Annotated in this window: 378 protein-coding genes, 25 pseudogenes and 2 riboswitches (1 of these 405 only partly in view); of the genes and pseudogenes, 228 read left to right on the top strand and 175 right to left on the bottom strand. The window is 72.7% G+C overall.

The features are described from left to right. Positions 1-262, bottom strand: the 5' portion of a protein-coding gene (locus tag N8I86_RS06635) for a trypco2 family protein (RefSeq protein ID WP_100572675.1). 53 nt of this gene lie to the left of the window's left edge; only the first 262 of its 315 coding nucleotides appear in the window; its start codon is at positions 260-262; the stop codon falls past the left edge of the window. Between the two features lie 165 nt (positions 263-427). Here N8I86_RS06635 and N8I86_RS06630 point away from each other — a divergent pair, with 165 nt between their 5' ends. Then, on the top strand, positions 428-1,954 hold the full coding sequence (locus tag N8I86_RS06630; protein ID WP_234375911.1) for a class I SAM-dependent DNA methyltransferase: 1,527 nt from the start codon (positions 428-430) through the stop codon (positions 1,952-1,954). 343 nt (positions 1,955-2,297) lie between these two features. Here the strand turns inward: N8I86_RS06630 and N8I86_RS06625 are convergent. Next, positions 2,298-2,475 (bottom strand): annotated as a pseudogene (locus N8I86_RS06625) (thioredoxin-disulfide reductase); the annotation flags it as partial. A 125-nt stretch (positions 2,476-2,600) separates the two neighbouring features. Between N8I86_RS06625 and N8I86_RS06620 the strand changes: the two are divergent. Together N8I86_RS06620 and N8I86_RS06615 are read left to right on the top strand one after the other, a co-directional pair. Continuing rightward, entirely contained in the window at positions 2,601-3,737 is a 1,137-nt protein-coding gene (locus N8I86_RS06620; protein WP_263277368.1) for a hypothetical protein, read from the top strand. Between the two features lie 339 nt (positions 3,738-4,076). Then, a pseudogene (locus N8I86_RS06615) lies at positions 4,077-4,424 on the top strand (AbiJ-related protein); the annotation flags it as partial. A 90-nt stretch (positions 4,425-4,514) separates the two neighbouring features. On the opposite strand, the gene N8I86_RS06610 reads toward N8I86_RS06615, so the two are convergent. The 7 genes and pseudogenes from N8I86_RS06610 to N8I86_RS38985 form a co-directional block, all read right to left on the bottom strand. Then, positions 4,515-4,664, bottom strand: a complete 150-nt coding sequence (locus N8I86_RS06610; RefSeq protein WP_263277367.1) for a hypothetical protein — start codon at positions 4,662-4,664, stop codon at positions 4,515-4,517. A gap of 251 nt (positions 4,665-4,915) precedes the next feature. Beyond that, positions 4,916-7,165 (bottom strand): hypothetical protein, encoded by a 2,250-nt coding sequence (locus tag N8I86_RS06605; RefSeq protein ID WP_263277366.1) that lies wholly within the window; start codon positions 7,163-7,165, stop codon positions 4,916-4,918. Then, complete coding sequence (locus tag N8I86_RS06600; RefSeq protein ID WP_100572673.1) at positions 7,165-8,019, bottom strand: hypothetical protein; 855 nt, start codon at positions 8,017-8,019, stop codon at positions 7,165-7,167. Before N8I86_RS06600 ends, N8I86_RS06605 begins: the two co-directional genes overlap by 1 nt. A 25-nt stretch (positions 8,020-8,044) precedes the next feature. After that, positions 8,045-8,887: a vWA domain-containing protein gene (locus tag N8I86_RS06595; protein WP_100572672.1), complete on the bottom strand. Its 843-nt coding sequence runs from the start codon at positions 8,885-8,887 to the stop codon at positions 8,045-8,047. Positions 8,888-9,170: 283 nt separating this feature from the next. Further along, positions 9,171-9,548 (bottom strand): hypothetical protein, encoded by a 378-nt coding sequence (locus N8I86_RS06590; RefSeq protein ID WP_263277365.1) that lies wholly within the window; start codon positions 9,546-9,548, stop codon positions 9,171-9,173. A 565-nt stretch (positions 9,549-10,113) separates the two neighbouring features. Continuing rightward, the gene (locus tag N8I86_RS06585; protein ID WP_263277364.1) at positions 10,114-11,454 is read right to left on the bottom strand and encodes a hypothetical protein; all 1,341 of its coding nucleotides are present in this window, start codon (positions 11,452-11,454) and stop codon (positions 10,114-10,116) included. Between the two features lie 1,099 nt (positions 11,455-12,553). After that, positions 12,554-12,634, bottom strand: a pseudogene (locus tag N8I86_RS38985) (AAA family ATPase); the annotation flags it as partial. Between the two features lie 164 nt (positions 12,635-12,798). Between N8I86_RS38985 and N8I86_RS06575 the strand changes: the two are divergent. Further along, entirely contained in the window at positions 12,799-13,509 is a 711-nt protein-coding gene (locus tag N8I86_RS06575; protein ID WP_263277363.1) for a hypothetical protein, read from the top strand. A 441-nt stretch (positions 13,510-13,950) separates the two neighbouring features. After that, positions 13,951-14,343, top strand: a complete 393-nt coding sequence (locus N8I86_RS06570; RefSeq protein WP_263277362.1) for a hypothetical protein — start codon at positions 13,951-13,953, stop codon at positions 14,341-14,343. A gap of 232 nt (positions 14,344-14,575) precedes the next feature. Here N8I86_RS06570 and N8I86_RS06565 read toward each other — a convergent pair whose 3' ends face one another. Then, positions 14,576-16,258: a recombinase family protein gene (locus tag N8I86_RS06565; protein WP_263277361.1), complete on the bottom strand. Its 1,683-nt coding sequence runs from the start codon at positions 16,256-16,258 to the stop codon at positions 14,576-14,578. A gap of 155 nt (positions 16,259-16,413) precedes the next feature. Continuing rightward, positions 16,414-16,731, bottom strand: coding sequence for a hypothetical protein (locus N8I86_RS06560; RefSeq protein ID WP_263277360.1), 318 nt, complete (start codon positions 16,729-16,731; stop codon positions 16,414-16,416). A 594-nt stretch (positions 16,732-17,325) separates the two neighbouring features. On the opposite strand from N8I86_RS06560, the gene N8I86_RS06555 reads away from it, so the two are divergent. Both N8I86_RS06555 and N8I86_RS06550 read left to right on the top strand, forming a co-directional pair. Then, complete coding sequence (locus N8I86_RS06555; protein WP_263277359.1) at positions 17,326-18,621, top strand: HNH endonuclease; 1,296 nt, start codon at positions 17,326-17,328, stop codon at positions 18,619-18,621. Further along, complete coding sequence (locus N8I86_RS06550; protein ID WP_263277358.1) at positions 18,618-20,063, top strand: argonaute/piwi family protein; 1,446 nt, start codon at positions 18,618-18,620, stop codon at positions 20,061-20,063. The genes N8I86_RS06555 and N8I86_RS06550 overlap by 4 nt, the downstream gene beginning before the upstream one ends. Positions 20,064-20,266: 203 nt before the next feature. On the opposite strand, the pseudogene N8I86_RS06545 reads toward N8I86_RS06550, so the two are convergent. Next, positions 20,267-20,533: pseudogene (locus N8I86_RS06545) on the bottom strand (DNA-directed RNA polymerase subunit alpha C-terminal domain-containing protein); the annotation flags it as partial. A gap of 16 nt (positions 20,534-20,549) precedes the next feature. Here N8I86_RS06545 and N8I86_RS06540 point away from each other — a divergent pair. The 3 genes and pseudogenes from N8I86_RS06540 (at position 20,550) to N8I86_RS06535 (ending at position 22,215) form a co-directional block, all read left to right on the top strand. Then, complete coding sequence (locus N8I86_RS06540; protein WP_263280076.1) at positions 20,550-21,446, top strand: DUF5655 domain-containing protein; 897 nt, start codon at positions 20,550-20,552, stop codon at positions 21,444-21,446. A 236-nt stretch (positions 21,447-21,682) separates the two neighbouring features. Continuing rightward, positions 21,683-21,805: pseudogene (locus N8I86_RS39275) on the top strand (NUDIX hydrolase); the annotation flags it as partial. Beyond that, a complete protein-coding gene (locus N8I86_RS06535; RefSeq protein WP_263277357.1) occupies positions 21,802-22,215 on the top strand; it encodes an NUDIX hydrolase in 414 nt (137 codons plus the stop codon). The pseudogene N8I86_RS39275 and the gene N8I86_RS06535, both read left to right, overlap by 4 nt. 246 nt (positions 22,216-22,461) lie before the next feature. Here the strand turns inward: N8I86_RS06535 and N8I86_RS06530 are convergent, their stop codons facing one another. The 22 genes from N8I86_RS06530 to xylB form a co-directional block, all read right to left on the bottom strand. Then, positions 22,462-24,609, bottom strand: a complete 2,148-nt coding sequence (locus N8I86_RS06530; RefSeq protein ID WP_263277356.1) for a DEAD/DEAH box helicase — start codon at positions 24,607-24,609, stop codon at positions 22,462-22,464. Between the two features lie 52 nt (positions 24,610-24,661). Next, positions 24,662-26,014, bottom strand: coding sequence for a BREX system ATP-binding protein BrxD (gene brxD, locus N8I86_RS06525; RefSeq protein WP_263277355.1), 1,353 nt, complete (start codon positions 26,012-26,014; stop codon positions 24,662-24,664). Between the two features lie 121 nt (positions 26,015-26,135). Beyond that, positions 26,136-29,054: a BREX-2 system phosphatase PglZ gene (gene pglZ, locus N8I86_RS06520; RefSeq protein ID WP_263277354.1), complete on the bottom strand. Its 2,919-nt coding sequence runs from the start codon at positions 29,052-29,054 to the stop codon at positions 26,136-26,138. Continuing rightward, on the bottom strand, positions 29,054-32,953 hold the full coding sequence (gene pglY / locus N8I86_RS06515) for a BREX-2 system ATPase PglY (RefSeq protein ID WP_263277353.1): 3,900 nt from the start codon (positions 32,951-32,953) through the stop codon (positions 29,054-29,056). Before pglY ends, pglZ begins: the two co-directional genes overlap by 1 nt. Positions 32,954-32,976: 23 nt before the next feature. Then, positions 32,977-36,717 (bottom strand): BREX-2 system adenine-specific DNA-methyltransferase PglX, encoded by a 3,741-nt coding sequence (gene pglX, locus N8I86_RS06510; protein WP_263277352.1) that lies wholly within the window; start codon positions 36,715-36,717, stop codon positions 32,977-32,979. Positions 36,718-36,779: 62 nt separating this feature from the next. Continuing rightward, complete coding sequence (pglW, locus tag N8I86_RS06505) at positions 36,780-41,462, bottom strand: BREX system serine/threonine kinase PglW (RefSeq protein WP_263277351.1); 4,683 nt, start codon at positions 41,460-41,462, stop codon at positions 36,780-36,782. Between the two features lie 122 nt (positions 41,463-41,584). Continuing rightward, positions 41,585-43,033 carry an SPDY domain-containing protein gene (locus N8I86_RS06500; RefSeq protein ID WP_263277350.1) on the bottom strand — a complete coding sequence of 483 codons (1,449 nt, stop codon included), beginning with the start codon at positions 43,031-43,033 and terminating at the stop codon, positions 41,585-41,587. 127 nt (positions 43,034-43,160) lie between these two features. Next, complete coding sequence (locus tag N8I86_RS06495) at positions 43,161-44,279, bottom strand: DnaB-like helicase N-terminal domain-containing protein (RefSeq protein ID WP_263277349.1); 1,119 nt, start codon at positions 44,277-44,279, stop codon at positions 43,161-43,163. Further along, positions 44,279-45,550 (bottom strand): DNA cytosine methyltransferase, encoded by a 1,272-nt coding sequence (locus tag N8I86_RS06490; protein ID WP_263277348.1) that lies wholly within the window; start codon positions 45,548-45,550, stop codon positions 44,279-44,281. Before N8I86_RS06490 ends, N8I86_RS06495 begins: the two co-directional genes overlap by 1 nt. Next, positions 45,547-46,410 carry an adenine nucleotide alpha hydrolase family protein gene (locus tag N8I86_RS06485; protein WP_263280075.1) on the bottom strand — a complete coding sequence of 288 codons (864 nt, stop codon included), beginning with the start codon at positions 46,408-46,410 and terminating at the stop codon, positions 45,547-45,549. The genes N8I86_RS06490 and N8I86_RS06485 overlap by 4 nt, the downstream gene beginning before the upstream one ends. A 99-nt stretch (positions 46,411-46,509) precedes the next feature. Continuing rightward, positions 46,510-46,986 (bottom strand): hypothetical protein, encoded by a 477-nt coding sequence (locus tag N8I86_RS06480; protein WP_263277347.1) that lies wholly within the window; start codon positions 46,984-46,986, stop codon positions 46,510-46,512. Continuing rightward, entirely contained in the window at positions 46,979-47,719 is a 741-nt protein-coding gene (gene trpA, locus N8I86_RS06475) for a tryptophan synthase subunit alpha (protein ID WP_263277346.1), read from the bottom strand. The genes N8I86_RS06480 and trpA overlap by 8 nt, the downstream gene beginning before the upstream one ends. Before the next feature lie 761 nt (positions 47,720-48,480). After that, entirely contained in the window at positions 48,481-49,182 is a 702-nt protein-coding gene (locus N8I86_RS06470) for a restriction endonuclease subunit S domain-containing protein (RefSeq protein ID WP_263277345.1), read from the bottom strand. Between the two features lie 76 nt (positions 49,183-49,258). After that, positions 49,259-49,717 carry an XF1762 family protein gene (locus tag N8I86_RS06465; protein ID WP_079060030.1) on the bottom strand — a complete coding sequence of 153 codons (459 nt, stop codon included), beginning with the start codon at positions 49,715-49,717 and terminating at the stop codon, positions 49,259-49,261. Continuing rightward, a complete protein-coding gene (locus N8I86_RS06460) occupies positions 49,714-51,912 on the bottom strand; it encodes a TraM recognition domain-containing protein (protein ID WP_263277344.1) in 2,199 nt (732 codons plus the stop codon). The genes N8I86_RS06465 and N8I86_RS06460 overlap by 4 nt, the downstream gene beginning before the upstream one ends. Continuing rightward, positions 51,909-53,351 (bottom strand): methyltransferase domain-containing protein, encoded by a 1,443-nt coding sequence (locus N8I86_RS06455; RefSeq protein WP_263277343.1) that lies wholly within the window; start codon positions 53,349-53,351, stop codon positions 51,909-51,911. Before N8I86_RS06455 ends, N8I86_RS06460 begins: the two co-directional genes overlap by 4 nt. Positions 53,352-53,374: 23 nt before the next feature. Next, a complete protein-coding gene (locus tag N8I86_RS06450) occupies positions 53,375-54,127 on the bottom strand; it encodes an ABC transporter ATP-binding protein (protein WP_317633595.1) in 753 nt (250 codons plus the stop codon). A gap of 187 nt (positions 54,128-54,314) precedes the next feature. After that, on the bottom strand, positions 54,315-55,838 hold the full coding sequence (adh, locus tag N8I86_RS06445; protein WP_263277342.1) for an aldehyde dehydrogenase: 1,524 nt from the start codon (positions 55,836-55,838) through the stop codon (positions 54,315-54,317). 56 nt (positions 55,839-55,894) lie between these two features. Continuing rightward, a complete protein-coding gene (locus N8I86_RS06440) occupies positions 55,895-57,202 on the bottom strand; it encodes a GAF domain-containing protein (RefSeq protein ID WP_073894953.1) in 1,308 nt (435 codons plus the stop codon). Between the two features lie 89 nt (positions 57,203-57,291). Next, positions 57,292-57,897, bottom strand: coding sequence for an N-acetylmuramoyl-L-alanine amidase (locus tag N8I86_RS06435; RefSeq protein ID WP_123438697.1), 606 nt, complete (start codon positions 57,895-57,897; stop codon positions 57,292-57,294). Positions 57,898-58,829: 932 nt separating this feature from the next. Then, positions 58,830-60,041, bottom strand: coding sequence for an ROK family transcriptional regulator (locus N8I86_RS06430; protein ID WP_263277341.1), 1,212 nt, complete (start codon positions 60,039-60,041; stop codon positions 58,830-58,832). Between the two features lie 7 nt (positions 60,042-60,048). Continuing rightward, positions 60,049-61,530 (bottom strand): xylulokinase, encoded by a 1,482-nt coding sequence (gene xylB, locus N8I86_RS06425; protein ID WP_263277340.1) that lies wholly within the window; start codon positions 61,528-61,530, stop codon positions 60,049-60,051. 120 nt (positions 61,531-61,650) lie between these two features. On the opposite strand from xylB, the gene xylA reads away from it, so the two are divergent. After that, positions 61,651-62,817 (top strand): xylose isomerase, encoded by a 1,167-nt coding sequence (gene xylA / locus N8I86_RS06420; protein WP_123438700.1) that lies wholly within the window; start codon positions 61,651-61,653, stop codon positions 62,815-62,817. A gap of 123 nt (positions 62,818-62,940) precedes the next feature. Here xylA and N8I86_RS06415 read toward each other — a convergent pair whose 3' ends face one another. From N8I86_RS06415 to N8I86_RS06405, 3 genes are all read right to left on the bottom strand, one after another. Further along, a complete protein-coding gene (locus tag N8I86_RS06415; protein WP_263277339.1) occupies positions 62,941-64,281 on the bottom strand; it encodes an esterase-like activity of phytase family protein in 1,341 nt (446 codons plus the stop codon). Positions 64,282-64,433: 152 nt separating this feature from the next. Then, complete coding sequence (locus N8I86_RS06410; protein ID WP_263277338.1) at positions 64,434-65,774, bottom strand: SWF or SNF family helicase; 1,341 nt, start codon at positions 65,772-65,774, stop codon at positions 64,434-64,436. Continuing rightward, complete coding sequence (locus N8I86_RS06405) at positions 65,771-68,701, bottom strand: DEAD/DEAH box helicase (protein ID WP_263277337.1); 2,931 nt, start codon at positions 68,699-68,701, stop codon at positions 65,771-65,773. Before N8I86_RS06405 ends, N8I86_RS06410 begins: the two co-directional genes overlap by 4 nt. Before the next feature lie 246 nt (positions 68,702-68,947). On the opposite strand from N8I86_RS06405, the gene N8I86_RS06400 reads away from it, so the two are divergent. Next, positions 68,948-69,130: a hypothetical protein gene (locus N8I86_RS06400; RefSeq protein WP_073894937.1), complete on the top strand. Its 183-nt coding sequence runs from the start codon at positions 68,948-68,950 to the stop codon at positions 69,128-69,130. A 165-nt stretch (positions 69,131-69,295) separates the two neighbouring features. On the opposite strand, the pseudogene N8I86_RS06395 reads toward N8I86_RS06400, so the two are convergent. The 3 genes and pseudogenes from N8I86_RS06395 to N8I86_RS06385 form a co-directional block, all read right to left on the bottom strand. Next, positions 69,296-70,158, bottom strand: a pseudogene (locus tag N8I86_RS06395) (hypothetical protein). A gap of 139 nt (positions 70,159-70,297) precedes the next feature. After that, positions 70,298-70,594: a hypothetical protein gene (locus N8I86_RS06390; protein ID WP_263277336.1), complete on the bottom strand. Its 297-nt coding sequence runs from the start codon at positions 70,592-70,594 to the stop codon at positions 70,298-70,300. Between the two features lie 235 nt (positions 70,595-70,829). Then, positions 70,830-71,363, bottom strand: coding sequence for a PadR family transcriptional regulator (locus N8I86_RS06385; RefSeq protein WP_123438706.1), 534 nt, complete (start codon positions 71,361-71,363; stop codon positions 70,830-70,832). A 113-nt stretch (positions 71,364-71,476) separates the two neighbouring features. On the opposite strand from N8I86_RS06385, the gene N8I86_RS06380 reads away from it, so the two are divergent. Continuing rightward, on the top strand, positions 71,477-72,232 hold the full coding sequence (locus N8I86_RS06380; protein WP_263277335.1) for an alpha/beta fold hydrolase: 756 nt from the start codon (positions 71,477-71,479) through the stop codon (positions 72,230-72,232). Between the two features lie 22 nt (positions 72,233-72,254). On the opposite strand, the gene N8I86_RS06375 is transcribed toward N8I86_RS06380, so the two are convergent. Beyond that, positions 72,255-72,854 (bottom strand): class I SAM-dependent methyltransferase, encoded by a 600-nt coding sequence (locus N8I86_RS06375; RefSeq protein WP_263277334.1) that lies wholly within the window; start codon positions 72,852-72,854, stop codon positions 72,255-72,257. 152 nt (positions 72,855-73,006) lie between these two features. Between N8I86_RS06375 and N8I86_RS06370 the strand changes: the two genes are divergently transcribed. From N8I86_RS06370 to N8I86_RS06350, 5 genes are all read left to right on the top strand, one after another. Next, positions 73,007-73,780, top strand: a complete 774-nt coding sequence (locus N8I86_RS06370) for an MHYT domain-containing protein (protein WP_263277333.1) — start codon at positions 73,007-73,009, stop codon at positions 73,778-73,780. Positions 73,781-73,828: 48 nt separating this feature from the next. Next, complete coding sequence (locus tag N8I86_RS06365) at positions 73,829-76,459, top strand: sensor histidine kinase (RefSeq protein ID WP_263277332.1); 2,631 nt, start codon at positions 73,829-73,831, stop codon at positions 76,457-76,459. After that, complete coding sequence (locus N8I86_RS06360; RefSeq protein WP_073894921.1) at positions 76,456-76,893, top strand: roadblock/LC7 domain-containing protein; 438 nt, start codon at positions 76,456-76,458, stop codon at positions 76,891-76,893. The genes N8I86_RS06365 and N8I86_RS06360 overlap by 4 nt, the downstream gene beginning before the upstream one ends. 19 nt (positions 76,894-76,912) lie before the next feature. Beyond that, complete coding sequence (locus N8I86_RS06355; RefSeq protein WP_073894919.1) at positions 76,913-77,323, top strand: DUF742 domain-containing protein; 411 nt, start codon at positions 76,913-76,915, stop codon at positions 77,321-77,323. 196 nt (positions 77,324-77,519) lie between these two features. Then, a complete protein-coding gene (locus N8I86_RS06350; protein WP_123439808.1) occupies positions 77,520-78,122 on the top strand; it encodes a GTP-binding protein in 603 nt (200 codons plus the stop codon). Positions 78,123-78,131: 9 nt separating this feature from the next. Here the strand turns inward: N8I86_RS06350 and N8I86_RS06345 are convergent, their stop codons facing one another. Next, entirely contained in the window at positions 78,132-78,560 is a 429-nt protein-coding gene (locus N8I86_RS06345; protein ID WP_073894917.1) for a PPOX class F420-dependent oxidoreductase, read from the bottom strand. A gap of 92 nt (positions 78,561-78,652) precedes the next feature. Between N8I86_RS06345 and N8I86_RS06340 the strand changes: the two genes are divergently transcribed. Together N8I86_RS06340 and N8I86_RS06335 are read left to right on the top strand one after the other, a co-directional pair. After that, entirely contained in the window at positions 78,653-79,066 is a 414-nt protein-coding gene (locus N8I86_RS06340; RefSeq protein WP_123438709.1) for a roadblock/LC7 domain-containing protein, read from the top strand. Positions 79,067-79,191: 125 nt separating this feature from the next. Further along, the gene (locus tag N8I86_RS06335; RefSeq protein WP_263277331.1) at positions 79,192-80,187 is read left to right on the top strand and encodes a DUF6397 family protein; all 996 of its coding nucleotides are present in this window, start codon (positions 79,192-79,194) and stop codon (positions 80,185-80,187) included. A gap of 18 nt (positions 80,188-80,205) precedes the next feature. On the opposite strand, the gene N8I86_RS06330 is transcribed toward N8I86_RS06335, so the two are convergent. Both N8I86_RS06330 and N8I86_RS06325 read right to left on the bottom strand, forming a co-directional pair. Next, positions 80,206-81,072: an acyl-CoA thioesterase gene (locus tag N8I86_RS06330; protein WP_263277330.1), complete on the bottom strand. Its 867-nt coding sequence runs from the start codon at positions 81,070-81,072 to the stop codon at positions 80,206-80,208. 19 nt (positions 81,073-81,091) lie between these two features. Further along, positions 81,092-83,605, bottom strand: a complete 2,514-nt coding sequence (locus N8I86_RS06325) for a DEAD/DEAH box helicase (RefSeq protein WP_185091464.1) — start codon at positions 83,603-83,605, stop codon at positions 81,092-81,094. Between the two features lie 145 nt (positions 83,606-83,750). On the opposite strand from N8I86_RS06325, the gene N8I86_RS06320 reads away from it, so the two are divergent. Beyond that, positions 83,751-84,545: a metal-dependent hydrolase gene (locus N8I86_RS06320; RefSeq protein WP_263277329.1), complete on the top strand. Its 795-nt coding sequence runs from the start codon at positions 83,751-83,753 to the stop codon at positions 84,543-84,545. Positions 84,546-84,619: 74 nt separating this feature from the next. Here N8I86_RS06320 and N8I86_RS06315 read toward each other — a convergent pair whose 3' ends face one another. The 4 genes from N8I86_RS06315 to N8I86_RS06300 form a co-directional block, all read right to left on the bottom strand. Continuing rightward, on the bottom strand, positions 84,620-84,883 hold the full coding sequence (locus tag N8I86_RS06315; protein ID WP_263277328.1) for a type B 50S ribosomal protein L31: 264 nt from the start codon (positions 84,881-84,883) through the stop codon (positions 84,620-84,622). A 66-nt stretch (positions 84,884-84,949) separates the two neighbouring features. After that, positions 84,950-85,420, bottom strand: coding sequence for a DUF5709 domain-containing protein (locus N8I86_RS06310; protein ID WP_073894905.1), 471 nt, complete (start codon positions 85,418-85,420; stop codon positions 84,950-84,952). Positions 85,421-86,138: 718 nt separating this feature from the next. After that, positions 86,139-87,920, bottom strand: a complete 1,782-nt coding sequence (locus tag N8I86_RS06305) for an ABC transporter ATP-binding protein (RefSeq protein ID WP_263277327.1) — start codon at positions 87,918-87,920, stop codon at positions 86,139-86,141. After that, positions 87,917-89,743, bottom strand: coding sequence for an ABC transporter transmembrane domain-containing protein (locus N8I86_RS06300; protein WP_263277326.1), 1,827 nt, complete (start codon positions 89,741-89,743; stop codon positions 87,917-87,919). The genes N8I86_RS06305 and N8I86_RS06300 overlap by 4 nt, the downstream gene beginning before the upstream one ends. A 285-nt stretch (positions 89,744-90,028) precedes the next feature. Between N8I86_RS06300 and N8I86_RS06295 the strand changes: the two genes are divergently transcribed. Continuing rightward, positions 90,029-90,775 (top strand): L,D-transpeptidase family protein, encoded by a 747-nt coding sequence (locus N8I86_RS06295; RefSeq protein ID WP_263280074.1) that lies wholly within the window; start codon positions 90,029-90,031, stop codon positions 90,773-90,775. On the opposite strand, the gene N8I86_RS06290 is transcribed toward N8I86_RS06295, so the two are convergent. Together N8I86_RS06290 and N8I86_RS06285 are read right to left on the bottom strand one after the other, a co-directional pair. Next, positions 90,772-92,784 carry an N-acetylmuramoyl-L-alanine amidase gene (locus N8I86_RS06290; protein ID WP_385327442.1) on the bottom strand — a complete coding sequence of 671 codons (2,013 nt, stop codon included), beginning with the start codon at positions 92,782-92,784 and terminating at the stop codon, positions 90,772-90,774. The two genes, N8I86_RS06295 and N8I86_RS06290, sit on opposite strands and share 4 nt — an antisense overlap. A 160-nt stretch (positions 92,785-92,944) precedes the next feature. Beyond that, complete coding sequence (locus N8I86_RS06285) at positions 92,945-94,519, bottom strand: M1 family metallopeptidase (RefSeq protein WP_263277324.1); 1,575 nt, start codon at positions 94,517-94,519, stop codon at positions 92,945-92,947. Between the two features lie 196 nt (positions 94,520-94,715). Between N8I86_RS06285 and N8I86_RS06280 the strand changes: the two genes are divergently transcribed. After that, on the top strand, positions 94,716-96,326 hold the full coding sequence (locus tag N8I86_RS06280) for a peptide-N4-asparagine amidase (RefSeq protein WP_263277323.1): 1,611 nt from the start codon (positions 94,716-94,718) through the stop codon (positions 96,324-96,326). Between the two features lie 54 nt (positions 96,327-96,380). Here N8I86_RS06280 and N8I86_RS06275 read toward each other — a convergent pair whose 3' ends face one another. Continuing rightward, positions 96,381-96,830 carry a MarR family winged helix-turn-helix transcriptional regulator gene (locus N8I86_RS06275; RefSeq protein ID WP_073894893.1) on the bottom strand — a complete coding sequence of 150 codons (450 nt, stop codon included), beginning with the start codon at positions 96,828-96,830 and terminating at the stop codon, positions 96,381-96,383. Positions 96,831-96,944: 114 nt separating this feature from the next. Between N8I86_RS06275 and N8I86_RS06270 the strand changes: the two genes are divergently transcribed. Together N8I86_RS06270 and mltG are read left to right on the top strand one after the other, a co-directional pair. Beyond that, complete coding sequence (locus tag N8I86_RS06270) at positions 96,945-98,756, top strand: ABC transporter ATP-binding protein (RefSeq protein WP_263277322.1); 1,812 nt, start codon at positions 96,945-96,947, stop codon at positions 98,754-98,756. A gap of 76 nt (positions 98,757-98,832) precedes the next feature. Continuing rightward, complete coding sequence (gene mltG, locus N8I86_RS06265) at positions 98,833-99,732, top strand: endolytic transglycosylase MltG (RefSeq protein WP_263277321.1); 900 nt, start codon at positions 98,833-98,835, stop codon at positions 99,730-99,732. A gap of 12 nt (positions 99,733-99,744) precedes the next feature. Here mltG and N8I86_RS06260 read toward each other — a convergent pair whose 3' ends face one another. Further along, on the bottom strand, positions 99,745-100,824 hold the full coding sequence (locus N8I86_RS06260) for an NAD(P)-binding domain-containing protein (protein ID WP_073894888.1): 1,080 nt from the start codon (positions 100,822-100,824) through the stop codon (positions 99,745-99,747). A 122-nt stretch (positions 100,825-100,946) separates the two neighbouring features. On the opposite strand from N8I86_RS06260, the gene N8I86_RS06255 reads away from it, so the two are divergent. Continuing rightward, entirely contained in the window at positions 100,947-101,369 is a 423-nt protein-coding gene (locus N8I86_RS06255; RefSeq protein WP_263277320.1) for a secondary thiamine-phosphate synthase enzyme YjbQ, read from the top strand. Positions 101,370-101,376: 7 nt separating this feature from the next. Here the strand turns inward: N8I86_RS06255 and N8I86_RS06250 are convergent, their stop codons facing one another. Both N8I86_RS06250 and N8I86_RS06245 read right to left on the bottom strand, forming a co-directional pair. After that, positions 101,377-102,198: a helix-turn-helix transcriptional regulator gene (locus N8I86_RS06250; protein ID WP_263277319.1), complete on the bottom strand. Its 822-nt coding sequence runs from the start codon at positions 102,196-102,198 to the stop codon at positions 101,377-101,379. 322 nt (positions 102,199-102,520) lie between these two features. Continuing rightward, positions 102,521-102,916, bottom strand: coding sequence for a DUF5997 family protein (locus N8I86_RS06245; protein WP_263277318.1), 396 nt, complete (start codon positions 102,914-102,916; stop codon positions 102,521-102,523). 58 nt (positions 102,917-102,974) lie between these two features. On the opposite strand from N8I86_RS06245, the gene N8I86_RS06240 reads away from it, so the two are divergent. Beyond that, complete coding sequence (locus N8I86_RS06240; protein ID WP_263277317.1) at positions 102,975-103,778, top strand: LysR family transcriptional regulator substrate-binding protein; 804 nt, start codon at positions 102,975-102,977, stop codon at positions 103,776-103,778. A 235-nt stretch (positions 103,779-104,013) separates the two neighbouring features. On the opposite strand, the gene N8I86_RS06235 is transcribed toward N8I86_RS06240, so the two are convergent. The 3 genes from N8I86_RS06235 to N8I86_RS06225 all read right to left on the bottom strand — a co-directional run bounded on the left by N8I86_RS06235 (position 104,014) and on the right by N8I86_RS06225 (position 106,831). Continuing rightward, the gene (locus N8I86_RS06235) at positions 104,014-105,534 is read right to left on the bottom strand and encodes an MFS transporter (protein ID WP_263277316.1); all 1,521 of its coding nucleotides are present in this window, start codon (positions 105,532-105,534) and stop codon (positions 104,014-104,016) included. Positions 105,535-105,647: 113 nt separating this feature from the next. Further along, complete coding sequence (locus N8I86_RS06230) at positions 105,648-106,334, bottom strand: HAD family hydrolase (RefSeq protein WP_263277315.1); 687 nt, start codon at positions 106,332-106,334, stop codon at positions 105,648-105,650. 20 nt (positions 106,335-106,354) lie between these two features. Beyond that, positions 106,355-106,831 (bottom strand): Lrp/AsnC family transcriptional regulator, encoded by a 477-nt coding sequence (locus N8I86_RS06225; protein ID WP_073894876.1) that lies wholly within the window; start codon positions 106,829-106,831, stop codon positions 106,355-106,357. A gap of 230 nt (positions 106,832-107,061) precedes the next feature. Between N8I86_RS06225 and N8I86_RS06220 the strand changes: the two genes are divergently transcribed. After that, positions 107,062-108,552, top strand: a complete 1,491-nt coding sequence (locus tag N8I86_RS06220) for an FUSC family protein (RefSeq protein ID WP_073895354.1) — start codon at positions 107,062-107,064, stop codon at positions 108,550-108,552. A gap of 129 nt (positions 108,553-108,681) precedes the next feature. Further along, a complete protein-coding gene (locus N8I86_RS06215; RefSeq protein WP_073894874.1) occupies positions 108,682-109,731 on the top strand; it encodes a lactonase family protein in 1,050 nt (349 codons plus the stop codon). Positions 109,732-109,812: 81 nt separating this feature from the next. Here the strand turns inward: N8I86_RS06215 and N8I86_RS06210 are convergent, their stop codons facing one another. The 4 genes from N8I86_RS06210 to N8I86_RS06195 form a co-directional block, all read right to left on the bottom strand. After that, positions 109,813-110,736: a sirohydrochlorin chelatase gene (locus tag N8I86_RS06210; protein ID WP_093479490.1), complete on the bottom strand. Its 924-nt coding sequence runs from the start codon at positions 110,734-110,736 to the stop codon at positions 109,813-109,815. 173 nt (positions 110,737-110,909) lie between these two features. Next, positions 110,910-111,884 (bottom strand): N-acetylglucosamine kinase, encoded by a 975-nt coding sequence (locus tag N8I86_RS06205; RefSeq protein ID WP_263277314.1) that lies wholly within the window; start codon positions 111,882-111,884, stop codon positions 110,910-110,912. Then, positions 111,881-112,558, bottom strand: a complete 678-nt coding sequence (locus N8I86_RS06200; RefSeq protein WP_073894868.1) for a uracil-DNA glycosylase — start codon at positions 112,556-112,558, stop codon at positions 111,881-111,883. Before N8I86_RS06200 ends, N8I86_RS06205 begins: the two co-directional genes overlap by 4 nt. Before the next feature lie 84 nt (positions 112,559-112,642). After that, positions 112,643-113,731, bottom strand: coding sequence for a WD40/YVTN/BNR-like repeat-containing protein (locus tag N8I86_RS06195; RefSeq protein WP_073895352.1), 1,089 nt, complete (start codon positions 113,729-113,731; stop codon positions 112,643-112,645). A gap of 286 nt (positions 113,732-114,017) precedes the next feature. On the opposite strand from N8I86_RS06195, the gene N8I86_RS06190 reads away from it, so the two are divergent. After that, positions 114,018-114,602 (top strand): Rv1733c family protein, encoded by a 585-nt coding sequence (locus tag N8I86_RS06190; protein ID WP_079192501.1) that lies wholly within the window; start codon positions 114,018-114,020, stop codon positions 114,600-114,602. A 24-nt stretch (positions 114,603-114,626) separates the two neighbouring features. Here N8I86_RS06190 and N8I86_RS39570 read toward each other — a convergent pair. Beyond that, positions 114,627-116,605, bottom strand: a pseudogene (locus tag N8I86_RS39570) (HEAT repeat domain-containing protein). Between the two features lie 155 nt (positions 116,606-116,760). Beyond that, positions 116,761-118,434: a DNA alkylation response protein gene (locus tag N8I86_RS06180; RefSeq protein ID WP_263277313.1), complete on the bottom strand. Its 1,674-nt coding sequence runs from the start codon at positions 118,432-118,434 to the stop codon at positions 116,761-116,763. A gap of 71 nt (positions 118,435-118,505) precedes the next feature. Here N8I86_RS06180 and N8I86_RS06175 point away from each other — a divergent pair, with 71 nt between their 5' ends. The 3 genes and pseudogenes from N8I86_RS06175 to N8I86_RS06165 all read left to right on the top strand — a co-directional run bounded on the left by N8I86_RS06175 (position 118,506) and on the right by N8I86_RS06165 (position 124,424). Continuing rightward, the gene (locus tag N8I86_RS06175; RefSeq protein WP_263277312.1) at positions 118,506-119,264 is read left to right on the top strand and encodes a PaaX family transcriptional regulator C-terminal domain-containing protein; all 759 of its coding nucleotides are present in this window, start codon (positions 118,506-118,508) and stop codon (positions 119,262-119,264) included. Positions 119,265-119,553: 289 nt separating this feature from the next. Next, the gene (locus N8I86_RS06170; RefSeq protein WP_263277311.1) at positions 119,554-120,123 is read left to right on the top strand and encodes a hypothetical protein; all 570 of its coding nucleotides are present in this window, start codon (positions 119,554-119,556) and stop codon (positions 120,121-120,123) included. A 10-nt stretch (positions 120,124-120,133) separates the two neighbouring features. Continuing rightward, a pseudogene (locus N8I86_RS06165) lies at positions 120,134-124,424 on the top strand (cation-translocating P-type ATPase). 47 nt (positions 124,425-124,471) lie between these two features. Here N8I86_RS06165 and N8I86_RS06160 read toward each other — a convergent pair. Beyond that, positions 124,472-125,551 carry an NADH:flavin oxidoreductase/NADH oxidase gene (locus N8I86_RS06160; RefSeq protein WP_263277310.1) on the bottom strand — a complete coding sequence of 360 codons (1,080 nt, stop codon included), beginning with the start codon at positions 125,549-125,551 and terminating at the stop codon, positions 124,472-124,474. Between the two features lie 131 nt (positions 125,552-125,682). On the opposite strand from N8I86_RS06160, the gene N8I86_RS06155 reads away from it, so the two are divergent. Then, on the top strand, positions 125,683-126,039 hold the full coding sequence (locus N8I86_RS06155; RefSeq protein ID WP_073894852.1) for an ArsR/SmtB family transcription factor: 357 nt from the start codon (positions 125,683-125,685) through the stop codon (positions 126,037-126,039). Between the two features lie 76 nt (positions 126,040-126,115). Here the strand turns inward: N8I86_RS06155 and N8I86_RS06150 are convergent, their stop codons facing one another. Then, the gene (locus tag N8I86_RS06150; RefSeq protein WP_317633594.1) at positions 126,116-127,450 is read right to left on the bottom strand and encodes an FAD-dependent oxidoreductase; all 1,335 of its coding nucleotides are present in this window, start codon (positions 127,448-127,450) and stop codon (positions 126,116-126,118) included. A 161-nt stretch (positions 127,451-127,611) separates the two neighbouring features. Next, entirely contained in the window at positions 127,612-128,280 is a 669-nt protein-coding gene (locus tag N8I86_RS06145; protein ID WP_073894848.1) for a TetR/AcrR family transcriptional regulator, read from the bottom strand. 1,502 nt (positions 128,281-129,782) lie between these two features. Between N8I86_RS06145 and N8I86_RS39565 the strand changes: the two genes are divergently transcribed. The 6 genes and pseudogenes from N8I86_RS39565 (at position 129,783) to N8I86_RS06110 (ending at position 133,192) form a co-directional block, all read left to right on the top strand. Then, positions 129,783-130,196 carry a DUF6197 family protein gene (locus N8I86_RS39565; RefSeq protein ID WP_450168201.1) on the top strand — a complete coding sequence of 138 codons (414 nt, stop codon included), beginning with the start codon at positions 129,783-129,785 and terminating at the stop codon, positions 130,194-130,196. Positions 130,197-130,293: 97 nt separating this feature from the next. Next, positions 130,294-130,803: a hypothetical protein gene (locus N8I86_RS06135; protein WP_263277307.1), complete on the top strand. Its 510-nt coding sequence runs from the start codon at positions 130,294-130,296 to the stop codon at positions 130,801-130,803. Positions 130,804-131,225: 422 nt separating this feature from the next. Next, positions 131,226-132,016 (top strand): annotated as a pseudogene (locus tag N8I86_RS06125) (IS630 family transposase); the annotation flags it as partial. Positions 132,017-132,050: 34 nt separating this feature from the next. Beyond that, on the top strand, positions 132,051-132,185 hold the full coding sequence (locus N8I86_RS06120; protein WP_263277306.1) for a hypothetical protein: 135 nt from the start codon (positions 132,051-132,053) through the stop codon (positions 132,183-132,185). Next, positions 132,182-132,403, top strand: a complete 222-nt coding sequence (locus N8I86_RS06115; protein ID WP_263277305.1) for a hypothetical protein — start codon at positions 132,182-132,184, stop codon at positions 132,401-132,403. The genes N8I86_RS06120 and N8I86_RS06115 overlap by 4 nt, the downstream gene beginning before the upstream one ends. 309 nt (positions 132,404-132,712) lie before the next feature. Beyond that, entirely contained in the window at positions 132,713-133,192 is a 480-nt protein-coding gene (locus N8I86_RS06110; protein ID WP_263277304.1) for a hypothetical protein, read from the top strand. A gap of 69 nt (positions 133,193-133,261) precedes the next feature. Here the strand turns inward: N8I86_RS06110 and N8I86_RS39260 are convergent, their stop codons facing one another. Then, on the bottom strand, positions 133,262-134,254 hold the full coding sequence (locus N8I86_RS39260) for a DUF6233 domain-containing protein (protein ID WP_404830788.1): 993 nt from the start codon (positions 134,252-134,254) through the stop codon (positions 133,262-133,264). A gap of 463 nt (positions 134,255-134,717) precedes the next feature. On the opposite strand from N8I86_RS39260, the gene N8I86_RS06105 reads away from it, so the two are divergent. Further along, positions 134,718-134,966, top strand: coding sequence for a DUF2630 family protein (locus tag N8I86_RS06105; protein ID WP_123438735.1), 249 nt, complete (start codon positions 134,718-134,720; stop codon positions 134,964-134,966). Positions 134,967-134,998: 32 nt separating this feature from the next. Here the strand turns inward: N8I86_RS06105 and N8I86_RS06100 are convergent, their stop codons facing one another. From N8I86_RS06100 to N8I86_RS06085, 4 genes are all read right to left on the bottom strand, one after another. Next, positions 134,999-135,688, bottom strand: a complete 690-nt coding sequence (locus N8I86_RS06100; protein ID WP_263277303.1) for an HAD family hydrolase — start codon at positions 135,686-135,688, stop codon at positions 134,999-135,001. A gap of 10 nt (positions 135,689-135,698) precedes the next feature. Continuing rightward, a complete protein-coding gene (locus N8I86_RS06095) occupies positions 135,699-136,421 on the bottom strand; it encodes a phosphatase PAP2 family protein (RefSeq protein ID WP_263277302.1) in 723 nt (240 codons plus the stop codon). Positions 136,422-136,535: 114 nt separating this feature from the next. Then, positions 136,536-137,471 carry a M56 family metallopeptidase gene (locus N8I86_RS06090; RefSeq protein ID WP_263277301.1) on the bottom strand — a complete coding sequence of 312 codons (936 nt, stop codon included), beginning with the start codon at positions 137,469-137,471 and terminating at the stop codon, positions 136,536-136,538. Positions 137,472-137,561: 90 nt separating this feature from the next. Continuing rightward, the gene (locus N8I86_RS06085) at positions 137,562-138,119 is read right to left on the bottom strand and encodes a DUF5134 domain-containing protein (RefSeq protein ID WP_263277300.1); all 558 of its coding nucleotides are present in this window, start codon (positions 138,117-138,119) and stop codon (positions 137,562-137,564) included. Between the two features lie 166 nt (positions 138,120-138,285). Here N8I86_RS06085 and N8I86_RS06080 point away from each other — a divergent pair, with 166 nt between their 5' ends. Together N8I86_RS06080 and N8I86_RS06075 are read left to right on the top strand one after the other, a co-directional pair. Continuing rightward, a complete protein-coding gene (locus N8I86_RS06080) occupies positions 138,286-139,953 on the top strand; it encodes an FUSC family protein (RefSeq protein WP_263277299.1) in 1,668 nt (555 codons plus the stop codon). Continuing rightward, the gene (locus N8I86_RS06075) at positions 139,950-140,540 is read left to right on the top strand and encodes a MarR family winged helix-turn-helix transcriptional regulator (protein WP_073894841.1); all 591 of its coding nucleotides are present in this window, start codon (positions 139,950-139,952) and stop codon (positions 140,538-140,540) included. Before N8I86_RS06080 ends, N8I86_RS06075 begins: the two co-directional genes overlap by 4 nt. 34 nt (positions 140,541-140,574) lie before the next feature. On the opposite strand, the gene N8I86_RS06070 is transcribed toward N8I86_RS06075, so the two are convergent. Together N8I86_RS06070 and N8I86_RS06065 are read right to left on the bottom strand one after the other, a co-directional pair. After that, entirely contained in the window at positions 140,575-141,339 is a 765-nt protein-coding gene (locus N8I86_RS06070; RefSeq protein ID WP_073894839.1) for a VOC family protein, read from the bottom strand. A gap of 265 nt (positions 141,340-141,604) precedes the next feature. Next, positions 141,605-141,997, bottom strand: coding sequence for a VOC family protein (locus tag N8I86_RS06065; protein WP_073894838.1), 393 nt, complete (start codon positions 141,995-141,997; stop codon positions 141,605-141,607). A 68-nt stretch (positions 141,998-142,065) separates the two neighbouring features. Here N8I86_RS06065 and N8I86_RS06060 point away from each other — a divergent pair, with 68 nt between their 5' ends. Then, complete coding sequence (locus tag N8I86_RS06060) at positions 142,066-142,605, top strand: GNAT family N-acetyltransferase (protein WP_073894836.1); 540 nt, start codon at positions 142,066-142,068, stop codon at positions 142,603-142,605. Between the two features lie 27 nt (positions 142,606-142,632). Here the strand turns inward: N8I86_RS06060 and N8I86_RS06055 are convergent, their stop codons facing one another. After that, positions 142,633-143,316: a glycerophosphodiester phosphodiesterase gene (locus tag N8I86_RS06055; RefSeq protein ID WP_073894835.1), complete on the bottom strand. Its 684-nt coding sequence runs from the start codon at positions 143,314-143,316 to the stop codon at positions 142,633-142,635. A 402-nt stretch (positions 143,317-143,718) separates the two neighbouring features. Here N8I86_RS06055 and N8I86_RS06050 point away from each other — a divergent pair, with 402 nt between their 5' ends. The 4 genes from N8I86_RS06050 to N8I86_RS06035 all read left to right on the top strand — a co-directional run bounded on the left by N8I86_RS06050 (position 143,719) and on the right by N8I86_RS06035 (position 147,663). After that, complete coding sequence (locus tag N8I86_RS06050) at positions 143,719-145,116, top strand: DUF6421 family protein (RefSeq protein ID WP_073894833.1); 1,398 nt, start codon at positions 143,719-143,721, stop codon at positions 145,114-145,116. A 41-nt stretch (positions 145,117-145,157) separates the two neighbouring features. Next, positions 145,158-145,913, top strand: coding sequence for an SDR family NAD(P)-dependent oxidoreductase (locus tag N8I86_RS06045; protein ID WP_073894831.1), 756 nt, complete (start codon positions 145,158-145,160; stop codon positions 145,911-145,913). Then, positions 145,910-146,980: a threonine aldolase family protein gene (locus N8I86_RS06040; RefSeq protein ID WP_073894829.1), complete on the top strand. Its 1,071-nt coding sequence runs from the start codon at positions 145,910-145,912 to the stop codon at positions 146,978-146,980. Before N8I86_RS06045 ends, N8I86_RS06040 begins: the two co-directional genes overlap by 4 nt. Before the next feature lie 92 nt (positions 146,981-147,072). Continuing rightward, complete coding sequence (locus N8I86_RS06035) at positions 147,073-147,663, top strand: transglutaminase domain-containing protein (RefSeq protein ID WP_263277298.1); 591 nt, start codon at positions 147,073-147,075, stop codon at positions 147,661-147,663. Between the two features lie 105 nt (positions 147,664-147,768). Here N8I86_RS06035 and N8I86_RS06030 read toward each other — a convergent pair whose 3' ends face one another. Together N8I86_RS06030 and N8I86_RS06025 are read right to left on the bottom strand one after the other, a co-directional pair. Further along, positions 147,769-148,497, bottom strand: a complete 729-nt coding sequence (locus N8I86_RS06030) for a lysophospholipid acyltransferase family protein (protein ID WP_073894826.1) — start codon at positions 148,495-148,497, stop codon at positions 147,769-147,771. A gap of 179 nt (positions 148,498-148,676) precedes the next feature. Next, positions 148,677-149,093, bottom strand: coding sequence for a DUF4395 domain-containing protein (locus N8I86_RS06025; RefSeq protein WP_263277297.1), 417 nt, complete (start codon positions 149,091-149,093; stop codon positions 148,677-148,679). Positions 149,094-149,168: 75 nt separating this feature from the next. On the opposite strand from N8I86_RS06025, the gene N8I86_RS06020 reads away from it, so the two are divergent. The 5 genes from N8I86_RS06020 (at position 149,169) to N8I86_RS06000 (ending at position 153,783) form a co-directional block, all read left to right on the top strand. Next, positions 149,169-149,582, top strand: coding sequence for a TlpA family protein disulfide reductase (locus N8I86_RS06020; RefSeq protein ID WP_263280073.1), 414 nt, complete (start codon positions 149,169-149,171; stop codon positions 149,580-149,582). Positions 149,583-149,774: 192 nt separating this feature from the next. Further along, complete coding sequence (locus N8I86_RS06015) at positions 149,775-150,284, top strand: flavin reductase family protein (RefSeq protein WP_123438746.1); 510 nt, start codon at positions 149,775-149,777, stop codon at positions 150,282-150,284. 217 nt (positions 150,285-150,501) lie between these two features. After that, entirely contained in the window at positions 150,502-151,287 is a 786-nt protein-coding gene (locus tag N8I86_RS06010; RefSeq protein WP_073894819.1) for an electron transfer flavoprotein subunit beta/FixA family protein, read from the top strand. Positions 151,288-151,338: 51 nt separating this feature from the next. Continuing rightward, positions 151,339-152,301 carry an electron transfer flavoprotein subunit alpha/FixB family protein gene (locus tag N8I86_RS06005; protein WP_073894817.1) on the top strand — a complete coding sequence of 321 codons (963 nt, stop codon included), beginning with the start codon at positions 151,339-151,341 and terminating at the stop codon, positions 152,299-152,301. Positions 152,302-152,484: 183 nt separating this feature from the next. Next, positions 152,485-153,783 carry a DUF6986 family protein gene (locus N8I86_RS06000; protein WP_073894816.1) on the top strand — a complete coding sequence of 433 codons (1,299 nt, stop codon included), beginning with the start codon at positions 152,485-152,487 and terminating at the stop codon, positions 153,781-153,783. Between the two features lie 127 nt (positions 153,784-153,910). On the opposite strand, the gene N8I86_RS05995 is transcribed toward N8I86_RS06000, so the two are convergent. Continuing rightward, positions 153,911-154,705, bottom strand: a complete 795-nt coding sequence (locus N8I86_RS05995) for a hypothetical protein (RefSeq protein ID WP_073894814.1) — start codon at positions 154,703-154,705, stop codon at positions 153,911-153,913. 7 nt (positions 154,706-154,712) lie between these two features. Continuing rightward, positions 154,713-155,762, bottom strand: a complete 1,050-nt coding sequence (locus tag N8I86_RS05990) for a LacI family DNA-binding transcriptional regulator (RefSeq protein ID WP_073894813.1) — start codon at positions 155,760-155,762, stop codon at positions 154,713-154,715. A gap of 247 nt (positions 155,763-156,009) precedes the next feature. Between N8I86_RS05990 and N8I86_RS05985 the strand changes: the two genes are divergently transcribed. Continuing rightward, complete coding sequence (locus tag N8I86_RS05985) at positions 156,010-156,963, top strand: ROK family protein (RefSeq protein ID WP_263277296.1); 954 nt, start codon at positions 156,010-156,012, stop codon at positions 156,961-156,963. A gap of 49 nt (positions 156,964-157,012) precedes the next feature. On the opposite strand, the pseudogene N8I86_RS05980 reads toward N8I86_RS05985, so the two are convergent. Both N8I86_RS05980 and N8I86_RS05975 read right to left on the bottom strand, forming a co-directional pair. Further along, positions 157,013-157,768: pseudogene (locus tag N8I86_RS05980) on the bottom strand (NPCBM/NEW2 domain-containing protein); the annotation flags it as partial. A gap of 273 nt (positions 157,769-158,041) precedes the next feature. Continuing rightward, positions 158,042-158,395: a hypothetical protein gene (locus N8I86_RS05975; RefSeq protein WP_123438748.1), complete on the bottom strand. Its 354-nt coding sequence runs from the start codon at positions 158,393-158,395 to the stop codon at positions 158,042-158,044. A gap of 232 nt (positions 158,396-158,627) precedes the next feature. Here N8I86_RS05975 and N8I86_RS05970 point away from each other — a divergent pair, with 232 nt between their 5' ends. Continuing rightward, positions 158,628-158,819, top strand: a complete 192-nt coding sequence (locus tag N8I86_RS05970) for a hypothetical protein (RefSeq protein WP_073894808.1) — start codon at positions 158,628-158,630, stop codon at positions 158,817-158,819. A 143-nt stretch (positions 158,820-158,962) separates the two neighbouring features. Further along, positions 158,963-160,006 (top strand): NUDIX hydrolase, encoded by a 1,044-nt coding sequence (locus N8I86_RS05965; RefSeq protein ID WP_263277295.1) that lies wholly within the window; start codon positions 158,963-158,965, stop codon positions 160,004-160,006. 260 nt (positions 160,007-160,266) lie between these two features. On the opposite strand, the gene N8I86_RS05960 is transcribed toward N8I86_RS05965, so the two are convergent. Together N8I86_RS05960 and N8I86_RS05955 are read right to left on the bottom strand one after the other, a co-directional pair. Beyond that, a complete protein-coding gene (locus tag N8I86_RS05960; protein ID WP_263277294.1) occupies positions 160,267-160,977 on the bottom strand; it encodes an MBL fold metallo-hydrolase in 711 nt (236 codons plus the stop codon). A gap of 61 nt (positions 160,978-161,038) precedes the next feature. Continuing rightward, on the bottom strand, positions 161,039-162,391 hold the full coding sequence (locus tag N8I86_RS05955; protein ID WP_263277293.1) for a dipeptidase: 1,353 nt from the start codon (positions 162,389-162,391) through the stop codon (positions 161,039-161,041). 132 nt (positions 162,392-162,523) lie between these two features. Between N8I86_RS05955 and N8I86_RS05950 the strand changes: the two genes are divergently transcribed. Next, a complete protein-coding gene (locus tag N8I86_RS05950; RefSeq protein ID WP_073894802.1) occupies positions 162,524-163,768 on the top strand; it encodes a geranylgeranyl reductase family protein in 1,245 nt (414 codons plus the stop codon). On the opposite strand, the gene N8I86_RS05945 is transcribed toward N8I86_RS05950, so the two are convergent. Continuing rightward, positions 163,758-164,213, bottom strand: a complete 456-nt coding sequence (locus N8I86_RS05945) for a nitroreductase family deazaflavin-dependent oxidoreductase (protein ID WP_073894801.1) — start codon at positions 164,211-164,213, stop codon at positions 163,758-163,760. The genes N8I86_RS05950 and N8I86_RS05945 overlap by 11 nt on opposite strands. A gap of 146 nt (positions 164,214-164,359) precedes the next feature. On the opposite strand from N8I86_RS05945, the gene N8I86_RS05940 reads away from it, so the two are divergent. The 3 genes from N8I86_RS05940 (at position 164,360) to N8I86_RS05930 (ending at position 167,470) form a co-directional block, all read left to right on the top strand. Next, positions 164,360-165,049, top strand: a complete 690-nt coding sequence (locus N8I86_RS05940; RefSeq protein ID WP_073894799.1) for a TetR/AcrR family transcriptional regulator — start codon at positions 164,360-164,362, stop codon at positions 165,047-165,049. A 535-nt stretch (positions 165,050-165,584) separates the two neighbouring features. Then, positions 165,585-166,805 carry a sensor histidine kinase gene (locus N8I86_RS05935; protein ID WP_263277292.1) on the top strand — a complete coding sequence of 407 codons (1,221 nt, stop codon included), beginning with the start codon at positions 165,585-165,587 and terminating at the stop codon, positions 166,803-166,805. Continuing rightward, positions 166,802-167,470, top strand: a complete 669-nt coding sequence (locus N8I86_RS05930) for a response regulator (protein WP_263277291.1) — start codon at positions 166,802-166,804, stop codon at positions 167,468-167,470. Before N8I86_RS05935 ends, N8I86_RS05930 begins: the two co-directional genes overlap by 4 nt. A gap of 235 nt (positions 167,471-167,705) precedes the next feature. Here N8I86_RS05930 and N8I86_RS05925 read toward each other — a convergent pair whose 3' ends face one another. After that, complete coding sequence (locus N8I86_RS05925) at positions 167,706-169,196, bottom strand: MFS transporter (protein ID WP_073894795.1); 1,491 nt, start codon at positions 169,194-169,196, stop codon at positions 167,706-167,708. 85 nt (positions 169,197-169,281) lie between these two features. Here N8I86_RS05925 and N8I86_RS05920 point away from each other — a divergent pair, with 85 nt between their 5' ends. After that, entirely contained in the window at positions 169,282-169,680 is a 399-nt protein-coding gene (locus N8I86_RS05920) for a MarR family winged helix-turn-helix transcriptional regulator (RefSeq protein WP_073894793.1), read from the top strand. Between the two features lie 7 nt (positions 169,681-169,687). Here N8I86_RS05920 and N8I86_RS05915 read toward each other — a convergent pair whose 3' ends face one another. Beyond that, complete coding sequence (locus N8I86_RS05915) at positions 169,688-170,428, bottom strand: maleylpyruvate isomerase family mycothiol-dependent enzyme (protein ID WP_263277290.1); 741 nt, start codon at positions 170,426-170,428, stop codon at positions 169,688-169,690. Positions 170,429-170,796: 368 nt separating this feature from the next. Continuing rightward, positions 170,797-171,966, bottom strand: coding sequence for an MFS transporter (locus N8I86_RS05910; RefSeq protein ID WP_263277289.1), 1,170 nt, complete (start codon positions 171,964-171,966; stop codon positions 170,797-170,799). Positions 171,967-172,368: 402 nt separating this feature from the next. Between N8I86_RS05910 and N8I86_RS05905 the strand changes: the two genes are divergently transcribed. Continuing rightward, positions 172,369-172,764: a luciferase domain-containing protein gene (locus tag N8I86_RS05905; RefSeq protein WP_073894789.1), complete on the top strand. Its 396-nt coding sequence runs from the start codon at positions 172,369-172,371 to the stop codon at positions 172,762-172,764. Positions 172,765-172,855: 91 nt separating this feature from the next. On the opposite strand, the gene N8I86_RS05900 is transcribed toward N8I86_RS05905, so the two are convergent. Beyond that, entirely contained in the window at positions 172,856-173,635 is a 780-nt protein-coding gene (locus tag N8I86_RS05900) for a DeoR/GlpR family DNA-binding transcription regulator (RefSeq protein ID WP_123438758.1), read from the bottom strand. 244 nt (positions 173,636-173,879) lie between these two features. On the opposite strand from N8I86_RS05900, the gene N8I86_RS05895 reads away from it, so the two are divergent. The 3 genes and pseudogenes from N8I86_RS05895 to N8I86_RS05885 all read left to right on the top strand — a co-directional run bounded on the left by N8I86_RS05895 (position 173,880) and on the right by N8I86_RS05885 (position 175,820). Further along, entirely contained in the window at positions 173,880-174,761 is an 882-nt protein-coding gene (locus N8I86_RS05895; RefSeq protein WP_263277288.1) for an SIS domain-containing protein, read from the top strand. A gap of 32 nt (positions 174,762-174,793) precedes the next feature. Further along, a pseudogene (locus N8I86_RS05890) lies at positions 174,794-175,677 on the top strand (ketose-bisphosphate aldolase). A 2-nt stretch (positions 175,678-175,679) separates the two neighbouring features. After that, on the top strand, positions 175,680-175,820 hold the full coding sequence (locus N8I86_RS05885; protein ID WP_263277287.1) for a hypothetical protein: 141 nt from the start codon (positions 175,680-175,682) through the stop codon (positions 175,818-175,820). Here the strand turns inward: N8I86_RS05885 and N8I86_RS05880 are convergent. Beyond that, on the bottom strand, positions 175,807-176,940 hold the full coding sequence (locus tag N8I86_RS05880; protein WP_073894782.1) for a methyltransferase: 1,134 nt from the start codon (positions 176,938-176,940) through the stop codon (positions 175,807-175,809). The two genes, N8I86_RS05885 and N8I86_RS05880, sit on opposite strands and share 14 nt — an antisense overlap. A 79-nt stretch (positions 176,941-177,019) precedes the next feature. Between N8I86_RS05880 and N8I86_RS05875 the strand changes: the two genes are divergently transcribed. The 5 genes and pseudogenes from N8I86_RS05875 to N8I86_RS05855 all read left to right on the top strand — a co-directional run bounded on the left by N8I86_RS05875 (position 177,020) and on the right by N8I86_RS05855 (position 183,213). Next, positions 177,020-177,670 carry an alpha-ketoglutarate-dependent dioxygenase AlkB family protein gene (locus tag N8I86_RS05875; protein WP_263277286.1) on the top strand — a complete coding sequence of 217 codons (651 nt, stop codon included), beginning with the start codon at positions 177,020-177,022 and terminating at the stop codon, positions 177,668-177,670. A gap of 47 nt (positions 177,671-177,717) precedes the next feature. Then, positions 177,718-178,959 (top strand): ROK family protein, encoded by a 1,242-nt coding sequence (locus N8I86_RS05870; RefSeq protein ID WP_263277285.1) that lies wholly within the window; start codon positions 177,718-177,720, stop codon positions 178,957-178,959. A gap of 660 nt (positions 178,960-179,619) precedes the next feature. Further along, positions 179,620-179,910, top strand: a complete 291-nt coding sequence (locus tag N8I86_RS05865; RefSeq protein WP_073894779.1) for an SHOCT domain-containing protein — start codon at positions 179,620-179,622, stop codon at positions 179,908-179,910. Next, the gene (locus N8I86_RS05860; RefSeq protein ID WP_123438762.1) at positions 179,907-180,656 is read left to right on the top strand and encodes an ABC transporter ATP-binding protein; all 750 of its coding nucleotides are present in this window, start codon (positions 179,907-179,909) and stop codon (positions 180,654-180,656) included. The genes N8I86_RS05865 and N8I86_RS05860 overlap by 4 nt, the downstream gene beginning before the upstream one ends. Then, positions 180,653-183,213, top strand: a pseudogene (locus N8I86_RS05855) (ABC transporter permease). The gene N8I86_RS05860 and the pseudogene N8I86_RS05855 overlap by 4 nt, the downstream one beginning before the upstream one ends. A gap of 641 nt (positions 183,214-183,854) precedes the next feature. Here the strand turns inward: N8I86_RS05855 and N8I86_RS05850 are convergent. Beyond that, positions 183,855-184,316: pseudogene (locus N8I86_RS05850) on the bottom strand (ATP-binding protein); the annotation flags it as partial. Positions 184,317-184,559: 243 nt separating this feature from the next. After that, the gene (locus N8I86_RS05845; protein ID WP_123438764.1) at positions 184,560-184,883 is read right to left on the bottom strand and encodes a hypothetical protein; all 324 of its coding nucleotides are present in this window, start codon (positions 184,881-184,883) and stop codon (positions 184,560-184,562) included. Positions 184,884-185,187: 304 nt separating this feature from the next. Here N8I86_RS05845 and N8I86_RS05840 point away from each other — a divergent pair, with 304 nt between their 5' ends. After that, positions 185,188-186,312: an L-cysteine desulfhydrase Cds1 gene (locus tag N8I86_RS05840; protein WP_263277284.1), complete on the top strand. Its 1,125-nt coding sequence runs from the start codon at positions 185,188-185,190 to the stop codon at positions 186,310-186,312. Positions 186,313-186,371: 59 nt separating this feature from the next. Here the strand turns inward: N8I86_RS05840 and N8I86_RS05835 are convergent, their stop codons facing one another. Next, positions 186,372-186,833, bottom strand: coding sequence for an SRPBCC family protein (locus N8I86_RS05835; RefSeq protein WP_073894771.1), 462 nt, complete (start codon positions 186,831-186,833; stop codon positions 186,372-186,374). A gap of 68 nt (positions 186,834-186,901) precedes the next feature. Further along, positions 186,902-187,750 (bottom strand): DeoR/GlpR family DNA-binding transcription regulator, encoded by an 849-nt coding sequence (locus tag N8I86_RS05830; RefSeq protein WP_073894769.1) that lies wholly within the window; start codon positions 187,748-187,750, stop codon positions 186,902-186,904. A gap of 290 nt (positions 187,751-188,040) precedes the next feature. On the opposite strand from N8I86_RS05830, the gene N8I86_RS05825 reads away from it, so the two are divergent. After that, positions 188,041-190,605 (top strand): hypothetical protein, encoded by a 2,565-nt coding sequence (locus tag N8I86_RS05825; protein WP_404830787.1) that lies wholly within the window; start codon positions 188,041-188,043, stop codon positions 190,603-190,605. Here the strand turns inward: N8I86_RS05825 and N8I86_RS05820 are convergent. The 4 genes from N8I86_RS05820 to N8I86_RS05805 form a co-directional block, all read right to left on the bottom strand. Next, positions 190,575-193,010 (bottom strand): right-handed parallel beta-helix repeat-containing protein, encoded by a 2,436-nt coding sequence (locus tag N8I86_RS05820; protein ID WP_263280071.1) that lies wholly within the window; start codon positions 193,008-193,010, stop codon positions 190,575-190,577. The two genes, N8I86_RS05825 and N8I86_RS05820, sit on opposite strands and share 31 nt — an antisense overlap. A gap of 226 nt (positions 193,011-193,236) precedes the next feature. Beyond that, positions 193,237-193,842, bottom strand: a complete 606-nt coding sequence (locus tag N8I86_RS05815) for an Rv1733c family protein (protein ID WP_073894765.1) — start codon at positions 193,840-193,842, stop codon at positions 193,237-193,239. A gap of 209 nt (positions 193,843-194,051) precedes the next feature. Continuing rightward, positions 194,052-194,876 carry an MOSC domain-containing protein gene (locus N8I86_RS05810; protein ID WP_263277283.1) on the bottom strand — a complete coding sequence of 275 codons (825 nt, stop codon included), beginning with the start codon at positions 194,874-194,876 and terminating at the stop codon, positions 194,052-194,054. Between the two features lie 42 nt (positions 194,877-194,918). Next, positions 194,919-195,356: a DUF6643 family protein gene (locus N8I86_RS05805; RefSeq protein ID WP_073894762.1), complete on the bottom strand. Its 438-nt coding sequence runs from the start codon at positions 195,354-195,356 to the stop codon at positions 194,919-194,921. 297 nt (positions 195,357-195,653) lie between these two features. Here N8I86_RS05805 and N8I86_RS05800 point away from each other — a divergent pair, with 297 nt between their 5' ends. Then, positions 195,654-196,943, top strand: a complete 1,290-nt coding sequence (locus N8I86_RS05800) for a TerD family protein (RefSeq protein ID WP_263280070.1) — start codon at positions 195,654-195,656, stop codon at positions 196,941-196,943. A 6-nt stretch (positions 196,944-196,949) separates the two neighbouring features. On the opposite strand, the gene N8I86_RS05795 is transcribed toward N8I86_RS05800, so the two are convergent. Further along, complete coding sequence (locus tag N8I86_RS05795; RefSeq protein ID WP_073894759.1) at positions 196,950-198,113, bottom strand: glycosyltransferase; 1,164 nt, start codon at positions 198,111-198,113, stop codon at positions 196,950-196,952. 69 nt (positions 198,114-198,182) lie between these two features. Between N8I86_RS05795 and N8I86_RS05790 the strand changes: the two genes are divergently transcribed. Then, positions 198,183-198,977: a glutamate racemase gene (locus N8I86_RS05790; protein WP_073894757.1), complete on the top strand. Its 795-nt coding sequence runs from the start codon at positions 198,183-198,185 to the stop codon at positions 198,975-198,977. 130 nt (positions 198,978-199,107) lie between these two features. Beyond that, the gene (locus N8I86_RS05785) at positions 199,108-199,653 is read left to right on the top strand and encodes a hypothetical protein (RefSeq protein ID WP_073894756.1); all 546 of its coding nucleotides are present in this window, start codon (positions 199,108-199,110) and stop codon (positions 199,651-199,653) included. 40 nt (positions 199,654-199,693) lie between these two features. On the opposite strand, the pseudogene N8I86_RS05780 reads toward N8I86_RS05785, so the two are convergent. Further along, positions 199,694-200,663 (bottom strand): annotated as a pseudogene (locus tag N8I86_RS05780) (O-antigen ligase family protein). A 453-nt stretch (positions 200,664-201,116) separates the two neighbouring features. Here N8I86_RS05780 and lnt point away from each other — a divergent pair. The 4 genes and pseudogenes from lnt (at position 201,117) to N8I86_RS05760 (ending at position 206,130) form a co-directional block, all read left to right on the top strand. Next, positions 201,117-202,726: pseudogene (gene lnt, locus N8I86_RS05775) on the top strand (apolipoprotein N-acyltransferase). Positions 202,727-202,778: 52 nt separating this feature from the next. Further along, positions 202,779-203,258, top strand: coding sequence for an NUDIX hydrolase (locus N8I86_RS05770; RefSeq protein WP_073894752.1), 480 nt, complete (start codon positions 202,779-202,781; stop codon positions 203,256-203,258). A 54-nt stretch (positions 203,259-203,312) separates the two neighbouring features. Beyond that, entirely contained in the window at positions 203,313-204,134 is an 822-nt protein-coding gene (locus N8I86_RS05765; protein ID WP_263277282.1) for a 3-hydroxybutyrate dehydrogenase, read from the top strand. Positions 204,135-204,210: 76 nt separating this feature from the next. Then, the gene (locus N8I86_RS05760; protein ID WP_263277281.1) at positions 204,211-206,130 is read left to right on the top strand and encodes a helix-turn-helix domain-containing protein; all 1,920 of its coding nucleotides are present in this window, start codon (positions 204,211-204,213) and stop codon (positions 206,128-206,130) included. A gap of 61 nt (positions 206,131-206,191) precedes the next feature. Here N8I86_RS05760 and N8I86_RS05755 read toward each other — a convergent pair whose 3' ends face one another. Both N8I86_RS05755 and N8I86_RS05750 read right to left on the bottom strand, forming a co-directional pair. Continuing rightward, on the bottom strand, positions 206,192-207,577 hold the full coding sequence (locus tag N8I86_RS05755) for an MFS transporter (RefSeq protein WP_263277280.1): 1,386 nt from the start codon (positions 207,575-207,577) through the stop codon (positions 206,192-206,194). Between the two features lie 351 nt (positions 207,578-207,928). Then, positions 207,929-208,333 carry a winged helix-turn-helix transcriptional regulator gene (locus tag N8I86_RS05750; protein ID WP_073894746.1) on the bottom strand — a complete coding sequence of 135 codons (405 nt, stop codon included), beginning with the start codon at positions 208,331-208,333 and terminating at the stop codon, positions 207,929-207,931. 144 nt (positions 208,334-208,477) lie between these two features. Between N8I86_RS05750 and N8I86_RS05745 the strand changes: the two genes are divergently transcribed. Beyond that, positions 208,478-209,350 carry an SDR family oxidoreductase gene (locus tag N8I86_RS05745; protein WP_263277279.1) on the top strand — a complete coding sequence of 291 codons (873 nt, stop codon included), beginning with the start codon at positions 208,478-208,480 and terminating at the stop codon, positions 209,348-209,350. Between the two features lie 28 nt (positions 209,351-209,378). Here N8I86_RS05745 and N8I86_RS39560 read toward each other — a convergent pair. Continuing rightward, positions 209,379-210,378 (bottom strand): annotated as a pseudogene (locus N8I86_RS39560) (IS630 family transposase). A gap of 691 nt (positions 210,379-211,069) precedes the next feature. On the opposite strand from N8I86_RS39560, the gene N8I86_RS05730 reads away from it, so the two are divergent. After that, entirely contained in the window at positions 211,070-211,237 is a 168-nt protein-coding gene (locus tag N8I86_RS05730; protein ID WP_263277277.1) for a hypothetical protein, read from the top strand. A gap of 153 nt (positions 211,238-211,390) precedes the next feature. On the opposite strand, the gene N8I86_RS05725 is transcribed toward N8I86_RS05730, so the two are convergent. Next, on the bottom strand, positions 211,391-212,611 hold the full coding sequence (locus N8I86_RS05725; RefSeq protein ID WP_123438778.1) for a metallophosphoesterase: 1,221 nt from the start codon (positions 212,609-212,611) through the stop codon (positions 211,391-211,393). 394 nt (positions 212,612-213,005) lie between these two features. On the opposite strand from N8I86_RS05725, the gene N8I86_RS05720 reads away from it, so the two are divergent. Then, on the top strand, positions 213,006-213,986 hold the full coding sequence (locus N8I86_RS05720; protein WP_263277276.1) for a LysR family transcriptional regulator: 981 nt from the start codon (positions 213,006-213,008) through the stop codon (positions 213,984-213,986). A gap of 142 nt (positions 213,987-214,128) precedes the next feature. Further along, complete coding sequence (locus N8I86_RS05715; RefSeq protein WP_263277275.1) at positions 214,129-215,730, top strand: M4 family metallopeptidase; 1,602 nt, start codon at positions 214,129-214,131, stop codon at positions 215,728-215,730. A gap of 73 nt (positions 215,731-215,803) precedes the next feature. On the opposite strand, the gene N8I86_RS05710 is transcribed toward N8I86_RS05715, so the two are convergent. Then, entirely contained in the window at positions 215,804-218,176 is a 2,373-nt protein-coding gene (locus N8I86_RS05710) for a SpoIIE family protein phosphatase (RefSeq protein WP_263277274.1), read from the bottom strand. Between the two features lie 195 nt (positions 218,177-218,371). Between N8I86_RS05710 and N8I86_RS05705 the strand changes: the two genes are divergently transcribed. Together N8I86_RS05705 and N8I86_RS05700 are read left to right on the top strand one after the other, a co-directional pair. Next, on the top strand, positions 218,372-218,944 hold the full coding sequence (locus tag N8I86_RS05705) for a PadR family transcriptional regulator (RefSeq protein WP_073894732.1): 573 nt from the start codon (positions 218,372-218,374) through the stop codon (positions 218,942-218,944). A gap of 94 nt (positions 218,945-219,038) precedes the next feature. Next, positions 219,039-220,763, top strand: a complete 1,725-nt coding sequence (locus tag N8I86_RS05700) for an acyl-CoA dehydrogenase family protein (RefSeq protein WP_073894731.1) — start codon at positions 219,039-219,041, stop codon at positions 220,761-220,763. A gap of 84 nt (positions 220,764-220,847) precedes the next feature. Here N8I86_RS05700 and N8I86_RS05695 read toward each other — a convergent pair whose 3' ends face one another. From N8I86_RS05695 to N8I86_RS05685, 3 genes and pseudogenes are all read right to left on the bottom strand, one after another. Further along, a complete protein-coding gene (locus tag N8I86_RS05695; protein ID WP_073894729.1) occupies positions 220,848-221,669 on the bottom strand; it encodes an SCO6745 family protein in 822 nt (273 codons plus the stop codon). A gap of 94 nt (positions 221,670-221,763) precedes the next feature. Then, positions 221,764-221,988 (bottom strand): hypothetical protein, encoded by a 225-nt coding sequence (locus tag N8I86_RS05690; RefSeq protein ID WP_263277273.1) that lies wholly within the window; start codon positions 221,986-221,988, stop codon positions 221,764-221,766. Next, positions 221,985-222,200, bottom strand: a pseudogene (locus tag N8I86_RS05685) (alpha/beta fold hydrolase); the annotation flags it as partial. The pseudogene N8I86_RS05685 and the gene N8I86_RS05690, both read right to left, overlap by 4 nt. Positions 222,201-222,517: 317 nt before the next feature. Between N8I86_RS05685 and N8I86_RS05680 the strand changes: the two are divergent. Continuing rightward, positions 222,518-224,584 (top strand): SpoIIE family protein phosphatase, encoded by a 2,067-nt coding sequence (locus N8I86_RS05680; RefSeq protein WP_263277272.1) that lies wholly within the window; start codon positions 222,518-222,520, stop codon positions 224,582-224,584. Between the two features lie 191 nt (positions 224,585-224,775). Here N8I86_RS05680 and paaK read toward each other — a convergent pair whose 3' ends face one another. Next, a complete protein-coding gene (gene paaK, locus N8I86_RS05675) occupies positions 224,776-226,122 on the bottom strand; it encodes a phenylacetate--CoA ligase PaaK (RefSeq protein WP_263277271.1) in 1,347 nt (448 codons plus the stop codon). Beyond that, a complete protein-coding gene (paaI, locus tag N8I86_RS05670; protein WP_107423715.1) occupies positions 226,119-226,562 on the bottom strand; it encodes a hydroxyphenylacetyl-CoA thioesterase PaaI in 444 nt (147 codons plus the stop codon). The genes paaK and paaI overlap by 4 nt, the downstream gene beginning before the upstream one ends. Before the next feature lie 163 nt (positions 226,563-226,725). Between paaI and N8I86_RS05665 the strand changes: the two genes are divergently transcribed. From N8I86_RS05665 to paaE, 7 genes are all read left to right on the top strand, one after another. After that, positions 226,726-227,949, top strand: a complete 1,224-nt coding sequence (locus N8I86_RS05665) for a thiolase family protein (RefSeq protein ID WP_263277270.1) — start codon at positions 226,726-226,728, stop codon at positions 227,947-227,949. A gap of 133 nt (positions 227,950-228,082) precedes the next feature. Next, complete coding sequence (locus N8I86_RS05660; RefSeq protein WP_263277269.1) at positions 228,083-228,937, top strand: 3-hydroxyacyl-CoA dehydrogenase family protein; 855 nt, start codon at positions 228,083-228,085, stop codon at positions 228,935-228,937. Positions 228,938-229,090: 153 nt separating this feature from the next. Continuing rightward, positions 229,091-230,074: a 1,2-phenylacetyl-CoA epoxidase subunit PaaA gene (paaA, locus tag N8I86_RS05655; RefSeq protein ID WP_073894719.1), complete on the top strand. Its 984-nt coding sequence runs from the start codon at positions 229,091-229,093 to the stop codon at positions 230,072-230,074. After that, a complete protein-coding gene (gene paaB, locus N8I86_RS05650) occupies positions 230,071-230,373 on the top strand; it encodes a 1,2-phenylacetyl-CoA epoxidase subunit PaaB (RefSeq protein ID WP_073894717.1) in 303 nt (100 codons plus the stop codon). Before paaA ends, paaB begins: the two co-directional genes overlap by 4 nt. A gap of 9 nt (positions 230,374-230,382) precedes the next feature. Then, positions 230,383-231,225 (top strand): 1,2-phenylacetyl-CoA epoxidase subunit PaaC, encoded by an 843-nt coding sequence (gene paaC, locus N8I86_RS05645; RefSeq protein WP_263277268.1) that lies wholly within the window; start codon positions 230,383-230,385, stop codon positions 231,223-231,225. Beyond that, the gene (gene paaD, locus N8I86_RS05640; protein ID WP_073894714.1) at positions 231,219-231,734 is read left to right on the top strand and encodes a 1,2-phenylacetyl-CoA epoxidase subunit PaaD; all 516 of its coding nucleotides are present in this window, start codon (positions 231,219-231,221) and stop codon (positions 231,732-231,734) included. The genes paaC and paaD overlap by 7 nt, the downstream gene beginning before the upstream one ends. Continuing rightward, the gene (gene paaE, locus N8I86_RS05635; RefSeq protein ID WP_073894713.1) at positions 231,734-232,852 is read left to right on the top strand and encodes a 1,2-phenylacetyl-CoA epoxidase subunit PaaE; all 1,119 of its coding nucleotides are present in this window, start codon (positions 231,734-231,736) and stop codon (positions 232,850-232,852) included. The genes paaD and paaE overlap by 1 nt, the downstream gene beginning before the upstream one ends. 194 nt (positions 232,853-233,046) lie before the next feature. Here the strand turns inward: paaE and N8I86_RS05630 are convergent, their stop codons facing one another. Together N8I86_RS05630 and N8I86_RS05625 are read right to left on the bottom strand one after the other, a co-directional pair. Further along, positions 233,047-233,382 carry a hypothetical protein gene (locus N8I86_RS05630; protein WP_263277267.1) on the bottom strand — a complete coding sequence of 112 codons (336 nt, stop codon included), beginning with the start codon at positions 233,380-233,382 and terminating at the stop codon, positions 233,047-233,049. 259 nt (positions 233,383-233,641) lie between these two features. Continuing rightward, a complete protein-coding gene (locus N8I86_RS05625; protein WP_263277266.1) occupies positions 233,642-235,354 on the bottom strand; it encodes an MFS transporter in 1,713 nt (570 codons plus the stop codon). A gap of 242 nt (positions 235,355-235,596) precedes the next feature. Here N8I86_RS05625 and N8I86_RS05620 point away from each other — a divergent pair, with 242 nt between their 5' ends. The 3 genes from N8I86_RS05620 (at position 235,597) to N8I86_RS05610 (ending at position 237,696) form a co-directional block, all read left to right on the top strand. Continuing rightward, a complete protein-coding gene (locus N8I86_RS05620; protein WP_073894708.1) occupies positions 235,597-236,418 on the top strand; it encodes a TetR/AcrR family transcriptional regulator in 822 nt (273 codons plus the stop codon). 105 nt (positions 236,419-236,523) lie between these two features. After that, on the top strand, positions 236,524-236,952 hold the full coding sequence (locus N8I86_RS05615; RefSeq protein ID WP_123438793.1) for a hypothetical protein: 429 nt from the start codon (positions 236,524-236,526) through the stop codon (positions 236,950-236,952). A gap of 537 nt (positions 236,953-237,489) precedes the next feature. Then, positions 237,490-237,696: a hypothetical protein gene (locus tag N8I86_RS05610; RefSeq protein WP_123438794.1), complete on the top strand. Its 207-nt coding sequence runs from the start codon at positions 237,490-237,492 to the stop codon at positions 237,694-237,696. 85 nt (positions 237,697-237,781) lie between these two features. Here N8I86_RS05610 and N8I86_RS05605 read toward each other — a convergent pair whose 3' ends face one another. Then, positions 237,782-240,811: an AfsR/SARP family transcriptional regulator gene (locus N8I86_RS05605; RefSeq protein ID WP_263277265.1), complete on the bottom strand. Its 3,030-nt coding sequence runs from the start codon at positions 240,809-240,811 to the stop codon at positions 237,782-237,784. Positions 240,812-241,018: 207 nt separating this feature from the next. On the opposite strand from N8I86_RS05605, the gene N8I86_RS05600 reads away from it, so the two are divergent. Beyond that, positions 241,019-242,389 carry a helix-turn-helix domain-containing protein gene (locus N8I86_RS05600; RefSeq protein WP_263277264.1) on the top strand — a complete coding sequence of 457 codons (1,371 nt, stop codon included), beginning with the start codon at positions 241,019-241,021 and terminating at the stop codon, positions 242,387-242,389. A 62-nt stretch (positions 242,390-242,451) separates the two neighbouring features. Further along, positions 242,452-243,378 carry an ornithine carbamoyltransferase gene (locus N8I86_RS05595; RefSeq protein WP_073894701.1) on the top strand — a complete coding sequence of 309 codons (927 nt, stop codon included), beginning with the start codon at positions 242,452-242,454 and terminating at the stop codon, positions 243,376-243,378. 90 nt (positions 243,379-243,468) lie between these two features. On the opposite strand, the gene N8I86_RS05590 is transcribed toward N8I86_RS05595, so the two are convergent. Beyond that, positions 243,469-243,681 (bottom strand): MbtH family protein, encoded by a 213-nt coding sequence (locus N8I86_RS05590; RefSeq protein ID WP_073894699.1) that lies wholly within the window; start codon positions 243,679-243,681, stop codon positions 243,469-243,471. A 129-nt stretch (positions 243,682-243,810) separates the two neighbouring features. Then, entirely contained in the window at positions 243,811-244,092 is a 282-nt protein-coding gene (locus N8I86_RS05585) for a hypothetical protein (RefSeq protein ID WP_073894697.1), read from the bottom strand. A 304-nt stretch (positions 244,093-244,396) separates the two neighbouring features. On the opposite strand from N8I86_RS05585, the gene N8I86_RS05580 reads away from it, so the two are divergent. The 14 genes from N8I86_RS05580 (at position 244,397) to N8I86_RS05515 (ending at position 271,144) form a co-directional block, all read left to right on the top strand. Continuing rightward, positions 244,397-244,906 (top strand): cobalamin B12-binding domain-containing protein, encoded by a 510-nt coding sequence (locus N8I86_RS05580; protein ID WP_241841006.1) that lies wholly within the window; start codon positions 244,397-244,399, stop codon positions 244,904-244,906. Beyond that, the gene (locus N8I86_RS05575; protein ID WP_073894695.1) at positions 244,903-246,237 is read left to right on the top strand and encodes a methylaspartate mutase; all 1,335 of its coding nucleotides are present in this window, start codon (positions 244,903-244,905) and stop codon (positions 246,235-246,237) included. Before N8I86_RS05580 ends, N8I86_RS05575 begins: the two co-directional genes overlap by 4 nt. Beyond that, positions 246,234-247,256 (top strand): asparagine synthetase A, encoded by a 1,023-nt coding sequence (locus N8I86_RS05570; RefSeq protein ID WP_263277263.1) that lies wholly within the window; start codon positions 246,234-246,236, stop codon positions 247,254-247,256. Before N8I86_RS05575 ends, N8I86_RS05570 begins: the two co-directional genes overlap by 4 nt. Beyond that, positions 247,253-248,536, top strand: a complete 1,284-nt coding sequence (locus tag N8I86_RS05565; protein ID WP_263277262.1) for a glutamate synthase-related protein — start codon at positions 247,253-247,255, stop codon at positions 248,534-248,536. The genes N8I86_RS05570 and N8I86_RS05565 overlap by 4 nt, the downstream gene beginning before the upstream one ends. Positions 248,537-248,661: 125 nt before the next feature. Further along, positions 248,662-256,815, top strand: coding sequence for a non-ribosomal peptide synthetase (locus tag N8I86_RS05560; RefSeq protein ID WP_263277261.1), 8,154 nt, complete (start codon positions 248,662-248,664; stop codon positions 256,813-256,815). After that, positions 256,812-261,740 carry a non-ribosomal peptide synthetase gene (locus tag N8I86_RS05555; RefSeq protein WP_263277260.1) on the top strand — a complete coding sequence of 1,643 codons (4,929 nt, stop codon included), beginning with the start codon at positions 256,812-256,814 and terminating at the stop codon, positions 261,738-261,740. Before N8I86_RS05560 ends, N8I86_RS05555 begins: the two co-directional genes overlap by 4 nt. Positions 261,741-261,748: 8 nt before the next feature. Beyond that, complete coding sequence (locus N8I86_RS05550) at positions 261,749-262,453, top strand: AMP-binding protein (RefSeq protein WP_263277259.1); 705 nt, start codon at positions 261,749-261,751, stop codon at positions 262,451-262,453. Between the two features lie 14 nt (positions 262,454-262,467). Continuing rightward, positions 262,468-263,925 (top strand): alpha/beta fold hydrolase, encoded by a 1,458-nt coding sequence (locus N8I86_RS05545; protein WP_404830785.1) that lies wholly within the window; start codon positions 262,468-262,470, stop codon positions 263,923-263,925. A gap of 276 nt (positions 263,926-264,201) precedes the next feature. Further along, complete coding sequence (locus N8I86_RS05540; protein WP_263277257.1) at positions 264,202-265,119, top strand: GHMP family kinase ATP-binding protein; 918 nt, start codon at positions 264,202-264,204, stop codon at positions 265,117-265,119. Position 265,120: 1 nt separating this feature from the next. Then, positions 265,121-266,179 carry a PLP-dependent cysteine synthase family protein gene (locus N8I86_RS05535; RefSeq protein ID WP_185091474.1) on the top strand — a complete coding sequence of 353 codons (1,059 nt, stop codon included), beginning with the start codon at positions 265,121-265,123 and terminating at the stop codon, positions 266,177-266,179. Next, a complete protein-coding gene (locus N8I86_RS05530) occupies positions 266,176-267,435 on the top strand; it encodes an ATP-grasp domain-containing protein (protein WP_263277256.1) in 1,260 nt (419 codons plus the stop codon). The genes N8I86_RS05535 and N8I86_RS05530 overlap by 4 nt, the downstream gene beginning before the upstream one ends. Continuing rightward, positions 267,432-268,973 carry an argininosuccinate lyase gene (locus N8I86_RS05525; protein WP_263277255.1) on the top strand — a complete coding sequence of 514 codons (1,542 nt, stop codon included), beginning with the start codon at positions 267,432-267,434 and terminating at the stop codon, positions 268,971-268,973. Before N8I86_RS05530 ends, N8I86_RS05525 begins: the two co-directional genes overlap by 4 nt. Continuing rightward, complete coding sequence (locus tag N8I86_RS05520; RefSeq protein WP_073894681.1) at positions 268,970-270,286, top strand: MFS transporter; 1,317 nt, start codon at positions 268,970-268,972, stop codon at positions 270,284-270,286. The genes N8I86_RS05525 and N8I86_RS05520 overlap by 4 nt, the downstream gene beginning before the upstream one ends. 60 nt (positions 270,287-270,346) lie before the next feature. Next, entirely contained in the window at positions 270,347-271,144 is a 798-nt protein-coding gene (locus N8I86_RS05515; protein ID WP_073894680.1) for a 4'-phosphopantetheinyl transferase family protein, read from the top strand. A gap of 61 nt (positions 271,145-271,205) precedes the next feature. Here the strand turns inward: N8I86_RS05515 and rox are convergent, their stop codons facing one another. Then, positions 271,206-272,642: a rifampin monooxygenase gene (rox, locus tag N8I86_RS05510; protein WP_263277254.1), complete on the bottom strand. Its 1,437-nt coding sequence runs from the start codon at positions 272,640-272,642 to the stop codon at positions 271,206-271,208. A 296-nt stretch (positions 272,643-272,938) separates the two neighbouring features. Here rox and N8I86_RS05505 point away from each other — a divergent pair, with 296 nt between their 5' ends. The 3 genes from N8I86_RS05505 (at position 272,939) to N8I86_RS05495 (ending at position 276,794) form a co-directional block, all read left to right on the top strand. After that, positions 272,939-273,280, top strand: coding sequence for a transglycosylase family protein (locus tag N8I86_RS05505; RefSeq protein WP_274535926.1), 342 nt, complete (start codon positions 272,939-272,941; stop codon positions 273,278-273,280). A gap of 125 nt (positions 273,281-273,405) precedes the next feature. Then, positions 273,406-276,048, top strand: coding sequence for a SpoIIE family protein phosphatase (locus tag N8I86_RS05500; protein ID WP_263277253.1), 2,643 nt, complete (start codon positions 273,406-273,408; stop codon positions 276,046-276,048). Positions 276,049-276,158: 110 nt separating this feature from the next. Then, positions 276,159-276,794, top strand: coding sequence for a chloramphenicol phosphotransferase CPT family protein (locus tag N8I86_RS05495; protein WP_263280069.1), 636 nt, complete (start codon positions 276,159-276,161; stop codon positions 276,792-276,794). A 19-nt stretch (positions 276,795-276,813) separates the two neighbouring features. Here the strand turns inward: N8I86_RS05495 and N8I86_RS05490 are convergent. Continuing rightward, positions 276,814-277,885: pseudogene (locus tag N8I86_RS05490) on the bottom strand (NAD(+)/NADH kinase). A 441-nt stretch (positions 277,886-278,326) separates the two neighbouring features. Further along, a complete protein-coding gene (locus N8I86_RS39255; protein ID WP_385326697.1) occupies positions 278,327-278,683 on the bottom strand; it encodes a CAP domain-containing protein in 357 nt (118 codons plus the stop codon). 10 nt (positions 278,684-278,693) lie between these two features. On the opposite strand from N8I86_RS39255, the gene N8I86_RS39250 reads away from it, so the two are divergent. The 9 genes from N8I86_RS39250 to N8I86_RS39240 all read left to right on the top strand — a co-directional run bounded on the left by N8I86_RS39250 (position 278,694) and on the right by N8I86_RS39240 (position 285,394). Further along, complete coding sequence (locus N8I86_RS39250; RefSeq protein ID WP_404830784.1) at positions 278,694-278,924, top strand: hypothetical protein; 231 nt, start codon at positions 278,694-278,696, stop codon at positions 278,922-278,924. Positions 278,925-279,614: 690 nt separating this feature from the next. Further along, positions 279,615-279,758 (top strand): hypothetical protein, encoded by a 144-nt coding sequence (locus N8I86_RS05480; protein ID WP_263277251.1) that lies wholly within the window; start codon positions 279,615-279,617, stop codon positions 279,756-279,758. Between the two features lie 153 nt (positions 279,759-279,911). Continuing rightward, on the top strand, positions 279,912-280,220 hold the full coding sequence (locus N8I86_RS05475) for a DUF2795 domain-containing protein (protein ID WP_263277250.1): 309 nt from the start codon (positions 279,912-279,914) through the stop codon (positions 280,218-280,220). A 139-nt stretch (positions 280,221-280,359) separates the two neighbouring features. Then, positions 280,360-281,865, top strand: a complete 1,506-nt coding sequence (locus N8I86_RS05470; RefSeq protein WP_263277249.1) for a purine-cytosine permease family protein — start codon at positions 280,360-280,362, stop codon at positions 281,863-281,865. Next, positions 281,862-282,419, top strand: a complete 558-nt coding sequence (locus N8I86_RS05465) for a cysteine hydrolase family protein (protein WP_073894672.1) — start codon at positions 281,862-281,864, stop codon at positions 282,417-282,419. The genes N8I86_RS05470 and N8I86_RS05465 overlap by 4 nt, the downstream gene beginning before the upstream one ends. 225 nt (positions 282,420-282,644) lie before the next feature. Continuing rightward, positions 282,645-283,043, top strand: a complete 399-nt coding sequence (locus N8I86_RS05460; RefSeq protein WP_123438814.1) for an SseB family protein — start codon at positions 282,645-282,647, stop codon at positions 283,041-283,043. Positions 283,044-283,272: 229 nt separating this feature from the next. Continuing rightward, complete coding sequence (locus N8I86_RS05455) at positions 283,273-284,385, top strand: hypothetical protein (protein WP_263277248.1); 1,113 nt, start codon at positions 283,273-283,275, stop codon at positions 284,383-284,385. A gap of 118 nt (positions 284,386-284,503) precedes the next feature. Continuing rightward, positions 284,504-284,824, top strand: a complete 321-nt coding sequence (locus N8I86_RS39245; RefSeq protein WP_404830783.1) for an MBL fold metallo-hydrolase — start codon at positions 284,504-284,506, stop codon at positions 284,822-284,824. A 33-nt stretch (positions 284,825-284,857) separates the two neighbouring features. After that, positions 284,858-285,394, top strand: a complete 537-nt coding sequence (locus N8I86_RS39240) for an MBL fold metallo-hydrolase (RefSeq protein WP_404830782.1) — start codon at positions 284,858-284,860, stop codon at positions 285,392-285,394. On the opposite strand, the gene N8I86_RS05445 is transcribed toward N8I86_RS39240, so the two are convergent. Together N8I86_RS05445 and N8I86_RS05440 are read right to left on the bottom strand one after the other, a co-directional pair. Continuing rightward, positions 285,391-285,804, bottom strand: a complete 414-nt coding sequence (locus N8I86_RS05445) for a MarR family winged helix-turn-helix transcriptional regulator (protein ID WP_073894669.1) — start codon at positions 285,802-285,804, stop codon at positions 285,391-285,393. The genes N8I86_RS39240 and N8I86_RS05445 overlap by 4 nt on opposite strands. A 74-nt stretch (positions 285,805-285,878) precedes the next feature. Continuing rightward, positions 285,879-286,229: a VOC family protein gene (locus N8I86_RS05440; protein WP_073894668.1), complete on the bottom strand. Its 351-nt coding sequence runs from the start codon at positions 286,227-286,229 to the stop codon at positions 285,879-285,881. 322 nt (positions 286,230-286,551) lie between these two features. Here N8I86_RS05440 and N8I86_RS05435 point away from each other — a divergent pair, with 322 nt between their 5' ends. From N8I86_RS05435 to N8I86_RS05375, 13 genes are all read left to right on the top strand, one after another. Further along, positions 286,552-286,839 (top strand): helix-turn-helix domain-containing protein, encoded by a 288-nt coding sequence (locus N8I86_RS05435; protein ID WP_073894667.1) that lies wholly within the window; start codon positions 286,552-286,554, stop codon positions 286,837-286,839. Positions 286,840-286,918: 79 nt separating this feature from the next. After that, on the top strand, positions 286,919-287,878 hold the full coding sequence (locus N8I86_RS05430; protein WP_263277247.1) for an SMP-30/gluconolactonase/LRE family protein: 960 nt from the start codon (positions 286,919-286,921) through the stop codon (positions 287,876-287,878). 77 nt (positions 287,879-287,955) lie between these two features. Beyond that, complete coding sequence (crcB, locus tag N8I86_RS05425) at positions 287,956-288,417, top strand: fluoride efflux transporter CrcB (protein WP_123438816.1); 462 nt, start codon at positions 287,956-287,958, stop codon at positions 288,415-288,417. Continuing rightward, positions 288,414-288,794, top strand: a complete 381-nt coding sequence (locus N8I86_RS05420; protein ID WP_073894664.1) for a DUF190 domain-containing protein — start codon at positions 288,414-288,416, stop codon at positions 288,792-288,794. The genes crcB (N8I86_RS05425) and N8I86_RS05420 overlap by 4 nt, the downstream gene beginning before the upstream one ends. Beyond that, positions 288,791-289,165 carry a fluoride efflux transporter CrcB gene (gene crcB / locus N8I86_RS05415; protein WP_263277246.1) on the top strand — a complete coding sequence of 125 codons (375 nt, stop codon included), beginning with the start codon at positions 288,791-288,793 and terminating at the stop codon, positions 289,163-289,165. Before N8I86_RS05420 ends, crcB (N8I86_RS05415) begins: the two co-directional genes overlap by 4 nt. Before the next feature lie 79 nt (positions 289,166-289,244). After that, entirely contained in the window at positions 289,245-290,081 is an 837-nt protein-coding gene (locus N8I86_RS05410) for an undecaprenyl-diphosphate phosphatase (protein WP_263277245.1), read from the top strand. 169 nt (positions 290,082-290,250) lie between these two features. Next, positions 290,251-290,925: a FadR/GntR family transcriptional regulator gene (locus N8I86_RS05405; RefSeq protein WP_073894661.1), complete on the top strand. Its 675-nt coding sequence runs from the start codon at positions 290,251-290,253 to the stop codon at positions 290,923-290,925. Then, positions 290,922-291,113: a hypothetical protein gene (locus N8I86_RS05400; protein ID WP_263277244.1), complete on the top strand. Its 192-nt coding sequence runs from the start codon at positions 290,922-290,924 to the stop codon at positions 291,111-291,113. The genes N8I86_RS05405 and N8I86_RS05400 overlap by 4 nt, the downstream gene beginning before the upstream one ends. Positions 291,114-291,154: 41 nt before the next feature. Further along, the gene (locus N8I86_RS05395; protein ID WP_073895334.1) at positions 291,155-292,171 is read left to right on the top strand and encodes an asparaginase; all 1,017 of its coding nucleotides are present in this window, start codon (positions 291,155-291,157) and stop codon (positions 292,169-292,171) included. Between the two features lie 738 nt (positions 292,172-292,909). After that, entirely contained in the window at positions 292,910-294,319 is a 1,410-nt protein-coding gene (gene aspA / locus N8I86_RS05390; protein ID WP_263277243.1) for an aspartate ammonia-lyase, read from the top strand. A gap of 59 nt (positions 294,320-294,378) precedes the next feature. Further along, on the top strand, positions 294,379-295,308 hold the full coding sequence (locus N8I86_RS05385; RefSeq protein ID WP_382984375.1) for a glutaminase: 930 nt from the start codon (positions 294,379-294,381) through the stop codon (positions 295,306-295,308). Between the two features lie 149 nt (positions 295,309-295,457). Beyond that, entirely contained in the window at positions 295,458-296,852 is a 1,395-nt protein-coding gene (mptB, locus tag N8I86_RS05380; RefSeq protein ID WP_263277242.1) for a polyprenol phosphomannose-dependent alpha 1,6 mannosyltransferase MptB, read from the top strand. Next, the gene (locus N8I86_RS05375) at positions 296,849-297,649 is read left to right on the top strand and encodes a glycosyltransferase family 87 protein (protein ID WP_263277241.1); all 801 of its coding nucleotides are present in this window, start codon (positions 296,849-296,851) and stop codon (positions 297,647-297,649) included. Before mptB ends, N8I86_RS05375 begins: the two co-directional genes overlap by 4 nt. A gap of 313 nt (positions 297,650-297,962) precedes the next feature. Here N8I86_RS05375 and N8I86_RS05370 read toward each other — a convergent pair whose 3' ends face one another. After that, on the bottom strand, positions 297,963-299,135 hold the full coding sequence (locus tag N8I86_RS05370; protein ID WP_263277240.1) for a D-alanyl-D-alanine carboxypeptidase family protein: 1,173 nt from the start codon (positions 299,133-299,135) through the stop codon (positions 297,963-297,965). A gap of 89 nt (positions 299,136-299,224) precedes the next feature. Continuing rightward, the gene (gene rho, locus N8I86_RS05365; protein WP_263277239.1) at positions 299,225-300,373 is read right to left on the bottom strand and encodes a transcription termination factor Rho; all 1,149 of its coding nucleotides are present in this window, start codon (positions 300,371-300,373) and stop codon (positions 299,225-299,227) included. A gap of 411 nt (positions 300,374-300,784) precedes the next feature. On the opposite strand from rho, the pseudogene N8I86_RS05360 reads away from it, so the two are divergent. Then, a pseudogene (locus N8I86_RS05360) lies at positions 300,785-302,061 on the top strand (cytochrome P450 family protein). A 176-nt stretch (positions 302,062-302,237) separates the two neighbouring features. Continuing rightward, positions 302,238-303,110 (top strand): hypothetical protein, encoded by an 873-nt coding sequence (locus N8I86_RS05355; protein WP_263277238.1) that lies wholly within the window; start codon positions 302,238-302,240, stop codon positions 303,108-303,110. Between the two features lie 34 nt (positions 303,111-303,144). On the opposite strand, the gene N8I86_RS05350 is transcribed toward N8I86_RS05355, so the two are convergent. Next, a complete protein-coding gene (locus N8I86_RS05350; RefSeq protein WP_073894646.1) occupies positions 303,145-303,543 on the bottom strand; it encodes a nuclear transport factor 2 family protein in 399 nt (132 codons plus the stop codon). Between the two features lie 72 nt (positions 303,544-303,615). On the opposite strand from N8I86_RS05350, the gene N8I86_RS05345 reads away from it, so the two are divergent. Then, entirely contained in the window at positions 303,616-304,179 is a 564-nt protein-coding gene (locus tag N8I86_RS05345; protein ID WP_123438825.1) for a PadR family transcriptional regulator, read from the top strand. A 4-nt stretch (positions 304,180-304,183) separates the two neighbouring features. Then, the gene (locus N8I86_RS05340; protein ID WP_073894643.1) at positions 304,184-304,927 is read left to right on the top strand and encodes a class I SAM-dependent methyltransferase; all 744 of its coding nucleotides are present in this window, start codon (positions 304,184-304,186) and stop codon (positions 304,925-304,927) included. Here the strand turns inward: N8I86_RS05340 and N8I86_RS05335 are convergent. From N8I86_RS05335 to N8I86_RS05305, 7 genes and pseudogenes are all read right to left on the bottom strand, one after another. Next, positions 304,905-305,647 (bottom strand): annotated as a pseudogene (locus tag N8I86_RS05335) (GntR family transcriptional regulator). The gene N8I86_RS05340 and the pseudogene N8I86_RS05335 sit on opposite strands and share 23 nt — an antisense overlap. 143 nt (positions 305,648-305,790) lie before the next feature. Next, positions 305,791-306,990: a serine hydrolase domain-containing protein gene (locus tag N8I86_RS05330; RefSeq protein WP_263277237.1), complete on the bottom strand. Its 1,200-nt coding sequence runs from the start codon at positions 306,988-306,990 to the stop codon at positions 305,791-305,793. A gap of 125 nt (positions 306,991-307,115) precedes the next feature. Beyond that, complete coding sequence (locus tag N8I86_RS05325; protein WP_263277236.1) at positions 307,116-308,084, bottom strand: acetylxylan esterase; 969 nt, start codon at positions 308,082-308,084, stop codon at positions 307,116-307,118. Continuing rightward, positions 308,035-308,613 (bottom strand): DUF3291 domain-containing protein, encoded by a 579-nt coding sequence (locus tag N8I86_RS05320; protein WP_263277235.1) that lies wholly within the window; start codon positions 308,611-308,613, stop codon positions 308,035-308,037. The genes N8I86_RS05325 and N8I86_RS05320 overlap by 50 nt, the downstream gene beginning before the upstream one ends. A gap of 207 nt (positions 308,614-308,820) precedes the next feature. Then, positions 308,821-309,405: an Rv1733c family protein gene (locus N8I86_RS05315; RefSeq protein ID WP_198960423.1), complete on the bottom strand. Its 585-nt coding sequence runs from the start codon at positions 309,403-309,405 to the stop codon at positions 308,821-308,823. 950 nt (positions 309,406-310,355) lie between these two features. Beyond that, positions 310,356-311,075, bottom strand: a complete 720-nt coding sequence (locus tag N8I86_RS05310; protein ID WP_123439823.1) for a ferredoxin reductase — start codon at positions 311,073-311,075, stop codon at positions 310,356-310,358. 61 nt (positions 311,076-311,136) lie between these two features. Beyond that, positions 311,137-311,742 carry a sulfite oxidase-like oxidoreductase gene (locus N8I86_RS05305; RefSeq protein WP_073894636.1) on the bottom strand — a complete coding sequence of 202 codons (606 nt, stop codon included), beginning with the start codon at positions 311,740-311,742 and terminating at the stop codon, positions 311,137-311,139. Positions 311,743-311,981: 239 nt separating this feature from the next. Between N8I86_RS05305 and N8I86_RS05300 the strand changes: the two genes are divergently transcribed. Beyond that, positions 311,982-312,743, top strand: a complete 762-nt coding sequence (locus tag N8I86_RS05300; RefSeq protein ID WP_073894634.1) for a GNAT family N-acetyltransferase — start codon at positions 311,982-311,984, stop codon at positions 312,741-312,743. Positions 312,744-312,775: 32 nt separating this feature from the next. Here N8I86_RS05300 and N8I86_RS05295 read toward each other — a convergent pair whose 3' ends face one another. Further along, positions 312,776-313,174, bottom strand: coding sequence for a MarR family winged helix-turn-helix transcriptional regulator (locus N8I86_RS05295; RefSeq protein ID WP_073895328.1), 399 nt, complete (start codon positions 313,172-313,174; stop codon positions 312,776-312,778). Between the two features lie 132 nt (positions 313,175-313,306). Between N8I86_RS05295 and N8I86_RS05290 the strand changes: the two genes are divergently transcribed. Beyond that, entirely contained in the window at positions 313,307-314,404 is a 1,098-nt protein-coding gene (locus tag N8I86_RS05290; protein WP_263277234.1) for an ABC-2 transporter permease, read from the top strand. 997 nt (positions 314,405-315,401) lie between these two features. Here the strand turns inward: N8I86_RS05290 and N8I86_RS05285 are convergent. The 3 genes from N8I86_RS05285 to N8I86_RS05275 are packed head-to-tail and all read right to left on the bottom strand — an operon-like array spanning position 315,402 to position 319,354. Continuing rightward, positions 315,402-316,661 carry a vWA domain-containing protein gene (locus N8I86_RS05285; RefSeq protein WP_263277233.1) on the bottom strand — a complete coding sequence of 420 codons (1,260 nt, stop codon included), beginning with the start codon at positions 316,659-316,661 and terminating at the stop codon, positions 315,402-315,404. Beyond that, a complete protein-coding gene (locus N8I86_RS05280) occupies positions 316,658-317,911 on the bottom strand; it encodes an AAA family ATPase (RefSeq protein WP_263277232.1) in 1,254 nt (417 codons plus the stop codon). The genes N8I86_RS05285 and N8I86_RS05280 overlap by 4 nt, the downstream gene beginning before the upstream one ends. Before the next feature lie 45 nt (positions 317,912-317,956). Further along, positions 317,957-319,354, bottom strand: coding sequence for a hypothetical protein (locus N8I86_RS05275; protein ID WP_073894629.1), 1,398 nt, complete (start codon positions 319,352-319,354; stop codon positions 317,957-317,959). Positions 319,355-319,674: 320 nt separating this feature from the next. On the opposite strand from N8I86_RS05275, the gene N8I86_RS05270 reads away from it, so the two are divergent. Continuing rightward, positions 319,675-320,526, top strand: coding sequence for a putative protein N(5)-glutamine methyltransferase (locus N8I86_RS05270; RefSeq protein WP_263277231.1), 852 nt, complete (start codon positions 319,675-319,677; stop codon positions 320,524-320,526). An 87-nt stretch (positions 320,527-320,613) separates the two neighbouring features. On the opposite strand, the gene N8I86_RS05265 is transcribed toward N8I86_RS05270, so the two are convergent. Continuing rightward, positions 320,614-322,692, bottom strand: a complete 2,079-nt coding sequence (locus N8I86_RS05265) for a SpoIIE family protein phosphatase (RefSeq protein WP_263277230.1) — start codon at positions 322,690-322,692, stop codon at positions 320,614-320,616. Between the two features lie 322 nt (positions 322,693-323,014). Here N8I86_RS05265 and N8I86_RS05260 point away from each other — a divergent pair, with 322 nt between their 5' ends. The 4 genes from N8I86_RS05260 to N8I86_RS05245 all read left to right on the top strand — a co-directional run bounded on the left by N8I86_RS05260 (position 323,015) and on the right by N8I86_RS05245 (position 327,190). Then, positions 323,015-323,896 carry a hypothetical protein gene (locus N8I86_RS05260; protein ID WP_123438835.1) on the top strand — a complete coding sequence of 294 codons (882 nt, stop codon included), beginning with the start codon at positions 323,015-323,017 and terminating at the stop codon, positions 323,894-323,896. Between the two features lie 95 nt (positions 323,897-323,991). After that, positions 323,992-324,363 (top strand): hypothetical protein, encoded by a 372-nt coding sequence (locus N8I86_RS05255; RefSeq protein WP_073894623.1) that lies wholly within the window; start codon positions 323,992-323,994, stop codon positions 324,361-324,363. Between the two features lie 190 nt (positions 324,364-324,553). Then, entirely contained in the window at positions 324,554-326,569 is a 2,016-nt protein-coding gene (locus N8I86_RS05250) for an NADPH-dependent 2,4-dienoyl-CoA reductase (RefSeq protein ID WP_073894621.1), read from the top strand. A 30-nt stretch (positions 326,570-326,599) separates the two neighbouring features. Then, positions 326,600-327,190: a PadR family transcriptional regulator gene (locus tag N8I86_RS05245; protein WP_263277229.1), complete on the top strand. Its 591-nt coding sequence runs from the start codon at positions 326,600-326,602 to the stop codon at positions 327,188-327,190. A 103-nt stretch (positions 327,191-327,293) separates the two neighbouring features. On the opposite strand, the pseudogene N8I86_RS05240 reads toward N8I86_RS05245, so the two are convergent. Further along, positions 327,294-327,834 (bottom strand): annotated as a pseudogene (locus N8I86_RS05240) (hypothetical protein). Positions 327,835-328,018: 184 nt separating this feature from the next. Next, positions 328,019-328,993 carry a fibronectin type III domain-containing protein gene (locus N8I86_RS05235; protein ID WP_263277228.1) on the bottom strand — a complete coding sequence of 325 codons (975 nt, stop codon included), beginning with the start codon at positions 328,991-328,993 and terminating at the stop codon, positions 328,019-328,021. A 488-nt stretch (positions 328,994-329,481) separates the two neighbouring features. On the opposite strand from N8I86_RS05235, the gene N8I86_RS05230 reads away from it, so the two are divergent. Continuing rightward, a complete protein-coding gene (locus tag N8I86_RS05230) occupies positions 329,482-330,195 on the top strand; it encodes a glycoside hydrolase family 75 protein (RefSeq protein WP_123438838.1) in 714 nt (237 codons plus the stop codon). Between the two features lie 252 nt (positions 330,196-330,447). Here the strand turns inward: N8I86_RS05230 and N8I86_RS05225 are convergent, their stop codons facing one another. From N8I86_RS05225 to dhaK, 3 genes are all read right to left on the bottom strand, one after another. Beyond that, positions 330,448-330,858 (bottom strand): PTS-dependent dihydroxyacetone kinase phosphotransferase subunit DhaM, encoded by a 411-nt coding sequence (locus N8I86_RS05225; RefSeq protein WP_073894613.1) that lies wholly within the window; start codon positions 330,856-330,858, stop codon positions 330,448-330,450. Positions 330,859-330,861: 3 nt separating this feature from the next. Further along, entirely contained in the window at positions 330,862-331,470 is a 609-nt protein-coding gene (dhaL, locus tag N8I86_RS05220) for a dihydroxyacetone kinase subunit DhaL (RefSeq protein WP_263280068.1), read from the bottom strand. A 77-nt stretch (positions 331,471-331,547) separates the two neighbouring features. Beyond that, entirely contained in the window at positions 331,548-332,540 is a 993-nt protein-coding gene (gene dhaK, locus N8I86_RS05215; RefSeq protein ID WP_073894608.1) for a dihydroxyacetone kinase subunit DhaK, read from the bottom strand. A 291-nt stretch (positions 332,541-332,831) separates the two neighbouring features. Here dhaK and N8I86_RS05210 point away from each other — a divergent pair, with 291 nt between their 5' ends. Continuing rightward, positions 332,832-333,182 (top strand): DUF3040 domain-containing protein, encoded by a 351-nt coding sequence (locus tag N8I86_RS05210; protein WP_073894606.1) that lies wholly within the window; start codon positions 332,832-332,834, stop codon positions 333,180-333,182. A gap of 236 nt (positions 333,183-333,418) precedes the next feature. Here N8I86_RS05210 and N8I86_RS05205 read toward each other — a convergent pair whose 3' ends face one another. After that, positions 333,419-333,982 (bottom strand): hemerythrin domain-containing protein, encoded by a 564-nt coding sequence (locus tag N8I86_RS05205; protein WP_073894604.1) that lies wholly within the window; start codon positions 333,980-333,982, stop codon positions 333,419-333,421. A gap of 592 nt (positions 333,983-334,574) precedes the next feature. On the opposite strand from N8I86_RS05205, the gene N8I86_RS05200 reads away from it, so the two are divergent. The 15 genes and pseudogenes from N8I86_RS05200 to N8I86_RS05135 all read left to right on the top strand — a co-directional run bounded on the left by N8I86_RS05200 (position 334,575) and on the right by N8I86_RS05135 (position 349,909). Then, the gene (locus N8I86_RS05200) at positions 334,575-335,585 is read left to right on the top strand and encodes an NAD-dependent epimerase/dehydratase family protein (RefSeq protein WP_263277227.1); all 1,011 of its coding nucleotides are present in this window, start codon (positions 334,575-334,577) and stop codon (positions 335,583-335,585) included. A 34-nt stretch (positions 335,586-335,619) separates the two neighbouring features. Next, on the top strand, positions 335,620-337,254 hold the full coding sequence (locus N8I86_RS05195; protein ID WP_073894600.1) for a carbamoyltransferase family protein: 1,635 nt from the start codon (positions 335,620-335,622) through the stop codon (positions 337,252-337,254). Beyond that, positions 337,251-338,246, top strand: coding sequence for a glycosyltransferase family 2 protein (locus N8I86_RS05190; protein ID WP_073894598.1), 996 nt, complete (start codon positions 337,251-337,253; stop codon positions 338,244-338,246). The genes N8I86_RS05195 and N8I86_RS05190 overlap by 4 nt, the downstream gene beginning before the upstream one ends. Continuing rightward, positions 338,243-338,632, top strand: a pseudogene (locus N8I86_RS39235) (D-glycero-alpha-D-manno-heptose-1,7-bisphosphate 7-phosphatase); the annotation flags it as partial. The gene N8I86_RS05190 and the pseudogene N8I86_RS39235, both read left to right, overlap by 4 nt. A gap of 256 nt (positions 338,633-338,888) precedes the next feature. Further along, positions 338,889-339,899 carry a glycosyltransferase family 9 protein gene (locus N8I86_RS05180; protein ID WP_263277226.1) on the top strand — a complete coding sequence of 337 codons (1,011 nt, stop codon included), beginning with the start codon at positions 338,889-338,891 and terminating at the stop codon, positions 339,897-339,899. Further along, a complete protein-coding gene (locus N8I86_RS05175) occupies positions 339,896-340,858 on the top strand; it encodes a glycosyltransferase (protein ID WP_263277225.1) in 963 nt (320 codons plus the stop codon). The genes N8I86_RS05180 and N8I86_RS05175 overlap by 4 nt, the downstream gene beginning before the upstream one ends. Then, the gene (locus tag N8I86_RS05170) at positions 340,855-342,087 is read left to right on the top strand and encodes a glycosyltransferase (RefSeq protein ID WP_123438844.1); all 1,233 of its coding nucleotides are present in this window, start codon (positions 340,855-340,857) and stop codon (positions 342,085-342,087) included. Before N8I86_RS05175 ends, N8I86_RS05170 begins: the two co-directional genes overlap by 4 nt. Then, positions 342,084-342,884, top strand: coding sequence for a D-sedoheptulose-7-phosphate isomerase (locus N8I86_RS05165; RefSeq protein ID WP_263277224.1), 801 nt, complete (start codon positions 342,084-342,086; stop codon positions 342,882-342,884). The genes N8I86_RS05170 and N8I86_RS05165 overlap by 4 nt, the downstream gene beginning before the upstream one ends. Beyond that, complete coding sequence (locus tag N8I86_RS05160) at positions 342,881-344,311, top strand: PfkB family carbohydrate kinase (RefSeq protein WP_263277223.1); 1,431 nt, start codon at positions 342,881-342,883, stop codon at positions 344,309-344,311. The genes N8I86_RS05165 and N8I86_RS05160 overlap by 4 nt, the downstream gene beginning before the upstream one ends. Positions 344,312-344,855: 544 nt before the next feature. Next, positions 344,856-345,509: a glycosyltransferase family 9 protein gene (locus N8I86_RS39230; protein WP_404830781.1), complete on the top strand. Its 654-nt coding sequence runs from the start codon at positions 344,856-344,858 to the stop codon at positions 345,507-345,509. Beyond that, entirely contained in the window at positions 345,425-346,210 is a 786-nt protein-coding gene (locus tag N8I86_RS39225) for a glycosyltransferase family 9 protein (RefSeq protein ID WP_404830780.1), read from the top strand. The genes N8I86_RS39230 and N8I86_RS39225 overlap by 85 nt, the downstream gene beginning before the upstream one ends. A 923-nt stretch (positions 346,211-347,133) precedes the next feature. After that, positions 347,134-347,577, top strand: coding sequence for an STAS domain-containing protein (locus N8I86_RS05150; RefSeq protein ID WP_263277222.1), 444 nt, complete (start codon positions 347,134-347,136; stop codon positions 347,575-347,577). 69 nt (positions 347,578-347,646) lie between these two features. Further along, a complete protein-coding gene (locus N8I86_RS05145) occupies positions 347,647-348,930 on the top strand; it encodes an ANTAR domain-containing protein (RefSeq protein ID WP_263277221.1) in 1,284 nt (427 codons plus the stop codon). An 88-nt stretch (positions 348,931-349,018) separates the two neighbouring features. Beyond that, complete coding sequence (locus N8I86_RS05140) at positions 349,019-349,213, top strand: hypothetical protein (RefSeq protein WP_073894584.1); 195 nt, start codon at positions 349,019-349,021, stop codon at positions 349,211-349,213. 240 nt (positions 349,214-349,453) lie between these two features. Continuing rightward, positions 349,454-349,909, top strand: coding sequence for an RpiB/LacA/LacB family sugar-phosphate isomerase (locus N8I86_RS05135; protein ID WP_263277220.1), 456 nt, complete (start codon positions 349,454-349,456; stop codon positions 349,907-349,909). A gap of 100 nt (positions 349,910-350,009) precedes the next feature. On the opposite strand, the gene N8I86_RS05130 is transcribed toward N8I86_RS05135, so the two are convergent. Then, on the bottom strand, positions 350,010-350,375 hold the full coding sequence (locus N8I86_RS05130; protein ID WP_241841001.1) for a DUF6479 family protein: 366 nt from the start codon (positions 350,373-350,375) through the stop codon (positions 350,010-350,012). A gap of 153 nt (positions 350,376-350,528) precedes the next feature. Here N8I86_RS05130 and N8I86_RS05125 point away from each other — a divergent pair, with 153 nt between their 5' ends. Both N8I86_RS05125 and N8I86_RS05120 read left to right on the top strand, forming a co-directional pair. After that, on the top strand, positions 350,529-350,903 hold the full coding sequence (locus tag N8I86_RS05125; RefSeq protein ID WP_263277219.1) for a ferredoxin: 375 nt from the start codon (positions 350,529-350,531) through the stop codon (positions 350,901-350,903). Between the two features lie 125 nt (positions 350,904-351,028). Next, complete coding sequence (locus N8I86_RS05120) at positions 351,029-352,207, top strand: acyl-CoA dehydrogenase family protein (RefSeq protein WP_263277218.1); 1,179 nt, start codon at positions 351,029-351,031, stop codon at positions 352,205-352,207. A gap of 119 nt (positions 352,208-352,326) precedes the next feature. Here N8I86_RS05120 and N8I86_RS05115 read toward each other — a convergent pair whose 3' ends face one another. The 10 genes from N8I86_RS05115 to N8I86_RS05075 all read right to left on the bottom strand — a co-directional run bounded on the left by N8I86_RS05115 (position 352,327) and on the right by N8I86_RS05075 (position 363,570). Beyond that, on the bottom strand, positions 352,327-353,385 hold the full coding sequence (locus tag N8I86_RS05115) for an LLM class flavin-dependent oxidoreductase (RefSeq protein ID WP_263277217.1): 1,059 nt from the start codon (positions 353,383-353,385) through the stop codon (positions 352,327-352,329). Continuing rightward, positions 353,382-355,073, bottom strand: a complete 1,692-nt coding sequence (locus tag N8I86_RS05110) for a dipeptide ABC transporter ATP-binding protein (RefSeq protein WP_263277216.1) — start codon at positions 355,071-355,073, stop codon at positions 353,382-353,384. The genes N8I86_RS05115 and N8I86_RS05110 overlap by 4 nt, the downstream gene beginning before the upstream one ends. Further along, entirely contained in the window at positions 355,070-355,993 is a 924-nt protein-coding gene (locus tag N8I86_RS05105; RefSeq protein WP_073894572.1) for an ABC transporter permease, read from the bottom strand. Before N8I86_RS05105 ends, N8I86_RS05110 begins: the two co-directional genes overlap by 4 nt. Beyond that, complete coding sequence (locus N8I86_RS05100) at positions 355,990-356,949, bottom strand: ABC transporter permease (protein WP_263277215.1); 960 nt, start codon at positions 356,947-356,949, stop codon at positions 355,990-355,992. Before N8I86_RS05100 ends, N8I86_RS05105 begins: the two co-directional genes overlap by 4 nt. Before the next feature lie 3 nt (positions 356,950-356,952). Then, positions 356,953-358,572 carry an ABC transporter substrate-binding protein gene (locus N8I86_RS05095; RefSeq protein ID WP_263277214.1) on the bottom strand — a complete coding sequence of 540 codons (1,620 nt, stop codon included), beginning with the start codon at positions 358,570-358,572 and terminating at the stop codon, positions 356,953-356,955. 215 nt (positions 358,573-358,787) lie between these two features. Continuing rightward, positions 358,788-358,904: a putative leader peptide gene (locus N8I86_RS38980; protein ID WP_317633591.1), complete on the bottom strand. Its 117-nt coding sequence runs from the start codon at positions 358,902-358,904 to the stop codon at positions 358,788-358,790. Between the two features lie 35 nt (positions 358,905-358,939). Further along, a riboswitch (SAM riboswitch) is annotated at positions 358,940-359,053 on the bottom strand. Positions 359,054-359,141: 88 nt separating this feature from the next. Beyond that, entirely contained in the window at positions 359,142-359,966 is an 825-nt protein-coding gene (locus N8I86_RS05090; RefSeq protein WP_263277213.1) for a DUF1684 domain-containing protein, read from the bottom strand. 70 nt (positions 359,967-360,036) lie between these two features. Further along, positions 360,037-360,960, bottom strand: coding sequence for an LLM class F420-dependent oxidoreductase (locus tag N8I86_RS05085; RefSeq protein ID WP_263277212.1), 924 nt, complete (start codon positions 360,958-360,960; stop codon positions 360,037-360,039). Between the two features lie 106 nt (positions 360,961-361,066). Further along, entirely contained in the window at positions 361,067-362,467 is a 1,401-nt protein-coding gene (locus N8I86_RS05080; protein WP_263277211.1) for an NtaA/DmoA family FMN-dependent monooxygenase, read from the bottom strand. Then, positions 362,464-363,570: an LLM class flavin-dependent oxidoreductase gene (locus tag N8I86_RS05075; protein WP_263277210.1), complete on the bottom strand. Its 1,107-nt coding sequence runs from the start codon at positions 363,568-363,570 to the stop codon at positions 362,464-362,466. Before N8I86_RS05075 ends, N8I86_RS05080 begins: the two co-directional genes overlap by 4 nt. A gap of 571 nt (positions 363,571-364,141) precedes the next feature. On the opposite strand from N8I86_RS05075, the gene N8I86_RS05070 reads away from it, so the two are divergent. The 10 genes from N8I86_RS05070 (at position 364,142) to N8I86_RS05025 (ending at position 375,373) form a co-directional block, all read left to right on the top strand. Next, positions 364,142-365,173 (top strand): isopenicillin N synthase family dioxygenase, encoded by a 1,032-nt coding sequence (locus tag N8I86_RS05070; protein ID WP_263277209.1) that lies wholly within the window; start codon positions 364,142-364,144, stop codon positions 365,171-365,173. Beyond that, entirely contained in the window at positions 365,170-366,468 is a 1,299-nt protein-coding gene (locus tag N8I86_RS05065) for an O-acetylhomoserine aminocarboxypropyltransferase/cysteine synthase family protein (RefSeq protein WP_263277208.1), read from the top strand. Before N8I86_RS05070 ends, N8I86_RS05065 begins: the two co-directional genes overlap by 4 nt. A gap of 35 nt (positions 366,469-366,503) precedes the next feature. Next, on the top strand, positions 366,504-366,740 hold the full coding sequence (locus N8I86_RS05060; protein WP_263277207.1) for a hypothetical protein: 237 nt from the start codon (positions 366,504-366,506) through the stop codon (positions 366,738-366,740). Next, a complete protein-coding gene (locus N8I86_RS05055; protein ID WP_263277206.1) occupies positions 366,740-368,209 on the top strand; it encodes an MFS transporter in 1,470 nt (489 codons plus the stop codon). Before N8I86_RS05060 ends, N8I86_RS05055 begins: the two co-directional genes overlap by 1 nt. 83 nt (positions 368,210-368,292) lie before the next feature. After that, positions 368,293-369,534 (top strand): vanadium-dependent haloperoxidase, encoded by a 1,242-nt coding sequence (locus N8I86_RS05050; protein ID WP_263277205.1) that lies wholly within the window; start codon positions 368,293-368,295, stop codon positions 369,532-369,534. Between the two features lie 898 nt (positions 369,535-370,432). Further along, positions 370,433-371,329, top strand: coding sequence for a TauD/TfdA dioxygenase family protein (locus tag N8I86_RS05045; RefSeq protein WP_073894554.1), 897 nt, complete (start codon positions 370,433-370,435; stop codon positions 371,327-371,329). Next, complete coding sequence (locus N8I86_RS05040; RefSeq protein WP_263277204.1) at positions 371,326-372,219, top strand: ABC transporter permease; 894 nt, start codon at positions 371,326-371,328, stop codon at positions 372,217-372,219. The genes N8I86_RS05045 and N8I86_RS05040 overlap by 4 nt, the downstream gene beginning before the upstream one ends. Beyond that, complete coding sequence (locus tag N8I86_RS05035) at positions 372,216-372,947, top strand: ABC transporter ATP-binding protein (RefSeq protein WP_073894551.1); 732 nt, start codon at positions 372,216-372,218, stop codon at positions 372,945-372,947. The genes N8I86_RS05040 and N8I86_RS05035 overlap by 4 nt, the downstream gene beginning before the upstream one ends. 42 nt (positions 372,948-372,989) lie before the next feature. Further along, positions 372,990-374,048, top strand: a complete 1,059-nt coding sequence (locus tag N8I86_RS05030) for an aliphatic sulfonate ABC transporter substrate-binding protein (RefSeq protein ID WP_263277203.1) — start codon at positions 372,990-372,992, stop codon at positions 374,046-374,048. Then, the gene (locus N8I86_RS05025; RefSeq protein ID WP_073894548.1) at positions 374,045-375,373 is read left to right on the top strand and encodes an LLM class flavin-dependent oxidoreductase; all 1,329 of its coding nucleotides are present in this window, start codon (positions 374,045-374,047) and stop codon (positions 375,371-375,373) included. Before N8I86_RS05030 ends, N8I86_RS05025 begins: the two co-directional genes overlap by 4 nt. A gap of 82 nt (positions 375,374-375,455) precedes the next feature. Here the strand turns inward: N8I86_RS05025 and N8I86_RS05020 are convergent, their stop codons facing one another. After that, positions 375,456-375,614: a hypothetical protein gene (locus tag N8I86_RS05020; protein ID WP_263277202.1), complete on the bottom strand. Its 159-nt coding sequence runs from the start codon at positions 375,612-375,614 to the stop codon at positions 375,456-375,458. A gap of 56 nt (positions 375,615-375,670) precedes the next feature. Between N8I86_RS05020 and N8I86_RS38975 the strand changes: the two genes are divergently transcribed. From N8I86_RS38975 to N8I86_RS04935, 19 genes and pseudogenes are all read left to right on the top strand, one after another. Further along, on the top strand, positions 375,671-375,955 hold the full coding sequence (locus N8I86_RS38975; protein WP_317633646.1) for an ATP-binding cassette domain-containing protein: 285 nt from the start codon (positions 375,671-375,673) through the stop codon (positions 375,953-375,955). 74 nt (positions 375,956-376,029) lie between these two features. Then, positions 376,030-377,634 (top strand): FAD-dependent oxidoreductase, encoded by a 1,605-nt coding sequence (locus N8I86_RS05010; protein WP_263277201.1) that lies wholly within the window; start codon positions 376,030-376,032, stop codon positions 377,632-377,634. Then, positions 377,631-377,963: a 4Fe-4S dicluster domain-containing protein gene (locus N8I86_RS05005; protein ID WP_123438868.1), complete on the top strand. Its 333-nt coding sequence runs from the start codon at positions 377,631-377,633 to the stop codon at positions 377,961-377,963. Before N8I86_RS05010 ends, N8I86_RS05005 begins: the two co-directional genes overlap by 4 nt. A 290-nt stretch (positions 377,964-378,253) precedes the next feature. Continuing rightward, positions 378,254-378,364 carry a putative leader peptide gene (locus N8I86_RS38970; protein WP_317633590.1) on the top strand — a complete coding sequence of 37 codons (111 nt, stop codon included), beginning with the start codon at positions 378,254-378,256 and terminating at the stop codon, positions 378,362-378,364. A gap of 128 nt (positions 378,365-378,492) precedes the next feature. Further along, entirely contained in the window at positions 378,493-379,356 is an 864-nt protein-coding gene (locus N8I86_RS05000; protein ID WP_263277200.1) for a glutathione S-transferase C-terminal domain-containing protein, read from the top strand. A gap of 65 nt (positions 379,357-379,421) precedes the next feature. Then, a riboswitch (SAM riboswitch) is annotated at positions 379,422-379,530 on the top strand. Between the two features lie 320 nt (positions 379,531-379,850). Beyond that, positions 379,851-380,831, top strand: coding sequence for an amino acid ABC transporter permease (locus tag N8I86_RS04995; protein WP_263277199.1), 981 nt, complete (start codon positions 379,851-379,853; stop codon positions 380,829-380,831). Continuing rightward, positions 380,828-381,625 carry an amino acid ABC transporter ATP-binding protein gene (locus N8I86_RS04990; protein WP_073894540.1) on the top strand — a complete coding sequence of 266 codons (798 nt, stop codon included), beginning with the start codon at positions 380,828-380,830 and terminating at the stop codon, positions 381,623-381,625. The genes N8I86_RS04995 and N8I86_RS04990 overlap by 4 nt, the downstream gene beginning before the upstream one ends. 64 nt (positions 381,626-381,689) lie before the next feature. Next, positions 381,690-382,718 (top strand): transporter substrate-binding domain-containing protein, encoded by a 1,029-nt coding sequence (locus N8I86_RS04985; protein ID WP_263277198.1) that lies wholly within the window; start codon positions 381,690-381,692, stop codon positions 382,716-382,718. Between the two features lie 88 nt (positions 382,719-382,806). Continuing rightward, on the top strand, positions 382,807-383,532 hold the full coding sequence (locus N8I86_RS04980; protein ID WP_123438872.1) for a GNAT family N-acetyltransferase: 726 nt from the start codon (positions 382,807-382,809) through the stop codon (positions 383,530-383,532). Positions 383,533-383,534: 2 nt separating this feature from the next. Next, positions 383,535-383,678, top strand: coding sequence for a putative leader peptide (locus N8I86_RS39220; RefSeq protein ID WP_352226816.1), 144 nt, complete (start codon positions 383,535-383,537; stop codon positions 383,676-383,678). Between the two features lie 76 nt (positions 383,679-383,754). Further along, positions 383,755-384,969, top strand: a complete 1,215-nt coding sequence (locus tag N8I86_RS04975; protein WP_263277197.1) for an LLM class flavin-dependent oxidoreductase — start codon at positions 383,755-383,757, stop codon at positions 384,967-384,969. Positions 384,970-384,989: 20 nt separating this feature from the next. Further along, positions 384,990-386,363 (top strand): NtaA/DmoA family FMN-dependent monooxygenase, encoded by a 1,374-nt coding sequence (locus N8I86_RS04970; protein WP_263277196.1) that lies wholly within the window; start codon positions 384,990-384,992, stop codon positions 386,361-386,363. Beyond that, on the top strand, positions 386,360-387,451 hold the full coding sequence (locus N8I86_RS04965) for an LLM class flavin-dependent oxidoreductase (protein WP_263277195.1): 1,092 nt from the start codon (positions 386,360-386,362) through the stop codon (positions 387,449-387,451). Before N8I86_RS04970 ends, N8I86_RS04965 begins: the two co-directional genes overlap by 4 nt. Beyond that, positions 387,444-388,589 carry an LLM class flavin-dependent oxidoreductase gene (locus N8I86_RS04960; protein ID WP_263277194.1) on the top strand — a complete coding sequence of 382 codons (1,146 nt, stop codon included), beginning with the start codon at positions 387,444-387,446 and terminating at the stop codon, positions 388,587-388,589. The genes N8I86_RS04965 and N8I86_RS04960 overlap by 8 nt, the downstream gene beginning before the upstream one ends. A 255-nt stretch (positions 388,590-388,844) precedes the next feature. After that, positions 388,845-389,399 carry an NADPH-dependent FMN reductase gene (gene ssuE, locus N8I86_RS04955; RefSeq protein ID WP_073894529.1) on the top strand — a complete coding sequence of 185 codons (555 nt, stop codon included), beginning with the start codon at positions 388,845-388,847 and terminating at the stop codon, positions 389,397-389,399. After that, positions 389,350-389,541: pseudogene (locus N8I86_RS04950) on the top strand (hypothetical protein); the annotation flags it as partial. The gene ssuE and the pseudogene N8I86_RS04950, both read left to right, overlap by 50 nt. A gap of 48 nt (positions 389,542-389,589) precedes the next feature. After that, positions 389,590-390,750: an LLM class flavin-dependent oxidoreductase gene (locus tag N8I86_RS04945; protein WP_073894528.1), complete on the top strand. Its 1,161-nt coding sequence runs from the start codon at positions 389,590-389,592 to the stop codon at positions 390,748-390,750. A 394-nt stretch (positions 390,751-391,144) separates the two neighbouring features. Then, on the top strand, positions 391,145-392,368 hold the full coding sequence (locus N8I86_RS04940; RefSeq protein WP_263277193.1) for an acyl-CoA dehydrogenase family protein: 1,224 nt from the start codon (positions 391,145-391,147) through the stop codon (positions 392,366-392,368). A gap of 49 nt (positions 392,369-392,417) precedes the next feature. Then, positions 392,418-392,876: an RrF2 family transcriptional regulator gene (locus N8I86_RS04935; RefSeq protein WP_073894524.1), complete on the top strand. Its 459-nt coding sequence runs from the start codon at positions 392,418-392,420 to the stop codon at positions 392,874-392,876. Between the two features lie 106 nt (positions 392,877-392,982). Here the strand turns inward: N8I86_RS04935 and N8I86_RS04930 are convergent, their stop codons facing one another. From N8I86_RS04930 to N8I86_RS04900, 6 genes are all read right to left on the bottom strand, one after another. Continuing rightward, positions 392,983-393,909: an ABC transporter permease gene (locus N8I86_RS04930; protein WP_073894523.1), complete on the bottom strand. Its 927-nt coding sequence runs from the start codon at positions 393,907-393,909 to the stop codon at positions 392,983-392,985. Then, a complete protein-coding gene (locus N8I86_RS04925) occupies positions 393,896-394,693 on the bottom strand; it encodes an ABC transporter ATP-binding protein (RefSeq protein WP_073895317.1) in 798 nt (265 codons plus the stop codon). Before N8I86_RS04925 ends, N8I86_RS04930 begins: the two co-directional genes overlap by 14 nt. Positions 394,694-394,733: 40 nt before the next feature. Continuing rightward, positions 394,734-395,843 carry an aliphatic sulfonate ABC transporter substrate-binding protein gene (locus N8I86_RS04920; protein WP_263277192.1) on the bottom strand — a complete coding sequence of 370 codons (1,110 nt, stop codon included), beginning with the start codon at positions 395,841-395,843 and terminating at the stop codon, positions 394,734-394,736. A gap of 913 nt (positions 395,844-396,756) precedes the next feature. Beyond that, the gene (locus tag N8I86_RS04905) at positions 396,757-397,323 is read right to left on the bottom strand and encodes a winged helix-turn-helix domain-containing protein (protein ID WP_073894518.1); all 567 of its coding nucleotides are present in this window, start codon (positions 397,321-397,323) and stop codon (positions 396,757-396,759) included. A 217-nt stretch (positions 397,324-397,540) separates the two neighbouring features. Next, a complete protein-coding gene (locus tag N8I86_RS39215; protein ID WP_351945955.1) occupies positions 397,541-397,624 on the bottom strand; it encodes a putative leader peptide in 84 nt (27 codons plus the stop codon). A gap of 231 nt (positions 397,625-397,855) precedes the next feature. Next, on the bottom strand, positions 397,856-398,977 hold the full coding sequence (locus N8I86_RS04900) for a hypothetical protein (RefSeq protein ID WP_198960419.1): 1,122 nt from the start codon (positions 398,975-398,977) through the stop codon (positions 397,856-397,858). 169 nt (positions 398,978-399,146) lie between these two features. Between N8I86_RS04900 and uvrA the strand changes: the two genes are divergently transcribed. Then, positions 399,147-401,615, top strand: coding sequence for an excinuclease ABC subunit UvrA (gene uvrA / locus N8I86_RS04895; RefSeq protein ID WP_263277191.1), 2,469 nt, complete (start codon positions 399,147-399,149; stop codon positions 401,613-401,615). A 42-nt stretch (positions 401,616-401,657) separates the two neighbouring features. On the opposite strand, the pseudogene N8I86_RS04890 reads toward uvrA, so the two are convergent. Continuing rightward, a pseudogene (locus tag N8I86_RS04890) lies at positions 401,658-401,813 on the bottom strand (3-hydroxybutyryl-CoA dehydrogenase); the annotation flags it as partial. A gap of 38 nt (positions 401,814-401,851) precedes the next feature. On the opposite strand from N8I86_RS04890, the pseudogene N8I86_RS04885 reads away from it, so the two are divergent. After that, positions 401,852-402,117 (top strand): annotated as a pseudogene (locus tag N8I86_RS04885) (alpha/beta hydrolase fold domain-containing protein); the annotation flags it as partial. Between the two features lie 40 nt (positions 402,118-402,157). On the opposite strand, the gene N8I86_RS04880 reads toward N8I86_RS04885, so the two are convergent. Next, positions 402,158-403,402: an NADH:flavin oxidoreductase/NADH oxidase family protein gene (locus tag N8I86_RS04880; RefSeq protein WP_263277190.1), complete on the bottom strand. Its 1,245-nt coding sequence runs from the start codon at positions 403,400-403,402 to the stop codon at positions 402,158-402,160. A gap of 95 nt (positions 403,403-403,497) precedes the next feature. Between N8I86_RS04880 and N8I86_RS04875 the strand changes: the two genes are divergently transcribed. The 4 genes from N8I86_RS04875 (at position 403,498) to N8I86_RS04860 (ending at position 409,271) form a co-directional block, all read left to right on the top strand. Next, positions 403,498-404,097 (top strand): TetR/AcrR family transcriptional regulator, encoded by a 600-nt coding sequence (locus N8I86_RS04875; protein WP_073894512.1) that lies wholly within the window; start codon positions 403,498-403,500, stop codon positions 404,095-404,097. Between the two features lie 108 nt (positions 404,098-404,205). Then, on the top strand, positions 404,206-405,048 hold the full coding sequence (locus N8I86_RS04870) for an oxygenase MpaB family protein (RefSeq protein WP_263277189.1): 843 nt from the start codon (positions 404,206-404,208) through the stop codon (positions 405,046-405,048). A gap of 121 nt (positions 405,049-405,169) precedes the next feature. Then, complete coding sequence (locus N8I86_RS04865) at positions 405,170-407,614, top strand: serine/threonine-protein kinase (protein ID WP_263277188.1); 2,445 nt, start codon at positions 405,170-405,172, stop codon at positions 407,612-407,614. Between the two features lie 94 nt (positions 407,615-407,708). Beyond that, positions 407,709-409,271, top strand: coding sequence for a phytoene desaturase family protein (locus N8I86_RS04860; protein WP_263277187.1), 1,563 nt, complete (start codon positions 407,709-407,711; stop codon positions 409,269-409,271). An 18-nt stretch (positions 409,272-409,289) separates the two neighbouring features. Here the strand turns inward: N8I86_RS04860 and N8I86_RS04855 are convergent, their stop codons facing one another. Further along, a complete protein-coding gene (locus N8I86_RS04855; RefSeq protein WP_263277186.1) occupies positions 409,290-411,074 on the bottom strand; it encodes a serine hydrolase in 1,785 nt (594 codons plus the stop codon). 227 nt (positions 411,075-411,301) lie between these two features. Here N8I86_RS04855 and N8I86_RS04850 point away from each other — a divergent pair, with 227 nt between their 5' ends. From N8I86_RS04850 to N8I86_RS04830, 5 genes are all read left to right on the top strand, one after another. After that, the gene (locus N8I86_RS04850; protein ID WP_073894504.1) at positions 411,302-412,414 is read left to right on the top strand and encodes an NAD(P)H-dependent flavin oxidoreductase; all 1,113 of its coding nucleotides are present in this window, start codon (positions 411,302-411,304) and stop codon (positions 412,412-412,414) included. Beyond that, entirely contained in the window at positions 412,411-413,961 is a 1,551-nt protein-coding gene (locus N8I86_RS04845) for an acyl-CoA synthetase (RefSeq protein WP_263277185.1), read from the top strand. Before N8I86_RS04850 ends, N8I86_RS04845 begins: the two co-directional genes overlap by 4 nt. A gap of 114 nt (positions 413,962-414,075) precedes the next feature. Next, complete coding sequence (locus N8I86_RS04840; protein WP_263277184.1) at positions 414,076-415,581, top strand: acyl-CoA synthetase; 1,506 nt, start codon at positions 414,076-414,078, stop codon at positions 415,579-415,581. A gap of 67 nt (positions 415,582-415,648) precedes the next feature. Next, entirely contained in the window at positions 415,649-416,542 is an 894-nt protein-coding gene (locus N8I86_RS04835; protein WP_263277183.1) for an alpha/beta fold hydrolase, read from the top strand. Between the two features lie 9 nt (positions 416,543-416,551). Next, entirely contained in the window at positions 416,552-417,259 is a 708-nt protein-coding gene (locus tag N8I86_RS04830; protein WP_263277182.1) for an alpha/beta fold hydrolase, read from the top strand. A 62-nt stretch (positions 417,260-417,321) separates the two neighbouring features. Here the strand turns inward: N8I86_RS04830 and N8I86_RS04825 are convergent, their stop codons facing one another. After that, on the bottom strand, positions 417,322-418,938 hold the full coding sequence (locus N8I86_RS04825) for an acyl-CoA synthetase (protein WP_263277181.1): 1,617 nt from the start codon (positions 418,936-418,938) through the stop codon (positions 417,322-417,324). A gap of 188 nt (positions 418,939-419,126) precedes the next feature. Here N8I86_RS04825 and N8I86_RS04820 point away from each other — a divergent pair, with 188 nt between their 5' ends. The 9 genes from N8I86_RS04820 to N8I86_RS04780 all read left to right on the top strand — a co-directional run bounded on the left by N8I86_RS04820 (position 419,127) and on the right by N8I86_RS04780 (position 428,082). After that, on the top strand, positions 419,127-419,927 hold the full coding sequence (locus N8I86_RS04820; RefSeq protein ID WP_263277180.1) for a crotonase/enoyl-CoA hydratase family protein: 801 nt from the start codon (positions 419,127-419,129) through the stop codon (positions 419,925-419,927). Positions 419,928-419,943: 16 nt separating this feature from the next. Then, on the top strand, positions 419,944-420,885 hold the full coding sequence (locus N8I86_RS04815; RefSeq protein WP_123438896.1) for a Zn-ribbon domain-containing OB-fold protein: 942 nt from the start codon (positions 419,944-419,946) through the stop codon (positions 420,883-420,885). Next, complete coding sequence (locus tag N8I86_RS04810; RefSeq protein WP_263277179.1) at positions 420,882-421,949, top strand: thiolase domain-containing protein; 1,068 nt, start codon at positions 420,882-420,884, stop codon at positions 421,947-421,949. The genes N8I86_RS04815 and N8I86_RS04810 overlap by 4 nt, the downstream gene beginning before the upstream one ends. After that, positions 421,946-423,112 carry a thiolase domain-containing protein gene (locus N8I86_RS04805; protein ID WP_073894494.1) on the top strand — a complete coding sequence of 389 codons (1,167 nt, stop codon included), beginning with the start codon at positions 421,946-421,948 and terminating at the stop codon, positions 423,110-423,112. The genes N8I86_RS04810 and N8I86_RS04805 overlap by 4 nt, the downstream gene beginning before the upstream one ends. 82 nt (positions 423,113-423,194) lie before the next feature. Continuing rightward, a complete protein-coding gene (locus N8I86_RS04800; RefSeq protein WP_073894492.1) occupies positions 423,195-423,437 on the top strand; it encodes a DUF397 domain-containing protein in 243 nt (80 codons plus the stop codon). A 116-nt stretch (positions 423,438-423,553) separates the two neighbouring features. After that, the gene (locus N8I86_RS04795) at positions 423,554-424,456 is read left to right on the top strand and encodes a universal stress protein (RefSeq protein ID WP_073894491.1); all 903 of its coding nucleotides are present in this window, start codon (positions 423,554-423,556) and stop codon (positions 424,454-424,456) included. A 310-nt stretch (positions 424,457-424,766) separates the two neighbouring features. Next, on the top strand, positions 424,767-425,933 hold the full coding sequence (locus tag N8I86_RS04790; protein ID WP_404830779.1) for an extracellular catalytic domain type 1 short-chain-length polyhydroxyalkanoate depolymerase: 1,167 nt from the start codon (positions 424,767-424,769) through the stop codon (positions 425,931-425,933). A 146-nt stretch (positions 425,934-426,079) separates the two neighbouring features. Then, positions 426,080-427,510 (top strand): 3-hydroxybutyrate oligomer hydrolase family protein, encoded by a 1,431-nt coding sequence (locus tag N8I86_RS04785; protein WP_263277178.1) that lies wholly within the window; start codon positions 426,080-426,082, stop codon positions 427,508-427,510. 74 nt (positions 427,511-427,584) lie between these two features. Further along, positions 427,585-428,082 (top strand): glycosyltransferase family protein, encoded by a 498-nt coding sequence (locus N8I86_RS04780; protein WP_073894488.1) that lies wholly within the window; start codon positions 427,585-427,587, stop codon positions 428,080-428,082. A 13-nt stretch (positions 428,083-428,095) separates the two neighbouring features. Here N8I86_RS04780 and N8I86_RS04775 read toward each other — a convergent pair whose 3' ends face one another. Next, complete coding sequence (locus N8I86_RS04775) at positions 428,096-430,066, bottom strand: N-acetylmuramoyl-L-alanine amidase (protein WP_263277177.1); 1,971 nt, start codon at positions 430,064-430,066, stop codon at positions 428,096-428,098. 297 nt (positions 430,067-430,363) lie between these two features. Next, positions 430,364-431,509: an aminoglycoside phosphotransferase family protein gene (locus N8I86_RS04770; RefSeq protein ID WP_123438901.1), complete on the bottom strand. Its 1,146-nt coding sequence runs from the start codon at positions 431,507-431,509 to the stop codon at positions 430,364-430,366. A 298-nt stretch (positions 431,510-431,807) separates the two neighbouring features. Between N8I86_RS04770 and N8I86_RS04765 the strand changes: the two genes are divergently transcribed. Next, positions 431,808-433,298 (top strand): DNA-binding protein NsdB, encoded by a 1,491-nt coding sequence (locus tag N8I86_RS04765; protein ID WP_073894483.1) that lies wholly within the window; start codon positions 431,808-431,810, stop codon positions 433,296-433,298. Positions 433,299-433,403: 105 nt separating this feature from the next. Here the strand turns inward: N8I86_RS04765 and N8I86_RS04760 are convergent, their stop codons facing one another. After that, positions 433,404-434,831 carry a PP2C family protein-serine/threonine phosphatase gene (locus N8I86_RS04760; protein ID WP_263277176.1) on the bottom strand — a complete coding sequence of 476 codons (1,428 nt, stop codon included), beginning with the start codon at positions 434,829-434,831 and terminating at the stop codon, positions 433,404-433,406. Between the two features lie 348 nt (positions 434,832-435,179). On the opposite strand from N8I86_RS04760, the gene N8I86_RS04755 reads away from it, so the two are divergent. Then, a complete protein-coding gene (locus tag N8I86_RS04755) occupies positions 435,180-435,593 on the top strand; it encodes an SsgA family sporulation/cell division regulator (protein WP_123438903.1) in 414 nt (137 codons plus the stop codon). A gap of 35 nt (positions 435,594-435,628) precedes the next feature. Here N8I86_RS04755 and N8I86_RS04750 read toward each other — a convergent pair whose 3' ends face one another. Continuing rightward, entirely contained in the window at positions 435,629-436,639 is a 1,011-nt protein-coding gene (locus N8I86_RS04750; protein ID WP_073894479.1) for a Gfo/Idh/MocA family protein, read from the bottom strand. A 137-nt stretch (positions 436,640-436,776) separates the two neighbouring features. Beyond that, positions 436,777-437,871, bottom strand: coding sequence for a baeRF3 domain-containing protein (locus N8I86_RS04745; RefSeq protein ID WP_073894477.1), 1,095 nt, complete (start codon positions 437,869-437,871; stop codon positions 436,777-436,779). A gap of 156 nt (positions 437,872-438,027) precedes the next feature. Here N8I86_RS04745 and N8I86_RS04740 point away from each other — a divergent pair, with 156 nt between their 5' ends. Together N8I86_RS04740 and asnB are read left to right on the top strand one after the other, a co-directional pair. Next, positions 438,028-438,807: an alpha/beta fold hydrolase gene (locus N8I86_RS04740; protein WP_263277175.1), complete on the top strand. Its 780-nt coding sequence runs from the start codon at positions 438,028-438,030 to the stop codon at positions 438,805-438,807. A 276-nt stretch (positions 438,808-439,083) separates the two neighbouring features. Further along, entirely contained in the window at positions 439,084-440,925 is a 1,842-nt protein-coding gene (gene asnB / locus N8I86_RS04735) for an asparagine synthase (glutamine-hydrolyzing) (RefSeq protein ID WP_263277174.1), read from the top strand. On the opposite strand, the gene N8I86_RS04730 is transcribed toward asnB, so the two are convergent. Both N8I86_RS04730 and N8I86_RS04725 read right to left on the bottom strand, forming a co-directional pair. Beyond that, positions 440,918-441,442 carry a DUF4232 domain-containing protein gene (locus N8I86_RS04730; protein ID WP_263277173.1) on the bottom strand — a complete coding sequence of 175 codons (525 nt, stop codon included), beginning with the start codon at positions 441,440-441,442 and terminating at the stop codon, positions 440,918-440,920. The two genes, asnB and N8I86_RS04730, sit on opposite strands and share 8 nt — an antisense overlap. A 147-nt stretch (positions 441,443-441,589) precedes the next feature. Next, a complete protein-coding gene (locus tag N8I86_RS04725) occupies positions 441,590-443,194 on the bottom strand; it encodes an alpha/beta hydrolase (RefSeq protein WP_263277172.1) in 1,605 nt (534 codons plus the stop codon). 288 nt (positions 443,195-443,482) lie between these two features. On the opposite strand from N8I86_RS04725, the gene N8I86_RS04720 reads away from it, so the two are divergent. Both N8I86_RS04720 and N8I86_RS04715 read left to right on the top strand, forming a co-directional pair. After that, entirely contained in the window at positions 443,483-444,145 is a 663-nt protein-coding gene (locus tag N8I86_RS04720; RefSeq protein WP_263277171.1) for a chaplin, read from the top strand. Positions 444,146-444,321: 176 nt separating this feature from the next. Then, positions 444,322-445,176 carry a GNAT family N-acetyltransferase gene (locus N8I86_RS04715; protein WP_073894468.1) on the top strand — a complete coding sequence of 285 codons (855 nt, stop codon included), beginning with the start codon at positions 444,322-444,324 and terminating at the stop codon, positions 445,174-445,176. 12 nt (positions 445,177-445,188) lie between these two features. Here the strand turns inward: N8I86_RS04715 and N8I86_RS04710 are convergent, their stop codons facing one another. Next, positions 445,189-445,671 carry a nucleoside deaminase gene (locus tag N8I86_RS04710; RefSeq protein ID WP_263277170.1) on the bottom strand — a complete coding sequence of 161 codons (483 nt, stop codon included), beginning with the start codon at positions 445,669-445,671 and terminating at the stop codon, positions 445,189-445,191. Further along, on the bottom strand, positions 445,655-446,941 hold the full coding sequence (locus N8I86_RS04705) for an MFS transporter (protein ID WP_263277169.1): 1,287 nt from the start codon (positions 446,939-446,941) through the stop codon (positions 445,655-445,657). Before N8I86_RS04705 ends, N8I86_RS04710 begins: the two co-directional genes overlap by 17 nt. A 58-nt stretch (positions 446,942-446,999) precedes the next feature. Between N8I86_RS04705 and N8I86_RS04700 the strand changes: the two genes are divergently transcribed. Both N8I86_RS04700 and N8I86_RS04695 read left to right on the top strand, forming a co-directional pair. After that, positions 447,000-447,386 (top strand): MerR family transcriptional regulator, encoded by a 387-nt coding sequence (locus tag N8I86_RS04700; protein ID WP_073895310.1) that lies wholly within the window; start codon positions 447,000-447,002, stop codon positions 447,384-447,386. A 41-nt stretch (positions 447,387-447,427) separates the two neighbouring features. Beyond that, the gene (locus tag N8I86_RS04695; protein ID WP_263277168.1) at positions 447,428-448,204 is read left to right on the top strand and encodes a GNAT family N-acetyltransferase; all 777 of its coding nucleotides are present in this window, start codon (positions 447,428-447,430) and stop codon (positions 448,202-448,204) included. A gap of 193 nt (positions 448,205-448,397) precedes the next feature. On the opposite strand, the gene N8I86_RS04690 is transcribed toward N8I86_RS04695, so the two are convergent. Continuing rightward, entirely contained in the window at positions 448,398-448,661 is a 264-nt protein-coding gene (locus N8I86_RS04690) for a GlsB/YeaQ/YmgE family stress response membrane protein (protein ID WP_073894462.1), read from the bottom strand. 225 nt (positions 448,662-448,886) lie between these two features. On the opposite strand from N8I86_RS04690, the gene N8I86_RS04685 reads away from it, so the two are divergent. Further along, positions 448,887-450,335 (top strand): hydrolase, encoded by a 1,449-nt coding sequence (locus N8I86_RS04685; RefSeq protein ID WP_123438912.1) that lies wholly within the window; start codon positions 448,887-448,889, stop codon positions 450,333-450,335. 40 nt (positions 450,336-450,375) lie between these two features. Here the strand turns inward: N8I86_RS04685 and N8I86_RS04680 are convergent, their stop codons facing one another. Further along, positions 450,376-453,099, bottom strand: coding sequence for a glycoside hydrolase family 2 protein (locus N8I86_RS04680; protein ID WP_263277167.1), 2,724 nt, complete (start codon positions 453,097-453,099; stop codon positions 450,376-450,378). 107 nt (positions 453,100-453,206) lie between these two features. Then, on the bottom strand, positions 453,207-454,391 hold the full coding sequence (locus tag N8I86_RS04675; RefSeq protein WP_263277166.1) for an ROK family transcriptional regulator: 1,185 nt from the start codon (positions 454,389-454,391) through the stop codon (positions 453,207-453,209). A 117-nt stretch (positions 454,392-454,508) separates the two neighbouring features. Here N8I86_RS04675 and N8I86_RS04670 point away from each other — a divergent pair, with 117 nt between their 5' ends. Together N8I86_RS04670 and N8I86_RS04665 are read left to right on the top strand one after the other, a co-directional pair. Continuing rightward, positions 454,509-455,942, top strand: a complete 1,434-nt coding sequence (locus tag N8I86_RS04670; RefSeq protein WP_073894458.1) for an APC family permease — start codon at positions 454,509-454,511, stop codon at positions 455,940-455,942. Positions 455,943-456,015: 73 nt separating this feature from the next. Further along, on the top strand, positions 456,016-456,783 hold the full coding sequence (locus N8I86_RS04665; protein ID WP_073894457.1) for an ArsR/SmtB family transcription factor: 768 nt from the start codon (positions 456,016-456,018) through the stop codon (positions 456,781-456,783). A gap of 113 nt (positions 456,784-456,896) precedes the next feature. Here N8I86_RS04665 and N8I86_RS04660 read toward each other — a convergent pair whose 3' ends face one another. Then, positions 456,897-457,334: an SPW repeat protein gene (locus N8I86_RS04660; RefSeq protein WP_073894455.1), complete on the bottom strand. Its 438-nt coding sequence runs from the start codon at positions 457,332-457,334 to the stop codon at positions 456,897-456,899. Positions 457,335-457,538: 204 nt separating this feature from the next. Here N8I86_RS04660 and N8I86_RS04655 point away from each other — a divergent pair, with 204 nt between their 5' ends. Beyond that, positions 457,539-458,564, top strand: coding sequence for a MerR family transcriptional regulator (locus N8I86_RS04655; RefSeq protein WP_263277165.1), 1,026 nt, complete (start codon positions 457,539-457,541; stop codon positions 458,562-458,564). A 110-nt stretch (positions 458,565-458,674) separates the two neighbouring features. On the opposite strand, the gene N8I86_RS04650 is transcribed toward N8I86_RS04655, so the two are convergent. Beyond that, positions 458,675-460,048: a cryptochrome/photolyase family protein gene (locus N8I86_RS04650; RefSeq protein WP_263277164.1), complete on the bottom strand. Its 1,374-nt coding sequence runs from the start codon at positions 460,046-460,048 to the stop codon at positions 458,675-458,677. Positions 460,049-460,052: the final 4 nt, after the last annotated feature.

Raw genomic sequence — 460,052 nt, 5'->3', positions numbered from 1 at the left:
CTCCGAGGGCCCGGTCCTTGACCGACAGCTTCAGCACCAGCTTGTGGGTACGGACGGTGGTTTGCTCGCCCCCCGCGCCGACGACAACTACGCCGAAGGAAAGCTTGCCGTCCCCTTTGGCGGACTTACGCAGCTCCAGCTGCAGCTCCAGCTCGGCCTCCTCGACGCCGAAGGCGAACTGCTGGTTGATGCCAAGCTGCTGCGCCTCGTACAGCTCTTGGCGCAGCTCCTCGATGGCTGCGGCCAGTCCGATAGTCGACACCTTCGCCCCGCCCCCGGTTCAAGACAATGAGAAAAACAGTAGGTCGCCGGTACGGTACAACGCTCGCGAGACACCACAAACCTCGGTCATGGACAATGACTCGGTGGAAGGAACCGTCCACCGCATGCCACCGCGCGAGAAGAAGTCCACCGAGCAGGAGGAAACTTGAGCGCCTCCACCCCCGAGGAGATCCAGGCGATCCTCTGGAAGGCAGCCGACAAGCTGCGCGGCTCCGTCGACTCCGCCCAGTACAAGGAGTTCATACTCGGGCTGATCTTCCTAAAGTTCGTCTCCGACGCGTTCGACGAGCACCGGAACAAGCTCGCCAAGGAGCTTGCCGAGGACGGCCTCTCGGACGACCGAATCGGCGTCTTCCTGGAGGACCGCGACGAGTACACCGGCGCCCACGTCTTCTGGGTACCGGAGACCGCCCGTTGGCCCTGGATCGCCGCGAACGCTAAGAGGCAGGGTGTGGGCAAGCTCCTCGACGAGGCGATGGACACGGTCATGCGGGAGAACGCCTCTCTGGCGGGCGTTCTCCCCAAGGTCTTCAACCGCGATGACGCCAGCCAACAGCGCGTGGCCGAACTCTTCGACCTCATCACCGACGCGCGCTTCGGCAGCACCGAGGACAAGCCGGCCCAGGTCGTGCTGAGCGACGTGTACGAGTACTTCCTCAACAACTTCGCGCGCGCGGAGGGCAAGAAGGGTGGCGAGTTCTACACCCCTCAATCAGTGGTCCGGCTGATCGTGGAGATTCTGGAGCCGTACAACGGGCGCGTGTACGACCCGGCGTGCGGCACAGGCGGCATGCTCGTCCAGGCGAGCAAGTTCATCGAGGCACACGGGGGCCGCGGCCACAAGGCCGACATCGCGGTCTACGGCCAAGAGGTCAACGAGCGCACCTGGCGCCTGGCCAAGATGAACCTCGCCATCCACGGCATCGACGCCAACCTGGCCGCCCGTTGGGGCGATACCTTGGCCGACGACAAGCACCCGGACCTCAAGGCCGACTTCGTGATGGCCAACCCGCCGTTCAACATGAGGGACTGGGCGCGGGACGAGAGCGACGTCCGTTGGCAGTACGGGGTTCCTCCGAGGAACAACGCCAACTTCGCGTGGCTCCAGCACGCCGTCTCGAAACTGTCCGACCGCGGGACGGCCGCCGTCGTCCTCGCCAACGGCTCACACTCCTCGCCCAGAGTCGAGGCTGAGATCCGCCAGGCGATGGTGGAAGCTGACCTGGTCGCCTGCATGGTTGCATTGCCGCCCCAACTCTTCCGGACGACCCAGATCCCGGCCTGCCTGTGGTTCCTGACCAAAGACAAGTCCCCCCAGGGCGCGAAACGCCTGGACGACCGGCGCGGCACAACCCTTTTCATCGACGCCCGCGGAATGGGCGAGATGGTTGACCGGACCGAGCGGAATCTGACAGAAGCCGACCTCGCAAAAATCGCTGGCACCTACCACGCCTGGCGAGGCACGGCATCAGCGCAGGAAGCAAACCTGGCCTACCAAGACGAGTCCGGCTTCTGCTTCTCGGCGGATGTGGCGACTGTGCGCGAGCATGAGTACGCGCTGGCCCCGGCACGTTATGTCGGCGTGGGCCTGCCAGCCGCCGTGGAGCCGCAAGCGGTCCCGCGGAGCGGTCCCGCGGCCCTGATGAAGGACCTGTACGCAATCTTCGACTGAGAACCGCCAGCGAGAGCCCCCGGCTGGGCGGGGTGCCTGAGGCGCGTAAAGCGAGAACGCTGGGCACACGCCGTCTGGCCCCACACGCTCGTCACGACTGCACTACGCCACCTGGGACGGCCGCGCCCCTCTACGGTGCTGTCCTGCCCACGACGGCACCGTGGAACCTGTCATTGGTCGGGACCCGGAACATAGGCACGAGCACAGGCTGCCGCCGACAGGGCCGTTGGATAAACGCGGCCGTGCGCGCATCGGCCCGCGAAGGGAGGGAAAGCGCGCACGGTAGCGGACCGTATGGCGCACCTTGACGGGGTCATGGTGCGCTTCAGCCCCGTCAAGGGCGCTCGGGGAAGCCGGGGAAGTTCTCGACCTCGGTTGTGGTGGTGAGCGCACCGCCGACGAAGATGGCGCTGCCGAAGAGGAGCGGCTTGAACTCTGGCGCGGGCGGTGTAGAGGGCGGCGGTGAATCCGGCGCGGCCGGAGTCGATGACGATGACCTCGCGTATGCCGGTGTCGGTCACTGAGGTCACGCGACGACGTGACCCCCCCACAACGAGGAGCGGTGGGATTGCGCGGGTACCACCGCTCCTCTGCCCATATCTGGCAACCTTGCAGGTCGCTGAACTATCTGGGAGGGGACCCCGCTGTGACCGAAGTGCTGCCTAGCTTCGACAACGCCGGCGACGACAACGCCGGCGACGACGACGCCGACGCCGACCGCGAAGCTGTCGAAAAGGAGCGGGCCAAACTGCGGGAGTTTGTCGCAGGGCTGAGCGCGGACGACATCAAGTCGGGCGGCTGGTTTACGAAACTCTGCACCCAGGCGCTGCGGTCGTACGCCGAGAAGGCCACCTGGGAGTATTTCCAGCAGAAGTACAAGGGCGTGCCCGCGGACGGCATAGTCGGGCAGCAGATCAAGCTCGCGGTAAAGAACGCCATGATTGAAGGCGGGATCACCTCCAGCCTTTACAACGGGACGATCGCTGCCACCATCGGGTCGTTGGGTGGCGCCAGCCCTGCCACTGTTCCGGCCGGTGTCTTCACCTTTATGGTTGACCTGACGTACATTACCCAGCTGCAGATGCGCCTGGCCTACGACATCGCGGTGATCTACCGGATTCCCCTGGACGTGGACGATCCCGAAGACACGATGAAACTCGTCCGGGTGGCACTCGGTATAAAGGCCGGAGAAGCCGCCCGCGTCAGCCTGAAGTTCGTACCCGGCCTGGTCCGGCAAGTCCTCAAGAAGTACTACTCCGGTGCGGTCCTTGCCGCCGCGAAAAGCCTTCCGTTCGTCGGGAAACACCTCCTGCAACGCAATATCATCAAGTTCGGCATCCCCGGCGTTGGCATCCCCTTGACCATCCTCGTGAACCGCTACACGACCTTGGCCGCAGGACGCTATGCCAAATCCGTGTTTCGTGACGAGGCAGAGGTAATTGAACTCGCCGACACTTTGATCCGACGTACGCAGCACCCGAGGCTGATGCTGTGGGTCGCGTGGCTCGTCATCAACGCGGACGGCGAGATCACTGACGCCGAGCGCCTGCTGTTCCAGCGGCTGACGCGGCTTGCCTGGGAACGGCATCAGGTCGATGACGAGCAACTCGCCAACGTCGTCAACATTGACCCGGGCGAGGTATGGCACCGCATCGATGCCGAGCCTGGGGATCTCAGTGACGTTGTCTACGCCGCCGAACGGGTCGCCGCCGTTGACGGGGATCTCAACACACACGAGAGGGCGGTCATCGCCGAGCTACGGGATCGCTGCCAGCGACGCTAAACCCGTGGTGCGCAGACCCCACACGAAGGCCGAGGTCTGCCAAACGGCGGGGTCGCTGCCGGGGCGGCACCACCGGTTGCCCGGAGCGGCTGGCATCGCGCGAGGTGGATACCGCGGTGACGGCCGCCCTCGCGTTGACGTCCTGGCTCCCGGCTATGCCGGGAGCCAGCCGGAGTTCATGCGCACCTAGCCCGATCCAAACGATCACGCGCATAAAGCGGATGGCGTCTGAAGTCAGAAAGCCAGGATGTTCATTCGCCTGCCGGGTGAGTCGACGGACGTCCATCCTGGGGGCATGACGCAGTTCGCGCCTACCCGGCGCCACAGAGCACACAGAGGATCACGACACTCGCGCGACGCGACATCTTCGACTACCTGTGCGGTGAGGGCGGCCCCTGGTGGGGAATGATCGACGAGGTCGACTTTTTGGGATCCCTGTACGACCTCGACAGGCTGGCGTCGACGGACTCCCGGTTCACGGCGGCACCTGAAGACATTTTCCAGTACCGGATCAACAACCCACTCGACTGGTCTGACGACTGGGTCTTCGAATACCCCCAGTTTCAACTCCTCGATGGCCCTGACGAGGTTCTGCTCGCCTTCCTAGCGCGGTTCGTGCATCCCGAGGTGCAGCCCGACGTTGACCACTCATCCCAAGGGGTCGCGAAGCTGAACCGCCTCCTCGGGCCGGGCGGCTGGACCCTCCGCCCCTTCAAGTTCATATCGGGGCGGCCGGTCTACGGATCAGCCCCCGCACCGGACACCGGCCCGCTAGTCTCACTGCCGCTCGATGACGACGACACCGGCAAACTCGACCTCGTCCTCGGCCAGAACTGCAGCCTCCTCGACCGCGACGGCGAGGAAGTCGCCCGAGACCTGCTCCGCCGGACTGTACTGACGCTGCGCCGCGACGGCGGCTTCTACCACCCCATTCCCGGTGACGGATGGACGGACGCCACGTCCGAGGCAGTCCTCACCGTGCCTTCTGTCCTCCTGCCTGCATTCACGGAGGCCGTCATCAACGCGGTCTGGCAACGACGGAAGCCGTACTCACCCGTCTCCAGCACGAAGACGTCCAGTCCCTCGTGGTCGAAGGCGACATGGGGCCGCTGCCGGCCGTCTCACCGGACTGGAGGAACCAGACGGCCGAGCCCGATCTCCCTGTCCTGTCGCCTGGTTCAGTGGCCCGTCAACAGGAATGTGACGTATTTCCGGACACCGAGGTTGCGTCGGGTCTCCGTCCGTGCGGTGCTGAGTTCGCCCTTCACTCTCGCTCGTTCCGCCTCGGCGCCGCTCAGCTGCTTCTGGCGTTGCAACAGGTCAGCACGCCTGCGCTGGGTCTCCATAGCGCGCTGCTGTCGGTCGGCCGTGAGCCGCTGCCGTTCGTCGGTGATCTGCTTTTGGAGGACGTCCCTGTCCTGCTGGGCCTTGCTCTCCGCCTGCTTTACCTCCTGGTCGTACTGCGCCCGCAGCGTGGCGATCTCTGCGCGGATCCTCGTCAGGGCGGGCCCGGGCAGCTTGGCGGGTGCGGAGGCCCTGGCCCGTTGCTCCAGGGACCGCCGCCATGCGTCGAGGGCACTCGCCCGCGCTTCGCCCACGCCGGACACGCGGACGTGGTGGCCGCCTGGGCGGACGAAGTAGGCGACACGGCTCCCGGAACCCTGGCTCTGGGAGTAGGACACCCCCGTGAAGTCGGCCGCCGTGCGGATACCGGCCTGCACCAGAGCCCCGACCGTCTTGGCGCCCATGTTCGGCAGTGACCGCGCTTCCTGGATCGAGGTGGCGCGCAGCTTCGCCTCGACGTGCTGGCGCACCGCGGGTTCCAGCGCGGCGGCGATCATGCTCTGCTCTCTGGCGGGCAGTTCCGCCTTGCGCTTGCCGGACTGGTCGGTGCGGCGGTTCAGGTCCATAGTGATGCGGGCCAGTCCGTCGCGCAGGTCGGTCTGGAGGGTCTGGATGCGCTTGTCGGTGGCCGCGCCGTCCTTGGCCGTGGCGGCGTCCAGCTTCTGGATCTCCTGCTCCAGCCGCCGGTGGGCGCCGGCCGGATCCTTGAGTTCGCGGGCCCGGCGACGTAGTCCCCGGACCCGTTGGCGGGCGGTGCGGTACTCCGGCCTGAGCCGCCGGCCTACGCCGATCATGGCGGCCGAGGCGAGTAGGGCGGCCCCCTGCGCGGCAGGCAGGTAGCCCTCCGGCTGTCCGACAGTGACCGCGAGCACGGCGGGGGCGGCGGTGCTCAGTACGGCGGTGGCCGCGGCCGCCAGGTCGCGAGGGCGGCGCCCGGTGAAGCCAGCGGAGGCGGGGGCCGGCGCGCTAGTCGGCACCGCTCTGGCGGGGGCGGACGCCACGCGATCCACCAGCCAGGCTGGGATGCCACCGGAAGGTGCATTTGCCGGGGCGGCGGCACCCGTCGTACCGCTGGTCGCCGTCGGAGCCGCGGCGCCGCCCTTTCGCTTGCGGGGTGGGACGGGGAGCGTGAGGGCGGCGGCGGTCAGGCGGGGCAGCCCGGAGCAGGGTTGCCCGAGGAAGCCCTGGACGCGGGCGGCCTCCGTGCGGACGCGTTGGTCGGAGTGGCCGAGGAGCAGGGGCCAGGCCAGGGAGGTCGCCGGATCCTTGAAGTCGGGCTCGGAGAGGATCAGGTACTCGCCCTGGGTGTCGTGGAGCTGGGTCCACAGGCCGGGGTCGGTGGCGACGGCGATTAGGGAGAGGTGGATGAGCCAGGCCGAGAAGCGGTCCATGGTCGGCCCGAAGTCGGCGGCGCTGCGCTGCGGCGACTGGTAGTTGCGGTGGCCGTTCTCCGTCGCCGCCTCGCCCTTGAGGGCGGGGACGTACATGCCGTCGTAGTCGACGAGCCGGAGGGTGTTGTCGTCCGCCACGAGGATGTTGCCGTGCTGCAGGTCGCCGTGGGCGATGCCGTGGTCCTCCAGGTCGCCCGCCAGCGCGAGGAAGCGGTCGGCTAGGGCGAGGACGGCAGCCGAGTCGTGGCGGTGGCGGTCGATCCATGACATGAGGTCGGTGCCCTGCACCCACGCCATCCGCACCACCGGGAACCAGTCGCCGAGAGCCAGCACGCCCTGCTCCAAGAACTCGAAGCGCATAGGCCACGGCTGGGAGAGGCCACTGGTGTCGAGGGCGCGCAGGGCAGCGCTGATCGCGGTGTAACGGACGCCGATGGCGGAGGTGTCTCGGGTGAAGCACTTGAGCGCGTAGCGCTGCCCGTCCCGCGTGGTGACGGAGAAGACGCTGGCGAAGTTGCCAGAGATCGCCTTGGGTCCGAGGACGGGGCTCTGCTGGACGGTTCCCTGCTGGAGATCGGGATCGCGGAAGCAGAGTTCGGGGTGCTGCAGGGCCTCCGCGTAGTTCGCGCCCGTGGGGAACTTCCGGACCGCACCGGTTCCGGTGGCTTGGCGACCGCCGCGGGACACAGCCATCACGCCTCCGTTCTCACCCGGATCCGGATCAGGGTCACGTCGTCGTTGCGCATGAGCCCGCGCGCCCGCTGGTCCTCCACCCACTCCGTGAAGGGCTCATCGCCCACCTCGGCAAGCGTGGCCAGCACGGTGCCCGGTGCCCGGTGCCCGTGGTGCGGGGACAGCAGCCAGGCCGCGAGCGCGTCGCTGGCCAGCAGCACCTCGTCGCCCGGCGCCAGGGTGCCGTGGGCGAGCCGCAGCCGCTGGGCCACCAGGGCCGTGTCGTGGTTACGGCTGCCGAGGAGCTGGGGGGTGATGCCGAAGCCCTCGACGTCCTCGACGGGGAAGGCCCGCCGGACGACACCGTCCCGCAGGTGGAACAGGCAGCTGTCGCCCAGGGCGAAGGCGTGCCAGGACCAATCGGCCGTACCGTCACCGGACACGGTGGCTCGGACCTCCGCCCCCAGGACGGTCGCGAACGCGCCCTTCTCCAGGCCGGGTTGCTCGTACCAGGTGATGGGCCGGCCACGGGCGTCGCGCTCCGCCCGGTACCACTCGAGGTACGCCTCCCAGCGAGGCGCGGACCGTTCCATGAGGTCGACGACGAACGTGTCCACGTCGTCCCACCAGTCGCGGCCGAGGGACATCGACTCGACGGCGTCCGCGACGAGACGCTCTGCCCAGGCGCCCGCGAGCAGGCTTTCCGAGGCGCCGTCGGACACCGCCGCGTACAGTGGGAGGACGGTACGGCCCTGGTCGTCGGCCCGTGCGTCCCCGACCCAGGACCGCCCGGCGTCCTCGCACTCCTTGAGCGTGTTGCCCGCCTTGGGCACCCGCAGCAGCTGGCATTCCGGCAGGGCCGAAACGTCCTCCATGGTCAGCGCAGCTCCGTCTCGGTGGTCAGCGCAGCTCGGTGGCGCGGGTGCCGATGTCCAGGAACTCCACGATGGAGGTGATGTCCGCGTTGTAGACGAAGCCCCGGGTGGTCTCGCTGATGCGGTGCCCCTGCGAGGCCGCGTAGGAGCGCATGTGGCTGGGCAGCACGCTGGACATCTGGAACAGCAGCCGGGCGTACGTGTCCGGCAGCCCCTCCTCGCTGTCCGGGAAGGTGACCGGTGTGCCGCCGCTGCCGGACACGTGGAGGTTGAACAGGAGGACCGCGCCATCCGCGGTGGCGTGCGAGGCCAGCGCGATGGCGGCGCTGGTGGGGTCGCCATCGGTGGACTCGCCGTCGGTGAGGTTGAGCACGATCGGCGGGAAGCCGCTCGGGTGGGCCTCGACCCAGTTCGCGACGAGGCTGTCAGCGTAGCCGAGGGCGCGTGTCATGGGCGTGCCGCCGTTGGTCACCGGGTCCATCCAGACCGGGAACTGCACCGAGGTCTCGACCAGGCCGCCGGCGCCGTCCGGCACCTTCTTGGTACGGCTCTCCACCCGCGCCGGGTTGTTGGCGACCTCGCTCAGCGGAACGAGGTCGCGCCCGGCCAGCGCCCCCTGGAACGCGGAGCCCACGTGATTGTGTCCGTACCCGATCACGGCCACGTGGAAGTAGTCCCGTACGCCTTCCTCTTTGGCACACTTGACGGACAGTTCGGTCAGCAGCCGGTTGATCGCGTCGGAGACGACCTCGGCCCTCTGCTGCGCGACCTCACCGGCGCCCATGGGATCGCTCATGGAGGCGGACTGGTCCACGAGGAAGATGAAGCAACCCGGATTGGTTCGGCTGATCTCTGCGGTGTACGGCACTGCGCCCCCCTTGCTGTGAAGGGGATCACCATATCGAATGACCAGTGCTTTCACACTGCCTTCACAGTCTTGGTGCCGAAGGTGATCGACACTCACATGCCGTTCCACCGGCCGTCGGCATGAGCCCCCGACGGTCTGCTCGACGACGTTTGGATCCACGTGCTGCTCGGAGTCGTGAAGGAGGTTTTCGATGTCTCCGGAATCGAGGCTAGTGCCTTCACCCAGGGCAGATTCCCATCAGGGCAGATTCCCGTGATCAATGACATGCGAGGCAGTCTGCTGGTTACGTCTCGTGTGGCCACTGGGGCTGCGCGGCGCTCGGAGTGATGAACACCGCAAGGCAGCGGAACTCGCCACTTGAACCCTCCAGTTGGGTGTACTGACGCCAGGCGAGCGTGTAGGCGCCGCGCAGCACTCGGGTGTTGTCCGGGAAGGAACCGCCGGCCCACAGCAAGGTGCCGCTCAGTTGGCGCCCGTGGTGGATGCGGAACTCCTCGTCCCTGGTGGGCATCCTGCGTTGCCTGGGGCGCCACAGGGCCGCCTCGTTTGTGATGAGCAGGGCCAGCCCGTTCTGGTCCTCGCGGTCGCAGAAGCGTTCCAGCCTTGCTACGTCCCGCAGGAAGTCCCTACGTGCGACGTCTGGGGCGTTGTGTCCGCGCAAGGCGTACTCCTCGGGAGGCGTCCCTGCTGTACCCGACCATTGTCGGGTCACGTACTTGAACTCGATTGCCGTACGGCTCGCCGGCCCCAGGCACAGGAGGTCCAGGTACTCCGAGGCGTTGCTTCCGCGTACCGGGATCTCGAGACGGCACCTGACATCCGGTGCGACCTCGCCTACAGCGAGGGCGAAACTGTGCTGGAGATCGGCTTCGGAGTGGAACACCGGCCGCCGCGCGCGTAGACACTCCAGGACTGCGTCCAGCGTGGCGCTACCCGCGATCGTCTCCAGAGTGGCGGGCGGAGGCGGGGGTGTTGGCATCGGCGTGGCCATGACGCCATTGAAGACTGTGCGGCCTGCCCATGTCAGCTGACGTCGACTACCGTCGACAGGACGTCGGCCACATCGCTGGACGCCGAGGCGCTCATGATCCGGCGAACTCATCTTCAAAGGGGGCCGATACCGAGGATGCCGTCGGGCGGCAGCGATCTCCTAAAGAAGGTTGGTACGACGGAACCCGGGCTTGCTCGACTACTGGTGCAGCGGCGGGGTGCATCGTGACCGACGGTTATCGAGTCGCGCCTCGGGAGCACGTTCCGCACGCGGTACGGCCTCCTCTGATGCTGGTCAGGGTGAGGGTGATGGCCGTGCTGCACCTGCAGCGGCAGCGCCACCGGTCGGTGGTCTTCCCCGGATAGGGCTCCAACGGCTCGAACCCGGCGGCGCGTGCCTCCGCGGCGGCTGTCGCGGGATCGGTTCGGCCACCGGATCGGGGGCACTTCTTGCAGCCGGTGGTTCCAGACCGGACGGATGACAGGCGCGTCATGACCTCGTTTCCGCAGGAACAGCGGCAGCGCCAACGGTCCGTGGTACGGCCGGGGTACGGCTCCAGTGGCTCGAACCCGGCCGCTCGTACTTCGGCGGACGCACGCTCGTCGGTTGCCGAGTTGAGGGCACAGAACCGGCAGCCCTTCGAACCGCTGTTGACGTTGGAGTAGGTGGGGCTGGTTTCGCGACCGCATGTGGTGCAGCGGCACCGCCACGGTGTTTGGCTGCCCGGGTAGGGTTCAAGCGGTTGGAGTCCGGCCGCGCGCATGGTTTCCTGGGCCTTCGGCGCGTTCGTGGCGGCGCGTTTCGCCTGGGTTTCCTTTGCCCGGCAGACGCGACAGCGCTGGCCCGCGTTACGGACGGCATTGAACGTCGGACGCCCCTCGTGCCCGCAGGTCATGCAGCGCGAGGGCCAAGTCGCGTTGGTGCGGCCGGGATACGGCACGAGTGGCTCGTATCCGCAAGCCCGCATCTCAGCGGCTGCGGCCTCCGCGTCGATGAGGACCGCGGCACGTGGTCGGCCGCCAGTTCGGGGCGCATAGGGTTTTTCTGCGCTCCGTGTTTCCTCATCGACCATGGCCCAGACCTCGGCCGCCGTGATGCGGGCTGCGGAGCAGGTCTCGGTCCAGCCGTTCGGCATGATGTCGCTCGTGAGGAAAGGAATGAGTCCGGCCTGATGCAGGTGGCCCAGCACGGCCTGCTCGACGTCGTAGGCGGCTGCGCCGGTGGTGTAGTCACGGGCCTGATGCAGTTGCCAACCCTGGCGTTCGTGTTGGATGAGGCGAGAGGTGTAGCCGGTGCAGGCACCGATCCCGATCTTGACGGCTTTCCACTCCTGGTGGGTGATCACGTAAACCTTCGACGGTCCTGACAGGTCGATGCCGTGGGTGGCACAGAACTTGCATCCTCCACCAGCACGAATCTTCATGAGCGTCGGGGAGACCTCGTTGCCGCAGGTTGTGCAACGGCACCGCCACGCCGTCACCGAGGTGGCATAGGGCTCCAGCGGCTCCAGCCCGGCCGCGCGCATGGCAGCCACCGCGATGTCCGGGTCGGTCTTTCTACCCGCTGCCGCCCTCACGTCGGCACAGTGCCGACAGCCGCCCTGGCCCGCCAGAATGCCGCCCAGACTCGGTGACGTCTCACGCCCACAGCCGTTGCAGCGACACCGCCACGCCCTGTCACGACGCCCGGCGTACGGTTCGAGCGGTTCCAGGTCAGCGGCACGCATGAGGGCCTCGGCTTCGTCCGCGGGCCAGCGGCGTCGGCCACCCAGGGAGGGGGGGCAGTACGGGCATGCCCGAAGGCCGCGCCTGAGGTTACTCAACCTGATCTCGACGTCTCGGCCGCACGGGAGGTGGCGGCAGTGCCACAGCCCGCTCGGTCCCGGGTAGGACTCCAGCGGCTCGAGGTCGAAGTCCTTCGCCTCAATTGCGGCCCGGTCGCCGTCCGTGCGGGGCAGTTCGCGGCGACGCGACCATGCCCGGCTGATGCCCTGCCCGGCGTTCTTGCGCCCGCACGGGCCGCAGCCCCCTTGTCCGCCCTTGACCGACCCATGAGTGGGAGTCCCGATCGTGCCGCATGTTGTGCAGCGGCACCGCCAGGGCATGTCGGTCCCGGGATAGGGCTCCAATGGTTCCAGACCCGCCGACCTCATGAGCGCGGCGGCCTGGTCCGGATCGACCGGCGCGTTCGGCGCGCACCATCGGCACGGTCCCCCTCCGCGTTTGATGTACGAGTAGCGCGGCTTGACCTCCCGACCGCACGGCACGTGCCGGCAGCGCCAAGGGGGTGTCGCCCCGGGATACGGCTCCAGCGGTTCCAGGCCGGCCGAGCGCATCAACGCCACCACCGCCTCAGGCGGAATCGATGCCGTGCCTGAGCAGTACCGGCAGCCGCCCTGCCGGCCCGCCGCAATGTTGCCCAGCCGCGGTGACACTTCTCTCCCGCACGCTTCATGGCGGCAGCGCCAGGGCTTATCACTTCCTGGATAGGGCTCCAGTGGTTCGAGCCCGGCATCCCGCATAATCAGCACCGGATCGCGTGGATCCTTCCGCGGACGTCCCGTCGCCACCCGGCCTCCTTCTGAAGTGCCCGCTTCCGGGTTGAGGATCGCACGCGGCACTGACAATGGCCTTGTTCACGTCAGGAGCTTGGGGCGGTTCGGCGAGGTGGGCGACTCACTGGGCGGCGGTGGCGAACGCGACACGGTGTCCAGCCTGACAGGCCCTGATCCCCAGGCCGATGGCGAGGTGGGTCTTGCGATCTCCCGGAACCCGCCAGCCTCAACGCGGTACTCCAGGAGCTGCTGTCGATCCTCCAGTGACGGCGGACGATCAACTCGGGTCTCCCCGCTTCTCGCAGGGCGGCCATAGAGGTCGAAAATGTCGGGCGCGTCAGGTAGTCGGGCCATCACCATGGCTCCATGGACGATGAGCTTGTGGATGACGTAGACGCCCCGATGGATGACCCTAACGATCTGACTCGACTGCCTCAGCGCCGGTCGGAATGGGACAGCATCGCTGTTCTCGGAGGTGCTGAAGAAGACGATCTCGATCTGGCTCTCGGTTACCTGGAGGCCGGCGCCATCCTGGCGAGCCACTGGATCCGGACCGGGGCGAACGACGCTCTGCCTGTGCCGATCTACTACCAGTACCGGCACGCCATCGAACTCGCCTTGAAGTGGAACATCCGGTTGGCTGCGGCTTGTCTGCGTCGAGACGGCGTGTCGGTGCCGCCCGAGGAACTCGACAGCTTTCTAACGACGTCCCATGCGATCGCGCATCTGGCGGACCGATTCAACCAGTACCTCGGCCGGTTGATGCCGCCCCCGAACGACCGGATCGATCCGACCACTCAAGGCACCCTGGACTGGCTGCACCAGCTCGACGAGAAGGGGCAGACCTTCCGATACAGCACGGTGAAGGGTGGCAGGGGACAGGGGTTGGTGCGGGCGCGGCCGAACCAGCAGCGGGTCGACTTCGACGCGGACGTCCGGCGTCTGCATGATGCCGCTTGGATGCTGTACGCAGGCTGTTCCGGTGTCCTCGACGCGCACGCGGAGAACCAAGCCGAGTACTACGCGGAGTACAACGCCGAGTACGACGTCGAGATGCCGTCCGCCATGGACTACTGAAAGCCCCGCGCCGGTGGCCCCGCGCCGTCTGCGAGGATGCAGCCATGATGAACGAGTGGAGCGCCATCAGGGAGTTCCGCCTCTTCGAGGATGAGGACCCGGACGCGCGGCGAGACCCGGGTCCGTCGCCCCCCACGGAGCCGCCAAGGACACCTGGCGTTGAAGACCTTCCCCCGCCTGGGCAGGTTGCCTGCCGGTACTGCCGCGCCGCGTACGACCCGGGCAACCCGGACGAGGTGAAGTTGCACACCGATCCCGTGAACTGCGGGCAGTCGTGCCGGTGCGTCGGGCGTCCACGCTGTTACACCTGCGGCGGCTCGTTCTGCATGTGCGCCGCACACTGAACGTCCGGCGAGAGGACTGCTCATGCCCGAACGCGTGGACGTCGAGGGGATCAGTTAGGAAATTCTGGACCTAGCCCCGTGGTCGGAGTGGGTTCACTTGGTCGGCGCGGAAGTGCCGCAGATGCCGGGCGTCTACCTCGCCAAGCGGGGCGCGGCTGGCCCGCTCGTCTACGTCAGTATGGCAGGTGAACGCCAGGGAAAGGGTCTGCGCGGGCGGCTGCGGCGCTACACCAGCGGCAAGGCGCTGGCCTCCGGGCTCGGAGAGGCGGTCTTCGACCGGGCACTGGTCGACCCCCAGTGGCGTCGCGAGCGGCTGGCGGAGGCTGAAACCGGGCGGTCCACGCGGGCGACCAAGTGGGGCAAGACCGCGCTAGCTTGGGCGGATCTTCACGTCTGCTGGGTCGTCACCGTGAGCGGCACGGCGGCCAAAACTCTGGAGAGAAAGGTGCTAGCGCTGAATGCTATGGAGTGGTGGAACCGCGCCTGCTGACTGCTGCGCGCATCTCGTACTGGAGGACAGGGCGGCCTGGTCAGCCGCCCCGCATGCGCCGGGCATACTCCGCGTGCGGTTCCAACTCAACCGCAGCGCGTCGCGCGTCGAGCCCGTCGGGATCCTCGATCAGGTGAGTGCTTAGATTGCCGGTGAAACCTTCGCTGTTCCCGGCTTCGCCTGCTTCGTGCTCCGGGAACGGAAACACGTTGAGGGTGCCCGATTTTTTGTTTCATTGCTCCAGCTCGTGGGCTAACAACAGTCCGTCAAGCCGGTAGTCCGGGATCGTCACCCGCAGAGTTAGCTCCTCGTGGGGCCGGCTGTAGCGAACCTCCAGCCCGAAGGCACCGTAGAGCCGTCGTTGGATCTCCTCTGGGACCAGGGCGAGGTCCACATCGAGGTGCGGGAGCGCATCCAGCAGAGCCGCGTTGTCGGCGGCGCGCACAGCCTGCTTCGGCGCGCGCAGGTGAGCCAGCTGCTCGGCGAGCTGTTCACGCTGGGCGCCCAGCACGGCGTGCTCGCGTTGGATCGCGTCACGCAACTGCTTCTCCTGATCCGGGTGGAGATCGCTGGCCTCGTGGCCGCCAGGGCCGTCTGCGAGGGTGCGGATGAGACGGGCCTGGCGCTGGCCGATGGCACTGATAGTGCGCCCCAGCGCGGCCCGCTCCTTAGCGATGCGGTCGCCGGCACCGTCCGCGGACCGAGCGCCTTTGGGGGCGGCTCTGAGATGACTACGCCGATCGAGTACGAAGATCCTGGTGGCGAAGAAGCGGGAGATGGAAGCGATCAGGATCTGCTCGCGGATCCACAAGCTCTTGGGGTGATCAGGAAACCACGGCTGATCACGATGTTCGTTGGGGTCGGGCTGGCAGGCGTAGTAAGAGATCTGGTGGCGCGACTTGCCGAACATGCGGCGATCACAAGTGTCGCAGTAGACGTACGATCGCAGGACGTAGGAGCGCTTGGTGGCCGGGTGCGCGTTGGCTCCGTGGGTGGTGCGGGATCTCTGGCGTTTGCGGCCCACGGTGGAGACGGCGTCAAACAGTTCCTTGGTGACAAGAGGCTCATGGACGGGCCGGGGTGACCACACCCAGTCCTTCGGGTCGTTGTAGCGACCACCCTTCTTCATCGCCCGGCGGTTCCAGACCTGGTAGCCCGTGTACTTTGGATTGCGCAGGATCTCTCGCACGGCGGAACCGCTCCAGCACCCCAGGGCCACATCGGGGCGGGTCGGCTCCGGAGGTGGGTAAGCTGCTAGGTCCAGGTTCAGACGGTCGGCGATGGCGTCGTAACCGAGCTTATCCAGCCCGCGAAGCTGGAAGATAAAGGTGACCGCTGAGGCCCGCGGCGGGTCGGGGATGAGCCGGTGCTTGGTACGGCCCTCAGCTCGGCGAGCCGGAACGGGGTGAGGCACCTTCTCCGCCAGGTAGCCGTAGGGAGGCTTCCCCACGTTCCAGCCCTGGGAGATGTGCTCGATGAAGCCGTCCCAGGACAGCTCGAGCATCTGGAGCACGTACCACTCGGAGACGGCCTGCTTGATGCGCCGGGTGAGGGTCGGTGTGGCGAGTTTGGCCCTGGGACCGGTGACGATCGGCTCGTCAGCGGCGCACAGGGCGATTCCAGCTTGCTCCAGCTCGTACTCGATCTTCGTGCCGAAGTAAGTGCGGCGGGCGATGCGTTCGATCGACTCGCAAATAACGGCAGCGAAGCGGCGATTGGGGCGTTGGGCCTCTTTGAGGAGGTCGGTGACGCTGCCGTCGCGTGGGATGGGGATCTTGAGGTTCTGGTGGGCTAGGGAGTTACCTCGCTCGTGCAGTTCCTTGCGGCCGGACTCTACGTCGTAGAAGTGGGCGACGATCACCCAGCCGGCCGGCAGAGCGGCTCTGGCGTTGCGCAGCTGTCGGGGCAGCGACAACGTGGGGTCCTGGGTGTCCTCTGTGGAGGTTCGGCCGAGCCAGGCAACCGGGACAGTCACTGGGGGCGCCGCTGCGTCCGGGATGCCATCGGTGGCCCAGGGGCGGCCGGGTACGGGAGGTGCCCAGGGCGACCGGGGGGCAGGTGGGGTGACGGTCATGTGGTGTCCCCCTCCGTGCGGGAAGGCGTAGGGCGGGCCGTTTCGGCCTGTCTGCCTTCCGCTGGGACGCTGTGGCGGGCGTAGAGCCACTTCATCACCTCGCGGATCGCGGCGCTTTGGCGCTGGGCCAGCGGGTAAGCGTCCTCGCCGTCGACAATGACGTACTCCACGAGCACCCGCGGACCCCCGGCCGGGCAGGGCCCTTTCGGGGCGACGCTGCCGGTTGCCATGGACGGAGGCTCAGCCTCGGCCGTGTTGTCAAGGATGCCGTCCGACGTGTCGGCTAGAAGACGCGAGAGCTGATTCACGGTCACTCCGGTAACTATGGGGGCCCAGCCCTATTCTGATGGTGAGTAGATAGTAGAAATTCGACGCGGCACATTGTCGCCGTCTCGACGGCCCGCATGAACTCCCCTGAAAACAATTCCGCGCCCCAGTCGCAGATAATCCCGGAGCCTCAAATGTTTCGTCTCGGCTCTTGCTAGATAGGCCAGGGGACGGTGTCGGGCCTGGGGCGCGACTAGGCCCCGGCCACGGGTGTCACGGTCCGCGACGACATGCGTCAGGAGGTCTTCCGTCCGCTCCCCGTCCACCTCGGTGCGCTGGACGAGACCCTGACGTGGTGCGGCGAAGCCGCCGAGGCAGCCGACACCCGCGTCGACATCGAACTGACCGTTCAGGACGGCACACTGCACATCGTGTCCACACCGGACTTTCGCCGAGCAGGTCGAGGAACTGAGCGAAGACAGCACAACCAGTGGTCAACAGATCAGAGGCTGGGCCGACTCTTGTGACGACCCACCGGCGGTGCTGCGACGCAGCCGAGCCCTGACGGTTCGCGATCTTGTGCGAGGGAGGGCCTTTGTCAGAGGTCGTCCGTAGCATGTGGGTTACCTGGAGGAGGTGCTGTGGCCGTACCTGTCGCGCAGCAACGCAAGTTGACCCAGCGTTCCGGCAATATCTGCGCCTTTCCCGGATGCGACTTACTGCTGACGGCGCAGGGGACACCGGAGGACCCCGTTGTGGTGCTTGGCGAGATGGCCCACATCGTGGCGGAGAGCCCGAATGGTCCGCGGGGCGATTCACCGTTGACGCCGGAGGAGCGCAATCGGTACGAGAACCTGATCTTGCTGTGCAATCAGCATCACCAGCTGATCGACTCCGAAGGTGCGCTGGCGAAGTACACGGTGGAGCGTCTGCACGCCATGAAGGAGACTCACGAACAGCGGATTGAGCGCAGGCTTGGCGGGCGTTCCAACGTGCCGACGGAGCTGCCCCCGATGGTCAACGACACCGTGTACAGCAACGTGCTGCCGGTTACGCAGATGCCGCGCTACATCTACGGAGCCCCTTGCTCTGTCGGCCGGGAGAACGAGGTCCGGCCAGCCGCGGCATCTGCTGGGACGATGACGCCATTCATCCTGCGTGAGGGGCGGTTGTGGGCATTCCAGGACTTGCGTGACACCAGCAACCCGTTCGCCGATGTGGTGGCGTGCACGGAGACCGAGCGCTTCTCCACCAAGGAGTGGTGGACGGATCCCGACAGACTGGGGTGGTACGTCGCGCTGCTGAACCGGTCGCTGAACAAACTCACCGGACGTCTCGGACTGCGGCTTGACCACGACCACCACCGCTACTACTTCGAACCGGAGGCTGCTGGTGTTGAACGCTCCGTGCCGTACCGGCCGTTGAATGCCAGCAGGGCGACCCGGAGCGTCGTATGGCAGCCCAAGAAGCGAGCGACCGGGGAGGCTCGCAACTATTGGCTTCACCGTGCTGTTTCGCTGCGCTTCTTCCTCATCGGTGACAACCAGTGGTGCCTGAGCGTCAGACCCGAGTTGCGTGTCACCTCCGACGGCTTCGAGTCCATACAGGCCAAGTACATCGGGCGGCAGGTGACCCGGAAGAAGTCCCGCCTCTTCAACCACGACCTCCTGGGCGAAGTGCAGTTCTGGCGGGACTTCCTCGGTAGGAGCACTCCGCGGATTTTCTTCCCCTTCGGCACGGACAGGCAGAATTTGATCGTCTCGACATCGCTGAGTAGCGGACAGGTGCGCTGGCCGGGCATTCCCGCCGAGCACGACATGCCCTTCAAGAACGTCGACTACGTGGACGACCTCTTCACCTGGGCCGAGGCGGAGGGTCTGAGCGACGAAGATGATGCCGCCGACGAAGACGACGACGCGGAGGAAACGCTGCGATGACGGCACGCCCTGCTCCACCGAGGATCTCGCCCGCTGGCTCCCCGTCGCTCATCGCTAGCACCTACTTTCCCGAACCGCTGCTGCAGTTTGCCAACGACGGCCTGCACATTGACCCCAAGGCCGGCATCGCACGCTACGGGCCGCGTTCCTGGACGGCATCGGGTCGCCATCCCGCCCGGCTGCGCGTGGGGCTGATCGGTACTGCGGAGCTCGTCGAGGCGGCCCGTACCTGGATGAGCAGTCGCGCCGAGGGCGTACGCGGGGATCTGAACAACCCGGAGTTCCCTGGGTGGATGGCCGACCGCGGGTTCTTCTCGTCGCTGGAATTCGACGACGCGTGGAATGAAGAACTGGGGCAGACCGAACTGCGTCAGGTACTGGAGATCAAGTCGCAGAAGGACCGCTTCCACGCTGCCTTGACCCTGTTCGAGGCCAAGTTCCGGCAGTTGGCAGAGCGTGACAGCGTCCCCGACTACGTCGTGATCGCGCTGTCCGATCAGATCGTGACGCGCTGCGGCACGGCCGACTACACCGGCAAAGAGACCGGCGCGGTCCATCGCGACCTGCGCCGGGCTCTCAAGGCGAGCGCCATGAAGTTCCGCATACCAACGCAGATCGTCCGAGCGCCCACGCTCGACGGGCGCGACAGGACACCGCCCTCCCGCATCGCCTGGAACTTCTTCACCGCGATGTACTGCAAGGCGGGAGGCTATCCGTGGAGTCCGTACGGCCTCACGCCTGGGACCTGCTACGTCGGCATCGGCTTCTATCGGCCGCTGGGTAGCGCGGATGCGACGATGCAGACCAGCCTCGTGCAGGCGTTTGACGCGAGAGGGGAAGGACTGGTTCTCCGGGGACACGAATTCGAGTGGGATCCGAACAAGACCGGGAGCCGTTCGCCTCACCTGACGGCTGACGGCGCGCACCAGCTGATGGCCCTGGTACTCGACCGGTACGAGGCAGCCATGAAGCAGACCCCGGCTCGCATCGTGGTCCACAAGACCTCGCGCTACTGGCCGGACGAACGTGAGGGCTTCCGCGCGGCGATCGAGTCCCGTGTGCGGCGCTACGACCTGATGGCGCTTGAGGTGCAGAGCCGGGTACGTCTCATCACCACATCGAAGTATCCGCCGCTGCGCGGAACCCGTTTCACTTTCGGTGACTTGGACTACCTGTACACGACGGGCTACATATCCGCGCTCAACGAGTTCCACGGGATGCACGTTCCGGCGCCGCTCCAGGTCGCTGACCATGTCGGACAGGATTCTTCGCGAGATGCTCTGCTGAAGGAAGTCCTCGCGCTCACGAAGCTCAATTGGAACTCGGCCGCATTGGGCGGACTCCTGCCGATCACGATCAAGTTCTCCGGGCTGGTCGGCGAGATCATGAGGGAGATCCCCGCAGACCGGGAGCCACTGCCTCAGTTCAAGTTCTATATCTGAATGCACGAGGTGCGGGCCTCGGGCAACGCCCCCTTCTCGTCAGCTCCCTGCCGGCGAAACAGCCGTACGGCCTGCGGCACTCGGCGCTGTCCACCTGGCTGTACGTTGGCGCGACCCGCCCGAGGTCCCCTGAGGGCGTCGAAACAGCGGTGAGGTTCTCCTGTCCCTGGACGCTTTGTCTTATGACCGGCGCGGCTCAGCGGTCAGTACTGCTCGGTCTCCACGAAGCCCGCGTCCGCGTCGAAGGCGGCGGCGGGCGGGTTGAATCCGGGCGGGCTGTCCTTCAGGGCCAGGCCCATCCCGGGGAACTTTTCCATGACCTCGTCGATGGACTTCGCACCGAAGTTGCGGATGTCCAGGAGGTCAGCCTCGGAGCGCTGAACCAGTCGATCGGGCCTCGGCACACGTTCTTCACGTGCCTCGTGCTGGTTGCGGAAACAATTCTCCGCCCGTCCGACGTTGTCGATCTCCTATGCGATAACGGGGGTGGTCGGCTTGAAGTTGTTCCGGACGGATGCATCGAAATGTGGCGTGAGCGAGGTCATGCCGCGTCTTGCTGAGGTCGAAGCAGATGTGCAGGGTCTCGTCGAGGCGCACATGGAGACGCTGCTAGGCGTCCGTTTCCTGGCGAGTGAGTACGGCACCGGGCCGGTCCACAAGGGCCGGATCGATTCGCTCGGGCTGGACGAGAACGGATCGCCGGTCATCGTCGAGTACAAGCGCGGCATCGACGCCGGCGTCATCAACCAGGGCCTGTTCTACCTGGCGTGGCTAATGGACCACCGTGCCGAGTTCGAGCACCTGGTCCTCGACCGGCTCGGGATGAGGGCCGCGTCCCAGGTCTTGTGGAGCAGCCCTCGCCTGATCTGTATCGCCGGCGACTTCACGCGTTACGACGTGCATGCCGTGCACGAGCACCGGCGGTCGATCGACCTGGTTCGCTACCGACTGTTCGGGAGCGACCTGCTCGGGCTTGAGACCGTGGCGTCCGGGAGCGGCGGCATGCAGGCGGCACGCCGAGCCCGCCGCCAGGCGGTTGCCCGGGCGACAGCCGGCATCCAGGACGCGTCGATGGTTGAGCTGGCGAGCGCGGTCGATGAGGCATTGCTCGGGCTCGGGGACGGTGTGAACCGCGTCGAGCGCAAAACGTACCGGGCGTACCAGCGGCTGCGGAACTTCGCCTGCCTCTGTCCGCCGCAGCGGAGCAAGCTGCTGGTCTACCTGAAGGTTTACCCGAAGGACGTCGACCTTGTCCCGGGATTCACCCGGGACGTCTCCGGTCTCGGTCACCATGGGACGGGTGATCTGGAGGTGCAGTTGCGTACGCCGAGGGATGTGGAGCGGGCGCAAAATCTGTTCCTGGCGAGCTACGCGGCAGCGTGACTCGTCCCTTCTGTGGCCTGCCCAAGGGCTGAGCCTGTGGCGGGTGTTTGCCTGGCTCCTGGCGACTCCGATTCTTCCGACGCTCCAGCTGCGTGACCATGCAGTGCCCGAGCGGTAGGAGTGCACCTTCCGCGCGCAGGTTCCTGCACCAGAGCGACGATGAAGGGGCAGCATCATGGACGTGGTCGAGCGCTGGACCGGCCGCTACGCCTGCCTGCTGCAGTCTGCCTTACGCCTCGGCAACGAACGCAGTCGAGAACATCGACGTCATGTGGGTCCCAAGAAACTCGGTCCCCCGCTTCATCCCCGTCGATACGATCTTCCCACCCATCCTGGCTGTCCTGGAGGAGCAGACGTGACGCAGCAGAACGCGGAGGAGCAGCCGGGCATCGCCGCGGCCATCGTCGTCAGCGAGGGGCGCGTGCTCATGGTGCGGCGCCAGGTCAGCGAGGGACAGCTCTCGTGGCAGTTCCCGGCCGGCGAAATTGAGCCGGGTGAGAGCCGCGAAGACGCCGCCGTACGAGAGACCCACGAGGAGACCGGGGTGGAGGTGGTTGCCATGAAGCTGCTCGGCGAGCGGGTCCACCCGAAGACGGGTCGGTTGATGTCGTACACGGCCTGTGAGGTGGTGGGCGGTACTGCCTATGTCGCGGACGCCGAGGAGTTGGCTGAGCTTGCGTGGGTCGCCCATGACGATATTCCGCAGTACGTGCCATATGGGCTGTTTGAGCCGGTGCAAGCGCATCTGGACGCAGTCATGGCAACCTGAGTGGTTCCAGCTCAAATGGGTGATCTCTTGAGCTCGAGTAAGTGCGTTGGAATCAAGGCTGGAACCGGGGCGTGGCTGGTGGAGGCGGACCTCAACCTCGGTGAGCAGAACCTGCCTGCCCCTCGTGGTGAAAGCCTAGGTGGGTAGACAGCACCGGCCACCGCATCGACATCGAGATGAGCGCGAGCGTCCTCCAGGCCGAGAAGGACCTCAGCCGCCCGAAAATTCGCCTGTGTTCCGGGTTGTTCAGGTGCCCCATTCCATCCGCACGGGCTCGCGGGCTGCGGCGAGGGCGCCGTCGAAGTCGGCGAGGCGTTCGGCGAGGGTGGTGGTGGCGATGCGGGGCGGTAGGGCCGCCGAGAACTTCAGGCCGCGGACTGCCCGCGGGTCAACGGTGGGCAGGGTGAGGGAGTCGGGGAGCTCGGCGCGGGCGGTTTTCCAGTCGGTGGGGGAGAGGTCCTGACGGAGGCGGACATGGGTGTCAGTGGGGCGCTGTACGGGGTCGGCGAGGCTGCCGAGGGAGGCGGTGAGGGTGGCGTTGGCGCGGTACCCGGCCCAGGTCCACCAGCGGGTGGCGTCCGCGTCGCGGACCAGTAGGGTGCCCGCCGGGTGTACTTCGTGGGGTGCGCGGTCCATGCGGAGTTCAGCAAGGGCCGCGACGGCGCGGCGGGTGAGGCGGACGTCGGGATCCGTGCCGAGCAGGACGTCGCGCATGGCGCGGGTGAGGACGTAGGAGAGCCCGCGGGCTTCGCTGCCCTGCCATTTGGCGATGCCGCCGTCCTCGACGGGTTCCACGAAGGCACGGCGTCGGGCCCAGTCGATGAACGTGACTTGCCAGCTGCGGCCGGCCAGCAGCAGGCGGCGCGGGCCCGGTCGTTCTTCGGTGAGGACGGTGGGGTCGGTGGTGCCGATCTCGGTGCGTCCAGCGAGCACCGTGAACTCAGGGGGTGCGGTGAAGGAGGCGGTCAGCTCCATGAAGTGCCGACGGCCGAAGAGCTTCTCGGCTTCGGAGCCGATGAACAGCATGCCGCCGTCGCTGTCGAGGAAGCCTTCCGCGACCAGGTGCGACAGGAGGGGCGCGGCAGACTGGTCGAAGGGAGCCAGGCCGTTCCACTGCTCGGGCCACAACCGGTCGCCGACGCGGTGTTCCTGCAGGGTGACGGCGAGGAGCTGCTGAGCGACGAGATGGCGGGGTGAGTGGGGCGGGGTGACGGGTTCCACCCAGCCACGGGCCCACAGAGAGAGCAGGCCGGCGGCTTGGAGCAGGTTGTCGGGCCGGGTGGCGAGGAACAGGCAGTTGCGGGATGTGCCGGCGCGACGCCCGGTGCGGCCGATGCGCTGCAGGAACGAGGCCACTGTGCTGGGTGAGTCGATCTGGATGACACGGTCGAGGTCGCCGACGTCGATGCCGAGTTCCAGGGTGGAGGTGGAGACGATGACGCAGTCGCGGGCTTCGGCGAATGCCTGCTCAGAGCGTGCGCGTTCGTCGGTGGACAGTGAGGCGTGTGAGAGGAACACGGTGACGTCGCGGGCGCGCAGTGCCGCACCGAGTTCTTCCACCTGCTTGCGAGAGTCGCAGAAGACGAGCCGTTTCTCGCCCCGGTGCAGGGCGGAGATCACCTTGGCGGCGTTGGCGAGCGATCCGACGTAGTCGAGCTCCACCTCTCCTGCGGGGCGCGGGGGTTCGGTGGTTCCGGTTGTGGCGGGCAGAGTGACGCCGGGGGCGACGACCCGGCCAGGGCGGTCGGCGGGGCGTGCGCCCTGGAGCCAGGTGAGCAGGGTGTCGGGGTTGCCGACTGTGGCGGACAGGCCGATGCGCTGGATGCGGTGGCCGGCGAGCCGTTCCAGGCGTTCGAGTACGGCGAGCAGGTGCCAGCCGCGGTCGTCCCCGGCGAAGGCGTGCACCTCATCGACGACGACGGCACGCACCCGGCCCAGCATGTGTGCGTGGTCGGTCTTGACGCTGATGAGCATCGCTTCGAGGGACTCGGGTGTGGTGAGCAGGAAGTCGGGGGATTCGGTGCGGATGCGACGGCGTACGGACTCGGGGGTGTCGCCGTGCCAGAGGGCGGCTCGGCGCCCCAGCCACTGGGCGTAGCTGTCGACTCGGTGCACCAGGTTGTTCAGGAGCGCCTTGAGCGGGGCCAGGTAGAGGACGGAGGTGCCGGTCCAGCGCTGCTCTCGCATGGCGGACAGCAGGGGGAAGGTGGCGGCCTCCGTCTTCCCGCCCGCCGTCGGCGCGAGCAGGATCGCGTCCTCGCCGTTCATCAGCGGGCGCACGGACGCCTTCTGCAGCGGGCGCAGATCGGGCCACCCAAGCGTGTTGACGATGTGATGCAGGACTACCGGGTCGAGGCGCTCCAGCGGGTCGGTGCCGCGCGGCTGCTCCTGCACGTCTGCAACTCCCGGGCTATTCGTCAGAGTTCGGGACTTCGGGACTGGGTCGTCAGATGTCGAGGTCGAGGTCGTCAGCCGAGGCGGCCGGTGCGGGCGCGGCGAAGTTCCGTTCGGTGGCGGTGAGCTCACTGCTGCCCACGGTCAGCTTGTAGTGCCTGCGCGGGTCGAAGTCGGGGAACTGGTCGATCCGGTCGAGTACGTCGCCAACCAGCTTCTTCAGGTACAGCCGTGGTGCGACTCCGACCTTCCCGCCCAGTGCCCCGCCCACAGCCCGGGCCAGGTCGGTGAGGTAGGAGTCGTCGGCAAGCTGCTTGATCCTGTCGGGGGACTGGGAGCCTTCGGTATACAGGTCGCGGATGGTGGCGCCCAGGCCGGTCAGTGATGCCTCGGTGAATCCGGGTAGCCGGATCTGGACGGCCCGCGGGTTGTCGAAGCGGGGGTCGGTGGTGAAGTCGGTGGCGAGGCGCTGGGCGAGCGGTGCGAGTCGCTGGACGCCCTGCTGCCCGTCGTAGAAGGCGGGCGTGCCGGTGATGATGAGATACAGGCCGGGGAAGCGGCCGGAGTGGACCTCGTCGATGAGCTGCCGCAGTGCGTTGAGTGCTTTGTCGCGGGCGTCGGAGCGGACCCGTTGCAGGGTTTCTACTTCGTCCAGGACGAGGACGAGGCCGGCGTGCCCGGCGTCTCTCAGCACGGTGAGCAGGCCCTGAAGGAAGCCGAAGGCACCGAAGTGGTCGAGGTCGCCGCGGACGCCTGCACTGCGTCGGGCGGCTGCGGCGACGTGCGGCTGGCCGCCGAGCCAGGCCATCACCGCAGCGGCGGTGGCCTCGTCGCCGGCATCCAGGGACTGCTTGTATCCGCGCAGGGCGGTGGCGAACGCGGGGGCGTGTCGGGACACCTCGGCCAGGCGGGCAGTGAGCAGCCGGTCCACGGCCTGTGGCAGCTCGCTCTCGCTCGCGCCATCGGCGAGTGCGTCCTCCTCGAGTGCGTAGAACCAGGCGTCTACGACCGGCCGCAGGGCGCTGGGTGGGAAGCTCGCGGTGGCCAGGCGCTCGGTGAGTCGCCGGTAGACCGTCTCCAGCTTGTGCAGCGGGGTCTCGGTCTCTGACACCTGCACCTCGGCCACGGCAAAGGTGCGCCGTTTGGCGCGCTCGCTGAGCCAGCGAGTGAAGAAGGTCTTGCCGGATCCGTACTCGCCGCGCACGGCCTTGAACACCGAACCGCCTGCGGCGGCAGTGTCCAGTTCCTCATCGACGGCCCGCTCGAAGCGGCCGAGTCCGGTGGCGAGCAGGTCGAGGCCGCTCTCGGGGACGGCGCCGCGCCGCAGCGCGTCCACGACAGCACGCCGCCGCACCGCGCTGACCGGGGTGGTAGCCCCGGATGCTGAAGATCCAAACGCGTTCACCCGAATAGTCTCCCATCCAGCTGCCCACCTGGCCGGACACCCGGCCGTGCACCGCGCCGCCGGTGCTCGGAGCGGCCGGGCGGGCCGACTGCACCGCCCGGCATGGCCGCAGACCCCCGGTTCACAGTCCGAACTGCTCGATCATCTGGCCCCGGTGCAGGCGCAGGGTGCGGTTGTCGGGCAGAATTTCCAGGATCTGGGCGCCGTCATAGTTGAGGAGCTGGGCCAGGGTCGCGGCGAGGCCAGGGGCTCGGGTGGCGGGTTGGCCGGCGCGTTCGGCCAGGGCGGTCATGGGCAGGGTGCCCGCTTCGACCAGCGCGGCCAGAGCCTTCGGCAGGACCGCCTTGTCGCGCGGCACACGGGCGAGCAGTGCCAGCTGTTCCTGGTACAGCTCGGTGGCCATGAGGCGATTCACCAGTGCGGTGGCAGGGTCCTCTGTTTGATCGGAGACGGGTACGGCCGCAGGCTTCACTACAGGGGCGACAGGTTCCTGTGGTGCGGAGGGTGCGACCTCGTCCTCGCCGAAGAGACTGATAGCGCCCTCTGTCACGGGCGGGGCTGACTTCTTGGCCTGCTTGCGGCTTGGGCGTGCAGCGGTGGCCTCGGGTGCCGCGATGGCATCGGCTCCGGCCTTCGTCTCGGCCTCGAGTCCGGTGGTGGCGTCGTTGTCCTGCTCCCACCATGCGGGCGTAAGGTCGCCCAGTTCCCGCCACCCCGTAGGTGGCTCCGCGCCGAACGGCAGGAGGGCGAGGAGGGGGATGGTGAACTCGGCGAGGGTTGCCCCGCCGTGGTAGCCCGCCTTCAGCGCGGTGTACCGGGCGTCGTGGTCCCGCAGCGCGACGATCCGCGATCCGGGCTCCGGCCAGACTACCCGTGGTCCGGACAGCTCGATTTCGGCCGGTGTGACGGGTCCGCCGGGGGCGCGGTGACGGGCCGACCCTATGGCGCCGGCGGCCGTGTCGATCTTGCTGCCGCGTCGCTCGACCACATGGCCGTGGTCGGAGGTGAGGAGCACGGTCATGTCGTTGGCGCGGGCGGCCCGCAGCAGCGGTTCCAGGTCGCCGATCTCCTTGATCTCCCAGGCGCCGTCGCCGAGCTTCTGCTCCTTGGCGAGCCGGTCGTCGACGGTGTTGAGGACGACCGCAACATGGGTGCGCTCGTCGGCGAGCGCTTCAGTCAGGGCGGTGGAGAAGGGCGAGCCGGTGTCGGGGCTGCGCAGATCGTCCTTGTGGAAGACAGCCGCAGGGGCTCCCTTCCAGCACGGGTGCTGGGGGAAGAGCCGCTTCTCGTCGTTCTGGTCGCCCTTCATCAGGGTGCCGGCGAACAGCGAGGTGCGGGAAACGGTGGTGAGGGTGGGCAGCGCAGCGGCCACGGCACGCCTCACCGGTGCTCCGGTCGCGCCCTGAAGCGGGTCGAACTCGGACCAGTGTGCGTGCAGTTCCTCACCCAGTTCGGCTGCGATCGCCGCACTCATTCCGTCGATGAGGAGGAGCAGGACCCGTCGGCCGGGACAGTCCACGACGGGCGCGACGACCCGGTCCAGGAAGCTTTCGACGGTGAGCATGGCGCCGGGGGCGGTGCCATCTGCGGTCCACACTGCGAGCCGCTCGGAGAACGCGCGGTCCAGCTCACGACGTTTGCTGCGCACCTGCTCGCCGATCCGGCTGTAGGCGTTGGCGAGTGCGTCATCTGCGTCGCCACCCGCGTCCAGGTGTTCCAAGGCTCGGTCTACCCAGCCGAGTTCGCGGATCTGGCGGTCGGCGCCGTCTGCCACCGAGGCGATGTCGACTTCAGGCTGGGACTCCAGCCACCGCCGCAGCCGCGCTGCCATCCGTACCCGTTCGATACGGGCCTGGGTGGCGCCGTCGACGGCCAGGGCGTGTTCGGCCAGCGCGGTGATGGCAGCCGTGACCGTCTCGGGGCCGCCGTCGGCGAGGGCGCGGCCCGCGGCGGTGAAGCGGGCATCGAGTCCGGCGGCGAGCAGCGGACTGGCAGCGGCGGCGGTCTGCGCCCCGAACTGTGTGACGAGCTGTGCGGCCCTGCTCAGGACCGGGTCGGCGAGCCGGTGTTCGCCCCGGTCGACGAGGCCGCGGACGTACGCCTCACCGCTGTGACCGAAGGAGGCAAGCAGCCGGTCGAGGTCGTCGCCCTGGGCGGGGGGCTGGTCGCCGAGCCATCGCTCGGCGCGCCCGCGCGCCCGGTACAGGTCGTGGTCGGCCTCCGCGTGCCCCCACAGAGCCGCGCAGACGACCGCGTAGGCGGCTGCGTCCGCCCCGTGGTCGGCGTCTACCAGGGCGGTAGTGATCTTTCCGGTGGAGCCGGCCTGTTCGGGTTCGGCGAGGAAGCGAGCCAAGCCGGCCCGTTCCGGTCCGCGCAGGTCGCGCAGGAGGTTGGGGCCGCCTGGGATGTGGGTCCACCGGAACAGGGTGATGGGGTCGATGCGGTCTCCGTCGTCGTGTGCGGCCGGCCCGCCCAGCGCGTCCGTGTCACGGCGGCCGAGCCGGAGCCGACGCCGGGCCAGCCGGGTGAGGGCCTCGTCTCGGGACAGCAGTCCTTTACCGAGGGAGGGCCAACCGCGGCTGGCCGCCGCGTCAAGGAGCGCTTCGGCCGCCCAGGTCTCCCTGCGCAGCCGCCCGTCGAGACCGCGCGCGTCGAACGCCTCCTGCACGACCTCCCAATTGTCGACGGACCGGATCCTTCCGCCGTAGACGCGGGCGAGCAGCCCGGGGTCCAGGTCGGTGTCCTCGCGGTCGGTGAGGACGACCAGGACTTTGGGGTCGGGAGGAGTCGGCGCGTCGAGGTGGCCCAGGATCTGCTCGTGCACGGCCAGCACCGAGGGCGCGACGACCACCCGTGCCTGCAGCCCGCTCGCCGTACGCTGCACGGCGGGCCCGTCCCAGACGGGAGCGGCCCGCAGCAGCAGTACGCGGACCGTGCCGTCACCGAGCCGGCTGCGGGCGGCGAGGTACTGACGGACGGTTCCTGCCGACAGCCGGGCGGGGCCGGCGGTCGCGGTGACTGCGGTGACCGTGTCGGACATCAGTCGACGACCTTCCAGATGACCTCGACGGTGGCGTTCGGGTGCTCGGCCGCGAGCGCCGCGATCTCCGCCTGCAGTTCGGCGGCGGCCCGGGCGGCGGTAGTCCGCCCGCCGCCGGAGCGGGCCACGGACCGGGACGGTGTGCGCGGCCCCGGCTGCTGCGGCGGCTCCGGCAGCACCTGCGGGTGGGCGGAGCCGCCGTTCAGGTCCACGCTGTCGGAACTCGGCGGAGGAGTGGGCGACGGCTGGGGGCGCTCGGCCGTGCTCTGGCGAGACCTCAGCAGGGACAGCACTTCCCGGCCGCTGGCGTGCAGCACGCCCGGCAGATCGGGGTAATCCCCTGGGTCGCCAGCGGCGGCATCCCGCACCCGCTCCAGGACGGCCGCACCGTCCACGCCGAGGGTGTCGGCCAGGCCCAGCTGGTCCCAGCTGGTGTTCTGCAGCGCGCTGGCTACCTTCCCGGCACTCTTCAACGACATGCCGTACCGGTGTGCGGAAAAGTCGCCGAGAGGGAAACGGGCGAGCCGGTCCACGACGGTCTTCGCCTCGATGCCAGCTTCCGTCACCTCCTTGACCAGCTCCTGCGCCCGCCGGGCAAGGACGAGCCGGGGGGAGTCGTCGTTCAACTGGAGGAAGCCACGGTGCTTCTCCAGCTCCCCGACGAGCCGTCCGGCGTCCTGGCCGAGTGAGGCGGCAGCCTGCTTGATCTGTGCGGCGAACTGGTTGACGATCCGGCCGCGCCGCAGTTGCGGCGCCTGGTCGCCGAGCATGGTCTCGAACCGCTTGCGCGCCTCTGTCCAGTCGCTCTCCGTGGGCAGTTGCTGCTCGCGCAGGGCGTAGTCCGGCTTCAGCTCGTGCGGTGCGGGCGCGGGTTCGATGGGGACGCCGCCGCGCACCCATACCCGGTCGGTCATCTCCGCGTACGCGGCGGCGAGCAGCCGGCGCAGCGGCTCGGGCAATCCGCGCGGCTCGGGAAGGTCGGTCCAGTCGGAGAGCTTGACCAGGGTCGGCTCGGCGGTGCCGTTCCGGCGGGCTCGGTCGTTGAAGTGGTCGGGCCAGGCGGTGGACTGCCGGTAGTACGCCTCCCTCATGGCGCCGAGCCCAAGACCGCCCGCGATCCGCGCCATGGTCTTGCGGTCCTTGCTGTCGACCTCGGTCTGCCCGTCACGGTTTTCGGCGGCCTTGCGCACATACTCGAAGACGGTCTTGATCTCGGCAGGCTTCACCGGCCTGCCAGTGCCGTCCGGGTCCAGGTCGGGGTGGGCGGGGTACTGATGGGCGAGCAGCTTGCCGGCCAGGTCACGGGCGGCGGTATCCAGAGTTGCCCCGAGCGGAAGCCGCAGCTCGGGTACGTCCTGCTGGGCGACCAGGTGGGTGTCGAAGCTCAGGTCGACGACCCCTTCCTGCTTCTGCGTGAGCCCGTACGCCTGCCGCAGCGCCTGGGTAACGCGCTCGGTGAGGATGAGCAGCTGCGACTGGAGCATGCCCTTGGCGCGCTCTTTGTCGTCGGCGTTGAGGCTGCGCGCGAAGTCGGAGTCGAAGCGGGTCTCGTCAGCGAGGGCCTTGTCGATGACGACGAGGCGCTCGAAGTCGCCGCGGGAAGCATCGGTCAGGTGAGTGGGCAGCCAGGCCAGCGTGCGCGAGTCACCACCCGGCTTCTCCCGCAGCGCACGCAGCCGCTGCAGGTCATCCATCGGCCCGAACTCGCCCTCGTCGTAGGGGAAGTCGACAATGAGCCGCCAGGCGTCCTCCTGGCTGGGCCGCAGGGTCGCCTCGGGCAGCGAGTCGACATCGGCGACGTTACCGAAGACCACCTCGACCTGCCGTTCGGTGCCCTTCCACACCAGGTTGAGCACGTCGTACGCGTCGAAGCCGCCAGGCCCGTCGCTGACGCCGAGCGCCTCCTTGAGCAGGCCGCGCATCTTGGCACGCCGGTTGTTCTGGTTGTTGTGGACCTGGGCGTTGGCGAGGACGGCGTCCAGATCGACGCCGGTGAGCTCCAGGCGCACCACCGCACCCGGCCCGGTACCGGTCACCTTTATCTCGGGGAAGGTCGCCGCCCACTCCTTCGCCTTCTGCTCCAGCCGGCCGACCTCGGTCCCCGCGATGCGGGTAGTGATGGAGCCGTGGTTGAGGGCATGCAGCCGCGCCAGAGTGAGGTCGGCCAGCGCGGGCACACTGGGCGCGAGCGCAGACAGCAACAGGGTCTGCAGCAGTCGGCTGTCACCGGTGAAGTCGCGGCAGCGGGCCGCAAGTTGAGGGTCGCCGAGGGTCTCGGGGCGGCGTCGGTACGCCTCGACCTGGTCCTCGGTGACCTGGTTGGTCTTCAGCAGGTACGGGCGCAGCTTGTCCCGGTACAGCTTGTCGGCAGCCTCGAAGTGAACACTGGTCTCCCCGCTGAACGCCTTGTCGCCGCCGCCCGCGATGGCCGGGTACAGATCGCCCAACGGCACAAGCTGCCCGAGCCGCCAGTCGTCGCGGTGATCGACGAGCAGCTGGCTCATCAGCTTCAGGCCGGTGCGGGAGCGCTGCAGGGCCGCGGAGATGTGTACCAGGGTATCCATGAACGCCGGCGGGAACGGGTACGTCCGCCTGAACGCGCCCTCGTCCGCGCCGGTGGTGGACTTGTCGTGGCCGAGCAGGGTGTCCCACACGTCCGGACCGAGCCTCTTGGCCTCGGCGAACGCAGCCTCCACCTTCGCCTCGGCCTCCGGGCTGGTGGGCTTGAGCAGGCGGGCCTGCGCGATCTGTGGGAGGTTGCGGTCCTCCAGGACGATCTTGTCGAAGCGCCCGCCGCTGAGCTTCAGACTGTCCTGGACGGCGGCCTCGGCGGCACCTGACATCTCCTCGCCGACCAGCTCACGCAGGTCGCGCTGGCGGGCGATGAATGACACCACCGGGATGGCGCGCCGTTCGTCGCCGCCCTCCACAAAGTTCGTGATCTTGTCGGCTTCGCGGGAGACGAACTTCTGGTCGTGGATGCGGGAGGCCAGCCACAGGATCAGCTCGTCCATGAAGAGGACGAGCCCGTCGTAGCCGAGGGACTTGGCGTGCGCGGCGATGATGCCGAGCCCCTTGTCCAGCGAGACGAACCCGTCGGCATCCTCGGAGGCGTTACGTGAGAACGACGGGAACAGGGTCTGGGTGAGGTCCTGCACGAGTCGGGCCCGCAGTTCCCGCGGCGTGGAGGGGTTCTCCAGGTCGAGGTCCTTGGTGTTCTCGTGCTCCTCCGGGGCGTTCACCGCCTGATCCAGCAGTTCGGTGGTCCAGGCGAAGGAGTCGCCCCACTCGTCCTCCTGGCCGTCGCCGGCATCGGCGAGCTGCTCGATCACCCGCTCGTCGCCGTTCCGGCGGCGCTGCTCGGCGAAGTCCTCGAAGAGCCCGTCGGTCCGGTAGACCTGCGGCAGCGGGCAGCCGGGGTGGAGTTTCCGTACGTGCTCGACGTACTTGCCGAGCACACGCTGCTCCAGCGACTTGGAGCCCAGCATGTGGTAAGGCACCAGCAGGAACTTGCGGTCGTCCGCATCCAGCCAGGCGTGCCGGGCTCGCACGGGGTCGAGGTCGCGGCGCGCCCGGGCGGCTTGGTTCCGCGACAGCAGCGCGTAGAGCACCGCCATGAAGTGCGACTTACCGGAACCGAACGAGCCGTGCAGATAGGCAGCCTTCGACGAGCGGCTGTCCAGCGCGGACTTGATCAGGTCGAGGGCTTCGTCGAAGTTGCCGAGCAGCCGGTCGGTGACGACGTAGTCCTTCAGCGCCGCTTCGGCCCCCTCGGGCGTGACCGCTTCGTTCAGCTTCAACACGAAGTCGGAGGTGGACACCGACTCCGGGATGTCGATCAGCTCCCGAAGCAGCGGCCGGTCCTCGGGACGAGGATTGTTCCTGTTCATGAAAGCCATGGTGTGTCTGCTCCTCGCCCTGCTCAGGCGGACTCTGCGCCGCTGACGGCAACGGTGACGGTGTCCGTGTCGGCGTCCGCGATGGACGTCTGGATGGCGGCTTTCGAGCTCGCGCGCTTCTTCGGCGCGCCGGATCCACGGCTGGCGGCGGACGGACGCCAGGCCCGCAGCGCATCGTCGGTCAGCCCGAGCTCACCCTGCTTCTGCTGCCTAAAAGCCAGAATCTCGGCAGCCGGCGACGCCCCGAACTCCGGGTCGTATTCGCCATACCACTGCTCCAGCCACGGCTGCAGCTCAAGCAGCCCGGCCAGGTAAGGCACGAGGTCGTCGTCGCTGAGCCCAGCCTGCTGGATGTACGAGGCGAGCGCGAGGGCCTGCTCCAGGTGATCCCAGCCGGCCCACCCGTACAGCTCCGGCGACTGCGCGTTGACCGTGCCATACGACACGAATCGCTCCTTGGGCACATCGAGTTTGCCGCGTGCCCGCCAGTAACTCGGCTTTAGGAAGTCGGCGGAAGCGTACTTCGGCGGCACCGGGGTGCGCTCACGGATCTTCCGCTTGGCGGGCTCGTCCGGTGCGGCGTCCTCCTCCCTCTGCAACTCCCACACGTGCTCCCAGTCCGCTCGCTTCTTCAGCCCGGAGGGCTTGTAGCGCAGGGCAGAGACGAACGGCACGTGTTCCTCGGCGAGCAGCTCGCGCACGGTTTTGGTGAGGTCCTGCCGGGGCGCGTACAGCTCAGCCACGGCGGTGAAGTCCTCGTCGGCGGAGAGGCTTTCGGCGAGCCGGGCAAGGGTGATGACGGTCGGGTTGCCCTGCCCGTCGAACCAGTACGAGCGGTCCTCGATCCGGTCGAGCAGCCAGGAGCGTAGCGCCTTGTGCCGCATGATGTCCCAGCTTTCGGTGGCCCAGCGCCGCTTGTACTCAGGGCGCTCGACCATGCCGATGGCTCGGTTGGACTCGATGGCGTCGATGCGTTTCTGGACGAGGGCGCGGTAGTCGGCGGGCCAGTGGCCGGGGATCTCCCGGATCTGCTTCGATCCGTGCCGATTGAACCACTCGTCGCTGGCCTCGCCGGCTTTAACCCGACGCGCGAGCACGATCTCGAAGGCCCGCTCGCCGAGGGCAAGTTCGGGCACCTCATCGGGGTCGGAGAGACGCAGGTCCTCGGAGTGCAGGTTGTATAGGGAGTAGACCTGCCAGTCCAGCTCCTCCTGGAGGGCGATCATGCGGGCGCGGAGGGAGGCGTAGCGGCTTTCGGCTTCGCGGAGGGCGGGGGCGGTGGGGGTTGTCTTGGCTGCGAGCGCGGCTGGGGTGGCGGCGGAGAGCTGTTGGGCGAGGGTGTCGAGGGCGGTGGCGAGTGCGGTGGGGTAATCGGTGGGAAGGGGGAACTCCTGGAGCTTGGTGCCGGTGAACTCGTAAAAGCGCTCCCAGACCTGTGACTTGTAGCCCTCGTTTACGCCCTGGCTACCCTTGTCGTGACTAACCATTTTGAGCCAGAACCCAGCGGTGGAGCTATTGAGCAGCCCAAGCAGCCGCACATGCTCCTCCTCGCTTGCCCCTTTGTTGAGTACGACGACCGGAGCGGTACGGATGAATACGCGCCGCCCGCGGTTCAGGGTGAAGTGGTTGTGCGTAGCAACGAACGGGAAAGCGATCGTGAACTTCGGCATGTACCTGTTCTTGAAGAACATGGAGTACTCGAACCAGGCCAGTCCACGTTCCAGTTGTGATTTACCAAAGGCGACGCGGTCGATGAGGTAGCGGCGGGACGGCCACAGGAAGCGCTTCAATTCCGGCGATGCCATCGCCTTGAGAGTCTTCTCGTCATATGGCCACGCTGAGGTCGTCGCCCCGCTGATGGTGAAGTCGCGGACGGAGCCGCCGTCCACGAGCTGGCGTGCTTCGTCATCCTTGACGCAGGCACGTCGCAAGGCTCCCGCACCGACCATGAACGCTTCGTCCTCGCGCGTCACCGCACCCGCACCAATTTCCTGCGCAACTGATCGGAGCTGGGCACGTGATTCGGAACTTAGCGTCTCTACCATCTCAAGTCCGCCATCAGCCAGGATCCACGGCTGCTTCCCGAAATAGCGACCCCGCTCCAGGTCGTCTACTGACACCCACTGTCCCGCGCTCCTCGGTCGGTCGATCAGCTCAACGATCGCCCGCCACACCAGCCCCTCCGCTTCCTTCCCCTCCTCCGGCGCCGAAGGCTCCCCCTGCACGCTCCGCACCGTTCGGATCGTCGCCTGTCGCTTTGATCCCTCCCTGGGTCGCCCGATGAGAATCACCGTCGGCGTCCCATGCCCCGGGATGACCGCCCCCGACGTGTCGATGACCTCCGTCAGCTCGACCTTGTGCGCGAAGTACTCCTCGATGAGCTTGGTGCCGAATTCACGCTTCATGAAGGAGTTCGCTGTGATCTGGCCGACCATGCCGTAGCCGTGCCCGTCCGCCCCTCCCTTCTTGGCTAGTTCGAAGAACCGCTGGGCGAAGGGGACCGACAGTGCGTACGTCCCTGCGCACGCGTTGTACAGCTCCCGGTACAGCTGGTTGAGCTGCTTGTCCTTGACTGTGATGTAAGGCGGGTTGCCTACGACCACGTGGTAGCGCCCTTGCTCCAGAATCCCGGGATGCTCGTGCACGTCCTCTGTAGCGTACGAAAAGTCGGCCAGCGGGTCACCGGCTGCGCTGCCGCCCTCCTCTTCAAGAGCGAGCCCCAACTGCAGCTCCAGCTGCCGGTTCTTGATGAGCGAGTCGCCGACCGCGAGCTGGATGGGCCACTCGTAGCGCCGTGCCTCCTCGAAAGTCCGCATGCCGCTCGCGGCCATCGCCGCGACCAGCAGTCGGAAACGGGCCACTGCGACCGCGAACGGGTTGAGGTCCACCCCGTGCACCGAGTTGAGGGCCGCTCGCACCCGCTCGTAAGCGCCAACCTCGGGCCGCTGCTCAGCCCACATCCGCACCAGCCGCCGGAACGCCCCGAGCACGAAGTGCCCCGACCCGCATGTCGGATCGATCATCTTCAGTTCTTCGAAGCCGAACTCCCGCACCGCGGGGGTCATCGTCCGGTCGAGGATGAACTCTTCCACGAACTCCGGCGTTTGCAGCAGAGCGTACGTCTTGCGGGCCGCCTCGCTCAGGTCTTGGTACAGGTCGCCCAGGAACCGGGTATCCCAGCCCTCGGTGCCGTCCTCGCTCAGCGGGTCACTGAAGTCGTGCACGAGGACCGGACCGCCCGCCCCTTCGTCCCCGCTGACCTCACTGGCGCGTTGCTCACGCCAGAATGTGAGCAGCGCGCCGGCGCCGTCGTGCGACAGCGGGATCTGGTAGAGCGGGTTGTGATCACGATCGAAGAGCAGCCGCCCGGCCTGTCCGGCGCCCAGCTCGGTGAACGCCCTCTCCAGCCATCCGCGGTACGTCGGGTCGGTGTCCTTCTCCAGGTATTCCTCGAACCGCGCTTGGGCGATCTCCCGCCCCGCCACGTCGGGGGAGGTGATGTACGGCTCGGCGATCAGCCGATTGTCCTCGCTGAACCGCACGAAGACCGTGCCGAGGACCCAGGCCACCGCGACCTGGGTGATCCGCTCGCCGAGCCAGGCGTTCCACGTCGCCGCCGTACGGCCCAACTTCCGGGCCTGCTCATACTCCCCACGCAGCCGCGTCCCGACCTCAGGGACGGCTTTGACCTGCTGCTCCAGGTCGGTCTCTGCCGCCTTGACCTGCTTCTGCAGGTCGGCGAGGAGGCTCTGGCGGTCGATCACGAACGGCTCCAGTCGGGAATGGGAGAGGAGGGAGAAGATCGGATTAGAAGGGGTGAAACTGGTCAGGCGTCCGGTGCGAGGTGTTTGCGGGCGACCCAGGCGTCAGGCACAACGATCCACTCGTCGAACCCTGCCTGGTAGGGAACACTCTCCCCGGCCAACCGCGGCGCCCGTGCCGGATCGGACTGGGCCACGAGCAGCCACAGCGGGCTGCCGCCCTGCCGAGCCTCCTCCGAGAGGCGCCCGAGCAGGTCGAGCGCGTCGTAGCGGGCCAGCACCGCAGTGTCGGTGAGCAACAGCGGACCATCGGCCTCCGCTAGCTGCTCCCTCAGCCGCGGCTCGATCCGCCCCCACGCCTTGTCGGTGCGTATGCGCAGCTGCTGGTGAGCCCGACTACCCGGCTCGGCGGCGTCCGCCTTGAGGACGGTCTCCCAGGTCGGCCGGGCAGCCTCGCCGACCACGCCGCGCAGTTCGGCCACGAACAGTGCGGTCACCGACACCGGCCGAGCCCTGTATGGTTCGCCGGTCAGCCGCCGCACCGCGTCCTCGGCCCGCCGCTGAGGCACGGTCAGAACCCGGAAGCCGTCCTGCCGCGCCGAGTGCGTAAGTCGCTGCTCAGCCTTGACGGCAGCGGCGACGGCCGCGTCCGCGTCGTACTGGGTGGGGGCGGAGCGGCGAGCCGCCGAGGCGCCCCAGCTCGCTGAGGTCAGCCCGGCAGTGGCGTCCCCGGAGGGGCGATCCGGGATGAGCCGGAGCACCTTGTCGTAGCGGGTGGCCAGTTTCAGGTCGAAGCCGGCCTGCTTCAGGGTGCGGACCAGGGCGCTGCCCGTGGGCAGCTCGCGCGGCGCCAGCGGATCGGTGCCCAGGTCGGGGAAGCGAGTGGCGACCCGCTTGTGCAGCGCGTCCACCGTCAGGCCCGGCTGCCGCTCCTCCTCGACGCCCGGCTGCACGGCGACCACGCCGGCCTGGGTGATCCGCAGCGCACGCACCAGGTCCAGGTCGCACGGGTAGATCTCCAGGCGCGGGGTGAGCGCGGCCCGGGTGGAGGCGGCAACCGCGATCTCGGCCGTGCGCCGCTCGTCCCAGCCCAGGCTGCCCGGCGGCCGTCGCACCGCGTCCAGCTCGGTGAGGACCGTGCTCGCCGTCGGCAGCGACTCAAGCGCCGCGAGCCGGTCGGCCCGCACGCCCAGGTTCAGCGCGTACTCCTGCAGGGCGGGCAGCGCCGGGGTGTCCGGACCGTCCACGTCCTCCCGGACATCCAAGGCGAGCAGGCCGAGTACCGGATCGGCGCCCTTGGGCATGCGGGCGTGGAAATAGCGAAAGAGCGGCGGGGACTCATTGTCGTAACTCTCTCGTTCGACCACCGCACGCAGCAGCGACAGGGCGAGTGCACGCCGGTTGCGCCGCTCCACGTGCTGGGTGCCGCGCCGGGCGATAAGCGCGTCGGCGAGCTCGATCACCGGGGCAACCCGGCCGCGCTCAGCCAGAAGCTCCACCACCTGCTCACGCAGCAGCCCCAGGGCCGCGTCCTTATACCAGCGCTCGCGCGCCTTCTTCACGATCTGCGGGATCCGGCCCGCGGTCAGGCCCACCGCATCGGCGACGTCCCGCTGCCGGACCCAGGCCAGGCCCCCGGGCAGCGTGCCTGTCTCATCGGGCAGCCGCAGCAGCAGCCGGATTGCTTCGCGCTCCTTGGCGTTGGAGCGGGCACTACCGCTGGACGGCTTCGGCACCAGGCGGGCGGCGAGCGCGTCCAGGCTCAGGCCGCCCAGCACCTGCGGGTCGGTGACGTCCCCGGCGACCGACTCCGCGACCGCCCGCTCCAGGTCGGAGAGCTCCTGGCCCGCCGCCTTGCGGGCCTCCGCGCTGAGCGGCGTGGGAGCCGCCTTGCCCAGGCGCGCGTTCCATTCTTTCTGCCGTCGCTGGATCTCCTCCCGGGTGCGCGAGCCCATGCCCGGCGCGGTGAGGAACTTCTTCGCCGAGTAGTCCAAGACGTCACCGACGGTGTTCAGCCCCATCGCGAACAGCTGCGACTGCGCTGCGACCGTCAGACCCGCCACCGACAGCGGCGTCTTTCGGTCGGCGCGCTCGGCCTGCTGGTCGCGGACCTGCTCAGCGGAGACGTCGTCATCCTCCCGCCCGATCCGCGGCTGCGCAGCCGACTCGGCAACCGCGTCGGTGCCGCCCTTCGCTCCGCGCCCCGACTTCTCACCGTGACCAGTGCTCGGCGCCGTCGTCTGCTGTGCGTCTAGGAAGATCCGCTGCCAAGCACGTTCCATCGGCTTGAGATCCGGAAAGCGGTCCTTCACATCCCGGGCCAGCGCCTTACGGAAGAACGCCACCAGGCCGTCCCGGACGGCCGGCTCAAAGGCGTCTGCCGCCAGCTGCGGGTACGGCCATTCCTTCGCATCCGTCTGCCGGGCCGTGACCGAGCCGTCACCCCAGCGGGGCAGCTCGTTCGACGCCATCTCATGCAGCGTCACGGCCAGCGCATACCGCTCGGCGTGCCCGTCGTACGAGCCGCGCGTGATGACGCCCACGAACGGGTCGAGATAGCCCTCGGTGCCCGCCTCGATCTCCTTCGCCGGGTACCCGGCGAGCGAGAAGTCGATCAGCACCAGCTGACGGGTGCCGTTGGGGCGGACCCGGATCGCGATGTTGTCCGGCTTCAGATCCCGGTGCCAGATCCCCTCCGCCTCCAAGTGCTCCACAGCACCGAAGAGGTACTTCCCGTACGCCTCCAGCTGGTCCATGCCCAAGCGGCCGTTGTCCCGCAGCTGGCGCGCAACGGTGTCCTCCCTGCGGCGCGGCCCCTTACTCGCACTGCCGTCCTGGTCCTTCAGCTCCCGGCTGTCGCCCACGTACTCCAGGACCAGGACCCGGCGCCCAGCCAATGTCAGGGGCTGCGGCTCGTACAGCGAAATGATGCTGGAGTCCCTGTGGATCCGGCCCAGGACCTCCGCCTCACGATCCAGGACAGCATGCTTGGCCTCGCTCAGCGCGACCTTCAGCACTGCCACCGGCAGGCCGCCGCTGCGCCGAGGCTCGCCCTCCAGATCCCGCACCAGGAAGGCCCGCGCGGTCGAGCCTGTACCGAGGCGGCGCACGACCTCCCAGCGTCCGGCCAGTATGTCCCCGGCCACGGCCTCCAGCGGGTCCTTCTCCGGCTCGGATCTTTCCTCGCCCACGCCTGCGGCTGAACCGCCGTCCCCGCCCGCGACTGCAGCCGCATCCCCGCCGCCCGGGACCTCCTCGACGAATGCCTGCTCGACGTACTCCAGCATCTCCAGGAAGTCGTCGACCGTGGACAGACGCCGACCCGGTTCGTACGCGGTGGAAGCCTCCACCAGATCGTCGATGTCCGGATTGAGACCGTCGACGAGCGCGCTGGGACGCAGACTCTCGCCGGCCTCCAGACGTGCCATGACCTCGCTCTGGCTCGCGCCAGGCGCTTGCCCGGTCACCAGCAGATACGTGAGCACGCCGAGCCCGTACACATCGAGGCGTACTGGATCGGCCTTCGGAATCCTCAGCTCCGGAGCCAGATAAGGATCTGCCTGCTCGGCGACATGGAACCCCGTCACGTTAGTCGGAGCCAGGGTCAGCGGCCGGCCGCGGCTGGAGCTTTGCCCAGTGGCGATCTGCCAATCCGCGATCTGCGTCCACGGACGCAGCCAGCGCTGCTCCTCGCCGAGCTCCCGCCCGCGTGGACCGCGGTCGCGCGGAATCACATGCACCGCGTGCGCCGACAGCGTGCGGTGGTGGACCCGCCGGGAGTGCGCGGAGCGCACCGTCTCGGCAAGCTGCCGCACCAGCGCGAGGCGCCCCTGCAGGTCGAGACCCTCACCATGCTGGACCAGGTAATCGTCCAGGCGCAGCGTCTCCGGGTGGTAGTCGAAGAGGATCGCGGGCCCGGCGGGATGCCCCGACGGCAGATAATTCTTCAGCTGTACCGCACCGGGATGACGAAAACGGCTGAGTACCGATGCCTCGCGGGCGGCGGCACGCTCCACCGAGCGCCGCTCGTCGTCGGAGGCACCACGTTCACTGAGGAAGACCCGTACCCGTGCCAGATCGTGCAGCTGGGAATGGCGTCCCAGATAGTCGGCCCAGGACGGCCCGGAGTCGAACGCCTTCGCCTCCAGGAGGTAGGAGCCCACCTCGTGCTGGCGGCGGATCGGTGCGATACGGAGCTTCTTCAGGGCTGCATCGACAAAGCGGGATGCCTCGGCTGTGATCTGGTAGCGGGCGTCTCCCGGCGGCACGGCCAGCATCTCCACCAGCTGCTTGACCGTGAACACGCCGTTCATGTCGGCAGCCGGAAGGTTCACCTGAAGCTTGTCGTCCGTGAAGCAGACAGCCTCACCCACCCAGATCTTCGTTCGGTGCGCGGGCCGACCGGAGACGCCGTTGATCAGGCCCGACAGCTCCTTGGCCTTCCGGTTCGCCAGGTGCAGCGGATTGCCGTGCCGACGGCTGGTCCCGCTGGGCGTGGTCTGCACCCAGTCGTTGCCGCCGCCGTGGACCGAGCCGTGCCAGTCCTTCAACTCGACCAGGAAGACCCCGGCCGGCGCTACCACCAGAAGATCGACCTCACGGACGTGCCCGCTGTTCGCGGTGAACATGAAATTCGTCCAGGCACGCCACGGCTCCTCATCTGGCAGACGTCGGCGGATCGCCTCAAGACCACGGCGCTCGTGCTCATACTCGGACTCGGTGACCGTCGTCCACCGGTCTTCCAGCATGCGGCTCCCCGTCCGTGTCTGTAAGCCTGCCGTAGTTCCTGCCGCTGCGTTCAGGAAGCACAGCTCAACCCTCGGACCGAATCCTAAAGGGTGTCACTGACATCAAGAGCGGCCTGAGCGTGCTACGACCGAGGCCGCGGAATCCCAGACCCGGCGTCGATGGAACGGGGCAGAGTGCGCCGCGAACGAATGTGCGCGGGATCGCCGGTTTTACCAACCGGCGATCCCGCGCTACGTTGCCGCGCTCTTGTGCGCCAATGATCAGCGTGAACGGCTGACGGCTGGGTCGGCCGTAAACATGGGCGTGGCCGGGGGACTGGTAGCGAGGCTGGTCCTGTGTTCGCGGCCCGCAGGCTGTGCCTGGTGCGTGCCGGTCTCGTGGGCGAGGGTTTCGGCGAGGCCGGCCAGCAGTGAACTCGGGGTGTGCGGGACGCGGTGATGGCCCAGGTGGGCCGGTCCGGTCCGGGGCCGGCCCAGACGGTCCAGGTGGCCAGGTTCTGATTCGGGTGTTGTGCTGTGAAGGCGTCGAACTGGACGCCCACGTTCCCGTCGGGGGATGTCCAGCGGATCCATCGCCCGTCCACGGTGTGCTTCCATCCGGCGTCGGAGAGCGGCTGGGTGGCCGCGGTGACCATCTTCTCGTCCACCGGGACGCCGGTGGTCGTGTCCCAGCCGTCGCCGTCGGCGAGGTGATTCAGAAGTTCCGCTATCACCAGGGCGGGGGTGGCGCCGGTCGCGGCGAGGACCCACATGCGGTCGGAGACGGGCGTCTCGTAGGCAGCCACGGTCCACGCGGTCTCGTGGGCCGGGCCCTCGTGAACGTGCTCGATGCGCAGGGTCTGCGACTCGTGGATGGCGTGGGTTGTCTCGTCGGACCAGGTCCGCCACTTCTCGAACTCGCCGTGCCTGTCGAGGAAGGAGTCGAGGAGGGCGTCGTGGTCGCCTGCATCGGCCAGGTAGACGGGGACGGTCTTCGGCTCCGGGCGGTGAGGCCCGGGTTTCGCTGCGCCGAGGTCCAAGGCGGTGCGGGCCTGGACGGCGGCGCGCTCGGCGTCGGTCAGGGGTGCCGGACCGGGGCGCATGTCGGTGCCGTGGACCTTCTCGAAGGCGAGCAGGGCCTGAGCGGGTGAGTCGAAGGTGTCGGCGACCTGGCGCAGGGGGTCCTCGCCGTGGAGGTAGACCGACTTGCCGTCACGGCCGAGGTACGTGCCGACCGCGACGGTGGTGTGGCCGTCGTGGGCGTGTGCGTGGATGAGGAGATGGCCGTGGCGGATGTCGTCGTGGATCTTCTGCGCGTGGTTGGAGACCTCGCGGATCTCGCTGCGGGTGCACCACGGCATCGGATAGTTCGCCCAGGTCCATTCCTCGTCCATGGCCTCCCGGAGTCGAGGGGTGATTTCGACGGTGATGCCGCCGGCGGACAGGTGCTTGGCTGCGTCCTCAGCCCAGTAGGGCTCCTCGTGGTCGATGCGGGCTAGGACCAGGACGTTGTCGGCGAGGACGGCCCAGTCGGCTGCCTCGAGAGCTATGAGAGCGATGTGGGCCTGGCTGCCGGTCAGGACGGCGGTCACGGCGCTGGGATGGGCTGGGTGGGTGTCGAGGCGGACGTGAGCGTCAATGGGGGGAGTCACGTTGGGGTGTCGTCTCTTCTGCCGGTGGCCGGGCCTTCGGGCCCGGCCACCGGCGTGTGCGGGGTGCTTATCGGGTTGCTCGCGCGGCGCGGGTGGCGTGAGCGGCCGTCGTGGTCGGCGGGCCGGCGCGAGTGGCGGGTGCCGGGCGCGGTCGTGGTGGCGGGACGGTTCCGGTGGCGTGCTGCCAGCGGGCGCGGACGGCGCTGATGTCGGCGAGGGCGCGGCGGGCGCCGACGACGAGCTGGAACGGGGTGTTCGCCGGGTCTCCGGCGTACGCCGAGATGCGCTGGCAGGCGTGGTCGGCGGTGGCTAGGAGGGAGCGCTGCAGGGCGCGTTCGGCCCAGTGCTCCACGGATCCGGCCGGTTCGGCCAGCAGGCGGAGCACCTTGCTGGGTTCACTCGCGTTGTCGAGCAGGCCGCGCTGTTGGGCTTCCCATAGGACGGTGACGGGGGCGACGGGCTCGCGGCGGCGGGCCAGGGCGGTCAGGCATTGCCACAGGCCGGCGTGCAGGGGCCGGGTGAGGTCGTCGGGGAGCAACCACCGGACGGACTCGATGTCGGCGGGGTGGGCGGTGGCGGTCGCTAGGAGCAGCTGCTCCTCCTCGACCGCCTCGGAGTGGTCGGTGGTGATGGCTGGCGGCGGTGCCGCGGTGCGGGGCAGCACTCCGGCGCGCGGCGGGAACCGGCTCGCGATGTCGTCCACGACCGCGGTGAGCGCGTCGGCCTCGGCGAGCACTGTCTCGACTGGGTGCGGGTGGGTGGCGTCGTCGACGCTCTGGATGAGGCGTTCGGCGGCCGTCTGCAGGCGCCGGCGGGCGTGTTCGGCCTCGACCATCCGTGCGTAGGCGGGTGCGTGGCGGGGCCAGGGGCAGACTTGGACGAGGGTGTGCAGATAGGAGGCGGTCAGTCCGCGCGCCTGTTCGCGCCCCGTGGCGAGCACTTGGTCGAGCCATTTGGTGTTCTTCGCGTGCTCGGCGGGGTCGGGCGGAGGCAGGGTGCTGATGGCGGTGAACAGGGCGGCGTGCGCGGCGGTGGAGAACGAGTCGGCGGCGATGCCGGTCACGTCGCCGAGGCGGTGTGGATGAAGGAGGAGGGCGCCGAGGAGGGCCTGCTCGACGTGGAACACCGGCTGCGGCGGTGCGATGGCGGCGAGGTGCTCTTCTTCGGGTTCGGGGACGTGGGGCATCAGGCTGCGAGGGTGAAGTCGTCGGGGTTGACGGTGACGCCGAGGTGCGGGGCGAGGAGGTGGCCAGCGAGCAACGGCGGTACGGCGTTGCCGATCTGGGAGAACTGCTGGCCCTTGTTGCCGGCCCAGGGGTAGTCGGCGGGGAAGGTCTGCAGGAGGCCGGCCTCGCGGGCGGTGATCCGGATCGGCTCGGGTACCACTGGCGTGTCCGTGTCCTCGGTCGGAGGCGAGGCTGGTTCGGCGACCCAGGTGCACTCGTTCGCGCGGTGCCCGAAGAACAGTGTGCCCGCTGGCTCGGACAGCGGGCGGACGGTGGCGTTCGCTTGGTTGTTGCTGCGCAGGGACCAGGACCAGCGGTGTGCGTCGGCGGTGAACGTCGGCGCCGGAGCGTCGGCGGCACGGTTCTGTCGTGCGCCGTGCCGTGCCTTCCAGCCAGTTCCTTCGCGGCGGGACTGCAGGAGAACACCGTCCGGCCTGGGCATCCAGGTGCCGCGCTCCCGGGCGTCGGAGAGCGACTTGCGGGAGCCCGAAGGGAACGGTTCGGGTCCGCCGCCGGGTCCGCCGCCGGCGCAGACGGTGGGAACGGGCCGGTCAGTCGCGCCCCATCCGAGGGCCTCGGCCATGCTGACCCAGCGGGCGCGGCCCGGACCGAACAGCGAGTCAGGCTCGGCGACTTGGGCGTGGGTGGGCGTGGGAGGCTGTGCCGTACGCACCCGGGAGGCGATCAGGATCGCTCGCCTGCGCGTCTGTGGAACGCCGAAGTCAGCGGCGTTGAGGATCCCGTACCAGACCGAGAAACCCCAGCCGCGCGGAACGGCCGCGTACTGCTTCCACAGCGGCAGAACGTCCGGCACCTCCTCCATCGCGACCCACTCGGGCTCTCCGACCGTGTTCAGGGCATGCAGGTAGCGCATCGGCTCGGCCGCGAGCAGGGAGCGCTCGTCGCGGCAGGCGGCGAGGAGACGCTCGCGGGTGTCACGGCCGACGGCGAGGTCCTCCACCGCCGTGTGCACCAGCGGCTGGTCGAGCAGGCCGAGGCGTTTGCCGGCCATGCTCCATGCCTGGCACGGCGGGGACGCGATCAGCCCGCTCGTGCGACCGAGGAAGGGCCACGTCGGATACATGGCCACGTCGGTGCGGATCGTCAACTGTCCGGCAGCCACACGGGTTTTGCAGGCCCACTCGTCCCATTCCAGGCCGACGTCGCGCACACCGAAGACTGCCAGTGCCCTGCTCCAACCACCCGGACCCGCGAAGAGGTCGAGTATCACGTGGCCAGCCCGAAGTCGTCGCGGGTCAGCACGTCCGCGTCCCCTCGGCACCCCCACGGGGAGCAGCCGTCCACGACGCCGTTCTCCAGCGCGTCGGCTTCGTCTGCGTCTATGCGCAGTGCTGCCCGTTCGGCGGCGGTGACGTGGTCGATCGGCGCCTGGCTCAGCGGGACGCGGGAGCGGTGCAGGAACGCCTCGCCGAGCAGTCGGCTGCCCGAGGCGTTGGCGCGGGCATTGCCCTGCCGGATGGCCGCATCGAATTCGACGACGTCCGCCCACTCGGAAGGGGATGTGTCCCTGATGTGCCTCCACTGCGCATTTCCGTGGAACGGGCATCCCAGGCAGCTCGATTTCGGTGTCTTCGCCAGCCCGAGCGAGGTCAGGTAACGAACGCAGTCCGCTCTGCTCCAGCCAAGGTCCAGGAGTGGATGCCGGTTGCGCATGTATTTCACATCGGCGTCTTTGGCGCGGTGGAACTCGTCGGTGGAGATCCCCACCCACTGCTCAACGAACACGCCCTTGGGGATGCGCGAGGGGTAGGGGTGTCCGAGGAGTTCGCGTACTTTCTGCTTTATTGGTTTCACCTTGTATTCGCCGGTGCACTGCCTGCGGGTCATGCCGGGCCGCCCGTCCTTGTTCAGGATGTGCAGGGACATGGAGGCGAAGCGGTGGTCCGGGTTCAGGGCGTCGCTGCGAATGTTTCCGGCTGAGACGCGGAGGACCGGTATGCCGGCGGGCTTGGCTATCTCCTGTTCCAGTCGGTCCAGGTGGGCGTAAACGGCTTGGGGTTCCCATCCGGTGTCGGCGAATATCGCGTAGTCGACCTTCGGGAGGATCCCTTCTGCTGAAAGGGCGAGCAGGGTGCTGGACTGAACTCCCGCGCCCAGGGAAAGGGCACGGAATTGAGGCTGATCTGAAATGGTTTGTCCTGGAGATGGGGAAATGGGGGGCGCGCGCCCTCAATGAGGCTGGTGCGTCAGCCGGCTGGGCGGGATTAGCCGGTCGCGGTGTATGGCGTGGTGGAGGGTGGGGATGCGGTCGAGGAGGTCGGTGGCCGACTCGATGAACTGCTGTGGTGAGGGGCGGATGAGGATGGCCGGCCCCTTCGTGGCGTTGGCTCGGCGGCGTTGGTTCTCCACGGCGCGGGCGAGGGCTGCGGTCAGTTCGGCGCTTGCGTCCTGGGCGGCCTTGGCGATCTGCGCGATGTGGTCGAGGAGCAGCAGCTTCCCGGCCGTGGTGTGCGGCGTGTGCTGGGCGAGGTCGAGGAACAGCCGCAGGGCGGCGCTGGCGAGGTCTTGGGCGTCGGTGATCCGCGCGGCCAGTGCGTGCGCGTGGCCGGTGGCGTTGGTGCGCAGGGCTCGGTGCAGGACAAGGGCGTCGGCCACGATCCGGTCGAGGGCCTCGGTCAGGGTGGAGCGATCAGAGCGATCAGGCACGGGTCTCCGTGAGGGTGGTCGGGTGCAGGGCTCGGGCGAACGCGGCCGTCAGGTCCGGGGCTTGGGCAGGGTTGGTGGCCAGGGCGCGGACGACGGGGGTGCCGATGACGACGGCGTCCACCAGCGGGGCGACGCGTGCGGCGAGGGCTGGGGTGGAGATCCCGACTCCCGAGACCACGGGCAGTGGGCTCGCGGCGCGTAGGCGCTGGGTGAAGCCGGCGAGTCCGGGGATGTCGAGCGGGCCTCGGTAGCCGGTGGGGGCCGTGGTGGCGGGTGCGTAGAGCCATCCGGAGGCGCCGGCGACCGCGGCCGGGAGGAGGGGGTCAGGGGTGGTGCGCGGGATGAGGTGTGGGGTGCGAAGGCCAGTCGCTCGTGCGATTTTGTGCCAGCGGGCCGTTTGGTGGGCGGGCAGGTCGACGATCATCACGCCGGCGGCGCCGGCGTCGGCGAACAGGCGGGCCACGTACGCGGGGCCGTGGCGGCTCACGGGCTCCCAGTAGGTCATGACAACGGTCGGCCGGAGGCTGGCGGCGTGTTCGACGGCGCGCACGGCGTGGTCGAGGGCGTTTCCGCTGCGCAGGGCGCGGTGGTAGGCGGTCTGAATGACGGGGCCGTCGAGGGCGGCGTCCTCGGTGGGCAGGCCGACCTCGAACAGGTCGGCACCTGCCTGCGCGAGCTGGTCGAGGTGCTGGCGCTGTGCGGTTGCCGGGTACAGGCCGGCGGGGACGAACACGCCCAGCGCACGGGGTCCTTGGGTGAGGCGGGTGTGGAGGGGATCGGCGGTGGCCAGGTTGGAGCCTGCCTTTCCCGGCGGGTGGGCTGTCGCCGGAGGTCAGCGGCGGCGCCCGGCCGGTGGAGTCGTGGGCGCGGGTGGGCTGGCGGTGTGGCGCGGTTGCGCGGCAGGCGGTATGGGCCGGCGGGCTGGCTGCTGAAGGCGGGGGCGACGGCGTCGAGGGTCTTGGTGACCTGCTCGGCCTGGTCGTGGGCGTCCCGGAGCTGCTCGGCGACGCTGTCGGGGAGCCGGTCCCATTGGGCCTGGTACTGGTAGCGCTGGATGATCTCGGTGGCGTTGCGTAGCTGCTCGGCGAGCTGTTGCAGGATCGCGGTCTGCTGCTCGGGGGCGGTCGCGGTGTGAGTGGCCTGCAGGAGCGCGTCCAGGGCGGTGGGCAGCGGATCGTCGTCCGTGGGAAGGCTGTAGAGCTGGGCGTGCAGGGCTTGGGCGAAGACCGTCACGGGGCCGCCGCAGGAGCCGTGATCGTACTTGGCTGCCGCCTGTCGGCGAACGCTGAAACTGACGACCACGTCACGGGGAGCGGCGCCGGGGCGGATCTGGTCGGCAAGCGCGCAGGCGAGGTCATGCGCGCTCGGGGTGTCGGATGACGTGGCAAGACTCCAAGGGGAAAGCGGTCAACGGCTGGGGTGCGAAGGTGTGTACCGCCGCGCGCCCTTGGCCGCGGCTCGACGATCGTTCACACCCCGCCCCCCCGCGTGGGGTCAGCGGGTGCGACGGCGGGCCGCAGGCGTGGTCGGTGAGCCGGGGGCGGCAGCTGACGGGCGGCGGGGAGCGGGAGGGATGTCGGACGGCGTGGGGATGCCGAGGTCGACACGGACACTGAGACCGTGGGTGTAGGCGTGGGTTTCGGCAGCTGTCACAGCGCCGAGCAGGCGGCGCTCGTCTAGTCCGTCCGGCGGCCGATAGGAAGAGCCGTTTGGGGTGAAGCCGTGCCGTTCCAAGAGGGAACGGGCGGCGGCGGTCCTGGCCGTCACCGCCACGGTGCCGTCACAGAAGTGGAAACGAATCTCCGGATCGGCGACGGGACTGCCGGGGCTCCAGCGGGTCGTCCAGCAGAGATCGATCAGGCCATGGGTGTGGGCCAGGAGCCCGTACATGGCGACCCCGGCGCGCTCGTGCGCGTCCTGGGCAGTGCCCGGGGGGAGCAGGTAGAGCGTGCGGCCGAGGTGCTCGCGGGCGAGGAACCCGGCCTCGGTCAGCAGCCGGTCGGCATCGTGGATGCGGCGGTTGATGATGACGAAGGTGTGCCCGTCGTCGGTGGACCCGATGAACACATCGGGGATGTCCAAAAGAGACACGGTGGTCCAGGGGATCGGGGAACGGGATCTGGTGGCTGTTTCAGCGGGCCCGGCGAGCCTGCACGTGGTGGTACCGCGCCTGCCGAGCGGGACGGCCGCGGCCATGACCGCGTCCAGCGCTGCTGACGGACGTCATGTCGTCGCGTTCGTGGGATGCATAGGTGCCGATGAGCGTGTCTTGTCAGGGCGCTTGCCACAGTGTGCGAGCGATCTGCGAGGTTCCGCGGTCCGTCCGCGGCCGGGACGGCGTGTGCCAGCCCGGCCTTGGAGGACGGTGGGCCAGGACGCGCCACCCCGCGCCGCGCAGCGAGGCTCCGCTCTCCCCTGCCTGCGTATAGGTGATCAGCCGCCGGTATCCGAGCGCTTTGGCCGCTCTCCAAGCAGCTCCGTAGAGCAGGGAGTTGGCGTTGCGTGTGCCGTCACTGGCGGTGCGGGTGACTTCGAGGGTGGTGCCGTCGTCCAAGTGGCGGGCGACAGGGCGGCCGACCACGGCCACGGCGCGCAGGATGTTGGGCTCGTCGGCGGCACCGAGGGAGAAGATCTGTCCGGCGGGCGGCGGGTGGTGCCGGTGCCAGAGGCGGACGAACTCCTTGGCGTCCCGAGAGCGGACGGGCACCAGGTGCAGGCGCGATTCGCTCACGCGGCGGGCCCGAAGTCGGACTGGACCGGTGCGTGCTTGGCGATGGCCCGGGCGGTGATCGCCTTGGATGCGCGGTCGGACGCCGCGGACAGTTCTGCCGCGCTGGGCTCTTGGTACCACGGGCGCAGGTCGAGCATGGCGGCGCGCAGACCGGTGGCGAAGCAGAGGGCCGTGCCCTTGGGCAGGGCGCGGATCTCGTCGGCGGGAAGGATCCGCTGCTGTCGCCTCGACACCGAGGTCGACTTGCCGGACTCGGAGTGCGAGGTCGAGGTGGTCTCGACGTCGTGGTCGCCGATCAGGCGGGACAGCTTGTCCGCGAAGTCGGGGTCGTCGATACCGAAGCCGATGACCTTGACGGTAGAGGCGGACCACATGGCGTCCATGCCGGCGTCCCCCCAGACCTTCTGGCCCTGGCGGTAGGACTGCAGGATCGTGATCGGGATGATGCCGCGCGACCCGAGGTGCGAGTACAGGTCCGGAAGGTCCGAGATCTTGCACACGTTGGCGGCCTCGTCGAGGATCGCGAGCATGGGCGGGTCGAGGCGTCCTCCGGCGTGTTCGGCCTGGGCGGTCGCGGCCCGCATCACCGAGTCGGCGCACGCCGCGATCAGCGCCGAGGCTCCGCCTCCGCCGTCCTTGCTGAGCAGGAAGAGGGTGTCGGTGGAGGTGACGAACTCGGACGGCCTGAACTCGGGGACGTTCTTCTGCGGGGTGACCCAGGCGGCGATCTCGCTGTTGAGCAGCGCGGCGGCGTACTGGCGGGCGGTCTCGTAGATGCCGTCCCGGGTTTCCGGCGGTCCTTCCACGGTGCCCTTGAGCTGGGCGGCGACGGCGGTGAAGTCGTGGTCGCGGAGGATGTCGAGCGGGGTGCGGTCGGCGGGGAAGGCCAGCCACTGCATGACGTCGGTGATCGGCCGCTCGTCCAGGGCCGCGGCGAGGAAGAGCTGGGCGAGGATGTTGGATCCGGCCTTGGACCAGAAGTCGCCCTGCTGGGAGGCGTCCACGGAGGCGGCGAGGAAGTGGCCGGCCAGCCGCCCGGCGCCATCCAACGTTTTGGCGTCCGCCAAGGGGTTCCACCACATCTCGCGTGCGGCGTGCGCGATCTGCTGCGGGTCCATCGACCACACCCGTCCCACCGCGGCGCGGGCGTCGTAGGTGGCGGTGAACGCATCGCCGGCGGCCTTGTTCGAGGTCAGCAGGACCGGGCCGGGCGCGGCGAGGATGGAGGGGATCGCGAGCGAGGTGGTCTTGCCCGAGCGGGGCGCCATGATGGCGACGGCCACGTCCTCGTAGCCCATGCGGATCTCCTGCTTGGTGCCCTGCAGGTTGCCGAGGAGGATGCCGGTGTCCCGGGCCTCGATGTGCTTGGCGTCCTTCAGGCTCGGGCGCAGGGAACGGGCCTTGTCGGTGATCGCCTTGGCCATCAGCGGTTCGATGTCCCGGGCCTTTGCCATGCCGGTGATCTTCTTCTTCCGGCCGCCGCTGCGGTTCTTGTGCCGGGCCCACAGGATGCCCGCTGTTGTCCCGATGGCCAGGAGGAGGAGAACGGGAACGATGCGTGCCCCGATCAGCAGGGATGTTTCTCCCGCGTGGGGCCAGAGGCGCTGGGGGTGGAGCAGGGCGGTGGTCGGCTGGTACGGCGCCCAGCCGCCTCCGGTGAGGTAGGCGGTGATGTTGCCGGACAGCCAGGCGAGGTGGGACAGGGGGACGACGACGGCTGCGACTCCGATCAGGAGGCGCAGGACGATGTCGTACCCGTCGGTGGAACTGTTGGAGGAGGTGGGGGGCAAAGAGTTACGTGCCTTCCGGGCGGGGGCGGGGCATTCAGCGGCTGCGGCTGTTCCTGGCCGGCGGCGGGCGCGGCGGGCTGGAGTTGCCGGCGGGACGTCGCTGAAGGCGGCGATGAGTTCGACCGGGGTGCGGGCGCCGAAACTCGCGTACCAGGCGGGCCGGTCCGCCTCCGCCGCATGGTTGAGGGTCCACCACTGTCCGTCGGGGTCGGGTTCCAGGCGCAGGAGGGCCTTCTTGTTCGCGCTGGAGAGCAGGACGCGGGGCATCAGGGGGTCGTTGCCGTGGCTCCAGCCGCAGGCACGGTGCAGGGGGACGGGGATCCAGGCGGGGGCACCGCCGCCGACCAGGTGGCGCGGCGTGATGAAGTCGACCTCGACGGTCTCGGGAGTCGGGGGCGTGCTCACTTCCGTGCCGTAGCTCGCCGGTCGGGCGCGGTGGCCGGGGCCGGTGTCGGTGTGGGAGCCAGGGGTGAAGGGGCTTTACGGGCGGCCGTGTTGATCTCGCGGAGCGCCTTGCCGTGGGTGGCCCAGTCGTCGAGGTAGCTCCACGATTCGGCGTGATGTGCGGCGAGTGCGTCGTCGAAGTCCGGGGTGCCGGGCTTGGCGGTGGCGGGGAGGGCGTCGCGGGTGACCAGCCATTGCTCGTGCAGTTCGTCGAGTCGGTCGAGTGCGTCGCGCAGGACGCCCAGCTGGTAGACCCAGCGGCTCTGCACGTTGGTCTCCGGCAGGTGGGCCAGTTGCGTTTCGGCCGTGGCCAGCAGGTGACGGACGCCGTACCGGAGCGGCTCGAATGCCTCGGCGGTGTCGGCGTCGCGCTGGCTCGCGCGCCTTCCGTAGGCGTGGTCGTCGTAGGGCCATCCGTCGAGGTCGGTGTGCTCGTCGGAGTAGGCGTCCCAGGCGTCGTGGATCTTCTTGCTGTCGCTCACGTAATGGTCGAGGTGACGGAGAAGGGCGCGGTGTGCGCGGTGATCGGCGGAAATGGGAAAGGGGTCCTGTCGGTTCAGCGACGGGCGGCCGGCTGGGCGGTGTGGGCCGGCGCCGGGGTCGGTGCGGGTTTCGGTGAGGGCTGGGGCGAGTTCGTCGACGGGCAACGGGTTGCCGTCTTCCCAGGACAGGTGGACGCCGGTGCCTGGGACGGTGCGGCGATTCCTGTGCCAGGCGCCGTCGCCCTGCATGGCGACAAAGCCGCAGACGATGAGCGGCTCGTCGCTGTGCAAGGCCCCGTCGTGCTTGGTGAAGCTGATGGCCCAGTGGTACCCGTGCAGACGCACCGGTGCGACGAGACGGCCGCCCTCGGCCAGGGCGTCGATCCAGGGCAGATCCCAGGTGTCGACGGTGACCACGATGGCGTCGAATCCGCCGTCCGGCACCACCTCGGCAGGCAGGTGCTCGGCGTCCGCGGTGACCACGCGGATGCGGCCGTATCCGGCCTGGGTCAGGAAGCGGGTGGCCCGGTCGGTGACGGCTGGGTCGATGTCGAGGGTGGTGACGTGGCCGGTCGGGCCGGCGAGTTCGGCGATGAGAGCAGCGTTGTAGCCGCCGGAGCCGATCTCCAAAGCGTGGTGGCCGGGCTGGATGCGGGCGGCTTCGAGCATGTCGGCCTGCAGCCAGGGCGCGGAGATGGAGCTGATGACGGTGCCGTCGTCGCTGTGGCGGGTGGCGATGATCTCGTTGGCGTACGCAGCATGGAGGGGCGTTTCGGGGGCGAAGGCGTGCCGGGGCACGGTGCGCAGGGCGCGGTCGACCGCGGGGGTGCGGATGTGTCCGGCGGCGGCGAGTTCGTCGGCCAGTTGGTGGCGCAGAGCGGTGGCTTCGTCGAGGTCCGTGGTGGGGCGTGTGGTCACGGCGGGCCTTTCGGTCGTGCGGGTCATACCTGGTCCGAGACGGTGGGCGTTGCAGGGTTCGGGATGGTCGCGGTCGGGGCGTACTGGGCGGCCTGGGCGTCGAACATGGCGGCGTACCGACCGCGGGCGGCGATGAGTTCGTCGTGGGTGCCGTGCTCGGCGAGGTGTCCGTTGTTGAGGACGTAGATGTGGTCGGCGTGGCGGACGCCGGACATGCGGTGGGTGACCAGGACGACGGCTCGGTTCGGTGCGGCCAGGCGGCGGATGCGGTCGAAGGCTTCGATTTCGGCTTCGGGGTCAAGGGCGGAGGTCGGTTCGTCGACGATGAGGACGCCGTCTGCCTGTGATGTTGAACTGCGCCAGTGCGTGCGGGCCAGGCCGACTTTCTGCCATTCGCCGCCGGACAGTTCGATGGCGCCGCGGAACATGCGGGCCAGCAGACTGCGCAGGCCGTCGGGGAGTTTGGCGATGACGGGGCCGGCAACGGCGTAGTCGACCGAGGGCTTGAGGTCCTGGTCTGTAGCGGGGTGGTCGGGGCGGCCGAGGCGGATGTTCATCGCGGCGGTCACGGGCCAGCGCTGGAAGTCCTGGGTGAGCAGGGAGACGCGCTCGAAGACCTGGGAGCGGTCGAGACCGGTGAGGTCCGCGTCGCCCCAGCGCAGGGTGCCGGCCTCGGGAAGCAGCATGCCCGAGAGGATCTTCATCAGGGTGCTCTTGCCGGAGCCGTTCTCACCCACCACGGCGGTGACCGATCCCATAGGCAGGGTCAGTGACACGCTGTCTAGGGCGGCGGTGTCCCGGTCAGGGTAGCGGTAGGTGACCTGGTCCAGAACGATTTCCCTGACGCGTTCCGGTACGGGCGCACCGCCGGCGGGCAGCGTCCGCTGGGCGGCCTGGGCGAGGAAGCGGCCGTGGTCGCGGACGTAGAGGCTCTCCTCGTGGAGCTGGTTGATGTTCAGGTGTCTAGAAGAAGCCCAGCTTCTTCGGCGAGTAGCTCACCAGCAGATTCTTCGTCTGCTGGTAGTGGTCCAGCATCATCTTGTGGGTCTCGCGGCCGATGCCGGACTGCTTGTAGCCACCGAAGGCCGCGTGCGCCGGGTACGCGTGGTAGCAGTTGGTCCACACGCGGCCCGCCTGGATCGAGCGACCCGCGCGGTAGGCGGTGTTGATGTCCCGGGTCCACACGCCCGCGCCGAGGCCGTACAGCGTGTCGTTGGCGATCTTGATGGCGTCGGCGAAGTCGTCGAAGGCGGCCACCGACACGACCGGGCCGAAGATCTCCTCCTGGAACACCCGCATACGGTTGTCGCCCTCGAAAATGGTCGGCTGGACGTAGTACCCGCCCTTCAGTTCACCGTCGTGCTCGATGCGCTCCCCGCCGGTGAGCACCCGTGCGCCCTCCTGGCGGCCGATGTCCAGGTAGGAGAGGATCTTCTCCAGCTGGTCGTTGGAGGCCTGGGCGCCGATCATCGTGTCGGTGTCGAGCGGGTGCCCCGTCGTGATCTGCCGGGTCCGTTCGACCGCCGCCTCCAGGAACTCCGAGTAGTGGCCACGCTGGATCAGCGCCCGAGACGGGCAGGTGCACACCTCGCCCTGGTTGAGCGCGAACATCGTGAAGCCTTCCAGTGCCTTGTCCCGGAAGTCGTCGTCGTGCGCCCACACGTCGTCGAAGAAGATGTTCGGCGACTTGCCGCCGAGCTCCAGCGTGACCGGCTTGATGTTCTCCGAGGCGTACTGCATGATCAGCCGCCCGGTCGTGGTCTCCCCGGTGAACGCGATCTTCGCGACCCGCGGGCTGGACGCCAGCGGCTTGCCCGCCTCCGCGCCGAAACCGTTGACGATGTTGAGCACGCCCGGCGGCAGCAGATCGGCGATGAGGCTCACCCAGTAGTGGATGGAGGCCGGGGTCTGCTCGGCGGGCTTGAGGACGACCGCGTTGCCCGCGGCCAGCGCCGGCGCGAGCTTCCACGTCGCCATCAGGATCGGGAAGTTCCACGGGATGATCTGCGCGACCACGCCCAGCGGCTCGTGGAAGTGGTACGCCACGGTGTCGTCGTCGATCTCACCGAGCGAGCCCTCCTGCGACCGGACCGCTCCCGCGAAGTAGCGGAAGTGGTCGATCGCGAGCGGGATGTCGGCCGCCAGCGTCTCCCGCACCGGCTTGCCGTTCTCCCAGCTCTCGGCGACCGCCAGGCGCTCCAGGTTCGCCTCCATGCGGTCGGCGATCTTCAGCAGGATGTCGGAACGCTCCGTCACCGACGTACGGCCCCATCCGGGAGCGGCCTCGTGCGCCGCGTCCAGCGCCCGCTCGACGTCCTCCGCGGTGCCGCGCGCGATCTCCGTGAACGGCTGCCCGTTGACCGGCGACGGGTTCTCGAAGTACTGCCCACGCGCCGGCGGCACGTACTCACCGCCGATGAAGTGGTCGTAGCGCGCCTGGTAGGAGACGATCGCGCCCTCGGTGCCCGGCGCCGCGTAACGAGTCATACTGGTCTGCCTCCCCTTGCCGCGCTGCCCGCCGTTGGGCAGCTCTCGGCGCGAGGCTAGGCAGGGGGACGTTGCAAGTACGTTGCGCCGCCGGCCCGAGCCGCCGCCCGGACGGCCGGCGCCCTCAGTTCCCTCTCCAGCGCGGCCAGCCGAGCCCGCACCGGCGCCGTGGGACGCACCGCGGCCAGCGCCCGCCACACCTCGACGTCGTCCTCGCCCCACGGCGCGTGCGCCCAGTCCGCCAGCAGGTCCGGGTCACCGTGCGCGACCAGGGCCGTGCGCAGCCCGTCGGCGAGCCTGTCCCGCAGCCGCACGATCGCCGGGGCCTGTGAGCCGGGCAGTAGCGGACCGCTGTACGCCTCCGCCGCCGCCGTGACCGCCCCCGCCCCCAGCCGCCGCTCCACCGCGGTGGCGTCCGACTCCACCGCCGCCGTGAGCCGGTACGGCCGCGAGGCGAGCAGACCCGGGCCCAGCAGCCGGCGCAGCCTCGCCAGTTCGGCACGGATGGTCACCGGCGTCACCGACTCGTCCGCGTAGAGGGCACAGAGCAGCTCGTCACCGCTCAGCCCCTCCGGGTGCCGGGACAGCAGCACGAGGATCTCGCTGTGCCTGCGGCTCAGTCTGATCCGCCGCCCGTCCAGAACCAGTTCGGCCTCGTCCCGCCCCAGCGCGCCGAGCAGTGGCGTGTCCTCCGCGGGCCGCGGCGGCGTCAGCAGCGCGAGCTGCGCCTCGGCGGCCCGGGCCACCGCGTGCACGAAGCCGAGGCTGTGCGGATGCGCGAGCCCGTCCCCGCCGGTGATGTCCACCGCGCCCAGCACCCGGCCGGTACGCGGATCGTGCACCGGCGCCGCCGCGCACGTCCACGGCTGCACCCTGCGTATGAAGTGCTCCGCGGCGAACACCTGTACCGGCCGGTCCACGGCGACCGCGGTGCCCGGCGCGTTGGTGCCGACCGCGGTCTCGGACCAGCGTGCCCCCGGCACGAAGTTCATCCCGTCCGCCCTGCGCCGGGTCGCCCGGTGCCCCTCTACCCACAGCAGCCTGCCGTGCGCGTCGCACACGGCCAGCAGATGCTCGCCGTCCGCGGCGAACGTGCCCAGCAGCTCCCGGAACAGGGGCATCACCCGGGCCAGCGGATGCTCCGCCCGGTAGGCGCCGAGGTCCCCGTCGGTCAGCTCCACGCTGGCCGCGCCGTCCGGCCCGACGCCGGCGCGTGCGCTGCGCCGCCAGGACTCCGCGACCACCGACCGCACCGGGCGCGCGACCGTGCCCGCCGTGGTGAACGTCTCGTGCGCACGGCGCAGCACACGGACACGCTCGGCGGGGTCGGCCCCCGGTTCCAGGGCCACCCACGCATCGGTCAACTCGGCCTCCCCGGACGGTCGAAGAGCGGTACTGCGGCTGGGACCATCGTCACGCACCGTGTTCGCGCGGACAACAGCCAGGACGTGCGCTAGGCGAAATTGACCATTCTGATGTACCGCACCCAGTCCCAGAAGGGGCCGGGATCGGTGTGGTCGGTACCCGGCACCTGGTAGTGGCCGATGATGTGTTCCCTGTCCTTGGGGATGCCGTGCGTCTCGCAGATCGCCGCGGTGAGCTTGGCGGACTGAGCGTAGAGGGTGTCGGTGAAGTACTCGGGCCGGTCCACCCAGCCCTCGTGCTCGATGCCGATGCTGCGGGTGTTGTAGTCCCAGTTGCCCGCGTGCCAGGCGACGTCCGCCTCGTGCACGCACTGCGCGACGTGTCCGTCCGACGACCGGACCAGGTAGTGCGCGGACACCTTCTTCTGGGGGTTCCGGAAGATCGACAGAGTGTCTGCGTACGTCTCCTGCGTGACGTGGATGACCACGCGGTCGATGGCGTAACTGCCGGGGCGCTCGGACGGCGTGTAGTTGGAGGTGCTGGCCGCGTGCCACTCGGCTGACGGGTAGTCCACGACCTGGGTCTGCGCGCCGGCACGTGGGTCGGGGAGCAGTGCGTAGGGGACGGCGGACAGCGCCGCGCCTTTGAGGAACCGCCGCCTGCTCAGATGCCGATTCGGTCGCTCCATGTCCATGGTGGGGGCCTTTCGAAGTCGGGATGGGCCGGCGAGAGGTGGGGGCCGCCGGTGCTCCGGGAGTGCTGCGGACGGGCACGGGTGCTGTTCGGGCGTTCTGCCGAGGAAGTGCCAGGGGGGAGTGCTGCCGGGGGAGTGCCGAGAGGGGAGAGCTGCCGGAGGACGGCCGAGAGGAGGGCTGCCGGGGGCAAGGGGGGGCGTCCAGGCACTGCGACCGATGGGCCGTCCGTGGACTGCCTCGCATGATCAAGGGAGTACGGGTGGTCGAAGGCCTTCGCGTGGTGGCGTGGAGGTGTCAGCCGCGCAGTGCTCGTGCCGCGCATCGACATACCCCCGGCTCACGGAGTCCGTGCCGTGCCGTCGCGTCGGTCACCCCACCGCGGCGGCCCGCGCTATGCGGAACACGTGCGCCGACGGGCGTGCAAACCCGGCCGGAAGGGTCCGGGCGGCTCCCCGCCGGTTCACCTCGTGCGACGCGCGAAGTGCCAGGAAGTGGTCCGGGCGCAAGGCTTCGCGCCGCAGTGTCCCGGTCGTCTTTCCGTACATGTGTCCCCCGATTCCGTGTGCGCGCGCCGTGGTCCGTTCGCCGGTGATTCCCTCTCGGTGTCCGCGAGCGACCCGCGGCTGTGACGGCCCGGCAGGTGCGCCTCGTGCGAATCACGGTACGGCGCCGCTCGGTTGGGCAGAAGAAGGCGGCGCGGTTCCGTGGACAACGCGCCACCTGTGGACAACTCGGCCACCCGTTCGGGTCAACCGGAGCCGTCAATGGGGTCACTGATGAAGTGTCATCGCACAAGGTGACGTTTCGTCAGGCGTCGGTCAGCGTCACACAGCAGCCCGGCCACCGACGCCACGGCGGGCACCCGCAGAGGGGGGTGGCGAAGGGCGCCGCGGACAGGGCCGCGCGCCTCGCGGTCCTCAGGCGATCGGCCTCAGGACCGCTCCGCCACCGCGGCCGGGTCGTCCAGTACCGCCCGGACGACGGAGTGCGCGGCGCCCAGCAGCGGACCCTCCGAGCCCAGCCGGGACACGGCCACGGGGCAGGCGGGGCCCGCCGTGCGGTCGGCCAGCTCGCTCTCCAGCGACGGCAGCAGCCATGGTGAGAGACCGGCCAGGGCGCCACCCAGGACCACCGTCTCGGGGTCGAGCAGATTCACCGCCCCGGTCAGGGCCACGCCGAGTGCCGTTCCGGCGTCCCGCAGGGCCTCCCGTACACGCTCGTCGCCCTCCGCGGCCCGCTCCGCGAGCAGCCCGACCAGGTCCTCGCCCGGTTCCAGTCCGGCCGCGCGCAGCACGGCCTCCTCGCCCGCGTACTGCTCCAGGCAGCCGCGGCCTCCGCAGGGGCAGGCCGGCCCGTCCGGCCGTACGGGCACATGGCCCAGCTCGCCCGCGAACCCCCGGGAGCCGCGCAGCAAACCCCCGTCCAGGACCACGGCGGCGCCGATGCCGATCTCGGCCGACACGTGCAGGAAGTCCCGGGAGGCGACGCCGTCGCCGAGCCAGAGTTCGGCGAGGGCGCCGAAGTTCGCCTCGTTGTCGACGGTCAGTGGTCCCGCCTCGGACATCAGGGCGCCGAGGTCCGTGTCGTGCCAGTCCAGGTTCGGGGCGCGCACCACCGTCCGTCCGTCCCGCGCCACCAGCCCGGGGACGGCGACGGCGAGCCCGGCGGGCCGCAGGTCCTCCTGCTCGGCGTCCGCGACCACCTCGCGGACCAGGTCCGTCAACTCCTCGATCACCGGACCAGGCCGACGGCCCCGGTTGGCGCCGTACCGCACGCCCCGCGCGCGGACCGTGCCACGCAGGTCCACCGCGCACACCGCCAGGTGATCGACGCCTATCTCCGCCCCGATCCCGGCCGGACCCCGGCCGCTCACCGCGAGTGCCGAACCGGGCCGGCCCACCCGGCCAGGGCGTTCCGGCCCCAGTTCCTCCAGCAGCCCCCAGCGGATCAGGTCGTCCACGAGGGTCGACACCGCCGCCCTGGTCAGGCCGATGTGCGAGGCGACCGCCGCCCGCGACAGCGGTCCCTGGGCGCTGACGGCGTGCATCACCCGGGCGAGGTTGCGCCGGCGCATCCCCTGCTGCGTGTCCGGCAGGGCACGGCCGGTGCCCGCGGGGCGGCCCTCATGCGGCGGTGCGGTCATGCCTGCGTCAATCCTCGATGTCTGCCGCTCGCCCCCGTGTGCGGGGCCGGGCTTCGGTCCCCCGCTCTAGCAGCGGGGATGCGTCGGAGAGTACCCCCGTGATCCGCTCCAGCGTCTCCGCGTCCTGCTCCACCGCCTCCAGGACCGGTCCGGCGGCCGTGTTCCACCGGCGGGCCACGGCCGCCGGGTCCTCCCCGGTGAGCAGGCCGGCCGCCTGTGCCGCGGCCCCCAAGGCGACCAGTTCCCTGGCCTCCGGGACCTGCACGGGCCGCCCCGACAGGCGGCGTACGGTCTGCTGCCAGGCCGTGCCCCGGGCACCGCCGCCGATCAGCAGCAGCGGGGTGCCGCGGTCGGCGTCCGCGTCGAGAACCAGGTCCAGGGCCCCGAGCAGCGCGTGCACCGCGCCGTCGTACGCGGCCTGCAGCAGGTGACCGGCGCTCGTGTCGTGGCGCAGCCCGTGCAGCAGGCCTGAGGCGTGCGGCAGGTTCGGGGTGCGCTCGCCGTCCAGGTACGGCAGCAGGGTCACCGAACCCCCCGGCTCCACGGCCTCCCGGTCCAGCCCCAGCAGCGCCGCGACGCGGTCCACGGCGAGCGTGCAGTTCAGCGTGCAGGCCAGCGGCAGCCAGTCCCCGCGCGCGTCGGCGAATCCGGCCACCGTCCCGGTCGGGTCGCCCGGACGGTGCCGGGAGACCGCGTACACCGTGCCGGACGTACCGAGACTGAGCACCGCCGTCCCGGGGCGCAGACCGAGACCCAGTGCCGCGGCGGCGTTGTCGCCGGTGCCGGGAGCCACCAGCGTGCCCTTGGAGAACGGCAGGTCATGAGTGTCGCGCACGGTGCCGACCACCTCGCCCGGACGCACCACACGCGGCAGCAGCGCCGGGTCCAGACCCACATGGGCGAGGGTCTCCTCGTCGTACTCCTCCGTGCCCGACGCCCACCACCCGGTGCCGGAGACGTCACCGCGGTCGGTGGTGCCCAGCCCGGTCAGGCGCTCGGTCAGATAGTCGTGGGGGAGTCGTACCGCCCTCGTCGCGCGCACCGCCTCCGGCTCGTGTTCGGCCAGCCAGGCCCACTTCGTGACCGTGAACGACGCTCCCGGCACGCTGCCGGTGCGCTCGGCCCAGGCCTTCGGCCCGCCCAGCTCGTCCACCAGACGGCGGGCCTGCGGCGCCGAGCGGACGTCGTTCCACAGCAGCGCCGGACGCACCGGGTCGCCGTGCTCGTCGAGGGTGACCAGGCCGTGCTGCTGGCCGCCGACGGACACGGCCGCCGCCTCGTGCGCCGCTTCGCCGCACTGGTGCAACGCCTCGCGGAGGGCGTCCCACCACTGGCGCGGATCGCTCTCCCGGCCGGCGCCTGAGGACACGGTGTGCGGCGCCTGGCCGCTCGCCACCACCTGCCCGGTGGCCGCGTCGACGACCAGCGCCTTCGTGGACTGGGTGGATGTGTCCACGCCGACGACGAGCGGACCCTCGGCTGCTGACATCGGGCTCTCCTCTTTCGCGGCTCTGCGGGGATACGCATCTTGTGTCTTCCCGCACTGCGCCCGCATACTAATTTGTAAACGGCCATGACGAAATAGTTCTAGCAGCAAGGAGCCGAGGCGATGAGCTATCAGCCCACCCCCGAGGACAGGTTCACCTTCGGTCTGTGGACCGTCGGCTGGCAGGGGAGGGACCCGTTCGGCGACGCCACCCGCCGCGCCCTGGACCCGGTCGAGACGGTGCGGCGCCTGGCGGAGCTGGGCGCCCACGGGGTCACCTTCCACGACGACGACCTGATCCCCTTCGGCTCCTCCGAGGCCGAGCGCGAGTCGCACGTCAAGCGGTTCCGGCAGGCCCTGGACGCGACCGGCATGACCGTCCCGATGGCCACCACCAACCTGTTCACGCACCCGGTCTTCAAGGACGGCGCGTTCACCGCCAACGACCGTGACGTGCGCCGGTACGCCCTGCGCAAGACGATCCGCAACATCGACCTGGCCGCCGAGCTGGGCGCGAGCACCTACGTCGCGTGGGGCGGCCGCGAGGGTGCCGAGTCGGGCGCGGCCAAGGACGTGCGTGCGGCCCTGGACCGCATGAAGGAGGCCTTCGACCTCCTCGGCGAGTACGTCACCGACCAGGGCTACGACCTCCGCTTCGCCATCGAGCCGAAGCCGAACGAGCCGCGCGGCGACATCCTGCTGCCCACCGTCGGCCACGCCCTGGCCTTCATCGAGCGCCTGGAGCGCCCCGAGCTGTACGGCGTCAACCCGGAGGTCGGCCACGAGCAGATGGCCGGCCTGAACTTCCCGCACGGCATCGCGCAGGCCCTGTGGGCGGGCAAGCTCTTCCACATCGACCTCAACGGCCAGTCCGGCATCAAGTACGACCAGGACCTGCGCTTCGGCGCCGGCGACCTGCGCGCCGCCTTCTGGCTCGTCGACCTCCTGGAGAGTGCCGGCTACGCGGGGCCCCGCCACTTCGACTTCAAGCCGCCGCGGACCGAGGACTTCGACGGCGTGTGGGCCTCGGCGGCGGGCTGCATGCGCAATTACCTGATCCTCAAGGAGCGCGCGGCCGCCTTCCGCGCCGACCCCGAGGTGCAGGAGGCGCTGCGTGCCGCGCGCCTGGACGAACTCGCCCAGCCGACCGCCGCCGACGGCCTGCAGTCCCTGCTCGCCGACCGCGCGGCCTTCGAGGACTTCGACGTCGAGGCGGCCGCGGCGCGGGGCATGGCCTTCGAGCGCCTCGACCAGCTCGCGATGGACCACCTGCTCGGCGCGCGCGGCTGATCACCACGCGCGCGTGAAGGGGCGGGGAGAGCGGCACACCTGTGCCGCTCTCCCCGCCCCTTCGGTCCGCCGCTCGCCCCTGCCGCGCCGGGCAGGGCGGCTCGCCCTGTCGTCAGACTCGCGTCACAGCCCCTTGGGCAGCCGCACGTAGGTCACGGTCGTGCTGATGCCGCTGTCGACCAGGCGGCCCTGGGCGTCGAACGCGCCCGCGCCGTCGGTCATCCCGAAGTCGTTGTCGTTGACGAGAGCGAGCGTGTCGCGGTCCACGCGCGCGATGCCCTCGATCTTCCCGGGCACCCCGGCGACCTTGCCCAGGTCCACCACCAGGCGCTTGGCGAGGACGGGCACACCTTGCGCCGCCGGGTCGTCCAGCTGCTCGAGCGACGGCGACGTCGTGTCGTCGTCCCAGGGCCCACCGAGGATGTCCGACCTGTGGCCCAGCTCGACCAGCTGCAGCCGGGCCGCCTTGTCCGTGCGCTCCTCGACGAGAAGCCGGTTGCCGCCCACCGCCACCACGGACGAGATCTTCAGCTCGGACGTGTCGTCCTCGCTCGGGTCGACCAGGTCCACCGGGTCGAACCGGTAGGCGTACTCGGCGGTGACCGCCTTCTTCCTGGGCGAGAAGCGCAGCAGACGGGTGGTGCGGGAGGCGTTCCCGGCGTCCGCGTCCGGCAGCGAGAGGGGGCTCTGCAGAGCCAGCACCAGGTCACCGCCGGGAAGCAGGGCCAGCCCCTCGAAACCGCGGTTGATCTTGCGGTGGAGCAGGATCGAAGGCAGCGCCTCCACCACCGGGTAGTCGGCGCCCGTGAGGTGCAGCCCCTCGGGCACGTAGCGGGTGAGCACCTTCCCGCGCGCGGAGACGTGCACGAGCGAGGGGCCGTACTCGTCGACGAGCCAGAAGCTGCCGTCCAGCGCTCGCACGATGCCCTCGGTGTCCAGACCGTTCGGGTCGTACGACAGCGCGGTCCCGGCGTCGTAGGTGTACGGAGCCTCGTCGCGGCTCTTCTGGTTGGGCAGCCCGGTCACCGCCTTCCCGGAGGAGGTGGTCAGCGGTATCGCGTCGATGACCTCGACGGTGTCCCCGCAGACCCGGATCTTCACGATGGCCGGGTCGAAGCCCGGCACCGGGAACGTGCGGCGCTTCTTGCCGTCCACCTTGATCTGACCGTTGGGGCCGCGGTCGGTCACCGTCCAGTACTCACCCTTGCGGCCGGCCGGATAGACGTCGCTCCCGATACCGCCCAGCTTGACCCCGCGGTCGTCGCCCACAGTGCCGGGCAGCAGCGCGTTGCTGAACGCGCCGAGCGGGAGCTCGCCGAGCGTCGCCGTACGGACGACACGCGCGTCCCCGGACTGCGCCGCCGTGGCCGTCCCGGCGGCCACGAGGGCGGCCGCCAGGGCGAGGGGCAGGCCCGTGACGAGGGATCGGTGCACGCGGCCTCGGCCGGCGGTATGCGGGGACATCGGGCCTCCTGAAGGCGAGTTCGCTGACAGCGGCCAGATTTGGGCCCCAGGTGGAACGCCGCACGACCGCCACGTGAACAGCGGGCGTCCGCCGCTCATCGGATCGTTCGGATCCAGTAACGACCACGCACGGGACTGATCGTGATGTGGTGTCAGGAGCCGTCCGGGCTGCCCGGCCGAGCGGATGCCAGGGCCGTCGCGGGATCGCGGTCCGCTCCGCCCGCCGGGACCCAGCGGCCGTCCTCGTCGCGGTAGGGCCACCAGCGGCCGTCCCCGCCGAGCCGTAGCTGCACTCCCTCCTGCGGCACGGTCCACCGGTTGCCGCTCCTGTGCAGTGGTGGCCGTTCGTCCTGCTCCCAGGCCGCCTCCAGACCGGCACGCGCGCGAGCCAGCGCCACGCCGTCCACGGCCCATTCCTCGTCGAGTACGGCCAGGCTGGGCGCGCCTCCGGCCTGCCAGGCGCGAACGGCGTCCGCGAGGCCCACGCGGCCCCGCCCCGAGGCCGTGGAGAGCCGCTCGGCCACGGCATCGGGCGGAGCACCGCAGGCCAGCCGCACGGCGTCCTGAGCGGCTGTCAGTCGTGCTTGTACGGCGTCTTGAGGGGCCGTCAGGCGTGGTTCTACGGCGTCCTGAGCGTCCATCGTCCCGGCGCCCCGCCCGGGGCCGGTCGACAGGTCCCGCGCGAGCAGCCGGAAGGCCTCGACGGCGGTGCGTGCCGCCAGGTGCTCCAGCGCCACCGGCTCGATACCGGGCACCGGTTCCGGCGTGGCGTCCAGAGGCGGAGGCGATCCCGGTGCCGGCGGCAGTGCGGGCGGCTCGGGGAGCCGGGGCAGGATGTCCGCGGCCGCCCACGCCTCCGCGGCGTCGACGCCCTCGGCGCCCGGCTCGTGTGGCACCGCCCGGGGCGTCGTGCCGCGCACGTGCAGTTCCGCGAGGAAGGTGTCCTTCGCGCGCCCGCGCAGCAACAGCAGCAGAAACGGATCCTCGTCCAGCAGCCGCGCCACCTGGTGGCAGAGCGCGGCCGTGTGCCCGCAGTGGTCCCAGGTGCCGCACTCGCACTCCGGATCAAGATCACCGAGACCCGGCAGCAGATCGATCCCGTTCGACGCCGCGTCCTCGATCAGGTGCGGCGGCAGTTCCCGGTCGAGGAGTGCGGCCATGTGCCCGGCCTGCTCCACGGCCAGGTCCAGGAACCGCCCCCACTCCTCGGTGGACAACTCCGGCACCAGCACGTCGGCCCGGTGTGCCGCACCTCCCGGGCCGTGGACGACGGCGGTCACCCGGCCGGGCCGCACCGTCACCGCGCCCACCGCGCCCGCGCGCGCGAGCCGGCGCCCCGCCTTGACGGCCGCCCCGTCCATGGCCGCGTCCTCCAGCGCCCTCAGCCAGGCCTGACCCCACCACGTCCGCGTGAAAGCCTGTCCGCGCGCGGGTGGCGCCGCGGCGAACGTGCGCACCAGCTCGTGGTCGTGTTCGTCGTCGTAGCGGCTCATCGCGCCTCCCCGCGCAGTTCCACCAGCGCGGCCAGGTCCGCGTCCGTCAGTTCGGTGAGCGCGGCCTCGCCGGTGCCGAGCACCGCGTCGGCCAGTTCCCGCTTCCTGCCGAGCATCTCCGCGATGCGGTCCTCCAGAGTCCCCTCGGCGATCAGCCGGTGCACCTGCACGGGACGGGTCTGCCCGATGCGGTACGCCCGGTCGGTGGCCTGTGCCTCGACCGCGGGGTTCCACCAGCGGTCGTAGTGCACGACATGCTCGGCGCGGGTCAGGTTGAGCCCCGTCCCGGCGGCCTTGAGTGACAACAGGAACACCGGGACCTCACCGTCCTGGAAGCGCCGCACCATCTCCTCGCGCGCGGGGACCGGTGTTCCGCCGTGCAGGAAGAGCGAGGGCACGCCGCGGGCGGACAAGTGCTGTTCGAGGAGGCGGCCCATGCGCACGTACTGCGTGAAGACGAGCGTGCCCGCGCCCTCCGCGAGGATCGTGTCGAGCAGTTCGTCCAGCAGCTCCAGCTTTCCCGAGCGTCCGGTGAGCAGCGGTGAACCGTCCTCCTTGAGGAACTGGGCCGGGTGGTTGCAGATCTGCTTCAGGCCGGTCAGCAGCTGGACGACGAGGCCCCGGCGGGCCATGTCGTCGGCGGCCGCGATACGTGTCAGCGTCTCGCGGACCAACGCCTCGTACAGGCCCGCCTGTTCGCCGGTCAGGGCCACCGGGTGGTCCGTCTCCGTCTTGGGAGGCAGCTCGGGGGCGATGCCGGGGTCCGACTTGCGCCGGCGCAGCAGGAACGGCCGGACGAGGCGCCCGAGCCGATCGGCGGCGGCGGGGTCCCGGCCGCCCTCGACCGGTTGCGCGTACCGCGTGCGGAAGGCGCCCAGGCGGCCCAGCAGGCCGGGTGTCGTCCAGTCGAGGATGGCCCACAGCTCGGTGAGGTTGTTCTCCACCGGAGTACCGGTGAGCGCGATACGCGCGCGTGCGCCGATGGAGCGCAGCGCCCGCGCGGTCGCCGAGTACGGGTTCTTCACGTGCTGAGCCTCGTCGGCCACCACCATGCCCCAGGGGACGTCCGCGAGCCGTTCGGCGTCCAGCCGCATCGTGCCGTACGTGGTCAGCACGAACTCTCCGGCGGCCACGGAGGCGAGGTCGCGCGCGGGGCCGTGGAACCTGCGCACCGGCACGCCGGGGGCGAAACGTTCGATCTCCCGCTGCCAGTTGCCCAGCAGGGACGCCGGACAGACGACGAGCGTGGGGCCGGCCGTCGAGCCGTCCGTCTGCCGGTGCAGATGCAGCGCGATCAGCGTGATCGTCTTTCCGAGGCCCATGTCGTCGGCGAGGCAGCAGCCGAGCCCGAGGGAGGTCGTGCGGGCCAGCCAGTCCAGGCCGCGCAACTGGTAGTCCCGCAGCCGCGCGGCCAGGCCGGGAGGCTGCCCGACGGGTGCGGTCCCGGTCCCGGGGCCGTTCAGCCGTTCCCTGAGCCCGTCCAGCCATCCGGTGGGCCGTACGTCGACCTCGTGGCCGTCGATCCGCGCCGAGCCCGTCAGCGCGGCCGCCAGCGCTTCCACGGGAGCGAGGGAGCGGTTCTCGAGCGTGCGGGCATGCCGTACCTGGCGAGGGTCGACCAGCACCCACCCGTCCCGCAGTCGCACCAGGGGACGCTTGGCCTCGGCGAGCCGGTCCAGTTCCTCGCGGGACAGCTCGCGCCCGTCCAGCGTGAACGACCAGCTGAACGCGACCCTGCCGTCGGCCGTGAAGGACTGCGGCGCCGTGGTGCTTCCCGGAGGGGGGACGTCGTCGGTCGGTCCGACCGTGGCGTGGACGGTGAGCCCGTGTCCCAGCTCCTTCGGCCAGTGCACGTCGATCCCCACCGCAGCCAGCGCCGACGCGCCGTCGCCCAGGAGTTCGGTGATCTCGTCCTCGGCGAGGTCCACCGCATCAGGGACCGCCGCGGAGAGCAGCGGCGTCAGGGGCGGCCAGGCGCGGGCGGCCCGCCGCAGCGCCAGCAGCGCGTCCGTACGCGCGCGGGGAGCGAGCGCGTCCCCGGAGCCGGATCCGTCGTGCGGGACGACTGCGCCGTGCGGGACCTCGGCGTCGTGTGAGGCGGTGCCGGTCCACAGGGCGGCGGCGTCCACGACGTCCGCCGTCCCGCTGGTGCCGTGCACCTGCAGCACCGCGCGGAAACGGACCCGGGCGTCGTCCCGCCGTGCCGCGTCGTCGAGGCCGGCCGCCTCGACGCGCAGCGACAGCCGCACTCCCGCGTCGTGGGCGGCGGCGATGTCGTCCGCCCACGCGCGCAGGGCGGGCAGCCGCTGCGGGTCGGGCGCCGCGTACGCGGGGCCGCCGGTCACCGTCGGCGCGGCGGGGGAGCGGGGCAGCGCGTCGGCGACCGCGTCCAGGAAGGCGCGCAGCAGCCGCTCGGGGTCCGGAAGCCGCAGCGTGCCTTCGGACGGAAGAGGCACGGCATGCGCCTCCGGGGGCATGGCGGCGGCGAGTACCCGGACCAGCTCCGCGTCGCGCGCCGACAACGGCCCGATCCGCCAGGCGTCGTGCTCGCTGGGGGAGAGACCGGGCAGGAGCAGGCCGCGCGCGAGGAAGTGCAGGGCCAGCAGCCGGGCCGCGCTCCAGAAGGCGAGGGACCGGTGGCTGTCCGGCAGCTCACGCGCGCGGGTGAGCAGCGGCAGCGCGTCGCTCATGGGCAACAGGATCGCGGGCGTACGGATCCGCTCGACGCCGCCGCCCGCCGAGGGCACGACGACGTCCAGGTCGGCCACGGAGGCCTCCGGGACGGCGGGAGGTTCGTCGCTGTCCTCCTGCCAGAAGGCGAGCCGGCCGGTACGAGCAGGGTCGGAGGGCAGGAACAGCGCGCGACAGCGAGCCAGTCGGGTGAGTGGGGTCGGTTCGGAGGATGGTGCCGTGGAATTTCTCCGCACAGCTCTACTGCACTCCTCAAATTTGACTACTTGCCTCGGAGTGGCCGAGGGTACAGCACAGCAGAGGGCACCCGACGGCTCGGCGAGGTGACCTGAGTCACTCCATGGTCCGGAGTGGAGTCGGCGGCTCGGCGGCCCACTAGGGGAACGCCTCAGGGAGGTCTCAGGGTCGCCGTCCGGAACCGCGGGGAGTGGGGGACCGTTCTCAGAGCAGAGAGCGGCAGTGGCCGTGAAGGAGGGACGCTCATGTCCAACAACGCGAAGATCGCCGCGGGCGGTGTGGCGGTCGGGCTCATCCTGCTGATATGGCTGCCCTGGTGGGTATCGTTCCTGATCGTCGTCGGGGTTCCGGTGGCCGCCTACCTGGCGCTGGATCCCTCGCAGCGGCGCCGGCTGCGCCGGGTCGGCCGGAAGGAACTCGGCCGCTAAGGCACCGGCGCGCCGCCGCACCGCAGCATCGATCCGCCGTCCGTCGATCCGCTGGAACGACCCGCCGGTGCGCCCCCATGCAGCCACCCCGGGCCCTCGGGCCCGGGGTACTCCCCGCGTGGCCCGAACGGACGCTTCGGCTCCGTCGGCTCACGCGGGCTCGGTTCACATGGGCCGTACGGCCATCTTGTCGAGCGCCTCCAGCAGCCCGGGGAGCTCGGGGCCCCGGCCGACCGGCAGGACCTCGCCGGGTTCGTCGTCGAGGAGGACGAAGGCGATGTCGTCGGTGCGGGCCACCATCGACCAGCCCGGACCGTCGGCACGCAGCGTACGCGCGTCGCCCGGGGCGAACGAGGAGCGCACCCGGCCGAGCGGCGGCGGCGAGTCGACGTAGGAGCGCACCTCCGCGAGCACCCGCCGGATCCCCGGTGCCCGGCCTTCGGCCCGCTCTCCGCCGCCGGCGAAGGCGCCGCCGGCTCCGCGGGGGCCGCCTGTTCCTCCGGTGCGGACTCACCCGGCACGGCGAATTCAGCATCGTTGATCTGCTCGCGCCACGCGGCCCACTGCAGCGCGATCTCGTCGGCGCCGAGCCGCCGCTGCGCGGGTCCCCAGACAGTGGTGTCCGGCGGGCACAGCGGGGGACGGTCCGCGCCCTCGGGCGGCGGGTCGTGGGGCGCGGGGACCCCGGGCGCCGCCACGGCGACCGCCAGGGGCCAGCCCGGCAGGGCGGTGACGACCGCGCGTTCGTCCGGCGACAGCTCGTACTCCATGCCGCAGTCCCAGGACGCGATCGCCACGGCGACCAGCGAGACGTCGTCGATGACGACCGTCCAGCGGGCGCCGTCGCCGTCCTGGCCCAGTACCAGGCCGTACCCGTCGGCCAGGGGCGTCAGCCCCAGGGCCGCGCACGCCTCCGGGTAGTCGTCGCCCAGCACGCTCGGAAACTGTGCCGGCGTCAGCAGCACCGCCGTCAGCACGTACAGCGCATCGTCCGCGGCGGCGACGGCCTCCTCGTCCGTCCCGGCCATCCCTGCCTCCCAATGAATCGTCCGTCGGCGCGCACCCTAGTGCTAGGAGAAGGCCCTTGTCACGACTGCTCACACGGCTCGGAGCTGCAGGTTTCCGCCTGGACGGGGGCGAAACGACCGTAACGGAGGTCCGGGTTCCTCAGGCCGTCGGCAGCCCCAGGAGATCCCGGGCCACGGCCGTCGGCGACTCGGCGCGCTCCCGTGCCAGCACGACGACGGCCCGACACGCCAGCTCGCTCACCCCGAACGACAGCGCCTCCGGCGACACCCACCCGGCCGCCTCCTCGACCCGATCCTGGTCGTCCGTCGCGCGGGCGGCCACATAGACGGCCGCGGCCTCGAACAAATTGTGTGTGCGCTTCTCCCGGCCGCCCGTCTCCCGGGCCGGCGCGGGGGTGCGGAACTTGGCGGCGTATTTGCGTACCGTGTCGAACACGCGAAACCACCTCTCCCCATGACGGGGTCGTCACCGATCGCTCATCTCGTCCTCATCAACGTAGAGTTGGATCTCCGGTGACAGAAGAGGGGCGACGCGATGAAGCGCCGCGACCTTCTCGCCGCCCGCCGGCCGGACGGGCTGGCCGAGCGCTTCGGTGGACGCGGGCTCCGCACCGCGTTCGAATCGTCGGCACGGCTGGCGCCCGGCCCCGCCGGAGCGCCACGGGGACTCCTCAGCGGCCGGCCCGGTCGAGTGACGCGAGGGTTTCGCGCAGCCAGGCGAGTTCGGCCCGGCTCGTGGCCCGCGCGATGGTGAGGACGCCCTGCCGGAAGGGATCCTCCAGCTCCTCCGCGCGCAGCGGCCGGTCGCCCTCGTAGAAGAAGCTCGCCGGTTCCTCCAGGAAGGCCAGCCGCCTTCGCAGCACCGCGGCCTGTGCCGCGGGATCCCCCAGGTGTCGCAGGAACGCGAGCAGGGTGAACCACTGGTTCTCGTCGGTGATCTCGCGCTGCGCGGGCTCGGCGAGCCGGCGCCTGAGCTCACGGCCCCCCTCCTCGGTCAGCCTCAGCACATGGCGCGGAGCCGCCACGGCACCGGGCTCCGGGCTGCGCACCAGCAGGCCCGCCTTCTCCAGCCGCTTGATCGCCGGGTACAGCGTGCTCTCGGCGACGGGGCGCACATGGCCGGTGAGTGCCGCGATGTGCCGGCGCAGGACGTATCCGTGCAGCGGGGCGTCGTACAGGAAGCCGAGGATGGCGAGTTCGAGCATGGCCGCATTCTCCCCCGGGGCGCTGTACCTCGACCCATCAATACTATGTAGTCGCCATACATCGAGACCGATGTATAGTCGCCTCGGTTGACAGGACATCAGGGAGGGGCTTCGTGAAGCAGGCGGCGTTCGACAGCCGGGGGAGCTGCATCCGTTGGACCGAGGTGCCCGGGGCGGAACCGGCCCGGGTGTACCTGCACGGACTCGGGTCGATGTCCGCCGTGTACCACGCGCACATCGCGGCCCGGCCGGAACTCGCGGGCAGGCGCAGCCTCTTCGTGGATCTGCCCGGCCACGGCATCAGCGACCGGCCCCAGGACTTCGGCTACACGCTGGAGGAGCACGCGGACGCGGTCGCGGCGGCACTGGACGAGGCGGGAGTCGGGGGCGCCGAGCTGATCGCACACAGCATGGGCGGCGCGGTCGCCGTCGTGCTGGCGTACCGGCGGCCCGACCTCGCCTCCCGGCTGGTGCTCACGGAGGCGAACCTCGACGCCTTCCCGCCGCGGTCGGCCGGCAGCAGCGGCATCGCCGCCCATGACGAGGACGAGTTCGTCGAGAGGGCCTACGCGCGCGTGCTCAAGGCGGTCGGGCCGCTGTGGGCAGCCACCATGCGACTGGCCGACCCGCGCGCCCTGCACCGCAGCGCCGTCGGTCTGCGGCGGGGCTCGGCCCCGGTGATGCGCACGCTCCTGGAGAGCCTGCCGATCGAGCGTGTCTACCTCCAGGGCGGACACAGCGGCGAACTCGCGGACAGGGAGGGCCTGGAGGCGGCCGGGGTACGGGTGGTGACGGTGCCCGGCGCGGGCCACAACGTCATGTTCGACAACCCCGACGCCTTCGTGGCGGCCGTCGCGGCGGCGGCCTGACCGGCCTGCCGCCGCCGGTCTCTCAGTCCTCGCGTACGGCGAGCGCGAGGAAACGGGCGTCCTCGTCGACGTAGGACGTCATGCGCCACCCCGAACGGGACAGGAGCGGACCGAGGTTCGCCTCGTCCCGCAGGTCGTGGGGCGTGATTTGCCGGCCTTGACGGGCCGCCAGGGCGGCGCGGCCGATGGGGTGGAACAGCGCGAGCGTGCCGCGCGGCCGTACCACGCGGGCCAGTTCCCGCAGGTTGTCCGTGGGGCGCGGAAGATGTGCGATCAGGCCGGCCGCGAAGACGGCGTCCAGTCCGCCCGCCCGCAGCGGCAGCGCGGCCACGTCGGCGAGCAGCAGCCGCCCGTGCCGGTCCCGGCCCGCCCGCGTGGCGGCTGCCAGCATCGCCGGGGTCAGATCCGCCCCCAGTACCACACCAGAGGGGCCGACGGCAGAGCGCAGAGGTGGCAGCGCGCGGCCGGTACCGCAGCCTGCGTCGAGCACGCGGTCGCCGGCGCGCAGCCCGAGGCCGGTCACCGCGGCGGTGTAGGCGGGCCCGTCGTCGGGGAACCTGCTGTCCCAGCCGGCCGCGCGGGCGGTGAAGAACTCCTGGACATGTGTGTGGTCGTCGCTCATGCCCCGCATGATCCCTCACCGTCACGAGGGACACCTCGGTGCGCACGTTCGAGCGGGACGCGATCGTTCCGGCGCATCTCCCTGTCATATTCCAACACCTTTCGAAATGCGCCCCCTTTGTGCGCCCCTGCCCCGGCTAGCGTCCCGGGGTCATGGGACACCTGGACCACGCAGCCTTCGGCTGGCTGACACCCCTGCTGTCGTACGTGATGGCCTGCATAGGCGCGGCACTGGGGCTGCGCTGCACCGTCCGCGCGCTCGCCGCCAGCGGCCGTTCGCGCCGCAACTGGCTCTTCACCGCCGCCTCCGCCATCGGAACCGGCATCTGGACCATGCACTTCGTGGCCATGCTCGGCTTCCGCGTCAGCGGCACCGACATCCGCTACGACGTGCCGCTGACCATCCTCAGCCTGCTCGTCGCCATGGTCGTCGTCTGCGCCGGCGTCTTCGCCGTCGGTTACAGCCGCGACCGCAACCGGGCGCTCCTCCTCGGCGGACTCACCACCGGGCTGGGCGTCGCCAGCATGCACTACCTGGGCATGGCCGCGGTGCGGCTGCACGGCCACGTCCGGTACGACCCCGTCCTCGTCGGACTGTCGGTGCTGATCGCCGTGGTGGCGGCGACGGCCGCCCTGTGGGCCGGACTCAACATCAAGTCACCGCTCGCGGTCACCGTCGCCTCCCTGGTAATGGGCGCGGCCGTCAGCAGCATGCACTACACCGGGATGTTCGCGGTGGGCGTGCAGGTGAACCCGGCCGACGACGCGCTTCCCGGGGCCACGGCGATGCAGTTCATCTTCCCCCTCGCCGTCGGCCTCGGGTCCTACCTGTTCATCACCTCGGCCTTCGTCGCCCTCTCGCCCACCGCCGACGAGCGCGAGGCGTCCGCCTCCGCCCAACGGCCCGTCGAGAGCGCCGCCCACTAACGGGATCCCGGCCCGAGCGCCCCGACCCACGTCCCGAGCGAGGAGGCCATGCGCCCACCCCGAACACCTGAGAAAGCCGCCTCACCGGCCCAGCCGCCACGCGGCCGACGTGCGCACGCCGGACCGCCCGCGCAGGAGGGGGCGGACCACCCGCTCGACCCGCCACCCGCCCCGCCACGCGCGCAAGGGGGCCGACCGCGGCTGCGCCCCCGGACCGTGCGCGCCAAAGTGGTCAGTCTGCTGATGGTGCCCGTGGTCTCCCTGCTGGCCCTGTGGGCCTACGCCACCGTCACCACAGCCCAGGACGTCGCACGGCTGCGCCAGTCCCAGCGGGTCGAGGCAGAGCTGCGCACCCCGGTGGCGGCGGCCGTCGCCGCCCTGCAGGCGGAGCGCGGCGCGGCGGTCCGCCGAGCGGGCGCCCCGGGCACCGGGACCGGCGCCGACCTCGAAAGCCTGGCGGCACGTACCGACCGTGCCGTGGCCCGGCTGCGGCTCGGCGACGACAGCACGGTCGCCGACAGCCAGGAGCTGCCCGCCGGTGTCTCCGAGCGGCTCCACGCCTTCGTCACCGGTGCCGAGGACCTCCGCGCGCTGCGGGCCGCCGTACTCGACCGCAAGGCGGGCTGGGCCGAGGTCTACACGCAGTACACGAAGACCATCGGCGCGGCCTTCGCCGTGGACGGCGCCCTCACCGATGTCCAGCAGGCGGACGTCGGATCCGACGCGCGCGTGCTGCTCGAATTCTCCCGCGCCGCCGAGGCGCTGGCCCAGGAGGACGCCGTACTCGGCAGCGCGCGGACCGTCGGCGGCCTGCAAGGGGAGCGGCTACGGCTGTTCGGCTCCGCCGCCTCGACGCGCCGTGCCCTCACCGACGCGGCGGTGGCCGACCTGCCCACCGCACAGCGCGCGGCCTGGCACGAACTGGCCGCCGGCCGCTCCTACACCGAACTGGGCGCCGCCGAGGACCGGATCCTCGCCGGCAAGCCGTCCGACGCACTCCCGCGAGACTCCTGGAGCGCAGCCCACGCGCGCGTGCAGAGCGGAATGCGGACCATCGAGGCGGAGACGGGCCGTGCCGTCGCGGGCCGCGCCGACCCCGTCGCCCGCGGTCTGTTCGGCCCGGCGGGCGCCGCCGTGCTCTTCGGCCTCGCCGCCGTCGCGGCCTCGCTCGTCATCTCGGTGCGGATCGGACGCGGGCTCGTGATCGAGCTGGTGAGCCTGCGCAACGACGCGCTGGAGATCGCCCGCCGCAAACTCCCCGAGGCGATGCGGAGACTGCGTTCGGGCGAGGAGATAGACGTCGACGCCGAGGCGCCCGCCGGACCGCCTTCCGAGGACGAGGCCGGCCAGGTCGCCGAGGCCCTGACCACCGTGCACCGCGCCGCCCTGCTCGCGGCCGTGGAGCGCGCCGAACTGGCCAGCGGCATCTCCGGTGTCTTCGTCAACCTGGCCCGGCGCAGCCAGGTGCTGGTCCACCGCCAGCTCAGCCTTCTGGACAGCATGGAACGGCGCTCCGACGACCCGAACGAGCTGAGCGACCTGTTCCGCCTGGACCACCTCACCACCCGGATGCGGCGCCACGCCGAGAGCCTGATCATCCTCTCCGGCTCGGCGCCCGGCCGCGCCTGGCGCATGCCGGTCTCCCTGACGAACGTCGTACGCGCCGCCGTGTCGGAGATCGAGGACTACGCGCGCGTGGAGGTACGCCAGCTCCCCGAGGCCCACGTCATCGGCACGGCCGTCGCCGACCTCACCCACCTGCTCGCCGAACTCGTCGAGAACGCCGCCCAGTTCTCACCGCCGCACACACGCGTCCGCGTCACCGGTGAACCCGTGGGCAACGGGTACGTCCTGGAGATCGAGGACAGGGGGCTCGGCATGGGCGGCGACACCCTCGCGGAGGCCAATCGGCGCATCGAGCAGTCCGAGGCACTCGACCTGTTCGACAGCGACCGGCTCGGACTGTTCGTGGTCAGCAGACTCTCCTCCCGGCACGACGTCAAGGTGCACCTGCGCACCTCTCCCTACGGCGGCACCACGGCCGTCGTCCTGCTGCCGACCGCGCTGCTGCACAGCAGCCCGGCGGAACGTTCCGCCCGGCAGCCCGAACACGGCCGTCCCGAGCGGGAACGCGCCTACGCGCGCGTGCCCGGCGAGGCACCGCCCCCGGAGGCCGTCTCCGCACGGTCGGACCGGCCGGCCCTCGCCTCGACCACCGCGGGCCCCCAGGGCACCACGGCCGGGCCCGACCCGCATCACCCGGAGTCCACACCCGGACCGGACCGCACCGAGCCCGGACCATCGAACCGGGCCGCGCCCGGCCTGGGCGCGCACCGCATCGGACCGCAGCCCGCTCCCGACCGCACCACGAACGAACCTCCGCCCCCCGGAGTCACCGCCTTGAGGCTGCACCGCCCCCCGAACGCCTCCGAGTCCTCCGACGACCTCCCGCGCCGGGTACGCCAGGCGAACCTGGCACCCCAGCTCCGCCGACAGCCCGCCGAGGAGCCCGCCCCGGCACACACACCCGGCGACGACCGGCGCACCCCGGAACTCGTACGGGACCGCATGGCGGCGTACCGCGACGGCTGGACCCGCGGCGGTGGCAGGCACCCCGGCCGCGGCGCCGCACCCCAAGACACCACGGGCAGCCACAGCAACGAAGGAGACCCGGCATGATCCAGGATCCCAACACGAGGGCCGGCCAGCGATCCGGCGAGCTGGACTGGCTGCTCGACGACCTGGTGATGCGTGTGAGCGAGGTACGGCACGCCGTCGTGCTGTCGAACGACGGCCTCGCCGTCGGCGCGTCGTCGGACCTCAGACGCGACGACGCCGAGCACCTCGCCGCCGTCGCCTCCGGCTTCAACAGCCTGGCCAAGGGGGCCGGGCGGCACTTCGGGGCGGGCGGCGTGCGCCAGACCATGGTCGAGATGGACGACGCGTTCCTCTTCGTCGCCGCGGCCGGCGACGGGTCCTGTCTCGCCGTCCTCACGGCCGTCACCGCCGACATCGGCCTCGTCGCCTACGAGATGGCCCGCCTGGTCAAGCGGGTCGGCGAGCACCTCTACACGGCGCCGCGCATGGCGGCACGGCCGCCCGCCGCGGGCTGATCAGGACAGGGCGGCGCAGATGACCGAGACCCCGACCGGCGGCCCGTGGGAGCCGGGCAGCCAGTGGTACGACGGTGAGGCGGGCCCCCTTGTGCGCCCGTACGCCATGACGGGCGGCCGGACCCAGCCGGGCCCCACCGGCGTCCGCTTCGACCTGATCGCGCTCGTCACCCTCGACCCCGACGGACCGGAGCCCGACGACACCGCGCTCGGTCCCGAGCACCGGACCCTGATCGACCTGTGCCGCCCGGAGACCCAGTCCGTGGCCGAACTCGCCGCCGGCGCCGACCTTCCCGTCGGCGTGGTCCGAGTGCTCCTCGGTGACCTCCTCGAACTCGGCTGCGTGACCGTCAGCCGCCCCGTACCCCCGGCGCAGCTGCCCGACGAACGGATCCTGCGCGAGGTCATCGAGGGGTTGCGAGCGCTCTAGATGAACGTTCGTAACCCGCCGCCACCTCGCCGCATCCCGATCCGGACGAGAAACGCACCGGACCGGACGCGAGACGTACACATCAGACGCGATTCGGTCCAACCGCCCGCACGGGTGTCCCGGTTGTCATGATGCTGACTTCGCATCCGGAGCACCCGTACGCCGACCGCAGCAGACCCTCCCGAGAGAAGTGATCATGGTCTCCGAGCACTCCGACACCGTCGACGACACCTCCGCCCTGGCGCTGAAGATACTGGTCGCCGGCGGATTCGGGGTCGGCAAGACGACCCTGGTCGGTGCCGTCAGCGAGATCCGGCCGCTGCGCACCGAGGAACTGCTCAGCGAGGCCGGTCAACTCGTGGACGACACCGACGGCGTGGACCAGAAGGTCACCACGACCGTCGCCATGGACTTCGGGCGCATCACCATCCGCTCGGGCCTGTCGCTGTATCTCTTCGGCACACCGGGGCAGGACCGCTTCTGGTTCCTGTGGGACGAGCTGTCGCAGGGCGCGCTCGGTGCCGTGGTCCTCGCCGACACGCGGCGCCTCGAGGACTGCTTTCCGGCCGTCGACTACTTCGAGCACCGGCACATACCGTTCGTGGTCGCCGTCAACTGCTTCGCCGGAGCCCGCGGCTACGGGGCCCACGACGTCTCGCGGGCCCTCGACCTCGACCGCGGCACCCCTGTGGTGCTGTGCGACGCGCGCGACCGGGATTCCGGCAAGGAGGTACTGATCCGGCTGGTCGAGTACGCCGGGCGCATGCACACCGCCCGGCTCCTGGACTCCGTCCGCTGATCCGGCCGCTCAGGCCGCCAGGTCCTTCACGGCCACCACCTTGTCGACGGCGACCCGCACCAGCAGCTCGCCCGGAACGCCGTTGCGGGCGCCGTACTCCTCCGCGCGGTCCTCGCCCATGTACCGGGCGGCGATCCGGGTGGCCCACAGGCGTACCTCGTCGAGGTCCTCCGACAGCCGGGCGCGGCCGTTCAGCACCACGAAGTGGAACGGCGGCCGGTCGTCGTCCACGCACAGCGCGACCCGCCCGTCACGGGTCAGATTCCGCCCCTTCACAGTCTCGCTGCCGGTGTTGAAGACCAGCTCGTCCCCGTCCAGCAGGAACCAGATCGGTGCCACATGCGGGGCACCGTCGGCGCGGACGGTGGACAGTTTGGCCGTGCGGGTGCCTTCCGAGACGAACGCCCGCCACTCCTCGTCGGTCATCTTCTCTGCCATGCGCCCATCCTGCTTGCCCGGACGCCGGTCGTGGGGAAGGCTGGCGGGAGTTCCTCCAGCCAGGGGGAGACATCACACGGGGAGACGGAGACATGGCGCAGAACCAGGGACTCGGGTGGCTCCTGGACGATCTGACCGAGCGGGTGGACCACGTACGGCACGCGCTCGTCCTGTCGAACGACGGACTGGTCACGGGGGCCAGCACGGGCCTGCGCCGCGAGGACGCGGAGCATCTGGCAGCCGTGGCGTCCGGACTGCACAGCCTGGCCAAGGGCTCCGGACGCCATTTCGGCGCGGGCCGGGTGCGCCAGACCATGATCGAGTACGACGACGCCGTGCTGTTCGTGACCGCGGCCGGCACCGGAAGCTGTCTGTGCGTGCTCAGCGCGGCCGAGGCCGACATCGGCCAGATCGCCTACGAGATGACCCTGCTCGTCAACCGCGTCGGCGAACACCTCGGCGTCGACGCCCGGCAACCGGAACGGACGCCGAACATGGACCTCTGACCTGCGAGTTCGCCGAGTCCCTGGAGTTATCCACAGCCTTGCCACGACCGGCGGCGCATTGGCTACGGTGTGTGCACGGCGAACGCACGGGGCGTGAGCCACCGACTCCACGGGGGAGTACGACCATGTCGGCGAACACCATCGGCGCGCCCGGTCCCATCAGCTGCACCGTGAGCCGTGCAGCGCGCGAACTCGGTCTTCAGCGGGTCGAGTTCGACATCGCCGTGCGGCTCGGCCGCATCCGGACCGTGCGCGACGAGGGCGGCGGCGGAGGCCGGCGGGTGGAGCGCACGGAGATCGACCGTCTCCGCGCGCAGGACGGCTTCCCGGACACCCTCCGTGAGCGCGTCCGCGCCGTGGGCACCGTGGAGGGCGCCGCGCTCATGAACATCCCGGCCGGCCGTTTCACGCGGCTGGCGCGCCTGGGCATGCTCGTGCCCGTGCACCACTACCTCAACCGCTACCGAGCCGTGGTGTGGCTCTATCCGGCCGAGGAACTGCGCGCGTTCACCTCGGCCGCCGAACACGCGCACCTGCTGAAGGGGCGTACGCCCGAGACGCTGCGCGGTCAGCTGGAGGCCGGAGTGGACCTGCGCGCCCGCAACTGGCGCGGCCGTCACCTCGGCTTCCTGCTGCGGCAGGCGGAGGGTGCGTGGGACCGGGCCGGAGCGCTTGCCGCCTTCCTCGCACCCGGCGACATCGCCGACGTCGTCAAGGACCCCTACGAGCGTGCCCACCTGAACCGGTTCCGGCCGGCCCCGCCCGGCCGGGCGGCTCCCGGCTCCCCTTCCGCGCATCTCGCCGAACGCATCATGACGGCACAGGACACGGACGAGACCGAGTGGCTGCGCGGCGAGCTGGCCCGTACGGTCGGCGAGGCCCGCGCCGTGTCACCCGCCCCGCGCCCGACCGCTCGTCGGCCGCTCCCCGCGGCACGGCCGATCCCGCCGATGGCACGGACGGTGACCCGGCCCAACGACGCGGGCAAACGGCCGGCGTCGTCCTCCGCACCGCCTGCCGGTGGGCCCGGCCACCACCGGCAGCGGCCGGCCCGCGGGCTGCGCGCCTGGCTGCGGCGCGGCCCCGGGCAGCCCTGGAGCCGGTGCGGGTGTGAAGGGTGAAGGGTGACGAGCAGCCCGCTACAGCGCCCTGAACAGACCTTCCTGGACGACCGACACCAGCAGACGCCCCCGGAGGTCGTAGATGCGCCCGCGGGCCAGACCGCGGCCGCCGGTGATGATCGGCGACTCCTGGTCGTACAGGAACCACTCGTCGGCACGGAACGGCCGGTGGAACCACATCGCGTGGTCCAGGGAGGCCATGTCGAAGCTCCGCGGCCCCCACAGCGGTTCGACCGGGATGCGGACCGCGTCCAGGAGGGTCATGTCACTGGCGTAGGTCAGCGCGCACGTGTGGACCAGCGGGTCGTCGCCCAACGGACCCACCGCGCGCATCCACACGGCGCTGCGCGGCTCGGCACCCTCGATCTCCTCGGGGTGCCAGCGCAGCCGGTCGACGTACCGGATGTCGAACGGCTGGCGGCGTGCCATCCGCTCAAACTGCTCGGGCAGCGCGCCCAGATGCTTACGGATCTCCTCGGTCACCGTCGGCAGCGACTCCGGGTCCGGGATCTCCCGGGTGGGCGGCAGCTGGTGCTCGAACGGTCCTTCCTCGGGCTTGTGAAAGGAGGCGGTCAGATTGAAGATCGTGCGGCCCTGCTGCACGGCCGTGACCCGGCGGGTGGTGAACGACCGGCCGTCACGGACCCGCTCGACCTGGTACACGATCGGCACCCCGGGCCGGCCCGGGCGCAGGAAGTACGCGTGCAGCGAGTGCACTGGACGGTCGCCGTCCGTGGTGCGGCCCGCTGCGACCAGCGCCTGGCCCGCCACCTGGCCGCCGAAGACCCGCTGCAGGGACTCCTGCGGGCTGCGGCCGCGGAAGATGTTGACCTCTATCTGCTCGAGGTCGAGCAGGGCGACCAGGCTCTCGGCCGGATTCGTCATCGGTGGGATTCTCCTTGGCTCACAGCTGGCCGACTTCGGTGACGCGGATGATCGCGCGGCCCTCGGCGTCCGAGGCGGCGAGGTCCACCTCCGCGCTGATACCCCAGTCGTGATCGCCGTTCGGGTCGTCGAAGATCTGACGGACGCGCCAGAGCCCGTTCTCCGGCTCCTCCTTGATGACCAGCAGCTTGGGGCCACGGGCGTCGGGGCCGGTGCCGAGGTCGTCGTACTCGTCCCAGTACTTGTCCATCGCCTCGCCCCACGCGTCGGCGTCCCAGCCGGACTCGGCGTCCATCTCGCCGAGCTCGTCGACCTGGTCGAGGGCGGCCAGCTCCACGCGGCGGAACAGGGCGTTGCGGACCAGGACCCGGAAGGCACGCGCGTTGGTGGTGACCGGCTTGACCTCGTCGGCCTTCTCCTGGGCCTCCTCGGCGGTCATCTCCTCCGGGTTCGCCAGCTGCTCCCACTCGTCCAGCAGGCTGGAGTCCACCTGGCGGACCATCTCGCCCAGCCACTCGATCAGATCCTGCAGGTCCTCGGACTTGAGGTCGTCCGGGATGGTGTGGTCGAGGGTCTTGTAGGCGCTGGCCAGGTAACGCAGCACGATGCCCTCGGTGCGCGCCAGCTCGTAGAAGGACACCAGCTCGGTGAAGGACATCGCCCGCTCGTACATGTCCCGGATCACCGACTTCGGCGAGAGCGGGTGGTCACCGACCCACGGATGGCTCTTGCGGTAGGTGTTGTACGCGTGGAAGAGCAGCTCTTCCAGGGGCTTGGGGTAGGAGACGTCCTGCAGGCGCTCCATGCGCTCCTCGTACTCGACGCCGTCCGCCTTCATCGCGGCCACGGCCTCGCCGCGCGCCTTGTTCTGCTGCGCGACGAGGATCTGCCTCGGGTCGTCCAGGGTGGACTCCACCACGGACACCATGTCGAGGGCGTACGAGGGCGATTCGGGGTCGAGGAGCTCGAACGAGGCGAGAGCGAACGTGGACAGCGGCTGGTTGAGCGCGAAGTCCTGCTGGAGGTCGACGGTGAGCCGGACGATGCGGCCCTCGGCGTCGGGCTTGTCGAGCTTCTCCACGATCCCGCCGTCGAGCAGCGAACGGTAGATCGCGATCGCCCGCCGGATGTGCCGGAGCTGCTGCCTGCGCGGCTCGTGGTTGTCCTCCAGGAGGTGGCGCATCGCCTCGAAGGCGTTGCCCGGCCGGGCGATCACCGACAGCAGCATCGTGTGCGTCACCCGGAACCGCGAGGTCAGCGGCTCGGGTTCCGACTCGATCAGCTTCTGGAAGGTGTTCTCCGACCAGGCGACGAAACCCTCCGGCGCCTTCTTGCGCACCACCTTGCGGCGCTTCTTCGGGTCGTCGCCGGCCTTCGCCAGCGCCTTCTCGTTCTCGATGACGTGCTCGGGCGCCTGCGCCACGACGAGCCCGGCGGTGTCGAAACCGGCCCGGCCGGCCCGGCCGGCGATCTGGTGGAACTCACGTGCGCGCAGCGTGCGTACGCGGCTGCCGTCGTACTTGGTCAGGGCGGTGAACAGCACCGTGCGGATGGGCACGTTGACCCCTACGCCGAGCGTGTCCGTACCGCAGATCACCTTCAGCAGACCGGCCTGGGCGAGCTTCTCCACCAGCCGCCGGTACTTGGGCAGCATGCCGGCGTGGTGCACACCGATGCCGTGCCGGACGTAACGGGAGAGGTTGCGGCCGAACTTGGTGGTGAAGCGGAAGTTGCCGATCAGCTCGGCGATCTGTTCCTTCTCCTCGCGCGAGCACATGTTGATGCTCATGAGCGCCTGGGCCCGCTCCACGGCCTGCGCCTGGGTGAAGTGCACGATGTACACCGGGGCCTGCTTGGTCTCCAGCAGGTCGGTGAGCGTCTCGGTGAGCGGGGTCAGCTTGTACTCGTAGGACAGGGGCACCGGGCGGGTCGCGGAACGGACCACGGAGGTGGGGCGTCCGGTGCGGCGGGCGAGGTCCTTCTCGAAGAACGACACATCGCCCAAAGTGGCCGACATCAGGATGAACTGCGCCTGAGGGAGTTCCAGCAGCGGGATCTGCCAGGCCCAGCCGCGGTCGCCCTCCGCGTAGAAATGGAACTCGTCCATCACGACCTGGCCGACGTCCGCGTTCTTGCCGTCACGCAGCGCGATCGACGCCAGCACCTCGGCGGTGCAGCAGATCACCGGTGCGTCGGCGTTCACGGAGGCGTCGCCGGTCAGCATGCCGACGTTCTCGGTGCCGAAGAGCTTGCACAGCTCGAAGAACTTCTCCGACACCAGTGCCTTGATCGGCGCCGTGTAGAAGGTGACCTCGTCCCGGGCAAGGGCGGCGAAGTGCGCACCCGCCGCGATCATGCTCTTGCCGGAGCCCGTAGGCGTCGAGACGATCACGTTCGCCCCGGAGACCGCCTCGATCAGCGCCTCCTCCTGATGGGGGTAGAGCGTGAGGCCCCGCTCCTGCGCCCACGACTCGAAGGCTTCGTAGAGGGCGTCGGGGTCGGCGGTCGGCGGCAGCTGATCGATGAGGGTCACGCCCCCATCTTGCCTGGCCTTCTCCCCGAGAGGGGAATCGGATGCGGGGACGAAGATCATGGCCGATACGCTGTCTCGCCGACGCAGCGTCAGCGCACCAGGTCAACTGGACAGCGGCACATGAGGAATGGGGCGGGAAGCGGCCATGATGGGACCAGCACACTCACTGTCGGGGGCCGCGGCCTGGCTCGGCGTCGGGGCGGCCGCCGCGGCGGCCGGTCATCCGATGCCCTGGCCGGTCCTCCTCTGCGGGGCCCTGATCTGCGCCGGAGCCGCCCTGGCCCCGGACCTGGACCACAAGGCCGCCACCATCTCGCGTGCCTTCGGGCCGATCTCCCGGTGGATCTGCGAGATCGTGGACAAGCTGTCCTACGCCGTCTACAAGTCGACGAGGAAGCAGGGGGACCCGCGCCGCTCCGGAGGCCACCGCACGCTGACCCACACCTGGCTGTGGGCCGTCCTGATCGGCGCCGGCTGCTCCGGGGCGGCGATCTCGGGCGGCCGCTGGGCGGTGCTGGCGATCCTGTTCGTGCACATGGTGCTGGCCATCGAGGGCCTGCTGTGGCGGGCGGCGCGCGGCTCCAGCAGCGATGTCCTGGTCTGGCTGCTGGCGGCGACCAGCGCGTGGATCCTCGCGGGGATACTGGACAAGCCTGGCAACGGTTCGGACTGGCTGTTCACCGCGCCCGGACAGGAGTACCTGTGGCTGGGCCTGCCGATCGTGCTGGGCGCCCTGGTGCACGACATCGGCGACGCGCTGACCGTCTCCGGCTGCCCGATCCTGTGGCCGATCCCGGTGGGCCGCAAGCGCTGGTACCCGCTGGGACCGCCGAAGCCGATGCGGTTCCGGGCGGGCAGCTGGGTCGAGCTGAAGGTGCTGATGCCGATGTTCATGCTGCTCGGCGGGGTGGGCTGTGCCGCGGCCCTCAACGTGATCTGAGCTTCCCGCCCGGCCATGGTCGCCTTGGGTGCCGTCCCGGACGCCCGCCTTCCCCGGCCACGCCCCCGGCTCCGTCAGGTGGCCTCGCCCGACTCCGCCCCGCCGTAACGGCGCTCGAAGCGGGCGACGCGGCCCTCGGTGTCCGCCGTGCGGGCCTTGCCGGTGTAGAAGGGGTGGCTCTCCGAGGAGATCTCCACGTCGATCACCGGGTAGCTGCGGCCGTCGTCCCACTCGATGGTCTGTTCGCTCTGCGCGGTGGAGCGGGTGAGGAAGGCGTATCCGGCCGCGCGGTCACGGAAGACCACGGGGTGGTAGTCGGGGTGCTTGTCCTGCTGCATGGCGGCTCCTCGGGCGAGGCGGTCGGGCAGGAGGCGTGCGGACCGGCCGGGCGGTCGGCGGATCGGTCAGCCGGACAGGGAGTCCTCGTCGACGATGTGCATCGCGGCCTCCTCCGCGGAGGCGGCGGCACCGTCGATGCCGACGTCGGTGGCGACGAGTGCTTCCTCCTCGTCCTCGTGCGCGCCCTCGTCGGGGGCGACGAGCCGGCCGGAGCGGAAGTTGCCGACCTCGTTGTCGAGGAGTTCCCCGTCGCTGCCGTTGCAGTCGCCGATGCCGTCGTCGTCGGGGACGGCCGGGTCGGGTGTCTCCTCCGCGAGCCGCTGGTCGAGGGTCTCACCCGCCTGACGTTCGGCCGCGGTCACACCGACGTGGTCGACCGCCCAGGGCCGCTCGGGAGGGGACCAGCCACGGTCGAGCGGGTCGGCGACGCCGTCGAAGTCCAGTGTGTCCTCGACGTCGAGCACCCCCGAGTCCTCCCGGATCTCCGAGGAATCGGGCTGGTAGACGTCGTCCCCCCATCCGTCGGCGCTGTCCACGAGTACCTCCAGGTCGTGAGGACGGCCGTGTGCCGCCGCGGGCGGCGGGCCGTCGGCACGCGCGGCACGGAAACGCGACGCGAACCGAGCGGTTCCCGGGCGATTCCCGCGCCGGTGCCGATTTCCAGACTTCCACCCCGGCTCGGGACCGCGCAACGGCACGGGCCCCGGTCGCGTCCCTGGGCGCGGCTCCCGCCGCCGGCGGCACCGGTGGGCCACCGCCGCATCGACCGCGGGCCCGCACGGTTCCGGACCGCCGGTGTGGGCACGGTCGGTGCCGGCCAGGGGGAGACAGGTTTTTGTGTTTCCGGCCCTCCTCGTGCTCCCGGTCCCCGTCGGCGAGGCCGCCAGCGCTTGTGGACCCGTCGGGCAGACGCTGCCTGCTCGTCCGGTGCGGGGTCTCCCGATCACGGTCCTGTGGGCACGGGCGCCCGCACGCCCGGCTCGCTCCGCCTGAGCACCCACGTTCCCGGTCCCAGCCCCGGCCCGGCGGGCACAGGCACCCGCACCCGCGTTCCCGGTATCGGCCCGGCGAGCAAAGGCACCCCCACCCGCACCAACCGTTCGGCCGGGACGGCGCGCGTCGGTACAGGCAGCCGTACCTCCGGCCGCCGGGTCCGCCCGGGCACCCCGCTTCCGCCAACCGCCCAGTCGGCAGAGCCGCGCGGCTCTGCCGACCCCGGGTCCCCGTATCCCGGGCGCCGCCGTCTGCGCGCGCTCACCCGTGCCAGGACCGCCACAGGGCCGCGTAGGCGCCGTCCGCCGTCACCAGCTCATCGTGGCTGCCCAGCTCGCTGATGCGGCCGTTCTCCACCACGGCGATCACGTCGGCGTCATGGGCGGTGTGCAGGCGGTGGGCGATGGCGACCACGGTGCGGCCGTCCAGCACCCGGGCCAGGGAGCGTTCCAGATGGCGTGCCGCCCGCGGGTCGAGCAGCGAGGTCGCCTCGTCCAGGACCAGCGTGTGCGGGTCCGCCAGTACGAGCCGGGCCAGCGCGATCTGCTGGGCCTGCGCCGGGGTGAGCGCCAGCCCACCGGAGCCGACCTCTGTGTCCAGCCCGTCGTCCAGGGCCCGGCTCCAGGCGTCCGCGTCGACCGCGCCCAGGGCGGCCCACAGCTCGGCGTCCGTGGCATCGGTGCGGGCCAGCAGGAGGTTGTCGCGCAGGGAGCCCACGAACACGTGGTGTTCCTGGTTGACCAGGGCGACGTGCGAGCGGACGCGTTCGGCCGGCATGCGGGACAGCTCGGCGCCGCCCAGGGTGACCCGGCCGTCCCGCGGTGCGTAGATCCCGGCGAGCAGCCTGCCCAGGGTGGACTTGCCGGCGCCGGAGGGTCCGACGAGGGCCAGCCGGGTGCCCGGCGCGACCGCCAGGGAGACCTTGCGGAGCACGTCGACGCCCTCGCGGTAGCCGAAGTGCACCCGGTCGGCGCGCACGTCCCGTCCGGCCGGGGTCAGCGAGGCGTCCCCGGCGTCCGGCTCGACGTCCCGCACTCCGACCAGGCGGGCCAGCGACACCTGTGCCACCTGCACCTCGTCGTACCAGCGCAGGATCAGGTTCACCGGGTCGACGAGCATCTGGGCGACGAGGGCGCCCGTGGTCAGCTGGCCCACCCCGATCCAGCCCCGCAGGACGAACACACCGCCGACCATCAGGACCGAGCCGAGCACGAGCACGTGGACGGCGTTGATGACCGGGAAGAGGACGGACCGCAGCCAGAGGGTGTACCGCTCCCAGGCCGTCCACTCCTTGATCCGCCGCTCGGACAGCGCGACCCGGCGGTCGCCGAGGCGGTGCGCCTCGACGGTGTGGCCCGCGTCGACGGTCTCGGCGAGCGCGGCGGCGACGGCGGCGTAGCCGGCGGCCTCGGAGCGGTAACCGGAGGGCGCCCGCTTGAAGTACCAGCGGCAGCCGACCACGAGCACCGGGACGGCCACCAGGACGGCGGCCGCCAGCGGCGGTGCCGTCACGACGAGCCCGCCGAGCAGGAGCAGGGCCCACACGGCACCGATGGCCAGCTGCGGCACGGCCTCGCGCATGGCGTTGGCCAGCCGGTCGATGTCTGTGGTGATGCGGGAGAGCAGATCGCCCGTGCCCGCCCGTTCCAGCACACCCGGCGGCAGCCCGACCGACCGGACGAGGAAGTCCTCGCGCAGATCGGCCAGCATCCGCTCGCCGAGCATCGCGCCCCGCAGCCGCACCTGGCGCACGAACACGGCCTGCACGCCGAGCGCGAGCGCGAACAGTCCGACGGTCAGCCCCAGATGCAGGTCCCGAGCGTCGTCCGAGACCCGCTCGACCAGATCGCCGAGCAGGTAGGGGCCCACCATGGAGGCGATCACCGCGACGGTGTTGACGGCGATCAGCAGCAGGAAGGCACGGCGGTGCCTGCGGAACAGCTCGGTGACGTAGGCGCGTACGGTCGCGGCCGCGCCGACGGGCAGGGTGGTGGCGGTCGTCGGGGCCGCCGGGTCGTACGCCGGCGGCGCAACGCCGATCATGCGCTCTCCTCGATCTCTTCCAGTTCCCCGAGCGCGCCCAGCAGGGCGTCCCCGTCGGCCAGGCCGGCGTCCGTGCCGGCCGCGGCCATCTCCTCGTCGGTCTCCCGGGTGACCACGGACCGGTACCGGGGCTCGCCGTCGACCAGTTCGGGGTGCACACCGGTCGCCACGACCTCGCCGTCGTGGACCAGGACGACCCGGTCCGCACGGTCGAGCAGGAGCGGCGAGGAGGTGAGGACCACGGTGGTCCGTCCCGAGCGCAGCCGGCGCAGGCCGTCGGCGATGCGTGCCTCGGTGTGTGAATCGACCGCGGACGTCGGTTCGTCCAGCACCAGCACCTCGGGGTCGGTGATCAGGGACCTCGCCAGCGCGAGTCGCTGGCGCTGGCCACCGGACAGCGAGCGGCCGCGCTCCGTGATGCGGGCGTCCATCGGGTCGGCAGCGTCCACCGACCCCTGCACGAGCGCGTCCAGGACGTCCTGGCACTGCGCGGCCGCGAGCGCGTCCGCCGCCCGGACGGCTCCGGAGGCGGGTACGTCGAGCAGTTCGCGCAAGGTACCGGAGAGCAGTACCGGGTCCTTGTCCTGGACGAGGACGGCGGTCCGGGCGGTGTCCAGGGGGAGTTCGTCCAGGGGCACACCGCCGAGCAGCACCGCCCGGCCCGGCTCGGCGGGATGGCCGCCCAGCCGCTCGGCGAGCCTGCCGGCCGCGTCCGGGTCGCCGCAGACCACGGCGGTGAACCTGCCCGTGGGGGCGAGCAGGCCGGTGTCGGGGTCGTACAGGTCGCCGCCCGGCAGTCGGCCCGGGCGAGTGCCGTCGGCGGCCGTGGACCGTTCCAGTGACAGCACGCGCGCGGCCCGTCGGGCCGAGGGCCGCGAGAAGGAGTACGCCATGGCGATCTCCTCGAAGTGCCGCAGCGGATAGTTGAGGATCATCACCGCGCTGTAGACGGTGACGAGTTCGCCGACCGTGATCCGGCCCTCGCGGGCCAGGTGGACGCCGTGCCAGACGACCACGATCATCAGCAGCCCCGGCAGCAGCACCTGGACGGCGGAGATCAGCGACCACATCCGGGCGCTGCGGACGGCCGCGTGGCGTACCTCCTGGGAGGCCCGGCGGTAGCGGTCGAGGAACAGTTCCTCGCCGCCGATGCCGCGCAGCACGCGCAGCCCCGCGACGGTGTCCGAGGCGAGTTCGGTGGCCCGGCCCGCCTTCTCGCGCTGCTCGTCGGCGCGGCGGGTCGCCCGGGGCAGCAGCGGCAGCACCGCGAGCGCGACGACGGGCAGTCCGACGGCGACGACCACACCCAGGGCGGGCTGGTAGACGAGGAGGCCGGCGCAGACCGCGACGACGGTGAGCGCGGCGGCGGTGAACCGGGAGACCGCCTCGACGAACCAGCCGATCTTCTCCACGTCTCCGGTGGAGACGGCCACCACCTCACCGGCCGCGACCCGTCGGGTGAGGGCGGATCCCAGATGGGCGGCCTTGCGCGCGAGGAGCTGCTGCACACGGGCGGCGGCGGTGATCCAGTTGGTGACGGCGGCCCGGTGCAGGAAGGTGTCCCCGACGGCGATGCCCGTGCCGCACAGCAGCATCAGACCACCCGTCAGGGCCAGCCGGGAGCCGGAGCGGTCGACCACGGCCTGGACGGCGAGGCCGACGCAGAAGGGCAGGGCGGAGACCGAGACGAAGTGGAGGAGGCCCCAGGCGAGCGCCTTCAGCTGGCCGCCCGTCTGGTTGCGCCACAGCCACCACAGAAAGCGGGGGCCCGAGCGTGCGTCGGGGACGCCCGGATCGGGATACGGAAGGTCTTGAATCTGCATGACGTCCCAGTGGCTCGTGTCAGGGGGGAGCTCGTGCGAGGGGGAGCTCGTGGCGGGAAGACGGAAGACGGAAGGCGGAAGGCGGGCGAAAGCAGGGCAGGGCGAAGGCAGGGCAGGCGGGCGAAGGCAGGGCAGGGCGAAGCGACGGCGAGCGGTGACAAGCCGTGAAAGGTTCGCGTCGCCGAGCGGTGGATTTCAACCGGTTTTCCTGGAGCACTCCCGCAATCCGCCCATATCCGGCCAGGTGGCCGTCGCGCGAAGCCGCGATGTCATCATGGGGCGGTGATGGACAGCGTGCGGCGTGCGACGGTCGCGATGGCGGCCCTGGGGACTCTGTTGGCGACCACCGCGGCCTGCGGCGGCCCGGGATCCGGTGCCGACGGCGCGTCAGGGGCGGGCGGCCGGGGCACGCGGAAGCCCACGGGGGACGCGACGCACCCGGCCGACACGACCCGCCTCCCGGGAGTCGGCGAGCGGCTCCGCCGGAAGATCCCCGCGGACTCGAGCCAGGTCGTGGCCGTCTACGGCCGGGGCAAGGACTCGGCCGAATCCACGGTGGTGCTGTACACCCGGCGCGGTGCCCGCTGGCACCAGGAGGCGAGCTGGCCCGCCCACAACGGGCGCAAGGGCTGGACGACCGACCACCACGAGGGCGACAAGCGCAGCCCGGTCGGTGTGTTCACCCTCTCGGACGCGGGCGGCGTGCTCCCGGACCCGGGCGCGAAGCTGCCGTACGACCGGGACCAGGTCGCCTACGCGGCCCCGGCCTACTGGAAGAAGGCGTACCACCACGACTTCGACTACGTCATCGCGATCGACTACAACCGGGTCCGGGGCAACCCGCCGAAGGACGCCACCCGCCCCCTGGGCGCGGAGAAGGGCGGCAGCATCTGGCTGCACATGGACCACCACAGCGGCACCTCGGCCTGCGTCAGCGTCTCCAGGACGGCCATGGAGCGTCTGCTGCGCACCCTCGACCCGGCCCGCAAGCCCGTCGTGGTGATGGGGGACCGGGCGGACCTGTCCGCCTAGCGTCCCGCCGTGCCGCCCTTCTGTGCCGGGGGCGGTCCCGCCGCGGCGGACTTGTTGCTCACGATGTCCACGTCGCTCGCCCGGACATAGCCGAGCCGGTGGCCGAACTGGATCTCGTAGTAGCCCTCCTGGCCCTTCACCACCGGGCTCGGTGTGCTGACGAAGGCAGACCGCGGGACGTATGAACTGTCGACGCGGGCCTGGGTCACGTACCGCTGGCCCGCCCGGAAACGGTAGGGGAGCGGCGACTCGGTCGGCTCCTCCACGTCCTCCGGGTAGGCGTCCTCCTCGGGCAGGGCACGGCCGAACACCGGGACCTCGTCCAGGCCCTCCTTCGGCGTGACCATCCGGCCGGCCGCGCCGACGGCGGTGGGGTGTTCCTTCGGGTTCTTGAACCAGGCCTTGTTCCCCTGGAACCAGATGGCCGTCCAGTCGCCGCTGCGCCCGGCGACGGCATAGGTCTGGCCCGCGGAGACACGCGACCCCAGGTCGTTGACGTCCTCGGTGGAGGGGTCGCCGTCCGGCTTGCGGCCCGGGTCCTGGATCAGCGGGGCCTTCTCGTCCGGTTGGGTGTGCAGCCGTACGGCGCTCGACCCGTGCGGCGGGCACGGCTCGCCGTCCTTGCCGCAGCCGGTGAACCTCGGCTTGTGGGAGACGTAGTCCGGCAGGATCATCACCATGTCGCTGTCCGGCCCCGCCGTGGCCTTCAGCGGTGCGCCGAGCAGGTCGAAGTAGTGCCGCCAGTCCCAGAAGGGACCGGGGTCGTCGTGCATGTCGGGGATGCTGCCGGCGGTCGGTGACGGCACGTTGTCATGGCCGAAGATGTGCTGCCGGTCGAGCGGGACGTCGTACTTCTTCGCCAGGTAGCGCACCAGGCGGGCCGAGGAGCGGTACATCTGCTCCGTGAACCAGGTTCCCGGGTGGGTGAGGAACCCCTCGTGCTCGATGCCGATCGAGCGGGCGTTCACGAACTGGCTGCCGGAGTGCCAGGCCTCGTCCCTGGTGCGGACGTGCTGGGTGATGTGGCCGTCGCTGGAGCTGATCGAGTAGTGCCAGGACGCCTCCGTCGGGTCCTGCACGGTCTTGAACATGTTCGGCAGGTACGACTCGGTGTCGTGGATGACGATGTACTCGATCTTCTCGTCCCGCGGCCGGTCGGCGAGGTCGTGGTTGCCGTACGCGCCGTCGTCGTCGATCTCCACGTACGGCGCGCTGAGCCAGTCGCAGGCGACGTCGGCCGGGCACTCGACCTCCTTGGGCCGCTTCTTGTCCGGTGTGCGCGCCACGCGCACACCGGGACTGCCGGCGAGGCTGACCTCCTGCCCCTCGGCGGTGGTGCGGTGCGCGCCCTTGCGGATCACCTCGAAGACGTCGTTGGCGTACGCGGTCGCCGAGGCGATGTCACGGGTGCCCGGGTAGTGCTTGACCGCCTCCCACCAGTCCGCCGGATTGTCGCTGAGGGGCTTGCCGAGCTTGCGTTGCGTGGCCGCCAGGAGGGCCGCGCCGCCGCGCACGTTGGCGGAGGCGTCCGTCCGCAGGCGCTCCGCCGGGACCTTGATCAGGCGTGCGGCGCGTTCCAGGTCCGCCGGCTGGACGCGATGGCCGGGCAGCGACTCGGCCGGGCCCGCGTCGGGGTTCCCCGCGGCTCCGGCGGGCGGCCGGGTGCCGGCGCCGTCCCTGCCCTGCGCGCCGGCCGCCGCCGGGGGCAGGGCCTTGGCGCCGTCGACCAGGTGCATCGGCCCGTACCCGCCCGCGACGCTCGGGGAGCCCGGGTGGGCGTCCCATCGCGACTGCATGTAGGACACGCTCATGAGCACGCTGCGGGGCACGTGGTACTCACGCGCCGCGTCCGCGAAGGCGTCCTGCAGCAGCCGGTCCTGCACCTCGTCGTCCCCGAGCACCGGGACGAGCAGCAGCGGCGCGAGCAGCGCCGCCGACGCGATCACGCACGCCGTTCGACGGCATTCGCGGAGGCTGTTGGGAACACGCAGGGCGGCCGGTCTTCTCATTGGACGGTTCTCCAGACATGTTCGACACCACCAGGACAGAGGGACTTGTCCTGGACGCCACCCCGGCAACGTTTCCGTGCCTGGCGCGCCCCGTCGCGCCAACCGTCACCTCGCTGGCCGAGCGGCAGGGCAGAGGCCACTCGGTCGGCGGCGTGCGGGCTCAGTCCTCGACGGGGTCCACCCGCCAGTCGGGATGACCCGGCATCGGCGGGGTGTGCGGCCCGTACAGCCAAGGCGTCAGAAAGGGCGTCAGGTCCTCGCCCGCGACCTCGGAGGCGAGTGCGACGAAGTCCCGGGTGCCGGCCGCCCGGCCCCGGTACCTGCTGACCCACGCCCGCTCGATCCTGCCGAACGTCTCCTCGCCGACCTTCTCCCGCAGGGCGTACAGCACCAGCGCCGAGCCGTCGTAGCGCATGACCTTGAACAGGGCCGGCTCCGTCGGCTCGGCGGGAGCGCCCTCGTCGTGACGCCACTGGTCGTGCTGCTCGTAGGCCGCCCGCATGGCCTCTTCGAGTCCGGGACCGCCGTGGGTGTCGGAGTACAGCCGCTCGTAGAACCGGGCGTGACCCTCGCTCAGCCACAGGTCGGACCAGCGGCGGATCGCGACGCTGTCACCGGTCCAATGGTGCGTCAGCTCGTGCACGAGGTTGCGTTCGGCGTCCACGCGGTCGCCCAGCAGGTCCTCCCTCGGGACGACGGACAGCGACTGCGTCTCCAGTGCCACCGGCTGGTCGGTGTCCCCGACCAGCACGCCGTAGCGGCGGAACGGGTACGGGCCCAGCTGGCGTTCCAGCCAGGCCAGGTGGTCGGGGGTCAGCGAGCGGTACGCCTCGGTGTCGCCGACCAGCCCGTCCGGGACCACGTCCCGGACGGGCAGCCCGCGCGGTCCGGTGCCGTCGACGAAGGTGAACCTGCCCACCGCCATCTGGACCAGCTGTGCCGCGATCGGCTGCTCGGAGTCGTACGTCCACCGGATACGTCCGTCGGGCCGCCGGACCTTGTCGACGAGCCGGCCGTTGGCCACCGCGCTCAGGCCGGGCGGGGTGGTGATGCGGAAGGTGACCGGCGCCCGAAGGCTCGGGTGGTCGTCGGCCGGGAAGATCATCCTCGCGCCGTCCGGCTGGGCGTACACCACGGTCCCGTCGGACGTGGGCACCCAGCCGTAGTCCTGGATCGCGTCGTCGCGGTGGCGGCTCTGGGTCGGGTCGGCGGTGTAGGCGACGTGGACGGTGAAGGCGCTGCCGTGCGGGATGGGCCTCACGGGAGTGACGACGAGTTCGTCGCCGTGGCGTACGGCGGTGGCGGGGGAGCCGTCAACGGTGACCCGCTGCAGCGTGTTGCCCGCGAAATCGAGGTCGAAGCGGGACAGGGCCTGGGTGGCGGTGGCACTGATCGTGGCCGTCGCGGGGAACGGCGTCCGCACCGCCCGCCAGTCGAAGTCGAGCGTGTAGCGGCGGACCGTGTACCCGCCGTTCCCGGCGAGCGGCATCAGCGGGTCGCCGATGCCCGGGGCCCCGGGGGAGGGGGCCTCTGCGGCCGCCGCGGTCGCGCCGGGAGCGGGCGAGCCGTGGGTCCCGTGCGGGAGGACGTGGGCGAACACGGCGGCGCCGGTGAGGGTACCGGCGCCCGCGAGGGCGAGGGCGAGGACCGTGCGCCGGCCGCGGAGGACCGTCCGGGGGCGCCTCTGCGGGGAGCCTTGCCGCGCGGACCCCGTGGGCCCCTTGCTGATCTCCATGTCGGCACTATGTCAGTCAGATGTGCTTATAGCACTAAATATCCCTGTGGTGTACGGCCGTGCGGGGCGCCGCGGCGGTGCGGCCGGGGAGACGGGACTCGACACGCCGGCGCTGCGGCCTCCCCGTGCCGTCGCGGCGTTCTTCGTCCGGTCTGCTCGTTGCGTCCGGCGGTCAACCCCCCGTAGAACACCGGCCATGAGAAGACGGATAGTCATGTCCATGCTCGCCGGAGCGACCCTTCTGGTGAGCACGTTCTTCGGCACCGGAACCCCTGCCGCCCAAGCGGCGGACGCGCCCGCCGAGTTCGGCACCGACTGGCACGACCCGGTGACCGCCGCACCGCCCGTCGACCGCCCGCACACCAGGTCGTGCCGGGTCACCCTCGCCGACGTCCAGTTCCGCGACTTCACCCCCTACCGCGGCACGTACTCCCCGCCCCGGGGCTGCGGCGACCGCTGGAGCAAGGTCGTCCTGCGCCTGGACGGCAAGGTGAAGGGACGTCAGTTCGACCGGCTCGGCTACCTGCACGTCGGCGGCGTGGAGATCCTGCGCACCTCCACCCCCGAGCCCTCGCCCGACGGCATCGAGTGGCACGTCGAGAAGGACGTCACCCGCTACAGCGACACCTTCCGCGACGCGCGGGACGTGGAGATGCTCATCGGCAACGTCGTGGACGACACCTACACGGGTGTCATCGACGTGCACGTCACACTGACCTTCTACGCGGGCCGGCCCGCGCAACCCGCGCCCGACCGTGTGCTCACCCTCGCCGACACGCCCGACGGCACGACGCTCACCACCCCGCGCAACAGCGAGCGGATCGTCGCCGAGGTGTACGCGACCGGGTCCGGCGGCGGCTGCGAGGAGTTCTGGTACCTGACCGTGGCCGACCCGGCGTCCTACTCCTGCAAGGCCGACCACGGCCCCTACCGTGAGGTGCAGATCAAGGTCGACGGGCAACTCGCCGGAATCGCCTCCCCGTTCCCGAACGTATGGACCGGCGGCTGGTCCAACCCCTTCCTCTGGTACGTGCTTCCGGCGCCCCGCGCCTTCGACGTCCGGCCGCTGGAGTACGACCTGACGCCGTACGCCGGTCTGCTCAACGACGGCCGTCCGCACCGCGTGGAGGTCTCCGTCGCCGGTGTGCCCGCCGGGCAGTCCGGCTGGAGCGCACCGGTGAACGTCCTCGTCTGGCAGGACGCGCACCGCGCCCACGTCACCGGCGCGCTCACCGGCGACACGGCGTCGGACCTCGCCAACGCCTCCACCTACACGCCCGGTTCCGAGAACCGCGTGGACACGCGGGCCGGGCACCGGCTCACCGTCTCCGGCTACCTCGACACCTCGCACGGCCGCGTCACCACCACCGTCACCCAGACGCTCGCCAACACCTCCGTGCACCGCTGGACGGAAGGGGAGAACACCGACGGACTCGACGCGACCTGGACCGACGACCAGAGCGTCACCGTCGGCGGCCACGGCCCCACGCGGACCACGCACACGCACCGGACCTACACGGTGAACGGCGCCACGACCATCGGTACGGACAACCGGCTGCGCACCGTGCTGGCGCTCGGTGACCGCGCGTCGGTCGTGGAGCGCGAGGGCGGCGGGCGGACGCTCCGGTCGTGGATAGACGACACCTACCGCGGCGACGCCTCCTACACGCTCGACGTCCCGCGGGACCAGCGGCACGCGGTCGGCACGTCGACCGAGCGCTATCGGCTGCACGGGCCCGAGGGCTGCTACGACCGCTCGCTGACCACCGTCCAGGGGGTGCTGACGGAGGACCGCAATCGCTGCTGAGCCCGGCGCCACGGGGCGCCGCCCGGCACCGCCGACGACTGCTCCCGGCCGACGTCAGCAGGTGTGGGCGGCGCCCCCGTCGATCAGTGTGTCGAGCAGTACGCCGAGTACCTGGCGCTCCTTCTCCGTCAGCGGGGCGAGTATCTCCTCGGCCGCCGAGCGCCGGGCGCCGCGCAGTTCGCGCAGGGTCGCGCGCCCCTCGTCCGTCAGCTCGATCCGGGTCACGCGCCGGTTCGCCGGATCGGGCGCCCGCCGGACCTTGCCGTTCGCCTCCAGCCCGTCGACCAGGGTCGTCACCGCACGGGGTACGACCTCCAGGCGCTCGGCGAGGTCGGCCATCCGCGGGGGAGAGCCGTAGTGCGCGAGGGTGCGCAGCAGCCGGGACTGGGCCGGGGTGACGCCCAGCTCGCGCTCCTCCAGATGGCGTTTCTGGATGCGGTGCACCCGGCGGGTCAGCCGCAGCAACTGCTCGGCGAGCAGACCGTCGGGATCTGGGGTCGTCATGCGGGAACAATATCAGGACGCCGTTCATTGTGAGTATAGGTAACAATGAGCTACGATCCGTTCCGTCGTCGTCGGCCGACCCCGGTCGGCGCCCGTTCACCTCCGTAGGAGCCCATGCACCCCGACCGTGAACCCCACTGGACCCCACCTGCCGACGCCGCCGAGCAGCCCCGGCAGGTGCGCCGCATCCTGAAGCTCTTCCGTCCCTACCGCGGGCGGCTCGCGATCGTCGGCCTGCTGGTCGGCGCCTCCTCGCTGGTCTCGGTGGCCACACCGTTCCTGCTCAAGGAGACCCTGGACGTCGCGATCCCGCAGGGCCGCACCGGTCTGCTCAGCCTGCTCGCGCTCGGCATGATCGTGAGCGCCGTGCTCGCCGGCGTCTTCGGCGTGCTGCAGACCCTGATCTCGACGACCGTCGGCCAGCGCGTCATGCACGACCTGCGCACCGCGGTCTACGGCCGCCTGCAGCGCATGTCGCTCGCCTTCTTCACCCGCACCCGCACGGGCGAGGTGCAGTCCCGCATCGCCAACGACATCGGCGGCATGCAGGCCACCGTCACCTCCACCGCCACCTCCCTGGTCTCCAACGCCACCAGCGTGATCGCCACGATCGTCGCGATGGTCGCCCTCGACTGGCGGCTCACGATCGTCTCGCTGCTCCTGCTGCCGGCGTTCGTCTGGATCAGCCGCCGCGTGGGCAACGAGCGCAAGAAGATCACCACCCAGCGGCAGAAGCAGATGGCCGCGATGGCCGCCACCGTCACCGAGTCGCTGTCCGTCAGCGGCATCCTGCTCGGCCGCACCATGGGCCGGTCCGACTCGCTGACCGCGTCCTTCGCCGACGAGTCCGAGCGCCTGGTCGACCTCGAGGTCAGGTCGAACATGGCGGGGCGCTGGCGCATGGCCGTGATCACGATCGTCATGGCCGCGATGCCCGCCGTCATCTACTGGACCGCGGGGCTGGCCCTCCGGCTCGGCGGCCCCGAGGTCTCCCTCGGCACCATCGTCGCCTTCGTCTCGCTCCAGCAGGGTCTGTTCCGTCCGGCCGTCAGCCTGCTCGCGACCGGCGTCCAGATCCAGAGCTCGCTCGCACTGTTCCAGCGCATCTTCGAGTACCTGGACCTGCCCGTCGACATCACCGAGCGCGAAGAGCCGGTCCACCTCGACCACATCAAGGGCGAGGTCCGCTTCGACAAGGTCGAGTTCCGCTACGACGCCGCCGACTGGACGGCACGCCCGATCCTCGACGGCATCGACGTCACCGTGCCCGCCGGGGGCAGCCTCGCCGTGGTCGGCCCGACCGGCGCCGGCAAGTCCACACTCGGCTACCTGGTGCCCCGCCTCTACGACGTCACCGGCGGCCGGGTCACCCTCGACGGCGTCGACGTCCGCGACCTCGACTTCGACACCCTCGCCCGCGCGGTCGGCGTCGTCTCCCAGGAGACGTACCTCTTCCACGCCTCGGTCGCCGACAACCTGCGCTTCGCCAAACCGGACGCCACCGACGAGGAGTTGTACGCGGCGGCCGCGGCCGCCCAGATCCACGACCACATCGCCGCGCTGCCCGACGGCTACGACACCGTCGTCGGCGAACGCGGCCACCGCTTCTCCGGAGGCGAGAAGCAGCGCCTCGCCATAGCCCGCACCATCCTGCGCGACCCGCCGGTCCTCATCCTCGACGAGGCCACCAGCGCACTCGACACCCGTACGGAGGCGGCCGTCCAGGACGCCATCGACGCGCTGTCCGCCGACCGGACCACGGTGACCATCGCCCACCGCCTGTCCACCGTCCGCGCCGCCGACCAGATCGTGGTGCTCGACTCCGGACGGGTGGTCGAGCGGGGCACGCACGAGGAACTGCTCGAGCTGGACGGTCGCTACGCCGCTCTGGTGCGCCGGGACGCGCAACTGGAACCGGCGGGCTGATCCGTCAAGCTGACGGAGCGGTCGACAAACTGAACATATGCCGGGTTTGTGACGATATACGTACTACCGTGCCCGCATGCAGATGAACACTTCGCCACGGGGCAGGATCCGACTGACACGCCGGGGCAGACTCGCTCTCGTCGTGGCCGGCGCCGTCGTCGCCGGCACCGCCGTGGCGGTGCCACTGCTGACGGTGAAGGGCGGTCACAAGGTGGTGGTGAAGCCGCCCACCCTGGTCATCCCGGAGGGCTGGCGCGCGAGCCAGGTGTACGACGCCGTCGACAAAGCCCTGAAACTGCCCGCGGGCAGCACCCGCAAGTCCATCGGCAAGGCCCACCTCCCCCTGCCGGGCGAAGCCGGGGGCAACCCGGAGGGCTATCTCTTCCCGGCGACCTATCCGCTGCCGAAGGGGACGACCCCCGAGTCCCTGCTGCGGTCCATGGTCGACACCGCCGGCAAGCGGTTCGAGGCGGCGCCGGTGGCCGCCGGGGCGCAGCGCACCTCGATCAACCTCTACCAGGCCGTCACCATCGCCAGCATCGTCCAGGCCGAGGCCGCCACGAAGGCGGACATGGGGAAGGTCGCGCGGGTCATCTTCAACCGGCTGAACCAGGGCATGCCGTTGCAGATGGACTCCACCATCAACTACGCGATGAACCGCATCACCGTGCACACGACCGAGGACGACACCCGCGTCGAGAGCCCGTACAACTCCTACCAGCGCATGGGCCTGCCGCCGACGCCGATCGACAACCCCGGCCAGGAAGCCATGCGCGCCGCCTACAACCCGCCGGCGGGCGACTGGCTGTACTTCGTCACCGTCAAGCCGGGGGACACCCGCTTCACCGCCGACTACGCCACGCACCTGCGCAACGTGGCCGAGTTCAACGCGCTCCACCAGAGCACCGGGCCCGCGCCGACGCCGAGCCGGAGCCCGTTGCCGTCCCCGGCCTCCTCCCAGCCGCCGCTCCCCTGAGCCGGCGGGACGTCACGCGGCGACCGGTTCCTCCTCGGCCAGCAGCCGCCTGATGTCCCGTACGGCCGCGCGCCCGGCCCGGTTCGCGCCGATCGTGCTCGCCGAGGGGCCGTAACCCACCAGGTGGATCCGCGGATCGGCCACCGCGCGGGTCCCCTCCACACGGATACCGCCGCCCGGCTCGCGCAGCCGCAGCGGAACGAGGTGCTCCAGCGCGGCCCGGAAACCGGTGGCCCACAGGATCACATCTGCGTCCACGCGCCGGCCGTCGTCCCACTCCACCCCGTCCGGCGTGATCCGGTCGAACATGGGCCGGCGGTCCAGGACACCGTTCGCGAGGCCCTGCCGGACGGCGTCGTTGAGCGGCAGCCCGGTGACCGAGACCACGCTGCGCGGCGGCAGGCCCCGCCGCACCCGCTCCTCCACCAGCGCGACCGCCGCGCGCCCGGCCTCCTGGTCGAACGGGCCCTCGCGGAACACCGGCGGCCGCCGGGTCACCCAGGTCGTCGCGGCCGCGTACGGGGCCAGCTCCAGCAGGTGCTGGGTGCCGGAGGCGCCACCGCCCACCACCACGACCCGCAGCCCGTCGAACTCCTCGGGACCGGCGTACCGCGCGGTGTGCAACTGCCTTCCGCGGAAGGTCTCCTGACCCGGGTAGCGCGGCCAGAACGGCCGGTCCCAGGTGCCCGTCGCGTTGATCAGCGCCCGCGTGGACCAGACGCCCTCCGAGGTCTCCACGCGCAGCCGGCCGCCGTCTCCCTCGCGCACCGCCCGCACGTCCACCGGCCGCCGTACCCGCAGGCCGAAGGTGCGCTCGTACCGGTCGAAGTACTCACTGATCACCTCGGCGGAGGGCCGTGCCGGGTCGGCGTCCGTCAGTTCCATGCCGGGCAGCGCGTGCATGCCGTGCACCTTGCCGTACGTCAGCGACGGCCACCGGAACTGCCAGGCACCGCCCGGACCGGGGGAGTGGTCCAGCACCACGAAGTCGCGGTCGGGCTCGAACCCGGTGCGCCGCAGGTGGTAGGCGGCGGCCAGGCCGGCCTGACCGGCGCCGATGACGACTACCTCGACCTCGCGTGTTGCGTCCACGGTCCCTGCAACAGGGAGCCGCGCGCGGATCTTCCCGCCGGCGTCCCCCGCCCGTCAACGAGCCACGGGGAATCGATCGTGCCGAGGGGTGTGAAAACCGGCGCATGGGCCAGGATGGTGGCATGTCCGATGCCTTCACCACCCGAACGCTGAACGTCTCCACCGGCTCCCGGGAACGCGTCGTCGATCTCACCGGAGACTGCGAGGAGTTCCTGCGGGACGCGGCGGCGGGCCGCGACGGCCTGCTCAACATCTTCGTCCCGCACGCCACCGCCGGTATCGCCGTCATCGAGACGGGCGCCGGCAGCGACGACGACCTCCTGTCGGCGCTGCACACCCTGCTCCCGGCCGACGACCGCTGGCAGCACCGGCACGGCAGCCCCGGCCACGGCCGTGACCACGTCCTGCCGGCCTTCGTCCCGCCCCACGCCACCCTTCCGGTGATCGGCGGGCGCCTGGAGCTCGGCACCTGGCAGTCGGTGTGCCTGGTGGACACCAACAAGGACAACCCGGAACGCCGGGTACGGCTGAGCTTCCTGGGCTGATGGCCCCTCACAGCGGGCCCGGCCGGGCCGGTTCGGGTTCACAGCGGGCCGGGGGAGCGAGCAGGCCGAGCCGCTGGGCGCGGAGCACCGTGCCCAGCCGGTCGCGGGTGCCCAGCTTGCGGTAGATGTTCTCGACGTGCTTGTGCACGGTGCGGGCCGAGATGCCGAGGCGGCGGCCGATGGCGTCCGCGGTGAGCGTCCCGGCGAGCAGGACCAGGACCGTGGTCTCGCGCGGCGTCAGCGTGCTCTGCGCCGCCCGCTCGTCCGGCGCTCCCGGTGGGCCGAGCGTCCGCCGCCACTCCTCCAGCAGGATTCGCTGCCGCTCCACCGCGGCCAGCAGCGGCTGCGCGCGCTCGGCCATGACGAGGTGGTCGTCGCCGAAGTCCGCGCCGGAGCGGTACACGAGGCACCCGGTGACGGGAGTCGTGCTGTCCGGCAGCGGCACCCCCAGCACGTGGTCCACGTCCAGGACGTCGCCGAGCAGGCGCGCCGTCGGGCTGCCCGGCCAGGCGGCGCCGACGGCCCGGAACGCGGAGACCGGCACCCGTCCGGCCCCGGCCGCGTAGTGCCGGGCGAAGGGGAAGCCCGCGCGTAGAAGCCGCAGGTCCGACTCGTCCAGCCGGTCCAGTTCGACGGCCGCGGCATCGGGCGCGGTGCCGATCCTGCCCCGCTCCTCGCTCCAGTCGTCCAGTTTGTGGATGACCGCCTCACCACCACACAGGCCGGCCAGAGCGTCGGCGAGCATCGGCCACAGACGCGCGGGCTCCCGTTCGTGCAGCGCCGCGACGGCCACGGCCGTCAGCCGCTCGTAGGCCTTCTCCAGCCCCACGTGTCCTCTCCGGTCGCCTCGGGTCCGGGTGCTCACGGCAGCGTACGCAGTTGTACGCATACCGCCGCCGCCCCGGCGGGGTGCAGACTTCGACGCGGCGACACCGGCCTGCCCGGACGCTCGTCCGACGGGCCGCCGACACGGGGGAACGGCGGCCCGTCCCCTGCCACGCCCGGAACGGCCCACTCGGTGCCGCCTGTCCTTCCTCCTACCCCTGCGAAGACTTCACTCGCCGAACGCCGACGCCCCCATCGCCGTGGGGTCGGCGACGGGGGCGTGCGGAGTGAAGGCTCCGAGCAGGAGGACGGTCGGTGCGGCGAGGTCAGTGACCCTGGTCCTCGGCTCGCTCCGCGTTCCGCGCCTTGATGCGCGCCGCCTCCTTGCGGACCTCGGCCTGGGTGGCGCGCTCCTTCTCCAGCCACTCCGGGCGCTCCTGCTTGAGCGCCTCGATCTGCTCGGTGGTCAGCGCCTCGGTGACGCCGCCGCGCGCGAGACCGGCGATGGACACGCCCAGCTTGGCGGCGACCACGGGGCGCGGGTGGGGGCCGTTGGCTCGCAGCTCGCGCAGCCACTCGGGCGGGTCGGCCTGGAGCTCGCTCAGCTCGGCGCGCGAGACCACACCCTCCTGGAAGGCGGCGGGGGTGGCGGGGAGGTACACACCCAGCTTCTTCGCCGCGGTCGCGGGCTTCATCGTCTGGGTGCTCTGCTGCGAACTCATGGGGTCAAGGGTATCGGCCGAGTGCGGGCCGCCCGACCACGGCCGGTAACCTGGCCTGGTGACAGGCTCGGAGGAATCACCGTCGTTCCGGCTCGCGTACGTTCCCGGAGTGACGCCCGCCAAATGGGTGAAGGTCTGGAACGAGCGCCTGCCCGACGTCCCGCTCACCCTCGTCCAGGCGCCCGTCGCCGAGGCGCGAGAGCTGCTGCGCTCCCAGGAGGCCGATGCGGGGCTCGTACGGCTCCCCGTGGACCGAACGTTCTTCAGCGCGATCCCCCTCTACACCGAGACCACGGTGGTGATCGTCCCCAAGGACCACCTGATCACGGCGGTGGAGGAGGTCAGCCTCGACGACCTCGCCGACGAGGTGCTCCTGCACCCCCTCGACGACGTCTTCGACTGGGACCGTCCGCCCGGTGAGCCGGCCTTCGAGCGGCCCGCGACCACGGCGGACGCGATCGAACTGGTGGCGGCGAACATCGGCCTCCTGGTCGTCCCGCAGTCGCTCGCCCGGCTGCACCACCGCCGTGACCTCACCTACCGCCCGGTGGTCGACGGCCCGCAGTCGAGTGTCGCCCTGTCCTGGCCGGAGGAGGCCACCACCGATCTGGTGGAGGAGTTCATCGGCATCGTCCGCGGCCGCACGGTCAACAGCACGAGGGGCCGGGGGGCGGCGCGGACCGAGGCCGGGCAGCAGCGCAAGGGGCAGGATCCGGCGGGCGCCCGCCAGAAGAAGCCGGGCTCCGCGAAGTCCGCCGGCGGGAAGAGCGCGGGCGCGAAGTCGGCGGGCCGCACCGTGCGCGGCCGCTCGGGAACGGGGAGCGGGAAGCCGGCCAAACGAGGCAAGCCGCGCCGCAAGTAACGAGGCAAGCCGCGCCGCAAGTGGTGAGGTCCGCGGCTCTCCCGGCGGGGTCCCGGCCGCTTAGCAGGTCCGCGGCTCTCCCGGTGGGGTCCCGGCCGTTCAACAGGTCCGCGGCTCTCCCGGTGGGGTCCCGGCCGCTCAGCAGGTCCGCAGTCCTCCCGGCAGGGTCCCGGCCGCTCGGCAGACCCCGCCGGTCTCCCCGCCGGGCCGCCGGTCTCCCCGCCGGCCCCCGCGTTCACGAGCCGCGTGCGACCCTCTCCTCGGTCCCGCCCTCTTCGGAACCCCGGCGGGCCGGCTCGGCCGCCTTGTCCGGTTCGGCCGCCCTCTCCGGTTCGGGGTGCACCTCCCGCTCCCGCAGGTCGGCGACGGCCAGTGCGAGTGCGATCACGATGAGTCCCACGGCGGTGAGGAGACCGAGCTGGATCGCCCTCTCCGGACTGCCGTGGTTGGCCATCTGCGCGAAGTACACCGCGCCCACCACGGCGATACCGGCCGCGGAGCCCACCCGCTGGCCCGTCTGGAGGACGCCGCCCGCCGCACCGGCACGGTGCACGGGGACGAGGGTGAGAGTCAGGGTCGTGTTCGGGGAGACGGTCAGCCCGGAGCCGATGCCGCCGATCAGCATCGGCAGCGCCGACGCCCATCCCAGATCGTCGCCGGGCACCAGCCGCACCGCGGCCACGACTCCGAGCAGTCCCAGCGCCACCCCGGTCAGCCCCAGCACGACCAGCTTGCGGCCGAAGCGCACCACCAGCCGGCCTCCGAGGGCGGCCCCGACCGCCGACGCGGCGGCGAAGGGCAGGACGGTCAGACCGGCCGCGAGCGCGCTGTAGCCGAGGCTGTTCTGCAGATACAGGGTGTAGACGAAGAAGACCGTGGTGAAGCCGGCGAAGTAGGTCAGGCTGATCAGCGCGCCGAGTGTGAACGACCGCAGGGAGAACAGCGCCAGGTCGACCAGCGGGGCGCGCCCGCGCCGGCCCTGGCGCTTCTCCCACGCCCAGAACGCGCCCAGCAGCAGCGCGCCGACGGGCAGCATCGTCCACTTCTCCCGCCCGGTCCACTGCTGCTCCTGCACCAGCGGGAGCATGAGCGCCAGCACACCGCAGCCGAGGAGCAGTACGCCGAACAGGTCGAACGTCTCACGCTTCCCGGGCGACGCCGGGAAGCGCGGCAGCAGCCGCAGGCCGGCCGTGAAGGCGGCCACCCCGATCGGCAGGTTCACGAAGAACACCCAGCGCCAGCCGTCGTCGGTGCCGACCGCGTCGATCAGCAGGCCGCCCGCCAGCGGGCCCACCGCCGTCGACACCCCGATGACGCTGCCGAGCAGTCCGAAAGCCTTCGCCCGCTCCGAGCCCTGGAACATCTGCTGGATCAGTCCCGAGGTCTGCGGCGCGACCATGCCCGCCGCCGCGCCCTGCACCAGCCGGAACAGCACCAGCCAGGAGGGGCCGGCGGCGAGGCCGCAGGCCGCGGAGGCCACCGTGAACAGGGCGAGCCCGATCAGGAAGGCCTGCCGCCGGCCGTGCATGTCGCCCAGCCGGCCGGCCGGGACCAGGGCGAGTCCGAAGGTGAGGGCGTAGCCGGAGACGACCCACGACTGGGCGGCCTCGGACGCCCCGAGCCCGCGCTCCATCGACGGCAGCGCCACGTTCACGATCGAGGTGTCGAGCAGCGAGATGAAACCCGCCGCGAGACAGACCGCGAGCGCCTTCCACCGCCGGTCGTCGGTGGCGGGCCGGGCCTGGACTGTGGTCATGTGGTCACGCTAAGCAGCGAAGACGCTCCCCGCACGGCGAGCTGCCGGCGCTGGGGGCGGGAAACAGGGCGAAATCCCGGAAGCCGTCCGATTTTCCGGCCGGCCGGCCCGCGTCAGGGACTCGCTCGCCTCAGCCACGCGTAGGCGGACCGGGCCGTGAACTCCGACTGGCCGCCGCGCAGCAGCAGGGCCGCCGTGGCGAACTCCGGCGCGTCGGCCTGTGCGGCCACATAGGGGATCGCGATGCAGCGCATCCCGGCCGCGTGGGCCGCCGCCACCCCTGCCGGCGCGTCCTCCAGCACCACGCACTCGGCAGGGCGGGCGCCCAGGCGCCGGGCCGCCTCCAGGAAGACGTCGGGTGCGGGCTTGCCCGCGCCGACCTCGTCGGCCGAGACGGCCGTGTGCAGGAACTCCGCCAGGCCGGTGCCGGTCAGGATCGCCTCCATGGCCTTGGGGGAGGAGCCCGAGGCGACGGCCATCGGCACCCCGTCGGCCGCCAGCAGCTCCACGAACTTCCGCATCTCCGGGTACGTGCGCGTTCGGGCGCGGGCCAGCGCCAGGTACCGGCGGTCCAGGGCTGCCAGCAGCCCGTCCGCCGAGACCCGCAACCCGTAGCGCCGCCGCCAGTCGGCCACCGTCTCCCGGGTGCTGATGCCGACGTAGCTCTCGTGCTCCGTCCAGGTGAAGGCGACCCCGTGCTCGGCCAGGGTCCGCCGGCTCGCCTCGAAGTAGTTCGGTTCGCTGTCCACCAGCGTGCCGTCGAGGTCGAAGACGACGGAGAGGACGCCGGGATCGCTCATGCGGACCAGCATGCCCGTGATCAGGCGCGGGCCGCCCGGCCGACCGACTCCACCAACGGGAGCAGCCGGTGGGGCACGCGTTCGCGCAGCGCCACCTCGGTACGGGTGCGCACCACGCCAGGGAGGCTGATCAGCTTCTGGATCACGTCCTCCAGGTGGGCGTTGTCCCGGCCCACCACCCGGGCGAGCAGATCCCCGCCCCCGGTGATCGAGAAGGCCTCCACGATCTCGGGCACCGCGGCCAGCGCGTCCCCCACGTCGTCGAGATGCCCCTGGGTGACCTCGATGTGCACGAACGCCAGCACCGGGTGCCCGAGGGCGGCGGGGGACAGGGACGGCCCCGTACCGGTGATCACGCCGTCCCGCTCCATCCGCTCCAGGCGGGCCTGGAGCGTGCCCCGGGCGACCCCGAGGATGCGGGCGTACTCGCGCACGCTGGTGCGCGGCTGCTCCAGGAGCAGCCGCAGGATGCGGGTGTCGAGTTCGTCCACGGCCATGAGGGACGACTGTACCAATGGCTCAGCGGTCCGGCCCGTCCACGCCCCCGGCGACCTGGTCCGTTGGCATTCCGGCGGTCAGTCGGCGCCTCTCTTCTCTGGGCCAATGGTCCAGTGGTCCGGGCATCACTTGAGCCAGTGACGTCCGTGATGCTCTCATGGGTACGTCGACGGCGCTGCGGACCTCCGCGGCGCCTTTTTCGTGCAGTCGGTCCCAGGGGAGGGCAGTGGTGCTGAAGAGGGTGTTCGTGGCTCCGGACCCGGGGCGGGCGCGGTTGCGCTTCGCCGCGCGGGCCGTCCTCGGCATCGGACTGGCGGTGGTGGTCTGTCTCGCCTCCGGGCACTCCCTCGCCGGTGCCGTCACCGGCGGCCTCGCCGCACTGCTCGCCCTGTTCACCGTGGCCGATCCGACCGTGCGCGGCCAGGCGGTCACCACCGCGCTGCTGCCCGCCGTCGGGGTGCCGGTGCTCGCCGCCGCGGCCGAGCTGCACAGTCTGCCCGTGGCCCGCGACCTCGCCTTCCTGGCCGTCGTCGGCGCCGGCGTCTACGCCCGCCGCTGGGGGCCGCGCGGACACAGCCTCGGCGTGTTCGCCTTCATGACCTTCTTCGTGGCCCAGTTCCTGCACGCGACGCCGGAGCAGCTGCCCGAGCTGTACGCCGCCGTCCTGCTGTCGGTGCTCAGCGCCGCGGCCGTCCGCTTCGGCGCCTGGTGCTACGAGCGGCGGCTGCCCCCCTCCGCCGTACCCGCCCCGCCCGCCGGGACCGGGCTGGCCCGGGTCACCACACGACAGGCGGTCCAGGCGACCGCGGGCGCGGGCTTCGCGCTGGTCGTGGGGCAGCTGGTGTCCGGGCAGCGCTGGTACTGGGCCGTCGGCGCCACCTGGTGGATCTTCGTCAACACCGCCTCCCGCGGCGAGACCCTGGTGCGGGGCTTCCGGCGGGTCCTCGGCACGGTGATCGGCATCTGCCTGGGCTTCCTGGTCGCCGTCCCCGTGCACGGGGCGCCCGTCCCGACGGCCGTGCTGGTCGCGGTCGCCGTCTTCGGCATCTTCTACACCGCAGCCGTCTCCTACACCTGGATGATGCTCTGGGTGACCCTGCTCGCCGAGATGCTCTACGGCCTCCTCGGCGTCCTCAGCCCCGGCCTGCTCGCCCTGCGCCTCACCGAGACCGGTGTGGGCGCGCTCGGCGCCGCGCTCGCCGTGCTGTTCGTGCTGCCCGTCACCACCCACGCCACCACCGACGTGTGGATCCAGCGCGCCCTGCGCTGCGTGCACGCCTGCACCGCCGAGGCCGCGGCCCGGCTCGCGGGGTCCGCCACGGCCGACCCCGCGCCCCGCGTGGCCGAACTGGAGCAGCTGCTCGGCCGGGTCCGGCTCTCCGTGGCGCCGCTGGTGCACCCGCTGCACCCGGTGCCCGCCCGCAAGCGGCGCGCCCGCCGGGTCCTCGCGCTGCTCGACGACTGCGCCCGGGAGATCCGCGGACTGGTCGCGGTCGCCGCCGATCCCGAGGCCTCGCACGACGCCCGCCTGGCCGCCGCCTGCTGGCGGGTGGAGGCGGCCGTCGAGGCCCTGACCGCCGGTGGCGCGCATCCGCACGGGCACCCCGCCGAGCCGCCCGCCGAACCCGCCCTCGCCCATCTGCACGGGCTCGAACGCGCCCTCGCCGACCTGGCCGAGCCGCTGCGGACGCCGACCGGCTCACGGCTGGTCGGCGCCTGAGCCGCCGGGTCTTCGCAAAGAACCGCCCTGCCACTCCTCCGCTTGGTCTAGACCGTCGGTGATCGACTGCTACCGTCGGCCTCAGGCCGGCTCAGCCCGGTCGACCGGCTCGACCGAGAGGGGACAGCGGTGGCACAGGACGGCAGGGCGGGCAGGCACCGGGCGTTCATCGGCTCGTTCACGGCGGCGGGCGGACCGGGGCTGGTGACCGCGGACGTCGCGCCGGACGGCGGGGCACTCACCCTCGTGGCCGCCGTGAAGGACGTACCCGATCCCGCCTACCTGGCCATGGCGCCGGACGGAGCCATGCTCTACGCGGTCAGCGAGACCGCCGAGGGCGCCGTCACGGCCTTCCGCGTCCACGGCGACCGCCCGGAACCCGCCGGGCCGCCCGTGCCCGTGGACGGCAGCGGGCCCACCCACCTGAGCCTGCACGACGGGCACCTGCTGACCGCCAACTACGGATCCGGCAGCGTCTCCGCCGTCCCCCTCCGGCCGGACGGCACCCTCGCCGCCAAGCCTTCCGGCGTCCTCCAGCACACCGGCTCCGGACCGCACGACCGGCGCCAGCGCGGACCGCACGCCCACCATGTGCAGCCCGACCCGAGCGGGCGGTGGGCCGTCAGCGTCGACCTCGGCACGGACTCGGTCCGGGTCTGTGCCCTCGACCACGGCGCCCCCGTGCTGCACCACGAGTACGCGCTGCGTCCCGGATCCGGCCCCCGCCACCTCGCCTTCCATCCGGACGGTGAGCACGCCTACGTGGTCAATGAACTCACCCCCACGGTCACGGTGTGCCGCTGGGACGCGGCCCGCGGCTCCCTCAAGCCGCTGACCGAGGTCCGTGTGCTGCCGGACTCCCCGGCCGGCGACGCGTACCCCTCGGGCGTCGTCGTCTCGCCCGACGGCCGCTTCGTGTGGACGGCGACCCGCGGTGAGGACGTCCTGTCGGTCCTCGCCGTCGAGGGCGACGGACTGCGTCTGACCGGCACGGTGCCCTGCGGCGGCCACTGGCCGCGCGCCCTCGCCGAGCACGGCGGCTTCCTGTACGCGGCCAACGAGCGCTCCGGCGACGTGAGCTGGTTCGCCCTGGACGAGGCGACGGGACTGCCCCGCTACGACGGCTCGGTGCAGGTCGCCGCGGCCTCCTGCATCGTCTTCGGCCGCGTGCCCGGCTGACCGGACCCGGCCCCTTCGGACGGCGGAGGGCCCGCTCCGGTGATCGGAGCGGGCCCTGTGTCGTACGGGTGCCGTGGTGCTTCAGCGGGCCGGCGTGCCCTGCGCCTGCTGCGGGGCGATGCCCAGCGCCGTCGTGTACTTGGCGAGCGCGAGCTTGCCGATGGCCGGGTACGCGCCTAGCGCCTCGGAGGTGGCGCAGCCCGCCTCCTCGGCGGCCGCGGCCAGCAGGCCGGCGTCGATCTCCGGGCCGATCAGGTACGGTGCCAGGGCCAGCTGCTGAGAGCCGGAGGAACGGAGCTGCTCGGCGACGGAGGCGATGGAGCCCTCCTGGTCCAGGGCCGCCGCCATGACCGGCACGGCCAGCCGCGCGGCGAGCAGCATGCCGGTGATCCCGGCCGCCTGCACGGCCTCCTCGCCGCCCACGGAGGCGAGGACGATGCCGTCCGCGGCCGTGGCCACGGTGAACAGCCGGGCGCGGTCGGCGCGGGCCAGGCTCGCCTCGGACAGACGCACGTGCAGCGCCTCGGCGAGCAGCGGGTGCGGGCCGAGGACGTCGGTCAGCTCGGCGGCGACCCGGCTGTCCATCACGGACTGGCGGATGTGGCGCAGCAGGGCGCTGTCCGGACCGGCCAGCAGCGGGACGACGACGGCGACCGGGCCGTCGGGCTGCTTGACCTCGAGGCCCGCGGCGACGGCCTGCTCGTAGCGTGCGGCGCGCTCCTCGGCGGCGTGCGCCAGCACGGACCGCAGGGTGGGGAACTCGCTGTCGTCCCCGTCCACGAAACCGATCCGGGCGTCCAGGCCGGGCAGCTCGGAGCGGGCGATGCTCACGACCTCCTCGGCGAGGCCGCGCGTGGCGGCGCTGGGCGCACCGGGCACCGCGAGGACGAGCGCGGGCGCGCCCTCGGGGGCCACCAGCGGTTCCGGGCGGCGGTGCCGTCCGGGCTGGCGGGGTCGCGGCATTCGTACTGGCAGGCCGGACGCGGGTCCAGTGGGGGAGCTCATGGCGCCGCATGTTACTGGCTCATCGGGCTCCCCTGTTCGGGGAGGGTGCAGGTGAGCGGTATCCGTCCGGTTTTGTCTGATGAGTTACGGGGCCTTGGTGCCCGTTCCGGGCATACGTCGTGCTCATGTCGGGCTTTTGGGGCGACGTCGGGATCAGTCGTCCATGTGCGGAATCAGCCGCGGGCCACGCAGGTCACGTGCAGCATCGTCGGTTCATCCGGCAGGGAGAGCCGGCCCCCGGCGAGGTCGGTCGCGATCCGTACCGCGCCGTGCAGCGGGTCGCCGTCCGCGGGCACCTGCCGGGCGTGCGGCAGCCGATCGGCCAATTCCCGGCGCAGCGGGACGAGGAGGGGTTCGCCCAGGTGGAACAGGCCACCGGTGAACGCCACTTCGGACGCCCCTTCGGCGGGGCAGACGGCCGCCGCGGACTCGGCCATGTGCCGGGCCGCCGTACGCAGGATGCCCTCGGCGACCCGGTCGTGCGGGGCGCACGCCGCGACCCGGGGCGCGAAGGAGGCCAGCACGGCGGGCCGGTCGGAGCGCGGGTAGAGCAGGCCGGGCAGCGAGGGCGCCGGGCCGAACTGCTCCTCCACGCAGGCCAGCAGCGGGGCGGAGCCGCCGTCCCGGCCGTCGTGCGCGCGCAGCGCCGCCTCCAGTCCGGCCCGCCCGATCCAGGCGCCGCTCCCGCAGTCGCCCAGCAGATGGCCCCAGCCGTCGGCCCGCCGCCAGCGGGCCAGGTCGGTGCCGACCGCGATGAGTCCGGTGCCCGCGGCGAGCACCGCGCCCGGACGTGGCCCGAGCGCGCCGACGTACGCGGTGACCGCGTCGGCGGCGAGGGCCACGTTCCGCACGCCGAGTGCCTCGGCGAGTGCGCCGGGCAGTTCGGCGCGCAGGGCGTCGCCCAGGGTGGCGAACCCGGCGGCGCCGACGACCGCCGTGTCCAGCTCGCCGACCCCGGTCTCCGCCGTCAGGGCGCGCGCCAGGGGGACCAGCTGGTCCATCAGATGGGCGGGGTCGATGCCCCGCGCGCCCGTGCGGACCGGTTCCCGGCTCGCCCGCTGGACGGACGGTGCCCGCCCGGGCACCCCGACGACGACCCGGAGACCGGAACCGCCCGAGTCCACGGCGAGGAAGCCGGGGGCGGTCACGGCAGACGCCAGTCCACCGGCTGTCCTCCCTGCTGGACCAGCAGGTCGTTGGCCCGGCTGAACGGGCGCGAGCCGAAGAAGCCGCGATCGGCCGACATGGGGGAGGGGTGCGAGGACTCCACCGCCGGCAGTCTGCCGAGCAGCGGACGCAGATTGCGGGCGTCCCGGCCCCACAGGATGGAGACAAGCGGCTTGCCGCGCGCCGCAAGCGCCCGGATCGCCTGCTCGGTGACCTCCTCCCAGCCCTTGCCCCGGTGCGCGGCGGGGCTGCGGGGCGCGGTGGTCAGCGCCCTGTTGAGCAGCAGCACGCCCTGCTGCGTCCAGGGGGTCAGGTCGCCGTTGGACGGCTGGGGCAGCCCCAGGTCGCTGTGCAGTTCCTGGAAGATGTTGATCAGGCTCGGCGGCAGCGGGCGTACCTCCGGCGCGACCGAGAACGACAGGCCCACCGCGTGCCCCGGCGTGGGATACGGGTCCTGACCGACGATCAGGACCCGTACCTCGTCGAAGGGCTGCTGGAAGGCCCGCAGCACATTCGGTCCGGCCGGGAGGTAGGTGCGTCCCGCGGCGATCTCCGTACGCAGGAAGTCGCCCATCGCGGCGATCTGTCCGGCAACGGGTTCCAGGGCCTGCGCCCAGCCCGGTTCGACGATTTCATGCAAGGGTCGTGGTGCCACGGGCGTCACCCTACTGCCGTACACCGGCCGGCGATCAACCGATGGCCGGAGCACGACGGCGCGGCCCCCGCGCCCCCCGCCGTGTCAGCCGACCACCGCCGCCCGTACGCACAGCACGTCCGGCAGGTGGGAGGCCAGCTGCTGCCAGCTGTCGCCGTCGTCGGCGGACGCGAACAACTCGCCGTTGCGGTTGCCGAAGTACACACCCGCGGGGTCGGCGTCGTCGGTGCACAGGGCGTCCCGCAGCACCGTGCCGTAGTGGTCCTCCTCCGGAAGTCCCTTGGACAGCGCTTCCCATGTCCCGCCCGCGTCCGTGGTGCGGAAGACCCGGCACCGGCGCTCGGCCGGCACCCGGTCCGCGTCGGCGTTGATCGGGAACACGTACGCCGTACCGCCCCGGCTCGGATGGGCGGCCACCGCGAACCCGAACGTCGACGGCAGTCCCGCGCCGATGTCGGTCCAGTGGGCGCCCGCGTCGTCGCTGCGGTACACCCCCCAGTGGTTCTGCAGGTACAGCCGGTCCGGATCGGCCGCGTCCCTGGCGACCTTGTGCACGCACTGGCCGAACTCGGGGTCCGGGTCCGGCAGGAACACGGCGGCCACACCGGAGTTGGACGGCGCCCAGCTGGCCCCGCCGTCGCCGCTGCGGAAGACGCCGGCCGTCGAGACGGCCACGGTCACCGCACGCGGATCGCGCGCGTCCGTGAGGACCGTGTGCAGGCCCTCACCGCCGCCGCCCGGCACCCACTGGGAGCGGGTCGGGTGCTCCCACAGCGGCCGGACCAGCTCGAAGCTCTCGCCGCGGTCCTCCGAGCGGTACAGCGCGGCCGGTTCCGTGCCCGCGTACACCACGCCGGGCTCGGCGGCGGCCGGATGCAGCTGCCAGACCCGCTCCAGGGAGGCCCCGGTGTCCTTGGGGAACTTCACGGCGGGCCGCGCCGGTTCGGTCCAGGTGCGACCCAGGTCGTCGGAGTGGAACACCGACGGGCCCCAGTGCGCGCTGTCGCCGCCGGCCAGCAGGCGGGGCCGGGAGTCCCGGGTGTCGATCGCCACCGAGTAGACCGCCTGCGCGTTGAAATACGGGCTCTCGTCGAACTCCCAGGCGCCGCCGCCCCGCCGCCGCCCGATGAACAGGCCTTTGCGGGTGCCCACCGCCAGCAGTACCTCGGTCATGCCGATCACCTCCGGGACGCCATCGTCCAGGTAGCCGTCAGGTCCGTCAGATGTCGGCCAGTGTGCACCCGGCCACTGACAATCCCCCTCGTGCGGCCGTACGCGCAGGTCACAGCTGTGTCGCCGGCCGGCGGCGGGGACAGAGGCAGCGCTTTCCGTGATGTGCCTGCGCGAAGGGCGTGTCTCGTGCGACCGTCGGGGTGACGGCTCGTCGTGAGCATCGGGGCGGTCTCCCGCGTATGGGAGTGCGGTCCGGCCGGTCGGTGCGCTCGTGAGGAGGATGCCTTTGAAGGCGTTCCGTGGTCCGAAGGTGTGGCTGTGGCGCTGGCGGCGCAACCCGCTGAAACGCCGGGCCGACGTGGTCGAGGCCTGGGTGGTCCTCGGAGCCTGGCTGCTGACCCTGCTGCTCGGAGTGGCGGCGGGCCTGGCCGCGGCCCGGTCGGTGGAGCACGGACTCGCCCGGGAGCGCGCCGCCTGGCGTCCCGCGGTGGCCCACGTCGTCGAGCGGGTTCCCGGGACGTCCCCCGCGCACGGCCATGTCTCGTCCGGCGAGCGGATCTGGGCCGAGGTCCGCTGGTCGACGGCCGACGGCTCCACCCACACCGGCCAGGTCCGGGTGAAGCCCGGCAGCCGGGCGGGCACCCGGGTCACCGTCTGGACGGACCCCCGGGGCCGTCTCGTCGGCCGGCCCACCACGGCCTCCGAGGCCGCCTTCCGGGCCGCCCTGATAGGCGTCCTGGTCGGGGTGAGCGCGGCCGCCGTGCCCTTCGTCGGCGGTCTGGCCCTGCGCGGCCGCCTGGAACGCCGGCGGATGGAGGACTGGGACGCCGAATGGGCCCGGTTCGGGCCCCAGTGGGGCCGGACGGTCTGACCTGCACCCGCCGGAATCCCCTCCCTAGGCGCCCATCCCGGACCGCACCTCCCCGCACGCCCTGAGCAGGGCCTCGTCCTCGGGGATGTGTCCGCCGTATCCGCCCTCGCGGGCCGTGTGCCGGCGAGGGGCGGCGAGTTCGGCCGCCACCAGGTCCCTGAGCGGCGCGGCCGCCGTGCCCATCGCGCCGAGACAGCGGGCGACCGGGAGGCGGGTGCGCGGGTCCTCCGCCCAGGCGGTCCGGAACACCGGCAGGACGGGGCCGGGGTCGGCGTCGATGCGCCAGAGCGCGCACGCGGCCGACGTCCGCACCCGCGCCGGTCCCGCCTCGGCGGTCCGGCGCAGCGCCGGCAGGGCGGGGCGCGCGGCCGGTCCGAGCCGGCCCAGGTGCCGGGCGGCACGACGGCGGTTCACCGGGTCACCTTCCGTCAACTCGCGCAGGAGCGGCGGGAGTACGGTCGAGGTGTCGCCGTCCGCCGACCAGAGCGCGCCCGCCGCGGCGGCCGCGTGCCGGGTGCGCAGCAGGGAGCGCAGGAGAGGTCGCGCCCGCGCGGCGGCGCCGAGCGCCTCCAGCGTCTCGATGGCCTGGTCCGCCGTGGCGCCCGGTGCCCCCGTGCCGTCCGGCCCACCCGGCAGGAGCCGGAGCACCTCCGGCACCGCGTCCTCGTCGCCGAGGGCCCTGACCGCCGACAGCAGCGGGGCGGCGAGCCGGGCCGTGGACGCGGAGGCGAGCGGGACGCGGCCGAGCCGGTGCCGTACCGCCGGGGCGAGCGGCGCCGCGGCCAGACTCAGGTGCACGAGCTCGAAGCCCAGGTCGGCGGGCGCGGCCGGACCGGCCAGCAGCTGGGCGAGGGCGGGACCGCCCGCGCGTCGCCCGTCCGCGCCAGCGCCCTGAGCGGACCGCCCAGGGTGGGGGCGCAGCGCTCCCAGCGGTGCGTCCACAGATCGGGCCGGGTGCTCACCAGAGCGTGCAGGTCGTCGGCGGCGGGCGCGGCCAGGGCGAACAGTTCCGCCAGGACCGTGACCGCCGCCTCCCGTAACCGGTCGTGCGCGGTGGCGAGTTGGCCGCCCAGCAGCTCGACGGTCCGGGTGTGGTCACCGCGCCAGCCACGGAAGAGCGCCGCCGCCATCCACACGCCGTTGCACCGGTCCACCGGGTCCGGGCTGGTCAGCTGCCCGAGGAGCAGGACCGTCCGGTCCGCCACCCGGTCGCCCAGCGCGGTGTGCAGGGTGCGCAGCAGGCGGGAGCCCTCCTCGTCCGACGGGCGCAGCCGCCGTATCCGGCCCACCAGGGTGTCCGTGCCCGGGCCGGGCGGCACCCGGTGCGCGGACCGCTCCCGCAGCAGCCGGACGGCCGTCGGCACCAGGCCGGACGGGAGCCGCGCGGGCGCGCAGAGCGCGAGCTGTCCGAGCGCGGCGAGCCGTGTCCCGGGGCTGTACGGCGGCGCGCTCTGCTCGGCCAGGAGGTCCACCGCGGCGTCGGCGTGCGCGGGGTACCGGCGGACGAACAGACCGAGCGCCTCCGTGAGCGCGAGCAGCACACGGTCGTCCCGCTCGGCCCGGACGCGGTCGGCCAATACACGCAGGGCGCGGGCCGGTTCCGCCAGAAAGTGGACGAGGGCACCGGCCGCCGCCGCCCGCACCGGGGGGTCCGGGTCCCCGGCGAGGGCGACGAAGCCCTCGGCGCCCGCGCACACCGCCTCCCGTGCCCGCGCGTCCGCGTCCCTGCTGTCCGCGCCGATGCTCACCAGCAGTTCCACGAGGGCGCCCCTGTCGGGCACCTCCTCGCGGGCCGTCAGCGCGAACAGGAACGGGACGCAGGCCAGCGTCGAGTCGTACACGTTCCCCTGGTGGTGCACGGCGCCGTACATCCCGTCGAGCGCGGTCGTTCGCTCGGCGCTGTCCGCGGACGCCAGCGCCCGTAACCAGCCGGGCACCTCCACCGCGCTTCCGTGCGCGTGTCGCAGCGAGGCCCAGTCGACCTCGTCGATCCCCGTGAACACGTTGTCCTCCCCAGACGAGTGCCACCTGATCGCGAGTCTGCACCACGGCAGCGACAACGGTCCGGAACCGTACGCTGACTGTGTGCGATCCGTCGGCTGTCATCGGCCAGTGCCGCAGGGGCACGTGCTCGCCGGGGGAGGGCCGTGGCGACGGATCAGTTCCGGCCGGGCAGCGCGCGCTCCAGGATCGCGTCCAGGCCGGTCCCGGCCGGCAGCGTGCCGAACGAGTGCCCCCAGTCGCCGCCCAGCCGGCTCGCGCAGAACGCGTCCGCGACCGGGTGCGGCGCGTACCGGACCAGGAGCGACGCCTGCAGCGCGAGGGCCATCCGCTCGACCAGCCGGCGGGCGCCCACCTGATCGGTCTCGGCCAGTCCGGACTTCAGTCCGGCCGCGGCGGCGTCCAGCCGGGCGTCGGCCCCGCGGGCGAGGGCGAGTTCGGCGAACAGGGCCTCGGCGCTGTCCGGTTCCCGTCCGAGGGCGCGGAGCACGTCGAGCGCGTTGACGTTGCCCGAGCCCTCCCAGATCGACAGCAGCGGCGCCTCCCGGTAGTGGCGGGGCATGCCGGACTCCTCCACGTACCCGTTGCCGCCCAGGCACTCCAGGGCCTCCGCGGTGAACGCCGGTCCTCGCTTGGTGACCCAGTACTTGCCCACGGCGGTGGCGATCCGCCGGAACGCCCGCTCCCCGGCGTCGCCGCGCACCGCGCGGTCCGCCGCCCCGGCGAGCCGCAGTGTCAGGGTCGTCGCCGCCTCCGACTCCAGCGCCAGGTCGGCGAGGACGTTGCGCATGAGCGGCTGGTCGACGAGACGGGCCCCGAACGCGCTGCGGTGGCGGGCGTGGTGGCCGGCCTCGACGAACGTCTTGCGCATGAGGGTCGCCGAGGACATCACGCAGTCCAGGCGGGTGCAGTTGACCATCTCGATGATGGTCTTCACGCCCCGCCCCTCGGGACCCACCAGCCAGGCCACGGTCCGGTCGAACTCCGGCTCGGAGGACGCGTTGGAACGGTTGCCCAGCTTGTCCTTCAGCCGCTGGATGCGGAAGGTGTTGCGGGTCCCGTCCGGCAGGATCCGCGGCACCAGGAAGCAGGACAGTCCGCCCGGGGCCTGCGCGAGTACCAGGAAGACGTCGCACATCGGCGCCGACGTGAACCATTTGTGGCCGCGCAGTGTGTACACGCCGGGCTCACCGGTGGGCGTGGCCGCGGTGGTGTTGGTACGCACGTCCGAGCCGCCCTGCTTCTCGGTCATGCCCATCCCGGCGAGCAGTCCGGGCTTCTCGGCCGGGACGCGCAGCGCGGGGTCGTACTCCCGGCTGGTGAGCAGCGGTTCGTAGACCTTGGCCAGATCCGGCTGCGCGCGCAGGGCGGGCACCGCCGCGTACGTCATCGACGTGGGGCAGCCGTGACCCGCCTCCGTGTGGCCCCACACCAGTCCGCCGGCGGTACGGGCCACGTGCGCGCCGGGCCGCTCGTCCGCCCACGGGGTGCCGGCCAGGCCCTCGGCGACCGCCGTCCGCATCAGGTGGTGCCAGCTGGGGTGGAACTCCACCTCGTCGACCCGGTGGCCGTAGCGGTCGTGGGTGCGCAGGACGGGCTCGTGACGGTTCGCCAGCTCGCCCCACTCCTGCGCCTCCGCGCTCCCCGCACGCGCGCCCAGCCGCCGGAGGTCCTCCTCGGCCCAGCCGGCGCCCTCCCGGCGCAGCCCCTCCAGCAGGGCCCGGTCGTCGGAGGCGTCGTAGGGGGCGAGCGGCGGGGCCTGGTTGGTGACGTCGTGCGTGGCGGCGGACTGCGGCGGCTGCTGCGGCGACTGCGCGGGAATCGAGACCATACGAGCATGTTGCACTCTTCCTGCGGCTGTAGCAATGACGCAACACGAAGGCGCACGTAGAGTACGTGCCCATGCGCATGAACGACTCGGCCGAGCCGGACACGGCCGGCCTGCGCGCCCTGTCCGCCCGGTCGGTCGTCCTCAGCCTGCTCCTCGGCGTCCATCCGCCGGAGCTGCCGGTGAAGGACCTCGTCCGGCTGGTCGAGCCCTTCGGTGTCGGCGGCTCCACCCTGCGGGCCGCGCTCAGCCGGATGGCGGCCGCCGGCGATCTGCGGCGCTCCGACGCCGTCTACCGGCTCAGCGACCGCCTGCTGGCCCGGCAGCGCCGCCAGGACGACGCCGTGCATCCCCGTACGCGCGCGTGGGACGGCGACTGGGAGATGGTGGTGATCACCGCCATGGGCCGAGGCCCCGCCGAACGCGCCGAGCTGCGCACCCACCTGACCGCACTGCGCCTGGCCGAGCTCCGCGAGGGTGTCTGGCTGCGTCCGGCCAATCTCGACCGCCCCCTGCCGGGCGGCCTGGAGGCTGTGGCCGCGACCTACACGGCCCGTCCGGACGAGCCCGCGCGCGATCTGGTGGCCCGGCTGTGGCCACTGGAGGCGTGGACGGCCACCGCGCGGTCGCTGCTCGCGCGCGCGAGCAGCGCCGAGCACCCGGCCGACCGTCTCACCGTCTACGCGGCGGCCGTGCGCCACCTCCTCACCGACCCCGTGCTGCCGCCCGCCCTGCTGCCCGCCGACTGGCCGGGCGAGGCTTTGCGCACCGGCTACGCCGGCTACCGGCGGGAACTGACCGCGTCCATGGGTTTTGGCGCGGGCGTGGACTGAGGACGAACCGACACCACCTCTTCGCGCGCGGTCGCGACGGGCCGTTCACGGAGCGGGCATCCCCTCTTTCGTGGTCCGGTGGGCACGGTGTGCGGGGTCGGGTCGTGGCCGGTCGGCGCGAGGATACGGACGCACACCGCACCGCAGCGGTGCCGCGGCTGAGGCGGGTGGCGCGGGCGCGCCCCGTGGCGTTCCCTGGAAGAGGGGGCGTCCCCCCGTGACGGCGGGGATGACCAGCGCGGTCGTGGGCACTCGGGCGCACGGCAGGCGATCTCACCCGAGGAGAGCCATGGCTGAGCACAAGTCGTCGTCGACCCTCACGGCGCCTTTGCACGGCGCGGCCTCGGCACTGCGCAAGGTGCCCGGCGCCGGCGTCGTGGGCCGGGCGGCGGAGGGAACCCTGGACAAGGTCGGCGCGGTCTCGCCCCGCGGCCGGCGCATGGCGGTGTACGCGGGAGCCGGGCTGCTCGGGGCCGCGGGAGTGGTGGAGTGGCCGGTGGCCCTGACCGGTGCCGCGGTGGCCTGGCTGACCCAGCCCCGGCCCTCGCACCTGGCGGAGGACGCGCCGGTGCACCGCCCCGAACCCGCACACGACGTGGGCGGCGCGGCACTGAGGTCCGGCCGCGCCGAGCCCGGCCGCGCCGAGCCCGGCCGCGCGGAACCCGGCGAGCCCGGCCGCGCCGGACCCGGCCGCGGAGCGGAGGCCGCGAGCGGCACCGAGGGCGCCAGGACGCCCGGGGGCGCCAGGCGGTCCGGCCACGCCCGGCCACCCCACCCCGAACCCTCCGTGAGCACCGAGCCGAAGCCCGCCCCCGGCCCGCTCGGTCCCACGGCACGCCCCGACCGCACCACGCTCTGAGGAGGTACATGTGCTCGGCCTGCTGACGGCGCCCGCCGCTGCCGCGCGCCTGCTGCCCGCCGCCCCACGGCTCCTCGCCCGGGCGGCGGCACCGGTGTGCGGAGTGGCGGCGGGCGCTGCCGCCGGGACCGCGCGCGCCGGAGTGCGCGGCGCGGACGCCGCCGTACGGGTGGCGCGGGTGGCCCGCAACGCGCTGCCCGGCTCCGGTGACCACTGGCGGGCCGGAGCCCGTGCGCACCTCGCCCTGAGCCCGCTGGAGCACGAGCACGTCCGGCGCGCGGGCGGTACGGCCCACCTGGCCCGGCACCTGGCCGAGACGCTGGCCGAGCGGCCCGACGTACTGCTCGCCTACTGGGACGAGGGACTCGCCCGCCTGGTGGTGACCGCCACCGAGGAAGAGGCCACCGACCGGGTCGTGGAACACGCCGCCGAACTGGCCCAGAGGCACGGACTGCTCCTGGCCGGCGGCGACGTGGACGAGTCCACGCACCCCGCCGACCCGGCCGGCGTACGCCTCGCCGTGAGCACGCTCGCCGCCGACTGCGTGGGCATCGCCGCCGGACTCACCGCGTACTCGCTGCGGCTGACGCCCTCGCCCCGTGTGGTCACGGCGGTGGTGACGCTGCTGCGGGAGAACCCCCGCTTCCGCGCCCTGCTGCGCGACCGGCTGGGCCCCGACCGGATGGACCTGGTGCTGGCCTGTGCGAACGCCGCCGCCCACGGCGCCGGCCAGACCCCCACCTCCCTCGTCCTCGACGGCGCCCTGCGGGCCTGCCAGGTGGCCGAGACGGTGGCCCGCGCCGCCGCCTTCGACTCGGTCCACGACCAGCTGTGCGCGCCGGAGAAGGTCAGCCTCGCCGCGGACGGCGGGCAGCGTCCGCCGCTGCGTGAGTCCCCGGCCCAGGAGTACGCCTCCCACGCCTCCGCGGGCAGCGTGCTGGGCGCGGCCGCCACCCTGCTGGTCAAGCACGAGGGAGGCGAGGCGGCGGAGGCGGTGCTCGCCGGCTCGCCGAAGGCCGCCCGCTACGGACCGGCCGCCTTCCACGCCGTACTCAGCGCGGCACTCGCGCGGGCCGGTGTCCTCGTCCGCGACGCGGACCGGCTGCGCCAGCTGGAGATGGTCGGCACGGTCGTCCTGCACCCCGGCGCGCTGCGCACCGAGGACGGCGAGGCCGACCCGTGGACCGAGCCGGTGCTGGACGCGGCCCGCCGCGCCGGCCTCAAGGTGGTGGTCGTGGACGACCCCGCCCTCGAGGACTTCACCGGGCTCGCCGACCAGGTCGTCGACGCCCGCCGTCCGCTGGACGACGTCGTGCACGAGGCACGCGGCGAATCCGGTGCCGTGCTGACGGTCGCGCGCGTGCGTTCCGCCGACGAGCACGACGTCCTGGCCGGCCTGAGCGCCGGCGATGTGTCCATCGCCCTGACGGACCAGGACGGCGCGGTCGTCTGGGGGGCGGACATCCTGGCCCTGCACGGTCTGCCCGACGTGTGGCGGGTGCTGACGGCCGTCCCCGCGGCCCGTGCGGTCGGCCGGCGGTCGCAGACCCTTGCCCGTTCCGGCGCGGCCCTCTCGGGGCTGCTCGTGGCCGTCGGCGAGGCCAAGGGCGGACGTGGCCGGCTCGCCGTGCTGCCGGGGTTCCGGCACGCACCCGTCGACGTCGGCGCCGCTACCGCCCTGCTGTCCGGGGCACGGGCCGCACTCGGTGTCGCGGCCGCCGGTGCCCCGCACCCGCGCCCCCGCGTCCACTGGCACGAGCTGGACCCGGACGAGGCCCGCGAACGGCTCGAACACGAACCGGCCGCCGAGACCACCCCCTGGGAGGACCTGACCGCCCGTGTGCGCACGGCGACCGAGGGCGTCGTCCGGCACCCCGCCGTGGCCCCGGCACGCTGGTCCTACGAACTCGGCCAGGCCGTGCGCGGGGAACTCCACGATCCGCTCACCCCGGTGCTGGCGGTGGGCTCGGCCGCGTCCGCGATCCTCGGGTCGGTCGTGGACGCGCTGCTCGTCGTCGGCGCCCTCGACCTCAACGCCCTGGTCGGAGGCATCCAGCGGCTGCGCGCCGAACGGGCCCTGTCCGGACTGGTCGCCGAGCAGAAGCGGAAGGCACGCCTCGTGCCCACGGCGGAGGAGGCCCCGGCCGGCGGCACCCGCACCGTGGAGGCGGGCAAGCTCCAGCCGGGCGACGTGATCCAGCTCAACGGCGACGACGTCGTGCCCGCCGACGCCCGGCTGCTGTGGCAGGAGGGCCTGGAGGTCGACGAGTCCGCGCTGACCGGCGAGTCCCTGCCGGTGGAGAAGCAGACGGACCCGACGCCGCACGCCCCGGTCGCCGACCGACGCTGCATGGTCTTCGAGGGCACGACCGTCGTCGCGGGACAGGCCCGGGCGGTCGTCGTCGACACCGGCGAGCGCACCGAGGCGGCCCGCGCCGTGCACCTCGCCGCCCGCACACCCCGGCGGGCGGCGTCCAGGCCAGGCTCCAGGAACTCACCCGCAAGGCACTGCCGCTGACCCTGGCGGGCGGCGCGGCGGTCACCGGGCTCGCGCTGCTGCGCGCGGCACCCCCATCCGCGAGGCGGTCAGCGGCGGGGTGGCGGTGGCGGTCGCGGCCGTACCGGAAGGCCTGCCGCTGGTGGCCACGGTCGCACAGCTCGCGGCCGCCCGGCGGCTGAGCCGCGGCGGCGTCCTCGTGCGCACCCCGCGCACGCTGGAGGCGCTGGGCCGGATGGACACCATCTGCTTCGACAAGACCGGCACCCTCACCGAGAACCGGCTGCGGCTGGTGCGCACCTCCGACGCCGACGGCAAGCTCCACGCGGTCGACGACGCCGGGTCCGCGGACACGGTCCGCGCCGCCGCGCGGGCCTGCCCGAAGCTCAACGGCGGCTCCGAGCGGCCGATGCACGCCACCGACGAGGCCGTTCTGACGGCGGCCGGCCCCGATCCGGACTGGACGCAGCTCGCCGGCCTGCCGTTCGAGGCGGCGCGCGGCTACGCCGCCGCCGTCGGGCGGGCCGCGGACGGTGCGCCCGTGCTCGTCGTCAAGGGCGCACCGGAGACCGTGCTGCCCGCCTGCGCCGGCCTTCCGGAACACGCCTCCGACGGCGCCCACGCGCTCGCCGGGGCCGGCCTGCGCGTGCTCGCGGTGGCCGTACGGCGGCTCGGCCCGGCCGACGTCGTGTCCGAGGTCCTCGAACAGCCGCTGGCCGGGCTGGAGTTCACCGGTCTGCTGGCGCTGTCCGACGTACCGCGCGAGACCTCCACGGCCCTCGTCAGCGGGCTCGGCAAGGCGGGCGTACGGCCGGTCATGCTGACCGGCGACCACCCGCAGACCGCGCGGGCCATCGCCGCCGACCTGGGCTGGCCCGAGGACACCGTGGTGGTCACCGGGGACGAGCTGGCGGCGGCCGACCGGGCGGCCCGGGCCCGGATGCTCCGCGACGCCGGTGTGGTGGCCCGGGTGGCGCCCGAGCAGAAACTCCAGGTCGTGGAGGCGCTCCGGGACGCGGGCCGGGTGGTCGGCATGGTCGGCGACGGCGCCAACGACGCCGCCGCGATCCGCGCCGCCGACATCGGCGTCGGCATCAGCGCGCGGGGCTCGGCCGCCGCGCGCAACGCCGCCGACATCGTCCTGACCGACGACGACCTGACCGTGCTGATCGACGCGGTCGGCGAGGGCCGCGCGCTGTGGCACAGCGTGGCCGACGCCATCGCCATCCTGATCGGCGGCAACGCGGGCGAGGTCGGCTTCGGCATCCTCGGCACCCTGCTGTCCGGGCGGGCGCCGCTGTCCACCCGGCAGATGCTCATGGTCAACCTCTTCACCGACCTGTTCCCGTCCATGGCCGTGGCGGTCACCCAGAAGGAGGGCGAGGCCGACCTGGCGCACGTGGAGGAGGCGGCCGGAGTACTGGGCGAGCCCCTGCTGCGGCAGATCCGCCACCGGGCCCTCACCACCTGTCTGGGCGCCGTCACGGCCTGGCTGATCGGCCGCTTCACCCCGGGCACCGCCCGCCGTTCCAGCACCATGGCCCTGTGCGGAGTGGTCGGCACCCAGCTCGTGCAGACCCTCCTCGACCGGCGCGACAGCCGCCTGGTGCAGATCACCTCGCTCGGCTCCGCCGTGGCCCTGGTCGCCGTGGTGCAGACCCCGGGCGTCAGCCGCGCCGTCGGCTGCACCCCGCTCGGCCCGGTCGCCTGGGCCGGTGTGGTGGCGGCGATCGCCCTGGCCCTGGCGGGCCAGCGGACCCTGCCCCGCCTGGAGGAGACCATCGGACGACTGCTGCCGGGCTGACGGACCCGCACGCCGTGCGGCGGGCCCGTCGGGACGGGGCGGTGGACTCAGACCGAGCGGTGGTACTGGTCCGGCACCCTCACCTCGCCGCCCAGCTCGCGGGCGGCCTGCCGGGCCCAGGACGGGTTGCGCAGCAGCTCCCGGCCGAGGAACACGGCGTCGGCCTCGCCGTTCGCGACGAGCTTCTGGGCCTGCTCCGCGTCGGTGATCAGGCCCACGGCGCCGACCGGCAACGTCGTCTCCGCCCTGACCCGCGCGGCGAACGGGACCTGGTAGCCCGGCCCGGTCGGAATGCGCGCGCCGGCGACGTTGCCGCCGGTCGACACGTCGAGCAGGTCCACGCCGTGGGCACGCAGGTCGCGGGCGAAGCGGACGGTGTCGTCTGGCGTCCAGCCGCCCTCCTCGACCCAGTCGGTCGCCGAGATGCGGAAGAAGAGCGGCTTGTCCTGCGGCCACACCTCCCGGACGGCGTCGACGACCTCCAGCGCGAACCGGGTGCGGTTCTCGTACGAGCCGCCGTAGGCGTCCGTGCGGTGGTTGGAGTGCGGGGAGAGGAACTCGTTGATCAGGTAGCCGTGGGCGCCGTGGATCTCGGCGATCTCGAAGCCGGCGGCCAGCGCCCGCCGGGCCGCCGCCGCGAACTGGCCGACGACCTCCCCGATCTGTTCGGCCGTCAGCTCGGTCGGCACCGGGTGGCGCTCGTCGAAGGGCAGCGGGCTCGGGGCGACCGGCTGCCAGCCGTGCGCCTCGGGCCCGACGGGTGCGCCGCCCCGCCAGGGCCGCTCCGTGGACGCCTTGCGCCCGCCGTGTGCGAGCTGGACGGCGGGCACGGAACCCTGCGCGGTGAGGAAGCGGGTGATCCGGCGGAAGGCCTCCACCTGGGTGTCGTTCCACAGGCCGAGGTCGTAGGGGGAGATCCGGCCCTCGGGGGCGACCGCGGTGGCCTCGACCATGACGAGTCCGGTGCCGCCGGTGGCCCGGGCGGCGTAGTGCGCGAAGTGCCAGTCGTGCGGGGCCCCGGCGAGCGGGCCCTCGGCCTCGGCCGAGTACTGGCACATCGGTGACATCCACACCCGGTTCGGGATGGTCACTTCGCGCAGGGTGATGGGCTCGAAGAGCGCGCTCACTACGGACTCCATTCGTCACGGGACCGGTGGTCGACTCGTACGATAGTCCTCGTACTACGAGGGATGTCAAACTACGATGACTCTCGTACAATGTGCAGCATCGAATACGACCGCGACGAAGGGCGGCAGCCGTGACCGACACCGTCACCCCCGGCCGTGCGCTGCCGCACCCGGAGCGGGAGGAGATCCGGCTGGAGGGCTTGCTGCACGCGCTCGCCGACCCCATGCGGCTGCGGATCGTCAGCGAACTCGCCGCGGAGTCGGCCGAGTTGTCCTGCTCGCGCTTCGACCTGCCGGTGACCAAGTCCACCACCACGCACCACTTCCGGGTGCTGCGCGAGAGCGGTGTCATCCGGCAGGTGTACCGGGGTACGGCGAAGATGAACGCCCTGCGCCGGGAGGATCTGGACGGACTCTTCCCGGGGCTGCTCGACAGCCTCCTCGCCGCCGCCGACCGCCAGGCCCGCAGGCTCGGCGAACGCGTCTGACGCCCGCCGCCCCGGCCCGCCCGAACCGGCCCGCCCGCCCCGGGACGACGGTCACGCCGCTACGACGGTCGCGCCGCTACGACGGTCGCGCCGCCCCGAGCAGCGCCTCCCAGTCGGCGAGCTTGACCACGCTCCGTCCGAGCCGCTCGCCCAGCGCGGCCTCGGCGTGCTCGATGGACAGCCACCCGCTCCAGGGCACCGGTTCGCCGCCCGCCAACCGCAGGGCCTCCACCGGATCGGCCGGAACGTCCGCCCGGGCCAGCACGGAGGCGTCGGCGAGCAGGGACAGCGCCGTCTCCTTCGCGCAGGGCCGGTTGGTGCCGATGACGCCCGTCGGCCCCCGCTTGATCCATCCGGCGACGTACTCGCCGGGGGAGGGGACGCCGTCGCGCACGACCCGCCCCGCCGTGTGCGGCACCGTGCCGGTCGCGGGGTCGAAGGGCAGACCGTCCAGCGGGACACCGCGATAGCCGACCGAGCGCAGCACCAGCTGGGCGGGCACGTCCTCGTACCGGCCCGTCCCCGTCACACCGCCGCGGCCGTCCGGAGCCGTGCGCTCGAAGCGCACGGCGCCCACCCGGCCCGCCTGTTCGAGCAGTTCGACGGGGCGCAGGAAGAACCGCAGCCGGATCCGCCGCCCGGCCGGTGCCGGGGGCCGGGCCGCCCAGCCGCGCAGCACTTCCACATTGCGGCGCGGCACGGCCGGGAGCGCGGCCGGGTCGAGCGAACCCAGCGCCAGCTCGGCCGCGTCGACGACCACCTCGGTGTCCGGGATGGTGCCCAGCTCGCGCAGCTCCTTGGTGGTGAAGCGGGCCTGTGCGGGGCCGCGCCGGCCCACCATCTGCACCTCGCGGATCCCGCTGCCGGCCAGTGTGTCGAGGGCCGCCTGCGGGATGTCCGTCGGCCGCAGCTCGCCCGCGCCGCGGACCAGCATCCGCGTGACGTCCACCGCGACGTTGCCCACTCCGATGACCACCGCCGAGCGCACCCCGCGCAGGAAGCCCCCGTCGGCCGCGTCCGGGTGCGCGCTGTACCAGGACACGAACTCGGTCGCCGACCAGCTGCCCGGCAGTTCCTCGCCGGGGACGCCGAGCCGGCGGTCGGTGGCGGCGCCCACGCAGTACACCACCGCGTGGTACAGCGTCCGCAGGCGCTCCACCGGCAGGCCGCCGGGGCCGCCCACCCGGACCCCGCCGAGGAACCGCACCCGCTCGTGCTCCAGCACGGTCCGCAGGCTGCCCTGCAGCGACTTGATCTTCTCGTGGTCCGGCGCGACGCCGTACCGGACCAGGCCGTACGGACACGGCAGCCGGTCCAGGACGTCCACCTGGACGTCCGGATCGAGCTGGACGAGGTTCTGGGCGATGTAGCACCCGCTCGGCCCGGAACCCACGACGGCGACACGCAGCACAGCGGTACTCCTCGCCCGAAGGAGGTGGTGTGCGGACGGTTCCAGCATGGCACCGCGAGGCCCGCTGCGGCAGGGTCCCGCGGGCCGACCGGACGCGTGTCGGGCTCGCGGGCCGGGCGGTCCGGCCGTACCGGGGGCATCGGACCGCCCCGGCGACCCGGTCACGCCTCGCTCGGGCGTTCCTCCGTCGCGAAGAAGCGGGACAGGTCGCGGTCCCGCGTCCCGGTGGCCGTCTCGCTGTCCGGCGGCACACCCAGCTCCCAGTCGAGTCCGTACCGCCGGAACAGTTCGGCCCGCAGGGCCGGCACCGGCATCGGCACCCCGGGCACCAGTGCCGCGAACACCGCGCCCATCAGCAGCGCCCGCAGCATCGGGTAGTCGGCCGCGACGTCGTGGGAGCCGTACCGGGCGACCGTGTCGCCGAGCAGCTCCGAGAGCCGCCGCTGCTCCGGGCACTGGACGAACCCCTCGGCCTGGAGCAGCCCCGCCATGTGCTGGCGCATGAGCACCGGACGGTCCCGGGCCAGGCCGAGGATCGCGTCGACCGCCCGGGCCAGCCGTTCGGGCCCGTCGTCGGTGCACGGCTCCCGCTCCAGCGCCTCCTCCAGCGTGCGGTGCATCAGCCGGTGCACGGCCGACTGCACCAGCTGGCGCTTGCCGGGGAAGTAGTACGAGACCAGCCCCCGCGCCGAGCCGGCACGGTCCGCGATGTCGCCGAGCGTCGTGGCCTCGAAGCCGCGCTCGTCGACCAGCTCCACGGCCGCCTGGAGCAGCCGCTCGCGGGAACGCCGCCGCAACTCTTCATTGACCGAGGCGCTGCGCGGGGACATCCTGTAACTCCTGCGTTGACTGGCTGCCAGCCAACTATACTCAACGCAACACAGGCACCGCGGTACGCGGGGCCTGTCAAGAGCTGCCGTCCGTCTGGGGCGACGCGGGGGATCGTCTCAGACGGACGGTTTCGGTGTGCTGAACCGTGACCGCCTCAAATGCCTGCGCGGCAGGTCAGACGGACAGTCGCGCTAGGTCGCCTCTTCATCTTCCTCGCCCTCGGATTCGGGCGTGGGAGATTTCTGGGAGATCAACTCACGGGGGCCTCGTTGGGAGCGGCTGAGGCGGGGCTCCTCCCATTCCCGGTGGTGATCCTTCACCGCCACCTAGGCCTCCCACAGCCTCTGCAGATCCGCCGCGATGTCCAGCTCCATCGCCAAGACCCTCGGCGCCCTGCGCACCATCAACGAGGCGCTCACCGCCTGCCGGGACGCCGTCGTCTGGGACCTCGACCCCATCAAGGGCGGCCTCGCCGAGTTCGGCGACCTCGCCAGCCGGCGCGCCCGCACACCCGAGGAGTGCGAGGAAGCCCTCGAAGAGGCCCTCGCCTACGTCACCGCCCGCGGCAAGCTCCTGCCCACCCTCGGCATGGGCGACCGCTGGCACGCCACCGAGAAGCACCCCAACCTCTACATCAACATCGACGAGTTCATCCAGCTCAGTCCCCGCGGCAAAGACCTCGCCATCAAGATCCTGCGCACCGGCCGCCAGTACGGCATCTACCTGTTCATGGCCGGGCAGATAGCCACCGCCGACGCCCTCGGCGACGCCGTCGCAATGATCGTCGCCTTCCGCATCCTCATGGCCTGCCGCTTCGAAGACGTCCGCATCGCCTTCGGCCCCGGCGCAGGCGCCCAGGGCTGGCGGCCCGACCGCATGAAGCCCGCCGTCGGCCCCGTCGCCAACGACGCCGGCCAGGCCATGATCATGGGCGGATTGTTCAACCGCGCCATCCGCTACCAGTTCAACCAGTACAGCCGCGATCAGATCTCCGCCGCCCTACCCGAGCGGGCCGCCGCGGGCATCACCCGCATGGACGCCGACACCGTCCTCGCCGCAGGCTCCACCCTCTCCGCCGAAGGTCAGCGTGAGAACCTCACCGACCGGCTCGTCAACTGCGAGCACCCGGACGCCGAGTTCGTCGCCGCGCTGCTCGACCTCTTCGACCAGAAGCGCCGCGACTTCCTGCCCACCGGCGAGGTGCTGCTGCCCGCACTGGACGCCGCCGGCTTCGACGGCATCGACGCCACAGCCCTATCCAACCGGCTGCGCAAGCACGCGCCCGGCGTGAAGTCGGACCGCACCGACTGCGCCGAAGGCAGCTACCTGCGAGGCTGGCGCCGCGAGGCCGTCGAGAAGGCCGCCGCGGCCCTCCTGGACCCGGCATCAGCCCGGCAGCCCCGGCAGCAAGGCGGCGTAGCCCCGGCAGCAAGGCGGCGTAGCCCCGGCAGCAGCCCGGCGCAGGCCCAACGACGCGCGGCTCGCCGAGGTGGGCGCCATCATGGACGGTCGGCTCGCCCTCGCCGGCCTGGCCGTCGACGTCAACTCCGCACACATCGCTCTCGACCCGCTGCCGGAGATCACCATCCCGCAGCCGCCCACCGCGGCCCCCGCGCCCTACGCCACCCCGCTCGCCGCGCTGCTGCACCGGGCGGTCGCCCGTATCGAGAAAGACGGCTGGGCGCGCGGGGCGCTCCGGGAGGACGGCCGGCGCTGCGCCATCGGAGCCGTCCGCGTCGAGGCCGACAGTCGGGAGCAGGCCGACGACGCCTGCGCGCTCCTGCTGGAGATCGTGCGACGGGAGTTCGGCGGGGAGAAGACCGTGCCGTCGTGGAACGATGCCCAGCGCGGCCCGCGGCCTGTCCTCCTCGCCCTCGGCCGGGCCGCCGAACTCGCCGACCTACGTGGGCAGTAGCACCCGAGCATCTCGAATCGGTGAATCCCTAACCGACCGGGGCCCAGCAACATCATCCAGCGATAGCATCCCGTTTCCGCGCAACCATGGGGGGACCATGACGAGCGAAACACCCGAGCAGCCCACCATCCCGCCGCTGCCCACCGAACCACCAGCCGTCACGGCGGCACCCAAGAAGCCGCTGACGCCCATCGCCGCAGGCATCATCGGCCTCGCCGTCGGAGCCGGCCTCATGGGCGGCGTCTGGGCCATCACCGCCAACAGCGGGCCCGACAAGCCCTCCACCTTCACACTCAAGGGCTCGTTTGAACTCACCGACTCGGTCACCGCCGACGGCAACGGAGGCTGCCGAGGGCGCCTCGATAGCGGTTACGACGACATAGCCGAGGGCACCTCCGTCACTGTGTACGGGGCCTCAGGCGACGTCGTTGCTACCGGAGGACTCGGCAAGTCCAGCGAAGACCTGGGCACTTGCACGTTCAAGGTCAGCGTCCCCGAGGTGCCCACCGGCGAGAAGTTCTACAAGGTCGAGGTTTCCCACCGTGGCACCCTGCAGTTGACCGCCAAGGAAGCCGAGAACGGAGAGTTCGCCGGGAGCCTCGGCTGACGACGCGACACGCGAACCCTCAACCACAACTTGACACTCTGGCACCACCGAAGTCATGATCTGCTCAGATAGCCTTCGTGCGCTTTGAGGCCCGCCAGACTGGTGGGCCTCTCGCCATTCCCGGGGAGGTGAAACGATGCCTCCTGGCTACGTCTCAGCCTCTGACGCCGTCTATTACTCGGGTACTCGGGCGTCGCCGTCGGCACGATCTGGCGCTGGGCCTCCGAGGGCCGCATCGGCAAGACCGGCCGCGGCAATCAGGCCGGCTACCTCGTGTGGGACCTGCCCAAGGCGAGGCGCGACGAGTGCACGCGCGAGGGGCCTGGGCAAACATCGCAGCCGCTTCCAGCCTGACCCGCTTGCGGAATGCCTGCCTCTCTCCGCCGTCAGATCCCCGCCCTGCGGATACCTCAGACCGGCTGGATCAGAGATGGACGCTGGTCAGGATCAAGACATTGATCGGTCGGCGTTTTCACAAGTCGATGACGCTGTCGGGGATTTAGCAGATGCGGCGCCATGGCTGGAGTCATCGGGTTCCGGCTCGGCGTGCCCTCGAGCGCGATGAGGCGGCCGTGGCCGGTTGGGTGAAGGACGTGTGGCCGAACGTGGAAACACCGCGGCGGCGCTCGGGGCTTGGGTCGTCTTCGAGGACGAAGCCGGGTTCTCGATGACGCCGCCGACCTCGCGCATGGAGCCGGCGCGGCACCACACCCGTCATCCGGGTCCGCGGGTGCTCCCAGCGGCGCTTTTCCATAGCCGCCCTGTGTTGCTACAAACCCGGCGAACGCTCCCGATCGATCTACCGGCCCAAACGGCACACCGACCACAAAAGCGCAGGCCGCAAGAGCTTCGCGTGGAGCGAGTACCGCGATCTCCTCGTCACCGCCCAGCAGCAACTGGACGGCCCCCTCGTCTCATTTGGGACAACTTGAACGTCCACAAAGACCGCCGGATGAGGGCCTTCATCGAGGCGCAGGACTGGATCACGGCCTACCACCTGCCGCCTTACGCACCCGACCTGAACCCCGTCGAAGGCATCTGCTCAATCGTCCGCCGGACCACCCAGGCCAACACAGCTTTCACCGACCCGAACCACCTCATCCACCGGCTACGGCACGGCCTCCGCCAGATCCAATACCGCAACAGCATCATCGACGGCTGCCTCACCGGAACAGGACTCACCCTGACGACACCACGACTACAAAGTCAGTAACGGCACCCGGACGAAGCCCACGAACTACAAGTGGGTGTTCGTCCAAGTCATCGGCGGCGGCGCCGGTGGCGGCGGCGTGGCCGCCACCACCTCCAGCCAGGCGGCGGGCGGCGGTGGCACGGCCGGGGACCTTCTCGTCACCGGTGGCGACGGCCTGAACGTTTCGTGATCTCCGCGGCGCTGGCCTACACCGGTAGCGGCGGCGCTAACTACCTCGGCGGACAGCGGCGCGGCCCCGGCGTGACCGGTTCGGCCGCGGGCGGCACGTTCGACTCCGGCAACCGATACGGCTGTGGTGGTGGCGCTGTCGGCGGTACGGCCGCCACGACCGCGCAGGCGGGCGGGGACGGCCACGACGGCCTGGTCATCGTGACCGTCCATTTCTGAGGAGACCCGAGTGCCCTACGACAGCCCTGTCACGTCCGACTCCGCGCCGAGCTATACCGTGTCCTGCCAGTACGGGACGGCCTCAACCGTCACCGTGAGCGCCACGATCACTTTCGAGGGGCCCGCGCTCGAGGCCGACGCCGACGCTGCTCTGCAAGAACTCGTCGACGCCTTGAAGGCGCGAGCACGGTTTTCGGGTATCACCGGAGTGAAGACGTTCAGGGCCAACGCCACGCAGAACATGCAGCGTCGTCGTGATGGGGCACGTGATCAACGTCCGACCGGTCCGTGTCTGGTGAGGAGACCACCATGGCTGTCTACGTCTGCTCCCTGAAGCTGACCACCCCGCAGTCGATCCCCGCCGACGGCGCCTACCACGTCGTCCGCTTTCCCTTCGGTGCTGCCGAGCCGTCCGACTCCTGGAACATGCACCAGGCCACCCAGCCCGACGGCGCTCAGGTGGCCGCTTGGGCAACTGACGACCGGGCTGGACTGATCTGGCCCGCGCGGGAGGGCTGGGGCCAGTTCTACGGGATGGTCCAGTGGGAGTCGGGCGGCTACACGGAACTCCGCGATCAGTTCGTCCGCGACCCGCTCGGTTACACCGACGACCCGGTGAACACCACCGCAACCGACCATCGGCCGCCGAGCCCCGGCATGCAGTGCTTCACGAAGGGCCACGGCATCTGGGTGTACCCAGGCACGCCGATCGCGCTGCGTGTCGCCCACAACGACCGCGAGGCCCGGCATCTGGTCTGCGCAGAGTTCAAGCTCGCCATCCACACCTGACCGCCGCGCCCTTCACCCCACCCACGACGTCGGCGCGCAGCGTACAGCCGTCACCATGGGCTGGAAGGTCTACCCCGTCGAGCCGGTATCCCTGGCGGAGGCGCAGCAGCGAGGCAAGGGCGATCCATGCTCCCGATGCGGCCGATGATCGCACCGCCGCGCCAGATTGATCGGGCGCCCGCCCTCACATGGGGGCGGCACTTTTGCTGTCAGCGTTCCCAGGGCCGTCTGCCGGCGGCGGGCTGGGGCTTGCTGCCACGCGAGGCTCGCCGGTAGCAGAATCTGGTGGCGAGCCCAAGGAGCGCGATGAAGAGGACTTGCAAGACGCCGTCCAGGATTCCAGTGCTGATGCTGTAGCTGTTGTGGGCACCGGACGCGCCAGCGCTCTTCAAAGATTGGAGGCCGTTTCCGACGGCTGCGAGCGTGGCTACGCCGAATACCAGGGTGAGGAGTGCCCAGACGAATTTCATGTTGCCCCCAAGGCGTTGCGAGGCCGCCAACGTAGCGACAGGAGGGATGCGGCGGGCGGGACTTGGTGCTATCCGTCGAGGCATCTGGGCTCGCTGTCCGGCTGCAGTGCGAGCAGCGAAGAACGACTGATCCCGCAGGACCAAACACTTTCGGCCGTGATCTATCCGGCTGGCTGGTTTGTGGTGCATGGTGTGCGCGGGTTCCTCCTCCCCAGGTGGTTCCCGTAGGGCCCTGCCGATCACCTGGCGGCAGGGCCCGCCGCTCCTCCCGGCTCCCCACGGGAGGCTCCGCGGCTGCCCTCGACCAGCCCGAGAGCGCTTTCCCGGGCTGGCAGAAGTCGCACGCCCGAAAGAACTTCGGATCCCCAGCGAGCGCCTGCCGCGCCTCGTCCGCGGTGATCGCCCGTGTCTCCCGCTCGGTCTGCCGGCAGTGGGCGGTGTGGATGGCGGCGCCGAGCGGGTCCCCGGCCTGCAGCCGCTGCTCGACCAGGTACCCGGTCGGGCGTGCGGGCTCGAGGGCTGGCCGCTCGGGCGCGGGCGCCGGCCGCGCCTGGGGTGCCGGCCGGTCGGTGGCGGCGAGGGCCTGGCGCACGGCGTCCCGCTGCAGCCGCAGGTACGTGCCGACGGTCTCCGTCTCCGCGAGCTCGCGGTCGAGGTGCGTCAGGCTCGTTAACCGCCTTCGCAGGCGTAGCTACCCGTGGAGTGGCTGCCGACACGAGCGCCCCCCCCAGTCGACGGGCTGGGGGCGCATCCCTTTGTGGGGGCGTTTTGGGAGACAGGTGGGAGACGGGGGCGCAGCAGCAACCCCGAGCAACACACAAGCAACCCAGCGATACATGGGCGCCACTAGGCATCCACCAGCGGAAACGCTGCGATTTGGCAGGTCCATGCATTGGCCGCAGGTGTCTGGGGCGACGCGGGGGATCGTCTCAGACGGACGGTGCGGCACGCCGGTCGACGGCCCGTTCCCCGCTCGTTCCCGTCCGCTGCTGTCGCCGACCCGCCGGTCCCTTCCTACAGTGGGCTCGGGTACCGAGCCGAGGAGGCGGGTGGTCATGGAGCAGGACCAGCAGATCCTGAACAGGATCACGGAGATGGTCGAGGACGAACGCAGGCTCAGGGAAGAGCTCGCCTCGGGCCGGATCGACACGTCCACCGAGCAGCAGCGGCTGGGCCGGCTCGAGCAGGAACTCGACCGGTGCTGGGACCTGTTGCGCCAGCGCCGGGCCAAGGCCGAGTACGGCGGGAACCCCGACGACGCGGAGGTGCGGCCCTCCTCCCAGGTCGAGGGCTACCAGGGCTGAAGCCGCCCGGACCGCCGCGCGGTCCGCCGGACTCAGCGCACCAGGTCCAGCACCGGCAGCAGCGCGTCCGGCCGGTGCGCGACCGGCAGGTGGTCCACGAAGTGCACGCGGCAGCCGAGGGCCGCCGCGCCGCCGTCGGCCGCCCTGCTGTCGCCGACCATCACGACCTGCCGGGGATCGGCCCCCAGCGCCTCGCAGGCCACCGAGAACAGCCGCGGATCCGGCTTCTGCACCCCGTGCTCGTACGACAGCACGTACGCGTCGACGTACGGGTCGAGCCCGTGCTCGCGGAAGACCGGGCGGAGGTCCCAGCCGATGTTGCTGACCACGCCCACGCCGACGCCGCGCTCCCGCAGCGTGCGCAGCACCGTCCCGGCGTCCGGGTAGGGGGACCAGGCGGCGGGGGACATGTGCCGCTCGTACAGGGCGTCGTGCAGGCCGGGGTCGGGGAGTGCGACCCGCCGGGACAGCCCCGTGTAGGCGGCCCGGTGCAGTTCCGCGCTCTCGTCCCGGACCGCCCACAGGCCGGCCAGGTCCGCCGGCAGCTCCACCGGCACCGCCCCGCCCGGCAGCGCGCCGGCCGCCTCCAGGGCCCGTGCGGCTTCGGCCAGTTCCGGGCCGGACAGGGTGGCTCCGCGCTCGTCCAGCGCCGCCCGCAGCCAGGACTCGGTGGACTCGACCCGGAAGAGCGTCCCTGAGAAGTCGAACAGCACGGCGGCCATGTGCCGGACTCTATCCGGACCAGCGCCCGGGCCCCGGGCGCCGGCCGGGGATATCCGCGCGGCCGGCCCGCGGCCACTCGTGGCCCACCACGGCGAGTGCCGCGATCAGCGCCCCCAGCAGCCAGCCGCCCAGCACGTCCGAGGGCCAGTGCACCCCGAGCCACACCCGGGTCAGCCCCACGCCCCCGACCGAGACCAGTGCCGCCGCGACGGCCGTCCACCACAGGACGCGACCCGCGCCGCGGCGGTGCAGCAGCCACAGCAGCAGGCCGCAGACCACGGTGGCCGTCATGGCGTGACCGGACGGGAAGGCCGCGTAGTGGGCCGAGTCCACCGGGTCCGGCCAGACCGGGCGCGGCCGGTCGACGGCGGCCTTCACCGACTGCTGGACGAGCGTCGCCGCCGCCACGCCGGCCGCCAGCCACACCGCCGACCACCAGGCCGCGCGCCGCCACACCAGCCACACCGCCGCGGCGGCGGCGACCAGACGCATGGTCAGCGGATCCCACACCCAGTCCGTGAGCACCCGGAAGGCGTGGGTGACGCCGGGATCGCCGACCGCCCAGCGATGGGTGGTCCGGGAGACGTCCCCGTCCACGGTGAGCAGCGGGTGCCAGCCGACGACGACGAGGACGAGCAGCAGCACGGCACAGGCACCGAGGACGGCGGCCAGGAGGGCAGCGCCGCGCGGGGCACGGGGACGGGACGGGGAGACTACGGGCCGTTGGCGCATCCCGCGATCTTCGCCGACCGGACGCCCGCGGGGCCAGCGTGGAGGCCGAGTCCGGCGGTGCCGGGCCGCGCTGCGGGCGCCGTTCGCGGCTGTACCCGCAGGTCCGGCGTCGCCTCAGCCCAGCGCGCGCAGCCCCGGGACCAGGGCCACCAGCACCGGGATCACCGGTACCAGGGCGGCGGCCGCCGTCAGGCGCAGGCGGCGCAGCGCGGGCAGGCGGTCGGGCGGGGCCAGGAGGCGGTGGACGCGTTGCGGCACATGCGCCTGCGGCGTGGGGGAGCGACCGAACACCCCGCGCTCCTCGTTGAGTTCGACGAGCGCCAGCGCAGTGGTCAGCCGGCCGACCCGCCGGGAGGCCACGTCGTCGGCGGCCAGCTCGACCAGCCGGTGCATCTCGTCACGGAACCCGGCGAACACCGGGACCTGCGGGAAGCCGCCGGCCAGCGCGGCCGAGCAGTGCAGCAGCCAGTCGTGCCGGGCCTGTGCGTGCCCCTCCTCGTGAGCGACGAGCGCGTCGAGCCGACGCCCCTTCAGCCGGCGCAACGCGGCCGTCGTGACGACCAGCCGAGGCGCCGTCCCGGGCAGCCACCAGGCGTCGGGGCGCTCGCCCTCCAGCACCACCAGCCGGCCGGCCGCCCGCTCCTCGCCCGGCAACAGCGGTGCGCGCAGCAGGAGTTCGGCCCGCCGGTCGCGACGGCGCGCCCGGGCCCGTACGACCTCGCGCACCAGCATCGCCAGACTCCACAGGCCGGCCGAGGCGAGGATCACGGCGGTGGGCGCCGCCCAGGGTCCGGCCGCGCCGAGGGCGTAAGCGTCCACGACCGCGCGCGGGGCCGAGGCGAAGACGTGCCCGCGCACCGCCTGCCAGGCCGCCGCCGCGCTGAGCGTCATCGACAGGGCGCAGCACAGCAGTACGGCCGCCACGACGCACTGCCACACCCAGAGGGCGAGGACCGGTTCGCGGTCCGGCCAGTCGGCCCTGGCGAGCAGCCTCGGGGCCACGACGGCGGTCAGGGCGCCGAGCAGCAGCAGGGTCACGGGGACCATCATGGTCAGCACCCTATGAGCGCGGAGCCGTGCGGGGGTACGGTCCACGGCGCCGAGTGACGCAGGCAACGCGCCCGTCGGCGAGGGGTGCCGTCACATGGGCAGCAGCATCGCGACCATCCCGATGCCCATGGACAGCCGGCAGGCCCGGGCGAGTTCCGGACGGTCGCCCCAGCGTGCGGCCACGACGCCGGTCCCGGCCGCGGTGCCGCCGGCCGGCACCAGCCGGGCGCCCGAGAGCAGCACGTAGGCGGCGAAGTACAGCAGGAGACCGCCGGTCAGCAGAGGCACGCCCGCGCCGCCGTGCGCGTGGTGCGCGGTGGCCGGCGCCGCGGCCATCGTCACCGCCATGTAGACCATGGCCCCCGCGCCCACCAGGTGGTGCAGATGGTGGGGGCTCCTGCGCGCGGCCCACAGGGCGCGCAGGGCCGCCGCGGCGAACACCGCCGCGTACACCGGCCACGCCCACACCGGGGGGGTGAACGCAGCCGCCGGTACGGCCATCATGGCCATGCCGAAGCCCATCAGCGCCTCACCGCCCGCGGCGCGGCGCTGCTCCTCGACTCCGCTGCGCATGCGCAGCAGGCAGTAGGCCCCGGTGGCCGTGCACAGGGCGACCAGCAACCAGGCCGCCGACACCGGTCCGTGCACGCGCGCCTCCCCCGCTCGACATCCGGTCCAGTGATGCGATGCCCACGGGGCGCGGAGCGCACGCGAGCGCAAGGGTGTACACGGGGGGCATTCGCCGGAGCACGACTGGTGAGCGTGGAGGGAGAAGGTAATTATTTACGAGTAAAACACATGCTAAATTGTCTGTATGAGCAGTGCGACCACCCCACGCCGTCTTCCCCTGGCCGGAGTCCTGCGGCTGGGCAGGCCCTCCGACATCTGGTTCAAGCCCGCGCTGAGCGTGGTCGCCGCGGTCGCCCCGCCCAACCTGATCCTGCTGGCCCTCGGCCGCCTCGACCTGGCCATGTACACGATGGCCGGATCGCTGTGCGCCCTCTACGGCCACAACCGCCCCTACGCCGCCCGCGCCCGCATCCTGGCCGGGGTCGTGCTCGGCATGGTCGGCGGCCTCGCCCTGTCCCTGCTCGCGGCGTCGCTCACCTCCGACGCCGTCGTCCTCGTCACGGTCGGCGCGCTCATGGCCGCCGCGCAGAAGACCGCGTGCGACGCCACCCGTCTCGGCCCGCCCGGCAGCGTGGTCCTCACCTTCATCAGCTCCGCCTCCCTGTTCGTGCCGCAGACCCTCGGCCAGCTGCCCGGACACATCGGACTGGCCCTGGCCGCGGGTGCCTGGGCGTGGCTGGTCGGCATGGCGCCCGGACTGCTGCGCCCGCACGGCCCCGAGCGCCGCGCCACCGCGACCGCCCTGAACGCGGCCGCCGCGTACGCCGACACCCGCGGCACCTCCGACGGCCACGCCCGGGCCCGCGCCGCGAGCGCCGCCGCCATCCACGCCGCCTGGCAGTCGCTGCTCGCCGCCGGCGCCCGACCCGACCACACCCGGCGCGCCCTCGAACAGCTCCTCGTCCGCGCCGAGGTCGCCCTCGCCGCCCCCGCCGACGCCGACCCCGCGCGACTGCGTGCCTGGGCCCGCGGTCTGCGCGGCACCGGACGGATCCCGCGCACCGCCGCCCCGCGCGACGCCGCCGACGAACTCCTCGGCGTGGCAGCCGAACTCGCCCACCCGCGGCGCCCGGCGTGGCAGCGCCTCGCGCCCTTCGCCCCGATCGCCGCACGTACCGCGGTCGGCTGCGCACTGGCCGGCTACGCCTCCCTCGCGCTGGGCGTCGGCCGCCCCTACTGGGCGCTGGTCACCGCGGCCTCCCTCTACCAGGCCAACGTCACCCTCACCTGGAACCGGGGCATCCAGCGCGTCGTCGGCAACCTCGTCGGGGTCCTCTTCTTCGCCGCCCTCGCCCCGCTCGCCCACCTCCACCCGGCCGCGCTGGTCGTGTGCTGCCTCGCCCTCAACTTCGGCGCGGAGGCGCTGATCGGCCGCAACTACTGGCTCGGCACCGTCTGCGTCACCCCGATGGCCCTGCTCATCACGGAGTTCGCCCGCGCCCAGCACCCGGGACAGCTGATCACCGAGCGGGTCGCCGACACCCTCGTCGGCGCGCTGGTCGGCTTCGCCGCGGCCGTGGCCGTCACCAACCGCCGGGCGGGCGACCGCCTGGAACAGGCCCTGACCGCGGCGGATCGCGCCCGCGAGAACGCCGCCCGCCTGCTCGCCGAGCCGCACCCGGCACCGCGCGCCCTGGGGTCCGCCCGCCGCACCCTGGCCGCCGCCCTGGTCGACCTGCGCGCCACGGCCGACGCGGCCGCCGGCGAGTGGTGGCAACGCGCTCTGCCCGAGGACCGCGTCGTGCTCACCGAGCAGTCCGGACACCGTACGCTCGCCGCGACAGTACGGGCCCAGGGCCTCGCACCGCAGGACCACGACCCCGGCAGGACGACGGAGGACACACGGCCATGACGGCGACGAACGGCGAACCGGCGGCCGGGGCCGACGCGACGAACGACGGGCGGGCGCCGCGCCGGGGCGCGGCGGGCGCCGCCGGGAACGACACGGTCGCCGCCGTCGTCCGGCAGTGGCGGACCGTGCACCCCGGACTGGACACCGGGCCCATGGAGGTCATCGGGCGGATCAACCGCTGTGCCGCCCTGCTCCAGCAGGCCGAGGACGCTCCGCTGCGCCGGGCCGGTCTCAGCCGCCCCGAGTTCGACCTGCTCGGCGCGCTGCGGCGCACGGGCCACGAACTGACCCCCGGGGACGTCGCCCGGGAGACCTTCTCGTCCGGGGCGGCCGTCACCAAGCGGCTCAAACAGCTGACCGAGCGCGGGCTGGTCGAGCGGCGCGTGGACACCCGCGACCGCCGCGTCGCCCACGTACGGCTCACCGACGCCGGCCGCGACCTGGTGGACGGCATCCTGCCCGAGCAGCTCGCCTACGAGACGGCCGTACTCTCCACGCTCGCCCCCGAGGGCCAGGGCGAACTGGCCGGGCTCCTCGCCGAGCTGCTGAGCCGCCTGGAGGGCCTTTCGGGAGCACCGCGCGCGTAGGCGGCTCCCGGCGGCCCGGGAACCGCCCGGCCGCTCACCCCTCGTCGGGTGCCCGGTACACCCCGAACGCCGCGCCCTGCGGGTCCCGCAGCACCGCGATGCGCCGGCCGTTCGGCATCGACGCCGGAGCCACGGTCACGGCACCGTCCGCGCGTGCCGTGACGTCCGCCGCCGCGTCCACGTCGTCCACCGCGAAGTACGGCAGCCAGTGCGCCGGCACCTCGGGCGGGAACCGGTCGCCCATGTCCAGCATGCCGCCGAAGTCCTCCCCGTCGACGCCCCACTGCGTGTACGCCTGCGAGGCGTTGACGCTCCAGTCGAACACCGAGGTGTAGAAGTCGCGGGCCCGCTCGGTCTCCCGCGTCGCCAGCTCCACCCAGCCGAGCGTGCCGGGCGCGTTGAACAGCCCGGCGCCCGGGAAGGACCGCGCCTGCCACAGCTGGAAGGCCGCGCCCGTCGGGTCGACGGCCACCGCGAACCGGCCCACGTCGAACACGTCCATGGGGCCGAGGACCACCGTGCCGCCGGCCTCCTCCACGCGCCGCCCCGCCGTGTCCGCGTCGGTCACGGCGAACGACACGTTCCATGCCACGGGCTGGGACTCCTGGTACAGGGGGCTGAGGGCGGCCACCGCCGCGTCCCCCAGGTGCGCCACCGTGTACCCGCCCGCCTCCTGACGCGGGTCGGTCTCCGGCCGCCACCCGAACAGCTCGGCGTAGAACCGCTTGGCCCCCTCCAGGTCGCTCGTCCCCAGCTCGGTCCAGCAGGGGCCGCCGGGCACCGGCTTGTCGATCTTCATGACGGTTCCTTCCGGCCGGGCGGGTCCGCGGCGGGGGAGCGGCCGAGCGCCCCGGCCGCTCGGAGAACGGCCTGCTCCCGCGCGGGCCGCGACCCGCGAAGGAGCCCTCGTTCCGCACGCTAGACCCCGCTTGCGACGGAGGCCATCCGGGACCGGCCCGGGACGTGCCGGGTGCCGCCGGCCCGGGCCAGGGCCTGTCGTTCGGATCATGCCGACGTCGCGACAAGACACCGTGAGCCAGGCCGGCCCGATCCGGACGACAGGCCTAGATCCCGGGCCGGTGGCGCAGCGGATGGTCCGCCGGGATCTGCACCAACACGATCCGGGTGCCGTCCGGGTCGGCGATCCACATCTCGATCAGGCCCCACGGCTCCTTCACCGGTGGCCGCACGATGTCGACGCCCTTCGCCCGCAGCTCGTCGTGGGCGCTCCCGACGTCCTCGACCTGCATCCAGAGTGCGACGGCGGGCGAGGGCGGGGTCTCGGAACGGCCGGAGACCTCGAGGAAGCCGCCGCCCAGGAAGTAGACGGTCCCGCGCTCGGGCCCCGTACCGAACTCCCGGTAGACGGACAGCCCCAGTTGCCCGCCGTAGAAGACGCGGGATCGCTCGGGGTCGGTGGGCCGCAGAAGTGTCCGGCCACTGAGTACATGCACCATGCATGCGGAGCCTAGTGGCAGGGTTACCCTCATCCCTGGCTCAGCACGCCCGAGATCGGAGACCGCCCATGGACACCCCCGCCGCCGGACTCACCTTCCGCGACGCCACCGACGCCGACGTCGACGCGCTGGTCGCGCTGATCGAGTCCGCGTACCGCGGGGACGCCAGCCGGGCCGGCTGGACCACCGAGGCGGACATCCTCAAGGGGCAGCGGACCGACCCCGAGGGGGTGCTGGCGGTCATCAAGTCGCCCGACAGCCGGCTGCTGACCGTCGAGCAGGACGACCGGGTCGTCGCCTGCTGCCAGCTCGAACACCGCGGCGACCACGCGTACTTCGGTATGTTCGCGGTCAGCCCCACCCTCCAGGGCGCGGGGCTCGGGAAGATCGTCATGGCCGAGGCCGAACGCTGGTCCCGGGCGACCTGGGGCGTCACCGAGATGCACATGACGGTGATCTCCGTGCGCGAGGACCTGATCGCCTGGTACGAGCGCCGCGGCTACCGCCGTACGGGACGGATGTCCCCGTTCCCGTACGGCGACGAGCGCTTCGGCATCCCGCAGCGCGACGACCTGCGGTTCGAGCTGCTGGTCAAGGCGCTGGTGTGACGTCCACGCGGGGGACCGGGCGCCGGGTCACGCCGTGAAGCGGCCCGTGCGCTTGATCTCCGGATAGTCGGTCGTCGCGCCGTCCAGCTCCAGCGCGCGCACGAGCCGCAGGTGCTCCTGGGTGTTGACCACCCAGCCGATGATCCTCAGCCCGGACTTGCGCGCGTGCTCGACGACCTCCAGGGTCAGCCGGCGGATGTTGAGGCAGACGGCCCCGGCGCCCACGGCGACGGCGCGGTCCACCACGTCGGGGCCGTACCGGCTGGCGACCAGCGCGGTGCGCACGCCCGGCACCAGCCGGGCGATCTCGGCGACCGCGTCGTCGTGGAACGACGACACCTCCACCCGCCCGACCAGGTCGCGCCGGTGCATCACCTCGGCCAGTGCCCGCGCCGCGGCCACGTCCTTGATCTCGGCCTGCAGGGGCGCGCTCACCGCGTCCAGCACTTCCTCGAACACCGGCACCCGCTCCCCCCGGCCCGCGTCCAGCGCGCGCAGCTCCGCGAGGGTCTTCTCGGCGATCGGCCCGGTGCCGTCGGTCGTGCGGTCCACCTCAGCGTCGTGCATGACGACCAGGGCGCCGTCCTTGCTCAGATGCAGATCCAGTTCGATGAGATCGAGGCCGGCGTGCTGCGCGGCGACGAAGGAACGAAGGGTGTTCTCGGGCTCGACACCCATGACCCCGCGGTGACCGATGGTAAGGAAGTTCAAGGTTCGACTCGCTTCCGTCGACGGCGGCTCGGCACGCGCGGAAGGGGCGGACGCCGTCGTCCGCGCGGGCAAGGCCGCAGCCTAGTCGCCGGGACCCGTGATGAACCCGCACGCGCGAGGGCGATCGGGGCGCGTCGCGGGCGCCGACTGGCCGGTACTGGCTTCCGCCTCACCCGGGGGTGGGCGAGTCCGCCATCCCCTTGACCGTCCGGTTCGACCCGTTCACACCGGTTCTGTCTGACATGTGAATACGGCGAAAGTGAGTGTGGTCACGGTTTACGGCAGGAAAAACATCGGTGACCGACGGGTTGGGCAGAATAATTTCCCGAGCAGCCTCTTGCTGAGAGAAACGGGGTATGCATACGGTGTCCATACGCGAGGTTCTCCCGTGGAGGATGGGACATGACGGAAATTCTTGTGCAGTCGGGTGTGGAGGGACAGCTTTCTCCGCTGACCAGGGTCGTTGAGCATCCGGCCTGGCCCGTGCTCAAGGATGCCGTGGAGCAGATCCGGCCATGGCAGTCGAAGGACGGATCGATCGACTTCGAGGCCGAGGGCGCCCCGCAGCGCGCCGACGCCGTGGCGGCCGTCGAGCGTGTCGCCGACGCGGTCGAGCAGCTCTCCCCGCTGGTACCGCACGACGCGGCGTACCACGAGGCGCTGGTGAAGGATCTGCGGCGCTGGGCCGAGGGCGGCTTCGAGGTGCCGGACTTCCTGGACTCCCTGCTGGCCTTCCAGCCCGCCGCGGACCGCCGGGACGGCCTGCAGCACCTGGTCGTCTTCCCGATGTACACGCAGAACGGCAATCTCGACCGCAACCTGGAGGCGGTCGTGCTGCGCATGGTCTGGCCCGAGTGGCTGGCCGAGCTGGAGCGCACGCGTTACGACAACCCGCTGTTCTGCGGCATCACGTTCGAGGACTTCACCGCGGGCTACGACACCAACTCCGCGGTCCTCTTCCCGGAGACCATCGCCGTGCGCGAGGCGCCGGAACGATTCTCCTGGGGTGGCATCTTCTGCGACCGCGAGGCCGCGCGCTTCCGCCGCGTGACCGACGCCGCCGTCGACATCCTGGGCCTCACGCTGCCCGAGGACATCGCCGCGATGGTGCACGACCAGAAGCGCTGCGAAGAGGCCTTCGTGCTCTGGGACATGGTCCACGACCGCACCCACAGCCACGGCGACCTGCCGTTCGACCCGTTCATGATCAAGCAGCGCCAGCCGTTCTGGATGTACGGCCTGGAGGAGCTGCGCTGCGACCTCACCGCCTTCAAGGAGGCCGTGAAGCTCGAGGCCGACGGCGTCCCGCAGGCCCGTGACGTGCAGTACGCCGTGCTCTTCGACCGCATGTTCCGCTTCCCGGTCACCGGCGACCGCAACCGCAACTACGACGGCCTGGGCGGTCAGCTGCTCTTCGCCTACCTGCACAAGCACGACGTCGTCCGCTGGACCGACAACAAGCTCTCCATCGACTGGGAGCGCGCCCCGCAGGTCACCAACCAGCTGTGCGCCGACATCGAGAAGCTCTACAAGGACGGCATCGACCGCCCGAAGCTCGTGCACTGGTTCGCCGGCTACGAGCTCGTCTCCACCTACCTCGCGCCGCACCCCGGCTCCAAGTGGGCCAAGGGCCCCGAGGCCCTGGACCTGGACCAGCCGCCGCGCAAGCTCGTGGACGACGTGCTTCCGGACGAGTTTCCGCTGAGCATGTTCTATGAGGCCCTGTCCAAGAAGCTCAAGAACGTGATCGCCTCCACCAAGGGCATCACGGCGGACGGCGCCGAGCGGCTCGCCGCGTGAGCGACCGCGTCAAGAACACTGCTGCTTCAGAGGGGAACACCATGGGGAACGGGGCGAACGGGGCACTGAGCGGTGCGGTCATCGCGGTCGCCGGAGCGGGCGGCCCCGCCGGGCGCGCGACCCTGCTGCGGCTGGCCGAGGCCGGGGCGACCGTCGTGGGCGCGGACAACGACCCGCAGCGGTTGTCGGAGGCCGTGGACGCGGCCCGGTACGCCTCCGGTGGCGCCACCGTCACCGGCGACACGGTCGACCTGCTCGACCTGCAGTCCACCCGGGACTGGGCCGCGCACGTCGAGAAGGACTTCGGGCGGGTCGACGGTCTCGTCCACCTGGTCGGCGGCTGGCGCGGCAGCGAGACCTTCACGAAGACCAGCCTCGACGACTGGGACTTCCTGGAGCTCCTGCTGGTCAAGACCGTCCAGCACACCTCGCTCGCCTTCCACGAGGCGCTGCAGCGCAGCGACCGCGGCCGCTACGTCCTGATCAGCGCGGCCGGCGCCTCGAAGCCCACCGCGGGCAACGCCGCCTACTCCGCCGCCAAGGCCGCCGCCGAGGCGTGGACGCTCGCCATGGCCGACTTCTTCCGCAAGGCGGGGGGCGCCGAGGAGCTGACGTCGGCGGCTACGATCCTGGTGGTGAAGGCGCTGGTGCACGACGCCATGCGCGCCGAACGCCCCAACGCGAAGTTCGCGGGCTTCACGGACGTCACCGACCTCGCCGAGGCCATCGAGGGCGTCTGGAGCAAGTCCGCCGCCGAAGTGAACGGAAACCGTCTGTGGCTGACCGAGAAGCCGTGAACCCTCCCAGGACCGACGCGCGTCGCCATCACGACCCGGAGGTCCGCGGTTTCGCCAGTGACAACTACGCCGGGGCGCATCCGGAGGTGATGGTCGCCCTGGCGCTGGCGAACGGCGGCCATCAGGTCGCGTACGGCGAGGACGACTACACCGAGAACCTCCAGCGGATCGTCCGCGGCCACTTCGGGGCCACCGCGGAGGCCTTCCCGGTCTTCAACGGCACCGGCGCGAACGTCGTCGCGCTCCAGGCGGTCACCGACCGCTGGGGCGCGGTGATCTGCGCCGAGAGCGCGCACATCAACGTGGACGAGGGCGGCGCCCCCGAGCGCATGGGCGGCCTGAAGCTGCTCACCGTGCCCACGCCCGACGGCAAGCTCACGCCCGAGCTGATCGACCGGCAGGCCTGGGGCTGGGAGGACGAGCACCGGGCCATGCCCCAGGTCGTCTCGATCACCCAGAGCACCGAGCTGGGCACCCTGTACACCCCGGAGGAGATCCGGGCGATCTGCGAGCACGCCCACGCGCACGGCATGAAGGTGCACCTGGACGGCTCCCGGATAGCCAACGCCGCCGCTTCGCTGGACGTGCCCATGCGGACGTTCACCAACGCGGTCGGCGTGGACATCCTCTCGCTGGGCGGGACGAAGAACGGCGCGCTGTTCGGCGAGGCCGTGGTCGTCATCAACCAGGACGCGGTGCGGCAGATGAAGCACCTGCGCAAGATGTCGATGCAGCTCGCCTCCAAGATGCGGTTCGTGTCGGTGCAGTTGGAGGCGCTGCTCGCCAAGGACCTGTGGCTGCGCAACGCCCGGCACGCCAACGAGATGGCCCAGCGGCTCGCCGAGGGCGTCCGCGCGGTGCACGGCGTGGAGATCCTCTACCCGGTGCAGGCCAACGGCGTCTTCGCGAAGCTCCCGCACGACGTGAGCGAGCGGCTGCAGAAGCGGTTCCGCTTCTACTTCTGGGACGAGAACGCCGGCGTGGTGCGCTGGATGTGCTCCTTCGACACCTCGGAGGAGGACGTCGACACGTTCGTGGCGGCGCTCAAGGAGGAGATGGCGCGCTAGTCACGCGCGGACAGCCTCACTGATTGCATAGATATGCGGTCACCTGAAAAGTCATTGACGATCGGGTGGCCGCATTCCTATGCTCCGCCGCTATGGAGCTGATCCAGAACACTGCGGACCTGTCCGCCTACTTGGCCGCCGACGAGGCCATCGACCACCACCACCCGGTGGTACGGGAGACGGCCGCCCGACTCGCCGCATCCGCCGCCGACTCGTATGACTATGCGCGGGCGGCCTATGAGTTCGTCCGGGACTCCGTACCGCACTCCCAGGACTCCGGTGATCTCCGCGTCACCTGGCGCGCCTCGGACGTGCTCGGACTGCGGACCGGCATCTGCTACGCGAAGGCCCACGCGCTGGCGGCCCTGCTGCGGGCCGAGGACATCCCGACGGCACTGTGCTACCAGCGCCTGAGCGACGGGGAGGGCGGCCACGTGATGCACGGCCTGGTCGCCGTCCGCTTCCACGGCGCCTGGCACCGGCAGGACCCGCGGGGCAACAAGCCGGGCGTGGACGCGCGGTTCTCCCTGAACGGCGAACGGCTGGCCTGGATCCCCGACCCGGAGGCCGGCGAGGCCGACTGTCCGGGGCTGTACGCGGCACCGCATCCGGCCGTGCTCGGCGCGCTCAGGGCCGCTCCCGACCGGCCGTACCTCTGGAGGACGCTGCCGGACGCCCTGTGAGGGCGGCGGACGGCCGCGCGGCGGCGTGGACGGCGAGCCGGACGGGGGGAGGGGGAAGCACGGCCGTCAGGGGACGGCCGCGGTGAAGAGAAGGGTGCGACGAGGTCAGTGCGCCTCGGCGGCGCGCAGCTGCTCCACGGTCGGCGCGGCGCCACCGAGGTGCGCGGGCAGCCACCAGGTGTCCTCCGGGCCCTTCGGGCGGCCGGGGTAGGCGCGCTGCGCGGCCTCCAGCAGCTCCTGGCAGCGCTCGCGCAGCCGGCGGGTGATCGCGCCGGCGTACTGGTCGCGGGGCGCCTCGACCGGCTCGCCCACCCGGACGGTGACGGGCAGGTGGTCACGCTTGAAGTTGCGGGGGTGGCCCTTGGTCCACAGCCGCTGGGTGCCCCACACCGCCATCGGGATCAGCGGGACGCCCGCCTCCTGGGCGAGGCGGGCCGCGCCGGACTTGAAGCTCTTCAGCGTGAACGACTGCGAGATCGTGGCCTCCGGGAACACCCCGATGATCTCGCCGGAGCGCAGCGAGTCCAGCGCGTGCGTGTAGGCCGCCTCGCCCTGGTTGCGGTCCACCGGGATGTGCTTCATGCCGCGCATCAGAGGGCCGGACACCTTGTGGCGGAAGACGGCCTCCTTCGCCATGAAGCGCACCAGGCGCTTCTGCGGGAGGGCCGCCAGACCGTTGAAGACGAAGTCCAGGTAGCTGATGTGATTGCTCACCAGGACGGCGCCGCCCGTGCGCGGGATGTTCTCCGACCCCTGGCAGTCGATCTTCAGGTCCCAGACCTTGAACAACGTCTTCGCGAAACCGATGACGGGACGGTAGACCAGCTCTGCCATGGGCGGGGTGGACCCTTTCTGCTCTGCTCGGGAAAGGGAGGGCTCCCGGCGGGAAAGTTACGCAGCCGTAGGTTTACGGCGTCTCGCAGATCGTGCCCGAAGAACGGACGGGTAGCCAGTCCTGGTGCCCCGCGTCGGCGAGATCCTCGTCACGTCGGCCGTGTTCCGCCGAACGCCCGTCACTCCACGCGTACCGTGGCCCTCTTGAGGAGCAGGAACATCTCGCATCCCAGGCAGTATCCGAAGGCCGCGTTCAGGAACGCGGCTGCGAGCGCGGCCCCGGTCGCGGCCAGTCCGAGCCACTGCGGCCCCAGGGCGAAGCCGACGAGACCCAGCCCGGCGAACACCAGTCCCACCGTCTGCGCGAAGCGCGGCGGTTCCGGCGCCTCGAACTCCGTGGGCGGTCCGAGCCGTGGACGTACGGCCGTCCGGAACACCCGGCCGTACGGCGACCGGGTGACACCTCCGGCCGCCCCGAGCGCGAACGCCAGGGTCTGCCAGCCCAGGATCCAGACGCTCTGTGTGACGAGCGCCGCCGCCAGCACGACCGTCGTCACGGCCGCCCCGAAGCGCGGCCCCCTCACATCGATGTCCATGAATCAAGCATTCCGCAACGGCACGTCTCGCGGGAGGCGGGAATCTTTGCAGTCTCGTGAAGGGTTGTACGGATGATGACCGAACTGGTGGTGTGCGTGGCGGTGCTCCTGGCGGCGACCGCCTTCGGAGTGCTGCACGGGCGGCGGAGCGGGAGGGTGCGGGTGCGCGGGCGGGACGACGGCAAGCGGCTGGGAGCGGCCGAGCTGGGCGGCGAACTGGGGGAGCGGGCCACGCTCGTCCAGTTCTCCAGCGCCTTCTGCGCGCCCTGCCGGGCGACCCGGCGCATTCTCGGCGAGGTCGCCGGCATGGTCCCGGGCGTCACCCACCTCGAGATCGACGCCGAGGACCGGCTGGCCCTCGTACGCGAACTGGAGATCCTGAAGACGCCCACCGTCCTGGTCCTGGACGCCGAGGGCCGGGTGGTGCGACGCGCCACCGGACAGCCCCGCAAGGCCGACGTCATCGCGGCCCTCGGCGAGGCCGTGTGAGCGCGTGAGACGTCTCCCAGATCGCGGAACGAACTTGACTGTGCATGCCACCCGTCGTCAGCCTGGGCCTGTGCCGACCGAACTCCTTCTCTACGGGCGGGTCCACGTCGACCTGGCCCGCACCGCCAGCGCGCGCTGTCCGGGCTGTTGAGCAGCCACGGACCCAGCCACCCCGCGCAGAAGGACAATTCCATGACGGCCTCGCCCGACCTCGGCACCTTCCAGCTCGCCTCGCCCGACCTGCTCCGCTCCACCTTCCGCCGGCACGCCGCCGGTGTCGCCGTGATCACCGCGAGCGGCGCGTCCGGCCCGGTCGGCTTCACCGCCACCTCGCTCACCTCCGTCTCCGCGGAGCCGCCGCTGGTCTCCTTCGGCATCGGCACGGGCGCCTCCAGCTGGCCCGCGGTGGCCGCGACCGAGCACGTCGGCATCCACATACTCGGTGAGCACCAGAGCGAACTGGCGGCCACCTTCGCCCGCAGCGGCGCCGACCGCTTCGGCGCCCCCACCGCCTGGCGGGAGGGCCCCGAGGGCGTGCCGGTGCTGGACGACGTGCTCGCCTGGCTGGTGTGCCGGATCGTCGCCCGGGTCCCGGCCGGTGATCACCGGATCGTGCTCGCCGAGGTGCTCGGAGGCGACCCCTCGGGCGCCGGACGCCCCCTCCTCTACCACCACGGCCGCTTCAACGGCCTGCGGGATTGATCACGCCCGGCTCTTCTGCGAAGACGTCGGATTCCGGTTACGCTGCGTTGCGAAGGTCACAGTTCAAAGCGCTTGCTTAGCGGGCATGAACTGGGTGTACTGACGAGTAATATTTCGGTCGGAGCGTGCGGACGCCCCGACCGGGATCGGCCGCTTGAGGCGCCTATGCTGCCTCCAAGAGGCAGCCCGGAAATGTCGAAGTAGTAGGAGAGCCGGCGTGAGCTTGAGGATCGTTGTCACTGTGAAGTACGTGCCCGACGCCACTGGCGACCGGCACTTCGCCGATGACCTGACCGTCGACCGCGACGACGTCGACGGTCTGCTCTCCGAGCTGGACGAGTACGCGGTCGAGCAGGCCCTGCAGATCGCGGAGAACGCGGACGACGCCGAGGTCACCGTCCTGACGGTCGGTCCCGAGGACGCCAAGGACGCGCTTCGCAAGGCTCTCTCCATGGGTGCCGACAAGGCCATCCACGTCGAGGACGACGACCTGCACGGCACCGACGCCATCGGTACCTCGCTGGTGCTGGCCAAGGCCATCGAGAAGGCCGGCTTCGACCTGGTCGTCTCCGGCATGGCCTCCACCGACGGCACCATGGGCATCGTGCCCGCGCTGGTCGCCGAGCGCCTGGGCGTCCCGCAGGTCTCCCTGCTCTCCGAGGTCTCCGTCGAGGACGGCACGGTCAAGGGCCGCCGGGACGGCGACGCCGCCTCCGAGCAGCTCGAGGCGCAGCTCCCGGCCGTCGTCTCCGTGACGGACCAGTCGGGCGAGGCGCGCTACCCGTCCTTCAAGGGCATCATGGCGGCCAAGAAGAAGCCGGTCGAGTCCTGGGACCTGTCCGACCTGGACATCGAGGCCGAGGAGGTCGGTCTCGACGGCGCGTACACCAAGGTCGAGGCCGCGAACGAGCGTCCGGCCCGCACGGCCGGCACCATCGTCAAGGACGAGGGCGAGGGCGGCAAGCAGCTCGCCGAGTTCCTCGCGGGCCAGAAGTTCATCTGAGTCCGCGCCCGCCGACCGCCCCTCAACTTCGTTTCGCAGGAGAGCAATCCCATGGCTGAAGTCCTCGTCTACGTCGACCACGTGGACGGCGCCGTCCGCAAGCCCACGCTGGAGCTGCTGACCCTGGCCCGCCGCCTCGGCGAGCCCGTCGCCGTCGCCCTCGGCAACGGCGCCGCCGACACCGCCGCCACGCTCGCCGAGCACGGCGCGGTGAAGGTCCTCACCCACGACGCGTCCGAGTACGCCGACTACCTGGTCGTGCCGAAGGTGGACGCCCTCCAGGCCGCCCACGAGGCCGTCTCCCCGGCCGCCGTGCTGGTCCCGTCCTCCGCCGAGGGCAAGGAGATCGCCGCCCGCCTGGCGCTGCGCATCGGCTCCGGCATCATCACCGACGCCATCGACATCGAGGCCGGCGACGAGGGCCCGGTGGCCACCCAGTCGGTGTTCGCCGCGTCCTTCTCCACCAAGTCCCGTGTCATCAAGGGCACCCCGGTCATCACGGTCAAGCCGAACAGCGCCGCCGTCGAGGCCGCCCCGGCCGCGGGCAGCGTCGAGGCCCTGTCCGTGTCCTTCTCCGCCCAGGCCACCGGCACGAAGGTCACCGGCCGCACGCCGCGTGAGTCGACGGGCCGCCCGGAGCTGACCGAGGCCGCGATCGTGGTCTCCGGTGGCCGTGGCGTCAACGGCGCCGAGAACTTCTCGATCATCGAGGCGCTCGCCGACTCCCTCGGCGCGGCCGTCGGTGCCTCGCGTGCCGCGGTGGACGCCGGCTGGTACCCGCACACCAACCAGGTCGGCCAGACCGGCAAGTCGGTCTCGCCGCAGCTGTACATCGCCAACGGCATCTCCGGCGCGATCCAGCACCGTGCCGGTATGCAGACCTCCAAGACGATCGTGGCCGTCAACAAGGACGCCGAGGCCCCGATCTTCGAGCTGGTCGACTTCGGCGTGGTCGGCGACCTCTTCGACGTCGTCCCGCAGCTGACCGACGAGATCAAGACCCGCAAGGGCTGAGACCTCCCAGGGCTCGTCCGAGGCCCCGGTGACCGACCCGGTCACCGGGGCCTCGGTGCATCCTGGAGGCGGGCGGGCGCGGGCGACCAAGGTCCGGACGGGGTGTTGACCAGGGAGAACCACCCGGATAACTTCATTCTACGGATTGTTGATTCCGTAGAGCGGAAAATTGGAGGGTGTGGGATGGGTCAGCAGGAGAAGGTGGCGACGAGCCTCGCGGGTGCCGTCAGCGAGGAGATCAGCGCCTCCCTCGCACCGGTCGACGCGGAGCTGGAGCGCCGCTACCCCGGGGACCCCGGCACCCGGCAGCCCGTCCACACCGTCTACGTCCCCGGTGACGCCTTCGCCGCCGACACCCTCCGCTCCTGGGGCGACCGCGCCCTCGCGGCCCTCGACGAACACGCCCCCGACGCCGCCTCCTTCGCGGCCGTCCTGGGGCTCGCCGACGACCTCGCCGAGCCCGTGTACTCCCGCGTCCGCGCCAAGCTGGAGCGCGAGCCGGTGGAAGACCTGCGCGTCGACTTCGAGGACGGCTACGGCCCCCGCCCCGACGCCGAGGAGGACGAGGCGGCGGCCCGCGCGGCCCGCCTGATCGCCGAGGCGTACGAGAAGGGCACCGCGGCGCCGTACATGGGCATCCGCATGAAGTGCATGGAAGCCGCCGTACGCGACCGGGGCATCCGCACCCTGGACGTCTTCCTCACCGGCCTGATGGAGGCCGGCGGCCTGCCCGAGGGCCTGGTCCTCACGCTGCCCAAGGTCACCTACCCGGAACAGGTCGACGCCTTCGCCCGCCTCCTGGAGGCCTTCGAGAAGACGCACGGCCTGGACGCCGGCCGCCTCGGCTTCGAGATCCAGATCGAGACCAGCCAGTCCATCCTCGCCACCGACGGCACCGCGGCCGTCGCCCGCATGATCCAGGCCGCCGGCGGCCGTGCCACCGGCCTGCACTACGGCACCTTCGACTACAGCGCCTGCCTGGGCGTCTCCGCCGCCTACCAGGCCAGCGACCACCCGGCCGCCGACCACGCCAAGGCGGTCATGCAGGTCGCGGCGGCGGGCACCGGCGTCCGCGTGTCCGACGGCTCGACGAACGTCCTGCCCGTGGGCCCGACCGCGAAGGTGCACGACGCCTGGCGCCTGCACTACGGCCTCACCCGCCGCGCCCTCGCCCGCGCCTACTACCAGGGCTGGGACATGCACCCGGGCCACATCCCCACCCGCTACGCGGCCGTCTTCGCCTTCTACCGCGAAGGCTTCGAGCAGGCGGCGGCCCGCCTCGCCCGCTACGCCAACCGGGCCGGCGGGGACGTCATGGACGAGCCCGCCACCGCCAAGGCCCTCAGCGGCTACCTGCTGCGCGGGCTGGACTGCGGCGCCCTCGACATCGCCGAGGTCGCCCGCCTCACCGGTCTGACCCGCGCCGACCTGGAGGGCTTCGCCGCACCCCGGCGCGGTGACCTGACGGCCTCAGGGAAGTAACCGGACCGCTCGCGTTCCCGGCCCCGCCGCCCCCCAGGGGTGCGCCCCCGCCAGCCGGGCACGCAGTCGACCGTCCCCCGCCCGCACGGTCACCGACCGGCGGGACGGGGCGACGGCGACGGGACGGTCAGGGCAGGGGAGCCGAGGGCCATTCACCCGCGCCGGGGCTCCCCGGCGGCCGGCCGTGGGCGTACGGCTCCAGTCCCGACTCCGTCACCCAGCCCTGCTCGGCGAACAGCCGCGTGCCCCGCGCGCACAGCCCGGCGTCCCCGTGCGCCCGGGCACTGAACTCCTCCGGGGTCGCCCCGAACAGCGCGCGCAACGGCGCGGAGCGCCCGAGCAGTTCGGTGAGCAGCGCGCGCTGGCCGGGATGCCGGCGCGGTGACCGGTCGCCGTCGTGCAGCACCCCGTGCCGGTTGACGTAGGAGTACACCCCGGGCAGCACCTGCCCGTGGGCGACCTCGACCCGTACGCCCGACGCGGGCAGCCAGGCCCGCCAGAAGTTCCCCCGGGTCAGCGGCACGCCCTCGCTGGCGTCGATCACGTCGAGCTGCCGGCGGTCGAGCCAGATGACGAACAACTCGCGTACGGCGCCCGGCGACGCGACCGGGGAGGCGGAGACGTACCCCATGCGGCTCACATGCGCGGAGACGCCCACCTCGACGCCCGTCACCCGGGACCGGACCATCGGAACGGGGGAGTCGATCCCGAACTCCGCCATCTTGTGCCGCAGTTGGGCGGGGGAGGCGTTGGAGCCCACGGCGAGGACCGGCGCCCGGTCCTCGTACACCGGGCGTTCCAGCGGCAGCATCCGGTCGCCGTGCAGCACGCCGGAGTCGGCGGGCCAGGCGCCGGGGTACGTCAGCGGATGCTCCCGGGGCACCTCGGCGAGGCCGAGTTCCCGGAGCGTACGGCCGGACATGAGCGGCTCAGTCGGCCGGTGGCAGCTCGCCCGAGCCGCGGGTGATCAGCCGGGTGGGCAGCTCGATCCGCTCCGGTGCGACGAGCGTGCCGTCCAGCTGCCGGAACAGGCGCTCGGCGGCGGTCCGGCCGAGCGCGGCCGAGTCCTGCGCGACGACCGTGACCCCCGGCTGGAGCAGCTCCGCCAGCTCGATGTCGTCGAACCCGACCAGGGCGACCTGGCGGGACTGTTCGGCGAGGACCCGGATCACCGTGACCGTCACCCGGTTGTTGCCCGTGAAGATCGCGGTCACGGGTTCGGGCGCCGACAGCATCTCCTCGGCGGCCCGGCGCACCCGCTCCGGACTCGTCGTGCCGAGGGACATCCAGCGGTCGTCGACCGGTATCCCCGCGTCCTCCATGGCGGCCCGGTAGCCGCGCAGGCGCTCGGCCGCCGTGTGGATGCGGGGCATGTCGCCGATGAACCCGATCCGCCGGTGCCCGTGCCCGATCAGATGGGCCACGCCGTCGCGGGCGCCGCCGAAGTTGTCCGACAGGACCACGTCGGCGTCGATCCGGCCGGCCGGGCGGTCCACGAAGACGGTCGCCACGCCCGCCCTGATCTCCGGCTCAAGGTAGCGGTGGTCGTCCCCGGCCGGGATCACCACCAGGCCGTCCACCCGCCGCGCGCACAGGGCCAGTGCCAGCTCCTGCTCTCGCTCCGGGTCCTCGGCGCTGGAGCCGTTGATCAGCAGGGCGCCGTGGGCCCGGGCCACCTCCTCCACGGCGCGGCTGAGCGGGCCGTAGAACGGGTCCGCGAGGTCCTCCAGGACCAGGCCGATGCTCGCGGTGCGGCCCTTGCGCAGTACCCGGGCGCTGTCGTTGCGGCGGAAGCCGAGCGCCTCGATCGCCTCCTGCACCCGGCGCTCGGTGTCCGGGGTGACCCCCGGCTCGCCGTTGACCACCCGGGAGACCGTCTTCAGTCCGACCCCGGCCCGTGCCGCCACGTCCTTCATGGTCGGGCGGTTGCCGTAGCGCGTGCCGGGTAGGCGGTCTGCGCGGCGGGTGATCTCTGGCACGATGCGCTGTCCTGTCCTGTCGTCCGTCTGGTCCAGCGGCCCCCCGGGGGGCCTCCGTACCTCTTTCCCACGGGGTGGTGCGCGGATCCATGGGCTTGTATGAGGATGTGGCGTCGAGCATAGAGCCTGGACAACGTTGTCAGATGCGCGAGAGACTGTCCACCGCTGTCCCCGGCCTGCGCCCCCACCGCTTGACCGGCCTGCGTTTTCCTGGTTTTTCAAGCTTCAACGGGGAGATTCGACTCTGATGCACACCGACCTGGTGGCGGCCCTGGACATCGGCGGCACCAAGATCGCCGGCGCGCTGGTGGACGGCGACGGACGGATCCTGGCCCGGGCGCAGCGCGCCACGCCCGCCCAGCAGAGTGGCGAAACGGTCATGCGGGCGGTCGAGGAGGTGCTCCGCGACCTCGGCGGCTCGCCCCTGTGGGGACGCGCCGGCTCCATCGGCATCGGCAGCGCGGGCCCGGTGGACGCGTCGGCCGGCACGGTCAGCCCGGTGAACGTACCCGGCTGGCGGGACTTCCCGCTGGTCGAGCGGGTGCGCGCGGCCACCGGCAACCTGCCGGTCGAGCTGATCGGCGACGGCGTCGCCATCACGGCCGCCGAGCACTGGCAGGGCGCCGCCCGCGGCCACGACAACGCGCTGTGCATGGTGGTCTCCACCGGGGTCGGCGGCGGCCTCGTGCTGAACGGGCAGCTGCATCCCGGCCCGACCGGCAACGCCGGGCACATCGGTCACATCAGCGTCGACCTCGACGGCGACCCCTGCCCCTGCGGCGCCCGTGGCTGTGTGGAGCGCATCGCCAGCGGCCCGAACATCGCCCGCCGCGCGCTGGAACAGGGCTGGCGTCCGGGCCCCGACGGCGACACCTCGGCCGCCGCGGTGGCCGCCGCCGCCCGCGCGGGCGATCCGGTCGCCGTTGCCTCCTTCGAGCGGGCCGCGCGGGGGCTGGCCGCGGGCATCGCGGCCACCGCGACCCTGGTCGAGATCGACATCGCGGTGATCGGCGGGGGCGTCGGCAAGGCCGGCGACATCCTCCTCACCCCCCTGCGCAAGGCGCTCACCGACTACGCGACGCTGTCCTTCGTGCAGCGGCTGACCGTCGTGCCGGCGCAGATGGGCACCGACGCGGGCCTGGTCGGCGCGGCCGCGGCCGCGCTGGCCCGCAGGCCGGACGCGACCGCGGCGAGCGTCTGAGGGCACGTTCTGCGGCCCGCGTCCCGGGGTCGCCGGCCGCGTCGACGGCTCAGCAGCCAAGGCGCGCGTCCGCCCAGTCGGCGTGGTCCGAGTCGACGCCGTCCCCGCCGTCGGTGACGACCAGGCGGACCACCTCGGCGCCGGTCACGTCGGCCGCGACCGGCCGGGCGGGCAGCGCGTTGGTCAGCACCCCGGTCGAGGCGGCCTTCCTCCCGTCCGCCCGGATCTCGAAGGCCACGGTGCCGGCCGCGCCCTTCCCGTCGTCCGCGGTGACCGTCTCGCACGCCCTGCCGATGCAGAAGCAGACGTCGCTCGGGGCGTGCACGCCGAGTCCCTTGACGTGGGCGGGATCGGATGGCCGTCGCCCGCCGCGCTCTCCCCGTTGCTGGTGTCGCGCTCCACGGGGCCCCGGCCGCTGCTCGCCGACAGCCACGGCAGGTCGCTGAGGTACGACGTTCCGGAGGGCGGCGGCAGTACGACCGACGCGGTCAGCGGAAGGGTGGCGGTGACCCGTTGCCCGGAGGGGTGCGGTACCGCGCCCGCAGGGTGAGTTCGTAGCGCCCGTCGGCGTCCCGGCCGGTGCGGTGACGCGCCACCCGCTGCGCAGGGACCGGCCGGTGCCGAGCGCCGCGGTCGTGGTCGCCGACATGGCGCGCACGCTCCAGCCGTCGGGTCCGGTCGGCGAGACGGACACCCGGCGGGCGGGTGTACGGCCCAGATCGGCGACGGTGCTCGTCAGGGTCGCCGGGGTGCCCGTCTCCAGCAGGGTGCCCCCGTCCGCCCCGAGTCCCACAAGTGGACGGTGACGTCGGCCAGTTTGGGCCGGCCCTGCCTGACTCGCCGGTACAGCCTGGTCGCCAGGAGCACGCCCAGCAAGGCGCCACAGCCCAGGCCCGGCAGGACGAGCCGACGCCGATGGGCCCGGAAGTGGGCGGGCACCGGGCCGCGGGTTCACGAAGCGAGCCCCGACCGTCCCCGCAGAGCGACGTCGTCGAGGAGGGCGTCGTCGGGTGTGCGGAACGCGGGGGAACCGCTCACCGTCACTCCACGGCCCACCGGGACAGGGCCGCGTCAGGACTCACCGGAACTCGTGGACGACCTCGATGCGGCCGACGATGTGGGCGTTGAACTCGTCCAGTTCCTCGGCGGGCACCCACAGCTCCAGAATCGTCCGGCCGCCGGCCTGCTGCACCGGGTAGCGGCGGACGAACTCGGTGTCGACCTCGAAGCGGGTCACGAAGCCGGCGCCGTCGTGCTTGACGTTCCAGTCGCGGGCGATCCGGATCGCGTAGTCCTCGTTGAGGACCGGGTAGAAGATCGGCTGCTCGGGGAGCCGGGGCGGCCACGCGCGCCAGTCGAGCTCACGGACCAGCTCCAGCTCCACGGGACCCGTGGGTCGCCAGAGGGTGGTGGTGGGGCGGGGGCCGGTCATGACGGTGCCTTCTCTTTCCAGCGCGGTGAACGGGACACGGTCCTCGGGACGATACCGGTGGCGTGATCGTCGCGGCCACGCCGTTTTCGGTGCCGTGGCGTGCCCGGCCGGGCGTCCGGCCGCGCCGCCGGTCAGGAGGGCGGGGCGCCCCCGCACCGCTCGACGGTCGATCTGCGGAGCGGAACCGCGGTGATCCGCGTGACCCCCGGGCGCCTGCGCAGTTGATCAGCGCATGAAGAAGCGCAGCATGCTCGCCATCGCCAGCCTCGCCACGGGATTCGTCGTGGCCGCCATCACGCCCTCGCACGCCGCGGACGAGGGAACGCTGAGCGACCTCAACGTCTCGGACACCCTCGACACGGCCGGCCACCTCGTCAGCCACGACAGTTTCGCCCTCGACGACGGCATCACGGGCCAGGAGTAGGCCCGACGTCGTACGGCGTTCGTGCCGGTGTCCCCGCCGCCGGGGGCACCGGCACTGCCGTACGGGCGCCCTCACCGGGGCGGGGTTTCCGTGGCAGGGTGGAGCGGGCAAGCCACAGGGGGCCAACACAAGAGGGGGAGTCCGTGACCGTCGTCTGGATCAACGGCGCGTTCGGTGCGGGGAAGACCACCACCGCACGGGAGCTGATCGAGCTGATCCCGAACAGCACGCTCTTCGACCCCGAGGTCGTCGGCGCGGCGCTCACGCACCTGCTGCCGGCCAAACGCCTGGCCGAGGTCGGCGACTTCCAGGACCTGCCGGTCTGGCGCCGGCTCGTGGTCGACACGGCGGCCGGGATGCTCGCCGAGCTCGGCGGGACCCTCGTGGTGCCCATGACCCTGCTCCGCCAGGAGTACCGCGACGAGATCTTCGGCGGACTCGCCGCCCGCAGGATTCCCGTGCACCACCTGGTCCTCGCTCCGGCCGAAACGATCCTGCGCGAGCGCATCGCGGCCCGGGAGATCCCCCCGGAACTGTCCGACGGCGAGCTGCGGGTACGGCAGTGGTCGTACGACCACATCGAGCCCTACCGCACCGCCCTGCTGTCCTGGCTCACCTCGGACGCCCACCTGGTGGACACCAGCGCCCTCACTCCTCACGAGGCCGCCGTGCGCATCGCCGAGGCCGTCGGCAGCGGTGCCGTGCCCGCCTGCGACATCGTGCAGACCCCCGAACCCACCGCCGAGACGCTGGCCGCCGGTGTCCTCCTCTTCGACGAGGAGGACCGGGTGCTGCTCGTGGACCCCACCTACAAGCCCGGCTGGGAGTTCCCCGGCGGTGTGGTGGAACGCGGCGAGGCACCGGCCCGGGCCGGCATGCGCGAGGTCGCCGAGGAGACGGGGATACGGCTCCAGGACGTGCCCAGGCTGCTCGTCGTGGACTGGGAGCGGCCCGCGCCGCCCGGATTCGGCGGGCTTCGGCTGCTGTTCGACGGGGGCCGGCTGGAGTCCGGCGAGGCGTCCCGGGTCCTGCTGCCGGGGCCGGAGCTGCGCGCCTGGCGCTTCGCCACCGAGCAGGAGGCCGCCGAGATGCTCCCCCCGGTCCGCTACGAACGGCTCCGCTGGGCTCTTCGGGCGCGTGAGCGCGGCACTGCGCTGTACCTGGAGGCCGGAGTGCCGGTCGGCTGATCCGCGCGCCGGGGGCTCTGTCCTCAAGGGTGTGCGCCGGTGGTTTGCGTCGGGGGCGCCCCGCCCGGTCGACCCCGCGCCAAAGGCGCCCTCCGCCGGACGCCGGGGGTGCCGGTCGGGTGATCCCCGCGCCGGGGACCGGGCCCGGCTGGCTGCCTCGCGTGCCGCTGTTGCGGTGCGGCCGACCGGGCGGCACCTTCCCCACGGCGGGACGGGGGCTCCGTCCGGAGACCTGAGGGCCGGTGGACCGGCCGTTCGGGTCAGGGGTGCGACGCGGCCGTGGCCCGGCGCAGGGCGGCGGCGGCTCGGCCGAGCACCGGCGCGCCGTGGCCGAAGCAGGCCACCTCCGGCTCCAGGTCCGCCAGTCGGAGGACGGAGTCGAGCAGGCGGGGCCGGTCGAGGTTGAACACTCCGGGCATCACCGTCCCGTCGACCGGTGACGCGGCCACCGTGTCCCCGGTGAACAGCACGCCCTCCTCGGGCAGGAACAGCGCGATGCTGCCGTCGGTGTGCCCGGGGACGTGGAGCACCCGGGCGCCGCCGCCGAAGTCCAGCTCGTCCCCCTCCGACAGGTCAGTGACGGCCGAGGGGGTAACCGGCGTGCCCTCGGGCAGGTGTTGCGCCGCCTCCGCGTGGATCGGCAGCTCCCACTCCTCGAAACGCGGCGGCGGACCGGCCAGTTCGCCCCGGACGAACGGCGCGTCCAGACGGTGCGCCAGCACCTCCGCACCGCTCAGCGCGGCGAACTCGCCCGCTCCGCCCGCGTGATCCTCGTGGAAATGGGTGAGGACGATCCGCCGAACGTCTCCGGGAGCGTGCCCCAGCGCCGAGACGGCCTCGGCGATGGAGCGGCCGGATCCCGACGTGCCCGCGTCGATCAGCGTCAGCCCGGCTTCGTCACGCCAGAGGTAGGCCTGGCCGACCGGGAAGCGCAGGAGACTGAGGCGGGGCAGCAGTTCGACGAGGTCCATGCGCCGACCGTAGGCGGGGCCGCCGCCCGGAGGCGAGGGCCCTCTGCCACGGGCAGAATGGTCAGCCGGCGTAGTTGCGCAGGAAGAGCGCCTCCGCGACGGAGAGCTGCTCCAGCTCCGCGGGCGACACGCTCTCGTTGAGGGCGTGGATCTGCGCCTCCGGCTCGCTCAGGCCGATCAGCAGGATCTCCGCCTGCGGGTACAGGCCGGCGAGGGTGTTGCACAGCGGGATGGAGCCGCCCTCACCCGCGTACTGCATCGTCTCGCCCGGGTAGGCGACCGCCATCGCGTCGGCCATCGCCTGGTACGCCGGGGTGGAGACGTCGGCGCGGAACGCCTGGCCCTGCCCGATCTGCTCCGTGGTGACCCGGGCGCCCCACGGCGTGTGCGTCTGGATGTGGGCCTGGAGCAGCTTGGTGGCCTCCGCCGCGTCCACGCCCGGCGGAACCCGCAGGCTGATCAGGGCGCGGGCGCTCGCGTGCACGGACGGCGTGGCGCCGACGACCGGCGGGCAGTCGATGCCGAGGACGGTGACCGCCGGACGGGCCCACAGGCGGTCGGCGACGGCGTCGCCGCCGATCAGCCCGACCTCGTCGAGCACCTTGGCGTCCGCGCGGAACTGCTCCTCGGGGTACTCCAGGCCCTCCCAGACGGCCGTGGCGTCGAGCCCGTCGACGGTCGTCGAACCGTCCTCCGCGCGCAGCGAGTCCAGCACGCGGACGAGCGCGGCGAGCGCGTCCGGGGCGGCGCCGCCGAACTGCCCGGAGTGCAGGTTGCCGGCGAGGGTGTCGATGCGCACGCGGATCAGGGTCATGCCCCGCAGGGTGGTGGTGACCGTCGGCAGGCCGACGCGGAAGTTGCCGGCGTCTCCGATGACGATCGTGTCGGCCTCCAGCAGCTCGGGGTGCGCCTCGGCGTAGCGCTCCAGGCCGCCCGTGCCCTGCTCCTCCGAGCCTTCCACGATCACCTTGACGTTGACCGGGACGCCGCCGTTCGCCTTGAGGGCGCGCAGCGCGAGCAGGTGCATGATCACACCGCCCTTGCAGTCGGCGGCCCCGCGGCCGTACCAGCGGCCGTCGCGCTCGGTCAGCTCGAACGGCGGGGTGGTCCAGCCGGCCTCGTCCAGCGGCGGCTGGACGTCGTAATGCGCGTACAGGAGGACCGTTTTGGCGCCCTCGGGGCCCGGCAGGTGGCCGTACACCGACTGCGTGCCGTCCGGGGTGTCCAGCAGGGCCACGTCGACGAAGCCCTCGGCGCGCAGCGCGTCGGCGATCCAGCTCGCGGCCGCCTCGCTCTCGCTCTTCGGGAACTGCGTGAAGTCCGCCACCGATTTGAAGGCGACCAGCTCGGTCAGCTCCGCCTTCGCCCGGGGCAGCAGCGAGGCTACGGTCTCGGCGACCGGATTCGACGACATGGGCACGCTCCTCGTGGGTGCGACGTTGAACGGGGTGAGTACCCCCGATACTCCCACAGTGGCCTGCGACGACGGTCGCCGTAGGATGCGAGGGACACTTCGGCAGCGGCTTGATCGGAGCGGTAGACCAACGTGAGCGGCGAGAACTCTTCGGCGGACGACGTGCGGCAGGTGTGGGACGTCGTCGTGGTGGGCGCGGGACCCGCGGGGGCTTCGGCCGCCTACGCGGCGGCGGTCGCGGGGCGGCGCGTACTGCTGCTGGAGAAGGCCGAGCTGCCCCGCTACAAGACGTGCGGCGGCGGCATCATCGGCCCCTCGCGCGACGCGCTCCCGCCCGGCTTCGAGCTGCCGTTCCGGGACCGGGTGCACGCGGTCACCTTCTCGAACAACGGCCGCTTCACCCGCACCCGCCGTTCCCGGCAGATGCTGTTCGGCCTGATCAACCGGCCCGAGTTCGACCAGCAGCTGGTCGAGCACGCCCAGAAGGCGGGCGCCGAGCTGCGTACGGGCGTCACGGTGCAGCGGGTCGAGCAGCACGGCTCGGCGGTGCCGGACCGGCGCACGGTCGCCGTCGTCCTGCAGGGCGGGGAGACGGTGCTGGCCCGCGCGGTGGTCGGCGCCGACGGCAGCGCCAGCCGCATAGGGGCGCACGTCGGGGTGAAGCTGGATCAGGTGGACCTCGGCCTGGAGGCGGAGATCCCGGTGCCCGAGACGGTCGCCGAGGACTGGCGGGGGCGGGTCCTCATCGACTGGGGCCCGATGCCCGGCAGTTACGGCTGGGTGTTCCCGAAGGGCGACACGCTGACGGTCGGTGTGATCTCCGCGCGCGGGGAAGGCGCCGCCACCAAGCGTTACTTGGAGGACTTCATCGGCCGCCTCGGCCTGTCCGGTTTCGAACCGGCCATTTCCTCCGGGCACTTGACGCGCTGCCGTGCCGACGACTCCCCGCTGTCCCGCGGCCGGGTGCTGGTCTGCGGGGACGCGGCCGGGCTGCTGGAGCCGTGGACCCGCGAGGGCATCTCCTTCGCGCTGCGCTCGGGCCGGCTGGCGGGGGAGTGGGCCGTCCGCGTCGCCGAGGCGCACGACGCGGTCGACGCCCGCCGCCAGGCCCTCAACTACGCGTTCGCCGTCAAGGCGGGGCTCGGCGTCGAGATGAGCGTCGGCAAGCGGATGCTGGCCGCGTTCGCGAGGCGTCCCGGGCTGTTCCACGCGGCCCTCACCGGCTTCCGTCCCGCGTGGAAGGCGTTCAAGGAGATCACTCAGGGCTCCACCTCGTTGGGTGAGCTGGTCCGCGCCCATCCGCTCGCCCAGCGCGCGCTGACCGCGATGGACCGCAACGCGGTGCCCGCGCCCGCGGAGGAGCCGGTCAGCCCGTGACCGTGATCCGGAAGACGGGGTGGTCGCCGGCGCAGGCGATGATCTCCTCGTCGGAGGACTTGGCGGTCACCCCGGCGAAGTACTGGTTGACCTCCCAGCCCCACTTCTCCAGGTAGGTGCGGAGCACGGGGAGCTTCTCGGCGTCGGGAAGCTCCACCGCGGTGAAGGGGCGCACCTTGCGGCCGACGCGCAGTTCCCCGCCCCCGGCGGCGCGCATGTTCCGCACCCACTGGGAATGGCCGCGCGCGGAGACCAGGTACCGCTCACCCTCGTAGGTGTGCGGGTTGACCGGGATGCGCTGCATCTTGCCGCTCTTGCGTCCGGGCACGGACATCTCTGCGGTGCCCATGAGACTGACGCCGTGCCGGGCGAGCCAGCCGATCACGCTGTTCATGCGGACGGTGAACGGGCTGCCCTTGAGGTAGTAGGGCGAAGACGACGACATAAGGACCCCCACGGTTCGGGAGAGCGGTGCTCTCGCTCGACTCCAGTCTGGAGCAGACGGGTGCTCCAGAGCAAGAGCAGTGCTCTCTTTTTTGGGCACCGCTCTCGTATGTGTGCACCGCTCTCGGTCCGTGGCACACTGCTGGGATGAGCAGTGCACAGGGAGCCCGCGCGCGGGCCAGGGCCGAAGTCACCGCGGCCATCAAGGAGGCGGCCCGCAGACAGCTGGCGGCCGAGGGGGCGGCCAGGCTCTCGCTGCGGGCCGTCGCCCGTGAACTCGGCATGGTCTCCTCGGCCGTGTACCGGTACTTCCCGAGCCGGGACGAGTTGCTGACCGCGCTCATCATCGACGCGTACGACTCTCTCGGCGAGGCGGCGGAGCGGGCGCGGGACACCGCGGCCGGCGGCTCGCCCCGGGAACGCTGGACGGCCGTGTGCGAGGCGGTGCGCGACTGGGCGCTCGGTCATCCGCACGAGTACGCGCTGATCTACGGCTCGCCCGTGCCCGGCTACTCGGCCCCCGAGACCACCGTCCCCGCCGCGTCCCGCGTCGGCCTCGCCCTCATCGGGATCATCCGCGACGCCCACCAGGGGCCCGGCCTCGCCGTCCCGGCGCTCCCGGACGACCTGCGCCCCGAGGCGGAGAGGATCGCGGCCGACATCGCGCCGGAGCTGCCGCCCGAGGTGGCCGCGCCGATGGTCGCGGCCTGGGCGCAGCTGTTCGGCCTGATCGGATTCGAGCTGTTCGGCCAGTTCAACCGCGTGGTGGAGGACCGCGCCACCTTCTTCCGGCACGCGGTCGGCCGCTTGGCCCACGAGGTGGGGCTGGCGGGCTAGGGGGTTTCGTCTGGATCAGGTCGGATCAGGCCGCGGCGTCCGGCGCGGTGCGTCGCAAGGCGGAGGATCACCCGCGTACTGGACGTACTCGGGTGGTCCGACAACGCGGCGAGGTGCCGTGCCGGGCGTCACGGACCCGGGCTGATCCAGACGAAAGCCCCTAGGGGCCCCTGGGGCGGGGCGGGGTCGCCGCGTCCGCTGCCGTCCCCCGGGCGCACGCCGCGGGCACCGGTCCGCTCGGGCCACCGTCCCGCCGGGTGCGCCGCGCACGGGGAGCGGCCGGGGCCCGCAGGCCCGGTGGGGCTGGCCGCGAGGTGGCGCCGACACGAAGACGACGGGTCCGCGAGAACGACCCCGTGAGGTCACGGGGGTCCTGACAGTCCGCCGGCGTACGAGCCCCGAGGGCGCACCCTGCGGCACCGGCGCGCCGGACCGGCACGGTCCCGGCACCGGCGGACGTACTCCCCGGGGAGTATCGGTGATCACCTCGTCCGGCCGACGCCCTCGTGGCCGGTTGCCGTCTAGCGTGGCGGACATGGAAGAGGAGCAGGGAGGCGGTCCCTCGCACTGGTGGCGGTACGGACCCCCGTGGTGGAACCGGCACCACGACCCGGAGGCGTACCGCTCCCGGCTGCCGTGGCGCTCCACCGCGCTCATCACCGCGTTCGTGCTGATCGGCACCACCTTCTCCGCGCACGGGCAGCAGCACCGCGTACCCCTCGACGGCTACGGACGCGCCCTGCTGGTCGTCGCCTCGCTCCTGCTGCTGTGGCGGCACCGCCACCCGGTGACCGTGGCCTTCGGCACGACGGTGGCGGCCCTCGCCTACCTCGCCCTCGGCTACCCGTACGGCCCCGTCTTCCTCGCCGTCGCCGTCGCCTGCTTCAGCGCGGTCGTCGACGGTCACCGGCGGGCCGCCTGGACGGCCATCGGCCTGCTGTGGGCCGGACACGCCCTGGTCGCGCTGTGGCTCTACCGCCTGCTGCCACCCGCGGGGGACGAGCGGGCGGGCCTCACCCAGGAGATCGTCCTGGCCACCTGGGTGCTGGCGATCGTCGCCGTGGCCGAACTGGCCCGCGTGCGCCGCGAACAGTGGGCGCGCGAACGCGCGGACCGCGCCGAGGCGGCCAGGCGGCGCGCCGACGAGGAACGGCTGCGGATCGCCCGCGAACTGCACGACGTCCTCGCGCACAGCATCTCCGTCATCAACGTGCAGGCGGGCATGGGCCTGGTGCTCCTCGACAGCGATCCCGAGCAGGCGCGGGCCGCGCTCACCACCATCAAGGCCGCCAGCAAGGAGGCGCTCGGGGAGGTCCGCCAGGTCCTCGACACCCTGCGCGCCCCCGGGGCGGCGCCGCGCGCCCCCGCCCCGGGGCTGGACCGGCTGCCCGAATTCGTGGAGCAGGCGGCGGCAGCGGGACTCACCGTGGAGATCGAGGGCCGGTCGCCGCACCTCCCGCCGGGCGCCGACCTGGCGGCGTTCCGCATCGTCCAGGAGGCCCTCACCAACGTCGTACGGCACTCGGGATCGCGGCACGCGCGCGTGCACCTCGCCCACGACGCCGGGGGGTTGCGGCTGCGGATCGACGACGACGGACCCGCCACCGGCGCGGACGCCGGGGGCAGCGGGAACGGACTCGCCGGAATGCGTGAGCGGGCCGCCGCGCTGGGTGGCACCATCGAGGCGGGCCCACGCCCCGACGGTGGCTTCCGGGTGCTCGCCGTACTGCCGTCGCGCCTCAGGGAGGACCAGTGATCCGGGTACTGCTCGCCGACGACCAGTCCCTGGTGCGGGCGGGGTTCAGGGCGCTGCTGGACGCGCAGCCGGACATCGGGGTGACCGGCGAGGCCGCCGACGGTGAGGAGGCGCTGCGCCTGGTGGGCGAACTGCGGCCGGACGTCGTCCTCATGGACATCCGCATGCCCCTGCTGGACGGACTGGCCGCCACCCGCCGCATCACCGGGGACACGGAGCTGAAGGACGTGAAGGTGGTCATGCTCACCACCTTCGAACTGGACGAGTACGTCTTCGAGGCGATCCGCGCGGGCGCCTCCGGCTTCCTGGTCAAGGACACGGAACCGGAGGAACTGCTGCGCGCCGTACGGGCCGTGGTCGAAGGGGACGCCCTGCTGTCGCCCGGTGTCACCCGCCGGCTGATCGCCGAGTTCGCGGCCCGTTCGAAGGAGCCCGCGGCGGCCGGCTCGCTCTCCCTGCTGACCGAGCGGGAGCGGGAGGTGATGGCGCTGGTCGGCATCGGCCTGTCCAACGAGGAGATCGCCCGCCGCCTGGTGGTCAGCCCACTCACCGCCAAGACCCATGTGAGCCGCACGATGGTGAAGCTCGGTGCCCGGGACCGCGCCCAACTCGTCGTGCTGGCCTACGAGTCGGGCCTGGTACGGCCGGGCTGGCTGGGCGGCTGAGCGCACCGCCCACGACTCGCGCAGCGGATCCGGCCGGCCTCGGGGCGGGCTGCCGTACGACGATCCGGCGAGCTCAGGCCGGAGCACCGGTCACGCCCGCCCTTGCCTGGCGCTCGGTCACACGCCCCAGCGAGCCGCTGCGCGACCGGCGCGACCGGCCCGCAGGCGTGCGCCCGGCGGGCCGGTCAGGTCGCCGCCGGGCGCACGTGTGAGGCGTTCCCCTCAGGGCGGAGCCTCAGTCGCCGACGGCGACGCGCTCCGCCTCCGCCTCCTCCACGGTGGACCGGGCGACCACGACCGACGGCAGGCTGGGCCGCCGGCGCAGTCCGGTGAGGGTGATGAGCAGGCCGAGGGCCGCGATGCCGGTGACGACCACGAAGCCCGGACGGTAGCTGTCGAGGACGGCCTGTGCGCCGGCGTGGGCGGGTGCGCCCGCGGTGACCACCGCCGTGACCACCGCCAGGAAGACGGCACCGCCGACCTGCACCGAGGTGTTGAGCAGACCGGAGACCATGCCCTGCTCGTGGTCCTCGACCCCGTTGGTGGCCTGGATGTTGAGCGAGGGGAAGACCAGTGCGCAGGCCGCGCCGATCAGCAGCATCGAGGGCAGGACGACGGCGGCGTACACCGGGTCCAGGTCGACGCGCAGGAACAGGGCGTACCCGAGGACCATCAGCGCGAAGCCGGTCGCGATCAGCCGCGGGGTGCCGAACCGGTCGACGATCGCGCCGACCTTGGTCGAGGACACCGCCACCAGCGCGCCCGCCGGCAGGAAGGCGAGCGCCGTGTGCAGCGCGGACCAGCCGAGCAGGGACTGCATGTACAGCGTGGTGAGGAACTGGAAGCCGACGTAGGAGCCGAAGAAGGCGATCGCGCCGAGCTGGGCGCGGATCTGACTGCCCGAGCGGAGCACTCCCAACCGGATCAGCGGGCTGGGCGAGCGTCGCTCGACCGCCACGAACGCGGTCAGCAGGACCGCGACGGCCAGGAAGGACAGCAGGGTGCGGGCCGAGGCCCAGCCGGCCTGCGGGGCCTGGACGACGGTGAACACCAGCAGCAGCATCGACGCGGTGCCGAGGACGGCGCCGGGGATGTCGTAACCGGCGTGGTTCTCCTCGCGGGCACTGCGCGGCAGCAGTTTGAGGCCGGCGAGGAGGGCGATCAGGGCGATCGGCGCGGGCAGCAGCATGGTGAGGCGCCAGCTGGCCTCGGTGAGCAGGCCGGACAGCACCAGGCCCATGGAGAAGCCGGTGGCGGCGCAGGTGGTGTAGATGGAGAGGGCGCGGTTGCGCAGCGGGCCCTCGGGGAACGTCGTGGTGATGATCGACAGGCCGGCGGGCGCGGTGAAGGCGGCGCTGAGGCCCTTGATGAAGCGGCTGGCGATCAGCAGCGGACCGGAGTCCACGAGCCCGCCGAGCAGGGACGCCAGCGCGAAGACGCCGAGGGCCACCAGGAACACCCGGCGCCGGCCGAGGAGATCCGCCGTCCGGCCGCCGAGCAGGAGCAGCCCGCCGTATCCCAGGATGTAGCCGCTGACGATCCATTGCAGCGTCGACGTGGACAGATGCAGGTCGGAGCCGATGGACGGCAGCGCGACGCCGACCATCGACACGTCGAGCGCGTCCAGGAACATCGCGGCGCACAGCACCAGCAGGGTGCCCCACAGCCGGGGAGTCCAGCGGACTCCCGAGGACGGGGTCGTGGGGGTGGTGAGCGGAGAGGTCATGCCGACGACACTACATGCACATGCATCGAATGCAAGCGCATTTAATTACGATGCAACAATTCGGATTCTCTGCTACGGTGCGCTCATGGCGGCGAACAAGGCCGAGCAGGCGCTCGCGGAGCAGTGGCGGGACATCCTGGCCCTGCACGCCCGCACCCAGTGCGAGCTGGACCGGGAACTGCACGGGCACGGGCTGTGCGCCAGCGACTTCGAGGTCCTCGACCTGCTGGCCGAGGGGTCCGCCGCGGACGGCGGCTGCGCCTACCGTGTGCAGGAGATCTCCGACCGCGTCCATCTCAGCCAGAGCGCGCTGTCCCGGCTGGTCGGCCGCCTGGAGAAGGACGGCCTGGTCGAGCGGGCCATGTGTCCCGAGGACCGGCGCGGGGTGCGCGTCATGCTCACCGAGAAGGGGCGCGCGCTGCACGGTGAGGTGCGGCCCGTGCAGCGCGCGGTACTGGCGAGGATGCTGGACGAGTCGGGCTGACCGGCCGTCAGATGCCCGACGCCTCCCGCCACAAGGTGGCGAGCGCGTGGTCACCGGTCACCTTCGGCACCGGCGCCCTGTTCCACAGCGCCAGGTACAACTGCTCCGCGGGACCCGACAGTTCGGCCTCGGCGGTCCCGGCTTCCGCCCGCACGGTCACCGGCGGCTCGGTGGTGAGCCGTACGGTCCACACCGCGTCCGCCCCGGCGTCCTGCGCGCGCACGCGCAGCGCACGGGGCTCCTCGCTGCGGACCCGGCTCCGGGAGCGGGCGTGGAAACCCCGCAGCAACTCGTCGATGCCGTCCGCCGCGAAGTCCGGTGCGATCGGCGTGGCCGTGCCGCCGCGTGCCGCTTCCGCGTCGTAGCGGTGCACGGTCGTCTCGTGCGCCTGCCGCCGGATCCAGAACGCCAGCGGTGAGGGTCCGGACGCCGGGAGGAAGGTCCAGCACTCGACCTCCGGGGGCGCGGAGGTCAGGGTGTCGACGAGCAGCCGGTGGCTGTCCCGGTACCAGTCCACGAGCTCGGCGCCGTCCAGGTCGGGAGCGTCTCCCATGGGGCGCGGCGCCGTGTGCCCGTCGGCCACGAAGGCCGCGGCCCACCGGTGGACGGCTCCCGTGTGCCGCAGCAGGTCGCGCACCTGCCACTCCGGGCAGGTCGGCACCTTGGCGTCGGGACCGGCCTCGGCGGCGGCCGCCGCGAGCAACCGCCCTTCCCGGTCCAGGGTCTGAAGGAACTCGGCAGTCTCCATGCGGTGAGTGTGCCGGACGGAGCGGACGCCGGGGATACCGGGCCTCGCGACGACGCCCCACGGAAAGTGCGGGTGCGGGTTCCGGTGCAGCGCCGGATGCCGACGAGCCGGGCTGCGGCGTCAAGGTGGTTGCGACGGAGGAGCGGGCGGGCGGTGGCCGGACGGGCCGGAAGAACGGCTGCGCCTGGCCGGCGGGAGGGATTCGGCGGGGCGCCAGCTGTGTACGGGACCGTGGATCCGGAGCCGTCTCGATCAGCCGTCGCCTGCCGGGCGTCGACCCAGACCGGGTGCCGGACGGCCGCCCGGAGCGGGTGCCGGGGCGGCGGAACGGCAGTACCCGGCCGCCTCGCCCGCAGCGGGGGGCCGCCTCAGCCGCCCATCGCTCGCCGTGTCGACACCGCGATCACCGTGGCGACAGCGGCCAGCGCGGCCACGCTGGTGAGGGCGACGGGGAGGGAGAACCAGTCGGCCATGAAGCCGATCGCGGGCGGTCCGAGCAGCATGCCGCCGTAGCCCAGGGTGGACGCGACGGCCACGCCCGACGGCCCGGCCAGGGCGCCGGCCCGCTCCACGGCGACCGGGAAGAGGTTGGCCAGGCCGAGTCCGGTGACGGCGAAGCCGAGCAGTGCCGCCCCTACCGAGGGCGCGAGGGAGCCGAGCAGCATGCCCGCGGAGGCGACCGTGCCGCCGGCGATCACGGTCCGGGCCCGGCCGAGGCGGGCCAGCAGTGTCGAGCCCGTCAGCCTGCCGAGGGTCATCGCCAGTGCGAAACACGCGTACCCGGCGGCGGCCGTCCCGGCGGACGCGGCCAGGTCCTGCTGGAGGTGGAGCGCGCCCCAGTCCGCCATGGCGCCTTCGCCGTAGGCGGTGCACAGGGCGATGAGACCGAAGACGACGACCGTGCCGCGGCCCCCCGTCGAGCGTGCCTTGGAGTGCGTCCCGGCCGGTGAGGGGGGCGTGCGGTGGGCGGGCGCCGGAGGCTCGTGCCGCAGCAGGGTGCGTCCGGCGACCGCCGTGACGAGGAGCCCGACCAGGGTGAGGCCGAGCAGATGGCGGGTCGGGGAGAGGAAGCCCGCGACCAGCCCGCCGAGGCCGGCGCCGATCATCCCGCCCAGACTGAAAGCGGCATGGAAGCTCGGCATGATCGGCCGGCGCAGGGCGGCCACCAGATCGACGGCGGCGCTGTTGAAAGCGACGTTCACACCCCCGTACGCCGCGCCGAAGAGAAGCAGGACGGCACCCAGCGCCGCTGCCGAGTGGGTGAGCGGAGGCAGTGCGACGCTGAGCGCCAGCACCACCATGCACGCGACGGTCACCGGATGACTGCCGTAGCGGCGGCACAGCCGACCGGTCAGGGTCATGGTCAGAACGGCGCCCGCGGAGACGCCGAGCAGCGCGAGCCCGAGCGAGCCGGCGGACGCGTGGGTCTGCTGCTTGATGTCGGGGATGCGGACGACCCAGCCCGCGAAGATGAAGCCGTCCAGGGCGAAGAAGGCGGTGATCGCCACACGCAGACGAGCGAGGTCCTGGCCCGGCACGACGCTGTGCGTTCGGGTTTTGTTTATTAGCGGCACAAAACCCAGGCTAGGGCGGCCGTGGGTCGGCGGGCAAGTGAGCGGCGGGACGTATGCCGTGCTCGCGTCAAGGACCGATCCCGCGCCCGGGCCCGCGGGCGCCGTCGGCGAGGTGACGAGGCGCGGTGCCGCGGCCGGCTTCCGTCGGTCGCGAGGCGGTATGTCGTAGACGCGGTACGCCTCTTGATGTGCTCGGGCTGCGGCGACGTGCGGGCATGATCCGGCGGGCCGGAACAACGGACATGGCCGGCGGGCCTGTTCGGGGGCTGTACGCGTGTGCGGGCGCGGTCGCCCGCGGCGGATGCCGGACGGTTAATGCTCGCTCACGAGCTGGTTGCGAGCGGATGAGCGCGTCATGATGGGCCCATGACGTTGGCCTCGCGCGCGCTCGCGCAACTGGCGACCTGGCCGGACCTGAGACCCGCCGTGCCGAGCTGCGGCCTGGGGCAGGCCGTGAGTTCGCTCCAGGGCGAGATCGCCCACTTCCACTCCGACCGGGATGTGGACCTGAGACTGACGGACCGGGCCGTCCGCCGGTTCGCCAAGGACTTCAAGGGCTCGGGTGCGATCAGGATCGTGCCCGGCTCGCCGTGGGTGACCCTGCGCCTCGACGCCGCGAGCGACGTCGACCTGCTGCTCACCCTGGTGAGCGTGGCGCTCCAGGCCCAGGACACCTGGCCCGACCCGGCCGACCGGCCGCTGTCCGGCTGCAACGACCAGCGGGGCGCGGGCTTCGTGAAGGCCGACCTCGGCGCGTTCTGAGCCCGCGGCACGTTCTGAGCCCGCGGCAGGGTGTGCCCGGGCGAAGTGGGCCGCTGGCGCCGTGCGGGCGGACCGGCAGCGCAGACGGGGCTCACACCGTCAGCACCCGTACCCCCGCCTCCTCGAAGCGGCGTACGGTCTCCTGGCCCACCGCCGTGTCCGTCACGAGGGTGTTCACCAGCTCCGTCCCGCAGATGCGGGCGAACGCCCGCTGGCCCAGCTTGCTGGAGTCGGCGGCGACCACCACCCGCTCCGCGCGCTCGCACAGCAGCCGGTTGATGGCGGCCTCCGCCTCGTCGTGCGCGGCCGCGCCGTGCGCGACGTCGAACGCGACCACACCCAGCACCGCCACGTCCAGCGTGATCTGGCCCAGCACCCCGTCCGCGAGCGGGCCGATGAGCTCGTACGACTGCGGGCGTGCCACCCCGCCCGTCACCACGATCTTGAACTGGGGCCGTACGGCGAGTTCGTTGGCGATGTTGAGCGCGTTGGTGACGACGGTGAGCGCCGGTGTGCCGGCGGACAGATCACCGCGCACGGCGAGGGCGCGGGCCACCTCCGTGGTCGTCGTCCCGCCGGTGAGGCCGACCGCCTCGCCGGGTGCCACCAGGTCGGCGACCGCCTTCGCGATCCGCTGTTTCTCGGAGGCGCGCCGTGCCGTCTTGTAGCGCAGGGGGAGTTCGTAGGACACCCCGTGCACCACCGCTCCGCCCCGGGTGCGCACCAGCATCTGCTGCTCGGCCAGCTGGTCGAAGTCCCGGCGGATCGTCGCCGCCGACACCTGGAGCTCCGCCGCCGCCTCCTCGACCTCCAGCCGGCCGCGCTCCACGAGCAGTTCCAGCAGCGCCTTCCAGCGGGCGTCCCGGGACATCCGCGGCCTCCGTTCTCCGATCGGTCCAGGGCCGGGCTCCGGCCGGGCTCCGAGCGGTCTCCGGGCACTCGCCGATCCTCCGGCGAGCCCGTGCCGATCGTCCCGCGGCCGTTCCTCGGTCCTCTGCCGATCTCCTCTTCCTCTCCGGCGACCCTAGCGCACCGGCACTTGCGGTCAGTTGCTTGATTGTGCTCGAAAGCTCGCTATATCTTGCAAGAACAATCAGCAAGGGGAGGGTGTGGGCATGACCCATGTCGAGGACGAGCTGAACAGCCAGCCGGCGTGCTGGATACGGGCCGCCGAGGAGGCCGGGCGGCACCGCGCGGCGCTGCCGGATCCGGGGGAGCGGGTCGCCGTCGTCGGGTGCGGGACCTCGTACTTCATGGCGCAGGCGGTGGCCGCGCTGCGCGAGGGCAGCGGCCGGGGCGAGACCGACGCGTTCGCCGCCTCCGAGTTCCCGGCCGGGCGGTCGTACGACCGGGTCGTCGCCCTCACCCGCTCCGGAACCACCACCGAAGTGCTCCGGCTGCTGGGCGAGTTGAAGGGACGCACCCGCACCACGGCCGTCACCGCCGACCCCGGCACCCCGGTCACGAAGGCCGCCGACGACCTCGTCGTGCTGGACTACGCCGACGAACGCTCCGTCGTCCAGACCCGGTTCGCGACCACCGCCCTCACCCTTCTGCGCGCCCACCTCGGCCTGCACACCGGCGCCGCCGTCACCGACGCCCGTACCGCCCTCACCAGTCCGCTGCCCCAAGGGCTGGTCGAATGCACCCAGTTCACGTTCCTGGGGCGCGGCTGGACGGTCGGACTCGCCAACGAGGCCGGGCTGAAGATGCGCGAGGCCTCCCTGTCCTGGACCGAGGCCTATCCGGCGATGGAGTACCGCCACGGCCCGATCAGCATCACCACCGCGGGCACGGCCACCTGGATGTTCGGCGAGGCGCCCGACGGGCTCGCCGAGCAGGTGCGCGCCACCGGCGGACTGTGGGTCGGGGGCGGGCTCGACCCGCTCGCCGAACTCGTCCGCGCACAGCGGCTCGCCGTCGCGGTCGCCGCCTCCCGCGGCCTGGACCCCGACCGGCCGCGCCACCTCACCCGCTCGGTCATCCTCGCCCCCTGACCCGCCGCCCGCACCCCGGAAGGACACGACACGTGCCTCTTGCGTCAACCGGCGAGCTGGTCACCCGGGCCGCCGCGGCCCGCTCCGCCGTCGCCGCGTTCAACGTCATCACCCTGGAGCACGTCGAGGCCGTCGTCGCAGGCGCCGAGGCGGCCGACGCGCCCGTCGTCCTCCAGGTCAGCGAGAACGCCGTCAAGTACCGCTACGGGCGGCTGCTGCCGCTGGCCCGCGCCGCCGTCGCCGCCGCCGAACGGGCCACCGTGCCCGTCGCCCTGCACCTCGACCACGTACAGAGCGACGACCTGCTGCGGCAGGCGCCCGGCGCGGGCTTCAGCTCGGTGATGTACGACGCCGCCCGCCTGCCGTACGCGGACAACCTGGCCGCGACGCGCGCCGCCGCCGACTGGGCGCACGCCCGAGGGCTGTGGATCGAGGCGGAGTTGGGGGAGGTCGGCGGCAGCCCGGCCAGGGCGGGAGCCGGACGCCCTCCCCGACGGCACGGGACGCGCACGCGCCCGGCGCCCGCACCGACCCGCGCCAGGCACAGGACTTCGTCGCCGGCAGCGGGGTCGACGCCCTGGCCGTCGCCATCGGCAGCGTGCACGCCATGACCACCCGCACCGCCGCCCTGGACCACGCGCTGCTCGCACGGCTGTCCGCGGCGCTTGACCTCCCGCTCGTGCTGCACGGCTCCTCCGGCGTGCCGGACGACGGGCTGGTCGCGGCCGTCGGCGGCGGCATCGCCAAGGTCAACGTCGGCACGGCCCTCAACGCCGCCATGACCGGCGCCGTACGGGAGTTCCTCGCCGCACACCCGGAGGCCGTCGACTCCCGCAAGTACCTGGCGGTGGGCCGGGAGGCGATGGCCCGTGAGGTGACCCGGATCATCGGCCTCCTCTCCGGGGCCCGCCGCTGACCATGCGCAGCACGACCCTCCACCTCGGGGAGCCGCCGGACGTGGCCGCCGCCGGTGTCGGCGTCCACGGCCAGGCGAGCGACAAGGCCTGCCGGCGCGAACTCGGCGTCTCGCCGCCCGCCCTGCGGGCTAGCCCCTCCTGACGGCCCTCAGCACCACGAACTTCGGATCGCTCGCGACCAGTTCGCTGTTCCCGAACAGCCGCTTGAGGGTCACGTGATAGCCGAGGTGCCGGTTGCCGACCACCCACAGCTCGCCGCCTGGCCTCAGCGCCCGCTTCGCCCCGGTGAACATCCGCCACGCCGTCGCGTCCGTCGTCGCCTGGTGGGAGTGGAACGGCGGGTTGTTCAGGACGACGTCCACACTGCCCGGCGCCACCCCGGCCAGCCCGTCACCGACCCGGAACTCGGCATGCCCCGGGACCCCGTTGGCCTTGTACGTCGCCTCGGCCGAGGCCACCGCCTGGAACGACTCGTCCACGAACAGCACTTCGGCCGTCGGGTCGGCCAGCGCCACCGCCGTACCCACGACGCCGTTGCCGCAGCCGAGGTCCACCACGCGGCCGGCGCCGGGGCCCGGCAGGTGCTGGAGGAAGAAGCGGGTCCCGATGTCGAGCCGGTCGGCGCAGAAGACACCCGCGTGATTGACCACCGTGCGGCCCGACACCGCACCCACCCCGCCGGGTAGGGCGTAGCTGTACGGCCACGGGTTCGCGGGCCGGTCCAGCGCCGGGTCCGGGGTGCAGAAGATCAGCCGCGCCTTCTGCCGCGCCAGCGACGTCCGGGTCGGTCCGAGGATCCGCTCGAACAACCGGAGCGTGGAGGTGTGGATCTCCTTCACCATTCCGGTGCCGACGACCACGGTGCCCGCGTGCACGGCGGGCGCCAGCCGCAGCAGCTGGTCCTCCAGCATCGCCAGGCTCTTGGGCACCCTGACGAGCAGCACGTCCACGCGCTCCGGCGGCGGGTCCTGCGTGGTGAGGAGCCGTACGCCCCCGGGTTCCACGCCGGCCCGCGCCAGGTTCGCGCGGGTCGCCTCCTGGCTCAGGAAGGAGTCCGTGATCTGGGTCGGCCGGTGCTCCGCCAGCGCCGTGACCAGCGCACCCCACCGGTCCCCGACCACGACGACCGTGCCCGTGAGCGGCACCTGCTCCTCGGCCAGGTGGCGCAGCAGGTACGCGTCGGAGGCGTCCCAGGCACGCAGCCGGTCGCGCGGATCCTCGGGGAAACGGGTCAGCTCGACCTCGCCCCACGGTGTCGTCATACGGTCGCTCATCGTGCGTCCAGGCTAGCGGAGCCGCAGATCAGGGGTGGTGGGACGGGCATGGGGCAAGATGGAGCGCGTGGACGCGGAGCTGTTCGGCAGGGAGCGCGCGGAGGTCGCGCCGGGCGCCGTGCACGCCCCGGACTGGCTGGGCGCCGACCGGCAGCGCGAGCTGCTGGCCGCCTGCCGGGAGTGGGCGCGGCCCCCGGCCGGGCTGCGCACGGTCCGCACCCCGGGCGGCGGCACGATGACCGCCCGGCAGGTCTGCCTGGGCTGGCACTGGCACCCGTACGCCTACGCCCGCACGGTCGTCGACGGCGACGGGACGCCCGTCAAGCCCTTCCCGGCCTGGCTCGGCGCGCTCGCCCGGGGCGCGGTGGCCGACACCCTCGGCCCGGCCGCGGTGCCGGCGGAGCCGTACGACATCGCGCTGATCAACTTCTACGACGGCGACGCCCGGATGGGAATGCACCGCGACGGTGACGAGCGGTCCGATGCTCCGGTGGTCTCCCTGAGCCTCGGCGACCGCTGCGTGTTCCGCTTCGGCAACACCGACGCGCGCACCAGGCCGTACACCGACGTCGAACTGCGCAGCGGGGACCTGTTCGTGTTCGGCGGCCCGTCCCGGCTCGCCTACCACGGTGTGCCGCGCGTCCACCCCGGCACGGCGCCGCCCTGGCTGGGCCTGACCGGACGGCTGAACATCACCCTGCGGGTGAGCGGCCTGTGACGGCGGCGCAGTCCACCGATGATCCGGATCATGGGAGACTCCCCCTCATGAGCGGCGACGCGGATCCCCGGACGGCGGGGGAGAGGACCACCTCGAGGGCACGGCTGGACCGGGGACGCGGTGCCCTGGGACCCGCGCTGGAGCTCGTGCACACCGGACGGGCGCCGACCCGTGCCGTGCTCACCGCCGAACTCGGTGTCACCCGTGCGACGGCGGGTGCGGTGGCCGCCGAACTGGAGGCGCTGGGCCTGATCCGGGTGGACGCCCGGCCGGGGGCGGCGGCGGGCTCCCAGGGCCGCCCCTCGCACCGGCTGGAGATCGCCGACGAGGGCCCGGTCGCCCTGGCGGCGCAGGTCCATGCCGACGGGTTCCGGGCCGCGCTGGTCGGGCTCGGCGGGCGGATCGTGGCCACCGCGCCCGGCTGCGAGACCGTCGACGCCGACCCGGCGAAGGTGCTGCGGTCGGTCGTCGAGGCAGGAGCCGAACTGCTGCGCACCACCGGCCGCCGCTGCGTCGGCGCCGGACTCGCCGTGCCGTCCGCCGTCGCCGAACCCGACGGTCTCGCCCTCAACCCGCTGCACCTCGCCTGGCCGGTCGGCGCCCCGGTGCGGCGCACCTTCGCCGAGTGCGTGCGCGACGCAGGCATCACCGGACCGGCGTTCGCGGGCAACGACGTCAACCTCGCCGCGCTCGCCGAGCACCGGCACGGCGCCGGCCGGGGCGCCCGCGACCTGCTGTGCGTGGCCACGGGGCACCGCGGCGTCGGCGGCGCGCTGGTCCTCGACGGCCGCCTGCACACCGGCAGTTCGGGCCTCGCCCTGGAGGTCGGCCACCTCACCGTCAACCCCGAGGGCAGGCCCTGTCACTGCGGCAGCCGGGGCTGCCTGGACGTCGAGGCCGACCCGCTGGCCCTGCTGGTGGAGGCGGGCCGGGAGCCGGGTCCCGAGGTGTCGCTGCTCCAGCAGGCCAACGACCTGCTGCGCACCCAGTACGGCGATCCGGCCGTCCGCCGGGCCGCCGAGGCCCTCATCGACCGCCTCGGTCTCGGCCTCGCCGGACTGGTCAACATCCTCAACCCCGACCGCATCATCCTCGGCGGCCTGCACCGCACGCTCCTGGACGCCGACGCCCACAGGCTGCGGGCGGTCGTCGCCGACCGCAGCCTGTGGGGACAGAGTGGCGGCGTACCGATCCTGCCGTGCACCCTCGACCACAACAGCCTGGTCGGCGCGGCCGAGTTGGCCTGGCAGCCGGTACTGGACGACCCACTGGGGGCGTTGGCCGCCTAGACGGCGGACACGCCGCCGGAGCGCATGCGAGCCACCCGGGCGGGCGAGCCACCCGCGCGGCCGAGCCACCCGGGCGGGCGAGCCACCCGCGCGGGCGTGCCGGACACGCACCGCGATCGGGCCACCGGTTCGCCGCCGCGGCCGGGGCGGATCCGGCCGGCGGCGCTCCGCCTCTCGTCCTCCGCGCGCCGCACCGCTCCGGAACCGGGCGGACGAACAGTGATCCGCGTGATCGGGCCAGGCCCGCCCAATCGTCCCGTACGCCCGTCGTCGTAGACCGCGCGAACCCCTTCCGCCGACGCTGGCCTTGGAACCGGGAGCCGGGAGATGGGGCAGCTCGCCGCCGGGGGCACCGCCGTACGCGCGGCTCGATCGTCTCGTCCACCGGAGTGCGCGGTTCTCGGCTCGCGCCTGTCCGAGTTCACGGCCGGCCGACGCGGACGGCGTGCCGTGGACATGCCTTCTCGCACGGCCAGGCGTGCCCGGTCCGCCTCCGTCACACGGCCCGGCGGCACGCCACGAGGAGCAGCGCGCATCCCCTCCGCGTACTCCCCGGGACGTACGCGTACTGCCGCCGGCCGCACGACGACCCGGAGCACCTCGCGGAGGGAGCCTCTTGGCATCACCCGAAGACCGACGCCGACGAGGGAGACGACCGACATGCAGACCCTGGCCGACTGGGACGGCGGACCCGGCCCCTGGATCCTGTTCTTCCCGCTGATCTGGGCGGCCGTCGTGCTCGGCGCCGTCACCTTCCTTCGCCGCACCGGCCTGCGCGGCCGCGGCGGCCCCTGGCGCCCGCTGGACGGTGGGCGCCCGGCGGGCGACTCGCCGCTCGCCGTCCTGGGCCGCCGCTTCGCCGCCGGGGAGATCGACGAGGAGGAGTACTGGCGGCGCCTCTCCGTCCTGGAGGAGCACTTCGGCCGCATCGGCAAGGGCGGTGCGGCATGACCACCACGACCGCCCCGCGCGCCGCGGCCCGCGTGACCGGCGCCGTGAAGGTGTACGGCGGTGGCGACACCGCCGTCCGCGCCCTGGACGGCGTGGACGTGGCCTTCCCCGCCGGACGCTTCACGGCGATCATGGGCCCGTCGGGCTCCGGCAAGTCCACGCTCATGCACTGCGCGGCCGGCCTCGACACGCTCACCGCCGGGACCGCCCACATCGGCGACACCGAGCTCGGCGCGCTGGACGACCGCCGCCTGACCCTGCTGCGCCGCGACCGCGTCGGCTTCGTCTTCCAGGCGTTCAACCTGGTGCCGACGCTGACCGTCGCGGAGAACATCACGCTGCCGCTGGACCTGGCCGGCCGTACGGGCGACCACGCGTGGATCGACGCGCTCGTCGACGTCGTCGGACTGCGCGACCGGCTGCACCACCGGCCCGCCGAACTCTCCGGTGGGCAGCAGCAACGCGTCGCCGTGGCACGGGCGTTCGCCGGCCGGCCGGACGTCGTCTTCGCCGACGAGCCGACCGGCAACCTCGACTCCCGCTCCGGCGCGGAGGTGCTCGGCCTCCTCGGCCGGGCCGTACGGCACATGGACCGCACGGTCGTCATGGTCACCCACGACCCGGTGGCCGCCGCCCACGCCGACGAGGTGCTCTTCCTCGCCGACGGGCGGCTCGTCGACCGGATGGAGTCCCCGACCGCGGACATGGTCCTCGACCGCATGAAGGCCTTCGAGGTGCGGACATGAACACGACGCTGCGGCTCGGCCTCACCTCACTGCGCGCGCACCGGCGTCGCTTCGCGGGTACGTTCCTCGCCGTGTTCCTCGGTGTCGCCTTCCTGACCGGCACCCTCGTCATGGGCGACACGCTGCGCGCGAGCTTCGGCAACATGTTCGGCGAGGCCACCAGCGGCACCGACGCCGTGGTGCGCGGCGCCGACGCCATCACCACGCCCGGCGAGGCCCAGGGGGTGAGGCGGCCGGTGCCCGCCTCGCTGGCCGAGACGATCGAGCGGGTCCCCGGTGTGGCGGCCGCCGCCCCGGACATCCAGGGCGCGGGCCAACTCGTCGGCTCCGACGGCAAACCCGTCGGCGGTCAGGGCCCGCCCACCCTCGCCGGCAACTGGATCACCGACCCCGGACTGAACCCGTACCGGATCGCCGAGGGCCGTGCCCCGGCGAGGTCCGGCGAGGTCGTGGTCAACCGGGGGGCCGCGAAGAAGGGCGGTCTGAAGGTCGGCGACACCACCACCCTGCGCACCCCGGACCCCGTGCGGGTGACCATCGTCGGGCTCGCCACGTTCGGCGGGCAGGACGGCATGGCACAGGTGACCTTCACCGGCATGACCACCGCCGACGCCGGGAAATACCTCACCGCACGCCCCGGGCAGGCGGCGAGCATCGCGGTGCGGGCCGGGCCCGGAGTCGGCCGGCGGCAGCTGGTCGACCGGCTGACCCCCGTCCTGCCCGCGGGGGTCGAGGCCATCACGGGTCAGCAGTCGGCCCGGGAGAACACCGACATGATCTCCAGCCAGTTCCTGACCGTCTTCACGACGTTCCTGCTGGTCTTCTCCGGCGTCGCCCTGCTCGTCGCCACCTTCTCCATCCACAACACGTTCGCGATCGTGGTCGCCCAACGCACCCGGGAGAACGCCCTGTTGCGCGCCCTCGGCGCCGCACGTCGTCAGGTCACCACCTCGGCTCTCGCCGAGGCCGCCATGGTCGCGCTCGCCGCGTCCCTCACCGGCCTCGCCGGCGGTGTCGGTATCGCCGCCGGTCTGCAGGCGCTCTTCCCGGCGATCGGATTCCCCTTCCCCGAAGGCGACTTGGTGATCAGGACACTCTCGATGGTCCTGCCGTTCGCCGTGGGCGTGCTGGTCTGCCTCGGCTCCGCGCTGCTGCCGGTCCGGCGCGCCGGACGCACCGCCCCCTGGCAGCCCTGCGCGAGACGGCCGTCGACGGCTCCGGCGCCTCCCGTCCCCGCGCGATCGCCGGCGCCGCCCTCGGTGCGGCGGCTCTCGCCGCGACCCTCACCGGCGTCCTCGTCACGCCCTCGCTGTGGCTGGCGGGAACCGGCGCCCTGCTCGCCCTCGCGGCCTTCGTGGTCCTCGGCCCGGTCGCCGCCGGTACGGCGGTACGCCTGCTCGGCGGCCCCCTGGACCGGCTGCGCGGCGTCACCGGCGGCCTCGCCCGGCGCAACGCCGTGCGCAGTCCCGGGCGTACGGCCGCCACCGCGAGCGCGCTCATGATCGGCGTGGCCGTGGTGTCGCTGTTCACCGTGTTCGGGGCCTCGCTGAAGGCCACCATGGACCAGACGGTGTCGCGGTCCTTCGCGGGCGACGTGGCCGTCAGCACCCCGTCCTTCGGCGCGGGCGGCAGCGGGCTCAGCCCCCGGCTCGCCCCGGCCCTGCAACGGCTGCCGGAGGTCGACACCGCCGTCGGACTCGGCCGCGGGGTCGCCGAAGTCAACGGCAGGGGCCGCGCGTTGACGGTCACCGACCCGGTGGCCCTCGCCCGTACCTTCGACCTCGGCGCGGTCACCGGTTCACTGCGCGACCTCGGCCGTGACGGGCTCGCGCTGACCCGGACGGAGGCCGCCCGGCAGCACCTGCGCACCGGTGACACCGCCCGGCTCACCTTCACCGGCGGCAGGAGTGAGACCTTCACCGTCCGCGCGGTCTACGGCCGTTCCGAACTCGTCGGCGACTACGTCGTCACCCGGTCCGCCTGGGCCCCGCACCGCACGCAGGACTCGGACGGTCTGATCGCGGTCACGTTCAAGTCCGGCGTGGACGCGGACGCGGGCAAGGCGGCCGTACGGAAGGTCGCGGCGCGGTACGGCAATCCCGAGGTCCAGACCCGGGACGAGTACGCGCGGTCCTCGGCGGGCGGCATCGACATGATGCTCACCCTCGTCTACGCCCTGCTCGCCCTCGCGGTCGTCATCGCCCTGCTCGGCATCGCCAACACGCTGACGCTCGCGCTGCACGAACGCACCCGGGAACTGGGTCTCCTGCGGGCCGTCGGGCAGACCCGCGGCCAGTTGCGGGCCATGGTGCGCTGGGAGTCGGTCCTGGTCGCCGCCTTCGGGACGGCGGGCGGGCTCGGCCTCGGCACCTTCCTCGGCTGGGTGCTGGTGAAGGCCTCCGACGGCGCCGGTGACTCGGCGTTCACCTTCGCCCTCCCGCCGGTACGGCTCGCGGTGATCCTGCTCGTGGGCCTCACCGCGGGGGCCCTCGCCGCCCTCCGCCCGGCCCGCCGAGCGGGTCGCCTCGACATCCTGCGGGCGATCGGGACGGAGTGAGCGGGACGGGACGCCGGGCGGTCCCGGTCCCGGAGTTGGTCACCGCCCGGTCGGGCGACTGCGGCCGACCGGGCGGAGGTCTGGTGTCCCGCGCAACCGCGGGGACGGGGTGAGGGCGCGGCTCCCGGCGGCTCTTCGAAGGCGGGCGCCGGGGTGAGTGGAGCGAGAGTGGAGGCGGGGTTCGGTTCGCGGCGTCGGCCGATGCGACACCGCGCCCGGAGCACCGGCTGCCGTCAAGGCTGCCCGGCCGTCACCCGAGCCGTGGCCCCGGAGTTCCCCGCGCCGTCAGCTGAAGCGGACCTGCCGCCCGGAGCACCGGCACCGACCGGAACCCCGGCACCGACCGGAGCCACCGCATCCACCGAGTCCCGGTGGCCCACCGGCGCGCCCGCACCGACAGGCGTGCCCGCACCGACAGGCGTGCCCGCACCCACCGGAGCCGAGGCACCCCGCTGAGCACCCGCAGCGACCGGAGCCACCGCATCCACCGAGGCCCGGGCGCCCACCGGAACCCCGGCCCCCACCGGAGTCGGGGTCGCCCCGCCGAGGGGCACCGTCGTACCGATGACGACCGGGGCGCCGGTCCGTGCGGGCTCGGTCGCCGGAGCCGGCCGCGTCTCCGGCCGGGCCGCCGCGGGCTGCCGCTCCGTCGCACGGTGCGGCGCACGCGCCGCGTGGGCGCGCACCGCGGCCGGGGCGGGCAGCGTGAACCACACGATCTTGCCGTCGTCGCCGTCCGGCCGCGCCCCCCAGCTCGCGCTCACCGCGGCGACCATCGCCAGACCTCGCCCGCAGGTGGCCAACGGGGTCGCGTCCGGCGCGTCCTCGGCGTCGGCCAGCACGGGAAGACGCGGATCGTGGTCGCGCACCGAGACCGTGAGCCGGTCCGGCAGCAGCTCCAGCTCGACGGTGCATGACTTGTCGGGCCTGGCGTGCCGGTGGACATTGCTCAACAGCTCGGTCACACCGAGCGCGGCCCGGTCTATCAACGGGTCCATATGCCAGTAGCGCAACTGCGCAGATACGATTCTGCGGACCTGGCCGATCCGCGACGGCAGGGCTTGGAGCTCCACCGTGCAGTGCCTGCTTGGATGACTGATCACGGCTGCGACTCCCCGATGTGAGGTCCGGAAGGAACCGAATTCCGGAGGACCGGAAGAACACGGAGAACAACGGATCCAGCAGGGTGCTTGCGTCCAAACGTCCGCCTGCTGTCGTGGCCGGCGGGCTGGTTCGCAGCGTTATCGCCGGTAAACCCAGAGTGACGTGGGACCAGCGTGACGCAGCGCGGGAACTCCCGCAACTCGCCGCGACCGACCGCTGCTCCGCGTACCCGTCCCCGTCTCTCAGCCGCCGCGGCCGGCCGCCCTGCGCACCGCCTCGATGAACCGCCGCGCGGCCGGCGGACCCGCCTGACCCGGCGCCGGATCGTGCTCGCCCAGCGTCAGCAGGTACCGATTGCCGTTGAGGTCGGCCAGTGCCCGGTCGTCCGGCGCGAACCACGGCTTGGACGCACGCACCGCCTGCACGGGCGCGCTGTCTATCTCGCTGCCGTAGCTGGTGAGCAGCTCCAGCCTGCCGTCGTTGATCCGGACCTGTCCGGCCCGGGTGAGCGAACGCAGCCGTTTGCCGATCCGCACGCCCGTGGCCGTGAATTCCGGCTCCGCCATCCCTCGCAGCCCCCTTGCGCGTGTCTTCGTGGTTCCGTGGGCGCCCCTGTTCGGGGCGATCGTCCCGACGCGTGCAGTCTGCCCCGATGCGGCGTGGAGCACCAGTACGCACGGGGCCCGTGCGACGACCCGCCGGAGCACTCGCGCCAATGCGCCCCCGGAATCCTCGTACTTCTGTGCCTCAGGGCGTCTTTGGGTGGCTCAAAGATGCGTTTATGCAGGTGGGAAGCGGTATGAATGATGCCTATGCTCGAAGGGTCGGGCGCGTGAAGCGCCGTCGGCGCCCAGCGTAAGGAGCACCGTCGTGAGCACCATCCCCCAGGCCCGGACCGGCGCCACCCTCGACGTCGACCGCAGTGACGCCGCCTACCGTGTGTGGCTGAAAGAAGCCGTCCGCAAGGTGCAGGCGGACGCCAACCGGTCGGCGGACACCCACCTCCTGCGCTTCCCGCTGCCGGAGCGGTGGGGCATCGACCTGTACCTCAAGGACGAGTCGACCCACCCCACCGGCAGCCTCAAGCACCGGCTCGCCCGCTCGCTGTTCCTCTACGGCCTGTGCAATGGCTGGATCCGTCCGGACCGGCCGGTGATCGAGGCGTCCAGCGGCTCCACCGCCGTCTCCGAGGCCTACTTCGCGAAGCTGATCGGCGTGCCCTTCATCGCCGTCATGCCGCGCACGACGAGTGCCGAGAAGTGCCGTCTCATCGAGTTCCACGGCGGTCGATGTCACTTCGTCGACGACTCGCGGAAGATGTACGAGGAGTCCGCCCGTCTCGCGGTGGAGACCGGCGGCCACTACATGGACCAGTTCACCTACGCCGAGCGGGCCACCGACTGGCGCGGCAACAACAACATCGCCGAATCGATCTTCCGGCAGCTGGAGTTGGAGCGGTTCCCGGAGCCGGCGTGGATCGTCGCGACCGCGGGCACCGGCGGCACGTCCGCGACCCTCGCGCGCTATGTGCACTACATGCAGCACGACACCCGCATCTGTGTGGCCGACCCGGAGAACTCCTGCTTCTTCGAGGGTTGGACCACCGGCGATCCGGACGTCACCTGCGACTGCGGCTCCCGGATCGAGGGCATCGGAAGACCGCGCATGGAGCCGAGCTTCGTGCCCGGCGCGATCGACCGGATGATGAAGGTCCCCGACGCGGCGAGCGTCGCCGCGGTGCGGGCCCTGGAGCGGGCCATCGGCCGGAAGGCGGGCGGCTCGACCGGCACCGGGCTGTGGAGCGCGCTGAAGATCGTCTCGGAGATGGTGGCCGAGGGGCGCCGGGGCAGCGTGGTCACGCTGCTGTGCGATCCGGGCGACCGGTACCTCGACAAGTACTACTCGGACGCGTGGCTCGTCGGCCAGGGCCTGGACATCACCCCGTACGCCACGGCCATCGACACCCTGCTCGCGACGGGCGTCTGGCCCGACTGAGGCCGTCCGGGGCCGGGCGCCCCGAGGCCCGGAGGCCGATCCGCTCCGAGGATCCGGTGCTACCGCAGTCGCCGGTCCAGCGCCGTCACCGCGGTGCGGAACGCGCGGCCGACGCCCGGCCGGATCAGACGGCAGACCAGCCGGAATGCTGCCGTGCCGTCGAGCGCGAAGGTCATCCGGACCCGGGTTCCGGTGCCCGCCGGGGTGAGCCGCCACTCCTCGACCCAGGCGCGGGCGCCCGGCGTGTTGGTCACGTCGACCCGGTAGGCGTACAGCTCGGGCGCCTTCGCCGCGAGGATCGTCTCCTCGAAGCGGGTGCCGCCGCGCAGCCGGACCTCACGCCCGCCCTCGGTCGGCCGGGCCGAGGACACGGCCGAGAACCATGCGGGCCAGCCCTCCAGGTCCTCGGCGAGGGCCTGGAAGACGGCGCCGGGGGCGGCTGCCATGTCACGGGTGAACACCAGCCGCACCGGCGCGGTCTCGACGAACTCCGGACCGACCGGGCGCAGACGCTGAGCCATGACGACCCACCCCTCGTGAAGTGCCGTACGGAACAACGGCGTTGACGGCCAGGCTAACTGACGAGACGTCAGATGTCGTCGTCGCTCTCGTAGCTGCCCTCGTCGTCCTGCTCGCCCGCCACGATCAGCCGCGGCAGATGCTCGGAGATCTCCGCGCGCGCGTCCCCCGGCAGGCCCGCGTCGGTGACGAGCGTGTCCACCTGCTCCAGCGTCGCGAAGGAACTCAGGCCCACCGTCCCCCACTTGGTGTGGTCGGCGACCACCACGACCCGGCGCGCGGAGTGCACCAGCCGCCGGTTGGTCTCGGCCTCGGCGAGGTTCGGTGTGGACAGCCCGGCCTCCACCGATATGCCGTGCACACCGAGGAAGAGCACGTCGAAGTGGAGCGCGGCGATCGCCTGGTCGGCGACCGGTCCCACCAGCGAGTCCGACGGGGTGCGCACACCACCGGTCAGCACCACCGTGGCCGCGCCCTGCCGCTGGCCCGAGGTCCGCTGCGCCGCGTGGAAGACGTCGGCGACCCGCACCGAGTTCGTCACCACGGTCAGATCGGGCACCTCCAGCAGGTGCTGCGCGAGCGCGTACGTGGTCGTACCGCCGGACAGGGCGATCGCCGTACCCGGGGCGACCAGCCGCGCCGCGGAACGCGCGATGTCCTCCTTGGCGGTCAGCTCCAGCCCCGACTTCGCCTCGAAGCCCGGCTCGTGGGTGCTGGCCTCGACCACCGGCACCGCGCCACCGTGCACCTTCTCCAGCACGCCCTGGCGGGCGAGCGCGTCGAGATCACGGCGCACGGTCATGTCCGACACGCCGAGCTTGCGGGTCAGTTCGTTCACCCGCACACCGCCCCGGCGCCGGACCTCGTCCAGGATCAGGGCGCGGCGCTGCTCCGCGAGGAGGTTCTGATTCTCGCTCACGTACGCTCCGGTCCTTTCGCCGACAACCGTCCGACACGACCCCGGCACCAGCTCCGACCAGGACCTTCCCGCAGCCTGAGAGGCGCGGGCGTCCCATCTTTTCACGGGTCGCCACCAGTTGCGCCACCCGCCTGACGCGACGCGCACATGCCAATCAGGCGTCTCTCGCCCCGCTTGCCCGTCACCCGGATCGGGGAGATTCCGTGACAACGGCTGTGTGCCGCCGGGCGACCCGAGATCGTGGAGCGCGCACGGACAGGCCTTCAGGTGTCGGGGGAAGTGCGAGAACAGTGGAACGCGCGCGGGAACGGACCACCGGGCGGCCGGCGACCGGGACACCGGACGGACCCGGCATCACCGGGCACCCGGCCGCCGCAGTGGCGGGCGGCCCGGAGACCGATCTGGAACTCCTGGTGCACGGGGTCGGCGGCACGACCCCGGAGAAGATGCTCGGTGATCCGCGCACGGTCCGGATCACCGGCGACGACACTGCCGCCGTCTTCCGGCGCGCCGAGGACGCCGAGCCCGGTACGCACCCCGGTCAGGGGCCCGTCCAGGAGGCGTACGTCTGGTGCAACCTCACCTCCGGCGACGGCAGCCGTGCCCTGTGGCTGTTGCTGCTGCCCTTCATGGTGGTGAACCTCGCCCACTGGATGCGCCCCGCCGCACCGGGCCGCCCCCGCGTCGTCCGGCTCTACGGCCTCCTCGTGCGCCTGGCCGCCCTCACCCTCACGGTGCTGCTGGTGGCCGCCGCCTGCGAGGTGGCCCTGGACCTGGTGGCCTGGCAGTGCGCCGGTGTCCGCGCCTGCGCCCGCCGCCACTCCTGGCTGGGCTTTCTCGCGCCCGGCCCGGTGAACGCCGCCTGGTGGACCGCCCCCGGCCGCCGGCTCGCCCTCGCCGCCACGATCCCCGCCACGCTCGTCGCCCTGCTCTGGTACCTCTCCCACCGCACCTGGAACGCGTACGAGTCCCACCAGCCGATGTCCTCCGCCTCGCTCCCGGCCGCCGGGGACACCAGTCCCGGCGGCGCCGTGCCGACCCCGCCCGGCACCGACGACGGGGGCGGGGCCCGGGACGGAGAGCCCGCTCCGAGCCCCGAGGACACCCGTGGGGGCGGCGCGAGCGAGGCGATCGACGCCGACCCCGCCGGTGACGGGAGCGCCCTGGCCCGGCCCGGGTTCTGGTACGGCCGACGGCTCGTGGCACGGCTGCGGGCCGCGCACACCGCCGCCGGGCTGCTCACGGTGGCCTCCGCCGTGGCCACACCCGCCGTCCGCTTCGACCACCGGCCCGGCGGCCCCGCCGTCCTGGGCGTCCTGGGAGCGCTGCTCACCGTCGCGATCGTGGCCTGGGCGGCAGCCGTGGTGGGCGTGGTCTGCGGGCGGGGCCGCAGCGAGAACCGGCTCGACCGCCGCCTCGACCGGCAGCTCGTACGGGGCCTGCCGCTCGGCGCCCTCGGCCTGCTGCTGCTCACCCTGCTGTACGCCGGCTGGACCCGACCCGGCTGGCGGTCCGGGGGCCGGCTGCCCGGGGACCCGGCCTTCGGCGCCCTGATGTCGGCCCAGGGACTGCTCGTGGTCGCCCTCGCCGCCGTCGCCGGGTATCTCCACCGGCGCCGTCCCGATCCGCGCGCCGGGATGCGTGGTCTGGGCGGCCCGGCCGTCACGCTGCTCGCCTGCGCACTGGGGGGTGTGATGTCCGGCGGGGTCGCGCAACGCGTCGCCGACTGGCTGGACGGCACCCGCGCCCTGCTGCCCGGGCCGCCCGTGCTGCTCACCTGGCAGGCGTCCGCGATCCCCGCCCTGCTCGCCGTCCTGCTGCTCCTGGCCGCCCGGCTGACCGTGAGCACCGCCCGGCACGCCCGCGCCGAACGCGCCCGGGTCCGCCACGAGCACCCCGGCGAACCCGAGGACCCCGCCCGCACCCGCGCCATCGCACACGCCCGGGCCATGGCGGGCCTCACCGACCGGGCGCCGCTCGTCCTCGCCGTGCTCACCGCCACCACCCTGCTGCTGGGCGCCTCGGCCCTGGCCGGCGCCCTGCTCACCGGCCGGACGCCCGACGGCGCGGCCCACCGCGCCCACCACGCCGTCCAAGCCGTCGCCCAGACCTCGCAGGCCCTCGGGTCCTGGCTGGTCGGACTCGGCTTCCTGCTGTTCGTCACCTGGGGCAGACGCGCCTACAAGGACGCCGCCGCCCGGCGCACCATAGGCATCCTCTGGGACGTCGGCACCTTCTGGCCGCGTGCCGCCCACCCCTTCGCACCCCCCTGCTACGCCGAACGCGCGGTACCGGACCTGACCTGGCGGATGGCGACCTGGACCCGGCGCACGGGAGGCCGCCTGGTGCTCTCCGGGCACTCCCAGGGCAGCGTCCTCGCCGCCGCCGCTGCCTGGCAGCTGACCCCGCCGGCACGCGGCCGGGTCGCCCTGCTCACCTACGGCTCCCCACTGGAGCGCCTGTACGGCCGCTGGTTCCCGGCCCACTTCGGCCCGCCGGCACTCGCCGCCCTGCACCGTGACGTGGCCTGCTGGCGCAACCTGCACCGGCGCACCGATCCCATCGGCGGACCCGTCCGCGTCCCCGACGACAGCACCCCGGAGGTGGACCTCGAACCCCTCGCGGACCCCCTCGCCTACGGCCGGACCCCCGACCACCCGCTGCCGGCGCCGATCCTCGGCCACTCCGACTACCAGGCGGACCCGGTCTTCACCCGGGAACGCGCCCGCCTGCTCGCCCGGCTGCGCCCCGGACTGCCGGGCCAGCGGCCCGAACCGGCCGCGCCGGACCCGGGCGGCGCGGGGACGCCGACGGGCCAGGACGTTCAGGGCAGCTCGGGCAGGTCCTCCGCGTAGAGCAGGGTCAGGTCGTCGGTGGTGGGGTCGGAGACCTGCGCGACCCGGCTCGCGTGCCGCTCCACCATCGCCTCGAACGTCTGCCGCGCGGTACGGCCGTTGCCGAACGCCGGACCCTTGGGAATCGCCGTGAAGTACTTCAGCAACGCCTCGGACGCGGCCGGCGTCAGCCGGTACTCGTGCTCGTCCGCCTGCTGGCCGACGATGCGCAGCAGCTCGTCCGGGCCGTAGTCGCCGAAGGTGATGGTGCGCGAGAAGCGGGACGCCACGCCCGGGTTGACGGACAGGAACCGGTCCATCTCCGCGGTGTAGCCGGCGACGATCACCACCACCGCGTCCCGGTGGTCCTCCATCAGCTTCACCAGCGTGTCGATGGCCTCCTTGCCGAAGTCCCGGCCGGCGTCCTCCGGCGAGAGGGCGTACGCCTCGTCGATGAACAGCACACCGCCGCGTGCCCGTTCGAACGCCTCCTGGGTGCGGATCGCCGTGGAACCGATGTGCTCGCCGACCAGGTCCACCCGGGAGACCTCGACTAGGTGTCCCTTCTCCAGCACCCCGAGCGAGGCCAGGATCTCCCCGTAGAGCCGGGCGACCGTCGTCTTGCCGGTGCCGGGGGAGCCGGTGAAGACCAGGTGCCGTTTGACCGAGGCCGCCTTCAGCCCGGCCTGCTGGCGGCGGCGGCCCACCTCGATCATGTCGGTCAGCGCCCGCACCTCGCGCTTGACGCTCTCCAGGCCCACCAGCGCGTCGAGTTCCCCGAGCACGTCCTTGGACGTCCGCACCGGCTGCGCCGGCTCGGCGGCGGCCACCGGCTCCTGTTCGGTGCTGCGCTGCCCCGGGATCGAGCCGAGCAGACCGGGGGACTCCGTCACCGTCTGCACGGCCGTCTCGCGGGCCGCCGGCGGCCGCAGGCTGCCGCTCTCGTCGCTGGTGCAGTCCTCCACGACCGGTCCCGTGCCGCTCCCGCCGTCGGAGCCTCCGTCGGCGAACTCGTAGCCACCGCGCGCGCACCGCTCCGTACGGCACTTGCGCAGCGTCGTGCGACAGCCGTCGATCACATGGAAGCCGTACCCCCCGCTGCCGCTGACCCGGCAGTTCAGGAAACTGCCACGGCCGCCCGCCGACACGTAGAAGCCCGCCTCGGAGGGCGAGTCGACCGTGCAGCGCTCGATGGTCGGGTCGGCGCCCTTGGTCACGATCACACCGGTCTGCGTGCCGTCCACGGTGCAGTTGTTGAGCGTGCCGCCGCTGCCGTGGTCCCGGAACCATGCGCCGGTGGCGGCGTCCCTGATCCGGCAGTCGTCGAGCTGCGCGGTCGCTCCGTCGCTGACCGACACGGCCGTGTTGCGCACCTGCGACAGATCGCTGTCCACGACGTCCGCGCGGGACCCCCGGTCCAGCACGAACAGCGCGTCGGGGACGTCGTGGACGCGGCAGGAGTCGAGCACGACCGTGGCGCCGTCGCTCACCCACACCGCCGGGTAGTCGCCGGTGCTGTCGAAGATCTCGCACTGGTTGGCGTCCACGCGGGTGCCCGGGTCCCACACCGAGAGGCCGTTGCGCCCGAACTGACGGACCGTCGTCCGCGTCAGGGTGAGCACCGAACGGGAGCGGAGGTCGACCGCGTTCTCCGGGATGTCGTGGATGCGGCAGTCCGCGAGGGTGAGCACCGCGTCCGTGTCCAGCGTGACCCCGTCGGCGGTGGTGCGGTGCACGTCGCAGTCGGTCAGATGCGCGGTGGCCCGCTGGGTGACCTGCACCCCCGAGCCACGGACCTCGTAGATCTCGCAACCGACGGCCTCCAGGGCGGAGTTCTCGCCGGTCGCGGTCAGCCCGGTGCCCGAGGCGTGGTGCACCCGGCAGCGCTCCAGACGCGGGTGGGCGCCGCCGCGGACCGCCACGCCCGCCTGGCCGGCGGCGACGACCTCGCACTCCTCGAACACCCCGCCGCCGCCGTCGAGTACGGCGATGCCGATGCCGGCCGGGTTGTCGACGGTGCAGCGCCGCACGGTCGGACGGGCGCCGCCGCGCACCTCGATGCCCGAGGCGGAACGCGTGACGATCCGCACGTCCGTCAGCTCGGGCGTGCCCTCCTCGACCAGCAGCGCGGGCGCGGCCGAGTCCTGGCCCTCCACGTGCAGGTCCTGAACCACCGCGGAGGCCCGCACGGTCAGCGGCACCCCGTCCACGGGGGCGATCCGCACGGAACCCGGGGACCCCTCGGGGCCACGGAGCGTCACCGCCCGCTGGACGACGAGGTTCTCCCGGTAGGTGCCGGGGGCGATGGTGAGGACGTCGCCGTCGGCGGCGGCCTCCAGGGCGGCGGCGAGCGATGCGTACTCACCCGTGCGGCGCCGCCACCGCGAAGTACCGGTGTGCGTCACCTGGACCGTGCCCTGTGCCATGGCGTTGCCGTGCCCCCACTTGTCGTACTGATGGCTCGCTCCCGGTGGGGCGTCGCCGCCGGTGCCGGGACCGCGAGCGTGCCCGGCCCTCGGCCCGGACGCGTCCGTGCTCCCGCATACCTGCACGCCCCTGGGTTCGCTCACCCGCGGGTCCTCGCCGAAAGCGCTTCGGCCGGTCCACCGTAGCGCGTGCGTGCACGGTGGGTTGACCAGAGCCGGAAGGCCGTCAACTGCCGGTGCCCGCCTTGCCCCAGTCCGGACCCGCGCGGTCCCAGGCCTGGTCCCAGTGCGCGTACCGGCGGCGGACCATGCGCCAGACGGCCGCGCGCCGGCCGCATTCGACCAGGGCCGCGGTCACCAGGGCGGCGCCGATTCCGGCGAGCACCGCGTGCGTCGCCGCCGTCGGGGAGTCCATCGGGCGGGTCGTCATCCGGCCGTGCGGGTCCGTCCAGAGCCGGAAGTGCTCTCCGGGACGCGGGGACTTGAGGTCCACCAGGACCGGGCCCCGTCTGCGGGTGCCGTCCGGTGCGGTCCAGCCGGCGACGACGCGGCTGCGCGCCTCGTGGGCCGTCGTGGTGTCGGGGTCGGTGTCCAGCGGGGCCTCGCCCAGGTCGCGTATCACGGTGGCCGTGACGAGATGGCGGTCGTGCCGCTGCTCGCGCACGGACCGCTGCAAGGAGTCCTGGGCGGCGACGCCGACCAGGCAGCCGAGCACGGGCGCGGCCACGGCGATCAGCACGAGTGCCACGAGGGCCACCCACGCCTCGGCCAGATCGGTCGCACGGCGCAGCGGATTGCGCCGCCAGCGCCACAGCCCCCTCAGTGCACGCATCTCCCCAACCCCCCTTTTCACGCCGTCAGGACACCCGGCGCGGGCGGTCGCCCCCGGTCCGGGCCGGGGGGTGAGCGGTCGGTCCCGGCCGGGACCCGTGACGAACGCGGTCTCTCAAGAATCTCTCATGCCCTCCCAACGACCGGGGGCCGTTCCCGGGTTCCCGGTCGCGGGACCCATCGGCAGGCGTCCGGAGGCGCGGCCGTCGGTCACCCCAGGACCCTGACCGGGTCCCCGATCCTGATCGTGCCGGTGGAGAGGGGAACGAGATTCTGGCCGAAGACCAGCCTGCCGTCGATCCTGCGGTGACGTGCCAGGGTGCGCAGCGGTTCCCGGCCGCGGACGCCGGTGTCCTGGTCGGTGGTGGTCACCACGCAGCGCGCGCTGGTCCTGGCGGCCCGCAGGACCACCTCCCCGATGGAGATCCGCGACCAGTGGTCCTCGGCCCAGGGCTCGGTTCCGGCCACGACGACGTTGGGTCGGAAGCGGTTCATGGGCAGGGGTCCCTCGTGGGCGCGGTCGCCCTCGGCCACCAGGGAGTTCAGGGCGTCCAGGGAGGCCGTCGTGGTGACCAGCAGGGGAAAACCGTCGGCGAAGCTCACCGTCTCGCCGGGCAGCGCGAACCGGGCGTCGACCGGGCGGCGGGTGGCCGGGTCGTCCATGTGCACGAGGCGGACCTCCGCCTCCAGGTAGGCGCTGCACCAGGCGTGCGCGGCCGCCGCCGCGGGGACCGCCTCGACCTTCGTGCCGAAGATGTTCACCGGCACGGTCGCCGCCGGCTCCGGGACCGTGACGGTCAGCGGCGCCCGGCCGGGCGCGGACAGACGAACGCCGCCGCCGGCCAGAGGCTCGGCGGCGGCAAGCGCCAGGCGCGGCTGCTCGCGCTGCGTGACGACCTTTCCCCCGTCGTCGATCAGTGTCCAGCGCCGGTCGCCGGCCAACCCCCAGGGCTCCACCACGGCCTCGCGGGGCGACAGGCCCCGGAACGCCTTGACCGGATGGACGTGGATCGACTGCACTTCGGCGTTTCCCATGCCGTCATCGTGCCAGGTGGCACCGACGGCACGGGGCGCCGGTCAGTAGCCGCGGTACTGCTGGTTGTTGTACGGGTCCTGGTAGGGAGCCGGCGCGGGCCGCGGCGCGGCCGGGCGCATCGCCTCGTACCCCGTGCCGGCCGCCATCGGGCGCTGCTGCTGCGGGGCCTGCGGACCGGGGTAGCCCCGCGGCGCGCTCGCCTGCTGCGGGATGTACGCCGTGGGCGCCTGCTGGAAGGGGGCGGGCTGCTGCATGTGCGGGTAGCCGTAGGCCTGGGGCTGCGGGGAGGGGGCAGCCGGCAGGGCGGGCAGGGCCGACGGCAGGGCCGGGAGGTTGCTGCCCGTGTCGTAGGCGGCGGGGACCCGGATCGGGGCGATCTGCGGGGTGCCCCGCTCGGCCACGAGGGAGTCGTAGATCGGGGTGTCCGGGAAGGAGGCGGAGTAGTAGCCGCCACCATAAGTGGAGCGGGGGGAGGTCATGGCACATAAGTTAAGCCCACGATGTGCTGGTTGGGGAGACCGATAAGAGGGTTGTTTTCCGTGTCGGCAGTGACCCGGGATCCCCAATCCGAGCGAACTTGGCAAAAAGGGACGGCGGCCGGCCTTCAGATCGTATAAAAGGCCAAGTCTCGGCCGGGTTACCGGCGGTTGACCGGCGATCTTTCCTGTGCGGGCCGTGGGAGTTCCGGGTGCCGAGGAATACGTTGTGCGGGTAGGGATGCCCCGGACCGCCGGGGTGGCCCGGCGGCCGATATGCGATGGGGGCGGGACATGACCATGCCGAAGGGATCGAACGTGCCGGTGCCGACCACGGCCCTGCGCGTGGAACTGGGCTGGCGCCCCGGACCCGGCGTGCCCGACGCCGACGCGTCGGCGCTCCTGCTCGCCGGGGGAAAGGTCCGCTCCGACGGGGACTTCGTCTTCTACAACCAGCCCGCCCACTCCTCCGGCGCGGTCCGCCACGAGGGCAAGCGCACGGCCGGGGGACAGGTGACCGACACGCTCACGGCCGACCTCGCGCGCGTGGAGGGCACCGTCGAGCGGATCGTCCTCGCCGCCTCCTCGGACGGCGGCTCGTTCGGGCAGGTGCCGGGCCTCTACATCGAGGTGACCGAGGCGGCGACCGGCCAGGTGGTCGCCCGCTTCGACAACCCCGGCGCGACCGTGGAGACGGCCTTCGTGCTCGGCGAGTTCTACCGCCGCCAGGGAAGCTGGAAGTTCCGCGCCGTGGGACAGGGCTACAGCAGCGGACTCGAAGGCCTCGCAACGGACTTCGGCATCACCGTGGACGAACCGCAGCACACCGCCCCGCCCGCGGCGACCGCCCGGACCACCCCGCCGGCCGCGCCGCCCCCGCCGGCCGGTCCACCGGTCGCGCTCCCCAGGACCGCACCCCCACCGCCCGCCGCCCCGCCGGCCGCTCCACCGTCCCCGCCGGTCCGCCTCTCCAAGGTCACCCTCACCAAGGCGGCCCCCTCCGTCTCGCTGGCCAAGCAGGGCGGCACGTCCGGGAACATGCGGGTGAACCTCAACTGGCAGACGCGCAAACAGACTCAGAGCTGGGGCGGCCGGTGGGGCGCCCGGCAGAGCGACATCGACCTCGACCTGTGCGCCCTCTACGAGCTCACCGACGGCCGCAAGGGGGTCGTACAGGCCCTCGGCAACGCCTTCGGCTCGCTGCAGCACCCGCCGTACATCCACCTAGACGGCGACGACCGCACCGGCGCCGTGGCGAGCGGCGAGAACCTCACCGTCAACCTCGACCGCACCCGGGACTTCCGGCGCATCCTCGTCTTCGTCACCATCTACGAGGGCGCCAGCTCCTTCGCCGACCTGCACGCCACCGTCACCCTCCAGCCGCAGCACGGCGCGCCCATCGACTTCTCGCTGGACGAGTGCACCGTCCCCTCCACGGTGTGCGCGCTCGCCCTGATCACGAACACCGGCGGCGATCTCGTCGTCCAGCGCGAGGCGCGCTACCTGGTGCCGGACCGCGGCGTGAGCCCGCAGCGGACCGTGGACCGCGCCTACGGCTGGGGCATGAACTGGACGCCCGGCCGCAAGTAACCGGCCTCAGCCCTCGTCGGGCACGGCGCCGGGGCGGGCGTAGGTGCGGCCCTTCCAGGCGGCGCCGCGCCCGCGGTAGTGCTGCACGGCGGAGTCGACCGTCATCAGCAGGTACAGGAACGCCGTGAACGGCAGCAGCGGGGCGAGCCACGGCGGCTGCCGGTAGTAACGCAGCATCGGCAGGTACGTCCCCGCCATCACCGCCCACGCCGACGCGCCCAGCACCGCCGTAGCCGTGTCCCCGCCGGCCGCGCCCACGACCACCGCGGCCGGCGGCACCAGGTACACCAGCGCCAGCCCGGCGACCGTGCCGAGAAGCAGCAGCGGGTGGTGCCGCAGCTGCGCGTAGGCGCTGCGCGAGACCATCCGCCACAGGTCGCCCAGCCGTGGGTAGGGCCGCACGCTGTCCACCCCGTCGGCGAGGCCCAGCCACACCCGGCCGCCGGCGCCCTTGACCGCGCGTGCGAGCGCCACGTCGTCGATGACGGCGTGCCGGATCGAGTCGGGGATGCGCGCCGCCTCCGCCATGCCGGCGCGCAGCAGCACGCAGCCGCCCGCCGCCGCGGCCGTACGGGACCCCTTCCGGCCGATCCGGCGGAAGGGGTAGAGCTGCGCGAAGAAGTAGACGAACGCGGGGACCACGAGCCGTTCCCACGGGCTCTCCACCCGCAGCCGCGCCATCTGGGACACCACGTCGTAGTCCCCGGTCCGGGCCGCCGCGACCAGTGCGCGCAGACTGTCCGGCGCGTGCGCGATGTCGGCGTCCGTCAGCAGCAGGAACTCGGGCTCACGCGCGCGTGCCAGTCCGATGCCGTACCGCACCGCCCACAGCTTGCCGGTCCAGCCCGCGGGCGGCTCACCCGGCGTGCCCACCGTCAGCGGCAGCCCGCCGGACCGCCGGGACAGTTCACGGGCCAGCTCCCCGGTGCCGTCCGTGCTCCCGTCGTCCACGAGGAAGACCTCCGCCCGTCCCGGATAGTCCTGCGCCAGCAGCGACGGCAGGCTCGCGGGCAGCACGGCGGCCTCGTCGCGGGCCGGTACGACCACGCACACGGACGGCCACTCCCGTGGCTCCCGGCGCGGTGGCAGCCGGACGTCGGTGCGCCAGAAGAAGCCCTGGCACAGCAGCAGCCAGCACCAGGCGGCAAGCGAGACGGCGGTGATCCACATCAGGGCGCTCACGGCCGCAGTCTGCCCCACCGGACCGGCCCGCGGCGGCGCATCGTCTATCGTGACCGGGTGAAGATCGCGCTCATGGACTCCGGAATCGGCCTGCTGGCGGCCACCGCCGCGGTACGGCGACTGCGACCCGACGCCGATCTCGTGCTCTCCCTCGACCCGGAGGGCATGCCCTGGGGACCGCGTACCCCCGAGGACCTGACCCGGCGCGCCCTGGCCGTCGCCGAGGCCGCCGCCGCCCTCGGCCCGGCCGCACTGATCGTGGGCTGCAACACGGCCACCGTGCACGCCCTGCCCGCGCTGCGCGCCCGGCTGGAGCCCGGCATCCCGGTCATCGGCACCGTCCCCGCGATCAAGCCGGCCGCGGCCGGCGGCGGCCCCTTCGCCATCTGGGCGACCCCGGCCACCACCGGCAGCGCCTACCAGCGCAACCTGATCGAGAACTTCGCCGACGGGGTGCGGGTGACCGAAGTGCCCTGCTGGGGGCTCGCGGAGGCCGTCGAGCACGCGGACGAGGCGGCCATCGACGCGGCCGTCGCCGCGGCGGCGGAGCTGACCCCGGACGACGTGACGACCGTCGTCCTCGGCTGCACCCACTACGAGCTGGTGGCGGAACGTATCCGCACCGCCGTGCAGCGGCCCGGCGCCGCCCCGCTCGTCCTGCACGGCTCGGCGGGCGCGGTCGCCGCCCAGGCCCTGCGCCGCCTGGGCGAGCAGCCGGCCCCGGACGCCCCGGCGGACGGCACGCTGACCGTGTTGCTGAGCGGCCGTGAGGGCGTGCTCCCCGAGCCCGCGCTGCACTACGCCGAGGGCCGGCTGCTGCCCTCCGCGGTCCGGGTCGCCGACCGCGGTTGACGGCTCCGCCGGCCCTGTCCACCCGTCCGTCCCCAGGTGGCCCGGCGGAGCGCATCCGGCTGGGCCGCACGGAGCAGTCACCCTCCGCGAGCGGCTACCGGCGCAGCGAAACCTGAGTAACCTCATAAACATGAGGGACCACCCCCACGCCGGCGACACCCCGCATCCGGACGTCTGGACCGGTCGTGCGACCAACCGGGTCCAGTGGCTGCTCGCGCTGGTCGGCGCGGCCTGCATGGCACTCGGCATCGAGCTGGCCGTCGAGTCGGCCTGGACCTCGGGCATCGCGCCGCTGGTGATGTCCGTCGTGGGCTGCATCGCGGCCGGCCTGCTGGTCCTGTTCGGCACGCTCGCCTTCGTGCACGTCGATCTCAGACTCGACAAGGAGTCCCTCGAAGTGCGCTGCGGCCACATCGGTGTGCCACGCCGCCGCATCCCGCTGTCGCACGTGGCGGGGGCCGAGTTCGCCGCCTACGTCACCCCGCGGCAGTGGGGCGGCTGGGGTTACCGCTGGCGTCCCGAGAAGGGCACCGCCGTCGTCGTACGCTGCGGCGAGGGGATCGTGCTGAGCCTGTGGGACGGCCACACCTTCACGATCACCGTGGACAACGCGGAGTCGGCGGTACGCGTCATCAGGGAACGGCTGCGGACCATCACGCCCGGCCCGGCCCGCTGAGGTCACCTCCTCGGTGAGGCCGGCGGCCCCGCCCGCGTCGTCAGAGCGGGGCCTCCACGCTCTCACCGGTCCACGGCCGGGCCGTCGCCCATCCGGCCAGCAGCCCCGCCCCCACGGTCACCGTGGTGAAACTCAGCGCGTTGCCGGTCGAGGCCAGGCCGGCCAGAGCCGTCAGGGCCGCGCCGGCGGTGAGCGCGACCGGGGTGGAGCGCGGGCTGCGCCACAGCGCGTGGAGCACCCAGAGGAACGGGGCCACCAGCAGCAGGACCCCGACGAAGCCCTGCTCCGCCGCCTGTTGCAACAGGGCCGAGTGCGGCTTCCCGTCGGACAGCGGGGTGTGCGCGGCCGTGCCGCTCACCTCGCCGAACCGGCCCGGGCCCACGCCCAGCCCGTGGTCGCGCCCGGCCAGCCGTACGGCGTCCTGCCACAGCCGGCCGCGGTGCGCGGCGAGGTGGTCCGTGACCAGCGCGGAGACGCCACCGGGCAGCCGGCCGGCGGCGACCGCCCAGACGGTTCCCGCCGTCAGGGCCGCCGCCACGGCCAGCGCCACCAGGCACGCCCCCGGCCGCGCACCCGGCCCGCGGCGAGCGAGCAGAGCAGCACGGCCGCGCCGGCACAGCACCCCGCCACCGACCCCAGGGCCGCGCCGGTCAGCACGATCACGACGGCCAGCACCCGCAGCACCAGACGCAGCGCCGGTACGGACGTCGCCCAGGCGGCAGCGCACGCGGCTCCGGTGGCCAGCACCAGCAGGGCGGCGGTTGCCCCGGCCTGTCCGAGCGGCGCGGCGTACCGGGGGCCGGGGAGAGGGCGGGGAGGGCGACGGCGAGCGCGAGTCCGGCCGCCGCGCCGGCGCCCGGAGCGGCCACGGGCAGCAGTGCTCCCGAGACACGGCCCGCCGCGTAGCCGGCGGCCACGGCGAGTACGGCGAGGAGCACACCCTCGGGCCGGCCGCCCCGCGCGGCCGCCATGATCAGCGACCAGCCGGCGCAGGCCCCGAGCAGGATCATGCCCACGCCGTCAGAAACGTTTCGTCTCGCGTTCGCCGCGTCCGTACCGGCCGCGGACCTCATCTCCGTCGCCCCCACCGTCGCCCCTCGTACACACGGTCCCCCGACCTGTGGCAGGCCAAGGCCGCGCGCCGGGTCCGGCCGCACCGCCGAGGCTGGGCACACCGTAACGGCTGTTGACCCGTTTGTGGACGAGGTGCGGAGGATCGTCGGGGTTTCCCCCGGGTCCGACGGAGGTGCCGCCACCGGTGGTCCCGGCCGGCAGCCAGGAGGAGCGCGCACGTCCCGGGACGGCCGCGAGCGCGGTGCCGACCGGGGCCGCGCCGTGCGCGCGAAGCCCGTCACGGGGCCCGGGAACAGGCCTCCACCAGCAGGGATCGCGGTCGCTCGGGGCCGGCTCCGGAGCCCGGCCGCGCTGTCGACGGCCGGGCCGACCGCCGTACACTCACCCGGGTGACCGTCACCGCAACTTCCGTCGACCAGCCGGAACAGCTCCGGCCGTCCCACGCGCCCGCCGCGCTCCGCGGCCGGCTCCTGCGCCTGGTTCCGGCCGTCGTCTCCGCGCTCTGCGGGGTGCTGCTCTACGTCAGCTTCCCGCCGCGCGTCCTCTGGTGGCTGGCCCTGCCCGCCTTCGCCGGTCTCGGCTGGGTTCTGCGCGGGCGCAGCTGGAAGGCGGCCCTCGGGCTCGGCTACCTCTTCGGGCTCGGCTTCCTGCTGCCGCTGCTGGTGTGGACCGGCGTGGAGGTCGGCCCGGGTCCCTGGATCGCGCTGGTCGCCATCGAGGCGGTGTTCGTCGCGCTGGTCGGCGTGGGCGTCGCCGCCGTCTCGCGGCTGCCGGCCTGGCCGGTGTGGGCCGCCGCCCTCTGGATCGCGGGCGAGGCGGTACGCGCGCGCGTGCCCTTCCGGGGCTTCCCCTGGGGCAAGATCGCGTTCGGTCAGGCGGACGGTGTCTTCCTGCCGCTCGCCGCGGTGGGCGGCACCCCGGTGCTCGGCTTCGCGGTGGTGCTGTGCGGCTTCGGCCTCTGCGAGGCGGGGCGGCTGTTCGTCGAGGACGCCGCACCCGGGCCGTGCGGCGCGGCGCCGCGGCCGCCGCGCTGCTGAGCGTGACCGTGCCGGTGGTGGGCGCGGTCGCGGCCCGCGCGCTGGTCAGCGACAGGGCCGAGGCCGGTACGGCGACCGTGGCGGTCATCCAGGGCAACGTGCCGCGCGCGGGCCTGGAGTTCAGCGCGCAGCGCCGGGCCGTTCTCGACCACCACGTGCGCGAGACCCTGAAGCTCGCGGCCGACATCAAGGCCGGCAAGGTCAAGAAGCCGGACTACGTGCTGTGGCCGGAGAACTCCTCCGACATCGACCCCTTCACCAACCCCGACGCGGCCGACGTCATCGACGGCGCCGCCAAGGCGGTCGGCGTGCCCGTCTCGGTCGGCGCGGTCGTCGAGCGGGACGGCAGGCTGCTCAACGAGCAGGTGCTGTGGGACCCGGTCAAGGGCCCGACGCAGACCTACGACAAGCGGCAGATCCAGCCGTTCGGCGAGTACCTTCCGCTGCGCGGGCTCGTCGGCGCGATCAACGAGGACTGGACCGGCATGGTCCGCCAGGACTTCAGCCGGGGCGCGAGGCCGGGCGTGTTCGACTTCGACGGCGTCAAGGTCGGCCTCGCCACCTGCTACGAGGCCGCCTTCGACTGGGCGGTGCGCGACACGGTCACCCACGGCGCGCAGATGATCTCCGTGCCCAGCAACAACGCGACCTTCGACCGCAGCGAGATGACCTACCAGCAGCTCGCCATGTCGCGGATCCGCGCCGTCGAGCACAGCCGCACCGTCACCGTGCCGGTGACCAGCGGGGTCAGCGCGTTCATCATGCCGGACGGGCGGATCACCCAGAGGACCGGCATGTTCGTGCCCGCCTACCTCGTCCAGCAGGTGCCGCTGCGCACCTCCGAGACACCGGCGACGAAGCTGGGCATCCTGCCGGAGATGGCCCTGGTGCTGGTCGCGGTGGGCGGGATCGGCTGGGCCGTCGGCTCGGGCCTGCGCGCCCGGCGCTCCGCCGGCGTGTAGCGCCGACCCGAACCTGCGGAGGAGCCGTGGACCCGCCCGTTAGGGTCGGGACATGGCTACTCCCGACTTCATCCGCACCCTGCGGGCCTCCATCGCCCACCAGCCGCTCTGGCTGCCCGGGATCACCGCGATCGTCTTCGACGACGAGGGCAGAGTGCTCCTCGGCCGGCGGTCCGACACCCGCAAGTGGGCGGTCGTCGGAGGCATTCCGGAGCCGGGGGAGCAGCCGGCCGCCTGCGCCGTGCGTGAGGTCTACGAGGAGACCGCGGTGCGCTGCGTCGCCGAGCGCGTCGTCCTCGTCCAGGCGCTGGAGCCGGTGACCTACCCCAACGGGGACGTCTGCCAGTACATGGACATCACCATCCGCTGCCGCGCGGTGGGCGGCGAGGCCCGGGTCAACGACGACGAGTCGCTCGAGGTGGGCTGGTTCACCGTGGACGCCCTGCCGGATCTGAACGAGTTCGGTCTCTTCCGGATCAAGCAGGCCATGTCCGAGGCACCCACATGGTTCGACCCTATGACTGCCGGCTGAAGTATGGGTGGTCACCACATGTGGTGAGGTGTGGGCTCCGCTTAGGGTCGGCTCATGACCTCGCCCACCCCCCTGCCCGGCCCGGGCCCCCACGTCCAGCCCCTCGGTCTCGACCTCGGTGGCCGCACCGCGCTCGTCACGGGTGCCGCCGGCGGGATCGGCCGCGCCTGCGCGCTGCGTCTCGCCGCCGCGGGGGCCGAGGTGCGGGCCGTGGACCGGGACGAGGCGGGTCTCGCCGAACTCGCGCAGCAGGCGGAGAAGGCCGGTGACCTCGCGGGCACCGTCCTCCCGCGCGCCGTGGACCTCACCGACCTCGACGCCGCCGAGCGGGTCGCCGCCGGTGCCGACGTGCTGGTCAACAACGCCGGTCTGCAACTCGTACGGCCACTGGAGGAGTTCCCGCCGGAGGTCTTCCACACCGTGCTGACCGTGATGCTGGAGGCACCGTTCCGCCTGATCCGCGGCGCCCTCCCGCACATGTACGCGCAGGGGTGGGGCCGGATCGTCAACGTGTCCTCCGTCCACGGTCTGCGGGCCTCCGCCTTCAAGTCCGCCTATGTGGCCGCCAAACACGGGCTGGAAGGACTGTCCAAGACCGCGGCCCTCGAAGGCGCCCCCCACGGGGTGACCTCGAACTGTGTGAACCCCGCCTATGTACGCACCCCCCTGGTCGAGAAGCAGATCGCCGACCAGGCGCAGGCGCACGGGATCCCCGAGGAGCGGGTGCTGTCCGAGGTCCTGCTGAAGGACAGCGCGGTGCGGCGGCTCATCGAACCCGAGGAGGTCGCGGAGGCCGTGGCCTATCTGTGCAGCCCGCAGGCGTCCTTCGTCACCGGCACCTCCCTGGTGCTCGACGGCGGATGGACGGCCCACTGACCGGCACGTCCGCGCCGGGACCGGGAGTTTTCCACAGGCCCGGCCGGCCGGGCGGCCGATGCGTAATCCTTTGACCATGTCCCGCGATCACGTTCAGCCGGCACCCAACGGCAGCGCCGAGGCCGAGTACCTCGAGCTGCTGACCCGCGACGCCTCCGTGGAGGCCTATGAGCGGCCGGTGCTGGCGGCCCGCGCCGAGGGCCGGTCCGCCGACCGCATCGCCGAGCTGGAGCAGGCGAAGCGGCTCGCCCTGCGCGTCCGGGCGGAGTTGGAGGGCCGCCGGCGCCGTGAGGCGGAGCTGTCGGCGCTCTTCGAGACCGCCCACGACCTCGCGGGCCTGCGGGACCTGGACGCGGTGCTGCAGGCGATCGTGCAGCGCGCCCGGTCCCTGCTCGGCACGGACGTCGCCTACCTCACGCTGCACGACCCGGCGCGCGGCGACACCTACATGCGGGTGACGGAGGGGTCCGTCTCCGCCCGCTTCCAGCAACTGCGCCTCGGCATGGGCGAGGGGCTCGGCGGGCTGGTGGCGCAGACCACCCGGCCCTACGTCACCGACGACTACTTCGCGGACGCCCGCTTCCAGCACACCCGCACCATCGACTCGGGCGTCAGCGACGAGGGCCTGGTCGCCATCCTCGGGGTCCCCCTGATGCTCGGCCCGCACGTGATCGGCGTCCTCTTCGCCGCCGACCGCAGGGCCCGCGTCTTCGAGCGTGAGCAGATCGCGGTGCTCGGGTCCTTCGCCGCGCTCGCCGCGGCCGCCATCGACACCGCCAACCTGCTCACCGAGACCCGGGCGGCGCTCGCCGAGCTGGAGCGCGCCAACCAGATCATCCGGGACGGCAGCGCGGTCATCGAGCGGGCCTCCGACGTCCACGACCGGCTCGCCGAACTCGTCCTGCGCGGCGGCGGGGTGCACGACGTGGCGGCCGCCGTCTCCGAGGTCCTCGACGGCACGGTGCTGTTCACCGAGGCCGGCGCGGCTCCGGCCGAAGCCCTGGAGGCGTCCCGCGCCGAGGGACACGCGGTACGGCACGGCGGTGAGTGGATCGCGGCGGTGGCCGCCGGCGGTGAACTGCTCGGCGCGCTCGTACTGCGCGGGCAGCGGGCGCTCGACCCGGTCGACCAGCGCACGCTGGAACGGGCGGCCATGGTCACCTCGCTGCTCCTGCTGGCCCGCCGTTCCGCCGCCGAGGCCGAACACCGGGTGCGGGGCGAGCTGCTGGACGACCTCCTGGACGCCCGGGACCGGGACCCCCGGCTGCTGCGGGAGCGCGCCGCCCGGCTCCAGGCCGACCTGGACGCCACCCATGTCGTGCTGGCAGCGCGCCTGGACGGCCCGGCGGCCGACGCCGACGAGGAGGCCGCGGCCCGCCGGCGGCTGTGGTCCGCCGCGTCCCACCTCGCCGCCACCCGGCACGGCCTGGCCGCCGCGCGCGACGGCGGCACCGTCCTGCTGCTGCCCCTCGGCGCCGGCGACACCGCCACGGAACTGGCCGGCCGCACCGCCCGCCACCTGGGCACGGCGGTGCACCAGCCGGTCACGGTCGGCGCCTCCGCCCCCGTCACCGGCCTCACCGCGCACCCGGAGACGGTGGCCGCGGCCTACGCCGAGGGCCGCCGCTGCCTCGACGCGCTGCACCTGCTGGGCCGGGCCGGGGACGGAGCCGCGGCGGAGGACTTCGGATTCCTCGGCCTGCTCCTCGCGGGCGAGCGGGACGTCGCCGGTTTCGTCGGCCGCACCATCGGTCCGGTCGCGTCGTACGACGAGCGGCGGGGCACCGATCTGCTGCGCACCATGGACGCGTACTTCTCCTGCGGGATGAGTCCGGCCCGGACGAAGGACGCGCTGCACGTCCATGTGAACACGGTCGCGCAGCGGCTGGAGCGGGTGGGCCGGCTGCTCGGCGAGGACTGGCAGACCCCGGCCCGGGCCCTGGAGATCCAACTCGCGTTGCGGCTGCACCGGCTGGCGGCGCCGGACAGACGGTGACCCCCGTACGGGCGTGCCGTACGGGGGCCGGGGCGGACGCGGCCCGCGGGGGCCGCGCCGCTCAGACCGTCCGTGCCTTTTGTGCCTCGGCGGCGGGAGCCGTGTCCGCTGCCGCGTCCCCGCCCGGCGTGATCTCCGCCAGGTCCCGGTGCCGCGTCTCCCGCGAGACGCCCACCGCGATCAGGGTCAGCACCACGGCGGCGATCACGTACAGGGAGATCGGAGTGGAGGTGCCGTAGCTCTCCAGCAGCGCGGTGGCGATCAGCGGGGCGGGCGCACCGGCCGCGACGGAGGCGAACTGGGCGCCGATGGAGGCCCCCGAGTAGCGCATCCTGGTGGCGAACATCTCGGCGAAGTAGGCCGCCTGGGGCGCGTACATGGCGCCGTGCAGCACCAGCCCGACGGTCACGGCCAGGACGAGGTAGCCGAACGAGCCGGTGTCCACGAGCGAGAAGAACGGGAACATCCACAGACCGACACCGGCCGCGCCGAGCAGGTACACCGGCCGGCGCCCGACCCGGTCGGACAGCGCGCCCCAGGCCGGGATGACGGCGAAGTGCACGGCGGAGCCGATGAGCACGGCGTTCAGCGCGGTCTGCTTGGAGACGCCGGCCGAGGTGGTGGCGTAGACGAGGATGAAGGCCGTGATGACGTAGTAGCTGATGTTCTCCGCCATGCGGGCGCCCATCGCCACGAGCACGTCCCGCCAGTGGTCGCGCAGCACGGAGACGAGCGGCAGCTTCTCCGGTTCGGCGGCCCGCCGGGACTCGGCGCGCTCCAACGCCTCCTTGAAGACCGGCGATTCATCGACAGAGAGACGAATCCACAGGCCGACCATCACCAGGACGCCGGAGAGCAGGAACGGTATGCGCCAGCCCCAGGTTCCGAAGGCTTCGTCGGAGAGCAGGGCGGTCAGCAGCGAGAGCACTCCGGTGGCGAGCAACTGGCCCGCCGGAGCGCCGGTCTGCGGCCACGAGGCCCAGAAGCCGCGCCGTCGCGCGTCCCCGTGCTCCGACACCAGCAGGACGGCGCCGCCCCACTCACCGCCGAGCGCGAACCCCTGGATCAGCCGAAGTGTGGTGAGCAGCACGGGTGCGGCCGCCCCGACGGTCGCGTGCGTGGGGAGCAGGCCGATGGCGAAGGTCGCTCCGCCCATCATCAGCAGGCTGAGCACCAGGAGTTTCTTGCGTCCCAGCCGGTCGCCGTAGTGGCCGAACACGAGCGCCCCCAGCGGGCGAGCCGCGAATCCGACGGCGTACGTCAGGAACGAGAGCAGGGTTCCGACGAGCGGGTCCGAGTCCGGGAAGAACAGCTTGTTGAACACGAGCGCGGCCGCGGAGCCGTAGAGGAAGAAGTCGTACCACTCGATGGTGGTGCCGATGAGGCTGGCGGCGACGATACGGGGGAGGCTGGCGGGGGGTGGGGGAGCGGTGGTTCCGGATGCCATGTGCGCCACTTCCTCGTGTGCGGTGGGGACGGGTACGTGTCGGCACACGGTAGAAACGTGCAGGTCAGACGCACATGTGGCGGGGCAACATAGTTTGGTGGTCGGCTATGCGTGCGGCCACCATGTCGGCTCGCGGAAGGGCGGTTCATGGGCTCGAAGGCGGTCGCAACGAGCGTAGTCCGGGACGCGTAGTACGGGGTGATTTGACGGAGCGGTGCTGACTCCCGTGCTGGCTTGGGGCTGACTACTGAGGTTGAACTCGTGATGTCGCCGGGTGGCTTAGGTGGCTCTGATTGTCGGGCCGGTCTCGGCGAGGCGGCCGTCTATAACCAGACCGCTGGCCGCCGCCGACTACCTGGTGCGCTCAGTGCGGTCGTCGTACTCTTCGCGGGCGGTGATGACCTCTTCGATGTGCAGTACGGACCACTCCGTGAGCGCCTTAAGCGGTTCCCGTAGCGTCTGGCCGAGCGCGGTCAGCTCATACTCCACGTGCGGCGGCACCTCTGGGTAGACGGTCCGGCTGACCAGCCCGTCGCGTTCGAGGGTGCGCAGCGTCTGGGTGAGCATCTTCTCGCTCACGCCCGCCAGCGCCTGCCGGAGCTGGCCGAACCGGGAGGTCCCGTTCCGGCCGAGTTCGCCGAGCACGAGGACCGCCCACTTGCTGCCGATCTGGTCGAGCAGGTCCCGCGACGGGCAGCCGCGCTCGTACGGATCGAATGACGGCATGCGCCCGGTCACATTCTCGACAGCAGCCATACGGCTCACCTCAATGCTTTCGCTGCGGTAAGTACCCTACCAATAAGTGGCTACTCCCCAACAGAGAGTGTCCAGGTCATTCTGTGTTCCATCCCGCTGCGGACGGACCGCGGCAGGCGTGCGAGGCACGCGCGGAAGGAAGGAATGACCATCATGCCGATCGTCGTCACCGGAGCCACCGGCCAGCTGGGCAGGCTCACCGTCGAGGCACTCCTGCGGCGCGGGATCCCGGCCGCGGACATCGTCGCGACCGGCCGGGACATCGCCGGAATCAAGGATCTGGCCGACCGAGGCATCACGGTACGCCGCGCCGACTTCGCGGACACCGACGGCCTGGCGGAGGCATTCGCGGGGGCGGAAAGGCTGCTGCTGATCTCGGCCTCGGTCCCCGTGGGCGAGCGGGTCGCCAACCACCGCCGCGTGATCGACGCCGCGGCGTCCGCAGGCGTGTCGCTAGTGGCGTACACGAGCACGACGCACGCGGACACGGCCACCACCGTCATCGGTGCCACGCACGGCGAGACCGAGGCGTATCTGCGGGACCGCGGAATCCCCAGCGTGCTGCTGCGCAACGGCTGGTACCTGGAGAATTACACCAGCCAACTGCCGCAGATCCTGCAGAACGGCGCGGTCGTCGGCGCCGCGGGCGAGGGGCGGATCAGCGCCGCGTCCCGCGCCGACTACGCCGAGGCCGCAGCGGTCGTCCTCACCGCTGAAGGCCACACCGGCGCCGTGTACGAGCTCGGCGGCGACGAATCCTTCACCCTGACTGAGCTCGCCGCCGCGATCTCCGCTGCGGCCGGAAAGCAGGTTACCTACGCTGACCTCCCGGTGGCCGACTTCGCCCAGGTACTGGCCGCCGCGGGCCTACCCGCCGAGCTGGCGGAGGTCCTCGCTGACGCTGACCGCGGCATGAACCGTGGCGAGATGTACACCGACTCTGGCGACTTGCGCCGCCTGATCGGCCGCCCGCCCGTGACCCTGGCCGAGGCACTCGCGGCCGCCCTGCATCACTGAGGTTGAACTTGTGATGTGGCCGGCTTGCTCAGGTGGGTCTGATCGTCAGGCCGGTCTCGGCGAGGCAGCCGTCCATGAGTTCGCTGCGGTGGCGACGTTGGAGAGCCAGCCGCGTCGCAGGAGGGACCATATCCCCTCGACCGGGTTGAGGTCGGGTGCGTAGGGCGGCAGATAGTAGGTGGTCAGCCAGTCCCGGGCCTCGGCGAACTCTTGCAGGTCGGCGGCCTTGTGGACGTTGAGGTTGTCCCAGACGAGAACGATCGGGCCGCCGAGCTGCTGGTGTGCTGCGATCAACAGGTCCCGGTAGTCGCGCCAGGAGAAGCTCTTGCGCCCATCGCGACGGCCGGCGTCATGGCGGGGCCGGTAGATGAGCCTGGAGCGGTGACCGAGTTTGTAGCAGGTCAGCGCGGCGATGGAGATCCGTCTACGGGAGCGGCCGCGGACCCGCACCCGGCCGCGCGGTGACCAGGTCTTCGCGTGCGGCGGCGTCATGGAGAATCCGGCTTCGTCCTCGAAGACGAGTCAGGCTCCGTGGGCCGCCGCGAGTCTTCCGCGCAGGGCCACACCTCCTTGACCCACCCGGCCACCACCCCGTCGTCCCGCTCCATGGCCCGTCGGGCCGGGACCTGCCAGGATCAGCCGTTACGGGCCAGCAGTTTCCGCACGCCCTGGATCGTGTAGACCATGTGAAAGCACCGACCGATCACCGTCTTGATCCGCGCCAGTGTCCAGCGCTGGTCCTCCCAGCCGTGCTCGGCCGGCCGCTTGGCCAGCTCCGCCTCCAGCTGCGCGAACTGCTCCTGGGTCAGCCTCGGCAGCGAGGCCGGCCCCTGCGACCGCAGGGCCCGCGGACCGCCCTCGTCCCACTTCTGCCGCCACCGTTGTACCGAGCGGACGTTGACGCGCAGAGCCTCGATGATGACCGAGCTCGCCTCGCCCTGGGCGAACCGCTCGGCCGCCTTGAGCCGTAACGCCCCGCGGAACTGCTGTCGTTCGGCAGTCAGCCCGCCTCCTTGTGGATACCGCATGTCCCGGTATTACCGCACGGGCGACGCTCGGACGCCGCAAGCATGTCGTTCCTGCACACGGCTCACCGAGGACAGCATGAACGACCAAGACCGTGAAGAGGCGGTGTTGCAGGACACCAGTGTCACCTCGTGCCGGCTGGCCAGGCGAAGCAGGCAACTCAGGAAGGAAGTGAAGGCCGACTGGCCCGACACGGCACGGTCGAGCGCCGCCTTCCGCCGCGCCAGCACCTCGCTGTTCTTGCCCCGGCGTCCGCTCGCCAGCACAGCCACCTCTGCCTGTCCGGGCCCGCCCGTCGCGGGCCGCGCCCGGTCAGTCTCAGCCGCCCGCCCAGCGTCCGACCCGCCCCCGCCGCCCACCTCCCACGCCATAGCACCGCCCCCGCCGCACCCGGTCCCGCTCACGGGACGGCACCGTCACTGCCGTGGCGAGGGAGAGGCCGTGAGACAGGGGCGACTCCCCGCTGGTGCGCCGGGACACTGGTCGTGGCGGTCATAGGGGTGCGCATGCTGTGGGGTGGGTCGTCTTCGTCCGGTCAGTGAGTACCGGGCATATCTGGCCGCCGATCGCTGGCAGGCCGATTGCCGTACACCTCTGGCACTTGTGACCCTCTCTGCGGCCTGAGGGCCGAAGTTCCGTCCGGCGGGACGGGGTTGCGGATTGTTTCCGAGACCCTGGGAGGTACGGGACCGGGTGGCGGACAGTACCCGCATCCACCGGGTGTGCGATGGGGTGGTCAGCGCCGGCGCCGTGGACGCGGCCGGCGGACGGCTGATCCCGCTCGCGCCGTCCTCCCGCGCGGCGCCCGATCAGGCCGCCGAGGAGCGGCTGGTTGCCGCAGCCCGGGAGGCGAGCCTCTGAGGGCACCTCCTCGTCGCACGGCGCCCGGACGGCATCAGGGACCTTGACGTGTACACGGAACAGGCCCGCCGACTCATCGCCGACCCGCACCCGCTGACCCCTGGGCAGGCGCGGGTCAGGAAAGCCCCGGCGGGTGCCTCGGCCCAGCCGGTGCTACCGCGAGGTGGGCCGGTGCGGGGAGCGGAGTACCAGCAGGGTGATCTCGCTGGGGGCGAAGACACGGAACGGCGGGCCCCAGAAGCCGGTGCCGCGGCTGGTGTAGAGGAGGGTGCGGGTGCCGTGGCGGCTGAGGCCGGCCAGGGCGGGCTGGTCCAGGCGGACCAGGTGGTGGAAGGGCCAGATCTGGCCCCCGTGGGTATGGCCGGAGAGCTGGAGGTCGATGCCCTCGGCCGCCGCCCGGTCGACGAACTTCGGCTGGTGCGCCAGCAGCAGGACGGGCAGGTCGGGGTCGGCTCCGTCCAGGGCCCCCGCGAGGTGGGCACGGTGGCCCGCCAGGCCGGAGGACTCGGCGGTGACATCGTCCACGCCGGCGACCACGAGGGTGTCGCCCCCGCGTTCGAGCAGCAGATGGCGGTTGCGCAGCGGCTCCCAGCCCAGCTCGTCCATCAGGTCGACCCAGCCCTGCGCCTCGCTGTAGTACTCGTGGTTGCCGGTGACGTACACACGGGCCCGGGTGGCCCGCACGGTGCCGAGCGGGACGGCCTGGGCGCGGCGACGCTCGGCGGTGCCGTCCGCGATGTCGCCCGTGTGGCACACCAGATCGGCTTCCAGCGTGTTCACCGTCTCGCACACCCGCTCCGACCAGCGAGCGCGATCGAGCGGGCCGTAGTGGGTGTCGGTGACGAGGACGACGCGGAGGCCGTCCAACCCGGCGCCCAGCCGCGGGAGTCGCACGTCGAGTCGGCGCACGCGGGGCACGCGGCGTGCCTCGGCGTACCCCCAGGCGAGGAGTACGGCGGTCACCCCGAGGACGGCCCAGGTGACGATGCGGGCTCGGTCCTGACTCTCCCCGACCCCGGCCACCGTCAGGGCGAGCCGCAGGAGGACGCCCAGCAGGACGGACCAGGTGAACAGGATCCAGCTGGTGCCCAGGAGGGTGTCTCCGACGATCGCCGCCCGGTCCCGCTGGCGCCGGCCGTGTCCGTGCACCATCGCGAGCGGCATGGTGACGAGGCCGAGGGCGCACAGGGCGGTGCCGGCCGACGTGACGGGCAGCGGCCAGTGCTGGCCGGTGTACAGGAGCACCCCGCAGGGCACGGCCCACAGCAGGACGGGGGCGATCAGGGGGACGTACCGCATCAGGCGGTGCAGCCGGCTCGGCCGTGGCGCTCGCGCCTCACTGTCGGCGGGCCGGATGTTGCCGGTGTCGGTCACGCTCGTCCTCCCTGAGCAGGCTGCCGTCCCGCGCACTGTATCCGGTGGTTCCCGGGCCGGCCGGACGGGTGTTCAAGGGTACGGCGCCCGGCGGGAAGGGTTCTCCACGACGCATGAGCCGGCCTCCGGGTACCACGGCCCCCCGGCGCCACGGTCGTCGGCCGCCACGGTCCACGAGCTTCCCGACCCCCGGGCGCCACGGCCTCGGGCGCCAGGGCCCACGGGCTGCGCGGCCCCCTGGGCGTCACGGTCCACAGGTCGCGCACAGGTTTTGCCGTTCCGTGGTTGCCGCCTTCAACGGTCCGTCGGATTCTTGGTCACCATGCCGCAGGGCAGCTGGTTCTGCTGGTCACGGGGGGTGCAGGGGCACCTCCGCGCTGAGCGGGGATGGTTCATGCACCTCGAGTTCCGGCACCTGCGTGTCCTGCTCACCGTCGCCGAGTCCGGCAGCATCCGCAAGGCCGCCGCCCGGCTGCAACTGTCGCAGCCGGCCACGAGCGCCCAGCTGAAGCGGATCGAGCAGGAACTGGGCGGCCCGCTCTTCGTCCGCGGCGCCGACGGGGTGCAGCCCACCGAGAACGGTCAGTACGTCCTGCGCTGCGCCCGTGACCTGGTCGACGGCTTCGACCGGCTGCGTGAGCACGCGCGCTCGGCGGCGGAGGCGGACCAGCAGGCCACGGCCCCGCTGAGGGCGGGCGGAACCGCCGGCCCCCTGGTCTCCCTGCTGGTGTCCGCGCTCTTCGAACTGGTCCCGGAGCGACGGCTCACCATAGACGCCCGCCGGTCCGTGCACACCCTGGTGAAGTCGTTGAGCCTGGCGAAGTGCGACATCGCGGTGCTCGCCGAGTTCCCGGGCTTCCCCCTTCCGGTCGGGGAGTCGGTGGCGACCCGCACCCTGCTGCGCGAGCCGGTCTTCGTGCTGCTCGCCGAGGATCATCCGCTGGCCCGTCAGGAGAGCGTCCACCTGCAGGAACTGGCCGGGGAGGACTGGGTGATGCCGGAGGCGGACGAGAGCGGCGTGCACGCCTACCTCCATCTCACCTGCCAGTCGGCCGGATTCACCCCGCGCATCGCCCATGTGACGCCGGACCTGTCCGTGGCGCAGCTCCTGGTCGCCGGCCGGCACGCGGTCTGCGGGGTGTGGCCGACCGCCGACGTCTCCGCCCGCGGCACCGTGCAGCGGCCGCTCGTGGACGTCCCGTTCCACCGGCGGCTGCTGCTGGCCTGGAACACGGAATCGGTCCGGCCGGAACTCGCCGACGCGGCGAGTGAGCGTCTGCTGGCCGCCTATCTGTCCCTGGTGCGGGAGCGGCCCCGGTATCTGGCCTGGTGGGAGGACGGGGGACGGGAGTTCGCCCACGGCGGGGGCTGCTGACCGGCCGGGCCGCGGCCGCGTGCCCTATAACTCCGCCGTTATAGTCCAGATGAAGTCACGTCAGGGACATGTCACCTGTTGAACACTTCGCGTCAACGTCCACGGACGTCGTCACCCCACGACGAGCGAAGGAACTCCCCTCATGTCCCGTCCCCTTCTCGCCCTTTCCGCGATGGTCGCAGCCGGTGTCATCACCACGGGCGCGACGGCGATGCCCGCGCACGCGCAACCGGACCCGGTCCCGCACGCCGGCTCCCTCCACGACACGGCGATATCCAGAGCCGAGGCGAACGTGACCCGGCACGCCGGCACCTTCGGCTTCGGCGCGGGCCAGAAGCTCCGGGCGAAGGACGTCGTCATCGACGCCGACGGCACCCAGCACGTGCGCTTCGAGCGGACCTACCACGGCCTCCCCGTCGTCGGCGGCGACTTCGTCGTCCACCAGAAGGCCGACGGCTCCCTCAAGGGATCGACCCGCGCCAAGGCCCACGGGATCGCCCTCGGATCCCTCACGCCCGCCGTCGGCGCCAAGGGGACCGCGGCCAAGGCCCTGAAGCGCGCGATCGGGTCGGTGCGCAACGCCAAGTCCACCCCGCAGCTGATCGTGTGGGCCGCCGACGGCCGCCCCCGCCTGGCCTGGCGCACCACCGTGCAGGGAGTGGGCGACAAGGGCCAGCCGCACGGCGAGGTCTTCGTCACCGACGCCACCACCGGCGCCGCGATCGAGAACTACGACGCCGAGCGCGAGGCGACCGGCACCGGCCACTCCGAGTACACCGGAGACATCGGCATCGACACCACCCAGCAGGCCGACGGCAGTTACGCGCTGATCGACCCGGTCCGCGGCCACATCACCAAGGACGCCCACAACCTGTCGTCCTCCTCCGTGAAGAGCACCTCCGGCACCCTGTTCACCGACGCCGACAACACCTGGGGCGATGGCCGGAAGTTCTCCACCGACCGCGCCACCGCCGCCGTCGACGCGCACGCCAACACCGCGAAGACCTTCGACTACTACAAGACCACCTTCGGCCGCAACGGCATCAAGAACGACGGCCGCGGCGCCACCGTCTTCGTCCACGTCGGCACCAACTGGGACAACGCCCAGTGGTCGGACACCTGCTTCTGCATGCTGACCGGAGACGGCGACGGCACCACCGACCCCGAGCAGGTCGACCTCGACACCATGGGCCACGAGATGACCCACGGCGTCACCTCCGCCACCGCCAACCTGCGCTACAGCGGCGAGTCGGGCGGCCTGAACGAGGCCACCAGCGACATCCTCGGCACCATGGTCGAGTGGTACGCGGCCAACCCGGTCGACACCCCCGACTACCTCTTCAGCGACCAGTCCACCCCGCCGTGGCTGCGCCGCTTCGACAAGCCGTCCCTGGACGGCCGTTCGGCCGACTGCTGGTCGAAGTCGGTCGGCCGGCTCGACGTGCACTACTCCTCGGGTGTCGGCAACCACTGGTTCTACCTGGCGAGCGAGGGCAGCGGAGCGAAGACCGTCAACGGCGTCTCGTACAACAGCCCCACCTGCAACGGCTCCACCGTCACCGGCATCGGCAACAAGAAGGCCTCCGCCATCTGGTACCGGGCGCTGACCGTCTACATGACCTCCACCACGGACTACAAGGGCGCCCGCACGGCCACGCTGAACGCGGCGAAGGACCTCTACGGCGCCACCAGCACCGAGTACGCCACCGTGGCCGCGGCCTGGAGCGCGGTCAACGTCTCCTGACCCACCGCGTCCACGGCGCGGGGAACCACCTCGTCCGGGTGACCTCCAAAGGCGTACGCCACCGAACCGGCCGTCACGGCAGGGCCAGTTCGGCCCAGATGGTCTTCCCGGACGAGGTGTACCGCGTGCCCCAGCGCTGCGTCATCTGGGCGACGAGGAACAGGCCGCGGCCCCCCTCGTCGTCCCGGCGCGCGCGCCGCAGATGAGGGGCCGTGTGCGCGTTGTCGGACACCTCGCACAGCAGACAGCGGTCCCTGATCAGCCGTAGCATCACGGGCCCGGTGGCGTACCGGATGCCGTTGGTGACCAGCTCGCTCACCACGAGTTCGGCGGTGAACGACAGTTCGGACAGGCCCCAGTCCGCCAGCTGGCGCCCGGCGAGCGTGCGGGCGCGCGCCACCATCGCCGGGTCGGGGGGCAGCTCCAGGTCCGTCACCCGGTCGGGGCCGAGCCGCCGGGTACGGACCAGCAACAGGGTGGCGTCGTCCGCCTGCGGTCCGGGGGGCAGTGCCGCCAGCGCCCGGTCGCACAGCTCCTCCACCGGGCAGCGCTGCCAGGCGAGGATCTGCGCCAGGCGGTCGATGCCGCTGTCGATGTCGGTGCGCCGGTCCTCCACGACACCGTCCGTGAACAACGCCACCACGCTGCCGCCGGACAGGCTCAGCTCGACGTTCTCGTACGGCAGGCCGCCCAGCCCCAGGGGCGGCCCCGGCGCCAGCGCGGACAGGGCCACCGCTCCGTTCGCGTCGGCCACGATCGGCGGCGGGTGGCCCGCGCTCGCCCAGACGCACCGGCCGCTGACCGGATCGTAGATCGCGTAGAGACAGGTCACCCCGAGTGCCTCGGCGCTCATCCCGTCGTCCGCGCCGGACTCCGAGTCCTGCGCGACCAGGTCGTCCAGCCGGGTCAGCAGCTCGGCCGGATCCAGGTCCAGCAGGGCCAGCGTCCTTACGGTGGCCCGCAACCGGCCCATGGCCGCGGCCGCGTGCACGCCGTGGCCCACCACGTCGCCGACGGTCAGCCCCACCCGGGCACCGGACAGCGGGATCACGTCGAACCAGTCGCCGCCCACGCCCACGCGGCTGTCGGCCGGCAGATAGCGGTACGCCACGTCGACCGCGCTCTGCTCGGGCAGGCGCTGCGGCAGCAGGCTGCGCTGCAGTACCAGGGCCGCCGCGTGCTGGCTGGTGTAGCGGCGGGCGTTGTCGATGCCGACGGCGGCCCGCTCGGCCAGTTCCACGGCCAGCGCCTGCTCCTCGGCGCCGAAGGGGTCGGGATTGCTGCTGCGCCGGAAGGTGGCGAGACCCAGGACCGCGTCGCGGGTGATCAGCGGGACGAAGAGGCAGGAGTACGAGCCGTCCGATTCCGGCCCGCCGAGCGAGCCGGGCGGGCCGACGTCGACGACGGGACGGCTGGTGGCCAGACTCGTGGCCTGCAGGGACGACGGGGGATAGGAGACGGGACTGGTCCGGAACTCCTCCGGCGTGCGGCCGTGCATCCGGAGCAGGCTGTGTCCCGGCGCCGAGCCGGTGGGCGGCTGCCGGCCCTCGATGACCGCAGGCGGCAGGTCCACCAGCACCTCGTCGGCCAGCTGCGGCACGGCCACGTCAGCGAGTTCCGCGGCGGTGCGCCGGACGTCCAGCGAGGCCCCGATGCGCTTTCCGGCCCGCACGAGCAGGGACAGGCGCTCCTGGGCGCGGTAGCGGTCGGTGATGTCCAGGGACTCCTCGAAGAGTCCCAGCGGTTCGCCCCGGGCGTCCACCAGCCGGTGGTAGGAGCAGGACCACACGTGCTCGCGCACGGGGTCGGCGGGAGCGCGGCCGCGATAGTGCATGCCCATGATGGGCTCCCCCGTCGTCATCACGTGCTCCATGATCTGGTCCTCGTCCGGGGGGTGGTGGCGGGAGATGAACTCGCCCTCGGGGAAGAGGTCCGACGCCGGCCGGCCGATGTACTGGCCGATCCCCGCGAGTTCCAGATCGGTGGAGACGTTCCCCCAGACGACGCGCATGTCGTTGTCGAAGATCGTCAGGCCCACGGGGGACTCGGTCGCCAGTCCCTGGAGCATGGCCAGCTGCACCTCCCAGCCGCGCAGCGTCTCCAGGCCGGCCGCGACGACGACGGTCGCGGCCTCGCCCCGGTGCGAGAGCGGGCAGCAGGTCACGGCCGCGCGCAGGGTGCCCCCGTCGCCGCAGCGGAGGTCCAGAATCGCGCTGCGGGGGCCGGGCGCCTTGCAGAGGGTGGACAGCCGCGTCGCGGGGGCCGCCGCCAGCAGCCGGGCGGCGGGCCGGCCGAGCACGTCCTCGGCCGCGTGTCCCAGGAGACGCTGGGCCGAGGACCCCCATCCGGAAACACGGCCTTCGGCGTCCAGTACCGCGGTGGCGGCCTTGGAGAGGTCCAGCGGACTGCGGAAATCCACGTTGGCCGCATGCGGAAAACGATCCATGGCACCGCTTCCCTCCGTGCTCCCTCAGCATCCCGTGCCGCACGACGGACGACAACCGCACACGTGATCACCCCGCCGGCAAGGCGGTCACGGGTCGGGGGACCGCCACCACGACGGGGCGTGGCGGGGTGAGCCGCGTCGCATCGGGGCGGGCGACGCTTGCTATGCAACGAGTTGCATAGAAGGATCGACGTCATGGCGCTCGAACACGCGATCCTGGTGTCGCTCCTGGAGAAGCCGGGATCCGGCTATGAGCTCGCGCGGCGGTTCGGCCGGTCCATCGGCTACTTCTGGACCGCGACCCACCAGCAGATCTACCGCGTACTCAAGCGCATGCAGGACGACGGCTGGGTCGACGTCCGGGACGTCCCGCAGCAGGGCCGGCCGGACAAGAAGGAGTACTCCGTCGCCGATCTCGGCCGGGCCGCGCTGTCCTCCTGGCTGCACGATCCGATCGAGCCGGAGAGCGTCCGGCACGACCTGGCCGTGAAGATCCGGGGCGCCGCCTTCGACGATCCGACCGCCCTGATCCACGAGGTGGAGCGGCACCGGCAGGCGCACCGGGACCAACTGGCGCACTACCTCGCCGGTCAGGCGCGCGACTTCCCGGCGCCGGAGCCGGGTTCCGCCGCCGCGCAGGCCCCGCTCGACGCGGAACGCGAGCTCCAGCACGTCGTCCTGCGCGGCGGCATCGCGTACGAGCGCATGATGATCGACTGGCTGGACGACGTGCTCGCCACGCTGGCCGGGTTCGGGCCCGGCCGCTGACCGCCGTACCGGCCGCCCGCCGCACCGGTCCGGCTCCGGCCCCCGCCGGACCTCCCCCCTCCCATCCGCCCACCGGCCGAAAGGCGTCACACCCATGGCTGACCAGCTGCTGTTCAACCCGCGTACGTACGACCCCGCGCACTTCGACCCCGAGACGCGCCGCCTGCTGCGGGCCACCGTCGACTGGTTCGAGGAGCGCGGGAAGCGGCGGCTGATCGAGGACTACCGCACCCGCGCCTGGCTCGGCGACTTCCTCGCCTTCGCGGCGAAGGAGAACCTCTTCGCCACCTTCCTGACGCCGTCCTCCGCCGCGGCCGCGACGGAGCCCGACAAGCGGTGGGACACCGCCCGGATCGCCGCGCTCAACGAGATCCTCGGCTTCTACGGCCTCGACTACTGGTACGCCTGGCAGGTCACCATCCTCGGTCTCGGCCCGGTCTGGCAGAGCGACAACGCCGACGCCCGCGCCCGCGCCGCCGAACTCCTCGCCGAGGGAGAGGTGTTCGCGTTCGGCCTGTCGGAGAAGACCCACGGCGCCGACATCTACTCCACCGACATGCTGCTGGAGCCCGACGGCGACGGCGGCTTCCGCGCCACCGGCTCCAAGTACTACATCGGCAACGGCAACGCCGCCGGACTCGTCTCGGTCTTCGGCCGCCGTACCGACGTCGAGGGTCCCGACGGCTACGTGTTCTTCGCCGCCGACAGCCGCCACCCGGCCTACCACCTGGTGAAGAACGTCGTCGACTCCTCGAAGTTCGTCAGCGAGTTCCGTCTGGAGGACTACCCCGTGGCGGCCGGGGACGTGCTGCACACCGGCCGCGCCGCCTTCGACGCCGCCCTCAACACCGTCAACGTCGGCAAGTTCAACCTGTGCACCGCGTCGATAGGCATCTGCGAGCACGCGATGTACGAGGCCGTCACCCACGCCCACAACCGGGTCCTCTACGGCCGTCCCGTCACCGCCTTCCCGCACGTGCGGCGCGAGTTGACGGACGCGTACGTCCGGCTCGTCGGCATGAAGTCCTTCAGCGACCGCGCCGTCGACTACTTCCGTTCCGCAGGTCCGGACGACCGCCGGTACCTGCTCTTCAACCCGATGACGAAGATGAAGGTGACCACGGAGGGCGAGAAGGTCATCGACCTGATGTGGGACGTCATCGCGGCCAAGGGCTTCGAGAAGGACAACTACTTCGGCCAGGCCGCCGTGGAGATCCGCGGTCTGCCGAAGCTGGAGGGCACGGTCCACGTCAACCTGGCGCTGATCCTGAAGTTCATGCGCAGCCACCTCCTCGACCCGGCCGACTACCCCGCCGTGCCGACGCGTCTCGACGCGGCCGACGACGACTTCCTGTTCCGGCAGGGTCCGGCCCGCGGTCTCGGCTCGGTGCGCTTCCACGACTGGCGGCCCGCGTTCGACGCCTACCCGCACCTGCCCAACGTGGTCCGCTTCCGCGAACAGGCGGACGCGCTGTGCGAGTTCGCGACCACGGCCGCCCCGGACGCCGAGCAGAGCCGCGACCTCGACCTGCTCCTCGCCGTCGGCCAGCTCTTCGCGCTCGTCGTGCACGGGCAGCTCGTCCTGGAGCAGGCCGCCCTGACCGGACTGGACGAGGACGTCCTCGACGAGCTCTTCGCGGTCCTCGTGCGGGACTTCTCCGCACACGCCGTCGAACTGCACGGCAAGGACTCGGCGACCGAGCGCCAGCAGGCCTGGGCGCTGGGCTCGGTCCGGCGGCCGGTCGTGGACGAGGCGCGCACGGAGCGGGTCTGGCAGCGGGTCGAGGCGCTGGCCGGCGCGTACGAGATGGCCCCCTGACCCGGTGAGGCGGCGGCCGGCGTGATCGGCACGCCGGCCGCCGCGAAGTACCGTCGGCAGCAGCGCCGTTCGGTGGCGGGCGGGTCAGCGGAGCTTGAGCAGGCCGGCGTCGACCACCGTGCGGCCGTAGGGGCGAGCGAGCTCCGCGAGCCGCTCGCAGCCGGCCTCCCCGAGGGCGCCGTAGGCGGGCAGGGCCAGGCGGTCGGTGCGGTCCTCGATGTGCGCGCGCAGGCGTTCGCCTTCCGGGCTGAGTCCGTCGCCGTCGAGGAGGCCGCGCTCGCGCAGCCGTTCCCGGGTGCCGGTCCACTCCTCCTCGGGCCAGGCACGGGTCGCCTTGAGCACGCTGACGGACACCTCCCCGGTCGCGGCGTGCAGCAGCAGGGCCTCCAGGCCGCCGACGCCCTCGCTCAGCAGGGACGCGACATGGCCGTCGCCACGGAACTCCCGCAGGAGCGTCTGGGCGTGCCACAGCTGGAGGAGCGGCTCCTCGGGCCAGGGCAGCGCGGCGTGCGCGGCGAACAGAGGGCGGCCCTGCGGGTGTGCGCAGGCCGCCTCGGCGGCACGGCGGGCCAGCGCCACGACCTCGTCCAGGTGGGGCAGTTCGTGGACCCCCACGCGCCGCAGAGCCTCGTCCGCCGCCGCGTACCGCGCGTCCAGCACCTGCCCCGGTGTCGTCGTGTCCCAGGCCCCGTCCAGCGCCCCGCGCACCAGGCCGGGGTGGAAGTTGTAGAAGGCCGAGACGACCAGCTCGGCGGGCACCGGCCCGAACGGGGCGCTGCGCGAGGCGAAGTACCCGGCGGGGCCGTTCAGTCCGAGCTCCGCGTACCGCCGCCTCCCCTCGGGGACGAAGTAGATCATGGCGTGCACGGGCTCGAGGCGGCGCCAGGCGGCACGCGCTGTCTTCATGGGGTACCTCTTCGGTCGGTGGGTGAACGGGACGGTGGCCAGGCCGCGGATCAGTGCGCGTCGTGCGCGCGCGGGCGGTCGAGCAGCAGGCGGTTCAGTGCCTCCGAGTGGGCGCCTCGACGGCGCCGATCGCGGCGTCGGGGCGGCCGGCCCGGTACCCGTTCTGCGCCGCGGTGAGCGCACCCGGCCGGGACGGTCGGCGCAGATGGTCCCCGGCGTGCTCGGGCGGGACCTTCCCGGCGTAGAGGCCGCGCAGCACCCGGGCGTCATCGGCGAGCATGCGCTCCTCGGTCGCGGGCGTCTCGCGCCAGTCGATCATGTACCGCGAGCGTCCGCGCCGGTCCTCGTCGGTGCGCAGGGTGGTGGCCAGAGCGCCCGGGTGGCGGTGGAGACGACCGTCAGGGTGCGGACGCGGCCGGGGTGGGCATGCGTGGTCCACCGGGCCACCGTGCCTCCCCAGTCGTGGCCGACCAGATCGAACGACGCCCAGCCGAGTGCGACGGCGATCGCGGTCACGTCGTCGACGAGGAGGTCCGTGCGGTAGTCCTCGGGCCGCTCCGGGCGGACGCCGGGGGAGTACCCGCGCTGGTCGGCGGGCGCCCCTCGGGCGGGCCCGCCCGAGGGCGTCGAAGACGCCCGTGCCGGTGGCGATGCTCAGCTCGGTCACGATCCACCCTCCATACCTACTGGTCGGTAGCCTTCCGGGGCGGGGAGCGGATGTCAAGGAGGGGGCACGGGCGGGGTCCAGAGGTGTGCCGCCGGGTGTCCGGTACGACCATGGAGAGCGGCGGGCCCGCCGTCGACGCGCACGAGCCGGGCGAGCCGAGCGAGTGGGAGGACAATGAGGCATGGGCACGACGGAGTCCTCCCGGACGGGTGACGGCCGGTCGGCGGCGCCCACCGCGCCGCCCAGCGGGCTGCTGGACCTGCTCAGTGTCGCCGCCGTGGTCCTGAACGCGGACGGGCAGGTGGTCTTCTGGAGTCCGAAGGCCGAGGAATTGTTCGGCTACACCGCCGCGGAGGCGCTCGGGCAGCACGCCGCCGCCCTGACGGTCCACGAGGAGGACCGGGACCGGGTGATCGGGCTGTTCGCCGAGGTCATGGAATCGGACACCGACTGGGCCGGGGTCTTCCCCGTCCGGCACAAGGACGGCACGACCCGGCTGGTCGAGTTCCGCAACATGCGGCTGCTGGACGACCTCGGTGACGTCTACACCCTGGGCCTCGCCGCGGACCGGGCCAGTGTGGCGCGGGTCGAGCGAGACGCGGCCCTGGCCATGCGCCTCGTCTCCCAGTCCCCGGTGGGGCTGGCCATCCTGGACCCCGACCTGCGGTACGTGGCCGTGAACCCCGCTCTCGAACGCATCACCGGCCAGTCCGCCGCCGACCGTCTCGGCCGGTCCGCCGGGGAGATCCTGACCTACCTGAACACCGATCCCGAGGCGCGTCTGCGCCGCGTCCTGGAGACGGGCGAGTCGGTGGTGAACCGGGAGATCGTCTGCCGCCCGCCCAACGACCCGGACCACGAGCACGCCTGGTCCGTCTCGTACTACCGGCTGGAGGACTCCACCGGGAAGGTGCTGGGCCTCGCCTACTCGGTCATCGACGTCACCGAGCGCCACCGGGCCACCGTGGAGGCGGCCCGCGGCCGGCAGCGGCTGGCGCTGATCGCCGAGGCCTCCGCCTGTGTGGGGAGCACCCTCGACGTGGTGTCGACAGCGCGGGAGCTCGCCGAGATCGTCGTGCCGGTCCTCGCGGACGTGGCCGCGGTGGACGTGCTCGACAGCGCCCTCGACGGGCGGGCCGAGCCGGACGAGGGGCCCGCCGTCTTCCGCGCCCTCGCCGTCAACTCCGCCCACACCTCCGACGCGGCCCGTGCGGCCGACCCGCCGGGCGGACTGGCCGGCTACGACAGCGACCGTCTGATCACCCAGTGCGTGCGGACCCGCAAACCGGTGGTGGTGCCCCACACCACGCGTGAGGACCTGGAGCGCATCGCCCGGCACGGCGAGGCCGCCGCCCTGCTGGAGTCGGCGGGCGTGCACTCCTACCTGGCCGTACCGCTGATGGCCCGGGGCGAGGTGCTGGGCGCCCTCGACCTCGTACGCACCCGCAATCCCGCGCCGTTCGACGACGACGACGCCTTCCTCGCCTGGGAACTGGCCGCGAGGGCCGCCGTCTGCATCGACAACGCCCGTGGATACCAGGCGCAGCGCCACGCCGCCCTCACCCTCCAGCGCAGTCTGCTGCCCGAACTCCCCTCGCACCTGCCGGGCCTGGAGGTCGCCTGCCGCTACCAGCCCGCCGGTGCGACGAGCGAGATCGGCGGTGACTGGTACGACGCCATACCGCTGCGCGGCGACAAGACCGCCCTGGTCGTCGGGGACGTCATGGGCAGCGGCATCAACGCGGCCGCCGCGATGGGCCAGCTCCGCAGCGCCGCACGGGCCTTCGCCGAACTCGATCTCGCTCCCGCGGAGGCCCTGCACCACCTGGACCATCTGACCGAGGGCATCGAGCAGACCATCGCCACCTGCATCTACTGCGTCTGCGACCCCCACAGCGCCCGGTGCGAGATCTGTCTCGCCGGCCATCTGCCCCCGGTCCTGCGGTGTGCCGGCAGCGCGGCCCGGCTGCTCGACCTGCCCACCGGGGCACCGCTCGGCGTCGGCGGCGTGCCCTTCGAGGCCGCCACCGTCGCCTTCCACCCGGGCGACGAACTCGCCCTCTACACCGACGGCCTGGTCGAGACCCGCAGCGAACCGATCGACGCCCGCCTGGACGTCCTCCTCGACGCCTTCACCACCACCCGTGGCCGCGAGCTGGAGGACACCTGCGACCGCGTCCTGGAGATCCTGCGCAGGCCCGGCGGCGAGGACGACGTGGCGCTGCTCATCGCCCGCGCGCGGCCGTGAGCCCGCGCGGCCGTGAGCCCCGCGCGGCCGTGAGCCCCGCGCGGCCGTGAGCCCGCCCGGCCGTGAGCCCGCGCGGCCCTGAGCTCGCCCGGCCGTGAGCTCGCCCGGCCGTGAGCTCGCCCGGCCGTGAGCCCGTGCGGCCGTGAGCCCGCCCGGCCGTGAGCGCGCGGGCTCCCGCGGCGGGCCCGCCGTCACTCCCCGCGGAGGTCCTTCACGCGCCGGAGCTTGCCGAGCGAGCGCTCCAGCGTCTCCGGTTCGACGATCGCCACGTCCACGGTGACGCCGACGCCGTCCTTGACTCCCTTGGCGATCAGCCCCGCGGCGGCCTCGCGCGTCTCGGGCGGGCAGTCGGCGCGGGCCTCCACGCGGACCGTCATGTGGTCCATGCGGCCGCGCCGGGCGAGCTGGATCTGGAAGTGGGGCGCGACGCCCGGCGTGCGCAGGACGATCTCCTCGATCTGGCTGGGGAAGACGTTCACCCCGCGCAGGATGATCATGTCGTCGCAGCGGCCGGTGATCTTCTCGATGCGGCGGAAGGCCGGGCGCGCCGTCCCGGGCAGCAGCCGGGTCAGATCGCGCGTGCGGTACCGGATGACGGGCAGCGCCTCCTTGGTGAGCGAGGTGAAGACGAGCTCTCCCGCCTCGCCGTCGGGCAGGACCTCGTCCGTGAGGGGGTCGACGACCTCCGGGCGGAAGTGGTCCTCCCACACGTGCAGACCGTCCTTGGTCTCCACGCACTCCTGGGCCACGCCCGGCCCCATCACCTCGGAGAGGCCGTAGATGTCGACGGCGTGGATGTCCATGCGCTCCTCGATCTCGCGGCGCATCGCCTCCGTCCACGGCTCCGCGCCGAAGATGCCGATCCGCAGGGACGTGGAGCGGGGGTCCACGCCCTGGCGCTCGAACTCGTCGAGCAGCGTGAGCATGTAGGACGGGGTGACCATGATGATCTCGGGCTGGAAGTCCTGGATGATCTGCACCTGGCGGGCCGTCATGCCGCCCGAGGCGGGGATGACGGTGCAGCCGGCGCGCTCGGCGCCGTAGTGGGCTCCCAGCCCGCCGGTGAACAGGCCGTAGCCGTAGCTGATGTGCACCTTGTGGCCGGGGCGGCCGCCCGCGGCGCGGATCGAGCGGGCGATCAGGTCGGCCCAGGTGGAGATGTCGTTCTCGGTGTACCCGACGACGGTGGGGCGCCCGGTCGTGCCGCTGGACGCGTGGATGCGGCGGACCTCGGACATGGGGACGGCGAACATGCCGAAGGGGTAGGTGTCCCGCAGGTCCGCCTTCGTGGTGAAGGGGAAGCGGGCCAGGTCCTCCAGCGTCCGGCAGTCGCCCGGGCCGACGCCTGCGTCGTCGAACTTCTTGCGGTACAGCTCCACGTTGTCGTAGGCGTGCTTCAGCGTCGACCTCAGCCGGCGCAGCTGGAGATCCCGCAGCTCGTCCTGGGTCAAGTGCTCCGCGGCGTCCAGCAGTTCCGGGGGACAGGGCTCGCCGCGGCGCCCACCGGCGGCCGGGGTGGTCTTCAGCTCGATGCTCATCGCGACTCCTTGGAAGTGCTGCCCCTCAGGACGCGGCTGCGGCCACGGAACTCCGCGACCACCTCGTCACCGCGCATCACCGTTACGTCGTAGATGCCGCTGCGGCCGAACCGGGTGCGCTCCTCGGCGGTGGCCTCCAGGACATCACCCTCGTACACCGGGGCCACGAAGTCGATGCCGGCTCCCGCCGCCACCGTCACCGGGCCGTGGCTGTTGCAGGCGCAGGCGAAGGCGCTGTCGGCGAGGAGGAAGAGGTACCCGCCGTGGGCGATCCTGTGGCCGTTCACCATCGCGGGGGTCACGGTCATGCGCAGCACGGCGGTCCCCGGGCCGTGCCGCACGAGTTCGATTCCCAGTCGCCGGGAGGCTTCGTCCGCGAAGAACATCGCCTCGACCGGTCCGTCTGCACTGCCGGCGGCCTGCGTCACTGTATCCACCATCTTGTGTCCCGACCGAACATTCGGTTAGCGTGCGGCACGGCCAAGTAATCCAGCAACATCCGGGCATGTCAAGAGGTGGCCGCAGGGCCCGGGGATCCGCTCCCGGCCGCGCTCCACGCGTCATCCGCACCCACGTTCCGCACGTCTTTTGAGGAGGCCGTCCGTGTCCGACGAGGTATTCCTGATCGACGGTGCCCGCACGCCACAGGGGCGCTACGGCGGCGCCCTCGCCACCGTGCGCCCCGACGACCTCGCGGCCCTGGTCGTCGGCGAGGCCGTACGACGCTCCGGCATCCCCGCGGAGGCCGTGGACGAGGTGATCCTGGGCGCCGCCAACCAGGCCGGCGAGGACAACCGCGACGTGGCCAGGATGGCGGTGCTGCTGGCCGGCCTCCCGCACACCGTGCCCGGCTACACCGTGAACCGGCTGTGCGCCTCCGGGCTGACGGCGATCGCCTCGGCGGCCCAGGCGATCCGGTCGGGCGAGGCCGACCTGGTCGTCGCCGGGGGAGTGGAGTCCATGACCCGGGCGCCCTGGGTCATGGAGAAGCCGGGCACTCCGTGGGCCAAGCCGGGCGCGGTCCACGACACCGCCCTGGGCTGGCGCTTCACCAACCCCCGGTTCGCCGCGGCCGACCGCGAGGTGCCCCACGACGCGGGCCCGGAGACGGTCAAGGTCACCCTGTCCATGGGCGAGACCGCCGAGGAGATCGCGGCCCTGGACGGCATCGGCCGCGCCGAGTCCGACGCCTTCGCGCTGCGCAGCCACCAGCGCGCCGTCGCGGCGCAGCGGGCCGGGCACTTCGACCGGGAGATCGTCCCGGTCGCCGTCAAGGACGGCGAGGTCACCCGCGACGAGGGGCCGCGCCCCGGCACGACCCTGGAGAAGCTGGGCACGCTGCGCACCATCTTCCGGCCGGACGGCATCGTGACCGCCGGTTCCTCCTCGCCGCTCTCCGACGGCGCCTCCGCGCTGGTCGTGGCCGGCGCCGCTGCCGTGCGGCGGTACGGCCTCACCCCGCGGGCCCGCATCGTCACCTCGGCCTCCGCCGGGGTCCAGCCGAACGTCATGGGACTCGGCCCGGTGCCCGCCACCCAGAAGGCGCTGACCCGCGCGGGCTGGGAGACGGCGGACCTGGGCGCCGTCGAACTGAACGAGGCGTTCGCCGTCCAGGCCCTGGCCGTCCTCCGCCGGCTCAAGCTGGACGAGGAGAAGGTCAACGCCGACGGCGGCGCGATCGCCCTCGGCCACCCGCTGGGCTGCTCCGGCTCCCGCATCCTGCTCACCCTGCTCGGCCGCATGGAGCGGGAGGACGCCCGCCGGGGCCTGGCCACCCTCTGTGTGGGCGTGGGGCAGGGCGTGGCCATGCTCGTGGAGCGCCCATGACATCCGCCGGACACGACTCCGTCCGGCCGGCGGAGTCCGGGGGCCGGTTCGTCGTCTCCCCTCACCGCCCGGACGTACGCGACGCCGTCGACGCGCGGCACACGACCCGATTCCCGGAGAAGGGGGCCCGAGCATGACCGCAGCACCGGCAGTCGTGGGAGTGATCGGCGGTGGCCGTATGGGCGCCGGCATCGCCCAGTCCTTCGCGACGGCGGGATCGGCCGTCACGATCGTCGAGAGCGACGCGCGCTCGGCGGCCCAGGCGCTCGAACGGGTGGCCACCGGGCTGAGGCGGGCGGCCGAACGCGACCGGCTCGCCGAACCCGCGGACCGGGTGCTCGGCCGCGTCACGACCGTCGCCTCGGTCGCGGACCTGCCCGCGCACGCCGATCTCGTCGTCGAAGCCGTCTTCGAGGACGCCGGGCTCAAGGCGGCCCTGCTGGCGGCGGCCGAGAAGGTGGTGGCCGCGCGGACGGTCCTGGCCAGCAACACCAGTTCGCTCTCGGTGGCCGAACTCGGCTCCGCGCTCACCAGGCCCGGCCGCTTCCTCGGCATGCACTTCTTCAACCCGGTGCCGGCCTCCGAACTCGTCGAGATCGTCGTCGCCCCCGCCACCGGCGACGACACCCTGCGCAGCGCGCTGGACTGGATCCGCTGCCTGGGCAAGAAGGACGTCGTCGTCAAGGACTCCCCGGGCTTCGCCAGCAGCCGGCTGGGCGTGGCCCTGGGCCTGGAGGCGATCCGCATGGTCGAGTCCGGGGTCGCCGAACCCGAGGCCATCGACGACGCCATGCGGCTGGGCTACAAGCACCCGATGGGCCCCCTTCGCCTCACCGACCTGGTCGGACTCGACGTGCGCCTCGCCATCGCCGAGCACCTGCACGCCACCCTCGGCGAGCGCTTCGCCCCACCGCGGCTGCTGCGCGACAAGGTCGCGCGCGGGGAGCTCGGGAGGAAGAGCGGCCAGGGTTTCTACACCTGGGAGTGACCTCTGCCCGGCCGACCGGGAGTGACCTCCGGCCCGGTCGGCCCGACCTTCTCCGGTCCCGCGGCCGGGTTCCGGGCGGTCACCACTTCCACAATCGCGGGAACTCGTCATATCATGAACCGAACGAACGGTCGGTTGGGATTGGTGGTAGGGATGACTGCACAGGCCGGGTCCCCGTCGGTGGACGAGGCGCCGCCCGAACTCCAGAAGCGGTTCGAGGACACGATCGCCCGCGACCAGCGGATCGAGCCCCGGGACTGGATGCCGGACGGCTACCGCAAGACGCTGGTCCGGCAGGTGGCGCAGCACGCCCACTCGGAGATCATCGGCATGCAGCCGGAGGGCGAGTGGATCACCCGCGCGCCGTCCCTGCGCCGCAAGGCGATCCTGTTCGCCAAGGTCCAGGACGAGGCCGGCCACGGGCTGTACCTGTACTCGGCGGCCGAGACCCTCGGCGTCGACCGCGCCGACCTGACCGAGCGGCTGCTCGAAGGCCGTCAGAAGTACTCGTCGATCTTCAACTACCCGACGCGGAACTTCGCCGACGTCGGCGTCATCGGCTGGTTCGTCGACGGCGCCGCCATCTGCAACCAGGTGCCGCTGTGCCGCAGCTCCTACGGCCCCTACGCCCGCGCGATGGTCCGCATCTGCAAGGAGGAGTCCTTCCACCAGCGGCAGGGCTACGAACTGCTGATGACGATGATGCGCGGCACCGACGCCCAGCGCGCGATGGTCCAGGACGCCGTGGACCGCTGGTGGTGGCCGTCCCTGATGATGTTCGGCCCGCCCGACGACGACTCGCCCAACTCGGCGCGGTCCATGGCCTGGAAGATCAAGCGGCACAGCAACGACGAACTGCGCCAGCGGTTCGTCGACATGACCGTGCCGCAGGCCGAGAAGCTCGGCGTGACCCTGCCCGACCCGGACCTGCGCTGGAACGAGGACCGCGGCCGGTACGACTTCGGCACCCCCGACTGGTCCGAGCTCAAGCGGGTGATCACGGGCGACGGGCCGTGCAACGAGGAGCGGATGGCGCGGCGCCGGGCCGCGCACGAGGAGGGTGCCTGGGTGCGCGAGGCGGCAGCCGCGCACGCCGCCAAGCAGGCCGCCAGGACGCAGAACGGAGCAGTGGCATGAGCGACACGCAGGCGAAGAAGGACGGGTGGCCGCTGTACGAGGTCTTCGTACGGGGCAAGCGGGGACTCAACCACGTCCACGTCGGCTCCCTGCACGCGGCCGACGACCGCATGGCCCTCACCCACGCCCGTGACCTGTACACCCGGCGCAACGAAGGCGTGAGCATCTGGGTGGTGCGCTCCGAGCACATCACGGCCTCCACCCGCGACGAGAAGGACCCCTTCTTCGACCCGAGCGCCGACAAGGTCTACCGGCACCCCACCTTCTACGACATCCCCGACGACGTCCCGCACATCTAGGAGCAGGTCATGAGCGACGATCACGTCTACCTGTCCCTGGCCGAGGGACACGAGGACAGCGACGCCCGCTGGGCCTTCGGCACGGGGTTCGAGGACCCGCTGTACGGCGTCAGCACGGACGTCCCCGAGGGCGTCGACCGGGCCGAACTGGCCGCGTGCTGCCTCGCACTCGGCGACGACGCGCTCGTCACCGCCCAGCGGCTGGCCGAGTGGACCACCCGCGCCCCGGAGCTGGAGGAGGAGGTCGCCCTCGCCAACATCGGGCTCGACCTCCTCGGCCAGGCCCGGCTGCTGTACGCCCGCTGCGGCCAGGTCGACGGCACCGGCCGGAGCGAGGACGCCTACGCCTACTTCCGCGACGCGGACGACTTCCGCAACGTGACCCTGGCCGAACTGCCCAACGGCGACTTCGCGTTCTCCATGGCACGGCTGCTGGTCCTCGCCAGCGCGCGGCTGGCCGGTTTCGAGCGCCTCGCCGGCTCCGCCGACCCGGTGCTCGCCGCCATCGCCGCCAAGGGCGTGAAGGAGCTGACGTACCACCGCCAGTACGCGGCCGAGTGGGTCGTCCGGCTCGGCGACGGCACCGCGGAGTCGCACCGGCGCATGCAGGCCGGACTCGACGCGGTGGTGCCGTACCTGCGCGAGGTGGTCACGGCCCACGACGCCGAGGAGGGCGTCCTCGGCGTGCTGCACCAGGTCGCCGAGGCCGCCACGCTGTCGCTGCCGGACGTCCCGGGCATCGCTGAGCCGGCGGCCGGTTCCGGGCGCGAGGGCGAGCACACCGGGCACCTCGCCCCGCTGCTGACGGAACTGCAGAGCGTGGCCCGCGCGCACCCGGAGGCGACATGGTGACCGTCCTCACCGACGTCGGGCGCGCCCGGCACATCGCCGAGCAGGTGCCCGACCCCGAGCTGCCCATGCTCACCCTCGCCGACCTCGGCGTGCTGCGTGAGGTGCGGGTGACGCCCGAGGGCACGGTCGTCGCCGACCTCACGCCCACCTACTCCGGCTGCCCCGCCATGTCCGAGATGCGGGCCGAGGTGTCCGCGCGGCTGAAGGGCGCCGGATACGAGCGGGTGGAGGTGCGCACGGTCCTGGACCCGCCGTGGACCACCGACTGGATCACCGCCGAGGGCCGCCGCAAGCTCGCCGAGCACGGCATCGCCCCGCCCGGGCCGGCGCCCCGCCCGGCGGCGGGCCCCGTGCCGCTGGTGCTGTCGGCCACCCGCGAGGCGGTGGCCTGCCCGCGCTGCGGCGCCACGGACACGGAGGAGACCTCCCGGTTCGGCGCCACCTCCTGCAAGGCGCTGTGGCGCTGCCGCGCCTGCCGCGAACCGTTCGAGTACGTCAAGGAGATCTGATGGAGGACCTGTTGGCCCCCGCCGACGCGGCCCCCGCCCCGGTGCGGCGCACCCGTCGCCGCCCGGCGTTCCACACCTTGCGGGTCGCGGCGATCGAGCGGCTGTGCGAGGACGCGGTCGCGGTGAGCTTCGACATCCCCGACGAGCTGGCGCAGGAGTTCGCCTTCGAGCCCGGCCAGTCGCTCACCCTGCGCCGCGAGGTGGAGGGACGCGACGAGCGGCGCTCGTACTCGATCTGCTCCCCGGCGGGCACCCGGCCCCGGATCGGCGTCCGGGTGGTCCCCGGCGGCCTGTTCTCCTCCTGGCTGGTGAACGAGGTCGAGCCGGGCGACACCGTCGAGGTGATGGGCCCGGTCGGCGCCTTCACCCCCGACCTGACCGTCCCCGGACACCACGTGCTCGTCGCGGCCGGCTCGGGCATCACGCCCATGGTCTCCATCGCCGAGTCGGTCCTCGCCGCCGACGAGTCCTCCCGGGTCACCCTGTTCTACGGCAACCGTCGCACGGGCTCGGTGATGTTCGCCGACGAGCTCGCCGACCTGAAGGACCTCTACCCGGCCCGGTTCCAGCTCGCCCACGTGCTGTCCCGCGAGCCGCGCGAGGCCGAACTGCTCTCCGGCCGGCTGGACGCCGAGCGGCTGGCCGCCCTCATCGACGGCCTGGTCGACGTCTCCGAGGCCGACCACTGGTGGCTGTGCGGTCCGCACGGCATGGTCCTCGACGCCCAGCGCGTCCTGGCCGAGCTGGGCGTGCCGGACGACCGGATCCACCAGGAGCTGTTCTTCGCCGGGGACGAGCCGGTCGTGACGGCCCGCCACGAGGAGCCCGCGGCCGACGGCCCGGTCAGCCAGGTCACCGTCGTCCTGGACGGGCGCTCCACCACCTCCGCGCTCTCCCGCGAGTCCACCATCCTCGACGCCGCGGCCCGGGTCCGCCCCGACCTGCCCTTCGCCTGCAAGGGCGGTGTCTGCGGCACCTGCCGCGCCCACATCACCGACGGCAAGGCGGACATGCGCCGCAACTACGCGCTGGAACCGGCGGAGGTGGACGCGGGATACGTGCTGACCTGCCAGACCTACCCGGTCTCCGAGACCCTGACCGTCGACTACGACAGCTGAGGGGCGGGGAGTCCGGAATCCCGTCGGCGGCGCCGGAAGGGACGGCGACGGTCACCCCTCCCACGGCCGCCAGTCGCCGGCGTCGTCGTCCCTGCGCCACAGGCCGCTGCCGCGGTCGCGCAGCGCCGTGCGCAGTTCGGGTGCGGTGAGCCGGGAGCGGAGCGCGGCGAGGCGGGGCGTGCGCAGGCGGCCTGTCAGCAGGTGGTCGACGGCGATGCCGGCGAGCTGCGAGGGGATACGGCCGCCGTCCGCCGGGCCGTCATCCCGATCCGGCGGATGACCGCCCGCCCGTCCCGCCGTCCGCTCACGGAGACCGTGAAGGCGCCCGCCTCGTCGCCGACCCGGCCGACGAGCCAGGACAGCGCGCGCACCAGCGGGGTCCAGCGCCGGGCGGCGCACGGCCGCCCGGTGCGCGCCCGCACCGCGGGGAAGAGCCCCAACGCCCGGTCGACGGCGGTGAATTCGGTACCGGCCTTGAAGGCGATCGTACGGGCGCCGTACAGCCCGGCCGCGACGTCCAGGTCGGCCATCTCGTACACCTGGTGGACCAGACGGCGGCCGACCGGCGGCGGGAACAGCGTCCACTCGGGCTCCGGCCAGCCGTGGACCGTCCCCCCCGCCGGTGACCGACCGCGTGGCCGCTTCGGTCTTCGTTCCCCCAGCTCGGCTTGTGCGGCACGGCGGTCGGCACCGTCGGGAACCGGACGGCCCGGCAGACCCTCGGGGAGGGGCTGCCGGGCCGTCGCGGTCGCCGGGCGGTGCCGGTGCCGACTCCGGTGCGGGCGGGGGTCAGTGGCCCCCGGCCCCGTCGGGACGGGCGTGGCGCGGCAGGAGGAAGGCGAGCAGGAAGGTCAGGGCGAGCATGCCGTCGACGATCCACAGCACCGTCTTCATGACCGAGCCGAAACCACTCCGGAAGGCCGACGAGGCGGTGGCCTCCAGCGCGCCGGGAATCCGGGCGGCGGCCTGCGGCGAGGTCACGGCCGACCGGGTGTCCTTAGCCAGCCGCCCACAGGACGCCGGGGTCGCGGCGGGATCCTTGGCGACGGCGCGGTCCGAGGCGCAGGTGCGCAGGTCCGCGACGAGGCGGTCCTGGGTGGCGGGCGCCACGTGCGCGGCGGTCAACCGCCCCCGCAGACCGGCCGAGTGGTGGTCCACGGCGGTCGCGATGCCGCCGCCGAGCAGACCGAAGAAGGCGGTGCCGAGGACAGCCACGCCGAAGGCGCCGCCGAGCTGCTGCATCGCGGTCATCGTGCCCGAGGCCGAGCCCGTCTCGTGCTGCTCGACACTGCTGAGCACGATGTCGAAGAACGGCGCCATGAGCAGGCCCATCCCGATGCCGGTGAGGAGCAGGGACGGCAGGAGCTGCCAGGGCCCGACGCCCGAACCCACCATGTCGAGGGTCAGCCACACGCCGAACACGCCCACAGCCATGACCAGCGCGCCCGCCTGGAGCACGGCCCGGCCGAAGCGGGCCACGCCCTGGGCGATCCCGAAGCCGACGATCATGCCGCCCGACCAGGGCACCATCACGAGGCCCGCCTTCAGCGGCGAGTAGCCGAGTCCGATCTGGGTGTACAGGTTGAAGACCAGCATGAAGCCCTGCATGGTCGAGAAGAAGACCAGCCCGAGCGTCATACCGCCGCTGAAGCCGCGCTTGCGGAACAGGCTGGGCACGACCAGCGGATCCCGGCCTGCCCTGCTGCGGCGCGCCTCGTACCAGGCGAAGGCGGCGAAGACGGCCACCGACGCGGCCATCATCGCGAACGTCCACACGGGCCAGTCGTACTCACGGCCCTGGACGAGCGGGAAGATGATGAGCAGGGCCGCCAGCGAGACCAGCAGCATGCCGGGGATGTCGAGGCGCGGACGGTGCTCGGAGCGGCCCCTCGGCAGGTAGCGCAGGGCACCGAGGAAGGCCGCGGCGCCCAGCGGCAGGTTGATCAGGAAGATCATCCGCCAGCCCGTGCCGAAGTAGTCGGCGTCGACCAGCCAGCCGGCCAGGACGGGCCCGCACACCGCCGACAGGCCCATGACGGGGCCGAACAGCCCGAAGGCCTTCTGCGACTCCTGCGGCGGGAACATCTCCTTGATCATGCCGAGGCCCTGAGGCAGCATCACCGCGCCGAACAGCCCCTGGACGATGCGTGCGCCGATCAGCATCTCGGGCGACGCGGATATCGCGCACAGCAGCGAGCCGACGGTGAAGCCGGCGGCTCCCACGAGGAACATCCGGCGGCGGCCGTGGATGTCCCCGAGCCGGCCGCCGGTCACGAGGCCGACGGCCATCGAGAGGGTGTACGCCGCCGCCAGCCACTGGAGGGTGGAGGCGCCGCCGCCCAGGTCGGCCCGCATCGAGGGACCGGCGATGTTCGTGACCACGGCGTCGAGGAGATCCATGACCTCGGCCGCGAGGATCACGAAGAGCGCGGCCCAGCGCCACCGGTAGGGCGCCGGGGAGTCGGTGGGCGCCTCGGCGGACGCGACACCGGTGGTGGACATCGGAACTCCTCGCGGAAGGGCCGCGCACCGCGAAGGCGCGGACGCGGAGATGGATGGAACGCGGGCACAGAACACTGTTCACCTTAACAGAACAGTGCTCACCTGGAGAACGCTGTTCATCAAGATATAGCGCATCCGGTGGAAGTGAACAAGATATATCGCGTGTGGGGGGACGAGCTGGAGCCCGGGGCACGCCGCTCACCGGCGGAGAACAGTGTTCTCCCGGCGCCTAGACTGGGCGCATGACCGACGCGGACGCCGCCACCCCCGCACCCCTTCCGCCGTCCCCCTGGGAGCGCGAGCGGCCCACTCGCGACCGCCCCGCCCCGGCCCGCGCACCGCTCTCACGCGAACGGGTCGTCGAGGCGGCCTTCATCGTGCTGGACCGGCAAGGGCTCGACGGGCTGTCGATGCGCCAGGTGGCCGCCGAACTGGGCGTCACGGTCTCCGCGCTCTACGCCCACGTCAGCTCCAAGGACGATCTCCTGGAGCTGATGTACACCCGGCTCTTCGACGGCTTCACCCTGCCCGAGCCCGATCCCGAGCGGTGGCGCGAGCAGCTGCGGGACTTCGCCCGCTCCGTCCGGCGGCGCCTGCTGTCCCACCGGGACATGGCCAGGATCTCCATGGCCCACGTCCCCTTCACGGCCGAACTGCTGCCGCACGTCGAGTCGTTGCTCGCCGTCTTCCGCACCGCCGGACTGCCCGACCGCATCTCCGCCGAGGCCGGTGACCTCATCTCCACCTACATCGACGGCTTCGTCCTGGAGGAGGGGATGTGGCAGGACCGCGCCGCCCAGCAGAACACCGGCGCCTCCTCCCTGGCCCGCCCCGACTGGCGCGAGATGGCCGACGAGATGCAGAACTACTTCGCGTCCCTGCCCCCCGCCGACTTCCCCCATCTGCGCGCCCTGTCCGGGCTGATGGTGACGGACTCCTCCGACGAGCGGTTCGACATCGGCCTGGAGATCATCCTGCGCGGCCTGGCGAGCTACCTGCCCGAGGCCGGGGCCGAGGGCGGCCACCCGTCGGGGGCGGGGGGCGAGGAGGGGCCGGACGCGTGAGGTGCCGCCCGCGGGTGCGGGACCGCGCGCGGTAGCCGGGCGGGACGGGGACGGGAACGGCCGGCGCCAGGGTGCTGGAGTAGTTCTCTCCAGGAGGAGTCTCCAATGAAGCATCCCCCGGACCGGATCGACGTCGCCGTGGGGCTACGCCGCGTCCTTCAGGACCTGTCCGCCGTGGAACGGTGGGCCGAGGGCGACGGGGCCACGCCACCCGAGCCGTACGCGGACGAAGAACCGTGGGACGGGCCGGAGTTCAGCGTCGAGACCGTCAGTGACAGCAGCATGCACACGGTCGTGGACATCACTCTCCGGCGCGGCCGCGACCGGTCGCTGCCCGGACGGGACCGGCCGGGCGAGGACGAGGTCGCTGCGCTGCGCTCCACCGTGCGGGCGCTGCTGGATCTCGCGGGCGTCGGCTCCGGCCGTGCCTGCACGACCGTCGTGCTGACCGATCGCGGTCCACGGGTCGTCAGTTGCCGCCTCGACGCCGGTGAGACCGTGTTCGCCCGCGAGCCCGTACCCGGACGGGACTGAAGGGAGGAACAGGCCGGGCCGGAAGGAAAGCGGGGCTGCCGGGACAGGGGCGATCGCCCGGCGAGCTGTGCCGTACGGCGAGCGGTGCCCGGCGAGGTGTGCCCGGCGAGGTGTGCCGTACGGCGAGCAGGTGCCCGGCGAGGTGTGCCGTCCCGCGAGCAGGTGCCCGGCGACGTGCGCCGTCCCGCGAGGGGGTACCGGGCGACGAGCGCCGTCCCGCGAGCGGGAACGCGCGTGCCGCACCGGTGGCCGGTCAGGGTGCCGACGCCGCCTTCTTCAAGCGGACGGCGCCGGTACCGGACGCTCGGTACCGGCACCGGTGTCAGGTGTGCGCCGCCCCGCGCGCAAGGGCCGCGCAAGCGTGCTGTGCCCGCTGTCGATACCGGCTCTGACCTGCCGTTACCGTCCGCCTTCCCGAACCGGTCGGGCGGGCGGTATCGACGTGGGAACGGTCCGGGAACGGGCCGCAGGAGAGTTCGTGGTGTCGGGAAGAGGAACCGGGAAAAAACCGGGGATACCACGTAAAGGGGATACATCATGGGACGCAAGTCGGCCGGTCTCGTCGGAATCGTCGCCGCTGTCCTCACCCTCGGCCTCGGAGCCTCGATCGAGGCGGGTCACTCGCAGGACCGCCCCGCCGGCGTGCGGGTCGTCGCCGACGACCGCGGCCCCACCGTGATCACCACGGGTACCCCCGCCGCCAACCCCGCCGACGACCGCGAACCGACCGGCACCGGCGCCTGATCCCCGGCACACGCCACCGCGCCCCGCACCCCGGCCCCGAAGGCCGGTGCGGGGCGCGGTCGTACGCGCACGGCGCGAACGTGCGTCAGCGGCGCCGGTCCGCCGGTACGCCCATCGCGGTGAACAGCTCCTCCGCGGACCGCTCGTGCCCGGCCGCCTCCTCGGTGCGGCCGAGCGCCGCCTGCGCCCGGGCCATGCCGGACAGCGCGTAGGCCACCTCGATCCGGAAGTCCAGCGAGGACGCCACCTCGTGCGCCCGCTCGTGCAGCCCCAGCGCCGTCGTGTGGTCGCCCCGCCGGCTCAGATACCGGCCGACGGTGTTCTCGACCTTGGCCCGACGCAGCGGAGAAACGTTTGCGCTGACGGTGTGCAGCGCCCGGTCCCCGTACTCGACGGCCTGCTCGGTACGGCCCAGCCGGTGGCAGACCTCCGCCGAGAGCGCGAAGGCCAGCGCCACCTGACCGGGATCCCGATTCTCCTCGCACAGGGTCCGCGCCTGCTTGAGGCTCACCTCGGCCGACTCGTCGTCCCCGAGGCAGGCCTGGGCGAACGCCAGGTCCGTCAGCGCGACCACCTTGTTCTCGTGCCGCCCGAGTTCGTCGCAGAGCACGATCGCCCTGCGGGCCGCGGCCGCGGCCTCCTCGTGGCGTCCCCACTGCTCGTACAGCGTGCTGAGCAGCGTCAGGCTCTCCGCCTCCGCGCGGCTCGCGCCCAGCTTCCGCTCGTGGGCGATCGACTTCTCCAGGTGCGACAGCGCCTGCGGGAAGTTCCCCAGCAGACTCTTGAGCTGCCCGAGCGTGCTCTCGCTGTGCGCCAGCGTCTGGAGGTCGCCGAGCCGTTCGGCGACGTCCCGGCCCTCCGTGGCGATCTCGACGGCCTCGGTGAACCGCCCCAGTTTCCAGCAGGCGACACCCAGATTGGACAGGCTGACCCCGAGCAGCGGCAGCTCACCCAGTCGCCGGGCGGCGGACACCGCCTCCAGCCCCATCGAGCGGAACTCCTCCAACTGCCCGCGCGCACTGAGCTGGAACGCCAGATTGCGGGTAAGGAGAACCGTGTGCCGGTCCCGGCCGAGCCGCCGGGAAAGGCCGACCATGCCCAGCAGCGCCCCCTGCTCCCGCGCGAACCAGTGCTCGGCCGGCCCGCGCCCGTCGAACCGCGGTGCCTGCACGGGCCCTTCGTCCGTACCGGTCGGAATCCGGCGCCGTCCCGGGAACATCACCTGGCACGCCGACTCCGTCGCCGTCAGGTAGTAGTCGAGCAGCCGGTGCACCGACGCCTCGTCGTCGTCCTCCGTCACCGCCGCCCGCAGACTGTGCGCGAAGCTGCGCACCAGGTCGTGGAAGGTGTAGAGGCCGATCTCCGGCTGCTGCAGCAGATGCACGTCCAGCAGGATCTCCAGGATGTCCTCGGCATCGCGGGGGTCCGTGCCGAGCAGCGCGGCTGCGGCATGCACGTCGATCTCTCCGCCCGGGTGGAGCGCGAGGATGCGGAACGCGGTCCGGCACTCCTGGTCCAGGGCCTGGTACGACAGACGAAGAGTGGCGGCGACACTGCGCTGCCCCGAACTCAGCTCGTCCAGCCGCCGTGCCTCGTCCCGCAGCCTGTCCGCCAGGTAACGCAGCGTCCAGCGGGGCCGGTTGCGCAGCCGCGCGGTCGCGATCCGCAGGGCCAGCGGCAGATGTCCGCAGAGGCGGGCCAGCTCGGCGGCGGCCTCCGGCTCGGCCGCGTACCGCTGCTCGCCCAGCGTCTCCGCGACCAGCTTCGCGCACTCCTCGGGCGACATCACGTCGACCGAGATCCACTGCGCCGAGTCCAGGTCCACCAGCCGGGCCCTGCTGGTGACCAGCACCAGGCAGCCCGGCGCGGTCGGCAGCAACGGCCGTACGCCGTCCGCGTCCGCCGCGTTGTCCAGCAGGAGCAGCAGCCGTCTGCCGGTGATCGTCGCCCGCCACAGCGCCGTACGGCCCGCGAGGTCCTCCGGGATCCGCTCGCCCGGCACCCCCAGCGCGCGCAGCAGGCTGTCGAGCGCCCCGCCGGGGGTGACCGGCTGCTCGCCCGGGGTGTATCCGCGCAGGTCGATGTAGAGCTGGCCGTCGGGGAAGTCGCCCGCCAGGCTGTGCGCCGCGTGCACGGCGAGCGAGGTCTTGCCGCTGCCGCCCATGCCGTCCAGCGCCACGATCCGCGAGTGACGCGCGTAGTCCCGTCCGGCGCAGTCGAGGAGTTCGCGCAGCTCGCGCTCGCGGCCGGTGAAGTCCGCGAGATCGTACGGCAGGGTGCAGGGAGCGTCGGCGGGCGCGCTCACCGTCGGCGCGGGGACGGGCACCGGGGCCGGCGGGGGAGCGGGCGCCGCCAGCTCCGGACTCTCGCGCAGGATCCCCTCGTACACCTTGGTCAGGCCGGGGCCCGGGTCGACGCCCAGTTCCTCCACCAGGAGTTCACGGACCCGGCTGTACTCCTCCAGCGCCTCCGCCTGCCGGCCCGAGCGGTACAGCGCCAGCATCAGCTGCGCGCGCAGCGTCTCGCGCAGCGGGTGGCTCTGTACGAAGTCCCGCAGGTCCACCACGAGTTCGCCGCTCTCGCCCAGGCCGAGCCGCAGCTCGAAGAGGTGCTCGGCGGCGGCGAGCCGACGCTCCTCGAACGAGGTGGCCGCCGCCTCGATCACGGGACCGCCAGCCCCGGACAGGATCGGACCGCGCCACAGGCCGAGCGCCCGGCGCAGCGCCTCTACGGCCTCGGCCGGCCGGCCCTCACCCTCGGCCGCCCTGGCGGCCTGCACCAGCATCCCGAACTCGGTCAGGTCCAACTGTTCCTGACGGAGCGTCACCCGGTACCCGGGGCCGTCGGTGACGATGACCTCGCCGCCCGCCGGGATACGCCGCCGCAGGTCGGCGACGGCCTTGCGGACCTGATGGGACGCGGTCGCGGGCGGATCCTCGGCCCACGCGGACTCCACGAGCCGGCCGATCGGCAGCACCCGGCCGGTCTCCAGCAACAGTGTGCCGAGGACGCGTTCCTGGATCAGTCCGCCCAGCCGCAGCCGGGCACCGTCCGCCCAGCCCTCCAGCGGGCCGAGCACATTGAAACGCAGTGAACCCGCTTCGGCATCGGTCATGCCGGTGAGCCTCCCCCAGGTCGCGAACTCCACCGATTCCGTCCGCGTCCCGGATCATAGCCCGTTCCCTGGCGCTCGGTAACGAGCCGGTACGCGTTCGGTAAGCACCCCCGCCACCTTGGGATCCAGCAGGCGCCACCGGACGTAAGGCACCGGAATCAAGGCCCTCGCCGTGCGGGCCCCACACGCAAGCCAAGGAGAGTGGTCATGACCGAGCAGGCAGCGACGGACGGACTCGCGAAACAGTTGCGGGCGGCACGCCGGTGGGCGGGAATCACCCAGGAACAACTCGCCGGCCTGTCGACCGTCAGCGTGCGGGCCATCCGCGACCTGGAGCAGGGGCGGGTGCGGCACCCGCGCCGGGAGACGCTCCGGCTGCTCGCCGACGCCATGCGCCTGGGCGACGCCCGCCGCGCGGCGCTGGAACTCGCCGTCGAGGGAGCCCCCGCCGACACCGTGATGCGTGAGGCGTTCGGAGCCGAACTGGCGCCCCCACCGAAGCCGTTGCGCCGGCTGGTCGGCCGTACGGAGGAACTGCGCGCCCTGACCGGACTGCTGTCCACCGAGCACGAGCGACTGCTGACGGTGGTCGGCCTGCCGGGCGTGGGCAAGACCCGGCTCGCCCAGGAGGCCGCCCTGCTGCTGCACACCCGCGACCGGATCCCCGTCCTGTGGGCCGACATGAGCGAGACCGCGAGCGCACCGGCCGCCTCCGACGCCCGCAGCCCGCGCGCGGCACTGACCGGCTGGGCCCGTTCCCTCGCCACCGGCGGCCCGGGACTGGAGGAGCTGGTCTCCGTCGTACGGGGCCGCGCCGCCCTCCTGGTCCTCGACGGCCACGACGCCGTTCCCGGTCTCGTACCGCACCTCATGGAGCTGCTGCACAGCTGCGAACGCCTGAAGGTACTGATCACCGCACGCGAACCGCACCGCACCCCCGGCAACCGGCTGCTGCCGCTCGCCCCCCTGCCGCTCCCCGCTCAGCAGCGGCCCGCCGACGCCCCCACCCCCCTGCCCGGGGAATCCCTCACGGCCGGCGAACCCGCGCTGGAACTGATGCTGTCCTACGTCGGTCACATGCGTCCCGACCTGCTGCCCACGGACTCGGTCGTGCGCACGGTGGCCCGGATATGCCACGCCCTGGACGGGGTGCCCCGGGCGATGGAGTCCGCCGCGTCCTGGCTGCTGCTGCACTCCCTGGAGGAACTGCTGCGAACGGCCCGGACCAGCCCGCTCGACATCGTGGACGACGCCACCCTCGGCGACGCGAGCGGCGAGGGACTGACCGCCCTCCTCACCGCCGCCGTCGACCGCCTCGACGACGCGCAGACCACCCTCCTCGGCGACCTGAGCGCGCTGGCGGACGGCTGGACCGCCGACCAGGCCGCCGCCGTACTGGCCGTCCCCGCCACCACCGTGGCCCGCGAGGTGCACGCGCTGATGCTGCGGGGCCTGGTCCGCCGGCTGCCCGCCGGAGAGGACAGCGCCGGCCGGTTCGGCGTCCTCAACCTGGTCCGCCGGCTCGTGGCCGACCGCGCCGGCGCGGCGGCACACCGGGACGAAGAACTCGTCCACTGAACCACCGAGCCACTGAACGCCCTTCTCCTCTCCCTTTACGCCCGCACCGAAAGGCCTTCACCATGCGCAACCTGATCTCCCTCGCCGACCTCACGCCCGGGCAGCTCGCCCGGATCGTCGCCCGTGCCGTCGCCTTCGGCCGCGGTGACGTCGAGGACCGCCCGCTGACCGGCCGTCAGGTGGGTGTCTACTTCCGCAAGTCGTCCACGCGGACGCGCACCTCGTTCTGGAGCGGGGCCACCCGGCTGGGCGCGGACGTGATCACCTTCGGCCCGGACGAACTCCAGCTGACCACCGGCGAGACGGTGGAGGACACCGCCCGGGTCCTCGGCCAGTACCTGGACGCCCTCGTCGTCCGCACCAACGGCGACGTCGAGGAGATGCGCCGGCTCGGCGGCAGCCCGGACCTCGCGGTGGTCAACGCGCTCAGCCTGGACGAGCACCCCACCCAGGCCATCGCCGACCTGACCACGCTCAGCGAGCACTTCGGGGAGCTCGCCGGCCGGCACGTACTCGTCGTCGGCGAGGGCAACAGCTCCGGAGCGGCCCTCGCCCTGGCCGGCGCGCTCACCCCCGGTCTGCGGGTGACGCTGCTGTGCCCCGAGGGCTACGAAGTGCCCAAGAGCACCCTGGACCTGGTCGACGAACTCGGCGGCGGCGACCACCAGGTGCGCCACATCACCGACCCGGCCGAGGTGGACGGCCCGGTGGACGCGATCTACACGAGCCGCTGGCAGACCATGGGCGTACCCAAGGCCGACCCGAACTGGCTCGCCGCGTTCGACGGGTTCTGCGTCGACCGCGCCTTCTTCGACCGCTTCGGCGGCCCGCACACCGTCTTCCTGCACGACCTGCCCGCCGTGCGCGGCCAGGAGGTCACCGACGAGATCCTGGACGGGGAGCGCAGCCTCGCCTGGCGGCAGGCCCACCACAAGATGACGGCCGCGATGGCGGTCCTGGAGTGGTGCGTGGTGGGCACGCGGGACTGACGGCCCGCGGGCGGCCACACACAGCGGGGCGGCGTCGGTACGGCTCGTACAGAGTCGGTACCGACGCCGCCCCGCTGTGTGCCGGACGGGTCAGCCGCCCATCGCGGCCACCACCGAACGAGGGCGCAGGTCCGTCCAGTTGGCCTCGATGTACTCGGTGCACTCCTGCTTGCTGCCCTCCTCGCGCATCTGCTGCCAGCCCTCCGGGCGCCGGATGCGGGCCGGCCACAGCGAGTGCTGGCCCTCGTCGTTGACCAGGACGACGAAACGGCCGTCGGCGTCGTCGAACGGGTTGGTTGCCATGAAAGTCACCTCTGTCGGGTCCGTGGAACAGGGAATCGGTACCGCACCGCTGATGCGAAGCTAGGCGGCACGGCCGGGGAAATCGGGCAGTACGGGAGGCAGTTCGGCGGCATCCCGACGCCGGCCCGGTCAGGCCGGCACGGCGGAGACCTGACGGGCCCGCGTCACCGCCACCCCGGCCGCGACCGCGGCGGCCCGCACCGAGCCGAGCGCCTCCCGCAGCAACTCCGTGCGCAGCTGGGGCTGGTCGGCCAGCTCGGGCCGGTCGGCGTCGATCAGCTGCACCGCCGCCTCCAGTACCGCGAATTTCGCCTCGCCGACGGGTTCACGGCGGTCGGCCCGGGACATGGCCTCGCGCAGAGCGTCGGCGAGCAATTCGTTCGTGGCGGCGACAGGGGCGATCTGGGACATGGGTCCACTCCTTCGCAATTGGGGGACGGGCCGGCCACCCGCGCGTGCGCCGTTCTTCTCGCTCGCGTCCGCCGGCTGTGCGGGCGTGCGCCGTATTCCGCCGCGACCGCGCTTTCCTCGCACCGGTGCGGCGCCGGAAATCGACTGTACGCCGGGCCGCCGGTACCGCATCGACAGGCAGTGGCAACTGCCGCTCGGCTGCCGCCTCGGGCGCCGGTGGGCGGCCTGCCGCGTTCCTACGATCGATGGCGAAAGGAAGTTCCGAGCCATCCAGGACCTCCTTCTCCCATTGACATCCCATGATGTGGACGAAGTGATGACGCAGCCTGCGGAATTGGCGCCCCGAGATCCCTCCGGGACGCTGGACGTCGTGGTCACCGGACTGCCGTCCGATGCACACACCTGGAATCTCGTATTCATTCAATTGCTGCTCGAAGACCTCGGGCACCACGTCGTCAATCTGGGGCCGTGCATTTCTCAGGACGAAATCGTCGAGTCGTGCTGCAAGTACCAGCCCGACCTGCTGGTGGTGAGCAGCGTCAACGGCCACGGGGCCCATGACGCCGAGCACCTCGTCCGGGCGCTCAGGGCTCGCTGGGAACTGGCCGGGCTCCCGGCCGTCGTCGGCGGCAAGCTCGGCGTGCGCGGAGCCGAGGGGCGTGACGGGCACGGCCGCCGACTGGTGGACGCGGGCTTCGACGCGGTGTTCCACGACGAGCAGGGCCTCGGGCCGTTCGAGGCGTTCGTCGGCGCGCTGGCCGCGGACCGTACTCCGTCCGGGCCGGCGCCCCTCCCGGAAGGAGCGGCACGATGACGTCCTTCGGACGGTTCGTGGCCGCCGCCCGGGCCCGCGGCGCCCTCGTGGTGCAGCCCCGCATGGGCTTCTCCGAGCCGGCCCGCATGCGGGCCGGGCTGCTCGCCACCAAGCGCGCGGCGGACGCGGTGGCCGGCACCCTCACCATCGACAGCTACACCCGTGTCGGCGACGAGCCGGCCGCCGTACGCGCCCTGAACGAGGACGTGTCCCTCAACGGCTACCCCATCACCTCCTACAGCCCGCACACCTCCCAGTGGGTCCTGGACGGAGTCCCCGACCCGTCCTTCCCCGTCCAGGTCCGGCACGGCTCGGCCGGCCCGCAGCGGATCGTCGCCGCGCTCGCCCGGCTCGGCCTGACCGCCACGGAGGGCGGCCCCGTCTCCTACTGCCTGCCCTACGGCCGCACCCCGCTGGTCGACTCCGTCCGCAACTGGCAGGAGGCCTGCGAACAGCTGGCCGCACTCCGCGCCGACGGGGCCGAACCGCACCTGGAGAGCTTCGGCGGCTGCATGCTCGGCCAACTGTGCCCGCCCGGACTGCTGGTGGCGATCAGCGCCCTGGAAGGAGTGTTCTTCCACCGGGCCGGACTGCGCTCCATCTCCCTCAGCTACACCCAGCAGACCAGCCCCGAGCAGGACCGGCAGGCGGTGCGCGCGCTGCGCCGGCTCGCGGCCGAACTCCTCCCGGACACCGACTGGCACGTCGTCGTCTACACCTACATGGGCGTCTACCCCCGCACCCGGCACGGCGCCCGCGCCCTGCTGGAACGCTCCGCCGAACTCGCCGTCGGGGCCGGCGCCCACCGGCTCATCGTGAAGACCGCCGCGGAGGCGCACCGCATTCCGACCGTCGCGGAGAACGTGGAGGCCCTGCGCATCGCCGCCCGGGCCGCCGCCCGCGCCGCGGCGACGGCACCCGGCGACGCGGCGGCCGGCGACCCCGACACGGCGGACAACCCCGTGTACGCCGAGGCCCGCGCCCTCGTGGACGCCGTCCTCGACCTGGACGCCGACCTGGGCAGCGCGCTGCTCAAGGCGTTCGAGCGCGGCTACCTCGACGTCCCCTACTGCCTGCACCCCGACAACGCGGGCCGCACCCGCAGCCACATCGACGCCGCCGGCCGCCTCACCTGGTCGGACATCGGCGCCCTGCCCATCGGCCGGGTCGCCGGACGCCGCGGCGCCCGGCTCACCGCGGCAGGGCTGTACGACGCCCTGACGTACGTGCAGCGCCGGTACGACCGGACGCCCGACCACCGCTCCACGGCGGACCCGCACCGCGGACCCGCCGCCGAGCACGCCCACGACCACGACCTCCTGGAGGTATGACCATGACCGTGACCACCACCGAGGCCGTGGACGAGGCACTGACGCCGTTCCCGTCCTCGCCCGACGCCCACCTCACCGACCCCCGCACCCGGGCCACCCTGCGTGTGCAGAGCCGCATGCTCACCGCCACCCGAGCCTTCCTGACCGCACGCGGCTTCCAGGAACTGCTGCCGCCCCTCATAGGCCCGGTCACCGACCCCGGCATCCGCGGCTCCAAGCAGGTCGACGTCGACTTCTACGGCCACAAGTACAAGCTGATGACCAGCGCCATCCTCTACAAGCAGGCGTCGCTGCTCGCCTTCGACAAGATCTTCTACATCGCCCCCAACGTCCGGCTCGAACCCGTCGAGACGGCCGTGACCCACCGCCACCTCGCCGAGTTCCACCAGATCGACGTGGAGATCCGCGACGCCCGCCGCGAGGACGCGATGGAACTCGCCGAGCGGCTCGTCTCCCACGTCGTCGCCGACGCCGTCGAGGCCGTGCCCGCCGAGCTGGAGCTTCTCGGCCGCGACACCGACACCCTGCGCAAGGCCGTCACCGAGGCCTTCGGCCGGGTGGGACACGGGCAGGCCACCGCCGGCCTGATCGCCGCCGGGCACCCGCAGGAGCCCGCCGCGGAGATCGACTGGCAGGGCGAGGAGATCGTCTCCGCCGGCGCGCAGCGCCCCTTCTTCATCACCGACTACCCCAAGGGCTCCCGCGGCTTCTACGACAAGGAGAACGCCGAACAGCCGGGCGTACTGCGCAACTTCGACCTCATCGCGCCCGAGGGCTACGGCGAACTCGCCAGCGGCAGCGAGCGCGAGCACGACTACGCCACCCTGGTCACCCGCATGCGCGAGACCGGCGAGAACCCCGCCAAGTACGGCTGGTACCTGGACCTGGCCCGCCGCGGCATCCCCGCCAGCTCCGGCTTCGGCATCGGCCTGGAGCGCTTCACCCGGTACGTCACCGGACGGCAGGCCGCCTGGCAGACCAGCGCCTACCCGAAGCTCCCCGGGGTGGTGTCCGCATGAGCACCGCACTCGCCGCTCACGGCTTCCCCGAGGACCAGGTCCGCGCCCGCGCCCGGCACGGAGCCGCCGCCGTCTTCCCCGCCGAGTCCGGATACGGCAGCGGACTGCTCGGCGCGGCCCCGGCACCGTACGCGCCCACCGGGGAGGACGACCTGGAGCGCATCAGGATCGTCCCGCCGGTCTTCATGCCCGACCGGCTGAAGAAGCTCATCGACCTCGGCCGCGAACCCCTCTACAGCGACGTCGACCTGGAGACGGTCATCGGCGGGTTCACCAGCCGCCTGCCTGTCTACGTGTCCGCGTTCGGCTCCACCCAGGTCGCCAGCCACGACCTCGGCGAGGCCGCCGGCCGGCAGGCCGCCGAGCTCGGCATCCCGCTGGTCATCGGTGAGAACGTGGTCCCTGTCAACGGCTACCGCACCGCCGACGACGCCGGGGCCTCCCCGCTCCTCGGCCGGATCGCCGCCTACGCCGAAGCCGCCGACGACGAACACGGCGGCGTCGCCGTCCAGCAGTCCACCGAGGACGCCGACGCCGAGGTGTGGAACCTCGTCTACAGCGACCCCGTCAGCGAGCCCCTGCTCGCCACCGGCCGGCTCGCCTTCGAGCTGAAGGTCGGCCAGGGCGCCAAGCCCGGACTCGGCGGCCTCACCGTCCTCGGCCGCGACACCGCGAGCCGGGTCGCCGAGCAGTACGCCACCGACGAGGTGTTCGGGGCCGACAGCGACAAGGTCCTGCGGGTCAGCAGCCCCGGCACCTTCACCGAGGAGATCCTGCGCCAGCAGATCCGGCTCATGCGCAACAACTTCCCCCGCGTCAGGGTGTGGGTGAAGCTCCACCCCGGCCGGGACGTGGCCCTCGCCGCCGCCACGGCCTGGGCGGCCGGCGCCGACGCGGTGACCGTCGACGGTGCCGAGGGCGGCACCGCCTGGGCGCCCACCGGCTTCCTCGGCCACGTCGGACTGCCCCTCGCCGACTGCCTGCGCCGGGTCGGCCGTAAGGACCGCTGTCTCCTGGCCAGCGGCCGCGTGTGGGAGGGCACCCGGGCCGTCAAGGCCCTCGCCCTCGGCGCCCGCGCCGTCGGCCTCGGCCGCGCCGCCCTCCTCGCCGTCGACGAGGACCGCGAGGCCGGACTGCGCCGCCTCGTCGAGGCCTTCGCCCTCGAACTGCGGATGCTGACCAGTGCGGTCGGCAAGTACCACGTCAACGCCCTCGATCCCGAGGACCTTTTCCTCCCGGCCGGCTGGTGCACACCGCCCGCCGCGCCCGGCGCCGCCTGACCCGGCACCGCGCACCACCGCTTTTCCGCACCGCACACGCGCTTCCTCAGTCGTGGCCGCACCGGTTTCCCGGCACGCCGCGAGACCCGTGCAGACCCCGAACTTTCGAGAATGGTGTCGAGAAGATGTCTCACCAGCACTCCGCCCAGGCCACTGCCGTCGACATCGACGCGTACAACAGCACCGCCGTGCGGCTGCCCGAGGGCGCGCTGCACGAGCTGTTCGCCGCGCAGGCCGCGCGCACGCCGGACGCGGTGGCGCTGGTGTGCGGCGACCGCGAACTGTCGTACCGGGAACTGGACACGGCCGCCACCGTCCTGGCCCACCGCCTCCAGGCACGGGGCGTCCGCCCCGGCGACAGCGTCGGCCTGTTCCAGGACCGCTCCCTCGCCTACGTCGTCGCCGTCCTCGCCGTCCTCAGGGCGGGCGGCGCCTACATCCCCCTCGACCCCCGGCAGCCCGAGGAGCGGCGCGCGTTCATCCTCGCCGACACCGGCGCCGTCCTCCTCCTCACCGACCGCGACGAGCGGGCCACCGAATTCGCGGGCACCGTGCCCGTCCTGCGCCTCACCGACGAGGTCACCGAACCGGCAAAGGAGGCCCCACCCCTGGAAGTCGCCGTTCACCCGGACCAGTTGGCGTATGTGATGTACACGTCGGGGTCGAGTGGGACGCCGAAGGGTGTGGCGAACACGCACCGCAATGTGGTGGAGCTGGCGCTGGACCCGTGGTGGGGTGCGGAGGGCCGGCATGCGCGGGTGCTGGCGTACTCGCCGCTGGCGTTCGACTCCTCGACGTACGAGCTGTGGGTCCCGCTGCTCAGCGGCGGCACCGCGATCGTGCTGCCCGCGCCGAAACTGGACATCGCCGAGCTGGCCTCCGCGATCACCGAACACCGCGCCACGGCCGTCTACTTCACGACGGCGTTGTTCGACGCGATGGCGTCGGAGGCGGTGGGTGCGCTGGCGGGGCTGCGGGAGATCTGGACGGGCGGGGACGTGCTCTCCGCGCCGGCGTTGCGGCGGGTGCTGGAGGAGTGCCCGGAGACGACGGTGGTGCATGCCTATGGTCCGACCGAGTCGACGGTGTTCTGCAGTTACCAGGTGTTCGGTCCGCAGGAGCGGTCGGTGGAGCGGCTGCACCTGGGTGTGCCGATGGCGAACACCCGGATGTATGTGCTGGACGAGGGTCTGCGTCCGGTGGTGCCGGGTGTGGTGGGCGAGCTGTACGTGGCCGGCAGTCACCTCGCCTGGGGTTATGTGGGGCGCCCGGGGTTGTCGTCGGAGCGGTTCGTCGCGGATCCGTTCGGTCCGGCGGGTGAGCGTATGTACCGCACGGGGGATCTGGCGCGGTGGAACGAGCACGGTGAGGTCGTCTTCGAGGGGCGTGCCGACCAGCAGGTGAAGCTGCGGGGTTTCCGTATCGAACTCGGCGAGATCGAGACCGCGTTGGTGGCCCACGCCTCGGTCTCCCAGGCCGCGGTGATCGTCCGCGAGGACCGCCCCGGCGACAAACGCCTCGTCGCCTACGTCGTCGGGGAGGCCGACGCCGACACCCTGCACGACCACTGCGCCGAGCGCCTCGCCGAGTACATGGTGCCCTCCGCCTTCGTCCTCCTCCCCGAACTGCCGCTGACCGCCAACGGCAAGCTCGACCGCCGCGCCCTGCCCGCCCCCCGGGCCGGCGGCGCCGAGGGCCGGGCGCCGCGCACCCCCGCCGAAGAGGTGCTGTGCGGACTGTTCGCCGACATCCTCGGCGTGCCCGCGGTCTCCGTCGACGACGACTTCTTCCGCCTCGGCGGCCATTCCCTGCTCGCCACCCGCCTCGTCGGCCGCGTACGCACCGCCCTGGCCACCGAGCTGTCCCTGCGGGACTTCTTCCAGTACCCGACCGTCGCCCGCCTCGCCGAGCACATCGCCACCGGCGCCGGCCGCGCCCCGCGCCCCCAGCTCACGGTCGCCCCCCGCGCCGACGACCACCTGCCGCTGTCCGCGGCCCAGCGGCGGCTGTGGTTCCTCGACCAGATGGAGGGCCCCTCCGCCACCTACAACATCCCCCTCGCCGTCACCCTCAGCGGCAGCGTCGACCCGGAGCTGCTGCGGCAGGCCCTCGGTGACGTGATCGCCCGCCACGAGGTGCTGCGCACCAGCTACCCCGTGCACGACGGCGAACCCCGGCAGCACATCGCCGACCCCGACGAGGTGAGCGTGCCGCTGACCGTCGCCTCCGTCAGCGAGGACGACCTGACCGGCCGGATCGCCGGGGAAGCCGCGCACCTCTTCGACCTGGCGACCGAACTGCCTCTCCACGCGGCGCTGTTCCAGCTCGAACCCACCCGGAGCGTGCTCGTCCTGGTGGTCCACCACATCGCCTCCGACGGCTGGTCCAACACCCCGCTGATGCGGGACCTCGGCACCGCCTACGCGGCCCGCGCGGAGGGCGGCCGGCCGGGCTGGGAGCCGCTGCCGGTCCAGTACGCCGACTACGCGCTGTGGCAGCGGGACCTGCTCGCCGAGCACGAGGACACGCAGCTCGACCACTGGCGCACCGCGCTCGCCGCCCTGCCCGCCGAGTCGACCCTCCCCGCCGACCGGCCCCGGCCCGCCGTCGCCTCCTACCGCGGCACCACCCACACCGTGCACTGCCCGACCGAGACCCACCAGGCGCTCACCGCCCTCGCCAGGGAGTCCGGCGCCACGCTCTTCATGGTGGTCCAGGCCGCCACGGTCGCCCTGCTCTCCCGCTCCGGCGCCGGAACCGACATCCCGGTCGGCTCCCTCGTCGCGGGCCGCACCGACGAGGCACTGGAGGACCTGGTCGGCTTCTTCGTCAACACCCTGGTCCTGCGCACCGACGCGGGCGGCGACCCCACCTTCCGCGAACTCCTCGACCGGGTGCGCGAGACCGACCTGGCCGCCTGGGCCCACCAGGACCTGCCCTTCGACCGGCTCGTCGAGGCGCTCAACCCCGAGCGGTCCGCCGCCCGCCACCCCCTCTTCCAGGTCATGCTCACCCTGGCCGAAGCCGCCGAACCCGCCCCCGCACTGCCCGGCATCCGCAGCGAGACCGGACAACCCGGCCTGGGCATCGCCAAGTTCGACCTCACGGTCAACTTCTACGAGCACCGCGACCGTGCCGGCCACCCGAACGGCCTGGACATCGTCCTGGAGTACGCCACCGACCTGTACGACCCCGCCACCATCGAGACGGCCGCCGACCGGCTGACGCGGGTCCTGGACGCCGTGATCGCCGACCCGGACGTCAGGGTCGCCGACATCGAACTGCTCACCACCGCCCAGCGCCGCGCCCTGCTCGACGACTACAACGACACGTCCGCCGCCCTGCCGGAGGGCGCGCTGCACGAGCTGTTCGCCGCGCAGGCCGTGCGCACGCCGGACGCGGTGGCGCTGGTGTGCGGCGACCGCGAACTGTCGTACCGCGAACTCGACCGCGCGTCCGACGCGTTCGCCCGCCTGCTGGCCGGCCGCGGTGTCGCCCCCGGGGCCGCCGTGGGCCTCTTCCTCGACCGTTCGCCGGAGTACGTCGTCGCGGCCCTCGGCATCCTCAAGGCGGGCGGCGCCTACGTCCCGCTGGACGCACGCCAGCCCGCGGAGCGCCTGGCGTTCATCCTGGCCGACACCGGCGCCGCACTCCTCGTCACCGACCGGGACGCCCCGGCCCAGGGGCTCACCCTGCTGCCGCCGCCCGACGTGCGGGCAGTGCCGGACGACAACGCCGAAGCCGTACAGGTTCCGGTGCATCCGGACCAGTTGGCGTATGTGATGTACACGTCGGGGTCGAGTGGGACACCGAAGGGTGTGGCGAACACGCACCGCAATGTGGTGGAGCTGGCGCTGGACCCGTGGTGGGGTGCGGAGGGCCGGCATGCGCGGGTGCTGGCGTACTCGCCGCTGGCGTTCGACTCATCGACGTACGAGCTGTGGGTTCCGCTGCTCAGCGGCGGCACCGCGGTGATCCTGCCGGTGACCAAGGTCGACGTGGCCGAACTCGGCGACGCCCTGACCCGCCACGGCATCACCGCCGTCTACTTCACGACGGCGTTGTTCGACGCGATGGCGTCGGAGGCGGTGGGTGCGCTGGCGGGGCTGCGGGAGATCTGGACGGGCGGGGACGTGCTCTCCGCGCCGGCGTTGCGGGGGGTGCTGGAGGAGTGCCCGGAGACGACGGTGGTGCATGCCTATGGTCCGACCGAGTCGACGGTGTTCTGCAGTTACCAGGTGTTCGGTCCGCAGGAGCGGTCGGTGGAGCGGCTGCACCTGGGTGTGCCGATGGCCAATACCCGGATGTATGTGCTGGACGAGGGTCTGCGTCCGGTGGTGCCGGGTGTGGTGGGCGAGCTGTACGTGGCCGGCAGTCACCTCGCCTGGGGTTATGTGGGGCGCCCGGGGTTGTCGTCGGAGCGGTTCGTCGCGGATCCGTTCGGTCCGGCGGGTGAGCGTATGTACCGGACGGGGGATCTGGCGCGGTGGAACGAGCACGGTGAGGTCGTCTTCGAGGGGCGTGCCGACCAGCAGGTGAAGCTGCGGGGTTTCCGTATCGAACTCGGCGAGATCGAGACCGCGTTGGTGGCCCACGCCTCGGTGTCCCAGGCCGCGGTGATCGTCCGCGAGGACCGCCCCGGCGACAAACGCCTCGTCGCCTACGTGGTGGCCGCCGGTGACGGCCGCGTCGACACCGACGCCCTCCACCGGCACGCCGGCGCCGCCCTGCCCGAGTACATGGTCCCGGCCGCCTTCGTGGAGCTGGACCTGCTCCCGCTGACCGCCAACGGCAAGCTCGACCGCCGTGCCCTGCCGGAACCGAGGCTCGGCACCGGACCCGGCGGCCGGCAGGGACGCACCCCCGTCGAAGAGGTGCTGTGCGGACTGTTCGCCGACGCGCTCGGCATGCCCGCGGTCTCCATCGACGACGACTTCTTCCGCCTCGGCGGCCACTCCCTGCTCGCCACCCGCCTCGTCAGCCGGATCCGGCGCACCCTCGGCTCCCAGGTGTCGGTGCGGGACATGTTCCGCCACCCCACCGTGGCCCGGCTCGCCCTGTTCCTCGCCGACACCGGCGACACGGACCGGCGGCCGGCCCTGGTGGCGGGCGAGCGGCCGGAGCGGGTGCCGCTGTCGGCGGCCCAGCGGCGGCTGTGGTTCCTCGACCAGATGGAGGGCCCCTCCGCCACCTACAACATCCCGCTCGCCGTACGGCTCACCGGGACACTCGACGCCGACGCGCTGCACCTCGCCCTGGGGGACGTCGTCGCCCGGCACGAGGCGCTGCGCACCGTCTTCCCGGCCGACCAGGGCACCCCGTACCAGCAGATCCTGCCCGCGGAGGACGCCCGGCCCACGCTGGCGCTCATCCCCGCGACCCGGGAGGCACTGCCGGCGGTGCTCCGCGACCTGTCCGCCACCACCTTCGACCTGGCGCGCGAACTGCCCGTACGCGCCGACCTGGTGCAGGTCGGGGACGACGAGCACGTACTCCTGCTCGTCACCCACCACATCGCCTCCGACGGCTGGTCCAACACGCCCCTCATGCGGGACCTCGCGGCCGCCTACACCGCCCGGGTCGCCGGCGCGGCGCCCGGCTGGGAGCCGCTGCCGGTCCAGTACGCCGACTACGCGCTGTGGCAGCAGGCCCTGCTCGCCGCGGACGAGGAGCGGCAGCTCGACCACTGGCGGCGGGTGCTGGCCGGGCTGCCCGACGAGGTGACACTGCCCGCCGACCGGGCACGGCCCGCCACCGCCTCCTACCGCGGCGCCTCCCTGACCGTGCGCTGCCCCGCCGGCCTGCACGCCTCGCTCACGGCACTCGCCCGGGAGAGCGGCACCACCCTGTTCATGGTGGCGCAGGCGGCCACCGCGGCCCTGCTGGCACGCTCCGGCGCGGGCAGCGACGTCCCGATCGGCTCCCCGGTCGCGGGCCGCGGCGAGGAGGCCCTGGAGGACCTGGTCGGCTTCTTCGTCAACACCCTGGTGCTGCGCACCGACGTCAGCGGCAACCCGACCTTCCGCGAACTCCTCGACCGGGTACGGGAGACCGACCTGGCCGCCTGGGCCCACCAGGACGTGCCGTTCGACCGGCTCGTGGAGGACCTCAACCCCGAGCGGTCCGCCGCCCGCCACCCGCTCTTCCAGGTGATGCTCTCGGTCACCGACGCCGCGGGCCCGGTACCCGAACTGCCCGGTCTGCGCGCCGAGTCGGAGTTCACCGACCTCGACATCGCCAAGTTCGACCTCACCTTCACCTTCCACGAGCACCGCGCCCCCGACGGCGGCCCGGCCGGACTCGGCATCACCGTCGAGTACGCCACCGACCTGTACGACCCGGCGACCGTGTCCGCCGTCACCGCACGCCTGGTGCGCCTGCTCGGGGCCGCGGCCGACACCCCCGACGTCCCCGTGGGCGCCCTCGACGTCCTGGCCGACGACGAGCGCACCCGGCTGCTCGACACCTGGCACGGCACCCCGCGGAGCACGCCCGCCGCGGCACTGCCGCAGCTGTTCGCCGAACAGGCCGCCCGCACACCCGACGCCGTGGCCCTCTCCCACGGCACCCAGCGGCTGACGTACGCGGAACTGGACCGGCGCGCGAACCGGCTGGCCAACCGGCTGATCGCGGAAGGAGTGCGGCCCGGCTCCCGGGTGGCCCTCTTCCAGGAGCGCTCACCGGAGGCGGTCGTCGCGATCCTCGCAGTGGTCAAGGCCGGCGCGGTGTACGTGCCGCTGGACACCCGCTACCCGAAGGACCGCATCGACCTCGTCGTACGGATGTCCGGCGCGCGGGTCTTCCTCACCGACCGAGACCTGACCGGCTTCGAACTGCCCGACGGGGCCCGCGCGTTGTCTGTGACCGACCCTTCCGGCTCCGCGCCCGACACGGCCCCCGAGGTCACCGTCCACCCCGACCAGCTCGCCTACGTGATGTTCACCTCGGGCTCCACGGGCGTGCCGAAGGGCGTCGCCGTCACCCACCGCAACGTCACCGAGCTGGCCGCCGACAACCGCTTCACCGGCGGCGCCCACCGCAGGGTCCTGCTGCACTCGCCGCTCGCCTTCGACGCGACGACCTACGAGCTCTGGGTGCCGCTGCTGTCCGGCGGGACCCTGGTCGTCGCCCCGCCCGGCCTGCTGGACACCGCCGCGCTCACCCGTGTCCTCACCGAGGAGGCCATCACCGGACTGTGGCTGACGGTCGGCCTGTTCCGGCTGGTCGCGGAAGAGGACCCGGCCGCGTTCGCCGGGCTGCGCGAGGTGTGGACCGGCGGCGACGTGGTGCCTCCCGAGGCGGTGCGGCGGGTCATGGACGTCTGCCCCGGCCTCCAGGTCGTCAACGGGTACGGCCCCACGGAGACGACCACCTTCGCCACCTCGCACCTGCTGCACCGCCCGTTCGACTACACGGGCGCGCTGCCCATCGGCCGCCCCCTGGACAACACCCGCCTCTACGTCCTCGACGAGCACCTGGAACTGGTCGCCCCCGGGGTCCCCGGCGAGCTGTACATCGCCGGCACCGGACTCGCCCAGGGCTACCTGGACCGGCCGGCGCTCACCGCCGAGCGGTTCGTCGCCGACCCGTACGGTCCGGCCGGCTCGCGGATGTACCGCACGGGCGACCTGGTGCGCTGGTCCCGCGACGGTGAGATCGAGTATCTGGGCCGTGCCGACCAGCAGGTGAAGCTGCGCGGCTTCCGCATCGAACCCGGCGAGATCGAGTCGGCGCTGGCCGCCCACGCCTCGGTCGCCCAGGCCGCGGTGATCGTCCGCGAGGACCGGCCCGGCGACAAACGCCTCGTCGCCTACGTCGTCGGCAACGGAGACACCCCCGTCGACCTCGACGCGCTGCACGCCCACGCGAGCGAGCGCCTGCCCGACTACATGGTCCCGGCCGCCTTCATGCCCCTGGACGCCCTGCCGCTGACCGTCAACGGCAAGATCGACAAACGCGCACTGCCCCAGCCCCCGGTCTCGGCCGGCAGCGGCGGCCGGGCACCGCGCAACCCGCGCGAGGAAGTCCTGTGCGGCCTGTTCGCCGAAGTCCTCGGCCTGCCGTCCGTCTCCGTCGACGACGACTTCTTCCGCCTCGGCGGGCACTCGCTGCTCGCCACCCGGCTCGTCAGCCGGATCCGCACCGTCCTCGGGGCCGAACTCCCGGTCCCCGCCCTCTTCGAGAACCCGAACGTGGCCAGGCTGGCGGAGCGGCTCGACCGCGCCGAGAGCGCGCGCCCCAAGCTGCGGCCGATGCGCCGGATGGGAGCCTCCCAGTGATCCCCTTGTCGTACGCCCAGCAGCGCCTGTGGTTCCTCGCCCAGCTGGAGGGCCCCTCGGCGACCTACAACATCCCGCTGGCCCTGCGCCTGTCCGGCGACCTCGACACCGGGGCGCTGACCGCGGCCCTCGCGGACGTCGTCGCCCGGCACGAGAGCCTGCGCACCGTCTACCCGGAGCGCGAGGGCACCCCGTACCAGCACATCCTGCCCGCCGAGGACGCACGGCCCGCCCTGCCCGTCCTGACGGCCGGCGAGGACACCCTCGCCGACGTCCTCGCCGCCGAGTCGGCCCACGTCTTCGACCTCGCCACCGACCTGCCCCTCCAGGCGCGGCTCATCCGGCTCGGCGAGCGCGAGCACGTCCTGCTCGTCGTCATGCACCACATCGCCTCCGACGGCTGGTCCGTCGCCCCCCTGCTGCGCGACCTCGCCCACGCCTACCGGGCCCGCACGGAGGGCCGGGCACCCGGCCAGGAGCCGCTGGAGATCCAGTACGCCGACTACACCCTCTGGCAGCAGGAGGTGCTCGGCGAGCCGGACGACGAGGACAGCCTCATGAACCGGCAACTGGCCTACTGGCAGCAGCAGCTGGCCGACCTCCCGGAGGAGGCGACACTGCCCGCGGACCGGCCCCGCCCGGCCGTCGCCTCCTACCGCGGCGACACCGTCACCGTGCACTGCCCGTCCGCGACGCACACCGCCCTCGCCGACCTGGCCCGGGAGAGCGGCGCCACCCTCTTCATGGCCGCCCAGGCCGCCCTCGCGACCGTGCTCGCCGCCTCCGGCGCCGGACCCGACGTCCCCGTCGGATCCCCGGTCGCCGGCCGCACCGACGAGGCCCTCGACGACCTGGTCGGCTTCTTCGTCAACACCCTCGTGCTGCGCACCGACGTGAGCGGCGACCCGACCTTCCGGGAGCTGCTGGAGCGCGTGCGGGCGACCGACCTCGCCGCCTGGGCGCACCAGGACCTCCCCTTCGACCGGCTGGTGGAGGCCCTCAACCCCGAGCGCAGCGGAGCCCGTCACCCCCTCTTCCAGGTCATGCTGACCCTGGTCCAGGCCGGCTCCACCGACCCGGGGGCCGAGTTCCCGGGACTGCGGACGCGGGCCGAGTACTCCGCCACCCGCACCGCCAAGTTCGACCTCACCGTCGGCTTCGACGAGCACCTCACCCCCGACGGCCGCCCCGCCGGCCTCGACATCACCGCCGAGTACGCCACCGACCTGTACGACCCCGAGACCGTCGAGGCGCTCCTCGGCCGGCTGCTGCGGCTGCTCGGCGAGGCCGCCGCCCACCCCGACACCCCGCTGTCCGGACTCGACCTGCTCGACCCGGCCGAGCGCACCCTGCTGCTGGAGACCTGGCGAGGCCGCACCACCCCCGTGCCGGACGCCTCCCTCGCCGTGCTCTTCGCCGAGCAGGCCGCCCGCACCCCGGACGCCGTCGCCCTCTCCCACGCCGGCCGCGGCTACACGTACGCCGAGGTCGACGCCGTGACCAACCGGTTCGCGCACCGCCTCGTGGGCCTCGGCGTCGGCCCGGAGACCGTCGTCGCCGTCCTGATGGAACGCTCCGCCGACCTGGTCCTCGCCCTGCTGGCCATCGTCAAGGCGGGCGGTGTCTACGCACCCCTCAACGCCGTCGACCCGGCCTCCCGCCTCACCCGCATCCTCGCCGACACCGCCGCGCCGCTCCTGCTGGTGGACCCGCACCTCGCCGACCACGAGATCGTCACGGAGGCCGGTGACACCCGCGTCCTGCTGGTCGACGACCTCACCGCCGACGCCGAGACCGACGGGCACCCGGCGACCGCCCCCGAGGTGCCCGTCCACCCGGACCAGTGGCTGTACGTCATGTTCACCTCCGGTTCGACCGGCGTGCCCAAGGGTGTCGCCGTCACCCACCGCAATGTCGCCGAACTCGCCCTCGACCACCGCTGGACCGGGACCGCGCACCGCCGTGTCCTCTTCCACTCCCCGCACACCTTCGACGCCTCCACCTTCGAGCTGTGGGTGCCCTGGCTGACCGGCGGGACCGTGTCCGTCGCACCGGCCGGCGTCCTCGACACGGCCACCCTGGCCGCCGTCCTCACCGAGGAGTCCGTCACCGGACTGTGGCTGACGGTCGGTCTGTTCCGGCTGGTCGCGGAGGAGGACCCGGCCGCGTTCGCCGGGCTGCGCGAGGTGTGGACCGGCGGCGACGTGGTGCCTCCCGAGGCGGTGCGGCGGGTCATGGACGTCTGCCCCGGCCTGCGGATCGTCAACGGTTACGGCCCCACGGAGACGACCACCTTCGCCACCTCCCACCCGATCCGCAGCCCGTTCGACTACCCGGGCGCGCTGCCCATCGGCCGCCCCCTGGACAACACCGCTCTCCACGTCCTCGACGACCACCTGAATCTGGTCGCCCCGGGTGTCCCGGGCGAGCTGTACATAGCGGGCGCCGGGCTGGCCCGCGGCTATCTGCGCCGCCCCGCCCAGACCGCCGAGCGGTTCGTCGCCGACCCGTACGGTCCGGCCGGCTCGCGGATGTACCGCACGGGCGACCTGGTGCGCTGGTCGCGGGACGGTGAGATCGAGTATCTGGGCCGTGCCGACCAGCAGGTGAAGCTGCGCGGCTTCCGCATCGAACCCGGCGAGATCGAGTCGGCGCTGGCCGCCCACGCCTCGGTCGCCCAGGCCGCGGTGATCGTCCGCGAGGACCGGCCCGGCGACAAACGCCTCGTCGCCTACGTCGTCGGCAACGGAGACACCCCCGTCGATCTCGCGGCCCTGCGCCGTCACGCCGGCGAGGCGCTGCCCGACTACATGGTCCCGGCCGCCTTCGTCGTCCTCGACACGCTGCCCCTGACGGTCAACGGCAAGCTCGACCGCCGGGCCCTGCCCGCACCCGACCTCAGCGCCGACAGCGGCGGCCGCGCCCCGCGCGACCCCGCGGAAGAGGTGCTGTGCGGGCTGTTCGCCGACGTCCTCGGCCGCCCCTCGGTCACCATCGACGACCACTTCCTGCGGCTCGGCGGGCATTCCCTGCTCGCCACCCGGCTCGTCAGCCGCATCCGCACCGCCTTCGGGGTCCGGATCACCGTCCGCGACATGTTCCAGCACCCCACCGTGGCCCAGCTCGCCGAGCTGATCCAGGCGAGCAGCGGTGACCAGCGGCGCCCCGCACTGGTGGCGGGGGAGCGGCCCGAACGGCTGCCGCTGTCCTCCGCGCAGCAACGGCTCTGGTTCCTCGACCAGATGGAAGGCCCGTCCGCCACCTACAACATCCCCCTGGCACTCCGTCTCAGCGGCCCGCTCGACACCACCGCCCTGCGCGGCGCCCTCACCGACGTCGTCGTACGCCACGAGGCCCTGCGCACCGTCTTCCGGGTCGAGGACGGCGAGGCGTACCAGCTCGTCCTGCCCGCCGACGGTGTCGACGTGCCCCTGCCGGTCGTCCCGGCCACCGAGGACACCCTGGCCGGACTGCTCGCCGGGGAGAGCGCGAAGGTCCTCGACCTGGCGGCCGAACTCCCGGTGCGAGCGGCTCTGTTGCGGCTGCCGGCCGAGGAGCACGTACTCGTCGTGGTGATGCACCACATCGCGTCCGACGGCTGGTCGAACGCCCCCTTCTTCCACGACCTCGCCACGGCGTACGCGGCCCGCACCGAGGGGGCCGCGCCGCGGTGGGCGCCACTGCCGGTGCAGTACGCCGACTACACCCTCTGGCAGCAGCAGCTGCTGGCGGACGAGCAGCACCCCCAACTCGACTTCTGGCGCGAGGCGCTGGCGGACCTCCCGGAGGAGGCGACGCTGCCGGCGGACCGGCCGCGGCCCGGCGTCGCCTCGTACCAGGGCGCGACCCTGACCCTGTCCTGCCCGGCGTCCACGCACGCCGCGCTGACCGGGCTGGCGCGCGAGACCGGAACCACCGTCTTCATGGTCGCCCAGGCCGCCGTGGCGACCGTGCTGGCGCGGTGTGGTGCCGGTGTGGATGTCCCGATCGGTTCGCCGGTCGCGGGCCGTACGGACGAGGCCCTCGACGATCTCGTGGGGTTCTTCGTCAACACGTTGGTCCTGCGGACGGATGTGGGTGGTGATCCCACCTTCCGTGAGCTGCTGGCCCGGGTGCGGGAAACGGATCTTGCCGCGTGGGCTCATCAGGACCTTCCGTTCGACCGGCTCGTCGAGGTGCTCAACCCCGAGCGTTCGGCGTCCCGGCATCCGCTGTTCCAGGTCATGCTCACCGTCGGCGACACGACGGTGGGCGAACCTGAACTCGCGGGCGTGACCGCACGGTTCGTCACCCCGGAGATCAGCGTCGCGAAGTTCGACCTGACCTTCGCGTTCGGTGAGCGGCGCGGCGCCGACGGGAGCCCGGACGGGCTGGACATCACCGTCGAGTACGCCACCGACCTGTACGAGCGCGACACCGCCGCATCCGTCGCCGGACGGCTGGTGCGCCTCCTCACCGCCGCCGTGACCACCCCCGACCTGCCCGTCTCCGCCCTGGACCTGCTGACCGAGGACGAGCAGGAACGCCTCGCCCACTGGTCCGGGCCGCGCACCCAGGCCCCGCGACTCGGCCTGGACGGGCTGTTCACCGGGCAGGCGGCACGGTCACCGGAGGCCGTGGCGCTGCTCTTCGAGGACCAGGAGGTGACGTACGGCGAACTGGACGTCTGGTCGAATCGTCTGGCCCGGTATCTGTCGGGTCGGGGGGTGCGGCCGGGTGATCTGGTGGGTGTGCACGTGGAGCGTTCGCCGCACATGGTGGCCGCCATGCTGGCGGTGCTGAAGGCGGGTGCCGGCTACACCATGCTGGATCCGCAGTTCCCCCAGGAACGCCTCAACAAGGTGCTGGAGCAGGTCGGAGCGGTCGCGGTGATCACGCAGTCCCACCTGCCCGTGCTGCGTACCGACGCGGTGTCATCGATCTGACGCGTGAGGTGGTGGAGATCAGTGGCGTGTCGGGTGCGGCGGTGGAGACGGGTGGGTCGCCGGAGTCGGTGGCGTGTGTGATGTTCACGTCGGGTTCGACGGGTGTGCCGAAGGGGGTGGCGGCTTCGCACCGGGCGCTGGCGGCGACGTTCGTGGGCCCGGACTATCTGGCCTTCGGTCCGCAGCAGACGTTCCTGCAGTGTTCCCCGGTGTCGTGGGACGCGTTCGCGCTGGAGGTGTTCGGGCCGCTGCTGCACGGCGGGCGATGCGTGCTTCAGCCCGGTCAGCACACGGATCCGCATCAGATCGCCGAGCTGGTGGAGCGTCATGAGGTGACGACGCTCCAGATGTCGGCGAGCCTGTTCAACCACATGCTCGACGAACACCCCGCCGTCTTCGGTCAGATCCGCGAGGCCATGACAGCGGGGGAGGCGGCCTCGCCGGCCCATGTCGCCCGCGCCCTGGAGGCACACCCTCGACTGCGTCTGCTGAACGGGTACGGGCCCGCGGAGAGCATGGGTTTCACGACGACGTTCACCATCGAGCCGGGGACGGCCGAGGGAGCGGCGAGCATCCCGGTCGGTGGTCCCCTGTTCGGCAAGCACGCCTATGTGCTGGACGGGAACCTGGAGTTGGTGCCGCCGGTGTGCCGGGTGAGCTGTATGTGTCGGGTCATGGTCTGGCGCACGGTTATATCGGTCAGCCGGGCTTGAGTGCGGACCGGTTCGTGGCGGACCCGCACGGTCCGGCCGGCTCGCGGATGTACCGCACGGGTGACCTGGCGCGGTGGAACAAGCAGGGGGCGCTGGAGTACCTGGGGCGGGGCGACGAGCAGATCAAGCTGCGTGGTTTCCGTATCGAACCGGGGGAGATCGAGGCGGCGTTGGCTTCGCACCCGCAGGTGCGGCAGGCGGCGGCCGTGGTCCGCGAGGACCGCCCCGGCGACAAGCGCCTCGTCGCCTACGTGGTCGCCCAAGGGGCGGACAGCGCTGCTCTGCTGCGGCACACCGCTGCGCGGTTGCCCGAGTACATGGTGCCCTCGGCCGTCGTGGTGCTGGAGGAGCTTCCGCGGACGGTCAACGGCAAGCTCGACCGCCGTGCCCTGCCCGCACCCGACCTGACCGCCGTGTCGGAGGGAAGGGCTCCGCGCAACCCGGCCGAAGAGATCCTGTGCAGCCTCTTCGCCGACACCCTCGCCCTGCCCTCCGTCACCATCGACGACCACTTCTTCCACCGCGGCGGACACTCCCTCCTCGCCACCCGCCTGATCAGCCGCATCCGCACCGTCTGGGACACCCGGATCACCATCCGGGACCTGTTCCAGAGCCCCACACCGGCCCTGCTCGCCGAGCACATCGCGGCGGGCAGCGGGGGCAACCCCCTCGACACCGTGCTGCCCATCAGGGCGGCCAGGGGACGCGACGCGGGCGAGGCACCCCTCTTCTGCTTCCACGCCGTGTCCGGAGTGAGCTGGGGCTACGCCGGACTGCTGCCGCACCTCGACGCCGACCGGCCGGTCATCGCCCTCCAGGCCCGCCGTCTCGGCGGCACCGAGGGAGCGCCGGACTCCATCGAGGAGATGGCGGACGACTACTTGGCGGAGATCCGCGAGGCCCAGCCGCACGGCCCGTACCACCTCCTCGGCTGGTCCTTCGGCGGACTCGTCGCCCACGCCGTCGCCGCCCGGCTGGAATCGGCCGGCGAGGAGGTGGCCCTGCTGGCCCTGCTCGACGCCTACCCGCTGCCCGACGGGTTCCGGGCGCCCGAGGTCGACGGCAGGCACGTACTGACCGCCCTGCTCGGCAGCCGGGGCGCATCCGTGCCGGTGCGCTGCGCGGACACCGCCCCGGACGTCGCCGAACTCGCCGAGGCGCTTAGGCGGTCGGACCCGGTGCTCGCCGGTCTTGACCAGGCCCAGGCGGCGGCCGTGGTGGCGGCCACCCTCGACAACCTGCGCATGCGTTACCGGTACGTGCCGGACGTCCGGTACGGCGGCGACGCGCTGTTCTTCGACGCGACGGGCACACCGGCGGCACAGTCCGGCGCGGCGGCCTGGGCGCCGTACGTGACGGGCCGGGTCGAGGAGTTCGCCGTCGACTGCGAGCATGCCCGGATGACCGAGGCGGAGCCGCTGCGGACGATCGGGGAGGTGCTCGCCCGCCGACTGCGGCCGGCCCGGATCTGACGCACCCCGCCCCCAGGGGCCCGTACGGCCGACCCAGTGCCGTACGGGCCCCGCCGCATGCCCGGAGGCGCCCCGACAGCAGCCACACGTAGAGGAGTTCGGGCCCGCCGGCCGGCCCGTCCGTGTCCCGCTTCCGGTGCCGCGGCGGCGAACTGCCCGCATACTGCCGCTTCACCAGCCGGATCCGCGCCCCGCCGCTGCCTAGCGTGAAGGGGTCCGCATGATCGGCCAGGCCCAGTGAGCGGTCCGGTCCGGCCCCCAGAGGAAGTCAAGGACATGGTGGATCATTCCGGTTGGCGCGTCGGCGTCGCTTCCGCGCCGATACATCACGGCGAAATTCTCCAGGGCGTCTTTCCGCACCAGGGTCAGCTCACCCGGGGGCTGGTCACGATGCCCTGCACCGTCCACACCACCCAGGCGTCCTTCATGCCCGCCCGGGGCGAGGAACTGACCGTCTCCCCGGCCTGGAAGACCAAGGCGCGGCGCGCCGCGCAACTCGCCGTGGAGGCCTGCGTCCCGCCCGGTGACCGGCCGGTCGGCGGCCACCTCGAACTGACCGGCGACGTCCCGCTGTGCCGCGGCTTCGGCTCCTCCACCAGTGACGTGCTGGCCGCGATCTGGGCCGTCCAGGACGCTCTGGTGCGTCCGCTGCCGCCCGAGGAGACCGCACGGATCGCGGTGTGCGCCGAGACGGCCTCCGACTCCTTGATGTTCAAGGAGAGTTCGGTGCTGTTCGCGCAGCGCGAGGGCAGGGTCATCGAGGACTTCGGCTACCGGATGCCCGCCCTGCGCGTCCTGGGCTTCGGCTCCCGGCCCGAGAACGAGGGCAAGGGCGTCGACACCCTGGCCTTCCCGCCGGCCCGCTACGACAGCACGGAGATCGGCGTCTTCGCCGAACTGCAGGCGATGCTGCGGGAGGCCATCCACACCAAGGACGTCGCGCTGGTCGGCGCGGTGGCCTCGGCCAGCACCGAGATCAACCAACGGCATCTGCCCATCCCGCTCCTGGACGGCCTGCGCGCCATCGAGCGGGAGACCGGCGCCCTCGGCATCCAGACCGCGCACAGCGGAGACATCGCCGGACTCCTCTACGACCGCGACGACCCCGAGATCGAGGCACGCACCGAGCACGGCCGGCGACTCCTGCACAACATCGGCATCCACGAGCAGTGGATCTTCACGACGGGTGACTGACATGACTACGACCACGATCGCGGGCGCCGCGCGGGTGCACGACTCGGTGGTGGACGCCACCGAACTGCCCCGCATCATCCAGGTGACCGAGAACCTCTACGCGGCGGCCTTCAGCCTGATGAAGCTGCTGCCCGCGCGATTCATCGTCGACCGGGCGGAGGCCGCCGGGCAGCTGCGGCCGGGCACCCGGATCATCGAGACCTCGTCCGGTACCTTCGCGCTCGGCCTGGCCATGGTGTGCCGGCTGCGCGGCTACGACCTGACCATCGTGGGCGACTCCGCCATCGACCGGGACCTGCGCACCCGGCTGGAGATGCTGGGCGCCACCGTCGAGATCGTCGAGTACGCCGGCCAGCCCGGCGGCATCCAGGGCGCCCGGCTGGCCCGGGTCGAGGAACTCCGCCGGCTCCACCCCGACAGCTTCGTACCGGGACAGTACGACAATCCCGACAACCCCGGCGCCTACGCGGCCGTGGCCGAACTCGTCGGCGAGACCATCGGCTCCGTGGACTGCCTGGTCGGCCCGGTCGGCTCCGGCGGCTCCACCGGGGGCCTGGCCGCCGCGCTGCGCCCCGCCGACCCGGCCCTGCACCTGGTCGGTGTGGACACCCACGGCTCCATCATCTTCGGCACCCCCGACGGACCACGCACCCTGCGCGGCCTCGGCAGCAGCATCCACCCCGGCAACGTGCGCCACGCGGCCTACGACGAGGTCCACTGGGTCACCGCCGCCGAGGCCTTCCACGCCACCCACGAACTGTTCCGCACCCACGGCCTGTTCATGGGCCCCACCAGCGGCGCCTCCTTCCAGGTCGCCTCCTGGTGGGCCGCCCGCAACCCCGGGAGCAAGGTCCTCATGGTGCTGCCCGACGAGGGCTACCGCTACCAGTCGACCGTCTACAACACTGACTGGCTGCGCGAGCAGGGCATCGAACCGGCCCCCGCCCCGGGCGGCCCCGTGACCGTCGAGCACCCGCTCGACGCCCCGCCCGCCTGGGCCCGGCTGGTCTGGGCCCGCCGCGGATTCGACGACGTGATGATGCCGGAGGCAGGCGCATGAACACCTCACTGCTGCTGTTCGTCGAGTCCAACACCACCGGCACCGGACGCCAGTTCGCCCAGCGGGCCCGCGCCCTCGGCGCCGAGCCCGTGCTGCTGAGCGCCGACCCCGGCCGCTACCCCTACGCGGCCGAGGACGAGCTGCGCACCGTGGTCGTCGACACCGCGGACGGCGACGCCCTGTGGGCCGCCGTACAGCGGCTCGCCGCCGGGCAGCGGATCGCCGGTGTGCTCTCCAGCTCCGAGTACTACGTCGCCACCGCGGCGGACCTCGCGGCGCGGCTCGGGCTGCCCGGGCCGTCGGCCGACGCGGTACGCGCCTGCCGGGACAAGTCCGTGCAGCGCCGCACCCTGGCCGAGGCGGGCGTGCCCGTCCCCTGGTTCTCCGTGGCCGGGGAGGTCGCCGAGGCGGTCGCCGCCGCCCAGTGGCGGGGCGGTCCGGTGGTGGTCAAGCCGGTCCAGGGCTCGGGCAGTCTGGGCGTCCGCCTGTGCCGGGACACCGGTGAGGTCGCCGTCCACGCGCGCGGACTGCTGGCCGCGACGGTCAACGAGCGCGGGCTGAGCACACCCTCCCGCGTCCTCGTCGAGCAGTACCTGACCGGTCCCGAGTTCTCGGTCGAGGTGTTCGGCGAGCACGCCGTGGTGACGGTCGCCAAGCACGTCGGCGCACCGCCCGCCTTCGTGGAGACCGGGCACGACGTGCCGGCCGTGCCGGCCGCGGCCGACGCCGCCGCCCTCGTCGACAGTGCCGTGCACGCCGTCAAGGCGCTCGGCCTGGGCTGGGGCGCGGCCCACGTCGAACTCCGCCTCGACGCGGGTGTGGCCCGCGTCATCGAGGTCAATCCCCGGCTGGCCGGCGGGATGATCCCGGAGCTGGTGCGCCGCGCCCGCGGTGTCGACCTGGTCGGCGCCCAGGTGCGCGCGGGCCTCGGCCTGCCCGTCGACCTCACCGACGCGGCCGGCGCGGCGGGCGCCGCCTCGATCCGGTTCCTCACCGCCGGCGCCGACGCCGTCCTCGGGGACACGGACGCCGCCGAGGCGGCGGCCCGCGCCGTGCCCGGCGTCGTGGACGCCGCCCTGTACCGCACGCCCGGCACCCGTGTCGGACCGGCCGAGGACTTCCGCGGCCGGCTCGGGCACGTCATCACCGCCGGAGCGACCCCGCGGGAGTCCGCGCGGGCGGCCGACACCGCGCTCTCCTTCGGCCTGGCCACCGCCCTGGAGCACGCCCCGGCACGGGAGGCGATGCCGGTATGAGCACGACCCCGAACGCCGCCGACGCCGTCCCCGGCGCGGCACCGGACACCGGCGGAGTGGACACCGGGCGGCTGCGCACCGCTCTCGACGCCACCGCCCACCGCATCGTCTACGACCAGTACGGCTCCGGCTCCGGCGCCGACGATCCGACCGGCCGCGAACTGCGGCTCATCAGCGAGGTGGACCGGGCGCACCTGGTGATGCTCACCGAGCGCGGCATCGTCGACGCGGGCCGCGCCGGCGCGCTGCTCGGCACCATCGACGCGCTGCGCGCCGCGGACTTCGAGCCCGTCCGGGACCGCCCGATGCCCCGCGGCCTGTACCTGGCCTACGAGGGCTGGCTCGTGGACCGGCTCGGCCAGCGGACCGGCGGTGTGCTGCACACCGGACGCTCCCGCAACGACCTGAACGCCACCACCGTACGGCTGCGGGCGCGCGCCCCCTACGCCCGGCTGCTGGACGAGGTCCTGGCCCTCGCCGGGGTCCTGCTCGACCGGGCGGAGCGGTACCGCGACGTCGTCATGCCCGCCTACACGCACGGCCAGCCCGCCGTGCCGATCTCCTACGGCCACTACCTGTGCGGGGTCGCCGGCGCCGTACTGCGCTCCGCGGCCGGCCTGCTCGACGCCGGACGGGAGATCGACGTCAACCCGCTCGGCGCGGGGGCCGTCGGCGGCACCTCGGTGCCCGTCGACCCGGCCCGCACCGCCGAACTCCTCGGCTTCACCGCCGCCACGCCGAACTCCGTCGACGCGGTCGCCTCCCGGGACTTCGCGCTGCGGATGCTGTCCGCCTCGGCCGTCCTCGGCGTGCTCATGGCCCGGGTCGCCCGCGATCTGACCTGGTGGACCACCGAGGAGTTCGGGCTGCTGCGGATGGCCGACGACCTGGTCGGCTCCAGCTCGATGATGCCGCAGAAGCGCAACCCGTTCCTGCTGGAGCACATCCAGGGACGCTCGTCCGCCGCCCTCGCCGGCTTCACCGGAGCCGCCACCGCCATGTCCACCGCCGGCTACACCAACGCCATCGCCGTCGGTACCGAGGCCGTACGCCACCTGTGGCCCGGCCTCGCCGGCACCGAGGAGGCGGCGACCCTGCTGCGGCTCGTCGTCGCCGGTGCCGAACCCGACCGCGACCGCATGCGCGCCCGGGCCCGGGACGGCTTCACCTCGGCGACCTACCTCGCCGAACGCCTCGTCGTGGACGGCATCCCCTTCCGCACCGCGCACCATCTCGTCGGGGAGACCGTCCTCGCCGCCCTGGACGGCGGCCTCCCGCTGTCCGAGGCGTCCCGTACGCAGCCCGACGTGGCCGGCGCCGCCGCCGGATACCCCGCCGACTGGCTGGACCCGGAGACGGTGGCCGCCGCCTGCGCCCACGGCGGTGGTCCCGGCGGCACCGCGCCGGACGCCGCCCTCATCCAGGCACGCTCCGAACTCGCCTCCGCGGAGCAGGAGTTCGCTGCCCGCCGGACACGCTGGGCCGACGCCGCCGCCCGGCTGACCGACGAGGTCGCCAAGGTGGTGGCCGACCGATGAGCGCGTCCACCGGAGCCACCGCACCACGGCCCCGGGGCGGACTGCTGCGGCAACGGGACTTCCGGCTGCTGTGGGCGGGGGAGACCGCGAGCCGGTTCGGCAGCAACATCACCGGTGTCGCCATGCCCCTGGTCGCCGTCGTCACCCTCGACGCGAGCACCTTCTGGGTGAGCGCGCTGGCCGCGGCGGCCTGGCTGCCCTGGCTGCTGGTCGGACTGCCCGCCGGCGCCTGGGTGGACCGGCTGCCGCGCCGCCCGCTGATGCTGGTGTGCAACCTGGGCTCACTGGTGCTGCTGGCCAGCGTGCCCGCCGCCGCCTGGCTGGACGCGCTGACCATGACCCAGCTCCTGGTGGTCGCCCTGCTCACCGGCCTGGCGAACGTCTTCTTCTCGATCGCCTACCGCGTCTACCTGCCGTCCGTCGTGGAGCGCGAGGACCTCGCCGAGGCCAACGCCAGACTCCAGGGCAGCGAGTCCGCGGCACAGCTCGCCGGACTCGGTGGCGGCGGCATGCTGGCCGGACTGTTCGGAGCGGTCAGCGGCCTCCTCGTCGACGCGGCGACCTTCCTCGTCTCCACCCTCTGCCTGCTCGGCATCCGCAGGTCCGAACCCCGTCCGGAGACGTCCGCGGCACCCCGGGCACTGCGCCAGGACGTGCGCGACGGCCTCCGGTACACGGTGCGCGACCCGTACCTGCGCGTCCTCACGACGTACGGCACCGTCACCAACCTGCTCCTCACCGGCTACCAGGCCCTCCTCACCGTCTTCCTCGTACGCGACCTGGGCGTCGGGGCGGCCGCGGTGGGCTGGCTGCTGGCCGGCGCGAGCGTCGGCGGGCTGCTCGGCGCCGTCGTCGCCGGCGCGCTCTCCCGCCGCTTCGGCTCCGCCCGCGGCATGCTGCTGTGCAAGTTCGCCACCGCGCCGTTCGGGCTGCTCGTGCCGCTGGCCCAACCGGGCTGGCGGGTCGTCCTGCTCGCCCTCGGCGGGGGCATCCTCGCCCTGGGTGTGGTGTCCGCCAACGTCGTCCAGGGCACGTTCCGCCAGCAGTACTGCCCACCACACCTGCTGGGCCGGATCACGGCGAGCATGTCGGTCGCCAACTTCGGTGCCATCCCCGTCGGTTCGCTGCTCGGCGGTGCCCTGGGCGCCACCCTCGGGGTGCGGCCCGCGCTGTGGCTGCTCACCGGAGGCCTCGCGGTCAGCTCCGCGCTGCTCCTGGCGGGGCCCCTGCGCGCGCACCGCGACCTGCCCACCGAACCACCCACACCACCCGAGGTCCAGGACCGGCCGGTCGGCGCCCTCGGACGGAGCTGAGCCGCCCCGGCGGCGGCCCGCGTATCGTCATCGAACAGGAGGGGTCCGGTGAGTGATCCCATGAGCGGTTCCCCAGCCCCCGCGAGCGGCACCCTGCTGCACGCGGCGGCGCCACCGGGGCTGGCACTGCCCCGGCCCGGTTCCCTGGACCTCTGGCTGCTCAGGGTCCCCGACGTCCGGGGGGCGGGACTCGACCCGACCGTGCTGGACGCGACGGAACGGCGGCGCGCCGCCGAACTGGCCCACGGCGGCGACCGGATCCGCTTCACCGCCGCCCATCTGGCGCTGCGCCGCCTGCTGGGCACCTACCTCGGCACCCGGCCGCAGGACATCCGCTACGGCCGCGAGACCTGCCCGTGCTGCGGCGGCCCGCACGGCCGGCCGACCGTGCTGGGCGCCACCCGCGAGCTGCACTTCTCCCTCTCCCACCGCGGCGATCTCGTCCTCATGGGCACGGCGGTGGCGCCGATCGGCGTCGACGTGGACCTGATCGCCGATCCGGCCGGCGCCGCCGAACTCGCCGCCATGCTGCACCCGGCCGAGCGGGCGGAGATCGAGGCGCTGCCGCCCATGCGCCGGCCGCGCGCGCTGGCCCGGCTGTGGACCCGCAAGGAGGCGTACCTCAAGGGCCTGGGCACCGGCCTGGGCCGGGACCCGGCGGCCGACTACGTGGGCTCCGGGCAGCCGGACGGCCCGTATCCGCCCGCCGGCTGGACCCTTCTCGACGTCCCCGTCGACCGCGGCTACGCGGCGGCCGTCGCCGTGCACGGCAGGCTGACGGCACCCGTGCCGCGGGTGAACCGCCTGTCGGACCACGACATCCGCGGCGGACCCCCACCGGAAGCACCGGAGCCTTGACGCGGAACACCGGCCCGGCACGCGGCTGCCGGGCCGCGAGGGCCCTGCAGCCGGCCGACCGTCAGCGGGCGGGCCGGCCGAACCAGCGGCTCAGACGGTCGTCCAGGTCCCGCTGGTCGTCGCCGACCCAGGCGACATGGCCGTCGGGGCGCAGCAGGACGCACGGAACGTCCAGTGCGGCGGTGGGATCCGCGAGGTGGTCGACCCGGTCCGACCAGCCGCCTGCGGTCAGCCGTCCGGTGCGGTCCAGCAGCAGTCCCCGGCCGCGGTGCAGCAGGTCGTAGAGGCGGCCGCGTTCCGGGCCCCGTGCCACGTCGATGTCACGCAGGCGGCGGCCGAGCATTTCGGGGCCGTCGCCGAAGTCGTAGCGGACGTCGATGGCGGTGATCTTCTCGATCAGGCGGCGGTTCACCTCGTCGAGGTCCATCAGTTCGGTGAGCAGCCGGCGCACCGCCCGCGGGCCCGGTTCGGTGGACAGCAGTTCCGTCTGGGCGCGCGTGTTGTCCAGTACGTCCTCGGCGACCGGACGGCGTTCGGCCTGGTAGGTGTCCAGCAGTGACTCCGGCGCCCAGCCCCGGATCTGAGCCGCCAGTTTCCAGCCGAGGTTGAACGCGTCCTGGACACCGAGGTTGAGGCCCTGTCCGCCGGTGGGCGGATGGATGTGTGCCGCGTCGCCGGCCAGCAGCACCCGCCCGACCCGATAGCGCTCGGCCAGCCGGGTGGCATCACCGAAGCGGGACAGCCAGCGCGGGGAGTGCACGCCGAAGTCGGTTCCGGCGACCGCCCGCAGCCGCTCCCTGAAGTCCTCCAGGGTGGGCGGTTCCGCGCGCTCACCGACCGCCGCCGCGGGGACCACGACGCGATGGACCCCAGCGCCGAAGGGCCTGAGGCTGAAGGTCCTGCAGGTCCGCTGGACTTCGGCGACCTTGGCGGCGACCTCCGCCTGCGGCACGCCCACTTCCATCTCGCCCATCAGCGTGTCGGTCCGCGAGGGCTCGCCGGGGAAGCCGACGCCGAGCAGTTTGCGCACGGTACTGCGCCCGCCGTCACAGCCGACGAGATGGCGCGAGCGCAGCTGTTCGCCGTCGGCCAGTTCGACGGTCACACCGTCGTCGTCCTGCCGGAGGCCGGTCACCGCGGCACCGCGCCGGACCTCTGCGCCCAGCCGGACCGCATGGTCTTCGAGCAGGTGCACGACGACCGGCTGCGGGATGCCCAGCAGATACGCGTGCGCGGAATCCAGGTCCTTCGGCGCGGGTTTGTCGATGGCGGCGAAGAACCCGCCCGCCGGACGCCGCCGTCCGCGTTCGAGCATGCGGTCCAGCAGTCCGCGCATGGCCATCAACTCGATACTGCGTACGTGCAGACCGACCACGCGCACGAACGACACGGGCTCGGTCTCCTTCTCCAGGACGAGTACCCGCACATCGTGCAGCCGCAGTTCAGCGGCCAGCATGGCGCCGGTCGGCCCGCAGCCGGCGATGATCACATCGAACACAGGTGTTGCCTTTCGGGAGTGCCTGGTGGGCGGGGCACTCCGGCGACACCTACGTCGATCGCCCGGCCGTGACGGCAAGGGGGAGCACCCACAGCGATACAGCGGTCATGGGTCTCACCTCCTCGGGCGGTGTCACGGACAGCCGCAAGCTACAAGCCCGGCCTTCGCCCGTCCAACCCTTTGTCCCGGTGGCTTTCGCGGCCGAGGAAATTCCCGCCGCCCTCGCGGCGCGCCACCACTACGAGATGTAAATGCTATGTAACAGTCCGTGCATGTTGCGTCCGAACCCTTTCACCGTGACCGGGAGCCGTCGCACCTCTCCGCGAGGACTGCGCACGGCTTTCCTCTCCCTGTCCGCCGTCGCGGCCCTCGCCACCGGGCCCGCGGCGACCGCCCTGCCCTTCAGCCCCTTCGGTGCGGACTGGGACGCCATCGCCGCGTGCGAGTCCGGGGGCAACTGGCGGGCCAACACCGGCAACGGATACTTCGGCGGGCTGCAGTTCAGGCAGTCCAGCTGGGTGGCGGCCGGCGGTCTGAAGTACGCGAGCCGAGCCGACCTGGCCACGCGCCGGGAACAGATCGCCGTGGCCGGCCGTCTCGCCGCCATTCAGGGAATGTCCGCGTGGGGCTGCGCCTGACCGGCGCCGCGCGCCGCGCCCCCGACCGGGAAGGCCACCGGTAGGGGCGGGCACGCGCGGTGGCCGGGAGGACCGGCACCCGGCGCGCGCCTTTCCGCCCACGAATCCTGGGTACACCGGTGCGTATGAGCGGCCCGGCTCCCTCGGAGGCACCGTCGCGGCGGTTCCCCCCGCGGCCGGAGAGCGTGGCGTCGGCCCGGCGATTCGTACGGTCGGCGCTGTCCGGCACCGCACCGGACGTCGCCGAGACCGCCGAGCTGCTGGCCGGGGAACTCGTGACCAACGCGGTCCTGCACGCGCGTACCGAGGTCGAGGTCCGGGTGGACCGCACCGCGGACCGGGTGCACGTCGCGGTCGCCGACCGGCGGCCGGACCGCGGACCGGTACCGCACTCCTGGCTGCCGTACGCCGGTACCGGGCGCGGACTGAAGCTGCTGGAGGAGCTGTCCGCCATCCACGGAGTCCGCATCGGCGACAACGGCAAGACCGTGTGGTTCGAGCTGTGGCCGGACAAGCCGGTGCCGCCGTCGTCCCCCTGGGACGCCGTGCCCTCGCCGGGCCGTACCGTCACGGTCACCCTGATCGACCTGCCCTACGCGCTCCACGCGGCCGCACAGCAGCACCGCGAGTCCCTGCTGCGCGAGCTGGCCCTCCTCTCCTTCGGCCCGGCCGCACACGACCTGCCGGGCGACCTGGCAAGGCAGGAGCTCCTCACCGCCCTGGACACGAGCAACCTGATCAGCGCCTGTACGACGGCCGCCGTACAGGAGGAGGCCCCGGACAGCTCCACCCTCTGCCTCCGGTCGGCGTTCCCGGCGGACGCCGGGCCCGCCGTGGCAGCCCTGCGCCTGACCCTCGACCTGGCCGACTCCGCGGCCCAGCAGGGAGCCCTCCTCACCCTTCCCGCGCTGCCGCAGGTGCGGTCCTTCTGCGGCTGGCTGTTCGACCAGATCGTCGGCCAGTTGTCCGGCGGACCCCCCACCGCCTGGACGCTCTTCCCCCACGCCCCGAGCGCCTCCTCCACCGAGCTGGCGCCGTGGGACGCCGCCGACGTGGAGGCGAGTAACGTCCCGACGATCGCCGCCGACGACGGCAACCGCATCATCGCGGTGAACGCCGCCGCGGCGCACCTGCTCGGCTGGCAGCCGGACGACCTCGTCGGACGCCGGCTGACCGTGCTGATCCCCGAACACCTGCGGGACCGCCACGCCGCGGCCTTCGGGTCCCTGCTGCTCACCGGGCAACCCCGCATCCTCGGCCGTTCGATACCGCTGCCCGCGCTGCACCGGGACGGCCGGCTGATCCCCATCCGGCTGCGGATCCAGACCCAGGAGGCGCTGGACGGCCGTACCGTGTTCGTCGCCCAGCTGGGTGCCCGCACGGCACCGGCCGCGCCGCCGGGCGGCGACCACACCGGACACCACGCGATCCGGCCGCAACCGGGCCCTTCGCACCCGCCGGCCGTGCGGACACGGGCACGGGCCGCCGGGAACCCGTGCACGGACGACGCGACGCTGAACCGGCTGAGCCTGCTCGTGGACGCGACCAGCGCGCTCACCAGCACCCTGGACCTGACCGAGGGTCTGCACCGGGTGTGCCGGGTCCTGACCCGGCAGCTCGCCCAGTGGTGTGTGGTCGAACTGCTCGGCGAGCACGAGCGGGTGGAGCGGGTCTGCGTCGTCCACCGCACGCCCGAGGCGCTGAAACCGGGGGTACGGCTGGGCGCGCTGCCGCCGATGTCCGAGGAGACCGGGGGACCCCTGCCCCGGGTACTGCGCGGCGCCGGCCCGCTGCGCCTCGCGGACGTCTCCTCGTCGGGGCGGCTCGGCAGCCCCCTCGACGAGAGCCAGGAGGAGCTGTTCCGGCAACTGGGGGCGCGGACCGCGATCATCGCCCCGCTGCGGGCCCGCCGGGAGGTCCTCGGCGCCCTCACCCTGGTCCGCGGCCGGGACGATCCCCCGTTCACCGACGAGGATCTGCCGCTCGTCACCGACCTGGTCCGTGGCATCGCCCTCGGCGTGGACAACGCCCGCCTCCACGAGCACACCCGGCGCACCTCCGAACGCATGCAGCGCGCGCTCCTGCCCCACCTCCCGGACGTCGACCACCTGGAACTCGTCGCCCGCTACGCCCCGTCCGGGGCGGACGCCCAGATCGGCGGGGACTGGTTCGACGCCTTCGTCCTGCCCAAGGGCGACACGGCCCTCGTCATCGGCGACGTCACCGGGCACGACCTCCAATCGGCCGTCGCCATGAGCCAGTTGCGCAACCTGCTGCGCGGTATCGCCGTGGACCGGCAGGAACCCCCCGCGGAGGTCGTGCACCGCTTCGACCTGGCCTGCCACACCCTCTACCCGCACGCCACGGCGACGTGCGTGTACGCCGTGGTCAAGGGGCCGGAGGGCGGCCCGTGGGAGCTCCGCCACTCCTCGGCCGGGCACCCGCCGCCACTGCTGACCACCGAGCAGGGCGACACCCGCTACCTCGACGCCGGAGCAGGACCGCTGATCGGCCTCGACCCGGACCTGCCCCGCGTCACCGCCGACGACCCGCTGCCGCCCCGCTCCACGCTGCTGATGTTCACCGACGGCCTGATCGAACGCCGGGGAGAGTCCTTCGGCGACGCCATGACCCGGTTGCGGCAGCACACCGCGGCCCTCGCGCGCGCCCCGCTCGACGTCTTCTGCGACGAGCTGGTCCTCGGCCTCGGCACCGACACCACGGACGACATCGCCCTGCTGGCGCTGCGCACCCCACCACCGGGCTGACCCGCGCGCACCGGCCGACCCGGGCCGCGCGGGAACCCCGTCGACGGGCCGTCGCGGTCCTGTACTAAATTCCTTCCGGAACGCATCCGGTGAGGTGGGGGGAATCCGTGGTGACTGGGCCGACGCCGACCGATCCCGTCGGCGCGACGATCCCGGACACTCCCGCGGGCGGCACGGTCGTGCTGCTCAACGGCACGTCGAGTTCCGGGAAGTCCAGCATCGCCCGCGCCCTGCTCGACGTGCTCGACGGAACGTGGTTCCACCTTCCCGTCGACGCCTTCCACGCCATGCGCTGCCACCGTCCCATCGCCGACGAGGACCTCCAGGCGGAGATCGACCGCACCGCCAAGGGCTTCCACCGCGCGGTCGCCGGGATGGCCGCGGCGGGCAACAACCTCGTCGTGGACCATCCGCTGAGCCGTCGCTGGCGGCTGCTGGACCTCCTGGACCTGCTCGACCCGGCGGACACGGTCCTGGTCGGCGTCCGCTGCCCGCTGCCCGAACTCCAGCGGCGCGAGCGCGAACGCGGGGACCGGCAACCGGGACTGGCCGCACTGCAGTACGACCACGTCCACGCACACGGACGGCACGACCTCGACGTCGACACCAACCTGCTCTCCCCGGAGGAATGCGCCCTGCGCATCCGGGACTTCCTGCCGCACCGGCCCCGCCCCACCGCCTTCGAACAGCTCCGGGCGGCCCTGCGGACGCCCCCGGAGCCCGTCGGGCCGGGGGGGCCGCGATGACCGCGGGGAGCGGCGCGGGTCAGGGCCGCCAGGACGCGTCCTCGGGGGCCGGCGGCAGCGCCAGGTGGGCCAGGTCCCCGGGCGGGGGAGTGGTCACCGGCCACAGGGGCGCGGCGGTGCCGTCGGCCAGCGCGGCCGGCGCGTCGGTGAGGTTCATCCGCTCCCGCAACCGGCCGTAGAAGTCCATCGGACCCAGCCGGACCGCCTTGAGCCGGCGTGGAGCGGCGTACACGCCGATCCAGTCCCCGGGGCTCAACACCCCCCGCAACTGGCCGTCGATGCTCACGGCGGCCTGTCCGGACCGCTCCAGCACCCGGAAGGCGATGGGCTCGTCCGGGGCGGCCACGACCGAGCGGTTGAACACCATGTGCGGGGCGACGGGTGTGAAGACCAGCCCCTCGGTGCGGGGCGAGACGACCGGACCGCCGGCCGCGAAGCTGTAGGCGGTGGACCCGGTGGGCGTGGCCACCAGCAGGGCGTCGGCGGAGTAGGAGGCGAGGAGCCGGCCGGCCAGGTAGACCCCGACCGACACCTGCCGGTCCCGGGCCAGCTTCTCCAGGACGACGTCGTTCAGCGCGGTGACGTTCAGGGCGACACCCCAGTCGCTGCCCGTCTCGCACTCCACGCGCACACGGGGCGGCGGCAGCATCGGACCGCGGCCGTACCGCAGCAGCGTCTCCACCTGCGCGGGCACCTCCAGCCGGCACGAGGCCCGCATGGTGAGCAGCATCCGGCTCTCGACGGTGATCCGCTCCTCGAGCACCGCGTCCAGCGCCGCGCGCACCGCCTGTGCGGGCACCTCCGTCAGGAAGCCGACCCGGCCCAGGTCGACGCCGAGCACCATGGCGTCGTTCTCGGCGGCCAGCCGCGCCCCGCGCAGGAAGGTGCCGTCACCGCCGAGCGTGACGATGAGGTCGGGATCGCCTGCGGCGTCGACCTCCTCCCGCGCGCTGTGCCGCGAGCCCTCCTGCCACACGTCGATGTCGGTGCACCCCACGGCGTGCTCGGCGCACCTCGTGCACGGCGGCCGCGGCGGCCACAGCCTCGCCGCGGCCGCCGTGCACGACCAGACCGACCCGGTTCACCGTCATAGCCGCCTCCCAGCCGTCGCTCCTCACCGACCGTCATCCTCGTCGGGGACCGGGCCGTCCCGGCGCGCGCCACGCCGCCGGCGCCGCGGCGGGAGGACGGGCCCCGGAAACCGGGTGAGGTACCCGCACCCACCTGAGTACGGCTACTCAGGCAGCGGGCGGCGGATCACGGCACCGTGGCGGAGGAGACGGGGGAAACGCTCACGGGAGGTTCGGCATGGACGGCTCACAGGGCACCGCGGGGACGCGGCGCTCCGTCGGCACGGTGGTGCGCACCACCTGATCAATCCGCTCACGCTCGGCTACCGGCGGGCCGCCGGCCCGCACGGCGCCTGACGGCCGCCTCAGCACGCACGGCACGACGGCGGGCGCCGGGGCGGCACCCTGTCGGTGCCGTGCCCGGCGCCCGCCGTCACGGCCTGTTTCCGCCGGGACCGCGGCTCACCTGGCCGTGCCGAAGTCCTGGGTCCAGTAGCTGTTCGGCTGCGCGAGACCGACGCCGATCTCCTTGAACGAGCAGTTGAGGATGTTGGCCCGGTGCCCCGGGCTGGTCATCCAGCCGTCCATGACCTGCTCCGGGGTGGAGTAGCCGTAGGCGACGTTCTCGCCGTAGCTGCTCCAGGTGTAGCCGGCGCGGGTGATGCGGTCGCCCGGGGTCGACCCGTCGGATCCGGTGTGCGACATGTTCTGGTGCGCGGCCATGTCAGCGCTGTGCGCCTGCGCGGCCTTCGTCAGGGTCGAGTTCAGCGTCAGCGGCTGGCAACCGGCCTTCGCGCGCTCGGCGTTGACGAGCTGCACGATCCGGGCGGTGACCCCGGACGCCGTGGCGGCCGGCTTGGGCGTGCTCGGCGTGGAGGGCGCCGTGTGCGTGGCCGGGGCCGCCGGAGCCGTGGGCACGGTGGCCCGGGGCGCGCTCGGAGCGGTGGTGGTCCTGGGCCCGGGTGCCTCGGCCTTCTTCGTCGCACTCGGATGGGCGGGGGCCTGGGGCGCGGACGGCGCGGACGCCTGCGGCGCCGCGGGGAAAGAGTTGCGGTGGTGATGCCTGTGGGCGTGGTGCCACCGTGCCACGGGCGTACTCGTCGGGGCGGCGTACGACGGCTCCTGCGCGCCGGACGGCCACTCGGAGCACGCCAGGGCGACAGACGGCACGCCCACGGCTCCGATGGCGGCGGCGGTGATGACTATCCGCCGGTAGTGCTGCTTCCTTCGATGCTGGCCCATACGTCAACCTCACTCGGTGATCGCCGAGCGCTCATTCTCAGGACGGCCTCACAGCGAGCGCAAAGTGGTCCTTCTACTACCGCGCTTCGTAGCCCCTGGGGCCTCTTGCCAGGCGTCGCCGGAGATGTGGGGTTCGCGTCCGCGACGTTTGCGCATTGCTGTCGCGTCGTCAGGAGCGTGCATGGGGCGCGGAATGCGGAGCGATGCCGGGCGGCTGTCGCGTGGACCCCGGAGAGCCGCTCGCGGCGCCCGGCAAGACGGACAAATCCTTTATTTCAGCGGAGCGGCATCTACTAACCGTGGCGCCTAGTCCCCGCCGGGGCTGTGAGGGATGTCACCGCCGGGTTCCGCAACCTCTCCGCGACGAGGTGACTCCCGGGCCCTCGGGGTGACAGCAGACGGGCGCATTCCCGGTCGGGGCCGGCATTCCGGGCGGTGATGGGGTGCGGGCGGGGTGGGTACCCGGAGCTTCGGACGCCGGGAACACACGACGAGCGTGGGAGGCCCCATGAGCGAGAGCGAGAGCACCCCTTCCCAGGCCGAGGGCGAGCGGGACGGTCCGGAGCCGGATCAGCCGCCGCGCACCACTCCGTCACAGGCGGAGGGCTCCGACACCGAGGATCAGGACGCCGGGGACGCGCCCGGGGAGTGACGCGGACACGGTCCGCGCGGCGCCGGCGCCGGGACCGAGCCCGGCCGGCGCCGGGGCGGGGTGAACGTAGGAGTCCGGCCGGCGCCGGACGAGGTGAACGAGGAAGTCCGGCCGGCGCCGGACGAGGGGAACGAGCGAAGAGGAGGCCCCCGCATGGCCCGCACGAGCGTCCCCGACGTACTGGAAGCGCTGAAGGACGTCACCTACCCCGCCGACCGGGACCGGCTGGTCACGGCCGCGCGGGAGGCCGGCGCGTCCGGCGGGGTCGTCACGGCCCTGCGCGGCATCCCGGCCGAGGAGTACCCGAGCCGCGAGGCCGTGGCGCGGTCGGTCCGGGCGGACGCGCAGCCGGACCCCGGCCGCCGCCGCACCGAACGGGCGCGGCACGGCGGCAAGCCCGGCCTCTCGCAGCATCTGAGGGAAGAGCCGAGGACGCCGATCCAGGAGGAGTTCGGCCGCTGAGCCGGGCCAACCCCCGCCGCGAGTGGCCCGGTTGACCGCTCGGTGGTCATGTTCTTGACGCCCTCCGGGCACCGACCTAGCGTGAGCGCACTTGGCGTGATCGGACAGGTCCGGACAGGCAGGGCAGGTGGGCGCAGCGATGACCCGACCGCAGGGCTCCGGTGACGAGGGACCCGCCGACCGTCCCCTGCGGATGGAGACCCACGGGCTCGACGTGATCCGGGACGCGGAACGCAAGGGCACCCCGCGCACGCTGTTCTGGCCCTGGTTCGGCGCCAACGTCTCCGTCCTCGGGCTGAGCTACGGCGCCTTCGCCCTCGGTTTCGGCATCTCCTTCTGGCAGGCGCTCGCCGCCGGCGTGCTCGGCATCGCCGTCTCCTTCCTGCTGTGCGGTTTCGTCGCGGTCGCCGGAAAACGCGGCTCGGCACCCACGATGGTGCTCAGCCGGGCCGCGTACGGGGTGCGCGGCAACCGGCTGCCCTCCCTCGTCTCCTGGTTGCTCACCGTCGGCTGGGAGACGGTCCTCGTCGCGCTCGCCACCATGGCCACCGCGACCGTCTTCGGGCGGCTCGGCTGGGGCGGGGGCACCGGGACCCAGGCGGTCGCGCTGGCGGTGGTCGCCGCCCTGACCGTCGTCGGCGGGGTCATGGGCTTCGATCTGATCATGCGGCTGCAGACCTGGATCACCCTGATCACGGGCGTGCTCACCGTCGTCTACATCGCCCTGGTCGCCGACCACGTCCACTGGGACACGGTCGGCGCGATCCCGTCCGGCTCCGCCCAGCAACTCATCGGCGCGCTGGTGTTCATGATGACCGGCTTCGGCCTCGGCTGGGTCAACGCGGCCGCCGACTACTCCCGCTATCTGCCCCGCGGCTCGTCCGGCCGGGGCGTGATCGGCTGGACCGCCTTCGGCGCCTCCGTCGCCCCGCTGTTCCTGCTGGTCTTCGGTCTGCTGCTGGCCGGTTCCTCGCCGGAGCTCAGCAAAGCCGTCGCGGCCGACCCCATCGGCGCGCTGACGACGATCCTGCCGACCTGGTTCCTGGTGCCGTTCGCGGTGGTCGCGGTGCTCGGCCTGGTCGGCGGGGCCGTCCTCGACATCTACTCCTCCGGCCTGGCGCTCCTCGCGGCCGGCCTGCGGGTGCCCCGGTACCTGGCCGCGCTGCTGGACGGCGTCCTGATGATCGCCGGCTCCGTCTACATCGTGTTCTTCGCCGGCGACTTCCTCGGCCAGTTCATGGGCTTCCTCACCACGCTCGGCGTCCCCGTCGCCGCCTGGTGCGGGATCATGCTCGCCGACCTGGCGCTGCGCCGCCGCGACTACGACGAGGGCGACCTGTACCGGCCGCACGGCCGCTACGGCGACGTTCCCCCGGCGCCCCTCGTCCTCACCCTGACCGCGACGGCCGTCGGCTGGGGCCTGGTCACCAACACCGCCGCCGACTGGCTGACCTGGCAGGGCTACCTCCTGGGGCCGCTGGGCCTCGGCGGCAAGGACGGCGCCTGGGCGTACGCCAACCTGGGCGTCCTGGCGGCCCTGGTCCTCGCCTTCCTCGGCACCCTGCTGCTGAGCGGGGGCCGGGTGCGCGAGCAGGAGGGGCGGGCGCCCGGCCCGGCCCCGGACGAGGGGGCGTACCGCTCATGACACCGGTCCCCGGCCGGCTCGCCGTCATCGACATGCAGCGGGTCTTCGCCGACCCCGCGAGCCCCTGGGCGGCGCCCCGGTACGCGGACGCGGCGGCCGGCGTACGCGCCCTGCTGCCGGCCTTCGCCGGACGCGTCACCTTCACCCGCTTCATCGCCCCGCGTGAGCCGAGCGGCGCCTGGCGCGCCTACTACGCCCGGTGGCCCTTCGCCCTCCAGCCGCCGGACGCCGGACTCTGGCAGCTGACCGACGGGTTCGGGGACCTCGCCGAGCACGTCGTGGACGCTCCCACCTTCGGCAAGTGGACCCCGCGACTCGCCGCACGCCTCGCCCCGGAAGAGCGTCTGGTCCTGGCCGGCGTCAGCACCGACTGCTGCGTGCTGTCCACCGCCCTGGCCGCCGCCGACGCCGGCACCCGGGTGACGGTCGTGGCGGACGCCTGCGCTGGCGTCGACGACGACTCCCACCTCAGGGCCCTGCGGGTGATGGCGCTGTACGGACCGCTGATCGAGGTCACCACCGTCGCCGACCTGCTCGCGGAGCCCGGGACCTGAGCACCGCCCGCCCGGGTCGGGAACACCTGACCCGTCCGGAACGACCAGGACGGTCGGTTCGCACCGTCCCCCGTCCCACCGGCACCACGGTCCCCATTCGTCCCCCACGGGACCTCCCGCCGATCCTCACGCATGCCCCGGACCCCCTTGGGTACGCGAGGCGGAGCACGCCCGGCCCCAACCGTCCGGGTGGCCCGTACGACCGCCGCTACCAGGGGACCTGCCATGGAGACACCCGCACACGACGACCTGCCCACCCCGGCCCAGCAGGCGCTGGACGCGCTGACCCTGAACGCAGAGGACCAGACCGCCCTGGACACCCTCGCCCACACCGACGTGCTCGTGCCCGTGCCGGACGACGCCGTGGACGGCGAAGGTGCCGACGCCGGCACGGTGGCGCTGCCCGTCCTGGAGCAGCCCGACGGCGACCCGGTCGTCCCGGTGTTCACCTCGGAGGGCGAGATGGCCGAGCTGCTGCCGTTCGTCTCGCGCTACCGTCTGATCCCGCTGGGCGCGCTCGCCTCGCAGTGGCCGGAGGAGGACCTCTCCCTCGCCATCGACGGCAGCTCCGCCCACGCGCTGACGCTGACCTCACGGGGGGTCCGCACCCTGCTGGCCCGCTGACACCGCGGGGGTGAGCGGCGCCGACCTCCGCTCACCCCGTGGGGTGATCCCCCGATCACCGAGAGGCACACGGTAGGCGCAGCGGCCCCGGATGGCTCGCCGGAACGCGCGGTACCTGTCCGCTTACCGCACCGCCCCGGGGCCGCGGAAGCCGCGCCACCAGCCACCACGGCCTCGCCGCCGGCCGCGAAACCCGGGGCGCGGGCCCTCCCGGCCCCAGAATGAGCGCATGGAATTGATCTCCGGCGTGGCCGGGGCCCTGATCCTCGCATCGGTGCTGAGCAGCATCCTCCGCACCCTCGTCGTGCCCCGGGGCCTCTACTCCGGGCTCGTCTTCCGCCTGTGGTGGCTGCTGCGCCGCGTGCTCCGGCTCGCGGCCCTGCGCGGCGGCTACGACGCCGTCGACCGCGCGCAGACCTGGCTCGCCCCGCTGATGCTCGTCGGCATGCTCGCCGGCTGGCTGCTGGGTGCGCTCCTCGGATACGGGCTGCTGCTGTTCGCCCTCTCCCCGCTGTCCTGGGCCACCGCGTTCCGGGAGGCGGGCTCCAGCCTGTTCACCCTGGGTTTCGCCAGCGGCGCCCGGCTGAAGCTGTCGGTGATCGACTTCATGGCCGCGGCCACCGGGCCCGTCCTCATCGCCCTCCAGATCGCCTACCTGCCCACCCTCTACGCCGCCTACAACCGGCGCGAACTGGAGGTCACCCTGCTCCAGGCACGGGCCGGTGAGCCCGCCTGGGGGCCGGAGATCCTCGCGCGGCAGTGGCTGGTCGAGACCGAGACCGCCCTGCCCGAGCTGTACCGGGCCTGGGAACGGCTCGCGTCGGACATGGGCGAGAGTCATTCGACGTACCCGATCCTGCTGACCTTCCGCTCCCCGCGCCCGCACCGCAGCTGGCTGGTGGGTCTCGTCGCCGTCATGGACGCGGCGGCCCTGCAGCTCGCCCTGGATCCGCGGCTTGCCCCGCCGGAGGCCCGGCTGGTGCTGCGCGCCGGATTCACCGCCCTGCGGGACATCGCCCGGGCCCTGCGCATCCCCTTCGACGTCGATCCGTCGCCCACGGCGCCCGTCCGCCTCACCTACGCCGAGTTCGAGGCGGCCGTGGCCATGCTGGGGAGGGCCGGGTTCCGCGCGCGGCGCTCACCGAAGGACGCCTGGCCGCAGTACCGGGGCTGGCGGGTCAACTACGAGGCGATCGCCTACGAGCTGTGCCGCCGCTGCGACGCCGTACCGGCCCTGTGGACCGGACCCCGGGACTTCGGCGGCGAGCCGATCCCGCCCCGGCGCCCGGCCGACCGACGGCCCGGCGGAGGACGGCCGGATCCGCCCCCCGCGCAGGAGTAGCACCCGCCCCCCGGCAGGGAAGATCCCACAGGGAAGATCCCACCGGGGAAAGGTCCCCGCGCGAAGCCTCCGGGAAAGTCCGAGGAGCATCCGGGCGAGTGAGAAGGAGCCGATGGCCGTGAGGGTCGTTTCGTTGGGCACCGCCGCCGGCGGCGGCTTCCCGCAGTGGAACTGCGCCTGCGGGCCGTGCTCCGCGGCCCGTGCCGGCCGGCTGCCCTCCCGGACCCGTGAGTGCGCCGCCGTCACCGGGAACGGACGCGACTGGTGGCTGCTGAACGCCTCACCCGACCTGCGCACGCAGCTGGCCGCGACCGGGGCCCTGTGGCCCGGGCCCGGCCCGCGGGACACGCCGGTGCGCGGGGTGCTGCTGACCGACGCGGAGTACGACCACATCACCGGGCTGACCGAGCTGCGCGGGGCGACGGGTCTGAAGGTGTAGGCGGCCCCGCCGGTACGGGCGGCCCTGGCGCCGGTGCGGGCCGCCCTGGACCGCCACGCCCCGTGGGAATGGGCGGACGGCCTCGCCGACGGCGGCTTCGTGCTGGCCGGCGGGCTGGTCGTCACGGCGATTCCGGTGGGCGCGAAGGTCCCCGCGTACGTGCCCGTGCAGGCACCGCTGCCCGAGCGCGCGTGGGTGACGGCGTACCGCATCGAGGACCTGGCCAGCGGGGGAGTCCTGCTCTACGCCCCGTGCGTCGGTGTGTGGAGCGCGGAGCTGGACGACCTGTGCGCCGAGGCCGACTGCGTGCTTGCCGACGGCACGTACTTCGCCGCCGAGGAGGGGGGTACGGCGGTCCGGGCCGGCGCCGGGCGGGCCGCCGGGACCCATCTGCCGGTCACGGGCCCGGGCGGCACTCTCGGCGCCCTCGCCCGCCACCTCGGCGCACGCCGGATCTACACCCACCTCGGGCACACGAACCCGCTCCTGGACCCCTTCTCGCCGGCACGTGCGCGGGTCGCCGCGGAGGGCGTCGAAGTCCTCGCGGACGGGACGGAGCTGGTGCTCTAGGCGGGGGCCGCGGAGCCCTCCCGCTCGGCCAGCATGCGCTGGAGCACCGCCCGCTGCAGCGGCAGCACCCGGGCGTGCAGCTCGCGGCCCGCGCGGGTGAGGGCCACCCACACCCCGCGCCGGTCCTCCGCGCACACCGAGCGCTCCACCAGACCGTCCTTCTCCAGGCGGCCGATCAGCCGGGACAGCGCGCTCTGGCTGAGATGCACCCGCCCGACGAGGTTCTGCACCCGGCACTGGTCGCCCTCGGCGGAGGACTCGGACGCCAGGATGTCCAGCACCTCGAAATCGCTCGCGCCCAGCCCGTGCGGGTGCAGCGCGCGGTCGATCTCGCACATCGTGCGGGCGTGCACCGAGAGGATGTCCCGCCAGCGTTCCTCGAGCCGGGCGTCGGCCGTCTTGACTGCCATATCCGCACGGTAGCACCGATCCGGCCAGTCATTGAGTGTGCAACTAGTGTGCTGTGCAGAGGGTGGCGCGGACCTCAGGCCGCGGGGTCCTGGAGCAGCCCCACCAGGTTGCCCTCGGGGTCCTTGACCGAGGCGACGAGCCGGCCCCCGCCGACGTCCTGCGCGTCCTGGAGGAGTTCGGCACCGGCCGCCAGCAGGGCCGCGAGCCGTCCCCTCAGATCCGTCACGTGCCAGTACGGCACCGGACCGGTCATGCCCTTGGCGTGCCCGTTCGGGTCGAGCCCGACGTCCTGCCCGGCGGCCTTGAACCCCACGTAGTACGGCTCGTCCACGTACGGCTCGACGCCGAGCAGCGCGGCGAACAGGGGCTTGGCCCGCTCCAGGTCCTTCACGGGGTAGATGATCGTCTGCACGCCTGCGGTCATGGCACTCGCTCCTTCTGAGCTGCGGGAACCGACGGATTTCCCGTCGGTGCTCCCAACGTAGGGCCGGGGTGCCCGCCGCGGCTTCTCGGATCCTGACCGGTTGGCACCGAAGGCGTTGTCCGGCCATCGCCGCGCCGGCCGGGCAGGCGACGGCATCGCTGTACGGCCGGGTCCTCCCCGTGTTTCCGGGGGTGCCGGCCGCCTTCCGGTCGTACGGCCGTTCGGTACCGGACAACGGTCGTGGAGTGCCGGACGCGGTGGGGCCGTTCGCGTCACAGTGGGAGCACCGCGTACGAGGAGGCCGGGGACGGAGGGCGGACGGATGATGGGCATTCCCTCGGGCCGCATACGGCAGACCATCCTCGAATGGCTGGAGGACCCGGCGGCCCACTTCCCGGCCGGGGGCCGGTGCCATCCCGCCGGCACGGGCGTCACGGCCGGAGCCGTCGCCGCGAAGCTGGGCGTACCGCGCCGGACCGCCCTCGCCCACCTGGACCTGCTGACCCGCCTGGGCCTGCTGCGCACACGGCGGTTCCACTGCCGCACCTACTACCGGCGCGACGAGGTCCGCATCGCCGAGGTGGCCCGCATGTTCGAAAAGGGCTGGTGAGCGTCGAGTTCCCGGGAACACGGCCCCGCCCGCGGGTCGACTGCCAGGATGGGCCGACCGACGGCGAAGGGCATGGCACATGGACCGCTCCACGGAACTCGTCCCGCTGCACTACGTCTCCCTGGGCGCCCGCGGCCCCGAGGACGTGGTGGCCGACGCGCAAGGGCGCGTGCTGACCGGAGTGGAGGACGGGCGGATCCTCCGCGTCCACCATCTCGGCGACCGGCTCACGGCCCGGGTGGAGGTGCTGGCCGAGACCGGCGGCCGCCCCCTCGGGCTCGAACTCCTCCCGGACGGCGGCCTCCTGGTGTGCGACGCCGAGCGCGGACTGCTGCGCGTCGACCCGGAGGACGGCACCGTCCGGGTCCTCGCCGACTCGGTGGCGGGGGAGCGGCTCCGCTTCTGCAGCAACGTCGTCGCCCTGTCCGACGGCACCGTGTACTTCACCGTCTCCAGCCGCCGCTACCCGCTCGGCCAGTGGCTGGGCGACATCGTCGAGCACACCGGTACCGGGCGGCTGCTGCGGCTCGCCCCCGGATCCCGCGAACCCGAAGTCGTACGGGAGGGACTGCAGTTCGCCAACGGGCTCGCCCCGAGCGCGGACGGTTCCTTCCTGGTCGTCGCCGAGACCGGCGCCCGCCGCCTCACCCGCTACCACCTGACCGGTCCGCGCGCCGGGCACACCGACCTCTTCGCCGACCTCCCCGCGATGCCGGACAACCTCTGGCGGGAGGGCCCCGACGGGCCGATCTGGGTGTCCCTGGCCGGCCCCCGCGTCCCCCCGCTCGACCTCCTGCACCGCGCCCCGGCCGCCGTCCGCTCCGCCGCCGCCCGTGCCGCCGTCCACGCGCCGTTCCGGCCGGGCCGGACCATCGGCGTGCTGGCCGTGGACGACGACGGCCGGGTCCTGCACCACCTCACCCGCCGCAGCTCCCGTTTCCGCATGGTCACGAGTGTCTGCACGGCCGGCGAGCACCTGGTCCTCGGCAGCCTCTGGGAGCCCGGCGTCGCGGTGTGCGCGCTGCCCACCGCCGGGTAGGCGGGCCCGGTCCGGCGGTACCCTGGTGCCCGGCCGTGATCACCCGTCGGGGCAGCCCGAACAGGAGACGTACGCGCATGACAGCCCCGGAAGCAGAGAACGTCCGCGTCCGCCCCGCACCCCGCCGGCGGTCCGAGTGGCGCACCCAGGCACCCGTCGTCGCGGTGGTCGCCGTCGGCGGTGCCATCGGCGCGTCGGCCCGCTACGGGCTCACCCTCGTCTGGCCCACCCCGGAGGGCGGCTTCCCCTGGGCGACCTTCCTGACCAACGTCGTCGGCTGTGCCGTGATCGGCGTCTTCATGGTGCTCGTCACCGACGTGTGGGCCGCTCACCGCCTGGTCCGCCCGTTCTTCGGCACCGGCGTCCTCGGCGGGTTCACGACCTTCTCCACCTACGCCGTCGACATCCGCAGGCTCGTCGGCGCGGGCCGCCCCGGCCTGGGGCTCGCCTATCTCGCCGCGACGCTGGTCGCGGCCCTCGCGGCGGTGTGGCTCGCGTCGGCCGCCGCCCGCCGGGTGCTCATCAGGAGGCAGCGATGACGTCACTCACCGGCCGTGCCCTCAGGCTGACCGTCTACATCGGCGAGGACGACACCTGGCACCACAAGCCCCTCTACTCCGAGATCGTGCACCGCGCGCACGCCGCCGGGCTCGCCGGGGCCAGCGTCTTCCGGGGCATCGAGGGCTTCGGCGCCTCCTCCCGGGTCCACACCTCCCGGCTGCTGTCCCTGAGCGAGGACCTGCCGGTCGCGGTGGTCGTCGTGGACACCGAGGAACGGGTCCGGGCGTTCCTGCCGCAGCTGGACGAGCTGGTCGGGGAGGGCCTCGTGACGCTGGACGAGTGCGAGGTCGTCCGGTACGTGGGCCGCTCGCCGGCCCCGGACGGGGCGGATCCGAAGGGTGAGAATTCGTTGTGAACTGGCTGCTGGTCATCGCGGGTGCCGTGGTCGGCGCCCCCCTGCGCTACCTCACCGACCGGGCCGTCCAGGCCCGCCACGACTCGGTCTTCCCCTGGGGCACCTTCGTGGTGAACGTCACCGGCTCGCTGATCCTGGGAACGCTCACGGGCGCGGTCGCCGCCGGGGCCGCGGGCCCGCATCTGCAGCTCCTGCTGGGCACGGGCCTGTGCGGGGCGCTGACGACGTACTCGACCTTCTCCTACGAGACCCTGCGGCTGACCGAGGCCGGTTCCGGCCTCTACGCTGCCGTGAACGTCGTCGCGAGCGTGGCGGCGGGCCTCGCGGCCGCCTTCGCGGGGTTCGCCCTCGCCGGTGCGCTCTGGACCTAGGCGGCTCGCGCACGGCCGGGCATAGTGAGTACTGTCTACAGCACTGTCGACCAACTACCTCTTTTCAGAACTGGATCCCATGAGCGCCATCTCCGTCGGTCAGGCCGTCGTCCTCGGGGTAGTCGAGGGGGTGACCGAGTTCCTCCCGGTGTCCTCCACCGGCCACCTGAAGATCACCGAGGGGCTCATGAACATCCCCGTCGACGACAAGTCGGTCGTCGGCTTCTCCGCCGTCATCCAGGTAGGCGCCATCGCCGCCGTGCTCGTGTACTTCTTCAAGGACATCAAGCGGATCGTCTCCGCCTGGTTCCGCGGTCTGACCAACCGCGAGGAGCGCTACCACCACGACTACAAGTTCGCCTGGTGGGTGATCGCCGCGACCATCCCGATCGTCGTGGTCGGTCTCGCGGCCAAGCCCCTGATCGACGGCCCGCTCGCCTCGCTCTGGGTGGTCGCCGGCTCGCTGATCGCCGGCTCGGGCGTCATGTGGGTGGCCGACCAGATGGGCCGCCACAAGCGCGGTGAGGACGACACGTCCTTCAAGGACGCCATGTGGGTCGGCTGCTCCCAGATCCTCGCCCTGCTCTTCCCCGGCTTCTCCCGCTCCGGCGCCACCATGTCCACCGCGCTCATCCTCGACCTGGACCGCGTCGCCGCCACCCGCCTGTCGTTCTTCCTCGGCATCCCGGCGCTGACCGGCGCCGGCCTGTACGAGCTCAAGGACGCCCTCGGCGCCGGTGTGGGCGCCGCCCCGCTGGCCGTCGGCACGATCGTGTCGTTCGTGGTCGCCTACGCCTCCATCGCGTGGCTGCTCAAGTTCGTCGCCAAGCACTCCTTCAACGCCTTCGTGATCTACCGCATCGTCGTCGGCGTGCTCCTGCTCGGCCTGCTCGGCACCGGCACGCTCAGCAGCTGAGCCGGCCCGCCGCCCACCCACGGGGCGCGGCCGCCCGACACCGGGCGCCGCGCCCCGTCGCCGTCTCCGCACCCCCGGCTTGACACTCCCGGCCGGCAGCGCGCAGGATCGCTCCGTGAACCTGTCAGACAGCCAGACAGGTGGTCTGGGTCCGCGGCGCGTCAGCGCCATGGAAGCGGTCCTCGCCCACCTCCGCGGCGCCATCGAACGCGGCGAGTACGCCATCGGCGACAAGCTGCCCTCCGAGGCCGAGCTGTGCCGCACCCTCGAGGTGTCCCGGCCCGTGCTCCGCGAGGCGCTGCGCGCGCTGCAGACGATGGGCCTGACCGTCTCCCGGACCGGCAAGGGCACCTTCGTCGTCGCCGGCTCGGTCGAGGACCCCACCTTCGGCGACTACGCGGCCAGCGACCTGCTGGAGGTGCGCCGCCACATCGAGATCCCGGTCGCCGGCTACGCGGCCCTGCGCCGCACCCCGGAGAACCTCGACCACCTGGTGCACATCCTGGACCGCATGGAACGGGAGACGGACACCACCGCCTGGGTCGCGATGGACACCCTCTTCCACCTCGCCGTGGCCGAGGCCGCCCAGAACCCGGTCTTCCGCCGGGTCATCGAGGAGATCCGCGACGCCCTCGCGCGTCAGTCGGCGTTCCTCAACGAACTGGGCGGACGCCGCGAGCAGTCCAACCGCGAGCACCGGGCGATCGTCGAGGCGCTCGTCGACGGTTCCGAGCTCGACGCGGTGGAGGCCATGAGCCACCACCTGGACCGCGTCGAGACCTCCCTCACCGACATCGTGCGCCGACGCACCGACCTTCCCGCGCAGGCCGGACCCGAGTCGTGAGCGGGTGGCACTTCGCGGACCCGCCACGGCTCCGGACCGGTGCCGCGGTGCTCCCCGCCCGCGCCCTCACCCACGGCGCCGGGCGCACCACCGTGCCCGTCCCGCCGGCGATCGCCGGCGCGGCGCCCACGGGCCCGTACGGCCTCAGCGGCCGAATATCGCGCCAGTCCACCGGTGCGGTCGCGTGACCCGCGTACCGGCCGAACCCGACCCCGAGATGCAGGCACTGATGCACAGCAGTTCCCCCGCGGACGCGCCCGTCGTCCGCGAACCCCTCCACGCCCCCGTCGCCCACCTCCTGCGCAGCGGTGTCGTCGAGGGGATCCACTACGGCTCGGTCGTCGTCCTCGACGCCGACGGCCGGGTGCGGTTCCAGCTCGGCGACATCGAGGCCGCCTTCTACCCGCGCTCGGCCGTCAAGCCCCTGCAGGCCGTGGCCATGCTGCGCGCCGGACTGCCCCTCGACGGCGCGCTGCTGTCGCTGGCGGCCGCCAGCCACTCCGGCGAGGAGCGCCACCTCGACGGCACCCGCCGTATCCTCGCCCTGGCCGGACTCGGCGAGGACGACCTGCGCAACGTGCCGGACATGCCGTTCGACCCGGCCGTCCGCGACGCGTGGGTCCGCGCGGGCCGGGCTCCGTCCCGCCTCGCCCAGAACTGTTCCGGCAAGCACGCGGCCATGCTGTGGACCGCCGAGCTCAACGGGTGGACCCTCGAGGACTACCTCGACCCGGCGCACCCGCTCCAGCAGGCCGTCATGCGAACCGTCGAGGACCTCACCGGCCAGCGCGTCGCCCGCGTGAGCGTCGACGGCTGCGGGGCCCCGCTGTTCTCCATCTCGCTGCACGGCCTCGCCCGCGCCCTGGCCCGCATCACCTCGGCCGCGCCGGGCACGCCCGAGGCGCGGGTCGCCGACGCGATGCGTGAGCACGCCGAGATGGCCTCCGGTTCCGGCCGCGACGTGGCCGCCCTCATGCGGGCGGTGCCCGGGCTGCTCGCCAAGGACGGCTTCGAGGGCGTCCAGGTGGCCGCGCTGCCGGACGGCACGGCCGTCGCCGTGAAGATCGCCGACGGCGCGAACCGGGCGCGGATCCCGGTCGCCGCTGCGGCGCTCGCCCGCGCGGGCGTGGACCCCGGCCTGCTCACGGCCTTCACGGGGGAGCCGCTGCTGGGCGGCGGTCAGCCGGTGGGCTCCGTACGCACCGTGCGCGCACTGGACCCCGTCCCTGCACCGGCCTGCGTGTAGGGCTGTGCTGGGTGCTGGGTGCTGGGTGCTGGGTGCTGGGTGCTGGGTGCTGGGTGCCGCGTGCGGGCCGCGGGGGTGCCGGGCGTCATGTGGGTGGTGGGCGCCGACTGACCTTGATCGGTGGGCGCCGACCGACGCCGGCCGTCGACTGCCGACGCCCAACGCCGACGGCCGGCGCCTGAGCCGGACGCCGATGGCCGACCGGATGTCGCCGCCGACGGCTGATCACCAGGTCGCGGGTGCCGGATGCCCGTGCCGGCCGGCGCCGGTCGACCGCGACCGTCGCCATGCCGACACCGGAGGCCGATCGCCCAGGGCACCCCGCGGCTACGGACCGCAGGCCGCCATCGCACAACGTCCATCCCCTCTCCCGACCGCCGACCGCCATCGCCCCACGTCGCCCCGATTGCCGACCGACACCACCCGACGTCCCGCTCCGACCCCGACTGCCAGCACCCGGCCCACAGCTGCCGCCGACCGGCGACGGCTGACCGACCGACTGCCGCTGCCGACGGCTGACCGCCCGAGGCCCGGCGCGCTTCCCGACCTCGCCCCCGACCGCCCAGCCGGACAGCTGCCGCCGACCGGCGATGACCGACCGGTGCCGACGCCAACCGCCCCCTGAGCCCGCTGCCCGAGCCGATCGCCGCACGCCTTCGCCGACGTCGGTCGATCAGTCCCCGCGCCCCCGAGGGGCGCCGCCATCCCCTCCGTACCGCAGAAAGAGGCCGTACCCTCATGCTCGCGCCCACCCGTTCCGAACACGATCTGCTCGGCGACCGCGAGGTGCCCGCCGACGCGTACTGGGGCATCCACACCCTGCGCGCGACGGAGAACTTCCCCATCACCGGCACCCCGATCTCCGCGTACCCGCACCTGATCGACGCCCTGGCCGCCGTCAAGGAGGCCGCGGCCCTCGCCAACGAGGAACTCGGGCTGCTCCCGCCGCGCAAGGCCGCCGCGATCGTCGCCGCCTGCCGGGAGATCCGCGCCGGCGGCCTGCACGACCAGTTCGTCGTGGACGTCATCCAGGGCGGTGCCGGCACCTCCACCAACATGAACGCCAACGAGGTCGTGGCGAACCGCGCGCTGGAGCTGCTCGGCCACGCCAAGGGCGAGTACACCCACCTGCACCCCAACGAGGACGTCAACCTCGGCCAGTCCACCAACGACGTCTACCCGACCGCCGTCAAGATCGCGACGGTGTTCGCGGTGCGCGGCCTGCTCAAGGCGATGGCAGTCCTCCAGGACGCCTTCGCCCGCAAGGCCGTCGAGTTCCGCGACGTACTCAAGATGGGCCGGACGCAGCTGCAGGACGCCGTGCCGATGACCCTCGGCCAGGAGTTCTCCGCCTTCGCCGTCATGATCGAGGAGGACCGCAGCCGGCTCGCGGAGGCCGTCGAGCTGATCCAGGAGATCAACCTCGGCGCCACGGCCATCGGCACCGGCCTCAACGCCCCGCACGGATACGCCGAGGCCGCCCGCAGGCATCTGTCCGTCCTCACCGGCCTGCCCCTGGTCACCGCCGCCAACCTGGTGGAGGCCACCCAGGACTGCGGTGCGTTCGTGCAGATGTCGGGCGTGCTCAAGCGGATCGCCGTCAAGCTCTCCAAGAGCTGCAACGACCTGCGCCTGCTGTCTTCCGGGCCGCGCGCCGGGCTCGGCGAGATCAACCTGCCGGCCGTGCAGGCCGGTTCGTCGATCATGCCGGGCAAGGTCAACCCGGTGATCCCCGAGGTGGTCAACCAGGTCGCCTTCGAGGTCATCGGCAACGACGTCGCCATCACCATGGCCGCCGAGGCCGGACAGCTCCAGCTGAACGCCTTCGAGCCGGTCATCCTGCACTCCCTGTCCGAGTCGATCACCCATCTGCGCAACGCCTGCCTCACCCTGGCCGAGCGCTGCGTGTCCGGCATCACCGCCAACACCGAGCGGCTGCGCGCGACCGTCGAGAACTCCATCGGTCTGGTCACCGCCCTGAACCCGCACATCGGCTACACGGCGGCCACCGACATCGCCAAGGAGGCCCTCGCCACCGGCCGGGGCGTGGCCGAACTGGTGCTGGAGAAGGGCCTGTTGCCGGCCGAGAGGCTCGCCGGCCTGCTCCGCCCGGAGGTCGTCGCGGGCAGCGGGGCACCGGTCGCCTGACCAGCGGCGGGGCCCGCACGACTACGCTCGGGGACCGGCCCGGAGGCACAATAGTGATCATGACAACGACGTCGTCCCTCACCTTCCTGCCGGTCCTGGAGCGCATCGCCGAGGAGATCAGCCGCACCCCCGGGCGCGGCCGTCCCGCCGACTACATCCCGGCGCTCGCGGCCCGCGACCCGCGCAGCTTCGGCATGGCCGTCGCGGAGCTGGACGGCACGGTGTACGGGGTGGGGGAGTGGCGGCAGCCGTTCTCCACGCAGTCCGTCACCAAGGTCTTCACGCTCGCCCTGGACCTGGCCCGGGAGGGCGACGAACTCTGGGAGCACGTGGGCCGCGAGCCCTCCGGCAACCCCTTCAACTCGCTGGTGCAGCTGGAGTACGAGAACGGCATCCCGCGGAATCCTTTCATCAACGCGGGCGCCCTGGTCGTCACCGACCGCCTCCAGACCCGGACCGGTGACGCCGCCGGCGAACTGCTGGCGTTCCTGCGCGCCGAGAGCGGCAACCCCGCCCTCGACTTCGACAAGGAGGTCGCCGCCTCCGAGAACGCGCACGGCGCCCGCAACGCGGCCCTCGCCCATTTCATGGCGTCCTACGGCAACATCGACAACGACGTGCCGGTCCTGCTCGACCAGTACTTCCGGCAGTGCTCCATCGCCGCCTCCTGCGCCGACCTGGCCCTGGCCACCGGCTTCCTGGCCCGGCACGGCATCCGCGCCGACGGCTCCCGGCTGCTCACCCGCAGCGAGGCCAAGCAGGTCAACGCGGTGATGCTGACCTGCGGCACGTACGACGCGGCCGGTGACTTCGCCTACCGGGTGGGCCTGCCCGGCAAGAGCGGTGTCGGCGGCGGCATCATCGCGGTCGTACCCGGGCGTTGCACCCTGTGCGTGTGGAGCCCGGGACTGGACGAACGCGGCAACTCGGTGGCCGGTGTGGCGGCCCTGGACCGCTTCACCACCCTCACCGGACTGTCGGTGTTCTGACCGCCCGGGCGGACGCCGGGCACCGCGGCGCGACGGCCGGGCCACCGGCCCGGTGGTCCGCACGCGCCGGTCACGTCCGGGCCGCTCGCCGGTGAAGGGGGCGTCGCCTTCCGGCCATCCGGCATTGACACGCTGAACCAGTGTTGGCCATGGCCTTTCCCGTCGATCTCCGCCGCTGCCAGGTGCTGGGGCTGGCCGGCACCGCCTCTCTCGCGCTCGGCGGTGAGACGGCCGGTGCCCTGCCCGTCCAGGACCTCCTGGCGCCGGCCTCGGTGCGGGCCGCGCTCGGCCTGGTCGGCGTGTACTTCGGCGTCGTCCTGCTGATCGCGGCCTGGGTGCTGCTCGGCCGCCTCGTCCGCGGACCCCGGCCGCCCACCCCGCGCTCCCTGCTCCTGGTGCTCGCCGTCTGGACCGCGCCGCTGCTGCTCGCCCCGCCGCTGTTCAGCCGGGACGTCTACAGCTACCTCGCGCAGGGCGCCATGGTCGACGCGCACATGGACGTCTACGCGCACGGCCCCGCCCAGCTCGGCGGCCCGCTCGCCGACGAGGTCGCCCCGATGTGGCGGCACACCGGGGCCCCCTACGGCCCGGCCTTCCTGGCCCTGGCGTCCGCCCTGTCCGGGCTGACCCGGGGCGAGCTGCCCGCCGGCCTGCTCGGCATGCGCCTGATGGCCCTGCTCGGCGTCGCCCTCATGGCGGTGGCGCTGCCCCGCCTCGCCCGGCACAGCGGCGCCGACCCGGCCGCCGCGCTGTGGCTCGGCGCCCTCAATCCGCTCGTCCTGCTGCACCTGGTCGCGGGCGCCCACAACGACGCGCTCATGCTGGGCCTGCTCGGGCTCGGCCTGGTCGCGGCGCGCGGCCGCGCACCCGCCGTCGGCGCCGTCCTCGTCACGCTCGCCGCCCTCGTCAAGGCACCGGCGGCGCTCGGCCTCCTCGCCGTCGTTGCCCTTCAGGTGCGCTCCGGCCGCCGTCCGCTGCCCGCCGTGCTGACCACGGCGGCGGCCGCCGCCGGGACCACGGTCGCCGCCACCGCCGTGGCCGGCACCGGCTACGGCTGGATCGGCGCCCTGAACACCCCGGTCTCACCCCAGAACTGGGCGCTGACCAGCCTCCTCGGGCGGGCCACCGGCGCCCTGCTCGACCACCTGGGCAGCGGTCTGGCACCGCTCGCCGTCCCGGCCTGGCACCTGCTCGGTCTCGCCGCCACCGCCGCCGCCGTCCTGCTGATATGGCTGCGGCTGCGCCCGAGACCGGTGTACGCGCTCGGCCTCAGCCTGCTGGCCGTGGCGGTGTTCGGTCCGGCGATCCGCCCCTGGTACGTGCTGTGGGGCCTCTTCCTCATCGCCGCCGGCGCGCCCAGCACCTCCGTACGGCACCGGGTGGCCGCCCTGGCGGTCGTGCTCGCGCTCGCCGTGCTGCCCAGCGGCGGGCCCGCCGCCCCCGGCCAGCTGGTGCTCGCGGTCTCCGGCGGGGTGCTCGGGGTGGTCGTCCTGTGGCAGGCACGCCAGGCGGCGCAGGCCCCGGCACGGGGACGCACGGCATGACCGGGCCGGCGCGGTTCGCCCCGCGCACCGACCGGGGCCGCCTGCTGCTCGTGTCGTCCCTGGCGGCCGCCGTGACGGTGTTCACGGCCACCGTGCCGCTCCTGCGCGACTTCTTCGACCTGCGCGTCTACTACGGGACCGTGCACACGTGGGCCGCTCACGGCGGCCGGATCTACGACTACCGGGTCCCCGGCACCATGTACGGCTTCACGTACCCGCCGTTCGCCGCCCTCGCCATGCTGCCGCTCGCCCTGGTCGGCCGGAACACCGCGATCGTCGCGTCCCTGCTGGTGAACCTGGCGGCGCTGGCGTCGGTGCTGCGCGTCCTGGCCGGCCCCGGGTGGCGGCGGTACGGCTGGTACCGCTGGTCGCTGCTGCTGTGCCTGCTCGCGCTGTTCGAACCACTGCGGGACACGTTCAGCTTCGGTCAGGTGAACCTCGTCCTCCTCGCCCTGGTGCTCGGCGACGCCCGGCTGCTGGCGGGCGGCCGGGACCGCTGGGCGGGGGCGGGCGTCGGGCTGGCCGCCGCGGTGAAGCTCACGCCCGCGCTCTTCATCGGTCTGCTGCTGCTCGCGGGGCGCAGGCGGGCCGCGGCGACCGCGACGGCCGTGGCCGCGGCGGCGACGGCGCTGGCCGCCTGGGCCGACCCGGGGCGTCGCGCCACTACTGGACCGAGGCCTTGTGGGACACCGGGCGGGTGGGCCGGCTCGACTACGTGTCGAACCAGTCCCTGCAGGGCGTACTGGCCCGCCTCGGCGAGCCCGGCCGCCCGCTGTGGGCGACGGCCGTCCTGCTGACCCTGTGCGTCTGGGCGTGGCGGGGCCGCCGCGCGGTCACGGCCGGCGACTGGACGGCGGCCTTCGCGCTCACCGGTGCGGCCGCCTGCCTGGTCAGCCCGATCACCTGGGTGCACCACCTGGTGTGGCTGCTGCCGTCCTTCGCCGTGCTGTGGCGCGCCGGGCACCGGCGGCTCGCGGGCGCCCTGTTCGCGGTCCTGTGCACCAGCGTGGTGTGGCTGTGGTTCGACGACGCGTCCGGACCGCTCGGCTTCCTCGGCAGCAACACCTACACGTGGATCGCGCTGGCCCTGCTGCTCCGCCTGCCCACGGCTCAGCTCCGCTCGGCCCGGTTGCCCTTGGACCGCAGCGCCAGCGCCACGGCCACCGCGCCGAGCCCCGAGAGCCCCCCGACGACGGCGGTGCCGGACCAGCCCTCCTCCTCGTCGGCCGATCCGGAGGTGGCGGCGGCCACGGGGACGGCCGCCGGCCGGGACTTGGCGCGCAGTCCGTCCAGCGAGCCGACCGGATCGACCCGCCCGGCCGCCTCGAATCCCCAGTCCAGCAGCTGCCGTGCCTCCTCGTACACCGCGAGCCCGCCGCCCTCCTGAGGGTTCATCACGGTCACCACGAGGGTGCGCCCGCCGTGGCGGGCGGCGGCCACGAGCGTGTTGCCCGCGTTGCTGGTGTAGCCGTTCTTGATGCCGAGAAGTCCGGGGTACGGCGCCACGCCGTCCTCGCCGGTCAGCAGCCGGTTGGTGTTCTCGATCGCGTACGGCGACCCGTCACCGGGGAAGTCGGCCTGCGCGGTGCCGCAGTAGCGGGCGAAGTCGGCGTTGTGCAGTCCGGCGCGGCCGAAGACGGCCAGGTCGTACGCGGAGGAGACCTGTCCGGGGGCGTCGTAGCCGTCGGGGGAGACGACGTGGGTGTCCATGGCGCCGAGCGAGCGGGCCTTCTGCTGCATGCGGTCGGTGGTGGCCCGCCAGCCGCCGTTGAGCGAGGCCAGTACGTGCACGGCGTCGTTGCCGGAGCTGAGGAAGACCCCGTGCCACAGATCGGCGACCCGGTAGGTGTGCCCCTCCTCGACGCCGACGAGGCTGCTGCCCTCACCGACGTCCGCCAGCTCCTGGTAGCGCACGGTGTGCTGGAGGCCGCTGGGCAGCGTGGGCAGCACGGTGAGGGCGAACAGGGTCTTCATGGTGCTCGCGGGCGGCAGTCTGCGGTGTGCGTGGTTCGCCGCCAGCACCTCGCCGCTGTCGGCGTCCGCGACCAGCCAGGAGAGCGCCGAGACCTCCGGCACCTCGGGCGCGCCGCGGTGCGGCCGGACCTGTGTGCCGGAGCCGTAGAGCAGGGAGGGCCCGGGCATCGCCGCCCGGGGCTGCGGCGGCGCGGGTTCCCCGGCACGGGGCCCGGCGGCGGCGGCGGTGGCCGGCGACAGCGCCAGCACTCCGGCCACGCAGAGGGCACAGGTCGATACAACCGCCCGATGAGAAAGTCCGGTGATCATATGATTCAACGTACGAACGGGAGCGCCCGCCCAACGCGCTGCCAGGGCCGTTCGGCCCACGGGAGCAACCCGGACGATGCACCGGGCCGTCAGCCGGCGGGCAGCGTGGGCAGGATCCGCCGCAGGAACGTGGCGTTGTCCGGAGTGCTCCGCAGCCGCTCCAGGAGGGTCTCCAGGGCCACCGGTCCGCCCTCGCGCGGGCGCAGGGCACGGCGCAGTCCGCGTACGGCGGCCAACTCGGCCGGTTCCAGCAGGAGTTCCTCGCGGCGGGTGCCGGTGGTGTCGATGTCCACGGCGGGGAAGACCCGGCGGCCGGCGAGCTCCCGGTCCAGACGCAGCTCCATGTTGCCCGTGCTCTTCAGCTCCTCGAAGAAGTAGCCGTCGGCGCGGGATCCGGTCTCCACCAGCGCGGTGGCGAGGATGGTGAGGGACCCGCCCTCCTCCGCCTGGCGCGCGGCGCCGAAGAACCGCTTGGGGCCGAGCAGCGCGCCGGCGTCGACGCCGCCGCTCAGGGTGCGCCCGCCGGCGGCGGAGGCGTTGTTGTGCGCCCGGCACAGCCGGGTCAGCGAGTCCAGCAGGACGACGACGTCCTCGCCGGCCTCCACCAGGCGCTTGGCCCGCTCGACGACGAGTTCGGCGAGGGCGATGTGCTCCTTGGCCGGCCGGTCGAAGGTGGAGGCGTAGACCTCGCCGCGTACCGAACGGCGCATCTCGGTGACCTCCTCGGGGCGCTCGTCCAGCAGCAGGACCATGAGCCGGCACTCCGGGTGGTTGCCCGCCACGGCGGCGGCGAGCTGCTGGAGCAGTACGGTCTTGCCGCTCTTGGGCGGGGCCACCACGAGGCCGCGCTGGCCCTTGCCGACCGGGGCGAAGAGGTCGGTGACGCGGCCCGCGAGGCCGGACGCGGGGTGTTCGAGCCGGAGCCGGCGGTGCGGGTGGAGCGGGGTGAGGTCGCGGAAGTGCCGGCGGGAGCGGAGGTCGGCGGGCGCGCGCCCGTCGACGCGGGCGACGTCGGTCAGGGCGCGCCGGGCGTCGCGGACGCCCTCGACCAGGTCGCCCTTGCGCAGTCCGTACCGGCGGACGAGCGCCGCGGGGACCTGCGGGTCGGCGGGGGAGGGCAGGAGGCTCGCGCCCCGCAGGTACCCCTTCCCCTGTGCGTCGACGTCCAGGACGCCGGTGACGAGTCGGGCGGCAGGCTGCTGCGGGGCCGCGGGAGGGTGTTCGAGTGTGATGGTCATGCGGTGTCCTTTCACGGACGGAAGGAAGGATCAGGAGGGGGGAGAGGCCGCGAGCGGGAGGTGTGCACACCTGTCTCCGGCGGCGGGAACGGCACCTCGGGTACGGCGACGAGAGTCCGCCGACGAGGTGGTGCCGGGAAGCTGACGCGCCGAGAGCCGGAGATCCGGGACAACGGCGGAACGATCAGCGTGAGGAGAGGAACTGCACCGGCGTCCATCGAAGGACGTGCACGAGTGCTGTCGGCACAGTACCACTGAACGGGTCACCGTGTCCGTGACTCTCCCAACACGGCGCGGGACCCGGGTATTCCCGTGGCCCGGAAGAGGCGGGCGGGCCGTGCGGCACCACCGGCGCGGCCCCGACGGCCTCCCGGCGCCGTCCCCACGACCCTACGATCGACCCGTCTTGTCATGGGAACGTCAGGAGATGCCGTGGAGCACCCGCCCGCCCGTACCCCGCACCGCCTCGACCCCTCCGGTGGCTGCCCGCACGCCGTCAACGCGCGCCTGCTGTCCGCCGGCGCCGTCGCCCCGGTCGAGCTGCCCGGCGGGATCGAGGGGATGGCCGTCCTCGGGCACGAGGCACTGAAGGAGTTCCTGCAGCACCCCGAAGTCGCCAAGAGCGCGACGCACTTCACGGCGCTGCGCGAGGGCCGGGTGGCGGAGGGCTGGCCACTGCTGACCTTTGCGACGGTCCAGGGCATGACCACCGCGGACGGCGACGACCACCGGCGTCTGCGATCGCTCGTCGGCCGCGCCTTCACCCCGCGCCGCGTCGAGGAACTGCGGCCACGCGTCGAGGAGTTGACCGCCCAGCTCCTCGACGGGCTGGAACGGGCCGCCGCCGCGGGCGACGGCACCGCCGATCTGCGGCGGCACTTCGCGCTGCCCCTGCCGATGGACGTCATCAGCGAACTGCTCGGCGTGGACGTCGCGTTCCGGTCCCGGCTGCACCAGCTGAGCAGCAAGGTCGTGGCCACCGACACCGAGCCCGCCGAGGCCGTCGCCGCCAACCGCGAACTCGTCGCCGTCCTCGGGGAGATCGCCGCGGCCAAGACGGCCCGCCCGGCGGACGACCTCACCAGCGCGCTCATCGCCGCCCGGGACGAGGGCGGGGACCGGCTCAGCCACCAGGAGCTCATCGGCACCCTCGTGCTGATGATCATCGCCGGACACGAGACGACCCTCAACCTCATCACCAACGCCGTCCGCGCGCTGTGCGCCCACCCGGACCAGCTCGACCTGGTGCGGGCGGGCACGGCGAGCTGGGCCGACGTGGTGGAGGAGACCCTGCGCTGGGACGCGCCGGTCAGCTACTTCCCGTTCCGCTACCCGGTGCGGGACCTGACCGTCGACGGGACGGTCGTCCCGGCCGGCACACCCGTGCTCGCCGGCTACTCCGCGGCGGGCCGCGACCCGGCGGCGCACGGCCCGGACGCCGACCGTTTCGACGTCACCCGCCCGGTCCGGCCCGACGCCGCACGCCATCTCTCCCTCGGGCACGGCGCCCACTTCTGCCTGGGCGCCCCGCTGGCCCGGCTGGAGGCGACCGTCGCGCTGGAGCGGCTCTTCGCCCGCTTCCCGGCACTCGAACTCGCCGTACCCGAGGCCGAGCTGGCCCCCACGCCGGATTCGTCGGCAACAGCGTCCGCGCTCTGCCGGTCCGCCTCGCGCCCGCCGGAGCCTGAGCCGCGCACCGGCCCCGCGCACCCCGGCGGAACGGGGCGGGCGACGCCCGGCCGGGGCCGTGCGGCCCGGCCCGGTGCATGACCGCTGTGTCACCAAACGGCACCGGATGACCCCGGTCGTCAACGATCGCCGATGCCGGGGGACTTGACCGGCAACCGTCCACTATGTTCGGGACATGTCCACGCCACCGCAGTCCCCGCAGCCGGCCGACCAGCCGCCGCAGCAGCCCGCTCCGCAGTCGGCCGTCCCGCCGCAGCCGACTGCCTATTCGTACCCCGGCCCGCAGTCCGCTCCGCCGGGGAACTTCTACGCGCAGCCCACCCTGGTCGGCCACCCCGGTCAGCCGCAGCCGCCGGCCAACCCGTACACCCAGGCACCCCCGTACGGTCCCGCACCCGCCCCGCCGCCCGCGACGGGTGGTGGCGGGGCCGGAAGGGCGGTGCTGTGGGCGGCCGTCGGCGCGGTCGTCGCCTCCGCCGCGTGGGCCGGCGGAGTCTTCCTGCTCGGCGGCACCGGCGGCAGCGCGGACCTGCGCGGCTACACGGCGCCCGCGAACATGTGCTCCAGCGCCGACTACTCCTCCTTCAAGGACGAGTACACCCAGGACGATTCGGCGCCGACCCGGACCTCGCTCAAGGACCAGGCCCTGGACGAGAGCTACTGCAGCGTCAATCTGAAGAAGACCGGCTCCAGCTACGCCGACGCGTACCTGTACATGCAGCTGGACCTGCACAAGAAGACCGACCCGGGGCCCGAGTTCACCGCGACCTGGAAGAACTACGGGGACAGCCACAAGGACTACGACGTCGACCCGGTCGAGGGCATCGGCGACGAGGCCTACCTGGTCAGCCAGGACACCAGCAGCGGCTCCTCCAGCGGCTCCCGGTACGCCACACTCGCCGTCCGCGACGGCTGGGTGACGTACACGATGAGCTACAGCGCCTACCTGAGCTCCTACAGCCAGGACAAGACCCCGCCCGCCCTGACCGACGTCACCGACTGGCTGAAGACGGACGCCAGGACGACTCTGAGGCAGCTCAGGGACTGACGCCCGCGCCGCGTCCGGTCGGCCGCCGCCGGGCTCAGGCCGACCGGGCCTCGGCCTCCTTCACGATCTGCTCGAAGCGCGCGCCCATGGCCTCGGCCAGGGCGTGCGCGCCCGACAGCGGCCGGACCATCACCATGAAGTCGTCGATCAGGCCGTCGTCGTTCACGTGCAGGAAGTCGCAGCCGGTCAGCCGGCGGTCGCCCACCCGGGCGGTGAAGACCAGCGCGTGGTCCCGGCCCGCCGGGTCGCCGATCTCCCGCTCGTACCGGAAGTCCTCGAAGACCTGCGCGACCGCGCGCAGGATCGCCGCGGTGATCGCCTTGCCCGGGTACGGCTTGAAGACGACCGGGCTGGTGAAGACGACGTCCTCGGCCAGCAGCGCCTCGGCGGCGTCCATGTCCCCGGCCTCGACCGCCTCGCGGAACGCGCGCATCGGATCACCTCGCATACTCAACTTTTTGAATAGGTGTGGATGACATTAATCAATGGCTGCTAGCCTGTCCACATGTCGCTGCGGTACGCCGTTCTGGCCGCCCTGCTGGAGGGCGAGGCCTCGGGCTACGAGCTGTCCAAATCGTTCGACGTCTCGCTCGCCAACTTCTGGCCCGCCACTCCCCAGCAGCTCTACCGGGAGCTGGAGCGACTCGCGCAGGACGGGCTCGTCGAGGCCCGCACGGTCCAGCAGGAACGCCGGCCCAACAAGCGGATGTTCACGCTCACCGGGAGCGGCCGGGCGGAGCTGGCCGCGTTCGCCGCGGAACCGCCGAAGCGGCCCACGGCCGTCCGCGACGAACTCCTCATCAAGATCCAGGCGATGGACGGCGGCGACCCGGAGGTCACCCGGGCGCTGATCGAGGAGCGCATGGGCTGGGTGCGCGGCAAACTCGACCGCTACCGGCGGGTGCGGGACCGCCTCCTCGACGGGCGCACCGAGGACGAGTACCTGCGCACCTCCGACCGAGTCGGCCCGTATCTCACCCTCATGGCCGGCATCGGCTTCGAGGAGCAGAACCTGCGCTGGTGCGAGGGTGCCCTGGCGGTCCTCCGGCAGCGCGTGACCCCGGGCTGACGGCATGTACGGTCCCGACGGCCCCACTCTGCGCGAACTCGCCGTACAGGCGCTGTCCTCCGTCGAGCACGGATACGACCTGCTGGCCCCGAAGTTCGACCACACCCCCTTCCGGACGCCCGACTCGGTCCTGGAGTCCGTGGGCAGGGAGCTCGCCCCGGCCGGCCCCTTCGCGGACGGACTCGACCTGTGCTGCGGCACGGGCGCCGGCACGGAGGTGCTCACCGGGCTGTGCCGGAACAGCGTCACCGGGCTGGACTTCAGCGCCGGGATGCTCGACGTCGCCCGGCGCCGGGTCCGGCCGGGCGCCGGGCCCACGATCGCCTGGGTACGCGGCGACGCCCGGGCCCTGCCGTTCACGGCCGCCTTCGATCTCGTCGTCTCCTTCGGGGCGTTCGGCCACTTCCTGCCCCGTGAACTGCCGACTCTCTTCCGTCAGGTGCACGGGGCCCTGCGCCCCGGCGGCCGCTTCGCCTTCCCCGTCCTCGCCCCGCCGCGCCCCACGCACCCCGCCTACTGGACACTGCTCGGCTTCGACGCGGTGATGCGGGTGCGCAACGCGCTGTGGCGGCCGCCGTTCGTCATGTACTACCGGGCCTTCCGCCTCGGCGCGGTGCTGGCGGAGCTGGACCGCGCCGGTTTCGCGGTCGAGCTGTCCGCGCTCGCCGCGTTCGGGCGGCGCGACGACGGCAGCCCGCGGGCCCGCCTGGTGGTGGCACGCCGGCTCAGCCCGCCGCCGGCAGCGTGAACTCGTAGACCAGCGCGTCCCGTTCGGCGGTCACCACCAGATCGGTGATCTCCAGCGGGCGGGCGTACTGGTCGTGCACCCGCCGCGTGACCCGGACCGAGGCCGTGTCCCCCAGCTGCGAGATGGCGTCCCGGTGGTGCAGGGTCAGACCGGCCCTGCGCATCCAGTCGTAGGCCCGCCGCAGCTGCGCCGGGGTCGCGCCGTCCGCCCGGTCCCGGTAGCGGGCCAGCTCCGCCACCTCGGCCAGGGCCACCGCCGAGAACGACGTCACCGCCGCCCGCAGCGAGCGGCCGTCCGGCGCGACCGAGCGGTAGCGGTGCACCAGGGTCGGCCGGTGCGGGGCCAGGCCCAGCACCTCGGCGTGCTCCGCCGGGGGCACCTCCCAGGTCACCGTGGCCCGGTCGACCGCGCACGGGTCCGCCGAGCGGGCGCCGACCGGGAAGGCGAGCGACTGGGGGCCTCGACCGGCCCGCCGGGCAGCGTGGCGTGGCTGCCCCGCCGGTCGGTGGCCACGGCGCCGCTGCGGCGCAGCATCTCCAGCGCCTGCCGGACGGTCTCCCGGCTGACCCCGAAGTGCGCCGCCAAGTGCCGTTCGGACGGCAGTCGTTCCCCCGGTGGGATGACGCCGTCACGTAGTTCGTCGAGGAGCAGTGTCGCGACCTGCGCGTAGAGGGGCCGGTCGGTGCTCTGCGGGGGCTGGTTCGCGGTGGTGCGGGCCATGCCGCGCCCTCCTGTGGTGACAAGACGTAGCCGTGCGGGCTCATTGCGCGACCACAATTAGCATTGGTCTAAACCACAAGGGAAGAGCGGCCGGGTGGTTCGGCCGAAAGAAACCCGCGCCGGCCGCGCGCCGGCCGCGGGTGTCACAGAGCCCGGTACAGGGCGTCGACGAGTGCCGTCTTCCGCGGATCGTCGGCGATGCGCGGGCCCATCCGGTTCATGACGTAGCCCAGCGACACCCCCGCGTCCGGGTCGGCGAGCCCGCACGAGCCCCCGAACCCGTCATGACCGAAAGCCCGCGGGTTCGGGCCGTACGACCCGTGCGCCCCGCTGAGCCACAGCCCGAGTCCGATCTCCGTCTCGCCCTCGAAGCCGGCCCCGAGCACCAGATCGCGGCAGCTCCCCTGCCCCTCGCGCACCCGCTCGGCCGCCTCGGGCGACAGGATTCGCCGGCCGCCGTACGTCCCCCGCCCGGCCAGGACGCCGTACAGCGCGGCCACGGCCCGGGCGGTGCCGTGCCCGTTCGCGGCGGGGATCTCCGCCGCCCGCCACTCGGGCGAGTTCGCCTCGGCGGCACCGACCGGCGGATTGGCCAGGGCCGCCAGAGCCACCGGCGCCAACTGCCGGAACACCGCCGTCTGTTCACCGGCCGCCGCGGACGAGGGACGCACCAGCTCGGCGGCGCGGCCCGCCTCCTTCGCCGGCAGCCCGAACGTGAAGTCGATCCCGAGTGGCCCGGTGACCTCCCGTTCCAGGAAGGCCCCCGGCCGCAGCCCCGAGATGCGCCGGACGACCTCGCCGACCAGGAAGCCGTACGTCAGCGCGTGGTACCCGGACCGCGTGCCCGGCTCCCACCACGGCTCGGTGCGGGCCAGCCGGGCGGTGGTCAGCTCCCAGTCGCACAGCTCGGACAGGGAGTGCGGCTCGCGCAGCCCGCACAGTCCGGCCCGGTGCGACAGCAGATGGCGTACCAGCACCCGTTCCTTGCCCGCCGCCGCGAACTCCGGCCAGTACGCTGCCACGGGGGCGTCCAGGTCGAGCAGTCCCCGGTCCGCGAGGATGTGCGCGCACAGGGCCACCGGGCCCTTGCCGGTCGACCACACGTTCACCAGCGTGTCCCGCTCCCAGCGCCGGGTACGGTCCGCGTCCGCCCAACCGCCCCACAGGTCCACCACCGTCTCCCCGCCGACGGTGACCGCCACCGCGGCGCCGAGTTCGCCCCGCTCGCGGAAATTGGCCTCGAAGGCCTCGCGTACCGCGGCGAACCGCGGGTCGCAGTGTCCCCCGACCCGGGCCCGCGCCGTCTCCTGCGTCCCGGTCCTGTGCGGTTCGTGCACCGACATGCGGCCTCCGTCGTCGCCGTGGAGCCCCGGCCGCGACGCCGCGAACGGGGCAGGGAGAACGTACCGACTGGTCGGACTGGAGGGAAGGGGGAGGGGCGGCGGGAGCCGCCCCGTACCGCTCTGCGCTACGCGTACGACCGCAGCCAGTACAACTGGGCCGCCTCCTGGTAGGGGCCGCCGCCCTCGTGGTCGTTGAAGTCGTAGACCTCGATCGCCTTGTCCTCGTGCGCCCAGGCGTTGAACGCGGCGAACACGGTGGAGGGCGGGCAGGTCTGGTCCTCCAGGGCGGCCGAGAACAGGGCCGGGGCCCGGCCGCGGGCGGCGAAGTGCACCCCGTCGAAATAGGACAGGGTGCGCAGCACGTCCGCCGCGCGGCCCCGGTGCGTCTTCAGGAACAGGGTGATCTCCCGGTATGGGTGACGGTCCGTCAGGGTCGCCGCGCGCGGGAAGTCGCACAGGAACGGCACGTCCGGGGCGACCGCGACCAGGTCGGGGACCAGTGCGCCCACCGCGAGGGAGATGCCGCCGCCCTGGCTGGCGCCGAGCGCCACGGTCCGCGCCGCGTCGGCCAGGGGGTGGGAACGGGCCGCCTCGACCGCGCGGACGGCGTCCGTGAACACCCGGCGGTAGTAGTAGTTCTCGGGGGCGTCCACGCCCCGGGTCAGGAACCCCGGGTAGGCCGGCGCGGCTCCCACCGGGTCCGCGGTGCCGCCTCCGCCGCCCCAGGCGCTGCCCTGCCCGCGCGTGTCCATCAGGAAGTGCGCCCGGCCGCTCGACGCCCACAGCAGGTTCTCGTGCGGCAGCCCGCGGCCGCCGCCGTAGCCGAGGAACTCGACGACCAGCGGGAGCGGCTCCGTCGCGCCGGCCGGCAGCCGCAGCCAGCCCTTGACGGGATGGCCGCCGAAGCCGGCGAACGTGACGTCGTACACCTCGACGGTCGACAGTCCGCTCTCCACCCGCTCGAAGCGGGCGTCCAGTTCGTGTGCGCGCGCCTCCTGGAGGGTCGTGTCCCAGAACGCGTCGAAGCCCTCGGGCTCGGTGGACTCACTGCGGTAGTCGCGCAGTTCGTCGAGGGGTAGGTCGAACAGGGGCATCAACAACCGCCTTTACGTACGTGCCGTCCGGGTCGAACGAATGGGTGAAGGTGAAGGCGTGCGGCGCCGGACCGTGGTCGTGGACATGTTCCAGCCGGGAGACCCCGTCCTGCCAGGTGGGGGTCACACCGTCGGGGACCCACCAGATCACGTGGCTCGGGTGCCTCCTCCTCTCGAACCAGTCGTGGCGCTTGTTCAGCGCCGCACGGTGCGGACCCGTGTAGACGGCGTCGAAGGCGGAGCGCAGGCCGGTCCAGAGCGAGAGGGTCGCGGCCAGCGCGGTCGTTTCCGCCGTACGGCCCTTGCCGTACCAGGCCGGTACGGCGAACTCCCCCCATGCACCCCAGTTCGCGCCGAAGAGCATGCCCCGCTCACCGTCCGCCGCTTCGGCATGGGCGAGGTACCCGGGGTGCCGGCCGATGCTCCGGTAGACGTCCTCACCCGTGTCGTAGAACTCGCGTGTGGCTGGTCCGGGATCGGCGAGAGGTGACTTCAGGACTCCGAACGTGTACAGCGCAAGACGGGGCACGCGTCTCTCCCTGGTCGGGGATGCCTCAAGCCGAAGGAACTCCGGTGCGACCGTGGGCGATCGTCGAGGACCAGGGGAAGGTAGCCGCCTTCGCGGGCCATGTCGAAGTTGCGTTTTTCCGGCCCAAGTGGCCTCCCACACCGTTCATTTCAGCGCCGGGCGACTGCCACGTGGCGGGCCGGCCGCCTCGGACGGTACGCGGATGTGTCACGTCCTCGGCTGGGTCCACCTCGGGCCCGTCCTGGCCCATTCCCGCTCCCACTCGGCCAGCCGGTGGCGGAGCGCGAACCGCCGGGCGATTCCGTGCCCGAGGATCACCACCCCGGCCGCGCCGCCCGCCGCGCACAGGCCGAACGTCACCGAGTGCTGCCAGACCGCCACGTCGTCGGGTGGCGGGGCGACACTGCGGCCCCGGGAGTCGAACCACACGGGTACGACCTCACCGGTGTGCGTCCCCGCCGGGACACGGACCCACGCCGTTCGGGGTGCCTTTCCCGGTTCCGTCCAGCGCACCTGGGCGCGGTAGGGATGCTCGCGGTCGCCCTGCCCGGAGGCCAGCCGCTCGGGCGGGTCGCCGATCACCGTGGCCCGCACCTGGTGGCGCTCGGCTCGCTGAGCCGCGGCGAGCGACCGCGCCTGATCGTGGGCGTGCAGCCCCGCGGCGATCCCGACCAGGGGTACGACCACCGACAGCAGGACGGCGACCACCAGCACCGTCCACGCCTCCACGACGTCCGACCTGCGTCGCAGCGGATTGCGCCGCCAGCGCCAGCCACGCACCCGGGTACGCATGTCCACCTCCTCGCCGGGGCCGGAGGGTCGGAGCGAGCCGGTCCTCGGGCCCGTCGCCCCCTCCGCCCGCGCACACGCGCGTCCACCCGTCTCGTACCCCGTACGGCGCACCTCGCGCATGCCGTGCACCGCGAGTTCAAGCCCGCGTGACGCACGGAACGCGCCATGCGCCCCACCATCGCGCGACCGACCTCCCCGCGCGACCGGAGCACAGACCGCAGCCGCATTGCTACGGAGAGCGGCTGCGTGCGGGGGGGGGGGGGGGGGGGGGGCGAGTGGCGGCTGTCGGCCGACGGCCCGGGGTGTCGTCCTGGCGGGAACCCGGGATGGCCCAGGAGGGTGGCGAGGGCGTCGGCTTCGGGCTGACGCAGCCGATACGGGGCCTGCGGGCGGGGGAGAGTCGCGGCTGTCGGCTGATGGCCCGGGGTGTCGTCGTGGCGGGACCCCGGGGCGGCCTGGGAGGGGCGCGAGGGCGTCGGCTTCCGGCTGGCAGCTCGCGCGCGAGCGCCGAACGGCAACCAGTCGGCGGGGGTGTGCGGTTGCACCGGCGCCGGCCTCCCCGGCCTCGGGCAGAGCCCACCCGAGGCTTCCGCGGGTCTCTGCCGCGGCGACCGGCTGATCTCGACCCGAGCGCCGGCCGGAGGCCGGGGGAGACGTCGGGCGGGGGCGGCCGAAGCCGTCAACGGGAGGCGCGCCGAAGCCGTCAGCCGGAGGGGTGGGCCGCGGCGCCGGTCAGAGGTCAGCGGAAGCGTCGGCCAGAGGTTGTCCCGAGCGCGGGGGAGGGGGCGGCCGAAGCCGTCGGCCACAGGTGTCGGCCGAGGCGCCGGTCAGAGGTAAGCGGAAGCGCCGGGCAGGGGTCGGGCGAGCCGTCGGTCGGAGGTCCGCGCGAGCCGTCGGTCGGAGGTCCGCCGGGCCCGTCGGTCGGAGGTCGGCCGACGGGGACGGGTGTCTCAGCCGAAGCGTTCGATGCGGATGTGTTCCACCGGCTGGCCCGCCTCGACCAGGAGGCGGGAAGCGTGTTCGGCGAAGCCGTTGGAGCCGCACACATAGGCCTCCCAGCCACCGGTCGGCCGCTCCGCCAGGAGCGGTGCGACGTGTGCGGCCGTCATACGCCCCACCGGAACTCCCGCCGGGGCGCCGCGGGTGTACACCGGCGTCGTCTCCGCACCCAGTTCCCGCGCGTAGATCAGTTCCTCGGGGCTCCGGGCGGACACCAGCATCCGCAGCGGCACGGTGAGTCCGCGCCGGCGGTGGTGGCGGACCATCGACATCAGCGGCACGATCCCGGAGCCGGCGCCGAGCAGCAGCGCGGGGCGGTCGCCGGGCCAGGCGAAGAAGCCGCTCAGCGGGCCGCGCACCTCGATCGTGTCGCCGGGCCTGGCCACCGTGTGGAACCACCCGGAGACCTCCCCGTCCGGCACCCGGTCCAGGGTCAGCTCGATGTGCCCGGAGTCGTCGGGCGCCGACGCGATCGAGTAGTGGCGCTGCGCCACATAGCCGTCCGGGGCGGTCAGCCGCAGCATCAGGTGCTGGCCGGGCAGATGGCCCGCCCAGCGCGGCACCGCGAGCCGGAAGGTCGAGGCGTGCGGGGTCTCGCGCCGGATCTCCGTCAGGGTGGCGGTCTGCCACGTCGCGGCCACCTGACCGCTCACCTCGATGCGCCCGGGCACGGCGAACCGCGGCACGCCGGTGCCGGCCGGGGCGGAGGAGGTCGCGCTGTTAGTCACCGTCTCAGTCACCGGAGTACCGCTGCTCCTCCCAGGGGTTGCCGCGCGCGTGGTAGCCGTTCTTCTCCCAGAAGCCCGGCTCGTCGTGGTCGAGGAGCGTGATCCCCGCGATCCACTTGGCGCTCTTCCAGAAGTACAGGTGCGGCACCACCAGCCGGGCGGGACCGCCGTGCTCGGGCGGCAGCGGCGCGCCGTCGTACTCCCAGACGATCCAGGCACGCCCCCCGGTCAGGTCGGCCAGCGGCAGGTTGGCGGTGTACCCCGTGTGGGAACGGGCGACGGCATGTGTGGCGGACCCATGGGGTCGCACCACATCGAAGAAGGCGTCCAGCGAGACACCGCCGAAGCGCACGCCGAACTTCGACCAGCCGGTCACGCAGTGGATGTCACCGTCGTACGCCGACGCCGGGAGCGCGTGCGCCGCGTCCCAGTCCCAGGTGTGCGGCTGCTCCACCAGTCCGTCGATGCGGAAGGACCAGTCGGAGGCCGCGAGGTCGGGAGTGACCTCGGCGGACAGGACGGGCCAGTCGTCGCGCGCGTCGTACTGCCCGGGCGGCAGCCCCGGATCGTGGACGCGCGGACGGCCCGTGAAGCCTCGCGTGACGTTCATGGTTACACCGTACTGTGTCGTTCCGCGTGCCCCTGCCCTGGTCACCGCTGTGCGCCGGCCGGATCATTGCGGCCGCGTGAACTCTGTGCCGGCGCGGGAATAGGGGTCCGCCGCTCCCGCTTGCCGTTCAGTGCGGCGCTCAGTGCCGGCTCCGGTGGCCGGTGACGATGCCGGAGGAGCGAGGAGAGGAAGAGGATGCGCAAGGCCCCCGTCTTCAGGACCGTGATCGAGGTGACCGCGTGAGCCGCACCACCGGTTCCGGCGCCCCCGGCCCGAGTGCCGCCGGCGTCCCGCACGTCCTCGACAACCCCGCCCTCGCCTCCCTGACGGGGCCGCACGCCCACTTCGCCGAGCGGCGCGGCCGGGTGCTGCGCTACCCCGTCGACGTGTCGCCGTGGCTGGCGCTGCCCGCCGATCCGGACGCGCGGGACTGGGCGGACCTCGCCGCGCTGGCCGGTCCGGGGGCCGAGGTCCCGCTGCCCGGGTTCCGCGGGGAGGTGCCGGCGGACTGGGAGATCACCTTCCGGGTCGAGGGGGTGCAGCTCGTGGACGACGGCCTGGCCGCCGCACCGGACGCGGAGGCGGTCCGGCTCGGCCCGGCGGACGTGCCCGAGATGCTCGACCTCGTGACGCGCACCCGGCCGGGCCCGTTCCTGCCGCGCACCGTCGAACTCGGCACCTACCTCGGCATCCGTCGCGACGGCGCGCTGATCGCCATGGCGGGCGAGCGGCTGCACCCGCCGGGCTGGACCGAGATCAGCGCGGTCTGCACGGACCCCGCGTTCCGCGGGAAGGGGCTGGCCGGCCGTCTGATCCTCGCGGTCGCCCACGGCATACGGGAGCGGGGCGAGACACCGTTCCTGCACACGAGCGCCGAGAACGCGAGTGCCATCCGGCTGTACGAGTCCCTCGGCTTCCGGCTGCGCCGCCGTACCGCGTTCCTGGCCGCGCGGGCGCCCGAGCGGCTGGCGGACGGCCTGGCCGCGGTGCCGGTGGCGTAGCCGGACGCCGGGCGGGCCGCGCTCGGGCTCCGTCAGTCGGAGTCCGCGCCGGCCGGCCCGGCGTTGTACCGCTCCAGATAGGCCGCGAACCGGATCAGGTCCTCCGCCGGCCAGGTGGCGAGCCGCTCCCGGAACGCGGCCCGGCGACTGCGGGTGACCTGGGCGAGGATCTCCTCGCCGGCCCCGGTCAGATGCAGCACCTGGACCCGGTGGTCCTCCGGGTCCAGCCGGCGTTCGATCAGCCCGGCCCGCTCCAGCGCGGCCACCTGCCGGCTCACCGTGGACTTGTCCAGGGCGTAGTGGGCCGCCAGATCGGTGGCCCGGCAGCCGCCGCGCTCCTCCAGGTGCCCGAGCAGGGTGTACGACACCAGGGACAGCTCCGGGTGCATGCGTCCCGCCGACGCGCGGGCCCGGCGCGCGAAGACCGTCATCTCGCGCTGGATCGTCTCGACGGCCGACTCCGCCTCCGGTGTGCTCACGGGAATACCTCCTCCGGCGTTCTAGTTGTATAGTACAACTTGAGCTGAGAGTTGTATAAGCCAACCATTTGGAGGCCGTACGCGATGAGGTCACCGGCACTGCGCCATGTGCTCACGCACCTGGTCACCCCGCTGCTGATGTGCATAGGCATGGGGCTCGCGTACATGGGGGCCTTCGTCACCCCGGAGCCGCACCACCTGCCGGTGGCGATCGTCGGCAGCGGCCCACAGGCCAAGGTCTTCGCGCAGACGGTGAAGGACACCACGGGGGACAGGCTCGACGTCCGCACCGTCCCCACCCGCGCCGACGCCGTCGGCCTCCTGAAGTCCCGCGAGGTGACCGGCGCCTACGTGCCCGGTGCCAAGGCCCCCGAGCTGATGGTGGCCACGGCCGCCTCCGACATGGGCGCCACGGCCGTGGAAAAGGTCTTCACGCCGGTCGCCGCGAAGGAGGGCGCGCCGCTGAAGGTCACCGACGTGGCCGCGCCGGTCGCCGACGACCCCACCGGGCAGGGGCTGTTCTTCCTGCTGATCGCCCTGAGCATCGGTTCCTACGCCTCGGTCGCCGCGCTCGGTGCCGGGGGCGCCGCCCTCGCGATGCGGGTGCGCGCACTGCTCGCCCTCGGGGTGTCCGCCGTGGTCAGCGGCATCGGCGCGCTGCTCGCCGGGCCGGTGTTCCACCTCGCGCACCACGATCTCGCCGGTGTGTGGGGGATGGCCTGGCTGTACTCGGCGGGCATCCTCCTGATCGGCGTCGGCCTGCACACCTTCCTCAAGCGCTGGACCACGCTGACCATGATGGTGCTGTTCGTGATGCTGAACTTCACGAGCTCCGGCGGGTTGTTCCGGCCCGAGCTGCAGAACGGCTTCTTCGGCACGCTGCACGCCTTCTGGAACGGCGCGGGCTTCGTGGAGGGCGTCCGCAGCCTGCTGTACTTCGACGGCGACGGCCTCGCGTCCGACGTGTGGACCCTGGTGGTCTGGCTGCTCGTGGGCCTCGCCGCGACCGGCCTCGCGGCCCTGTACGAGCGGCCCCGCCGGGCTCGGCACGCCGCCGCCGCGGCCGGGAGCACGCCGGCGCCCGGGACCACCGCCGGGTCCCCCGAACCCGTCGCGGAGCCGGACGCCGACCGCGCGGCGCGGGAGGCCGAGGAAGAGGTCGAGGAGACGGTCGGCGTCTGACCTCCGGACCGGACAGGCCGGGCCCCTCGACGACTGCCTCGCGGGCCGGTACGGGACGGGAGTTCCGACGACCGCCCCGCGGGCCGGTACCGGACGGGAATTCCTGCGTCCGGCCTCCTGGCCGGGGTCGGGGGTGGATCTTGGGGTTCGGCCTCCTGTCCGGGGTCGGGGGTGGATCTTGGGGTTCGGCCTCCTGTCCGGGGTCGGGGGTGGATCTTGGCGTCCGCCCTCCCGACCGGCGTCGGCAGTGAACCCCGGTCCGCCCTCTCGGCCGGCGTCGGCAGCGAAGCCTGGCGTCCGCCCTACCGGCCGGTACCCGCCGGGGGGCAACGGCGTCCGCCCTCCGGACCGGCGTCGGCAGTGAACCCCGGTCCGCCCTCTCGGCCGGCGTCGGCAGCGAAATCCGACGTCCGCCCTCTCGGTCGGCACCGGCAGCGAACCCTGGCGTCCGCCCTACCGGCCGGTACCCGCCGGGGGGGCAACGGCGTCCGCCCTCCGGACCGGCCCCGGCAGTGAACCCCGGTGTCCGCCCTCTCGGCCGGCACCGGCAGCGAAATCCGACGTCCGCCCTCTCGGTCGGCACCGGCAGTGAACCCTGGCGTCCGTCCTACCGGCCGGTACCCGCCGGGGGGCAACGGCGTCCGCCCTCCGGGCCGGCGTAGGCAGTGAACCCCGGTGTCCGCCCTCTCGGCCGGCACCGCAGCGAAATCCGACGTCCGCCCTCCGGCCGGCGTAGGCAGTGAACCCCGGTGTCCGCCCTCTCGGCCCGCACCGGCAGTGAACCCTGGCGTCCGCCCTACCGGCCGGTACCCGCCGGGGGGCAACGGTGTCCGTCCTCCTGACCGGTGCGGGTGAGGAACGGCGAGGAACCGCACGGCCCGACGGGCCGGCCAGTGCGGGCCGTAGGGCAGAGGCGCCCCCTCGCAGCCGGCAGCCCCCGACGTCGCCGGACCGCGGACCGCCCGCGCCCCGCCCCCGCCCCGGTGGCCGTGCCCCGTCATCCCCCCGTCCCTCCGATCGTCACCACCCGGGCCCACGCCGGGGGTGTGTCAGGGCGGTAGTCGGGGTTGTTCTCGTTCGGGGCGCGGCCGGTGCGGGGGAACAGGCCCACCACCGTGCGGCACGGCGGGCGTGCTTCCGGCCACGGCGTCCGGCCGTCGGTCAGGACCACGATCACGTCGGGGCGTGCCTTCAGCGCCCGGGCGAAGCCCTGGCGCAGATCCGTCCCGCCGCCGCCCACCAGCTCGATGCCCTCCGCGCGGCACAGGGGCAGCACGGTGCCGGCCGCGGCGTCGCACGACAGCACACTGACCAGCTCCCGCCGCCCGCCCACGGCCCGGCAGATCGCCGCGACCTCCAGCAGCGCGCTGCCCAGTTCGGCGTCGCTGACCGATCCCGACGTGTCGACGACCACGCACACCCGCGGCGGTCTGCGCCGCAGGCTCGGCAGGACGACACCGGGCAGCCCGGCCGACCGCCGCGCCGGCCGGCCGTAGCTGTAGTCCTCGCCCGCACCCGGGCCGGACACCGCGGAGCGCACGGCCGCCCCGAGCAACTGCCGCCACGGCTGCGGCGGATGGAACGCCTCCTCGGCCCAGCGGCGCCAACCCCGTGGGGCGCTGCCGGGCCGGCCGTTGATGGCCTGCGCCACCCGGAACCGGACGGCGTCCCGCTCCTGGTCGCTCAGCCCGTGCGCGCCGTCCGGGCCCACGTCCCACTCGCGCGCGAGCCCGTCGGCCCCGCTGCCGCAGTCCAGCCAGGCCAGCCGCGCCAGGTGCGGCCCCAGCCGGAACAGGTGCAGGTAGTCCTCCAGCAGCTCGCCCTCGGGCAGCCCCAGCCGCCCCGGGGTCACGGCTCCCTCGGGCCGTACGAGGCCGTCGCCGTACACGTCGTCGTTGATCTCGCAGTCCGCGGCGATGTTCATCCGCAGCCGGTCCCCGGCGCCGGTCAGCCCCCGTCGGCGGGCGACCCGGTCGCTGCGCCCGTGATGGTCCCGCAGCAGATGGGAGACCTCGTGCACCCACACCCCGGCCAGTTCCTCCACCGGCATGCGGTCCACGAATCCGGGGGAGACGTAGCACCGCCAGTGCCGGTCCACGGCCATCGTCGGCACCTGCCGCGACTCCACCGGGTGCAGGGCGAACAGCGCCGTCGCCAGATAGGGCCGTACCCGTGCCGCGTGCAGCCGTGCGGCGAACAGCTTGCCGAGGTCCAGCGCCCCCGCCGCCCCCACCGTCATCGACTCCTCCGCCGTCATCGGCTCCCCCGTGCGGCGGGCGTCGCCCGGCGGGCGGCGTCGTCGGCCCGCCGGGACAGGGTCACGACCCCGGACAGCTGCTCGATCGCCGCCGGTACGTCCCAGTCGTCGCGGCGCAGCGAGGCCAGCGTGGACGCCGGTACGACCACCACGTCCGGCGCACCGGTCTCCACCGCCCGCACCAGCAGCTCCCAGGCCGCCTCCCAGCGGGCGCGTTCCGGCCGGTTGCGGACCGCCTCCACCACCCCGTCCAGCACGGCCTGCCGAAGGTCCCCGCGCCGGGGCAGCTCGGCGCCCGCCGGGTCGGCGAGCAGGGTCTCCGGGTCGGGCAGGTCCATCCGGTCGAGGGCCGCCAGCAGCTCCAGGCCCGGACCGTCCCCGACGGTGCCCCGGACCAGCAGCGACAGCACGTCGCGGGACGCTCCGGCGGCGGTCGCGAAGGCGAGCAGCCGCAGGGTCGCCTCCCAGCTGCGGGGCGACGGCCACGCACCGCCCCGGCGGCTCTCACCGCTGGGCAGCCGGTGGACCAGCCCCGGACGTGCGGTGAGGAACGCGCACACCGCGCGCCGGGCGTGGGACACGGCATCGGTCAGGCGTTCCGGGTGGAGCCGGGGCAGGGTGGCGCGCGGCCAGGTCCCGCCGAGCCCGCGTACGACGACGTCGTGGTCGTGGGTCCACTGAAGGTGCACGAACCGGTTGGCCAGGGGAGGGCTCAGCTCCCAGCCGTCGGCGGCCGAGGAGCGCGGATTGGCGGCGGCCACGACACGTATCCCGGGCGGCAGGCGCAGCGTGCCGATCCGCCGCTCCAGCACGAGCCGCAGCAGGGCCGCCTGCACCGCGGGCGGGGCGGTGGACAGCTCGTCCAGGAACAGCAGCCCCCGGCCGGCGCGGACGAGCCGTACCGCCCAGTCCGGCGGGGCCATCGGAACGCCCTGGACGGCGGGGTCGTCGCCCACGACGGGCAGGCCCGAGAAGTCGGACGGCTCGTGGACGCTCGCGATCACGGTGGTCAGGGGCAGGTCGAGGGCCGTCGCCAACTGGGTCAGGGCCGCCGTCTTGCCGATGCCGGGCTCGCCCCACAGCAGTACGGGGAGGTCGGCGGTCACGGCCAGGGTCAGCGCCTCCAGCTGGGTGTCGGCCCGCGGTTCGGTGGTGGTCTCGTGCAGCAGGGCCAACAGGTCGTCGGCCACGCCTAGTTCGGTGGCTCCGGAGTGATAGGGCATCGTGACGGAAGGAGTGCGTGCGGGCATGAGGGATCACCTTGGGGCGTGAAGTGGGCTATGGGGGAGAGGAGTTCAGCGGACGGAGGTGGCGCGGCGCGGGCGCCTGCGGGGCCGGTGCGCACGGCGGTCGGCGGCGCCCTGCGTGACGGGGACGGCGTGTCCGGGGTCGTTCAGTCCGGCGCGGTAGAGGCCGTAGGCGATGTGCCGCTCGGCGGCCGTCGCCAGGGTGTCCCGCAGGGGGCCCTCGCGGAGTACCGCCTCGGGGCCCAGCAGGGCCTCGACCACCGCCAGGGCCCCGGCGGTGTCGCCGTGGTCCAGCCGTTCCCGGACGCCGGAGAGGCAGTCCGGGCGCCGGTGCGCCGCGTCGACGGCCCGCAGACAGGGCAGCGGAGGACCGCCGAGGGCGGCCAGCAGTTCCTCGCGCCGGACCTCGGCCGGGTCGTGGTCCAGCGCGGAGAGCACGCCGTCGACCAGGCCGATCCGGTGCGTGGCGCCCCGGCACGCGACGAGCCGCGCCCCGTGCGCCGGATCAGGGTCACCGGGCGGACAAGGGGCCGGGTGGCCGGGCGCGAGCGCGGCGGCGACCAGCGGGTGCAGCCGGTCCGGGGCGAGCAGTCCGGCGCGCAGGAGTTGCAGGTCGGGCGAGAGCCGGGTCGCCGCGTCCGGCAGGACGGGCAGTGCGCGGAACCCGCCCGCCGGGTGCTCGGCCGCCTCCTCCAACGCGAAACCGCCGCCGTCCGGGACGAGTTGCAGCGTCTTCCGGCCCGCGCCGCCGAAGCGCACCGCGAAGGCACCGGGGGCGCGGCCTTCGGCGCGGAGCAGGATGGCCGCCTCCGCCGCCCAGCGGCCGACGGCACAGTCGAGGCCGGCCGGTACGAGCCCGAGGGGATCGTGATCCGGGGGCCCAGGCCCGTCGGCCCCCGATCTGACCCCCAGTTCGGGGGCCCGGCCGGCGTCCCACAGATGGCGGTGCAGGTCGAGCCGGTACCGGCGGTTCGGCCGCGGGTGCGGATGGTTGCCGGCCTCGGGGCGGTCCGGATCCCACAGGGCGAGACCGATCCGCTGGCCGGCGTCCGCCGAGGCGGGCGGGGTCCGCGCCACGAGGTGCACGGCGGACGCGCGGCCGGGTTCCCCAGCCCGGCCGGGCTCCCCGTAGCGGGCCAGGGAGAGGGTCAGGCCCGGGCGCAGCAGCCCGTCCGGCGCGATCCTCGGCATGTGCCAGCGCAGCAGGTCCGGGGCGAGCCGGCGGAGGTCGGACCGTATGCGGGCGGCGAGTTCGCGGCCGTGTACGCGGGCGACGGTACGCAGATCGAGGTCGACGTCGACGCGGGCGGCGGCACAGGCGCCCGCCCAGTCGCCGGTGCCACGGCGGACGGCCGCGGTCTCGATCATGGACGGTGGCACGGCGTACCGGCGTACGCGCAGCCACAGGGCGAGCCGGGAATCCCCGTGCGCGGTCAAGGTGGGCATCAGCACGCACCTTGCGCGGACGGGACCCCCCATCGGTAAGAGGTCTGAGTCGTCATCGCGGCGAGCGTAGCCGCCCGCCCGGCGCGGGGCACGTGGTTTTTCCGGACTCCGTTCGGCCCACGGCCCGTCCGGACCGCTGGGGTAAAGTGGCCGTCCGGTCGCGGACGTCGCGACCCCGACGAGCCATGACGAGGGGGAGGTGAGACCCATCACCGCTGTGTCAGCCTGGGTGCTCTCTCCTCATGACGGCGCGGTACACCGGCAGCGGTGACCGCGGGAGCGCCACCGGGCCCCGCGCTCCCGAAAGGCCTTCGGCTTCCATGCCCCCGACGCCCGCAACGCCCTCGACCCCCTCATCACCCGCGGATCCGCCCTCGCGTACGCCGTTGTCCTCCGCCCGGGTCGTCTCCGCGCTCCGCGCCGCCGGATGCGTCTTCGCCGAGGACGAGGCGGAACTGATCCTCGCGACCGCCCGTTGCGCCGAGGAGGCGGCCTCGATGGTGGACCGGCGCGTCGCCGGGCTCCCGCTCGAACAGGTCCTCGGCTGGGCGCGGTTCCACGGACTGCGCATCACCGTGGAGACGGGCGTGTTCGTGCCCCGCCGCCGTACCGAGTTCCTCGTCGACCAGGCGCTGGCCGCGGCGCCGGAGGCCGGCGTGGTCGTGGACCTGTGCTGTGGTTCCGGCGCGCTCGGCGCGGCCCTCGCCGCCGCCCTGGACGGTGCCGAGGTGCACGCGGCCGACATCGACCCGGCGGCCGTCCGCTGCGCCCGGCGCAACCTCGCGGCCGTCGGCGGCCGTGCCCATCAGGGCGACCTGTACGACGCCCTGCCCGCCGGACTGCGCGGCCGCGTCGACGTCCTGACGGCCAATGTGCCCTACGTCCCCACCGCCGAGGTCCCCCTGCTGCCGGCCGAGGCGCGCGACCACGAACCGCTGGTCGCCCTGGACGGGGGCGCGGACGGTCTCGACGTGCTGCGCCGGGTGGCCGCCGGGGCGCACGAGTGGCTGGCACCGGGCGGCTGCCTCCTGACCGAGACCGGTGAGCATCAGGCGGCGGCGGCCGGGGAGGTGCTCACCCGGGCCGGCCTGACGACCCGTCTGGCGGTCTCCGAGGAGCTGTACGCCCATGTGCTGATCGGCGTACGCCCCCTGACCGGCGTACGCCCCTGACCGATGCGCGGCCCCGGGCCCGGTCCGCCGGGTCCGGCACCCCGTCGTGCCCGTCCCGATGCCCGCTCGACGGCGGCCGCGCCGCCGTCACGGCAGCTGCTGCGCCCGGGCGATGAGCAGGGCCACGTCGTCGTGGTTGTCGGGGTGGTGCAGCGTCCGCAGGAGGAAGTCGCAGACCTCCTCCAGCGGGCGTTGGGGGCCGTCGAGCAGGGACAGCAGCAGGTCCAGCCGTTCGTCCAGCGAGTGGCGCCGGGTCTCCACCAGACCGTCGGTGTAGAACACCAGCTCGTCGCCGGGCTCGAAGTCGACGGTCACGGTCCTGAAGCCGACCCCGCCCACACCGAGAGGCACCCCGGTGGGCAGGTCGAGCAGTTCCGGCGGGCGGCCGGGCCGGACCCGGGCGGGCGGCAGATGGCCGGCGTTGGCGATCCGGCACTGCCGCAGATGCGGGTCGTGGACGGCGTACACGCAGGTCGCGATGGAGTGGTCCAGGGCCGACGTCGTCTTGTCCAGGTGCTCCAGCAGCTGGGCCGGGTCGAGTTCGAGCGAGGCCAGCGTGGTCGTGGCGGTACGGAGCCGGCCCATGGTCGCCGCCGCGCTGATGCCGCTGCCCATCACGTCGCCCACGACGAGCGCGGTCCGGCCGCCCTCCAGCGGGATCACGTCGAACCAGTCGCCGCCGACCTCGCTGGTGGCGCCCGCCGGCTGGTACCGGGAGGCCACCTCCAGGCCGGTGGTGACCGGTGGATGGCTCGGCAGCAGGCTGCGCTGGAGGGTGAGGGCGGTGTTGCGGGCGTTCTGGTACCAGCGCGCGTTGTCGATCTGGACGGCCGCACGGGACGCCAGCTCCCGCGCCAGCAGCAGGTCGTCCTCGTCGAACGGTGCCGGATTCCGGGTCCGCTTGAGGTCGAGCGCGCCCAGCACCTCGCCGCGCGCGATCAGCGGCACCGCCAGATAGGAGTGCAGGCCCGCGCGGCCCAGCAGCACGGCCGCCTCGGGAGAGCGGGCGATCCGGGGCAGGTCCTCGTCCTTGACCTGGGGCACCAGCACCACCTCGCCCGAGCGCACGCACTCGGTGACCAGACGGTCCGGTGCGTACCGGGCCATGTGGCCGGGCGGATCGGCGGCCCGTACGGCGTCCGAGCCGTCCTCCGGGCGGAGCGCGAAAGCCCGGATCATCGCGGACTCCGAGGGCCCGAGCGTACTGGGCCGGCCCTCCACCACCGCCTCCAGCAGGTCCACGGCCACGACGTCGGCGAGCTCCGGCACGGCCACCTCGGCCAGCTCGCAGGCCGTGCGGTCCAGTTCGAGCGTCGTCCCGATCCGGGCCGAGGCGTCCGCGATCACGGCGAGCCGGCGCCGCGCCCGCTCCGCCTCCACCGAGGCCCGGTACTGCTCCGTGATGTCGGCGAGCGACACCGCCACGCCGAGCACGTTGCCCATGGCGTCCTCGAGCCGGTACAGCGAGTGCGACCAGATGTGGTCCTGGTCGGGATCGGCGGCCGTGCGGCCGACGAGCACGTCGTCGATCGACGGCGTGCCCGTCTCCAGCACCCGCCGCGCGGCGGCCTCCAGCGCCTCGGTCTCCACCAGCGGCAGCACCTCGCGCGGCGTCCTGCCCACGTGCTCGGCGGCCGGCAGCCCGCTGATCCGCTCCAGGGCGGGGTTGACCGAGACGAACCGCAGCCGGATGTCCAGGACGCCGTAGCCGATCGGCGCCTGCTTCACCATCCGCTCGGACAGCGCCACGTCCTGCTCCAGCCGCCGTACCGTCGACTGGTCGGCGGCGAGCCCGAGCGCGTACACGTCGCCGCGGTCGTCCAGCAGCCGCATGTTGCGGAACTCCACCACACGGGTGCTGCCGTCCTTGTGGCGGATCGGGAAACCGCCTGCCCAGCTCTGTCCGGTCCGCATGACGTCGGCGAAGAGCGTGCCGACCAGATCCAGATGCCGCTCGTGGACCATCAGCCGGGCGGCGAACTCGCCGAGCGCCTCCTGCGCGGTGTACCCGAACAATTCCTCCGCCTGCGGGCTCCACAGGACGATGCGGCCGTCGGTGTCCAGCACCACGGAGGCGACGCCCAGCACGTCGAGGAGCCCGCCCGGCCGCATCGCGCCGCGCGCGGGCCCGTCGCCCTCGGCCACCGGAGCCTCGGCTGCACTCATCCCACGCACCGCCTTCGCCCGTCCGCACGGCACGCCGTCCCCCGTGCCGACTCCCCTTGTTCTACCGCGCTCACACCCGACTCTCCGAGGCCTTCGCCGTCCACCTCCACCATCTCTCAACACGACGGCGGACGTCCGCCGAAGTCGCCACGCCGGCGGTGCTCGCGGTGCGGGCCTCCTGCGGAGACCGTACAGGCCGGTTCCGCGGTCCGTGAGAGTTCACGCTCATGTTGCTGCATTGGCCTGTACATGACCACGACGCCACGCCAGACTGTCCGCCGACCGAGTGCCCCACCCCCCCCACGCGCCCGAGGAGTCGGCCATGCCCGCACGCACCCGGCAACGTCGTCACACAGCCCTCGCCGGACTCGTCACCCTCGCCACCGCGGCCGTCCTCTCCCTCGCCGTGTCCCCGCCCGCCACCGCGGCCGGCACCTGGACCGAGACCGGCTCCGACCGCGCCGACCCGCTGACCGAGAGCCAGGGCCTGACCTCGGTGGAGGTGCCGGCGAACAGCCCCAACCGCTACACCGGCATCGGCACCATCCCCCTCGGAGTCTCCAGCCGCGGCTGGAACCACGTCGGCGACCCCGACGCCTCGTACAACGGCTACTACATCGAGCCCTACCAGCGGGACTCCGGCAACTCGAAGATGTACCGCGTGCAGGCGCCCGGCGGCACCTGGTCGGAGTACGTCCACACCCTCGGCCCCGGCGAGGCCCTCAACAACTCCTGGGACGCCGTCTCGCCCGACGGCCAGTGGATGCTCTCGGGGGAGTGGGGCACGATGACCCGGCTGCTGGTCTTCCCGACCCCCGGGATCAACGCCGCCACCTCGCCCTCGGCGAATCTGCCGCAGGTCTCGACGGTCCGCCTGGACCACGCCGTGCGCGACGTCCAGGGCTGCGACTTCGCCGGCCCCACCACCCTGCTGTGCTCCTCCGACGACCCCGAGGGCAGCCTCTTCGGCATCACCAAGCCGCTGCTCCAGATCGACCTGTCGGCCGCGCCGAACGGTTCGTCCGACGTCACCGGCCATGTCACGGCCCTACGGCAGCTGCCGCTGCGCAGCTCCTGCTCGGGCGGTTTCGAGGCGGAGGGCATCGACTACGACCGGCGGACGGGCATCCTGCGCGTGATCGTGGTGTCGCCGGGCTTCTGCGTGCTGACCGACAGCAAGACGTACAAGTTCTCACGCGGCTGAGGTGTGCTCCCGGGATCGTGGTGCTTTCCTGGGGATGGACGCGGTTAGGCGGGGTACCCCGTTCCACCGCAGCGCGGCCACGAGAGGAGCGATCAATGGCAGACACGGAGCGGTCGCATCCGGAAACGGTCACGGTGGAGATCAGCGGCTCCAAGGAAGACGCCCGGCTCGTCTTCGAGGCCCTGAGGTCCTGCTTCGCGTCCGACCGGGGCGCCGACGAGGATCCGCAGCAGCTCCACGAGACCCGTCCGATGGTGTGGCTCGGAACGTACGACGTCGCGGACAGCCGTGAACACGGGTGTCCGCCGGTCCACCTCGGCTCGTCCGTCCAGGCGGACGTCCAGGGCGGCTACTGGGCCGTCGACCGGTTCCGCACCACCCTCGACTCGATGTTCACCGTCGAGGAGACCTGCGCGGCCTCCGGCGACCAGGAGAGGGACCTGCACCTGCGCCTGGAAAGCCGCTGACCCCACAGGTCCGTACGACGCCCACGCCCCGGTCCGGCCCACCGCCGGCCGGGGCGTCGGCGTGCCGTGCCGTGGCCGGCGTCCGGCGGGGAGTGGTCCGAGTCACCTCCACGTGGTTGTGCAACTAGTTGCATAAAGAGTCGGGGTTCCTCTACAACAAGAGGCGACGACACCGCGCACGGAGGGCCCCATGAGCCGTTACCCCCACCTGACGACCCCGCTCGACCTGGGCTTCACCACGCTGCCCAACCGCGTGCTCATGGGGTCCATGCACGTCGGCCTGGAAGAGGCCGAGCGCGGATTCGAGCGGATGGCGGCCTTCTACGCGGCACGCGCGCGCGGCGGCGTCGGCCTCATCGTCACCGGTGGCATCGCGCCCAACGACGAGGGCCGGCCCTATGAGGGCGGCGCCAAGCTCACCACCGAGGACGAGGCCGCGCAGCACCGCACCGTCACCGAGGCCGTGCACCGCGAGGGCGGCCGGATCGCCATGCAGATCCTGCACTTCGGGCGGTACGCCTACCACCAGGACCTGGTCGCCCCGAGCGCGCTCCAGGCGCCCATCAGCCCCTTCGTGCCGCGCGAGCTGTCCGACGCGGACGTCGAGCGGACCATCGACGACTACGCGCGCGCCGCCCGTCTCGCCCGGCAGGCCGGCTACGACGGCGTGGAGATCATGGGCTCCGAGGGCTACCTCATCAACGAGTTCATCGCCGCCCAGACCAACCGGCGCGAGGACCGCTGGGGCGGCTCGTACGAGAACCGCATGCGGTTCCCCGTGGAGATCGTCAAGCGGGTCCGCGAGGCCGTGGGCGAGGACTTCATCATCATCTACCGGCTGTCCATGCTGGACCTCGTGCCGGGCGGCTCCTCCCTGGCGGAGGTCGTCACCCTGGCCAAGGAGATCGAGGCCGCCGGCGCCACGATCATCAACACCGGCATCGGCTGGCACGAGGCCCGCATCCCCACCATCGCCACCTCCGTGCCGCGCGGCGCCTACGCCTGGGTCACCAAGAAGCTCATGGGCGAGGTCTCCGTGCCGCTCGTGACCACCAACCGCATCAACACCCCCGAACTGGCCGAGGAACTGCTGGCCGACGGCTACGCGGACATGGTGTCGATGGCCCGCCCGATGCTCGCCGACCCCGACTTCGTCGCCAAGGCCGCCGCCGGGACGCCCGAGGCCATCAACACCTGCATCGGCTGCAACCAGGCCTGCCTGGACCACACGTTCAACCTCCAGATCACCTCCTGCCTGGTCAACCCGCGCGCCTGCCACGAGACCGAGCTGGTGCTCGCCCCGACGCGGCTGAAGAAGCGCGTCGCCGTCGTCGGCGCCGGCCCCGCCGGCCTCGCCTGCGCGGTCTCCGCCGCCGAACGCGGCCACGCCGTCACCCTCTTCGACGCCGCCAACGAGGTCGGCGGCCAGCTCAACGTGGCCCGCAAGGTCCCGGGCAAGCAGGAGTTCGACGAGACGCTGCGCTACTTCCGCCACCAGCTGGACGCCCACGGCGTCGACGTACGCCTCGGCACCTGGGTCACCCCGGAGACCGTCGCCGATTTCGACGAGGTCGTCGTCGCCACCGGCGTCACCCCGCGCACCCCGGACATCCCCGGCACCGACCACCCCCGGGTCGTCGGCTACCTCGACGTGCTGCAGGGCGGCGCCCCCGTGGGCGACCGCGTGGCGATCCTCGGCGCGGGCGGCATCGGCTTCGACGTCGCCGAGTACCTCACCGACGGCGGCGACAAGGCGAGCGAGTCCCCGGAGACGTACTTCCGCCACTGGGGCGTCGACATGGACTACCGGGCGCCGGGCGGCCTCGCCGCGCCGCAGCGGCCGGCCCCGCCGCGCACCGTCCACCTGCTCCAGCGCAAGACCACCAAGGTCGGCGCCGGACTCGGCAAGACCACCGGCTGGATCCACCGCGCCGAGCTGAAGCACCGAGGCGTGACCATGGTCCCGGGCGTGCGCTACGACCGCATCGACGACGCCGGCCTGCACATCACCGTCGGTGACGAGAGCACGGTGCTGGAGGTCGACACCGTCGTGCTGTGCACCGGCCAGGACCCGCGCCGCGACCTGTTCGACGAGCTGGTCGCCGCCGGGCGCAGCGCCCATCTGATCGGCGGCGCGGACGTCGCGGCCGAGCTGGACGCCAAGCGGGCCATCAAGCAGGGCACGGAGCTGGCGGCGGCGCTCTAGGTCCGCGAGTGACGTCCCTAGGATGAGCCCATGTCACTCCCGCACGCGATCCTCACCGCCCTGCTGGAAAAGCCGTCGTCGGGACTGGAGCTGACCCGCCGCTTCGACAAGTCGATCGGCTACTTCTGGTCCGCGACGCACCAGCAGATCTATCGCGAGCTGGGGAGGCTGGAGGCCGAGGGGCTCATCCGCACCCTGCCGTCCCCGCAGCCGGCCCGGGGGCAGAAGAAGAGCTACGAGGTGCTGCCGGCGGGCCGTGCGGAACTGGCCCGCTGGACCGCCGCGGCCCAGGACCCGAAGCCGCTGCGGGACTCGCTCCTGCTGCGGCTGCGGGCGGCGGCCGTGGTCGGCACGGCGGGTCTGGAGGACGACCTGCGCCGTCATCTGGAGCTGCACCGGCGGCAGTTGGCCGAGTACCGGGAGATCGAGAGGCGGGACTTCCCGCCGGACCGCGACGCCCCGCAGGACCGGATCCGTCATCTCGTCCTGCGGGCGGGCATCGACCTGGAGACGTTCTGGACGAGGTGGCTCGCCGACGCCCTGACGGACCTCACCGGTCCGGACGGCCCCGGCGAACTCCCGGACGACGTACCGGCGCCCGCCGGGCCGCCGGAGAACTGACGCGTTCCACGGGCCGGTTCGACGGCCGCCGGCCGGCGGGACGGCCGACGCCGGACGGCCGGCGGTGGTCGAACCGGCCCGCCGTCGGGACGGTGCCGGTGTCTCAGAGGCGGTACGGCTTGGAGCGGCGGCGCAGGAACCAGGCCGTCGCGACGACACCCCCGCCGACCAGCGCCCCGCCGACCCCCAGGGTCAGCGGGCCGTAGTCGCGGGCGCGCGCCCAGGCCGCCCGCGACACCGCGGGAGGGGGCCGCCGTCGCCGTCGACGCGGTCGTCGGCGGCCTCGCGGCGGAGGAGACGATCACCGACTGGCTGCCCGCGGTGCTGCCGCTGGAGCAGACCACCACCACGGTGTAGGTCCCGGGGCTCACGCCCGACCAGGCGGCGGACTGGCTGATGGTGGTGCCCGCCAGGGCCACTTGACGGCCCTGCGAGAAGCTCGCCTGGCTGCTGGTGAGCAGCGCGGCGTTGCCCCAGCTGCCGTTGATCTGCGAGCAGGCGCTGGTGACCACCGAGACCGTGGTCCCGGTGGTGCTGACCGAGATGCCCGAGGCGGCGGCGGACGGCCCGGCGATCGCGGCCGGGAGGGTGGCGGCGGCCGCCAGGGTCAGGCCGGCACGGAGGAGGTGACGCGTTTTGTCCATGGGCTTAGGCCTCCCGGCGGCACGGTTGGCGGTACGTCCCATGCGCCGCCGAGGGTCGGGAAACGCCCGTGCTGCCTCCACCGCAGCCAACGCGGTCCCGGACCCGGCCGCACTCGGGAGGCGCCCGGTCAGGTGACGGGTTCCTACGTCCGGCGCAAGACGACACGCCGTGCGGGTGCGCCCGTCAGCCGCCCGTGGTCACCGTCCGTTCCGCCGAGTAGCCGCCCCAGGTCCCGTCCGGCAGCCGCGCCCGCAGCCGCACCCGGTGCGACTCCCCGGCGGCCCGGCCCAGGTAGAAGCTGTACGTCGCCCGGCCGCGCGGTGGATCACCGCCCCAGACCAGCGAGGTGGCCGCGGCACCGTCGAGCCGGACGCCGTACTCGGTGATCACACCGTCCGTGCGCGGCGGTTCCCAGGACAGATCGAGGTAGTAGGCCCCGCCGGCCCGGTGGGTCCTGGCCGTGAACGCGGTGGGCGCGGTGCCCCGGCCGTCGTCCGTGCCGGGGGTCCGCAGGCGGACCGCGGCGCTCGCGGCGGAGAGGTTGCCGGCGGCGTCCCGCGCCCGCACCGTGAACGCGTAACCGGTGCCGGGACGCAGCCCGGTGACCACGGTCGCGGTCTGGTTCCCGCCGACACTGTGGATCTTCGCCCGGCCCTGGAAGACGTCGTACGACATCACGCCCCGGTCGTCCCGGGACGCACCCCAGGACAGCTGCACCGCGCGGCTGCCCACGGCGCGCCCGGCGGCCGCCCGCGGCCTGGTCGGCGCCGAGCGGTCCGCCGCCACCCTGGCCGGTGTCCGTGCCCGCGCCGCCCGGCTGGGCGGGCCGAGCCGCCCCCGCGTGTCACGGGCCCGCACGGTGAACGCGTACAGGGTGGACGGCCTGAGCCTGGTGACGTCCACCATGTGCTGCGCACCCGGCACTTCCTTCACCTTCGTGGCGCCGCGATACACCTCGTAGAGACGGATCCCGGGGCCCGACGAGACGGCGTTCCACATCACGTGCACGCTGTCGGCGCTGCCCGCCGCCGCGGTGACCCCGGCCGGTGCGCCGGGGGCCCGGCCCTCGTCGTCCTCCGGGGAGCGGTTCCAGCCGCAGGCCGCGACGAGCAGCAGGACCACGCAGACCAGTACGGGCGGAAGAGGAACGCGGCGCACGGCTCTGCCTCCCCGGGGGCGGTGGTGTGGGCGGCACGGCAAAGGTCCGGACCAATATGACCCCGCCGGTGCGACGGCGGCAAGAGGGGGGGCGTCGATGGGCGTGCAAGTCGCCGTTCTCAGGGGTTTCTTGCCGGCCCCCGGGCGGGGTTACGTATGCTGAACCCGCCTGTACGGCTGAACTGCCCGTGAATTCAGGGAAGTTCATGCCTGTGGCGCGGACACGCTGTCGTCGCCGAACCCGCGCCGACACGGGCGGCCGAGGGATCCGGGCTTATCATCTGCCCGGATCCCCGGCCCCTGTTGTCCACTCCGCCCCGATTCGACCCGTTTTGGCGTCGGCTTCGCGCGGTGTCCCCTCACGGGGTGTCAGAAGCGTGCTCCATCCGGCCCCTTCGGTGCTGCCGTGACGGCCCGCTGCTCGCGGGCACCCCACAGTGGGCTGGTCTTCCCCCGTGTCCCCGAGGAGAGGGTCCCCCATCGTGCGTGTGCGTGTCCCTTCGCTGACGCTGGCCGCGGCCGGCGCCGCCCTGCTGTCCCCGGCATCGCTGCCCGTCCCGGCAGCCGCCGTCCCGGCCCGGGAGGAGCCGGTGGTCCACAGTGAGAGCAAGGTCGCCGCCGCCGACCTGCTGGCCCGGCTGGGGTCGTGCTCCCAGGTCTCCCGGGGCCGCTACCGCACCGACGCCGACAGCGCCGCGAAGGTGCCCGTCTGCGGTACGCGGGACGCCGTGTACTGGAAGGCCGACCTGGACATCGACTGCGACGGGCGGCCCACCGCCCGCTGCAACCGCCGCACCGACCCGATGTTCGCCGCCACCACGGCCTTCCAGCAGTCCGACGGACGCCACCTGAAGGCCGAGACCCTGCCCTACATCGTCGTCCCGCCCCCCAGCCGCATCTGGAACCACCGCGCCTCCGGCGTGAAGGGCGGGTCGGTCGCCGCCGTCGTGTACCGGGGGCACGTGCAGTACGCCGTCGTCGGCGACACCGGACCGCGCGACATCATCGGCGAGGCCTCCTACGCCACCGCCCGGGGCCTCGGCATCCGGGCCGACCCGCGTGACGGCGGGGCGGCCTCCGGCGTCACCTACATCGTGTTCCGCGACTCCCGGCTGCGGCACATCGAGGACCACGCCGCGGCGGTGGCCGCGGGCCGGAAGCTGACCGCCCGCCTCATGGCGAACCTCGTGGCGAAGAAGTAAAGGGCCGCGCCGGCAGGCCCGTCGACGGCCCCGGTGCGCGGTGGAGGCGGCCGCCACGGAGGCGTCCCGCGCCGGGGAGCGGCCGCCATGACGCGGGGGCGGCCCTCCGCGGCGGTGCCGGGCCGCGCCCCTCGCACGGCGCGGAGGCCGGGCCCGCCGTCGAGGAGGCCGCTCCGCGCCGCACCCGGCGCCGGGCGGCCCGCGATCGCCCTCGCACCCGCGCCGGCCGTCCTCCGCACGCCCCGGCGGGTGTCACACCTTGCGGTAGCCGTACGCCTCCGTGGCCGCCGCCTCCACCGCGGCCAGGTCGGCACCCGTGGCCGCGGTGACCACCGCGGCCACCGCGCCCTCCAGGAACGGGGCGTCCACCAGCCGCGTGCCGTCCGGCAGTTCGTCGCCCTCGGCGAGCAGCGCCTTCACGGTCAGCACGGCACTGCCCAGATCCGTGAGCACCGCGACCCCGGCACCCCGGTCAACGGCGGCCGCCGCCGCGGCGATCAGTTCGGCACTGGTGCCCAGATCGCCGCCCTCCGTGCCGCCCGCGGGCATGACCGGCACCGAAGCGGCCCCGCCCGCCAGTCCCTTGGCGAGCTCGGCCACCGAGGCGGCGACCTGCGCGCTGTGCGACACCAACACGATCCCTACCCGCTTGTCGTCGCTCAACGCTCAGCCCTCCACCCCGGTGGCCGCCTCCTCGAGCGCGGCGATCAGCAGCGCGGAGGAGGTCGCCCCGGGATCCTGGTGGCCGATGCTGCGCTCGCCGAGATAGCTCGCCCGGCCCTTGCGCGCCTGGAGCGGTGTGGTGGCCACCGCGCCCTCCTCGGCGGCGGCCCGCGCCGCGGCGAAACCCTCCCCGAGGGCGTCCACGGCCGGCACCAGCGCGTCCAGCATCGTCTTGTCGCCGGGAGCCGCCCCGCCCAGGGCCATCACCCCCTCCACGCCCGCGCGCAGCGCCTCGGCCAGCGCGGCCCGGTCGACCTCGGCGCCCTCCCCGAGCGCCTTGCCCGTACGGCGCAGCAGGGTGCCGTACAACGGACCGGACGCGCCGCCGACCGTCGAGATCAACTGCCGCCCGGCGACGGTCAGGACGGCTCCGGGGGTGTCCGGCGCCTCCTTCTCCAGGGTGGCGGCCACGGCGCGGAACCCGCGCTGCAGATTGCTGCCGTGGTCGGCGTCCCCGATGGCCGAGTCGAGGGCGGTGAGCCGTTCCGCCTCGCGGTCGACGGACGCGGCGGCCACCATCATCCAACGGCGGAAGAAGTCGGCGTCGAGCACTGGATCTCCTTGCGTGGTAGGGCTGTTGACCGGTGCGCTGACCGGCGTGCCGGGGAAGACGACCGCCTCGTCCGCGCTCACATCCCCCAGCGCAGCGCCGGGGTCCGCACCGGCGCGTCCCACAGCCGCAGCAGTTCCTCGTCGGCCTGGCACAGCGTGACCGAGGCGCCCGCCATGTCCAGGGAGGTGACGTAGTTGCCGACGAGCGTGCGGGCCACGGCGACCCCGCGCTCGCGCAGCACCCGCTGCACCTCGGCGTTGAACCCGAACAGCTCCAGCAGCGGGGTCGCGCCCATGCCGTTGACCAGGACCAGCACCGGACTGCGCGGAGGCATGTCCTCCAGGATCGCGTTCACCGCGAAGTCGGCGATCTCCCCGGAGGTCATCATCGGCCGCCGCTCCCGGCCCGGTTCGCCGTGGATGCCGATGCCCAACTCCAGCTCCCCGTCGGGCAGATCGAAGGTCGGACTGCCCTTGGCGGGGGTCGTGCAGGCACTGAGCGCGACACCGAAGCTGCGGGAGTTCTCGTTCACCTGGCGGCCGACGGCCTCCACCTGCTCCAGCGGCCGGCCCTCCGCGGCGGCGGCCCCGGCGATCTTCTCCACGAACAGCGTGGCGCCGGTGCCGCGCCGGCCGGCCGTGTACAGGCTGTCGGTGACGGCCACGTCGTCGTTGACGAGCACCTTGGCGACCTGGATGCCCTCGTCCTCGGCGAGCTCGGCCGCCATGTCGAAGTTGAGCACGTCGCCGGTGTAGTTCTTGACGATGAACAGCACCCCGGCGCCGCTGTCCACGGCCGCCGCGGCACGGGCCATCTGGTCCGGCACCGGCGAGGTGAAGACCTCTCCGGGGCAGGCGGCGGACAGCATGCCGTGGCCGACGAACCCGCCGTGCAGCGGCTCGTGCCCCGATCCGCCGCCCGACACGAGGCCGACCTGCCCGGCCACGGGTGCGTCCCGCCGGACGATCACCCGGTTCTCCACGTCGACCGTCAGGTCGGGATACGCGGCCGCCATCCCGCGCAGCGCGTCCGCCACGACGGTCTCCGGCACGTTGATCAGCATCCTCATCGGTATCTCCTAGTGAGCCTTGCTTGTGGGCTGCGTGGTCCGACGTCGGGCCGAGTTCGCCGATAGGGCTAATGGCAGTATCGACCTTGCACCAGTCGTGGTCACGTGCAAGCGCCCGTCGTCACGGTGCGCGACGGGCGGGGCGCCGAGGCCGCCCCGCGGCCGACCCCCCGCGCTACACACCGTGAGGAGAGCCGGGGGCGCGTGCGACCCGGCATCGGCCGGGCCGCGCGGGGAACCCGAGGGGCCGGGGCACGGACCCGCCGGGGGGCCGGAGGAGGTGCCGCAGCCGTGGACGAGTGGGAGATGTGGGACATGCACGACGAGACGCGGCTGTCGCCGCGCGAACGCATCACGCTGCTGCAGATAGAGGCGGACCTGCGCAAGGACCGCCGGTTCACGCGCCGCATGGCCGTGGTGCGCCGCCCCGGGCGACGCGAGATCTGGCTGCCGGTGTCGGCGCTCCTGCTCGGCGCCGCGTCGGTGTTCGTGGCCGTCATGGGCATCCGTACGTCCGACACCGCGCTGCTGTGGTGCTTCGCGCTGCTGTGGCCGCTGACCCTCTTCCAGGCGTTCCGTCTGCTGTGCCGCGCGGCCGGCCGCGGCCCTCGTGCGAGCCACCGGACCACGCCCTGGCTCTGAGCCGGACTCCGCGACCGGACCTGTCCTACCTGCCCCGTCCGGCCCGCCCCTGCCTTCCTGCCCCCCGTGCGCGTGACACACGGAAAGCCTGCGTGACGCCCAGAAGGTCTCCGTGACACACGGAAAGCCTCCCGGTACCCGCCGCCCCGAGGGCTCGCTGGTGCCGGGAGGCCGGTCTCTCCCCCCGCGTGCGGCGGCCGGAGCCGCCGCGCTCGGCTTCCCCCTCCGCCCGCGCCTCAGCTCTCCTTGCCCCGGCCCGAGAGCGCGTCACGCATCCGGTCGACCAGCCCCGCGCCCGGCGCCAGCAGCTTGTTGGCCGGGGGAGTGTCGGGCGCCGACGGGTGCGGCCGGGTGGGGGCCATCTTCTTCGCCCGGCGTACCTTGTCGCCGAGGTCCATCAGCGCGTCGGGGGGACAGGCCTTCTGCAGCTGCGGGAAGAGGTTCTGCTCCTCGTCCGCCACATGGGACCTGATCTCGCTCATCAGCTGCGCCATGAGCGAGTCGAACCGGGGGTCGTCCGCCTGACAGCCTTCGAGATCCTTCATGATCTGCTCGGCCTTGGCGTGGTCCTCCAGCTCCTTGTCGGCCAGGGCGTCCCCACCCGTGATGTGCTCACGCACCGCCGGGTAGAGGTAGGCCTCCTCCGCGACCGAGTGGCGCACCAGCTCGATCGTGACCTGGTCGGCGATGTCCTTGCGCTCCTTGGCGCCGGACGGGATGGCCTCGATGCGGGCGAACATCTCGTCGACCTCGCGGTGATCGGTCGTCAGCTCCTGGATGACGTTTCCGCCGTGACCCATGTCGTTACCTCCTGCGAGAATCGCGGCGGCCGTGACCGGCCGGCCGTCGCCGCGCCGAGTGCCCCCGCCCCGCCGCGTTACACGGCCACAGGGCCCGCTCGGGCCCCCTGGACGCCCAGAACCACCCGTCCGGCCCGCTCGCCGCGCCGTGGGGAGGAACCGGGGCACGGCCGAGGCGCGGACGACGGTCCGCCCTGGGACCGGCGGGGTCCGGCGGGGTCCGGCGACCGGGGCCGTACCGCCTGGCGGGGGGCCGACGGCTCTGGGCCCCGCCACCCCCGGCACCTCCGCCGCGCGAGGTTCCTCCCGCCGTGATACCGGCTCCTCGAAGTCGCGCGAGCAGCCCCTGTTCCGGACAATAGGGGTCAACGTGTGAACCCAACCGGCAGGGGAACCCTGCCTGCCGGTGCCGTCCAGCCAGTGGCGGCCGACCAGGGCGGTCCTCCGGATCAGCGGGGACCCGGGCCCTGTCCTCTGTTCCCCCCTCGGGCCGGCGACCGGCCCGCGGACGCGGCGCGCGCCGAAACTCCCAGGCAGGAGCGTTTCCAGCGGCGCGGGCGACGCGCACGACGCGGACGAAGGAATAGCCCTCATGACTGGTGACACACCTTTCTCCTGGCGGCGCGCCCTCGTGACCGGCGGCGCCGGCTTCCTCGGCTCCCACTTGTGCGAACGGCTGCTGGATTCGAACGTCGAAGTCGACTGCGCCGACAACCTGGCCTGCGGACGCCGCGAGAACGTCGCACACCTTGAGGACCGGCCCGGCTTCCGGTACGTGCACTGCGACGTCTCCGGCCCCGACTGCCCGCGGGAGCTGCCCGGTCCCTACGACCTGGTGCTCCACTTCGCCTGCCCGGCCTCACCCGCCGACTACCTGCGCCTGCCCCTGGAGACCCTGGACGTCGGCAGCCTGGGCACGCGCAACGCCCTGGCCGTCGCCGAACGCGACGGCGCCCGCTTCCTGCTCGCCTCCACCTCCGAGGTCTACGGCGACCCGCTCGTGCACCCGCAGCACGAGGGCTACTGGGGCAACGTGAACCCGGTCGGCCCGCGCAGCGTGTACGACGAGTCCAAGCGGTTCGCCGAGGCCCTGGTCACCGCCCACGCGGGCACCAGGGGGACGGACGCCGGGATCGTGCGGCTGTTCAACACATACGGCCCGCGCATGCGCGCCCACGACGGCCGGGCCGTGCCCACGTTCATCAGCCAGGCCCTGGCCGGCGAACCCCTCACGGTCACCGGCGACGGCAGCCAGACCCGCTCGCTGTGCTACGTGGACGACACGGTCGACGGCATCCTGCGGGTCGCCGAGAGCCGCTCCGTGCGCCCGGTGAACATTGGCGGCAGCGACGAGATCACCGTCGCCGAACTGGCCCGCCGGGTGGTCGCCCTCGCCGGCTCCCGTTCGCCCATCGCGTTCGTCGACCGCCCCGTCGACGACCCCGGCCGGCGCCGCCCCGACACCACGCTCGCCCGCCAACTCCTCGGCTGGTCGCCCCAAATCCCGTGGGAGGAGGGCCTGAAGCAGACCATCGCCTACTTCGCGGCCCTGCCGCCGCGGGCCCTCCGGCCGGGGGGAGACAGCGCCCCGCGGCAGACCTGACCGCCCCCGCCCACCGTCGTACTGGAGACAGCGCATGCACGTCCTCGGTGTCAACGCACTCTTCCACGATCCCGCAGCGGCCCTGATCACGGACGGCAGGGTCGTGGCGGCGGCGGAGGAGGAGCGGTTCTCCCGCCGCAAGCACGGCAAGCGGCCCGTGCCCTTCTCCGCCTGGGAACTGCCCGAGCAGGCGGCCCGCTGGTGCCTGGAGCACGCCGGCCTCACCCCGTCCGACCTGGACGCTGTCGCCTACTCCTACGACCCCGCCCTCGCCCGCCCCGCCGACCGGATGGGGCTCGACGACCCGTGGGACCACCTGCGCCAGGAGTACGCCCGCCGGGCCCCCGCCTTCCTCGCGGAGGCCCTGCCCGGACTGGACCCGGCCAAGGTCCGCTTCGTACCGCACCACGTGGCGCACGCCGCCTCCGCCGGACCGGTCTCGCCGTATCCCGACTGCGCCGTCCTCGTCCTCGACGGCCGCGGCGAGTGCGGCTCCCACCTGGCCGGCCGCTACACCAACCGGGAACTGACCGTCCTCGGCGCCCAGGAACTGCCCGACTCCCTCGGCCTCTTCTACGAGGACCTCACCCAGCACCTCGGATTCCTGCGCAGCAGCGACGAGTTCAAGGTCATGGCACTCGCCTCGTACGGCACCCCGCGCTTCGCCGGCCGGCTGCGGGAGTACGTCCGGGCCGACGACCGGGGCGGCTTCCGGGCCCGCCCGGTCCCCTGGGCCGACCTCGTGCCGCCACGCCCGGCGGGGGGCGCCTGGCACCAGGACCACGCCGACCTCGCGGCCAGCGCCCAGCTGTGCCTGGAGGAGACCGTGCTCGCCCTCGCCCGGTGGCTGCGCGAGCACACCGGCGAGGACGCGCTCACCATGGCCGGCGGCGTCGCGCTGAACTGCGTGGCCAACACCCGGCTGTGGCGGGAGAGCGGCTTCCGGCACATCTGGGTGCAGCCGGCCGCCGGGGACGCCGGCACCGCCCTCGGCGCGGCCGCGCACGTCGCCGGCCGCAAGGACACGCTCGAACCGATGCCGACCGCGGCGCTCGGCCGCGGCTGGAGCGACAGCGAACTGCGCGACCGGCTGGAGCGGGCGGCCGTACCGTACGAGGAACCCGCGGACGTCGCCGAGACGGCCGCCGAGGCCCTGGCCGCCGACGGCATCGTGGCCTGGTTCCAGGGCCGCGGCGAGTACGGGCCCCGTGCCCTCGGCCACCGCTCCCTGCTCGCCCACCCCGGCCGGGCGGAGAACGTGGAACGCCTCAACGCGGTCAAGGGCCGCGAGGAGTTCCGGCCCGTCGCCCCGATGGTGCTCGCGGAGCGGGCGGCCGAGCTGTTCGACGGACCGCTGCCCAGCCCGCACATGCTCTTCGTGCACGACGTGGCCGCCGACTGGAGGGCCCGCGTCCCGGCCGTCGTCCACGTCGACGGCACGGCCCGCATCCAGACCGTGGACCGGGCCGAGGAACCGCTCGTGGCCCGCATGATCGACGCCTTCGAACGGCGCACCGGACTGCCCGTGGTGGTCAACACCAGCCTCAACACCGCCGGACGCCCCATGGTCGACGACCCCCGGGACGCCCTGGAGTGCTTCGGCTCGGCACCCGTGGACCTGCTGGTGCTCGGCCCGTTCGCGATCCGCCGTGGAAGGGCCTACGCATGACCGACGCTCCCGCCTACACCGTCGTCGTCCCCACGATCGGGCGCCCCTGCCTCGCCGAGTGCCTGCGCGCCCTCGCCGCGGCCGACGACCACGCCCCGCACGAGGTGATCGTCGTGGACGACCGGCCCGAACCGGACGGCGACCTGCCGCTGCGGTCCGCCGGACCGCTCCTCGACCGGGTCCGGACCCTGCGCACCTGCGGCAAGGGGCCGGCCGCCGCCCGCAACGCCGGCTGGCGGACCGTCCGTACACCGTGGACGGTCTTCCTGGACGACGACGTCCAGGTGCTGCCCGACTGGTCCCGGCTGCTCGCCGACGACCTGCGGGAAGCCGGCGAGGACGTCGGCGGCATCCAGGGGCGGCTGCGTGTCCCGCTGCCCCCCGACCGCCGGCCCACCGACTGGGAACGCCACACCAAGGGCCTGGAGAACGCGGCCTGGGCCACCGCCGACATGGCCTACCGCACCCGGGCGCTGACCCGGGCCGGCGGCTTCGACGAACGCTTCCCGCGGGCCTTCCGTGAGGACGCCGACCTCGCCCTGCGCATGCAGCGGGCGGGCTGGTCCCTGATCCGGGGCAGGCGCGTCACCCGGCACCCGGTCCGCGCCGCCCACTGGTGGGCCTCGCTGCCCGCCCAGCGCGGCAACGCCGACGACGCCCTGATGAACCGGCTGCACGGCCGCGACTGGTGGGACCGAGCCCAGGCACCCCGCGGCCGGTTCCGCCGGCACCTGCTGGTCACCGGCGCGGCGCTCGCCGCCGCGTCCTGCGCCCTGACCGGCCGGCGCCGCGCCGCGGCCGCCTGCGCCGCGCTGTGGACGCTGGGCACCGCCGAGTTCGCCCTCGCCCGCATCCTGCCCGGCCCGCGGACCGCCCGCGAGATCACGGGGATGCTCGGCACCAGCGTGCTCATCCCGCCCCTCGCCGTGCGGCACTGGCTGCGCGGAGTGGTCCGTCACCGGCACGCCGAGCCCCTCGGGGGTGCCGGATGACGAACGTGTCCGCCGTCCTGTTCGACCGCGACGGCACCCTCGTCGCGGACGTGCCGTACAACGGCGAACCCGGCCGGGTCCGGCTGCTGCCGGGCGCCGCCGAGGCCGTCGCCCTGGCGCGGTCGCACGGCCTGGCCACCGGGGTGGTCAGCAACCAGTCCGGGATCGGGCGCGGGCTGCTCACCACCGAGCAGGTGCTCCGCGTCAACCGGCGTGCCGACGCGCTCCTGGGCGGTCTGGACGCCTGGGTGTTCTGCCCGCACGCCCCGGACGCCGGCTGCGGGTGCCGCAAACCCCGGCCCGGCCTGGTCCTCGCGGCCGCCGCCCGGCTGCACGTCGCACCCGCCGCGTGCGTGGTGATCGGGGACATCGCCGCCGACGTCCTGGCCGCCCACGCGGCCGGCGCCCGGGGCTGCTGGTCCCGAACGCGGTCACGGCGCCCGAAGAGGTGGCACGTTTCGCCGATCTGGCCGCCCCGGACCTGCCCACGGCGGTACGCCGAGTCCTGGACCGGTGGCACCGCCCGGCGCCGGAACCCGGCCGCCGGGACGGCGCTCGTCCGGCGGCGGTCGCGCGCACGCACCGCCCGGCCGCCCCACTCGCCCACGGCACGCCGGCCGCCCCGGCCGGACGGCGGTCGTCGTGAGAGCCCTGGTCGTGCGCCTCGACAGCTTCGGCGACGTGCTGCTCGCCGGCCCCGCCGTGCGCGCCGTCGCCGCCCGCTCCGCGCACGTCGCCCTGCTGTGCGGCCCGCGTGGCGCGGACGCCGCCCGGCTGCTGCCCGGCGTCGACGAGGTGCTCGTCTGGGAGTCGCCCTGGGAGGGCTTCGACCCGCCCCCGGTCACCAGGGCGGACATCGACGCACTCCTCGGCCGGCTGCGCACCGGGTCCTACGACACCGCCCTGATCCTCACCTCGTTCCACCAGAGCCCCCTGCCCACCGCACTGCTGCTGCGGCTCGCGGGCATCGGGCGCATCGGCGCCGACAGCGTCGACCACCCCGGGCGGCTGCTGGACGTGCGCCACCACAGGGCGGCGGACCGGCACGAGGTGGAGGCGGCGCTCGACACGGCAGCCGCCCTCGGCTTCCCGGCACCGGCCGGGGACGACGGGCGGCCGCGGACCCTGCCGCCGCCCGACACCGCCGCACTCACCGGCCCCGGCCCCTACGTGGTCCTGCACCCCGGGGCCAGCGCCCCCGCCCGTGCCTGGAGCCCCGACCGCTGCGAGGAGGCCGTCGCGCTGCTCGCCGACGCCGGGCACCGCGTGGTCGTCACCGGCGGCCCGGACGAGACCGCCCTCACCCGGCGGGTCAGCGGGCGCGTGGCCGTCGACCTCGGCGGCCGGACCGGCGCGCGCACCCTGGCCGGGGTCCTGCACGCGGCCGACGTCGTGGTCAGTGCCAACACCGGCCCCGCCCATCTCGCCGCCGCGGTCGGCACCCCCGTGGTGTCGCTGTTCGCGCCGGTGGTCCCGGCCGCGCGCTGGGCGCCGTACGGCGTCCCGGTCATCCTGCTCGGCGACCAGTCGGCGCCGTGCGCGGGCACCCGGGCCCGCACCTGCCCGGTGCCCGGCCACCCCTGTCTGGACGAGGTCACCGGACAGGACGTGGTGCGCGCCGTCCACAAGCTCATCCAGGAGCGGCCCTCATGAACATCCTCGTCTGGCACGTGCACGGCTCCTGGCTCACCGCCTTCGTGCAGGGCCCGCACACCTATCTGGTCCCGGTCACCGGCGACCGCGGGCCCGACGGCCTCGGCCGCGCCGTGACCTGGGACTGGCCGCTGACCGTGCGGGAGCGGACCCCGGAGGAACTCCGGTACGCCGACATCGACCTGATGGTCCTTCAGCGGCCGCACGAGCCCGAACTCGCCCGGCGCTGGACCGGCCGAAGGCCCGGCGTCGACGTGCCCGCCGTGTACGTCGAGCACAACAGCCCCGACGCGTCGCCCGAGCGGCAACGGCACCCGCTGGCCGGGCAGTCCGCGATCCCGGTCGTCCACGTCACCCACTTCAACCGGCTGATGTGGGACAACGGCCGGGCGCCGACCGAGGTCGTCGAGCACGGCGTCATCGACCCCGGCCCGCTGTGGACCGGCACCGAACGGCGCGCCGCCGTCGTCGTCAACGAACCCGTGCGCAGGGGCCGTACCACCGGCACCGACCTGCTGCCCCGGTTCGCCCGGTCCGCGCCCCTGGACGTCTTCGGGATGCGCACCGAAGGACTCGCCGGCCACCTCGGCCTGCCGCCCGAGCGCTGCCGCACCCGCGACCTGCCCCAGCACGCACTCCACCGCGAGATGGCCAGGTGCCGCGTCTACCTGCACCCCGTGCGCTGGACCTCGCTCGGCCTGTCCCTGCTGGAGGCGATGTTCCTCGGCATGCCGGTGGTCGCCCTGGACACCACGGAGGTCCGGGAGGCCGTCCCCGACGGTGCCGGGGTGGTCTCGAACCGCCTCGACGTACTGGAGGACGCCCTCCGGCTGTACCTCGCCGATCCCGAACAGGCCCGGCGCACGGGCGGGACCGCCCGGGCCGCGGCACAGGCCCGCTACGGAGAGCGGCGCTTCCTGGACGACTGGGAGCGCCTGATCAAGGAGGTCACCCGATGAGCCGTACCCCGCACACGGCCGGGCGCGTCGCCATGGTCTCCGAGCACGCCAGCCCCCTGGCCGCGCTCGGCGGACCGGACGCGGGCGGCCAGAACGTGTACGTGGCACAGGTCGCCAGGCAACTCGCGAGAAAGGGCTACCGGGTCACGGTGTACACCCGGCGGGACTCGGCGGGCCTGCCGGACCGGATGACCCTCATCGACGGGGTGCAGGTGGTGCACGTGCCCGCCGGGCCGCCCGCGCCCGTCCCCAAGGACGAACTCCTGCCGCACATGGCCGAGTTCGGTGAATTCCTGGCCCGCCAGTGGTCGCTTGGCCCGCCCGACGTCGTGCACTCCCACTTCTGGATGTCCGGCCTGGCCGCCCTGGCGGGCGCCCGCGGCCTCGGCATCCCCGTCGTGCAGACGTACCACGCGCTGGGGACCGTGAAGAAGCGCTACCAGGGCACCGCCGACACCAGCCCGGCCGAACGGCTCGCGATCGAGGAGGCCGTCGGCCACGACTGCGCCCGCATCATCGCCACGTGCAGCGACGAGGTGGCCGAACTCAAGGCGATGGGGCTGCCGGAGGACCGGATCAGCATCGTGCCGTGCGGTGTCGACCCCGACCAGTTCACCCCGTCCGCCGGCACCCGGCTGCCCGGCGCGCGCCGCCGGCTGCTGTCCGTCGGCCGCCTCGTGCCCCGCAAGGGCTTCGACCGGGCCATCCGCGCCCTCGCGGGCGTCCCCGACGCCGAACTCCTCATCGCGGGCGGCCCCGAGGCCGACCTGCTCGGCACCGAGCCCGAGGCCGCGCGCCTCTACGCCGTCGCCGGCGAACACGGGGTCGCCGACCGGGTGACCCTGCTCGGCGGGGTCGGCCGGGCCCGCATGCCGCGGCTGATGGCCGGCGCCGACCTCGTCCTTTCCTTGCCCCTGTACGAGCCGTTCGGCATCGTCCCGCTGGAGGCCATGGCCTGCGCGACCCCGGTCGTGGCCACGGCGGTGGGCGGCCAGCTCGACACGGTCGTGGACGGCTCCACGGGTGTCCTCGTCCCCGCCGACGACGACTACGACCTCGGCGCGGTCGTCCGCTGCCTGCTCGCCGACCCCGACCGGCTCGCCCGCTACGGAGCCGCCGGCCGCGAACGGGTCCTCGCCCACTACACCTGGGACCGCGTGGCCGACGGGGTGGCGGGTGTGTACGGCGAGGTGTCCCCGATCCGCTCGCTCTCGGGAGTCGTCCGATGAAGACCGTCACCGGCACCACCCACTGCGACGACCTGGCGAAGGCACTGGAGACGTTCCGCTGGAGCGGTCCGCTCATCGCACGCTGGGGCACCGAACTCGCCCGGCGCCTCGGCGGCGGCTCCCGGCTGCTGGTGGCGGGCAACGGCGGCAGCGCGGCGCAGGCACAGCACCTGACGGCCGAACTCGTCGGCCGCTACCGGGACGACCGGCCGCCGTTCTCCGCGGTCGCCCTGCACGCCGACACCTCCTCCACCACGGCGATCGCCAACGACTACGGCGTCCAGGAGGTGTTCGCCCGCCAGACCGCCGCCCACGGCCGCCCGGGAGACGTGCTCCTGCTGCTGTCCACCAGCGGGGCGAGCGCCAACCTGCTGGCCGCCGCCGAGCGCGGCCGCCGGCTCGGCATGGCCGTGTGGGCACTGACCGGACGGGCCCCCAACCCCTTGCAGCTCGGCGCGGACGAGGCGCTGTGCGTGGACGCACCCGTCGCGGCCACCGTGCAGGAACTGCACCTGGTGGCCGTGCACATGCTCTGCGAGGCCTTCGACGAGGCGGTCGGCCGGGGCGAGGCCGACCGGGCCGAGGCCGGTCGGGTGGACGCCGGGCGGGCCGGCACGGCCGCGGACGACCTCCCCGGCTCCGCCGGCCGGCCGGAAGCCGATGACCCGCCAGGTGTGGACGGCGCGCCCTGCCCGGACGGAAAGCCGGGTGTCGTCGGCCGGCTCGTGGGCCGGGCCCGCACCGTCGGCCGGGCCGCGCCCCACCGGCCCGCGGCCCCCGGGAAGGGACACGTATGAACACCCCGCGCACGCCCCTGGTCGTCGTGGGCGACGCCCTGCTCGACCACGATCTGTGCGGCCGGGCCGACCGGCTGGCCCCGGACGCGCCCGTGCCGGTGGTGCACGGCACCCGGCGCAGCTCCCGCCCGGGCGGCGCGGCCCTCGCCGCCTGCCTCGCCGCCTCGGACGGCCGTCCCGTCACCCTCGTCACCGCGCTCGGGGCCGACCCGGCCAGCGACACCCTGCGCGAACTGCTGTCGGGCCGGGTCACGCTGGTGGAAGTACCCCTGGAAGGCGCGCTGAGCAGCAAGACGCGCGTCCTCGCCGGCGACCGGCCACTGTTGCGCCTGGACGACGGCGACGGACGCGCCCGCGAGACGACCGGCCCCGCCGTGGCCGCCGTGACCGGGGCCGAAGGCGTCCTGGTTGCGGACTACGGCCGCGGCACCGCCGACGTCCTGCGGGCGGCCCTGACCACCGCGGCCGCCGAGGCGCCCGTCGTCTGGGACCCCCATGTGCGGGGCCGGGCGCCCGTCCCCGGCGTCCGCCTGGCCACCCCCTCGGCGCAGGAGGCCCGCGCCTTCGCCCGCCGGCTGGAGGACGGCCGGGACTCCGACGAGCAGGCCGGGCTGCGCACCGCCGCGCGGGACGCCCGGACCCTCGTCCAGGGGTGGCGGGCCCGGGCCGTCGCCGTGACCCTCGGCGAGCGCGGCGCGCTGCTCTCCCACGGCGAGACGCCGTTGCTCGTGCCGACCCCGGCGGCCGCCGCCGGCGATCCGTGCGGAGCGGGCGACCGGTTCGCGGCGACCGCCGCCGCACTGCTCGCGGACGGCGCCCTGACCGAGGCCGCCGTGCAGGAGGCCGTGCACGCGGCGACCCGCTACGTCGCGGAGGGCGGCGCCCGGGCGCTGGCGGTACGGGAACAGGCCGACGCACCCGAACACCTCCCGGCCGACGGCGACACCACGGCGGACGCCGTGCGCACGGCCGCCCGGGTCCGGGCGGCGGGCGGCACCCTGGTCGCCGCGGGCGGCTGCTTCGACCTGCTGCACGCCGGTCATGTGGCCCTGCTGCAGGCCGCCCGCCGGGCCGGCGACTGCCTGATCGTCTGCGTCAACTCCGACGACTCGGTGCGCCGCCGCAAGGGCGGCGGCCGGCCGCTCGTCCCGGTCGCCGACCGGGTCCGGGTGCTGCGCGCCCTGGAGTGCGTGGACGCGGTGGCCGTCTTCGACGACGACACCCCGGAACGCCTCCTCGGCGAACTGCGCCCGCACATCTGGGCCAAGGGCGGCGACTACGCCCGCACCCGGCTGCCCGAGCAGCCCCTCGTGGAGAGCTGGGGCGGCCAGGTCCTCCTGCTGCCCTACCTCGACGGTCGCTCCACCACCGGCCTCGCCCGCCGCGCGGCCCGGTCCCCAGCACCCGCCACGGAACCGGGGCGGTGAGTCGCGGTGTCCGCCGGGGGATCGGTGGGGTGAGCTTCGGTGTCCGCTGGGGGATCGGGGCGGTGAGTCGCGGTGTCCGCCGGGGGATCGGTGCGGTGAGCTTCGGTGTTCGCCGAGGGACCGGGGCGGTGAGTCACGGTGTCCGCTGCGGGACCGGCGCGGTGAGCTTCGGTGTCCGCCGGGGGATCGGGGCGGTGAGCTTCGGTGTTCGCCGAGGGACCGGGGCGGTGAGTCACGGTGTCCGCTGCGGGACCGGCGCGGTGAGCTTCGGTGTCCGCCGGGGGATCGGGGCGGTGAGCTTCGGTGTTCGCCGAGGGACCGGGGCGGTGAGTCACGGTGTCCGCTGCGGGACCGGCGCGGTGAGCTTCGGCGTCCGCCACGGGACCGGCGCGACGAGCCACCGTACCCGCGGGCCGGCTCGGGCGCCCGCGCGCAGCGGCGGCCGGCCGCGGCGACCGGCACCCCGGATCGTCCCGCGGATCGGGGTACCCGGGCGCCGCCACCACCCCGCCCCGGCATCCACACCTACCGGAGGTCCGACCCGGTGACCCGATCCCCGCGCCCCCCGACCGTCCTGGTGCTGCGCGCGCTGGGGCTCGGTGACCTGCTGGCCGGAGTGCCCGCGCTGCGCGGTGTCCGCCGTGCCTTCCCCGGCCACCGGGTCGTCCTCGCCCAGCCGGCGGGCCTCGCCGAACTCGCCCAGGCCACCGGCGCGGTCGACGCCGTGTTCCCGGCCGAGGCGCCGGGCCGTGCGGTGCCCTCACTCGCCCACTGGGCCGCACCCGCACCGGACGTTGCGATCGACCTGCACGGCAACGGTCCCGAGAGCCGCGACGCGCTCGCCGCCCTGCGCCCGCGCCGACTGCTCGCCCACGCCTGCCCGGACGGGCCGCCGTGGCGCGGGCACGCCAACGAACGGGACCGCTGGTGCGCCTTCCTGCACGCCTACGGCATCCCGGCCGACCCCCTGGACCTGCTGCTGCCGCCTCCCACCGCGCCGTCCCCGGCGCCGGGCGCGGTGGTCGTGCACCCAGGGGCCGCCTCGGGCGCGCGCCGCTGGCCGGGGAGCGGTACGCGGCCGTCGTACGGTGCCTGCGCGCCGCCGGACACCATGTGGTGCTCACCGGCGGTCCCGGCGAGGAGGCCCTCGTGCACTCGGTCGCCGAGCGCAGCGGTCAGCCCGCCCGCGACGTGCTGACCGGCGGCCTGCCCTTCGCGGAACTGTCCGCCCTGGTCGCGGGCGCGTCCTTGGTGCTCAGCGGCGACACCGGCCTCGCCCATCTCGCGGTGGCCCACGGCACGCGCTCGGTCACCCTGTTCGGACCGGTCTCCCCGCGGCTGTGGGGCCCGCCCCCGGGACCGCGCCACCTGGCCCTGTGGAAGCCCGGCCCGCCCGGCGACCCGCACGGCCGCACCCCGACGCCCGCCTGCTGCGCCTGCGCACCGGCGAGGTCGCCGCGGCCTGCCTCATGCTGCTTCGGCCGGTCCGCGCCGAAGCCCGACGGCCCGGACCGCAGATCGCACACGCCCACTGAGCAGGCCGCCGCACCGGCCGTTCCGCTCCGGAGGGGGCCCGTGGGCCGGCGGCGTGCGGCGCGGACCAGAGGTCAAGCACGCCCAGTGAGCAGGTCATGGGTCGCATGCGCCGTCCCGCTGCGGAGGGCGGCCCGTGCGTCAGCAGCTCGCGGCGGGGACCGCAAACCGCGCCCGCCCACCGAGCAGGCCGGCGCCCCGGCCGCTCCGCTCAGGAGGGGGCCCGGCCGGCAGAGCCGCCCTCGGTTCGGACCGAAGGTCGCGCGCCCGCTGGGCACGCCGGTGCCCCTATCCGCCGTCCCGCTTCGGAGGGATCCGTCTGGCGGCCACCCGCGGCCCGGGCCGGCGATCGCGCACGCCCACTGAGCGGGCGTGCCCCCGCATCTGGCGTCCCGCTCCGGAGGGATCCGTCTGGCGGCACCCGCGGCCCGGCCCGGTGATCGCGCACGCCCACTGAGCGGGCGTGCCCCCGCATCCGCCGTCCCGCTCCGGAGGGATCCGCCTGGCGGCCACCCGCGGCCCGGGCCGGCGATCGCGCCCGCCCACTGAGCGGGCGTGCCCCCGCATCTGGCGTCCCGCTCCGGAGGGGTCCGTCTGGCGGCCACCCGCGGCCCGGGCCGGTGATCGCGCACGCCCACTGAGCGGGCCTGCCCCCGCATCCGCCATCCCGCTCCGGAGGGCGGCCCGCCCGTCAGCCACCCGCCGCCCGCCCGTCAGCCACCCGCCGCCCGCCCGTCAGCCACCCGCCGCCCGGCCGGCTCGCCACCCGCCGCCCGGCCGGCTCGCCACCCGCCGCCCGGCCGGCTCGCCGTCCGCCCCTCGGGCGGCGAGCGGGCCGCCGAGTCCCCCTTCGACGGCGTCCTCGCCAGGTCACCACCGCCGCCCGTGCCGGACCCGCCCGGCCGGCCGGTGTTCGGCTTCCCCTTCCGCGCCGAGTGGTCCGTCGGCAGGCCCCGGAGCGCGGGCGGCTTCCGCCCACCGCCACTCTGGGCGGCCAGGAGGGCCTGCCGACGCGTAACTCGGCCGCCCGGGGCCGGGGCCTCTCCCGCGCTCTCTCGACCCGCGCGTGCCGGAACTCACCCGCCCGGCGGTACGCCCTCCGACTTCCTGGGCCGGGGGCCCGCCATCGCGGTGCACGGACGCGACGCGGGGGCCGGGCGGGCCGCGCCGGGCCGGGTCCGACACGCCCGGGTGACGTCGTTGCGTCCAGCCCGCGCCCGGAGGCACAGTGATGCCCCGGTCAAGACGCGGCCGGCTGGTCCTTTCCCGTTCAGGAAGCCGGATCCCTCATGGAAAACGGTCAGCTCTCCCATGCCCGCGTCCGTCCCGGCGGGCCCTCCCCGCTCCTGCTGCGGACCGTGCGCGAGCACCGCCCGGAGGCCGGGGACATCAGCGTCCTCAAGGCCCGCGGCACGGTCGACGCCTCCAACGCCGCGGACTTCTCCACGGCCCTCGCCGGGCACATCGGCCACGCCGACGAGACCGGGGAACAGCTCGTGCTGGACCTGACGGAGGCATACCTGGCCTGCTCGGACGCCGTACGCGCCCTGGAGCGGGCCACCGCGTTCCTCGCCGTGTCCGGCCGTGTCCTGCCCGTCGTCGAACCGCGACCCCACGTGCGGGAATCGCTGCGCACCGCCGGACTGCCGGGTGTCCGGGTGCATGCCACGATGGCGTCGGCCCTGAACCCGCCGGAACCCCGACCGGCACCGGCGCCACCCGGCGACACCTGACACGAAGTGGTGCACCGAGGTCAGGAAGAGGCCGACACACTTCTGCGCGACGTCTTGACTGGTGGTGCGATGAAAGCCTCTCCCGACCGTCCCGGCCCACCGTCCGGCCCGCCGTCCGACGCACCCTCCGGCCCACCGGCCCCGCTCGTCATCGAGACCTCGGTGGTCGAGGGACTGCCCGCCGAGGGCGCGCTGCTCCTGCGGATGTCCGGCAGCCTGGACGCCCAGGGGGCCGAAGCCTGGTCGGAGGAGCTGCGCGGCCACCTGGACCAGGCGGACCGCGCCGGGCTGCGGCCCGTCCTCGACATGGCCCACGTGCAGGTCGGCGGTGCCGCGGTCCTGCGCACCCTCAGCGAGACCGCCCGTGTCCGCACCGGACGCCCGGACCTGATCATCGTCCGCGCCCGGCCGGGGGTGCGCGAGGCGGTGCATCTCGCCCGTCTGGACGGCGTCCGGCTCTTCGCCACCCTCGACGAGGCGCTGCGGGAACTGGCCCGCACCGCCACCCGGGTCGAGGAGCTGCCCGCGTGGCGGTCGCAGATGTCGGACCCGCTGCGGCCCTCGTACGAGGAGCTGTACAAGGAGGTCCGGGCCCTGCGCGCCCGGGTGCGCACCGCCCCGGTGATCGGCATGGCACAGGGCACGCTGATGGTGCGCTACGGCCTCCCGGACTCGGGCAGCGCCTTCCGGGTGCTGCGCGAGACCTCCCAGCGGTTCAACGTCCCGCTGCGGGTGCTCGTCTCCGCCGTGGTCGCGGCCCGGCCCCCGGCCGGCGAGGAGTGGTTCCCGGGCCGCCTCCCGCTTCCGGTGCCCCAGCTGCGGCTCCTGGGACGCAGTGGCCGTGATCCGCGCTGCCGGCGGCAGATGACCGATGCCGTGCTGCACGAGTCACTGGCCGTCGGACGGGCCCCCGCCGGGTACGTGCAGTTCGTGGACCCCGCCGTCGGCACGCTGACGCCGGAGACCCACTACGGCTGTGCCGAGACGTTCCTCGATCATCTGGTGCGGGGCCGGGACGAGAACACACCGGACGCGCTGGCGCGGACGCGGCGGCGCCGGGTGAGCGTCCCCGACGTGGCCGTCGACACGCTGCTCTCCGAGGACTGGCGGCGCGTCCTGCTGACCACGGGCACCCGCGCCCTGCACAGCGTCCCCGTCCTGTCCTCGGCCGGTTCCTGCACCGGCGTGATCACGCTGCAATGGGCCGAGGCCGGGCACCGGCCGACCGCCGCCCAGGCCGAGGCCATCGCCGTGCTGGCCGCCGACACGGCCGCCTGGCTGAGCTGGTACCACCGCTCCGTCCTCCTCGACGCCCTAGAACACCTCCACCGGGCGCTGCGCGACTCCGGGTGAGGCGATCCGCGGCGGTGCGCGTCACCCCGGCCGCGCTGGGAACCCGGACCCCGCAACGATCACGCACCAACCGGAGGGAGTCCGGCGCATGTCCAATCCGCAGCAGCCCGAACAGCGGCGCAGTGACAAGGGAGGCGCCACCCCGCAGGACAGCGGCAGGCTCAAGGCGGGCCAGCCGACCGACCGCGGCACGGGCGGCCACCCCCACGGCCCGGACAAGGGCCGCAAGGGCGGGGGCGAGGGCGGCGGAGTGCCCCCGGCGCAGAAGCCCGAGCACCCCTGACCGACCGAACGACCGAACAACCGAACGACCCGACCCGGCTCCGGGGCCACACCGGACCGGGCTCCGGACCACGAGACCGCTACGGCTGCGACCGTTGCGGCTGAGACGTCACGGCTGAGGCCGCTGCTGCAACCGCCACGGCTGCGACCACCACGGCGGTACGGCCCCGCGGCGACCGCGCCGCGGGGCCGTTCTCCTCGGCAGGTCCGCCGGCATCCGGCAGGGGCTACGCTCCGCTGTATGCGGATCTCCGTCTCCTCCGACATGGACGAACCCGTGGCCCGCCTCCTCGTCGAGGAGCTGCGCGAACGCGGCCACGAAGTGCGTGTCCACGGAGCGCTGCGGCCCGGCGCCGACGCCCAGTGGGCGGTCTGCTCCGCGGCGGCCGCCCGGGACGTCGCCGAGGGCGCCGCCGACCAGGCGGTGGTGTGCTGCTGGACCGGCACCGGGGCGTCCATCGCGGCCAACAAGGTGCGGGGTGTGCGCGCGGCCCTGTGCACGGACGCTGCGACGGCGGACGGCGCCCGCCGCTGGAACGACGCCAACGCGCTGGCGCTGAGCCTGCGGCTCACCTCGCAGCCGCTGCTGACGGAGATCCTCGACGCCTGGTTCGCGGCCGAACCGAGCCAGGACGCCGAAGACGTGCAGAACGTGGCCCGCGTCGGCCGCCTGGACGCCGCCCGGAAGGATTCCTAGGGGCGTCCGGCGGTCCGGCGCGGGCCGGGGGACCGGATTCGTCGAAGGGTTCTGGGGTGGGGGCCGTCCGGGCGCCGTGGACCCGGGCCCGGCCGCCGGATCAGTGGGCGCCGAGTCCACCGCCGCCGAACGAGCCGCTGGATCCGCTGCTCCAGCGCCGGCGGTCCTTGGAGGCGCTGGGTTTGCTGTCCATGTTGCTCAGCTCGTACGGGGTGAGCGGGCGGCCGCCCTTGGGTATCTGGGGAACCTCCTGGGATTCCCTGTTCTCCCGGACCTCGCGCACCGGTCCTTCCGGTGGCAGCTGGGGCTGCTCCTCGGGCCTCGGGCGGGGGGACTCGCGGTACTTGACGCGGGAGTTCATCCAGAATCCGCCGGCGAGCAACGCGAGCAAGGCCACGGCCACGAGGAACAGCACGAGGCTCATGAGGCCGCTCGCCGCGGCCAGCTGCATAGATGCGGTACTCATAGGACAGGGATACCCCACCCAGAACAGGGCGAACCGGACACTTTACGTGACCGGGTGCCGACAGGCGGCGACACGACACGCCCCCATCCCGGGGAGGGGCCTTCTCGTCGCCGCGGAGTGTTTGCCGCTGCCCGCCCCGGCTACCCGCACGGTGTGACGACGCCGACTTCGCAAGCCCAGCTGTACCGGTTCCTGGAGGACCGCTTCACCTGTGCGCAAGCCTGCACCGAGTGCGCCCGGGCCTGCGCGGTGCGGGCGAGCCTGGTGGACCCGGACGGCACCGAGCGCCAGGAACGGGTGCGCCGGCTGGGCATCATGTGCGCGGAGGTGTGCGACGCCACCTGCCGTGTGCTCTCCGAGGAGAACCACCAGGACGAGGAAGGCATCCGGGTGCGGCTGGAGTGGTGCCGTTCGGTGTGCCTCGAGAGCGCCAAGGCCTTCGACGAGTACCCCGGCGCCGAGTCCGCGGCGGCGACCTGCCGGGCCTGCGTCGACGCCTGCTCGGACTTCCTGGAGATCCTGCGCTGACCGCAACCGCGCGTCCGGCGGGCCGTCGGCGGCCGTAACTCGCCGGGGCCCCGGCATTCCCAATTTCTGGAACACGTTCTACGGTGTGCGCCGTCAGGACCGCCCTTGGGGACCCTGGAGGCGCCGTGCACCTCGACCACACGCCCGAGCAGCAGCGACTGCGCGCCGAACTGCGCGCCTACTTCGCCCGGCTGGTCCCGGACAACGCCTACGCGCGCTACGCCGACCCGGCCGCCCAGAAGCGGTTCTACCGCGACACCGTCCGCCGGCTCGGCACGGACGGCTGGCTCGGCGTCGGCTGGCCCCGGGAGTACGGCGGGCGTGGCATGACGGCGCTGGAACAGTTCATCTTCTTCGACGAGGCGGCACAGGCAGGCGTACCGCTGCCCCTGATGGCCCTGAACACGGTCGGTCCGACACTCATGCGGTTCGGCACCGACGAGCAGAAGGCGTACTTCCTGCCGCGCATCCTCTCCGGCGAGATCGACTTCGCCATCGGCTACAGCGAGCCGGACGCCGGCACCGACCTGGCCGCCCTGAAGACCCGGGCCGTGCGCGACGGCGACGAGTACGTCGTCAACGGGCAGAAGATCTGGACCACCAACGGCGACACCGCGGACTGGGTGTGGCTCGCCGTGCGCACCGACCCCGGGGCGCCCGCGCACAAGGGCATCACCATGCTCCTGGTGCCGACCTCCGACCCCGGCTACTCGTGCACGGTCATCAACACCCTCGCCTCCCACGACACCACCGCCAGCTACTACGAGAACATCCGCGTCCCCGTCTCCCGCCGGGTCGGCGAGGAGAACCAGGGCTGGCGGCTGATCACCAACCAGCTCAACCACGAGCGGGTCACCCTCGCCGCGCACGGCACGATGGCCGTCCGCGCCCTGCACGACGTGCAGCGCTGGACGCACGAGACCAAGCTCGCCGACGGCCGGCGCGTCGCCGACCTGCCGTGGGTGCGCCGGCTGCTGGCCCGCACCCACATCCGCCTCGACGCGCTGAAGCTGCTCAACCTGCGGATGGTCTCGGCCGTCGAGAACGGCACGCTCACCCCGCAGGACGCCTCCGCCGTCAAGGTCTACGGCTCCGAGGCCCGTCGGGACGCCTACGCCTGGCTCATGGAGATCGTCGCCGCCGCCGGGCCGCTGAAGGAGGGCTCCGCGGGCGCCGTCCTGCACGGTGAACTGGAACGCGGCTACCGCTCGGCGGTCATCTTCACCTTCGGCGGCGGCAACAACGAGATCCAGCGCGAGATCATCTCCTGGATCGGCCTGGGAATGCCGCGCGTACGGCGCTAGCCAGCTGTGACGAGGCTTTTTGGTTGGCATGAGAGCGGGATCGTTGGCACTGAGCGGAGCGCTTGGCCTGACGCGCGATACGCCTGCGCGTGAGTCCGGGTGCTCCAGACCAGGGTGGCTCACCGGGCCGCCTCCTGAAGCGCCGGCGAAGCGGGGTTCCAGCCCAGCTCGGGGGCGATCAGGTGCCGGACGTCGTGCAGGATCTGTTCGTACTCCTCCCGGTGGAACTCGTACGGCAGCTCCAGACGCAGCTCCGACACCTGCGCGATGACGGGATCGGCCGCCAGCTGTTCCAGGATCTGCTCCGCGGTGCCGATCACGTCCGGAGCGAACAGGATCCGCTTCCCGCCCAGCGCGGCGATGGTCTGCGGTTTCAGGGTGCGCTCGTGCCGGCTGGCGGCGTAGTCCCGGTAGCGGGCCCGGGTGGCCGCGTCGGCGCTGTCGAAAGGCACGATCACCCGCCCGAGCGCCACCCGCGCCGCTGTCCGGTCGGGGCCCAGGCTGCGCCGGTACTCGGAGAGCAGGTTCAGCTGGGCGGTGGTGAAGTCGTCGGTGTCCTCGCCGGAGACGATGTTGCCGGACAGCAGGTTGAGACCGTTCTCGGCGGCCCAGCGGGCCGAGCGCAGACTGCCTCCGCCGTACCAGATCCGTTCCACGAGACCGGGGTTGTGCGGCTGCAGCCGCGGCCGCTGGACGTTGCCGGGCGAGTGGATCACGGTGTCCGGGCCGCCGAGGTAGTCGCCGCGCAGGTGGTCGACGAGGCGGGCGATCCTGCCGTACGACAGGTCGAAGCTGCGCCAGTCGCCGTCGTACACCAGGTCACCGAGCAGGTCGGCGTGCGGCATGCCGGTGCTGAAGCCGACCTGGAGACGACCGCGGGACAGTATGTCGGCCAGCGCGAGGTCTTCGGCCAGGCGGAACGGGCTCTCGTAGCCGATGGGGATGACCGCTGTGCCCAGCTCGATCCGCTGGGTGCGCTGGCCGGCCGCGGCGAGGAACACGGCAGCCGAACCGACGCCGTGTTCGAGGTGGCGCTGGCGGACCCAGGCACCGTCGAAGCCGAGCCGTTCGCCGTACTCGAAGAGTTGGAGGGTTTCTTCGAGGCCGGTGTAGGGGTCGTCGTCGGCGAAGTTGCCCGGGGTGAGAAGGGCCAGAGAGGTGATGGTGGGTGTGCTCATGCGACTGGTCCTCGACTCGTGGTGGTTTCGACGGCGGGGGCGGGGACGCGCCCGCCAGGGATCGCCGCGAGCAATTCGCGGGTGTACTCGTGGTGAGGGCGGGTGAACAGTTCCTCCGGTGGGCCCGTTTCGACGACCCGTCCGGCCCGCATGACGGCGACCTGGTGCGCGATCTGCCGTACGACGGCCAGGTCGTGCGAGATGAAGAGGTACGCCACCCCCGTGTCGGCCTGCAACTCGACCAGCAGATCCAGGACTTGGGCCTGCACGGACACGTCCAGGGCGGAGACCGGTTCGTCGCACACCACCAGGTCGGGGGAAAGCGCGAGGGCCCGTGCGATGGCCACGCGCTGACGCTGCCCGCCCGACAGTTCCGCCGGCCGGCGTTCCAGTGTGGCGGCGGGCAGTGCCACCCGGTCGAGGAGTTCGCGGGCCCGGGCGAGCCGGGAGGTACGGCCGCCGACCTTGAAGGCCCGAAGCGGTTCGGTGATCACCTCGGCGACGGAGAAGCGGGGGTCGAGCGAGGCGTAGGGGTTCTGGTAGACGAGCTGGGCGCGGCGGCGTAGCTGCCTGGCCCGGGCGCCCTTGGCGGTGGTGACGTCGGTGCCGTCGAAGAGGATCTGTCCGGCGGTCGCGTCGGCGAGGCGGAGCACCAGGCGGGCTGTGGTGGACTTGCCCGAACCCGACTCGCCGACCAGGGCGAGGGTTTGGCCCCGGTGGAGGGTGAGGCTGACGTCGTCGACGGCGCGCAGGGTGCGGGGCCCGTCCCCGCTGCTGGGCAGCCTGAACTCCTTGACCAGGTTGCGGACTTCGAGCAACGGCGCCGTTTCCGCCGCGGAACCGGAGGCCGGGGTGCGGGGCCGGGCGGTGGTCAGGCTGGGGGCGCTGGCCAGCAGGTGCCGGGTGTAGTCGTCCTGCGGGTCGGCCAGGATGTCTTGAGTGGGGCCCGCCTCGACGACCCTGCCCTTGGACATCACCACCAGGCGCTGGGCCCGGTCGGCGGCGACCCCGAGGTCGTGGGTGACGAGCAGGATCGCGGTGCCGGAATCCTCGGTGAGGCGCTGGAGATGGTCGAGGATGACCCGCTGCACGGTGACGTCGAGCGCGCTGGTGGGCTCGTCGGCGATGATCAGATCGGGCTGGGCGGCGATGGCGATGGCGATCAGGGCGCGTTGCCGCATGCCGCCGGACAGTTCGTGCGGGTACTGCCGGGCGCGGGTGGCTGCGTCGGGCAGTCCGGCCCGGTCCAGGACGGCGATCGCCTCTGCGGGGGCCGAGCGCCGGGTTGCGAGACCGTGGATGCGCAGCACCTCGCCGACCTGGTCGCCGATGCGCTTGACGGGGTTGAGGGAGACCGTCGGATCCTGGGGGACCAGTCCGACCCGTGTCCCGCGTACGGTGCGCAGTTCGGCTTCCGAGAGGGTGGCGAGGTCGTGCGGGCCGAAGCGGATGGTGCCCGCGTCGATACGGCCGTTCGCCGACAGGAGCCGGGTGATCGCGTGCGCGGTCGTGCTCTTGCCGGAGCCGGACTCGCCTACCACCGCCGTCACCTGTCCCGGCCACACGTCGAGGTCCACGCCCCGGACGGCCTGGACTGTGCCGCCGCGGGTGCGGTACGACACCGACAGGTCGCGTATCTCCAGCAGCGGTGTGGTCACGTCCTCACCGTTCTCACGTTCGTCGGTCATCGCTGCCGGGACCATTCGCCGTCCAGCGCCCTGGCGATGCGGTTGGTGGCCAGTACGGTCGCGGCGATCGCCAGGCCGGGCAGTGCGGTCAGCCACCAGGCGTTGGCGAGGTAGTTGCGGCCGTCGGAGATCAACGTTCCCCATTCCGGGGCCGGCGGGGGAGCGCCGTAGCCGAGGAAGCTCAGGGCGGACACGGCCAGGATGGAGGATCCGAAGTCGAGGGTGGCCAGGACGATCACCGGGCCCGCCGCGTTGGGCAGCACATGGCGGCCCAGTACCGAGTACCAGCGTGCTCCGCCGGCGCGTGAGGCCTCGACGAAGACGGCCTGCCGCACCCGCAGCACCTCTGAGCGCGCCACCCGCGCGAACGCGGCGACGCTGGCGATGCCGACCGCGACCGCCACCTTCACCGTGCCGTAGCCGAGAGCGGTGACCAGGGCCAGGGACATGAACAGGGCGGGGATGGACAGGAGCACGTCGACGAAGCGCATGAGTACGTCGTCCACCCAGCGGCCCACGAACCCGGCGACCACCCCGAGCAGTCCGCCGACCAAGAAGGCGACCAGCACGGCGATCAGCGTTGCCTTCAGGGATAGTTGGGCGCCGTGGACGACCCGGGAGAACACGTCGCGGCCCAGCTCGTCGGTGCCGAACCAGTGATGTGCGCTCGGGCCGCGGAAGTTCTGCGAGGGGACGCCCTTCAGCGGGTCCTGCGAGGTGAACAGGTCCGGCCAGAACGAGGCCAGCACCACCAGCACGAGGACGGCCACGGACAGGAGCAGCCCCGGGCGGCCCACCACGAAGCGCAGCAGCCGTCGTACGTCCACGCGGCGCCCGGGATCAGGTTTCGGCCCCGCCTCGACCGGGCGGGCCGGTCCCCGTGCTGTTTCGGCGGGGTCGTCGACAAGGCTCTGGCTCATGTGAGTGCCGCCCTTCTGCCCGAGGCCACCACGATCCGCGGGTCCAGGAGTGGATAGACCAGGTCGATGACCAGGTTCGTCGTCACGAAGATCAGCGCCCCGAACACCACCACCCCTTGCACGAGCGGGATGTCCTGGGCCGTGACCGCCGCCGCCGTGACGCGGCCGAGGCCGTCGCGGGAGAACACCGTCTCGACGACGACCGAACCGGCGATCAGCTGCCCCACCAGGAGGCCGACGACTGTCAGGGCCGGCAGGGACGCGTTGCGCAGCGCGTGCCGCAGATGGACCCGCCACCGCCCGGCGCCCTTGGCCCGCGCGGTGTCCACATACGCCTGGTCGAGCGCGGTGAGCAGGCTCTTGGCGAGGACCTGCGCGATCTGCGCGCCCGTCGGCACCGCCAGCGTCAGCGCCGGCAATACCAGCCCCTTGAATCCGTCGTTGCCGAAGGCCGGGAACCAGCGCAGCCGGAACGAGAACACCTCGACCAGCAGCAGCCCCACCCAGAACGTCGGCACAGACACCCCCAGCGGCGGCAGCGACAGCAGCAGCTGCCGCAGCCAGCGCTGGGCGGTGTAGGTCGCCAGCACCGCCAGGCCGCTGCCGAGGAGCACCGCGAGCAACAGGGCCGCGCCGGTCAGCTGCAGCGTCTGCGGCAGTGCATCGGCCAGCGTCGAGGTCACCGGCCGACCGGTCGACACCGAGTCGCCGAAGTCCCCGCGCACCGCCCGGCCGAGGTGCTCGGCGTACTGCACCAGCACCGGCTTGTCGAAGCCGTACTCGTGCCGCAGGGCCGCGAGCTGCTTCGGGTCGACCTGCCCCGAGTCCATACCAGCGCTGGCCATCGCCGTGACCGGGTCGCCCGGCAGATAGTCCAGCACCAGGAACGAGACCGTGTAGGCCGCCCACAGTACCCCGACCGCCTGGGCCAGCCGCTTGATCACATAGCGGCGCATGCGCTAGCCGATCCAGGTGTCGTGCAGTTGGATCCGGCTGGAGGCGTCGAAGTTCAGGTCGTGCACCTTCTTCGCCACGCCCAGCTGGGTCTGGAGCTCCACCACCGGCACGTAGCGGGCGTTCTGCACGATCAACCGCTGTGCCTGAGTGACCAGTTGCCTGCGCTTGGCCGCTTCGACGGTCGCGGCCTGCTCGGACAGCGCGGAGTCGAGGGAACTGGCGGGCAGACGGTAGAAGTTGGCCAGCTTGGTGGAGAAGGAGCTGCGCAGGATGTCGGGGTCGGCACGGGTCACGTTGCCCCACACCGCGTCGTAGTCACCCGACTGGAGGGTCGGGGCGAACTGCGTGATCTGGAGCTGCTTGAGAACCACTTCGACGCCGACGGCCTTGAGCTGCTGCTGGATCAGCTCCAGCGCGGGCTGGTTGGTGGCCGCGTTGGGGAACCACTTGATGGTCAGGCTGAGCTTCTTGCCGTCCTTGGCGCGGATGCCGTCGCCGCCGGTCCTCCAGCCGACCCCGTCCAGCAGGGACTTGGCCTTGGCCGCGTCGAAGGTCAGGCCGGAGGCGAGGTCGGTGTAGTCGGGTGTGGTGTGCGCGAGGACGCTGGTGGCCGGCTGGGTACCGGTCGGGAACACCGTGTCGGCGATCTGCTGCCGGTCGATGGCGTACAGGATCGCCTGGCGCACCTTGGCGTCCTTGAACAGCGGCCGTGAGTTGTTGAGGCCGAGACCGAACACGACGCCGGGGTTGGCCCGTCGCTGGAGGGTGACCTGGCCGCCCTTGAGGGCCGCCTCGTTGGCCTTGCCGACGCTGGAGACGGCGTCGACCTGGCCGGACTGCAGGCTGCCGGCCCGCACACCCGCCTCCGGCACGACCTTGAACACCAGCTTGTCCAGGTACGCCTCGCCCTTCTTGCTCCACAGCGAGGACCCCCAGGCGTATCCGGTGCGTTTGGCGAGGGTGATCGACTGGTTCTGCACGTACCGCTTCAGCACGAAGGGTCCGGAGCCGATCACCCCGTCGCTGCACTTCTGCTGCGGAGTCTTCTTCACGCTGGTCGAGGACTCGATCCCCAGCGAGTGCGTCGAAGTGGCCTGCAGGAACTGGGCATTGGGCTGGCTGAAGGTCACCTTCACAGTGAGCGGGTCGACCACCGTGGTGCTCTTGACGCCGCTCAGATAGCCCTCGGCGAGCGTCCCCAGGGCACCGAGCTTCGGCACCGCGTCGAAGTTGTCCTTGACCACCTGAGCGGTCAGCTTCGAGCCGTCGCTGAAGGTGACGCCCGACCTCAGATGGAAGGTGAACGTCGTGGTGTCGGAGCTGATGTCCCAGCTCTTCGCCAGCCACGGCACGATCTTGCCGGTCTTGGGGTCCTGGTCCGTCAGGGAGTCCACGATCTGGCGCACCGAGTAGATGGTCTCGTTGCTGGCGACCTGCTGCGGATCCACGCAGCCGGCGTCCGAACCCACCGCGAAGGTCAGGGTGCCGCCGGACTTGGGCTGCCCGGTGCCGCTGCCGGAATCGCCGCCGTCGGAGCCGCAGGCGGTCAGCAGAACACTGGTGGTCACAAGGGCGGTCAGTGCCGCCCACCGGGAGGTTCTGACCTGGGAAAGTACAGTCACGGAGGGCTTCTCCTACTCGTGTCACCAGGCACGGACGCCGTACAGGCAAGGCCGTGCGTGGGCGTGCGGCCCCGGCCGGCGTGACGCCGGTGCCGGGGGAGCGCTGTGCAGACGGGGATCAGGGCGAAACGGGGGATCAAAGACAGGCGTAGATCAGGCGCAGGCGGGTGCGGCGACGACAGGTGTCGTACTGCGGCCTACGGCGGGAAGACCCGTCAGGCCTGACAGAGACAGCTGGTCGAGCGCTTGAGGTCGATGTGGCGCCGACGCGAGAGCCGGGAGAACACGGTGGCGCCGGCGAAACGGGCGCTGACGTCACCACCGTGCCGCATATCGGTCCTCCACATGATCCGGCCCCGGTCACGGGGCCACGCGCTTGCGGAGATCGTCGGTGATCCCGCCGGGCTTTCACCTGGAGCACCCCACCGCGCGGGAGGGTTGCCGGTCAGCGAGCCAGGGCTTGACGCTGACACTCAATGCCGTCCGTGATCGTACGGAGCGGTCTTGGCGTACGTCAATGGCGTAAAAGGACGCCTCGTCAGGGGAGTCGGGGCGCGAGTGCGTCCGGCTCAGGAGCCTCCGCGCTCACGGGGGATCTTCTGGCCGGCCTCGATCGCCACGGGCAGCCGGTTCTCGGCCGGGGGCAGCGGGCAGGTGGCCAGGTCCGTGTAGGCGCAGGGCAGGTTCGCGGCGCGGTTGAAGTCCAGGACGACGGTGCCGTCGGCGGCGGGCGGATCGAGCGCCAGGGACCGGTTGGCGGCGTAGGTGGTGACCCCGGAGGTCGCGTCGGTGAACAGCACCAACAGCCGTCCCGCACCATGGCCAGGAAATGCGGTCAGCGACAGCGAGCGCCCGTCGAGCTCGAACTCGACCCTGCCCGGAGCGTCGTAGACATGCTCAAGGCCCTCGACCGCGGCGCCCACGGTGGTCGGCCGCGGTGAATCGAACGGGATGTACCGGCCGGTCACGGCCCAGCGCGGGTCGGGGGTGTAGGCGGGTGTTCCAGTGAAGGCCGTGCGCAGCGGAGCGTCCGGGTGCCGGGGGCGCACGATGTCCTGGCCGCCGCGCTTGGCGACCTCGATGACGGCGTCTCCCCAGACGGCGTCGACGCCGCCGCGCTCGGGAAGCACGCCGAAGCGGTGCTCGCCGCGCACCGGCGTCCCGTCGACGACCAGCTCCTCGCCCTCGTCGAGGTCCACGACGACGCCTTCGGGGCCGGTGTGCCACGCGCCGGGCGCGTCCGGGAAGCGCTGGGGCCGGTCGTCGAGCCAGTGCAGGCCGGTGACCGCCAGGAACCCGTGCGGGGCGGCGAGCCGGGCCTCCTGGCTGCGGTACCACTCCAGCCAGGTCTCGGTGAAGGCGTGGAGGTCCGTGGTGGTGGCCTCGGTGGTCATGGGAATCTCCTTTGTGCCGGGGGTGCCTTCGGGCAGGGGATGCAAGGGGTTGTCGGGCCGACGGGTGTACTCAGCCCGCCAGTTCGCCGAGGAGTCGCCAGGTGCGTCGGCGGTCGGCTTCTCCGGCGATCTCGGTGCCCGAGAACACGACCTCGGTGGCGCCCGCGTCGCGGTAACGGCGTACCTCGGCCTCGACGGTCTTCTCGTCGCCGATCACGGCCAGGTCGGCGGCCCGTCGGCCGCCGGAGAGCTCGATGACCCGCGCGTAGGACGGGATCTGTTCGTAGAACGCGAGGTTCTCGGTGGCCTTTTTCCGCACCCTGTCGACGTCGTCGGTGACCACGCCGGGCACCAGAGCCACGATCCTGGGCGTGGGGCGGCCGGCGGCCTCGGCCGCGGCGGTCAGGGCGGGCACGACGTGGTCCGCCAGAGCGCGCGGTCCCACCAGATACGGCAGGATCCCGTCGGCCAGCTCACCGCTTGCCCGCAGCGCCTGCGGCCCCATCGCGGCGACGAGCAGGGGGACACCGCTCTCTGCCCCCGGTACCCGCGCCGGGATCGGTGTGGTCGCGGTGAGCAGCTCGCCGTGGAAGTCGGCCGTGCCGGTATCGATCAACTGCCTCAGGGCGGTGAGGAATTCGCGCAGCCGGGCGATGGGGCGTTCGAAAGGCAGGCCGAAGCCGGACTCCGTCAGCAGTTTCGTGCCCAGGGCCAGACCGAGGTGATAGCGGCCGTGGGTCGCGGCCTGGGCGGTCTGGGCCTGGCTGGAGACGAGCTGCGGGTGGCGGCCGAAGACGGGGATCGCGGAGGTGCCGACCTGCAGTCCGGGCGCTTCGCGCCCGACGATCGCCGCGAGCTGGGGTGAGTCCGCGCCGAAGGTCTGCCCGAACCAGGCAGATGTGAGACCGAACTCTGCTGCCTCCTGGGCGAGTCGGACGGTCGCGTCGACCTGGTTCGGCGCGTCGGACGCGTTGAGCGCTACTCCAACAGTCATGTCAGTTCAGAACGGGCGTCGGCCGAACCCGCATTCCGGTCCACGTGTGACAGCCTCTTGTCAGTCATGTGTACTCAGTCATGAAGGGAAGGGCCGGCCCGGGGGCTCAGCCAGCCTGCCGCTGGCGCGGTGCGGACCGGTGGGTGAGGGGTGCGCGCAGGCCGAGGTTCTCGCGCAGGGTGTTGCCGGTGTATTCGGTGCGGTAGATCCCGCGTTCCTGCAGTTCCGGGACGAGCAGATCGACGATGTCGTCGAGGCCGTCGGGGATGAGGTACGGAGTGACGTTGAAGCCGTCGATCGCGCCGTGCCGTACGTAGTGGGCGAACTTGTCCGCGAGGCCGGCCGGAGTGCCCACGTGCCCGCGCTGCGGGCCCAGCGCGATGACGGTCTCGCGCAGGGACCAGCCGTGCGCCTCCGCCTTCGCCCGCCACTCCGCGACGACGGCACGCGGGTCGGCGATGCGCCGGGCACCGAAGGAGCCGTCGTTCTCGGTGACGACCGGGTCATCCTTCGGCAGCGGCCCGTCGGCGTCACGGTCGGACAGGTCGATGCCCCACAGCTGCCCGGTGATCCCCAAAGCCGTGGCCGGGGTGACCTGTTGGAGCCGGATCCAGTGCTTCTTCTCCTGCGCCTCCTCCTCGGTGGCGCCGATGATGATCTCGGCGCCGGGCAGGATGCGTAGGTCGTCGTCGGGCCGTCCGACCGCGCGCAGCCGGCGCCGGATGTCTTCGGCGAAGGCCAGCGCGTCGTCGAAGTCGTTGCCGTGCGCGGAGAAGATGACGTCGGCGTTGCGGGCGGCGAAGTCGCGCCCCTCACCGGAGTCACCGGCCTGGAAGATCACCGGGTGACCCTGGGCGCTGCGCGGCAGGGTCGGAGCGAGGTCGACGTCGAACTGCGGTCCCTTGTGCCGTACTTGGTGTACGGCGCCGGGCAGCGACCAGGCGGGCGCGCCGATGGAGCCGGAGACTGCCCCGTCCTCCCAGCCGTCCCAGAGGGCGCGGGCCACGGTGAGGAATTCCTCGGCGCGCCGATAGCGGTCGGCGTGGTCGAGGTAACCGCCGCGGCGGAAGTTCGCGCCGGTCCAGGCGTTGTCCGTGGTCACCACGTTCCAGCCGGCGCGGCCCTCGGAGAGCAGGTCCAGACCGGAGAGGCGGCGCGCCAGGTCGGCGGGTTCGTTGAAGGTGGAGTTGGACGTGGAGACCAGGCCGATGCGGCGGGTGACCGCGGCCAGCGCGGCGAGCTGGGTGAGGGCGTCCGGCCGTCCGGCCACGTCGAGGTCGTGGATCCTGCCGTCGACCTCGCGCAGCCGCAGTCCCTCACCGAGGAAGAAGGCGTCGAACAGGCCGCGTTCCGCGGTCTGGGCGACCCGGCGGAAGGAGGCTGGGTCGATCTGGGAGCCGCTGTCGGGGGCGGACCAGATGGTCCAGTGGTTGACGCCCTGGAAGAACACCCCGAAGTGGAGCTGGGCGTCGGGCCGGGGGACGTCGAGGGGGTCGGTGCGGGTCATCGGGCGTCCTCCGGGGCGGCCGCGGCGGCGGTGGCGAAGCGGTTGGCGGGGCGCTGCAGACCCAGGGTCGAGCGCAGGGACGTGCCGGGCACCGGGCGGGCGACAAGACGCCGCTCGGACAGGTCCGGCAGGACGAGGCGGGAGAGGACGGACAGGTCCTCGTCCAGCACCAGCGGATGCAGCCGTACGCCGTCGACGTGACGGCTCAAGTCATCCAGCAAGGCGATGAGTTGGTTGGCGGGGCCGACGTGCCGCAGCCTTCCCCGGTCGGTCCATTCCGCGTGTCGTTCGAGGTCTGCGACGCGTTCGGCGGCTGTGGCCTCGGGTGTGTCCAGTGCCACTTCGACCTCCGCGAAGACGCGGGGCGTACCGGCGGCTGCGGCGGCCGTGGCGACCGATGCGAGGTCGCGCCCTGTGACGAGCGCGACGTCGAGCTGTGCGTAGGGAACCCGGTCCGGACGGCCCAGGACGACAAGCTGCCCCTGGGGCGGGCGCGGCACGATCGCCGGGCCCTTGACGGCATACGTCTCACCGGTGAAGTCGATGTAGTGGAGCCGTTCGCGGTCGAGGTAGCGGCTGGTGGCCACGGACCGGATGACCGCGTCGTCCTCCCACGAGTCCCACAGGGCGCGGGCCACCTCGACCCCATCACGGGATTCCCGGGCCCGCGCGTCGGCGCCGGCGACGAGCGGGCGCCCCCAGGCCCGGGCCGCTTCGGGACGCTCCTCCTCCGTCACCACCCACCCGGCGCGACCGGCGGAGATGTGGTCCAGGGACGCCAACTGACTGGAGACGTGGAAGGGCTCCGCATACGTGACCGGGACGACCGGCGCGATCCCGATGGTGCTCGTGGACGCCGCGACGAAAGCCGCCCGCTCGACTGCGCCGATCCGGCCCACGGGATCCGGTGCGGCGCCCGGCGGCAGCACGCCGTCGTCCAGGGTGATCAGGGTGAACCCGGCGTTCTCGGCGATGGCGGCGACCCGGGCCACGCGGCGCGGCGTGAGCAGTTGATCGGGGGAGTGGGCGGCGCGGCGCCAGGCCGCGGGGTGGGCGCCGTCGCCGTCGAGCTCGACGGCGAGGTGCAGGGCAGAGCCGGACAATGGGGTTCCTTCCGCGAACACGGGAGCACGAAGACGCGAGCACGCGCGGCCACAGGCCACGACGAGACAGCCGGCGGGACTGGCCGGCAGGGGTCAGACGTGTACGGAAGGACAAACGGCGGAGGAGGTGCGGCAGTAGTCGACATGCCGCCGGGTGATCAGCCGCGCACCAGTGCACGCACCGCGCGGTGCCGCGCCCAGTACGTGCATCGAAGCCTCCACCTGTCAGGAACTTTCCCGTTCAACGTATGTCGTCCGCCCCGCTGAATGTCAAGGTCGACCATGGGCGCAGGGTCGTCTCGCCCGCTGGGACGCATGGTGGACGCATCTTTCCTGGTGTGCTTTGATCCGGCCATGGAGACCACTGGCACGGCACACACGGTGCTGCTCGACCCGTTCTGGGTGAGCCGCCGCGCCGACCAGTTCGACCAGGTCTGTTGCTGACCGCCGTTCGACGGCTCGCGATCTCGTTCTTCTCTTTCTGTCTGCTGCCTCCTTTCGCCCTCAACTAGCCATCTTTGGGGCGTAGTTGTGGAGCGCGCGTGTCCGCCCTGCCGTGAAGGAATCTTCCATGGCCCAGTCCACAGCCTTGCCTGTCATCGACATCTCCCGCTTCCGCGCCCCGGACAGGGACCGTGACGCTCTCCTCGCCGAACTCCGCTCCGCCGCCCACGAGGTGGGCTTCTTCTACGTCACCGGGCACGGTGTGTCAGGGGCACTGCGGGAAGAGGTGCTGAGCGCGGCCCGCCGCTTCTTCGCGCTGCCGGAGGAGCAGCGGCTGGAGATCGAGAACCTCAACTCAGGCCAGTTTCGCGGCTATACGCGCACCGGCACCGAATACACGGGGGGCAGCGCCGACTGGCGCGAGCAGATCGACATCGGTCCGGAGCGGGCGGCGCTCGGGACCGGCCCGGACGATCCCGACTATCTGCGCCTGATCGGCCCCAACCAATGGCCCTCCGCACTACCGGAGCTGCGGGACATCGTGCTGCGCTGGCAGGCGGAGGCGCTGCGGGTGAGTCGTGAGGTGCTGCGGGCGCTCGCCGCGGCGCTCGGGCAGGACGAGGGCTACTTCGACCAGTGGTTCGACGACGAGGCGGCCGTGCACGTGAAGATCGTGCACTATCCGCCGCGCGTCGCCGAGGACGCAGACCAGGGCGTGGGCGCGCACAAGGACTACGGCTATCTTGCGCTGTTGCAGCAGGACGAGGTCGGCGGGCTCCAGGTGCAGCGCGAGGACGGCGAGTGGATCGACGCGGTACCCGTGCCCGGCGCGTTCGTGTTCAACATCGGTGAGATGCTGGAGATCGCCACCCAGGGCTATCTGAAGGCCACTCACCACCGGGTGGTCAGTCCGCAGCCCGGTGTGCACCGTTACTCGATCCCCTTCTTCCTCGGCCCGCGCCTGGACGCGGTTGTCAAGCCGCTGCAACTTCCCCCGGAGCTGGCGGCGTTGAGCCGTGGCGTGACCGACGACCCGGACAACCCGCTGCTCGCGGCCTTCGGGGAGAACGCGGTCGTCGGCTGGCTCCGCTCGCATCCGCGGGTCGCCGAGCGCTGGTGGTCCGACGTCCTGGTGAAGCGGGAGGCCCAGAACCTATGAGCAACTGGGCCTTCGAGACCCGTCAGGTGCATGCCGGCGCCGTTCCCGACCCCGCGACCGGCGCCCGGGCGGTGCCGATCCACCAGGCCACCAGCTACGTCTTCCGGGACACCGCGCACGCCGCCGCGGCCTTCGAACTGGCCGACCTGACCACTCACGCCTACACACGGCTGTCGAACCCGACCACCGCGGTGGCCGAGGAGAGGATCGCCTCCCTGGAGGGCGGGTCGGCCTCGGTCGCCGTGGCCAGCGGCCAGGCCGCGACGAGCCTCGCCCTGCTCAACCTGGCACGCGCAGGCGATCACATCGTCGCCTCGTCGTCCCTGTACGGCGGCACCCGCACCCTCTTGGAGCACACCTTCGCCGACTTCGGCATCGATGTCACCTTCGTCGACGACCCGGACGACCTGGGCGCCTGGTACACGGCCGTACGTCCCACCACGAAGGCGTTCTTCGGTGAGACCGTCGGCAACCCACGCGGCAACATCCTCGACATCGAGGCGGTGGCCCGCATCGCCCACGAGGTCGGCGTGCCGCTCGTCGTCGACAACACCGTGCTCACGCCCTACCTGCTGCGCCCGTTCGAACACGGCGCCGACATCGTCGTGCACTCCACCACCAAGTTCCTCTCCGGCCACGGCACCGGTATCAGCGGGGTCGTCGTGGACAGCGGGCACTTCGACTTCGGTGCCGACCCCGATCGATGGCCGGGACTGACCCGCCCCGATCCGACCTACAACGGCCTGTCCTTCTGGGACTCCTTCTCCGACCTCGGCCTTGCCTACTTGTTGCGTCTGCGTACCCGCCTGGTCCGGGATCTGGGACCGGCCGTCTCGCCCTTCAACAGCTTCCTGCTCCTGCAGGGCCTGGAGACGCTCAGCCTGCGCGTCGAACGGCACGTCTCCAACACCCAGTCGCTCGCGGAATGGCTGGAGGAACAGCCGCAGGTGACACGGGTCCACTACGCCTCCCTGCCCTCAAGCCCGTGGCAGACGCAGGCCAAGCGGTATCTGCCGCGCGGTGCCGGAGCGGTCCTCGCCTTCGAACTCGCCGGTGGCCTGGAGGCGGGCCGGCGTTTCGTCGAGGGCGTCAGGCTGTTCAGCCATCTCGCGAACATCGGCGACGTACGCAGCCTCGTCATCCAGCCCGCCGCCACCACCCACGCCCAACTGGACGCCGGTCAGCAGGCCGCGGCCGGGGTCACCCCCGGCCTGGTGCGGCTGTCGGTCGGGATCGAGGGTGTCGACGACCTGATCGCCGACCTCGACGCAGGGCTGAGAGCCGCCGCCGTATGAACCCCGTCGCCGGCACCCGAGGAACACGATCCGCCATGCGCCGCAGCACCGCCCTCCGGCTCGCCGCCCCCTCGGTCCTCGCCGGCCTGGCCGCGACCGCCTGTGGCACCGGCGCGGCCGACGACCGGGTGAACGCAGGGCCGAGCGGCCTGGACGCCTTCGCCGAGCGCGTCATCCCTGAGCTGCGGCGCCGCAGCCGGTTCCGCACCCACTGCACGCGCCGCACACTGCGCGATCACCTGGGCCTGCCGCGGTCGTCCCGGCGGGCGTAGTGCTCCCGGGAGAAGACCGCGCCGCACGGCGGGTGCTGCTGGTGTGCATGGCGGCGGGCGCGACGACCCTGCTGGACCAGGCTGTGCTCAACATCGCGATCCCGAGCATGCGCCAGTCGCTCGGGGCCACCGGGGCGGACGTCCAGTGGATCGTGGCCGGGTACTCGCTGGCCTTCGGCCTGGCCCTCGTCCCCGGTGGCAGCCTCGGTGACCTGCACGGGCGCAAGCGTCTCTTCATGGCCGGGGTGGCGGTCTTCCTCCTGGCCGGGGTGACGGCCGCGACCGGAGGTGAGCCGGAGACCCTGATCGGTGCCCGGCTGGTCCAGGGTGCTGCGGCCGGGCTTGTCAACTCGCAGGTGATCGGCACCATTCAGGACGTCTTCCACGGTCCGGCCCGCGGGCGTGCGCTAGGCCTGTACGCGGTCACCGGCGGCGTGGCCACGGCCCTCGGCCCGCCACTCGGCGGTGCGCTCGTCGCCGGACTCGGCCCCGAGGCGGGCTGGCGGTGCTGCCTGTTGATGAGCACTCCGTGCGCCGTACTCACCCTGACCCTCGCGGCGCGCCTGCTGCCTCCGCCCAGGCGCACCGCCCGCAACTCCCGGCTGGACGTCCTGGGCCTCGGTCTGCTCTGCGGCTGCACGCTGACGCTGATGGTGCCCTTCATCCGCACCCCGGACAACGGGGGAGAAACACTGCTGTGGGGCACCGCGGTGGGCGTGCTGGCAGCCGTCTTCGCCGTGCACCAGCGCCTGCGGGTGCGGCGGGGCCGTCAGCCGCTGGTGCACCCCGCGCTGACCTCGTCGAAGCCGTACATGCTGGGCACAGCCGTCGCCATGGCCCAGTTCGGCTCCTCACTGGCCGCGTTCCTCGTACTCACCGTCTTCCTGCAAAGCGGCCTCGGTCTGTCCGCTCTGCTCACGGCGGCGGTCACCCTCCCCGGGGCGGTCGGGATGGGCATCTCTTCGGCCCTGGCCTGGCGGCTCGTGCGACGGATCGGACCGCGTACGGTGACCGTCGGACTGACCCTGGGCATCGGTGCCGCTCTGACGGGAGCGGCAGTCGCGCTCTACGCGCCGACGGAGGCGCTGCCGATGACACTGGCCGGGACGCAGCTGATGTCCGGCACCGCCGGAGGGCTCACCGTCTCGCCCAACCAGACCCAGGTGCTGCAGCATGCGCCTGCCGAGGCCGCGGGAGTGGGCGGCGGCGTCCTGCAGATGGCCCAGCGCATCGCGGCGGCCATCTGCCTCAGCGCCGTCCCGGCGGTCTATCTGCACGCCGCTTCCGGTCCCCCGGGAGACGGTCAACCTCGGTCGGGGTACGCGCTGGCCTCCTGTGTCTGCGCGGGCCTGCTCGCCGTTGCCCTGCTGCTGTCCTTGCGGCGCGGCACCGCCCCGCCGTCTCGCCTGTCCGCACCCGCGGCGGCGCGCCTCGCCCACGCGGTTCCCCGCTCCAAGGAATCGACCTGATCCCCCGTGGCGCGGGTGTCGCACCTCGCCCTCTTCATGCCTCAGCGGCTCTTTCACCCCTACCGAAAACCGAAGGAGATCACGTGAGTTTCACCAGAACGCGGCCCGCCCTCGTAGTCCTGGGTGCGGCGGCGCTGTTGTCCGCGTCCGTCGCCGTTCCACAGGCCTCGGCGGCCGGCCGTACGTCCACGTCCCTCGCCTGGTACGACGCCACCGCCGAGACCATCGCGGCGGCCGGGGCATCCACCCAGATCACCAACAGCCGTACGTGGGCCATCAGTTGGCTCGCTGCCGCCAGGGCCACCCGAAGCGTGCCCACGGGCGTCGAACGCGGCGCGTTTCAGGAGGCGGCGCTCGCCGGGGCCGTACACCGTGCGCTGGTGACGCTGGTCCCGAGCCGTGCGGAGCAGCTCGACGCGACGTACAAGGAGACCCTCGACGCGATCCCCGATGGCCCCGCTGAGGAGCGGGGTGTCGCAGCCGGGGAGAAGCAGGCCGATCTTGTCCTGAAGTCGAGGGAGGGCGACGGCCTGGATCCCGCCTCGGTCAACGCGCCCTATCCCGTAAAGCCCCCGGCGCCGGGCGTGTGGCAGCCGACGCCGCCCGGCTACGCACCGGCGGCCCAGTACGGCAACCGTCTCGCCAAGCCGTTCCTGCTCAAAACGCAGAGCCAGTTCCGGCTCGGCCCGCCGCCCGCCCTCGACTCCCGGCGCTACGCCGCCGACCTCGCGGAGGTGCGGGCGTACGGTGCCGCGGACAGCGCGGTGCGCAGCGCCCGCCAGACCGAGACGGCCACCTTCTGGCTGGGCTCCTCCCTCACCCTCTACACCGAGCCGCTGCGGGTGGCGCTCTCGCGCGCGGACCAGGGGATCGCCGGGCAGGCGCGGCTGGTCGCGCTCTTCCACGTGGCGCTGGTGGACACACAGATCGCCACCTCCGACAGCAAGTACACCTACGACCGCTGGCGTCCCGTCACCGCGATCCGCACCGGCACCATCGACCCCGACCCGGACTGGACGCCGCTGCACACCACCCCCGCTCATCCGGACTACCCCAGCGGCCACAACACCTACGCGGGCGCCGCACGGACCGTGCTGTCGGCGCTGGTCGGGCCGCGTACCGCCCCGTTCGACCTCACCAGCCCCACCGCGCCCGGGGTGACGAGGACGTACACCGCCTGGAAGCAGCTCGCGGACGAGAACGTGGACGCTCGGGTCTTCTCCGGCATCCACACCCGGTCGGCCGACGAGGCGGGGATCACGCTTGGCACGAACGTGGCACGGTACGTCCTGCAGAACGCGGGACGGCTCCTCGCCCCACGCTGACCCTCCGAGCGCTCACCGGCAGCGCGGCGCCCAATCCGTGGTGCTGACGAAACGCAGGCGATGACCGTACCGAGGCCCCGCCGTCGTGTGGGGCCTCGGTGGGCCGGGCTCATTCGAACGCCGCCGCGTCGCGCAGCGCCTGGGCCGCCCGACCCCACCCCGGCGCACCGCCCGCAACTCCCGGCTGACGTTCTCGGCCTCGGCCCGCTCCGCGGCCGCCCGCTGACGCTCACCGGGGTGGTTGTCTGCAGGGCCCGCTGTTCGGGCGTGGCCACCGGGGGGATCGAGCAGAGTGCGCAGCCCCGGGAAGACAACGAAGCACCGGGCTGCTGATCGAGGGAAACGGTCCGGGCGTGGACGACCGGCGGCGCTGCCGCACAGGGGGCTTGCCCTTGACGCACACGTCAGAGGCAAGCGATGCGGGCTGTGCGATCTCCACGACGAGGCGGAGACGTTCTCCGTGTCCGCAATGCAAGACCTGTCCGGAAAGATATTGACCGACGTGGTGGACCTCTGCTGAACTCCCGTCTTATGAACCCGCGCGTGGACCTCACTCGGCGGCGCCACATCGACCTGGCGCACGTCTCCAGCGCGTTTTGTTGTCGCTGACGCGGCAAGGGATCGTCGTATCCACCTCCTGAGGGCTCCCCTCCCCTCCCCTCTCACCTCCCTCGTATGAGCCGGGAGCCTGTTCGCGCACGCCGACGCGGCCGCTGAGATCGCGGCTGTAGCGGTCCTGCGACCACGCGCCTTCGGCGACCACGCGTCCTCTCTCCGGCCGGCCCAGTCCGGTATTCCGCATGGTCGATCAGTCCTGCGCAGTACCCCACCCCCTTCACTCGACTCTCCGTTCTCCAGCACCCCTTGGCGTGCCCATCTGCCCGGGAGGGATCCCCTCATGCCTCCGTCCATCCGAAAGCTCACCGGCCGCATCGGCGCGGTCGTCGACGGCGTCGACCTCGCGGCGCCACCCGACCTCTCGACAGTCACGACGCTCCGAGACGCCCTCAACGAACACAAGGCGATCGTGTTCGACGACGTGCAGCTCGACAACGCCGGCCAGGAGCGCGTGGCCGGGTGGTTCGGCGAACTCACCACCGCCCATCCGAACGTGCCGGCCGCAGACGGCACGACGAATGTCCTTGCCGTCGACAGCGCGACGTCCAAGGCCAACGAGTGGCACACGGACGTCACCTTCGTGGTCAACCCGCCGCAGCTCACCACGCTCCGGTCCATCGTGACCACGCCCTACGGCGGCCAGACGCTCATCGCCAACGCCGCCGCGGCCTACCGCGACCTCCCCGAACCGCTGCGCTCCCTCGCGGACACGCTGCGCGTCGTGCACACCAACCAGCACGACTACGCCCGCCCCGCAGCCACGACGGCGCAGCGACAGGAGTACGACCGGGCCTTCGTCTCGACGCCCTACGAGGCCGAGCACCCGGTCGTGCGAGTCCATCCGCTCACCGGCGAACGCGGGCTGTTCATCGGTGGCTTCGCCAAGCGGATCGTCGGCCTGTCGAGCGGCGACTCGGCAGATCTGCTGCGCATCCTCCAGTCGTATGTGACCCGTCCGGAGAACATCCTGAGCTGGACCTGGTCTCCGAACCAGCTGCTGATCTTCGACAACCGGATCACCCAGCACTACGCGGTGGACAACTACGACGACCACCCGCGCCGCCTCAACCGGGTGACCATCGCAGGAGAGGTACCGACCGGTGTCGACGGCCGCCGCAGCGAGCAACTGATCGGCGATGCCTCGCACTACAGCAGCGTGCTGGCGGTGGCGGCATGACCGATCTCAGCCTCAAGGCGCCGGCCGTCACCAAGGTCCCGGACGCCGAGACGACGGGCACGCGGGAACGCGAGGTGTTCCTGCCGCGCGACGCCCGCCGCCGGACGCCGCTCAGCACACTCCGCGAGCGCCTGCGCTGGCCGCTGGGCATCTACACGACTCCGGTCGCGATCCTCATCGCCTGGGAGATCCTCGCCCGGGCCGGAGTGTTGGCGAAGACCTACGCCCCCGCACCGACGTCGATCGTGAGGTCCGCCGCCGATCTTTGGCAACAGGGCGTCCTCGGGCCGGACTTGGCCATCTCGCTGCAGAGGGCCGGCATCGGTCTCGCGATCGGTCTGACGGTGGGCATCGTCAGCGGGGTGCTCGGCGGGCTGCTACGCAGCGGTGAGTACCTGTTCAACGGCTTGGTACAGGTGCTGAACACGATCCCCCTCCTCGCGGTGCTGCCGCTGATGATCGTGTGGTTCGGCATCGACGAGCTCACGAAGGTGCTGCTGATCTCCTTCGGCGCCGGTGTCCCGATGTATCTCAACCTGTTCGCCGCGATACGGGGCGTCGACCAGCGGCTGATCGAAATGGCGCGCACGACGGGCGCGGGCAGCTGGCGCCTGGTGACGCGCGTGCTGGTGCCCGGGGCCCTGCCGGGGTTCCTGGTGGGCCTCCGGTTCTCCCTCGCATACAGCGTCCTGGGTCTCGTCGCCGCCGAAACCGTCAACGCGGACAAGGGACTTGGCTTCCTCATCACTCAGGGGCAGACGTATCTCCAGACCAACCAGGTCTTCGTGGGACTGGTGATCTACTCGCTCCTCGGTCTGCTCGCCGACCAGTTCGTCCGGGCTCTCGAGCGGGTGCTGCTGCGGTGGCGACCCAGTTATGAGGCGTCATGAGCAGCACGACCGCGACGGAGCCCCGTCGGCAGACCGGGGTCGTCGTCGAGCAGGTGGTCCGACAGTTCGGTGACCGGGTGGTGCTCGACCACCTCGACCTCACCATCGCCGACGAGGAGTTGGTGATCCTGCTCGGCCCTTCGGGCTGCGGCAAGAGCACCCTGCTGCGGCTGCTCGCCGGACTGGACCGGCCCGACGGCGGGCGCGTGGAGGTCCCGGCCCGGCGCGCGATCGTCTTCCAGGCCGACCGGCTGCTGCCCTGGCAGCGGGTACTGCGCAACGTCACGCTCGGCCTGCACGGGTACGACGCTGAGCAGCGGGCCCGCGACGTACTCGCCGAGGTCGGCCTCGCCGGCCGCGAGAGGGCCTGGCCCAAGGAACTCTCCGGCGGCGAGGCCCAGCGGGTCTCACTCGCGCGGGCGCTCGTCTCCGAGCCCGAACTCGTCCTGCTCGACGAACCGTTCGCCGCCCTCGACGCGATCACCCGGCTGCGCATGCACGACCTCGTACGCGCGCTGCGGACCAAGCATCAGGCGGCCATGCTGCTGGTCACCCACGACGTCGACGAGGCGATCGCCCTGGCGGACCGCATCGTCGTCATGAGCAACGGCCGCATCGGCACCTCGCACGAGGTGCACCTCACCGCCGCGGACCGCGAGGCGAGCATCGCACGCGAGGAACTGCGCGCCCGGCTCCTGGAAGACCTCGGCCTCGCCGGCCAGCACTGACCTCCCCGAACACCCTCACCCAGCACAGAAAGCACGACACCCATGCGAAAGAGAACCACGAGACTCATCGGCGCAGTCGGCTCGCTCGCTCTGGCGAGTACCCTCGTCGCCTGCGGAGGATCGTCGTCGGACACCGCCGCGCCGCTGAGCAACGCCGTCGACGCGAGTGACGCCAAGCACCCCGAGTGGAGCAAGTACACCTTCACGATCGGCGACAACGGCGGTGACGGCAGCCAGGAACTTGCGAAGGTCACCGGCGTGTTCGACAACGCGCCCTACAAGGTGAAGTTCGCCCGCTTCACCTACGGTCCGCCGCTTGTGCAGGCCGCCGCCTCGGGCGACATCGACCTGGGCAGCGTCGGCGACGTACCGCCGATCACCGGCGCCGCGAAGGAGTACGGCTTCAAGGTCGTGGCCGTCAACCGCTCCCTCGCACCCACCCAGTCGAACGAGAACATCATCGTGCCAAAGGGCTCGAAGCTGAAGACGGCCGCCGACCTCAAGGGCAAGAGGATCGCCGTCCCGCAGGGCAGTTCGGCCCACGGTCTGGCCCTGAACGCGCTGAAGAGCGTCGGTCTGACCCCGAAGGACGTGAAGCTGGTCTTCCTCGACCCGGCGGCCGGCGCCACGGCGTTCAACACCGGGAAGGTGGACGCCTGGTCGATCTGGAACCCGCAGTCGGCGATCGCGGTCAAGAACGGCGCGCGGATCCTGGTGAAGGGCCTCCCGCCGATCGACCAGACAAGCAGCTACTACGTCGCGAGCGACACGTCGCTGAAGGACAAGACCAAGCGTGCGGCTCTGACGGACGTCCTGAAGAGGCTGTCGCGAGAGTTCGCCTGGGCGGTCAAGAACCCCGACGAATACGCGCAGGCGCTGTCGAAGGAGCAGGGCATCCCGCTGGATGACGCCAAGGCGTCCCTGGCCGCCTACTCGAACCGGGTGACTCCGGTGGCGCAGCCGGACATCGAACTTGAGCAGAAGCTCGCCGACGCCTTCCTGGAGGCGGGGCAGATCACCAAGAAGGTCGACGTCCCGTCGATCGTCGACAACCTTCTGCCGGCCGGTTACGACAGCTCGAAGCTGAAGGTCACCTCATGAGCGCGGGACGGAGGAGGCTCCACCTCAACGCCTTCCTCATGGAAGCGGGCCACCACGAGGCGGCGTGGCGGCTGCCGCACAGCAACCCCCGGGCCGACTTCGACCTACGGCACTGGATCGAGCTGGCACAACTGGCGGAGAGCGCCAAGTTCGACTCGCTGTTCCTCGCGGACGGCCCGGCCCTCATCGGCACCGGTGAGTTCCGGCCGCCGGGCCAGCTCGAACCGCTGACGCTGCTGACCGCGCTGTCCCAGGCGACCAGCAGGATCGGCCTCATCGCGACCGTGTCCTCGACGTACAACGAGCCCTATAACCTCGCCCGTCGGCTCGCGTCCGTCGACCACGTCAGCGGCGGCCGCGCCGGCTGGAACATCGTCACCTCGGCAGGGGCCGACGAGGCGGCCAACTTCGGCCTCGACGACCGCCCCGGCCACGCCGAGCGCTACGCCCGCGCCGACGAGTTCCTGAAGGTCGCCAAGGCGCTGTGGGACAGCTGGGAGTCCGAGGCCGTCGTCGCGGACAAGGCCGCCGGACGCTACGCCGACCCCGCACGCCTGCACCGGCTCGGCCATGAGGGCAGGTACTTCAAGGTGGCCGGCCCGCTCAACGTCGAGCGTCCGCCGCAGGGTTACCCGCTGCTGGTCCAGGCCGGCTCCTCGGAGGACGGCAAGGACTTCGCGGCACGGCACGCCGAGGCGATCTTCACCGCGCACACGACGTACGAGCGTGCGGCCGGCTTCTACGCGGACATCAAGGCACGGACCAGGGCTGCGGGGCGCGACCCGGACGGTGTCATCGTCCTGCCGGGCATCGTCCCGTACATCGGCTCGACCGAGGAGGAGGCCCGGGCGCTTGCGCGGCAGTTCGACGAGCTGCGCGTCCCTGAGTACGGGCTGCGTCAGCTGGCCGCCGTGTTCGAGACCGAGCCGTCGGTCTTCGAACTCGACCAGCCGTTGCCGGAGTTCCTCCTGGCGAGGCCGAAGCTGGAGGGTTCGCAGAGCCGCTCCGACCTGATCATCGATCTCGCGGTGCGCGAGAAGCTCACGGTCCGGCAGATCATCTCCCGGCTCGGGGGCGGACGCGGCCACTTCGAGTTCGTCGGCACACCCGAGCAGGTGGCGGACACGATCATCGCCTGGTTCGAGGGCGGTGCCGCGGACGGGTTCAACATCATGGCCCCCGCACTGCCCTCGGGCCTGACGGCCTTCGTCGAGCGCGTGCTGCCGATCCTGCGCGGCAAGGGGTTGTTCCGCGAGGAGTACGAAGGCACGACCCTGCGCGAGCACTACGGGCTCCCGGTGCCGGCGAATCAGTTCCATGACTGACCCGCTTTCCGGGCCTGATCCGCTTCCCACGGCCGGCCCGCTTCCCCTGGCTGACCCGCTCGCGACTCCCGCCGCTTCCACTTCACGAAGCGGCGGGAGTCCGCCCGCGCTGCGGGTCGAGGGCCTGCACAAGACGTACGAGGACGGCTTCACCGCGGTGGCCGGCCTCGACCTGGAGATACCGGACGGCGCGTTCTTCGGGCTGCTCGGCCCGAACGGCGCCCGGGAAGACCACGCTCATCGGCTCGGTGTGCAACCCCGCAGACTGCTGGGTCTGGCCGCGCAGGAGATCAGCAGATCCTCGTCTACCACGCGGCATATCACGGCATCGGGCGGAAGGCGGCCGCCCGGCGCGCGGACGAACTGCTCGCCCTGTTCCGCCTCGACGGCAAGGCCGACGTACGCGCCTACGAACTCTCCGGCGGCATGCAACGGCGCCTCGTCCTCGCGCGGGCCCTCATGCACCGCCCCCGCCTGCTCATCCTCGACGAGCCGACGGCCGGCGTCGACGTCGGACTGCGCTCGGAGATCTGGCGGGTCGTGAAGGGCCTCAACGCGGCCGGCACCAGGCGGCGGCGGTGACGGCCTGGTCGGCCGCGATGTTCGCCACCGGCCGACTCAAACCCTGAACCCCGTACCGGAAGGAACGCAACGCCATGACGAGCACCGAGCCCGAACAGGCCCTGTCCACCGACGTGTTGGTGATCGGCGGCGGCCCAGCGGGCACCTGGGCCGCGATCAAGGCCGCTCAGGCGGGCGCCGACGTCGTCCTGGCCGACAAGGGATACACGGGCGCGAGCGGAGCGACCGCCTCCGTCGGCACCGGCATCTGGTACGTGGACGACGTCCCCGAACTGCGCGAGGCCGCCATGGCGAGCCGGGAGGCACTCGGCGGATTCCTCGCCGACCGGGACTGGATGGCGCGCGTCCTCGACGAGACCCACGCGCGCATGGACGAACTGGCCCGCATCCAGCGCTACCCCTTCCCCGTCGACGCCCAGGGCCGTCAACTGCGCGGCGACCTCCAAGGGCCGGAGTACATGCGGCGCCAACGCACCCGGGTGCGGCGGCTCGGCGCCCGCATCCTCGACCACACCCCGGCGCTGGAGCTCTTGACCGACGCCGACGGCGTCGTCTCGGGGGCGCGGGCGCTGGACCGTACGACCGGTGAGACCGTCCGCATCGAGGCCGGGGCGGTGGTACTCGCCGCCGGGGGATGCGCATTCCAGTCCAAGACGCTCGGCTGCGACGTCAACACCGGGGACGGCGCGCTGCTGGCCGTCGAGGCGGGGGCGCGGCTGTCCGGGATGGAGTTCTCCAACGCCTACGCCATCGCCCCCAAGGGCACGTCGCTGACCAAGACCGCCTACTACTCGTGGGCGACCTTCTACCGCGCCGACGGCTCGGTGCTGGAAGGCGCGGCCAGCAAGGGCGGCCGGTCGGTGATCGCGAGGACCCTGCTCACGGAACCGGTCTACGCCCGCTTCGACAAGGCCACACCGGACGAGCAGCTGGCGATGCGCAAGGGCCAGCCGAACACCTTCCTGGTCTTCGACCGGCTGGGCATCGACCCCTTCACCGACCCGTTCGAGATCACCCTGCTCGCCGAGGGCACGGTGCGCGGGACCGGCGGTGTCCGCATCGCCGGCCAGGACTGCTCCACCGACGTCCCCGGTCTGTACGCGGCGGGCGACACCGCGACCCGCGAGCTGACCTGCGGCGGCTTCACCGGTGGCGGCAGCCACAACGCCGCGTGGGCGGCGTCCTCGGGCAGCTGGGCGGGCCGGGGTGCCGCCACGTTCGCCGCCGGGCGCGGCCGCCCGGGCCGCGCCGTGCGCCCAGTGGGGACGGCGGGCCTGCGCCCCACCGGCGCGGTGAACGTCGGCCACCGCGAGGTCGTCACCGCCGTACAACGCGAGGTCCTGCCGTACGACCGCAACTACCTGCGGCACGCGGACCGTCTGGAGCCGGCGCTCCGTTCGCTGCACGAGACGTGGTCCGCGGTCCGCGAAGGGCTCGGAGCGAGCGGCGAGGCGCTGTTCCGGGCCAGGGAAGCGGCCGCGATGGTGGCCCACGGCCGCTGGATGTACCACGCGGCGCTGCAGCGCACCGAGTCGCGCGGTATGCACAAGCGGGCCGACCGGCCGGCGCAGGACCCGGCCCAGCACCACCGGCTGCTCACCGGTGGACTGGACGAGGTCTGGAGCCGCCCGGAGGCGGTGCAACGGCACATGGTCGCGAGCGGAGGCCGAGTCGCATGATCGAGATCGTCGACCCGGATCGCTGCATCTCCTGCGACCGGTGCATCGAGGTGTGCCCGACGCGCGTCTTCGACCGCGGCACCGACGGCGTTCCGGTGATCGCGCGCCAGGACAGCTGCCAGACCTGCTTCCAGTGCGAGGCGTACTGCCCGACCGACGCGCTGTTCGTCGCCCCGCTGGTGACCGCGGTCGCTCCCGGCTCGCGCTTCCGTGATGTGACAGAGCTCGAGGACTCCGGTCTGCTCGGCGGATACCGGCGTGAGCTCGGCTGGGGCAGGGGAAGGACGCTCGGCGCCCGCACCGCGGTCGGACCGGAGTATCCGGACTGACCAGGGCCTGGATCGTCGCAGGATCCAGGCCCGGACTCCTGTACAAGGCCGAGGACGCCGGACACCGACCCCGAGGAACGACTTGTCGCACGCAGCTCGTCGGCGCGTCATCCACGCCGACTCGCCACCGTCGCCGCGCCGCGACGGTTGCAGTGGGAAACGTGTGGTGACCGTGTCGAGGCCGGCCGCCGTCCCATCGGGGTGTCCGCGATGCGGGACGGCCCTCTTGACGCCGATGTCGGTCGGATCGACACTCACTGAGGGAATCCTAGTGAATAGGTAGGGAAATTATGAGGCGCTTGGAGCCGGTCACCGTCCGAGTGGGCCGTTCGCCTCTTCTGACCTCCCGCCGTCACATCGATCTGCTGCGTGTCTGCAGCGCTGTCAACCCCCAGGGCTGAGCCGCGCCCATCCCGCACCGGAGACGCCCTCGGCCGTCGTGCCGTCCGGTGCGTACGGGAGAGCTCCGCTCCCTCACCCGACGTCGCTTCCGCCGCGCGTACGTCCGCGCCCGCTCCCGGGGAGAGTCATGACTGTCACACCGCTGGCCGCCCACGCCGCCGACCGACCCGCGCCCGCCTTCCGGGGCCGGATCGGCCGGGACGCGCGCAGCGGCCACTACGCCGTTCCGGGCCGCTACCGCCTCCATCTGTCGACCGCCTGTCCCGGCGGCCTGCGCATCGCCGTCGCCCACAGCCTGCTCGGCCTGGACACCGTCTGTCCGGCGACCCACCTGCCCGCGGTCCCCGACTGCCCCGAGGGCGGCCACTCCGTCCTGCGTCCGTTGTACGAGGCCAGCGCCCACCGGTACCCCGGTCCGGCCATCGCGCCGGTGCTCAGCGACGACTGGTCCGGGCGGATCGTCAGCACCCACGCCCCGGACATCATGCGCGACCTCGACCGCCGGTTTGGCGGCGACCGCCCCTCGCTCTACCCGTGCGGCGCGGAGTCGGAGGTCGAGGCCGTCGAGCGGATGTGCGCTCAGGGCATCGAACAGGCCGCGCAGCGCGCCGGATCGGCCGGTGGCGCGCCGGTGGAACGTGACAGGGCACTTGGCATGCTGCTCGAAACGATGGGCGCCCTGGAACGCCGGCTCGAAGGACGCACATACCTGATCCGCGGCGAGATCACCGCCGCCGACGTCGAGTTGTGGGTCGCCCTGGTCCAGCTCGACACCGTCCACCGCAACCACCTCGACGCCTCCGCCGTCCAGCGCATCGCCGGCCACCCGGCCCTGTGGGCCTACGCCCGCCGGCTCGCCGCCCCCCCGGCGTTCGGCGGCCACCTCGACCTCGACGGCATCGAGCGCCGTCACCACGCCCGCTGCCAGGGCCTGGAGGCCGCCGGAGCAGCCGTCCAGATCCTGGACTGGGCAACACACGCGGCCCGTTAGCCGTTCCACCTGGTGGACCGGCGTTGACATTCGTTCGGGCAGTTGTCTTAACTACGGCCAAGAACGGTCATGAGTGTCAGCGACAAGCCCTGGCTTGCTGACCGGCAACCCTCGCGCCGCGGTGGGGTGCCCCAGGTGACGACCGGACCGAAGACGTTTCGGTAAGCGCGAGGCCCACCGGGCCGGAACAGTGATGGTGACGCCATGTACGCAGCTCCCAGGACGGCCACGCGCCGCTCCCAGGACTGCGTACAGCCGTACCCGAACCTCCTCGTCGCCGATCGCGCCGTCGATCTGCTTCGCGTGAACAGCGCACTGTGTACCGCACCGGGCTGTGCCCGCTGTCGGGGCTGACACCTCCCCACAGCCCCCGCACTCCCTGACGAACACCGCCCCCGCGGTGTGCCGTTGTCCTCCCCACCCCGGTACCTCGCCGTCGTGTGCGCCCCCGCATGCCGCGCTTCCGGGGCGTACGCACCCAGCCGGAGCCCACCATGAGTGAACCCCCTGGCGCCACCGTCGCCCTCCCCGAGGCGCCGACCGCCGACCATCCATCGAAAGCCCTCACCGCCCAGCGAGTTCTGCCGCTCCGGCGCCCCGGACGCTGGATCGCCACCGCGGTAGTGCTCGTCCTGGTCGCCCAGTTCGTGCACGGACTGGTCTCCAACCCCTTCTACCAGTGGGACCGCTGGGGCTACTGGTTCCTGCGCCCCACCATCCTCGACGGCCTGCTCATCACCCTCGAAGTCACCGCCTACAGCGCGGTGCTCGGCCTGATCGGCGGCATTGTGCTCGCCCTGGCCCGGCTGTCGAGGAGCCCCGTGCTGCGCGCGGTCAGCTGGACCTACGTCTGGGCGCTGCGCTCCATCCCGCTCATCGTGGTACTGATCTTCCTCTACAACTTCAGTGCCCTGTACAAGACGTTGAGCGTCGGCATTCCCTTCGGCCCGGCCTTCTTCTCCTTCGACGAGTCGAAGCTCGCCACCGACATGGTCGTCGCCGTGATCGGCCTCAGCCTCAACGAGGCCGCCTACGCGGCCGAGGTCGTACGCGGCGGCATCCTCTCCGTCGACCAGGGCCAGCACGAGGCGGCCGCGGCACTCGGTCTGCCGAAGGGATACCAGTTCCGCAGAATCGTCTTTCCGCAGGCGCTGCGCTCGATCATCCCGAACTACGTCAACCAGCTCATCGGCCTGATCAAGGGCACCTCGCTGGTCTTCTACGTCTCCCTGCTCGACCTGTTCGGCTCCGCGCAGACCATGGGCTCCACCTATCCCGGCGACATCGTGCCGCTGCTGCTGGTCGTCACCGTCTGGTACCTGATCCTGACCAGCGTCGTCTCCGTCATCCAGTTCTACGTCGAGCGGCACTACGCCCGCGGTGCCACCCGCGGCCTGCCGCCGACACCGCTGCAGAAGCTCCGCACCGGGCTCACCGACCTGCGGGCCCGCATCCGCCGGGAGGCCGCCGTATGACCGCCAAGACGCTCGGAGCCCTGGCGGACGTCGCGGCCGCCACCGTCGAGGTCCACGACGTGCACAAGTGGTACGGCACCCACCGGGTACTGGACGGCGTCGACCTGACCGTCCGCCCCGGCGAGGTAACCGTCATCCTCGGCCCGTCCGGCTCCGGCAAGTCCACCCTGCTGCGGGTCATCAACCACCTGGAGAAGCCCGAGATCGGCTACGTCAGCGTCAACGGCGAGCCGATCGGCGTGAAGCGGCAGGGCGAGAGGCTGAAGGAGCTGAGCGAGCGCGCCATCCTCACCCAGCGCGGACGGATCGGCTTCGTCTTCCAGAACTTCAACCTGTTCCCCCACCTCACCGTCCTGGACAACGTGGCCGCCGCCCCGGTCGCCACCGGCAGACTCGGCAAGCCCGAGGCCCAGGAGCTGGCCCGCGAACTCCTCGGCCGCGTCGGCCTCGCCGACAAGACAGGCGCCTACCCGCGCCAGCTGTCCGGCGGCCAGCAGCAGCGCGTCGCCATCGCCCGCGCCCTCGCTCTGCGCCCCGGAGTCATCCTCTTCGACGAGCCCACCTCCGCCCTCGACCCCGAACTGGTCGGCGAAGTCCTCGCCGTCATCAGGGACCTGGCGACCAGCGGCACCACCCTTCTCATCGTCACCCACGAGATCGGCTTCGCCCGTGAGATCGCCGACCGGGTCGTCTTCATCGACGGCGGCAAGATCATCGAGCAGGGGCCGCCCTCCGAGGTCCTCGACAAGCCGCGCCACGAGCGCACCAGGGACTTCCTCAGCAAGGTCCTCTGACCCGCCGCACCCCCAAGACCTCCCCCCACGCCACCCTCATCACCTCCAGCGACAAGGAACGGCCATGGCCACCCACTTCACCCGACGCAGCCTGATACGCGGCATCACCGCGGCGACCGCGGTCGCCTCCCTGGCCACAGGGCTCGCCGCCTGCGGTGGCAACAGCGACGCGGCCACCTCCACCGACAGCGCCGCCAAGACCGGCGAGGTCGTCATCGGCAAGGTCTCCAACGGCGCCGCCCGGCAGACCTCCATCAAGGTCTCCGAGGTCAAGTCCATCAGCGCGGAACTGCCCGCCGCCCTCAAGAAGAGCGGCAAGCTGGAGATCGGCATCGGCGCCCTGCCGGCCGGCTTCCCGCCGCTGGCCTACGTGGGCAGCGACCAGAAGACACTCACCGGCGCGGAGCCCGACTTCGGCCGCCTGGTCGCCGCGGTCCTCGGCCTCCAGCCCGAGGTGAAGAACTCCACCTGGGAGAACCTCTTCGTCGGCATCGACAGCGGGAAGGTCGACGTGGCCTTCTCCAACGTCACCGACACCGAGGAGCGAAAGAAGAAGTACGAGTTCGCCTCCTACCGGCAGGACAACCTCGCCTTCGTGGTGCCGAAGAAGAGCACCTGGAACTTCGACGGCAACTACGAGAACCTCGCCGGCAAGACCGTCTCCGTCAGCTCTGGCACCAACCAGGAAAAGATCCTCCTGGAGTGGAAGGCGAAGCTGGCCAAGAAGGGCAAGAAGCTCACCGTCAAGTACTTCCAGGACAGCAACAGCGTCTACCTTGCCCTGTCCAGCGGCAAGATCAACGCGTACCTGGGCCCCAACCCCGGCATCGCCTACCACAACCGCCAGGTCGCGAACACGCCCAACGCCACCCGCACCGCGGGCACGTACTCCGGTGCCGGCGCGGGCCTGCAGGGCCTGATCGCGGCGACCGCGAAGAAGGACAGCGGCCTGGCGAAGCCGCTCGCCGACGCCATCAACCACCTGATCAAGAACGGTCAGTACGCCGAGTGGCTCAAGGCCTACAACCTCTCCAACGAGGCCGTCGCCAAGTCCGAGGTCAACCCGCCCGGACTGCCCCTCGACAACTCCTGACCATCGCCTGCCGGGGATTCCACCGCCGCCTCGCGGTGGAATCCCCGGGCGTCGGACACTCGAGCCGCACCCCGGAGACCGCCACACCATGTCCGTGACCAGCATCGACGCCAGCTCCTCGCACATCCTGGACAACCCCGCCTGGGCCGCGCTCACCGGCCCGCACGCGCACTTCGCCGAACGCGTCGGCCACGCCGCCCGCTACCACCAGGACGTGGCACCCTTCCACGCCCTCTCCGACGAGGACGACCCGCGCGCCTGGGCCGGCCTCGCCGCACTCGTCGGCCCTGGCGGCACCGCCGCGGTGCGAGGCGTGACCGAGGCGGCGGTGGGCTGGGAGGTCGTGCGCACCGGACACGGCGTCCAGCTCGTGGACACCGCCCTGCGCGCCGAGCCCGACCCCGAGGCCGTACGGCTCGGCCCCGGCGACGTGCCCGAGATCCTGGATCTGGTCGCCCGCACCGAGCCGGGCCCCTATCTGCCCCGCACCGTCGAGCTGGGCACCTACCTCGGTATCCGCCACCAGGGCCGGCTGATCGCCCTGGCCGGCGAGCGGCTGCACCCGCCGGGCTGGACGGAGATCAGCGCCGTGTGCACCGACCCCGACCACCGCGGCCGGGGCCTGGCCACCCGTTTGGTCCGCGCGGTCGCCGCCGGTATCAGGGAACGCGGCGAACGCCCCTTCCTGCACGCCGCCGCCACCAACGCGAACGCGATCCGGCTGTACGAGTCGATCGGGTTCACCCTGCGCCGCCGTACCGTCTTCTCGCTCGTCCGGCACACCGGGGCCGCCGCGCTGGAAGAAACGGCATAGCGGTGCCGTTGTCCTTGTCGAAGCAGAGTGCATGGTCCGCTCGGACGGAGGTGAGACACGTGACACGTGTACTCCGTGCCGTCCACCTTTACTCCCGGCCCCACATCGACCTCCAGCGCGTGGCCGGCTCCCTCTGTAGTTCCTGATCCCGTTTCCCAGCCGCCGTGTGCCCCGACTTCCGCGGGCCGGCGATCTCGTACGGACCTCCAGGAAGGCACCCTCGTGTCCGCAACTCCCGCTTCCCCCCTGCACCTTGCTGTGGCTCTGGACGGCACCGGCTGGCATCCCGCCTCCTGGCGCGAGCAGACCGCCCGCCCCCGGGACCTGTTCACCGCCGGCTACTGGGCCGACCTGGTCACCGAGGCCGAACGCGGCCTGCTCGACTTCGTCACCCTCGAGGACGGACTCGGCCTGCAGTCCTCGGACTACGGTGAGCCGGACGGCCGCACCGACCAGGTCCGCGGACGCCTGGACGCCGTACTGGCCGCGGCCCGGATCGCACCGCTGACCCGGCACATCGGCCTGGTGCCGACCGTGATCACCACCCACACGGAGCCGTTCCACATCTCCAAGGCGATCGCCACTCTCGACTACGTCAGCAGCGGCCGGGCCGGCCTGCGCGTGCAGATCTCGCCCCGGCCGCACGAGGCCGCGCACTTCGGTCGCCGCACCTTTCCACCGCTCAGCCTGGAGGGCATCCAGAGTCCGGCCGGGCAGGCACTGCTCACCGACCACTTCGATGAGGCCGCCGACTACGTCGAGGTCGTGCGCCGGCTCTGGGACAGCTGGGAGGACGACGCGGAGATCCGGGACGTGGCCACCGGCCGCTTCATCGACCGCGACAAGCTGCACTACATCGACTTCGAGGGCAGGCACTTCAGTGTGAAGGGCCCGTCCATCACCCCGCGCCCGCCCCAGGGCCAGCCGCTCGTCACCGCCCTGGCCCACCAGACGGTCCCGTACCGGCTGGTGGCCCGGCAGGCAGACGTCGGCTATGTCACTCCGCACGACGCCGGCCAGGCCCGCGCGATCGTCGCCGAGATCCGCGCCGAGCAGGAGGCGGCCGGACGCGCCGGTGAACTCGTGCACATCTTCGGTGACCTGGTCGTCTTCCTCGACGACGACCAGGCCGCGGCGGAGGACCGCCGCGCACGTCTCGACGCCCTCGCGGGGGAGCCGTACACGAGCGACGCCCGCATCTTTGCCGGTACGCCCGCTCAACTTGCCGACTTGCTGCAGGAGTTGGCGGCCGAGGGGCTGAGCGGCTTCCGGCTGCGACCCGCCGTCGCCGGACACGACCTGCCGGCCATCACCCAGTGCCTCGTCCCCGAACTCCAGCGCCGCGGCGCCTTCCGCACCGCCTACGAAGCCGACACCCTGCGCGGCCTGCTGGGCCTCGCCCGCCCCGCCAACCGCTACGCCGCAGCGACCGCCTGAGCCGGAAGGACCGCACCGACATGAGCAAGCCACTGAAGCAGATCCATCTGGCCGCACACTTCCCGGGCGTCAACAACACCACCGTGTGGAGCGACCCGAAGGCCGGCAGCCACATCGAGTTCACCTCCTTCGCGCACTTCGCCCGGACCGCCGAACGCGCCAAGTTCGACTTCCTCTTCCTCGCCGAGGGCCTGCGGCTGCGCGAACAGGGCGGCAAAATCTACGACTTGGACGTCGTCGGCCGCCCCGACACCTTCACCGTCCTCGCCGCCCTCGCCGCCGTCACCGAATACCTCGGCCTGACCGGAACCATCAACTCCACCTTCAACGAGCCGTACGAGGTGGCCCGTCAGTTCGCCAGCCTCGACCACCTCTCCGGCGGCCGCGCCGCCTGGAACGTGGTCACCTCCTGGGACGCCTTCACGGGCGAGAACTTCCGCCGCGGCGGCTTCCTGCCGCAGGGCGAGCGTTACTCCCGGGCGAAGGAGTTCCTGGCCACGGCGGGCGAGCTCTTCGACTCCTGGCACGGCGACGAGATCGTCGCCGACCAGGCGACCGGCGTCTTCCTACGCGACGCGAAGGCCGGCTCCTTCGTGCACACCGGCCGGCACTTCGACATCCACGGCCAGTTCAACGTCCCGCGCTCCCCGCAGGGCCGCCCGGTCGTCTTCCAGGCCGGAGACTCCGACGAGGGCCGCGAATTCGCCGCTTCGAGCGCCGACGCCATCTTCAGCCGCTACGCCACCCTCGAAGGCGGCCAGGCCTTCTACACGGACGTCAAGAACCGGCTCGCCCAGTACGGCCGCAGGCATGACCAGTTGCTCATCCTGCCCGCCGCTTCCTTCGCCCTCGCCGACACCGACGCCGAGGCGGAGGAGCTGGCCCGGGAGGTGCGCTGCCAGCAGGTCAGCGGGGCCACCGCCATCAAGCACCTGGAGTTCGTCTGGAACCGCGATCTGTCCGCCTACGACCCCGAAGGCCCGCTGCCCGACATCGACCCGGACGTCAGCGACAACCACATCTCCAAGGGCCGCGCCCAGGTGCGGATGTACCGCGACCCGCTGGCCACCGCCCGCGAGTGGCGCGAGCTGGCCGAGGCCAACAACTGGTCCATCCGCGACCTGGTCATCAACACCGGCAACCGCCAGAACTTCGTCGGCTCCCCGGCGACCATCGCCAAGACCATCAACGACTACGTCCAGGCCGACGCCAGTGACGGCTTCATCCTCGTCCCGCACATCACCCCGACCGGCCTCGACGACTTCGCCGACAAGGTTGTCCCGCTGCTGCAGGAACAGGGCGTCTTCCGCACCGACTACGAGGGCCCGACGCTCCGGCACCACCTCGGCCTCGCACACCCGGACGAGGCGTCCGACGAGCGGGCGGCGTCGTGAAGTTCCTCGCGATCACCTTGATCGTGCACCGCCCCGACCCGGTCACCGGGGTGCGGAAGTCCACGCACGACCGGTTCCGCGAGGTCCTCGACAACGCCCTGCTCGCCGAGGAGCTGGGCTTCGACGGCTTCGGCGTGGGGGAGCGGCACGAGCGGCCGTTCATCTCCTCGTCCCCGACCGTCGTACTGAGCCATGTGGCCGCCCTGACCAAGCGGATCCGCCTGTTCACGGCCGTGACGACGCTCAGCCTGCTGGACCCGGTCCGCGCGTACGAGGACTACGCCACCCTCGACCATCTCTCCGAAGGCCGTCTCGACCTGATCATCGGCAAGGGCAACGGCGCCGCCCAGCGCGACCTGTTCCACGTCACGCCAGAGGACCAGTGGGACCGCAACGCCGAGAGCTACGAGGTCTTCCGGAAGATCTGGCGCCAGGACAAGGTCACCGCCGACACCCGCTTCCGTCCCCCGCTGACCGATGCCGAGGTGTGGCCGCGGCCGTACCAGCAGCCGGTCCGGGTCTGGCACGGCAGCGCCACCAGCAAGGAGTCGGTCGATCTCGCCGCCCGCTACGGCGACCCGCTGTTCTCGGCGAACGTCACCAACCCCATGGAGCCGTATGCCGAGTTGATCCGCCACTACCGTGAGCGCTGGGAGTTCTACGGGCACGACCCGGCCGACATCGCGGTCGGCGCCGGGACGGCCGGCATCTACGTGGCCCCCACCTCCCAGGAGGCGCTGGCCGCGTACCGCCCGATCTTCGAGTCCAACCTGGCGTTCTTCAAGAAGGCCGGCCTGCCGGTCGTGTTCGAGACCCTGGAGGACTTCGTCGAACGCAGCTCCGCCCTGATCGGCAGCCCGCAACAGGTCATCGACAAGGTGCACCGCTACTACGAACATTTCGGCCACACGGTGGTGCACCTGCATGCCGACGCGAGCGGGCTGACGGAGTCCCAGCACCGGGCATCACTCGAGCTGTTCCAGTCCGAGGTCGCCCCCGTGCTGCGTCGGGAGATCCCGGATCCGCCGTTCGCCTGGGGCCCCGTGCTTCCGGCATCACCGCTCACTCAGGAGTCCGTCCGTGTCTGACATCTCCCTCGGCGTCCTCGACCTGGTCCCGATCTCCTCCGGATCGACGGCAGCCGATGCCCTGCGCAATTCCATCGATCTCGCACAGCAGGCCGAGCGCTTCGGGTATGCCCGCTACTGGTTCGCGGAGCATCACCTCAATCCCGGCGTGGCGGGCACGTCGCCCGCCGTCGTCCTGGCGCTGACCGCCTCCGCCACCTCCACCATCCGGCTCGGCTCCGGGGCCGTGCAGCTCGGGCACCGCACGGCGCTGTCCACCGTGGAGGAGTTCGGCCTGCTCGACACACTGCACCCGGGCCGCTTCGATCTGGGCCTGGGCCGCTCGGGCGGCCGCCCGCCAGGACAGCCGGCAGCCCCCCTGCCGACGGCGACCCCCGTCGTCGACGGCCGCACCCCGAACGGCCTGCTCATCCCACCCCGCTTCTCCTTCGAGCATCTGCTCGGCTCACCCCGCATCGCGCTGCAGCGCAGGCTGCTCCTGCTGCCGGGCGCCGAGTCACAGGACTACGCCGAGCAGATCGACGACATCCTCGCCCTGCTGGCCGGCACCTACCGCTCGCCGGAGGGCGTGGAAGCGCACGTCGTGCCAGGGGAGGGCGCCGACGTGGAGGTGTGGATCCTGGGCAGCAGCGGTGGTCAGAGCGCCGAGGTGGCGGGCGGCAACGGTCTGCGGTTCGCGGCCAACTACCACGTCAGCCCGGCCACGGTCCTGGAGGCGGTGGAGGGCTATCGATCCTTCTTCCAGCCCTCCGAGTTCCTCGACAAGCCGTACGTCAGCGTATCGGCGGACGTCGTCGTCGCAGAGGACGACGCGACGGCCCGTGAACTCGCCACCGGCTACGGCCCGTGGGTGCGCAGCATCCGCACCGCCGAAGGCGCCATCGAGTTCCCGACGCCGCAGGAAGCGCGCGCCCACGCATGGACCGACGAGGACCGGGCCCTCGTCCAGGACCGACTCGACACCCAGTTCGTCGGCTCGCCGGGCAGGGTCGCCGACCAGCTGGAACAACTGCAGGAGGCAACGGGCGCGGACGAGTTGCTCATCACGACGATCACCCACGCCCATACGGACCGGGTCCGCTCGTACGAACTGCTCGCGGAGGAATGGCGCCGACGGGGGCACTCCCTCCAGCAGTGACGGCCCGCGCCGCCGACGTCACCCTGGAGATCGGCGACCAGACCTTCGAAGTGACCGGCGCCCGAGCCACCGCCGCATCCTGCCGCTTCTGGCACAACGTCCGCACCCACACCCTGCACGACCCTGTCGCCCACGAGCGGCCAGAGGTCGGGCGCTGGGTCATCGAGGGCGAACTGCCCGAACCGACCTGGTACTCCGGACCGCCCCAGAGCGCCTCCCAGGCGGAGGCGCCCCCTTCTCCCCGAAAGAGGATCCATGGCCACCGTCCTGTCCGTCTCCGGCAGCCCTTCCGCCTCCTCCCGCACCAACCGCCTGCTGCGCCACCTCGACCAGCGACTGACCGCTCAGGGGCACGACGTCGTTCCGCTCGACGTTCGCACCATCCCGGCCGATGCGCTGCTCGGCGCGGACTTCCGGCATCCGGCGATCGTCGAGGCCACCGAGCTGTTCGCGAGCGCCGACGGCGTCGTCGTAGGAACACCCGTCTACAAAGCGTCGTACTCCGGAGTCCTCAAGGCGCTCCTCGACCTGCTCCCGCAGTACGCACTCACCGGAAAGACGGTCCTCCCTCTCGCCACCGGCGGCTCCACCGCGCATGTCCTCGCCATCGACTACGCCCTGCGTCCGGTCCTCAACTCCATGGGTGCCGCGCACATCGTGCAGGGCTGGTTCACCCTCGACAAGGACATCACCGCCCACGACGACGGCTCGATCACCGTCGCACCGGCCGCCGCCGAGGCCCTCACCCAGGTCGTCGACCATTTCTCGCTGGCGCTGGGCCGTACCCCGCTCCTGGCCGCGGCGAGCTGAGGCCACGACCGCACACGTCATCGCCGACGACGCCGAGGCCGTCACTGTCGCGTCCGCCCCGGCCGACGAGTTCCGGGCCGGCGCCTCGGCCCGCGACGCCGAACGCCGGCTTCCCCGCGAGGAGCTGCACCGGCTCTCCGCGCCGGCGCCGACGAACATCCCCTGATCGCACCCCAGATCGGAGCCCCGAGTGTCCCTCACCTTCCACTGGTTCCTGCCGACCAACGGAGACAGCCGCCACGTCGTCGGCGGCGGCCACGGCACCCCCGCCACCGAGTCCGGGCGCGACCGGCCGCCCACTGTCGCCTACCTCAGCCAGATCGCCCGCGCCGCCGAGGACCTGGGCTTCGTCGGCGCACTCACGCCGACGGGAGCCTGGTGCGAGGACGCGTGGCTGACCACCGCGATGGTCAGCCAGAACACCGAGCGCCTGAAGTTCCTCGTCGCCTTCCGGCCCGGCTTCGTCTCACCGACGCTCGCCGCGCAGATGGCCTCCACCTTCCAGCGACAGAGCGGCGGACGGCTGCTGCTCAACGTCGTCACCGGCGGCGAGAGCCACGAGCAGCGAGCCTACGGAGACTTCCTCGACAAGGACGCGCGCTACCGCCGTACCGGCGAATTCCTCCAGATCGTACGAGGGTTGTGGGAGGGCAAGACCGTCGACCTGCGCGGCGAGCACCTCCAGGTCGAGGACGCGAAGCTCGCACGGGTGCCCGACCCGGTCCCCGAGGTGTACTTCGGGGGCTCCTCGCCGATCGCGGGAGAAGTCGCCGCAAAGCATGTCGACGTCTATCTCACCTGGGGCGAGCCGCCCGCCGCCGTCGCGGAGAAGATCGCCTGGATCCGGGCGCTGGCCGACAAGGAGGGACGTAGCGTCCGCTTCGGCATCCGCCTGCATGTCATCACCCGCGACACCTCGGAGCAGGCCTGGGCCGAGGCGAACCGGCTCCTGGACGGCTTCGACCCGGAGGCGGTCAAGACTATCCAGGCGGGACTGGCCCGCAGCGAGTCCGAGGGCCAGCAGCGCATGCTCGCCCTGCACGACGGCGGCAGCCGTGACCGCCTGGAAATCCACCCCAACCTGTGGGCAGGCATCGGCCTGGTGCGCGGCGGCGCGGGCACCGCCCTGGTCGGCAGCCACGGCGAGGTCGCCGAGCGGATCAAGGAGTACCACGCCCTCGGCGTCGACGAGTTCGTGCTCTCCGGCTATCCGCACCTGGAGGAGGCGTACTGGTTCGGCGAGGGCGTCCTGCCGAGACTTCAGGCGCAGGGCCTGTGGCAGCACCCGTACGGACAGCAGGCCGCCCCGTCGGCCCAAGTACCCTTCGCCGCCGCCGGGGGGCCGCGATGACCACCTGATCGCGGGGGGAGGTCGGGAGCGCCCAAGTGATCGCTGACGACAACGAGGCGGTCGCTGTCGCCGTCGAGCCGGCCTCCGAGTTCGCCCGTGAGGCTGCCTGCGACACCGAGCCACCACCCCAGGCACCTTCGCGAACTCGCCATCCGGGAGCGGGAATCAGCCGGAGCGTTCGCTGTATCCCTACTTTTCCTATCGAATTACTAGGGAAGTCTTGACGGTGGTCGAAGAGGAGAGTGAGGATGATGAAGCCGACGCCTCTCGCGCACCGCCGCACTCCCACGCCGCCTCGCCGGGCATCGCGTCGTCCTCGGCCCTTGAAGGAAGACGCCATGACAACAGCACCGAGGTGCAGTGACAGCCGCAGTCGCATGAAGCGGGTCCGGATATGACGGTGACGGCCGACGAGGTGACCGACGCCGGAGCCGGGCAGGTCGACTGGCTGCTCATAGCCCGTGAGATGGCGGACGACCTGGCCACGGACGCTGCCGAGCGCGAACAGGCCGGCAAAGCACCGCTCGACGAGGTCGCTCGGCTGCGCGAGTCGGGGCTGCTGACATTGTTGGCACCGGCCGGGCAGGGGGGAGGAGGTGCGGACTGGCGCACGGCCTACTCGGTCGTCCGGACCGTCGCCGCGGCCGACGGGGCCATCGGCCACCTGCTGGGCCACCACTACTTCCTGTCCTTCACCGCCCGTTTCTTCGCAGACCCTGCACGTGCCGCCCGCGTCGAGCGGGAGTCGACGGAGGGGCAGTGGTGCTGGGGAGGCGGTATCGCCTCACACGAACCGCCGCTCATCCTGACTCCCACGGCGAGCGGCCATCTGCTGAACGGCTACCAGAGGTACGCCACCGGCGTCGGGATCGCCGACCGGCTGGTGGTCCGAGCCGCCAGGTACGGCACGGGTGAGCCGCTGGCCGTCCTCGTCGACCCCACCCACCCGGGTGTCGTGAGCGGCAGCAGCGGGGACACCTTCGGTCAGCGGCTGGCAGCCGGTGGCGCCGTGGAGTTCGACTCCGTACCGGTCGCGGCGGACGATGTGTTCGGCTCGCTCTCGCCCGACGAGGGCGTCCTGTCACCCTTCGCCTCTCTTGCCGTGCCGACCGCGCGCCTGGTCTCCGCCCAGTTCTGTCTCGGCATCGCCGAGGGACTGCTGGACGAGGTCCACGAGCACGGAAGGGCCGTGCGGTCGCCCTGGCAGCCCTTCTCGCCCCAGCCCTGGCCGGGCAGTCCCCCGCAGGATCCCTACGCGCTGACCGTGTACGGCGAGCTCGCCGTCGTCGCACGTGCCGCGTCCGCTCTCGCCGAGCAGGCGGTGGACGCCCTCCTGCGCGGCCTCGCGCAGGACGAGGATCTCCACGACGAGGAGTGCGCGGAGATCGCCGTCCTCGCCAGCGTGGCCGAGGCAGCGGCCTCCCGGGCCGCGCAGGAGATCACCAACCGTGCCCTGGAGGTCGTCGGAGTCGAGGCCGCGTCCATGCGGCACGGCTTCGACCGCTTCTGGCGTGACGCCCGGACCCACACCCTGCGTGAACCGGCCGCCCACAGACTGCGTGAGATCGGGGACTACTTCCTCAACGGTGCGCACCCGTCCTTCGTCCTTCCTGCCTGACGGCTCAGCCGGTGACGGGCGGACTCGGGCAGTGATGGATAATCGCGGCATGCGGATCTCGGCGCGGGCGGACTATGCGGTGCGGGCGGCCCTGGAGCTGGCCGCGGCAGGGGACGAGGCCTCCCTCAAGGCCGAGGCGATCGCCGCGGCGCAGGGGATCCCGCACAAGTTCCTGGAGGGCATCCTCGGCGACCTGCGCCGGGGTGGTCTCGTGGTCAGCCAGCGTGGCGGAAAGGGTGGCTACCGGCTGGCCCGCCCGGCCGGCTCGATCGCCATCGCGGACGTCATCCGGGTGGCGGACGGCCCCCTGGTGTCGGTGCGGGGGGTGCGCCCACCCGAGCTCTCCTACTGCGGCCCCGCGGAGTCGCTGCTGCCGCTGTGGATCGCCGTACGCGCCAACGTCCGCAAGATCCTTGGCGAGGTCACCCTGGCCCATGTGGCCGCGGCCAAGCTGCCCGACGAGGTCCTGAGCCTCGCGGAGGACCCCGAGGCCTGGACGAATCCCTGACCGGCGTCCGGTCAGCGAGCAGATCTCCGAAGACGGACCAGCTCATCGCGGGCCGATTCTCGCGAGCGTGAACTCGCCGACATCGTCCCCGCCTCCCTCGGTTCGTTCAGCGGGTGACCAGCAGGCCGCGGCTGCGCAGCACCCACCGCTCCAGCGGGCTGAAGATCAGCAGATCGATGGCGATGCCCACGAGCAGGATCAGGAAGATGGCGAGGAACACCTGGGGCATGCTGGAGTTGGTCCGCCCGTTCTCCAGCAACTGGCCCAGACCGACGCCCAGATCAGGCGAGGATGCGATGATCTCGGCGGCCATCAGAGACCGCCACGAGAACGCCCAGCCCTGCTTCAGCCCTGCCAGATAGCCAGGCAGCGCCCCCGGCATCACGATGTGCCAGGCCCCGCGCAGGCCGGTTGCGCCCATCGTCCGGCCGGCCCGCAGGAACAGCGGCGGAATCTGGTCGATGCCCGCGACGAGGCCGTTGGCGATGGACGGGACCGCGCCGAGCAGGATCACGGCGTACATCATCTTGTCGTTCAGGCCCAGCCAGATCACAGCGGGCGGCACCCAGGCCACGGACGGCAGCGACTGCAGGCCGGACAGGACGGGGCCGATGGCCGCCCGGACGAAGGCCACCCGGGCGACGATCAGGCCGAGCGGCGTACCGATGGCGAGCGCCAGCAGGAAGCCGAGCAGACCGCGGGAGACGGATGTCCAGATGTAGTCGAGCAGGGTGCCCTGGACCCAGGCGTCGCTTACCTCACCCCACACATCGGAGGGCGCGGGCAGCTTGTAGTCGGGGGCGACGTTCGCCCACACCAGCAGTTGCCAGACGACCAGTACCAGTGCCACGGCCGTGACGGGGGGCAGGACCTTGCGCAACAGGGTCTCGCGCAGCGGCGTGCGGCCGGATTGCACCGAGTCCAGGGCGTCGAGGCCGGCTTCCAGCCCCGCCAGACCGTAAGCGCCCCGGGTCTGCTCGGCCACCGTGGAGCCGTCCTTCGCGGTGTCGACGCCGGTGTCAGTGCTGGCCATGGCGGCGGATCTCCCCACGCAGTTCTTCGGTGATCTCGACGGACAGCTCGGCGACCGCGCTGTCCTCGACGCGGCGTGGCTGCGGAATGCCGACGGTCCACTCCCGGGCGATGCGGCCCGGGCGGGAGGACAGCAGCACCACCCGCTGTGCAAGCCGTACCGCCTCGCGCACGTTGTGCGTCACGAACAGCACCGACAGTCCCGTCTCACTCCAGATGCGGGTCAGCTCGTCGTGCAGCACGTCCCGGGTGATGGCGTCCAGCGCGGCGAACGGCTCGTCCATCAGCAGCAGTCGGCTGTCCTGGGCCAGCGCCCGGGCCAGAGCGACCCGCTGACGCATACCGCCCGACAGCTCATGCACCCGCTTGCGGTGGGCGTCCTGCAGTCGTACGAGTTCCAGCAGCCTCTCCGCCTCGGCGCGGCGCTCCTGCTTGGCCACGCCGCGCAGTTTCAGGGCGAGTTCGATGTTCTTGCCCGCGGTCAGCCATGGGAAGAGGGCGTGCTCCTGGAACATCAGGGCGGAACGGCCGTCCGTGGCGATCGTGCCCGTGGACGGCTGGTCCAGTGCCGCGACCAGGTTGAGCAGTGTGGACTTGCCGCAGCCGGAGGCTCCCAGGAGGGTGACGAACTCGCCCGGTGCGACGTCGAGCGTGATGTCGTCCAGCACGAGCTGCCGTCCACCGGGCGTGCCCGGTGCGGGGAAGGACTTCGAGACGTGCTCGATACGGGCGGCGTAGGTCACCGCCGTGGCGTCCTCGGCAGCCTTGGCGATCGTGGTGGCCATGGCCGTCACCTCCTGGGAACTCATCGGGTCCGGCTCCTGGTCACTCGGCGCCGAGGCCGGCCTCGTCGATCTCGCTCTTGCCTTCGGCCTTCAGGACCTTGTTGAGGAGCGTGAGGTCGTAGATGCCCTTCAGGTCGGGCTTCTCCAGCAGACCGGCCTTGACGGCGTGCTCGGCCTCGGTGTTGAGGGTGGAGGCCAGCGGGTCGTCGGTGAACTGGACCGACTTCCAGGCGGGGTCGATGACAGCGGCGGGAAGCGCCTTGCCCGACAGCTTTTCCAGCGCCTTGTTGGCGGCGGCCTTCGCCTCGTCCGGGTTGGCGTTGATCCACGCGTTGGTCTTCACCGAACCGCGCAGCACGGCCTCGACTACGTCCGGGTGCGCCTTCAGGAACTTCTGCGACACGATGATGTTCGTGATCACGAACTTCTTGTCGGGCCACAGCGTCGACTCGTCGAGCAGGACCTTGCCGCCCTCGGCGACCAGCTTGGACGCGGTCGGCTCCGGCACCCACGCGCCGTCGATGGAGCCGGACTTGTAGGCGTCCGGGGTGATCTTGTTGTCGGTACGGACGACGGAGACGTCTCCCTTGCCGCTCTCGGCGTCGACCTTCCAGCCCTGGTCCGCGATCCAGTTGAGGAACGCGACGTCCTGGGTGTTGCCCAGCTGCGGGGTGGCGATCTTCTTGCCCTTGACGTCCTTCAGGGACTTGATCTTCTTCGGGTTGACGACGAGCTTCACGCCGCCGGAGGCGGAACCGCCGATGATGCGCAGGTTCTTGCCGTCCGACTTGGTGTAGCCGTTGATGGAGGGGGAGGGGCCGATCCAGCCGATGTCGATGGAACCGGCGTTCAGCGCCTCGATCTCGGAGGGGCCGGCGTTGAAGGTCGAGGGCTTGATGGTGGTGCCGCCGAGTTCCTTCTGGAACAGGCCCTCCTGGACACCCACAAGAGCGGTGGCGTGCGTGAGGTTGGGGAAGTAGCCGATCTTCACTTCGTCGACGGAGAGCTTCTTGGCGCCCGCCGCGGCCGCCGGGGTCTGCTTGCCGTCATCGGTGGACTTGGAGCCGTAGCCGCAGGCGGTGAGTAGGAGGGGGAGCGCGGCTATGACGGCGAGGGTGCGCAGGGTGGTGAGCGGTCTTGCGGCAGACACGGAGGTGTCCTCTCAGGGAAGGAGGGTGATCAAAGAGGTGTGGGATGGCGTGCTGAGGTCTCGGACCGGCCGACAGATGGCGGTGGACGTACGGCCGAAGTCGATGTGACGACGCGAGGTCAGCACGGGCAGCACCCGGTCTGCGCAGCTGAGCGCTCCCACGGCCACCCCCTGATCCCTAGTATTCCTACCTGGTTGCTAGGGATCGTGGCAGAAGGCGGCACCCACCCCAAGAGGATGTTCACATGATGGACGCGACTATCTCAATCCTCGGGATCGGTGGCGACCGGCCCAGCGTGTCAGCGGTTTTTCCCGGACGAGGGGATCGCTACGCCGCTGCCTCCGGACCCACACGCCGAGCGAGGCGGAGAACTGATCGGCGACCCGCTCAAGTGCCTCCCGTGCGGCGGGCTCCACGACGCCCCCGCGTCCTCCCGCACATCGATGTGCTTGTCCAGCACGGAAGGGTGCGGACATCGAGGGGGTCACGTCCTGCCCCCTGGGCTGCGAGGCGGGCGTCCTGGTGGCGCGGCGGACAGGCCGTGCGGGAGGTGGTGGAGGGGCTTCCGGAGACGGACAGGCTGCCAAGTGCGTCGGGCAGTTCGATGGCGGCTCAGCGGCACGCGGCACTCCGCTGGCCACCCTGCCGCGCGCGCTGGACACCGTGCACCGCTGCCACCTGGCCGCCGCCGCGGTGCACCACGTCACCGAGCACCCCCATCTGTGAGCGTCCGCAAGGGGGTTGGCGGTACACCCCACCTTTGCCGCCCACCTTGACCTGGACGGCATCGCCCGCAGGCGCTCCGTCCGCTGCCGGGCCAAGGAGACGGCCAGGGCGGCGGTACAGATGGTGGACCGGATGACGTACCACTGACCGGTTGTCCCGATCGCGGAACCGCCCCCGGCGGCCGTCTCAGGGGGCGGGCGGCACGTACTTGTACCCCACGCGACGCACTGTGACGATCCGCTGCCGGTGTGCCGAGCCCAGCTTTCGGCGCAGACGTGCGACGTGCACGTCGACGGTGCGTCCATCCCCCATATGGGTGTGACCCCACACGTGCTCGACCAACTGTTCGCGGGTGTGGACTCGGTGCGGATGAGCCACGAGCCGGGCCAGCAGAGCGAACTCCAGGTAAGTGAGGTCGAGTTCCTCTCCCTCCAACTCGGCGACATGGCGCTCGGCATCGATACGGATCGGGCCACCGGCCAGGACCGACTGGTCCGGCGCGCGCGTCGGGAGCGGTACGGCGTCGGGGGCGACCGGGTGGATCTGTGGCCGCAGTCCCGCGTCGGCGAAGAGAGCGGCCGGGTCGACACCCTTGGGAAGCAGCACCAGATAGCCGACGAGCGGTGATCCGTCGCCGGGCGGTGTGCCGCCTCCTTCCTCCTCTTGTGGCTCTTCGTGTACAAGACGCAGGCGACGAGGGGCGGTCGGCGGGGCGTGGAACAGAGTGGCGTGAAACGGGGGTGCCGAAGTCATGGCTTTGTAGTCCCTTCCCTGTGCATGGGGAGTTGTTTTGCCGCCAGGTCGATGCGTCGAGCCAGAGGGGGCGGAGACCCGGACGAGCCGGAGCGACTGTGCGATGGGAGGTCGCGTGGAGACTCAGTGCGGCGATGGCTCAGCCGTCTGTTGCACCTGCGAGCCAAAGGAGAGAGGAGATGGACGAGCAGATGCGCAGCTGAGCGCCGGCCGCTTTCTAGCCGCGTCGGCAGACGGCGCTGGCCACTCGACGGAAGTCGACGTGCCGGCGGCGTACCAGGGGCTGCTGCGCGCGGGACATGGCCCCATGGTGGGTGAGCGCAACGACGGCGTCAACGCTTCTCTACTAAATCAGTAGGGATAGTGCTGGCGAGGCGCCGGGCGTCGAAGGTGCTCCGGACGCCGAAGGCCGTACGAAGCAGGAAGCTGGTCGGTCCCGACGCGAGGACATTCACTGCAGGTCGTGAACGTGGCCTGGTGTCAACTAGCGAGCCCGGTCACACCGGCCATGACCGAGCACCGAGGTCACTCACTAGTCACCGTGGTCGTCCTGCAGCATGCTGCGACGCTCCTGTTCGCGCTTGGAGTAGGCGGCTGCCCGGATCGCCTCGTCGCTCTCCAGACCGGATCCCAGCGCGCCGCCCACCGTGGCGACCGAAGCGACGAACCAGGACAACGTCCAGTACTCCGCGGCGTCCAGCGACGTTCGTGTCGTGGAGGCGAACACCCGGTCGTTGAGGATGAACAGCGCCCACACCAGGTTGATGAGCATCAGACCCGCGTAGCAGACGACCACCCCGATGCCCAGGGTCAGGACCGTCGAGGCGTTGTACAGAGCCGCCCTCTTCCTCGCCTCCGGCGAAGCCTCGTCCGTTCGATGCCACAGGTTCGCGTCCACGATCAGCCAGCCGATCATGAGCGCGACGGACCCGACCATGGCGATCACCAGGCGTGGCGTGCTCAGGTACGTGGTCAGGTTCCAGACGGTGGAGTTCACGGTGGCCACCGCTCCCGTGGCGAGCGCGGCCGCCAGGGCCTTCGACAGGCCCGGCACCAGACGCCACGGCCGGTTCGCGCGGACCATGCCGAGGAGCACCCTCAGGTATCCGCGCGGCCCAGTGACGACGTACCGCAGGTCGGCGATCTCCTCCTCACCGACCTGGCCCGGATGGATGGGGGCGAGACGACGGGTGAAGGGCCCCCGCAGCTGCCGGCCTTCCGCAGGCCCCTCGGGCCCAGTGGCCTGCGGGCCGGTCAGGCTGAGCACGGCTTCCTCCACGGCCTGCCGGGCCCTTGTCTGCAGCCGGAAGCCTCCCAGCGAGGGAAGGGACAGCAGCGCCAGGCCGTGTTCGTGGCTCAGATCCACCACGAGCTTGCGCCCGTGCGAGTGCAGCGGAAGGTCGGTGAGGGCCACGATGATGTCCCAGCTCTCCGCACGTGCGCGGTCCATGATCCGGCGCGTCAAGGTGGACAGGTCCTCGGTCCCCGCGGTGAAGGGCTCGCTGACCACCTCGACGTCGAAGCGTCGTCCCGGGCCCGACCTGTCGGCGAGCCGGTCAGGAAGCATCCGGGCCATGCGCTGCGCGATCTCCGTGGGCGCGTCCGGATCGGCCAGCAGAGCCACGACCGTAACGCCCTGAGACGACACTCGCATGACTCCCTCTCGTCGGCCACCCCGCGATCGCGAGTGCCCACAGGATGCCCCCGAGGTGACGCCGACGCCGCGTGACACGCTGGCGCCCCGCCGGCGGGGGGAGGCGGTACGCGGGGCCGGGTGACGCGCCTGCCGCGCGGTTCCCGGCACGATCAGGTAATCAGGAACGGTGAACGAGGACGCGACCGACCCCTTCGTACATGTCCGGGGCGCCGGTGAGAACAACCTGCGGAACATCGATGTCGACGTCCCGCGGGACGCGATGGTCGCCTTCACCGGAGTCTCCGGTTCGGGCAAGTCCTCGCTCGCGTTCGGCACGCTCTACGCGGAGGCCCAGCGGCGCTACTTCGAGTCCGTGGCACCGTACGCCCGAAGGCTGTTGCAACAGGTCGGCGCACCGCACGTGCAGGAGATCACCGGGCTGCCACCGGCCGTGGCCCTGCAGCAGCGGCGCGGGTCACCCGGCTCGCGCTCGACGGTCGGCACCCTCACCACCCTGTCGAATCTGCTGCGCATGCTGTACTCCCGTGCCGGCACCTATCCGCCCGGGGCCGCACGGCTGGAAGCCGAGTCGTTCTCCCCCAACACCGCGGCCGGCGCCTGCCCGGAGTGCCACGGCCTGGGCGTCGTGCACGACGTCGCCGAGGACCTGCTCGTCCCGGACCCCTCACTGAGCATCCGCGAGGGGGCGATCGCCGCGTGGCCAGGCGCCTGGCAGGGCGCCAACCTGCGCAGTGTCGTCAGCAATCTGGGGATCGACATCGACCGACCTTGGCGCAGGCTCCGGAAGAAGGACCGGGACTGGCTGCTGTACACGGACGAGCAGCCCTCCGTGTACATCGAGCCGGAGGAGGGCCGCGTCGACTACGGCTACCAGGGCAAGTTCTGGAGCGCCCGCGCGCACGTCATGCACGTCCTCGCCGACTCCAAGAGCGAGAAGATGCGCGAACGGGCGCTCCGGTTCGTCAGGAGTGTGCCCTGCCCCGCCTGCCACGGCAGCGGACTGCGGCCCGAGGCGCTCGCCGTGACCTTCGCCGGACGTTCCATCGCGGAGATCAACGCGATGCCGCTCACCGAGGTCGTGGCGCTGCTGCGGCCCGTCGCGGAGCGGTCCGAGGCCGACGCCACCACGGCGACCGCACGATCCGGGGAGACGACCGAGGTGGCGGTCCGGATCTGCGGCGATCTGGTCGCGCGCATCGACGTACTGCTCGACCTGGGCCTCGGGTATCTCAGCCTCGGGCGCCGCTCGACGACCCTGTCCCCGGGCGAGGCGCAGCGCCTGCGGATCGCCACCCAGCTGCGCTCGGGGCTGTTCGGCGTCGTCTACGTCCTCGACGAACCCTCCGCGGGCCTGCACCCGGCTGACGCGGAACCGCTGCTGGAGGTGCTGGACCGCCTGAAGGCGGCGGGCAACTCACTGTTCGTCGTGGAGCACGACATGGACGTCGTACGGCGGGCGGACTGGGTGGTCGACATCGGCCCCGGTGCGGGCGAGGGCGGCGGACGCGTGCTGTACAGCGGCCCGGTCGCCGGTCTTGAGCGGGTCGGGGAGTCGGCCACGAGCGAGTACCTCTTCGGGCGCGCCCAGCCGCTCGAACACCGCCCGCGCACACCGCACGGCTGGCTGCACCTGCGCGGCGTCTCCCGCCACAATCTGCACGACGTGTCCGTCGACGTACCGCTCTGTGTACTGACGGCGGTGACGGGCGTGTCCGGTTCCGGGAAGTCGACGCTGGTGACGCAGGTGCTCGCCGAGGTCGTCCGCGGCCACCTCGGTCTCGTACCCGAGGAGCCCGACGAGGCGCAGCTGGAGGTCGACGTCCAGGACGCGTCGGGGGTCGAGTCCTTCGACCGGCTGGTCCTGGTCGACCAACGGCCCATCGGCCGGACTCCCCGGTCCAACCTGGCCACGTACACCGGGATGTTCGACGCGGTGCGCAAGCTGTACGCGGCGACGGACGAAGCCAGGGCGCGCGGCTACTCGGCCGGGCGGTTCTCCTTCAACGTGCCCGAAGGGCGGTGCGAGACCTGTCAGGGGGAAGGATTCGTCGCGGTGGAACTGCTGTTCCTGCCCGGCACCTACGCGCCGTGCCCGACCTGCGGTGGCGCCCGGTACAACGCCGAAACGCTGGAGGTCACCTACCGCGGCAAGAACATCGCGGACGTATTGGGGCTGTCCGTCGACGCCGCCGCGAAGTTCCTGTCCGCCGTCCCGGCGGCCTCCCGCAGTCTGGAGACGTTGCGCGAGGTGGGGCTGGGGTACCTGCGGCTGGGCCAGCCCGCGACGGAACTCAGCGGGGGTGAGGCGCAACGCATCAAACTCGCCACCGAACTGCAGCGAGCCCGCCGCGGGCACGCGCTCTACCTGCTCGACGAGCCGACGGCGGGGCTGCACCCCTCGGACATCGCGCTGCTGCTGCGACAGCTGCACCGGCTCGTCGACGCCGGCAACACGGTCGTCCTCGTCGAGCACGACCTGGACACGATCGCCACCGCCGACTGGGTCGTCGACCTCGGTCCCGGCGGCGGCGACGCGGGCGGGCGGGTGGTCGCGACGGGCCCGCCGGCGAAGGTGGCGAAGGCCCGCCGCAGCGCCACCGCGCCCTACCTCGCGGCCCGGCTCGCGCGCTCCTGACGACAGCGCGCGGGGCTGAGCACCGGCCAGCCGGGTTCGGGGGCGCAGAGTCGCGCGCGTCGCCCTGCCGCGTTCCGGCTTGTGGCGGCGATCGAGCGAGGTCGCCGCTCGGTCCCGCGCGGCGCGGGCCGCCACCGCGTCCACCTCGCACAGCACCGTGTCCAGGCCGGTCCGTGCGCAGACCTCGGCGTTGCCCATGCGCTTGGGTCGCCGCTCGCCACGGGCCAGTGGGTTCGATGAACAAGGAACACGGCGGGATCGGCCTCAAGGCCCAGTGCCTGCTCCACCCGGTGACCGACGCCGACTTCGACACCCCTCCCACCCGCGGTTCGCCGAGGGCTACTGGCTGACTCGCGACGGCATGAAGTGGTTCCGGGACGCCTGCGACGACGCCCAGCGCGCCGAAGTGCACGCCGCCCCGCTCAAGGCTCCCCTGGAACTGCTCCGGCGGCTGCCCACCACGCTCGTCATCACCGACGAGGCCGACGTACCGCGCGACGAGCGGGTGAGCGGCGAGCACCTGGGGCCCTTCGCGGGCACCGTCACGCGGCGTCCTGTGACGCGGACAGCCAGGCGCGGTAGCGGCGCAGGGCCCGTCGCTGCTTGCGCTGTTCGGCGATGAGGGCGAACGCCGGGTGGGTTCGGGGTGTGGGGCGGCTCCCGCGGGCGATGCGGCGCATCTGGTGGCGGACCTGTGCCATGCCGGCGGCCGACGCCAGGACCTTGTCGGACCAGTTGACCGGCCGGAGCCGCTCGTCGGCCTCGCGGTCCCGGCGCCAGCGGTCGGGCAGGTCCGGGGTGACGGCGAGGGCCGTGCCCATCCCGACGATCGCCACGCCGCCGTCCAGGACCCGCTCCGCGGTCCGGCGCCGGGTGATGCCGCCGGTGAGCATCAGCGGCAGCGGGCTGGTCCCGACCAGGTCCTCGGCCAGATCGAGGAAGTACGCCTCGCGTGCCTGGGTGCGTGCGTCGGCGGGGCGTCCCGACATCGCCGGGCTCTCGTAGCTGCCGCCGGACAGTTCGACCAGGTCGACGCCGAGCGGTGCGAGCATCGCGATCACCTGCCGTGCGTCGTCGGCGTCGAAGCCACCGCGCTGGAAGTCTGCGGAGTTGAGCTTCACGGCGACCGCGAAGGACGGAGAGACTGCGGCGCGCACGGCGCGGACGACGTCCAGCAGCATCCGGGCCCGGTTCTCCAGCGATCCGCCCCACTGGTCGGTGCGCTTGTTGACCAGGGGGGACAGGAACTGCGACAGCAGGTAGCCGTGCGCGGCGTGGATTTCGACGCCGTCGAAGCCCGCCTGTTCGGCGCGCCGCGCCGTGACGGCGTACCGGGTCACGGTGGCCTCGATCTGCTCGGGGGTCATGGCGACGGGCCGGCCGAAGCGGCTGCTGTGCTTGCCCACGTCGACGCCGACCGCGGACGGGCCCCACACGACTCCGGGCATGTCGGAACCGACCTGGCGGCCGGGGTGGTTGATCTGCATCCAGACCGCCCCGCCACCGGACTTGGCCGCCTGGGCCCACGCGGTGAACGGCTCCAGGGGGGCGGCGGCGTCGAGAACCACGCCGCCGGGGCCGGTCAGCGCCTCGGCGTGGACCATGACGTTGCCGGTGATCAGCAGTCCGGCGCCGCCGGCGGCCCAGCGCCGGTACAGACCGAACAACTCCTCGTCCGGGAGCTGGCCGGCGCCGGCCATGTTCTCCTCCATGGCCGCCTTCGCGATCCGGTTGCCCAGTGTCTGCCCGGAGCGCAGGGTCAAGGGTGTGAACAGCTCGCTGGTCATCGGAGTATCCCTCTCGATCTCGATCGCCTAGAATGTGTGCAGCGTTCACATTAGGCTGGCGATGTAAGCAACGTAAACATGAGGGAGTGTGACCTGTGTCCCAAGCGGGCGGCACCTATCACCACGGCGATCTGCGCGCCGCCTGCCTGCGCGCCGCGCGCGAGCTGCTCGAGGAGGACGGCAGCGCCGGGCTGTCCCTGCGGGCGGTGGCGAGGCGGGCCGGCGTGTCGGCGACGGCTCCCTACCGGCACTACGCGGACCGTGACGCGCTCGTCTCCGCGGTCGCCGCGCAGGGCTACCGCGAACTCGCCGAGCATCTGGCCGCGGCGCATCCCTCGCCCACGACGCCCGACGAGCTCGCGGCGGTCGCCGTCGCGTACGTGCGCTTCGCGCTGGAGCGCCCGGCGCTGTTCCGGGTGATGTTCGCGGAGCCCTGCGATCCGCACAACGAGGAACGGGTCGCCGCGACCGCCGCGATCTCGGAGTACGTCCGCGGCATCGTTCGCGGCGCCTTCCCCGGCGCCGACGAGGAGACGCTGTCCACCACGGTGTGGGCCCTCGTCCACGGTCTGGCGTTCCTGCACCTCGACGGCAAGCTCGACACCTCGACCCCCGAGGTGGTCGCCGACCAGGTCCGCGCCGCCGTCCACGCACTGTTCACCGTCCCCGCCGCGCTGTCACGGGCGGGGAAGTAGCGGCGCCGGCTCGGCCGCTCCTACCTCCGGGCCGCCGAGCCGGCCGGCATCGGCGCGGCTCGTGGAGGCTGCCTTGTGCCCACCGGTGAGCCCGGTCAGACTGCGGGCATGGGCGACCCCGGGTTGTTCACGCCGAACTCCGTGACCTGGCAGATGCACGGCGACCCCATGATGTGGGTCGCGGGCGTCCGCGCGCTCTACCTCCAGGCCCTGCACCCGCGTGCCGTCCGCGGCGTGATGGAGAACTCCGACTTCCGGCGCGACGCCTGGGGGCGGCTGATGCGCACCGCGGACTTCGTCGGCACCACGACGTACGGCACCACCGACGCCGCCGAACGCGCCGGCGCCCGCGTCCGGAAGATCCACAGCATGCTCGGGGCGACCGACCCGCACACCGGTGAGCGGTTCGGCGTGGACGAGCCGGAGTTGCTGCTGTGGGTGCACTGCGCGGAGATCGACTCCTATCTGCACGTCCTGCGCCGCTCCGGGTTCCCGCTCACCGACGCGCAGGCCGACCGCTACCTCGCCGAACACCGCGTCAGCGCCCACCTGGTGGGCCTCGACCCCGCGGCCGTACCGGCCGACCGGGCGGAACTGGCGGCCTACTTCGAGCGGGTACGGCCCCAACTCGCCGCGGGAGCCGACGCGCGCGCGGTGGACGATTTCCTGCTCCGTCCGCCGACGCACCCGCTCCTCGTCCCGGCGCGCGCGGTGCTCTGGCGGCGCGTGGCGCATCTGGCGTACGCCGCCCTGCCCCCGTACGCCCACGAGTTGTACGGCAGACCCGCCCCCGCACCGGCCGTCGTCACCCGCAGACTGCGGACCACGGGCGCCGTCCTGCGGCACGTTCCCGCACGTGTGCGCTGGCAGCTGCCGCCCAAACACATCCTGCGGGCGATGGCGAGGCTCGGTCCCGACGTCCGTCCCGCACCGTACAAAGTCGGGCGATAGACCGCCATACTGGGCGAGCAGGGGGGTGTGTCACGGACCGGGACGACCGGGTGCGGTCGTGCGCGGTCCGATGACGGTTCTCCGGATGCTGGGCGGACGGCGACGGGGGCGGCGGATCGCTATGGGGGAGAACGGACTTGTCCAGGGCCGGTACCGGCTGCTCGACCTGATCGGGCGGGGCGGGATGGGCGAGGTGTGGCGGGCCCGGGACGAGTGCCTGGGCCGGCAGGTGGCGGTCAAGCGTCTCAAGCCGCTCGGCCCGCACCATGATCCGGCCCTCGGCGGGGTGCTGCGGGAGCGGTTCCGGCGCGAGGCACGGGTGGCCGCCGCGCTCTCGCACCGCGGGGTGACCGTCGTCCACGACTTCGGTGAGGACGGAGGAGTGCCGTACCTGGTCATGGAGTTGCTGCGCGGACGCGACCTGAGCCGGCTCCTGGAGGACGGCAGGGGGCATCCGCTGCCCGTGGACGCGGTGGCCGACATCGCCGGGCAGACGGCCGTGGCCCTCGCCTACACGCATCGGCAGGGTGTGGTCCACCGGGATCTGAAGCCCGCCAACATCGTGCTGCTGACCGACGGCACCGTGAAGATATGCGACTTCGGCATCGCCCGTCTCGGCGACGACATCGGCTTCACCGCCCGGCTGACCGGCACCGGGGTCGCCCTCGGCACCCCGCACTACATGTCCCCCGAGCAGATCGGCGGCGACGAGGTCGACCGGCGCAGCGACCTGTACTCGCTGGGGTGCGTGCTGTACGAGATCGCCACCGGCGTACCGCCGTTCGACCTGGAGGACGCCTGGGCGATCCTGATCGGCCACCGCGACACCACGCCCCGGCCGCCCCGCGAACTGCGCCCCGAGCTACCCGCATACCTCGACCGGATCATCCTCGACCTGCTGGCCAAGCGACCCGCGGAACGGCCGTACGACGCGGACGAGTTGAGCGGCCGGATCCAGGACGGACGGGCGGGGGCCGCCTTGCCGCCCCGAGGGCTTTACGGCGCGCAGGAGTTGAGTGGCCGGATTCAGGACGGGCGGGCCGGGGCCGCTGTCCCGCCCCCAGGGCCGTACGGCCGCTCGGAGCCGAGCCACCCGCTCCGAGCCGCCGTCGTCCCCACGTTCCCGTTTTCGCCGCCGGGCCCTCCGGGCGAAGGCCGCCTGCCGTCCTGGAGCCGGGGCATGAGCACCGGCCACAAAGCGGTCGGGGCGGGCCTGCGCGCCCTGCCCCCGGATCCCGGGGCCGCCCTGACCGGCCGGTGGGCCGAACCGGCGACCCTGCCCACCGACCCGTCGACGCGAGCCCTCGCCCCTCGGGCCGCACGGCACCACGAGGGCGCCCGGCCCGCCGGGCAAGGGCGCGGGCCGGACGCGGACTTGGCGCACCCGGCCGTGCCCGCCGACCGCGCTGCCCTCAGGGGCCCGCACCAGCCCGAGGTCCTGGCGGAACGTCACGATGCTGCCGTGGAGTTGCTGCGGTGCGGCCGTGCCGCGGAGGCGCTGGCGGCTTTCGGGGAGGTCGCCGGGGGCTGGGCCCGGCTGCTGGGCGCGGAGCATCCGGAGACCCTGGCGGCGCGCCATGAAGTCGCTGTGGCGTTGCTGCGGTGCGACCGTGCCACGGAGGCGCTGGCGGCGTTCGGGGAGGTCGCCGAGGACAGGGGCCGGGTGCTCGGCCTCGACCATCCCGACACGCTCGCCTCGCGTCAGGAGACCGCCTACGCCCTGGGCCGGCTGGGCCGTCACGCGGAGGCCCGGCGGATCTACCACGAGGTGCTGGACGCGCGGGAGCGCACGATGGGCCCCGAGCACCCGGACACCCTGCGCTGCAAGCACAACCTGGCCTGCGCGCTGGGCCGGCTGGGGCGGCCGGCCGACGCCCGCCGCCTGGCCGGGGAGGTGGCCGCCGCCCGGACCCGGCTGCTGGGCCCGGACCATCCCGACACCCTGGCCTCCCGCTGCGAGGTCGCCTACGCGCAGGGCCAGTCCGGCCACTGGGAGGAGGCCCTGCACATCTACCGGGAGGTCGCCCGGACCAGGGCGCGGGTACTCGGTGCCGACCACCCCGACACCCTCGCCGCCCGCTACGAGACCGCGCTCAGCCTCGGCCGGCTCGGGCGCAGCACGGACGCCCTCGGCGTCTACCGCGACCTGATCGTGGACCGCACCCGGGTGCAGGGCCCCACCCACCCCGAGACCCTGCGCGCCCGGCACGGTCTCGGCGTCCACCTCGGCCGGCTCGGACACTGGGAGGACGCGCTGTCCGAGGCCGGTGACGTGTGCGCGCTGCGGGAGCGGCTGCTGGGCGCGGATCATCCGGACACGCTCGTCAGCCGCCGCGAGGTGGCCGTCGCCCTCGGCTGGCTGGGCCGCTGGGCGGACGCCCTCGGCGCGTACCGGCGGGTCGCCGCCACCCGTGAACGGACCCTCGGCCCGGACCATCCGGACACCCTCGCGGCCCGCGACGACGAGGCGCACTGCCGGGAACGCCTCGGCCGCACCCCGGAGGCCGGAGAGGCGGCCCGCGGCGTCACGGTACGCCGCCGCCCCCACCGCTCGAACAGCCCCTGACGGACGCCGGCCACGGCGAGCCCGGGAAGGGCCCCGGCCCACCTGCCCGGACCCGCCTCTGGTCGCCGTGGATCATCGCGTGTTACGAAGAACCATGCCTGCTGACGAGGGAACCCACGCGTACGACGCCGTCATCGTGGGCGGTGGCCACAACGGACTGGTCGCCGCCGCCTACCTGGCCCGGGCCGGCCGCTCGGTGCTGGTGCTGGAGCGCCTGGACCACACCGGCGGCGCCGCCGTCTCCACCCGCCCCTTCGCCGGTGTCGAAGCACGCCTGTCGCGCTACTCGTACCTGGTGAGCCTGCTCCCGCGGAAGATCCTCCGCGACCTCGGGCTGGACCTCCGCCTGAGCTCCCGCACCATCTCCTCCTACACCCCGGTGGAACGGGACGGGCGGCCCACCGGGCTCCTCGTCGGCGGGGGCGAGCAGCGCACCCGGGAGGCCTTCGCCCGGCTGACCGGCGGCGAGCGCGAGTTCGAGGCCTGGCAGCGCTTCTACGGCATGACCGGCCGGGTCGCCCAGCGCGTCTTCCCGACCCTCACCGAGCCGCTGCCCACCCGCGACGAACTGCGCCGGCGCATCGACGACGACAGCGCGTGGCGGACGCTGTTCGAGGAACCGATCGGCGTCGCCGTGGAGGAGAACTTCGGCGACGACCTGGTCCGGGGCGTGGTCCTCACCGACGCGCTGATCGGCACCTTCGCCGACGCCCACGACCCCACGCTGGCCCAGAACCGCTGCTTCCTCTACCACGTCATCGGCGGCGGCACCGGCGACTGGGACGTGCCCGTGGGCGGCATGGGCGCCCTCACCGACGCACTCGCCGCGGCCGCCCGCGCGGCGGGGGCCGTCATCGCCACCGGTCACGAGGCGACCCGGATCGACACCGACGGACGCACCGCCGAGGTGACCTTCCGCACCGCCGACGGCGAGGGCGTCGCCGTCGCCCGCGACGTCCTGGTGAACGCCTCCCCGCAGGAGCTGGCCGTCCTGACCGGCGGCGCGGCGCCCGAGCCGGCCGAGGGCGCCCAGCTCAAGGTGAACATGCTGCTGACGCGTCTCCCGAAGCTGCGCGACCCCGACGCCGACCCCCGCGAGGCGTTCGCCGGCACCTTCCACATCGCCGAGGGCTACCGGCAGCTGGCCACCGCCCACGCCCAGGCCGCCGCCGGTGAACTGCCCGCCGCGCCGCCCTCGGAGATCTACTGCCACTCCCTGACCGACCCGACCATCCTCGGCCCCGAACTCGCCGGGCGCGGCTACCAGACGCTCACCCTCTTCGGCCTGCACACCCCCGCCAGGCTCTTCGACCGGGACAACGACGGCGTACGCGAGGAACTGCTGAAGTCCACCCTCGCCCAGCTCGACGCCCACCTCGCCGAACCGCTCGCCGACTGCCTGGCCACCGACGCCGACGGCCGGCCCTGCATCGAGGCGAAGACCCCGCTCGACCTCGAACGGGACCTGCGGCTGCCCGGCGGCAACATCTTCCACCGGGCGCTGTCCTGGCCGTACGCCCAGCAGGACACCGGCCGTTGGGGCGTGGAGACCGCCCACGCCAACGTCCTGCTGTGCGGCGCCGGCGCGGTACGCGGAGGCGGGGTGAGCGGAGTGCCGGGGCACAACGCGGCGATGGCCGTCCTGGAGCGGGACTGACCGCCGCTTCCCGGCCGTTCAGTCCGCCGACGGCTCCCAGCCGGCGGCCGTGATGCGCGCCGTGTCCGCCGGACGCGCCCCGTCGAACAGCACCGCCCGGCCCGCCTCCACGCGCAGGGCGTCGACGTAGGCGCCCCGGCCGACGTAGGACCGGTCGGTGGTGTACCGCCACCGCAGCGTCAGACGCGGGTCGGCCGGGAGGGACGCGGTCACCCGGTGCCAGACGCGTCCCGACCAGCCCGTGACCGCGCCCGACGGATGGTCCTGGGCGTCCTCGCCGGGCCGGGAACTGGTGAAGGGGACCGGCAGCCAGGTGGTGCCGCCGTCCGTGGTGGACTCCAGCACCAGGGCGTCGGACAGGGGCTCGGTGTCCCACCACAGGGCGCAGCGCATCCGTGCCGGGCCGGGGGAGGTGTCCAGCGGCGGGAGGGCGAGCGTCGCGGACGTGCCGCTCGCCATGCCCGAGAACCATGCCGTACGGCCCCGCGCCGGCCGGACCGGTACCGCGCGGGCGAGGTGGTTGCCGGCGGCGACGCGCGGCGCGGACCCGGACCGCCAGGTGCGCACCGGGTGCACCGAGTTGCCGAGGACGACCAGGAAGGAGTCGGTCGTGGGATCGAGCACGAGCGAGGTACCGGTGAAACCGGTGTGGCCGGCCGTGCGCGGGGTGGCCAGCGCGCCCATGTACCAGTGCTGGTAGAGCTCGAAGCCGAGGCCGTGCTCGTCGCCCGGGAAGGCGGTGTTGAAGTCGGTGAACATCAGCCGCACCGACTCCGGGCGCAGCACGCGGGTGCGGCCGTAGGAGCCGCCGTTGAGGAGCGTGCGGCCCAGGACCGCGAGGTCCCACGCGCACGAGAAGACCCCGGCGTGCCCCGCCACCCCGCCGAGGCTGTACGCGTTCTCGTCGTGCACCTCGCCCCACACCAGCCCGCGGTCCAGGCCGGACCAGGGTCTACGCGCGTCCTCGGTGGCGGCGATCCGCGGCTTCCAGGAGGCGGGCGGGTTGTAACGCGTGCTGCGCAGGCCCAGCGGCCCGGTGACCCCCCGGTGCAGGAGCACGTCCAGGGTGCGGCCGGTGATCCGCTCCAGCACCAGCTGGAGGGAGATCATGTTCAGGTCCGAGTAGAGGTAGGTGCTGCCGGGCGGGTTCTGCGGCGCCTCGGCGTAGATCAGCCGCAGTCTCTCCTCGTGCGTCGGCGCCTCGTAGAGCGGGATCCACGGGCGGAAACCCGAGGTGTGCGTCAGCAGCTGACGTACGGTCACGTCCTGCTTGCCGGCGGCACCGAACTCCGGGACGTACGCCGCGACCTTCCCCTCCAGCTCCAGCGCGCCCCGCTCGATCTGCTGCACCGCGAGGAGCGAGGTGAACAGCTTCGAGACGGAGGCCAGGTCGAAGACGGTGTCCCGGGTCGTCGCGAGCCGCTGGTCGGGCGGGAACTCGACGCCGGTGTCGGTCTTCTCGTCGTACGACGCGTAGCGCACCGCCGCCCCGATCGGCTCGTGCAGGGCCACGGTCCCGCCGCGCCCCGCGAGCAGGACTGCACCGGCGTACCACGGGTGCTTGGGGGAGGGGCCGAGGAACGTCTCCGCGTCCGCGACGAGTTGCCGCAGATGACCGGGGAGCAGCCCGGCCTGTTCGGGCGAGCCGTGGCGCAGCGTCGGGCGCCCCCGGGCGGGAGCCGCGGCCGCGGGGCCCGCGGGAAGCGCGGCCAGGGCCAGCGCGCCGCCGGAGGCGAGTCCCCCCGCCACGATCTGACGCCGTGTCATTCCGCCCGCCCGTCCGCCTGCCAGGTGCTCCGCCATCGCGCGGCCTCCCGTCTGAAAGTATCTTTCGGGGCTTGCCCTGCACGGTGAAACTTTCCGGTCAGGCGGGCGCCGTGTCAACGAGGCGGGCGGCAACCGCCCCCGCGTCGGACGGTCCGTCAGGGCCGCTTGATCCCGAGGGAGTCCCGGTGGTGGCCCGCCAAAGAATCTGACGGTCAATCAGAAAGACCCTTCCGTCCGTCGGACGGCTGCGGCATCCTGCGCCCATGCAGACCGAGCTGAGCAAGCGTCTGGGAATCGAGCACGCCGTCTTCGGCTTCACGCCGTTCCCGGCCGTCGCCGCGGCCATCAGCCGCGCCGGCGGTTTCGGCGTGCTCGGCGCGGTCCGCTACACCGCCCCCGACGAACTCGAACGTGATCTCGACTGGCTCGACGCGCACGCCGAGGGGCGGCCCTACGGGCTGGACGTGGTCATGCCCGCCAAGAAGGTGGAGGGCGTCGGCGAGGCGGACGTGGAGGCGATGATCCCGGAGGGGCACCGCCGGTTCGTGCGGGACACCCTGGCCCGGCACGGCGTCCCGGAGCTGGCCGAGGGGGAGGCCTCCGGGTGGCGCATCACCGGGTGGATGGAGCAGGTCGCCCGCGCCCAGCTCGACGTCGCCTTCGACCGCCCCGTCAAGCTGCTCGCCAACGCCCTCGGCTCCCCGCCCGCCGACGTCGTCGCCCGCGCCCACGACCACGGCGTGCTCGTCGCCGCGCTCGCCGGCAGCGCCCGGCACGCCCGCAAGCACCAGGAGGCGGGCATCGACATCGTCGTGGCTCAGGGCTACGAGGCCGGCGGCCACACCGGGGAGATCGCCTCCATGGTGCTGACCCCGGAGGTCGTGGAGGCCGTGGACCCGCTGCCCGTGCTGTCCGCGGGCGGCATCGGCAGCGGCCCGCAGGTGGCGGCCGCCTTCAGCCTCGGCGCCCAGGGGGTGTGGCTGGGCTCCCTCTGGCTCACCACCACGGAGGCCGACCTGCACTCGCCGGCCCTGACCCGCAAACTCCTCGCCGCCGGGTCCGGGGACACCGTCCGCTCCCGTGCCCTGACCGGGAAACCGGCACGACAGCTGCGCACCGGGTGGACCGACGCCTGGGACGACCCGGCCGGCCCCGGCACCCTGCCCATGCCGTTGCAGGGCCTGCTGGTCGCCGAGGCGGTCTCCCGTATCCAGAAGTACGAGGTCGAGCCACTGCTCGGCACGCCCGTCGGCCAGATCGTCGGCCGCATGACCAGTGAACGCAGCGTCCAGGCCGTCTTCGACGACCTCACCCGCGGCTTCGAACAGGCCGTGGACCGCGTCAACCGCATCGCCGGAAGGAGCGGCCAGTCGTGAGCACACCCCCCGCCGGATTCTGGGCCGAGGCGGCCCGGAACCCCGACCGCACCGTCCTCGTCGCCCCCGACGGCGAGGAGTGGACCGCCGGACGCCTGCACGCCGCCGCCAACCGGCTCGTGCACGGGCTGCGCGCGGCCGGCCTGGAACGCGGCGACGCCTTCGCCGTCGTCCTGCCCAACGGCGTCGAGTTCCTCACCGCCTACCTGGCCGCCAGCCAGGCCGGCCTCTACCTCGTCCCCGTCAACCATCACCTCGTCGGGCCCGAGATCGCCTGGATCGTCGCCGACTCCGGCGCCAAGGTGCTCATCGCGCACGAGCGGTACGCCGCAGCCGCCCGCGCCGCCGCCGACGAGGCCGCCCTCCCCGCGGACCACCGCTACGCGGTCGGCACGGTCGAGGGCTTCCAGCCGTACGCCCGGCTCCTCGACGGCCGGCCCGCGTCGGCCCCGGACGGACGCGAACTCGGCTGGGTCATGAACTACACCTCCGGTACGACCGGACGCCCGCGCGGCATCCGCCGCCCCCTGCCGGGCAAGGCGCCCGAGGAGTCCTACCTCGGCGGCTTCCTCGGCATCTTCGGCATCCGGCCGTTCGACGGCAACGTCCACCTGGTCTGCTCGCCGCTCTACCACACCGCCGTCCTGCAGTTCGCCGGAGCCTCCCTGCACATCGGCCACCGCCTGGTGGTGATGGACAAGTGGACGCCCGAGGACATGCTGCGGCTCATCGACACCCACCGGTGCACCCACACCCACATGGTCCCGACCCAGTTCCACCGGCTGCTGGCCCTCCCGGACGAGGTCAGGGCCCGCTACGACGTCTCCGCCATGCGGCACGCCATCCACGGCGCCGCGCCCTGCCCCGACCACGTCAAGCGCGCCATGATCGACTGGTGGGGGAGCTGCGTGGAGGAGTACTACGCGGCCAGCGAGGGCGGCGGCGCCTTCGCCACCGCCGAGGACTGGCTGAAGAAACCCGGCACCGTCGGCAAGGCCTGGCCCATCAGCGAACTCGCGGTCTTCGACGACGACGGCAACCGGCTCCCGGCCGGTGAACTCGGCACCGTCTACATGAAGATGAGCACCGGCGGCTTCCAGTACCACAAGGACGAGGCCAAGACCCGCAAGAACCGCATCGGCGACTTCTTCACCGTCGGCGACCTCGGCTACCTGGACGAGGACGGCTACCTCTTCCTCCGCGACCGCAAGATCGACATGATCATCTCCGGCGGGGTGAACATCTACCCGGCCGAGATCGAATCCGCGCTCCTCGCCCACCCGGCCGTCGCCGACGCCGCCGCCTTCGGCATCCCGCACGACGACTGGGGCGAGGAGGTCAAGGCCGTCGTCGAACCGGCCCCCGGGCACGAACCGGGACCGGACCTGACGGCCGCGCTGCTCGCGCACTGCGCCGACCGGCTGGCCGGCTACAAACGGCCGCGCGGCATCGACTTCATCGAGGAGATGCCCCGCGACCCCAACGGCAAGCTGTACAAGCGGCGCCTGCGGGACCCGTACTGGGAGGGCCGCACCCGACCGGTGTGACCGGAACGCCACCGGGCGGACGGCCCCGCCCGCCGGCCCCCGGCGCGCGACCGGCCCGAACCCCGGGGGCCCGGTTCTTGACCGGTACGGCCGGTGGGCCGAGGATCGGCTGTCATGATGCAGGGACAGGGCAGCACGGTCGACGGGGTCCTGCGGCGCAGCGCCCGGCGCACCCCGGCGCGCGTCGCGGTGGAGTACGGCACGCGCAGATGGACCTACGAGGAACTCGACGACGCCGTCTCCCGCGCGGCCGCTGTACTGCTCGCCGAGGGCCTCGCGCCCGGCGACCGGGTCGGCGCCTACGGCCACAACTCCGACGCCTACCTGATCGGGTTCCTCGCCTGCGCCCGCGCGGGCCTGGTCCACGTGCCGGTCAACCAGAACCTCACCGGCGAGGACCTCGCCTATCTCGTCGGCCAGTCCGGCAGCTCGCTCGTGCTCACCGACCCGGCCCTCGCGGCGCGACTGCCGGACGAGGTGCGGCGCTTGCCGCTGCGGGACGGTGAGGACTCCCTGCTCGCCCGGCTGCCGGACACACCGCCGTACGACGGGCCCGAGCCGCGCACCGAGGACCTGGTGCAACTGCTCTACACCTCCGGCACCACCGCCCGGCCCAAGGGCGCGATGATGACCCACCGCGCCCTCGTGCACGAGTACCTGAGCGCCATCACGGCCCTCGACCTGAGCGCCGGGGACCGGCCGGTGCACGCGCTCCCGCTGTACCACTCGGCGCAGATGCACGTGTTCCTGCTGCCCTACCTCGCCGTCGGCGCGACCAACATCCTCCTGGACGCGCCCGACGGCGACCGGCTCTTCGACCTGATCGAATCCGGCCGCGTGGACAGCCTGTTCGCACCGCCGACCGTGTGGATCGGCCTGGCGAACCGGCCCGACTTCGCCACCCGCGACCTCGGCGGCCTGCGCAAGGCGTACTACGGGGCCTCCATCATGCCGGTGCCCGTGCTGGAGCGGCTGCGGGAACGCCTGCCGAAGCTCGCCTTCTACAACTGCTTCGGCCAGAGCGAGATCGGCCCGCTCGCCACCGTGCTCGGCCCCGACGAGCACGAGGGCCGGCTGGACTCCTGCGGCCGGACCGTGCTGTTCGTGGACGCCCGGGTGGTCGACGACAACGGCGCGGACGTGCCCGACGGCACACCGGGCGAAGTCGTGTACCGCTCACCGCAGTTGTGCGAGGGCTACTGGGACAAGCCCGAGGAGACGGCCGACGCCTTCCGGGACGGCTGGTTCCACTCCGGCGACCTCGCGGTGCGCGACGCCGACGGCTACCTCACGATCGTCGACCGGGTGAAGGACGTCATCAACTCCGGTGGCGTGCTGGTCGCCTCACGCCAGGTCGAGGACGCCCTCTACACCCATGAGGCGGTCGCCGAGGCCGCCGTGATCGGTCTGCCCGACGAGCGGTGGATCGAGGCCGTCACCGCGGTCGTCGTCGCGCGCGGCGAGGTGACCGAGGACCAGCTGATCACCCATGTGAAGGAGCGGCTCACCGCCTTCAAGGCGCCCAAGAAGGTCCTGTTCGTACCGGAGTTGCCGCGCAACGCCAGCGGAAAGATCCTCAAGCGCGACCTGCGCGAGCGCTTCCGCGACCAGGCACCCTGACCGCCGCACCGCCTCGTTCCCGGAATGGCGTTGCCGATCCGCGGGACCGCCCCGGATGATCGACGGCATGCCCACCTTCCTGACGACCGACGGCACCCGGCTCGCCTACCACCTGCGCGGTGAGGGCGAACCCCTCGCCGTACTGCCCGGCGGCCCCATGCGCGCCTCCGCCTACCTCGGCGACCTGGGCGGGCTGACCGCGCACCGCCGGCTCGCCCTGCTGGACCTGCGGGGCACGGGCGACTCCGCGGTGCCCGCGGACCCCGAGACCTACCGCTGCGACCGGATGGTCGAGGACGTGGAGCTGTGGCGCGCCCACATGGGGCTGGAGCACATGGACCTGCTCGCCCACTCGGCGGGCGCCGCTCTCGCCATGCTCTACGCGGCCCGCCGGCCGCACCGGATCCGGCGGCTCGTGCTGATCACCCCCAACCCGTCCGCCCTGGGCCTGCGCGCCACCCCCGAGGACCGGCTGGCGGCGGCGGAACTGCGCGAGGACGAACCGTGGTTCGCGGACGCCTTCCCCGCCTTCCGGGCCTGGCTCGCGGGCGAGGCCGGGTTCGACGACGTCTTCCTGCCGTTCTTCCACGGCCGCTGGGACGACACGGCACGGGCCCACACGGACGCCGAGCTGACGCAGACCAACGAGGAGGCCGGGGAGCGCTACTTCGCCGACGGCGCCTTCACCCCGGACGCGACCCGCGCCGCCCTGGCCGAACTGACCGCCCCGGTCCTCGTGTACGCGGGCGAACTCGACGGCGGACCACGCCCCGACCTCGCCCGCCGGGCCGCGCAGGTGTTCCCGAACGCCGAGTCGGCCGTCCAGCCCGGCGCCGCCCACTACCCCTGGCTCGACGACCCGGAACACTTCCGCGCCCGCGTCCTCGCCTTCCTGGACGGTCCCGCGCCCTCCGTTCCGCCGCAGGCAGACCGGCCCGCGCACCACCGGGCGCAGGGTTAGGTTGCCGACATGGATACTTCGCCACCGCCGTACGCCGTCGAGGCGAACGGGATCACCCTGGCCTGCCGCACCTGGGGGCCGACGGACGCCCCGCCCGTCGTCCTGCTGCACTGCCGGGGCGCCGACGGCACGGACTGGACGCGGATCGCCGAGCGGCTCGCGGCGCCCCCGCGACCGCGCCGCGTGTACGCCCCCGACCTGCGCGGCCACGGGCACAGCGACCGCGCCGCCGACTACACGGCCGAGACGATGAGCGAGGACGTCCGCGCCCTCGTCACGGCCCTGGGCATCGACGGTGCCGACGTCGTCGGCCACTCCCTGGGCGGCCTCGTCGCGTACCTGCTGGCCCAGCGCCACCCCGCGGCCGTACGGCGCCTGGTGCTGGAGGACGTGTGCGCCCCGGTACCGCTCGACCCGCCCCGGCCGCCCGCCGAACACCCGGGCGGCGACCTGCCGTTCGACTGGGCGATGGTGCGGGCCACCGATGTCCAGCGCAACACGCCCGACCCGGTGTGGCGGGACCACATGGACCGGATCACCATGCCGACGCTGGTGATCGGGGGCGGCCCCACCAGTCTCGTCCCGCAGGATGAGGTGGCGCTCCTCGCCGAGCTGATCCCGGACGCCCGGCTGGTGACCGTCGACGCCGGCCACCTGGTGCACGAGAGCCGCCCGGAGGAGTTCCTGGCCGTCCTGGTGGACTTCCTCGACCGCTGACCGGTGACCCCGGCCCGCTGACCCTGACCCCGGCGCGCGATCCGCCGAGCCGGCTCCCGCCGCTACCGATGGTCGGCCGCGACCGCCACCTCCCGCGCCCACCGGTAGTCCGCCTTGCCGCTCGGTGACCGCTGGACCAGCTCGGTGATCACCAGCTGGCGGGGGATCTTGTACCCGGCCAGGCGGGTGCGGCAGTGATTCTGGATGTCCGCCAGCGACGGCCGCGGCGCTCCCTCGCGCAGCTGTACCACGGCGGCCACATGGTTGCCCCAGGTGGCGTCCGGCACGCCCGCGACCAGCGCGTCGTACACGTCCGGATGCGCCTTGAGCGCCTGCTCGACCTCCTCCGGGTACACCTTCTCGCCCCCGGTGTTGATGCACTGCGAGCCCCGGCCGAGCACGGTGACCACGCCCTCCGCGTCGACCGTCGCCATGTCCCCCAGCAGGACCCAGCGCCGCCCGTCCTTCTCGAAGAAGGTCTCGGCGGTTTTCCGCGGGTCGTTGTAGTAGCCGAGCGGGACGTTGCCGCACTGGGCGACCCGGCCGACCTCGCCGACGGCGACCGGTTCGTGCGTCGCCGGATCCACCACCAGCGTGCGGGAGTTGACCCGGATGCGGAAGCCGCGCTCGGGCCCGGAGTCCTCGGTCGCCGTCCCGTTGAACCCGGACTCGGAGGACCCGAAGTTGTTCAGCAGCAGGGCGCTCGGCACCAGCTCACGGAACTGCCGGCGGACCGTCTCCGACATGATCGCCCCCGACGAGGAGACGCTGAACAGGGCCGAGCAGTCGGTGCCCTTCATCGGCCCGTTCAGCGCGTCGATCAGCGGCCGCAGCATGGCGTCCCCGACCAGGGAGATGCTGGTGACCTTCTCCCGCTCGACGGTCCGCAGCACCTCCTGGGGCACGAACTTGCGGTGCAGGACGACGCGCTGGCCGAAGTTGAACCCGATGAACGCGGTGAGGGTCGACGTGCCGTGCATCAGCGGGGGAGTGGGGAAGAAGGTGATCCCGGAGCCGCCCGCGGCCACCCGCCGGGCCAGCTCCTCCGGCGCCTTCACGGGCTCCCCGGTCGGCGCACCGCCGCCCAGCCCGGCGAAGAACAGATCCTCCTGACGCCACATCACTCCCTTGGGCATGCCCGTGGTGCCGCCGGTGTAGATGATGAACTGGTCGTCCCCCGACCGCGCGGGGAACCCCCGCCCGGGCGAACCGGCGGCCTCCGCCTCGGCGAACGGCACCGCGCCGGGCACCCGTGCCTCTCCCGTGCCGACGCGCACCAGGTGCCGCAGGTCCGGAGTGCGCGGCAGCGCGCCCGCGACCCGCTCCTCGAACTCCGCGTCGAAGACCAGCGCGACGAGGTCGGCGTCCCGGTAGAGGTAGACCAACTCCTTTTCGACGTAGCGGTAGTTGACGTTCACCGGGACGATCCGCGCCTTGAGGCAGGCCAGGACCGTCTGCAGGTACTCGACCCCGTTGTACAGATGCAGACCGAGGTGCTCCCCGGGCCGCAGTCCGCTGTCCGTCAGGTGGTGCGCGACACGGTTGGCGGCGGCGTCCAGCTCCGCGTAGGTCAGCCGGCGCTCCGCACCCGTGCCGGGGTGGTCGAGGTACACGAGCGCCTCGCGGTCGGGGACCACGTCGACGACCGACTCGAACAGATCGGCAAGGTTGTACTCCACCGCTCCTCCTGACCCCCGGCAGCCCCGGACGGCAAAGGCGCATCCGTCGGTTCGCCGGTCATCAGAGCAAAGGGGACCGCAACTGGGAAGGCCCCGCACCAATAAATCTGACTGTCTGTCAGAAAACCCTTGAAGTGGCCACCCGCCTCCTGCAACCTGTTCTCGTTCTCACCGAGGGGAGATGGCCGATGGGCGGGACGGAACACCTCACCGTGCGGCGCGAGGGCGCCACACTGGTGCTCACGCTGAACAGGCCCGACGCCAGGAACGCGCTCTCGCTCCCGATGCTCGTCGGCCTGTACGACGGCTGGATCGAGGCCGACGAGGACGACACGATCCGCTCGATCGTGCTCACCGGGGCCGGCGCCGCCTTCTGCGCCGGAATGGACCTGAAGGCGCTGGCCGGCGACGGCATGCAGGGGGAGCACCACCGCGACCGGCTCAAGGCCGACCCCGACCTGCACTGGAAGGCGATGCTGCGCCACCACCGCCCCCGCAAACCGGTCATCGCCGCCGTCGAGGGACACTGCGTCGCCGGTGGCACCGAGATCCTCCAGGGCACGGACATCAGGGTCGCCGGCGAGTCCGCGACCTTCGGCCTCTTCGAGGTCAGACGCGGACTCTTCCCGATCGGCGGCTCCACCGTCCGGCTGCAGCGCCAGATCCCCCGCACCCACGCCCTGGAGATGCTGCTCACCGGCCGGCCCTACAGCGCCCGGGAGGCCGCGGACATCGGCCTGATCGGCCATGTGGTGCCCGACGGCACCGCGCTCGCCGAGGCCCTCCGGATCGCCGACCGGATCAACGCCTGCGGCCCGCTCGCCGTCGAGGCCGTCAAGGCGTCCGTCTACGAGACCGCCGAGATGACGGAGACCGACGGACTCGCCGCCGAACTCGCCCGCGGCTGGCCCGTCTTCGACACCGCCGACGCCAGGGAAGGCGCCCGCGCGTTCGCCGAGAAGCGGCCCCCCGTCTACAAGCGCGCCTGACCCGAGGAGCCCCCGGATGCCCGAAGTCCTCAAAGCGCCACTCGTCGTCGAGTTCCCCTTCACCCGCTCCCTCGGCCCCGTCCAGAGCGCCTTCCTCACCGGCCTGCGCGAGGGCGTCGTGCTCGGCGTGCGCACCACCGACGACCGTGTCCTCGTACCGCCCGTCGAGTACGACCCCGTCACCGCCGACGAACTGCGCGACCTGGTGGAGGTCGCCCCCACGGGCACCGTCACCACCTGGGCCTGGAACCACGAACCCCGCCGCGGCCAGCCCCTCGCCACCCCGTTCGCCTGGGTCCTGGTCCGGCTCGACGGCGCCGACACCGCCCTGCTGCACGCCCTCGACGCCCCCGGTCCCGACGCCGTCCGCACCGGCATGCGGGTGCGCGTCCGCTGGGCTGCCGAGCGCACCGGCGCCATCACCGACATCGCCTGCTTCGAGCCGTACGAGGGCGAACCCGTGCGGCCCGGCACGCACTCGGGCGTCTTCGCGGACCCGCTCACCGGGATCGTCGCACCCGCTCGCCTCGACTACACCTACTCGCCGGGCCGCGCCCAGACCGCCTACATCGCCGCCCTGACCGAACGGCGCACCGTCGGCGAACGCTGCCCGTCCTGCCGCAAGGTGTACGTCCCGCCCAGGGGCGCCTGCCCCACCTGCGGACTCGCCACGCACGAACAGGTGGAGGTGGGCCCCCGCGGCACGGTCACCACCTACTGCATCGTCAACATCAAGGCGAAGAACCTCGACATCGAGGTGCCCTACGTCTACGCGCACATCGCCCTCGACGGCGCCGACCTCGCCCTGCACGCCCGGATCGGCGGCATCCCCTACGACCAGGTCCGCATGGGCCTGCGGGTGGAACCGGTGTGGACCGAGGGCGCCCGCTACCCCGACCACTACCGGCCCACCGGCGAGCCCGACGCGGACTATGAGACGTACAAGGAGCTGCTGTGACCAGCGACCACCGCGCCGCCCGGGACATCGCCGTCGTCGCGTTCGCCCAGACCGGCCACCGGCGCTCCACCGAGGAGTCCTCCGAGGTCGAGATGCTCATGCCGGTCCTGCACGAGGTCCTGGACCGGACCGGACTGAGGACCGCCGACATCGGCTTCACCTGCTCCGGGTCCAGCGACTACCTCGCCGGCCGCGCCTTCTCCTTCACCCTCGCCCTCGACGGGGTGGGCGCCTGGCCGCCCATCTCCGAGTCGCACGTCGAGATGGACGGCGCCTGGGCGCTGTACGAGGCCTGGACCAAGCTCCTCACCGGGGAGGCCGACACCGCGCTCGTGTACTCCTACGGCAAGTGCTCACCCGGCTCGGTCCGGGACGTGCTCACCCGCCAGCTCGACCCGTACTACGTCGCCCCGCTGTGGCCCGACGCCGTGGCCCTCGCCGCCCTCCAGGCACAGGCCCTCATCGACGCCGGGCACACCGACGAGCCCGCCCTCGCCGCCGTCGGCGCCCGCAGCCGGGCCGACGCGGGCGCCAACCCGCACGCCCAGCTCAAGGGCCGCATCCCGCAGGGCGACTACGTCGTACGGCCCCTGCGCACCGGCGACTGCCCGCCCATCGGCGACGGCGCCGCGGCGGTCGTCCTCGCGGCGGGGGAGAGGGCCCGGGAACTGTGCGAACGGCCCGCCTGGATCCGGGGCATCGACCACCGCATCGAGGCCCACGCGCTCGGCGTCCGCGACCTGACCGACTCGCCGTCCGCCCGGCTGGCCGCGCAGCGCGCCGGGGCCTTCGAACGGCCCGTCGACACGGCCGAGTTGCACGCCCCGTTCAGCTCGCAGGAGGTCGTCCTGCGCAAGGCCCTCCGCCTCGGCGACGACGTACGCGTCAACCCCTCGGGCGGGGCGCTCGCCGCCAACCCGGTGATGGCCGCCGGTCTTCTGCGCATCGGCGAGGCCGCGGCCGCCGTCCACCGCGGCGAGTCCGACCGCGCCCTCGCCCACGCCACCTCAGGCCCCTGCCTCCAGCAGAACCTGGTCGCCGTACTCGAAGGGGATCCGCGATGAGCAAGGAACCCGTGGCCGTCACCGGCGTCGGCCAGACCAAGCACGTGGCGGCCCGCCGGGACGTGTCGATCGCCGGACTCGTCCGCGAGGCCGCCCACCGGGCCCTGGAGGACGCCGCGTTGACGTGGGCCGACATCGACGCGGTGGTCATCGGCAAGGCGCCCGACTTCTTCGAGGGCGTGATGATGCCCGAGCTGTACCTCGCCGACGCCCTCGGCGCGGTCGGCAAACCCATGCTGCGGGTGCACACCGCCGGCTCCGTCGGCGGCTCCACCGCGCTCGTCGCCGCGAACCTCGTCGCCGCCCGCGTCCACGGCACGGTCCTCACCCTCGCCTTCGAAAAGCAGTCCGAATCGAACGCCATGTGGGGCCTGTCCCTGCCCATCCCCTTCCAGCAGCCCCTGCTCGCCGGCGCCGGCGGATTCTTCGCCCCGCACGTGCGCGCGTACATGCGGCGCAGCGGCGCCCCCGACACCGTCGGCTCCCTCGTCGCCTACAAGGACCGGCGCAACGCGCTCAAGAACCCCTGGGCCCACCTCCACGAACACGACATCACCCTGGAGAAGGTCCAGGCCTCGCCCATGCTGTGGGACCCGATCCGCTACTCCGAGACCTGCCCGTCCTCCGACGGCGCCTGCGCCATGGTCCTCACCGACCGTGCCGGAGCCGCCCGGGCGCCCCGGCCGCCCGCCTGGCTGCTCGGCGGCGCCATGCGCAGCGAGCCCACCCTGTTCGCGGGCAAGGACTTCGTCTCCCCGCAGGCCGGCAAGGACTGCGCCGCCGACGTCTACCGGCAGGCCGGCATCACCGACCCGCGCCGGGACATCGACGCCGTCGAGATGTACGTGCCGTTCTCCTGGTACGAGCCCATGTGGCTGGAGAACCTCGGGTTCGCGGAGGAGGGCGAGGGCTGGAAGCTCACCGAGTCCGGCGTGACCGCACTCGACGGCGACCTGCCCGTCAACATGTCGGGCGGCGTGCTGTCCACCAACCCCATCGGCGCCTCCGGGATGATCCGCTTCGCCGAGGCCGCCCTCCAGGTCCGCGGCCGCGCCGGGGAGCACCAGGTGGACGGCGCCCGCAGGGTGCTCGGCCACGCCTACGGCGGAGGCTCGCAGTTCTTCTCCATGTGGCTGGTGGGTTCCGAGCCCCCCGATTCCTGAAAGGTCCGTGGAACGTGGCCTGTCGGCCGTCGTGAGCGGTCGCTAGGCTGACCGCGGACGACGAACCGGGAGGAGCACGGACGTGGCCGAGAGCACCATCCAGCAGCAGCCGCTCGCAGGCTGGGACAAGCCGGAGCTGGATCTCAGCAGGGCCGACTGGCAGTCCAGCAGCCGAGGTCTGGGGGATGTCCAGATCGCCTTCGTCGAGGGTTTCATCGCCATGCGGAACAGCGGCCGCCCGGGAGGCCCTTCCCTGATCTTCACCCCCGCCGAGTGGGGCGCCTTCGTCTCCGGCGCGCGTGAGGGCGAGTTCGATCTGACCTGAGCGAGGGGTGTTCCGGCCGGATTTCCGGACACGCGACCGGCAGCGCCCTGCCGGGGCCACGCCTGAGCGAGGCTGGCCCCAGCAAGGGGAAGGTCGAGTTCCGGAGGTGGGCAAGGATGAGCACTGCGCCGGTCGTCGCCGCGGTCGACGGTTCCGAGGACAGCCTGCGGGCCCTGGAGTGGGCCCTGGAGACCGCCGGCCGCCGCGCGGCGACGCTGCGGGTGGTGCACGTACGGCAGTACGCCGCCTGGGGCCAGGCCGACGTGCTGGTCGCCGCACCACCGGAGGCCGAGGGCGATCCGGTGCTCGACGAGGTACGCGCCCGGCTCGCGGACCGCGTGGCGGAGCCGGCCGTCGAGTACGTCGCCCTGGAGGGCGTACCGGGCGCCGTGCTCCCCGAACTCGGACTGGACGCGGAGCTGTTGGTCCTCGGCTCGCGGGGCCGCGGAGGCTTCGCCAGCCTGCTGCTCGGCTCCAACGGCCTCGCCGTCGCACGGGACGCCGAGTGCCCGGTGGTCGTCGTACCCGCACCCGGCCGTGAGGTGCACGGGGACGGCGCCGAGGAGCCGGGGCCCCGGGTGGTCGTGGGCCTGCACGCCGACAGCCCCGACGACGCCGTCCTCACCTTCGCCTTCACCGAGGCCGCCCTGCGGGGCGCCCGGGTCCAGGTGATCGCCGCCTACCCGTGGCCGGTGCAGACGTGGTCCGCCCCCGGCCAGCTCGTGCCGCCCCCGGTCGACCGGGACGCGATCGAGAACGAGACCCGTGTCCTCGCCGAGGGCTTCCTCGCCCCCCACCGAAAGCGGCACCCCGAGGTCCGGGCCGGCGTGCAGGCGCTCCCCGGTGACGCGGCGGGCCTCCTCGTCGCCGCCTCCAAGGACGCCGAGCTCGTCGTCGTCGGCCGGCACCGGCGGCGGCTGCTCGCCCCGGCCCGCATGATGGGCTCGGTCACCCAGGCCGTGCTGCTGCACGCGGCGAGCCCGGTCGCGGTGGTGCCGCCGGGGGCGCCCGAGGAATGAGGCCGGCCCGCGCGCTAGCAGAGCGCACGGCCCCCACAAGGCGTCCGGCGCCGACCGGTCCGGCCGCGGCTGTGGTGCCGCACGCCATGGCGGCGCCCCCGCGGGAACCTACGGTTCCGCCACGCCCGGTGCTCCCGGCGCCCGCGCGCCGGAGCGGCCGGGGCCGTGCGCCCACCCAAGGAGCCGCCATGCGCCCGCCCTCCGCGTCGCAGCAACCACCCGCAGCCCCCGCGCGACCCCCGCCCGGACGACCCCGGCGCGACGGTCCCCCCGCCGCCCGGGACGTCTCCTGGTCCGCCTCCTGGCCGTCGTGGCCGTCGTCCTCGGCACCGCCCTCGCCGGCCCCCTGCCCACGGCACGCGCCTCCGTCACCCTCACCCGGGTGAGCGGCTTCGGGTCGAACCCGGGCGCCCTCACGATGTACGTGTACCGGCCCGCCGCACTCCCCGCGCACCCACCGGTGGTCGTGGCCCTGCACGGCTGCACCCAGAGCGCCCAGGTCTACGCCGACAACTCCGGGCTCCCGCAACTCGCCGACCAGGACGGGTTCCTGCTGGTGCTCGCCGAGACCACCACCGCCAACAACGCGAACACATGCTTCAACTGGTTCCAGAGCACCGACAACCGGCGCGACCAGGGCGAGGCCCTCTCCGTCCGGCAGATGGTGGGCCAGGCCGTCACCGCCTACGGCGCCGACCCCCGGCGCGTCTACGTCACCGGCCTGTCCGCGGGCGGCGCGATGACCTCGGTCATGCTCGCCACCTACCCCGACGTCTTCACCGCCGGCGCGGTCGTCGCCGGCCTGCCCTACGACTGCACCAAGGACAACAGCCCCTACCTCTGCATGAACCCCGGCGTCGACCTGACCCCCGACGCCTGGGCCCAGCGCGTACGCGACGCCGCCCCGTCGTACCAGGGGCCCTGGCCGCGCGCCGCCATCTGGTACGGCGACCAGGACACCACCGTCGCGCCACGCAACGCCACCGAACTGCGCGACCAGTGGACGGCCCTGCACGGACTCTCCCAGACCCCCACCCGCACCACCACGATCGGATCCGACGCCACCAGGCAGGACCAGTACCTGGCCGCCGACGGCACCGTCGCCGTCGAGGTCGACCGCGTCCCCGGCATCGGCCACGGCACCCCCGTCGACCCCGGAACCGGCCCCGAGCAGTGCGGCGCCACCGGCGCCCCGTACTTCCCCGACTCCCTCTGCTCCAGCCGCTGGATCGCCCGCTTCTTCGGCCTGGACACCACCGACCCGGGCGGCTCCGACCCCGGCGACGGCGGCACCGCCGCCTGCTGGACGGCGAGCAACTACGCCCAGGTGCAGGTCGGACGGGCCACCACCAGCGGCGGCTACACCTACGCCGTCGGCTCCCACCAGAACATGGGCCTCTACAACACGTTCGTCACCCACACCCTGAAGGAGTCGCCCACCGGCTACTACACCCTCGCGGACGGCGGCTGCCCCTGACAGGAAGTCAGGCACCTACGGGTCGCCATGGTGGCCGGCACCGCTGTACGGGCCGCCATCATGGCGGCCCCACACATGTCCGGCGCCACCACCACGCCCCTAACCTCCAGCGCGTCCCCGTACACCCGACCCGCCGGAGGCACCGCATGCTCCCCCACCGCACCCCACCGCTCGCACGGCCGGCACGGCGTGCCGCGCTGGGCGCGCTCTCCCTCGCCGCCGCCTGCTCCCTCCTCATCACCCCGGCCACGGCGGCGCCCACCACGGCCGGGGCACCGGCCGGCCACTGCGCCGGCCAGGACCGGCTCCGCGTGCCCGGCGCCGCCCTCCAGCAGACCGACTGCCTCGACGAGCTGACCACCGCCGGGACCGTGGTCTCCGGCCACACCGACCCGGCCGACTACGCCGGCCTCACCCCGAAGGACCTGGCCACGCCCAGCGGAGTCCCCGGCATCCAGATCGACGGCTACTTCCCCGACACCTCCACCACCAACACCAACCACGGCTGGCAGCACGACTCCCAGTTCGTCGTACGGCTGCCCGACCACTGGAACGGCGGCCTGGTGGTCGCCGGCACCCCGGGCAACCGCGAGCAGTACGCCAACGACCGCGCGATCGCCGACTGGGTGCTGGCCCGCGGCTACGCCTACGCCGCCACCGACAAGGGCAACACCGGCACCGCCTTCCACCGCGACGGACGCCGGCCCGGCGACGCCATCGCCGAGTGGAACACCCGCCTCACCCAGCTCACCCGCGCGGCCCGCGCCGTCGTCGCCCAGCGCTACCACCGGCCCCCGGCCCGCACCCTCGCCACCGGCATGTCCAACGGCGGCTACCTGGTGCGCTGGCAACTGGAGAACCACCCCGAGCTGTACGACGGCGGAGTCGACTGGGAGGGCACCCTCTGGCGCGCCGACGGCCCCAACCTGCTGACCTCCCTGCCGGCCGCGCTGCGCCACTACCCGGCCTACGCCGCCGGCGGCCCCGGAGCCGCCGACGCCCGGACGGCCCTGCACCGGGCGGGCTTCCCGGCCGGCTCCGAGTTCCTGTGGCCGTACCACTACCAGGTCTACTGGGACCTCACCCAGCGCATCTACCGCGAGGAGCTCGACCCCGGTTACGACGGTGCCACCGAGGCGGGCACGCCGTACTGCGCCTCCGGCACACCCGCCTGCGACGCCGACTACGACTACGCCGCCCGCCCCGCCGCCGTCCACCGCGCCGTCGACCGCATCGCCCTCACCGGGCGCATCGGCAAACCCCTGATCACCCTCCAGGGCACCCTCGACGTGCTGCTGCCGATCAGCGAGGACTCCGACGTCTACGCCCGCATGGTCCACGCGTCCGGGCGCGGCGGGCTGCTGCGGTACTACCGCATCGAGGACGGCACGCACACCGACTCCCTCGTCGACGCCTTCCCCGGCCGGCTCCGCCCGCTGGTGCCCTGCCACCGCGCGGCGTTCACAGCACTCGAAGGGTGGATCACCTCGGGCAGCCGCCCGCCCGCCGGCCACACGGTGGCGCGGCCCGCCGGCGCGGACGCGACGACCCTGCTCACCAGCTGCCCCCTGGGCTGACGCCCGCCACCCGCCGGTGCGCCACCCGGCGCCCGCAGGTCACCCAGCCGAGCCCGGGCACGTACCATGGCCGCATGTCGTTCCTCCGCCGCCGCAGCGCCACTCCCGCCGGACCCGATTTCGACGTGCTGGCCATGGACCCGGGCGACTGGCCGGGCAACCTCGGCGCGGGTCTGCTGCCCGCCCCCGACGGCACCTGCCAGGGCGTCTTCCTGCGCTACGACCTGTTCGGCGGCCGCGGCCCCGCGATGATCATCGGCAACCTGCCGGAGGGCTCCCCGGCCCGCGACGTCGCCGAGGGCGAGATCCCCTTCGAGGTGGGCCAGCTGCTGCTGGCCCTGGAGAACGACGAGGAGATCACCGTCGTCGAGACCGAGGACACGCCGGTCCTCCAGGGCGACAACCTCCTCATCGTGCGCCGCCTGAAGCTGTCCGAGAGCCGGATCTCCTGCGTGCAGTTCGACCGCAGCGACGGCGTCCTCGTGACCATCGCGGCCTGGGACCGCCCGATCACCGACGACCTGTACGCCCTGCTGAAGCCGCTCCCGGCGGAGCTTTTCCAGCAGGGCTGAGGCACCGGACCCGCTAGCGGGCCGAGCCCTCGAGAGTCACGTCCGCCGCCCGGACGAACCCGACCCGGTGACCGTACTGGATCTCGTAGTACAGGTCCTTGCCCACCACGACCCGGTGCGAGTCGGTGGTGAAGGTGACCGCGTAGTAGTACTCGCCGGGCATCTCGTCACCGACCACGTACCGCTGACCGGCCGGGATCGTGTACGGCAGCGGCACCACCGACTGGGCGGGGACGCCCGCCGGGTAGGCCTCCTTCTCCGGATAGGCGCGCCCGTACACCGGGATGCTCGCCACACCGTCCTTCGGGGTCACCACCAGGCCCTTCGCGGACACCGCCGCGGGGTCCTTGCGCGGGTTCGGGAACCAGGCCTTCTGCCCCAGGTACCAGATCGCCGTCCAGTCGCCCCAGCGGTCGGCGACCGCGTACTGCTGACCGGTGGAGACCCGCGAGGACAGGTCGTTCACCCCGTCGGTCGGCTCGGTCTTCCGACCGATGTCCTTGATCAGGGGCGCGCTCACGTCGTGGTCCGAGTACAGGCGCACCTCGCTGGAGCCGTGCGCCGTGCAGGGCTCGCCCTTGGTGGTGCAGCCCGTGTAGACGGGCCGGTTCGACGCGTAGTCGGGCAGGATCGTCACCAGCCCGGACTGCTTGCCGCCCGCCCGCTCGAAGGGGTGGCCCAGCAGCTGGAAGTAGTGCCGCCAGTCCCAGAACGGGCCGGGGTCCGTGTGCATCCCCGGGATGGTGGACGTGGTCGGCCCGGGCACGTTGTCGTGGCCCAGGATGTGCTGCCGGTCCAGCGGGATGTCGTACCTCCGGGAGAGGTACTTCACCAGCCGGGCCGAGGACCGGTACATCGCCTCCGTGTACCAGGCGTCCGGATCGGCGAGGAAGCCCTCGTGCTCGATGCCCACGGACCGGGCGTTGACGTCCCAGTTGCCCGCGTGCCAGGCCACGTCCTTGGCCTTGACGTGCTGGGCGATCAGCCCGTCGGTGGAACGGATGGTGTAGTTCCACGAGACGTAGGTGGGGTCCTGGATCAGGTTCATCACCCCGTCCCAGGCGCCCTCCGTGTCATGGACGACGATGTACCTGATCCGCTGCGACGCAGGGCGGTCGCCGAGGTCGTGGTTGCCGTAGTCGTCGTCCCCGAACTGCGCGTACGGCGCCGGGACCGACTCGCACGACACCGACTTCGGGCACTCGACGCCGTCCGTCGGCAGGGTGCGCAGCCCGGCCCGCCCCAGCTGGGCCCGGTCGGGGACCAGCCGCGGCCGGGCGGCCAGCGCGACCTGCTGGCCGTCGTCCGTGGTGCGCTCCTCGCCCGAGCGCAGCACGTCGTACACGTCGTCCGCGTAGGCGGCGGCGGTCGCCGTGTCGTCGGCGCCCGAGAAACGCGCCACCGCCCCGTACCAGTCCGCCGGGTCGGCGCTCAGCGGCTCGCCGAGCTCCTTCTGCGCGGCGGCGAGCAGAGCGGCGCCGCCGGACACGTTCGCGGCGGGATCGGTGCGCAGGTCCGCGGCGGGAATGCCGGTCAGCTCCGCCGCCCTGCGCAGCGTCCGCAGCCGGGCCGGCACCGCCGACTCGGCCGGCACCTCGACGTGCGGCCGGAGAGCGGCGCGTGCCGAGTCGCCCCGCGCGTCCTCGGCGCCCTCGGCGAAGTGCTCCGTGGTCGCCACGGCGGTCTCGGCGTCGGTGAGGTGCATGGGACCGTACCCGCCGGTGACGCTGGGCGCCCCGCCGTGCCCGTCCCAGCGGGACTGCAGATAGGAGACGGCCAGCAGAACGCTCTGCGGCACGTGGTGGTCGGCCGCGGCGGTGGCGAACGCCTGCTGCAGCCGGTCGGCGGAAGTGTCGGTGGCGCCCTGCGCGGGTGCCGCGCCGAGCAGCGGCAGCAGCAGGGCCGCGGCGGTGAACGGGCCGGCGGCCCGCCGCAGATGTCTGTGGCCGGGCGTGGACGTGGGATCGGTGGCGGGACCTCGCAATGCGGCCTCCTGTGACGGGCGGGCGTGGCGGGGCGTGCGGTGCCGAGCTGGGTCAGTGCTACCGGCTTGCCGACGATCCGTCAATAATGCCTACGTCACAGCGATTTCCCACGTCACGACGGGTCTCGGCGAGTTTCGCCGCGGCGGTGGCCGGGCCTGCGGAGCGTCACTGGCATACACCAGTGGACGCGGCGGGCCGGTCCTCGCCGGTACCCCGGCGGATGCGCGCCGGACCCGGACATACGAAGGTCCGCGGTGCGCCGCCGCTCCGGGCGCACCGCGGAACCGTCGTCCCCGTCAGCGAGTGCCGACCGCCGCGCGGACGGCCCGGCGGGCCATCTGGCAGTCGTCGTGCAGCCGCCTGAGCAGCAGCCGCTGTTCCTCGCCGGACGGCGCAGCACCCGGGTGGGCCGTGCCCGGTGCCGCCGGGGCCGTATCGTGCATCGAACGCTGCACGGCCGTCTCGTACGTACGGATCTCCCGGGTGAGCAGCAGCATCAGGTTCACCAGGAAGGCGTCCCGGGAGGCCGGACCCGCCGACTGGGCGATCTGGCTGATCTGCCGCCGGGCCACCGGCGCGTCCCCGAGGACCAGCCACAGCGTGGCCAGGTCGTACCCCGGCAGATACCAGCCCGCGTGCTCCCAGTCCACCAGCACTGGACCGGCCGGTGACACCAGGATGTTCGAGAGCAGCGCGTCGCCGTGGCAGAACTGGAGCATGCCGTGCCGGCCCACCTCATGGGCGATGCCGTGCAGCAGCTTCTGCAGATCGCCGAGGTCCCGGTCGGTGAGCAGACCCAGCTCGTGGTACCGGGAGATCCGGGCCGCGTAGTCCAGCGGCATGTCGAAGGTGCCCGCAGGGGGCCGCCAGGCGTTCACCCGGCAGACCGCGCCGAGCGCTGCCCGGATGTCCGCGCGGGGCGGGGCCTCCAGCGGATGCCGCTGAAGTGCCAGTGTCCGGCCGGGGGTCCGCTCGATGACCAGCGTGCAGTTGTCCGGGTCCGCCGCGATCAGCCTCGGCACACGGACCGGAGGCCGGTGCCGGACGAACGAGCGGTACACCGCTATTTCGTGGCGGCTCCGCTCGGCCCAGGCGGGCGAGTGGTCCAGCAGGCACTTGGCGACGGCCGTGCTGCGCCCCGTCGTCCCGACGAGCAGGACGGACCGACCGCTGCGCCTCAGCACCTGCACCGGCGCGAACTCCGGACAGATCCGGTGCACCGCGGCGATCGCGGTGCGCAGCTGCGCGCCCTGGGGGCCGGACAGATCCAGTCTGCCGCTGAGCTGCTGGGGCCCGGGCTGGCCCGGCACCCGCCGGGGCCGGCCCGCACCGAGCACGGGGCCGCCCGGCCGCACCGCCGGGTCGAGGTACGGTCCGCCGCCCGCCGGGCGGGAGCGCAGCGGCCGGGGCGGGGCGGACACGGAGGACGATGCTGCGTACATGGGAGATACAGATCCCTTCGTGTGCCTGCGTTGCCTGCCTGTAAGTCCTTGCGCGCAACCCGGCCCGGTCACCCGGGAACACCCTGGGGAATGTGCCCGTCGCACGTGGCGGAACCGCAAGGGGTCCGCCGTACGCCCTCCGCGGAGGGCGGCGACCGGGTCGGGGTGGCGCATTCCTACCTGACACCCGATGCCCAGTGGCACACCATCTGGCGGACCCTGGCGAACCGTGGCGAATAGTCGCCCGGCAACCTCCGGCGGGCTACTGTCAACTCAGCCGAGAACCTGGGGGCTTGACGTGAGCGGACAACCCAACACCCGCCTTGCGGACCTGTTCGGCCTGGCCGGCTGGTCCAAGGGCGAACTCGCGAGACTGGTCAACCGGCAGGCGGCGGCCATGGGCCACCCCCAGCTGTCGACCGACACCTCCCGGGTGCGGCGTTGGATCGACACGGGAGAGATCCCGCGCGATCCCGTGCCGCGGGTGCTGGCGGCGTTGTTCACCGAGCGTCTCGGCCGTGTCGTGACCATCGAGGACCTAGGTCTGGTACGGCACGGGCGTGCGGGGAAACGGCAGAGCGACGGGATCGAGGAACATCCCGACGGTGTGCCGTGGCCGCCCGAGCGGACCGCCGCGGTCCTCACCGAATTCACGGGAATGGACCTCATGCTCAACCGACGCGGCTTGGTGGGCGCGGGTGCCGCGCTCGCCGCGGGATCCACACTCAGCAGCGCCATGTACGACTGGTTGCACACCGACCCGGCCCTCAAGGCCGACGCCCCCGTCCTCGACGACCCCCTGCACGCCGACCCCGCTGGGTTCGACCGCTACGAGGCCGCCCCCATCGGATCGCAGGAGGTCGAGGAACTGGAGCGTTCGGTCGAGGTGTTCCGCGCCTGGGACGCGGCCCGCGGAGGCGGGCTCCAGCGCAAGGCGGTCGTGGGCCAGCTGAACGAGGTGGGCGGCATGCTCGCCTACCACCACCCACCCCATCTCCAGCGGCGCCTGTGGGGCGTCGCCGCCAATCTCGCCGTCCTCGCGGGCTGGATGTCGCACGACGTCGGCCTGGAGCCCACGGCCCAGAAGTACTTCGTGATCGCCGCCCACGCCGCCCGTGAGGGGGGCGACCGGCCGCGCGCCGGCGAGGCCCTGTCGCGGGCGGCCCGTCAGATGGTGCACCTCGGGCGGCCGGACGACGCGATGGACCTGATGAAGCTCGCCCACTCCGGCTCCGGCGACCGCCTGCAGCCGCGTACGCAGGCGATGTTCCACACCATCGAGGCCTGGGCGCAGGCGTCGATGGGCAAGGGCCAGGCGATGCGCCGCACCCTCGGCCGGGCGGAGGACCTCTTCGTCTCCGACCGGCAGGACGTGGAGCCGCCGGACTGGATGCAGACCTTCAAGGACGAGGACCTGTACGGCATGCAGGCCCTCGCCTACCGCACGCTGGCCGAGTTCGACCCGACCGCGGCCACGCACGCCCAGTACTACGCGGAGAAGGCCCTGGCCCTGCGCGTGGACGGGCGGGAGCGGTCGAAGATCTTCGACCATCTGTCCATGGCGTCGGCCTGCTTCATCGCCAACGACCCCGAGCAGGCCGACCGCTACGCACGGCTGGCGCTGATGTCGATGGGTTCGAACTCGTCCCGGCGCACCTGGGACCGGCTGCGCGAGATGTACCGGCTGACCGCGGAGTACGCCGGCTACCCGAAAATCAACGAACTGCGGGAGGAGATCCGGCTCGCCCTGCCCAAGCCGCGGTCCAAGGACAACAGCGCACAGGCGTAACGGGCCCGCGCGCCACGGTCCCGGGATTTCGCTCGTGGAGTCCTGACCCGAAGTCCGTCCAGCTCATCGTTCCGCGTCCGTGCTCTCGCGTGCCCGCGTGCCGGTTCAGCCGGTGACCCTGGCGACGAGTACACACCCGTCGTCCGCGCGTCCGGCCTCGCCGAACTCCTCGACGACCGCCCGCAGACAGTCCTGCGCGGTGGGCGCCGCGCCCAACTGTGGGCCGAGGCCGAGCAGTCGGTCCACGGCCCCTGATGTGCCGCACCCGGCCGCCAGGCCGTCGGTGTACAGCAGAAGGAGGTCGCCCGCCCGGAGGTGCTCGACGGCCTGCCCGTAGGCGGTGCCGGTGGTCGCGCCGAGCAGGACACCGTCCGGTGCGTCCAGCACACGCCCCGTCCCGTCGCGATACAGCAACGGGGCGGGGTGTCCCGCCTGCGCCCAGAGCAGGGTGCGGGTCTCCGGCCGGTAGCGGCAGCAGAGGGCGCTGCCGAGGGCCGGCTGCACGGTGGCGTCCAGTAACTGGTCCAGGAGGGCGAGCAGTCGGCCCGGTTCGGTGCCGGCCATCGCCATGCCGCGTACGGCGCCGAGCAGCGTCGCCATGCCGGAGGCGACGGCGACCCCCTGTCCGGTGAGGTCGCCGACACTGAGCAGGGTCTGCCCGTCGGAGAGTTCCAGCGCGTCGTACCAGTCCCCGCCGATCAGCCGGCCGGTCGTCGCGGGCAGGCGGTGGCCGGCGAGGTCGAGGGCCGGTGGTGCCCGGTGCGGGAGCCGCAGGGGGCCAAGGCCCGGCGGCAGTACGGCTTCCTGCAACTCGGTCGCGATCCGCTGCTCGGTCTCCTCCTGCCGGCGCTGGTGCCGCAGCGAGTCGCGGCTCTCGCGCACGTCGCGCCGGCGGCGCCGCAGTTCGCTGACGTCGCGCAGCACGGCCCACATCGAGGCGGTGCCGCCGTCGGCGCCCAGGACGGGCTCGCCCATCATGTGCACGGTGCGCACGGTGGTGTCGGGCCGCAGGACGCGGAACTCCCCGTCGATCGGCTTCCCGTCGACCAGGCAGTCGGTCACCATCGCGGTCAGGGTCGGCCGGTCCTCGTCCACGACCAGGGAGGGCATCTCGTCCAGGGTGAGGGCGGGTTCGTCCGGGTCGCGGCCGAGGATCTGGTACAGCTCCCCGGACCAGGTGGCCTCGTCCGTCAGCAGGTTCCACTCCGCACTGCCGACGCGGCTGAGCAGCGAGCCGCGCGGGGTGCCGACCGGTGGCCGGACCGCCGGGGGAGCGGGGGACTCGGCCGGACCGGGCTCCGGGCCGTCCCGCAACTGGGCCAGATGCGCGTCCAGATCGTCCAGTTGGTGCAACGCGAGGTCGTACAGGGCGCGCTGCCAGCGGTCCTCCGGGTCCGCACCGTCGCTCCTGGTGTCCCGCCGTACGGCGTCCACGTCCCCCTTGAGGCGCCGCGCCTGCGTGATCAGCGACTCGACCGAGCCGCGTCCGGGTGGCTGGGCGGCTGGGTGGTCCGCGGAGACTGGGGACGGCATGACGACTCCGAAGGGGGACGGTACGGCCAGGGAGGACGGGCGGGGACCGTTACGACTGTGGCACAGCCCGCGACGCCCCGTAAGGGATTTGGCAACACACGATACGGTGGTGCTTCCGGCATATGCCAGAGTCTTCCCGGACTGTTCCGCGGGTACGAATGGTGTAGGCGTGGCGCCCGTCAAGTCGTAGACGGTCTACGAGAGTTGCCCTTTGCCGACGGTCACCGTGCAGTGATCACGCAGGTGTTCGACGCTCATCTGTTCCCTCGCGGCGACGAAGGCCGGTACCGGCCGGATTCTGACCGGATTTGGCGCCATGCGAAGGGCCCTCACGGACTCCATTAAGGCATGGACATCTGCATCGAACAGCCCGCCCACGCACGGCTCATCACCGCGGAGGACCGGGAGGTCCCGGTGACCGCCACGCTTCGCTACACCGCGGCCGATCCGCTCGCCGTCTTCGTGGACTTCCCCGCCGAGGCGGCCCTGGACGGCGAGGAGCTCACCTGGATCTTCGCGCGTGCCCTGCTCGACCAGGGACTGCGGGCCCCGGCCGGCCACGGGGACGTGCAGATATGGCCGTGCGGCGGCACGCGGACGGTGCTGGAGTTCCACTCGCCGTACGGACTGGCCCTGTTGCAGTTCCAGGCCTCGGCGCTGCGCCGCTTCCTGCTGCGGACCTATGCGCTCGTCCCGGCCGGGCACGAGGACCTGGCGGCCGTGGTGGAGCGGGGGCTGAGCGCCCTGTTCGACGGGGTGTGACGCGCCGGGCGGGAGGCTCCCCCGTGCCTCCCCTCCTAGCGCGGGCGGGGGCGCGGGGCGAGATCGACGGCGACCCGGCCACCCGTGTGGAGGGACCGCACGCCCGCCTCCGCCACGGCGGACGCGGCGTAGCCGTCCCAGACACCCGGCCCGGTGACCTCCCCGCGCCGGGTCGCGTCGACCCAGGCCTGCACCTCGCGGTCGTAGGCGCCGGCGAACCGCACGAGGTAGTCCTGCGCCACCTCCTGCGCGGCGCCGCCCCCGGTGGTGACCACCATGGTGTGCTCGTCGCCGATCCGGGCGCTGCCCTTCTCGCACACGGCCTCGCAGCGCACCTGGTAGCCGAAGCCGCTGTTGACGAAGACCTCGACGTCGACGAGCGCCCCCCGCTCGGACTCCAGCAGCACGAACTGCGGGTCGATCAGGCCCTCGGGAGCGTCCGACGACGGGGTGGGCCGCAGCACGGTCACCGCCGTCAGCTCCTGACCGAGCAGCCAGCGGGCCGCGTCGATCTCGTGCGAGACGGAGCTGTTGACCAGCATGGCGCTGGTGAAGTGGTCGGGGGACGAGACGTTGCGGTGGGTGCAGTGCAGCATCAGCGGCCGGCCGAGGCGCCCGGCGTCGAGGAGTGCCTTCAGCCGCCGGTACTCGGCGTCGTACCGGCGCATGAACCCGATCTGCGCGAGCCGCCGGCCGAGTGCGGCCTCCGCCTCCACGATCCGCAGCGCGCCCGCGGAGTCCGGCACCATGGGCTTCTCGCACAGCACCGGCAGCCCGCGTGCGAAGCAGGCGAGCAGCGCCTCCTCGTGGGCCGGACCGGGGGAGGCGACGAGGACGGCCGCCACACCGGGCGCGTCCAGGGCGGCGAGGTGATCGGTGTGCACGGTCACGCCGGTGAGGCCCGCGGCGGCCTGCTTCGCCCGTTCGATGTCGGGGTCGGCCACGGCCGCCACCCTGGCGCCGCTGACCACTTGGTCGAGACGCCGTATGTGGTCGGCGCCCATGTGGCCGGCCCCCAGTACCGCCACACCCAGCAGGCCACCCATGTGCGAACTCCCTCCCGCCGACGATCACGCCGTAGCGTACGCCGACGGGAGACGGCCTTCCCGGGTGGCCCGGCGGGCCGCCGCGGGATGCCTTGGGGTCTCGGCTGGGGCGAGGGCTGGGTCAGGGGAGGGGTGTTTCAGTACCGCAGCACGCCCGCGATGCCGTCCGAGTCGCTCAGCGTGCCGTCGGGGACGAACCGCACCTCGGCACCGGTCTCCAGACACTGCTCGACGATCTCGTCCACGATGTCCTCGCGGGCGTCGAGGTCGCCGGGCTCGGCCGGCACCAGGTGCTCGCCGTAATCGCGGACGACGGCGCGGTAGTTCTCCTCCACGGCGAGCAGCCGGACCCGGCCCTCCCGGGCGTTCTGCCACAGCTCGTCCAGACCGGCCGCGTAGTTCCGGTGCCCCCGCGCGGAGGTCAGCTCGCGGACCACGGACGAGGTGCTCCGGGTCGACTCCGCCTCCAGGACGGGCGCGACGGCCTGCCACACGGCGTCCGGCCCGCTGTGCGCGAGACCTCCGTGGCGGACGTGCACGCCGCACTTGGCGACGCTGCCGACCTCCTCCATCAGGGAGAGCGCCGCCTGTTCGCCGGTGATGTACAGCGGGCGGGGCTGCTCGCGCAGGATCGCGGTCATCGCGGTGTCCGCCTCCCGCAGGAACTGCCGGGTGCCCTCGTCGCGGAAGGTGCTCGGTGAGTCGCCGATGCGCATCTGGCGTTCGGCGTCGAAGTTCGGCCGGGCGCGGTCGAGCGGGAAGTCACCGGAGTCGGCCTCGACGACGCGGTCCGGTCCGCCGCTCCACAGCGTGACGCGGTCGGCGGAGACCGACAGCACCCAGAAGGGCCGTTCCGCGGCCTGCGCGGCGACCAGGTTGCGGGTGAGGAAGGTGTCCGACAGCACCACGCGTTCGGGGACGGTGCGGGCCAGCGACCACACCTGGTGCTCGCCCGGCGCGGCGAAGATGACCAGGCCGTCCTCGGCGTGCGTCAGGTCCACCTCCGACAGCGCCCGGTCGAGTTGCGCCTCGACGTCGGCGCGCCGGTCGCGGGTGACCGCGGGATCGGACTCCAGACGCTTGCGGGCCTCGGCCACGACGTTGCGCAGCCGGACCGGATCCTGGCCGCTCCCGCGTTCACGGCGGTGCGTGGGGGTCAGAACGGACACCGCCGGGTAGGGACGCGGGCGCCGCAGAAGGGCAAGGGTTGCGGGACTCAGTGCGTGCTCCATGACACGACGATAGGGCCGATTCGCCTTTACGGCATTCGGGCTAATCCGGGGCGAAGGCGCCCTGCCCCACCAAGGCGGCCGCCGGTGACGCGGTGCCCCGCGCACCGCTACCGTACCCGTCAGTAACCGGACCGTACCGTGCCCCTGGAGGCCCTTATGCCGCAGCTTGAACTCGACGGAGCCGCCCTGACGTATGACGACGAGGGGCCCCGCGACGCGGTGGACGTGCCTCTGGTGTTCGTCCACGGCTGGACCGCGAACCGGCACCGCTGGGACCACCAGACGGCGCACTTCTCCGGCAGACGCCGGGTGATCCGCCTGGACCTGCGCGGACACGGGGACAGCACGGGCGCCGGGGTGCGCACGGTCGCCGAGCTCGCCGAGGACGTCCTGGCCCTGCTCGACCATCTGGAGGTCGAGCGGTTCGTGCTGGTCGGCCACTCGATGGGCGGGATGATCGCGCAGACCATCGCCCTCGCCCATCCCGCCCGGGTCGAGCGGATGGTGCTGGTCAACTCCATCGGCCGGATGACGTACAGCCGCGGCCGGGGCCTGCTGATGGCGGCGTCCACCCTCGTGCCCTTCAAGCTGTTCGTCGCGGCCAACATCCAGCGGGCCTTCGCGCCCGGGTACCCGCGCGAGGAGATCCGCGAGCACGTCCGGGCCTCCGCCGGCACGCCGCGCGAGGTCGTCATGACGCTGTACGGCGCCATGCGGGCCTTCGACGTTCTCGACCGGGCGGGGGAGATCCGCGTGCCCACCCTGATGGTGCACGGCTACCACGACGTCCAGCTGCCGGTAGGGCAGATGCTCCGGATGGCCAAGGCCTACCCGGACGCGGAGGTGCGCATCCTGGACGCCGGCCATGAACTGCCCCTGGAGAGGCCGGCGGAACTCACCGCGGCGCTGGAGCGGTTCGTGACCGTGAAGCCGTGAACCTCCGGGGGTTTGGGGAAGTCTTTGCCCGTGGCCGGTTCCGCACGGAGCCGGCCCGGCGGCGCGGGGCCCACCGGATTTCGCGAAGGCAAAACGCGGCCGGAACCACGGGGGTGGCGGGGCCGTCCGGCGGACGGCCGCGTTGACCGCGCGCGAGCGCCGACGGAGGCTCGTCATATAGGTGCTCGATACATCTGGTTGGGTCGCGGGGCAGCGGCCGCCCGCGGACGCGGACGGGCGGCGGTCCCGGGGCGAGCCGGAGGCAGGAGGTAGCGCATGTGCGGCATCACCGGATGGGTCTCCTTCGACCGTGACCTGACCGCCGAGGGACCCACCCTGCATGCGATGACCGAGACGATGGCCTGCCGGGGCCCGGACGCCCGCGGCACCTGGGCCGAGGGGCCCGCCGCCCTCGGCCACCGCCGGCTCGCCGTCATCGATCTCCCCGGCGGCCGTCAGCCGATGTCCCTCACGGTCCCCGGGGGCGCCGTCGCCCTGGTCTACTCCGGGGAGGCGTACAACTTCACCGAGCTGCGCCGGGAACTCGAGGGCCGCGGCCACCGGTTCACCACCGACTCCGACACCGAGGTCGTCCTGCACGGCTACCTCGAGTGGGGCGACGCGGTCGCCGAACGCCTCAACGGCATGTACGCGTTCGCCGTCTGGGACGGCCGCCACGACAAGCTCGTCATGATCCGCGACCGCATGGGCATCAAGCCCTTCTACTACCACCCGACCCCCGACGGCGTCCTCTTCGGCTCCGAGCCCAAGGCGGTCCTCGCCAACCCGCTGGCCCGCCCCCGCGTCTCGCTGGACGGCCTGCGCGAACTGTTCGTCCTGGTCAAGACGCCCGGCCACGCGATCTGGGACGGCATGCGCGAGGTGGAACCCGGCACCGTCGTCACCGTGGACCGCTCCGGCCTCACCACCCGCGCCTACTGGCGGCTGGAAACCCGCCCGCACACCGACGACCGGGACACCACGATCGCCACCGTCCGTACGCTCCTGGACGACATCGTGCGCCGGCAGCTCGTGGCCGACGTACCGCGCTGCACCCTGCTCTCCGGCGGCCTCGACTCCTCCGTGATGACCGCGCTCGCCGCCCGCCGGCTCGCCGAGTACGACGAGAAGGTGCGCAGCTTCGCCGTCGACTTCGTCGGCCAGGCGGACCACTTCGTCGCCGACGAACTGCGCGGCACCCCCGACACCCCGTTCGTGCACGACGTGGCCGGGTACGCCGGCACCGACCACCGGGACATCGTGCTCGACGCCGACTCCCTCGCCGACCCCGCCCTGCGCGACCAGGTGATCCGCGCCCGCGACCTGCCCGCCGGCTTCGGCGACATGGACACCTCGCTCCTGCTGCTCTTCCGCGCCGTCCGGGAGAAGTCCACCGTGGCCCTGTCCGGCGAGTCCGCCGACGAGGTCTTCGGCGGCTACCTCCAGTTCTTCGACGAGGAGGCCCGCGCCGCCGACACCTTCCCCTGGCTGGTGCACATGGGCCGCCACTTCGGCGACGACTCCGACGTGCTCCGTCCGGACCTCGCCAAATCGCTGGACCTGGCGGGGTACGCCGCCGACGGCTTCCGGTCCGCCGCCGCCCGGGTCGACCGGCTGGAGGGCGAGAGCGATTTCGAGTACCGCATGCGGCGCATGAGCCATCTGCACCTGACCCGCTTCGTCCGCGCCCTGCTGGACCGCAAGGACCGGATGAGCATGGCCGTCGGCCTGGAGGTCCGGGTGCCGTTCTGCGACCACCGGCTGGTCGAGTACGTCTACAACGCCCCCTGGGCGCTGAAGTCCTTCGACGGCCGGGAGAAGAGCCTGCTGCGGGAGGCCGCGGCGGACGTGCTGCCGCGCTCGGTGTACGACCGGGTCAAGAGCCCCTACCCGTCCACCCAGGACCCGCGGTACGCCCGCGCGCTCCAGGACCAGGCCAAGGACCTGCTCTCCCGGCCCTCCCACCGCGTCTTCGACCTGGTCGACCGGGACCGCGTCCGCCGGGCCGCCGAGCGGGAGGCGCCGGTGGGCAGCCAGTGGGCCCGGCGCGGCCTGGAGCGCACCCTGGACCTCGCCCGCTGGCTCGACCTGTACACGCCCGAGCTGGACCTCAGCTGAGCCGGACGGCCCGGTCGGCGGCCGCCGCCGACGTCTTCCACCACGTCGTCACCGGCTCCCACACCAGGACCTTCTTCCCGGTGCCGAGCCGCGCGGCGGTGAAGGAGCGGCCCCAGTGCGCCGTGGACGCGGCGACCGTCAGCGAGTCCGTCCGGCGGGCCTCGGGGTCCGCCGGGTCGCCGATGGTGCGCACGTCCGCGTAGGCGGTGCCGCCCGCCGCGAGCCGGTAGGTGCCGGTGCCGCCCGCCGGCTCCGGGAGCGCGGCGCCGTCCAGGTCCCCGAAGGTCACCGTGGGCACCCGGTCGACGACACAGGCACGGCCACCGCGGTTGGTGACGCTCATCCGCACCACGGTCCGGTCGGTGGCGACGGCCTTCGCCCGGACCGTCAGCGCCTTCTCGGCGCAGCGCGCGGTCGGGGCCCGCCCGCCGGCGGCCTGGCTCTGCGGCGCGGTCAGCAGCAGGGCGGCGGTGGCGGCCGAAGCGGTGGACACGGCGATGGCGGCGTGGAGACGCATGGTGTTTCCCCCTGTCGGGTCGTACGGGAAGGGGTGGTCGAGGCTCGCCTGCCCGGTGGGACGGCCGGGGAATCCGGACGGTTGTCACGGATTCGCGCCCGACACCCGTGTGGGTGGTTCCTGTCGTCCGTCGGGGTGTTCGCCCTCTCAGCCGGAGGTGCCCACGCCGGCGCTCCAGTCCTTCCCGTTCGCCGGGCAGGAGCTGCCGCTCGGCGGCAGGGAGCCGTAGAGCAGGAAGTCGTTGACCCTGCGGTGCACACAGGTGGAGGACGAGTAGCCGGTGTGGCCCTCGCCCTTGTTGTCGAGGACCACGGCCGACGGTCCGAGCCGCTCGGCCGTCTCGACGGTCCAGCGGTACGGCGTCGCCGGGTCGCCGCGGGTGCCCACCAGCAGCATCTTCGCCGTGTCGACGTCCTTGACCCGGTCGCGGACGAAGTCCGTGCCGCGGGGGCGGCCGTAGCACATCAGCAGCTGGGTGAGCCGGTAGCGGCCGAAGACCGGTGACGCCCGGTCGTAGGCGGCCCGCAGCTCCCGCAGGTCCGCGGTGATCCGCCGCTCGTCCGGCCGGTCGGGGTCGTCCGCGCAGTTGATCGCCATCAGGGCGGCCGACAGGTTGTCCGCCGGCACCTCCTCGGCGTCCACGAGCCCGCCGTCACCGCGGTGCCGTTCCCCGCGCACACCGATGCCGCCGCCGGCGAAGTTCAGTACGCCCCGGGTCTCGCCGTCCTCCACCAGCGAGGCCAGCGCCCGCTCCAGCGAGGGCCACAGGTCCCGGCTGTAGAGGGCCTGCGCGAGGGCGCCCACCAGGTCCTGGCCGGAGAACGAGCCGCCGAGATTCGTCGGCACCGGGTTCTCGTCGAGCGAGCGCACGATCCGCAGCACCTCGTCGCCCGCCGCGCGCCGATCGGTCCCGAACGGACACGCGATATCCGTCGTGCACCAGTCCAGGAAGTCGTCCAGCGCGGTCTGCTGCCCCTGGGCACCCGCCAGCCCCTGCTCGGACAGCGGCTCGGTCAGGGTGTCCACCCCGTCCAGGACCAGCCGGCCGACGTGGTGCGGGAACTGCGCCGCGTACACCGCGCCCAGCCGTGTGCCGTAGGAGAAGCCCAGGTAGTTGAGCTTCTTGTCACCGAGTGCCTGGCGGATGACGTCCATGTCGCGGGCGGCGTTCACGGTGCCTATGTGCGGCAGCACCGGGCCCGAGTGCCGGGCGCACGCGTCGGCGGCCCGCCGCAACTGCTTGAACAGCGCCGTCGGATGATCGATGTCCGGCTGCCGGCCGGTCGGCACCGCGGTGTCGTCGGTGCCGTCGCCGCAGCTGACGGGGGAGGAGCGGCCGACCCCGCGCGGGTCGAAGGTGACGACGTCGTAACCGTTGGTCAGGTCCATGAACTGCCGCCCGTCGTCGGCGAGCTCGCTGACACCCGCACCGCCCGGGCCGCCGAAGTTCAGCAGCACCGAGCCGCGCGACGGGCCGGTGGCGCGGTAGCGGGCCAGCGCCACGTCCAGGGTGCCCGCGCGCGGGTGGGCGTAGTCGACCGGCACGGTGACCTTGCCGCACTGGAGGTCCTTCGGCACGTCGGGCGTCTCGCAGGCGGCCCACTTCACCTGCTGCCGGTAGAAGCGCGAGAGGTCCGGCCGCGGCTGTTCGGCGGCGGCCGCGGGCAGCCCGGCTCCGACGAGCGCCAGGGCGAGGACCCCGGCACCCGCGCAGCGCCGCACCGCGGGCCGTGGGGACAGCTTGACCAGCATCGCTCGCCTCCCGGGGCGCCCCCGCGGACCGGGACCGCGCCCTCGGATCACCATAAGCGGGCCCCCGAGGGCCCGCCTCCCGACGAGCGGAGCGGCACCCGGTGCCGTACCCTGCGCACCCTCCGTCCCGGCCTTCCGGTTGGTGATCATTGGTCGGGTTTCCCTGCAGTTCGATAAGCCTGCCACTCGATGGGGTGAAAGACCGATAAGCCATAACTCGGATGGTGCGTCTGCGTTTGAAGAGGTGCGGGCGACTGCCCGCGACCATGTCTGGAAGGCAGGGAACCTATGAGACGGGCTACCCGAAACGGTGTGATCGCCGTCGCCGCCGCGTCCGGCGCGATGGCCATGGCGCTCCCGGTGTCCGCCGCCTTCGCGGCGGACGGCGCCTCGGCCGACGGTACCGCGGTCGGCTCGCCCGGGCTGATCTCCGGCAACGGCATCCAGCTCCCGGTGGACGTGCCGGTGAACGTCTGCGGCAACACCGTGGACATGGTGGGGCTGCTCAACCCGGCGGCGGGCAACACCTGCGCGAACACCGGCGGCGCGGGAGAGGGCGGATCGTCCTCGTCCGGCGGGGCGTCCGCCCACGGCGCCGCGCAGGACTCGCCGGGAGTGGCGTCGGGCAACGCCGTCCAGCTCCCCGTCCACCTGCCGGTGAACATCAGCGGGAACAGTGTCGACGTCGTCGGCGTGGGCAACCCCGCCACCGGCAACCAGTCGGTCAACGGCCCCACCGAGCGGCCGCGCACCCCGCGCCACCCGCACACCCCGGCGCCGAGGCCGGCGGCCCCCGTGAAGGCGCACCCGCATCACGCCCCGCGGCCGGCCGGGGCCTCGCTGGCCCACACCGGTGCGGATCTGACGGCGCCCGCGGTCGCCGGCAGCGCCGCGCTGCTCGTCACGGGCGCGGTCCTCTACCGCCGCTTCCGCCCGGAGCACACCCGCTGACCGGCCGGGCTCCGAGGCCCCACCCGGCGGCAGCCCGGTGGGGCTTCGCCGCGCACCGGGCACGACGGCCGAACTCCTCATGGCGCCGCGGTCGTTGATCGGAAAGGATGCTGCGGGCGGCCCCGGCCGGGGCCGCCCGCACGGCAGCCCGACCCCGAAGGAAACGGAGCGCACCGATGACCTCTGCGGCCCCCCACGACCTCGTCGTCACCCAGGCCACCCTCGCCGACTGGCCGGTGATCAGCGGGTGGGCGGCGGCGGAGGGCTGGAACCCGGGACTGTCCGACGGGCCCGCCTTCTTCGCCCAGGACCCCGGCGGATTCTTCCTCGGCCGGATCGACGGGGAGCCGGTGTCCGCCGTCTCCGTCGTCAATCACGGCCCCGACTACGCCTTCCTCGGCTGCTACCTCGTCCGGCCCGACCTGCGCGGCCACGGCCACGGCCTCACCACCTGGAAGACCGCCCTGGCCCACGCCGGCAACCGCACGGTGGGCCTGGACGGCGTCGTCGCCCAGCAGGACAACTACCGCCAGTCCGGCTTCGAACTCGCCCACCGCACCGTCCGGTTCACCGGGGTCGCCCCCGAGCTGCGCCCGGCACCGGGAGTACGGCCCGCGGGCCCCGCCGACCTCGCCGACCTCGTGGTCTACGACGGCGCCTGCTGCCCGGCCGACCGCCCGCGGTTCCTCGCCGAGTGGCTCACCGGCCCCGGCCACCGCGCCTACGTCCGCCACGACGGCGGCCGGCTCGCCGGGTACGGCGTGATCCGCCCCGGCGTCGACACCCTGCGCATCGGGCCCCTCTTCGCGGACACCGCCGCGGACGCCCGGGCCCTGTTCTCCGCCCTCGTCGCCGACGCCGCCGGCCGGGAGATCGCCGTCGACGTGCCCGAGCCGAACGCGGCCGGTGCCGCCCTCGCCGAAGAGGCCGGACTGCGGCCCTCCTTCGAGACCGCCCGCATGTACACCGGTCCGGTGCGGGCGCACGCACGGGAGCGGGTGTTCGGTGTCACCACACTCGAACTGGGCTGACCCCGGCCGGTGTCACCCGCGCGGTGCCCAGCACCGGCGGTGCAGTTCCCGTACCTCGGCCACCAGCTCCGGCACCGGACCCTCGACGGCCACACCGGGCGCGACCTCACGCACCGGCAGGGACCGCACCGGCGGCGCGGGCACGCCCAGCTCGGCCAGCCAGCCCGTGAGCTGCTCCGAGGAGGCGACGTAGACGATCCGGCCGAGCCCCACCCAGGCGTGCGCCGCCGCGCACATCGGGCAGTGCTCGCCGGAGGTGTACACGGTCGCCGCCGCGCGCTCCTCGGGTGCGAGACGCCCGGCGGCCCAGCGGGCCAGTGCGAACTCGGGATGCCGGGTGCGGTCGCCGCCGGCCACCCGGTTGCGGTCCTCCGCCAGCACCGTCCCGTCGCCGGCCGCGAGCACCGAGCCGAAGGGCTCGTCCCCCGCCTCCAGCGCCTCGGCCGCCAGCTCCACGCAGCGGCGCAGATACCCGAGCTCACTGTCCCGCACCATCGGCGCACCTCCTCACGGCATGATCTCCGGCCGGGCTCGTCACGGCCACCGAGGCGACCCCGGCCACCGGCCCCGTCGTCGGGACAGCCCCGCGCCGCCGCGGGGGAAAGGCGTGCCGCCGTGCGGCGACGACCGTGGCGAGGGCCAGCAGGGCCGGGGGGAGGGCGGTCCAGGGCAGCGCCCCGGGACCCGCCGTGTCCAGGGCCAGGCCGCCGGTGAGCGAACCGGCGGCGATGCCCAGGTTGTACACCGTGGTCTGCAGCGAGGTCGCCACATCGGCGTCGGCCGGACCGGAGGCGTCCACCAGCGCGGTCTGGATCAGGGTCGGCGCCCCGCCGAAGGCCACGCCCCACAGTGCCACCCCGGCGACCAGCGCCGCGGGCCGCCCGGCGCTCGCGCCCAGCACCGGCAGCACCCCGGCGAACAGGGCCAGCGCCCCGAGCAGGGTGCGGCGCGGCCACCGGTCGACCAGCAGGCCCGTGACCCAGATCCCGGCCACCGTCGCGCCGCCGAACACCGCGAGCAGCAGGCCCGTACGGCCGTATCCGGAGTGCGCGGCGAACGGGGCGACGTACGTGTACATCACCTGATGCCCCAGCAGCAGGAGCAGCGTCACGGACAGCACGGGGCGGATTCCCGGACGCGTCGCGACCCGGACGACCGGCACGCGCGCGTGCGCGGGCTCCCCGGGAAGGCCGGGCACCCGCGCCCGCACCCAGCCGACGAGCAGCAGGGCGAGCAGGGCGGCCACGGCGAACGCGGCCCGCCAGCCCAGCGCGCCCGCCAGCGCGGTACCGGCGGGCAGCCCGCACGCCAGGGCCAGGGTGATCCCGGCGAGGACGACCGCGATCGCCCGGCCGCGCCGCTCGGCCGGCACCGTCCTGGCCGCGTAGCCGACCAGCATCGCCCACAGCGTGCCGCCCGTCGCCCCGGCGAGCAGCCGGGCCGCGAAGGTGAGCGGGTACGACGCCGAGAGCGCGACCACGGTGTTGCTCAGGGCGAGCCCCAGCAGCGCACCGCACAGCACCCGCCGCCGCGGCAGTCCGCGCAGCACGGCGGTCAGCGGGACCGCCGCCAGGAAGGAGGCGGCCGCGTAGGCGGTGACGAGGTAGCCGATCCGGGATCCGGCGACGCCGAGGGCCGGTGCCATCGCGGGCAGCAGGCCGGCCGGAAGGAGCTCGGTCAGAACGGCGGTGAACGCGGCGCAGGACAGGGCGAGCAGCCCCGACCACCGCAGCGGACCGCCCTTGACCTGGGAGGACGCAGTCATGCGACCATGGTGGAAGCCTGACATCAGTGTGAAGGTCAAGCGCGTACCGGAGGTCGGCATGCGGATCGGTGAGCTCTCGCGCCGGACGGACGTCCCCGCCCGGCTGCTGCGGTACTACGAGGAGCAGGGACTGCTGTCCCCCGAGCGGACCGGCAACGGCTACCGCAGCTACCCCGAGTCCTCGGTCGCCGACGTCCGGCAGATCCGCGGCCTGCTCGACTCCGGTCTCACCACCGAGATGATCCGCGTGATCCTGCCGTACCTCTCCGGACCCGGCGAACTGCACCCGCCCGCGGAGTGCGTGACCCCGCGCACGGCCGCCCTGCTCCAGGACCACATCGACCGCATCCAGGCCCGCATCGACTGCCTCGCCCGCAACCGCGACCGGCTGAGCGGCTATCTGGCCGCCGTACGGCCGCAGGCGGGCACGCCCGGCCCCCCGTAACTCCGTTGCCCGGCGCGGGACGGGCGTGCTGGAGTGGGCGCATGGATCACACGGCGGTGCTCGCCCTCTACGACCGCGACATGCGCGAGGGCGCCCGGCCCGACGGCCCCACCGCACGGATCGAGCGGGCCGGCGCGGTGGTACGGCAGATCGCGGACGAGCGCGGCTGGAACGGTGTGCTCTGGTCCGGCCTGGACGCGGCCGGCGCGGACCGGGCGATCGACGAGCAGATCGCCTTCTTCACCGGCCTCGGCCGCGACTTCGAGTGGAAGCTGTACGGCCACGACCGGCCCGATGACCTCGGCCGCCGGCTCGCCGCCGCGGGCTTTCGTGCCGAGCCCGAGGAGACGCTGATGGTCGGCGAGGTCTCCCGCCTCGTCCTGGACGGCCAACAGCCCGAGGGCGTACGGGTCGTGGAGGTCACCGACCCGGCCGGCGTCGACCTCGTCGTGGACGTCCACGAGCGGGCCTTCGGGACCGACGGCACCCGGCTTCGGCACCGGTTGCTCGACGGCCTCGCGGCCGCTCCCGAGGCGGTCGTCGCCGTGGTCGCGCTCGCGGGTGGCGAGGCCGTCGGCGCCGCGCGCATGGAGCTGGTGCCAGGCACCCGGTTCGCCGGGCTGTGGGGCGGCGGCACCGTCGAGGCCTGGCGGGGCCGGGGTGTCTACCGCGCCCTGGTCGCCCACCGTGCCCGCGTCGCCGCCGCCCGTGGGTACCGCTACCTCCAGGTCGACGCCTCATCCATGAGCCGCCCCATCCTGGAGCGCCTGGGCTTGCACGCGCTCAGCACCACCACCCCCTACCTGTACGGCGGTTGACCGTCCCCTAGGGCCTGTCGTTTGGATCATGCCGGCGTCGCGGGGCGTGGCACGCGCATCTGCGGCGTTGTCGTCGGTTGTCGACGCTCCGCGTCGCCGCCCTCCTCCGCCTTGCAGCTGCACGCACCACGCCCCGCTCGGGTCGGCAGACAAGGCACCGTGGGCCAGGCCGGCCTGATCCAAACGACAGGCCCTAGCGGCGGACCCGGGCCCGGTCGAGCGCCGCGACGCCCACGGCGGCCAGGCCGATCTGGATGAACCACTCGATCCAGTCCGGCCCCTTGGTGTCCGCGACTCCGAACCCGGCGGCGATCGCCGAGCCCAGCAGCGCGGCGACGATGCCGACGGCGACGGTCCACAGCACGCCGATGTGCTGGCGTCCCGGCACGACCAGCCTGCCCAGCACGCCGATGACGAGCCCGATGACGATGGCGCTGATGACGCCCGAGATCTCCATGGCTCTCCCCTTCCACGCTCCCCGCGGCGAACCCCGCTGCCGAGGATGTGCCCGCCGCGGGCCGAGGCCACGCCGCCCCGAATGCCGCCACGGCTTCTGTTCACCGCGCCTTCATGCCATGTACCTTTCAACCTCTCGACGCGTGTAGAACCCTCAAGCGGGTTCTACGCGCGCAGACTTGGCGCCCCCACCGCCTTCTCCCCACCCCTCATGGAGGTTCGCCGGATGCCTGGACCCAGGAGATCCCGCCGCAGACTCACCACCGCCCTCGCCGGATTCGGGCTGCTCCTCACCGGAGCCGCCCTCCAGATCGGCACGGGCGCCCCCGCGCACGCGGCGACGACGCACCGCATCCTGTTCGACAACGCCCATGCGGAGACGGCCGGCAACGCCGACTGGATCATCTCCACCAGCCAGCCCGACCCGCTCGGGCAGGACTCCACCCCGTCCGCCGAGACCGACTGGACCGGCGCCCTCTCCTCGTGGGGCGTCGCCCTGCAGAAGGCCGGCGGCTACAGCCAGAAGACCCTGCCTTCCGGCTCCAGCCTGAGCTACGGCGGCTCGTCGGCGACCGACCTGTCGAACTTCGACACGCTGGTCCTGCCGGAGCCCAACACGATGTTCACGAGCGCCGAGAAGACGGCGATCATGAACTTCGTGAAGAACGGCGGCGGCCTGTTCATGATCTCCGACCACACGGGCGCCGACCGCAACAACGACGGCTACGACGCGGTCGAGATCTTCAACGACCTGATGAGCAACAACAGCGTCGACTCCACCGACCCGTTCGGCTTCTCCGTCGACACGCTGAGCATCGGCTCCGACCATCCGGCCGCGATCAGCGACAGCACCGACCCCGTCCTGCACGGCGCCTTCGGCACGGTCACCAAGAGCCTGATCGCCAGCGGGACCACCGCCACCCTCAAGCCCGCCGACAACCCGGCCGTCAAGGGCCTGCTGTACCGCACCGGTTACTCCGGCAACACCGGCGCCTTCTTCGCCACGTCCGCCTTCGGCAGCGGCCGGGTCGCCTTCTGGGGCGACAGCTCCCCGATCGACGACGGCACCGGCCAGTCCGGCAACACCCTGTACGACGGCTGGAACGACTCCACCGCCACCAACGCGCCCCTCGCCCTCAACGCCACCGCCTGGCTGGCCGGTTCGGGCACCACCGGCGGCGGTGGCGGCGGGGGCGGCACCTGCACCGCCGCCCAGCTCCTCGGCAACAGCGGCTTCGAGTCCGGTGCCACCACCTGGACCGCCTCCAGCGGCGTCATCACGAACGACACCGGCGAGGCCGCCCGCACCGGCTCCTACAAGGCCTGGCTGAACGGCTACGGCTCGGCCCACACCGACACCCTCGCGCAGACGGTCACCGTCCCCGCCGGGTGCACGCGCGCCGACCTCGGCTTCTACCTCCACGTCGACACCGACGAGACGACCACCTCGACGGCCTACGACACCCTGAAGGTCCAGGTCCTCGACAGCGGCGGCACCGTGCTGTCGACCCTCGCGACGTACTCGAACCTGAACGCGGCGAGCGGTTGGACCCGGCGCGCGTTCAGCCTCGCTGGCTACGCGGGCCAGACCGTCACCGTCAAGTTCACCGGCACCGAGGGCTCCACCCTCCCGACGTCCTTCGTCATCGACGACACGGCGCTCGACGTCGGCTGACCCCGAGGGGGTGGGCCCGCCCGGCCCACCCCCGCTCCGTTCAGGCGGCCGGCACCGTCCGCTCCGCCGTGTTCCACCCGGACACCCGCACACCGGGTGCCGAGCCGCGCAGATCGGCCGTCCGGTAGGTGGCGGTCAGCGTCACCGACTCACCGGGCCACAGGCTCACGTCGTTGTCGGACCAGCGCACCGGCAGCACGGGACCGCCCTGCCCGCCGACCACCCGGACGTCCGTCAGCAGCGACGGCGTCGTGCCTGCCCCCGTGTTGCGGAGGGTCACCGTCGTCGTCGACGTACCGCCGGACGACTCGGTCGAGGCCGTCGCCGCCACCGGCACCCGTGCCATCGAGGCCAGCCCGGTGAGATCGGCCGAGCCCGTCGTCGGCGTGTAGTACCAGGTGGTGCCGTTCCAGTCGAGGGTGTCGGCCTTGCCGGAGAGCCAGTAGACGTTCCTGCTCACCTCCCGCCCGGCCGCGTCGGTCAGCACCAGGCGGAGCAGATACGTCGGCTTCAACCCGCTCACCGAGGACGGCAGCGTGAGGGGCTTCGTGTGCGCCCCGTCGCCCTCCACCGAGACGCCCGCGACGGTGCGGTCGTATCTCTGCGTACCGTCGGGGTCGAACAGCGTCGCCCGTGCGGTCATGCCCTGCGCGGGAGTGTGCAGGTTGTTGACCACCACCACCGAGCGGTCGTCGTAGGAGTACTGGACGTGCAGCGGCTCGTTCGCCTTCTTCGCCCCGAAGTAGGCGCCGTTCTGGTCGAGATAGCGGTCCACCAGCTGCCAGTGCAGGGACGTCCAGCCGCTGTTGAACATCCAGTGGATCACCCCGGTGGCGGGGCGGTCGGTGTCGGCGGCGTTGCGGCCGTAGGCCTCGAACTGGGCGCGGACGTTCTCGTACTGGGCGAGCTGCGCCTTGCGCACGTAGTCGGTGAGGCTCGTGGGCGGGCCGTAGCGGTGCGCGAGGGCGTCGTCGTAGATCTTGAGCGTGCCGAACGTCGTGGACGGGGAGCGGTGGTACTGCCGGGCGCCCGGATCCTTCCAGAGGGTGTCGAGCTCCGCGGGCGTCATCATCCGGCGCAGGGTGTCGAGCGTGGGGATGCTGGGGCCGGCGCTGGTCTCGGAGTTGAATCCGGTGGCCCCGCCCTCCCGCTTGGCGTACCAGTAGCCGGGCGGCACCCAGTCGTACGGCCCGGTCATCTTCATGCCCGACGCGCCCAGTCGGGGCGAGGAGGCGTCGGACGCCGCGGGCACCACCGGCACCGGCCAGTCGGCGGCCTCCAGGGCGTCCAGGTAGCCCTTCTCGATCGCCGCGTCCGGGGCGGAGTCGCTGCCGATCAGGAAGGAGAGCACACTCGGGTGGCCGCGCAGCCGGGCGGCCTCGGCGGCCATGGACGCCTTCGCCACCAAGTGGTCGGCGTCGGTCCACTTCTTCCCCGACCCGCTGGGGTTGACCTGTCCCTCCCACTTGTCGCAGCACTCCCAGCCCGGCAGCGTCAGCACGCCGTACCGGTCGGCCAGGTCGAAGAACTCGTCGGGCTCCAGGTGGCCCTCCAGGCGGAGGGTGTTCAGGCCCAGGTCGACGGCGTACTTCAGGCGGTCCTCGACGTAGGTGCGGTCCCAGCGCAGGAACTCGTCCGGTGACCAGCCGCCGCCCTTGACCAGCAGCCCGCGGCCGTTGATCCGGTACTGGCGGGCACCCGCTGAGTTCAGCGGCGCCCGCACGTCGCGGATGCCGAAGGTCCGGTGCGCGGTGTCCGACGTCCCACCGGCGACCTCGGCGCTGAGATCGAGGTCGTACAGCGGCTGCCCGCCCATGCCGGCGGGCCACCACACCCGCGGCGACGTGAGGTGCAGGCCGGGCACGTCGGCGGGGGAGAAGGTGACCGTCTTCGTCTCGTGGGCGGCGAGCGGCACGCTCCGGGTGAAGTGCGTCCCGCCGACGCTGCCGGAGATCTCCGCGGTGACCGGCGCGCCGGAGTCGTTGCGGGCCAGGGTCTTCACCGTCAGATCGGCGGTGGCGAGCGAGGGGACGGCCAGATCGGTGACCACGTGCGTGTCGCGCAGCGCCACCGGGCCGCCCCTGCGCACCAGGACGTCGCGGACGAGGCCCATGTTCCGGTCGGGGGGCGGCTGGAGCCAGTCCAGCCAGCCCATCGTCAGGTCCTGGTCCGGGTCGTTGGGCCGGACGCGCAGGGCGACCGTGTTGGTGCCGGACCTGACCAGGGAGGTGATGTCCAGCTCGTGGTGGGTGTAGGCGCCCGTCACGTCCGCGGCCGCCGCGACCCGGTGGCCGTTGACGTAGACGTCGGCCGCCGAGACGACCCCGCTGAAGTCGAGGGAGGTGCGCCGGCCGGTGTCCTCGACCGTGAAGTCCGAGCGGTACCACCACGGGACCTGGAAGTCCGCGCGGGGGATCTTCTGCAGGTTGCTGGAGTGGAACGGATCGGCGTACACGCCGTCGGCGAGCAGCGCCGCCAGGACCGTCGAGCGCGGGCCCGCCGGGTGCCAGCCGGCCGCCCGGTAGCCGGGGGAGGAGACCGCCTCGGGGGAGTCGCTCACCTTGGCCGTGGACTGGACGGCGAAGCCCGCGAGCGGGGTGGCCGAGCCGGCCTCGGAGGGGACGCGGGTGGCCTCGACGTGCTGCCCGTGCGGTGCGGCCGGCTGCCGGTTCCCGGCCCAGGCACCGGAGGTCAGCGTGGAGAGCAGACCGACGACCAGCGCGGTGGTGGTGTACCGGCGTCGGTGCGGGGGGCGAGGGAACACGAGGGGTCTCCAGCCTGGTAAAGTTAGGAAACTTTACTAATCCGGTTCACGCTAGGCGTCCCCGCAGGCTCAGTCAACGACCCCGGCCGTGACGGGCGCCGCGAGGGTCAGGTTCCGGCCGTCCGGCGCTCGAACACCACGTCCCGCGCGGTGTCCAGTGCCGTGGCCACCGCGCCCAGCAGCACCGCGTCCTCGCCGAGCCGGCTCGGCACGATCCGCGGGCGCAGCGGGGTGAGGGCGCGCACGTGTTCCCTCACCGGCCGCAGCAGCAGATCGACGCTGTGCCCGACACCGCCGCCGAGCACCACCAGATCCGGGTCGAGCACGGCGGCGGCCGCCGCGACGGTGTGCGCGATCCGCTCGCCCTCCAGCTCCACGGCGCGCGCGGCGGCCGGATCGCCCCGCCGGGCCGCGTCGAACACGGCCTTCGCGGTCAGCTGCCCGCTCATCCCGAACCGCCGGGCGCTCTCCACCACGGCCACGCCCGACACCGCGTCCTCCAGCCGCTCCGGCTTCTGCCGGCCCGGCCAGGGCAGGAAGCCGATCTCCCCGGCCAGCCCGTGCGCTCCGGTGAACAGCCGCCCCTCGCTGACGACCCCCATGCCCAGGCCGGTGCCTATGAGGATGTACGCGAAGAGCCGGCTGCCCTCGCCGACGCCGTACGTGTACTCGCCGAGCGCCGCCAGATTGGCGTCGTTGTGCACCTCCAGGGGAACGCCCAGCTCCTCGCGCATCCGGTCGACGATCCCGGTGCGCCCCCAGCCCGGCAGATGCATCGCGTACCGCACCCGGCGCCGGCGCTCGTCGTACACACCGGGCGTGCCGACGACCCCGTGCACCACCTCGGCCGGGTCGACGCCCGAGTTCTCCACCACCTGGCGGGCCGTGCCCACGACCAGGTCGGCGAGCGCGGCGGAGGCGCGGGCCCGGTTGCGCACGTCGGCCCGGGCGGCGACCGTGCCGTCCAGGTCGACGACGGCGACCCGCAGCCAGCTCCGGCCGATGTCCACGCCGAGCGCGTACCCGGCGGCCGGATCGGGGGCGTACAGCACGGCGGTGCGCCCGCGTTCGGGGGCGTGGGTGCCGGCCTCGCGGACCAGTCCGGCCGCCTCCAGCGAGGCCAGCGCGCTGGAGACCGTCGGTTTGGACAGGCCCGTGTCCCGGGCCAGTTGTGCGCGCGACGCGGCACCGGAGTCCCGCAGCCGGTCCAGGAGCAGCCGCTCGTTGGTACTGCGCAGGCGGCGGCGGTTCCAGGGCTGTTCCTGCTGCTCCACGGTGTCGCTGACGGGCATCGCACCATTCTCGTGCATTTCTGACGCATACTTGACGCCTCTAGTAAGGCTCCTTAACTTTATCGGCCAGTCGGCCCCGCCGGGTGCCGTCGAGCGCCCGCCGCGTCAGGAGTCCCCATGTCCGGAAGCCCGCCACCCACGGGTGGCTTCGTCCGTCGCGTCGGCCAGTTCCAGGCGACGGCCATCAACATGAGCCAGATGTGCGGCATCGGCCCGTTCGTGACGATCCCGCTGATGGTCGCCGCGTTCGGCGGCCCGCAGGCGGTGATCGGGTTCCTCGCCGGCGCGCTCCTCGCGCTGTGCGACGGACTGGTCTGGGCCGAGCTGGGCGCCTCGATGCCCGGTTCCGGCGGCAGCTACGTCTATCTGCGCCAGGCCTTCCAGTACCGCACCGGACGCCTCGTGCCGTTCCTGTTCGTGTGGACGGCGATGCTGTTCATCCCGCTGATCATGTCCACCGGCGTGGTGGGATTCGTCCAGTACCTCGGCTACCTCGCCCCCGGCCTCGGGCGGACGTCCGGCGACCTGATCGGGCTGGGTGTCATCGCCCTGGTCGTCGTCCTGCTCTGGCGCGGCATCGAGCACATCGCGCGCATCACCGCCGTCATGTGGACCGTGATGATCGCCTCGGTCGTGCTGGTGATCGCCGCCGCCGCGACGGACTTCAGCCCGCATCGGGCCTTCACCTACCCGGCGGGCGCCTTCGACCTGACGAGCGACCACTTCTGGCTCGGTTTCGCCGCCGGCCTGACCATCGGCATCTACGACTACCTCGGCTACAACACCACCGCCTACATGGGCGCCGAGATCAAGGACCCGGGCCGCGTCCTGCCGCGCTCCATCGTCTTCTCGATCCTGGGCATCATGGCGATCTACCTGCTGCTCCAGATCGGCACGCTCGGTGTCGTCGACTGGCACCGGATGGCCGACCCGCACGACGTCGCCTCCACCTCCGTGGCCTCCGCGGTGCTGGAGGAGACCTGGGGCAGGGGCGCGGCCGACGTGGTGACCGTACTCATCCTGGTCACCGCGTTCGCCTCCGTGTTCACCGGCCTGCTGGGCGGCTCCCGCGTGCCCTACGACGCCGCCCGCGACCGGGTCTTCTTCCGCCCGTACGAGAAGCTGCACCCCCGGCACCGCTTCCCGACGCTGGGCCTCGCCACCATGGGCGTGATCACCGCGGTCGGCTTCCTGATCGGCCGCCACACCGACCTCGCGACGCTGATCCAGCTGCTCACCACGGTGATGGTCCTCGTGCAGGCGCTGGCCCAGATCGTCGCGCTGACGGTGCTGCGCGGGCGGCGGCCGGAGATGCCCCGCCCGTACCGGATGTGGCTGTACCCGGTGCCGAGCGTCCTGGCCTTCGCCGGCTGGTGCGTGATCTACGCGTACGCCGACAAGAACTCCCCGGGCCGTCACCCCGTCGAGTGGTCCCTGGCCTGGCTGGCCCTCGGCTGCGTGGCCTTCCTGCTCTGGGCCCGGGTGGAGAAGGTGTGGCCGTTCGGGGCGAAGGAGATCAGCGAGGAGTACACCGTCGTCGCGGTGAGTTAGGACCGAGCGCCCGATTGACATGCAAGTGATTGCCTGCATAACGTTGAGTGTGCGATCGGAGCGCGACAGCGGGATGGACAAGGTCTTCAAGGCGCTGGCGGACGACACCCGCAGACGCCTGCTGGACCGGCTCCACGAGAACAACGGCCAGACCCTCGGCGAGCTGTGCGAGCACTTCGCCATGTCCCGCCAGTCGGTCACCCAGCACCTGGCCCTCCTGGAGGCCGCCAACCTGATCGGTACGGTGCGGCGGGGGCGGGAGAAGCTGCACTACCTCAATCCGGTCCCGCTCCACGAGATCCAGGAGCGGTGGATCGACAAGTTCGAGCGCCCGCGCCTGCAAGCGCTCGGCGCCCTCAAGCGACGAGCCGAGGAAGCCATGACCGACAAGCCGAGTTTCGTGTACGTCACTTACATCGCGAGCACCCCCGAGAAGGTCTGGGAGGCGCTCACCGACGCCGACCTCACGGCCGCCTACTGGGGCCACCGGAACGTCTCCGACTGGCGGCCCGGATCCCGCTGGGAACACGTCCGCACCGACGGCTCCGGCATCGCCGACGTGGTCGGCCGGGTCGTGGAGAGCGAGCCGCCCACCCGGCTGGTCACCACGTGGGCGGCACCGGACCAGGAGGAGCGGGAGGACCGGCACTCCCGGGTCACCTTCGAGATCCGCCCGCACGAGGACATCGTCCGGCTGACCGTCGTCCACGAGGACCTCAACGACGAGGGAGAGCGCTCCGACGTGGCCTCGGGCTGGCCGGCCGTCCTCTCCAACCTCAAGTCGCTGCTGGAGACCGGCCGCACCCTGCCGCAGGAGCCCTGGCTGGTACCGGGCCACTGAGCGGGCACGTGAAAGGCCGGTCCGCACGGGCGGGCCGGCCTTCCGGAATTCCTGTTCTGTCGTGTGCCTGTGCTTCCAGTGTTCCGTGTCCTTCCTTCCCTCGGTCCTCGCTTCTACGGCCTGGGGGTGCTCTTCGCCGCGGTGACGGCGCACACCAGTCCAAGGGCGAGCGCGAGCGCGCCGATGACGATGTTGTTGACGATCACTCCGGTGTCCGGGCTGCTGCCCACGATCCACGGAGCGATGATCATCCAGATGCCCATGGCGCACATGGCCCAGCTGAGGCCGTACATCCGTTCCGGGGCCCTGGTGAATCCCAGTGCCAGCAGGCCTATCGCTATCCCGATGATCAGGTTGTGGGTCATGAGCGCGGGCTGGCTCGACGAGTAGTGCACGATCCACGGAGATGCCGCGCAGTACAGACCGAGCAGGAAGACCGGCCCGTCCACGAGCGCCACATCACGACCGCCGAGCATCCGGGCGTACCGCGCCCGCATCTCGGAGACATCGGGGTGGGTCGACATGTCACCCCTGTGCGAGACGTCGGCCATGACTCGTCTCCTTCTGCTGTGCAGGCCAGACCACGTCTGGTGTGAGTGCGACAAGCACCGCCTACCTAGTTTGCGCTTATTACGCCTTTATGTGTAGACCCGAGTGCAGTTGTCGTTCCTGCGCAACGGTCGGCGCTCGTCCCGGGGCCGGACCCGGCCGACGCACCCCGACGCGCAGCGTTTCTGCGTCGTATCGTCGGGGCCATGGACGACCAGCAGGGCCGCGCCGCACCGGACGCCGCGCCTCCCGTACCGGCCCTGACCACCGGCGCCCTCGCCCGCAGGCTCGGCCTGTCCCCGACCACCCTGCGTTCGTGGGACCGCCGCTACGGCATCGGTCCCGCCCGTGCCGACGGACGCCACCGGCGCTGGACCCCGCACGACGTGGCGATGCTGGAGACGATGTGCCGGCTGACCTCGGCCGGCGTCCCGCCGGCGGAAGCGGCCCGTGCCGCGCGGGAGGAGGGCCCGGCCGAGGGACGGGAACCGCGACCCGGCGCGCCGGAGGCGGCCCCGGCGGCCCGGGACACGCCGGACGGGACGGCCGCCGCGCGCACCCGGTCCGGCGGGGTGCTGCCGCTCGGTGCCGCCGTCCGCACCGAGTGCCGCGGCCTCGCCCGTGCCGCGGTCCGTCTGGACGCGCCCGCGGTCGAGGAGCAACTGGCCGCCGCCGTCGCCGAGTACGGCGTGGTCACCGCCTGGCAGGAGGTGATGATGCCGACGCTGCACGCGGTGGGCCGCAAGTGGGCCTCGTCCGGCGACCGTTACGTGGAGGTGGAGCACCTGCTGTCCTGGCACGTCTCCACCACCCTGCGCCGCCACACCCGGCCCGCCGCCGCGGTGGGCGGACCGCCCGCCCCGGGACCCGTGCTCCTCGCCTGCGTACCCGGCGAGCAGCACACCCTCCCGCTGGAGGCACTGCACGCGGCACTGAGCGAACTCCGGTTGCCCGCGCGGATGTTCGGCGCCGCCGTCCCCGCGGAGGCGCTGGTCGCGGCGGTACGGCGGCTGGGACCGGCCGCCGTGGTGCTCTGGGCGCAGGCACGCTCCACCGCGAGTCCGCCCCTGGCCCGGCACATCGGGGACATGCGGTGGGGGGTGAAGGGCGCCCGGGCGCATCCGCTGGTCGTCCTCGGCGGCCCCGGCTGGGCGGGCCGCCCGGCCCCCGGCCTGCTCCGCCCCGCCACCCTGGCGGAAGCGCTGCACCTCCTGTCGAGCGCTCCGGGGTAGTCACCGGGCGGGCACCGGGGCTTCCGGGAGCCCGCCACGCCCCTCCCGGACCGGGGCGGGGCCTCCGGGGCCGTGCGGTGGCCGGGCGTGTCCCGGCGGCCCGCCGTGCGTCACTCGCGGCCCCGGGCGCGGCGGAACCGGGCGAGGCCCTCCGCGAGGTCCACGACCGGCTCCGGGTAGCCGGCCGCCGCCGACCGGTCCCGGCCGCTCAGTTTCCAGGGTTCGTGCACCGCCCCGCCCTCGATGTCCGCCAGCTCCGGCACCCATCGCCGCACGTACGCGCCGTCGGGATCGTGCCGCTTGCCCTGCGTCAGGGGGTTGAGGACCCGGTTCGGGCGGGTGTCCGTGCCGGTTCCCGCCACCCACTGCCAGTTCAGCTGGTTGTTGGCGATGTCCCCGTCGACCAGCAGGTCGAGGAAGTGCCGGGCCCCGATGCGCCAGTCCACGTAGAGCGTCTTGGCGAGGAAGCTCGCGGTGAGCAGCCGCGCCCGGTTGTGCATCCACCCCTCGTGGCGCAGCTGCCGCATCGCCGCGTCGACCACCGGATATCCGGTACGGCCCGCCCGCCACGCCTCCACGTCCTCCCGGGCCGTCCGCGCGGACCGCCAGCGGTCGTGCTTGGTCCGGTAGTCGGCCGTGGCCGCGTCAGTCCGCGCCGCCAGCACCTGGCGGTGGAAGTCCCGCCAGGCGACCTGCCGCACGAACGCCTCCGCCCCGGGACCGCCGACCCGGCGCACCCGGTGGACGACCTCGACCGGGGACAGCGTGCCGAAGTGCAGGAACGGCGAGAGCCGGGAGGTGGCGTCCCCGGCCATGTCGTCGTGCCGGTCCTCGTAGGCGGCCACCCCCGACCGCAGCCAGGCGGCGAGCCGCTTGCGGCCCAGGGTCTCGCCGCCCTCGGCCAGCCCCGGCGACACCCCCGCCGCGGACCGGGACCGCAGTTCCTCGGAGCCGACGCCCGCCGGCACCCGTACCGCCCGGGGCGCACCGAGCGTGTCCCGCAGCCGCCGCCCCGACCACTGGCGGTAGTACGGCGTGAACACGGCGAAGTGGTCCGAGGAGGCGGGCGTCACCGCGCCGGGCGCCACGGCCGTCGTCACCGTGTCGTGGACGTGGAGCCGCCGCCCCTCGGCCTCCAGGGCGCTGCGCAGCCGCCGCTCCCGCAGGTGCGCGTAGGCGCTCACGTCGGCCGCCATGTGCACGTCGTCGGCGTCCGCCTCGGTGACCGCCTTGCAGACCTCCTCGACGACGTCCCCGGAGCGCACCACCAGCCGCCCGCCGCGCCTGCGCAGGCCGGCGTCCAGGTCGCGCAGGCAGTCGTCGAGGAAGGCCAGCCGGTTGGGCGCGCCGCGGAACGGGTCCGCGATGCCGCTGTCGCGCACGAAGAGCGGCACCACCTCGTGGCCGCCCTCCAGGGCGGCGCGCAGCGGCGGATGGTCGTGCAGGCGCAGATCGGCGGTGAACAGGACGACGGAGGTGGGCATGGGA

The organism is Streptomyces albidicamelliae, from assembly GCF_025642175.1.
Lineage (GTDB): Bacteria > Actinomycetota > Actinomycetes > Streptomycetales > Streptomycetaceae > Streptomyces > Streptomyces albidocamelliae.
Note: the sequence above shows the minus strand (reverse complement) of the source record. Positions and strands in the feature narration are given on the sequence as shown.

Excerpts from the sequence above, each read along its gene's own strand:
- N8I86_RS39565 (WP_450168201.1), top strand. The coding sequence starts at position 129,783 with ATGGACGGTCGGCTCGCCCTCGCCGGCCTGGCCGTCGACGTCAACTCC.
- N8I86_RS05765 (WP_263277282.1), top strand. The coding sequence starts at position 203,313 with ATGACCTCGCCCACCCCCCTGCCCGGCCCGGGCCCCCACGTCCAGCCC.
- N8I86_RS05820 (WP_263280071.1), bottom strand. The coding sequence starts at position 193,010 with ATGGCACAGGGCACGGTCCAGGTGACGCACACCGGTACTTCGCGGTGG.
- N8I86_RS05915 (WP_263277290.1), bottom strand. The coding sequence starts at position 170,428 with ATGGAGACTGCCGAGTTCCTTCAGACCCTGGACCGGGAAGGGCGGTTG.
- N8I86_RS06410 (WP_263277338.1), bottom strand. The coding sequence starts at position 65,774 with ATGAGCCGCTACGACGACGAACACGACCACGAGCTGGTGCGCACGTTC.
- N8I86_RS04840 (WP_263277184.1), top strand. The coding sequence starts at position 414,076 with ATGATGCAGGGACAGGGCAGCACGGTCGACGGGGTCCTGCGGCGCAGC.
- N8I86_RS06060 (WP_073894836.1), top strand. The coding sequence starts at position 142,066 with ATGGACACCCCCGCCGCCGGACTCACCTTCCGCGACGCCACCGACGCC.
- N8I86_RS05375 (WP_263277241.1), top strand. The coding sequence starts at position 296,849 with ATGACCGGGCCGGCGCGGTTCGCCCCGCGCACCGACCGGGGCCGCCTG.
- N8I86_RS05350 (WP_073894646.1), bottom strand. The coding sequence starts at position 303,543 with ATGCGCGCGTTCCGCGAGGCGGTCGAGGCCGGGGACATGGACGCCGCC.
- N8I86_RS04980 (WP_123438872.1), top strand. The coding sequence starts at position 382,807 with ATGTCCGTGACCAGCATCGACGCCAGCTCCTCGCACATCCTGGACAAC.
- N8I86_RS04740 (WP_263277175.1), top strand. The coding sequence starts at position 438,028 with ATGCCGCAGCTTGAACTCGACGGAGCCGCCCTGACGTATGACGACGAG.
- N8I86_RS05795 (WP_073894759.1), bottom strand. The coding sequence starts at position 198,113 with ATGTGGATCACCGCCGTCTCGCTTGCCGCCTGGTGCTGGCTGCTGCTG.
- N8I86_RS06280 (WP_263277323.1), top strand. The coding sequence starts at position 94,716 with ATGAGAAGACGGATAGTCATGTCCATGCTCGCCGGAGCGACCCTTCTG.
- N8I86_RS06430 (WP_263277341.1), bottom strand. The coding sequence starts at position 60,041 with ATGACCGCACCGCCGCATGAGGGCCGCCCCGCGGGCACCGGCCGTGCC.
- N8I86_RS05480 (WP_263277251.1), top strand. The coding sequence starts at position 279,615 with ATGAGCGAGAGCGAGAGCACCCCTTCCCAGGCCGAGGGCGAGCGGGAC.
- N8I86_RS05885 (WP_263277287.1), top strand. The coding sequence starts at position 175,680 with ATGCGCAGCACGACCCTCCACCTCGGGGAGCCGCCGGACGTGGCCGCC.
- N8I86_RS05625 (WP_263277266.1), bottom strand. The coding sequence starts at position 235,354 with ATGTCCACCACCGGTGTCGCGTCCGCCGAGGCGCCCACCGACTCCCCG.
- N8I86_RS05175 (WP_263277225.1), top strand. The coding sequence starts at position 339,896 with ATGAACATCCTCGTCTGGCACGTGCACGGCTCCTGGCTCACCGCCTTC.
- N8I86_RS04905 (WP_073894518.1), bottom strand. The coding sequence starts at position 397,323 with ATGACTTCGGCACCCCCGTTTCACGCCACTCTGTTCCACGCCCCGCCG.
- N8I86_RS05815 (WP_073894765.1), bottom strand. The coding sequence starts at position 193,842 with ATGCGTGCACTGAGGGGGCTGTGGCGCTGGCGGCGCAATCCGCTGCGC.
- N8I86_RS05835 (WP_073894771.1), bottom strand. The coding sequence starts at position 186,833 with ATGGCTCAGCGTCTGCGCCCGGTCGGTCCGGAGTTCGTCGAGACCGCG.
- N8I86_RS05525 (WP_263277255.1), top strand. The coding sequence starts at position 267,432 with ATGAGCACGACCCCGAACGCCGCCGACGCCGTCCCCGGCGCGGCACCG.
- N8I86_RS05575 (WP_073894695.1), top strand. The coding sequence starts at position 244,903 with ATGACGTCCTTCGGACGGTTCGTGGCCGCCGCCCGGGCCCGCGGCGCC.
- N8I86_RS05800 (WP_263280070.1), top strand. The coding sequence starts at position 195,654 with ATGCCGAAGGGATCGAACGTGCCGGTGCCGACCACGGCCCTGCGCGTG.
- N8I86_RS04695 (WP_263277168.1), top strand. The coding sequence starts at position 447,428 with ATGGATCACACGGCGGTGCTCGCCCTCTACGACCGCGACATGCGCGAG.
- N8I86_RS05570 (WP_263277263.1), top strand. The coding sequence starts at position 246,234 with ATGACCATGACCGTGACCACCACCGAGGCCGTGGACGAGGCACTGACG.
- N8I86_RS06330 (WP_263277330.1), bottom strand. The coding sequence starts at position 81,072 with ATGACGAATCCGGCCGAGAGCCTGGTCGCCCTGCTCGACCTCGAGCAG.
- N8I86_RS05500 (WP_263277253.1), top strand. The coding sequence starts at position 273,406 with ATGAGCGGCCCGGCTCCCTCGGAGGCACCGTCGCGGCGGTTCCCCCCG.
- N8I86_RS06135 (WP_263277307.1), top strand. The coding sequence starts at position 130,294 with ATGACGAGCGAAACACCCGAGCAGCCCACCATCCCGCCGCTGCCCACC.
- N8I86_RS05205 (WP_073894604.1), bottom strand. The coding sequence starts at position 333,982 with ATGGGTCACGGCGGAAACGTCATCCAGGAGCTGACGACCGATCACCGC.
- N8I86_RS05940 (WP_073894799.1), top strand. The coding sequence starts at position 164,360 with ATGAGCAGTGCACAGGGAGCCCGCGCGCGGGCCAGGGCCGAAGTCACC.
- N8I86_RS04770 (WP_123438901.1), bottom strand. The coding sequence starts at position 431,509 with ATGTACGCAGCATCGTCCTCCGTGTCCGCCCCGCCCCGGCCGCTGCGC.
- N8I86_RS05445 (WP_073894669.1), bottom strand. The coding sequence starts at position 285,804 with ATGGCAGTCAAGACGGCCGACGCCCGGCTCGAGGAACGCTGGCGGGAC.
- N8I86_RS05975 (WP_123438748.1), bottom strand. The coding sequence starts at position 158,395 with ATGACCGGCCCCCGCCCCACCACCACCCTCTGGCGACCCACGGGTCCC.
- N8I86_RS05005 (WP_123438868.1), top strand. The coding sequence starts at position 377,631 with ATGATCGAGATCGTCGACCCGGATCGCTGCATCTCCTGCGACCGGTGC.
- N8I86_RS05520 (WP_073894681.1), top strand. The coding sequence starts at position 268,970 with ATGAGCGCGTCCACCGGAGCCACCGCACCACGGCCCCGGGGCGGACTG.
- N8I86_RS04925 (WP_073895317.1), bottom strand. The coding sequence starts at position 394,693 with ATGGCCACCACGATCGCCAAGGCTGCCGAGGACGCCACGGCGGTGACC.
- N8I86_RS05970 (WP_073894808.1), top strand. The coding sequence starts at position 158,628 with ATGAAGAAGCGCAGCATGCTCGCCATCGCCAGCCTCGCCACGGGATTC.
- N8I86_RS06005 (WP_073894817.1), top strand. The coding sequence starts at position 151,339 with ATGGCTGAAGTCCTCGTCTACGTCGACCACGTGGACGGCGCCGTCCGC.
- paaB (WP_073894717.1), top strand. The coding sequence starts at position 230,071 with ATGAGCGACACGCAGGCGAAGAAGGACGGGTGGCCGCTGTACGAGGTC.
- N8I86_RS05100 (WP_263277215.1), bottom strand. The coding sequence starts at position 356,949 with ATGCGCCGCTATGTGATCAAGCGGCTGGCCCAGGCGGTCGGGGTACTG.
- N8I86_RS05760 (WP_263277281.1), top strand. The coding sequence starts at position 204,211 with ATGTCCCGCGATCACGTTCAGCCGGCACCCAACGGCAGCGCCGAGGCC.
- N8I86_RS05805 (WP_073894762.1), bottom strand. The coding sequence starts at position 195,356 with ATGACCTCCCCCCGCTCCACTTATGGTGGCGGCTACTACTCCGCCTCC.
- N8I86_RS06230 (WP_263277315.1), bottom strand. The coding sequence starts at position 106,334 with ATGAGCGATCCCGGCGTCCTCTCCGTCGTCTTCGACCTCGACGGCACG.
- N8I86_RS04820 (WP_263277180.1), top strand. The coding sequence starts at position 419,127 with ATGGGCGGGACGGAACACCTCACCGTGCGGCGCGAGGGCGCCACACTG.
- N8I86_RS05130 (WP_241841001.1), bottom strand. The coding sequence starts at position 350,375 with ATGAGTACCGCATCTATGCAGCTGGCCGCGGCGAGCGGCCTCATGAGC.
- N8I86_RS06225 (WP_073894876.1), bottom strand. The coding sequence starts at position 106,831 with ATGGCCGTGGACGAACTCGACACCCGCATCCTGCGGCTGCTCCTGGAG.
- N8I86_RS05195 (WP_073894600.1), top strand. The coding sequence starts at position 335,620 with ATGCACGTCCTCGGTGTCAACGCACTCTTCCACGATCCCGCAGCGGCC.
- N8I86_RS04755 (WP_123438903.1), top strand. The coding sequence starts at position 435,180 with ATGGACATCTGCATCGAACAGCCCGCCCACGCACGGCTCATCACCGCG.
- N8I86_RS05920 (WP_073894793.1), top strand. The coding sequence starts at position 169,282 with ATGGCGGCGAACAAGGCCGAGCAGGCGCTCGCGGAGCAGTGGCGGGAC.
- N8I86_RS06050 (WP_073894833.1), top strand. The coding sequence starts at position 143,719 with ATGACGGAAATTCTTGTGCAGTCGGGTGTGGAGGGACAGCTTTCTCCG.
- N8I86_RS05465 (WP_073894672.1), top strand. The coding sequence starts at position 281,862 with ATGACACCGGTCCCCGGCCGGCTCGCCGTCATCGACATGCAGCGGGTC.
- N8I86_RS05610 (WP_123438794.1), top strand. The coding sequence starts at position 237,490 with ATGGGACGCAAGTCGGCCGGTCTCGTCGGAATCGTCGCCGCTGTCCTC.
- N8I86_RS06090 (WP_263277301.1), bottom strand. The coding sequence starts at position 137,471 with ATGATGGTCCCCGTGACCCTGCTGCTGCTCGGCGCCCTGACCGCCGTC.
- N8I86_RS05995 (WP_073894814.1), bottom strand. The coding sequence starts at position 154,705 with ATGTCCGGCCGTACGCTCCGGGAACTCGGCCTCGCCGAGGTGCCCCGG.
- N8I86_RS05935 (WP_263277292.1), top strand. The coding sequence starts at position 165,585 with ATGGAAGAGGAGCAGGGAGGCGGTCCCTCGCACTGGTGGCGGTACGGA.
- paaC (WP_263277268.1), top strand. The coding sequence starts at position 230,383 with ATGAGCGACGATCACGTCTACCTGTCCCTGGCCGAGGGACACGAGGAC.
- N8I86_RS04850 (WP_073894504.1), top strand. The coding sequence starts at position 411,302 with ATGCAGACCGAGCTGAGCAAGCGTCTGGGAATCGAGCACGCCGTCTTC.
- N8I86_RS04970 (WP_263277196.1), top strand. The coding sequence starts at position 384,990 with ATGAGCAAGCCACTGAAGCAGATCCATCTGGCCGCACACTTCCCGGGC.
- N8I86_RS05410 (WP_263277245.1), top strand. The coding sequence starts at position 289,245 with ATGAGCGCCATCTCCGTCGGTCAGGCCGTCGTCCTCGGGGTAGTCGAG.
- N8I86_RS06335 (WP_263277331.1), top strand. The coding sequence starts at position 79,192 with ATGTCGGCGAACACCATCGGCGCGCCCGGTCCCATCAGCTGCACCGTG.
- N8I86_RS05250 (WP_073894621.1), top strand. The coding sequence starts at position 324,554 with ATGAGCCGTTACCCCCACCTGACGACCCCGCTCGACCTGGGCTTCACC.
- N8I86_RS06495 (WP_263277349.1), bottom strand. The coding sequence starts at position 44,279 with ATGCCCCACGTCCCCGAACCCGAAGAAGAGCACCTCGCCGCCATCGCA.
- paaD (WP_073894714.1), top strand. The coding sequence starts at position 231,219 with ATGGTGACCGTCCTCACCGACGTCGGGCGCGCCCGGCACATCGCCGAG.
- N8I86_RS04900 (WP_198960419.1), bottom strand. The coding sequence starts at position 398,977 with ATGCGAGTGTCGTCTCAGGGCGTTACGGTCGTGGCTCTGCTGGCCGAT.
- N8I86_RS06210 (WP_093479490.1), bottom strand. The coding sequence starts at position 110,736 with ATGAGCTCCCCCACTGGACCCGCGTCCGGCCTGCCAGTACGAATGCCG.
- N8I86_RS05690 (WP_263277273.1), bottom strand. The coding sequence starts at position 221,988 with ATGATCGACTGGCGCGAGACGCCCGCGACCGAGGAGCGCATGCTCGCC.
- N8I86_RS06015 (WP_123438746.1), top strand. The coding sequence starts at position 149,775 with ATGACGGCCTCGCCCGACCTCGGCACCTTCCAGCTCGCCTCGCCCGAC.
- N8I86_RS05000 (WP_263277200.1), top strand. The coding sequence starts at position 378,493 with ATGACTGTCACACCGCTGGCCGCCCACGCCGCCGACCGACCCGCGCCC.
- N8I86_RS06170 (WP_263277311.1), top strand. The coding sequence starts at position 119,554 with ATGGCTGAGCACAAGTCGTCGTCGACCCTCACGGCGCCTTTGCACGGC.
- N8I86_RS05860 (WP_123438762.1), top strand. The coding sequence starts at position 179,907 with ATGACCACCACGACCGCCCCGCGCGCCGCGGCCCGCGTGACCGGCGCC.
- N8I86_RS05265 (WP_263277230.1), bottom strand. The coding sequence starts at position 322,692 with ATGAGTGCAGCCGAGGCTCCGGTGGCCGAGGGCGACGGGCCCGCGCGC.
- N8I86_RS05065 (WP_263277208.1), top strand. The coding sequence starts at position 365,170 with ATGAGCAACTGGGCCTTCGAGACCCGTCAGGTGCATGCCGGCGCCGTT.
- N8I86_RS04715 (WP_073894468.1), top strand. The coding sequence starts at position 444,322 with ATGACCTCTGCGGCCCCCCACGACCTCGTCGTCACCCAGGCCACCCTC.
- N8I86_RS06045 (WP_073894831.1), top strand. The coding sequence starts at position 145,158 with ATGGGGAACGGGGCGAACGGGGCACTGAGCGGTGCGGTCATCGCGGTC.
- N8I86_RS06575 (WP_263277363.1), top strand. The coding sequence starts at position 12,799 with ATGGACGATGAGCTTGTGGATGACGTAGACGCCCCGATGGATGACCCT.
- N8I86_RS06245 (WP_263277318.1), bottom strand. The coding sequence starts at position 102,916 with ATGAGTTCGCAGCAGAGCACCCAGACGATGAAGCCCGCGACCGCGGCG.
- N8I86_RS04665 (WP_073894457.1), top strand. The coding sequence starts at position 456,016 with ATGGACAAGGTCTTCAAGGCGCTGGCGGACGACACCCGCAGACGCCTG.
- N8I86_RS06400 (WP_073894937.1), top strand. The coding sequence starts at position 68,948 with ATGTCCAACAACGCGAAGATCGCCGCGGGCGGTGTGGCGGTCGGGCTC.
- N8I86_RS05680 (WP_263277272.1), top strand. The coding sequence starts at position 222,518 with ATGGGCACGACGGAGTCCTCCCGGACGGGTGACGGCCGGTCGGCGGCG.
- paaA (WP_073894719.1), top strand. The coding sequence starts at position 229,091 with ATGACTGCACAGGCCGGGTCCCCGTCGGTGGACGAGGCGCCGCCCGAA.
- ssuE (WP_073894529.1), top strand. The coding sequence starts at position 388,845 with ATGGCCACCGTCCTGTCCGTCTCCGGCAGCCCTTCCGCCTCCTCCCGC.
- N8I86_RS05615 (WP_123438793.1), top strand. The coding sequence starts at position 236,524 with ATGAAGCATCCCCCGGACCGGATCGACGTCGCCGTGGGGCTACGCCGC.
- aspA (WP_263277243.1), top strand. The coding sequence starts at position 292,910 with ATGCTCGCGCCCACCCGTTCCGAACACGATCTGCTCGGCGACCGCGAG.
- N8I86_RS06110 (WP_263277304.1), top strand. The coding sequence starts at position 132,713 with ATGGCTGTCTACGTCTGCTCCCTGAAGCTGACCACCCCGCAGTCGATC.
- N8I86_RS05745 (WP_263277279.1), top strand. The coding sequence starts at position 208,478 with ATGACCATCATGCCGATCGTCGTCACCGGAGCCACCGGCCAGCTGGGC.
- N8I86_RS04940 (WP_263277193.1), top strand. The coding sequence starts at position 391,145 with ATGACGGTGACGGCCGACGAGGTGACCGACGCCGGAGCCGGGCAGGTC.
- N8I86_RS05455 (WP_263277248.1), top strand. The coding sequence starts at position 283,273 with ATGGAATTGATCTCCGGCGTGGCCGGGGCCCTGATCCTCGCATCGGTG.
- N8I86_RS05150 (WP_263277222.1), top strand. The coding sequence starts at position 347,134 with ATGGAAAACGGTCAGCTCTCCCATGCCCGCGTCCGTCCCGGCGGGCCC.
- N8I86_RS06025 (WP_263277297.1), bottom strand. The coding sequence starts at position 149,093 with ATGGACATCGATGTGAGGGGGCCGCGCTTCGGGGCGGCCGTGACGACG.
- N8I86_RS05700 (WP_073894731.1), top strand. The coding sequence starts at position 219,039 with ATGGCTGACCAGCTGCTGTTCAACCCGCGTACGTACGACCCCGCGCAC.
- N8I86_RS06345 (WP_073894917.1), bottom strand. The coding sequence starts at position 78,560 with ATGGCAGAGAAGATGACCGACGAGGAGTGGCGGGCGTTCGTCTCGGAA.
- N8I86_RS05325 (WP_263277236.1), bottom strand. The coding sequence starts at position 308,084 with ATGCCCCTGTTCGACCTACCCCTCGACGAACTGCGCGACTACCGCAGT.
- N8I86_RS05145 (WP_263277221.1), top strand. The coding sequence starts at position 347,647 with ATGAAAGCCTCTCCCGACCGTCCCGGCCCACCGTCCGGCCCGCCGTCC.
- N8I86_RS06295 (WP_263280074.1), top strand. The coding sequence starts at position 90,029 with ATGGACAGCGTGCGGCGTGCGACGGTCGCGATGGCGGCCCTGGGGACT.
- N8I86_RS05040 (WP_263277204.1), top strand. The coding sequence starts at position 371,326 with ATGACCGATCTCAGCCTCAAGGCGCCGGCCGTCACCAAGGTCCCGGAC.
- N8I86_RS05345 (WP_123438825.1), top strand. The coding sequence starts at position 303,616 with ATGTCGCTGCGGTACGCCGTTCTGGCCGCCCTGCTGGAGGGCGAGGCC.
- N8I86_RS06370 (WP_263277333.1), top strand. The coding sequence starts at position 73,007 with ATGGGACACCTGGACCACGCAGCCTTCGGCTGGCTGACACCCCTGCTG.
- N8I86_RS05565 (WP_263277262.1), top strand. The coding sequence starts at position 247,253 with ATGAGCACCGCACTCGCCGCTCACGGCTTCCCCGAGGACCAGGTCCGC.
- N8I86_RS05060 (WP_263277207.1), top strand. The coding sequence starts at position 366,504 with ATGCGCCGCAGCACCGCCCTCCGGCTCGCCGCCCCCTCGGTCCTCGCC.
- N8I86_RS05115 (WP_263277217.1), bottom strand. The coding sequence starts at position 353,385 with ATGAGCACACCCACCATCACCTCTCTGGCCCTTCTCACCCCGGGCAAC.
- N8I86_RS05295 (WP_073895328.1), bottom strand. The coding sequence starts at position 313,174 with ATGACGGTCTTCGCGCGCCGGGCCCGCGCGTCGGCGGGACGCATGCAC.
- N8I86_RS05275 (WP_073894629.1), bottom strand. The coding sequence starts at position 319,354 with ATGCCCACCTTGACCGCGCACGGGGATTCCCGGCTCGCCCTGTGGCTG.
- N8I86_RS05045 (WP_073894554.1), top strand. The coding sequence starts at position 370,433 with ATGCCTCCGTCCATCCGAAAGCTCACCGGCCGCATCGGCGCGGTCGTC.
- N8I86_RS05755 (WP_263277280.1), bottom strand. The coding sequence starts at position 207,577 with ATGGCATCCGGAACCACCGCTCCCCCACCCCCCGCCAGCCTCCCCCGT.
- N8I86_RS05710 (WP_263277274.1), bottom strand. The coding sequence starts at position 218,176 with ATGGATCGTTTTCCGCATGCGGCCAACGTGGATTTCCGCAGTCCGCTG.
- N8I86_RS06360 (WP_073894921.1), top strand. The coding sequence starts at position 76,456 with ATGATCCAGGATCCCAACACGAGGGCCGGCCAGCGATCCGGCGAGCTG.
- N8I86_RS04785 (WP_263277178.1), top strand. The coding sequence starts at position 426,080 with ATGCTCCCCCACCGCACCCCACCGCTCGCACGGCCGGCACGGCGTGCC.
- N8I86_RS05470 (WP_263277249.1), top strand. The coding sequence starts at position 280,360 with ATGACCCGACCGCAGGGCTCCGGTGACGAGGGACCCGCCGACCGTCCC.
- N8I86_RS05600 (WP_263277264.1), top strand. The coding sequence starts at position 241,019 with ATGACCGAGCAGGCAGCGACGGACGGACTCGCGAAACAGTTGCGGGCG.
- N8I86_RS05440 (WP_073894668.1), bottom strand. The coding sequence starts at position 286,229 with ATGACCGCAGGCGTGCAGACGATCATCTACCCCGTGAAGGACCTGGAG.
- N8I86_RS05340 (WP_073894643.1), top strand. The coding sequence starts at position 304,184 with ATGTACGGTCCCGACGGCCCCACTCTGCGCGAACTCGCCGTACAGGCG.
- N8I86_RS05280 (WP_263277232.1), bottom strand. The coding sequence starts at position 317,911 with ATGCCCGCACGCACTCCTTCCGTCACGATGCCCTATCACTCCGGAGCC.
- rho (WP_263277239.1), bottom strand. The coding sequence starts at position 300,373 with ATGACCATCACACTCGAACACCCTCCCGCGGCCCCGCAGCAGCCTGCC.
- N8I86_RS05475 (WP_263277250.1), top strand. The coding sequence starts at position 279,912 with ATGGCCCGCACGAGCGTCCCCGACGTACTGGAAGCGCTGAAGGACGTC.
- N8I86_RS04865 (WP_263277188.1), top strand. The coding sequence starts at position 405,170 with ATGGGGGAGAACGGACTTGTCCAGGGCCGGTACCGGCTGCTCGACCTG.
- N8I86_RS06175 (WP_263277312.1), top strand. The coding sequence starts at position 118,506 with ATGCGCATGAACGACTCGGCCGAGCCGGACACGGCCGGCCTGCGCGCC.
- N8I86_RS05070 (WP_263277209.1), top strand. The coding sequence starts at position 364,142 with ATGGCCCAGTCCACAGCCTTGCCTGTCATCGACATCTCCCGCTTCCGC.
- N8I86_RS05370 (WP_263277240.1), bottom strand. The coding sequence starts at position 299,135 with ATGATCACCGGACTTTCTCATCGGGCGGTTGTATCGACCTGTGCCCTC.
- N8I86_RS05270 (WP_263277231.1), top strand. The coding sequence starts at position 319,675 with ATGCCCCCGACGCCCGCAACGCCCTCGACCCCCTCATCACCCGCGGAT.
- N8I86_RS06080 (WP_263277299.1), top strand. The coding sequence starts at position 138,286 with ATGAGCAGTGCGACCACCCCACGCCGTCTTCCCCTGGCCGGAGTCCTG.
- N8I86_RS04815 (WP_123438896.1), top strand. The coding sequence starts at position 419,944 with ATGCCCGAAGTCCTCAAAGCGCCACTCGTCGTCGAGTTCCCCTTCACC.
- N8I86_RS04760 (WP_263277176.1), bottom strand. The coding sequence starts at position 434,831 with ATGCCGTCCCCAGTCTCCGCGGACCACCCAGCCGCCCAGCCACCCGGA.
- N8I86_RS05085 (WP_263277212.1), bottom strand. The coding sequence starts at position 360,960 with ATGACTGTTGGAGTAGCGCTCAACGCGTCCGACGCGCCGAACCAGGTC.
- N8I86_RS04730 (WP_263277173.1), bottom strand. The coding sequence starts at position 441,442 with ATGCGTCTCCACGCCGCCATCGCCGTGTCCACCGCTTCGGCCGCCACC.
- N8I86_RS04650 (WP_263277164.1), bottom strand. The coding sequence starts at position 460,048 with ATGCCCACCTCCGTCGTCCTGTTCACCGCCGATCTGCGCCTGCACGAC.
- N8I86_RS04795 (WP_073894491.1), top strand. The coding sequence starts at position 423,554 with ATGAGCACTGCGCCGGTCGTCGCCGCGGTCGACGGTTCCGAGGACAGC.
- asnB (WP_263277174.1), top strand. The coding sequence starts at position 439,084 with ATGTGCGGCATCACCGGATGGGTCTCCTTCGACCGTGACCTGACCGCC.
- crcB (WP_123438816.1), top strand. The coding sequence starts at position 287,956 with ATGACAGCCCCGGAAGCAGAGAACGTCCGCGTCCGCCCCGCACCCCGC.
- N8I86_RS04855 (WP_263277186.1), bottom strand. The coding sequence starts at position 411,074 with ATGGCGGAGCACCTGGCAGGCGGACGGGCGGGCGGAATGACACGGCGT.
- N8I86_RS04995 (WP_263277199.1), top strand. The coding sequence starts at position 379,851 with ATGAGTGAACCCCCTGGCGCCACCGTCGCCCTCCCCGAGGCGCCGACC.
- N8I86_RS05200 (WP_263277227.1), top strand. The coding sequence starts at position 334,575 with ATGACTGGTGACACACCTTTCTCCTGGCGGCGCGCCCTCGTGACCGGC.
- N8I86_RS05140 (WP_073894584.1), top strand. The coding sequence starts at position 349,019 with ATGTCCAATCCGCAGCAGCCCGAACAGCGGCGCAGTGACAAGGGAGGC.
- N8I86_RS04655 (WP_263277165.1), top strand. The coding sequence starts at position 457,539 with ATGGACGACCAGCAGGGCCGCGCCGCACCGGACGCCGCGCCTCCCGTA.
- mltG (WP_263277321.1), top strand. The coding sequence starts at position 98,833 with ATGCAGATGAACACTTCGCCACGGGGCAGGATCCGACTGACACGCCGG.
- paaK (WP_263277271.1), bottom strand. The coding sequence starts at position 226,122 with ATGAGCATCGAGCTGAAGACCACCCCGGCCGCCGGTGGGCGCCGCGGC.
- N8I86_RS05190 (WP_073894598.1), top strand. The coding sequence starts at position 337,251 with ATGACCGACGCTCCCGCCTACACCGTCGTCGTCCCCACGATCGGGCGC.
- N8I86_RS04835 (WP_263277183.1), top strand. The coding sequence starts at position 415,649 with ATGCCCACCTTCCTGACGACCGACGGCACCCGGCTCGCCTACCACCTG.
- N8I86_RS06000 (WP_073894816.1), top strand. The coding sequence starts at position 152,485 with ATGGGTCAGCAGGAGAAGGTGGCGACGAGCCTCGCGGGTGCCGTCAGC.
- N8I86_RS05395 (WP_073895334.1), top strand. The coding sequence starts at position 291,155 with ATGCACAGCAGTTCCCCCGCGGACGCGCCCGTCGTCCGCGAACCCCTC.
- N8I86_RS06020 (WP_263280073.1), top strand. The coding sequence starts at position 149,169 with ATGACCGAACTGGTGGTGTGCGTGGCGGTGCTCCTGGCGGCGACCGCC.
- paaE (WP_073894713.1), top strand. The coding sequence starts at position 231,734 with ATGGAGGACCTGTTGGCCCCCGCCGACGCGGCCCCCGCCCCGGTGCGG.
- N8I86_RS05025 (WP_073894548.1), top strand. The coding sequence starts at position 374,045 with ATGAGCGCGGGACGGAGGAGGCTCCACCTCAACGCCTTCCTCATGGAA.
- N8I86_RS06355 (WP_073894919.1), top strand. The coding sequence starts at position 76,913 with ATGACCGAGACCCCGACCGGCGGCCCGTGGGAGCCGGGCAGCCAGTGG.
- N8I86_RS05715 (WP_263277275.1), top strand. The coding sequence starts at position 214,129 with ATGTCCCGTCCCCTTCTCGCCCTTTCCGCGATGGTCGCAGCCGGTGTC.
- N8I86_RS05515 (WP_073894680.1), top strand. The coding sequence starts at position 270,347 with ATGAGCGGTTCCCCAGCCCCCGCGAGCGGCACCCTGCTGCACGCGGCG.
- N8I86_RS05595 (WP_073894701.1), top strand. The coding sequence starts at position 242,452 with ATGCGCAACCTGATCTCCCTCGCCGACCTCACGCCCGGGCAGCTCGCC.
- N8I86_RS06285 (WP_263277324.1), bottom strand. The coding sequence starts at position 94,519 with ATGGAGATCAGCAAGGGGCCCACGGGGTCCGCGCGGCAAGGCTCCCCG.
- N8I86_RS05895 (WP_263277288.1), top strand. The coding sequence starts at position 173,880 with ATGACCCATGTCGAGGACGAGCTGAACAGCCAGCCGGCGTGCTGGATA.
- N8I86_RS05285 (WP_263277233.1), bottom strand. The coding sequence starts at position 316,661 with ATGACGGCGGAGGAGTCGATGACGGTGGGGGCGGCGGGGGCGCTGGAC.
- N8I86_RS04720 (WP_263277171.1), top strand. The coding sequence starts at position 443,483 with ATGAGACGGGCTACCCGAAACGGTGTGATCGCCGTCGCCGCCGCGTCC.
- N8I86_RS05385 (WP_382984375.1), top strand. The coding sequence starts at position 294,379 with ATGACAACGACGTCGTCCCTCACCTTCCTGCCGGTCCTGGAGCGCATC.
- N8I86_RS05305 (WP_073894636.1), bottom strand. The coding sequence starts at position 311,742 with ATGAACGTCACGCGAGGCTTCACGGGCCGTCCGCGCGTCCACGATCCG.
- N8I86_RS06255 (WP_263277320.1), top strand. The coding sequence starts at position 100,947 with ATGTCCGATGCCTTCACCACCCGAACGCTGAACGTCTCCACCGGCTCC.
- N8I86_RS05430 (WP_263277247.1), top strand. The coding sequence starts at position 286,919 with ATGGACCGCTCCACGGAACTCGTCCCGCTGCACTACGTCTCCCTGGGC.
- N8I86_RS38970 (WP_317633590.1), top strand. The coding sequence starts at position 378,254 with ATGAGGCGCTTGGAGCCGGTCACCGTCCGAGTGGGCCGTTCGCCTCTT.
- N8I86_RS04990 (WP_073894540.1), top strand. The coding sequence starts at position 380,828 with ATGACCGCCAAGACGCTCGGAGCCCTGGCGGACGTCGCGGCCGCCACC.
- N8I86_RS05560 (WP_263277261.1), top strand. The coding sequence starts at position 248,662 with ATGTCTCACCAGCACTCCGCCCAGGCCACTGCCGTCGACATCGACGCG.
- N8I86_RS05955 (WP_263277293.1), bottom strand. The coding sequence starts at position 162,391 with ATGTCGTCGAATCCGGTCGCCGAGACCGTAGCCTCGCTGCTGCCCCGG.
- N8I86_RS04985 (WP_263277198.1), top strand. The coding sequence starts at position 381,690 with ATGGCCACCCACTTCACCCGACGCAGCCTGATACGCGGCATCACCGCG.
- N8I86_RS06605 (WP_263277366.1), bottom strand. The coding sequence starts at position 7,165 with ATGGCTGTGTCCCGCGGCGGTCGCCAAGCCACCGGAACCGGTGCGGTC.
- N8I86_RS05770 (WP_073894752.1), top strand. The coding sequence starts at position 202,779 with ATGGCTACTCCCGACTTCATCCGCACCCTGCGGGCCTCCATCGCCCAC.
- N8I86_RS06070 (WP_073894839.1), bottom strand. The coding sequence starts at position 141,339 with ATGAAGATCGACAAGCCGGTGCCCGGCGGCCCCTGCTGGACCGAGCTG.
- N8I86_RS05160 (WP_263277223.1), top strand. The coding sequence starts at position 342,881 with ATGAACACCCCGCGCACGCCCCTGGTCGTCGTGGGCGACGCCCTGCTC.
- N8I86_RS06065 (WP_073894838.1), bottom strand. The coding sequence starts at position 141,997 with ATGGTGCATGTACTCAGTGGCCGGACACTTCTGCGGCCCACCGACCCC.
- pglY (WP_263277353.1), bottom strand. The coding sequence starts at position 32,953 with ATGGCTTTCATGAACAGGAACAATCCTCGTCCCGAGGACCGGCCGCTG.
- N8I86_RS05290 (WP_263277234.1), top strand. The coding sequence starts at position 313,307 with ATGAGGTCACCGGCACTGCGCCATGTGCTCACGCACCTGGTCACCCCG.
- N8I86_RS05880 (WP_073894782.1), bottom strand. The coding sequence starts at position 176,940 with ATGACGACACCGTGGGGCGAGGTCGAGCTGACCCGTTTCCCCGAGGAT.
- N8I86_RS05985 (WP_263277296.1), top strand. The coding sequence starts at position 156,010 with ATGCACACCGACCTGGTGGCGGCCCTGGACATCGGCGGCACCAAGATC.
- N8I86_RS04685 (WP_123438912.1), top strand. The coding sequence starts at position 448,887 with ATGCCTGGACCCAGGAGATCCCGCCGCAGACTCACCACCGCCCTCGCC.
- N8I86_RS06195 (WP_073895352.1), bottom strand. The coding sequence starts at position 113,731 with ATGACCGAGGTACTGCTGGCGGTGGGCACCCGCAAAGGCCTGTTCATC.
- N8I86_RS05945 (WP_073894801.1), bottom strand. The coding sequence starts at position 164,213 with ATGTCGTCGTCTTCGCCCTACTACCTCAAGGGCAGCCCGTTCACCGTC.
- N8I86_RS04725 (WP_263277172.1), bottom strand. The coding sequence starts at position 443,194 with ATGCTGGTCAAGCTGTCCCCACGGCCCGCGGTGCGGCGCTGCGCGGGT.
- N8I86_RS05030 (WP_263277203.1), top strand. The coding sequence starts at position 372,990 with ATGCGAAAGAGAACCACGAGACTCATCGGCGCAGTCGGCTCGCTCGCT.
- N8I86_RS06315 (WP_263277328.1), bottom strand. The coding sequence starts at position 84,883 with ATGCAGCAGGACAAGCACCCCGACTACCACCCCGTGGTCTTCCGTGAC.
- N8I86_RS05960 (WP_263277294.1), bottom strand. The coding sequence starts at position 160,977 with ATGGACCTCGTCGAACTGCTGCCCCGCCTCAGTCTCCTGCGCTTCCCG.
- N8I86_RS04870 (WP_263277189.1), top strand. The coding sequence starts at position 404,206 with ATGGGCGACCCCGGGTTGTTCACGCCGAACTCCGTGACCTGGCAGATG.
- N8I86_RS04750 (WP_073894479.1), bottom strand. The coding sequence starts at position 436,639 with ATGGGTGGCCTGCTGGGTGTGGCGGTACTGGGGGCCGGCCACATGGGC.
- N8I86_RS06145 (WP_073894848.1), bottom strand. The coding sequence starts at position 128,280 with ATGTCCCCGCGCAGCGCCTCGGTCAATGAAGAGTTGCGGCGGCGTTCC.
- N8I86_RS06290 (WP_385327442.1), bottom strand. The coding sequence starts at position 92,784 with ATGAGAAGACCGGCCGCCCTGCGTGTTCCCAACAGCCTCCGCGAATGC.
- N8I86_RS04880 (WP_263277190.1), bottom strand. The coding sequence starts at position 403,402 with ATGACCAGCGAGCTGTTCACACCCTTGACCCTGCGCTCCGGGCAGACA.
- N8I86_RS05315 (WP_198960423.1), bottom strand. The coding sequence starts at position 309,405 with ATGCGTACCCGGGTGCGTGGCTGGCGCTGGCGGCGCAATCCGCTGCGA.
- N8I86_RS05080 (WP_263277211.1), bottom strand. The coding sequence starts at position 362,467 with ATGACCCGCACCGACCCCCTCGACGTCCCCCGGCCCGACGCCCAGCTC.
- N8I86_RS05105 (WP_073894572.1), bottom strand. The coding sequence starts at position 355,993 with ATGAGCCAGAGCCTTGTCGACGACCCCGCCGAAACAGCACGGGGACCG.
- N8I86_RS05020 (WP_263277202.1), bottom strand. The coding sequence starts at position 375,614 with ATGAGCGTGGTCTTCCCGGGCGCCGTTCGGGCCGAGCAGCCCGAAGAA.
- N8I86_RS06340 (WP_123438709.1), top strand. The coding sequence starts at position 78,653 with ATGGCGCAGAACCAGGGACTCGGGTGGCTCCTGGACGATCTGACCGAG.
- N8I86_RS04930 (WP_073894523.1), bottom strand. The coding sequence starts at position 393,909 with ATGGCCAGCACTGACACCGGCGTCGACACCGCGAAGGACGGCTCCACG.
- N8I86_RS06470 (WP_263277345.1), bottom strand. The coding sequence starts at position 49,182 with ATGGCCGCGGCCGTCCCGCTCGGCAGGCGCGGTACCACCACGTGCAGG.
- N8I86_RS05110 (WP_263277216.1), bottom strand. The coding sequence starts at position 355,073 with ATGACCGACGAACGTGAGAACGGTGAGGACGTGACCACACCGCTGCTG.
- N8I86_RS05255 (WP_073894623.1), top strand. The coding sequence starts at position 323,992 with ATGGCAGACACGGAGCGGTCGCATCCGGAAACGGTCACGGTGGAGATC.
- N8I86_RS05630 (WP_263277267.1), bottom strand. The coding sequence starts at position 233,382 with ATGGCCGACCTGGACGTCGCGGCCGGGCTGTACGGCGCCCGTACGATC.
- N8I86_RS05660 (WP_263277269.1), top strand. The coding sequence starts at position 228,083 with ATGACCGCAGCACCGGCAGTCGTGGGAGTGATCGGCGGTGGCCGTATG.
- N8I86_RS04660 (WP_073894455.1), bottom strand. The coding sequence starts at position 457,334 with ATGGCCGACGTCTCGCACAGGGGTGACATGTCGACCCACCCCGATGTC.
- N8I86_RS06300 (WP_263277326.1), bottom strand. The coding sequence starts at position 89,743 with ATGCAGATTCAAGACCTTCCGTATCCCGATCCGGGCGTCCCCGACGCA.
- N8I86_RS05785 (WP_073894756.1), top strand. The coding sequence starts at position 199,108 with ATGAGGGACCACCCCCACGCCGGCGACACCCCGCATCCGGACGTCTGG.
- N8I86_RS05695 (WP_073894729.1), bottom strand. The coding sequence starts at position 221,669 with ATGAAGACAGCGCGTGCCGCCTGGCGCCGCCTCGAGCCCGTGCACGCC.
- N8I86_RS05530 (WP_263277256.1), top strand. The coding sequence starts at position 266,176 with ATGAACACCTCACTGCTGCTGTTCGTCGAGTCCAACACCACCGGCACC.
- N8I86_RS05245 (WP_263277229.1), top strand. The coding sequence starts at position 326,600 with ATGTCACTCCCGCACGCGATCCTCACCGCCCTGCTGGAAAAGCCGTCG.
- N8I86_RS06035 (WP_263277298.1), top strand. The coding sequence starts at position 147,073 with ATGGAGCTGATCCAGAACACTGCGGACCTGTCCGCCTACTTGGCCGCC.
- dhaK (WP_073894608.1), bottom strand. The coding sequence starts at position 332,540 with ATGAGGATGCTGATCAACGTGCCGGAGACCGTCGTGGCGGACGCGCTG.
- N8I86_RS06435 (WP_123438697.1), bottom strand. The coding sequence starts at position 57,897 with ATGGACATGGAGCGACCGAATCGGCATCTGAGCAGGCGGCGGTTCCTC.
- N8I86_RS05865 (WP_073894779.1), top strand. The coding sequence starts at position 179,620 with ATGCAGACCCTGGCCGACTGGGACGGCGGACCCGGCCCCTGGATCCTG.
- N8I86_RS06100 (WP_263277303.1), bottom strand. The coding sequence starts at position 135,688 with ATGGCCGCCGTGCTGTTCGACTTCTCAGGGACGCTCTTCCGGGTCGAG.
- xylB (WP_263277340.1), bottom strand. The coding sequence starts at position 61,530 with ATGTCAGCAGCCGAGGGTCCGCTCGTCGTCGGCGTGGACACATCCACC.
- N8I86_RS06105 (WP_123438735.1), top strand. The coding sequence starts at position 134,718 with ATGGAGCAGGACCAGCAGATCCTGAACAGGATCACGGAGATGGTCGAG.
- N8I86_RS06385 (WP_123438706.1), bottom strand. The coding sequence starts at position 71,363 with ATGCTCGAACTCGCCATCCTCGGCTTCCTGTACGACGCCCCGCTGCAC.
- N8I86_RS06365 (WP_263277332.1), top strand. The coding sequence starts at position 73,829 with ATGCGCCCACCCCGAACACCTGAGAAAGCCGCCTCACCGGCCCAGCCG.
- N8I86_RS05845 (WP_123438764.1), bottom strand. The coding sequence starts at position 184,883 with ATGGCGGAGCCGGAATTCACGGCCACGGGCGTGCGGATCGGCAAACGG.
- N8I86_RS06305 (WP_263277327.1), bottom strand. The coding sequence starts at position 87,920 with ATGATCGGCGTTGCGCCGCCGGCGTACGACCCGGCGGCCCCGACGACC.
- N8I86_RS05090 (WP_263277213.1), bottom strand. The coding sequence starts at position 359,966 with ATGACCACCGAGGCCACCACCACGGACCTCCACGCCTTCACCGAGACC.
- N8I86_RS06350 (WP_123439808.1), top strand. The coding sequence starts at position 77,520 with ATGGTCTCCGAGCACTCCGACACCGTCGACGACACCTCCGCCCTGGCG.
- N8I86_RS04935 (WP_073894524.1), top strand. The coding sequence starts at position 392,418 with ATGCGGATCTCGGCGCGGGCGGACTATGCGGTGCGGGCGGCCCTGGAG.
- N8I86_RS05620 (WP_073894708.1), top strand. The coding sequence starts at position 235,597 with ATGACCGACGCGGACGCCGCCACCCCCGCACCCCTTCCGCCGTCCCCC.
- N8I86_RS06375 (WP_263277334.1), bottom strand. The coding sequence starts at position 72,854 with ATGAGCGACGACCACACACATGTCCAGGAGTTCTTCACCGCCCGCGCG.
- N8I86_RS05720 (WP_263277276.1), top strand. The coding sequence starts at position 213,006 with ATGCACCTCGAGTTCCGGCACCTGCGTGTCCTGCTCACCGTCGCCGAG.
- N8I86_RS06270 (WP_263277322.1), top strand. The coding sequence starts at position 96,945 with ATGCACCCCGACCGTGAACCCCACTGGACCCCACCTGCCGACGCCGCC.
- N8I86_RS05435 (WP_073894667.1), top strand. The coding sequence starts at position 286,552 with ATGATGGGCATTCCCTCGGGCCGCATACGGCAGACCATCCTCGAATGG.
- N8I86_RS05540 (WP_263277257.1), top strand. The coding sequence starts at position 264,202 with ATGGTGGATCATTCCGGTTGGCGCGTCGGCGTCGCTTCCGCGCCGATA.
- N8I86_RS04745 (WP_073894477.1), bottom strand. The coding sequence starts at position 437,871 with ATGGAGCACGCACTGAGTCCCGCAACCCTTGCCCTTCTGCGGCGCCCG.
- N8I86_RS05900 (WP_123438758.1), bottom strand. The coding sequence starts at position 173,635 with ATGTCCCGGGACGCCCGCTGGAAGGCGCTGCTGGAACTGCTCGTGGAG.
- xylA (WP_123438700.1), top strand. The coding sequence starts at position 61,651 with ATGAGCTATCAGCCCACCCCCGAGGACAGGTTCACCTTCGGTCTGTGG.
- N8I86_RS05605 (WP_263277265.1), bottom strand. The coding sequence starts at position 240,811 with ATGACCGATGCCGAAGCGGGTTCACTGCGTTTCAATGTGCTCGGCCCG.
- N8I86_RS05925 (WP_073894795.1), bottom strand. The coding sequence starts at position 169,196 with ATGACCTCTCCGCTCACCACCCCCACGACCCCGTCCTCGGGAGTCCGC.
- N8I86_RS38980 (WP_317633591.1), bottom strand. The coding sequence starts at position 358,904 with ATGCGGCACGGTGGTGACGTCAGCGCCCGTTTCGCCGGCGCCACCGTG.
- N8I86_RS05330 (WP_263277237.1), bottom strand. The coding sequence starts at position 306,990 with ATGTCGGTGCACGAACCGCACAGGACCGGGACGCAGGAGACGGCGCGG.
- N8I86_RS05135 (WP_263277220.1), top strand. The coding sequence starts at position 349,454 with ATGCGGATCTCCGTCTCCTCCGACATGGACGAACCCGTGGCCCGCCTC.
- N8I86_RS05420 (WP_073894664.1), top strand. The coding sequence starts at position 288,414 with ATGACGTCACTCACCGGCCGTGCCCTCAGGCTGACCGTCTACATCGGC.
- N8I86_RS04670 (WP_073894458.1), top strand. The coding sequence starts at position 454,509 with ATGTCCGGAAGCCCGCCACCCACGGGTGGCTTCGTCCGTCGCGTCGGC.
- N8I86_RS04860 (WP_263277187.1), top strand. The coding sequence starts at position 407,709 with ATGCCTGCTGACGAGGGAACCCACGCGTACGACGCCGTCATCGTGGGC.
- N8I86_RS06600 (WP_100572673.1), bottom strand. The coding sequence starts at position 8,019 with ATGGAGGACGTTTCGGCCCTGCCGGAATGCCAGCTGCTGCGGGTGCCC.
- N8I86_RS06095 (WP_263277302.1), bottom strand. The coding sequence starts at position 136,421 with ATGCGCCAACGGCCCGTAGTCTCCCCGTCCCGTCCCCGTGCCCCGCGC.
- N8I86_RS06030 (WP_073894826.1), bottom strand. The coding sequence starts at position 148,497 with ATGGCAGAGCTGGTCTACCGTCCCGTCATCGGTTTCGCGAAGACGTTG.
- N8I86_RS05260 (WP_123438835.1), top strand. The coding sequence starts at position 323,015 with ATGCCCGCACGCACCCGGCAACGTCGTCACACAGCCCTCGCCGGACTC.
- N8I86_RS04805 (WP_073894494.1), top strand. The coding sequence starts at position 421,946 with ATGAGCAAGGAACCCGTGGCCGTCACCGGCGTCGGCCAGACCAAGCAC.
- N8I86_RS05535 (WP_185091474.1), top strand. The coding sequence starts at position 265,121 with ATGACTACGACCACGATCGCGGGCGCCGCGCGGGTGCACGACTCGGTG.
- mptB (WP_263277242.1), top strand. The coding sequence starts at position 295,458 with ATGGCCTTTCCCGTCGATCTCCGCCGCTGCCAGGTGCTGGGGCTGGCC.
- N8I86_RS05170 (WP_123438844.1), top strand. The coding sequence starts at position 340,855 with ATGAGCCGTACCCCGCACACGGCCGGGCGCGTCGCCATGGTCTCCGAG.
- adh (WP_263277342.1), bottom strand. The coding sequence starts at position 55,838 with ATGACTCGTTACGCGGCGCCGGGCACCGAGGGCGCGATCGTCTCCTAC.
- N8I86_RS06075 (WP_073894841.1), top strand. The coding sequence starts at position 139,950 with ATGACGGCGACGAACGGCGAACCGGCGGCCGGGGCCGACGCGACGAAC.
- N8I86_RS06415 (WP_263277339.1), bottom strand. The coding sequence starts at position 64,281 with ATGTCCCCGCATACCGCCGGCCGAGGCCGCGTGCACCGATCCCTCGTC.
- N8I86_RS39215 (WP_351945955.1), bottom strand. The coding sequence starts at position 397,624 with ATGTCCCGCGCGCAGCAGCCCCTGGTACGCCGCCGGCACGTCGACTTC.
- N8I86_RS04710 (WP_263277170.1), bottom strand. The coding sequence starts at position 445,671 with ATGGTGCGGGACAGTGAGCTCGGGTATCTGCGCCGCTGCGTGGAGCTG.
- N8I86_RS05870 (WP_263277285.1), top strand. The coding sequence starts at position 177,718 with ATGAGCGGCGACGCGGATCCCCGGACGGCGGGGGAGAGGACCACCTCG.
- N8I86_RS04705 (WP_263277169.1), bottom strand. The coding sequence starts at position 446,941 with ATGACTGCGTCCTCCCAGGTCAAGGGCGGTCCGCTGCGGTGGTCGGGG.
- N8I86_RS05585 (WP_073894697.1), bottom strand. The coding sequence starts at position 244,092 with ATGTCCCAGATCGCCCCTGTCGCCGCCACGAACGAATTGCTCGCCGAC.
- N8I86_RS05035 (WP_073894551.1), top strand. The coding sequence starts at position 372,216 with ATGAGCAGCACGACCGCGACGGAGCCCCGTCGGCAGACCGGGGTCGTC.
- N8I86_RS06275 (WP_073894893.1), bottom strand. The coding sequence starts at position 96,830 with ATGACGACCCCAGATCCCGACGGTCTGCTCGCCGAGCAGTTGCTGCGG.
- pglZ (WP_263277354.1), bottom strand. The coding sequence starts at position 29,054 with ATGTCCGACACGGTCACCGCAGTCACCGCGACCGCCGGCCCCGCCCGG.
- N8I86_RS06550 (WP_263277358.1), top strand. The coding sequence starts at position 18,618 with ATGACGGCACGCCCTGCTCCACCGAGGATCTCGCCCGCTGGCTCCCCG.
- N8I86_RS05355 (WP_263277238.1), top strand. The coding sequence starts at position 302,238 with ATGTCCACGCCACCGCAGTCCCCGCAGCCGGCCGACCAGCCGCCGCAG.
- N8I86_RS06235 (WP_263277316.1), bottom strand. The coding sequence starts at position 105,534 with ATGACCACAGTCCAGGCCCGGCCCGCCACCGACGACCGGCGGTGGAAG.
- N8I86_RS04830 (WP_263277182.1), top strand. The coding sequence starts at position 416,552 with ATGGATACTTCGCCACCGCCGTACGCCGTCGAGGCGAACGGGATCACC.
- paaI (WP_107423715.1), bottom strand. The coding sequence starts at position 226,562 with ATGGTGGATACAGTGACGCAGGCCGCCGGCAGTGCAGACGGACCGGTC.
- N8I86_RS05165 (WP_263277224.1), top strand. The coding sequence starts at position 342,084 with ATGAAGACCGTCACCGGCACCACCCACTGCGACGACCTGGCGAAGGCA.
- N8I86_RS04780 (WP_073894488.1), top strand. The coding sequence starts at position 427,585 with ATGTCGTTCCTCCGCCGCCGCAGCGCCACTCCCGCCGGACCCGATTTC.
- N8I86_RS06320 (WP_263277329.1), top strand. The coding sequence starts at position 83,751 with ATGATGGGACCAGCACACTCACTGTCGGGGGCCGCGGCCTGGCTCGGC.
- N8I86_RS05905 (WP_073894789.1), top strand. The coding sequence starts at position 172,369 with ATGACGTTGGCCTCGCGCGCGCTCGCGCAACTGGCGACCTGGCCGGAC.
- N8I86_RS05810 (WP_263277283.1), bottom strand. The coding sequence starts at position 194,876 with ATGGGAAACGCCGAAGTGCAGTCGATCCACGTCCATCCGGTCAAGGCG.
- N8I86_RS05705 (WP_073894732.1), top strand. The coding sequence starts at position 218,372 with ATGGCGCTCGAACACGCGATCCTGGTGTCGCTCCTGGAGAAGCCGGGA.
- N8I86_RS05010 (WP_263277201.1), top strand. The coding sequence starts at position 376,030 with ATGACGAGCACCGAGCCCGAACAGGCCCTGTCCACCGACGTGTTGGTG.
- N8I86_RS04690 (WP_073894462.1), bottom strand. The coding sequence starts at position 448,661 with ATGGAGATCTCGGGCGTCATCAGCGCCATCGTCATCGGGCTCGTCATC.
- N8I86_RS05590 (WP_073894699.1), bottom strand. The coding sequence starts at position 243,681 with ATGGCAACCAACCCGTTCGACGACGCCGACGGCCGTTTCGTCGTCCTG.
- pglW (WP_263277351.1), bottom strand. The coding sequence starts at position 41,462 with ATGCTGGAAGACCGGTGGACGACGGTCACCGAGTCCGAGTATGAGCAC.
- N8I86_RS04675 (WP_263277166.1), bottom strand. The coding sequence starts at position 454,391 with ATGCCCGTCAGCGACACCGTGGAGCAGCAGGAACAGCCCTGGAACCGC.
- N8I86_RS06180 (WP_263277313.1), bottom strand. The coding sequence starts at position 118,434 with ATGGTCTCGATTCCCGCGCAGTCGCCGCAGCAGCCGCCGCAGTCCGCC.
- N8I86_RS04700 (WP_073895310.1), top strand. The coding sequence starts at position 447,000 with ATGCGGATCGGTGAGCTCTCGCGCCGGACGGACGTCCCCGCCCGGCTG.
- N8I86_RS05750 (WP_073894746.1), bottom strand. The coding sequence starts at position 208,333 with ATGGCTGCTGTCGAGAATGTGACCGGGCGCATGCCGTCATTCGATCCG.
- N8I86_RS05405 (WP_073894661.1), top strand. The coding sequence starts at position 290,251 with ATGGAAGCGGTCCTCGCCCACCTCCGCGGCGCCATCGAACGCGGCGAG.
- N8I86_RS05460 (WP_123438814.1), top strand. The coding sequence starts at position 282,645 with ATGGAGACACCCGCACACGACGACCTGCCCACCCCGGCCCAGCAGGCG.